Below are 461,373 nucleotides of genomic sequence, written 5' to 3'. Positions count from 1 at the left end.
GGTCGTATACTTGGGCGGCGGTCAATCCTTGCGCTGACACTTGCAGATCGAGAACCGGAACGTCGGAAGCGCTATACGATAAGACTTGTGGTGGGGTAATGCCGTCAGGCAACTGCTTTAACACCGTTTGTGATATCGAAGTAATCTGCGCCTGTGCGGCGGCTATGTCGGTTCCGGGCTGGAAAAAAATCTTGACGATACCGCGCCCGTAGAGCGATTGACTTTCAATGTGTTCGATATTGTCGACCGTCGCAGTCAGGGCGCGTTCGTAGTAGTAGATAACGCGGCCCGACATGTCCTGTGGCGACAGGCCGTTGTAGGTCCACACCACGGCGACAACCGGAATCTTGATGTCGGGAAAAATGTCTGTTGGGGTCTTGCGTACGGCCGTTGCGCCGAACAACAGGATCAGGATGCCCATTACGACAAAAGTCAGTGGGCGGCGCAGTGCGATCAGGACAATGGCGTTCATGACTTTTGTAGGAGTTCTGCGAAACAGCGGAAAGGGACAAAGGCTGTGACTGCGTGGCGCTCACTTGAGCATGTAACCAGCACCTCGGAAAGTATGAATATGCGGCCCCGTATCCTGCGCGGCCAGCTTCCTTCTCAACTTTCCGACGTGGACGTCGATGCGGTTCGTGTGCGGATCGAAGTGGCAATTCCACACGTCTTCGAAAATCATCGTGCGCGTCACGATCTGATCGGCGCGGCGCATCAGACATTCGAGCACTTTCAACTCGGTGGGTCTCAGATCCAGGGTATGGCCGTTATGCGTTGCCTTCCTCTTTAAGAGGTCGAGTTCGAGCGCCCCAATGCGCAAGGCGGTTTCAATCGCAGCATCGGAGTGTTTAGTGCGCGGTATCTGATTGCCGAGATCATTTGATTCTCGAATGCGCTCTTCCACCATCGACATTACGTCTGCATCCAGCACAAGCGAATCAACGCCGACGCTGCGAATGGCGGATAGCACTGCATGCCCGATAGCCGCAGCAGAAATCTGATCTAGCGCGATAAACGCCTGGAGGTTAGACATGCTATCAACCGGTGTTGAGGCGCGTGTGCTCCGCACTTCCGTATTGAGACCACGTTGATTTAGCAGAGCGTCATCATCGACGGAAGGTATCGTAAGCATGATTTATACGTCCAATGAGGGCAATTTCCTTACGCCGAGTAACGTGATGGCTGATGGAATGGATTGCGTTTTTACGGATGTGGCTAAAGGCAGCGTCGGCCATGCTTCAAGATAACTGCTCTGATTTCGTGAGGCCAGCATACAAACCGATGCCGGTGATTGCACGTGTATATCGGCGTTTCATACTCGGGTATGGCTTTGAAACCGATAAGTTATTTGTCAGGATTCAGGTCCAGGCCCAGCGGCAACAGCCACGCGAAATCGATCCAGCGTACTGCTTGGCTCGGACATACGTATGTATGAACTCCGCACGCGTGAGCAGGGGCGATCGCACCGATTCGTATGATTTTGTTTTTGTGTATCTGCACGTATCTTGATTTCATGTCAGCACGTCTTGTGCTGTTCCGAATGGCCGTGTGCAACCAATCGACTTGCTCGAATCCGGGTATTTCTTCACATCGCCTGACCGATGTTGCGTCGGTCGCACTTTATAGATGAGTCAGAGTATGAACAAGCTGGAAGCTATCCGTGTCTTCATGCGTGTTGCTGAACTCAGTAGCTTTTCTCTTGCTGGTAAGCAATTGAACAAGTCACCGGCCGCAATCACGCGCAACGTCGCGATGCTGGAGGCGCAACTCAATATGCGTCTGATGAACCGCTCGACGCGCAGTCTGTCACTTACCGAGGCGGGCAAGGTTTACCTCGATGGGTGCCGCGCCGTCACCCGGGCTCTCGATGAGGTCGAGTCGGGCCTGGTTCGTACCGCACACGACCACTGCGGTGTACTTCGTATTGCTTCGCCGGCAGTGTTTGCTACGACTGGTCTTGCGTCGTTGCTGGCGTCATATCGCACAATTGCCCCTCGAGTAGATTTCGAGGTAACGACGTCCGATGGGCCGATCGACGTGATCGAAGGGGGCTTCGACGTGTGCTTTTCCACAGACCGCTATCCAATCAGTTCTTCACTCGTCTGCCGCCCGCTGATAACAATCAAGGAGATCCTAGTCGCTGCCCCGGCATATCTGGCGCGGCGGGGGGAGCCTACCAGTCCGTTCAGCCTTCAGCAGCATGATCTGCTAACGGAGCGCGACGGAGCCCGCTCGTGGGAGTTCGCTGACGGGACTGGAGTACAGAAAATCACGGTGAGCAGCATCCTCAGTGCTACCAGTAGTGCTGCGGTTCGTTCTGCGGCTTTGGCCAACATGGGTATCGCGTTGCTGCCCATTCCGCTTGTCGCAGATGACATCGCAAAGGCAAGGTTGGTGCCGCTACTCGATCGCTACCAGATAAACGGCGGTCCGCAACACATCGCGCTCGTCTACTACGAACGCAGATGTCTTACCGCGAAGGTGAGCAGCTTTATCGACTTCGTGCTCGACCGATTCAGCAAGCCGCCTATCCAGGAGTCGGCAGCCACTTTGCGTGTGGTGGCATAGCCCTCAGCGGCATGCACCGCATACAGCTCTCGCGTAGGCGAGGCGCCCTTTTTGATTTGTAACCCTCGGAAACGACGATGCTGCTCACTGTCATTGCCTACTTCGGTGGCGCGCTCGCTATTCTCAGCCTGTGCATCTTGCCGGTGCTGCCCTTCCTGTTTTCGCGAAACAGACAACGGTTCGCTGCAAGGATGTTGCCAATACTCATCGGAGCGGCGTCGACAGTCGCGATCGTAGCGACGCTGACAATCGTTGGTGGCCGCGAGCAGAGGCCCCCAGATCGCTTGTCCCCTGAAAAGGATTCGATTGGCCTAGCTCCCTCAATTGGGTCTGGTCGTCGGCTTGGCGGCGGGATAACCGAGCTGGCTCATTGGAACCTGTCGGGTGGAGTGATGAAGGTATCGGACCACAGTACGGGCGCATACAAAGCACTGTTGCCTGTGGAGGGAGCGTTGCCTCCGCTGGGCGGCTCCGTCCAGTGGTTGAATTCGCCGCCTCTGACGGATCAGAACCTGCGTGGCAAGGTGGTTGTGATCAACATATGGACGTACTCGTGCATCAACTGCCTGCGCTCGCTTCCGTATGTAAAAGCTTGGGCAGACAAATATAAAAGTCAGGGACTGGTGGTTATCGGGGTGCATGCGCCTGAGTTCGCGTTCGAGCGCAATATTGACAATGTCAAGAGGGCGACGCATGAACTTGGCGTCGATTACCCGGTGGCTATCGACAACAATTATGCGATCTGGCGTGGTCTCGACAACGAGTATTGGCCCGCACAGTATTTTATTGATGCTCGCGGACAGATTCGGCACCACAATTTTGGCGAAGGCAACTACGCCAAATCAGAGAAGGTGATTCAGATTCTGTTGGCGGAAGCGGGGAGTTCTGATGCGACGAAGAAAGTTTCAAGTGCCGCGAACGCTGTTACGCCGGGGATAGAACTGCCTGCGGACGTCGCTGACCTGCAGTCGCCTGAGACATACATCGGTTACGCACAGGCGGATAATTTTGCATCACCAGGCGGCGAGGCGCAGGACGAGATTCACACCTATGTTGCGCCCACCCAGCCCACTGTCAATGACTGGGGTCTTGCGGGCAAATGGGACGTTGAAAAGGACCGCGCAACGCTTGCCGCAGCGTCGGGAAGCATCGTCTACCGCTTTCATGCGCGGGATCTCCACCTGGTACTGGGTCCGGGCAAGGACGGCAAACCCGTCCGCTTTCGAGTCAGTATCGATGGCGGTGCACCCGGTGATGCACACGGCACCGACGTCGCCGATGACGGCAGCGGCACCGTAACGGAGCATCGGTTGTATCAACTGGTCCGACAGAAGCACGACGTTGGCGATCACACCTTTTCTATTCAGTTTCTCGACCCCGGCGTCGAAGCGTACGCCATCACATTTGGTTGAACACGAGAGCATCAACCCGCCATAAGAGGGCGGTTTTTGAGATCGAGAAAGCCGCTCCCCGAATTTGAAGCGGCTTGCGATTTTCCAATTTTTTCAGGAGTAAACCATGGGCAAACAGACTATCGCCGATTATCTGGCAAAAACCCTTGCCGCCGCTGGCGTAGAACGAATCTGGGGCGTAACAGGTGACAGTCTGAACGGACTCGCCTTTAGCCTTGAAGAGCTCGGTTCGATTCGCTGGATGCACACGCGTCACGAGGAAAGTGCCGCGTTTGCCGCGGGAGCAGACGCAGCATCGACCGGACGGCTAGCCGTCTGCGCGGGCAGCTGCGGTCCGGGCAATCTTCATTTGATCAACGGATTGTTCGACTGCCATCGCAATCATCAGCCCGTGCTTGCAATTGCCGCACACATTCCGTCGTCGGAAATCGGTTTAGGCTATTTTCAGGAGACGCATCCTCAGGAGTTGTTCCGGGAATGCAGCCATTTCGCCGAGCTCGTGACGAATCCGGAACAGTTCCCACGAGTGCTCGAACGAGCAATGCGCACGGCCATTGAGGAGCACGGCGTCGCTGTCATCGTTTTGCCCGGAGACGTCGCACTGAAAGAGTGTCCGCACCCGGTCGGCCTGTGGAGCGAAATATCCCCAGCGGCGATTATTCCCGCGACTGCCGATATTGACCGTCTGGCGGATCTACTCAATTCATCGAAAGATGTCACGTTACTGTGCGGTAGTGGTACGGCGGGCGCGCATGACGAAGTGGTTGCGCTGGCGCAAGCGCTTAAGGCACCGGTGGTCCATGCCCTGCGCGGCAAGCAGTTCGTCGAATGGGACAATCCGTACGACGTTGGCATGACTGGCCTGATTGGCTTTAGCTCTGGATATCATGCGATGGAGTCGTGTGACACGCTAGTGATGCTGGGTACGGATTTCCCGTACCGCGCGTTCTATCCGGGCAACGCGAAGATCGTGCAGATCGACTGGAAGGGCTCGAAGCTCGGCCATCGGGCACCGCTTACGCTCGGGCTCGTGGGGACGGTCAAGGATACGATCAGAGCGGTCCTGCCGCTTTTACAGCACAAGGATGAGCGGCGCTTTCTGGACAATGCGATCGCGCACTACACCACGGCGAGAATGGATCTCGAGGATCTTGCGGTTGCGTCTGAACCTGATAGACCCATTCATCCGCAGTATCTGACACGGCTAATCGACGAAGCGGCCGCCGACGATGCGATCTTTACCGCGGATGTCGGAACGCCCACGCTCTGGGCGGCGCGGTACCTGAGCATGAATGGCAGGCGTCAGCTGCATGGTTCATTCAATCACGGGTCCATGGCGAACGCCATGCCACAAGCGCTTGGCGCGCAGGGAGCCAACCCGGGGCGGCAAGTTGTCTCTTTGTCCGGGGACGGCGGTCTGTCAATGCTGCTCGGGGATCTGTTGACGGCACGGCAACTCGATCTTCCTATCAAAGTCGTGGTGTTCAACAACAGTCTGCTGGGATTCGTTTCCATGGAGTTGAAGGCCGGCGGCTATCTCGACACCAACGTAGATCTGAGCAAGACGGATTTCGCCGCCATTGCGAAAGCGGCCGGGATTTTCAGCATTAGGGTCGAAGAGTCCGAAGACATTGCTGCAGCCTTGAAAGCCGCCTTCGAACACCCCGGCCCGGCGCTCGTCGACGTGGTGACTTCAAAACACGAACTCGCTATGCCGCCGAAGATCGAGTTCGAACAAGCAAAGGGTTTCAGCCTGTATATGTTGCGCGCCATCCTTAACGGACGAGGGGACGAAATCGTCGAGCTTGCGAGAACCAACCTTCGCTAAGGTGTATTGAAAGCGTGATGGGATGGCCTGCAGCGCAAGAAATCGCACCGCAGGCCACCAGAGTTGGCGAGCTTCACCAAGGGGACCGACATGAATCCGAACGCACTCGATCTTTCGCGAATACAGTTTGCTTTCACTATATCGTTCCACATAATTTTTCCGGCCTTGAGCATCGGCCTGGCGAGCTTTTTAGCCGTACTTGAAGCAGTGTGGCTGCGGACGGGTAAACGTCACTACAAAGAGCTCTGCGTTTACTGGTCTAAGATTTTCGCGATCGGATTCGGCATGGGCGTCGTGTCCGGTGTGGTGATGGCGTACGAGTTTGGAACGAACTGGTCGGGGTTCGCAAAGTTCGCAGGTCCCGTCACGGGCCCTCTTCTGACGTACGAAGTCATGACCGCATTTTTCCTTGAAGCGGGCTTTCTCGGAATCATGCTGTTTGGTTGGGAAAAAGTAGGGCCGCGTGCACATTTCGGCGCCACGCTGATGGTCGCGATCGGCACTTTAATCTCGACGTTCTGGATCCTTGCGTCAAATAGCTGGATGCAGACGCCCCAAGGTATCAAGATCGAGAACGGCCATGTCGTTCCGCTCGACTGGTTCAAGATTATCTTTAACCCTTCCTTTCCGTTCAGGCTTGCACACATGACTCTCGCAGCGTTCATTGTCGCGGCCCTCGTCGTTGCGGCTACAGGTGCGTGGCATTTACTGAAGGGCCGGAGGGATCCAGCGGTCAAGACGATGTTTTCGATGGCGCTCTGGCTATTGCTGGTCCTTACGCCGGTTCAGGCGATTGTTGGTGACCAGCACGGCCTGAATACGCGCAAATATCAGCCGGCCAAGATCGCAGCCATTGAGGGGCTTTGGGAAACCGAAAAAGGCGGAACCGCGCTGAACCTGATTGGCTTTCCCGACATGAACTCGGAGGTGACCCGTCACGCCGTGCAGGTTCCGCATCTAGGTAGCCTGATCCTGACGCATAGCTGGACCGGTGAAATTCGCGGTCTCAAGGAATTTCCCCCGGGAGACCGTCCTGACTCGTCGATCATCTTCTGGACCTTCCGCGTTATGGCAGGCCTTGGCATGTTGATGATTCTGATGGCGCTCATCGGGGTAATGCTGCGGCGACGGGGGCGAATTTTCGAAAGCAGGACGTATCAGCGCTTCGTTCTTTTTATGGGCCCCACGGGGTTTATCTCGCTACTGGCAGGATGGATCACCACTGAGGTGGGGCGACAGCCCTGGGTTGTCTATGGGGTGCTACGAACCGCGCAAGCGGTTTCGCCGGTCACGTCGCAGAGTGTTGGGATCTCTCTCATGGTTCTCGTCATTGCCTACTGTGTTGTGTTCGGAACCGGCATCTACTACGTCGTGCGTTTCCTGCGGGAAGGGCCGGTTGTGCCTGATGAAGTGGGAAAGCCTATTGGACGCCCGACCCTGGAGATAGGCCGCACTGGGCGCAGGCCGCTAGCCGTAGCTGAGCTGCGCAGTGCTGCTCAACATAGCCTCGAAAGGAGTGGGAAATGAACGTGACATTTGCGTGGGCTGCGGTCATTGCGCTGGGTCTTTTCATGTACGTGATGCTCGATGGATTCGATCTGGGGGTGGGGCTGATTTTCCCGTTCTTTCCTGACGAGAGCGAGCGCGACCTGATGATGCATGCGATCGCACCCGTTTGGGACGGCAACGAGACCTGGCTGGTGCTGGGAGGCGCGGCGTTGTTTGCAGCTTTCCCGCTGGTGTATTCGGTCGCGCTGTCCGCGCTCTATCTCCCGATCATCACAATGCTGGTTTGCCTTATTTTTCGCGGCGTTTCCTTCGAACTCCGCGGCAAGGCGGATCGCACAAAGAACCTATGGAACCTTGCTTTTATTGGTGGCTCCGCAGGCGCATCGTTCTTTCAGGGAGTGATTCTCGGTGCTTACTTGAAAGGCATTCCGATTGCCAACAACGCTTTCGCCGGCGATGCGTTCTTCTGGCTTGAGCCTTTTAGTCTACTCTCGGGCTTGGGGCTGATGGCGACCTACGCCTTATTGGGCGCATGCTGGCTCGTCATCAAGACCGAAGGTGAGTTGCAACGCCGGCTCCATCTTCTCATCACGCCGCTGACGGCTTTACTGCTGCTCTTCATGATCGCTGTGTCCGTATGGACGCCGCTCTCCGATCCACGGATTGCAGAACGCTGGTTTGAAGCGGGCATGCTGTCACGCCTTTTGCCAGTGCCGTTGCTTGTTGCGGTCGGTGCATGGTTTATGTTCTCGGCGGCCAGAAAGCGGCTGCACGTGATGCCGTTCATCCTGGCACTCGCGCTGGTACTACTGGGCTACATAGGCTTGCTCGTCAGCGTTTGGCCTTATGCGATTCCCTATTCGCTGACCCTCGTTGACGCAGCTGCGCCAAGGGCTAGCCAGACTTTCGCTCTCGCTGGCGCTCTCGTGGTTCTGCCGGTAATCCTCGTGTACACAACGGCAGGGTACTGGGTGTTCAGAGGGAAGTTGGTACCCGGCACCAAATATGACTAGGAGCGGTGCGATGCACACTGGAATCGCGCAGACGTGCGACATTAAAGTTCGACGCATGCTGTGGCTCGTGGGGCTGTGGAGTCTCGGAGTCAGTGGCGCGCTTTTGCTCGCGCTGCCGTTCGAGATCCTGATTCATCTGGCGATGCGCTAAGGGCTATCGTTTGACGAAACGCGGATCCAGCGGCGTCACGCCTGGTGACAACCGGTCGATCAGTTTCTGTTCGATTCCACTTCTAGAGACGGTCGACACTCGTGCGAGGATGCCGGTGTCGAGACCGAACGCGATCGCTGCCACGCCGCACAAGATCGCCGCGCCGATCCCACGGCGAATCCATTCTCCCGCGCCGAGCGAACGCTTCATTGCAGCAAACACGCGGCCACCGATCAGCAACGCCGCTCCAAGTGAGGTGGCCGCGCCGGCCGCATACGCGACGAGTAGAAGCGTCGTGCCGACACTGGCGCCGCGCAGCGCCGCACCTGTCAGTACCAGGCCGAGAATAGGCCCGGCACATGGGGCCCACAACAGACCCGTGGCGATACCCAACAGCAACGCCGACCCTACGCGAGCGCCTTGTCCGTCCCTTTGGGCGAAGTTCGACAGGCGATTGCCGGCGCTTACCAGAGGGCGCATCAGATGATCGGCGAAGCGAGGAAACAGCAGAATCAGTCCGAAGACGGCGAGCAGAGTCGTAGCGAGCCATCGCCCATACTCGTTGGCCTGAGTCACCCATCCGCCGCCGACGGCCGCAAGCGTTGCTACGAGGGCGAAAGTGAGCGCCATACCGGCAAGCAGCGGCAGACCACTGCGCACGAATGGTTGATCGGCGCGCGCAAAGACGAACGGTAGCACTGGCAGGATGCACGGACTGAGAATAGTCAGGGCGCCACCAAGGTAGGCGAGAACGATGAGGAGCATGGCTTTTCCAGGCATGGATGAGAAATGCGGTCCGCCCGTATGGCTGTCGAATCGTGTGCGTGACGAGGCGGACCAAGCCATTGTTCGGCGCGATTGCATCGTCGATGTCGTCATTCGAATCTTGGGGCGGTCATGTGAGTGCCGTTAGGCACGGCGGGGGATGGTCGTAGTCGTTTCAGTGACCAGGATCTGCATGGGCTCCCGATGCCGAGATGCTGCCGACAGCACCGCCAACGCTGTTGGTCTTGCCATTTTTTGCCGCCACACGCGTCTCGGCCGCCTGGATGTCGGCGGGATAATTCGGATCCACCCCTTCGGCGGGGCGGTAACCAGCCTGTTCAAGCTGGATTAGCTCGACAAGGATCTGCGCGCGGGTCAAAGGCTCCTCTGCCTGTGCGAAGCAAGCGATCGGCGTGGCGATAGCGATAGCTAGAACGACGGCTTGAATGAGTAACTTCATGGCGACTACCTCCGGAGTTTGTCTTGGCTAACAGGGGCGTTGCCAGATGCGAGAGGCCCGGAAACGCAGTCCGACGGCGTTTGCAGAGTCGGCCTCCTTTCCATGCGTCCGGCGTAGATGCATTAAAGGCCGCCGAGTTATCTAGGTTGTGTCGGGAAGGCTGGTCAAGTGCATGCGTATGTGTCCCGTTCATCTATGGATACATTGCGATACGAATCTCGACCGAGGCGGCGGGCCGGCTCGGGACGGGCACGATGCCTTTTCAGCTTGCCTATACGACAGGATCGATTGGAGACGGCGGCGTGCCGCGAGCTTCGATCGCTTTGCCTGCAAGTAGACACAGATCTTCCCGATAGTGACCGGCGACGATCTGTACGCCTACAGGTACCGAACCAACGAGGCCTGTGGAGACAACGAGGCCCGGTAACCCCATAGCAGGCAGAGCTCTCATCGTTAGTTGCGCTTCCCACACGCGCTCGAAAGCTTCGTTGCCGCGCATGTCGAGGTTGTCTGGGAACGGCAGCTCCGCCGATACAGGCAGCAATAGCACTGGATATGTGGTCAGGAATTGACGCCATTGGCGTGTCAAGGTGGTGCGTCGTACCAGCTCACGACTTATCACATCGGCGGGCAGCGTTGCGACCTTGGCGCGCGAGGCTTCGACCACCGCATGCGCGCCGGGATCGCCGTCGCGCGCAACGGCGTCGACCAATCCTGCGAACCCGTCGCCAAGCCACAGCCGTTCCTGCACCTGAGCCGCCTCGCGGATTGACGGCGTATCCTCGATTTCTTCCACCGTCCAACCGGCGTCTGCAAGCCTGCGTCCTGCGTCCAGCAGTGCTGCTTCGACCTCCTTGCTAATCTGTAGTCCGCCTGGGCGAAGACAGATAGCTGCATGGCGCGGCATGGCAGTACCTGCGATGGGCACCGGCACCCACCAGGGATCGCGAAGATCGCGAGCCGACATCGCGAGGAGCCCAGCTTGAAGATCGTTGATCGTGCGGGCGATCGGGCCGGTCGCGGACATCAATTGGGCACCGATTGCGCGCTCCGGCGAGGATGCGTTGAAGGCCGGGACACGTCCGAACGTAGGGCGTATTCCGTGGATTCCGCAGGCATAGGCCGGATAGCGGATCGAGCCTCCGATGTCGGTGCCGAGTGCCAGATGACCAATGCCGGCGGCGACGGCGGCTGCCGCACCGCCCGAAGAGCCACCTGGCGTCAACGACGGATCGCGCGGATTGCGCGTGGCGCCGTGAACGAGATTGCTGGTAAACCAGCGCAAGGCGAAGGTCGGTGCATTGCTGCGGCCGAGCAGCACCGCCCCGGCTCGCTGGAGATTATCGACCGCTGGACTGTTGGCCTGCGCCACCAGATCCTCCTGTAGTCGTGTGCCGTTGGTCGTAGCGAACCCTGCCTGATCTGTGTTGATCTTCACAGTGACCGGAACACCAGCCAACGGACCAGGGTCCTCGCCGCGGGCCAATAATCTGTCGACCTGGTCGGCCTGTTCGCGCACCCAGTCGGGCCGGTGCGCGACGACCGCATTGATCTGCGGGTTGACCGCGTTAAGCCTTTGAAGTGCGGCCTCAGCTGCTTCCCTCGCAGAGACTTTGCGAGTGCGAATGAGATGAGCAAGTTCAGTTGCGGACAAACGCCATAGATCCGACACGATGCCTCCTGGAGAGGGTTAATTTTGGGGGGGCGCCCCTGCTTGACCTTGGGGCGTACAGTCTGTCTCAATGTATGCGGCAACTTATGAGCATTCCGTAGACCCTAATCTATCGTTGGTAATAGCGAAGCACCATCGTATCTAGGGATAACGGCTCTCTTACCATCGAGTGACTCGCTCATACAGATGGTTGGTTTCCGTGGACCAGTCTGTTTTGAAAAACTGGAGGTGCCGGTAGGTCCGTGCTTTATCTAGGCTAGCGTTATGGATTTACTCGTCATAGGCTGAATATGATTCGCACGGCTGTTACTGAAGACCTGCAATTGCGAGTTCCGCGCGCGCGTCGGCCTCATAACGCAGATGAGTTCGCGTTGATACAAGGCACAGTCGTGCAAATCGAACGTTGCGTACCCGGCGTCACGATACTCAGAATCCGCGTGGAAGAAGGGTGCACGTTTGCTTATACGTCTGGTCAGTATATTGAGGTGAAGGCCTCTGATGGGCGATACAGGTGTTTCTCACTGGCGACGTCGTGTCTCCATGAAGGATGCATCGAACTTCACGTCCGACGCGTTGTTGATGGCCTCTTCAGTGACCACACCTTGAGGCGGATCGAATGCGGTGACGTACTGTCCTGGAGAGGTCCATTCGGCGACTTCGGACTACACAGCGATACGGTTTCCAAATCTGCGCTCTTTCTTTGCACGGGTACGGGTTTCGCACCTGTGCGTGCGATCGTGGAGGAAGCGTTCTCCAAGGGATGGACGCGGCCCATGTCGCTTTACTGGGGAGGTCGGACAGAAGACGACCTGTATATGTGCGACCTGGTCCACTCGTGGACTCGCATCCACGATAACTTCCGGTTCATCCCCGTATTCTCGCGTGTTGGCGCCGATGCGGATACGCCGCGCGGCACTCGCGTTCATGAGGCCGTCCTCCACGACTTTGCCTCGCTCGCCGACGTCGACGTCTACGCGTGCGGCGCGCCTGCGATGGTTGCGACAGCGCATGAGGCCTTGAGCTCAAAACGTGGGCTACGTGCTGAGGCATTCTTCGCCGACCCGTTTGGGGCAACGGTCCCCGCTTGCGGCACGGCAAGCGACAACATGGATGTGGTTCAGATCAAGGTCAATGGCATTGTTTATGCTGTGCCTTTGAACGAGTCGCTGCTTGGCGCGTTGCGCCGTCTGGGTGTTGCGGTCCCCAGCGTATGCGGGGGCCGAGGGGCGTGCGGGACGTGCTTGGTCGAGATTGATGCGGCGTCGTGCGCGAGATTGCCGCCACCTGGCCGTGACGAGCGAGAATTGCTCGAGTGCCTACCCGAAGCGACGGGCCATTCGCGTCTTGCTTGCCAGATACGGGTCGATGCCTCAACGAGCGGTCTTGCCCTCTCTATTCCCTGAAGTCAGACGTTGTTCGGCTTCAACTTCAACCGCAAGACAAAAGTACGGAGCATTTCCTCATGAGTACACTCGCCCTGACCGATCTTGAGCGCGTCGGCACCGCATTTGCTGCGGATACCATGCTCTCGGTTCGTGACAAGACCCGCGCCGCTATCCACGCCATCGCCGCGCAATGCCGCCCTGGAATGGTCGAGGAGGATGCTGTCGAGATGGCGAAAGACGTTCTCAAGGCCGCCGGCATGCGACGTGGATGGCACGATGTGTACGTGCGCTTCGGCTCGAATACCACGAAGACCTTTGGGGCACCGTCCGATCCCGGTATTGTGCTTGGTGAGGAGGACATCTTTCTGATAGACATCGGTCCCGTTTGGGAAAAATGGGAAGGCGACGGCGGTGATACGTTTATCACGGGTGCGGATGCCGAAATGACTCGCTGTGCGCGTGACGCAAAAGCGCTTTTCCACGAAGTGCGCGCGAAATGGCGTGATGACAAGTTTACGGGTCAGACGCTCTACGAATTCGCCGAGCGCCGCGCGACCGAACTCGGGTGGAAACTAAATCTCGATTTATCTGGCCATCGTATCTCGGACTTTCCACATGCGGTGGTGTACGAGGGGCCCCTCGCCGAAGTGCCTTTTCATCCTGCGCCGCTGCTATGGGTTTTGGAGATTCATATCCGTCACCCGGAGAAAGCCTACGGAGCCTTTTTCGAGGATATGTTGCTTGGGGACGAGTTCTTTGAGTCGGAAAGCTGACGTTTCGCTGGTTGACGAAAGGCGTTGAATCACGTCCTACCTGCGCTGGGCAACCTACCAGCGCAGCCTCCCTATGCGTCCCCTAGGCCGAGGCGTTGCCAGCTCGACGCAAGCCTTGAGACCGCTTCCGTGAGTTCGCGTTCGTTCAGGCTTGCGAAGCCGAGTCTAAGACCCGAAGTCGGTTCGCCGGACATCGAATAGGTCGCCCCAGGCAGGATTTTCACGCCATGACGGGCGGCGCTTAAGACAAGCTCGCCAACGTCTACGTTCTCCGCGAATCGTACCCAGAAAGCAAGCCCTCCATCGGGCAGCTCGAAGTCGATGGCTGAGCCGAAGTGGCGCTTTAGCAGATCGGCGAACAACATTCGTCTGTCATCATAGATGCGCAGCACCTTACGCGCATGACGCCGGATCTCGCCAGCTTCCATCATTTCGGCCACCGCTAGCTCTGTTGCCGGATCGCCCTGTCGGTCAATTAGCAGAATCTCTTCCGCAACCCGGTCGACGAACCGTTTGGCGCCGACAATGTAACCGCTCCGCAAGCTTGGCGTAAGCAGTTTGGAGAGCGAGCCGATATACGCGACCTTGCCCCATTGATCGGCGCTAGCGAGCGGCAGCATCGGACGGTGCGAGAAATGAAAGTCGTGGTCATAGTCATCCTCGATTATTGCAAAGCCAAACTGGTCGGCGAGCGCGAGTAGCCGCAAGCGCCGTTCAGGCGGCAACAGGACCGTGGTCGGAAACTGATGGTGCGGCGTCAGGTAGACACACCGCACACGCTTGTTCCGGCAAAGCTTCTCAAGATCGTCAAGGCGCATACCCTTCTCGTCGACGCGTGCCGTCACTACCTCGACGCCGTTTGCGAGAAACGCTTCTCTTGCAGGGGGATAGCTCAGCGACTCCAGCACAGCTGTGTCGCCAGCCTGTGTGAGCACTCGCGCAGCGATGAAGATGGCCATCTGGCTCCCGCGGGTCAGGCAGATGGTGTCAGCGGTTGTGTTGAGACCGCGGTCCGCATTGAGCATCGCTGAGATCGACCGCCGCAGCGCCCGCGCGCCGCGGGGATCACCGTACCCTAGCAGGTTGTCGCGACTTAGCGAAAGCAGGCTGCGGCGATACGCACGTGCCATTTCATTGACAGGCACGAGGCGGGTGTCGGGCGCGCCATCGTCGAACATCAGTACTCCCGGCTCCGGCAGCAATATGTCGACACGGGTCTTTTGTCCGGGAAGGCGGAAATCGGGCTCCTGAGGCATCGGCGCCGTTTCGACAGGCCGAAAGGCGAAGGCCGCCGGCTGGGCAGTCGGCAGACGCGGCGACACGAACGTCCCCCGTGCGCGCTCCGGGGTCAGCCAACCTTGTGCGGTGAGCTCGTCATAGGCAAGGATCACCGTTTTGCGGTTGACACCTAATTGCTCGGCGAGGTCCCTCGTACCGGGCAACGCGCCTCCCGGCTGAAGCCTGCCGCGGCGAATTTCTTCGATGATGGCGAGGGCAATCTGCAGGTAAGGAGGCATCTTTTGGTCCTTGTCCACCTTGATGCCCATCTCCGACGGTCTCAGCATGCTGGTCCACCCTGCTTTAATTTTCTGGAGGATTCACCTGGTCCAAGGCGATCGTACCATCGGCTTACTGATTACGGAGCCCGAATCTTGTTCGCGGCAAACGAGTTCGTCGTCATCGACCTAAAGGTGCAATCCATGGAAACGAATCCCCTACGAGCGAATTGTTTGAGCTTTTCGGAGTTGCTGGGTCAAGCCGTTGCACTGATTTCCCCGACCATGACCGCCGCGCTGATCATTCCCGTGATGTTCTCCAATACGGGCAATATGAGTTGGTTGGCGTATGCGCTGGGTACCGTAATGCTGCTGTTCGTTGCCTTCAATCTCAACCAGTTTGCACGCCGCTCGGCAGGGGTCGGGTCGATGTATGCCTATACCTGCAGAGGACTTGGGCTCACCGCAGGTGGGGTCGCAGGTTGGTCGCTCGTTTGGGCCTATCTGGGAATCGCCATGGCGGGCATGACGGGGTTCGCCGTGTTCGCGGGCAAGCTGACCCAGATGGCGGGGCACAGCGTCTCTCCGCTGGTTTTCTTTGTCGTCTGCGCCGTCACTGCGTGGTATTGCGCGTGGAGAAACGTGCAGCTCTCTGCGGTACTGATGCTAATTCTTGAGGGCGCCTCGATGCTATTAATCCTGGGGCTTTGCTTCATCGTGCTTCAGTCGCGTCATTTCGCCATCGACACAAAACAACTTGGCCTGAGCGATACGCCGCTCTCAAGTATGGGGCTCGGCGTGGTGGTCGCGATTTTCAGCTTGGTTGGCTTCGAGTGTGCGACTGCGTTCGGTACGGAAGCGAAAGATCCGCTGAAGTCGATTCCACGTGCGGTGATCTGGAGCCTGATCGTGTCCGGCGTATTCTTCGTCTTCGTCACCTATGTGATGGTTGATGGCTTCACCGGCTACGCAATCACGCTCGATAAGATCGATGCGCCGCTGAACATTTTGGCCGAACTTGCGCACGTCAAGTTTCTGCAGGTGCCGCTATCGCTCGGTGCAATGTTCACGTTCTTTTCGCTGACCCTTTCGTGCATCAATGCAGGGGCGCGGGTGATCTTTGCAATGGGACGGCATGGCCTTTTTCATGAGGCAACAGCAGACGCCCATTCGACGAACGAAACCCCGCACGTCGCGGTTTCGCTGATGGCGATCATCGCTTTTCTCGTTCCGGCGATACTTTTCGCGGCCCACAATGCCCCTCTCGATATATTCAACTGGGTCGGCACGTTGGCCGCGTTTGGCTTCCTCGTGCCGTACTTCTTGATCACGATCGCAGCACCCGTGTACCTCTCCCGGCTCGGACAACTGCGCCGGCGCGACGTTGGCTACTGTGTTGCGGCGCTGTTGCTACTCATGATCCCCGCCATCGGCAGCGTCTATCCGCTGCCGCCCGCGCCGGTTGTCTACTTCCCCTATATCTTTTTCGCTTACCTGGCAGCAGGCGCCGGGTGGATTGTTTCCCTCCATCGTCGAGAGCCGGCAGCGCGCACGCGCATCCGGGAGGAACTCGCGTCGACGCACGAGCAATATCAACTCGCAGCAACGCAAGCTGTCAACGAGGTTTAAGCAATGAAGCATGTCCTAGCCATTCGTCACGTGCCGTTCGAAGATCTGGGTGCCTTCGAACCGGCGTTCATTGAAGCAGGGTGTCGGATTGAGTACGTTGAGGCGCCTACGGGGAACCTGCGGGACCTCGATATCCGCGCACCCGACGTCGTGGTGATTCTCGGTGGACCGATCGGCGCGTACGAGGAAGGCAGATATCCGTTTCTGTGCCATGAACTGTCACTGATCGAACAACGACTGAACATGGAAATGCCGCTGTTGGGGATTTGCCTCGGGGCGCAACTGATCGCAAGAGCATGCGGTGCAAAGGTCTACCCGGGAGCAGTAAAGGAGATCGGTTGGGGGAGGGTGATGTTAACGGCCGCCGGGAAGGAGTCGGTGCTTGCACCTCTATCGGCGGATGTGCCGGTCCTGCATTGGCATGGCGATACGTTCGATTTGCCAGCGGACGCTGAGCGGCTGGCTTCCACCGAGCTTTACCCGAACCAGGCATTTTCGATCGGCACGCATGTGCTTGGTCTGCAATTTCACCTCGAAGCTTCGGCTGCCGCCATCGAGAGTTGGCTCGTCGGGCATGCGTTCGAATTGGCGCACGCGGGCGTGGATATAAGATCTTTGCGCGAGACCGCGCTGCCTCCATCGCCCTGCAGCGGCGAGGTGCTACGCGATTGGTTGGCCCGCGCCGAAGCGTTAGCTCGTCCTTAATGCCGTGAGTTGCACCCGCAGCCCAATGACCGAACCGTTCAGAGAGCCTCTCGCGGGGTATGGCGTCAAGTAGCGCGCCCGCCCGGCCGCCGCCGGTCGGGCTATCAGCTTGCTTAACCCCCTTGTTCCTGCAGAGTCAGTTTACTGGTCACCGAGGAGACACCTTGAACTTTGCCAACGGCAGCTGTAGCAATGTGATCCTGGTCCTCAGTCAGGATGAACCCCGATAGCGTCACCTGCCCTGTCTTGGCCTTCGCGAAGACGACGATGTCAGAGTCCTCGAGACCCTTGGTCTTGTAGAGGGTCTGCCTGATCCGCTTAGCGAAAGCCCGATTCGCCGCACGCTCGGCCTTTTTTGTCGACTGCCCTTGGTCGAGTGCGGCGGAATTGGCATTCGAGTCATTACTCATCGAGCTTACTGCCGGAGTTTGCGCATAAGCTGCCGTGCACAGCACGACGGCTGTTACGACGCCAATTGCTACATTTTTCGAGATCATATATTCACCTGTCATTGATGAGGTTAGCGAAATATTTTAAAAATACTGTGGATGAACGCGACGATAACGACGTGTAAATATTGTCGTATGGAAAATTTGAAGTTTGACCGATAGTAGTTCGGTCGCCCGGCCGTCAGGCGCCTACCTTCTCCAACTTTTCAGGCTTCAGAATAATTGGCTCGGACGCGGAGTGCTATAGAACTCATGGTTCTCAATTCAATCATCTCGGATGACGAACGCATACTTATGTATGCTCGTCCGGTGCCTTGCACTTCCCCCGAATTGCGGCTTCTCTTGCTCATGCGGCTATCCGGCGGCGGAGAAGACCTACAAGGGGAACTGCGCAGCGATATCGATCATCATCAGCATGCCTATCAGGCATACGGCCGGCAGGAGTGCGGCCGCGTTTCCCATCGTGTGTGTCGCAAAGGCGCCTACTACTGCGCCCAGGGCGAATCCAGTACAGATTGCCGCAAATGCGCGGGCTCGAGGCGAATTACCTACAGCGGGCGCAACACCGACGGACAGGGTGAATATTGAGTCGGCAAGTTGCCTCAGGTTGCCGGTCGCCGCGATCGACGTATACGTCCATCCTTCGATGTTCGCGAATGCAGACCATTGCAGCGCCGCGGCGAATGAAATAGACACAGTGCTCAGATAATCGTTTATGTCGGCCGGCAGCGCGGCGTTGCCAAGCAATACAAGTGCCTCGACTGCAAGACAGACGGTGGCGGATCGCAGTCCCAGACGTGGGCTGATCAGTTGAACTGCTCGGACGAAGAAGGTCCCAACAAAGAGGGCGATGATTGGCGGAATATGGCGAATCGCTAAAGACCACTGCGCGTTGACAATTGCCAGCGCCGCTAACAGAACGTTACCGCTCTGGGCGTTCGCAAACACCATTCCATGACCGACATATGTATAGGCGTCGAGGAACCCGCCTATCGCACTCAACAGTGCGCCTGCGGCAAGTGTGGATTCTGGCGCAGGCTGTGCGGTGACAGGTGCGTTGCTCATAAAGTTTCTGCGCAGGCGAATGGTGAACGGGGGAGGACATCGGTCCGGCTTCGCCGCGAGGCTCTATACCGGGCAACAGCGTGCTTACGAAGTTCTTCCCCAACTAAAGATACTGCGGATCCAGAGGGGTAGACAGCCTACTTGACGGTACCGCCGCTCGTACTTGAGTCGCCGCGCGACATACGCGCGTATATGCTGGTGAGCGATTCTTGCCAGGGCGCTGAGGCAACATGCGTTCGTATAGGTTCCGTCATACATCGGTTGCGTGTAGGCACCCGCAGAGACGATTTCCTCTGCGGGGCGGTCGGGAATATCTTGGTTTTATCGCATCGCCGCTTCACGGCGGCGCCTCATCCATCGATCGATGGTCCTGTCGTGCGCGGCGCCGCGCAGTCACTCTATGGATATGACACGTGCCTGAACTCAATCTGCTTATTCCCTCCGTCCTTGAGCGCGCGCTAAAAGTTGAAATGACGAGAACCGGGACCAGTGCGTCGTCCATCGTCGCGGCGGCGCTGGCGGAATACTTTCATACGCCTTTGCATACGCTCTTCCAGGTTTCAACCTCAGGTGCTCTGGTGGAAGGGGTGTACACCGGCGCAATCTCGTCGAAGGTAATCCTGAAGCACGGCGACTTCGGTCTGGGGACGTTCGAAAACCTTGACGGAGAGATGGTCGTGCTTGACGGCCTTATCTACCGGGCGCGTGGTGATGGGACGGTCTCGGAGGCGCCTGTGGATGCCTGCGCGCCGTTCGCGGTCGTCACGCGCTTTACACCCGACGTCGATGTTTCAATCGGGCCGGCAGACTCACTCGATGTCCTGATGCAACAGTGCGACGCGTACCGAAGATCGAACAACATCTTCTATGCGATACGACTCGACGGCGAATTCCACCATGCCCATATGCGCGCGGTGAGTCCCCCTCAGAGCGGTGCCCGGTTGATTGACGCAGCTAAAGCGCAGGCCGAGTTCGAACTGAGTGCGATTCGGGGTACGCTCGTGGGGCTATGGTCGCCGGGATTTTCCAGCGCGTTCAGTATCGCCGGATATCACTTTCACTTTCTATCCGAGGACCGCAAACATGGCGGTCATCTGCTGGCATGTTCGAGCGCCCCCTTGCGGCTTCGCATCGAAGCGCTGACGGATTTCCATCTCGCGTTGCCAGAAAACGAATCGTTCCTCAAGGCGGATCTGAGCAAGAACTCCGCCGGTGAACTCGCGTACGCCGAACAGGCCCATTAGGAGATAAACGATGTCTAGCAAAATTGACAACTCAGCCCGAACGGGAGCCGAACTTGTCGTCCGCACACTGGAAGATCAAGGTGTTGAATACGTATTTGGCATTCCAGGCGCAAAGATCGATGCCGTGTTTAACACCTTGGTCGATTCGAAGATACGGACAGTCGTGTGCCGGCACGAGCAGAATGCAGCCTTCATAGCGGGCGGGATCGGTCGCATGACGGGTAAAGCCGGCGTCTGCATCGCCACGTCGGGACCTGGCGTCTCGAATCTCGTCACAGGTCTTGCGACAGCAAACTCCGAAGGTGATCCGGTCGTCGCGCTAGGTGGCGCGGTTGCAACCGACGAAGCATTGAAGCATCTTCATCAGACTATGGACTCGGTATCGATCTGCAAGCCCGTCACCAAGTTCAGCGCGGCCGTCGGCGCTCCGCAAGCCGTTGCCGAAGTAGTCAGCAATGCGTTCCGTGCGGCGGAGTCAGGTCGTCCCGGTGCGGCGTTCGTCAGCCTGCCGCGAGACATCATGTCGGCGCCGGCCGAAGGCAAGCTGCTTGTCACCCCGGGGTTCTCAGGGCAGGGGCCTGCTGACGGTGCCGCCATAGCGGAAGCGGCGCGTCTGATCAACGCGGCGCAAACGCCTGTCGTGCTGCTTGGGTTGCTGGCGAGCAAACCTGCCAATGCAAGTGCTGTGCGCCAGTTGATCGCCGCGAACCACTTGCCCGTGGTGGGTACGTTCCAGTCGGCTGGTGCGATAGCGGCACATCTGTTGGCAGACTTCGGCGGGCGCGTCGGACAGCTTGCCAATCAGCCGGCCGACCGGCTGCTTGAGGCCGCCGATCTCGTGATTACGGTCGGCTACGACCCTGTGGAATATTGGCCCTCTCTCTGGAACAAAGAGTGCAACCGCAAGATCATTCACATCGACGTGCTTCCCGCAGATCTTGACTCGTACTATTGTCCGGCCGTGGAGTTGATTGGCGATATCGATCAGACTCTTTCGGCTCTGACGTTGGTGACCGAGCGTAAAGAGCAATCGCCGATTTCCTCGGCCATCCTCCGCGCGATCAGGGAAGAACGAGCTCATCTCAGCGACGAAGCTGCGCGGCTCGGGGGAGCTCCGGTCCATCCGCTGAGGATCGTGCATGAGCTACAGAAATTCCTCGATCCCGATGTAACGCTCTGTCTGGATATGGGATCGTTCCATCTATGGTTTGCCCGCTACCTTTACAGCTTCAGATCACGCCAGGTTTTGATTTCGAATGGTCAGCAGACGCTTGGTGTCGCGCTGCCCTGGGCAATTGCCGCGACTTTGGTGCGACCTACGGAGAAGGTCATCTCGATCTCCGGTGACGGCGGCTTCCTGTTTTCAAGCATGGAGCTCGAAACGGCGGTCCGGCTCAAGTCGAACCTCGTTCATATGGTCTTGATCGATGGTACGTACGACATGGTAGCGGTACAGGAGATCGCCAAATATGGCCGTCCATCGGGGATCGCGTTCGGACCGGTGGATCCGGTGAAGTATGCGGAGGCCTTCGGTGCGGTGGGTCTCATGATCCGGACGGCAGATGACATCGCTTCAGTCATGAAGACGGCACTCGACACGCCGGGTCCCGTTATTGTCGGCGTTCACGTGGACTACCGGGACAATCACAAGCTGTTCGAAATGGCTCACGACAGCGCGTTTCACTGACGCGGCTTGCGCACATCTGTTGACCAATAGCGAACGGTATGTGACGTAAATTGATCTTGATTGATTGGAACGACTCAGCGAGCATCAGCGCTCGAGGGCAGGAGTAGCCAGGTATCGAGGCGGGTCGGTGAGAGGCCGCCACCGGTAGTGCCGGGCAACGACCTGCCTCGTAAACAGAGCCGACAGCTTACCTATACCGACTTCACGATCGATATTGGAGTCGAACATGTCAATCAACGCTATCACTAACAACGCCGGCGTGAGTCTACGACAAGCACACGCGAAATCTGCACCTTGTAGCACATCCTCAATCAATGGTGTAGCCGATGCGGACAACTCCGCGTCGACCTCTACGATATGGCTTCTGGAGTTTGATTCGTCGACACAATTGACGCTAAGCTCCGACGCTCAGATTCTTGCTCAGCTCCAGGCGATTGGCTCGACTTGACAGGAGACTCCACGAAGAACCCGAAGTTTCCTCAACAGTCGAGGATATCTAAACAGCAAGCGGGGAGCGCCATCTCGCGATCATCTGCTCAAACTCTCGCGTCTCGATCCGTGCATGGATCGTGGAGCAAGCATTAGCAAGGTGTTTAATCGCGGGTGAGCACCTGCTTCCCGCGCAACGTTCACGTCTCTCAGGGGACGTCCTCGCACTCGGGAGCGGTGGCCGCGCCTGAAGGCAGTCATCCGATGGCTGGCACGTCAGACGACTGAGACGGGTCGACTTGAGCCGGCCGTTGGCCGACTCAGTGCGGCCACAAGCGGTCAATGGACACGACGGCCTAGCGCTGCGTGATGATGACGGGCTGTCCCTGCGAGGACGCCCACCCTCTAAGTGCCGCCTGCGGATCGTCATCGGTGCGATAGGCCTTCACGCGTGCGATTCGCCGAGCGTCGTTCGTCGACACGGACTCCGCAACCCACCAACTGTTATCGGGGCGGATAAAAGCCGTGAATTCCTTTCCGCCTGCCGTCACCAGCCAGTAACCGGTCATCGCATCGCGCGCGAGGCGGAGCGCCTCCGACACGGCATTCGCCGCCTCCGTCATGGCCACGAACGCCGTGCCGGGTATATCTTGGCGGGTCGTGCCGTTGACCGTGAGGGTGACCCGCAACTCGTCCAAATGTTCGATCCAGCCGATCCCGAGCCCATCAAGGCCCCGCTGTCCATGGGTTTCCAGTGCGCGTCGGCAAGGGCCGGCAGCAGCGCGTACAGTTCCACGGCCGAGACCATCTGTCCGTCGCGCAGGGTGTCCAGCGTCGCCGACGGACGATCGGGATCCGCAAGGCAGAGCACAAGCGAGGCAGGCGTACCCGGAATTGCCAGATAGAAAGAGTCCCCGTTGGGACTGGTCTGGACGGGGCCAAAAGCAGTAAGGGTCATGGTCTGGGGCAACTGGGGGTAGAGGTTTCATTATCTGCTACGCGAACGGCCGCTCTGCGCAAATCTGAAGGTCCCCTGTGGGTCGACTTATGCCTTTCACATATTCGCTGCAATCAGCGATTGATCGAGGTCTGCGTCGGACCGGGCTCGGCCAGGAGCAGACCATGCCAACGCACCGCCCAATGTCCGATTCGTGGAATGACGCGGCCCGCGAGAGGAATTGGAACACGCATCGATGAACGGAATCCGGAGAAATTGAGAGCATAAGGAAACACGATTTGCTCGGCCGTAGACTGCTTGTCTCACAGCATCCGCAATCTCCGGGGCAGCCGTCTGCATCAACGTTGAGTGGCGTCTAACGACCTGTCAAAGAGGCCGACTTGCGCCATCACACTCTCGTCGAGGCCGCTGATCGCGTGGGGAATGTCGTTCAAGAGCGAAGCAAACGTGCCATAGCTATATGGATCCGAGAACTTCTGCCAATAGACTCGTTGCCGAAGGACAGATTCGTGCGTATCTCCCTTGAACATGACGATTTCGCCGACCACCATACGTGCATACGAATTTAACGGCCCCGGTGCGACGTACTGTGGCGAAACGCTAATGACAAGTACGGCATCGCTATCTCGATACGCGGGGCCACTTGCATGCAGCAGGTTATGGTCGTCCCGGGTAAATTTTGGCAATCCCGGCGCAGATGCGTCGACCTCGCTAACAACGTAACCATGGGTTCGCAGTGCTGCTTCAATGCCGTCAGTGAATTGGCGATTGAGTTTTGTGTCCCCAAGTTTTGCCGTCACCAGGTCGTCAAAGGTGGCTGGGGCTTTGCTGACGCTAGCGTTGGCGGCACCCGTTACAGCGCCCGCAATTGCCGCGCCGAGTAAGCCGCCGCCAGGAACCAGAAGTGGCATTGATGCAGTCCCGCCAGCGTAGACCGCCTTCCCGGGATAAACGACCGTTACCGTATGAACGGTACTAAATTTCCCGGCATCTACTTCTGGGCTCGGACCTGCTGCGCAACCCGCCAAGGTCGCGGCTACGCCAAGGGCCGAGAGTTTCGACATGAAGCGCATAAGTTTCTCCATCGAAGATGAACGTTATTAACCGGTTATTCAGCCAGCTTGTGTCTTATCGGAGCGTTTGCGAAAAACTTGAGCGCGCACCTCATGCAAGAACTGGTCGCAATGCGATTCACTCATTTGAGGTCCTTGTGCGAAACCGCAGAGCGTTGCGAGGCAGCTAATAAACTGCCAGAGTCAACGACCTGCGGCGGGTCCGATCTCAAAGTCTGCTTGAGATCGGGTTCTGGTGGTTCATACTGGGCAATCGGACGTCCGAGAAGGGTCGCATGCCGTCGAGTAAGCTCAACGAAAGAACCGGGGAACCATTCGGTTTGCATGGGACAGTGACCGGCCAGGTAGGGACGTTCGAACGTCGGCTCCGCCCCTGTCAACGGACCTTCGTGCGCCGATCATGACTATCGCAGTCGAAATGGCGCGCCGTCTGTTGGCATGGTCGACCATGCGTGATCGGGAATACGGTTCGCCGGCACGATGGACGCTATGTGCGCGACTTGCTGGTCAGCACCATCGCGATACCACCAAGAATCGTTGCGGAAGCCGCAGCCAGGCGCGGCGTGATCGCTTCCGAAAGGAACGCCACTCCGCCAAATGCAGCGATCAGCGGCACCGACAACTGTACAGTGGCGGCTCGCATGGCGGTAAGCTTGCTCAGCGCCGCATACCAGATGACATACCCGATGCCGGACGTGAGCGCGCCGGAGGCAATCGCCAGGGCGACCCCGGCCCCGTTCGCGTAAACGCGGGCGTTGGCGATGAAAAGCACGCTCAGCAAGAGGGCAAGCGGAGCCGCCCGCGCGAAGTTTCCCGCCGTCGCTGCGAGCGGGTCGGCCACTCCGCGGCCACGCAACGAGTACACGCCCCATGCGACGCCCGCTATCGCCATCAACGCCGCACCGACGAGCGGCGGCGCGGCGATCCCCGGCGACACCAGGTAGACAAGCCCTGCGACAGCCAGTGCGAGACCGAGCCATGCGACGGATCCGAACTTCTCGCCGGAGCGCAGACCCACGCTGAACATCGTCAATTGAACTGCCCCGAACAGAATCAATGCGCCCGTGCCTGCGGACAAGGTGAGATACGCGAAGGAGAAGAAGGCGACGTAAACAAACAGCATGGCAGCGGCGAGCCAGTCGGCATGGCCGGGCGCGGGCCGTTCTGACCTGAACCGCACGATGACGGCGAGCACGATCGCTCCCGAAACCAACCTGATGCCGGCGAAGCTGACCGGATCGATTTCCCCGCGCTGCAGCGCGAGCCGGCACAGCAGTGAATTAGCCGCGAAGGCGAGCATCGCCACCGCAGTGAGCACGATCGTCTGCAAAATGAGCAGGCCACCGCGCGCGTCATGCATGGGTCACCACCAGAACGACTGCCCACGACAAAAGCGCCACGCCGAGGGGCGTGCTAAGACGCTTGCCCCAGCGAACGTTCTTTTCGATCGCCATCACGGCGGCAAGCAGGAGCATCCAGCCGAGGCTGCCGGTACCGAGCGCGAACATCAATAGCATCAACGCCCAGCAGCAACCGACACAGAACAGGCCGTGCTGCGCGCCGAGCGCAAACGCGTTCCGGGCCTGCGCGTGCCCACGCCAGTGCTCGATGACGAAGCTCAAGGGCGTGCGGCATTTTTCAAGGCACCGGTACTTGAGCTTGCTGAACTGAAATGCGCCAGCCACCGCAATGACTGCGACGCCGATCAGCCAGCCGTGCCATGCCAGCGTGGGTACGCTGGCGAGCAGGGACAGCAATGCACTGTGAAGTGCATGCGCCAAAAGTCCGAAGGCTGCCCACACCGTCATGTAGCCCAGGCCGAGCAACATAAGAAGGTACCAATGGTCAGGGCGACTCGCCGTCAACCGGTCGAAGGCATTGAACAACGGTAACGTGGTCGGCAGCATCATGGCCGCTGTCATAAGGATCCATGCGACTGCGTAGAGCACCACGGGCACGACCACGTAGCCCGCAGGAACAACACGGCACAGAAATGCCGCCGGTCCCGACGCTGTCCAGTCACCGTGCTCGAGATAGCGTCCGTATGGACTGCGCGCCCACGCCCATAACACTACCCACGCGAGCGCAATCAGCGCAACCAGGACCGGCATGAACACGTGAACATGGCGCGAGGCGTGGGCCGACGTTGGGCCGGCCATCGGGCTCATGCATCGAAGACAAACGTGCTCTGCAGGGCGTTGTGATTTTTGATGTCGAGGTCGATGCCGAGTGCGGGGTTCTTCGATCGATAGGTCGGGGCCTTGCCGACAAACACCGGAGCGCCGGGCACTGTCGAGAACACGGTGTCGGACAGCGTGGTCTGGCCCCCGGTCGCGCCGAGATAGGGTTCGAGTTCGGCGTAGTAGTTCGTGCCGATCTCGAGTTCGCCTTTGCCTGCAACCACGGTAAAGCGGATCGGCGCTCGCTCTACGGATACGACCTGGCCAATGAGCTTGGCGAGGTCGGCGACCGGTCCGCCGGCCTGGCCGGTATAGACCTTCAGTAGTGCCTCTTCCTGCGCCTTTGAGGCCTGGTCGTCGACATAGATCGCGGCAGTCCAGTTGCCTTGCAGGATGTTGCCGGGCACATGGGCGACGGCCGCGATGGTATTGCCGGCCACATCGACGCCGTCGACCGTTCCCTTGTCTATACGCCACGCGACAATGGTGTCGCAGGTACCGTTGTCAGGGTCCTCGCCGATCCAGCAGGGGCAAAGCACCTTGCAGTTGCAAACTTCGAGTAGACGACCTTCCAGGTGATAACTCATACGAACCTCCATTGAAGGCACGCGAACACCGACTTGTCGCCGCGGGGCGCGGCTGCAAGAACTCCTAATTTTCCCGCTGCGGGTTGCGACAAGTCAAGTTCGATGACGTCCAGGCCGTTCGATAACGGTCAGCCCAGCGGTTGTGCGAGGTCATTGCGTCGTTCAACCCGGGTGACGAGAGAGCTCTTCGATGTCCGCGCGGGGTCTCGTCATCGAAGACAGGTTTTGTCGGCATCAGCATTTTGGAGGCGAGTAGCCTCGCTTGCCGGCCAGTACGTAGACGGTGACCGCTGGAATCCAACAAGCCGCCGCTGATCTGGGGGCAGGACCAAACGGCGGGAGTGGGTGGACTGAGCCGCTCGTCGTAGGGCTCAGTGCGGCCAGTTTCGGTCGCCTATCGTCTGCGGCCGAGCGGCCGCTGTCGAACTGGTTTGAGCCGGTCACCCATTGAACGGATAACGCCACGACGGGCCGCTGTGTTCCCGGCCCGTCGTGGCGTTAGATACGCACCATTGCTGAAAAGCTGCGGAAGCGCTGTGCTTTCGATTACGCTGCCTTGATGAGCCCAAGTTGTTGCAGCGCTGTTACGCCGTCGTCCAGCCCGATTTCCTCGACGATCTTGCCACCATTGAGCCGTAACACGGTCGTGCCGGTGAAGCGCATTTTCCGTCCTGTCGCAGCAGGCAACGATCCAATGAGGAAGTCGCTGAATGCCGGACCGGTGTGTGTGCCTCCACCCTCCCAGCGGCCGACTACATAGTCCCCCTCGGCGATGAGATCAGCGGCGCCCCAGAAGTTGAGATCCGGGAACGCTTCGCGGAAACCGGTCATGAATGCCTTGATGTCCTCGCGGCCACGGCGCGTCTCGTGCAGCGAGTATTGAAGAAGCATGTCAGGAGCAGCAAGTTCGTCGACGATGTCGAGGTTGCATGCCTTGCCCCAGAAATCGGTGAACCAGCGGCCCACGACGGCCTTGTTGTCATCTTCCCTGGACATGGTGAATTCCTCATTGACTGTGGCTGAAAGAGGGAAACGCAATCGCCTCCCTCTGCCTGAACAATATCGGCGCCAGCAGTCAGCCGCCCCCCGTTTCTTGCTCCAATACTCGATGAACCAACACGCGTCTCGTGGTGGCGACGATCACTACATGCGTCGTTCGTAAGCGACGGCGTCTGGACGCGTAGCAACGTGAAATAGACAGCAAGAATCGGGGTGTCTGTGCCGACCTACTGCCATAACCTGTCCATGCGATCGCACAGTAACCAAGGCCGGCGGACGAAGGGCGGTGCGCTCGAATCGCAGGCATCTTGCGGGCCCGGAGCACCAATGCCGTCATCGGCGTAGCGCTTGCCTGTCCCCCCTTTGAAAGGAGTTCGACCATGTTGCCATTTCTCTCGTTTCACGCGCTCGCAGCCCACCGCGGCGATGGACTGCGCCCTGAACTTCTAGCCCTATTTGAACGCCATGCGCGATCAGTGACTGGTCTCGCTGCCATTATCGAACCTGTCGAAACAGAGCCGCTTTCCCTAGTCGCGGGTGCCGTCTCCGAAGGTCCTGTGAAGGAGTGACGGGCCGACGAGGTGTTGGCCAACGTCTCGTGCCCCAGTTGGAGCGGACATTAGGTCACGGGTTCTGAGCGACTCAAACGGGTCGACTGCTGCCGATTGTCGGTTCGTTCAGCGCTCACCATACAAAGCGCTGTTTTTGCATTCATATGGGAGCCGCGCGATGGTGAGCCTTTTGGCTTTCCGCTGTTAGACCATACTGCTTTCGCCGACAGCGGATACCCGTCACATCTCCATACATTTCTCGGTGCTGAAACAATTGCCATCGACGTTTCTCGCACTATTATTGTTGTGAAGATTGTGCGGACGCCAAGCCTGCCATCAGATGAATCCCGGCGGACGCGGAAAATCCTGGGCCAAAGTGTTCAGTTAGTTTCTCATTTATTAATAGGTTATCCTGCATAAGCGACCAAAAATGTAACCTCAACCCGTGTGGATAAGCTGCCGTCCAGGAGAGGAGCGATCGATGAAAGGCATTCCCATTATCCTGGCCACGCTTGCTGCGTCGACCATCGCTGGTTGCGAGTCATCGTGCAGTTCAAGCACCGCGGGGACTGGCACGTCTGTCAGCAGTTCTTCTGCGCCGGATCGCAGCGAAGCAACACTCGTTGGGACGCAGGGAAGGGCTCGCGTCGGCAATGACATCGTTGAACTGAAGAATGGCTCCGTTTTCGTAAATGGCGAATCGTATGGCAGCGTCACGGCGACGCAGAAAGTGCAATACATCGTCACGGCCGAGAAGCGCATGCTGCTGGTAGACGGCGAGGTTCGTGCGCCCGTCAGATAGTTTGGCGCAAACGGGTGCACCGTTCGTTGCGATCGTGTCGACAATGGCGTTGGACTCGCGTTGGTGCCGGATAAGCTAAAGCACGCCGACGTGCGAATGACCCAAAAGCAATCCTTAGCCACTTGATCAACGCCGATATTCGAATGATGGCAATGACCGAAGCGTGCGCATAAGCTATCCCGGCAAGTTCCGGAGCCCTACTGTCGCTTCGGTTGCGAGGGCGAGCCATGCGCACATGTACCGCAAAAGCGCTCTAAAGAATACTGTCCAACGCCTTGGCGAGCCTGGCGACTGCGCCTTCGACGTCATGCAGTTTGTCCAGGCCAAATAATCCGACGCGGAAGGTCTTGAAGTCTTCAGGCTCGTCGCATTGAAGGGGAACGCCGGGCGCGATCTGCAAGCCGGCGTCGGCGAATTTCTTGCCGGATCGTATGCCGTCATCGTCCGTGTAGCAGACTACGACGCCCGGAGACTGAAAACCTTCGGCCGCCACGCTTTTGAAACCTTTGCTACTCAAGAGTGAGCGAATGCGCTTGCCGAGTTCAAGCTGCTCCGCTCTTACTTTGTCGAAGCCATATGCCTCGGTTTCCTTCATGACGTCGCGCAGCGTCGCGAGACCGTCCGTAGGCATCGTAGCGTGGTACGCGAACCCGCCGTTCTCGTAGGCTTCCATGATCTGCAGCCACTTGCGAAGATCGCACGCGAAACTGGTGCTGGTTGTTGCGTCGATTCTTTCGCGGGCGAGAGGACTGAGCATGACCAGTGCGCAGCAGGGTGACGCGCTCCATCCTTTTTGCGGTGCGCTGATCAGGACATCGACGCCACTGGCCTGCATGTCCACCCAGATCGTACCGGAGGCGATGCAATCCAGTACAAACATGCCGCCGACCGCATGAACAGCGTCGGACACGGCACGCAAATAGGCATCAGGCAACATCATCCCGGATGCAGTTTCGACATGCGGCGCAAAGACCAGATCCGGCTTGTTTTCCTTGATCGCAGCGACCACTTCTTCGATCGGAGCCGGTGCATAGGCGGCCTGCCTTCCTTGTTCGACCGGACGCGCCTTCAACACCGTCGATTCAGATGGAATATCGCCCATGTCGAAAATCTGCGACCAGCGGAAACTGAACCAGCCATTGCGGATGACCAGACACTTCCTGTTCGTCGCGAACTGCCGGGCGACGGCCTCCATGCCGAAAGTCCCGCTGCCCGGGACGACAACAGCCGACTTCGCGTTGTAGACTTTTTTCAGGGCGCCGGAAATATCGCGTACGACTCCTTGAAAGAGCTGCGACATGTGATTGATTGATCGGTCGGTGTAAACGACCGAATATTCGAGGAGTCCCTCGCGGTCGACATGGGGAAGTAATCCTGGCACGTTCGCCTCCGGTTATAGACGAATAAAAGAATCGAAAACAAATTCTAACGAAAGCCACCTGCAACGGCATCGGACGATAGCGCCCGTTATCCATCCGGCAAGTTTCGACATGGACCAGCCGTCGAGCCACACCAGTTGGCAATGCTGCAGTGGCAACAATCGGCACTATTGTGAACCTTCGCCGGAGCGTGGTCGAAAAATGAAACTCCCAACTTTCTTGTGGGAGTTTGCCATGAGGAGAGAACAATCCCGTGATGCATGGAACAACACCCTGCAAAGCCGTCACCCGATGACGGCAGCGCATCGGCGATCCGCCCGATAACCGTCGAGTGGAGTTCGGCCGGAGCCGTCGTTCGGGTACCACCGTTGGTCAGGCAGCTTCTGGTTGCTTTTCTGTGATTCGCGACTCGACGACTGCGAATTGCCGTTCACACAGTAAGCAGATGCGTACTTGCGTGTCGGCTGCGCCTTCGACGAGGAACTGCCTGAACTCCGGCTCTTCACGTCCGGCAATCGCAATGCAAGCAGCTATTACGCCCCGAAACGCCTCGTCGGCCTACGCTGCGGCGCCGGTCCGCGTGCTCGCCCATCAGCTTGTGCCCGACCAGCATCGCCTCTTCGGCGCGCGAAACTCCTTTTTCAGGTTGGCGTCCCGATGCAGCTTCTTATTGCTGTGCTAAATCGGAAATTTGATTAATTCGATCGACCGGTGTTTCGTTTTTAACATTGTGAATGTCTCGCGGCTTTAGTTCTTGTAGGAACTCTCGTCCTTTTTCTATTGCAGGACAACGAACGAGAAACGATCTCAATGAGCTCGGCTACTGTCGGCGGAAGAATGGCAAGCCGCGTTCGCCGACTGCTCCGGTAGCCCGTTCGAACTGAAAGGTGCCGCGATGAAACTTTCACAGATTTTCAAGCAAGGTGTCCGGTTCGTCGCCACAGCTGGCGGCGTGTTCGTGCGCGCCGTGCAGTCCGGTTTTCGCGGACTCGGCTACCTGCAAAAAGGGCTCGTTGCGATTGGAGTGATCGCCGCTGTAGGCATTGGGCTGGTCTATACGAGTTCAGGCTTGCGCTCGGTCACGATAATTGAGCCGATCGCAACGCCGAGCGATCTTGTCGCAAGCGGATTCACCGCGTCCACGAGTCAAAGCAGGTTCAGCGAAGACATGCTTTCGATGATCAATTCTGCGTCTTCAGTCATGCCTACCGAGATCCACGATACGCTCGAAGAAGAAGGAACAAAGGACCTGCATCTTGAGGTTCCGGGAACCGGAATGTCGGTCCAGGACGTGGTGACCGCGATCAAGGACATTACCCGGCGTGACGGTCATATCACCGCGGAAATCGTCTGGGACGGTGGGGCGCTGCGGCTCTTCGGACGCGTGGTTAGACCCGGAGGCGAAGCGTATCTGTTTGATGCTTACAGTCAGCGCGGCGACGTAGATGAAGTGATTTCTCGGGGAGCAAGGGCTGCGATGCAGATTTACAGCCCTTACATACTTGCTTCGTCTGTCTTCGACCAGGCACAAAAAGAATGCGAGGAAGGGACGTCTTGCCAATACACCGATGCAGCAAATGAATTTGAAAAGGTTCTGAAAAATGGGTCACCCAAGGATCAGGAGAAGCTCGCCATGTGGGCGAATCTTGGACTGTCCAAGATTGCGGAAAACAATCTCGATTACCTGACAGAGATCGAGCGCGCACGGCAGGCGATAAGGATCGATCGAAAGTTCTCGTGGGCTCGCTATAACTGGGGCATCGCACTGGAAAACATGGGTTGCGATAAGGAGGCACTCGAAAAATATCAACGGGTAGCAGTCGACCGCGACTTTTTCGCCGCCGGGCATAATGCGCTCGGACGCGAGTACCTTAAAATTGCGAGCCACGAATATATACCGACGGACTCATCGCTTCGACTGCACGCCCAGCCAGCCGAGTTAGCCCAACGCGAGTTCGAATCGGCCATTCGACACGATCCTCGCTATGCCGAGGCTTATGTCAATCTGGGCGAAGCGCTGGAGCTACAGGGAAAGCATACTGAGGCGCTGGACAAGCTGCGCGCGGCAATCGCGCTGGACGACGAATATACAAGCAAGGCGTACAAAGAGGTCGCGAAGATCGAGACCCGACTCAGAGAACCGGAAAGGGCTGCAACCGCACTGGAGGAGGCCATGATTAGCGAAAAGCGCCATCCGCAGTGCCGCGGCAATTCGGAATCGGCCGACGCCGACGCGTGGCGCAGTTGTCTCGCCGACCTGTCAAAGGATGAGCTGCCGAAATTTGGCCGGCACACGGTGAATTGGCCAACGGCGCATTTCGAAACCGCGGATTGCCGGAGGTACGCAATCGAAAACTGGCCTTGAGTCGGCGAACCACGTGGACGGTGATTGCCATGGTGCCCGGTTCCGGGGCGCTAGCGTGAGTGTGTCGAACGGGGAGCGCCTGACCGTCGCCCCATACTTCGAATGAGCGTTCATCCGCTGAACTGAAACTGTTGTCCGGGCCGTTCAGCTGGCTTTGACATAGAGTAGCCGCTCTCCTGGAGCAGTCGAAAAATCTGTCGCTTGAATGAATTGCCCGCCGGCCCCATTCTGCTCAGTGCCTTCGCAGCATCTTGGTGTGCAACATCACTCTCGACCGCCAAGCTGCGATTCTCCAAATCCCCTCCGCAATTCAAAGTAATATTGCCGCATCGAACCTCGACACCAAGAGCATAAACACCCGGAGGCCCCGCTTGAGTACAACCATCAAGGCATTTACGCTCGCCATCATCATCTTTCCGGTAATGTGTTCCGCTCAGACAAGCGGCTGCGATGCGAAACGCAACTCGGTGGAGCAAGAGGTGACGTACGCAAAGGCCGACGGCAAGAGTGCCAGGAAAATTGCCGAGCGGCAGCGCAAGGTCGATGAGGCGCATGCGGAACTCGAGAGATTTCAGACAGAAGCGGCGCAATAATCACCTTTGCCGTGACGGCTTCGGTGCAGCGCTTCGGGAAGCATGCTCCGCAGGTCTTAACCATTCGATACCCGCGCTAGCCGCACAGTTTTTTCACGCAGCGGCACACCAGACACCAAACGACTAACCCACGCGAACGCGACGAACCGGAAGATCCTCTGACCATGAAAGGAAAGGAGAGACCTCATGCAGAGCCATGAGCGAGCGCGTCTGGCCATGCTTGTCGACTCTGTCTGGCGCATGGCGCTTCGCCTCGGATTCCGGCTCGCTCGCGCCTGGTGGCACCTTCGACGGCCTCGCCACGAGGGCGCGCTAGTCGCAATCTATGTCGGGCAGGCGCTGTTGCTGGTGCACTCATCGTACCGCGACGAGTGGAATTTTCCCGGCGGTAGTCTCGAGCCTGGCGAGGCGCCCGAAGCAGCGGCGCACCGCGAAATGGAAGAGGAGCTCGGTCTCCCGCCGCACCCATTACGCCCCGCGGGCAGCGTGTACGGCATTTGGGACGGGCGAAGAGACCGGGTGCATTTCTTTGAACTGCACCTCGATCGCTTGCCCGAGCTGCGGCTTGATAATCGTGAGATTGTCGCCACGCATCTGGCATCGCCTGAGGAGTTGCAGGGCATGGCGCTGACAGGGGCAGTCACCGCGTATCTCAGCAGTCGATCGCCGGTCGATAGCGCCTGAAGCGATATCGGGCCGCAGGTCGACTGCAAGCGGTTGCCTCAGTTTCTTCCGGTGACAAGGCCGTGTCGCCCGATTGTCTCCCGATTCGTTTATTCGTTCATCCGCTGGAGATGGTCTCGGCCCACGCCTTGAAGCAATTCAGCCGTGCGCGCGTTTGTCGCCGGTACCAGAGACCGGCAATCGGCTCCATCACCCAGCGAAGCCAGATCGGCGACGTCCTGAAGTTGTACGTGAACGTGACCTTGCAGTGCGTGGGGGATATCTGGCGGAATTTCCATCCGCCGCTGAAGCTGGCCAAGAGACGTGGGCCGTCGATCATCGAGACCGCGGCCACACGGGGTGGCTGGAAGGACACATAACGCGACACCATGACCAGACCGCCGGCACTTTCGATGTATTCATCGACGCCGACCGCGGGCGCCGCCGCCCCGTTGAGCAATGCAGAGCGTGTCGCAAACGGGTCCCACTCGACTCTACGGGAGTAGTCCTGGGAGAGCGCGAAGAGCCTATCGGAGCTCCCCGCCACCACATTGCTGACAGCAAATTTCATTGCATCGTTCCGGATGCGCGCAATAGCACCTGCGCCCAGTATGGATGTTCCGGGACGCGTGCCTTCGGTGGGGCACATGCCATCCGGACATAAGCGTTTTGCCGATGATACATCTCACGGACGTGCCGCCCCATCGTCTGAATAGCCAAATCCATCCCCCAGCCACGCGCGGTTTGCTATCATATACTGTACAAACATACAGTCCATTGATCGTCCCGTGGTGACCGATGTTTCCTGACGCGCCCTCCGTCGCTACTATCGATGTTCCTTCCGCTGCCCCTGTCGGCCAGGCAGGGGAGAGCTCGCCGCCGCCCTGGGCGCTTTACTACCTGCTGAATTTCGAACGTGCGCTCGCATGGCTCGCCGAGCGCTACGCCGACGTGCTCGGCCCCGACGAGCGCAGCTTTCTCACGGAGTTCAGCCGCTTGCCACAGGCATCGCGGGCGCTGCTCGTGCGCATGCTGATGCGCAAAGGCACGCTTTTCAAAGCCAGCCGCCTGATCTACGACGAAATCGGCTGCCCACTGCTCGCAGCCACGCCATTGATTGCGCTTGGCTGGATCGACGCTACACCTCATCTAAGCCTCGACGAGCTATTCGCGCTGGCGACCCGCCCGGAGCTGCAGCAGATTTTTACCGACGTCCCGGCACGCAAAGGGCTCCGCATGTCGGATCTGCTCGACGCCTTGCGTGCGACCGGTCACGACGCCAAACCCTACGACGTCTGGAATCCGCAAACCTCCGACCGTGTGTTTCATGTCACCGTCGGGCCGTTGTGCGAACGTCTGAGGCTGATGTTCTTCGGCAATCTGCAGCAGGACTGGTCGGAGTTCGTGCTCGCGGATCTCGGCGTGTTCCAGTACGAGACGGTGGCGTTTTCTCCGTCGTCACGGGCGTTTCAACAGCGCGCGGATGTGGATAGATATCTCGCCTTGCACGCCTGTCGTGAAGCGCTCGAGACACTGAGCGCAGATGAGCCCGTTGACCCGCTGCTCGACGAAATCGCTGCTATCGAAATCGGTAACCCGTGGCTCGAAGCGCGTCGTGCCAAGCTGCTCTTTCGTATCGGACAGCATTGCGAACGCCAGCAGCAGTGGGACGCGGCGCTGAGCGTCTATATACGCTGCACCTGGCCGGGGGCACGTCATCGGCGCATGCGGGTGCTCGAGCGCTGTGGCCGTTTCGAGGCGGCGTTCGCCCTGGCGCAGGAAGCGGCCGAAGGGCCGGAAAGCGAAGAGGAACGTCAGCGTCTCGCTCGCATGTTGCCGCGACTGCAACGCCGTCTGGGTCTACACGTAGCGAGGGGCACGGGGGCTCGTCCCATCGAGCGCAGTACGCTGGTTTTGCCTCGGCCCGCTGCGCCTCTCGCGGTGGAATACGTCGCGCGCGATCATCTGGGTTGTCCGCACGCGCCGGTTCACTATGTCGAGAATGCGCTGATCAATTCGCTGTTCGGTTTGCTGTGCTGGGAACCTGTGTTCGCGGCGATCCCCGGTGCGTTTTTCCATCCTTTCCAGCGCGGCCCAGCTGATCTGCATGCGCCCGATTTCCACGCGCGCCGCGCCGCGCAGTTCGAAGTTTGCCTCGCGCAACTCGACAGTGGCGCGTATCGCGAGACGATACTGCGGCATCTCGAGAGCAAGGCAGGGTTGCAGTCTCCGTTCGTGTTCTGGAGTGTTTTGACGCCCGAGCTCGTCACCCAGGCACTCGATTGTCTGCCGGCCGCGCATCTGAAACTCTGGTTCGAACGGCTCCTGCGCGACATTCGCAGCAACCGTTCCGGCCTGCCGGATCTCGTGCGCTTCTGGCCTGCCGAGCGGCGCTATGAGCTGATCGAAGTAAAGGGGCCCGGCGATCGTCTGCAGGACAACCAGATCCGCTGGCTCGAATACTGTGCGCAGCACGGCATGCCGGTGCGTGTGCTCGACGTACGCTGGGCCGACGACGAACTTGCCATCGACGCCGGGGTGGACGCATGACCTACGTTGTGGCCGTGCGGGCGTTGTGCGAGTTCACGGCGAAACGCGGCGATCTCGATCTGCGTTTTACGCCCGCGCCCACGGCTGCGGAGGGCATCGCGGGACATGCCACCGTAGCGGGGCGGCGGGCTGACGATTACGAGGCGGAGATTACGCTGACCGGTGTACATCGCAGCCTCACCGTGCGCGGCCGGGCGGACGGGTATGACCCCGTGCTCAATCGGATCGAAGAGGTCAAGACCTATCGTGGCGACCTCGCGGCGATGCGGGACAATCACCGCGCATTGCATTGGGCTCAGGCACTGGTTTATGGTCATCTGCTGTGTCACTCGCGCGGTCTGACCGAGGTGCATGTGGCGCTGGTCTACTTCGACATTGCGAGCCAGAAGGAGACCGTGCTGTCCCAGTTGCACACGGCGGCCTCTCTGGAAGCATTTTTTGTCGAGCAGTGCGAGCGGTTTATCGGCTGGGCCACTCAAGAGGAGGCGCACCGTAACGCACGCAATGCGGCATTAGGCACGTTGGCGTTTCCGCATGCTGAGTTTCGCAGCGGACAGCGCGAACTGGCGGTATCGGTTTACCGCGCTGCACGCGACGGACAGACTTTGATGGCGCAGGCGCCTACCGGCATCGGCAAGACGCTCGCGACCATTTTTCCGCTGCTCAAGGCCTGCGCGGCCGATCAGGTGGAACGGATCTTTTTTCTGACCGCCAAGACGCCGGGGCGAGCGCTTGCGCTGGATGCCGTCGACGTGTTGCATGCCGGCGCAGAGGCCAATGGCAACGTGAACGCGTTGCCATTGCGCACACTCGAACTGGTGGCGCGCGACAAAGCCTGCGAGCATCCAGACAAGGCTTGCCATGGCGACTCCTGTCCGCTCGCGCGAGGTTTCTATGACCGCCTCGACGAGGCGCGCAGAACGGCACTTGCTCATCGCCGTCTCGAACGCGCGACTGTGCGATCAGCGGCGCTCGCGCACGACGTCTGTCCGTACTATCTCGCGCAGGAACTGGTGCGCTGGAGCGACATCGTAGTAGGCGACTACAACTACTACTACGACAGCAGTGCGTTGCTCTACGCGCTAACCCAGTTGAACCAGTGGCGCATAGCGGTGCTGGTCGACGAAGCGCACAACCTGCTCGACCGGGCGCGCCGGATGTACACGGCTTCACTCGAGCAAAGCGCATTCCGCGCTGCGCGCAAGAGCGCCCCCATCGCGCTGCGCAAACCGCTCGAACGGCTCAATCGCGAGTGGAATGCGTTGAATCGCGCGCAGACCGAGGGCTACCAGGTGCATTCCGAAGTGCCGCCGCGCCTGTTGAGCGCCGCGCAAAATCTGATCGGTGCGGTGACCGAGCAAGTGGCGGAGGCGCCGTTGTCGATCGATGAAACGCAGCTGCGTTTTTATTTCGATGCAATGCATTTCGTGTCATTGGCTGAACAGTTCGGCGAGCATTCGGTGTTCGACACGACGCTCGTTTCTGGCGCTTCCGCTACGCGTGCCTCGACGCTGTGTGTGCGCAACGTGATCCCCGCGCCATTTCTCGTCCCGCGTTACGCGGCGGCGCGCACCACCGTGATGTTCTCGGGCACGCTGAGTCCGCATCATTTCTATCGGGACACGCTCGGCCTTCCGGAAGAAACCCGTTGGCTCGACGTCGAGGGGCCGTTTCGGGCGGAGCAACTGAAGGTGCATGTCGCGAGCCACGTATCGACACGCTGGCGCGATCGCGAACGCTCTCTCGCGCCGATCGTCGAACTGATCGCGCAGCAATACGCGGTGCAGCCCGGCAACTACCTTGGCTTTCTAAGCAGCTTCGATTATCTGCAACGGGTCGTGGCGTTGATGCGCGAGCGCTATCCCGAGGTCCCGGTGTGGATGCAGGAGCAGGGCATGGACGAAGCCGCGCGTGAAGCTTTTCTCGCGCGCTTCCGGGCCATGGGTCAAGGCGTGGGTTTCGCGGTGTTGGGCGGGGCGTTCTCGGAGGGCGTCGACCTGGTGGGTGAGCAGCTTATCGGCGCGTTTGTTGCGACGCTCGGCCTGCCGCAGATCAACGACGTCAACGAGCAGATGCGCCGCACCATGGAGGCGAAGTTCGGCAACGGCTACGACTACATGTACCTGTATCCAGGGCTGCAGAAGGTAGTGCAGGCCGCCGGGCGGGTGATCCGCACCGAGCAGGACACCGGTGTCGTGCATCTGATCGATGACCGCTACCGGCGTCCCGAGGTGCGTCGCCTGCTGCCGCGCTGGTGGCAGGTGCCTTGAGGAGGCGCGGGCTCAGGTTCAGGAGCCCGAGCGCCTCGCCGGATCGGGCCGTGCTTCGCCTGCCGCTTGCGTTGATGCCTGTGCTGGCGGCTGCGTGGGTGTCTGCGCTGTGCCTTGCACTGGCGGTTGCGCTTCCGGCGCAGTCACCTCGGCCGAACCCCCTGTAGCCTCATCCGCCGCTTCAGGAGGCGTCGCTCCATCGCCCCGTACGAACACCGTGCGCTGCGGATTCGCAATCTGGATGCCGCGTTCCTGAAACAATTGGGCCACGCGCCGGTTGAATTCGCGCTGTACGCCCCAGCGCCCGCTATCGCGGCACTGGATCTGACCGGACATCGTTATCGCCGAGCCGTCGACGGAGTCGATCCCCCAGTACGCGAAGTCGGACAGGATGCCGTCCTTGAACTGTGGATCCTCGCGCAGAGACGCACCAATCTCCTTGAGCGTGGCGATCGCGAGGTCGACGTCCTGACCATAGATGATGCTGACCTTCACGGCAGCATTGCCGAGGCCGCGATTGGTATTGTTGACCGTCGACACCGAACTGAACGGCACCGTGTACAGCGAGCCGTCGCCGCCGCGCAGACGCACCGTGCGGATCGACAGATATTCGACGGTGCCCGACACGCCAGCGAGCGTGACCCAGTCGCCGACCTGCATGGCGTTTTCCATCAGCAGGAAAATGCCCGTGATGAAGTCCTGCACCAGCTTTTGCGAACCGAAGCCGAGCGCCACGCCGAAGATGCTGGCGCCGGCCAGCAGCGGTCCGATATTCACACCGAGTTCGCTGAGCCCGGTGAGGACCACGACGAGGGCAATCACGACGAACAGCAGGCTGCGCAGCATCGGCAGCAAGGTGCGCAGGCGGGCGGCGCGCACGAGGTCACCCGCAGTGGTCCACTGGTGCAGACGCCGTTCGACGGTGACGTTGGCCGCTTCCCACACGAACAGCGCAACGCCCGCGGCGATGGCAATCGTCACCAGCGCGGAAGCGAGCCGGTGGCCGATGGTGCCGCTCTCGAACAGCACTGCCACGTTGGCGCCCCACACCTGGAACAGCACCAGCACGGTGATCACGCCGACCACCGACGAGACGACGTGGCGCAGCAGCGGGTAATAGCGGTAGGCGTGCTGATGAACGAGAGAGTCGTTGGTCTGGCCGTTCTGCGAGTCGAACATCCGCGCGAGTGCGCCGAAGATCACGATAGACACGACCCGCGCGCCTACCAGCACCGCGATCGAAATGCCGCCCAGATGCACCAGCGTGTGATAGCCGTTGCGAACATCAAGCGCCCACACGAACCACAGCGCCATCACGACGAACACGCTGATCGTGGCCCACGAATCGGCGAGCGCGTTGCCGAATACCGCCAGCGACCGGCTGGCGGCGCAGCGTACCCGGATGCGCGCGGCGACCGGCCGGCGGCATTGCAGGATCAGCAGCGAGATCATGACGTGGCCGATCAGCGCGACCACTTTCATCAGCGCGGTGTGTGCGTCGTCGTTCAGCCCAAGCGCCACTGCGGTCTCGGCGAGCGCCGAGCCCGCGCCGACCACGCTGACGATCATCACCACCCAGCGCTGCGTAAACGCTGCCCATCTGCTGCCCATCTGCAGGAGCCGCAGACGTGGCGCGTCGGGTTGCAGAAAGAAGCCGCTGACGATCACGATCACGCGGCTCAGCACATAGATATCGATGATCGAATCGAGGGCATGGTCTTGCGGAGTGCCGTCCTCGGAGAGGACTGACATCAGCAGGCTTGCTACGCCAATGAAGACGGCGAGCGGAACGCATCGAACCACCATGCGCAGCGCGGCACGCGGCAGACGGCGCATCAGCGAGTAGTGGACCGCGGCGTGCCGCTGGCCAGATGTAGCGTTCGCGTCTGGCGTGGCCGGGGCAGGAGCGGGGGCAGGGGCGGAGGTAGGGGCAGCACCGGCAGCCGCCAGTTCGGCGTCGGACTCGGCAAGGGCATCGCCGTCGCTCGAGACGGTTTGCGCAGGTGGGGTTGCAGCAAGGGTTGCGTCGGCGGCCGGAGCAGTGCTGTCGGCATCTGCGACCACCTCCGGCGGTTCGTCGAGAAACATCTCGCGCGGGTCCATATTGCGGCGGTTCGCCAGCGCCGTGAGCGCCTTGCGCAGCAGGCGGCGCGTCAGCCATTCAAAGGCAAGCGCGGGGATCAGTGCGCCGAGCAGCGTGAGGACAATGGTGCCCAGTTCGCCGCGCTGCTGCGGGTCGTTCATCAACGCGATCCACCATACGCGCACGGACGTCACGTCGAGCAGGGCCGCCAGCGAGCGGCGCAGCGCACCCGCCACCTGTACGGCGCCATGGGCGCCCTCGCGGGCCAATTGTGAGGCGAGACCGTTCGATTCGAACGCGGCGCGTACGGTGGCCGCCGCGCCGCTTGCCGCCGAGGCTGGAGCCGGCGCAGAGGCAGCCGTGGACGCCGAGGCCGGTGGTGCGCTAAGCGCGCCGGCTGCGGCGATTGCGTGCAGCGTGTCGACGATCTGGGCCCGCTGTTTGGGGTCGTTGAGGACCACCAGCGCTTGCCGGGCCTGAGCAGGCGTCAGCGTGACGGGCGGAGTGGCCGTGGAGGCCGGCGCTGGCGCGGCAGCGAAGGCGGGCGCAGCGAACAGGATCAACAACCAGACGATGAGTAGTTTGCGCATAGGGGATAAGCGGGACGGCCGCGATGATCGGCGCCGTCCGGGTACGGGCCAATTCGGCCGGATTGACTGAAATATAAAACGACAGCGGCTTGGCTACGCAAGTTCCGCACGATGGGGACCGATCGACGATAAACCGGCCTTGCGTCGAGCGCGTCGGTGAATCGTAAGCTAAGACTGTGCAACGATTATGCACGCCTGCGGCCGCGGGCGTGTGTCAGCCAGACGCTAGACGCCTGGCTGCTCGGCAGATACGTCATTTGCGGCGCTGCACGGTAGCGGCTGCGAGGGCCGCTGCGGCCAGCGCGCAAGCAGCCGAGGCCAGCGCGACTGCGCGCAGCGCTGCGCCGAGCGCGTCCGCCTGTGCGCGGGCAAGCGCGGGTGAATCTGGCGAAGCTGCGGACGCAGACGCCGGTAACGGTTGCGCCGCCCTCGGTGCCGCGTCGTGCGCGCCGGAAGCGCTCGGCGCTGACGAGCCTGCTAAATCCGCACCCGGCTCCAGCAACTGCCCCGCGCGCTGCGCCTCCTGCGGCACATGCAACTGAACCAGCCGCGCTGCTAGCGCCGTGTTATGCGACCACACAAACACAATTCCGAGTACGGCGATCGCCAGCAGACTCGCCACCCGGGCGACCGCGTTGTTGATGCCGGAGGCAACCCCGGTCCGCTCAGCCGATACCGCCGCCATGACCGTCGTCGTCAGCGGCGCAACGGTGATGGTCAGGCCTAGCCCGAGCACGATCATCGCAGGAAAGAAGCCGCTCCAATACTCGCCGCGCACCCACGGCAACGCCAGCATGGCGAAGCCGGCCGCAGCGACGCAGGGTCCCACTGTCAGCAGCGCTCGCGCGCCGTAACGGCGGGTCAGATCGCCGGTGAAGCGCGACAGCAGCCCGATCGTCACCGGCAACGGCAGCAACGCGCCGCCGGCTGCAGTGGCGCTGTATCCGTAAGCGCGAATCAGCGTGAACGGCAGGAAAAACAGCACACCGCCCAGGCCGAAGTACAGCAGCAGCGTCACGAGGTTCGCGCCGACGAAATCGCGCGATTGGAACACGTCGAGCGGCATCATGGGGTTGCGGCTCCTCGCCTCGATCATGACGAAGGCGATCAGCACCACCACGCCCGCGCCGATCAGGCCAAGCACCCGGCGATCCGCGAGCCCGCGCGTGGAGGCTATCGTCAGACCGTAGGTCAGCGCGGCGAGCCCCGCTGCAGCGGCCGCCGCGCCGAGCCAGTCGAGCAGTTTCGGCGCGTCGGTCTTATGACTGTTGGGCACCGCCACAAGCGCGAGTGCCACTGTCGCGCAGGCAATCGGCAGATTCAGAAAGAAGATCGCCCGCCACGAAAACGCGTCGACCAGCCAGCCGCCCGCCACCGGCCCCACCGCCGAGGTGATGGCACCCACCCCCGCCCAGGTGCCGATAGCCTTGCCGCGCTCGTCTACATCGAAGACCGCGCCGATAATCGCCAGACTGCTGGGCACCAGCAACGCTGCGCCGATGCCTTGCACCGCGCGTGCGGCGATCAATGTGGCCGCGTTCGGCGCGAATCCACAGCCGGCCGAGGCCAGCGTAAAAATGACGATACCGGTGATGAAGATGGTGCGCCGTCCGAGCTTGTCACCGAGCGAGCCGCCCACCAGCACGAGCGAACCGAGAAACAGCAGATAGGCATTGACGACCCACTGGATGGCCGCCACGCTCGCTCCGAGTTCCGCCTGGATGGAGGGCAGGGCGACGTTGACCACCGAGCCGTCGATAAACGCCATGCTCGATCCGAGGATGGTGGCCGCCAGAGCGAGCCGCTTGTAGCGGCATGGGCGCCCGGGCGCGGGCGGCTGCGCGCCGATGACGAGTTCGTCGCATGGGCTCGCCTGAGCGGCGACGGGGTGGGCGGTCCGCGCGGGTGTCCGGGAGAGCTGCGGACCGGTCAAGCGGACTCCTGAGAGAATGATCTGCTAGCAGCATAGCAACGCAATGCCGCGGGCGCCAGGCGCCTTGCTCATGTCGCCTGTGAGCGCGACCGCCGGCTCGGGCAGGAGTATTCGTCAGGCGGTTCCGGGCCGACTTCGTTTCATTGCTTGCTGACATGTACGCGTGCCATGATGGTCCTCAACCGGTGCGCGCGGGATCTGTCTTCCTACACCGTTCTACGCCGCCACCAGCAGTTGAAGGCTCGCGTCCTGCGAACCCGTTCGAATGTCCGACCGCCCCATGTGGGTCGTTACACTTCACAAACGGAGAAGCACCATGGCCAAGCAAGCACCGAGTCACGCTCCCGGAGACTCGCCGGAACCGTCGCACGGCGAGGATATCGCCGGCCAGATCGTCCTTGTGCTGCAGGGCGGCGGCGCGCTGGGCGCCTATCAGGCCGGTGTGTACGAAGCACTGCATGAAGCGCACGTCGAACCCGGCTGGGTGATCGGCACTTCGATCGGCGCGATCAACGGCGCGATCATTGCAGGCAATCCGCGCGAGCAACGCATCGACCGGCTCAAGCAGTTCTGGGAGCAGGTGGCCTATCGTGGCAGCGCGACTTCCGGCTGGCTGCCCGTGTTCGACGAGTGGCTGCGCAACCTGTCGATCATGACGCGCGGTATTCCGGCGTTCTTCGCACCGAGTCCGGCCGCGATGTTCGGCATCCACCCCGCGGGCATCATGGAGCCGGCGGCAATCTATTCGACCGTGCCGTTGCGGGAGACGCTCCTCTCGCTGATCGATTTTTCCTACCTGAACAGCAAGGAAACGCGTCTGACGGTCGGCGCCGTAAGCGTCGGCAGCGGACGCATGCGCTATTTCACGAATCGCGATGCGCCGCTCGATGTCGATCATGTGATGGCCTCCGCGGCGTTTCCGCCGGGCTTTCCGTCGGTGCGGCTGGAAGGGGAGAGCTGGTGGGATGGCGGCATCTACTCCAACACACCGCTTGAGGCGGTGCTCGACGACCATCCCCGCAGCGACTCGGTGATTTTCGCCGTGCAGTTGTGGCCGGCACACGGCCGGGAGCCGAAGTCGGTCTGGCAGGCGATGAGCCGGCAACGCGATATCCAGTATTCCAGCCGGTCTGAAAGCCACCTCGAGCGGCAAAAGCAGATTCACCGGCTGCGGCACGTCATTCGTGAACTGGAGCAGTACATCCCCGCCGATCAGCGCGATACCCCGGAGGTCAGAGAACTGCTCGGCTGGGGCTGCGGGACCACCATGCAGGTGATCGAGCTCGACGCGCCGCGTCTCGCGGGCGACGATCTGCACAAGGACATCGATTTCTCAACGAGCGGCATCCAGCGACGCTGGGCCGCCGGCTATGAAAACACCGTCCGGATGCTGGAGAAGGCGCCATGGCGCGAAGCGCCTGACCCGATGGAAGGGATCGCTGTGTACCGCTCCGATCCCGAAGCCGGCCCTGACACGCACTGAAATGCGCGCCGACTACAGCGCAGCGATTCACCCAGACGATTCAATGACTCGAAACCGTGAGCGAGCGCAGTAGGTCCCGCTCACTGTCTTCGTCGTCCTGCGCCGGGGATGCGTCCACGGAGCGCGCGGTGCCATCCTGATTGATGCGGTTGGCGTGCATCAGACGGTACAGCGTGGCGCGCGAGACGCCGAGGTCCGCGGCCGCTTCGGTCAGCTTGTAGCCGTGGCGTTGCAGCGCCTGCACGATCGCATCCTTTTCCGCCTTGCTGCGAATCTCGGCGAGTGTCACAGCCGGCACGTTCGCCGTCTGCGGCAGGCCCAGGTCTGCCGCGGTAATGAAACGGCCCTCGCTCATCACGACCGCCCGGCGTACGCAATTGATCAGCTCGCGGACATTGCCGGGCCATCCATAGCGCGACATGGCCACTACCGCATCGCTCGAAAAACCGCGAATCTTGCGTGCGCCATCCTGCCGGTACATGCTGAGCGCGTAGTTGGCGAGCAGCTTGATGTCGTTGCCACGCTCGCGCAGCGGCGGTTCGATCAGCCGCAGCACACACAGGCGGTGATACAGGTCGGAACGGAAGCGACCGTCTTCGACCGCCTTTTCCAGATCGACGTGGGTCGCCGAGATCACCCGCACGTCCACCTTGATTTCGTTGCTGCCGCCCAGGCGCTCGATGGTGCCTTCCTGCAGGAAGCGCAGCAGCACGGCCTGGCACTCGTGAGGCATGTCGCCGATCTCGTCGAGAAAGAGCGTGCCTTGATGCGCGCTTTCGATCCGGCCGATCTTGCGCTGCACCGCGCCGGTGAAGGCGCCGCGTTCATGGCCGAACAGTTCGGCCTGCAGAAGAGTAGGCGGAATAGCCGCGCAGTTGATCGCGACGAAGGACTGGGCCGAGCGCGGCGAGCGTACGTGGATGGCGCGCGCCGTCAGTTCCTTGCCGGTGCCCGACTCGCCCGCGACAAACACCGGCGCATCGGTAACGGCGCATTTGTCGATGTGGCGGTAGAGCTGCTGCATGGCTTCGCACTGGCCGACCATTTCGTGACGGCCCAGCGAAGCCTCGGGCGTCACGCGCGCCTTGCGCAGGCTCGACAGGCCATGGGCGTGGCCCAACGCGAAAATGAGCCGTTCGTTCAGGCACGGAGTGGTGACAAAATCGAAACAATAATCGAGGATGAAACGGCTGACCGGCTCGTGATCGGCCTGGCCCGGCGCGATCTGCGCGACCCAGTTGGTCTCCACCCGGCGCATGCATGCCTCGAGCGCCGACAAATATTGCGTCGAGCAATCTTCTGGCAGTTCGATCAGGCCGACCTTGATGTTGTCGCGCTCGATCACGCGCTCTGCAAGCGCGGTCGTCTTGGCGTGCACCACCTGCCAGCCGCAGGCGGCCAGAAACCTGGTGAGAATTTCGTCGGGTTTGCTGGAAACGCAGAGCACCGTACGGTCTGCGTCATGCGGCGTTTCAGTCTTGGTCATGTTAACCCCGGTTCGATGCGGCGCTCGCGGTTGCTGGGTCATGCAAGCATGCTTCAGGCCGGATCACCGGCCCGGACAGACCCGTCCCCACGGGACTCTGGATCGCGCGTTGCACTCCACGCGAGGCCGCCAACGAGGCTGGCCGTGCTGACTGGTTGTGGGCGCATCCAAAGGGATCGTGCCCGCAAGCGTCCTGGCGGCTCATTGAGAAATCAATGGCACGCCGATTATTTTGTTCATACGAACGTTTATTGTTCATTTCATTCCCCGGTGATTCGACTGTCGACGTGTTTTCGTCGGTCTCTCTGTATTGCGCTCTATGCGACGCATGGGCCAAAGATAGATCAAAACAATTGCACTTGCCATACGCGCAAATCTGGATACGGCAATTGGGCCGCATCCTTCGACGTGCCATTCGCAGCCCGCGCCGTGGTGCACCAGGCAGCAGGGTCTGCAGATGTCGCGGAAGGCCAGTATAGGCGGCTAGTTGCGAGTTGTGTATCAATTCTGTCTCATTCCTGAGAAAGCCGGAAAGCCTATTCTTGAGAAATTGTTAATTCGTTATGCGGAATGTTTGACCGGACAAATACTTTTATGACCGATCACCTGTTCAATTCGATTACCCGTCAAATCGCGCAAACCTTTGCGCGGTAGAAACTCCCCCGTACCGGTCTGTTTGCCTGGGCCAGTATTGCCGATTGGTTTAAACGGCGAAAAGGCGTGAACGCCTTGATAGAGGCCGTTCCCACGACTTCTTTCAGGCAGGTGGCGCTCGCGCGGGCGAGTCGCCCGAAATGGGTGGAGCTTTGGCGCTTCGCGTCACGCGAAGTGATCGGCCTGTCACGGACCATCCAACGGACAGTGCCTGGAACGCTCCATTCAGGCAAATTGGACCGTTCGGTTAACAGCTTACCCCGCCCGGCGACTGTCTCACAATTGAGACACTTTGGACTTCGTGCGGTACCGCACATAACGGCCGCCGATCGCGTTTTGTGAATCGCCTGTGACGATCCCAGTAAGCGCTGCATGGCCTGTACCAAGCGTTGCAGCGCAACCGCCGTGCGCGGCAGTCAGGGCTTACCGATGCGGCGACGCGCACTCCGCAAATTTTGCGTTGCTGGCGAGTCGCAGCACTGAAACAGTTTCGGCGCGGACCTCCTCAAAGCGGCCATGCCAGTTGGATGCGCCGCCCGCCAGGCCAGTTGGCATAACGCTTTGCGAACCTCTGGCACGGTAGTCGCTATATGTCCTGCGCCGGACCGCAACGCAGCAGCAGGAAGATCAGGCGGCACGGTGCAGAACAGGTGGCGCGGGGAAGCACAGGCACGGCGCAGAGAGGACCGGCAGTGCGAGAAAAATAAAGCAGGGTGAAGCAGCAGGCAGCGTGAAGACGCACAGGGAAGACAACAAAAACAGGCGGTACGGCCGACCCCCGATCAACAGGGGGCGGCGCAGTAAAAGTAGCAGGACGCGATGGGGCCAACCAGAAAAAACAAGCCTTCATAGAAAGGCTTTATAAGCTGGGTTTTACTACGGGCGGATCAACAGCCTGATCGGCAGTCACCGGATGGGGGCGGGTGTTCCCCCGCCGGTGCAGACCGGTTGCATCGACGCTCCGCGGGGACGGCAATTGCCGGGCGGCAGATCGGATCAACACGATCGCTGTGGGGGAACGGAGCGTTTGATTGCGGTGCGATTCGACGCCGGCGTTGATACTTGCTCATCTTTCTTTTTTTCAGCGGACATCGCAGTGTGATGACGGCGCTTCCGCCTGATTCCGCCTGGTGTTCCTGTTTGTTCGAGTGTGGCTAGCGCAATCCTGCCAGGCGGCAACATAAGGAGTGCGACATGAAAAATACAAAATGGATGGGGACATTGGCAATTGCCGCTGCCGGCGCGCTTTTTGGTGCGCTCTGTGCAGTGCGCGGGATGCCCTCGCAAGCCGCGCCAGCAGCAAAAATCGCCGTGGCCGCGGTAGATATCGACGTCGGGCAGCGTCTTGCGCCGCGTTATATCAAACTGGTCGATTCGCCCACGGGCAAGATCCCGGTCGGCTCGTTTAGCGACCCAAACAAACTCGATGGCCGTATCCTCGCCGAAAGCATGGAGCGGGGCGAATCGCTGATTGAACGGCGGCTTCAACCCGCCCGTTAACCTCTCCTTATTCCCGACCTTCTTCAATCGTCCATAGCGGATCCCACTGTGGCTTGCACATGATGTAAGAACTCTTATATCATGTTCGAACTCATACATCTTGTGGGTGGGCTGGCAGCTTGGCTGGTTCGCCGCATCGTTAATCCAGGGAGATTCCCGCTATGGCCGATTGTCTCTTTCTGGCCGGTGCGACCGGGGCGATCGGGCGCCGCGTCGCGCCGCTGTTCGTCGCCGCCGGCTGGCGCGTCGTGGGCACCACGCGCTCGTCGGACAAGGCGCCCATGCTGCGCGAGTGGGGGGTGGAACCGGTTGTCGTCGATGTGTTCGACGCGGCCGCGTTGCGCGCCGCGCTCGAGGCCGTTCGGCCCCAGGTCGTCATGCATCAGCTTACCGACCTCCCGCCTGGTCTCGACCCGGCCAGAATGGCCGAGGCGTCGCAGCGCAACGCCCGCATCCGCGATGAAGGCACACGCAACCTGGTCGCCGCGGCAGTCGCGGCGGACGTCCGGCGCATCGTCGCGCAGAGTATCGGCTTCGCCTATGCGGTTGGCCCGTTGCCACACAGCGAGGACGATCCGCTGGACAGTGACTTCGACGGTCCACGCGGCGTCTCGCTGCGTGGCGTCGCCAGCCTCGAGCGGCAGGTGCTGCAGGCGCCGCTGGAAGCCGTCGTGCTGCGCTACGGCCGGCTTTACGGCCCTGGCACCGGATTCGATGCGGCGGCGGGCGGCGCTCCCGTCCACGTCGACGCAGCAGCACGCGCCGCCGAGCTGGCCGTGTTGCGCGGGAAGACCGGCATCTACAACATTGCCGAAGACGACGGCATGCTCGCCTGCGACAGGGCGAAACGCGAGCTGGGATGGAGCGCCGACTGGAGGGGCGGACAATGACAACGGAACCCGGGCAGCGTGACCCAAACCTGGAAATCCGCTACGTGGATGACCCGGAAGACGCGGCGGCATGCTACGCATTGATGCTTGAATTGCGGCCGCACCTCGCATCCTGCGAAGAATTCCTCGAGCGCTGGCGGCGTCAGGTGGCCGTCGGTTATCGTCTGCTTGCACTGTGGCAAGGCGCAAAGCCGGTGGCGTTGGCCGGTTTTCGGGTGCAGGACAATCTGGTCCACGGTCCGCATTTTTACGTGGACGATCTGGTGACGGAAGCAGCAGCGCGCAGCGCGGGATACGGCGAGTTGCTGATGGATCGTCTGAAGGCTGAAGGCCGTGCGCTGGGTTGCTCAAAGCTGGTACTGGATACGCCGCTCACCAATACACTCGGCCATCGTTTCTATTACCGTCAGGGGCTGCTCGCCACGGCGTTGCGCTTCAATACCGCGCTTTGAGGGGAACAGTATCAATGAGTGTTCTGTTGCACATCAGTGCGAGTCCGCGTGGACTTGCATCGCATAGCCGCAGAGTGGGGCGGCAGTTTATCGGGCATTTGCAAACCATGGATGGACCGCCGCTGCAGATCGTCGAGCGCGATCTGGCGGCGCAGCCGTTGCCATATCCGGATTGCTCGTTCGTCGATGCCATGCTGACTCCTGAAATGCAACGCACCGCTGATCAAACGCAGGCGTTATCACTTTCGGAGAAGCTGATTGATGAGTTGGAGTGTGCCGATACGCTGCTCATCGACACGCCCATGCATAACTTCACGGTGCCCGCTGCGCTCAAGACGTGGATCGATCATGTGGTGCGGATTGGCCGAACCTTTCGCAGCACGCGCGAAGGGAAGGTGGGACTGCTACGCGATCGGCCCGTGTTTATCGTGATTGCTTGCGGTGGTCCTGTACCGGAACCGCCCACTGCAACCGGTCAGGTGGATTTCCTTACCCCTTATCTGCGCTATGTGCTGGCAACGATCGGACTACGAAACGTGTCGGTATTGCGTTTGACCGGCCTCTCGCGCGGTGAAACAGCACTTGCGCAGGCCGATGCGGACGCCGCCGGGTGGATTGAGGCGGCGACTGCCGACTGGAAGCGCACGACATGGAGTGCCGCGACATAAAGCGGAGCGATTCAACGCTGGCGTCGGGAAATATGACGCCACCCGCTACGCGATATCTGCAAATTCTGCCGCTTTATGTCGCCGATTTGAATTGCATGTGAATCTCGTACGGCGAACGTGCGGGGCGCCCCGCTTAAACCCCGGAAAATCGAACAAATACTATACACGGCCGGTCGCGCTCATTTAAAATCCGCTCATTCGTGAATATGAGCGGCACATAATGCTTATGCAATTCACATAAATTTAACGATTCATCGGGCGGCGTGAAATCGTTATCTTTCTGCTTCAGATAAATCCGTGCTGGACAAGGGTGCGCATCGGCAGGATGCCTTCGCGCAGGGGCTGATTTGGCTGTAGGACGCAGGTATGGCAGCGCATGCGGGTGAATGCCGCCACTGGCGTATGAATCCGCCGGAGTTCGGCCACCGCCTGCAGTGTTTGAGAAATCCCTGAAAGTCAGACCTGGCGGCAATATTTTTATGGGCATGTGCGCCCAGAGTGGGCTAACGCGTGGCCAATGCAGGTATGAAGACAGCTTATGCAGGATTCGATTATTTGATCGGGTTTTAAACAAGGAGTAGCGATGAGTTGGCGTGATCGTTTTAATCATAATGAAGCCACGGAGCAATTGGCTCTGCCAGGTTTGCGTCAATTGGCTGCCGTGATGGCCGCGTGTTTCGTGCTGGCGGCTTGCAGCACCACCAACGATTCTGCCAGCGAGGCCGCTGCGAAGGCCGCAGCCGCGTCGGTCGGAGAACTGGCGAAGGGCACGGTGATTCCGGTCGGCAATGTGCCGGCGGGTCTCGACATCAGCGCCGACAGCAAATGGCTTTACGCAACCAGCAATGGCGACAACACGCTGGCGGTGGTCGATCTGGCTAACCGCAACGTGGCGAAGACCATCGACGGCCATGCGCCCGCCAAGACCTCGGACGATTGCCAGGATAACTTCTGCCGCGGCGTCGGCGCGGTTGGGGTTGCCGTGGACGCGAATGGCCGCCGTGCTTATGTGACCTCGTTGCGTCCCGACTCGCTGGTGTTCGTCGATCTGGAGAAAGGCCGCATCGTGCGCACGGTCCGCGCCCAGCGCTTTCCGCAGAATATCGTGCTCTCCGCGGATGGTCGCCGCGCGTATGTGTTCAATGTCGTCTCCAATACGGTTTCGGCGTTCGAGACCGCTAACGGCCGCCCGTTCGGCCGCTTCGATCTGAAGGGCGGCGACGCGCGTGACGAGCCGTTCGGTCGGCCGGTGGGTCTGGTGCTGTCCGCGGACGGCAAGCGCCTGTTCGCGACCGACGGCGTGGCGGGCACGGTCGAAGTATTCAGCACGGTGAACCGCAAGCTGATCGGCACCATCGATGCGTCCAGCCCGCTTGATCTGCAAATCGACCCGCACAGCGGCAATCTGCTGGTGCTGTCACGCGACGGCATTGTCGAATACGACGCGCAAACGCTGAAGCCGGCGAACACGCTGCATTTTTGCGGCACGCCGACGGCTTATCATTTCGCGCTGAGCCCGGACGGCAGCACGCTGGCAGTGTCGTTTCCGCAAGACGGCGCGGTGGCGACTATTGCGCGTGATAGCGGCAAGGTGAGCGGCGGCTACGCAACGGGCAACAATCCGGAAGCGTTGCGCTACACACCGGACGGCGCGACGCTGGCGGTCGTCTCGGACGGTGGTGTGGTGCTGTTCGACGCCTCGGATCGCAGTGGTGCGCGAGCGTATGTCGCCAAGCACGGCGAACTGTTCTGCCCGGCTGCGGCTGGCTAAGTCAGGTTAAGGCAGGTTAAGCCACGTTAAGGCAGGACACTGTCTCGCTATGATTGCGGCGTGATCACCTGTTGATCACGTCGCAAACGAGTTCTCAGAAGATCACCATACCGACACACCCGCCGCAGCAATCGCAAAGCGGTGCTGCGTACCCTGATGCAACCGTGTGTCTTCGCTAGCGATATTGAAATACGCCCCGCCAATCTCCACGCGGATATAGCGCTCGCCGCGGCGCAGTTCGATGGCGTCCACGTTGCCAATGTGGGGACCGTCGGGCGTCGCCACCAGCGCGTGCGACGACACGCGCCACATCACCCGCCGGCCCGCTTCGATCGAGCGCTCGTTCGTTTTCACCGCAAGGCCGTCGCCAATTTCGAGCACACCCGCTTCGCGCATGATCCCTTCGCCCACGTTGTGCAGACCGAGCAGTTCGGCCACGCGCATCGTCGCCGGCTGTTCATAGACCGCATCGAGTGCGCCCGCCTGTAGCACACGTCCCTGCTCGATCACGAGGACTTCGTCGGCAAGCAGCGCAGCCTCGTCGGGATCGTGTGTGACGATGACCGTCACCGCCGCAATCTCCCGCTGCAACGCACGCAGCGACTGTTGCAAACGCCGGCGGCGCGGCGTGTCGAGCGCGGCGAACGGTTCGTCGAACAGCAGCAACTGGCTGTGGCGCGTCAAGGCCCTTGCGAGTGCCACACGTTGACGCTGACCGAACGACAGTTGATGCGGCAGCCGCCCAACCAGCGCGGCAAGACCCAGATGCTCGAGCCAGTAGCGGGCGCTGGCGGCGTCGGCATCGACGGGAAAGGCCAGTTGTTGGGCCACCGTCATATGCGGGAACAGACCGTAGTCCTGCGGCATATAGCCAATCTGGCGCTGCTCTGGCGGCAACGCGTCCAGTTCCGCCGTGCCGAGGCGCACCGTGCCGCGCTCGTTGCGCTCGAGTCCCGCTATCAATCGCAGCGCAAGAGACTTCCCGGAACCCGACGGGCCGATGACGGCAAGGCGCCGGGTCACCGGTGTCCATGCAATGTCGAGATCGAACGTGCCGAGATGGCGTTTCAGTTCGAAGGCGAGTTGAAGCGGAGCGGCTTCGGCAGCCGGCATTGAAGTCACGGGATGAAGCGCGGCTTCGTCGCCGCTTTCCGCTCGTGGATCGATGCCGTTTTGCCGCCTGCTGTACAGCGACAGCGCGGCGCATACAACCGCAATCGTCAAGGTGGGCAAGAGGAGCGGCATCATGGCCGGCAGCCCCTGGCCGCCGAATACCACATAGGTATAGACCGGCAACGAATAGGGGTGATACGCCACCATCACGGTGGCGCCGAATTCACCGAACGCCCGCAGCCACGACAGCGCAAGACCCGCGCGAATCGCCGGCCACGCCACTGGCAGCGTGACGCGGAAAAAGCGGCTGCCGGCGTGATGGCCGAGCGTCGCGGCGACGTCGTCGAAGACCGGATCGACGGCAGCAAATGCGGACTTGGCAGCGATGATCAGGAACGGCGCAGCGACGAAAGTCTCCGCGAGCACGATGCCGGTAAACGAATCGGTCAAGGCGCCGCCGGTCAGACTGCCGACCCAGCTATACGGTCCAAGCAGGAACAGCAGCAGCACGCCGCTCGTGAGCGGCGGCAGCGCGAGCGGCAATTGCACGATGAAGCCGAGCACCGCCGCCTTGCGCGAGTTCGAGCGGGCGAGAAAGTAACCCAGCGGCACCCCGCCGATCAGGATCACGAGCGCGGCGACGCTGGCGCTCCCCGCGGAAATCGCCACCGCCGACCACGTGGCATGCCAGTCGACGCTGGCCCAGTCGGCTGCGCCGAGCTGGGGCACACTGGCGACGAACGGTGCGCAAAGATAGACGGCCAGCAGCGCAGCCAGCCAGACAAGCGGCTTGGCCGCGACGCGCTTCATCGCGACGTTATTGCGCCGCGTCGATCACGGCTTGCACCGACGGCGGGATAGCCTGGCCATTGCCGGTCACAGCGGGTTTGATCACATCGACGCCATGCTGCTTCAGCAACGCGCGGCCTTCGGCGCTCAGCAGGAAGTCGACAAAACGCACGGCGCCTGCGCTGTTCGGGGCGTCGTTCAGGATGGTCAGCGTGTAGGCTGCTTTCGCCTTCAACTCGGGAGCCGGCTGGAACGCGGGAATCTTCAGATCCGACGTTTCGGTCGAGTAGAAGAAGCCGGCGTCGAGCTGGCCCGATTGCAGCCGGCCGACGAGCGTTTCCTCAGGCAATACCTGCTCGGGATTGTCCGGCGCACCGAGCGTCTTCTCGACGAGGTCCGGTTGATGGTACAGATCCGCGGCCTTGGTCATCATCTCGACCGTGAACGCACCCTTCGGATCGAGCTTCGGATCCGTGCGGCCGATGCGGATACCCGGCTCCTGCAGCACCTGGTCCCAGCGCTTCGTCTTGAAGTCGGCGGCGAACTTGCTCTTCGGGTTGTAGCCGATCATCAGCGGCGACTCGGCGAAATTGACGTACCAGCTCACGTGGTCGCCGTTATCGGCGCCCATCAGGCTCTGATTGACCTTGGGACTCGCGCTGATAAACACATCACCGCGGCGCAGCTTGCCCTTGATTTCATTGGCGATCTTGTTCGAGCCCGCCGCGTAGCCGCGAAACTGCAGGCCGGTGGATTTCTCGAAGGCGGGGCCGACGCTGCGCTCCATCAGGTTGACCAGCGAACCTGCGTATAGCACGTTGACGGTGTTGTCCTGGGCGAAGCTGGGGGTGGCGGCCGCCAGGCCGGCGACTACCGTGAACGATGCAAGCAGCTTGCGAATCATGCCATTTCCCGTAGCGTTATGAAGATCGCTATATTACGACGCGACGGCGCGCCGTGGATTGAAACCCCCACTAGCGGAGCATAGACCGCGCGATATATCCGGTATGCCGTGGGGCCAACTGCCGCGCTGGGCGGCCTGCGGCGTAATATATGCGAAAATATTGCGCTTCGGGTGTTTCAACCACTTGACGCGGCGTGCGGCGAATCGCTGCATCTTTGCCTGGCTGCGCGGCCCAATTCGTTGCGGAGGATCTGCAAGCATGGACTCGATGAATCTGACTGTAGAGCTTCCGGAACAGGCGCTTGCCAGCGTTTTCGCGCTGACCGGTCACGTGCTGCAGCCGTTGTCGTTGACGCTCGAGCAACTCAGAAGCTACGACAGCATGCTGGCCGCGCCTTTCGATCTACGCTGCTTTACGACCAACCGCTATATTCGCCGCGTTGGCCGCTATCGGGGTGTCAGTCTGACCGCGCTTATCAAGCAGGCCTGTCTGCGCAACGATTCGCCCGGCGATTTCAAGCGGATGGTGTTCGTCGCGGCGGCGCAGGACGGTTACGCCGTGACCTTCTCGTGGCATGAACTGTTCAACACGCCGGTGGGCGAGAGCGCGCTGATCGCGTATGAATGCGACGGTGAACCGCTGAGTGCTGAAGACGGTGCGCCGATCCTGTTTTCCGGCGCCGACATCATGGCGGCGCCGCGACACGTCAAGCGGCTCAAACGGATTGATGTGCAGTTGCTGCGTCCGTTGTAATGGTTTGGAAAGCTGTGCGGATGCATCAATGGCTCGAGGCGGCGATCGACCCACGTTCTTTCGATGCCCGTCTGTTCGCCAAACTGATCGCTGCCCGCGAAGTGCGTGGGGAGTGGGCGCTGCTAGGCCTCTCTCCGGCACAGTGGAGCGGGCTCATTGGCCGTCACTTCCGGTTCACGCCGGTCGCGCCCGATCTGACCGGTTTAAGCCGGTTCTCCGGCGTTGCCGCAGCGGTCGCTGTCGCCGCATTAGCAGTGGACACCCACGAGCATGTCGAATTTGCCACCGCAATGCGCGCATTGATGCTGCAGTACGCGAGCCCAGCCGTGCTGCCCGACGATGCCCAATGTCTCGCAACGATCATCGCGCACGCATGCTTGCGACCCGATCACCTGTGGCGCGACCTCGGACTGACTGGGCGCGACGAAGTCTCGGCGATGCTCGAGCGGTATTTCCCGTCGCTGGCCGCGCTCAATGTGGAGAATCTGCGCTGGAAAAAATTTCTGGCCCAGCAACTTGCCTTGTCGCTTGGACAGGAGCCCGGTCCTGCACCGGGTTGTCCCGGTTGCGAGGATTACCGGTTTTGCTTTCCTCGCGCGTCTTGAGGTCATCCCCTGGCTGGACAGATGCGGCTCTATCCCGATGCCGCTTCGCAATCGGCTTCGTGTATGCTTTCGCGCATGGCTGAATCTGCTAAAAATCCTTCTATGCCGGCGAAAACGACCGGTATAAAACCCGGCGCTAAAGCCGCCACAAGGGCGGGTAGCCGGGCCGGCACTCGCGTGGCCTCCAAGGCTGACTCCAAAGCCGGCGCCAAGGCCGGCACCCAGGTCCGCAACAAGGCACGGCCCGAGGTTCGCTTCCGGATGCGCATTCGCAAGGGCGAGACCGTCGCACTTGGACCGGGCAAAGTCGAACTGCTTGAAGCGGTGCGCGAACACGGCTCGATCTCGGCCGCGGCGCGCAGCCTCGATATGTCATACCGGCGCGCCTGGCTGCTGATCGACGAGCTGAACCGGTCGCTGAAGTCTCCCGCAACGGTTTCAGAGCAGGGCGGCCAAAGCGGCGGCGGTTGTGTCCTCACCGAGGTCGGCGAGAGCATCGTGCGCCTCTATCGCGATGTCGAAGCGCAAGCCGAACAGGCCTGCGCCACGCAGATCGGCGATCTGATCCGCTTGATGCGACTTTGAATTGCCGAAGTGGCGTGGAGTCTTCCTTGGGGCGCCGGCTAACACGCTCCGGCTAACCCATCTTCAGCCATGCCGCAGGCAAAACGCCGAAGGCGGGCGTGAGTTCGGTGCCGCGCTTTGCAGGTCACCGCGGTCGGTATGCAGACGCGTAATCAGGTCGATAAAACTGGCAACGCTCGCCGTTCGCAGCGGGTGGTAGTCCACCTGATGACGCTCGCACACGCGCTTGAGCATGTTCATCGAATCGTGATCGATGCAATCCACCGGAAACACCACGAGGTCGGCGCCCGGCAATGCCGCGGCGAGCAGACCCTTGCGATCTTCCACCCCACCGTCGTGCACGACGAGTTCGCCACCCGCGGAGCTCACCAGCGCCTTGAGCGCCGAATTCGAGCCGGGCCGTCCGCCCACGTACACCACGCGTTTGCCATGTATGCCGGCAAGTCTCGCGCGACGCGCGTCCGGTTCATCGAGCGCGTCGAGCGTGGCCCGCTCGAGCGCGTGACATTCTGACTGCACGGCCTTTAGCAACGCCAGCGCCTGATCGCGGCTCTCGCGTAGCGCCTCGGCCGTTCCTTGTTCCTGCAGCGCGCGCTGTTCCGCGGCTTCCCGGCGGCTGGTGTGCAGCGCGAGACGCTCGTTCGCTTCGGCAAGCTTCTCCTCCAGCGCTTTCACTTTTTCCGCGAGACTAGCGATGTCGACGGGTAGTTGGGGGCGTGCTTGCGCGCCTAGTTTGACAACCTGTTCGCTTAGCTGCGCGACTGTTGCGTCCCGCTGCGTGCTGATCTCGTGCAGGCGGTTCTGTTGCCGTTCCACCTTGTCGCGAAGCGCGGCGTTTTCCTCTTCGAGCACCACCAGCCGGCGAATATCCGCACGATTGGCCGCGCCAACCAGATGCGACAGCATGTGCAGTTCGCCGAAAGCCGCCTGGCGCACCGGCATCGTTGCGTACGGATGGGTCATCAGTGCCCAGTAGGCGGGCGGAATGTCGCCGTTCTTGAGCGACTCGTTCCAGAGCGCGAGCAATGCCTCTTCGTCGCGCGCCTGATCGAAGCGCCGGAGTGCGCCGGCATAGCGTTCGTCGAGCGCCTTGTGGAGCGCCTTGCTGCCTGCGCCGCCCGCAATCGCGAGTTCGACCGCGGCATGGTGAATCTCGAGGTCGCTCGCGTGCTGACGGTCGAGATCGGTGAACTTGGGTACCAGCTTGCGCAATTCGTGCGTCGTGAGGCAGGTGCCGATCACGGAGCAATGCAGATGCGGGTCCAGTTCGGTCAGCTTTGTGCGCCGCTTCGAGGTGGCGAGCTGCCCGGGCGACGGCGGCGCGCAGCAGGCGTCGGCCACGCGCAGGCGAGCGCCGGCGCCGTCGTCGGCACGGTTTGCGTCGGCGGTTCGGGCGAGGCGAAACGGGGGAGCTTGCATGATGACCTCGAATCCGGTTCCGGTGTCAGGGCTCGCCGGCGAAGTTCACCGGATAATGTCGAGTCCGCCACCTTCAGTTTCTCTAGCGAAATATACCATCGAATATAACGGTGGGCGTTTGACGGGTCGGCTGCAGGGCACCCTATCAGCCTGCCGACGACACGACTAAAGACGCCCGGGCGTGCTGCTCCAGCACATGTTCGACGCACAGGCCGACGAAGGTCGCATCGAGGCGCTCGAGCGCAGCGGCAACTTTGCGCAGCGCGGCGTGGTCGTTGCTTTGGGCGTCGGAGAAAATCGCGTCGCGCAGTTGCTCAGCCGAACGGGCTTCCTCGATCGCGGCTCTGAGTTCTTCAAGACGGCCAAAATTGCTCATCTTGCCTTGCTCGCCGAGGATGGCGAGAAGCTGGCTAAACGAGTGTGAGCCCGAGTTGCCGGCCGCAGGAAAACTGTCCTGGCCGTCGGCGAACATCTGTACGAAGCGCAATACGCTGCCATAGAGACGCCTGAAGGCATCGACGACATCGCGGATCAACTCGGCGCGCCCGCGATCGGTGGCGGATTTCAACGCCGTGATCGTGGTTGAAAAGCTCTTCGCGGTCCGGCCGGGATGTTCCGGCGATTCGGACAGGGTGGATCGACTGCGCACCAATCTTGGCTCCAGGTTGCCGGTTACGGTTTGTGGTGCAGCGGGTTGGCGGGGGTGTTGAGTTTGGGAACCACAGAGCACGCGCGCCATTCGTTACCTACCGCTGTATTCCATAGGATATAACGAATGTCGCGACGATATCCAGTTCCTCGACCACCCGCGAGCAGCAAAGATGCCTCGCGACCTTGGCGATCCAGTGGATGTGACGCAGACCGAGTTGTCGTCTGCATTACCAAATAGATTAATTATTCTGTCAGTCTGTGGCAATGACAGGAAATAGCAGCACGGCTAGGATGGGGTCCGTTTGGCGTTAGTCCAGCTATCGATTTACCTATCGACCCACCTATGCCTATGTCCCAGACTCGCGACGCGCTGCGTCCTCAAACAACCAATGAGCCGGTCTCGCCTGCGCCGGCGGGCCTCCCCCGCAACGCAGGCTTTGTGCTTGGCACCACCTCCGCAATCTGCGCGCTGATCGTGCTCGATACCAATGTGGTCGCGGTCTCGTTACCGTCCATTGCCCGCTCGTTCCACGCAAGCTTTGCCGATGTGGAATGGGTCGTCAGCGCCTATATGGTCGCCTTCGCGGCGTGTCTGCTTCCGGCGGGCGGCCTGGCCGACCGGTTCGGCCGCAAACGCATGCTGCTGCTTGGGCTCGCCGTGTTCTTTCTGGCGTCGCTCGGCTGCGGCCTCGCGCCGTCGGCATTGCTGCTGAATATTGCCCGCGCCGTGAAGGGCGTGGGCGCGGCGATGCTGGTGACTGCGGCGCTCGCCGTGATCGCCAATACGTTTCATGAGGGTCCCGAGCGCGTGCGTGCCTGGGCGGTGTGGGGCACCTGCATGGGACTGGCGACGACCGTGGCGCCGCTGGTGGGTGGCGTCATTACGCAATGGCTCGGCTGGCGCTGGATCTTTCTGCTGAATCTGCCGGTCTGCACGGTGTTGATTGTGTGCGCGTGGCGTGCGATCCAGGACTCACGCAACCCCGAAGCCGGACCTATCGATGTAGCGGGCAGCCTGTTGTTTGGCGTCGGACTGGCGGTGGCTATCTGGGCGTTGATCGCGGCACCGTCGGCGGGTTGGACGAGCGGCTCGACCGGCGTGAAACTATCGGCGGCGGCGCTGCTGTTTGTGGCCTTCGTTCAACTGCAGCGCGTGCGTCGACATGCGATGGTGGACCTTGCGCTGTTCCGTCAGCCGCGCTTCGTGGCCGCGGTTCTCGCCATGTTTGGCTATGCGGCATGCGCGCAGGTCATGATGACCTTTCTGCCGCTTTATCTGCAGAACGCCTTTGGGCTACCGGCCATCGCGGCGGGCGTGGGCATGCTGCCGTTTGCGCTTGCCATGGTGGTGGGGCCGTATGTCGGCGCGGTGTTGTCCCGGCGTCTCTCGGCTATGGCGATGCTCAGCACGGGCTTGCTTTTGATCGGCGCGGGCAATCTTCTGACTGCTCTGGTTGCAGGCGAGGCGCGTTATGGCCTGGTGGCGATCGGAATGGTGGTGACGGGCCTCGGCGCGGGCGTTCTTAACGGCGACACGCAAAAGGCCATCATGGCGTGCGTTCCGCCGAACCGTACCGGCATGGCATCAGGTATCAGTACGACCACGCGCTTTACCGCCATCGTGACGTCGGTCGGCGTGCTCGGTGCAGTGCTGGCTGCGCGCACCCAGTCCGCGTTTTATGCGCGGCCTGAGTTGACTCCCGCGCTCCGAAGCGCACTCGACGCGGGCTTTCTGTCGCGTGTATTGGCCGGTGATGCGGCTGGGGCGAGCGCACACCTGCCGCCGGCGATGAGCGCGCCGCTCGCGGCTGCTGCTCATGCCAGCTTTGCCAGCGGTTTTGCATCATCGCTCTATCTTGCTGCTGCGGTTGCGGCGGGGATCGCGCTGGCGGTGTACTTGCTGGCGGGTCGAGCAAGCCGCGCGGCGGCGGGTCGGGTTCGAGGCCATAACGTCCAGGCTGGCAGCTAGCCGCTCGTCTCACCCAGGGCAATGACCCAGACCCGGAGCCGGAGACGGCGGCGGTTTGAATGGCACAATATGACACGAACGCAGCGGTTCGTTCGCGCGTGACATTGAGACAGGCCGGCCATAAGGAGAAGGTCGATGGCACCATCCGCTTTGCTACGGGAACAATACCAACGATGAGTCATCCCAATACCAACAGCGAGTTGATCGGGCGCTTCTATCAAGCTTTCCAGAAGCAGGACGCCGAAGCGATGGGCGCATGCTACGCCGATGACGTGGTCTTCAGCGACCCCGTGTTCGGCGAGTTACGCGGCGAGCAGGCGCGCGATATGTGGCGCATGCTGGTCGCGCGGGCCCAGGATTTTTCCCTGACGTTCGACGCCGTCACCGCAGATGAGCGTACCGGTCGTGCGCACTGGGTGGCGCGTTATCTTTTCAGTCAGACTGGCCGCGAGGTGGAGAACCGGATTCAGGCGCAATTCGTGTTTAGGGACGGGCGCATCGTCGAGCATCGCGACAGCTTCGATCTTTGGCGGTGGTCGCGGCAGGCATTGGGACTCAAGGGCGCCTTGCTCGGCTGGACGCCCTTCGTGCAAGGGGCAATACGGGCGCAGGCGAAGAAAGGCCTCGATGCTTATCGGAGCAAGCGCGGCTGAGTCCGGGCACGACGTTGACCCTGATCCGAATGGCCTGTCCACCTGGCCTACTTGCGTGAGATTGGCGGGTTGATGCAGTATCTCGTTGAGAGCGAGCGTTGCGTGTGAGCGGAAATTCGCCGCCTACCCGCGCGCCGAATAAACCCGAACAAACAATACCAAGGGACGAGTACTTATGCCTGTCGTGGATGCGGCCTGGGAAGATTGGCTGGCCACCAATGCGAAGCGTGGCTGTACCGTGGATTCCATGGTCGCAGCCATGATGGGGGCGGGTTTCGATCAGTTCTCCGCTAGCAGCGCGGTGCAGCGCGCGGTGAGCTCCGCAAATATTGGCGGTGTGGTCACCGCAACGGCTAATGCCGCGGGCGCCGTGGGCGTGGCAAGCGGATCGAACGGAACAAACGGCCCGAGTGCCTTCGGCTGCGCTGATCAGGCAAGAACACCGGGCGGCATCGTGGCAACCGCAGGCACCGAGGCGAGCCTCGTCAAAGCGGTACAAGGCACGTACCAGTACGATGCATTACCCGTGGCAAGCGGCAATCTGATCCGCGCGTACGATCGCGATGTGAAGGTGGTGATGCGTTGCGAGCGGCCACAAGTGGTCGTCTTTGCCGACGTGCTTTCGCCTGAAGAGTGCACCGAGATGATGGAGCGTTCGCGGCATCGTCTCAAACGCTCGACTACGGTCAATCCGGACACCGGGCAAGAAGACGTGATCCGCAATCGCACCAGCGAGGGTATCTGGTTTCAACGCGGCGAGGACGCGCTCATCGAGCGTCTCGACCAGCGGATTTCCAGCGTGATGAACTGGCCGGTGGAGAACGGCGAGGGACTGCAGATTCTGCATTACAACACCAGCGGCGAATACCGTCCGCATTTCGACTATTTTCCGCCCGATCAACCGGGCAGCGCGGTGCATACCGCACGCGGCGGCCAGCGTGTGGCGACGCTAATCGTTTATCTCAACGACGTGCCGGATGGTGGCGAGACCATTTTCCCTGAGGCAGGTTTATCGGTTACCGGCAGGCAGGGTGGGGCGGTGTACTTCCGTTATCTGAACGGCTTGCGGCAACTCGATCCGCTGACCTTGCATGGCGGCGCGCCCGTGTTGGGCGGCGACAAATGGATCATGACGAAGTGGATGCGGGAGCGCGAGTACGCTTAGGGGACTCGCTTTCCCGCTTTCCCGTCCCCCGTTGCTTTACCCCGCCTGCAGCGCCTTGCTGCGCTCGTCGTCCGCCACTTCGCGCAGCACTGCATCGAAGAAATGCGCTTGCGCATCAGCATCCGAACGGGCATACGCACGATTGATGCCGCTGATTACGGCGCGGATCGAAGCGGTAATCAGATTCGCATCGATGCCCACGCCGAACGCGCTGCCCACTACCTGCGCACCGGCCATTTCGGCAATCGCGATTGCCTTCGCGTCCGCGCCCTGAGTAAGCGCACGTTCTTCGTAGTGCTGGATCCGCACAGGGGTGCGCAGCGCATGCATCAACGCGTCGAGCGGGCCGTTGCCTTCGCCTGCCAGCACGGTGCGCTTACCGGCTATCTCCACCGTCAGCTTGATGCGCTCGCGCCCGCCGTCTTCTGACAGCGCATGGCCGATGTAACGCAGCGGCGTTTCACCGCGCACGTATTCATCCTGGAACACTTCCCAGATCTGCTGTGCGGTGACTTCCTGACCGCTATCGTCGGTGAGTTGCTGGACGGCCGAGCTGAAGTCGACCTGCAGTCGCCGCGGCAGCACAACGCCATGTGTCTGTTCGAGCAGGTAAGCAATACCGCCTTTACCGGACTGGCTGTTGACCCGGATGATCGAATCGTAAGTGCGGCCCAGATCGCGCGGGTCGATCGGCAGATAAGGCATTTCCCACAGCGCGTCATCCTTCTGCACGGCGAAGCCTTTCTTGATCGCATCCTGGTGCGATCCCGAGAAGGCGGTGAACACCAGATCGCCGACATACGGGTGACGCGGATGCACCGGCAATTGCGTGCATTCCTCGGCGGTGCGCGCGACTTCGTTGATGTGCGAGAAATCGAGTCCCGGGTCGACGCCCTGGGTGTAAAGATTGATCGCCAGCGTCACGAGGTCGACGTTGCCGGTGCGCTCACCATTACCGAAGAGACAACCTTCGACGCGGTCGGCACCGGCCATGACGGCCAGTTCAGCCGCGGCGACTGCGGTGCCGCGATCGTTGTGCGGGTGAACCGAAAGCAGCAGCGAGTCGCGCCGCGCCAGGTTGCGGTGCATCCACTCGATCTGGTCCGCGTAGAAATTCGGCGTGCCGACTTCCACCGTGGCCGGCAGGTTGACGATGGCTTTGCGCTCGGGCGTCGGCTGCCAGACATCGAACACGGCATCGCACACTTCCTTGGCGAAATCGAGTTCGGTGGCGGTGAAGGTCTCCGGGCTGTACTGCAGCGTGAAAGCCGTCTCCGGGGTGGCATCCACGAGACGCTTCATGGTGCGTGCCGCGTTCACGGCCAGTTGCTTGACACCGTTACGGTCGAGCCCGAATACGATCTTGCGGAATTCCGGCGCGGTGGCGTTATACAGATGCACGATCGCACGCGGCACGCCGCGCAGAGATTCGAAGGTGCGCTCGATCAGGTCGTCGCGCGCCTGGGTCAACACTTCGATCGTGACGTCATCCGGAATGTGGCCGCCCTCGATCAGTTCGCGTACGAAATTGAAGTCGGTTTCGGACGCCGATGGAAACGCCACTTCGATTTCCTTGAAGCCAATCTGCACCAGCGTCTTGAACATGCGCATCTTGCGTTGCGCGTTCATCGGCTCGAACAGCGCCTGATTGCCGTCGCGCAGGTCGGTGCTCATCCAGATCGGCGGGCGCGTGATGGTGCGCGACGGCCAGGTGCGATCCGGCAAGTTGACGGGGGTGAACGGGCGGTACTTGGTAGCAGGATTTTTCAGCATGATGGGCTCGTGGGTTCGAAAAACGGGAGACGCAAAGGAACGGGACGAAGCACGGCCGCCGGTTGGGCAACCGGGGCAAGGTCAGCAAAACTTGGGAATTAACTGCGCTTCAGATGCGTTAGATGCGGGAAGCGCGTAGCAGCAGACCTAGCCCGGTAGAGCGGGCTAGTAGTAGGAGGGATAGCAGGGTCTGTGCGGCGAACATGGGCGTAATAGGATCACAAACGGCAGGGCCAGTCAAGCGGCGTTTGCTCGTGTGCCTGCTTGCGAGGCATCGGCGCTTGCCCCTGTCGCTGTCATTGGCCGGCAGTGTTGCCGAGCGGCCGGGCGGCCAGGTCCTTCAGCGCCGACCAGCAGTTGTTGTAACCCATGCGCAGGATCATCAGGCCGATCACACCGGCCGCGACGTGATCGAGCATCGGCAGGCCGGCCATGCTGCCGAGAATGCCCATCATGGCAACCAGCGCCGATACCGCGTCGAGTCTGGCGTGCCAGGCACTGGCAAGCAGAACGCCAGAATGTGTTCGTTGAGCCACCGACCGCATATAGCGGAACAGCGCTTCCTTGGCGAACATGACGAAGACCGCGACCACCAGCGCGCTCGCACGCACGCTGGTGCTAACAGTGAGAATCGTGGCGGGTCCGATGCTATGCCACAGCATCTCGCCGGCGGTGCCGATCAGCAGCACGCCGATGACTAGCGTCGCGAGCGATGCATGGAAGCCGCCGTCGCTGTTGGGAGCACGCCGGCCGGAGGCCGCAGCCGCGCCGAGAAACAGCACGGCGATGACGACGCCGTCGGCGGCGAGATCGCTGAGCGTATGGATACCGTCAGCCACCAGGCCGTCGGAATGCGCGAACAGGCCAATGACAATCTGCATGGCCATCAGCACGGCGTTCAACACCGCACTCATATAAGCGGCCTTGAAGGAACTGCCGCGTGACTGTCGGGGACGCTCTGACGGCGATGTCATTGGGAGGACGGTTTCGAGTGATTTCGAGTAGTGCAAGCAAACTAACCGTCCAACGTTGCGGGGATGTGACAGGTGGGGCGCGGTGGCAGGCTTCTGCCTGGCTTACGTCCACGCCATTGATCACGCTCAGGAAGCGTCCTGGCGCCGCGAGCCTCCGCCGACGCTCTGCCCCGCGTTGTGTTCCAGCTGCCAGTAACCCCACACCGATGCGAGCGTCACCAATCCGGCGCAGAGAAAGGCGATGCGGAAGTCATCGAGCGTAAAAACATGCCCTGAGGTCTCGCCGTTGAACACGGCGGCACCGCGCAACGCCACCGCGCCGAAGGCAATGCCCAGGCCGATGGTCATTTGCGCCGCCGCGCTCCACAGCGTGCTGGCCGCGCTCATCTGCGGCTGGGCGACGTCTGCGTAGGCGAGGGTGGCGAGCGTCGTGAACTGCATCGAGCGCGCCACGCCATATCCGAATATCACGATCAGCACCCAGGCGAGCGGCGCCTGTGGCGTCAGCAGGCCGCAGGCGATAATGAAGACGCCGGCTGCGGCGACGTCGACGATCGACACCATCCGGAAGCCATAGCGCTGCAGGATGCGCGTGGTCAACGCCTTCATACCCAGGTTGCCGAGCGCGCTCGCCAGCAGCAATAGCCCCGACTTGAACGCGGACAGACCGAAGCCGATCTGGAACAGCAGCGGCATCAGATACGGCACAGCGCCGATGCCGATACGTGTGAACGAACCGGTTATCACCGTCACCGAGAAAGTGGGAATCCTGAGCGTCGAGACGTCGATCAGCGGATGCGGATGGCGCTGTGCATGCCGGAATGCCACGAACCCGATCACCAGACCCGCTGCCACGAGGGCGCCTGCTATCCACGGATTTTCGCCGGGCTGGCTGGCGAGTTCGGCGCCGTACAGGATCGAAGTAAGGGTGGCGCCGCTCAGCAGCAGGCCGACGAGATCGAGCGGGCGGCGCTCGCTGCCTTTCAGGTTGGGCACCAGTGCGACCACTGCCGCCATCACCGCGATGCCGAACGGCACGTTCAGCAGAAAGATCCAGCGCCAGTTCGCGTAGGTGGTGATGAAGCCGCCGATCGGCGGCCCGACCACCGGCGCGACGATCGCCGGCCACGTAATGGTCGAGATGGCCTGCATCAGGCGGCTTTTCTCGGTGCTGCGCACCACGATCAGCCGGCCGACCGGGACCATCATCGCGCCGCCCATCCCTTGCAACAGACGCGCGGCGGTGAATTCCGTCACGTTTTGCGACATCCCGCACAACACCGACGCGACCGTAAACACGCCGATCGCGCTAAAGAAGACCGTGCGCGAGCCGCACCGATCGGCAACCCAGCCGCTTACCGGGATGAAAATCGCCAGCGCCAGCATGTAGGCCGTCATGCCGAGGCTGAGGCTGTTCGGACCCACGCCGAACGAACGCGCCATCTGCGGCAGGGCGGTGGCGATCACCGTGGTGTCCAGATACTCCATGAAGAAGGTCGCCGCGACGATATAGGGCAACCAGCCGATGAAGCCGGGGCGTTTCTGGGTGTCGGTCATCGCGGTCCGTTTGCGAGGAAAAAGTGGAAAAGTAGAAGTATTGCCGAAGACGGCCAAAGCCGGCATCCGGGGCCGGGATTTCTCCTGGAAGGAGAAATAGTCAAATCCAATGATGACGATTTAAACAATCAACTTTTTCTATTAAGTGGATCCAGACATACTGTCATCACTTTCTCAACCACGTACCAAAAGAGGACGCATCAGATGCCGATCATCAACAGCCAGATCAAACCTTTCAAGGCAACCGCTTACCACAATGGCGACTTCCAGACCGTTACCGACGAAACCCTGAAGGGCAAGTGGTCGGTCGTCGTGTTCTACCCGGCTGACTTCACGTTTGTTTGCCCGACCGAACTGGGCGACCTGGCCGATCGTTATGCCGAATTCCAGAAGCTCGGCGTCGAGATCTACAGCGTGTCGACCGATACGCACTTTACCCACAAGGCATGGCACGACACGTCGGACACGATCCAGAAGATCAAGTATCCGATGATCGCCGATCCGACACTGGCCATCTCGCGCAACTTCGACGTGCTGATCGAAGAAGAAGGCCTGGCGCTGCGCGGCACCTTCGTGATCAACCCGGAAGGCGAGATCAAGCTGTGCGAAATCCACGACAACGGCATTGGCCGTGATGCCGGCGAGCTGCTGCGCAAGGTGCAGGCTGCGCAATACATTGCAGCGCATCCGGGTGAAGTGTGCCCCGCCAAGTGGACGCCGGGCGCTGAAACGCTGACCCCGTCGCTCGACCTGGTCGGCAAGATCTAAGCGCTCCCGCTTGGCTCAGCCTCATCGCAGTACACGCCACTCGCTGGCGTTTCTCCGTGCGGACCGTATCACGCGCAATGCAGCTTCATGTGCATACGGCCCGCACGGCTCCTCGCCACGCAATGTGGGTGGCGCCCGGAGCCCAACCCTCGTCACGGAATTCGAATAGCCATGCTGGATGCCAATCTCAAGACTCAGTTGAAATCGTACCTGGAAAAGGTCAGCCGGCCGATCGAGATCGTGGCCTCGCTCGACGACAGCGCCAAATCGCAGGAACTGCTCGCACTGCTGAACGACATCGCGACGCTGTCGGCGCGCGTCAGCGTGATCGAGCGACGCGGCGACGCGGAGCGCAAGCCTTCGTTCTCGATCGGCGAGCCGGGTAAGGACACGGGCATCCGCTTTGCCGGCATCCCGATGGGACATGAATTTACGTCGCTGGTGCTGGCGCTGCTGCAGGTGGGCGGCCACCCGGTCAAGCTCGACGACGCGGTGATCGAACAGATCCGCGAACTCGACGGCGACTATCAGTTTGAAACGTATTTTTCGCTGACCTGCCAGAACTGCCCGGAAGTCGTGCAGGCGCTGAACGTGATGGCGCTGATCAACCCGCGCATCCGCCACGTGGCGATTGACGGCGGGGTGTTCCCGAACGAAGTGGAAGCACGCCAGATCATGGCCGTGCCGACGATGTTCCTGAACGGCGAAGTGTTCGGCCAGGGTCGTAGCGGCGTAAAGGAAATTCTCGCCAAACTCGATACCGGCGCAGGTGCGCGTGCGGCCAAGGAACTGGCGAAGAAGCCGGTGTTCGATGTGCTGATCGTCGGTGGCGGCCCCGCGGGCGCTGCGGCGGCGATTTACTCGGCACGCAAGGGCATCAAGACGGGCGTGGTTGCGGAACGCTTCGGCGGCCAGGTGCTCGACACGCTCGCGATTGAAAATTTCGTCTCCGTTCAGGAGACCGAAGGACCGAAGTTTGCCACGGCGCTCGAACAGCACGTGAAGAGCTATGAAGTGGACATCATGGACGTGCAGCGTGCTGAAGCACTGGTTCCGGGCCGCATCAACGAAGTGCGTCTGGCGAGCGGCGCGGTGCTGAAGGCGAAGACGATCGTGCTCGCCACCGGTGCGCGCTGGCGCGAAATCAACGTGCCGGGCGAGCGCGAATATCGCAATCATGGCGTGGCTTACTGCCCGCACTGCGATGGCCCGCTGTTCAAGGGCAAGCGCGTCGCGGTGATCGGCGGCGGCAACTCGGGCGTGGAAGCGGCAATCGATCTGGCCGGCCTCGTGCGCGAAGTCACGCTGATCGAATTCGGCGCGCAACTGCGGGCTGATGAAGTGCTGCAACGCAAGCTGCGCAGCCTCGCTAACGTGACGATCGTGACGCAGGCGCAGACCACCGAGATCACCGGCGACGGCAAGAAGGTCAACGGGCTCGTCTACAAGGATCTGCGCTCGGGTGAAGCGAAGCAGGTCGAGCTGGAAGGCGTGTTCGTACAGATCGGTCTCGTGCCGAACACCGAATGGTTGAAGGGCACAGTCGAACTGTCGAAGCATGGCGAGATCGTCGTCGATGCGCGCGGCGCGACGTCGGTGCCGGGCGTGTTCGCGGCTGGCGACGTGACGACGGTGCCGTTCAAACAGATCGTCATCGCCGTGGGCGAGGGCGCGAAAGCATCGCTCTCCGCCTTCGATCACCTGATTCGCAATAGCGCGGATGACGAAGCGGAAGTCGAGGACGCTGCGGCGCTTGCGGAGGCCTAAGTTTTCTTCGTGAGCGGCAGGCGGTCCTGATTGGACTGACGAAAGCCAGCTGCCAGTTGTTGCCTTGCAATGAAGCCCGCCTTTGTGCGGGCTTCATTGTTTTCGGTTCCCGCATCGAAGCCGGTGGCGCTTGAGCTCCTTCGGGGCATCTATACACCCGTTTCATTCACACGATTGACGCAGGCCCTCACGGGCGCGGCCCGCGCTGCTTTGTTTGGAGCTCGCCGCCTGGATTCAATTCTTGGCGAAGTGGCTCGTCTCACCATATAAATCTGTGAATCGGAGCAGACCTTTCGCGGCAGCCAACCGTGCGCATTTCAACGCGTCCGAGTGGGCTTAAGGACGAAGGGCAACATAAAAGGAGACAGAGATGGCCTCTTCGCAAACGGCGCCCGCGCGTTGGGTCGACGGCAAGCGCTACCTTTGGCTGCTCGGTGCGCTGACCATCACGTTGCCGCTGCACGCGGCCACTCTTGCGCTGCTCACGGGCTGGCATATCTTCTGGTGGTTTGGTCCGATCTTTGTGTTCGGCATTATCCCGGTGCTCGACTACGCGATCGGCGACGACCCCAGCAATCCGCCTGAGGAAGTGGCGCCCGTGCTCGAGCGCGAGCGCTATTACCGGCGCATCGTCTACCTCGCGACCTTCATCGAATACGTCTCGTTCTTCGGCGCAGTGTGGATCGTCGGAACCCATGTGCTCGCCTGGTACGACTACCTGGGGTTTGCGCTCTCGCTCGGTTCGGCGACCGGCGCATCGATCAATACTGCTCACGAACTCGGTCACAAGACCGACCACTTCGAGCGCTGGCTGGCGAAGGTCACGCTGGCGCCAGTCGCCTATGGACACTTCTTCGTCGAACACAACCGCGGCCATCACGTGCGGGTGGCGACGCCGCCCGATCCCGCCAGCGCACGCTATGGCGAGTCCTTCTGGGCGTTCCTGCCGCGCACGGTGTTCGGCAGCATCGCATCGGCGTGGCGGCTCGAAAAAGAGCGGCTCACGCGCAGCGATCATTCGCCGTGGAGCTGGCGCAACGAGGTATTGCATGCATGGGCGATGACCGTGGTGCTATGGGGTGCGATGATTGTTCTATTCGGCAAGGTCGTGATTCCGTTCCTGCTGATCCAGGCAATATACGGCGCCTCGCTGCTCGAAGTGGTCAATTATCTCGAGCACTATGGATTAGGCCGCAAGCAGTTGCCGAACGGCAAATACGAACGCTGCCGCCCTGAGCATTCATGGAACAGCAATCGCGTCGTCACCAACCTGTTTCTTTACCAATTGCAACGCCATGCGGATCATCACGCCAATCCGACGCGCTCGTTTCAGGCACTGCGTCACTTCGAAGGTGCGCCGCAATTACCGTCCGGTTACGCGACGATGATCATGGTGGCTTATGTGCCGCCGCTGTGGTTCCGCGTGATGAATCCGCGTGTGGTCGCGCATTATCGCGGCAATATGGAGCACTCCAATATCAAGCCCGCAATACGCGAACGCGTGCTGGCAGAATTTTCCGGAGCGGTTACGAGTTGATGTTTGATTCGCCATTCGCGAACATCAAACGTTTGCGCCATAAAGGCCATATTTACCGATAAAAAAAAGAGACCAAAGCCGCACAAGGCCTGGACGCGATCGATAAATTTATCGCTTAAGAAATTCGCTGCGCTGCCGAAAACAGAGCTATTAACCGGGTGGAACATTTCCCCGTGCGGCGGGGAATCCGGGTTCAAGCAAACCAGGGATGCGCCGTTACCTGCACTCGGCGCAGGTCAATCAGGTTTGCACCAATCAAGAACATAGAATCTCTCCGGAGAGGCGCAGCCACGCGCGCCTGCTCCGGTGCGGATTATCGAGAGGGGCACCGCTACGCTGAACGAACTGGTCCGGCGTGGAAGTGCAGCAGTTTAAATCCGCGTTTGAAACGGAGAGGCCATGTTTGTTGCGATCGGATGGGTATTGGTGTTGGGGTCGGTGATCGGTAGTTTTATCGGCGTAGGAGGACATCTTCCTGCCCTGGTTCAACCATTCGAACTCCTGTGTATTTTCGGTGCGGCGATAGGGGCGTTTGTCGTCAGCAATCCGGTCACGACGCTGAGAAAGACGCTCAAGAGTTTGCCTACCTGCTTCAAGGGCGGCGGTTATACGAAAGAGAAATATCTCGAACTGATCGCGCTGCTGTTTGAACTGCTCCAGAAGGCACGCAAGGAAGGCATGATGTCCCTCGAGGCGGATGTCGAGGCGCCCGAACAAAGTGCGCTGTTCCAGAAGTATTCGCATGTTCTGCAGGACCATCATCTGCTCGACTTTATCGTCGACTATCTGCGCATGATGTCGAGCGGCAACGTGAACGCGCTCGAAATGCAGGACCTGATGGACGAGGAACTGGAGACGCATCACGCGGAGGCCTCCGTCGCGGCCAATGCGATCCAGAAGATGGCCGATGGGCTGCCGGCGTTCGGGATTGTCGCCGCGGTGATGGGCGTGGTGCATACGATGGGCTCGGTGGGAGCCGCACCCGCGGTGCTTGGCGAGATGATCGCCGGTGCGCTGGTGGGCACTTTCCTTGGCATTCTGCTCGCGTACGGATTCATCGGGCCGCTCGCCGACCTGCTCAACGCGAAGGGTCGCGCCGCCGCCAAACCGTTTCAGTGCGTCAAGGCCGTGCTGCTCGCCTCGATGAGCGGCTACGCGCCGCCCGTTGCGGTGGAGTTCGGCCGCAAGGTGCTGTTTACCGCGGACCGGCCGAGCTTCAAGGAGCTCGAAGACGCGGTGCGCGCCACCAAAATGCCGAAGGCGGCCTGACCAGGATGAGGGAGACGAGTCATGGCTGAGAACCGGTCGGGCGGTAGCGCGGGGGAAGCGTCGGCGCCCATCGTGGTGCGGCGTCTGCGCAAGGGTGCGGCACACGAGGCCCATCATGGTGGTGCATGGAAGATCGCCTATGCCGACTTCGTGACGGCCATGATGGCGTTTTTTCTGCTGATGTGGCTGCTGGGCTCGACCTCGCAGTACGACAAAGAGGGCATCGAGGATTACTTCAACACGCCGCTTTCCACCTTGCTGGGCGGCAAGGAAGGCACCGGTGCGGCGCGGCCGAGCGTGGTGCAAGGCGGCGGACGCGACGCCTCGGACAGCCGGCCGGGCGTGGCGCACAAGAGTCAGGTCCAGCCCGCCCCGCCTACGGTCAGCCCGCCCGCCATGCAGATGGATGCGCAGCGGCTTGCGCAGCTCAAGGCGAAAATCGGTGCGTTGATCGAGCAGACGCCATCGTTGCGCGCCTACAAGGAGCAGATTCGTCTGTCGATCACCGACGAAGGTTTGCGTATCGAGATCGTCGATTCGCTGAAGCGGCCGATGTTCGCCTCGGGTAGTTCGAAACTGGAGGACTACGCGCTGACGATCCTGCAGCAGATCGGCGCGTCGCTCAACGATGTGGACAATCGCGTGTCGATTGCCGGCCATACAGACGCCGTGCCTTACTCGGGCGGCACCGCCGGCTATTCGAACTGGGAGCTTTCCAGCGACCGCGCCAACGCCGCAAGGCGCGCGCTGGTGGCAGGGGGCTTAAGGGAGGACAAACTGTTGCAGGTGCGCGGACTGGCTGACGTGTTGCCGTTGGACAGAAACGTCGCCGACGAACCGACCAACCGCCGCATCAGCATTCTCGTGTTGAACAACGCTGCGGTGCAGGCGTTTTTCCGCGACGGTGGCCGCACCACGGTCGACGAAGCAGCGGCCGCGAGCGGGGTGTTGCCCGCAGCGCTGACAAAGGAACAAACCGGCAAGATCAGCGCGCCGTAATGCGTCTAAAACCCAGGGCGGCGATGCGAGATCGCCACCCTGGCTGTTTATGCTTCGTGTGCTGCCGACGCTTCCTGCTGCTGCGCAAACTCATCCGCCTGAGCGGCGCAAACCGCCTCTGCGAAGCGCTGCAACGAAAGCAGCGATCCACTCACGCTGTGATAGGTTTCACGGCCAATCCGAGCATCGAGCAGAATCTGCAAACCCGCTGCTCTGGCAATTTTCATGATATCCACGGCCGATCCTTTATCAAGCGGCGTGCAGACTGCATCCCCGTATCGATCAACTCTTCCCGTCAGGCGGCGGCATATTGACACGATCAGGCCCACGTACTGGACGTAGCTTCATGGAAGCCACAGAGCCATCGTAGTTCAGTCAAATATGCCGCCATGACGGGAACAGCAGGTAATAACGGATGCAATTCGTGCGTTCGCCGCGCGGCGCTCAGGACCAGAGTTCCGACATCTCGATGTTACGCAGATCGAACACCAGTACTTCGGCGTCGTGACCCTGTGAGAACGTCAGAACCTGTTCATTGCGGACCCGTGCACCGTCGCCTTCACCGAGCGTCTGACCGTTCACGTCGACGCTGCCGCGCGCCACGTGGACATACGCATACCGGTCAGCCGCCAGTTCCAGCCGGGCGCTCTCGTCGCCGTCGAACAGTCCGGCATAAACGCGCGTGTCCTGCTGCACCACCAGTGACTCCTTCGCGCCATCCGGCGAGATCACGAGGCGCAGCGCCCCGCGCTTTTCCGCTTCGCCGAAACGGCTCTGCTGATAACGCGGCGGCGTGCCCTTGAGCGCCGGTGCAATCCAGATCTGCAGGAAGTGCACAGAGTCGTTACGCGAGTGGTTGTACTCGCTATGGGCGACGCCCGTGCCCGCGCTCATCAACTGGATGTCGCCGGGAACGATCACCGAGCCGGTACCCATCGTGTCCTTGTGTTCCAGCGCACCCTCCAGCACGTACGAGAAGATTTCCATGTCGCGGTGCGGATGCGTGCCGAAGCCTTTCGACGGCGCGACGCGGTCGTCGTTGATCACCAGCAGATCCGAAAAGCCGTTCTGCTTCGGGTCGTGATAGTTGGCAAAGGAAAACGTATGACGCGAACTAAGCCAGCCGTGCTCCGCGCGGCCGCGTTGATTGGCGTGTCTGATGTCGAGCATGTTCTTTCTCCTTGATGTGCGATCCGGCGAGGGTTGTCGTCCGTGATCCATGTAGAGCAGTTTACGTCAATCAATGTGCTTATAATCGTGACGTAATCAGAAACACTGTCTCGACATGGTTGACAATGGGGCGGTAGGCGACACCACAGACGGGCGACCATGATCAACACCCAGGAGCGAGCCAATGCAACTCGATGACATGCGGATTTTCGTCGCCACGGTTGACGCGCACAACTTCACTACCGCAGCCAACCGGCTGTCGCTGTCGAAGCAGTTCGTCAGTCGCCGCGTCATGGCGCTCGAAGAGGCACTCGGCGTGCGGCTCCTGATCCGCAACACGCGCAAGCTTGCCGTCACCGAACTCGGCCAGGAGTTCTACGAGCGGGCCAAACGCATTCTCGGTGAGGTGCAAGAAGCCGAGCAGGCCATGTCGCTGCGGCGGGCGTCACCTCATGGGCTGCTGCGGGTGAGTGCGCCGATGTCGTTCGGCATGGTCCATCTGTCGCCGCTGGTAGCGATGTTCCTGAAGAAACATTCAGACGTGCGCTTCGACATGGAGTTGAGCGATCGCACCGTCGATGTGGTGGGCGAGGGGTTCGACATGGCGATCCGCATCGGCACGCTGGCCGATTCGACGCTGATCGCGCAAAAGCTCGCGGAAGTCCGGATGGTGGTCTGCTGCAGCCCGCACTACCTGCGCCGGCGCGGTACGCCCGCCGCGCCGGCCGAGCTCGAGCGGCATGCCTGTCTTCTGTATGGACACGGCGGCCCAGCGAGCTGGGAGTTCGTGCTGGACGGCGCACACAAGGCCGTGGAGGTGCACGGACCGCTGCGTGCCAACAACGGTGAATTGATCCGCGATGCGGCGCTTGCGGGGCTCGGCATTGCGCGCCTGCCGGATTTCATCGTCTCCGCCGCGCTTAAGGCCGGTCAGCTCGTCCCCGTACTGGAGCCGTTTCTGCCGCGTGCAACCGCGCTTTTTGCAGTCTATCCGCAGCATCGGCAAAGCTCGATTACGATCCAGTCATTCACCGCATTTCTGCGCGAGCAACTGGCGAAGACTTTGACTCACTGAGGAAGTGACGCAAATCGACGGGCTCGACCGCTCGACGTTTCGATCAGGCCCGGATATTGCACTCGTCGAGCCTTGCAGATATTGGCAGGATGGGGCCAGAAGTCGTCGCAGCCGGCAAGTTCGGCCAGCGGCGACATCAAATGCCGCCATCGGCCAACTCATATGTACCAGCCGCTGAAAGAATTACATGCCCAAGCATGGCTGCGTGGCAATCGATACAGCCTCGCGGGATCTGGAAAGCGGCCGGTCAATTCATTCGCGACCAGCGCGATCGGAGGATGGGTGTCGAACGGACATATAACGCGGGCGGCCCGGAGCCGTTCCAACAAAAAAGCGGCCGCAACGCCATGGTTGGTTGCTGCCACTGTCGCCGGCATGAGCGTGATCGCGACGCCAGCCAAAGCTCAAACGCCGGCGCCTTTGCAGGAATGGCAATATTCGGCGGGGGTGCCGCTGGAAAAATTGATGGAACCGGAAATTCCCACGTGGCAAGCGGCGGTCGGTATCGCCGGCGCCTTCCAGCCGCGCTATGACGGCGCCGATCGATATCACTTCGAGGGCGGCCCGAGCATCGACATCCGCTATAGCGATCTGTATTTTGCTTCGACCGGCGAAGGCTTCGGCGCCAATGTGGCACAAGGCCAGAACTGGCGGATCAGCCTTGCGGTTGCCTATGACCTGGGACGGCGCGGTCAGGACGATGACGAGCATCTGCACGGCCTTGGCAACATCAACCCCGCCCCGGAACTGAAACTGGCTGGCGACTACGTCATATCGAAGAGTTTTCCGATGGTGCTGCGCGCCGATATCCGGCGCAGCTTCGGCGGGTCGAATGGCTGGATCGGCGACGTCGGCGCTTATATGCCGCTGCCCGGCAGTTCGAAGACGTTCTTCTGGTTTGCAGGGCCGAGTCTGACCTTCGCCGATTCCAAATACATGAACGCCTGGTTCGGCATCGACCAGCAGCAGGCCGCCGAATCCCAGTACTCGTACTATCACGCGAGTGCGGGTCTGAAGTCGGCGGGTTTCGGCGTCAGTGCGATCTGGTTCTTCCAGAAGCACTGGTTTGCGGCGTGCGACTTTGCGCTGGAGCAACTGGTCGGCAGCGCGGCGCATAGTCCTGTCACTCAGCGCTCGTCGAACGGGGTGCTGGATCTGTCGATCAATTACCAGTTCTGAGCGAGCTTGCTGCGCGCGCGGGCTCCGGCTTGAGCCCTCGCGCGGCCTGCAGTCGCTCGCGAACCGGTTGCTACAACGCACCCGGCTCGACCCAACTCCGGCCGCGGTCCTAGCAGACGGTGGTCGGCGCTTCGGCGACCGCTTCTTTCCGGCCCGCTCTCATCAGACCTTCCACCATGCGGGCTTCGGCGCGTGCGATCGTTTCGAGCGAAGCGGCGGACAGTTGCGCATCGAGAATCGACAGCGCCGCGCACACGCGCAGGTACTCGTCCTCGCCCAATGCCCAGTCGCCTTGCTGATGCTCTGCGGCGTCGAGTTGCACCATCGCGCCGTGTGCGCTCTCGATGTACTCGAGACCTTGCGGCTCGAGTCCCAGACGGCAAAGCTCTTCGGACACCAGAAAATGCCGGCCGAGCGTCATAAACAGATCCCGTGAGCCGTGACCGCGTTTGAACGCATCGAGGGCGGTGTAGCACTGCAGGAGCATTGCCTGCGTGACCGGCTCGTGCGCGGCCCGGCTAAACGTGAGGGCGCGCAGCAGCGGCGACATGGCAGGCTGGTTGCGTTTGCGGCTTTGCGATTTGTTCGGCATGACGGTTTTAACCTCGTTCTGTAACGCTCGGTTCGCCAGAGAAGCTTCTTGCAGACGGCGCACCGGCGGGACAATTCGCATCCTTGTAGGTGCGTCGTGTCAGCATCATCGCAAGCAACAATTAAGATAGCCTTAAATTTTGAGACGCTTGACTGGGGCAGTTGTGTCAAGGTGTGACGCGGCCGAAAAAAAAGCCCTGTCCCACGGGGGACAGGGCCGGACAGGATGGAAGAGTCGCACAGGCGCGTGGATGCTTGCCGACGTGGTTCCCATCAAAACAACGCTGTTGCACTTCAAACTGCTTGAGACGTGGTCCTTCGGTCCTTTACCTTCTTTTGCTGCAAACCCCTGTTGCTTTCATTGCATCTGATGCGAGAGCGCTTCGTCGATGCGCTACTGCGGTGCTGCTCTGCTACCGGTATTGCAACTGCGTGATGCTGGAGCGTGCTACGACTACGTACTGCGTACAAGCAACTGCCGTTTCTACTGCAACCTGCCAGACTGCTCTAAGAACTACTCTACGTGCTGCTCTACGTGCTGCTCTACAGGTACGGTCAAAACAACGCGGGGGGAAGACCGCGTATGGACTCAGTGATTCGTCGTGCCCATGGAAAACAGTGTAAAGGCGATGCAGTAAATGCGATCCGGCGAAACGAGGGGAATTGGCGGCGCATTTCATTGAATTGCGGGCAACCGGACGTCTGGTCGAGTCAAAAAGCCTGCAATTCCGGCGCGGCAGAGGAATCGCACCAGGGTTGAAGCGGAGCGCTACACGCAAGGAAAGCAAGCTGAAAATTCCCCGATAGCAGGAACAGTGCTTGCGGCGTGATGAACGTCGCGACACAAGTCGCACTTTTGGAGGACGTCATGAACAAGGACCAGGTGAAGGGCGTTGCTGAAAAGGCCAAGGGCAAGGTCAACGAAGTGGCAGGGAAAGCCACTGGGAACGTCGGCCGCGAAATGAAGGGCGATATCCAGCAGGGCATGGGTCAGGCCCGCAAGGACATGGGCGATGCGCGGGAAGAAGCCAAGGATGCGGCGAAGCACCCCGCAAAGCGCACCCACTGATCGCGGTGTAAGCCCCGTGCAGGGTTAAACGGGGCGTAGCCGTATTTCACCGCTGAGGGCGGTCGCGTCGTGACGTGGCCGCTCTCTGTCGCTCGCATCAGTGTCCAATCAAACGTCTGTTCGACGCTATCGCTGCCCCGCACCGTCCGATAATTGATTCGGATACCGTACTAATAATGGCTCCCTTTAAAGTACCGCTGCGGTGCGCACCGAAGCAGTGCCGATTTGCTCGCTTTGGCACACAAGACGGGCGGCTCGCCACACAAGAATGCAGGCCAAAAAACTGACGTTTGGGCAAAAGACCGTCAGACGGTCAGTTGATCGAATCGGCACAAAACTTGCCTTATAACACCTGACGGCTGACGCGCGCGCTGCCGTTGCGGGCATGGTTCGGCCCGGACCAGCACCACGCGGAATTGAACCGCTAGGGGGAACCCAAAAAGCTATTCACACGATTTGAACAACAGGGATCCACAAACGGGAGGACGCCATGTTTGAGCCTGCGCCGATTACTGCCAGCAAGGTGGTGTCAGGAGAAACGGTTCGCGCCGAGTATCTTTGCGATACCGGGCGTCTGCGCATCATCGGCGAGCGCACTGTGCATGCCGAATGGTTTCCGCCGCATTCATGGTTTGCGATCGCGTCGATTTCCGGACATAGCCGGTGGGGCACGAGGCCTGATGAGGCAGACCTGTTGCTGCTGATCGACAACTTTATGGGGTACTCGGGGCGCGACAGTTTTGCGCTCATCCAACCCTAGGTTAAACAGTCGCGGCCCTCGCGTTCGCTATCCGTGACTGTCGACCCACGCTCGAGCCCAGTCGAGTCCCGCGAGGCGTGCTTCTTCGTCCGTTTCGAAATTGCCCAGAATCCCTGATCCTTCGATCAGCTTTGTGCCGTGCGTGATCGTGCCGCTGGACGCGTACCCGCCGTCCTGGACGATGGCATGGCCCCAGATCGCATAGCCCTTGTAGGTTTCAGATTCCATCTTTTGCCGCGCGTGGATAGCCAGCGTCATCGCACCACGGAAACAGCCATGCGACCGGTGCTCACCTGCAGCACGTTGCCTTCGGGTGTCAAGATGCGCGGAATGTCGATAAAGCGCGGACTGGTGGTTTTCTTTGCGGCGTCGATGCCCACACGCCTTGTAGTCGAAGCCTTGGATAGTCGGTCCGCAATGCGGTGTGGCGCAGCAGCTTTGCCCATGCTCCGCGCCAGCAGCGCGGTTTTGCCCGGCTTTACCCTGGATTTGGCCGCTGCCACCGGCGAAGCGATGCGCGCTTCCGGCGGATTCCAGACTTCCACGTAATGCGCGCCTGCTGCGGCTGTTGATGGCGCAGCTGCCGCCACAGTTGTGGCGACTACAAGCAGCACAACTCCCGCGCTCAGAGATCGCAGCATGTCTTCTCCATCTATTTGCCGCACGTTGTGGCAGACCGGGCGCTGCCCGATTATCAGACGCCGGCATCACGCGCTACGGATGCCGACGGCCAGGAAAGGTAAGAGAAGACACTGTACATTCATACAGTGATTTGTGCAATCGGGGTCGATCCAGGCGTTTCCCGAATCGACAAAAGTGCCGCTCCGCACGCGCCGTTGGGAACATCGCTTGCTGAACGAAAGGTCCGCGCCAAGCCGACGTTTCGCTCGGTCGCGCCGTACGCAAGGAGTTTCCCCATGGCAGGTAAATCGAACAACCGGCAGCCCGCCGGCCGCACGACCACGGGCGCCGATCCCAAGACACAGGATCTCGAACAGTTTCGCCTGCGCCCCGATGGCGAGGCGCTCAGAACCAATCAGGGCGTGAAAATCGCCGACAACCAGAACACCTTGCGCGCCGGTCCGCGCGGTCCGTCGCTGCTCGAAGATTTCATCATGCGTGAAAAGATCACGCACTTCGATCACGAGCGGATTCCCGAACGGATCGTGCATGCGCGCGGTTCGGCCGCGCACGGTGTGTTTCAGGTGTACGAGTCGATGAGCGAGTACACCAAGGCTGCGTTCCTGCAGGACCCATCGGTGCAGACGCCGGTATATGTGCGCTTTTCGACCGTGCAGGGACCGCGCGGCTCTGCCGATACCGTGCGCGACGTGCGCGGCTTCGCCGTCAAGTTCTACACACAGGAAGGCAATTACGACCTGGTGGGCAACAACATGCCGGTGTTCTTCATCCAGGACGCCATCAAGTTTCCGGACTTCGTCCACGCGGTCAAACCGGAAGCGCCGAACGAAATGCCGACCGGCGGATCGGCGCACGATACCTTCTGGGACTTCGTGTCGCTAGTGCCCGAGTCCGCCCACATGGTGTTGTGGACCATGTCGGACCGCGCGATTCCACGCAGCCTGCGCACCATGGAAGGCTTCGGCATTCACACGTTCCGCTTCGTCAATGCGGCGGGTAAATCGCGCTTTATCAAGTTTCACTGGCGTCCGGTGCTCGGCTCGTACTCGCTGCTGTGGGACGAGGCGCAAAAACTGGCCGGCAAGGACCCTGATTTTCACCGGCGCGATCTTTGGGAAGCCATCGAACAAGGCAATTTCCCGGAATTCGAACTCGGCGTGCAGATCGTCGAAGAGAAAGATGAAAACAGCTTCGGCTTCGATCTGCTCGATCCCACCAAGCTGATTCCCGAAGAGCGGGTGCCCGTGAAAATCATCGGCAAGATGACGCTCAACCGCAACCCCGACAACTTCTTCGCCGAGACTGAACAGGTGGCATTCCATCCGGGCCATGTCGTGCCGGGCATCGACTTCAGCAACGATCCGCTGCTGCAAGGACGACTCTTTTCGTACACGGATACGCAGATCAGCCGACTGGGCGGACCGAATTTCCACGAGATTCCGATCAACCGTCCCGTATGCCCGTTCCAGAACAACCAGCGTGACGCGATGCACCGTCAGGCGATCAATGTCGGTCAGGCTTCGTACGAGCCGAACTCGCTGAATGGCGGCTGGCCGAAGGAAACCGATCCTGCCGCAGCGGACGGTGGCTTCGAGAGCTATCACGAGCGCATTGACGGCGCGAAGATTCGCGTGCGCAGCGAGTCGTTTGCCGATCACTTCTCGCAGGCCGCGCTGTTCTACCGCAGCATGTCCGAGGTCGAGAAAGAACACATTGCGGCGGCTTACCAGTTCGAACTCGGCAAGGTCACGAAGCCGGAGATTCGCGAGCGCGTGGTGAACCAGATCCTCGCCAACTTCGACGCGGACCTGGCAGCCAAGGTGGCGACTGGCCTGGGCCTGCCTGCGCCGAAAAAGGGCAAGGCGCCGGTTGCGTCGGAACCGGAGACCTCACCGGCATTGAGCCTGCTCAACCGTGTAAAACCGGGCATCAAGACGCGCAAGATTGCCTTGCTGGCAGCGCCGGGCTCGGACGTCGCGTCGCTGGGCAAACTCCAGCAGGCCCTGCGCGACGAAGGCGCCACGCCGCTATTGATAGCGCCGACTCTCGCCGCTATCGGTGACCTGCAACCCGATGCGACGATTGCCGGCATGCCGTCGATCATGTTCGACGCGATCGTCGTCGCAGGCGGCGAAGCGGGTGCGAAGGCGCTTGCGCAATCGGGCGACGCACGTCACTTCGTACTCGAAGCATTCAAGCATCTCAAGGCGATTGCAGCGTTGGGCGCTGGGCGTGACGTGTTGTCGGCGGCGCACTTGCCGGAGAATGCCGACGGCGTGGCGACCGGCGACGACAAACAGCTCGCGCAGGTGCTGAAGGCATTCGTTGCCGCGGCAGAACAGCATCGGGTCTGGTCGCGCGCAGCGATGGCGGAGTCGGTGCCGGCGTGAGGCGGCGAGGCCAGCGCAAGCGGGAGCGGAGGCAGAGGTGCGAACGGAAGCGCCATCCTTGCCTCCGCTGATGGCAACAGCGAGCGACGCATGCCGTGGTCGGGCACGCCGCTTGCTGCTCACGCCTGTCCGATCAAACCGCCAACACGCGGCTTGCCGCGCACAGGCAGGCCGCATGGATCGAAACCCTACTGTCGCTGTATGATACGAGGCCGCCGCGCGGTGAGAAGGCAAACCGCGTGCGCTTCCCAAGGCCTTGCGTTGCGTCCGGCTACCGTTGGCAGCATGACAGCCGCAACGTATCTTGTGGTGGCGGTACATCAGTCGAAATTGCCGAGCCGAGCAAGCTGACCAGACGAAACATAGAAAAAATGCCCGCCTTCACTGCTGTCGATCAAGATCGATTTCGCCGCATCATCCGTCGTAACATCGCGCTGCCACTAGGCGTCGGTCTTCTGACCGCGGCGCTGTTCGTCGCGCTGATCGCATACCTCGTCAATACCATGAACTGGGCTGAACACTCGGAGCGGGTAATCGGCGACGCCAATGAGATGCTGCGTCTCGCGGTCGATCGCGAATCGTCGATGCGCGGCTTTCTGATTACCGGCGACGAGAACTTTCTCGCGCCGTACGAGGTGGGTCAGGCGCGCTTCCATGCGGAGATCAAATCGTTGGAGGAAATGGTCTCCGACAATCCTCCGCAGGTCGATCGCCTCAAGCAGATCGAGGCCGTGCAGGCTCAATGGGATCGTTACGCGCAACAGGTGATCGATCTGCGGCGCAAGAACGTGAACTTCCAGCCGGAGCTTGTGAGCGGCCGAGGCAAGATGGAGTTCGACGAAACGCGCAGCGAGTTCGCCGAATTTCTCAACGTCGAGTTGCGCTTGCGACAGGAGCGCGCTGCAGCGGCGCGAAGTGTCACGACCACGCTGGTCACCGCCTTCCTGTTCTTCAGTCTGTTGGTCAGCGGCCTGCTGGCCTGGATGGGGCGGCGTGAATTGCTGGCACTCTCCGCCACCTACGACGGCGTCCTCAAGGAGCAGGACCTGCAGACCGAGGTATTGCAGCAGCAGGTCTGGTTGCGCTCGGGTCAGCGGCTGCTGGCGGAGAAGGTGGTGGGGCAGGTCACGCCATCGCTCGTCGGCCGGGCGATGCTCGAGTTTCTCGGCCAGTATCTCGGGGCGGCGGTGGCCGCGCTCTATGTGCGCGAAAAGGATACCGGCGCGCTGCGCCGCGCCGCTTCTTATGGCTATACGCCCGAAAATGAACAAGCCACCCAGCATTTTCAAAGCGGCGAAAGCCTGATTGGCCAGGCCGCCCTCGAGCGCCGCACCATTTTTCTGCAGGACGTCCCCGACGATTATGTGAAGGTTGTCTCCGGCCTCGGCATGAGTCCGCCGAAAAACCTGATCGTGCTGCCTATCGAGAACGACGGCGTCGTCAACGGCGTGGTCGAACTCGGTTTCGTCCGGGCGCTGGTCGAGCGCGATCACGAACTGCTGCAACTGATCGCGGGCGGCATGGGCGATTTTCTCGAGGCGGCACTGTACCGCGAGCGTCTGCAGGACGTGCTGATCGAAACGCAGCAACTGAATGAAGAATTGCAGGTTCAGCAGGAAGAGCTGCGCGTCTCGAACGAAGGGCTCGAGGAGCGCGGCCGGGCGCTGGTGGAGTCGCAGGCGCGGCTCGAAAACCAGCAGGCCGAGCTCGAACAGACCAATGTGCAACTCGAGGAATACGCACAGCGGCTCGAGCGGCAAAAGGCCGATCTGATCCGCGCGCAAGACGAGCTCTCGGCCAACGCGGCACGCCTGGAACAGGCGAGCCGCTACAAGTCCGAGTTCCTCGCCAACATGTCGCACGAACTGCGCACGCCGCTGAACAGTTCGCTGATCCTTGCCAAGCTGCTGCAGCAGAACCGCACGGGCAATCTGACCGAAGAGCAGGTGCGCTATGCGGAGACCATTCACGCGTCCAATAGCGATCTGCTGGTGCTGATCAACGACATTCTCGATCTGTCGAAGGTGGAAGCCGGTCAGATCAGCATCGAACTCGAAACGGTTTCGCTCGACGCCACCCTGCAGGCGCTGCGCGAGACTTTCACGCCGATGGCTTCCGCCAAGCATCTGAAGCTCAGCTTCGAGCGCGCGCAAGACGTACCGGAGACGATCGTCACGGATAGCCAACGCGCGGTGCAGGTGTTGCGTAACCTTCTGTCGAATGCAGTGAAGTTCACCGAACGCGGCGAGGTCTCGCTTGGCGTGACGCTGGCCGAGAGCGGCATGCTGCGTTTCGATGTGCGCGATTCCGGAATCGGTATCGCCCCGGACAAGCTTGAACTGATTTTCGAAGCCTTCCAGCAGGCTGACGGTTCCACCAGCCGGCACTACGGCGGCAGCGGCCTTGGTCTGTCGATTTCGCGCGAATTCTCGCGGCTGCTGGGCGGCCGCATTTCGGTGACGAGCGAACTGGGCAAGGGCAGTGTGTTTACACTGTGGCTGCCGGTGGATGCGAGCGGCGCGGTGTCCGCCAATACCGACCAACAGCACGACGAGCCGTCGCGGCAAGTCGCCCCTACCGCGGTGCCAAAGACGGCTCACAGCTCGTCGTCCTCATCACCTGCTTCGCCCCCCGCCGTTAGCGCCTCAAGCACGAACGGTGCTATCGCCCCGAACACGCATCGACCCGCCGCGTTTGCCGAAGCCGGAGCGGCGCTGAATGGCGCCGAGGAAATCAGCCGCGCGCCGATCGACGACGACCGGCATCAGCGGGCACGCGGCGGCCGGGTGATTCTCGCGATCGAGGACGATCCGACGTTCGCCGAGATTCTGCGCGATCTGACGCACGAGCTCGACTTCGACTTCGTGCATGCCACCGATGCCACCAGCGGCGTCGCCCTCGTGCGCGACATGCGGCCGGCTGCCGTGCTGCTCGACGTCGGCCTGCCGGACCGTTCGGGTCTGACGGTGCTCGAGTGGCTGAAGAACGACCCGCTCACGCGCCACATTCCGATCCACATAGTCTCGGCTACCGATCACGCAGACAAGGCGCTGCATCTGGGTGCGATCGGCTACACGCTGAAACCGACTGCACGCTCGACGCTGGAAGCGGCGATCCGCCGCCTCGAGGCGCGTCTGCAGCAGCGCCTCAAACGCGTGCTGGTGATCGAAGACGACACGCCCATGCGCGAAAGCATCCGCGCGTTGCTGCAAAGCGCCAATACGGAGATCGTGGCGGTGGCGACGCTTGCCGCCGCGTTCGACGAACTGGCGGCCGGCAGTTTCGACTGCGTGGTGACCGATCTAGCGCTCCCGGACGGCACTGGTTACGACCTGCTGGAACGGCTCGCGCTCGACACCGCCTATCTGGCGCTGCCGGTGATCGTCTACACCGGCCGGATGCTGTCGAGCGAGGATGAGCACCGCCTGCGCCGCTATTCGAAGTCGATCATCATCAAGGGGGCGAAGTCGCCGGAGCGTCTGCTGGATGAAGTCACGCTGTTCCTGCATAGCGTGGAGTCGTCGCTCGCGCCGGAGCAGCAGCGCATGCTGCGCACCGTGCGGCAACGCGACAACGCGTTCGAAGGCCGTAGCATCCTGCTCGCCGAAGACGACGTACGCAATATCTTCGCGCTGTCGCACGTGATCGAACCGCTCGGTGCGCGGCTGCAGATTGCACGCAACGGCCGTGAAGCGCTTGAATTGCTGGACCGGGAGGCGGAAGTCGATCTGGTACTGATGGACATCATGATGCCGGAGATGGACGGCCTGACCGCGATGGCGGAGATCCGCCGCAATCCGCGCTTCGCCCATCTGCCGATCATCGCGCTGACCGCCAAGGCGATGGCGAACGACCGGGTGCGCTGCCTGGAAGCGGGGGCGGACGACTACATCTCGAAGCCGATCGATGTCGACAAGCTGGTCGCGCTCTGCCGCGTCTGGCTGCGGCAACGCTAGTGGCAGAGAACCGTACGATGAAAAGCAACCCGTCCGCGCCAGAGATCCGGCCGCCGCGCATCAGCGATTTCGATATCGAATTGCGGCTGCTGCTGGAGGCGATCTATCTGAAGTACCAGCATGACTTTCGCCATTACGCGATGTCGTCGCTGCGCCGCCGGCTGACCCAGGCGCTGGACGAGTTCGGTCTCACCACGCTCTCGCAGTTGCAGGACCGCATCATGCGCAACGGCGCCGAGTTCGCGCGCCTGTTCCAGTACCTGACGGTGCAGGTGAGCGACATGTTTCGCGATCCGGCGTATTTCATGGCGCTGCGCCAGCACGTGATGCCGGTCCTGCGGACCTATCCTTCCGTCAAGGTATGGGTGGCCGGCTGCAGCACCGGCGAGGAACTGTGGTCGCTGAAGATCCTGTTCGACGAAGAGGGATTAACCGAGCGCACGCTGTTCTACGCGACCGACATCAACCCCGACGCGCTGGCGCGCGCCGAGTCGGGCATCTACGCGCTCGACCGGATTGCCGGCTTTACGCAGAACTACCTGGCCGCGGGCGGCAAGCATTCGCTGTCCGACTACTACCACGCGGCCTACGGCGGCGCGCGCTTTGCCGGCGCCCTGAAAGACCGGGTGGTGTTCGCCGATCACAGCCTGTCGACCGACGAAGTGTTCCTTGAGGCACATCTGGTATCGTGCCGCAACGTTATGATCTATTTCGACCGCGCGCTGCAGGACCGCGCGCTAGGATTGTTTCAGCGCGCCCTCGTGCGGCGCGGCTTCCTTGGTCTGGGTAGCAAGGAAAGCCTGCGTTTCTCGAGTCAGCACGAAGCGTTTGACGAGTTTTGTCAGCGTGAGCGTATCTACCAGAAGCGCTGACGCCGCCGCCATGCCAACATCGTTCAGCCGATCCTGATGCGACTGCCTATGCGCGCACAACCTCCTACCGCGAAACGCCAGGCCGCTTCGGCGCCCGCGCGCGCGTTCGAGATGGTGGCGATCGGCGCCTCGGCGGGCGGCATCGACGTCCTGAACGGCCTGCTGGCCGCGTTGCCGGGCGACTTCTCCGCTGCCGTGATGGTGGTGGTCCATCTTCCCGCCGATCCGCTCAGCTACCTCGTGCAAACCTTCAGCCATCGCAGTACGCTGCCGGTGCTCGAACCCGACGCGGGCGAGCGCATTCTCGCGAGCCGCGTCTACGTGGCGCCGCCCGGCTATCACATGCTGGTTGAAGACGACCGCACGGTGGCGCTGTCCACGGAGGCGGCCGTGCGTTTTTCGCGGCCATCGATCGACGTGATGTTCGAATCGGCCGCCTGGGTGTATCGCGAGCGGCTGCTTGCGCTGCTGCTCTCGGGCGCCAACGAAGACGGCGTGCGCGGCCTCGCAACGGTGCGCGCGTTAGGCGGTGCCGCCTGGGTTCAGGCACCTGATACGGCTTCATCACCGGAAATGCCGCGCGCCGCGATCGAGCGCGGCGTTGCAGACGAAATTTTGACTCCCTCTACAATGGCGCGTCGCCTTGCGCGGCTGCCCGCTTTTATTGAACGTGAATCCTGACCCGATGCCATGACGAATCCCACTGTCAACATTCTGATCGTCGACGACATCGCGCATAACATCATGGCGCTTCAGGCGTCGCTGACCCGGCCGGAGATCAACCTGCTGGTGGCCGATTCCGGCACGGCGGCACTGGACCTGCTGCTCAAACACGAAGTGGCGCTGGCCATTCTCGACGTCAACATGCCGGGCATGAACGGCTTCGAGCTGGCCGCGCTCATGCGCGGCAGCCCGCGTACCTCGCATGTGCCGATCATCTTTCTGACGGCAACCGCGCAGGACGCCTCGCGCACGTTTCGCGGCTACGAAGCCGGCGCCGTGGACTTTCTCTACAAGCCGTTCGACCCGCGCATCCTGCAATCGAAGGTGGATGTTTTCGTGCAGCTCGAACAGCAGAAGCGCCAGCTCGCCGCGCAACTGGTGACGACGCGTCAGATGCTCGAAGCCAACGAAATGCTGATGGCGGTGCTCGGCCACGATCTGCGCACGCCGCTCGGCGCGGTGCTGGCTTCGGCGGAGTATCTGATGCGCGTGGGGGGGAGCGAGCAGGTGACCACGACCGCCACGCGCATCAAGAGCAGTTCGCTGCGCATGGCGCGCATGGTGGATCAACTGCTCAATCTGGCACGCCTGCAAGGCGGGCGGCTGCAACTGCAACCGCGCTCGACCGAGCTGGCGGCGCTGTGCAAATCGGTGATCGACGAATTCGCCACGCACAAGGGCGCCGACCGGATCTTTTTTCTGAGCGAGGGGAATTCGGCCGGCCGTTGGGATACCGATCTGATGTGGCAAGCCATCTCCAACCTGATCAACAACGCGCTGCATCACGGTGAGCCCGGCTGCAGCATTATCGTCAAGGTCGACGCCAGCAACGATGAGACGATTAAGCTGAGCGTCACGAACGGCGGCGTGATACCAGCGGACGTCGTGCCGCATCTGTTCAAGGCGTTCGGTTCGAGCGGCGTCGGCGGGCGGCCGCGCGAAGGCCTGGGCCTTGGCCTGCACATCGTGCGGGAGATCGTCCAGATGCACGGCGGCGAGGTCAGCATGCAGTCGGATGAGGCGCGCGGAACGGTGTTTTCCATCGAACTGCCGCGCACGACAACGCGTGGGCGGGGATCGTTGAGCGGGCATTATTAGACCCGGACCGTCGGAGCAACTCTCTGATTCGATGAGACGTTTGAGCATAAAATTGCTCGATTGTGGCATTAATTAACTCGCTGAGACTGGCTACACTGACTTCCATGCCATACGACATGGCTAGCAGATAAACCCAGACCTCAAGGAGTCGATCATGTCCCGTCTTTCTACCATCAACCCTCAAGAAGCGACTGGCGCCACCGCTGAAGTGTTCGCGAAGATCAAGAAGGCCGCCGGCAAGGTGCCTAACGCTTACGCGACCATCGGCACGCACAGCCCCGCCGCACTTGGCGCGCTTCTCGGTGTGGAAGCCGTGCTGGCAAGCAGCAGCCTGGCGAAGTCCGATATCGAAGTGATCAAGCTCGCTGTCAGCGAAGTGGCCGGCTGTGATTACTGTCTCGCCGCTCACACGCTGATGGGCAAGTTCGCCGGCCTGTCGCAGGACACCATGAAGCAGGTGCGTGCAGGCGCCGAAACCGGCGACGCGAAGCGCGATGCGCTGGTGCGCTTCGTACGGACGCTCGTAACTACGCACGGTACGGTTCCCGCAGATGAGCTCGATGCAGTGCGCGCGGCCGGCTACAGCGAACAGCAGGTGGTCGAAGTGATTCTCGCCATCACGTCCATCACCTTCACCAACCTCGTGAACCGGGTGAACGACACGACGCTGGATTTCCCGGCAGCGCCGTAAAGCAGGACGGCAGGCGGCATGTGCCGCCTGTCGTCTTTTCCACCCGCCATGCTTTGCATATGCGTAATGATTGGTTCGCTGCGTGGCGGCGCGTCCTTATCCTAGGGAGCGCCGCGGCGATGGCGCCGCCGCATTTGCGGCCGGACGAGCCGCTACGAACCACCAGAGGACGCATATGGCTTCATCAGGACACTCTATCCGCAACCCGCAGCCGGTCGATTCGAGCCGCCGCTCGCTTCTGAAAGCTGCCGCGGCGCTGGCAGCCGGGACGGGTGCCGTTCTTGCCGGTGGCGCAGGCGTGTTGCTGTCGAGTCAGGCCGCGCTGGCCGAGGGCAACTCGAAGACGCTGCGCATCGGCTTCCAGAAATACGGCAACTTCGTCGTCCTGAAGGCCCGTGGCACGCTCGAAAAGAAGCTCGCGCCGCAAGGCGTGAGCGTGCAATGGCTTGAATTTCCCGCCGGGCCTCAACTGCTCGAAGGATTGAATGCGGGCGCGGTGGACGTCGGCACGGTCGGCGAAACGCCGCCCATTTTTGCGCAGGCTGCAGGCGTGGACTTTGTCTATATCGCCAACGAACCGCCTGCGCCCAAAGGCGAAGCATTGGTAGTGCAACAGGATTCGCCGATCCGCACGGTGGCCGATCTGCGTGGCAAAAAGGTCGCGCTGAACCGTGGCTCGAATGTTCACTTTCTGCTGGTCAAGGCGCTGCAGCGCGCCGGTCTGGCGTACACCGACATCCAGCCGGTCTATCTGACGCCCGCCGATGCGCGTGCGGCATTTGTCCAGCGCAGCGTCGACGCGTGGGTGATCTGGGATCCCTATCTCGCGGCTATCGAACGTCAGGCAAACGCACGTGTCCTGACCAACGGAGACGGGATTGTGCGCAACACCCAGTATTACGTCGCCACCCGCAAGTTCGCCCAGGCGCAGCCCCAGGTATTGCATGCGCTGCTCGACGAACTCAATCAGGTCGACGAGTGGGGACGCAATAACATCCCGGCCGTGGCGGCGCAGTTGTCGCCGCTGGTGGGTCTCGACGCGGCCACACTCGAAGTCGCGTTGGGACGCGCCGGTTACGGCGTGCAACCGATCACCGATGCCACGCTCGCGTATCAGCAGCAGATTGCCGATACGTTCACCGATCTCAAGCTGATTCCAAAGAAACTGACGGTCGCGGATGCGCGCTGGAATACGGTTGGGTGAGAGCAGCGAGGCGACGTTGCCTCGCTGCAAACGAATATGAACGTCTGCGGCGAGCATGCGCCGCCGGGCTACATACCCTTGAACTGGTCGGCGTAGAGCCGGCTCACGCTTAGCTTTGCCGCATGGTCGCGCAGGCTGAGCGTGAGCTTGCCCGACTCGTCGCGCGAGGCGCTGGCAATCGCATCGGCACGCACTACCGTGCCGCGATGGATCTGCCAGAATTGCTGCGAATCCAGTTGCTGCAGCAGCTCGCGCAGCGAGGTGCGAATCAGGTGCTCTCGCTCGGCCGTGATGACCCGGACGTATTTGTCCGCTGCCTCGAAGTACAGCACCTCGCCCACTGGGACCATCGTGATCGTGTTGCCGGCGCTTGCCTGGATCATGCGCAACGGTGCGCTAACCGTGGCTGCGGCTGCCAGCCCGGATGCAGCTGACGCGCCCGGCAACTCTTGCCCCGCGGCACCGAACAACGCACGCAACTGATCGATCATCGGCGCGAGCCCCGCTTGCGCGGCCTGCGGTTGCTCACGCGCCTGCAACGCTGTCTGCAGGCGCGCGCAGGTCTTCGCCAGCCGCTCGGTCTGCACCGGCTTCAGGACATAGTCGAGCGCCGCGCGTTCGAAGGCGCGCAGCGCATATTCGTCGTACGCCGTGACGAACACCAGCAGTGGCAGTGGACGGCCCGTATCGGGCCAATCCTCGGCCAGCGCCTGCGCGGCATCCAGCCCGCTCATCCCCGGCATGCGGATATCGAGGAACAACAGGTCGGGCTGCAACGCGAGACCCTGCTCAAGCGCAGACGCACCGTCGCCGACACTCGCGACGACACGCAGTTCGGGCCACAAGCGGGCTAGCTCGGCTTGCAGGTTGGCGGCCAGCAAAGGTTCGTCTTCGGCGATCAGGGCGGTGGCGTTCATCATGATTGAAGTCGACATGGATAGGTTGGCGCGCAGTCAGCTCAGGCTGTTCGCGCTTCTCAGGTGACCGGAATGCGCACGACAGCAAGCGCGCCGCCGAGGCCGTCATCGGGCGTGGTCAATTCAAGGGAGGCCGCGCTGCCGTACAGCGCGGCGAGCCTTTCGCGCACTTGTTGCATGCCGAAGCGGCTGCCATGCGCGGGCACCGCGCCGAGCCCCACGCCGGTATCGCGCACGCTCAGCAACAACTCCTGGCCCTCGCGCCGTGCCGCAACTTCGATCCGGCCGCCGGCCACGCTCGGCTCGAGCCCATGCTTGATCGCGTTTTCGACCAGCGGTTGCAGCAGCAGCGGCGGCACGGGCAGGCTGCTCAACTCGTCGGGCAGATCGAGCTTCCCTGTGAGACGCGGCCCCATGCGAACCTGCATCAGCTCGAGGTAATCGCCGATTCGCGCAAACTCGGCGGAGAGCGCGTGCGAATCCGAGCGCGAGGCATCGAGCGTGGCGCGCAGAAAACCGTTCAGATGATCGAGCATGGCCTGCGCTCGTTGCGGGTCCTGGCCGATCAGCACGCGCAGGTTGGCCAGCGTATTGAACAGCATATGCGGTTCGAGTTGCGAGACCAGCAGTCTGAGCTGATTTTCGACGGCAGTGCGCCGCGCGGCTTCTGCTTGCGCTTCGGTGGCGGCAAGCCGGCCACGCGCATAGAAAAAGTAGGTACAACCGATCGCAAGCGCAAACGTCGGCAAAAGTGACGGCAGCAGCGACTGAAAATTGCGCAGGAAGCCAAGCGGCGCGTGATGCGTGCCGGTCAACAGATCGCCGAGCGTGTGGCCGCCGAGATAGCCCACGACGGCGGACATTGCGATCCACGGCACCATCAGCCCCCACCCCGGCCAGGGGCGCTGGGCGGCGGCGCTCTCGGGCGACATCCCGGTCAGGCGCGCGGTGCCGCGGCGCATGAAGCTGGCCGACAAACCATAGCGGCCCGCTTCAATCAACGCCTGAATGCATAGCGCGACGGTGAAGGTGTAGATCAGATCCGGGACAAACGCGCTGTCCGAAAACGGGCCGAACAGGAATGTGGCCGCCAGCGAGATGAGAAGGGTGATTCTCAGCTCACGCCAAAGCCATCCGAAAACGACACGATACGTGGGCATGCGGCGGTCCGGGTTCAGTTGCTCGTCGCGCGAGAGGGCAAGCAGGTTGGAGGCCCGCGTTGGCGCGGTGCCACGAGCAGCGGATTGTAGCTGGTCCGTGGGTGCGCCAGATCGTCCGCGCGTCGACGATTGCGTGTGTGGATGCATCAATAAACCGTGTCGCGCGGCAACGCCTGGCGAACCGCGCGCCAGACCTCGAGCGCGCGGGCGAGGAAGACGCCGCTAAACGCGCCATACACGAGGCCCACGAAGCCGGCGACACCGGCGTCGGCGGCAAGGGCATGGTCGGTCGCGAGCGTGAAGCCAACCGAATACTTGAACAGGAACAGCCCCAGCAACAGTCCGAGCGGCAGCCAGCTGCCGGGCATCAGCACGCTGCGCTCCGGCTCCAGCCAGCGAATCCCGTTCCACACCCGCAAGCCCTGTGAAAGTGCCAGAGTGGCGGCGACCCCGGTGGCCCAGGCCAGCAGCGCCAGCGGCTGGCTGGAAAAAGCTGACGCAACACCATAGAGCGACAGCAGCACCATTACCAGCGGCAAGGCGGTGGCGCTGCGCAGCGACCGGCGGCGCGGGACGGTCTGCTTGAAACCCATGACGATCAGGGCGGCAAGCACGCCCCAGACCCAGTGAGGCGTCTCTAGAACGATGGTAGTGAACATGGCGGCGGACTCCGTGTCTATATCGAGGGATTCGATGACACGGATGTTCGGTCAGGTGGCCGCCACGTTCGAGCGGTTTGCGACAAAATGACCAACGACGGCGCGAAATGCTCCAGTTGCGGCGCGAGCGGCTGGAGGACGAACCGGCCAGGCGTACAAACGGGCAGGGACAGCGGGCCGTGATGCGTCGTTGAAAGCCTACGTAATCTGCATTGATGGGTGCCGTACAGAAGGAGCGGAGCAAAGGCCCTAGGTTGGGAACTGGCTCCCCACGCCGCATACTGCCAGGATAGGGGTTGCATCACCATGAGAATGTGCTTTCCCAACGCGCTTGGGGTGCTGGCTGCGGCTGGCGCAGTACTCTATGCGATCCCCTCGGCCGCGCACGAGCTCGATGCGCAGCTGGACTGCAGCTCGAACGCGCACGCCTTCATTACTTCCCTGCAAAGCGACCAGTTCATCGAAGCGCAACCGATGCACGTGGAAGCCAACTCCGTCAACGCGTTCCGTCCGACTCGCGGCAGCCAGCTGACGGCGTTCGGTTTCCGTGTCTACGCCGTACTCGGCTACGATCAGAACGACGAGCTGTTTCACAAGGGCAGCGGCCAGGCGATGGCCGGCTCGCTGTATGGGGTGGTCGTCTTCGGGTCCAGCGAGTCTGTCAAAACCCACCTGCAGGATGCCGGCAGCGACGCGGTGGTGCATGAAGTCATGCCGCTGATCATGACAGCCGTGCTGTGCAAGACGAACTGAAGCGGTGGGCCGAAACGGGTTCCGTTCCCGGATGGCGTTAGCGGCCCGCGTCCGCTTCTGGCGCGTCGCGCAGGATGTCGGCCAGCGCGTTGCGCACGTCGCCGATTACGCCTCGCCACCCCGCTTCGCCTTGACGGAACAGATACAGGTCCTTGGGATACCACGGCGAGCGCATGCCTGCGCGCTGCCAGCGCCAGTCGACGCTCCGGCGCGGCAGCATCACCCAGCACGCGACGCCGAGCGCGCCCGCCAGATGGGCGACGGCGGTATCGACGCAGATCACCAGATTGAGTTGCCCGATGATGGCGGCGGTATCGCCGAAATCGCGAATCTCGTCGCCGAGACACAGGGCCGGCTGTTGTGCCGCGCATTCCCGCGCCTCGGTCTCCGCGCCGCCCACCTGCAGGCTGACAAAGCGCACGCCGGGCACGGACCACAGCGGCTGTAACGCAGAGAAGTGAGGTACGGAGCGGTTCGCATCGTTCTCATGCTCGGGGTTGCCCTTCCACACGAGTCCGATGCGGACGCCGTCGTTCGGCAGACGCTGACGCCACGACTCGAGACGGTTGGCAAAGACGCCGACATACGGAATCCGGACAGGGATCGACTCGAGCGTCGTGCCGAAGCGGCAGGGCAGGCTCAGCAGCGAATCCCAGTAGTCGTGCAGGTGCAGACCTTGCGGGTTGCAAATCAGCGCATCGATGCCCTGCACCGTGCGTAGCAGCGGCGCAAGCGCTGGCTTGCAGATCACCGAAAGCTTCGCCAGCCCGCGCGTCTTCAGCAGGCTTGCGTAGCGCACGAACTGGATGGTGTCCCCGTAGCCTTGCTCGGGCAACAGCAACAACGTCTTGCCTTGCAGGTCTTCGCCATGCCAGCGCGGAAACGGCAATTCGCCGTGCTCGTGGAAGACCTCTGAGCGTGCTTCGTAGTAAGGCCAGCCTTCGGCATATCGGCCGGCGGCGAGCAGCAGAAGCGCATAGTTGTAGCGCGCTTCGGCGTAATCGGGCTGCAGTTCGAGCGCGCGGCGATGTTCGGCCTCGGCTTCGTCGTAGCGTTGCAGGGTTTCCAGCGTGTCGGCCAGATTCGAGCGGATCGGCGCGCTATCCGGCATCGCTTCGAGTGCGTGCCGGTAGTGATCCACTGCGTCAGTGAAACGTCCGGACGTGCGGAGGAGGTTCGCCAGGTTGTTGAGGGCGATACCGTTATGGCGGTCGGCTTCGAGCGCCTGGCGGTAGAGACGCTCGGCGCCTGCGAAGTCGCCTTGCTGCTGGGCGTCGAGCGCGGCCTCGACAAGCTGGTTGCCGACCTTGGGAACCTCTTGCGCAGGCTGGTTCATAAGCGAGGTGGATTGCGCCCGATCCTGACGAGCATGGTCTCTCGGATGGCCCGCTCAATGTGTTGCCCAGCGCGCTGGCCACTTGCGCCAGCCGTTATGGTGGCGCAAGAGAAGCCCGTAATGCAACTGACGCGGCCGTCAAGCCGCATTACGCTATCTTAGTCAGCCCGCTTGAGTTGCCGCAGGCGCCAGATCAGACTCGAGGTATCGAAACGGTTGCCGCCGAGACCCTGCACGTCGCCGTAGAACTGGTCGACCAATGCCGTGACCGGCAACGCGGCGCCGTTGCGTTTCGCCTCATCGAGGCAGAAGCCGAGATCCTTGCGCATCCAGTCCACCGCAAAGCCGTAGTCGAACTTGCCTTCGATCATCGTCTTGCCGCGGTTGTCCATTTGCCAGCTTGCTGCCGCACCCTTGCCGATAACTTCAAGCACGAGCGGCATGTCTAGGCCGGAGCACTCGCCGAAATTGATTGCCTCGGATAAACCTTGCACGAGGCCGGCAATGCAGATCTGATTGACCATTTTCGCCAGTTGACCTGCGCCGGCGGGACCGATCAACGTCACCGCTGCACCGTAATGTTTGAGCGTGACGGCAGCCGGCTCGAACGCGGCCTTCTCGCCACCGCACATGATGGTCAGCGTGCCTTTCTGGGCACCGGCCTGGCCGCCCGACACGGGCGCATCGATAAACTGCAGACTCTGTTTCGTGGCGACGGCGGATAACTCCCGCGCCACATTCGCCGAAGCGGTCGTATGGTCGACGAAAGTCGTGCCGCGCTTCATGCCGGCAAACGCGCCATCATCGCCGAGCGTGACGCTGCGCAGGTCGTCGTCGTTGCCGACGCACGCCATCACCAGGTCGGCGCCGTCGGCGGCTTCGCGCGGCGTGCGGGCCGCGCGGCCGCCGTGTTCGGCGACCCATTGCTCTGCTTTGGCAAAGGTACGGTTATAGACCGTGACATCGAGTCCAGCTTTCGCCAGATGGCCGGCCATGGGATATCCCATGACGCCGAGGCCGAGAAATGCGACGCGACGTTTGGCGTCGCTGGAAGACGAGGCGGCGGAATCACTCACTGCGCGGCTCCTTCAAGTGGGGGCTGGGTTGGGGGTGGGTTGGGAAAGCCATTATCGCAGCGATGCCGGCGCGCTGCAGCGGCGTTCTCGCGGCCTGCGGGACGCTCGGAAACTATCGGAGCGCACGATACATTGGATATTAAATAGCGATTTTTCTTTTATATCCAACGGTCTTACGATGCACAGGTAGGCTGACGTAGTCCCCGGAGGGATCGATGGAACACCACGCACGCACGCAAAACGAAACACTCGAAGTCAAAACCACGACGTGCTACATGTGTGCCTGCCGTTGCGGCATCCGCGTGCATCTGCGCGACGGCGAAGTGCGCTATATCGACGGCAACCCTGAGCATCCGCTCAACCAGGGGGTGATCTGCGCGAAAGGTTCGTCGGGGATCATGAAGCAGTATTCCCCTGCGCGTCTGACCCAGCCGTTGATGCGCAAGGCGGGCGCCGAGCGCGGCAGCGCGCAGTTCGAGCCGGTCTCGTGGGAGGTGGCGTTCGCCGTGCTCGAAAAGCGCCTCGCCCATCTGCGCGCCACTGATCCGAAGAAGTTCGCGCTTTTTACCGGCCGCGACCAGATGCAGGCGCTTACGGGCCTGTTCGCCAGGCAGTTCGGCACGCCGAACTACGCGGCGCACGGCGGCTTCTGCTCGGCCAATATGGCGGCCGGGATGATCTACACGATCGGCGGCTCGTTCTGGGAGTTCGGCGGCCCGGACCTCGACAGCGCGAAGCTGTTTTTCATGATCGGCACGGCCGAGGATCACCACTCGAATCCATTGAAAATCGCCCTGTCGAAGTTCAAGCGTGCCGGTGGCCGCTTTATCGCCATCAATCCGATCCGTACCGGCTATGCGGCGATTGCCGACGAGTGGGTGCCGATCCGTCCCGGCACGGACGGCGCCCTGTTCATGGCGCTGATCCACGAACTGTTGGCCACGGATTCGTACGATCGCGAGTTCGTCACGCGTTATACCAACGCGGCCGAGCTGCTCGACATGAATGCCGACGGCGATGCGTTTGGTCTCTTTGTGCGCGATCCGAATCTGCCCGAGGCTAATCCGCTGTTCCCGCAAAACCATCTCTGGTGGGATCTGAAGACGCAACGCGCGGTGCAACATCACACGCCGGGTTCGGAGCCGGCCATTGACGGCAATTACACGCTCGAAGACGGCACGCCGGTTACGCCGTCGTTCGCCTTGCTGCGCGATCGCGTCGCGGACAGCACGCCGGAGTGGGCTGCGGAGATCACTGGCATTCCCGCCGACGTCATCCGCCGCCTTGCACGAGAAATGGCGCAGACCGCGCGCGATCACAAGATCACGCTGCCGATCCAGTGGACCGACGCCTGGGGTGAGACGCATGACACCATAACGGGCAATCCGATCGCCTTTCACGCAATGCGTGGTCTCGCGGCGCATTCAAACGGCTTTCAGTCGATCCGTGCGCTGGCGGTGCTGATGTCCCTGCTGGGCACGATCGACCGGCCCGGCGGTTTTCGTCACAAGTCGCCGTATCCGCGCGCGGTGCCGCCGTCCGCCAAGCCGCCCAACAGCCCGGACGCCGTACAGCCGAATACGCCGCTCGCCAATGGTCCGCTCGGCTGGCCGGCAGCGCCCGAGGACCTGTTCATCGATCAGGCCGGCGAACCCGTGCGCATCGACAAGGCGTTCTCATGGGAATACCCGCTCGCCGTGCACGGCCTGATGCACAGCGTGATCACCAACGCATGGCGCGGCGATCCTTACCCGATCGACACGCTGCTGATTTTCATGGCCAACATGGCGTGGAACTCGTCGATGAACACGGTCGAAGTCCGCAAGATGCTGGTCGACAAACGCGACGACGGCGAATACAAGATCCCGTTCCTGGTGGTGTGCGACGCGTTCCAGTCCGAGATGACCGCGTTCGCCGATCTGATCCTGCCCGACACGACCTATCTGGAGCGCCACGATGCGATGTCCATGCTCGACCGGCCGATCTCCGAGTTCGACGGTCCGGTCGATTCGGTGCGCGTGCCGGTGGTGCCGCCAACCGGTGAATGCAAGCCGTTCCAGGAAGTACTGATCGAGCTGGGGAGCCGTCTGAAGCTGCCCGCGTTCACGACGAAGGAGGGTACGCGCAAGTTCCGCGACTACCCGGACTTCGTCGTCAACTTCCAGACCTCACCGGATTCGGGCGTGGGCTTCCTGATCGGCTGGCGCGGCAAGGACGGCGACAAGGCGCTGGTGGGCGAGCCGAATCCGAACCAGTGGGAGCAGTATGCAAGCCACAACTGCGTGTATCACTACACGTTGCCCGAGACGCTGCAATACATGCGCGGCGTCAACGGACCGTATCTGAAGTGGTCGGTAGAGAAGGGCTTTCGCAAGTTCGACACGCCTATCCTCATTCAGTTGTACTCCGATGTGATGCAAAAATTCCGCCTCGCCGCGCAGGGCAAGAGAGCGGGACGTCAGCCGCCCGATCATCTGCGCGCGCGCGTCGAGCGTTACTTCGATCCGCTGCCGTTCTGGTACGAACCGCTCGAACTCGCCGCCACCGATCGTGCACAGTTTCCGCTGGCTGCTGTCACCCAGCGTCCGATGGCCATGTATCACTCGTGGGATTCCCAGAACGCCTGGTTGCGGCAGATTCACGGCGAGAACTATCTGTTCATGAATCCGTTGATGGCGCGCGGCAACGGCATCGAAGACGGCGGCTGGATCTACGTGGAATCGCCATGGGGCAAGGTGCGTTGCATGGCGCGCTATAGCGAGGCAGTGGAGCCGGGTACGGTGTGGACCTGGAACGCTATCGGCAAGGCAGCGGGGGCGTGGAACCTTGGGCCCGATGCCAACGAATCGCAGCGCGGCTTCCTGCTCAACCACCTGATCACCGACGAGTTGCCCGGCGCGACGTCAGGCGATGCGCGCATGTCGAACTCGGATCCGATCACGGGGCAGGCGGCCTGGTACGACGTGCGAGTGCGCGTGTATCCGGCCGAGGCCGATGCGGACCACACGTTGCCGCAATTCGCGCCGATGGAGAAGCTGCCCGGATCCACAGGCGTGTTGCATCGTCTGGTGCAAACGTACTTCGCCGGCCGCGGCGAGTTTGCTGCGCGTCTGCGCGGCGCCAGCAAGCAAAAGTGACGAGGAGCATCCAATGACTCAGATGGCGCTCGTAATCGATCTGAACGTCTGCGTGGGATGTCACGCGTGCGTGACGAGCTGCAAGGAATGGAACACCTCCGGCGAGGCCGGCAGTCTGGCGGACTTTCGCCCGTACGATGCCGATCCGTCCGGTACGTTCTTCAATCGCGTGCAGACCTATGAAGCCGGTGAGTTTCCGCTCACCGATACGATCCATTTTCCGAAATCGTGTCTGCACTGCGAGGACCCGCCGTGCGTGCCCGTCTGTCCGACCGGCGCGAGCTATAAGCGCAAGGAAGACGGGCTCGTGCTGGTGGACTTCGACAAATGCATCGGCTGCAAGTACTGCGCGTGGGCGTGTCCTTACGGCGCCCGCGAGCTCGATGAAGAGCGCAAGGAGATGACCAAGTGCACGTTGTGCGCGGATCGCATCCATAACGAGGCGCTGCCGGAGCGCGATCGCAAGCCGGCTTGTGTGCTGGCGTGTCCGACTTCGGCACGGCTGTTTGGCGATATTCACGATCCAGAATCGGTCGTGTCGCAGGCGATTCGCGAGCGTGGTGGGTATCAGCTGATGCCGGAGTGGGAGACGAAGCCTGCGAACCATTATTTGCCGCGTCAGAAGACGACGGGGTGTGGGGGCGAGTCGTGTTCGTGCAAGTCAGGGGAGGTGGCGGAGGCTGCGGTTGAAGATGCAGGGAGTGCGTCTGCTGCTCCTGCCGCACCTGCCATTTCTTCCGCTGCGGCGCGCTCCAGCTCCGCTGAGGACGGCGCGCCTCTTCTCCAGGGACAACTCCACGCTGAACGTCGCGGCCCTGTCGCCGGCATGCTGGACCGCGTATTCAACATTCTGAGTCTTGGGAGAGGTGCATGAAGCCCGCATTTTCAGTGGTGTTTCTGACCACGCTGAGCGGCGCCGGACAAGGTCTGCTGATTGCGCTGTTCGGGGTAGAAGTGGCCGCGCGGCTTGGGATGATCGCAGCCGCTGATGCGCCGCCCCAGACGTTCTTCGTGCTCGGTGCAGCGCTGGTGGTCGTGCTTGGCGCCTTGGGATTGCTGGCTTCGTTTTTCCACCTGGGTCATCCTGAGCGCGCATGGCGCGCTATCGCGATGTGGCGTACGTCATGGCTTTCGCGCGAGTGTCTGGCGCTGCCGGTGTTTCTCGCGTGCGCCTTTGCGTATGGTATTGCGCATTGGTTTGGCTCGCCGTGGTCGCTGGAAATCGGTGCACTCGGGGTGTTGTCCAGCGCCGTGCTGTTCGTGTGCACGTCGATGATTTACGCGTGCCTGCGTTTCCTTCAGGAATGGGCCACGCCGCTAACGATGGTCAACTTCGTACTGCTTGGCTGCGCGTCGGGCTTTACATTCGCTACGGCCAGCGCTGCGTGGCTCGCGCCGTCACTGGTCGGTGGACTTGCGCTATGTGCGGCTGTGCTGACGCTAGCAGGCTGTGCGAGTCGCATCGCCGCACTGATGCGCAATGCGCGCTTGCGACCCAAATCAACGGTGCAAAGCGCGACCGGCATCAAGTCGCCGACACTCGTGCAGAAGTCGCGCGGCTTCACGGCGGGTGCGTTTAATCTGCGCGAGTTCTTTCACGGGAAAACGCCGCAGACGCTGCGACGTATCAAATGGACCTTCCTGCTGGGGGCGTTTGCGGTGCCTGTGGTGCTAATCGCGGTGGGCGGCAGTGTGTCGTCGATCGCGGATTCGCTCTGGCTACTGTGTGCGGCGTGCGTGGTGCAGTATGCGGGGCTAGTCGCAGAGCGCTGGTTCTTCTTCGCGGAAGCACGGCATCCGCAGAATCTTTATTATCGTCAGGCTTCCTGAATGTATCGGGAGGCGTTGGTCTCCAAAAAGCTCGCGTCGTCTTCTACCGTCTGCTTGCGATCTTGATCGCAGGCAGACGGCAAAAACCTAGCTCACTCAGCGTGCGCTGCACCCGCCTTCGCACCCGAAGCATCCGCTGCCGGAGCAGCAGACTGTGCTGCAGCCGCACGCGGCGGTGCATTCTTCACGTAGCGATCGAACCAGCGCTGCATCTCATACGCGAGCTGCTCGTTCGATTCCAGCGCCGTGTACCAGTGTGGCTCGTGCGGCAGCATCACGAGCCGCGTCGTGCCGCCGTTGCCGCGCAGCGCCTCATACAGCAGCGTCGCTTGCAACGGCGTCGTGCCCGGATTGGCATCGTCCTCGCCATGCACGATCAGGAGCGGCGTCTTCAGCTTGTCTGCGTAGAAGAACGGCGACACCTTCAGATAGACATCCTGCGCCTGCCATACCGAGCGTCGCTCGTTCTGGAAGCCGAACGGCGTCAGCGTCTTGTTGTACGAACCGCTCGTCGCCACGCCTGCGCGGAACAGATCGGAATGCGCGAGCAGATTGGCGGTCATCAGCGCACCGTGACTGTGGCCGGTGACGCCGATGCGGTCCGGATCGACTACACCCAGCCTTACCGCTTCATCGACGGCAGCCTTGGCGTCGGCGACGAGCTGCTCGTTGTAGGTGTCGTAAGCGCGCTTCGGGTCGCCGATGACGGGGAATGACACGTTGTCGATGATCGCGTAGCCGGCGAGCAGCATCAACCGGTAGTCCCTCAGCCGCGTGAAGGTCTGTTCGGAGCCGCTGACCTGGCCCGCCGTTGCCGCGTCGGCGTAGTCGAGCGGATAGGCGTACAGGATCGCCGGCACGCGAGTGCCCTCCTGATAGCCGGGCGGCGTATACAGCGTGAACGACAGGTCGAGCCCGTCCGCACGCTTATATCTCACGAGACGCTTCTTGATCTGGCGCACGACCGGTGTCGGATCGGCGAGGTGCGTGAGCGCGGTCGAGCTCGATGCATAGCGCGCTTCGCCCTCCGGCGCATCGCCGACCTGGGTTCCGAGAGTACGGACAAACAGGTTTGGCGGATCGTTCGGCGTCTGATGCCACGTCAGGAACGACTGGGTACCGTCGCCGGTGAACGCGACGAACCGCTCGAGCGCTGCCTTGTCGCTGCGGAACAGACGCTCGGTCTTGAGCGTCGTGAGAACGAGCCGGTCGAGGAACGGCCGGTTGCCGGCCGGCGACGCGCCGTCGCCGTCGAGGAAGATTGCGCCGTTCTCGACCCGGACCACCCGGAAGCCGTTCGGCAGTGGTTTGGTCACCGGCGTGCCGGGATCTGCGTATAGCTCGTCGCTCGACATGTCCCACAGCAGATGTTGCGTCACCTGCGGTGCGTCGACGTCGACCATGAAGGTCCGTTGCCAATGGCGGTTGTGGTCGTACTCGGAGAGCAGTTCGAGATCCGGCTGCGAGGTCCACGCAAAGCCGGCATAGCGTTGATGCAGCCGCGTCACTTCACGCGGCGCCGCGTCGAACGGTGCCTTGAGCATCATCACCTTGTCGCGCTCCGGCACGTCGACGTTCCAGTCGCCACCGTCGAGCGCTTCGGCCCAGATCAGCGTGGCCGGTTCGGTCGGACGCCACGAAAAACTGCGCGGCCCGAGCGGTACACCGGCAACCGGAACGCGGTCCGCCAGGGGCCGCGACGTGATCAGACGCGTCGCGATGTGCGAGCGATTCGAAATGTCCCATACCGTGTAATCGTGCGGAAAGCGTTCGGCGGTCGTCACGTACGAATAGGGCCGCTGGATCGTCGTCACCAGCAGATGACGTCCGTCCGGCGCGGGCGCGAGGCCGTCGTACAGCGCGGGCGCGCCAAGCGGCGTGACCTTGCCGGTGCCGGCGTCGACGAGCGCAAGCTGCGAGGTTGCGTAGTAGTCGAACTGCGCTTCGTCGCTGGCGCTGTTCAGCGTGTCGCGTGCCTCGTAAGTGCTGCTTTGGCCGCGCCGGCCGTCGGATTCCTGGATGCTCGGACTTTCAACTGCCTCAGCGGCGGTGGGCGCCGGCCCGCTGTGCGCAGGCACCCGCTTCACAAGCAGGGTTGTCTGGTCAGGCATCCAGTTCAGTTCATCGCCGAACATCGGGTTGAGCTGAACGCCGGGAATGCGGTGAACCGCGCCGGTGACACCGTCGCCGACCCACAGATCGACTGAATGCGCGGTCACGTTTTCGAACGCGAAGCGCTTGCCGTCGACGCTCCAGTGCGCACGGGTCGCGCAGACGCCTGCCGGCAGCGCGACCGGTCGCGCGACGCTGTCCGCGAACTGAACCAGGTCGAAGTGCGTCGCGCACGCCGGAATGCCGTAGCCGCCCGGCGTGTCGTGCCGGCTGCGGTTCGCGGGTTCGACGCGCACGCCTGCGAGACGCAGAAACGGCGTCGCCACCCGCGCGATGGACGGATATTCCTGATAGGTAACCAGCAGCGCCCGGTCGGTACTCGGCGCCACGACCGGAATGGGCAGAGACGGCGCCAGCATCACGTCGAGGATCGCTTTGGAAGGCTGGCTGTAGCCGGAGACGGCGGGCTGCGCCGCGGCCGGTATCGTTGCTGCTGGGGTTTGCTGCGCGAATGCGCTTTGGGCACTAACCGCCACGACCAGCGCGGCCGTGGCGAGACGGAAAATCACGGAAGGATAGGGCATCGTCTGCGTAACAGGTTTCGGGGGTGAAGTCGTTCGATGAAACAGGAACGCGCAGTATTGCATGCCCAGCGGCCGAGTTCATCAGCCGCATGCTGGCGGGGATGGCGCTTATGCTGCTGGTGACGTCGGTGTCGGCGCGCGTCGGCTCCACATGGAGCGGGCACCCGGCGTTTGACACGCGCAAGCCGGGTGCCCGCCAAGGCACCGGAAGCCATGGCGGCGGAGTAGGCAGGTACCGCTACTGCAATGCGCCCGACAGCGCAGTCTGTATTTGCGCAGTGCCCGCCGCGGCGCAACGTTCGTCGTCGGTGCTGAGCGGTGACCCGCTCACGCCGATTGCGCCGAGCACCTCGTTGCCACTTTTGATCAACACACTCCCCGGGACGAACAGGAGGTCGGTCGATCCGGCGCCTACGTTGGCGTGGTGATGACGCCGCCTGGCGTCAACCTGCCGAAGGGCACCTCGGTCTGCGTCTGGTCGTTCATTCGAAAGTTGCATGATCTGTAATCCTAATTAGAGAACTGACAAGCACCTTTGAATGGTGGGACCGGCCTATGTGGTAACGGACATTTGCGTTCCCGGCGATCAGGGACGCTGAGCCTGCTCTGGATAGCCGTGTGCTTCGTGCATGCGTCTCTGCGCGGCCAGGAACGGCTCGAAGTATTCGGCGCGCTCCGGCGTCCCGCCCGCGACCTGGTTGATCTCTCGAATGCCGATCGTCTGCCCGCTCGCACCCCAGTTGCCGTCCGGCACTTCATGGATCAGCACCCAGTCGCCGCCGCGCTGCGGAAACGTGCCGTCGACATCAAGAGTGCGGGCAACGATGGCGTTGATCTGTCCATGCAAGGCGGTTTTGTCCACCTGCCGGGCAGCGCCGAGCGGATACACCACGTCGAAGAGAAAGCGGCCGCCTTTGGGCGGATCGAGATCGGGCTTGCCGCCGACGTACCACGAGGTCCGCGCGTCGACCTCGTCGAACAGCACATAGGCGACCGCACGGCCAGCGGGCGTATCTGCGCCGACTTCCGCCACGAGGATGGCGGCAGTGAGTTCCTCGGCAAGCTGGGCTTTCTGCGCAGTGGTGAACGCGCCGCGTTGGTGGGTGATGCGTAGCAAAGGCATATGAGTCTCCTCAGAGAACACGCCGGCGGTTGCCAGCGCTTCTCCAGTAAATTATATTGGGATCGTAATTTAATCAAGAATTATGTGACGATCGTCATGTAAAAGGAGAGCTAGATGGCGCGCTATGCCCGAGGGCACAAGGAAGAAAGCCGTGCCCGGATCGTCGAGGCGGTGGGACGCGGGTTTCGCAAGCAAGGCTACGGCGGGGTCGGCGTGGACGGCCTGGCGCGCGAAGCGGGGGTGACCCACGGCGCGTTCTATGGCCATTTCCGCTCCAAGGCGGAAGCCTTCGGCGCGGCGGTGGCAGAGGGGTTGCGCGAACTGCGGCAGGCGGTGGAAGGCTTGCGCGCCGAGCACGGCAAGGGCTGGCTTCGAACGTTTGCTGCGTTTTACATGGGATACAAGCGGACTTGCGATCTGGGAGACGCCTGCACGCTGCCGAGCCTGTCCGTAGAAATCGAGCGGGCCGACCCAGCGTCGCGCGCTGCCTACGAAACCGAACTGCAAGGGGTGATGAAAGCGGTCGCCGCGGGTTTGCCGGAAGGCACGGATGCCGAGCGTGAGGCGCGTGCCTGGGTGCTACTGTCGCTGCTGGCCGGAGGCGTCACGCTGGCCCGTGCGGTGCCCACCGAGGCAACCAGCGAACAGATTGCCGCCGCGGTTCAGCAGGCGGTCGAAGTCATCGCGGGAGGCGGCTGATTACCGGCTGGGCAAGGTGCAGTACATCGTAGACTTCGCCGTTTCGGGCCGCATCGGCCGGCGCCGACGAGACAGTGAAGCGGATCAGGCGCCAGGCATCCAGATCGAATGCCGACCACACTGCGACCGTATCGGGACGAGCCGCGATCTCCCGATTGAGTTCGATCTCCGCGGCGTGCAACGCCTTGCGATCCGTCGCTGCACTCACCACCCTTTCCTCGCGGTAGATCGATAGCGCCTGCTGCGCGCTGCCGCGCCGCGCGTCCAGCGGCAACCACGTCTCGATCTGCGGACGGCCAAACGCATCGATGACCGCCTGGAAACGCTCACCCATCAGAAAACGCACGGCCGCATCCGGGTCCGACCAAAGGTATACGGAGGCGTAGACGTTGCCCGTCGCGCCATTGCGGTTGCGTTCCTGCAGCGCGAACGCCTTGCAGATCAAGCCTTCTGTGTCGTCCCAAAGCGGGCCGCGCGTGGCCGCGCGCTCGCGGATGATCTGCGTGTCGTAGTCGGCGGGCAAGCGGTGTGAATACTGCATCGCGAACATGCTGCTCTCCCTAAAGTGATGAAACGGTGCCCAGTTTGCACCGGCATGGGCTTGCAGTGAAGACCGGCAGCGAGATAGCTGTCATGACGAAAGGAAATCACGTAGCTGCGTGCGTGTTTTCCGTTTGTGCGCCAGATTCGACACTGTGGTTTACCCCCCGTCCATCTTCACGCAGCCGCCTGCTGGCGTGCTCATATCGGCCCGCTGAATCCGGCAATAGCGCTCGTGCGTATTGCGCCGCCGCCGGCCGAGGACTATTTTTCGACAGCCGCTAAAACGCGAGATGAAAGGGCTGCGGCACGCGGCCGCCCAGGTTTGCCCGCTCATTTCGCACGACGACATTCAAGGAGACAAGCTGTGCTTCCCGCATCCCTGCCGATCAACGTCGGCAATACGGCCTTCATGCTGCTGTGCGCGAGCCTCGTCATGCTCATGACGCCTGGCCTCGCGTTCTTCTACGGCGGTCTGGTCGAACGCAAGAATGTGCTGTCGATCATGATGCAAAGTTTCATTTCGCTTGCATGGACGACGGTCCTCTGGTTCGCATTCGGTTACTCGATGTGCTTCGGGCCGACGTGGCACGGCATCATCGGCGACCCGACTTACTATGCATTCCTGCATGGTGTGACGTTGCAGACGATGTACACGGGCAACGATGCGGGCATTCCGCTCGTCGTTCACATCGCGTATCAGATGATGTTCGCCATCATCACGCCGGCGCTGATCACCGGCGCCTTTACGAATCGCGTGACCTTCAAGGCGTATTTTCTGTTCCTCACGGGCTGGCTCGTGCTGGTGTACTTCCCGTTCGTGCACATGGTCTGGAGTCCGGAAGGACTGTTTGCGAAGTGGGGCGTGCTCGACTACGCCGGTGGGATCGTGGTGCACAACACGGCCGGGTTTGCCGCGCTAGCTTCGGTGCTGTACGTGGGACGCCGCCATGTGATGTCGCACAAGCCGCATAACGTGCCGCTGATCGCACTGGGCACGGGTCTGCTGTGGTTCGGCTGGTACGGCTTTAACGCCGGCTCCGAGTTGCGTGTCGATGCGATCACGGCTTCATCCTTTCTGAACACCGATATTGCAGCATCGTTTGCGGCTGTCACGTGGCTGCTGATCGAATGGCTCAACGCGCGGCAACCCAAGTTTGTCGGCCTGTTGACCGGCTCAGTAGCGGGCCTCGCGACCATCACACCCGCAGCGGGCTATGTATCGCTGAGCACGGCCGCGGTGATCGGGATTGCGGCTGGCCTGATCTGCTATTACGCGGTTGCGCTCAAAAACCGCCTCGGTCTCGACGATGCGCTCGACGTATGGGGTGTGCACGGCGTGGGAGGGTTGATCGGCACGGTGCTGCTCGGCGTGTTTGCGTCGAAGGCGTGGAATCCCAATGGCGCGGATGGTCTGTTGCTCGGCGGCGGAGCGTTCTTCGTCAAGCAGTGCGTCGCGGTGATCGTCTCCGGCGTGTGGGCCTTTGTGTTCACGTGGGCGATGCTGTGGCTGATCGATCGCGTGACGGCGGTCAAGCTCGACGCGGCTGCGGAGCAGCGCGGCCTCGATACCGCATTGCACGGCGAGGTGGCGTATCTGGATGCGTGAGCGGCACCGACTCGCCTGATTACCTCAGGCTCGCAAGTTGCGCCGGTAGATCTGGCCTGATTGGGCCGCTACCGGCGTTTTTGTTTTTACTTCACTGCAGCGCTTCGCGTAACGCTCGTGTCGGGTGTCACCATTAATGAAAAATGCGTCGTTGAAGTTAAGGCGATTTTTCAGCAAGATTGGCGTCGAGCAACCAGCACGTGCTAAGGAAAGTGAAATATCCGTCCCGTACTGCCGCAGTAAGTGAAAAAAACTGTTGTGTTCTCATCGGCGCGCTTGGAGTCGATAGACCACGTCGCCACTTTGTTCATCGGACGACGATACGCCCCGGGTCCGCCGCTCATGTCTGTTGTCGTGGTCATTTCTCAGTGAATTTTTTGCGATAACCCGTCAGACGCGCCGCGGCAGGAGCACCAGGTCGGCCGCTTCCTCAGCATCCCTGAGAAGCGTCTTGCGCGGCGTGCCTATCAGCGCACGCATGGTAAGGCCGCGCGCAAGATCAGTGAGCTGGCCTGCGCGGACGGCCACAGGAAAGTCGGACGGGATTTCTCCCGCGTTGATTGCGTCCCGGAAACGACCTTCCACCAGTGCAGTGCCACCAGCGGCCGCGTTTTGCAGGAACTGACGAACCTCAGGGTCGTCCACAAGCGGCGCGACGCATATCAGAAGACAGCCCCGGGCGGACCCTTTCTCGGTCGCACTTTCGACGGCGTACCTCAGAAAGCCCGTGATCGAGTCGCGAAGACCCTGTGGTGAGAGGAGTGCCTTCGCGGCTGATGCGCCCTTCCGTTCTGCGTACACCTTAAGGGCGCGCAAGAATATCGTCCGCTTGTCCCCAAAGACGGCATACAGACTCGGTCGTCCCACACCCATCCCGGCGACGAGATCGTCAATCGTCACTCCGTCGTAGCCTTTCGACCAGAACACCTGAATCGCCTTTTCCAGCGCCCCCGTCTCGTCGAAGCTGCGCGGTCGGCCCACGGGCCTGGTGGTATTTTGAATCATTTGGTTCAAAACTCCTTGACAACTTTTACGGCACCAATATATAACCGAATAGTTCTAAATTAACAAGCCGTTTCTGGCCCTGCGGGGCCTCACGACTCGGCCTTCACCCTTCACCGCACGGAGATACCTGTGGAACATTCGATCGCACTCGTCACCGGCGCCACCTCCGGGCTCGGCTATGCCGCAGCTCGCATTCTTGCCGGAGAGGGCTGGCGCGAGATCATCATCACCGGACGCAGTCTGGCTCGGGCCAAGGAAGCGGCCGCTCAACTCGCAGCTGAAACCCGAAGACAGGTCTTCACGCCGCTGGAGCTGGAGTTGGACACGCCGGCCAGCGTCCAGTCCGCGCTCGCCGAGCTGATCAAACAAGGTCGGCCGGTCGATTTCCTACTGCTCAACGCCGGGATGGTCCCTGGCAAGGCGCGCGTGATCACTGCGGAGGGCGTCGAGGCATCTCAGGCCCCGCTCATCGGCCATCATCAATTGACTGTCGGGTTGCTCCGCGCCAACCTGCTGAGCCCCAACGCGCGGATTGTTATTGCCAGCGCGGAGCCTGCCCGAGGGGGCGTACCCATGTTCAAGTACACCGACGTGGACGCACTCGCTGCCAAGTACCACCAGGGCGACCTGACCGCTGCTATGGAAGCCCTGTTGCGCAACGGGCCGAACGTGAGGTACGTGCCCAACAATGCGTATGCCGACGCGAAGCTCATCGTCGCCTGGTGGGTCGCGGCGCTGGCGCGCCGGCTACCCTCCGGCATGGCCGTATACGCTGTCTCGCCCGGTGCCGCGACCGCTACCAATGTTTCGCGACAAGCTGGCCTGGCCGTGAAGTATCTGTTTATCCCAATCGCGAACCTCATTCCTGGCATGAATCAGACGCCGGAGACCGCGGCCCGTCGGTACCTCCAGGCGTCGGAGTTCGGAACCGACGTCTCAGGGCAATTCTTCGCCTCGGCTCAAGGGAAGTTCTCAGGCCCGATTGAGCCGCAGCGCCAACCGCACCTCCACGATGGCGCCAACCAGGAAGCCGCGTGGCAGGCCGTCGTCAACGTCTCTGGCGTCAACTGGTCATACGCGGAATCCTTGCGCGCGGTGTCCTGAAGGAGCGGCGGTCGCGGCGAAATGGTTGCGGTGATCAGAATCAGCAGGCGATTGCGGAGTTACATGATCGTCCACGGGTCTTACGGTATTTTGAAATAAATAGTTGTACAAAATAGTTAAATATCAGCAAAGCAGCCTCAACCTCTCAAGGAGAATACATATGAACCGGTACCAGGATAAAAAGGTGGTGATTATCGGCGGCACGAGTGGCATGGGGCTCGCGACAGCGAAGATGCTGCTCGACGGGGGCGCGCGTGTTCTGGTGACCGGCCGCTCGCAGGCCGGCCTGGAGTCGGCGCAGCAAGAGCTTGGGGACGGCGCTATCGTGGTTTCGAGCGACGCGCGGTCGTTGACCGACATCGACGCCCTTGCCGCCCAGGTGAAGACCGAGTTCGACGCCATCGACCTGCTTTTCGTCAACGCCGGGTTCAGCATTCCAACGCCTCTCGGGAGCGTGACCGAAGCCGTCTACGACGAGATGTTCAACCTGAACGCCAAGGGCCCCTTTTTCGCGGTCCAGAAGCTCGCGCCGCTGATCAATCGAGGAGGCGCTGTGGTCCTCACGACCTCCGTCGCCAACGTCAAGGGGCTGCCGGGCCAAGCTACATACGGAGCCGCCAAGGCTGCGCTGCGGTCATTCGCCCGGGTGCTCGCCACCGAGCTGCTTCCTCAGGAGATCCGCGTAAACGCGGTGTCGCCCGGCCCCATCGACACGGGCATCCTCGAAAAGGTATTCCCTACGGAAGAGATGCGTACACAGGTCAAGGGGCACACCCTCGGCATTATTCCCATGAAGCGCTTCGGTACGTCGGAGGAAATCGCCAAGGCCGTCCTCTTCCTCGCGTTCGACGCGACCTTCACGACCGGCGCCGAGCTTCCGGTCGATGGCGGCTGGACGCAAGTCTGAACGCGGTGCAGGCCGCACGTTTCAACCGAAAGGGGACAACAGTGTCTTTATTGAAAAACAAGATCGCCCTCGTCACGGGGGGTAGCAGCGGCATCGGCCTCGCGACCGCAAAGAGGTTTGTTGAAGAGGGTGCCTACGTTTTTATTGCCGGCCGCCGACAGGCCGAACTCGACAAGGCCGTCGCGGAGATCGGTTCGAACGTCACCGGCGTAAAGACCGACATCGCCAAGCTCGATGACCTCGACCGTCTTTACGAGACCGTCGCGAAAAAAGGGAAGATCGATGTGATTTTTGCGGGCGCGGCTTTCGTCAAAAAGACGATGACCGCTGCGGCGACACCTGAGCATTTTGACAAGACCTTCAACACCAACGCTCGCGGCACTTATTTCACCGTTCAAAAGGCGCTGCCTTTCCTGAATGATGGTGCCTCCATCATCCTCGTGGCGTCCGCCGGGAAGAACAAAGGCCTTCCGGGCCGCAGCACCTACAGCGCCACCAAGGCAGCGCTCCGGTCATTTGCCCGGACGTGGACCAGCGAACTCAAGGAACGGAAGATCAGGACCAATGTGTTGAGCCCTGGCGCGGTCGACACACCCATGTTCGACGACCAGTTCCCATCCAAAGAGGGCGCGGCCGAAGCGAGAAACCAAATCGCAGCGATGACGCCTCTGGCACGCTTGGCGCGCCCCGAGGAGATCGCCTCTGCAGCTTTATTCCTGGCCTCCGATGAGAGCAGCTACGTCGCCGGCATCGACCTGCCGGTCGATGGCGGCCTGACGGCTGTCTAGACTGAACAGGACTTTGCCTTACCCGACCTCCGCGTCCCGCTACACGCATAAGGGCCGCCGCCCGGATTTTTCACTAACCGTGTCAGCAGTTTTTCACTTACCTCGCACAGTTTTCACTTTCTGTGTCACCCGACAGTTCACCGGCCATTTCACCCCTTCCAGCCATCCCCGCATAAAACAACATTTCCAACATTTCCAACATTTTTATCTTGACACCCGGTTTTTGATTTGTGGAAATGGCGCCATCGCTGCAACACTTGGCTGCCAGGGGTTTTAATGTCGAACGATACGGAAGTGACCGCCATGCCGTGCGTGGTTGACGCCGCCAGGCAGATCAGAGCAGGCGCCCTGACGCCGGTCGAACTGCTGGAGGCAAGCCTCACAGCCATTAAAACCCACAATTCCACATTGCACGCCTTCGGCGACGTCTACACCGAAGCGGCGCGCGAATACGCGGAAACGCTCGCCGAGGAAGCCGCAGCCGGACGGTTCCGCGGTCCGCTGCACGGCATTCCGTTCGGCATCAAGGATCTGTTTTCGACGCAGGGGCTGCGCACCACGCGCGGCTCGCTCACGGCGCTTGACCAGGTACCGCAACAGGATGCGCCGATCATCGCAAGACTCAAGGCGGCCGGCGCCATCATGGTTGGCAAGACCGCGACCACCGAGTTCGGCTGGACGGGTTCAAGCATTTCGCGCGTATTCGGCAATGGACGCAATCCATGGAATCCTGCGCTGACCAGCGGCGGTTCGAGTTCCGGCTCGGCGATCGCTGTCGCTGCCCGGATGGTTCCGGCAACGCTAGGCTCGGATGGCGGCGGTTCGGTGCGAATTCCAGGCTCCTTTTGCGGCGTGTTCGCGTTGAAGGGCACGCTCGGACGCATTCCCACCTGGCCGTGGTCGGCCACCGAAATGCTGAGCCACGCGGGTCCGATTACCCGCACCGTGCGCGACAGCGCGCTGTTATTCGACATCCTCTCCGGTCCGGATCCGCTCGATCATCAGGCATTGCCGGCGCCGACCGAATCGTTCTACGCACGCTGCGACGAACCGCTGCGGCCGTTGCGGCTCGCCTGGTGTCCAACGCTATTCGGCACGTCCGTCGATGCGCAGGTGGCAAAGGCGGTGGGCGATGCAGTGCGCCTGATCGCCGGGCAACTGCCCGTGACGGTGGAAGAGAAAGTGTTGCCCTGGCAAGACCCGCTGCCTGTCTTCGAAGCGCTGTGGGCAGGCGGACGCGGCATTGCCTATGGAAAATCGCTGGGACAGCAGATGGACCGGCTGGACCCGGGCTTTGCCGCACTCATCGAGCGTGCGAAAGACTTCAGTCTGGCGAGCTATCTCGCGGCGATGCAGCAACGTGCGGCATTCGCGAGTCAGGTCCACACGTTGTTCGAACAGTACGATCTGCTGATTACGCCGACGGTGCCGATTCTCCCGTTCGACGCCGACAGCACCGCACCGCCTCAATATCCCGCGACGGATAGCAGCCCGGTTCCCTGGGCCCGTTGGACGCCGTTTACTTATCCATTCAACCTCTCGGGCAACCCCGCTGCTAACCTGCCATGTGGCTGGAGCAAGAGTGGGCTGCCGATTGGTTTGCAGGTTGTCGGGCCACGCTTCGCGGATGCGGACGTGTTGCAGTTCTGCGCCGCTTTCGAGGCGATCGCGCCATGGGACCAACGACTGCCCGCCATGCTCTCGGGCTGAAGCGTCGCGCACGCCGCATGAGGCGTCGCGACGTAGGCCTGGACTCAAACCCTTTTTCGGCACATCGGGTGCCACGGAAACTTTGCACTATGCTCAACCAGCCAAGGCTCGATGAAATCGTGCGGCTTCTCAGTCAGCAGCAGCGCGTTAAATCGATTGATCTGGCCACGTCCTTCGGAGTATCCGAGGAGACGATTCGCCGTGATTTCAAGTTTCTCGAAGGTCAGGGGAAACTGCGCCGCGTGCATGGCGGCGCCATTCTGCCGCGGCTCAATGAGGAACAGCCGCTGCAGGTACGCAATCGCATCAAGACGCAGGCCAAGGTAGCGCTCGCCGGTTGTGCCATGCAGATCGTCCAGGAGGGCATGGCCGTGTTTCTGGATACCGGCACGACCACGCTGGCGCTCGCGCAACGGTTGACGTCGTTTGCGAACCTGAAGGTGGTGACCAACTCACTCGATATCGCCCAGCTTCTGACGCACCAGAGCGACAACCAGGTACTGGTGACGCCCGGCGATGTGCGCCGGAACGACAATGCTCTGATCGGTCCGCACACGCTTGAATTTGCCCGCCAGTTTCACTACGACATTGCATTCATGGGCATAGGCGGTATCGATCTCGAACTGGGTCTGATGGACTACGAAGAATCGGAGGCACTGCTGCGCAGAGCGCTTGTGAAGCATTGCGTGCGCAGCGTGATTCTCGCGGACGACGGCAAGTTCGGCCACCGCACCTTCATCAATACTTTGCCCTTCAGCGCGATCAGCACACTCGTGACGAATCGCCCTTTATCCGACGAGTTCGCAACCCGCATGGAGCACGACGATGTCGACGTTCTCCACCCCTGAGTTGCTGCTTCCGGACGAGGCGGATCTGGCCGGGTTCGCCGCCCTGTTCGAGGAAAGCTCGTTGATCGGCGCGACGGCCGGTGGCGGTCTGCATCGGCTTGCGGCATCGGAAGAGGACGGCCGCGTGCGCGACCTCTTCTGCAACTGGCTAAAGGAGCGCGGCTTCGACGTGCGGGTTGATGCGGTCGGCAATATCTTCGGACTATTGACCTTCGACGAACACGCGCCGTATGTGCTGTGCGGCTCGCATCTCGACAGTCAGCCCAGCGCGGGCCGCTTCGACGGCGTCTATGGCGTGCTGGCCGCAGCGGTGGCGATCGCGAGTCTCGCGCGGCAGATCCGCCAGCGCGGCGAACGGCCCGCCTGCAATTTATGCGTGGTCAACTGGACCAACGAGGAGGGCGCACGATTCCAGCCCAGTCTGACCGGCAGCAGCGTCTACACGGGGGCGATGCCGCTCGGGCAGGCGCTCGCCTGCCGGGACGAACGAGGCATTTCGTTGCAGGCGGCTCTCGAGACGATCGGCTATCGCGGTGACTGGGTGCCCGACATCCGTGTCGCGGCGTATGTGGAAACGCACGTCGAACAGGGCTCGGGGCTCGAGAGCAGCAAGCTTGCGATCGGCGTGGTGCGCGAGACCTGGGCCGCGCTCAAATGGCGGGTGCGTTTCGACGGCGAACAGAACCATACGGGTCCGACTCCCATGGCGCAACGGCGCGACGCGCTGCTGGCCGCGGCACACGCGGTCGTAGCGGTGCGCGCCGCAGCCGAACCGCATGGATTGGCCATGCACAGTTCAGTCGGACGGCTCGATGTGTATCCGAACTCGCCGAATGTCGTCGCGTCACGGGCCACACTGCTGATCGAGTTTCGCTCGCAGTCGGTCGAACGCCTGCAGGAAACGGCGGAGCAGTTTCAGCTCACGCTCGAGCACATCGCGAAACTGACGGGTACTCGTGTCGATGTCGAGGAGAAACGACTGCGCTCGCCACTGAAGCTCGATCGTGAATTGTCGGACCTCGCCCACGACACCGCGTCCCAGTTGGACCTGCCCGTGGGCAACAGCGTGACGGTGGCGGGACACGACGCGATCAGCATGAGTCACGTCTATCCCACCTGTCTGATCTTTGTGCCGAGCAGCAACGGGGTCTCGCACAACGAAGCTGAATTTACTGCCGAGCAGGATCTGCGAAACGGCCTGCGTGTGTTGACCGCGCTGCTGTATCGCATCTGCACCCAACCACCCGTCCGACGCTAAGGAACTGCTGTGGACACGCACACTGCCGAATCGCGGCGACTACTCGAGGCTCTGCACGCGGCTGGCTTCTCAGGCACGCTTACGCTTGAAGCGGGCACCGCTGCGATTGCTTCGCCTATGCGGCTGGCAACGGAGTGGGCGGGCTTTACTGTCAGCACCGGGGATCAGAGCTACTACGCGAAAGTGCTCTACGACGACATGAGTCCGCTGATCGACGTCACGCGCAGCGGGCGGGCCAGCGGCTGTGCGGCCGAAGCAGGCGCAGCGCCGGGTGTGCGGCTCGTCGATGCGCAGCGTGGCGTCCTGTTGTTCGACGCGCTTCCTCGCCCCGGGTGGAAATGGGCGCGCGTCGATGATCTGACCGCCCCGGATCGCCTGCAAGCGCTGTGGGCGCTCAAGCGCAAGGTCCATCGAGGACCCGTGCCTGATTTTTTACGCTCGCCGCGCGAGGACATTCAGCGGCTGCGGTCGTTGTGCGAGCGTGACGGGGTCTCGCTGCCTGCAGATGCCGCGTGGCTCGATGAGTGTGTCGATCTCGCCTGCGCGGCCTTGCAATCCGGGGAAACGCGACACGTGCCGATTCACGGCGATGGCATTGCCAGCAATGTCATGATCGGACCGCAGGGGCAACTGAGCCTGATCGACTTCGACCGCGGCGGGTGCTTCGACCCGTGGTACGACGTGGCGACGACGCTCAACGACCTGTTCCAGTTCGAAGATGAGTGGCGCGCGGGCATCGCGGCTTGGGCGGGCCGCTGCGAGGAGGCCGATTATGCGCGCTGCCGCCTGTACGCACTGGTCGACGACTGGCTCTGCACGCTATCGGCAAGCTGGTCTGGCGCCACCTCGGAGCGTCAGGTGGAGTTCACCAAGCTCGGACAATGGACACTGCTGCGTTGCCGGCAAAGCGTGCAGGACGCACGTTTCGAAGCCTGGCTGCGGCAACTTCATGGAGTCGCATCATGAAGCGGTTAGGACAGGCTACGACCGCCGTGGAACACCAGATCGAGGCGGCGCTCAAGGCTATTCCTGCCTGGCGCAGCCTGACGGTCGGCTATGCGCCGGTGGGCGGCGGCATTTCCAATGCCAATTGGCGGGTCGAGGTGGAAGGGGCGTCGACGGCCTATTTCGTCAAGGTGCCGGGGCAGGGCACCGAGATGTTCGTCGATCGGCGCACCGCTCACGATGCCAGTCTCAAGGCCGCCAATACGGGTTACGGTGCGCCGGTGTTCGCCTTTCTGGAGGGACTGGGCGTTGAGGTATTCGAGTTCATGGAAGGATGGAAAGCCTCGTCGAACCGCGATTTTCTCCAGCACGACGTACGCCATAACGCGCTGCGTGCGCTCAAGGCGTTCAACGACCAGCCGCCATTGATTCAAACCAAGACAGTGTTCGACATGATCGATGAACACCAGCGGCAGGTTGCCGCCTTGAGCGCGCCCACGCCGCCCGACCATGTCTGGCTGTGCCGGCAGTTCGAGCGCGCACGCACGGCGCTGCAAAGCTCAGGAATCGATCTGAAGCCCTGCATGAACGACACGCTCGCCGGCAATTTCATGTTGAACGATCAGCGAGCGGTTCGGCTCGTCGACTTCGAGTATGCGTCGAACAACGATCCCCATTACGAGCTGGCACTGTGGTTCGGCGAGATGTTCTTCACACCGGACATGGAGTCGGCCCTGATCGAGGAGTACTTCGGACGCGTGACGCCGCAGACTTTGGCGCGGGTCGCGGTCAACAAGGCGTTGGCGGATCTCAAGTGGTCCACGTGGGCCATGGTTCAGCGCGCAGTGTCGCAAATCGACTTCGACTTCTACAAATATGGTGTCTGGAAACACATGCGGGCCCGCGCGATCATGCATGACTCCCGCTGGGAACTCTGGTTGCGACAGGCGTAACCAGCCAGAGCGACCCGTCCGCTCGCAACGCGCCGAAGAAAGCGAAGCACCCGGATGAAGCCTGGAAATCGATAGTACCTGCGAAGTTGCACCAGTTTTGGCAGTTCAGTTGTTCACTCAAGTCAGCCTGGATTTACGGATGCACCAATCTCATGAATTGTTAGGTATACGAATCACTAAGGCGGTGCGGGCGCACCAGTAAGAGCCGCAACGCTCCGCCCTCCGTATGCCAGCAGTCACCTTGTCAATCTGTCACTTGTGCGGAGGTGGAATCGATGAAAGACGCTATCAAAGTAGACCCCCGGTCGACGCGAAGGATCGTGTTCGGCGCGTATTTCCTGCTCTTGCTGGCGATGGCGTTATTCCCGCCGTTCTACCTGAGCGTCAGCGGCAGCGCAGCGCTCGTCGCAGGGATTCCGTTGCCGATCTTTTACTGGGTGAGCAACGCTGTTCTCGCCGGACTGGGTGTGTGGGCGCTCTACATTGTTGAGAGCGTCAACGGTGAACTTCCCGAGGAGGGAAATCCAAATGGTTAAGTTTAGCGGTGGTAGTGATCTCTACATTACCTTCGGGATGATCGGGGTCTTTCTCGTCCTGATGATCGCAGTGCTTTATGCCACCAATCGCAAAAGCACCAGTTTCTCGGACTATGCGGTCGGCGGCCGGTCCTATGGCCCCTGGTTCATCGCGATGAGCTATACGAACTCATGGTGGCCGGGTTCGACGTTTACCGCGTTCTTCGCGCTTTCAGTGGGTGGCGTGCTGGGTTTCTATGGCATGGTGTACGCCACCCTGGGCGTGACCGCGATGTACCTGATGGCCAATCGCGCCTGGACCTGGGGCAAGCGCTTTAATCTGACCACGCAGCCCGATCTGCTTGGGATGCGCTATAACAGCCCAGCAGTGAAGCGCATTGCTTCGCTGATCGGCATCATCTCGGTGTTCCCATGGGTCGTCATGGGCATCCAGGCGCTGGCAACGCTGTTCCAGTTCGCGAGTTTCGGACAGTGGACGGTGACGAGCTGCCTGATTGCCGGCGTGGTCATCGTTCTGATTCGCCAGTACTGGACCGTGAGCATGGGCATGCGCGGGCTCATCATGACCGACATGTTTCAGGGCATGATTGCCTATGTGCTGTGTGCGGCGCTCTGTCTGGTCCTGCTGTCCGGTGCGCAAACTTCGTACTCCCACCTGTCGCAGTTGCCGCCCAAAATGTTGATCATTCCAGGCGGCACGCACTCGACTTATGGCCCGTGGTACATGTTTAGCCTGATTTTCACGGGTGTGATCGGTTCGATGTGCTGGCCGATGAGTTTCCAGCGCATCTATACGGCAAGCGGTGTGCGCGCAGTCAAGAAGGGCACGTTGCTGACAATGCTGCTGGTGGGCGGGTTCTATTGCATCCTGATGCTCTTCGCGGCTGCCGCGAGCGGCGACCCCAAGGTGGCAGCGGATCCGCAGCACGGCTGGTTCCTGGCGCTCTTCGACGTGGGCGGTCCGTGGATGCTGGCGATTTCGATCGTGATCGTGCTGGCGGCGAGTATCGGCCACGTGGACGGCTGCGTGCAGGTATGCGGCACCCAGTTCGCGAACGACCTGGCAACGTGGACGAGGCCGCGCAGCGACCGTCAACTGACGGTGCTGGCAAAGGCCGGCATGATCGTGTTCATCGTCGCGGCGGCGGTGCTCGCCTATCTGACGTTCGACTACAGCCGCCTGCAACTGCTGGCGCAGATTTCCTATCAGGGCATCATTCAGCTCGCCGTACCATTGTTCTTTGGCATATTCTCCCGGCGCGGCAACAAGCAAGGGGCGATTGCCGGCATGCTGGTAGGCATCGCGATTGCGATCGTGCTGACCGCGATCTATCCGGACGATGTGCCCTGGCTCGGTTCGCTGACAAGCGGCATTGTCGGCCTGATCGCGAACTTCGCGGTTTTCGTCGGCTTCGCACTGGCGCTGAAACCGTCTGCCGCCGATGCGGCGCGAATCCAGGCGTTGTTCGACTCGGTGGAAACGGGCAAGGTCTCGATTCCTGCTGCAACATCCCTGACGACCTGAATCCATTCACTCAAAGGCAATTCGATGGCTTTGGCGATTTTCGATCTTGACGAGACGCTGATCAACGGTGACTGCGCGAGCCTGTGGAGCGAGCGGATGTGCTCGCTCGGCTGGGTGGACCGGGCTTCGTTCATGCGTGAAAACGATGCGCTGATGAGCGCCTATAGCGAGGGCAAACTGGCCATGGAAGATTACATGGCTTTTAGTCTCGCGCCGCTCAAAGGGCGTACGGTCAGCGCAGTGGCGTTGCTCGTCGAGGCATTCGTCGACGAAGTCATCGAGCCGCGCATCTATGGCGATGCGCGGCGTACCGTCGACGGGCACCGCATGCAGGGCGACAGGCTGCTGGTGATCTCCGCCTCCGGTGATCACCTTGTGCGCCCGATCGCGGCGCGGTTGGGGATCGCCGAGGTGCTTGCGATCGAACTGGCGACGGACAACGGAACGTACACGGGCGGTACGCGCGGCACGCTGACCTATCGCGAGGGCAAGGTCATTCGACTTGACGAGTGGTTGAGCGCCGGCCACGAAAACCTCGATGGTGCGAGTTTCTACTCCGACTCGCGCAACGACTTGCCGCTGCTGCAGAAGGTGACGAGGCCACACGCGGTGAATCCCGACGCCGCGTTGCGGACTTACGCAGGGCAAGCGGCGTGGCCGATTCTGGCGTGGCGGTGAGAGGTACGCCGTCGCATCCCGATCAAACGTGGCGGGTCTCATCTGCCACGCCTGTTAAAACAACTCCTTCTGCCCTGTCATCAAGGTAGCAAAATCGTCGTTCATAAACGGCAGAATTGCGTCGGCTACCGGTTGTAGCTGGCGCGTCAGATAGTGGTCGTAGTCGATCGCGGAACGCTGGGTCTCCAGCGGTTCGGGACCCGCCACCGTCATCACATACGTGATCCAGCCGCCGTTCTGATACTGCAGCGGTCGTCCTTGCCGCTGGTTGAACTCGTCGGCCATCCGCGCAGCGCGCGCATGCGGCGGCACATTTCGTCGGTACTCCTCGAGATTGCGGCGCAGTCGCCGGCGATACACGAGCAACTCGTCGAACTCTCCGCTCACGGTGCGTTCGACGTAGTCACGCACAAAGTCCTGATACGGCTGCCGCTTGAAGATGCGCAGATAGAGCTGCCGCTGGAATTGCTGGGCGAGCGGAGTCCAGTCGGTGCGCACGGTCTCGAGTCCCCTGAAGACCATTTCCTCGCTGCCGTCCGGTTTGGCGACGAGTCCCGCATAGCGCTTTTTACTACCTTGTTCGGCGCCGCGGATGGTCGGCATCAGAAAGCGCTGGTAGTGCGTCTCGAACTGCAATTCAAGCGAGCTCTCAAGGCCGAACGTCTGCTGCAGGTGCTCGCGCCAGAATTCGTTCACGTATTTGACGAGCGAGCGGCCGATTTGCGCCGCCTGTTCCTCGGAGCGTGCCCGCTTTAGCCACACAAAGGTGGAATCGGTGTCGCCGTAGATGACCTGGTAGCCTCTCGCCTCGATCAGCTCGCGGGTGCGATGCATGATCTCGTGGCCGCGCATCGTAATGGACGACACGAGCCGTGGATCGAAAAAGCGGCAGCCGCTCGATCCGAGCACGCCGGCAAACGCATTCATGATGATCTTCAGCGCCTGCGACAGCGGTTTGTTCTTTTGCCGTTTTGCGGCTTCGCGCCCTAGCGAGATCTGACTCACGATAGCGGGCAGACTGTGCTTGCTGCGTGAGAAACGCGCACCGCGAAAGCCTACGATGGACGCGCTTTCATCGGGGTTGTTCATTCCCTCTACGAGCCCCACGGGATCGATCAGAAACGTGCGGATGATCGAGGGATAGAGGCTTTTATAGTCGAGCACCAGCACGGAGTCGTAAAGACCGGGCTGCGAATCCATCACGAAGCCACCGGGGCTGGCTTCCTCGGTAATCTCGCCGAGGTTGGGCGCCACATAGCCCTGACGGTGCATCAGCGGCATGTACAGGTGTGTGAAGGCGGCCACCGATCCGCCGCTGCGGTCCGCGGCCAGCCCGGTCACCGTGGCCCGTTCCAGCAGGAACGTCAGCAGCTCGGTTTTGGCGAAGATCCGCGTGACGAGTTCGCAGTCCTTCAGGTTGTAGCGTGCGAGCGCTGGCTTGTCTTCGGCGAAGCGGCGATCGATTTCCGCCATGCGTTGATACGGATTGTCGATAGCCTTGCCTTCGCCCAGCAGCTCCTGCGCCACATATTCGAGGCTGAAGCTTGGAAAGCTCCAGGTCGCGGAGCGCAACGCTTCGATGCCGTCGATGATCAAACGCCCGGCCGCCGCGGCAAAGAAATGGTTCTGTTTGCCGCCGTGTTCACGCCACTCCATCACGTCGCCGCCACGCCCGAGGCGCAGCGGTACGGCATAACGCTGCGAATGCTCCTGCAGGACCCGCAGATCGAACTGCACCAGATTCCAGCCGATGATCGCATCGGGATCGTGCCGTTCGGTCCATTCGTTGAGTTTCTCCAGCAAGCGCGCGCGGCTTTCGCAATACTCGAGATCGAAGTCGAGCCCGCTGGCATCGCCATTGGCTGGGCCCAGCATATACACCTGACGTTGCCCGCAGCCTTCCAGCGCAATGGAATACAACTCGCCGTGCGCGGTGGTTTCGATATCGAGCGAGACCAGCTTCAACGCCGGACGATAAGCGGTGTCCGGCTTCATCTCGCCGTTGAGCCAGCGGCCTTCGCCATCCGGCTCGCCGCCGAACCAGACTGGCGCCGTGATAAAGCGCTCCATCAGATAGCGTTCGTGCGGACGGATGTCCGCCTCGTAGACGTCGACGCCATACTCCTTCAACTGCTTTTCGAGCTTGAGCAACTGGCGATATTGACGGCAGTACAGCCCAAGAACCGGACGCTGATGAAAATCTTTCAGGGCTAGGGGGCGGAGTTCGAACTGGCGTTCGTTGCGCAATACCCGTTCGGCGAGCTCGCGCTGCTCGGCCGGAATGAACGCCACCGACGTCTGGGGCGGCAGGCGCAAGTGGTGCGGACCGCTCGCGGTCGCCAGCCAGAAGTCGACTTCTGTGCCAGCCGGCGTGTCGCGCCAATGTCGGGTCAGAAGGAAACCCTGCTGTTGTTGAACCACACTGCAACCTTTTATGAACCCGTTATAAAACTGTTTATTCGACTATTTTACTTGGCAATTTGACCGGGGCTGCGTCTTCGGGACGGTGCGAAACCTCGTCGGACGCCTCACGCCGGCTTGGCTGGCGGCCCGTTAGCGTAAGACGGGGTAAGGCTGTGCAGAGCGGAACTTCGGCGAAAACCCACTAAACAACGCCGAAAATCCACGTGTGACGCGCTTTCACGACGTGATGCAAGGTGGCCTGGCAGCCCACCCCGGCCGCCTCCAAGGCGTCCAGATGCCCCTAAACAGGGCTTCCAGAAGCTGGGAACTGAGCCGGCCGCCGGCCTGTCGTAACCTGCTGAAGGCGCGTGCGGCCGGGCAATCAAGGGTCCGGGGGTTTGCGCAGAAGCGCCTGGATGAGGTAGGGTGGCGGGTCTGGCGCTGTTTGAAGGCGCTGGTTCTATCAATACAGAAAGGGATGTTCAATGAACAAGCAGGAACTGATTGACGCAGTTGCGGCTGCGACGGGCGAAAGCAAAACGGCCACCGGCAAGTCGATCGATGCGATCATCGAAGCGGTGACGAGCGCAGTGTCCAAGGGCGAAACCGTTCAGCTGATCGGCTTCGGAGCCTTCTCGACCGGTTCGCGCGCAGCGCGCGTCGGCCGTAATCCGTCAACCGGCGCGGAAATCCAGATCGCCGCAGCCAAGACGGTCAAGTTCGTCGCCGGCAAGGCATTCAAGGACGCGGTTAACGCCTCCTGATCGCTCCGTCGATCCCGCGCAGCTAGCCACCCCCACAGGGGAGGCGCTGCGCGGCGCTTGCGGGCTCACGGCACGCTGGTCAGCTGGCGCGGCGAGCCCGTTTCTGGGTCCGCTTCTTACGGCTTGTTGTCCACGCATGCGTGCAATGGGCTACGAAACCGCGTCCGATCCGAGGGAATCCATCATGTACATCGCGATGAACCGTTTCAAAGTCGCTCTCGGTTCAGAGAGCGCGTTCGAAACGCTTTGGACGAGCCGGGACACGCATCTGAAAGACGTGCCGGGCTTCATCGAATTTCATCTGCTGCGAGGGCCGCGGAAAGAGGACCATGTGCTGTATTCCAGCCACACGGTCTGGGCCGATCATGCGGCATTCGAAGGCTGGACCAGTTCGGATGCATTCCGCGCGGCGCACCGCAACGCAGGAGGGGAAACCCGTTCGTTGTATCTCGGGCACCCTGAATTCGAAGGCTTCGAAGTCATCCAGACGGTGAAGTAACACGCCGAAGGTGGTGAGGCCGTTGCCCACCACCGTATCAATCCCCCGTCAGCACCACCAGATTCTTGCCGTCGCGCTTCGCCTTGTACAAGGCCAGATCCGCTGCCTCGATCAATGAAGTCATCGGCGACTCTGCGCTTGGAACAACGGATGCCCCGCCGATACTGATCGTCACATATTGCCCCGTCGACGAATTCGCGTGTGGCACCTGTAACGCCTCCACCTGGCTGCGAATCTTTTCCGCGAGGGTGCGTATGCCTCCGAGCGGCGTCCCCGGCAGCACCACCGCAAACTCTTCGCCGCCGAAGCGCGCGGCCAGGTCGCCAGGACGGCCGAGGCAGGCTTCCACAGTTGCGGCAATCTGCTTGAGCACTTCGTCGCCTGCCACGTGGCCATACGTGTCGTTGTAGAGCTTGAAGTTGTCGACGTCGATCATCAGGAACGACATTTCGCTCTGGTCACGTGCGCCGCGGCGCCATTCGGCGCTGAGATACTCGTCGAGGTAACGGCGGTTCGACAAGCCGGTCAGGCCGTCGGAATGCGTGAGCCGCCGCAACTCGAGGTTGGCTTCGAGCAGTTGCTGCTGCGATTCGCGCAGCGCGCGATATGCCTCGTCGCGCTGCAGCAGATTGATATGCGAGCGCGAGTGATAACGGATGCGCGCGACCAGTTCGATCCGGTCCGGCAGCTTGACGAGATAGTCGTTCGCCCCTGCCGCGAAGGCTGCGCTTTTGATGACCGGCTCTTCCTTGGTCGACAGCACGATGATCGGCACATCACGGATAGCGGGCGTCGCGCGATAGGCTTTGACGAGCGTCAGGCCGTCAATGCCGGGCATCACGAGATCCTGCAGGATCACCGTCGGCCGCGTGTTGACGGCGGCCTTCATGGCCTCATCGGCGCGCGCGCAGTAATGGAAGTCGATACCGTCCTCGCCCGCGAGCGCCTGCCGGATCGCCTCGGCGACGATCGCCTGATCGTCGACCAGCAGCACCATCACCGGCTGTTCCGCCGCAGGCGGTGTTTGCAGCGTCCTGCGTGCCGCTTCGAGCGTCGCATCGGCGCCGTCGGTTGCGGAGGCTGCTGCGGCTTGCTGGTCAGGCGAGCCAGACTGATTATTTGCCATGTTGATACCCGTGTTCGTACCCGTGTCGCAAGCTCGCGTCACGGGTGTGTTGCCATTCATGCCAATACGCTTCGCAAATCCCCATCATCATTTAATGCTTGCCATCAGTTCTCCTGCAATGCTGCCTAGCGGCAAGATCCGCTTCGCCGCATCGAGCGCGGCCGCGGCTTTCGGCATGCCGTAGACCGCGCTGGTCGCTTCGTCCTGCGCGATCGTGAGGTAGCCCTTCGCGCGCATCGCCTTCAGGCCGATTGCGCCGTCGCGGCCCATGCCCGTCAGTAGCACGCCGATCGCGTTGCCATACCAGTGCTCGACCACGCTGTGAAAAAACACATCGACGGAAGGGCGATAGGGCGTGCTGGCCGGCTCACTGATGTAATCGAGCGAGCCGCTGCGCGCGATATGCAGGTGGTCGTTGGTCGCGGCCAGCAAGACCTCGCCGGGCCTGGGACGATCGCCGCTCACGGCTACACGCACCGGCAGTTCTGTCTGGCTGTCGAGCCATTGGGCCATGCCTTCGGCAAATGCCTTGTCGACGTGTTGCACGATCACAATGGAGCCGCCGAAATTGGCCGGCAGCTTGCCGAGTACCGCGGCGAGCGCGCCCGGGCCGCCGGCGGAAGCGCCAATCGCGATCAACGGGGCCGCGCCGCGCGAGGCGGCTGCGGCGGCCCGTGGCGTGGGCGTCACCACCGGCTTCTCGAGCAGGCGGCCAATCTGGTCGATCTTCGCGAGCAACGGCTGCGACGCATCGGCGAGGTGGTGATCGGCGAGCGTCGGTGTGTCGACTGCATCGAGTGCGCCGGCACCCATCGCTTCGTAGACGCGCCATGCGTTCGCCCCAACGCTGCTCGTCACGACGAGGATCGGGCAGGGCGCCTGGGCCATGATGCGGCGGGTCGCCTCGACGCCGTCGAACTTCGGCATGATCAGGTCCATCAGGACCACATCGGGCGGCTGGGCGACGCAGAAGTCGACGGCCTGGGCGCCGTCGGTGGCGACCCAGAGCACGCGATGCTCCGGCCGCAACGCGATCGCGCGGCGCATGGCTTCGACCGCAAGCGGCAGGTCGTTGACGATGCCGATGTTCATGTGTGCGCTTCTCCGATCAGGTCGTGCACCGCGTCGAGCAATGCTTCATCGTGAAAGCTGCCCTTTGCCAGATAGTAGTCTGCGCCGGCATCGAGCCCCCGGCGGCGATCTTCGTCGCGATCCTTGTACGACACAATCATCACGGGCACCGTTTTTAGCAGCGTGTCGCGCTTGATCAGCGTGACGAGTTCGATGCCGTCCATGCGCGGCATGTCGATGTCGGTCACGACCAGATCGAAATGGGTGCTGCGCAGCGCGTTCCAGCCGTCCATGCCATCCACTGCCACCGTCACCGTATACCCGCGCTTTTCCAGCAGTTTGCGCTCCAGTTCGCGCACTGTCAGCGAGTCTTCGACCACCAGCACATGTTTGCGGGTGCGTGCGGCGACGCCCTGGGCGCGCTGCACCTTGTCGAGCTGCCCGCCGCGCACGAGTTTGTCGACCGAGCGCAGCAGGTCGTCGACGTCGACGATCAGCACCGCTTCGCCGTTTTCCATCAGCGCACCGGCCGCGATGTCCTTGACCTTGCCGAGGCGGCTGTCGAGCGGCTGAACCACCAGCATGCGCTCGCCGAGGAAACGGTCCACCGCCACGCCATAGGTGCCGCGATCGTCGCCGATCACCACCACCGGCACATTGGCGCGCACTTCGGCGGGGGCCTCGGTGTCAAGCAACTGGTGCGCGGTGACGAGCCCGACGGGCCGGCCGTCGAAGGCGAAATGCTGTTGTCCTTCGAGCATATTGATGTCGCCACGGGCCAGCTCCAGCGTACGGCGCACGTGTGCGAGCGGGAACGCATAGGCTTCGCCGCCGACCTCCGCGAGCAGGCTGCGGATTACCGAGAGCGTGAGCGGCAACTGCAGAACGAAGCGCGTGCCGCGGCCGGGTTCGGTCGCGATGCGCACCGTGCCGCGCACGGCCTTGACCATTTCGTGCACGGCATCGAGACCGACGCCGCGTCCGGAAACATCGGTCACCTCGGTGCGCATCGAAAAACCCGGCAGCAGCAGGAAGTCGAGCAACTCGTGATCCGACAGGCGTGCGGCCGTTTCCGGGTCGGCCAACTGCCGCTTGACGACGGCCGCGCGCACCGCGTCGAGGTCGACACCCGCGCCGTCGTCGCTCACGCTGATGAGCAGCTTGCCCGCGCTATGGCGGGCTTCCAGGGTCAACGTTGCTTCAGCCGGCTTGCCATCTGCGAGGCGTTGTTCGGGCGTTTCGACGCCGTGGTCGAGTGCGTTGCGCAGCAGATGGCCGAGCGGCGCGTCGAGCATGTCGAGGATGTCGCGATCGATCTGCGTCGATTCGCCCACGATCGAAAAGCGTACCCGTTTGCCGAGCGAACGGGCGAGATCGCGCACGATGCGCGGATAGGCGTGGGTCGCGTCGCCGAATGGCCGCATGCGGCATTGCAGCGCCTCGTCGTATAGCTGCTGCGCGAGGTGCGAGCTGCGGCGATCGAACCGGTCGAGTTCGTCGATGCGCGTCGCCAGCAGATGCTGCATTGTGCCGAGGGTTTGCCGCACGGCGTCGAGCGCTGCCAGCGCTTGCGGATCGAGACGTTCTGCTAACGATTCGAAACAGGTGTCGAGCGCGCGCGCTGCATCGCGGTGGGTGCGTTTGACGCGCAGCAGCGACTCCGCGAACGGCTTCAGCCAGCGCGATTCCACGAGGGATTCGCCGGACAGGCTCAGCAACCGGTCGAGATTATCGCTGCGCACCCGCAGCATGCGCTCGGGGTCGCGTGGGCCGTGGACGTTTAGCGGGGTGTCGCGTGGGACGTCGGGGCTGGACGGACGCAACGGTGCGGGCTCGGGTGTCGGTGCGAAGGAAGGCTCTGCCGCAGGCGCTTCGGCGGCAAGATTTTGCACGGCCGGCGCTGCGTCGTCGGAAAGGCTGACTGGCAGTTTGGCAACCTCGACGCCGAGGATAGCGAGTGCAGCGCGCATCGTCGCGTCTTCGTCCGGTTCCTCGGGAGCGGCATAGGTGTCGCCCCACGGCGAGCCCGCCGCGATGTCTGCGTGCGTACGGTGCGCCTCGTTCGTTGCCGTAGCCTCAGTCGCATCGTACGCGGTGAGCCGGGTCACGAATGCGTCCACTTCCGCTCGCGTCAACGCGGCCGCCGGATCGTCGTTGCCGGCGCGCAGCAACAGGTCGGCTCCGCGGAGCAGTTCGTCGATATGCGCGCCCGACAAAACCAGCGTGCCGCGCTGCGCGGCCACGAAGCATTCCTCCATCACATGCGCAATATCCACTCCATCCTGCAGGCCGACGATGCGCGCCGCGCCCTTCAGCGAGTGTGCCGCGCGCATGCAGGCCTCGAGTTGCGAGGCATCGTCCGGTGTGTGTTCGAGCGCAAGCAGGCCGCCGGACAGCACGCGCGTTTGCGTCTGCGCTTCTTCGCGGAACAGGTCGAGCAATGACCGGCGGCCCAGATCGTCGTCGTGACTCATCGCAGACTCCGGGCGAGCGACTCGAATACGCGGTCGGTGTCGAGCAGGCCGATCATGCGCTCGTTCCAGGCGAGCACGCCACGCGAGTGCGAGGCGCTGGCGTGGGCGAGCGTCGTCGGTACGGGCAGCAGCGAACTGGCCGCGAAGCGCACCACGCCCTCGACTTCATCCACCGGAAAAGCCACCGGTTCCCCGCGATGCGCGGCGACCAGCATGCGCGCATAACTGTTACGCGACGTGTATTTGCCGCTTGACGCGCGATCGAGATGCAGCAGTTCACCGAGCGAAGCGGCCACGGTCAGCGCGCCGCGAATATTGACGAGCCCGAGGACGACGCGATTGCGCCGATGCGGCAGGGAATGGATCGGGCGGATGTCGTCGACCTGGCGAAGCGCGGCCGTCGGTAGGCCGAGCCACTCGTCGGCAATGCGAAATACCAGCGCGGATTGCGTGGCCGCCACCGCGGCGCCGGTATCGGTCGCATGCGATGCCTGCGACGTGCCGTCATGAGGCCGTGCGCGCGGTCCGGAAGTTGCCGCCGCAGGCGCCAGATCCGCTTCGTCGAGCGGCCGGTCGAGCAACCGTGCCGCGGCCTGCTCGAACACCGGGCAGTTCAGACAGCGCGAATGCTCGGCCAGTTTCGGGCATGTGCCATCGCCGCGCGTGCCGATACGATTCCAGCAATCGTCGATCAACGCGACCACGCCCGTGGTCTCAATGGCGCCGTGAGCCATGCTTGCCTCGCGGTAGGTTCAAAGGGTCAGCCGTTGCTTTCGTGGCGCTTGTCGCGGTGGTCATCGGGTGCGCTTTGGCCGCGGCGCGCTGGGCACGTCGCATCAGTTGCTGCGCGCCGGCGCTGTCTCCCGACATATCGAGCAGCGCGGCGAGGTGCGTGAGCGCTTCGTAGTGGGCGGGCTCGAGATAGAGCGTCTTACGGTAATAGTCGCTCGCGTCGGCGGTGCGCCCCCGTGCGTCGGCGATCAGGCCGAGAAGATAGAACGCCTCTGCGTCCGTACCGTGCACGTTGACGAAGGCCTGTGCTACTTGCTCCGCCTTGTCGAATTCACCGGCGTCGGCCAGGCGGCCTGCTTCGGCGAGCGACTTGTCCGGAACCGCGGAAGCGGCAGGTTTCGCATGCGCGCGGGCAGGTCCGTGTCCGTGCACATGTCGGGTTACGTTTGCCGGAGATTGGGTACTCACATTTGCAAGCATCGCCGTGGTCGCTGTGCGCGGCGCCGGAACGGCCGGCTGCGGACGCGCCGCAAGGGAGGGCGCCGCAGCACCGTGTTTAGCGCCGAAAGCCCACGGTGCAGCTTGAGGCGCCGCCGCTGCCATACCGGGTAAGGTGAACGCCGGCGCACGCGGTTCTTCGACCGGTGTGCGCTGAAACGCGAACGCCAGCGGAATGCGCGCCGAACTCAGCGTATGACGCATCATCAAGCCGGTTTCCGCGGGGCCGACGAAGATCGTCCCACCGTCGGCCAGTCGCGCGTCGAGCAGATGGATCGCGCGATCCTGCGCATCGCGGTGAAAATAGATCAGCACGTTGCGGCAGAAAATGAAATCGTAGCGCGTGCCGGTGTTGTGCGACGGATCGAACAGGTTCGCCTGGGTAAAACGCACCGCTTGCTGGATTCGTTCGTTCAGCACCCATCCCCCGTCGACCGGGCTGAAATGGCGGTCGCGAAACTCGAACTCGCCGCCGCGAAACGAATTGCGTCCATAGACGGCTTTTTGCGCGAGCGAAATGGCGCGCGCACTGATGTCGAACGCGTCGATGGTAAAACGCTCCGGGCCGATCCCGGCATCGAACAGGGCCATTGCCACCGAATACGGCTCTTCGCCGCTCGAGCAAGGCACGCTAAGCACGCGTGCCACACGGGCCGGATCGCGTGCCAGCTTTTCATTGACGAGCCGTGCCAGCGCGACAAACGCTTCACGGTCGCGAAAGAACCATGTCTCGGGGACCACCAGCGCTTCGATTAGCGCGAGGCGTTCTTCGGGCGAATCGTTTAGCAGTCGCCAATAGCCGTCTACGGCGTCTTCGCTGGCGCCGGCGACGGGGGCGGCGGACTGCGTGAGACGCACCCGGTCCTGTACCGCGCGCTCGAGGGCATTGATGCCGAGCGAGGACGCGTCGATCCCGGTCTCCTGGGAGAGCCAGGTTTCGAAGCAGGGGTCGTTGGAATTCATGGGGTGGTTCAGGTTATTGTGCGCGTCATGCGGCTCGCTCGTCACATAGGTCAGGATCCGGCGGCCGGTTGCACTGCTTCGGCTTGCGGAAACAGCAACGCCTTCACTTCGTTGGTAAGCATTTGCTGTACCTCGACCCATTGCACGAGACCCACGCCGTCGTTTGCGACCGGGCCGAGCCAGCGTGCATGCGGCGTGGCGATACCGCTTTCGGCAAACTGCTCGCGTGCGATGCGTCGCGTCTGCGTGGCGCGCTCGACGATCAGGCCAAGCAGATTCACCGGTTCGCCGCTGTCCTCACGCGTGGACGCTTCGACGCCGTCCCCAGCGTTGTAGTGAACCAGCACCAGCCGGGTAGAGCGCAGTTGCTGCGCGGGGCGGCCGAGTGCGAGTTGCGACACGTCGATTACCGGCACCGCCGCGCCCTGCCGCTCGAACATGCCGGCTACCCATGCGGGGGCGCCAGGGATCGACTTGGTGGGCGCGAGCGCCAGCACTTCGACGATCCCAGCCGCATCGAGCGCGTAGCGGTCGCCGTCCAGATCGAACAGGAGGAAGAGCATCGCGAAGGCCTGTGATTAGCGGGTAGCCGGCGTCACGCGTCGATCTTGAAGCGCGACACGCCGGTGCGCAGCTGATTGGCGACCAGCGTCAGGTCGTCGATCGCCTGCGACGACTGGCGCAGCGATTCCGCCGTCTGCTGCGCCGCCTCGGAAAGTTGCGACAACGCCTGGTTAATCTGCTCGGCGCTGGTGGCCTGGGTCTGCATTCCCTCGTTGACCATCTGGAAGCGCGGCGCGAGCGTCTGCACCTCGTTGATGATCTGCGAGAGCTGGCCGCCCACCTGCTGCACGTCGCGCATGCCGCGGCGCACTTCCTCGGAGAACTTGTCCATGCCCATCACGCCGGCCGAAACGGCCGACTGGATTTCCTTGACCGTTTGTTCGATGTCGTAGGTCGCCACCGCGGTCTGGTCTGCGAGACGGCGGATTTCAGTCGCCACCACCGCGAACCCGCGGCCGTATTCACCGGCTTTTTCAGCTTCGATCGCTGCGTTCAGCGACAGCAGGTTGGTCTGGTCAGCCACCTTGGTGATGGTCGCGACCACCTGGTTGATATTGACCGCTTTCTCATTGAGGATGGCCAGCTTGGCATTCACCGAACCGGCGGCTTCCATCACGCTGCGCATGGTGTCTTCCATGCGCGTGAGGCCGCTTTGGCTCGCACCCGCGAGCGTCGCCGACTGCTCGGCCACACCGGCCACTTCGTTCATCGTGCGCAACAGGTCGCGCGAGGTCGCGAAAATTTCGCGGGACGTGGCGCCGATCTCGGTGGTGGTGGCGGCCGTTTCGCTGGCAGTGGCCTGCTGTTCCTTCGACGTGGCGGCGATTTCCGTCACGGAAGTAGTGACCTGCAGCGACGATTTCTGTGCCTGCGAAACCAGACTCGTCAATTCCTCGGCCATACGGTTGAAGCCGTTTTCCAGCGTGCCGAATTCATCGCTGCGGCGCAGGTTCAGCCGTTGCGCCAGATTGCCGGTGCGCATCACGTCGAGGACGTCCACCAGCCGGGCCATCGGCACCGTGACCGCCTTGAAGAGCCAGTAACCGGTGACGAGCGCCACCAGCAGCACGACGCCGAGGGCGGTGGCTAGCGTAACTTCGGTGCCGCTCACCGAGGTGCGGATCAACTGGGCAGAGTCATCGGCCTGGCCGTGGTTTTCCGCAACCAGCGTGTTTGCCGCGACGATCAGGTGGTCCCACACGGGTGTCATCTGGACGAATTGCGCCTGGGCCGCAGGTTTCGAGGTGCGAGCTGCACTCGCCGCCTGGTTGAAGAGCGCCAGATACTGGTCGTAAGCGGTCTTGAATGTATTGAAACGTTCGCGGTCGTCGTCGCGGAACACCGTGCTCTGGTACTCGGCGGAAACCTTGTCGAAGGCACGCAGCGCGTCGGGCAGGCTGTCGAGATCGCGCGTCATGCCTTGCGCGTCCGGATCGACGAAGATCGCGCGTTCCAGCGTCGCATAGCTCTGGTTGGCCGTTGCCCGCAGAGCGGTGGCGAGGTAGAGGCCGGGCACCGAGTCGCGGCGCAGGCTGACGGCCTCTTCGTCGATCGAACGCAACCGGGTGTATGAAATGACGGCCATCACCAGCATCAGCAGAAAAAGCAAGCCGAAGCAGAGCACGATGCGTGTGCCCAGGGTAAACCGGCCGCTGCTGAGCATGCCCGGCAGGTTCGTGTTGCTCGCACGTGGCGTGACAGTGGCCATTTTCTATGTCTCTCTCTCTGACGATTGGTCCGTGGGCGCGAGCCCACACATGCATTTTTTGCCCGATTCGGCCCAGGATATGACGCTACACCTGCGGCCGCGAAGTCGATCGGGCGATTAGTGAGGGTAAATTGTGCCAGATTCGGCTATGGGGAGCCGCATTTTGCGGAGTTCAGGCCGGACGCCGGGCGGCGTCGTGCGGTTTTGGTCAGATCGATGCCGCGCGCGATGGTGCGGTGATCATGACATGAAGGAGGGGCAACAAACAGTCTCTACAGGTCTCTACAGCAGCAGAAGCAACGGAAAACGGCGGGGCCACACGGCCACGCCCAAACTCGCGCGTGACCGTGTGGTTGTAGGGTGTGCCTAGTGGCTTGCCTCATTCCATGCCGGCAGCGTCGCACCGTGGTATACGCTGAGAATTTCAGCGGCCACGTTCGGCTGCTGATAACTCTGGACGAGCGCGTGGACCCACGGCGCGTTCGCGTCCTTCGCATTGACGGCGAGGAAGTTGCGATACGGATTGCCGGTCACCTGTTCCTGGGCGATCCGTTCCTGCGGAATCTTGATGCCCGCCTTGACGGCCCAGTCCGTGTTGATCACGGCGGCGTCGAGATCGCCGATGGCGCGCCCCACGATACCTGCATCGAGTTCCTTGATGTGGATGTGCTTCGGATTGTCCGCGATATCGCGGGCGGTCGGCAGCAGGCCGACATCGGCACGCAGCGTGATCAGATGCTGGGCCTGCAGCAACAGCAGCGAGCGTCCTTCGTTACTCGGATCGTTCGGCACGCCGATGGTCGCGCCATCCGGAAGATCGGCAACCGATTTGACCTTGCGCGAATACAGACCAATAGGCTGCACATAGGTGAAGCCCACCGGCACGATCTGATAGCCGCGCGCCTTGATCTGCGCGTCGAGATAAGGCTTGTGCTGGAACGAGTTGGCGTCGAGGTCGTGCTCCGAGAGCGCCTCATTGGGTTGCGTGTAATCGGAGAACGTCGTGACCTTGATCACCAACCCCTGCCTGGCGGCGTTTGCGGCAACGACGCGCCACACGTCCTCGTCTTCGCCGGACATGATGCCCACGCGCAGCGTTTGCGGCGCCGCGAATGAAAGTTGCGAAGTGGCGACGCCCAGGCCGAACACGACAGTGGCCAGCGCGGTTTTAAGCAGGTTTCTTTTATTCATGAGACACGGTGGTGATGGAGTTGATGATGGCCGAATCCTATGCAAGAGGTCAGCTTGCTGGCAAATACTTTTCCGTTCGTTGCTAACTCTGCCGAGGCATATATAAAAAGCGCGAAGCGGTTCTATCCACGATTGGATATTTGCTTAACGCGAAAGATCGTTTCGACGCATTGCCGTTGACGCGTAAGATTCCGTGCTCCATTGGAAACGGGGCGCTCCGTCTGGTGTACCCCAACACGCTACTCACGACGTTGGCTACAAGTGAAGCCGACGCGATCCGTCAATCATGGACGCACGACAATGAACCATTCGACACTCCGGGGTCGCCGGACCTTCCTTGCTGCACTCGGCGCAACGCTTGCGGGCACGGCACTGCCTGCGTGGGCCACGTTCAAAGCCGATCAGTTCCGCATCGGCTATCAGAAGGCCGCAAGCACGCTGGTGCTGTTAAAAGCGCACGGCGCGCTTGAAAAGCGGCTGACGCCGCTCGGCATCAAGGTCACGTGGAATGAATTTACTGCCGGGCCGCAGTTGCTGGAGGGTCTGAATGTCGGGGCGATCGATTTCGGCTATGTCGGTGAGGCGCCGCCGGTCTTTGCGCAGGCGGCCGGCGCGGACTTCGTCTACACGGCGTATGAGGTCGCGACACCTCATGCTGAAGGCGTCGTCGTTGCGAAGAACTCCCCCATCAAGACCGTTGCCGATCTGAAGGGCAAGAAGGTGGCGTTCAACCGGGGTTCGGACGTTCACTGGTTTATCGTCGCGCTGCTGCGCAAGAACGGTCTCGACTTCGGCGACATCCAGCCGATCTATCTGGCACCTGCCGACGCGCGCGCCGCTCTCGAGCAGGGCTCGGTCGACGCCTGGGCGGTCTGGGATCCGTTTCTCGCCGCTGCCGAAGCGCAGAGCAACGCACGCCTGCTTGCCGATGCGCAGGGCGTGGCGAGCCATCATCAGTTCTTTCTGAGCCAGCGTGAATTTGCGCAGAAGCGTCAGAACGTGATCGCGATCGTCATGGAAGAACTCGGCAAGGAAGGGCAGTGGGTGAGGCAGAACACCGCCGCGGCGGCTGCCGAGCTTGCTCCCATTCAGGGGCTCGACGCGTCGATCATCCAGACCGGCCTGCAGCACTACGCTCACGTCTACAAACCGGTCGATGCCGAAGTGCTCGCGGAACAGCAGCGCATCGCCGATACGTTCTATGAACTGAAGCTGATTCCCAAGAAGATTGTGACGAAGGACGCCACGCTTGCGTGAGCGCGTGAGCATGTCAGCGCGTGGGCCTCGGCCTGGCGTCGGGGCTCGCCTGGAAAATCGGAAATCGTCATAAGCAAGTTCCAATTCGATAGTAGGCGCGGCACGTCCCGGCTGGTCCAATAGACGATTCGACCTGTCCGCCACAAGCGTCACGCAGGCGGTGCGCTTCGCCGTGAAGAGGGTTGAAGCGCGAAGGGCGGACGGGTGTCAACCTGTCGGTACGAAACATCATGTCCACTCTCGAAGCTTCCTCTGCCGCGGCGCCGTTGCTGCGGCGTCCCGACCCGGCCCGCGTGCAGCGCATTGCCGACGATGCAGGAGCACTCGCCGCCGCGCACGCGCTCGCAGCGCAGTTCGCCACAGGCGCTGCCGAGCGCGACCGCAAACGTCTGCTGCCATGGGCCGAACTCGATCTATGGTCGGAAAGCGGCCTCGGCGGCATCACCGTGCCGCGCGAATACGGCGGCGCTGACGTCTCGTACGCAACGCTCGCCGAAGTCTTTGTGATCCTGTGCGCGGCCGACCCGGCCCTGGGGCAGATTCCGCAAAATCATTTCGGTGTGCTCGGCGTGTTGCGCGAGATCGGCACACCGGATCAGAAAGCCCGCCTTTACGGCGAGGTCCTCGCGGGTCAGCGCCTGGGCAACGCTGGCCCTGAAAGGCGCTCGGCTAGCGTTAAAACCATTCTGCAAGGTACGACGCGGCTTACCCGCACGCCCGGCGGCCTGCGCCTCGACGGCCAGCGCTTCTATTCGACGGGGGCGCTATTCGCACACCGAGTTCCCGCACGCGCGACCGACGATGATGGTCGCGCCGTGCAGGTCTGGGTGCCGCGCGATGCACCAGGTCTTACTGTCGTCGACGACTGGAGTTCGTTCGGTCAACGCACGACGGCAAGTGGGACGGTGACATTCGAGCAGGTACCGGTCGATCCACAGGACGTGTTGCCGATCTGGCAACTTGCCGAACGTCCCGGCCTGTTCGGGCCGACGTCACAGCTGATTCAGGCAGCGATCGATCAGGGCATCGCACAGGCCGCAGTCGAAGATACGCTGAGCTTCGTGCGCGAACGCGCGCGTCCGTGGGTCGACTCCGGCCTCGAGCACGCAACCGACGACCCCTACATCATCGCGGATGTCGGCCGTCTGCAGATCGACCTGCACGCGGCCCATGAGGTACTGCAGGAGGCGGGGCGCACGCTCGATGCGATTGCCGCGGCTCATACGATCGATGCCGAAGCTAGCGCACGTGCATCGGTGGCAGTGGCCGAAGCCAAGATACTGACCACCCGCATTGCGCTCGAAGCGAGCGAGAAGCTGTTCGAACTGGCCGGTTCCGCTTCCACGCGTGCCGCGCACAACCTCGACCGCCATTGGCGCAACGCCCGCACGCATACGCTGCACGATCCAGTGCGCTGGAAGCTGCATCTGCTTGGCAACTATCACCTGAATCACGTGCTGCCTGCGCGTCATTCGTGGAACTGAACATGAGCATCGACCTTTCCGTAGAACCGCGCGACGGTGTTGCGCCAGACCCATTGCCTCGTGAGTTGCATGCGCATGCGCCGGGCACACCTGATCTGATCGCTAGCGATGACGAGGCGCTAAAGGCCGCGCATCGCCTTGCGGCACAGTTCGCACCGGAGGCCGCACTGCGCGACCGTGAGCGACGGCTGCCGTGGGCCGAGCTCGACGCCTTCGTCGCGAGCGGCCTGTGGGGTATCACGGTGCCGCGCGAATACGGCGGCGCTGGCGTGCGCAACGGTACGCTTGCCGAAGTCACGGCGATCATCGCCGCGGCGGATGGCTCGCTTGGCCAGATTCCGCAAAACCATTTCTACGCGCTGGAAGTGCTGCGCGTGGGCGGCAGTGTCGAGCAGCAGCGCTTTTTTTATGAGCGCGTGCTGGCCGGCGAGCGTTTCGGTAATGCGCTCGCCGAGATCGGCCATAAGGACTTCAAGCGACGCACCCGGCTGACGCGCGCAGCCGAAGGCTGGCACGTCGATGGCCGCAAGTTCTATTGCACCGGCGCCCTTTACGCACACTGGATCCCCACACTGGTCGTGGCAGACGACGAGGGCCGCGACGTCACCTACCTGGCGTTTGTGCCGCGCGACACGCCTGGCGTCACCGTGACCGACGACTGGGACGGTTTCGGTCAGCGCGTCACCGGTAGCGGCTCGGTGCAGTTCGAACATGTGCGAGTCGAGCCCGAATGGGTCGTGCCGTTTCAGGTTTCGTTCGAACACGCTACGACGATCGGCCCCGTCGCTCAGATCATGCATGCCGCGATCGATCTGGGCCAGGCACGCGGCGCTTTCGAGGCTGCCTTGCAGTTCGTGCGCGAACGTTCGCGACCATGGATCGACGCGAAGGTCGAGCGCGCGGCCGACGATCCGCTGACCATCGCGCAGTTCGGCGATCTCGCGGCGCGTTTGCGTGCAGCCGAGGCGTTGCTGCGACGCGCGGGCCGTTTCGTCGACGCTGCCCAGGCCAAAGCGACGGATCGCTCGGTGGCTGAAGCGTCGGTCGCGGTAGCGGAAGCGCGGGCGCTGACCACCACCGTGTCGCTCGACGCAGGCTCGCGCCTGTTCGAACTGGCCGGCACCGCTGCGACGCTCGATGGGCTGGGCCTCGACCGCTTCTGGCGCAATGCGCGCACTCATACGCTGCATGATCCGGTGCGCTGGAAGTATCATGCGGTGGGTAACTTCTATCTCAACGACAAGCTGCCGCCGCGGCACGGAGCCTTGTGATGGCGAAGAAACAGATTCTGCTCAACGCGTTCAACATGAACTGCGTCGGCCATATCAATCATGGTTTGTGGACGCATCCACGAGACCGTTCCACGGATTACCGGCTGCTGCCTTACTGGACCGATCTCGCTCGCACGCTAGAGCGCGGCCTGTTCGACGGCCTGTTTCTCGCCGACATCGTGGGCGTCTACGACGTCTATCAGCACAACGTGGATGTGACGTTGCGCGAGTCGATCCAGTTGCCGGTCAACGATCCCACGCTGCTGGTTTCGGCGATGGCCGCCGTGACCGAACACCTCGGCTTCGGCGTGACGGTCAATCTCACCTATGAGCAGCCGTATCTGCTCGCACGGCGCTTCTCGACGCTCGATCATCTGACGCAAGGCCGTATTGGCTGGAACATCGTGACCGGTTACCTCGACAGCGCAGCGCGTGCGATGGGTCTCACCGAACAACTGCCGCACGACGAACGTTACGAGCGCGCGGACGAGTACCTCGAGATTCTCTATAAGCTATGGGAAGGCAGCTGGGAACAAGGGGCCGTGTTGCGCGACAAGGCCGGCCGCGTCTATGCGGATCCGGCCAAGGTGCACCAGGTGAAGCACGCTGGCCGTTATTACAACGTCGAGGGTTATCACCTCGCCGAGCCGTCGCCGCAGCGCACGCCGGTGCTGTTCCAGGCGGGCAGCTCCGGGCGCGGCCAGCGCTTTGCGGCGCGGCACGCCGAGTGCGTGTTCATCTCGCCGCCAAACCGGACGGTGGGACGTGAGACGGTACGAACGTTGCGCGAGCAACTGGTTGAGGCCGGGCGGAAACCGGACGACGTCAAGGTATTCGTCGGCGCGGCGGTCGTGACGGGCGCCACCGAAAGCGAAGCGCGCGAAAAACACGCGGACTATCTACGGTATGCGAGCCGTGAAGCAGGCCTCGCGCATTTCGCAGCCAGCACGGGTATCGACTACGCGCAATACGATCTTGACGAGCCGGTGGATTATGCCCCGACCAACGCCATCGAATCGGCGACACGCACGGCCAAACAGCACGGCTGGACGCGCCGCAAACTGCTGGACATGTTCGAGATGGGCGGCCGCTATCCGGCCATCGTCGGCACCGCCTCGCAGGTTGCGGATGAATTGCAGGCGTGGGTTGAAGAGACTGGCGTGGACGGTTTCAATCTGAGCCGCACGGTCGTGCCGGAGAGTTACGAGGACTTCATCGATCTGGTGGTGCCGGAACTGCAAAACCGCGGGCTGTACAAGACCTCGTATGAGGACGGTGCGCTACGGCACAAGCTGTTCGGTGAGGGCGACCAGTTGCCGGAGCGGCACGCAGCGGCGAGTTTCCGGCGCCGGGCAACCGAGGCCGTTTAATACCGTTGCCGTTCAAGCTACAGCGGCAGGAGGCAGGAGCCGGCACGGACCTTCCGCGCCGGCCTCATTGAAGAAAAACCGCTTCTTAAACCTTTCCGACAACCTCAGGGAACAAAACGTCCCTCGCCAGCGAATTCGGCCACAGGTTTGCGCGGGCTCGGTACTTCGCGCGCCTGAAGCTGCTCCGGCAAAAGACTTTTATCGCCCAGCCGTCCTACTGCAACCGCGGCTTCAATCGAATATCCGTCCGGAACTGCCAGTCCCTGACGGATCTTGTCACGCTCGATTCCCGCCATGCCGTGGGTATGCCACCCGGCAAGACTCGCCTGCAGCGCGAAATAGGCCCATGCCGAGCCTGTATCGAACGAGTGGGTGACGGCGGGTACTTCGGCGGTCGCGCCGGGCGGCGTGAAGTTATCCTTCGACAGAACGATCACGATGGCCGCCGCACGTTGGGCCCAGCTCCGGTTGAAGTCGTTCAGGTACTCGAGAAAGCGCGTCCAGTGCTCGGTGCCACGCCGTGCATACGCAAATCGCCACGGTTGCGAGTTATAGGAGGAGGGTGCCCAGCGCGCTGCTTCGAAGAAGGTCAGCAGGGTGGACTCGGGAATGGTTTCCTCCGTGAAGGCGCGAGGCGACCAGCGGTCGAGGAACTGAATGTCGATCGGATGTTCGGCCGAACGGGCCGCGTTCGATGTGCTCATGTCTTGATCCAGAAAGAAACGAGGGCTGGCCGGTGACCGCGCGCGCTGCTGCCGCGCGGACGATTCCAGCCAGAGCTGGGGGCTGCAAACTCCACGCCTTGAAGGCTCGACGAGGCGCATAGAGCATTTATACCCGATTCTGCGCGAGACGATGCAAACCAGAGTGGCGCAGATTTGCTTATGTAAATTCGTCGTTTTGCCGATGCAGGCCGCATGGCTACCATGGGGCGCTTAGCTACTCGTGCGAAATCCGATCTCATGTCCACCGTTGCCGTTCCTTCGACACCTGTCGACGCCTCCGTGCAGGCGGGAAGCGTTTCCCGCACCGCCATCATCCGTTCCGCGCAGGACGTCTCGCGCATCGTCAACGCGGGCGCTGCGAAAGGCAGCAATGCGCGCATCGTGATTGCGATCGCGCTCGGCGGGGTCTTTCTGGATGCCTACGATCTGACCTCGCTCGCTTACGGCATCAAGGACATCGCGCGCCAGTTTTCACTTTCGCCGGTACAGGTAGGCTTCGTTTCATCGGCGATCACGTTTGGCGCCATTCTCGGCGCGCTGTTCGGCGGGTATCTGACCGACCGTATTGGACGTTACCGCGTCTTCATGGCCGACATGCTGTTCTTCGTGGTCGCGGCGATCGCCGCCGGTCTTGCGCCGAATGCGTGGGTGCTCGGCGGGGCGCGCTTTCTGATGGGCTTCGGTGTCGGCCTCGATCTGCCGGTGGCGATGGCGTTTCTCGCGGAGTTTTCGCGTGTGGCGGGCAAAGGCAACAAGGCCGCCAGCGTGGCCGCGTGGTGCCCTGCGTGGTATGCGGCCACCAGTACCTGCTATCTGCTGATTCTCGGCCTGTATGCGATTCTCCCCGAGCATCAGTTGGGCTGGCTGTGGCGCCTGACGCTCGCCTTCGGCGCAGTGCCCGCCATCGTCATCATTCTGGTGCGCAGCCGCTACATCAGCGAGTCGCCCGTCTGGGCGGCGAACCAGGGTGATCTCGAGGAGGCCGCGCGCATTCTCAAGCGCTCGTATGGCGTCGACGCCGTGGTGGAACGCAGCCAGGTGCCGGTCAAGGCGCCGCGCGCGGCGTCGTGGCGCAATTACGGTGTGCTGTTCAATTCGACCTACCGTAGCCGCACGATTCTCGCCGCGACGATCGGCGCCGCTTCTTCGTTCGGCTATAACGCGATCATCTTCGGCTTGCCGGTGATCATCGCCAGCTTCTTTCATCAAGGCCCGCTGACGACGATCGTCGCCGCGTTGACACTGAATCTGGCATTTGCATTTGTCGGCGGATTGATTGGGGTGCGTACCGCGCCGACCGTGGGCGCATGGAAGATGACGGTGCTAGGGCATTCGCTGCAGTTCGCGTCGTTGATCGGCCTTGCGCTGATCGGCAAGCCCAGCAGCGGTGCGCTCGTCGTGCTGGCAATCCTGTTGCTCGGTGGCTATCTGTTTGGGCAAGGCTTCGGCCCGGGTTCGCATTCGATGACGTATGCGTCGCTGAGCTATCCGACTTCGTTACGCGGCATCGGGGTGGGCTTCAATCAGACGCTGGTGCGCTCCGCATCGACGATTTCGCTGTTTCTGTTCCCGGTTCTCGCTGCAGCGCTCGGCACGAAGGTGTTCTGGGTGATTGCAGTCGCGCCGCTGACTTCGTTGCTCGTGCTGCTGGCGATCCGCTGGGAGCCGTCGGGCTATGACGTCGACGCTGAGGATTACGTGGAGGCAGGGACAGTGGAGCGCGAGGCGGCCGTCGCGGCTTGACCGATGCGTCGAGTTGAGAACCGGCCGGCATATAGCACGCTGGCCGTGCGTCGTCACAGAGCAAGACTGGGTATCTTGCCGGCGAACTCTGCGCCAAGCGTGCGGCCCTGCCTGAAGGCCGCATCGAACTGTCCTTGCTCGAGATGCTCGGCAATCGTGAGCAGCGTGCCCAGCACACCCGCATGCTCGACGATGGCTTCCTCGATGACGATGTCGATGGAGATATCGGTAAAAAACCGTTCTGGCGTGACCTCGCACGATATGTAGGCGAGCGAAAGAAGTCCGCAAAGCCAGGCGGCCTCATGGAAGTCGCCGTCTTCAGGAGTCAGTTCGCCTGCTGCGCGCTCCATGAAATTAGCCCGATGCTGTACAAGCTGGGCAAGGGGGCTATGGCCGAAGCGCAAATCCGCCGGATTTCCGTACAGCAGCAGGCAGCACCACAACATCAGCTGCTTACTGCCGACAACGGCAACGGCCTGTCCGATGGAAGTGATGGGAGCGTGGCTCCAGCGGCGTCTGGCCGCATTGTTGGCAAGGCGCAGCAACTGGATGACCAGAGCAGGGGCATGCTTGAGTGCGTCCTCGAGATGCGCGCCGTCCGCTTCTTCTCTCAGCAACTGCAGCACGCGGAATACCGCGGCGAATCTCGAGGGCGTTCTGCTGGCCGTCAACAGTTGCGGCCTGGCAAAGTAATAACCCTGAAACAGATCACAGCCGGCCTGCAAGGCCGCTGCGTGGTCGCTTCGCTCTTCGACCTTTTCGGCCAGCACCCGCTTTCCGGCGCGCTTGCAACGCTCGATGGCGTAGGCGGCTTCCTCCGGCGCGAGGTACGGCCACTCGAGCTTGACGATATCGACGTGCGGCAGGAATCGTTCGATGTCAGGCGTGAGCGAGCGGACATCGTCGAGTGCGATACGAAACCCGGCGAGGCGCAACTCGTCGCATCGCGCGGCCAGTTCGTCGGTCAGTCCCGTCCCTTCAAGGATTTCGAGCACGAAGCGCGACGGCGGCAATACATCGACCGCGCCAAAAAACAGGAAGTCGCCGGTGCAGTTCAGGAAACCGTCGTCATGGCCGAGTACATACTCGATACCCAACACGCCCAGCGTACGCTCGACCACGGCAGCGGTCGCCGAGTATCCGTCCTGAATCCGCGCGATATCGTCTCCCGCTTCCCGGAACAACAATTCCTGCGCGACGACAAGGCCCTGCCGGTCGAGGATCGGCTGACGAGCGACAACTACTTCAGCTTTCATTGGGCTACCTTGGTCATATTCTTCGCCGACTGGGAACGCCATTTGATGCTCCCGGTGTTCACGTGCTTGACCCTTTGGCCTGGATGTTGCGTTTTGGGTTTCCGCGTCTTTTCGCATTCGACAAAATGGACCCGCAGGCAGTCTTCCGCGAGGAGACCGCCTGTTCAGGCTATGGACAGGATGGACGAATGAACCCCGTTGTCATGCTGGCGACACACACCAACGCCGCATTTGACCCGCCAAATGCTACCGCTTTATGGCCGATGAATGCCAGCAATTCTCATATTAGTGCGCCACAAGTCTGATTTTCGTTGGCGGTTGTGATGCGGTTCTGAAAGTTTCCGGTAATTTTATTTATGCGGAACCCGATCAGTAACTGTCTCCCCACTTCTCGGACAATGAAGCGCGTAGCGCATCTTCCACCGTGCCGATCATGGTGCCGAGCTGCAATTCGTGATTTGCGCTGGGGCGATAGTGGGCGAAGAAAACCCGTTGGCCAATGACGCCGCCGAGCCAATCCAGTGCGTCCATATCCTGCGAGCACAGCAACAGCCTGCTGTCGCGTGGGAGAGGATCGAGGGCCTGTTCAATTCCATTTGCGGATCCGTGCTTCTGCGGCCGGATCGTGCCATGCTCGCGTGACACGAGCCATTCGCCACGGGCGGCCGCAGGGTCGAGGAGGCGCAGTAAAGCCACTTGTGGCGAACTTTCCAGACGCGCGGCCAAGGCCTGTTCGAAGGTCTCGGCGACGGTGTTATCGGTGACGATGCAGACTTGCGTGAGCCGGGATGGTGCGCGACGCCAGCGCGCAGCGCGTGATTCACCACTGGATTGCATAACGGTCCCCGTTGAGGCATGTCACGACGAGAGCACGAGAATCTGCACAACCACAGCGGTCACCCGAACACGCTTGCCGTGCCGGGTGACCGCTCGTTACCGCGGCGCGGCCTTTAACCGTTGCGGAACAGGAAGCTATAACCGTTCAGCGCCGGCACGCCGCCCAGGTGTGCGTAGAGCACTTTTGATCCGGCCGGGAATTCGCCAAGCCGAACCTTGTCGATCATGCCTTGCATCGATTTGCCTTCGTAGACCGGATCGGTCAACATGCCTTCGAGCCTGGCGCACAGGCGAATTGCCTCCATCGTCCCTTCGTTCGGCAGTCCGTATTCGGGGCCGCCGTAGCGTTCATCGAGAACGATATCCCGGGCGACAATGTCGCGGCCCAGTTCGACCTTCTCGGCAGTTTGCTTCGCAATCCGGAAGATCTGGTCGCGCGTTTGCGCGGGCTTGGCTGAAGCATCGATGCCGATCACGCGATCGGCGCGGCCGTCGGCGGCAAAACCGACCACCATGCCCGCTTGCGTGCTGCCCGTCACCGAGCACACGACGATGTAGTCGAACCTGAAGCCCAGTTCGGCTTCCTGCTGCCGGACTTCTTCGGCAAAGCCCACGAATCCCAGACCGCCCAGCGGATGGTCCGAACAGCCGGCCGGAATCGCGTACGGCTTGCCGCCTGCCTCGCGCACGCTTTCCAGCGCGTCTTCCCAGCTCTTGCGAAAGCCGATATCGAAACCGTCGGCGACGAGACGCACGTCCGCGCCCATGATGCGCGACATCTGGATGTTGCCGACGCGGTCATACACCGCGTCCGAGTAGTTGACCCAGTTCTCCTGTACGAGCACGCATTTCAGACCCAGATGGGCGGCGACCGCGGCGACCTGGCGAGTCTGATTGGACTGGATGCCGCCGATCGAAACGAGCGTGTCGCAGCCTTGCGCCAGCGCTTCGGGAATCAGGTACTCGAGCTTGCGGGTCTTGTTGCCGCCAAACGCCAGGCCGCTGTTGCAGTCTTCACGCTTCGCGTAAAGCTCGACTTTGCCGCCCAGGTGCTGGCTCAGACGCGGCAGTGCCTGGATCGGCGTAGGGCCGAAGGTGAGGGAATGGCGGGGGAATTTCTTCAGATTCATGCAAGTCTCCGGTGATAAAGAGGGTCGCGGCAGCCGATGCTGCAATGAGGTCTATAGTAGAAAAGTTCGCAAGAATCATGGTTGCGAATAAATTGATGATTTGTGGGTTTAAATAGGTTAATGGTATTTTTGACCTACATTTACTTCTCGTGAACCGTCATGCCCGCAAGAAAATTTCGTGACCCTGCGCCGCAGGGCCGTCAGTCAAGCCCGGAGATCGATCGCGTCGACCGGGCCATCCTGCGTCAGTTGCAGCGCGACGCGTCGGTCTCGAACGTGGCGCTGGCGGCCAAAGTGAATCTGAGCGCACCGGCTTGCCTGCGACGGGTCGAGCGGCTCAAGGAGATGGGGCTGATCCGCGGGGTCGTGGCATTGCTCGACGCGAAGGCGCTCGATGCCGGCATGCTCGTGATGATCGGCGTGGTGCTGGACCGCTCGACACCGGAGTCGTTTTCCGACTTCGAGAAAGCGGCGCAGAAAGTGTCGGGCTGTATGGAGTGCCACGTCGTGACCGGCGAATTCGATTACTTCATGCTGGTGCGCACGAAAGACAGCGACAGTTTCAACCGGCTGCATGCCGAGCAGTTGCTCTATCTTCCGGGCGTGCGGCAGATCCGGTCGTTCGTTGTACTCAAGGAGATCCTTTCGACGACGAGCGTGCCTGTGTAACGCTGAGTGGCGGGAGTTTGAATTACAGTGAGGTTTTGCATTTCATCCATCGCGCAGATACGGAACGCTCCCATGAATGCACTTGCTGAATCCATGCAACGACGCTTGACCCAGGCCCGCCGCTTATTGGCAATCGCCCAGACCGGCCTGCATTACACGGATGGCGCCTTCGACAGGGAGCGTTATCAGGAATTGCTGGGCATTGCGCAGGCGCAGCTTGCAGAGGTGGCCGACATCAGCACGGAAGAGGTCGCGCAGCTTTTCAGCCGGGAAGAAGGCTATGCCAATCCGAAGCTCGACGTTCGCTGCGCGGTGTTCGACGACGCCGGTCGCGTGCTGCTGGTGCGTGAAGCTTCAGATGGCCTCTGGTCGCTGCCTGGCGGCTGGGCCGACATCGGCGCCTCGCCGGCCGAGAACGCCATGCGCGAAGTCTGGGAGGAGAGCGGCTATACGGTCACCATCGAGCGATTGCTGGCGGTGTGGGATATCTTGAAGCATAAGCATCCGCCATCTGTCTTTCACATCTGGAAGCTCGTGTTTCTCGGGAAGATTGTCTCTTCGGGTGACATCTCCGGAGTGGAAACCGATGCCGTCGAGTTCTTTCCGATCGACGCACTGCCGCCGTTGTCGGAGGGCCGCGTTTTGCCGGAACAGATTAGAAGACTCGCCGAGCTTCGAGCTAACGGCGGCATGGAGTTCGACTGAACTCACCGGCTGGGCGTCTGGGTGTGGTGTATACACTTAATTGATATTTCCTGATAAGCGCCGCTAAAATCTGGTTCGAGACGGCTGATTTGTCGACACTGAGACAAGTCGCCGCCTGAAAAGACCACGAACCTGGAGACAGCCGCGCGATGGAAACAGGCAGCCATGACCGCCGGGAACCGGCATCTGTCGACCCGGCCGAAGCGCCGGGCAGTCCCGATCGGCGCACTATCCTGAAGGGTCTCGCGCTGGCGGCGGGTGGCAGTGTCGCGCCTGCGCTGTTCATGTCCGCGGCGCGGGCAGCGACAGCCTCGGCGCCGGTTGTCGAAACGGCGGCGGGACGTCTGCGTGGCCTGCATGTCGATGGCGTCGACGTATTCAAACAGGTTCACTACGCAGCGAGCACTGGCGGCGCCAACCGGTTTTTGCCACCGCAGCCGCTGCAGCCGTGGAGCGGTGTGCGCGACGCGACGACGTTCGGCCCATCCGCGCCGCAGCACGTGGACAAGCTCGATGCCCTCAGTGCGTGGTACGCAACGATCGAGCCGGTCAGCGAAGACTGCCTGCACCTGAACGTGTTTGCTCCGTCTGCCGGACGCGCGCAGGCCAAACGGCCGGTGATGGTCTGGCTGCACGGAGGCGGCTGGTGGGGTTGCGCCGGCACCGCACCGGGCTTCGACGGCACGCGTCTCGCGCAGCGCGGCGACGTGGTAGTCGTCACCGTCAATCATCGTCTGAACCTGTTCGGCTACCTCTATCTCGGCGATGCGGACGAGCGCTTTGCCGATGCAGGCAATGCCGGCATCCTGGATCTCGTCGCGGCATTGCGCTGGGTGCGCGAGAACATTGCTGCATTCGGCGGCGATCCTGACAACGTGACGATTTTCGGACAATCCGGCGGCGCGTCTAAGGTCGGTACATTGATGGATCTACCGGCCGCGCACGGGCTGTTCCACAAGGCGGTTATTGAAAGCTGCTCCGGCGGCTTGCACCTCGACACGCAGGAGGAGGCGGCGCGGCAGACGCAGGCACTGTGCGCGCATCTCGGTCTCGCGAGCCCCGATCCTGCCGCGTTGCAGGCGCTGCCGGTGGATACGCTGCTCGCCGCGATGCGCGCGGTTAGCGATCCGTTCCGGCCGGTGCTCGACACCCGCACCTTTATGCGCCATCCATTCGATCCCGATGCGCCGCCGCAGTCCGCGTCGGTGCCGCTGCTGATCGGCAACGCAGCGACTGAAATGACGTTGTATATGGCCGCTGATCCTCACAACTTCGCCATCGACTGGCCGACTGTCGAGCGGCGGCTTGGACTGCTGCTGCGCATCGACGCTGCGGGCGTCACGCGCGTCATCGACGCGTATCGTGGCGCGAATGGATCTGCGTCAGCAACAGACGTGCTGGCAGCAGTCAGCACGGACTACGTGTTTCGCCGCAATACCACGCGAATCGCCGAGCTGCAGTCGGCGCAGGCACCGGTTTTTGACTATGTGTTCGACTGGAAGACGCCGGTGATGGGCGGTGTGCTGCATTCGCCGCACACCATTGAGGTGCCGTTCGTGTTCGGCACGATCAAGGCCGCAAAGGGCCTCGTGGGTAGCGGTCCTCAGCTGGAACGGCTGTCACACGACGTGATGGGTGCGTGGACCGCGTTTGCGCACACGGGCGATCCGAACACACCTGCGTTGCCGAACTGGCCGAGGTACGATGCGACCGGCCGGGCGACGATGATGCTCGACCTGCGGAGCCACGTCGAACGTAATCCGGGCGGTACGGCGCGAAGCGCGTTGGACGGCTTGCCGCCCTACGAGTACAACATCGACCGCAATTGTGTCGTGCGTGGGTGAGGGCGGTGCTGCATGGGTGACACGATGAAAGAACGAGCTCGCCTGAGGAGCGCCCGGTCATGCCGGCCGCTCCTCAGGCTAAACAAGCAACACACTACGTGATTGCTCAGGTTGCGCTGATCCAACGCGTGCCCAGCTCGTCGATGATTGCAGCTGCATCGAACCGGTAGGCCATCAGCGCCGCCAGTCCGCGTCGGCCGTCGATCGACGCCGGCGCGGAGGTAAAGCCGTGCTTCGCCAACAGAGCCGCCTCGATCGCATCGGCAGCGGCCTTGCCCGTTTCGAGCGCTTCCATGGCCCCGTTCGCATTGCGGGCTAGCCCGGCCGCCTGGGTTGCGGCAACGCCAAGCGCGTTGCGTGTGCAAACGGCATCGAGTGCCAGCAGACGCGTTATCGCGAGCGTGGCGCCGAGCACACCAATCGACGAAGCCACGTTCCAGCGCGCGCGATACGCGTCGTCATCGAGCGCGGTCAGCACGCGCTGCGCCGCTTCGATGCCAATGGCCGCAGCCGTGGCGAGCACATCGTCTGACGCGCCACCGCGTTCGCCGAACGCGAGCACCGCGGCCAGTACTGGCGTCGCGACGCTCGGCGCCGAAACACGCGCGAGCGCGGCGCCATAGGCCCAGGCCCGCGTGCGTGCGTCCTGAGGCGACGGTTGCGCCCCTTGTAGCGCGGCAATCTGCGCTTCGCTGGCGAGCGCGCCACGGGTGGCGGCGCGGGCTTGTTCGAGCGCGCGCTGTGCAGCGGCTAGTGCCGGCGCTGCCGCGTTCGTCAGTGAAGCCGTCGCGAAGCCGACGAGTGCGTCGGAGACAGGGGAGTGTGTAGCGGTTTCATGCATGATTTCAATCCTTGTTCGGGACGCACAGCGCGAACAGCGCGTCGAGATTGGCAGCGGCCTCGAGATCCTGAACCGCGGCGGCGATGTGCCCGGTCACGCCAGCGCCCAGCACCGGCTCGATGAGCAGCCGCACCTTGTCCATCAGTTCGTCCTGCGTCAGCGGCCTCGCGAGACTGCCGCGTGCGTGTTCGACGTGGTGAGCGGCCACTCGGCCGCCGCTCAGACGCGCTTCGATAAATACCTCGTCGCGATTGACCTTCGTATCCGGCACGAGCCTGGTCTTCGCGCGCAGGGCGACCACATCGGGCTGCACGACACGCGCATCCTCATACTGTGCGAGACCGACACGCCGGTCGCACAGTGCCGCGGCCACGCCGTGAATCGCGCTAAAGCGCGCCTGCAGGCCATCCTTCGGCTGCGGATTGCCCATCAGTTCCGGCACCAGCGGATGGCAGCGCACCTCGATCGTCTCGATTGTGGTCGCGTCTTCGATCTGCTTGCTGAGTTCGAGCCCCGCGTCGATCGCCGGATGCGCCACGATTCCGCACGGATACGGTTTGTAGGTGTTGAACAGCAGCTCCCAGCGCTCGCCCAGCTGGCCGTTCATCTGCTCGAAGTCGACGCGTGTCGACATCGAGTGCGAGTAACCGCCTTCTGCTTCGAACACGTCGTCGGCAGCCTGCTGGCCATAGAGCGCGAGCCGCGCCGCCGCGATCCCGTTCGCTGCTGCCTTGCCCGGGTGATACGGTTTGGTCATCGTGCCGAACGCTTCGCGTTGGCCGACGAACATCGACGCGGCAATCGATACCGCACGCGCCAGAGCATCCGCGTCGAGCCCAAGCAGCAGCCCGGCCGTCAAGGCGCAGCCGATCACACCGCAAGTACCGGTGATATGCCAGCCGCGATCATAGTGCTCCGGCGAGATCGATACGCCGACGCGCAACTGCGCTTCGCAGCCGAGTGCGAACGCGGTGAGGGCCTGTGCACCGCTCGGGCGCGTCGATGGCGCCAGCGCGGTCAGCACCGCAAGCACCGACGCGGCCGGGTGAATCACGGTCGCGAGGTGCGTATCGTCGAAGTCGTCGAGGTGGCCGGCAAAACCCGTTGCCAGCGCACTGAAGTGGAGGTCGACGCGCTCGGTGCGGCCCGGCACCGGCGCTTCGGGCGCGGCGCCGAGTTCCTGCGCGGCCGCGAGAATCGCTTCGACGCCGGGGTGCATCGACGCGCCGATCGATGTGCCGATCACGTTGACAAAAGAGCGCTTCGCTTCCTCCGCAACCGCGGGCGGCAGGGGTCGCTGCGCAAGCGCGTGCAGGCCGTGCGCAAAGGCGGCGGCAATATGCTTCATTGGGACAACTCCTCAAGACGAATGCCGTTGGTACGCGGCCCGAAGGCCCCGACCATAACGACGATGACAAACATGGCCGAAGAAATCAATGCGAATACGGCCGGCACGCCGAAGTGCTTCAGCAGTGCGGCTACCCAGAAGCCGACGAAGATCGAACTGAAGCGGCTCCAGCTGAACACGAAACCGACGGCGCGGGCGCGTATACGTGTGGGGTAAAGCTCTGCCTGATAGGTGTGGAAAATGCCGATCAGCCAGTTGTTCGCGATCGTGACGGCGCTGCCGCACACGAGGATCAGCGCGGGCTCGCGCACGAACCCGAACAGCACGCCGAAGACGGCCACCACCAGCGCGCAGCCGACCAGCTGCCACTTGCGCTGGAAGCGCTCCGCGCACGCAATTGCGCCGACGGCGCCGAGCGGCGTCGCGCATGCGATGACCATCGTGTACAGCAGCGAATGCGTGAGCGTGATGCCCTTCGTATAGAGCAGGACCGGCACCCACGAGCCGAAGCCGTAGACGCCGAAGGTCTGGCAGAAATTGAAAACCGACAGCATCACTGTGCGCGATAGGTACGGGCGCTTCCACATTTCGCCGAACGACCCGCGGCCTTCCTGCTGCGCCTGCGGATCCGCCGCGTGCAATGCGGGTGCCGGCAGCGGCCGGCGCGTCTGGGCGACCACGTTGCGCTCCATCTCCGTGACGATTGCGTCCGCCTCGGCGGTGCGTCCCTTGCTCTCCAGCCAGCGCGGCGACTCCGGCAGCCCGCGCCGCACGAACCAGATCAGCACGCCACCCGCGGAGCCGACGATCATCACCCAGCGCCAGCCATCGAGGCCCAACACGTGATGCGGTACCACCAGCCACGACAGCACGGCGACGGTCGGCACGGACGTCAGGATTATGAGGATGCTGAACGCCATGTACTTGCCGCGGGTTCGATACGGCGTCAGCTCCGAGATATAAGTGTCGACAGTAATCAGTTGCACGCCAATTCCTACTCCGGCCCAGAAGCGCCAGAAATCCATCGCGAGCGGATCGTTCTGGAACGCCGCCACGAGGGTCGCGATCGAGTACGCGAACATCGCAAACGTGAACACCGAGCGGCGCCCAAAGCGGTCGCTGAAACCGCCGAGCGCGACCGTGCCGATGAACATCCCGCCGAAGAACGAGCCGAGAAAACTCGCGAAGCCGTTCACGTCGAAGAGGCTCTCGGTGGTCGCCCGATACATGCCGCTATGGATGAGGCCCAACGCCAGATAAGCGGCCATAAACAATTCGTAGAACTCGAACCAGCCTCCCATCGCGATACGTGCGACGAGGCCGAGGAAATATCGCGTGGGCGGCAAGCGGTCCAGCCGCGCCGATACGCCAGCTTGCGTGTGCACGGGGTCTGCGACCCCTTTCTCCATATACATCACGTCTCCTTCGTCTCTGAACTTGGCCGGCTTAGTGTCGACACTTTGCTCAGTGTATTCGCTCTTGTTTGTTGAAATCAACAGTTTTATGTTCTAGTGTCGACACTTTGATGGAGTCCACTTGGATGTTTCCGGGCCCGCCAGGGGTGCCTGCTAAAATGCGCGACCGGATCGGCGCAGTCACGCTGCCTCGCTCCCAGCCAACGACAGCAACGGAATGGCAATGGACGAGTTTCTCGACAAGAACGTAGAAGAACCGAACGATACGAACGACAGCTCGCCGGTTGCCGGCATCGTGGACTGGGTGGCGCGCGGCATCATCGAAGGGCGGCTGCAGCCCGGCGACGACCTGAACTCGGTCGACCTCGCGAAGCGATTCAAGGTGAGTCGCACGCCCGTGCGCGAGGCGCTGTTCGTGCTGAGCCGCGAAGGCCTCGTCGACTGGTCGCCGCGGCGCCGGCCGCGGGTGTCGGCGGTCAGCCTGAAGGACGTGCGCGAGCTATATCAGTTGCGCGCCGTGCTGTATGCGCAGGTGTCGTTCGCGATCGTCGAGCATGCGAGCAATGCGGATATCGAGGCGCTGTGGGCCGCGCATCGACGCCTCGCCGACGCAGCGGCGCGGCATGACGTGGACGGCTATTTCTGGGGCAACGTGGCGTTTCGCGATGAGGAACTGCGGGTGTGCGGCAACGCGATCTTCAAGGAAGTCCTGGATTCGCTGCGCATGCGCACCAACCGGCTACGGCATCTGAGTACCTCGCTGCCGGGCCGGCTGCAACGCTCCTGCGAGGATCACCAGCGACTTTGCGAGGCCTATGCGGAGCGCGACGGCACGCTTGCCGCGGCGTTGAACCGGTCTATCGTACTGGGTGCGTTGCGTGCGATCGAAGCCGCATGGCAGGACGGCGCTTCGCCGGCTCGTGACGATAACGACAGCGCGTCGTGACGTTAGTCAGCGGATTAATGATTGGGGCGAGGAAAGAGGAGGGGGCTCGCAACGAGGGAACGGCGATGACTGCTCGGCCAGCCGGAAGGATTCGTCGCGCCTTCCCTGCCGCTTGCCGTCGCTGCGAGTGCTCGAAGGATGCGGTGTCTGGCTCGCCTCATCAATTACAGGTGATAACAGGCACCTCCGCCTGGCCTCACTCTTCCCTTTAATTTTCCTTTCAATTCGTGTGTTTCTAACGGCCTCGTATACGCTCGAGACATTGAAAGCCTATTGGTTGTTTTTCGTGCGGTCGATTTTCGATTGCTTGCGTGACGCATCAAACTCGGGCAACATCGCTTCCGGGATTGCGAAGCGGCAGAGGCTTGGCTGGAGCCTTTGCCGGACGAGCGACACAAAAAGTCTCTAGAATGACAAACTCGCGATTTTCACCAGAAAATTACGGGGAAACGCGGCCGTAAGATTAAGTTGTCTACGGCACTACGCATTATTAAAATGCATTTCCAGTCATTGTTCAGGGCAAGTGATCAATCGCCGGTTTGATCACTGCTTCGCGCAATCAGGCGAAAACCACGGTTCGATGTGATGGCGACGCTAAAGAACAACGTGTCCGGGGAATCATGTCTGTTGAAGGTTAATCACGTGTTCGGCCGAGATGCCGAGCGTTGCGACACCGTCATTCAAGACGCCTACGTTTCCCGCGTGCATGCAATGGTCCACTTCAACGGCGGGCAATGGAACCTGCTTGATCAAAGCAGCAACGGCACGTTGCTGTCGGGTACATTGCTGCGCCATGGCGAGCATGCGCCTCTGCGCGAAGGCGATCTGATTCGCTTCGGTAAAGCGGTTGACGGCACCTGGGAGGTCGCGGATCTCGCGGACCCAGTCGATACGCTGTGGCCCGTTCGTCCGCCCGCCCGTCCCATTCTGCTCGAATTCGCCCAGGTGCTGCCAGGCGACAACACGCCCGCCATCAGTGTGATGCGCTCCACGACCGGCGAATGGCTGTGCGACGACGCTGGCTCGCTGCGCGTACTTCATCACGGCGACATCATTACGGCGGGCAAGCTGAGCTGGCGCCTGGAAATGGCGCGCAATGACCAGACGCTCACGCTGGCCGCGCCGCCCGCGCTCGCGGCACCGCCGGCACGGATCGAGTTTGCGGTCAGCCTGAACGAGGAGCACGTGCGCGCTGTATTGCATACACGCGGCGGGGCGGTCGACCTCGGCGAGCGCGCCCATCATTACTGTCTCACGACCCTCGCACGGATCCGTTTTGCCGACGCGCAGGCGGGCTACGACAGTGGCTCGCAAGGCTGGGTTGAAATGCCCGAACTGTCGCGCATGCTTGGGCTCGACGTAGCCCACGTCAACGTGCAGATCCATCGTGCCCGTGCCCAGTTTGCGGCACTTCCAGGTGAGGGGAAGGTCGAGCTCATCGAGCGCCGGCGCGGTAGTGTGCGTTTTGGCAACATCGCATTCCGGGTCATGCGAGGAGAGCAGCCGGAATGTCTATGGGTGCCGGGCGATCCCGTCAATGGCGACGCCACGCGCACCATGACTGCGGACCTGACGCGGCACGCCCTGTCGAACTGATTGCGCAATGCCCTCCACATCTGTGACATCATCTACCGATTCGCGCGCGCCCGCTGAAGCTGCGCATCTACCTCAGACATCATCTGCACCGGCGGTCGAACTGCATGGCGCGCATAGCTACCGGCTCGGCGCGCGTCTTGGCGAAGGCGGTAGCGGCGCAGTCTATCGGGCAACCCGGGTCGATACCGGGCAAACGGTTGCGATCAAGCTGATGCACGAAGACGTCGCGCGCACGGCCGTGCAACGCGAACGTTCACGCGCCCGCTTCGGGCAGGAAACGCGGCTGTGCGAGACGCTTGAACATCCGCACGTGGTGGCATTGCTCGACAAGGGCGAGACACCTGACGGCCAGTTGTTCGCCGTGTTCGAATTCGTGCCGGGCAAAACGCTACGCGAGATGATCGAGGATGAAGGCGCGCTTTCTGCGGTCACGACAGGACTCCTGATGACGCAGGTGCTCGAAGGCCTGGCGGCCGCCCACAAGCAGGGTATCGTGCATCGCGACCTGAAGCCGCAGAATGTCATGGTGACGGCGACCGGTGACGTACTGCATGCGAAGATCCTCGACTTCGGCATCGGCGCGCTCATTTCCGACGCTACGATACCGGATGCGTATACGCTGACGCAGGCGACCGAGGTCCTCGGTTCGCCGCAGTATTGCGCGCCCGAGCAACTGCGCAAGGAAGCGCCGACACTCAAGACCGATCTGTACGCGTGGGGCCTCGTCGTCATCGAATGTTTGACGGGGCAGCCTGTCATGCAGGGCGCGAGCATTGCCGAAATCCTCTACCAGCAGCTCAGTCCCGTCGATGTAGCGTTGCCGCCGGCGATTGCCTCGCACCCGCTCGGCACGGTATTGCGGCTGGCGTTGAACAAGAATCCGCAGTTGCGTGCCGGCTCCGCGGATGAGCTCGCGGAACAGTTCCGCGCACTGCATTTCCAGGCGCTCGTCGGCGAATTCAATTACCCGCGCGGATCACGCAAGTCCCGAACTGCCGAGGCGAAAGTTGCCACCCTTTCGACGAAGGCGCCGGATGGCGCAAGCGCATCCCGGCAGGTGACGGCGCTGTGCTGCAGTGTGGGCATCGTTGAAGACAGCGCGCCGCTGACGGCCGATCCCGCCTCGCTGGAAGCGCTCGAGGCGAGCCAGCAACAATGGCTGACGCGCTGTACGGATATCGCAGTCGGGTATGGCGGCGAAGCATGCGGCAAGCTTGGCGATACGTTGCTGTTTTACTTCGGCGCTCAGGTCGGGATCGATCGGCCGGCACGGCGCGCCGCGCGTGCCGCGCTCGAGATGGCGCGGCAGTCGGGCCGCGCGAACCTCGACGACACGCAAACGCCGAACGGCTGGCGTGTGGAGATAGCGGCGGCGTTGCATGTCGGCCCTATTGCCATCCGTGTGCCGCTCATGGGCGAGGGCGCTACGGCGGCTACAACTGCGAAGCTGCTGCGGCTTGCCACGCCGGGCCAGATTCTGCTTAGCGAAGAAGCACGCGAGTCGCTCGACCGGTATGCCGACTACGCGCGCACCGGCTTGCATTTTGCGCGTGCTGGCCATCCGTCGCGCAACGTCTATGCGTTGCTTGGCGAACGCCACGAGCATGCGCCGTTCGATTCGCTCGACCGCAACGCGGCGACGCCGCTGATTGGCCGCGAGCGCGAGCGCGAAGCGTTGCTGCAAGCCTGGCGCGGCGTGGTAGCCTCCGCTGCATCCGGGGCACAAGCCGGCGAGGGCGCACCGCGTCTTGCGAGACTGGTCGTTGGAGATCCGGGCATCGGCAAATCGCGACTCGTCTATGAGCTGTGCGAAACGGTACGCAACGCAGGCGAGACGGTTGCCTACGGCGCATGCCTGCCGGAGCGCATGAATCACGCACTGTTTCCGATCCTGCGCTTCGTGGCGGCGCATTGGCAGCTCGATCTCGAAGGCGACCCGGCTAGCGCGCTCGCCGTACTCGATCGCCTGATCGCCCCGCTTGCCTGCGATCACGCCGCAGCGCGCGCCACGCTCTCTGCGTGGCTTGGGATTGCAGCGGGGCCAGCCAACCTGCGCTGGTCGACTGCGAGGCAGCAGCAAGCGCTTTTCGATGTCCTGCGCCAACTGATCGCTTCGTCAGGACAGGGCGGACCCGTGCTGTTCGTCATCGAAGACGTGCAGTGGCTCGATCGCATGAGCTTCGACTTCCTTGAGTCACTGCGTCTCTCGCCGGTATGCCGCTCGGTTCTTGTCGTAATGACGTCGCGTCCCGAAGTGCTCGACCGGTGGCGTACCAGCACCGAACGTCTGATGCTGCGACGCCTGTCGCGCAACGACACACGTGAGCTGATCGCGACGCTGCTGGGCAAGGCCGATTTCGATGCCGCCACGCTCGACTCGATCACGCAGCGCACGGCCGGCATTCCGCTGTTCGTCGAGGAAATTGCGCGCGAATTCGTGATCAGCGGTGCGATGCCGGATGCTGGCGTGGCGCAGGCCGATATCGGCGCACCGGATCATCAGCCGTTGCCGGCGAGTTTGCGCGACATGCTCGAACTCGCGTTCGATCGTATCGACGGCGCGCGCGACACCGCGCAACTGGCGGCCACGATCGGCCTCGAAGTCGATGCGCAATTGCTCGCCGACGTTTCGCCGCACGCGGCCGACGTCCTCAACGACGACCTGAAACGACTGCTCGAGGCGCGCATCGTCTATGCGCAGCACCGGCTCGGCGGCATCTCGTATGCGTTCCGGCATGCGCTGATTCGCGATGCAGCCTACGAATCGATGCCGGCGGCGCTGCGGCGCGACAATCATGCTCGCGTGGCACGGGCGCTTGGCAAGCGGCCAGAACGCGGCAATGGCATGCAGGACGTCAACATAGCGCAGCATTTCGTGCATGCACGGGCCTTCGAAGAAGCCGTGCCGCACGGCATTCGCGCCGCACAGCGTGCGCTCGAACGCGCCTTGCACGACGATGCGATCCGGTATGCACAAACGGTGCGCGAATGGCTGACCCAATGCGATTACGCCGGGCGTGCACACGACGCGGCACGTGCCGATCTCTCGCTCGTGCACGCGATGATGGCGCGCTTTGGCTGGGCCGATCCGCAAGTGAAGGGGCATACCGAGCGTCTGCTGGATGAGGTCGGCGGCCTCAAGGATCCACAGCTTGCCGCGAGTGCATTGTGGACGCTTGCGACTTATTACCATGTTGCCAGCGACCGCGCGGCCGTGCAGCGCATCGCCGCGCAGCTGATTGAACTGTCCGTGAGCGAAAACGATCCGTCGATCCGTGTGGCCGCCGATGCGATGCACGGCATGAGTCTATGGATCGATGGTCACTATGCCGAGGCGCGCTCGGCGTTCGATGCGGCACTGTCGGGCCACATCGTGGCTCGCGACGCAGGACACCGGCGCCTGTTCGGTCTCGATACGCGGGCGTGGACAATGGCTTCGCTGGCGAGCCTCATGTGGCACATGGACGAGGGTCCGGACGCGGCGCTGGAGATGGGGCGCACCGCCGTACATTCCGCGACCTGTGTGGACCATCTGCCGACGATCGGCGTTACGCTGATGTATTGCGCGCGGATGCAGCAATGCAGCGGCGATCGCGAAGGTGCGCGTGACACGTCGGCGCTCATCCTGAGGCTGTCGCGCACTTACGGACTGAACGCGGTCGAGCGCTATGCCGCCGCCATCCACGCGTGGTCCGAAGGCGACCGCGACGCCGTTGCGGGGCACATCGAGGCATTGCGCCGCTCGGGATGCCTGCTCGGCCTGACCTACTACGCCTCATTGATCCCGGAGATGGATGCGGCCCGCGGCGACTGGCAATCGGCGCTGCGTGAAATCGATGCATGCCTCGCACTGTGCGAAACGATGAACGAACGCTACTACGAGGCCGAGCTGCTGCTTAAGAAGGCGACTTATCTGTTCAACGCGGGCTCGCGTGAACCGGGTGAGGCCGCGGAAGAAACGTGTCGCCAGGCGCTTGCTATCGCACGCAAGGCCGGCATGACGCGCACCGCTGCGAGAGCGCAAGACATGCTGGAGCGCCTGCAGTCGAAAACGTTCCCAGAACAGTTACCGATCAGGCCACACCCACCCATGGAGAGCGTCAGTGAGTAACCTCGAAAGCAGTTTTCCAACCTACCAGCAGTTCCTCGAATATCGCGCTGTCATCGTTCAGGCGATTGCCGTCGCATGGCACGACGACGCCTTTCGGGTCAAGCTGGTAGACGACCCGCAAAAGGCACTGGCCGACCGCTTTGGCTACCGCTATCCGTTCAGCCTCGCGCTGAAGGCGCAGCTCGACACCTCGGAGTGGACACCGGCGACCAACGGCGGCTGGACCACGCTCGAGAACAATGTGCTGGAACTCGTGCTGCCGCCCGCGCCGGCCGACCCCGAGCAACACGCCATCGCGCTTGCCGCTTATAACGCAAAACATATCAGCGTCATTGAAGACGCTAAACAATAAACCGGGGAAGACCGATCATGGGAATGAATAACGCGGTTCCTACTCAGGAATCGATGCTGGAGTTCCAGGACGTGTATCTGCGCGCAATCGCACTTTCATGGAAGGACGCAGCTTTTAAAGACGCCTTGTTGAAGAATCCTAACGATGCGCTGGCTCGTTACTTCGACTATCTGTGCCCGTGGATCATCAACCTGAAGATCAGCGAAGCCCCAGCCGGTTCGGGATGGGACGCGGCGAAGCAGAGCTGGTCTTTGCCAGCTAACGCGATGACGTTCGGTGTGCCGGTGCGTCCGAAGCTCTCGGACGAGGAATCGATTGCGCTGGCAGCCTACAACGATGCAGGGCCGTGCTACCTCTTCACCTGTTGCTGAGATTGGACTGACGTGCTGCGTGCGAATGCGGCGCGTCGATATTCCACCGCATGCCGGCGGTGATATACCTGCCGCCCTCGTTCGCCCTGTGTCCATGCTCGATGACTTTTCCCGCGTGCTGCGCTTCAAGGCGCATTTGTCGGTACTCGACGCCGGGCCCGATACGCTTTTCATCGTTGACGAGACCCGGCGCTCGGTTCTGCGTGGTGCGGTCTATGTGAGCATTGCCGCGTGTTTGCGCGAGAGCATGACGATTGCTCAAACGATAGCGACACTCTCGGCGCGTTTCTCCGACTGGCAAGTTCTGGCGGCACTCGATCATCTTGAGCGCCAGGCCTATCTCCGAAGCGATGCGCCTGACGAACTCGATGCCGCACGAGGTTTCTTCGAACGCACCGGGCTTGACGGCGACCGCGCTTGCGAGCAACTCGCGCAACTGCGCGTCGCGGTCGAAGCATTTGGCGTCGACCCGGCACCCCAGGAGCGGGCTCTCGCGGCGTGCGGTATCGAGGTGGACCGCGAGGCGCCTTTGGTGATCGCACTCGTCGATTCATATGCGCGGCGCGAACTCGCCGAGGTAACCGAACGCGTGTTGGCACGAGGCGGCTCGGTGCTCGTCGCGATGCCCTACGGCATACAACCGCTCATCGGGCCGCTGCTGGGCCCCGAAGACAATGCGCCGAACGCGCCTTGCATTGCATGCCTGCGTTATTGGACCTCGCTTAACCAGCCGGTGCAGACCTTACTCGCGCGTCATCACGGCGATGTGGCGTTGAGTCTCGCGCCGGCGCATACGCTTGCCAGCGTCGCCGCGGTGAGCGCTTTCGCTGCAGCGCTGATCCAACAGATCGCGGTGAGCGAAGCGCGGCGCGAGCACGCTCGCCGGCATATTCTTTCGTATCGCATCGACACGTCGGCCACGGCGTCACATCGTGTGGTGCGGCGCCCGCAGTGTCCTCATTGCGGCAATCCTCACTGGATGCAGGAACAGGCCACACGCGCGCCGATCCTCAAGGGGGGAGACGTGCTCGCCTCACGCGAGGGCGGTTTTAGAAGCATCGAACCGCAGGGCGTCCTCAAGCGCTACGCCCATCTCGTCTCGCGGGTCAGCGGTGCGATTGCCTACCTGCATCCGATGCCGGGCCGGCATGCGGGCCTTCGCCATGTCTATGTGGCTGGCTATCTGGTTTGTCCACCCGGCATTCCGCGCACGAACCGCTTCGACCGCGTCTGTTCCGGCAAAGGCCGCACCGACGAGCACGCCAGGGTCAGCGCGCTTTGCGAAGCCATAGAGCGCTTTAGCGGCGTGTATCAAGGCGATGAAATGACGGTGCGGGCCAGCATGCTGGAATTGCAACGCGGCGACGCTCACGGTGGGAGCGCTCCGGTTGCTGTCAACGAACTTCAGCAATTCAGCGAAAGCCAGTTCGCGCGCCGCGATGCCATCAATGCCCTGACCGAAGATGTGCGCAAGCAGGTGCCGCAGCGCTTTTCCGGCGACGACGTCGTCGACTGGACGCCCGCATGGTCATTGAACACGGGAATGCGCCATTGGGTGCCGCTCTCGTACTGTTTCGCCGACACGCCGGACTCGGCCGAAGGTCTGACGTTCTGCGTCCATAATCCGAACGGTAGCGCGGCGGGCTCGTGCCTTGAGGAAGCCATCTTGCAGGGCTTGCTTGAACTGGTCGAGCGCGATGCGACGGCAATCTGGTGGTACAACCAGGTACAACGACCCGCTGTGGATATCGCGAACTTTCGTGATCCTTATTTCGATGCGCTCTTGCGTGAATATGAGTCAATGGGCTGGCGTCTGTGGGCGCTCGACATCACGCACGATCTCGGCATCCCCGTTATCGTCGCGTTGGCCGAAAACCCCGCGACGGGACGCTTTTCGATCGGCTTCGGCTGCCATCTCGACAGTCGTATCGCTTTGCAGAGGGCGCTGACCGAGGTCAATCAGCTGCTCAACGTGACAGCTGATGCACCGCCTCCATGGGACGCGGCAAAACTGTCCTCGAAGCAGTTTCTGTATCCTGCCACTGACCAGACATCCGTCGATGCAACCGTGCACGCGTCAATCGACGCGCGTGAACTGAAGGATGCCATCGAGCAGTGCGTGAGCAGGCTCTATGCGGCAGGCATGGAGGTGTTCGTCGTGGACAAGACCCGGCCCGATCTCGGACTGCCCGTGGTCCAGGTCATCGTGCCGGGCTTGTGCCACTTCTGGCCGCGTTTTGGCGCTATGCGGCTTTATTCGGTACCGGTTAAGCTAGGCTGGCTCAGTCGCGCCCGTAGCGAAGAGGAATTGAATCAGGCGTTGCTGTTTCTTTGAGCCGGATTCGATCAAGGCGCGCGCATCGCTCCGCCAGTTCGTCATAAATAGGCACTACCTGATATTTTTCGACGTTTTTGTTGTGCAAGAATTTTCTCGTATTGAACCCGCTTCATAACGGAGAAAACATGCGACTGTCACTGTATCCGGGATTGCTAACACGCTGTCTAGATGGCTTGTTCACCGCTATCGAAGCAGGTGCGGTGGGCGCGCAGTGCACGTTTGGCCGCCTCGGCGTGGTACCGGTCGCAGTAACCCTCGCGGCAGGAATCGTCAGTGGTGCCGCCCATGCCCAGGCAACGACAGTCGAGATCGGTTTTGCCGCGCCCCTTTCCGGCAACTCCGCCAACTTCGGCAAAGACATGCAGATGGGTGTTCAGTTGGCCCTTGATGAAGTCAATGCCGGGCAAGTCGTCATCGCTGGAAAGCCGGTGAAATTCGAACTGCAGGTGCAGGACGACCAGTCGGATCCGCGAATTGCGGTGCAGGCGGCGCAACACCTGGCGGATGAAAAAGTGGCCGCAGTCATCGGGCACTTCAATTCCGGCAACACGCTTGCCGCTATTCCCGTCTACAAGCGCGCGGGCATCCCCCTTATCGTTCCGTGCTCCTCGAATCCGACCATTACCCATCAGGGCTTCGATTTGCTGTACAGGCCATACGGTACCGATTTCACGGTCGCGGAGAGCGCAGCCCATTACGCCGTGGAAACCTTGAAGGCCAAACGGATTGCTGTCGTCGATGATCGCACCACCTTTGGCCAGGGCATCGCAGACGAATTCGAAAAGGGTGTGCGGGCTGCTGGCGGCACCATAGTGACACACGAGTACACGACGGATACCGCAGTCGACTTCCGGGCCATTCTGACTTCAATCAAAAGCGATCGCGCAGATCTTGTCTTCTTTGGAGGTCTAAGCAATCAGGGCTCGTTGTTCGTCAAGCAGGCCCGCCAGCTCGCATTCGACGGACAACTGATGGCAGGTCCCACCTTTGCCAATCAACACTTCCTCCAACTGACGGGAGACGCCGCCCAGGGAATGATCGGAATTGAACAAGGCGCGCCATTGGCCCAGCTCGATAGTGGCCGCGCTTTCCTGAAGAAGTTTCACGACAAGTACGGAACGGACCCGATCGGCTTTGCGGGCTATGCGTATAACGCAACGCTGGTCGTCGTCAACGGAATGAAACAGGCGAATTCGATCGACCCGGCAGTGTTTGGGCCCGCGATCAGCAAACTTTCTTTTGATGGCATCCTGGGTCCGATTTCGTTCGACAAGAATGGCGACCTCAACGATGCGAAAGTCACCCTCTACAAAGCAGGCACGAGTTCATGGGGCGCCGTAGCTACGGTTAGCGCCAAATAACACACCCGACCCGACGATATGACAACTCCCGGGAACGATCAGATGTCTTCTGGAAGCGCAGTGACTGCGAATGAAGGATCCGTGACGATACGCGCCGGTGTGGACATCGGCGGCACTTTCACCGATGTCGCGCTTGAGTGCGGTACGACGCTGTATTCGGCCAAGGTTTTGACCGATTACGCTCAGCCCGAACGGGCGATTGTCGAAGCCATGCGGCGCGCTACGGCGCAGGCCGGTATCGCCATGAACCAGGTTCAGGCGATTGTCCACGGCACGACGCTCGCCACCAATGCGTTGATCGAGCGGCGGGGGGCGTACACGGCATTCATCACTAGCGACGGTTTCCGCGACGTGATCGAGATGCGGACCGAAAGCCGCTTCGACCAGTACGATCTCGGCATTACGCTGCCTAAACCCCTGGTGCCGCGTCAGGATCGACTCACGCTGCGTGGACGTATGAGTGCTAGCGGAGCAGAGCTTGTTCCGCTCGATGAGAAACAACTGGACGGAATCATCGGGCACATTCGCCACGCGGGCTATGAGAGCGTGGCAGTAGGACTGATGCATAGCTACATCAATCCGGCGCACGAACGGCGAGTTCGCGAGCGCCTGCTCGAGGCCATGCCGTCGCTTGCGGTATCGCTTTCGTGCGAGGTGTCACCGCAAATCCGCGAGTACGAGCGCTTCAACACGGTCTGTGCGAACGCGTTTGTGCTGCCCCTGATGTCATCCTATCTGAACCGGCTGGCTGGGTCACTCCGTGAGGCCGGGGTCGACTGCCCCATCTACATGATTCACTCCGGCGGCGGACTCATGTCGCTGCGGAGCGCTGCCGCGTTGCCAGTGCGCCTGCTGGAATCAGGGCCGGCGGGCGGAGCGATCTATGCAAGCCACGTCGCTGCCCGCTTTGGCCTGGGTCGCGTGCTGTCGTTCGATATGGGCGGTACGACCGCGAAGATCTGTCTCATCGAGCAGCAACGTCCAAAGACAGCTCGCACCTTCGAAGTGGCACGGACGTATCGTTTCAAGAAAGGCAGCGGAATGCCGATTTCAATCCCCGTCATCGAAATGGTTGAGATCGGGGCTGGGGGCGGTTCAATCGCTCATGTGGATGAGTTACGCCAGGTGCGTGTCGGTCCGGAAAGTGCCGGGTCAGAGCCAGGGCCCGCCTGTTACGGCCGCGGAGGCGAGCGGCCGACTGTGACCGACGCGGATCTTCTATTGGGCAAGCTCGATCCAGCGCGCTTTGCTGGCGGCAGCATGCGACTGTTTGCCGATGCGGCGCGAGTCGCGGTCGACGACCATATCGTAAGGATGTCACACCATTTAACGGCAGACACCGCTGGTGAGGAGGCAAGCAGCCATACTCCGGAAAGCCGCATTGTAGATGCAGCGTTCGCTGTTGCCGAAGTGGTCGACGAAAATATGGCTAATGCAGCCCGCGTCCATGCAGTCGAAAACGGCTGCGAACTCGATACCTATACGATGATCGCTTATGGCGGCGCCGCTCCTTTGCACGCCGGCCGCATCTGCGAAAAGCTCGGAATCCGGCAGTTTTTAGTGCCACCGGGTGCGGGCGTCGGATCGGCGATCGGATTTCTGCGCGCGCCTTTCGGCTACGAATCGCTGCGCAGCAATGTTATGCGACTCGACAGATTCGACGCGGATGCGGTTAATGCACTGATCGAGGACATGGCGGCAGAAGTCACTGCGTTCGTACGCGAGACGGGCTACGAGGGCCCTGCACATCGAACACTGCGAGCTTATATGCGTTACGCAGGGCAGGGATGGGAGATTCCTGTCGATGTGTCTGTGGAACGCTTCGTTGGTGAGGGCGTTCCGGCGCTGCGCGAGTCCTTCGAGAAGGCCTACCTGACCTTGTTCGGTCACACGGTTGCAGGACTGGATGCAGAGGTCGTCAGTTGGGCACTGCAACTACGTACGGATGTAGCGGAACCGGAGCGCATGAGTATCGCCAAGGGTAACCCCTCGGGCCTCTCGCGTGAGAGTCAACCTGTCGAACGGCGCCTGGTATTCGATGCGCAAAGCGGTCGATTTCATGACTGTGCGATCTACGATCGAGAAAGTCTGCAGGTCGGAGAGCGCCTTGCGGGTCCCGCGATCATCGCCGAGCGGGAAACCTCGACGCTGGTGCCGCCGCGCTTCAGCGTTATCCTGCAGCACGACGGTTGCCTGCTGGTTGACCGAAACGAAGGAGTGGCGTGATGGATCATCACGAGACAGAGCAGACTGCGGCAGCCGCGCCGCAGGAATCCGCTCCGGACTTCAAGGTCCGCGAGCAGATCATGTGGAATCGCCTTATTTCGGTGGTCGAAGAACAGGCGGTGACGCTGATCCGTACAGCGTTCTGTACGAGTGTGCGGGAAGCGGGTGATCTTTCCGCCGGCGTTTTTGACGGGCAGGGGAGGATGATCGCGCAGGCGGTGACGGGAACGCCCGGACACGTAAATTCAATGGCTGAGGCGGTTGGCCATTTCATTGAGCGCTTTGGTCCGGAGCAGCTCTTTCCTGGCGACGTTCTCGTGACAAACGATCCGTGGTTGGGTACGGGACATCTGCACGACATCACGGCAGTTACACCTGTGTTTCGCGAGAGTGCACAACCGCACGACGCGGGAGTGGCGCCTCGGTTGATCGGTTTTTTCGCTTCCACGGCACACGTTGTCGATATCGGGGGACGTGGCTTCGGCCCGGATGCAAGAGAGGTGTACGAAGAGGGGATCTGTCTGCCGCCGATGAAGCTGTATCGGCGCGGAGAACTAAACGAGGATCTCATTGCAATCCTGCGCAGCAACGTGCGCGAGCAGGACCAGGTCATTGGGGACTTCCATTCGCTTGCTGTCTGTAACGACACCGGCCGCCGACGCCTCATGCAGATGATGGACGAGTTCGGTCTCGACACGTTGGAGAACCTGGCGTCATTCATTTTCGAGCACAGCGAGCGTGCGACACGCGAGAAGATCGCAGCGTTGCCGAGAGGCGAACACAGCTACCGGATGACCGTCGACGGGTACGATCATGAGATCGACCTTGCCGTAAAGGTTCATGCGCAGGGCGATACGATGTATGCCGATTTCACCGGTACGTCTGGCCCAAGTGCATACGGCATCAACGTGCCGCTGACGTATACGAAGGCTTACGCCTGCTATGCGTTGAAGTGCGCGATTGCGCCAACCATTCCGAACAACTGGGCGTCGCTGCGTCCTTTCGTCGTGACCGCGCCTGACGGTTGCATTCTCAACGCACCGCGCCCGTGCGCGGTAGCAGTACGCCATGTTCTCGGCCATCTGCTTCCGGACGTGGTGCTGGGCGCGCTGCAACCCCTTTGTGCGGATATTGTGCCTGCCGAGGGTGCGAGCGCGCTCTGGAACCTGCAGATGGCGTTCGAAGGCACGCGTGAAGATACGCTTGCGAACCGTCATCAGATGCTGACATTTAACAGCGGCGGCACCGGCGCACGCCCTCATAGCGACGGACTCAGTGCAACCGCGTTTCCGAGCGGCGTTCAGACGATGTCCGTCGAGGTCACCGAAAGCGTGGGGCCGGTCGTCATCTGGCGCAAGGAATTGCGCCCCGATTCTGGAGGCGCGGGCAAATGGCGCGGGGGTCTGGGGCAATGCATCGAGATCAGCGCGCAGGACGGCTATCGTTTCAGCCTTAATGCCATGTTCGACCGCGTCCTGAATCCGGCGAGGGGGCGCGAAGGGGGAGGGGACGGCGCAGCGGGCATTGTTGCGCTGGACGACGGGACATATTTGCGCTCCAAGGGCAACCAGGCTATTCCGCCTGAGCGGCGTCTGGTGCTTTCGCTGCCTGGTGGCGGTGGATATGGTTCTGCCGAGCAGCGTAATGTGGCTCAGGTCAGGGCGGATGTTGCTGCGGGGTATCTGAGTGAGGATTTGGCCAAGGTTCAGTATCCGGGGGCTTTTGATGAGTGATGCCAATGAACTGTGCCTTAGGCAGTCATGTCACTTAGCGCTGCGCACACGCGCTTGATAACATCCGGCCAGTCTCCGATCGTGCGTTGACGGAACAGACGAACCGATGGGTACCACGGACTGTCATCACGCTCAAGTTGCCATCGCCAGTCGCAATTGACCGGCAATAGCAGCCACGTCGGCTTGCCCATGGCCGCGGCGAGATGAGCCGTCGCCGTGTCGACGCTGATTACGAGGTCGAGGTTCGCGATGATGGCCGCAAGGTCGGAGAAGTCGTTGATCTCGTCACCGAGGTATTGAAATGATGGCGTGCTCGCGAGGTACGCTGCGTCCTGCGCGTGCAGACCCTTTTGAATGACGAATACGTCTGCCTTGGCGAGAAGCGGGGTGAAGGACGCGAGAGATGCGGAACGGTTGCGGTCGTTACCATGCTCCGGATTTCCCGACACCGCGATGCCGAGACAAGTGGTATGCGCTCGAGCAGGTTGTAGTCGACGGCGCCACGTCTCAGTGGCTTGCGGATCCGCACGGAGGTATCCGGAGACGTACGGGATCAACGAGGACTCTATCTTCAATGCGTCAGGAAGGCTAAGCAAGGCGATCGCGAAGTCGCAGGCGGGAGGCGTCTCACCTCTGGCAATGACCTGAATGTTGCGAAAATTTTCAGTGACTAACGCCTTTAGCGGGGGTTGAACCTCAAGCACGATGTCAACGCCGCGCGCTCTCAGTGCAGATGCGTAGCGGCAAAACTGGATGGTGTCCCCGAAGCCTTCGTCGGCCCAGATCAGCAGGCGCTTGGCCGTGATGTTTTCTAAGCCTGACCATACTGGAACGTCGGCATGCCGGCGGACGTTGGGTCGGGCACAGCGCCAGCGCGATTCGAATCCTGCCCATCCCTTCAGGTATTCGCCTCTTTGCAGATGCAGCAGACTTGCGTTGAAACTTGCCTCGGCGTGGTCGGGATCGATTGATAGCGCGTGCTCGTAGCTTGACATTGCTGCTTCGGGTTTTCCCAGTGCCTGCAAGGCCATGCCCCGGATATTCAGGGCTTCGACCTGAGCAGGGTAGAGGGAAAGGGCGTGGTTCGCGGCGGTCAGCGCTTCGTCATACCGCTGCTGATGGAGCAGTACAAAGGCTCGATCGGTCAGCACCTCGCTATTCCTCGGTGCAATCAGCACGGCGCATTCGAGCACTTCCAGCGCCTCTGAATAGCGCTTCAGGGAGCTCAGGGAACGCGCTTGTCCGAGACGCGCCTCGACGTTCTCTGGTTCATCAGATAACGCTTGCTGGAAACTGCTCAGTGCGTCGGTGAAGCGCTGAAGTTGCAGCAGGGCGGAGCCGCGACCGCAGTATCCCTGTGCGGTCATATTTTGTTGGTCCAACGCAGCGTCAAAATCTTGCAGCGCGCCGTGCGCGTCGCCGAGGTATGCGCGTAAGATGCCGCGGTTTTGAAGAGCGAAGTGCAGATCGGGCTGGATCGCGAGGGTCTGGTTAAAACTTGCGATGGCTTCCTCGCGACGGCCGAGCGTCACGAGGGCGTTGCCGCGGTTGTTCCATGCTTCTGCCAGGTCGGGCTTGACTTGCAATGCTGCGTCGAAGCTGCGTAAGGCGTCCTCGACGTCACCGCGCTCCAGGTGCAGGACACCCAATTGATGCAGGGCGAAGGTGTGATCCGGTTGAAGTGCAATGACGCGTTCGAAGCTCGCTATTGCGTCGTTGCGTCTTGCCGGATCATTCCGGGCAAGTCGGGTTAAAACGTTGCCCAGGCCCAGCCAGGCACCGACGTTGCTGGGATCGATCGTTGTGGCTCGTTCAAAGCTTGCACGTGCCTCTTCGTTTTGATCAAGCGATTGCAAGGCGAGCCCGAGATTGACATGGGCTGCGGCGTTTTCCTCGTAGACATCTAGTGCTTGTCGGATCAGGTCTACGGCGAGATCAGGTCTCTGGGACTGGTATGCGGTGACGCCGAGCAAATGAAGTGCGTCGGGGTGCTGGGGTTGTGTGCGCAGCACAGCTTCGTATAAGGCTTGGGCTGCAGTGAGATTGTTTCGCCGATGGGCCTGGACGGCGTCTGCGAGTAATTGGGCGGTTGTTGGCTCGTCGGCCTCGAGCTTTGGGGCAACCGGGGCTGGCCGTTTTTCGTTGGTGGGGTTTTCGGGGCACATCGCGCAATTCTACGAGTCTGGAAACACCTTCGCGATAGTATTCTCGTCGAGAGTCAATTCACGATGGCCCGGTGGCGGGACCGGGCATTTCTATTTGGCTGAAACACGACATTCTCATATTGCTGCTACAGACAAAAGTTCGATAATTTATATTATGTCAAATAATGTGAGTGCTAAGGTTACTTCTGGTGACGGTCCAGGCAGCCCTTCGAACGACCCTGCTTCGACCTGTAGCAAGCTAGCAAGTGTATTGTGGTCGTCACGTCGACGTACAGACCTTCACGTAGCGGCCGTCCCTGTAAACCGAGCATTTCGTGTGAGCACTGGGATCCCGACACAAAGTGTGTTCATACTAGAAACCTTAATTGTAGGAAGGCACGTAATGGCGATCGAGGACAGATTCAAACAATCGGTGATAGCAACGCTAGCGAAGCGGGCAGCGAACCGCTGCTCTAATCCGGCCTGCGGAGCGATTACAAGCGGCCCTACTGATGACCCAAATGATGCTGTGAACGTAGGCGAAGCTGCACACATCTACGGTGCCAATCTTGGTTCGGCGCGTTACGTTGCGGATATGACGTCGGCAGAACGTAGTGCCATCACAAACGCTATCTGGCTTTGCGGAAATTGTCACAAACTAGTCGACGACGATCCAAATCGGCATCCAGCCGGACTTTTGTTCGAATGGCAACGAGCGCACGAACGTTGGACTGCGGAGCAGTTGGGAAAAACCGCCGCGGACATTCGGCAACGGTACGAGAAAAGACATCTCGAAGAATTCGGACGATTGAGCTATTTAGCTGAGCGAATTATTCTCGAAAAAGGAAAGCATTGGGAGTTTCGCCTAACGATCGAAATGTTGCGCTATGAGATGGAACCTATATTGAAACGATGGTCCGCCCTACAGCGAGGGCTTTACATCAAGCCTACGGTACGCATCGAGGATTCTGAGTTTACCTCATGGCTATTGGGCCTCATGCACGAGTGCTTGCAAATTACTGCGGCATTCACTGCATTGATAAATTCGGAGTTCCATTTTGCTTGGGGGGAAGTAGGCGTTGCCGGTTCTGATACTGAAATCGTTACGATATGCCGACTTTTTGCCGAATTATGCGCAAGTACACTTGCATTGGAGGAGCGAGTGCGCTTCTCGCGAGTTAACGAAGCTTTCTCCGAGATACATGGCCTGATGAGAGGCGTGGGCAGCGGTATCTTCGACCAAGCGCGGAAGCTCCCGGAATTTCTCACAAACGTACTTGAGCAGGATCCTAAAGGCGGAACCTACGAGCTAAACCTTGTCCTCACCCTCCCGGACCACTTTGAAGAGAATATCCAGGCGGCGTTGGAACGGGCGGCCGTTGTGCTTCGGAGTCAATCGTGAATGACGCTGTGCCCACCGACGGTGCAAGACTCAAGTCCGATCTTCGGCACTTTGCGGAACAACTGGCCGACCACAGCTCTCGCGTAGCAAAGCCAAAGGCACCGACCGCGAACGGCAATGCGAAACACGTCTTCAACCGATCCTTGTACATTATCGCGCCGCGAAACGTGAGCGTTACCGATGTGATCGACCTGAATTGCCTTCCACCGAAACCGAACCTGCTGCTTCGCGCGCTCGGCCGCATCGAGAAGATTGTCTTCGCTCTTCAACCCCTCTCCCCGATCCCCTCCACCTGCGGAATCATAGCCGCCTGCCCCCGATAAACCCCAACCTCATCCACCAACTGCCAGACAGTAGCGTGTTCAATCCAGAACCGCTCGCCTGATTTAGCAACACGCACGCCCCGATATCCGGTAACAAAACCGTCACGCGCGACCTGATCGAGAAACGCCTGCCGCTCGCTACGCTCCGGCATTTCCGCGGAAAGACGCGAGGGCAGCGCGGTAAGCTCATCCCAGCTATACCCGAAGATCGCCTGAGCGCGTACGTTGCCATAAACAAATACAGGATCGGCCGCAGTACTATGTGCAAGAACACCAAACGGCGCCGCCTCGTAAAGCCAGACGGCACTTTCAGACACGCTCATGCCGTCAGGAACGAGTGACTTCCCGACGAGTCGGCGGTAGCTGTCGGAGAGAAGGCAAAAGAATTCGGTATCGGTACTCAGTGACATCGGGGAAGGCTCCTGAAATTGCATAAGAGAGAGGCGCGCAACAAGAGAAACGCTAGCCCTCGCGAGTTTATTCCAACGAAGTCCACTACTACCGCCCGACAATTCCCACAACTCAAGAGTTAAATGAAACGCGGCAAAAGCAATCAGACGGCAAACTCAAAACCGACCTTTGCTTACGTGCGATGACCACTTCCGAAATACCCCCGCCGGCTCAGTACAATCCATTCCGTGCTACTACCCCCCTCGTAGTAGCGCCTTTGGTACCTCGACGTATGTGTTAAGGCCCGCCCTTCCCTCGGCGGGCCTCTTTTTTGTGCCGGCCAAACGTCGTTGACGTCACCAGGAAATCACCGGTAAGGTCGCGTAAAAAAACTTTGTTGTCCTGCTTGAGTCTGTATTCACCGATATCAACGTGATTCGACTCAACATGCGCGCAACAATCCTTGGGACCTTCCTGATAGCCCTGTTTTGCATTCTCACGGTGGCATTGTGCGAATCGAAGACCATCGAGCATCTGGTTCTCGACGGCTCAAGCGACGATGTGCAACAGCAGGACACGTACATCGAATGTGCGCACTACCCGCTGGGTTTCTGGACCACGTTTCGGGGCGATTTCCACCACGGCCTCGGAAGACTGCAAGCAACGTATGACCGCTATCACTTCAGCTACCTCGATGCGATCGATGCCGCAACCACGCTTCCTATCGAGACCCTGGCACTCGAGCAAGCCCACCCCCCCACCACTCAGGCGAATCGCTCAAAGCTGGGCGCGTCTGACGCAATTTCAACAGCGTCGGACATGACGTGCGACCTGGAATCGACCAGCGACACAGCAGCGCCATGATCCGCATCATGCAGCACCGGACACCAGAGCAACGCTCAATGTCAGCTCCCCACCCGTTCTCCCAAAAAAATGCGTCGTGCAAGCACGACGCAATAAAATCCTGAGTTTCGAGGATCAGGACGTGAGAGACCAGAAGCACTGGAGCCATCTATCTCCAGACACAGCGAGTTATACGGCAAAACGGGGCTGCCGCTGAAGATCGGCGCCGGCTGAAAATTTCGTAAGGTAATCCTGAATGAACGTTTCGTGACGCTCAAAAACAGCTTCCATTCAGCGTTTTCCCTATGAAACCGGACTCCCACGCGCCAAAAAATCACATCCTTACGAAAATTTCAGGCAATCCCTACATCGGCGCACTACAGAGATCGATGGACGTTGCCGTATACCGAAGTAGCAACCATGGTTATGGTCCTTTCACCTTAGCTTCACAAAGTTCAGCTGCGGATATACACGATTCGATACACGCAACAAGGACAACTTTGGACAACAGACAGGCCGCGTATCGGTACCGTTAGGAGAGCCGAGATTCGAGTTTGATAGTCCGCTGTTGCAGATTGGACGCGTTAGCGATGGACCCGCGGGAATGCGCAATCATGAAGCTCACGAAACTCCTGAAATCCGTTAGAGAAATTGCGAGCATCCCGCGAGACAATCCGGATCTGCTGATCGCCCAGTACCGGGCTTTCACGTTCCAGATGCCGCTCATGTATGTGGTCCTGATGATCAATACATGGGGGCTCGCGACGACGCACATGCACGTGGCGCCGCATTGGCTGACCGTCGACATACCCGTCATCATGACTGTGATTTCGGTGGTGCGGCTGATCGGCTGGCTGCGTCGCTCGCGGCAGGAAGCAAGCCATGAGATTGCGTTAGAAGCACTCTCCCGTACCCAACGGCTCGCGCCCTTTATTGCTCTCGCTTTCACGCTGTGGGCGTTCGGGCTCTTCCCTTACGGCGATCCATATGAAAAGGCTCACGTAGCCTTTTATATGGCCATCACCGTGATTGGCGTGATTTTTTGCATGATGCATTTGCGGCCGGCTGCCTTCACGGTTGCATTCATCGTCAACGGCTCCTTTGTTATTTTCTTCGCTCTCTCGGGGACGCTGGTCTTTGTCGCGATCGCCGTCAACACGGCGCTTGTTTCCGCGGCGATGCTCGCCATACTGCTGGTTCACTATCGTGACTTTACCGGCATGGTCAGTGCGCGCGCGGAGAATTTCCGGCTGGCCAATATCGATAGCCTGACGGGACTGGCCAACCGTCGCGCGTTCTTTTCGTACCTCGATTTCGCCTATGCGCGAGCGAAATCCGATGGAACGCCTCTTGCCGTCGGCATTATCGACCTGGATGGTTTCAAGCTCGTCAACGACATCTACGGCCATGCCACCGGCGACAAACTGCTGCAGATCATTGGAACGCGCCTCGTCGAGGCATGTCCGGAAAATTACTATGTCGCGAGACTGGGCGGGGATGAGTTCTCGATCGTGGCGTCGAACTTTGGCGACACAGTCGAACTGGTCGCGAATGGCGAATTGATCTGTTCTGCTATACGAGCTGCGGCATCGCTCGGCGATATCACGCTGCAAATAGGCGGCTCGATCGGTTTCTCGGTCTTTCCCGATATGGCGAGTGACACGACACAGCTGTTCGCCAACGCCGACTATGCGCTATATCACGGAAAGCGCAGCAGTCGTGGCAAGGTGACGCTGTTCTCCACCGACCACGATGCGAAGATCCGCTACGAAGCCAAGATCGAGCAGGCACTGCAGCACGCCAACCTCGAGGATGAACTGACGGTTGTGTTCCAGCCGATCGTCGACGTTTCGAACCGCTCGACGATTGGATTCGAAGCACTGGCCCGATGGGGCAGCCCCACCCTGGGGGCCATCACGCCGGCGCAGTTCATTCCCGTTGCAGAACGCACCGGAATGATAGAGAGGATCACTAAAACACTACTGAAAAAAGCACTAGCTCACGCGCTGCTTTGGCCTTCGACCATCCGTCTTTCGTTTAACCTGTCCGCCCACGATCTGAGTTCGCCGGACACCGTCCTCGACATCATCACGCAGATCGGCAAGAGCGGCTTCGACCCTGCCCGTCTCGATCTGGAAATAACCGAAACGGCGTTCATTCGTGATTTTGCTCAGGTCCGTCGTGCCACGGAGACGTTGCGGGCTCTCGGTTGTGGTATTTCTCTCGACGACTTTGGAACAGGCTTTTCGAGCCTGACGCACCTTCATGCGTTACCGCTCACCAAGATCAAGGTCGATCGCAGTTTCGTGACAGATCTGAACACGAATCCCACGAGCTACAAGATCGTCAAGTCGCTCCTCGCGCTCAGCCGGGACATGAACCTTGATTGCATTATCGAAGGCATCGAGACGAGAGACGAACTGGCCATACTCAAAACGCTGGGCGGTCTGATGGTTCAGGGCTATCTGTATTCCAGACCCATCCAGGCAAGCGAAGTCGTGAATTTCCTCGAACAACCGCTGATGGTCGCCTAGGCAACGTCGCGCAAACCACGCTTCATTCCGGCCGCGACTCCGCGATCAGCCGTTCCAGCAGGCGCTTTAACTGCTTCGAGTTGCGTGGTCCAAGCGCTTCTTCAATCGCCTCGTGATGCGCATCCACACTGCGCTTCAATCGCCCTACCATCTCCAGCCCGCGATCGCTGATATAGACCAGCACCTTGCGACTATCCTGGGCGTCCTGTGCGCGCTGGACGAGTCCGCGGCTTACCAGTCTGTCGACGTTCTTGGTCAGTGCAGGCCCATTCAGCAGTACCTGCTCGGCGAGTTCGCCCATCGAATGACCTTGCTCGTCGGATACGACCTGCAGGATGCGCCAGTGCTCCTCGTTGACATCCTCATCGGCAATCGACTGGGCTATACCCAGCTTCATCTGCCGGTGCGCCGAGGCCAGCAGCCAGGCGAGGTACTGCGAAAGGTCGTGTTCGGGCATGGTAGATGCATGGTGTCGAAGCAATGGCATCGATCTTACGCAAATTAATTTTCCGTGGAAAGTATCGGTGCAAAACTGGCTGAAAATGTGCCAAGCTGGCGCTCGTCCGCCCGTGGTTGGTGCAACGCTTGCGTCCGGCTTGACGTTTTTACCGCTCAGGCGTCGCGGCCAGCCTCGCTTACGTGTTCGACCACTTTGGCATCACACGCCCATCGATGAGTCAGCGTCCCGGTACCCGTAGCAGCAAGCAGGAATTGAATATCGCCTTGTGCGTGCCGCTCGGCGGCGCCGCGGGCATCTGGGGGCCGTCCGCGCTGGCGTCGGCGCGCCTCGCCGTAGCCGAGCTCAACAGCGGGTCGGGCATCACCGGCCGGCCTTGCCGGCTAATCACCCTCAACGCCGGCGACGACGCGCAGGCGATCGAAGACAGTCTGGTCGAACTGGTTGAGGAAGGCGCCGTCGATGCCCTCGTCGGCATGCACACCAGTGCGGTTCGCCATGACCTCCTGCACGCGATCGGCGGCCGCATACCGTTCGTGTACACCCCGCTTTACGAGGGCGGCGAGCGCACGCCCGGTGTATTCGCAATCGGCGAAACGATCTCCAGACAACTGCGTCCTGCCATTCACTGGCTCAACGAGCGCCACCGTCCACGGCGCTGGATGTTCGTCGGCAATGACTATGTGTGGCCGCGCGCGTCGCATCAGGTCGCGCACCGTTTCGTCGCCGAATCCGGCGGCAGCGTCGTCGGCGAGATGTTTCTGCCCTTCGGTGGCGGCGACTACGAATACGTTCTCGACCAGATTCGCGAGCAACGTGCGGACGCCGTCCTGCTCTCCTTGATCGGCCAGGACGCGGTGGACTTCAATCGCGCCTTCGGCCATGCCGGTCTGGCCTCGCACGTTCTGCGGCTATCCTGCGCACTCGGCGAGAACGAGCTGCTCGGCATCGGCGCACGGAACACGGACAACCTGTACGTTGCCTCTGGTTATTTCGCATCACTGGATACCGACGCCAACCAGTCGTTCAAGGAGCGTTATCACAGCCATTTCGGCGTTCGTGCGCCGACGCTGGATACGTTTGGACAGTCCACCTACGAAGGCATCCACTTCCTTGCTGCTTTGCTCAACGATGCGCATCAGCGCAACGCCACTAGCGCCAGTCTGGCGCGTCTCGGCACCGCGCCCCTTTCCTATCGCAGCGCTCGTGGCGCTGTTTACGCTGGCGGCCGGGTCAACCGGGTGCCGATTTATCTGGCCAGGGTCGACGGTCACGCGTTCCGCGTGCTGACCCATCTCTGATTGCGCCGCGCCGTCGTCATTTTATTTTCCAAGGAAAATAAAATGGTTGACGCAGAAAATAGTCGTCCATACCATTGCTCGCAAGTTGGTCAGGCATTCAGGCGCCTGACAACGCCGTCATCCATCGTCGAATGGTCACCGGCAGCACAGTAGCCGCAGGTCTGTCCGGAATTCAACTTACGGAGCAACCATGGCAGTCAAACGTCCTACGCTGAGCCAGCTTGAAGATGTCGCGTTGAGCCTCGGCATCCATCTTTCCGAAACGCAACTGGCCAGTTACAACGGCTTGCTGCAGGCGAACTTCGACGCCTACGATGTCGTCGATGCCCTCCCCGACTATCTGCCACGCGTAACTTACCCGCGAACGCCCGGCTATCGTCCGAGCGGCGAAGAAAACCGCTACGGCGCGTGGTACGTCAAAGTGGAAGTCAAAGGCGCGCCGGGCGGCAAACTGGCTGGCAAGACCGTCGCACTCAAGGACAACGTCTGCCTTGCCGGTGTGCCGATGATGAATGGCGCGTCGACGCTGGAAGGCTATGTGCCCGATGTGGACGCTACCATCGTGACGCGCTTGCTCGACGCTGGCGCGACGATTGTCGGCAAGGCCACATGCGAGTACTTCTGCTTTTCCGGAGGCTCGCATACGAGTTCGCCCGCGCCTGTCCACAATCCGCACCGCAGGGGATATTCCGCCGGCGGTTCGTCGTCGGGCAGCGCGGCGCTGGTGGCCGCGGGGGAAGTCGATCTGGCGATCGGCGGCGATCAGGGCGGCTCGATCCGCATGCCTGCGTCGTACTGCGGCGTCTACGGGATGAAAGCCACGCATGGTCTCGTGCCTTACACCGGCGTCATGCCGATCGAGCTGACGATCGATCACACGGGCCCGATGACCGCGAACGTCACCGACAACGCCCTCATGCTCGAAGTCCTTGCCGGCCCTGACGGCCTCGATCCGCGTCAGTACGCGGGGCAGACGGCCAAGCCCTATAGCGACCTGATGAAAGAAAGCGTCAAGGGTCTGAAGATCGGCGTGGTCAAGGAGGGCTTCGGATGGCCGCAATCGCAGGCGGCGTCCGATGCGAAAGTGCGCGAAGCCGCCGCGCGCTATAGCGATCTGGGTGCGAAGGTCAGCGAAGTATCGATCCCGATGCATCTGCTCGGCCCGGCTATCTGGCTGCCGATCGCGGCCGAAGGCGCGACCCAGCAGATGATGAAAGACAACGGCCACGGCTTTAACTGGAAGGGACTGTATGTGACCGGCATGGTGGACTTCCATGCAGGCTGGCGCGAACGTGCAGACGAACTCTCGGAGACGCTGAAGCTCACCATGGTGCTCGGCGAGTACTTCATCAAGCACTATCGTGGCCACTTTTACGCGAAGGCCCAGAACCTGTCGCGGCAACTGACACTGGCGTACGACACGGCGCTCGCCGATTACGACCTGCTCCTGATGCCGACGCTGCCGCTGACTGCGACTCCATTGCCCGCCGCGGGGGCGCCCCTCGAGGAAGTGGTTCAGCGTGCCTTCGAGATGCTGCCCAACACCTGCCCGTTCGACGTGACGGGCCACCCGGCGATGAGCGTGCCATGCGGCATGGTCGAAGGTCTGCCGGTCGGCATGATGCTGATCGGCAAGCATTGGGACGAAGCAACGATCTATCGCGGCGCTTACGCATTCGAACAGGCCGCGGACTGGAAAACGCTTTGACGCCGCTGGCGGATTAGCCGTAGAGAGCGCTAACATGGCGCTCGTATTCGATCTTGTTCACCTTCAGGAATCTTTCCATGGATCGCCGTTCCTTCATCAAGACCTCCGCTCTCTCGCTGGCTGCCGGTGCGGCTTGCGGTATCCCGTTTGCCGCATCGGCCGAAGATGAAATCGTCGTGGGCGGGATCACCGATTTATCAGGAGGACTCGATATTTACGGCAAGCCCATGGCCGATTGCCTGACGCTTGCCGTCGAAGAATGGAACGCGCAAGGTGGACTGCTGGGCAAGAAGATCAAACTGCTCACCTACGACCCGCAGTCGAATATGCAGCTTTACACGCAGTTTTCGCAGCAGGCCGCGTTGAAGGACAAGGTCGCGGTCGTGCATGGGGGCATCACCTCCGCCTCGCGCGAGGTCATGCGTCCGGTGCTCGACCGCTACAAGACCCTGTATTTCTACAACACCCAGTACGAGGGCGGCGTGTGCGACCGCAATACGTTCTGTACTGGCGTGACGCCGGGCCAGACGGTGGCAAAGCTTGTGCCCTATGCAATGAAGAAGTGGGGCAAAAAGGTCTACGTGGTCGCAGCCGACTACAACTACGGTCAGATTACCTCGCAGTGGGTCAAGAAATTCGTGCAGGACAACGGCGGCACGGTTGCCTCGATCGACTTTTTCCCGCTGGACGTCACGAACTTCGGCCCGTCGATCTCGAAGATCGAAGCGGCCAAGCCCGACATGATTGTCTCGGCACTGGTGGGCGGCGCGCATATGTCGTTCTATCGGCAATGGGCCGCAGCGGGTCTGCACAAGAAGATCCCGCTTGCCTCCACCACCTTTGCCGGCGGCAACGAGCAGATCGTGCTTTCGCCCGACGAATGCGACGGTTTTCTCGTCTGCTACAACTACTTCGAGACGATCGACAACCCCGTCAATACAGCGTTCAAAGACCGCTTTCACAAGCGCTTCGGCGCCAACTATCCGAACATCACCGAACTGGCGATGGGCACTTACCAGGGCTTCAACCTGTGGGCGCAGGGCGTGAAAAAAGCCGGTACGCTAGACCGCATGAAGGTGATCGAAGCGCTGGAGTCGGGTATCAGCATCGACGCACCCAGCGGCAAGGTCTCGATCGATGCGGCCACGCATCACTGCGTGCTGAACGTCAATATCGCCGAGGTTCGCAACAAGAAGCTCGATATCGTCGAGACCTTCCAGGCGCAACCGCCGAGCGATACCAGCGCCGTCTGCAATCTCATCAAGAACCCGCGCGACAACCAGCAATATGTCATCAAGCTTTGACGCTTGCGTGAAGCGGCCGCGCGCCGTCCCAAGGAGCCGCTGATGGATCTTGCCGCTATCGTCCTGATTCAGATCCTGTATGCGATCGCAAGCCTGATTGTCATCTCGTCGGGGCTCGCGGTCATCTTCGGGATGATGAAGGTGATCAATCTCGCGCATGGCGAGTTCATGATGCTAGGGGCGTACGCGACTATTGAAGCGATGCGGCTCGGCATCAATCTGTGGGTGGCGATCTTCGTCGTCGCGCCGGTGACGGTGGGCCTGATCGGCATCGTGCTGGAGCGGGTTTTCATCCGTCGTCTGTATGGCCGCATGATCGACACGATGCTCGCCACGTGGGGTTTGTCGCTGCTGCTGATCGGCGCGGTGACGTCGATTGCCGGCAATACGACCGCTGGAGTATCGGCCCCGCTTGGCAACTTTACGATCGGCGCTTACTCGGTCAGCAGCTATACGCTCGTGATCATCGCGGTCGGCGCACTGCTGGCGCTCGCCTTGCGCTGGGTCCTCCTGCATACCTCCCTTGGTCTGATCGCACGCGGCACCATGCAGAATCCGCAGATGGCCGATGCGCTGGGCATCAACCCAAGCCTTGTGTATTCGGCTACCTTTGCAATCGGTGCGGCCTTGTCCGGCTTCGCGGGCGGCCTGCTGGCGCCGCTGACCGGTGTCGTGCCGACGATGGGCGGCGCGTTCATCGCCAAGGCGTTCATCACGGTAATAGGCGGTGGCCCGGCGATTGTCATCGGCCTCGTCAGCGCGTCGACGCTGTTCGGTACCATCAACCAGATCGCCACCTTTGCCTCGACGCCCGTGTTCGGCGAAGTCGCACTGCTGGTCGGCGCGATCATCATGTTGCGGCTACTGCCGCAGGGCATTACCGGCCGCTTCTTCAAGGGGTCGCTGTGACGAGGCCTGCGCACTCCAGCCAGCCGGCGCAAGGGCCCGACGCGCTGCAGCGCTTCTCGAGGTCGTGGGCAAGCGCCGCGCTCACCATTGCGTTGGGCCTGGCGCTGCTGTTCGTGCTGCCCCACGTGCTGGACGACTTCGCCCTCGTGCAGGCAACCGTCTACGTCGTGATGTCGATCCTCGCCATCAGTCTCGCCTTCATCTGGGGCTATGGCGGCATCCTGTGTTTCGGACAGTCCGCCTTCTTCGGGCTAGGCGCCTATACCTACGCGATCGCCGTGACCAATCTCGGCGACAGCACCGTGCCCTTCGTGCTGGCCATCGTGCTGCCCGCTGCATTCGCAGCGATCCTCGGCTATCTGATCTTCTATGGACGGCTGTCCGACGTCTACATGGGTGTCATCACGTTGACCGTAACACTGATCCTCTTCAACCTGATCAACTCTACCGCGGGACCGGAGTGGAAAATCGGCACGGCGCCGTTGGGCGGATTCAACGGCATACCGGGTATCGCGCCGTTGAATATGCCCGGCAATATCGACGACACGATCGGGCCGCGCGGCCTGTTCGAGCTGTCGTTCGGCGCGCTGCTGCTGGTCTATCTGCTCCTTAGGGCGCTGCTCGCCACGAAGCCGGGCCGGGTTATCGTCGCCAGCAAGGAAAACGAGCAGCGTCTCTTGCTGCTCGGTTACGACGCACGCGCCTACAAGCTGTTCACATTCGTTCTCGGCGCAGCTATTGCCGGACTGGCCGGATGCCTGTTCGCCAACTGGGGCGCCTTTACCAGCCCTACGGTATTCAGTCTCGCGCAATCGGCGCAGATCATCATCTGGGTGATCGTCGGCGGCCTCGGCACGTTAGTGGGCCCGGTGGTGGGCTGTGTCGCCATCCAGTGGCTGACCACGCAGATCGGCACGCAGCAGACCATCAACTCCAACCTGGTCCTCGGCGCCATTCTCGTGGTGTTCGTGTTGATGGTGCCCAAGGGAATCGTACCGGGCGTGGGCTCGCTCGGCGCCGCGCTCGTATCGCGCTTACGCCGTCGGCGCGACACGGCCAACGTCAACGCCGTGGTGAAGGAGGACCTGGATGCGGGGCCGCAGGCGGCAAAGATCGATCAAGCCGCAAAGCTCGATCCGCATGGAGAAACCGTGCGATGACGCCGCTCCTCGAAACCCGCGATCTGAACGTGCGCTTTGGCGGCGTCCACGCGACCCGCGACGTCAATTTCACCCTGGCGGAGGCGGAACTGCGCTGTGTGATCGGGCCGAACGGTGCGGGCAAAAGCACCTTCTTCAAGCTGCTCACCGGCCAGGTGAAACCCACCTCGGGGCAGATCCTGTTTCGTGGTCAGGACATCTCGAACATGCAGCCGCATCAGCCGGCTCGGCTGGGCATTGGCATCAAGACCCAGGTGCCGAGCCTCTTCAACGGGCTCAGCGTGTGGGAGAACGTCTGGCTCGCTGCGCGCCGGGTGAACACGCCGCAACAGACAGAACGGGTTACGCGGACGACGCTCGAACGCGTCGGCATGCTGGCGTACCGCGATGCGACGGTCGGCCTGCTCGCGCACGGTCAGCGTCAGTGGGTCGAACTGGCGGTGGTGATCGCGCCGGACCCGCCGTTGATCCTGCTGGACGAACCCGCGGCGGGCATGAGCGATGCCGAGGTTACGCGCACCGCTGAGCTGATCCTCGAAATCAACCAGCGGCACGCGCTCGTCGTGGTCGAGCATGATATGGGTTTTATCCGCAAGATCGCGCGGACGGTCACAGTGCTGCACCAGGGGGCCATCATCCGCGAAGGCACGCCGGATCGCATCATGAGCGACCCGCTGATCCAGCAGATCTATCTTGGCAAGAAACCGCAATGAGCGGAGTCCGATGATGCTTGAGGTTGTCGATCTATGCGCCGGCTATGGCTCGATCCCGGTGCTCTACGATGTGTCGCTGTCGATCGCCAGCGGGGAATCGATCGGCATTCTCGGCCACAACGGCATGGGCAAGACCACCTTGCTGCGCAGTCTGATCGGAGCGTTGCCGGCGACTTCGGGCACGATCCGTTTCGACGGCGCCGACGTGACACGCGCGGCACCCCACACGCGCGCGCGACGCGGGATGGCGTACGTACCGCAGGGCCGCGAGATCTTTCCTGCGTTGAGCACGCTGGACAATCTTCGGCTCGGACTCCTGAAGACCGGCCAGCGCCCGGCAGATGCGCTCGAACGGCTGCTGGCCGACTTCCCTCGCCTCAAGCCCTTGCTCGACCGTACCGGCGGATCGCTGTCGGGCGGCGAGCAGCAGTTACTGGCCCTCGCCCGCGCGCTGGCCGGCAATCCCAGCCTGTTACTGCTCGACGAACCGACTGAGGGCATCCAGCCGTCGATCATCGATGAGATCGCCGAGACGCTAGTGCTGCTGCGCGAACGCAGCCGGCTCACCATCGTGCTGGTCGAACAGAATCTGGATTTCATCGCCGCGGTGTCGCAGCGGGTGCTGGTGATCCGGCGTGGCCAGGTCGGCGACGAGATTCCCCGCGAACACCTGGGCAACCTCGACATCATGAGCCAATACGCCGGCGGTTACGCGTGATGTGTACCGACCTCGGCACGGCTTGAGGCAGTCCCGGACGACGACGTGCGCGTCATCGCGGCCGCTTCAACCTGGCTATGTGTTAGCGCCGACAGCACCGCATGGTCATTGAAGCGAAACGAGCACAGAATCTGCGACACCGAGGCGAGTTTCGTGAGTTCCTTGAGCGAAAGGGCCAGCAGAACATCGGCCACCTCGGGCGAGACGCCAAGGGTACCCATGGCCGTGCTTCTGTCTTCTGCCAGCAGGCGCTGGATCAGCAGAAGATAGGCGAGATTCATCTCGCGTATCAAGCCTTGCGTGTCCTGATTCATTCGACCACCCCCGCGGCACCGGCCGGATCGGCTCTACTTTGAGCGCACGGCGCTTCGAACAGACGCAAGCGATCGCCGCAAGTCGATACTAGACACGCTGCGCCGCTAGCGCCGTCAGGACTCCCAGATATTGAATTAGGCCGATATGGAATTCTCCGTAAGGAATTCCTGAGTGCGCTCCGCGTCCCTGTCCGTGAAACCCACTGTCAAGAATTTGACTTTTTTGCCGTCAACCAGGAAACGCCCTCGCCTGGCGAACGCCGGGCCGGCTCACGAATACCTGATTTGAGGATAGCCACGATGACATGGCGCGTGTACACAATGCCCCGGCCGGCCAGTGCTTTCAACTGGATGCCGACGCTCGAACGCATCAGGGAACTGGTGGAGGCGGACGGCGGCAAGTTCTCGCTTCAGCTTGTCGATTCGGAATACGAGGCCGCGACCGAGGCCGCCCGGGCATTTGGATGGGATGGCCAGTTCCTCGAAGGACCGCACGTTTTCACGTTGCCGAATGCGGATTCGATGCAGTTCGGGCTGGTGTGGACCCAGCCCGATGAAAAGCTGACGACGTTTATCGTTTCGCCGCGGGCGCTGCCCTGGCTCGAATGATCGCGCGCTAGTGAGCTATTGAGCTAGTGAGCTAGCTATTCGTTCGCGACCTCCGGCATGATCTTCCCCATTTCCATTGCCTGGCTGGGCGGCAGTTCCTGAATACCGATGACAATCTGGTCATCGGGCGCGCCGGTCGCGGTCTGAAACAGCTTCCAGAGACGCTGGATCAGCTCGCGCTTGTATTCAGGTGGGCGGCCGGTCCGGATCAGAAGCGTCAGTGCGGCGGTGGCCGCCGCTTCTCCGGCCGTGAAACCGTTGCCGGGCGGATACTCCTGAAACACCACATGCACCCAGTTTTTCGGCACACCCGAATACGACGAGTGCAGCTCCGTCAGTTCGACCGCGAGCCGGGTCTTGGCCTCGCTGCTGAGTACGCCATCCTGAGTCATCAAGGTATAAAGCGGCATTGAGGCTACTCCTGTCCTGACGTTTCCGGCCTGTCACTCGACGTAGTTCTTCAGAATCCGCAGATCCGTCACCGAGTAAGACATCCCCAGCCGATAACCGCGGCCGACGCGCAGCGGAGCGATCAGGTGCATGTCCTCACCGGCGACCTCGGGAAGTTTCAGCTCCGCGGTTCCGGTCCAGACATCGACGATCGCCAGATTGTCCGTAAGCGACATGGTCAGCTCGTCGACCGGCGGCTTGTCCTGAAGCCCGGCGGCGAGCTGGGGAAAGTAGCGGCGCATGGTCGTCGGGCGGTTGAACACGGTCGTCGGGTCGGCGACAGGCTCCTCGAGCTGGATACGGGCCGTCGCCAGGCGTTCGCCGTGCGCCGAGACACTGGCGCCGAAGCGGCTCCCTTTGGCAAGCGGCGCCGCCGCTGCACTCGGCGCGGAGAAGCTGCGGGTCTGATAGACGCTCGCGAGTTTCTTCGGAAAACCCTGCGCCCATCCGCGGGCAATCGCCGCATCGTTGTCGACGAAGATGTATGGGCAATAGTTGACCGGCACGCCGTCGAATACCGCCTCGACCAGAACGAAGGCCTCGCGGTACTGATAGCGGGCCGGGTCCGTCAATTCGTCGTTGGACCCGGTGAACTGCCAGTCCAGAAACCAGAAGAAGGCGCGCCCGCCTGATTTCTCGTCCACGGTCATGCCACGTGGAAGCAAGGCCGCGATGGCCTTCGGATCGGCCCAGTATTCGATGGCCAGACAGTCGCTCGAATAGTGCCACGGCGGCATCGTCGCAAGTGCGGATTGCCCTTGCGGAGTAACAGGAACTGAAAACGCCTTAAGCATTTCGTTTCATCCTCAATGGGAGCGACCGCAGTCGCGATGACCCATTATTCTCGAAGGCGCTAACGTGTCCTATCCCCCGATCGGGTGTCGAAAGGCCGTTTGAAAGCCTTGCGCAAGGCCGTGGTCCATACCGTTACGTCGAAGGTTTTCGCAGTCATTTTGCCGGTATAGAATCGGCCAAATGTTTAAAACTACGTTAATGCCTGCCGAAGACGCCAAGGCTCGCCACGCCTCAGTGGTCAATTGCCCTGCCGTGCTGAAATCCGCGCCAGACCCAGCGCACCGAGGCGGCCATCGCCTTTCATATAGGATTGCAAGAATGAATGGGCCGTGCGGTCGGAGACAAAAGTGAGCGAATTCCCGCCTTTCCGGCTCGACCGGGCCAACCAGTGTGTCTGGCAAGCGACGCCGGATGGGGGCCAATCCCGGCTCAATCTCAGGCCTCGTGCGTATGACATGCTGCAGTACCTGATCGACAACGCCGGCCGCCTCGTGACGCACGACGAGTTTCTCGACGCGCTTTGGCAAAACGTCACAGTGCAACCGGAAGTGCTGAAGGGGCACATGCTGTCCATACGCGCCGCACTCGGCGACGATCCGGCCAACCCCCGCTTTATCGAAACGCTGCGCGGCCGCGGCTACCGTTTCATCGCCCCGCTGCTGGCCCGCACGCCGGTCAACGCCACGGACGATGTCGAGAGACCGGCTGACGGTACTTTCGTCGGACGCACACCGCAGTTGAACAAGCTCAAAACGCTGTTCGACGAGGCTTGCGCAGGCGAATCGCGGATTGTGTTCGTCGCCGGCGAACCGGGCATCGGCAAGACCACGCTCGTCAATCAGTTCCTCGAATCGCTCGACGGCCGTGGCGACGTGCTGACTTCGCTCGGGCGCTGCGTCGAGGGCTACGGCGGCACCGAGCCGTATTACCCCGTGCTCGAAGCGCTGGCCCAACTGGTGCGCGGCGACGCGGGCGCCGCCATCATGCGCAGCCTGATTTCGATCGCGCCCACCTGGGCCGCGCAGCTTCCCGGCTCGGTGCCGGAGCGGCATCGCGCCCAGTTGCAGCGGCAGCTGGTCGGCGCGGTCAGCGGCCGCATGCTGCGCGAGATCTGCGAGTTCTTCGCCGCGCTCTCGGCGCAAACGCCGCTCGCCCTCGTCTTCGAAGATCTTCATTGGTCGGATTATTCGACGGTCGACATGCTCTCTGCGCTCGCCCGTCATCGCACCCACGCGCGCCTGATGGTCGTGGTCACCTATCGCCCCGAAGATGCGGAGTTCGCTCAGCATCCACTGTGCCGCCTGAACCACGACCTCGGTTTGCAGAAGCTTTGCCACGACATCGTGCTCGAGCCGCTGACCGAAAACGCCATTGCCGAATACCTTGAAGGCAAGGCGCAGAACGCTCGCGAAAACGGTCTGGCACAACTCGTCTGCGAGCACTCCGGCGGGAATCCCCTCTTTATGGTGGCGACGCTCGATCATCTGGTCGCACAGGGCATTGCGCAGTCCACCCCCGAGGGGTGGAAGCTGCATCTGTCTCCGTCGGAAGTGCGGCTTGAAGTGCCGCTGACTCTGAGCCAGGTTATCGAGCATCGCATCCAGCGGCTGACGGGCAATCAACAGCGCGTGCTGGAAGCCGCCAGTGTGGCGGGACTCAGCTTCGATGCCACGCTTGTCGCGCCGGCGGCCCAGTTGAGCCAGGAAAGCATCGAGGAGACGTGCGAAGCGCTGTGCCGCCAGGAGAGCTTCATCCGCCGCGAGGCGCCTGCGCCGCTCGAGCGCATGATCACGGCACGGACCTACGCATTCCGCCACACGATGTACCGGCAGACCTTCTACGAACGTCAGGGCGCGCTGCGTACCGCTCATTCGCATCTGCGGATTGCCGAGGAGCTCGAAGCGCGCAGCGCGCCGGGAGAGCACGGCAGCGTCGCGGCGGAGTTGGCCCAGCACTTCGCGGCAGCCAAGCAATGGTCGCGCGCGCTGGGGTATCTGCGGATCGCGATCCAGACCGCGAAGAAGCGTCTCGCATACAACGACGCACTCGCTATCCTCGATCGCGCCATGATGCTGGCCGCCAACTTGCCGAACGAGGCACGCGCAGCGGCCGAGGCCGAGTTCCTCGAGGGACGTGCGTCGGTCTTTACCGCAGCGCATGACCGGCGCGCGCTCGAGACCTGCGAACAACTGGCTAGGCGTGCCGCGCAACTCGGTCTGATCGATATCCAGAGCCGCGCCTTACTGAGCCTCGCCTACGCCTATAGCTGGCGCGATCAGCTGCGCAGCAGCCGGATCATCGACGAAGCGCTGGTGCTGAGCGAACGGCAGACCAATCTGCAACAGCAGGCGCGCACCCGCATCAGTTGTTACGTCTGGAGAATGTGGGTGCGCGGCTGGCGTGCCGACGACATCCGTCAGTGCGAAGCTGCGCTGGAGCCTTTGGGCAATGGCGACGATCCGTTCACGACCGCCTGGTCGCAATGCGAATACAGCATGGTCATGATGGTATCCGCGCGGTATCAGCAGGCCCAGGACAACATTCTCGCGAACTACCAGTTCCTCGTCGACAACGACGAGAACCGGCCCGAGTTCAACATGGCTCGCGCTACCTGGATGGTCAATCTCGGTGTGCCCTGGACGCTGCTATATCTGGGCGAGCTTGGGCGTGCACATCAGGAGTTCGACCGGGCGATTGCCATGTATGCCACCAATGGCAATCAGTACGGTGCCGATACGCTGACGCTGTATCGCTGCTGGGTGCAATTCCATGCGCTGGACTTCGACGCCATGCTCGAGTCCTGCAGCCAGGTTCTCGCGGAAACGCTGGCCGGGACCGCGGTGCGCCGCTCGACCCTTCCCGCGGAACAACGGCTCGCCATCCTCCTGAAGGGACTGGCCTATCTTGGCCTCGGCGACACCTGCACGGCGCGCGTGCATCTGGCCGACGTGATGCAGCGCATGGATAACGAGCCGGTGATTTTCGACTGGTACTGGCGACTTGCGCTCGAATGGGGTCTCGCGAGCCTTGCCCTGATGCAGGGCGATCTGGACGAAGCGATGACGCACGCCGCGCGTCTGGTGAAGGCGGCGAGCGGCACGGAAGAGCGCACCTGGCAGGGTTTGTCGTGGGAGATTCAGGCACGCGTCGCGCTGCGCTTTGGTGCGGTGGCGGACGCTGTGCGGTATGTGGAAAAAGCGCTCGTTGCCACGCAGCATTTCCAGACTCCGCTCGCGGACTGGCGCATCCATCGCACGGCAAGCGAGGCCTATCGCGTGAGCGGCGATGCGCAAACGGCTGAGCGTCACGCCGAATTCGCAGTTGCCAAAAAAGCGGCGCTCGCGGCAAGTTTGCCCACCGGGCATCGTCTGCGGGCCACGCTCGACGCCGGGGATTAGCCCTCGACCGGCTCCGCGAGCCGCTGGCCGAAACCCGCGTCTTGCGGGATCGAGCCGGCCAGACGGACACGCAATTCGACGTAGCGCTGCTGTGCCGCTGCCATACGCTGCATGTCGCCGCGCGCTTCGTGCAGCGACGCAGCGGTGCGCTGCAAACGCCAGTCCGCGAGCGGCGTCTCGAAACCTTCGGTCACCGAAAACGCGGCGTCCAGCTGGACCTTGGCGTTCTGCAAATGGCCCTCCCCCAACGATGCGCGCGCCATGGTTTCCCACGCGAGCGCCTGCCAGGTCCGTTCTTCGGTGGCAAGCGCGCGTTCGAGAAAGCGGCGGGCACGATATTGCGCCGCGTCGTAGTCGCCTTGCGCTATCGCGAGGTCGGCGCATCCCCATTCGAGCAGGAGTCGCCAGTACCAGTCGAACATGATCGGTTCGCGCTCCATCTGCTGTTCCGCTTCGGCAAAACGCGCTGCGGCAGCGGCGTTTTCGCCAAGCCCAGCGTGAGCCAGCCCGGCGAGAATGGTCCAGACGCGCTGCTGGGGCGGCAGTAATGCGGCACGCTGGCGGGCTTCGTCGTCGGACCCGGGCCGATCCGCCGCCTGCCTGAACTGACGGTCGAGTTCGAGGACGGTTTCGAAGTCCATCGTATGGATCAGCAGCCAGCCGCGATAGACCTGCAGGGTGCGCGCCGCGAAGTAATTGCCGTTGTCGTGATACTGCCGGATGCCATGGTCGAATTCGTCGAGCGAGCGGCCCAGTTCGCCAAGCGACAGGTACGCCCACGGCACGCCCAGACGCACCATCCACATTGGGCGTGAGATATCGAAACACGGGTGACTCGCCGCATGGTCGTACAACACCCGATAGCTCGCCTGCGTGGTCTGCAGCGCTTTGCGGTACTGCGTCGACACCATCATCAGCATGCAGTGCTCCATTTGCGCTTGCGCGACGGACACCGGATCGCCTATCTCGCGCACGGTCGCGAGCGCGTCGCCGAATTGCTGCGCATCGTCCGTGTTCCAGCCTTGCGTCCAGATACGCCGCACATTGCATGCGATCTGCGTCGACGCGCTAACGCGCCGGTCCGGATAGGACGCACTGAGCCTGAGCGCATCGTCGAGGCATTCCACCGAGCGAGCCTGATCGTCCCAGCTCAGCACGTACGACAGACCGAGCAGCGCGCGCAGTTGCACTTCGATCTTGCCGAGCCGAGTCGACTGTTCGTGCAGCGCGCGGTATGCGTCGATCGCCTGCCGGTCATGGGCGGCCGCATAGAGCGCCGCGCGCGCTTCGACGAATTCGACGCGCCGCAACGCGCGCAAGTCGGCCGGCAGGCGTGCGAGCAGCATATCGGCCTGATCGAGCGCGGCTAGCGCTTCCCGATAGGCACAGCGAACCTTGGCGGTTTGCAAGGCGGTGCGTACATAGTCGAGCGCCTTGTCCCATTGCTGCGCATCGGCAAAGTGCCAGCAGAGCTCCGCCGAGAGACTGCCGCGTTGCCCCACCGGAAACAGCGTCTCGAGACGCTCGCCAATCAGCCGGTGCGACCTGGAGCGCCGCGTTAGTCCCTGACGGTCGTAGAAGACGCTGCGAACCAGCGCATGCGTAAAGCTGAACGATTGCGCGCTGTTGCCGTCGGGCAAGCTCTGGACGCCGGCGCGGCGAATGAACTGGCCCTGGCGAGCAAGGCTGTCGCACAGATCCTCGAACGCCTCGATGCTCATCGCAGCCGCTTCGGCCGTTGTTGCCGGCGCAAACGTCAGTCCCGCCACGCTCGCCGCCTCGAGCATGCGTTGCGCCCTGGCAGCCAGCCGCCGGATACGCATTTCGATGACCTGCACGATGGTGCGCGGAAGCGCCTCGCGCAACTGCGCGGCGCTCGCCGTCTGATGCCAGCCGTCAACCGTCCTGATCGCGAGGCCATGCTCGTACAGATGCTCGAGAATCGCCTGCATGAACAGTGGATTGCCCCCCGAGCGTTCGGCGACCAGATGCGCCAACTCCTCGTCGAGCGGGTTCAGGCTCGCGCCATGCATGAGCCAGGCGCCGACCGAGTCGGGCTTGAGCGGGGCAAGCTCGATCACCTCACACGCTCTGCGAAGCAGTAGCGTGTGATTGAGCTTCATCACCGGATGCCGGACGGAAGATGCGTCGTCGCTACGGTAAACGGCCACGATCATGAGCCGCAGCGGTCCCTCGAGCTGGGCAAGCGCGGACAGCATGTCGATGGTCGAAAAGTCCGCCCAGTGCAGATCGTCCAGCACGAGCAACAGCGGGCGTTCTCTCGCCAGCGTCTGCAGCAGGTCGCAGATTTCGCGCATCATGCGCTCGCGCCCGGCGCCGAGTGTCCGGGCGAGCAACGAATCGAGGATATCCGCCGGCACGCAGGACGGCATCAGGATGGCCCAGGTGGGCGCGATCGAGACGAGCGCCGTCTTGACCTGCTCGCCGCCTGCTCCGCGGCAGAGGCGGCCGAGCGCTTCGAGCACCGGATAATAAGGTTCGGTGCCGCCATAGCCTTCGACGCACCCGCCTCCCATCACCCGTGTGTCGCCCTGGCTTGCCGCAGCGAGGAACTCGTCGACGAGCGCCGTCTTGCCGATACCCGCCTCGCCCGTGACAAACACGATCTGCCGCGAGCCGGCCTCGGCACGCCGGTGTGCCGCCAGCAAGGCATCGAGCTGCGGCGCGCGGCCCACGAAGCGCTCCGCCCTGCGTGCAAAGAAGCCTGACTCGCCGCCGACGGCGAGATTGCCGACCGGCGCGATAAAGCGATAGCCGTGCCCGCGATGCGTTTCAACATAGCGCGGCTGACTGGCATCGTCACCCAGGGCGCGACGGATTGCAGCGACATGTCCCTTGAGCACTTCGGGCTGCACATGCACGTCGGGCCACACGGCTTCGAGCAGCGCATAGAACGACATCAGCTGCTGCGCATGTTCCACCAGATGCCGCAACACAGCGAAGGTCTTGGGCGGGAGGTCGATACGGGTAGCGGCCTGCGCCGGATCCAGCCGCCACAGACATTGACTGGACAAGTCGAGCTGAAAGCCGGGAAACTGGAGCGACGTGTGGATACGCGAGTCGGGGTTCAAGCCGGAAAATTCCTCGGAATCTGGATCAGGCCAAGGCGGGTGGCGAGTGTGACCGCTTCGGTCCGGTTTCTGACCGACAGCTTCGTATAGAGATGCTTCGCGTGCGATTTTACGGTCTCAGGCGCGATGCACAACTGAACCGCGATCTGCTTGTTGGACAGACCTCGCCCCATCAGGTCGACGATCAGACGCTCGCGCTCGCTGAGTGCCGCGGCTGCGTTCGGGCGTCGCGCCGCGAATGGCTCAATCGCCTGGCGCGCGCCGCGTTGCCGGTGCACCAGCAGCAGCCCCGCGTAAGGCAGCAGTTCACCCGCCTCGTGCACGGAGGCGATCCGCCGTTGCACGATCGCCTCGATCAGCTCCGCGACGCGCACGCTGCAATCGACGAGCGTCTGATGCAGACCGACCGACGGCGCGAGCTTGAGCAGATTGACCAGCACCTCGACGGCTTCGCCGCGTTGCCCCGTCACGAGCAACGCCTCGACAAGCAGGAGCGCAACGGGTACCGCTGCATAGAGACTGCCGCGCCGTACCGTGTCGAAATGAGCCTGCCGCAATGACGCGACATCGACGGTACCTGGCGAGCGGGCCAAAGCGACGTGCGCCCGTGCGAGGGTATGAAAACGCGCGATTTCGAGGGCCGCGCTGCTGCCGCTGGTGCTCGCGGCCCGCTTTTCACGTGTGAGCGCGGCGAGACGCTCCAGACATTGCTCGGCCTGCTCGAGGCGCCCGTTCCCTGCTTCGATTTCGACCTGGTACGCGAGGCTCGCTGCCCGCAACCGGGGCCAGCCGCGCCGCGCACCGAGCGCCTCGGCCTCGCTGAGAATCACGAGCGCCCGGCCGGCTTGCCCCCGGTTCCTGGCGATGCGCGCGAGCAGCACATGCGCGCGCAGTGCGCCTTCGAACGTACTGCGTTCGCGGATATTGGCTATCCGTGCGGCGATCAGCGCCTCGGCTTCGTCCACCTGCCCCTGCTCGTAGAGCACTTGCGCGATGATGGAAGCGGGAAACGCATCGGCCGGAAGCTGTCTGCCGAGCAGGCGCCGCCCCGTTTCGAGCGCATCGGCAGCCAGCAGGCGCGCCGCGTTGAAGCGCATCTGATCGAAGGCGACGGCGGCATCCAAGGCCAGATCGAACAGCGCGGAGAGCGCCTGCATCGGGCCCGGCCGCGCGTCCAGTTCGACGCGCTCCACCGCGTAGAAGCTCTCCAGATCGCCGCGCCGCCAGTACACACAGCGGCACACTGTCAATGCGACTTGCGCCGTCGGCGCGCTTGCGCCAAGCGCAAGCGCGGACAACGCAGCCGGCAACGCGGCCACCTCATCGTCCTGGAACACGAGGGCCACCGCCCGCAGCGCCGCAATTTCGCCGTGAAGCGTTTTCGTCACCGTCACAGACAGCCGGCTCGCCTGCTGCTCGATCAGCTCCGCGATGGCCAGCGCCTCGCGCGAATCGAAGCGCATGATGGCCTGCCACGCCCGTTCGATATCGAGTCTGATGTGCGCGAAGCCGTCGCCGATCCGGGCGCCACCCATGCGCGGAATCTGCAGAGCGGCCCCGCTGCCGCTAACGACCGGCAGAGATCCCGGGGCGGCGCTGGGACGCTGCGCGCCCGATTCCGGCGATACGTACGGAATCGCCCCACTTCGCTGTGTTCGTGCAGTCGTGGAAAAGCTTTCGTATGCAACAACGACATCGTTCATTTCAGGCTCCGTAGGGACACCAGATCGTCGCAACCGCACAACGAGGGAAGATGCGGCCAAGACTAAACCGGGCACCGCTACGAAGCGTGATGATTCGGTTATTTTTCGGTAATGGCCGGGTCGTCAAGAGGCCTATACGGAAGTTAGACGGACAACGTGGCAGGAAATGAACGTGTGACGCCGCTATTCGTATGCGGGAATGCCGCTATCAGGGAACGCCCCGTTGAGCGGCGTGGCTGGGCGAATCGTCCGGCAACCTGGCACCGCGCATGCGCGCCCGCCAGGCGTTCGGCGGCTCGCCAATCATGCGCTTGAAGACCGCGGTGAAATGCGCATGCGAGCTGAAGCCGCAACTGAGCGCGACGTTCAGCACGCTGAATTCCGACGAGCGCAGCAGCATCTGCGCATGTTCGAGCCGACGTCTTAGCAGGTAAGTGTGCGGCGAATAGCCGGTCGTCGAACGAAACTGGGCCGCGAAATGCATGCGCGTGAGTCCCGTACTGGCGGCCACCTCGGCGAGGCCAATCGGGTTGGCGAGATTGGCCTCGATGAAATCGATCGCCCGGCGCAGACGCCATCTCGGCAGCGACGCGCCTCGCGCAACCGGCCACGCCGGCATGACGTCGGTGCGCCTCGCCAGCAGGCGGGCTACGATTGCATCGCAAATGCTGTCCGCATACATGCGGCCGAAGGTATCGGCGAGCGGATTGGCGTCCTGCAGCGCGAGCGCCAGCCGTTCAACTGCGACATCCCGGAAGATCCGCGGATCCTGGTCGGCGAGATCGGGACGCACGAGCTGGCCTGCGGCTTCGTCATAGCGCCGCGACAACAGGTCCGGCGAAATAAACAGATGTATCACGCGGCACGGCGAGGCATAAAAGGCTTTGACGCTTTCGCCGGGCTTCGTGATCTGGATCGAACCGGGCATCACCGGTCCGTCGCAGATGATCTTGCCGTCGTGCTGGAATTTCAGCGTGGTGGCGCTCAGGGCAATGCCGACCGTATAGAAGCGTTCATCGCCGACGCTCGACACTTCGCGCGGCTCGCCCGCGGGGACGTCCTCGCTCCAGCTGCCGGCGAGGATGCGATCCGCCGCCGCGGCATCGACTGCGGAAAACGGCGGACAGCGCCAACGCTCCTCGACCTGCACGACCGAACTCTCGCTCGCCCACAAGTTTGCACCGAACCCGCCTGCCGCATCCGGACAGGCCGCCCGGAGAACGCTCGACGCGTCCTGTGACTGTCTGGACATGATGTCACTCCGTTTTCATTGGTGAGCATCATGCGTGAGACTGGCGCTCCTCCGGTATCCCCCCAATGGGTGAAACCGCACTGCACGAGCGTGTCCGTTTTCTCTCAGGTCCGGGTGCCGCGCCGCGGTTTGATGGCACCGGCGGGATGATTCTTGGCGATGGTCGAGCGCAGCGCCGAGTAGGCTGGCGCCACCATCGGATAGTTGGCCGGCAGCCCCCATTTCGCCCGATACTGGTCTGGGGTCATGCCGTAGCGGTGTTGAAGATGGCGTTTGAGCGACTTCAGCTTGCGGCCGTCCTCCAGGCAGATCAGATATTCGTCGTGGATCGATTCGCCGATCGGGACCGCTGCCTCGGCATGCGGACCTGCGTCCTCGCAAGGATCGCGCAACGCGGCCAGCGCGGCATGGGTACTCGAAATGAAGGCGGGCAGATCGGCCGCGGGCAGCGGATTGCACGAGACGAAGCTCGCCACGATCTCGGCGGTCAGTTCGATCAGATGGGGGCGCTCCGTCACGGGCGGCCTCGCGAGCTCAAAGGCCCTGCGTTACTGGGATTGCCCGAAAGCGGCAGGCGGATTCGCACGGCACCATAAGCTTGTCTCACTCTCAGGTGGGATACCTGATCAAAGTAGTGGCGCGACCTGAACGGGTCAATCCCCCGAATGGGGGCAAACCTGCGCGCCGGGTTAGAGATGCATTCCATGGAGCGCCTGCATACCGCGTGCGAGCCAGGCGGCGAGGCCGTGCGGCGTTGGCGGTACGTCCCTGGGTGGTTCCATTAACGCCTGTCCGCGGCGTTCACGCTCCGCGAGTTTTGCGGCCAGTACATGCGTCAGTTCGGGATGCCGTTTGAGCAACGCGGCAATCGCCGCTCCCGGCAGTTCATAAACAATTGCGTAGGTCTTCGCCGAGATTTCCGCGCCGACCGCCACGCCCGCGATGGGTCCGCTCTCGCCGAAGTATTCGCACGGTGAAAAGCGCATGACGTCCACGGTCCCGCCGTCGAGCCGGGTGGATGCGTTGATCACGCCATAGCCGATGAGCGTAATCGCTGACGGCACGTCGCCGGCCTGCAGCAGCACGTCGCCAGGCGCAAGTTCGCGAACCTGCAGGACGCTCGCGAGCTGTTCCTTTTCTTCACGCGACAGCAGGCCGAAGATGCCGATGCTCTCGACGAGGCGCCGCCCGACCGAGCGCTCGCCCGAAGCGTCCGCGTCGTCCGCTGGCGTGTGGAACAGCGACAGCGCTTCCAGATGCCGGTGCGCGGCGTCGAAAAAGACGTTGAGCGTGTCGTCGCTGCTGCGATCGCTCGAGACGAAGAACGTCACTTCGTAGTCGGTCGCCTGCCAGCCGACCGTCTTCGTGACGATGTTCGCCGGCAGCGCAGGGTCGATGCCGATGCACGAGTCGATTGCCAGCCGCAGCGCCGACACCACCGACGACGGACGATGCACGGGATCCGCCTGAAACCGGACCACGGTCGCGTGCGTCCCAGCCGGGACACTCGCGTTGACGACCTTCGATTTCGCGATCGCCGAGTTCGGCACGACGATCAGATCATGGTTGCTCTTGAGCACGTGTGTCGCGCGCCACGTCACTTCGCGCACCGAGCCTTCCGAGCCGTCGTCGAGCACGATCCGGTCGCCGACGCGATACGGCGCCGTCGCATTGATGACGAAGCCGGAGAACAGGTCGGCCAATGTGCTTTGCAACGCCAGCCCCAGCACGATCGCGACGGCGCCTGATGTGGCCAGCACGCCCTTGAGCGGAATGTCGAACACATCGGCAACGATGGCGACCGCCGCGGTCAGATACGCCACGACCTCGGCGACATCGAGCGTAAAGCGCTCCTGGCGCGTGCGGTCGTTGATCGTGTAGTAGAGCCGCACCACTGCCATGATCGTGGATGCCGCCAGCAGCCACCAGGCGATCTGCACCGCCCCGCGCGCAAAGCGGTACTCGGCGGAGGCGCCGAGATCGGGCGTCTGCGTCGGCGTCACACCCGCGTGCAGCATCGCGATCGTCAGCGCGGCAAATGCAAGGCAGCGCAACGTGGTGCGCGGCATCGCAAAGCGCATGCGTGCGCAGCACAGCAATACGATGAAATTGAGCGCGACCGCGGCGACCGGAAGCAACAAGGGCGCGAGCGGCTGCGGCAGCATCTAGTTCGCTCCGCTGGCCGCTAACGGTGGCACCGGCGGCCGGCTCGGCAGGTCGTCGCTGCGATAGCCGCCGCCCAGCGCCCGCGTCAGCACGATTTCCGCTTCGAGCTCGTCGCCGTTGAGCTGTAGCAGCGCGATCTGCCCTTGTATCACCGGAGCCTTCGCCTGGATCGACGCGGTGCGGTCGGCAAGACCGCGCTCGTACTGCGCCTCGGTGCTGTCACTCGTGACGCGCAGCGCGTCGATCCGCTCGTGCTGCAGTTGCGCGCGATGATCGAGATCGTCGATCTGACTGCCCGTTTGCGCCACATCGCGAACTGCATCGAGCACCGCTTCGTTGTACTGCTCGATCAGCGTGTTGCTGGCCGTGCGTGCGCCATGCAAGCTCGCATTCAGACGACCGCCGTCGAAGATCGGCAGATACAACCCGGGAATGATATTGATCTGCTCAGCCGTATGCGTAAACAGATCTCGCATGCGTAGTGCGTTGAAACCGAAGAACGCTGTGATGTCGAAGCTCGGGTAAAACGCCGCCCTGGATGAATCGATACGGTCGAACGATGCGTCGACGAGCCAGCGCATTGCCTGCAGGTCGGGCCGGCGGGCGAGCAGCTCGAAGGACAGCGTGGCCGGCAGGCCGGCCGAGGGCGCGGGCAATGCCACCGGTGTGATTTGCGGGAGGTCGTCCGGTCCCGCACCGAGTACTGCGCGCAAGGCCTCGCGAGTCTGAACGATCTGTTCCTGTGCCGAAGCGATCTGCTGGTCGATCGCGAGCAGTTGCGAGCGTGCCTCGGCCGACTGCGTAACCGCCGCCAGCCCTCGTTCGTGACGCGCGGTCTGGGTGTCCAGTTCGAGCGCCTCGACGCTGCGCAATTGCTGCAGCAGGTCAAGGCTTGCGTAGACGATCTGGATCTGGTAGTAAAGTTGCGCGACGCCGGTCGACACCTCCAGCTCGGCCTGCGCTGCCTCGGCGCGCCGTGCGTTCTGCTCGCCGAGCGCCGCACGCACGAGGTCGCGTTGCTTGCCCCACACATCGATATCGTAGTGAGCATCTACGCCGACCAACCCGGTCCAGTACCACGGGCCGTACGCGCCGATGGCAGGATCCTTCGAAGCATAGGCGCTGAGGAATCCATGGCCGGATACGTGTTCGCGATCCGCCTCGGCGATCGCGGAGATCTGCAGATCGCTCCCGGCGCGAACCAGTTCTACCTGGGCGTGGGCCTGCGACACATGCTCACGGGCGATGGCCAGCGTCGGCGCATGACTGAGGCCGCGCTCGATCAGCGCTTCGAGTTGCGGGTCGTGATAGTGCTCCCACCAGCGAGCAGAGGGCCAGCCTTCGCTCGCGAGGTGAATATCGTCGGCGAGGCGGATCTGGTCCTGTGGGATGAGCGTCGCCGGCGGGCTATCGTGATGAATCATCGCGCAGGCTGCCAGCCCCGCACAGACTGGCAGCAGCACCAGCCAACGCTGCACGAAGCGCGGCAACCCATGGCGGGCACCTGTGCCACGCGCGGTCTGCATCAACGGGTTTTGATCGTCGCGCATCGCGCTATCCCTGTCCGGCAACAGCCGGCAATGCTAAAGGCAGTTCATCGGTCGACCATTGCGGCAGGCCCGACAACGCAGTATCGATGCGTGCGGCCCACTCCAGCAGCGCGTTGGCAGGCGCGCCTCCCTCTTCACCTGCCGCCGCCGCGGCCACCCTTGTCAAATCGAGTGGCAGCGGCGGCACGGCGAGTGGCGGCTCGCCCGACAATTGCTGCGCATATCGCTCAAGCGACTCCGCCAGGTTTCGCTGCAATGCGCCGCACGCTTGCCTCAAACCCGCACCCGACACGTTGGTGCGTCGCGCGTCGAAATTTGCCTCGATATGGAACGCGTCGCTCGCCAGCAGAATCGAGCGGCTCTGCGCGAGCACCGTTTGCGCGAGAAGCGTGACGCGGGCCGTTTCGCCCTCGCGCCAGTCGGGCTCGAGCGCAACCCGTGCGAGCATTGCTTCGCAATCGGCCAGCATGACCCAGGCGGTCAACGCGGATTGCGATTGTGCCGCCGGAGCGTCGCTTTCGACCACTTGTGCATGATTGCGAGCAACCCCTACGATCGCGCGCAGAACCTTGGCGAGTTGCAGCCGCAGCGAGTCGGCCTCGCCTTCCGGCCATAGCGACATCTGCATGAAAGTCGCAACCCCCACGCCGAGCAGAATCCCCACCAGCCGATCGCGAATCTCGGTGAGATCGGACGGCGGCGCGAACTGCTCCAGCAGCGCGAGCGAGAAGGTGAACATGATCTGCAGGCCGGCGTAGCTGATCCGCTCGGAACCGGCCGACACCCATGCGCCCAGCGCGATCACCGGCAGACTCATCAGCAGCAGGCCCGTCACGCTTTCCAGATGCGGGATGACGAACGCAACCGCGAACAGCGCAAGAGCGCTGGCAATCAGCGCGCCGCTGATACGCAGCACGCCGTGCCGGGTCGATGCGCCGAGGCTGGGCAACGCGACGATGAGGCAGGTCAGCATGATCGTGTGAATGCCGGGCCAGTTCACCGCGTTGTAGAACACATAGCAGATCAGTACCGACAACAGTGTGCGAAGCGCGAAGCGGGCGTAGAGCGGATTTGTAAAGGCATCTGCCGGCAACATCGCGGGGGCGGCGGGCGGCGGCGTGCTGGCGTGCGATTCCTGGCTGGCGGTGGCATCGGCGAGGGCTTCAATGGCCCGCTGCATCGCAGCGACTGCGGGAATCGACGGCCCTTCTTCCTCGCTGCCCGCAGCGACTGCGCGCGGCAATGGCAAGCCTTCGGAAATCGCGGCATCGAGCGCCGCGACTTCGCCTCGAACGCGGCGGATAGCTGCAATCCCAGCCGCAGTAGACGGTTGCGCCGTGACAGGCAATCCCGCCGCTGCTTCGTACAGCCGCGACACGGCGGTCACACAGGCCAGCATCGCTGCGGCCGCAGGCCCGCTGTAGTGTTTGCGCATCGTGGAGAAGCGCATGAGTTTCTGCAACGACAACGCGCCCTGCTGCAGATCGTTCGTATTGAGCGCGACTGGCGCCTCAGCGGGATCGACCAGCGCGGCGAGACGCGACTGCACCGTGCCAAGTTGCCGGTGCATGGCGGCCCGCAATTGCCGCTCAGGCTCGGCGGGCAGCAGGATCGTATTGAGGATCAGGGCCACGGCAACCGGATAGTTGACTGCCGACCATACCCACAGACAGGCGCGTACCAATGCTTCAGCGTTATCGGTTCGATCGGCGAAGCTCTGCGCATAGATGACGATCAACGCGGTGACAAAGAAAACCAGGCCGAACTTCGTGACGGCCCGCAGCAGATACGTGCAGCAAAAAAATACCGCGCTCGCGACGGCGATGCGCAGCAGCGGGTAATCGAAGGTCAACATGAACACCACGATCGCGCTGGCGATCGCACAGGTCGAGCCAATCACGATGTTCAGCGCGATCACGCGCGACAACACCACGTTCGACTGAGTGACGAAGAACACGACGATCAGCGACAGCGCCAGCTCGGGTACCTGCAGCGTCATCGACGTGACGATCACAATCGCGCTACCCAGCACGCAACGCATCATGACATTGCCGCGACCGGGAAACGCCGCCAGTTCACGTCGCAGAAACGCCGCGAAACGCGCCAGCGGGCGCGGCCACGCGAGCTCGCGCCGCGAGCCGGTCACCGTGCTCATGACTGTGCTCCGCTGGCGGCGGCCGTGTCGTGCGCGGGATCGTGCGTTGCATCTTGCGCATGAACACGCAACACCGCTACCGCCGACGTGCCGATACGGAACAGCCGCGGATCAGGATGATCGATCACGATCTTCACCGGAAAACGCTGCGCGACATGGACCCAGTTGATACTGCGCTGGATATTCGGCAAGCCGTTCGCCGTGGCGCCGCCGTCCTGCGGATCGACGCCGTAGCCGATCGAATCCACCGCGCCGCTGAAGCGAATCCCGGTGTCGCTCATCAGGTAGACCGTCGCGGGTGTGCCGGGATGGATATTGCCGAGTTCGTTCTCGCGGAAATTCGCAATCACGTACCAGTGTCGTGTATCGATCAGTGTGAAGACCGGCTTTTGTGCGGAGACGAACTGCCCGACCGATGTGGTCAACTGCACGACGCGGCCGTCGAATGGCGCCCGTACCGTGGCGTACTCGAGATTGAGCTGCGCCGACGCAATTTCGGCCTGCAACACCGAGCGTTGCGCCACCAGCGCGTCGACGCTGCTGACGGCGGCCTGCGCTTCGCGTTCCTGCGATTCGGCCGCCGCCAGTTCCGCGAGCGCGGAACGCTGTGCGGTGCGTGCGCGATCGAGGTCGTCGGCGGAAATGTAGCCCTTGCCGATCAGCGGCGCCATTCTGGCGAGCGTGTCGCTTGCCTGGTTCGCCGCGGCCTGGGCACGCACGACCGCCGACTTCGCCGCGGCAGCAGCGAAGGTCTGCGCGTTCACGCTGCGCTGGGTCAACGGAATCTGCGCATCGAGTTGCGCAAGCGAGGCCTGTGCCCGCGCCAACGTGTATTGATACGGACGCGGGTCGATCTGGAACAGCAGATCGCCCTGCTTGACCTGCTGGTTGTCGCGCACGGCCAGGTTGACGATCTTGCCGCTCACTTCCGGCGACACGCCGATGGTGTCCGCATAGGCATAGGCGTCGTCGGTGCGCGGCACCGTGTCGACGCGCCAGATCGCCGCGATGGCGGCAGCCACCACCAGCACGATCAGCAGGATCGCCGGCCAGGTGCGGGGTCGAGGTTTCGTTGTACCGGGGCCGTTTGGCGCGGTCGGATTAGAACTCATATTTCGCACCGTGTGTCACAGATTGAAGCCAATGGCCCAGAGCACAATCGAAAAGAGCACCGTCAGCGCGGGATAGACGATCGCCGGGGGCGTAAGCCAGCTACCGTAGCCATTGCGGTACGACAACACATGCACGACGGCCGTCAGCACCGTGCCTCCGATTACGCAGAACAGCCAGTCCGGAAAATACGCGCCGAGAATCCCCACCGACGGCGAGCCCGAGCACGCCGTCAGCAGCACGCACATCAGGAGGCTCAAGGCTGCCTCGCACCGGCGGCGTGCCGGCCCCTTCTGCAGGCGTGCGTCTTCCGCTGTAGCGGTGCTGGAGGGCGGCTTCGGCATGTGCGGCCCGGGTGCAGCGCAGCGCACGCGTGAACCGGTACGGGTAGCCAGCATCAGCGTGTCAGATTCACTTTCGCCAGATCGATCAGCGACTTGCCGCGGCCGTCCAGCACTGACTTCATCATGAAGAGCCCGAAATGCCACGCTTCGTCGATCGTCGTCTTGGGCGGCATGATGAGTTCCTCGCGCGCGCTGACCACATCGACCAGCGCCGGACCATCGTGCGCGAACGCTGCAGCGAGTCCCGCTTCGAGGTCCTGCGGCTTCTCGACGCGAATGCCCTTCACGCCGATCGCTTCGGCCATCTTCGCGAAGTTGGGGTTGATCAGCTCGGTGCCGGTGTCGATGAAGCCTGACGCGCGCATTTCGATTTCGACGAAGCCGAGCGTGCCGTTGTTCAGGACCACGACCTTCACGGGCAAGCCGGCCTGAACCAACGTGAGGAATTCGCCCATCATCATCGCGAAGCCGCCGTCACCGGACATCGACACGACCTGGCGGCCCGGACATGCTGCCTGGGCGCCGATCGCATGCAGCAGCGCGTTGGCCATCGAGCCATGGTTGAACGAGCCGATCAGCCTGCGCTTGCCGTTCAGCTTCAGATAGCGCGCGGTCCATGCGATCGGTGTGCCGACGTCGCAGGTGAAAATCGCATCATCCGCCGCGAGCTGGCTGACCAGACGCGTGACGTATTGAGGATGAATCGTCGTGCTCGACGGATTGCTTTCGGCGAGCGAATCCAGATCCCTGCGTGCGGTGGCGTAGTGCTCGAGCGCGCTCTCGAGATGCGAGGTATCGGTCTTTTCGTTGAGCACCGGCAGCAACGCGGCGAGCGTGTCCTTCACCGTGCCGAGCAGTCCGAGATCGAGCGAGCAGCGGTTGCCGAGCGCTTCGGGGCGCACGTCGATCTGGGCGATCCTGGCGTTGTCCGGATAGAACTGCCGGTACGGAAAGTCCGTGCCCAGCAGCAGGAGCATGTCGCACGCCTTCATCGCAGCATAGCCCGAGGCGAAGCCGACCATGCCGGTCATGCCGACGTCGTACGGATTGTCGTGCTCGATGTACTCCTTGCCGCGCAGCGAATGCACGATCGGCGCCTTGAGGCGCCTCGCCAGTTCCACGACTTCGTCGTGCGCACCCGCGCAGCCGGCGCCGCACATCAGCGTGATCTTCGATGCCGAGTGCAACATGCCCGCGAGGCAGGCGATGTCGTCGTCGTTCGGGCGCAGCACCGGCGCCGAGGTGGGCACGACCCAGGCCGGCACTTCAGCGATCGAAGGCGACAGCGCGACGTTGCCCGGAATCACGACGACGGCCACGCCGCGGCGTGCCACCGCGACCCGCATCGCGCGGGTCAGGATCTGCGGCAGTTGCTCGGCGTTCGACACCAGTTCGACGTAGTGGCTGCACTCCTTGAAAAGGCTCTCCGGGTGCGTCGCCTGGAAGTAGTCGATGCCGATCTCGCTGCTCGGGATATGTGCGGCGATCGCCAGCACGGGTACACCACTGCGCTGGCAGTCGAACAGCCCGTTGATCAGATGCAGATTGCCCGGTCCGCAGCTGCCCGCGCATACCGCGAGCTGCCCGGTCAGATGCGCCTCGGCACCGGCGGCAAACGCCGCGCCTTCCTCGTGCCGGACGTGAATCCAGTCGATCTTGCCACGCCGCCGCAGCGAGTCGGAGATGCCGTTCAATGAATCGCCAACGACGCCAAAAATACGCTTGACGCCAGCATGCTCAAGCGTGGCGACCAGGTAGTCAGCTGCGGTAGTCATGCGGTACCTCCGTGCGGACAGGTGAGTGCGAGTGAGCGGTAGACCCGGAACTGAGGCCGGCATGCCGCGTGCGTCTGGTGATAGTGCCGTGCCGCGCCTGCTGACGCTGTTCAAATCGCACGGGCTGCTTGCGATTTAGCACGGTGTGGGATCCGGGCTCTGGCGTGTATCGGCCGTAGGTTCGCCGCGTTGTCCGTCCATCGCCCACGTGGCCCGTAACAATCCTCTGGCCGTTACGTAGCGGCAGCCTTTGATGCCCGTTGCGCCGCCGCTGTTGCATTGCCTCGCAAGTCCCGTCCCACAAGGCTTTTCGCCCTGCTCCCCGCCATCGAAGATCACCCTTCATTCACATGGCACGATCCCTGCAGTACAGCCTGTAGAGACGGACGCCGGCGTGGTTTTCTCCCGCGTTCATCGACTAGAAACGAGGCCGTACCAGGGCCGCAACGTCCACGGGGACCACGATGATTGACGACCTTTTGCTCGATTCCGACCTTGCCGAACCGGCGAGCGATATTCATCCGGACTTCGCGCAACGCCACCCATTGCAGATTGCGGTGTGCCTTCGCAAGCTCGTATCAGGCGGGGACTTCGTCACGGCGGAATTCGATGGACGGCAGATCGTCACGCAGGTGCTCGAGGTCGACTCGCGCAACGGCCGTTTTATTTTCGATGCCGGTAGCGTCACCGCCGACAACCGCAGCTTGCCGGGTGCGAAGAAGCTGATGTTCCGCAGCGTGCCCGGCGGCATTCGGGTCGAGTTCGCCACGGACGCGGCCGAGGCAATCGTCTTCGAAGGACGGCTTGCTTTCGAAGCGCCGTTCCCTGCACTCCTCTACTACGTCCAGCGTCGTGAATATTTCCGCGTGCAAACGCCCGCACTCGATCCGTATGTCGTCAGCGGACGTTACGCGGACGGCGATTCGTTCAAGGTGGAGATGCAGGATCTTTCGTTGGGCGGGGTTGCGCTGCGAACCGCGAATGCGCGCTTCGGCACGCTCGACGCAGGCTGTGTCTTGACGGATGTCACATTGCAGCTTGGCGACTTCGGTACGCTCAGGCTCGATCTGGAAATTGTCGCGCCCAGGCACTTTACGAGTACGGGTGGCGAGCGGCGCTTCGTGATGGGCTGCAGGTTTACCGCGCTACCCGGGCCTGCCGAACGGATGCTTCAGCGCGTCATTACGCAGCTTGAAACGCGGCGCCAGGCGCTGGTGCCGCGCGAGTGAACGCGGCACCATTCGACGGTATTGTGGCAAGGATTATTGCGGGCTAACCTTGTGCGGCTTGGTCGCCTTCTCGAGCTTGTTGTACTGGAATTCAGGCAGGTTTTTCAAGGCTTCTTTGGTGGCGCCCGCCAGATAGAGATTGCCGTTGCGGATGTCGAAGCGGTCGATCGGAATGGCCACGTAATGGATACCCATGCCGAGGAAGCCGCCCACCGATAGCACCGCGTAAGTCGCCTTGCGATCGGGCGCAATGATCAGGTCATAGATCTTGCCGATATTGTCATTGGCATCGTTGTAGACCGGTTCGTCGACCAGCGCCTTGCGTACGCTCCAACCGTGCAGCAGACCATTGGTTTCCTCCACCGAGCCGCCGAGCGGTTGAACGCCGGCAATCTGCGCCTGCGCGAGTGGCACTGCGCAACAGGTGAATACGAGCGCGCCGGCGCATACGAGTGTCTTTGCTTTCATCTTCATATCCTTAATCTGGGTCAAAGGCGTTTCGCCAACAGGCGAAGTACCGGGTAGCACACGCCATGCCCACGCCTCATGCGGCGGCCGTTGCCGGCGCCGCGCACGCCGATCGGCCGCGCCGGGTAAGATGGCAAACGCGATGACAAACGCAAAGACAAGCGCGATGGCGCCGCCCGCTTCCCTTCCCCTGAACTGAACACCACCGATACCGATGCGCGTTCGCGATGAATGCCCTGCTCCGGCGCTTGAATGCCGACGATTGAGCAAAGCCTACGGGACCGCCCGCGTGGTCCTCGCACAGCTCGACTTTATGCTCGACCCTGGCGAATTCGTAGCGATCATGGGCGACTCGGGGGTCGGCAAATCGACGCTGCTCAACCTGATCGCAGGGCTCGACGCGCCCGATAGCGGCGAGGTCCTCATCGATGGCACGCTGGTCTCGGGTCTCGACGACGATGCAGCGACCCGCCTGCGCCGGCAAAAGCTCGGCTTCGTTTTCCAGGCGTTTCATGTGCTGCCGCATCTGACGCTCGCGCAAAACGTCGCCTTGCCGCTGCTGCTCAACAATTTGCCGCCGGCCCATGCTGTTGAAATGCTGGCTGCAGTCGGCCTCGCTGGACGCGGCGACGATTTCCCGCGGCAGTTGTCCGGCGGCGAGCTGCAGCGGGTGGCGATCGCCCGCGCGCTGGTGCATCGTCCGCGGCTGATTCTGGCGGATGAGCCCACTGGCAATCTCGACCCGGATACGGCTCACGAAGTGCTCGCCCTGTTTCGCGCCGAAGCCAAGGCGAACGGCGCGGCGACCATGATGGTGACGCACTCCGTCGCGGCCGCGGCCGTCGCGGACCGCGTGCTGATCCTCAGTGAGGGTGGCCTGCATCCCGCTGGGCATGCCGACGTGCAGCAGGTTCGTTCGTCTCATGAGTGACGCCTTGCGGCCGGAGTCTGCGCCCGTGAGCGGCAGTCGACGGCTCGCCCGTTGGCTGCTCGAGGCGGAGTGGCGCAGTCAGCGCGGGCGCGCGATTGTCGCCGTCATGACGATTGCGCTGGGTGTGGCGCTCGGGTACGCCGTGCAGCTGATCAACAGCGCGGCGTTCAACGAATTCTCGGCAGCGGCCCGGAGCCTGTCCGGCCAGGCCGACCTGCAGGTGCGCGGCGCGCAGCCTACTTTCGATGAGTCGTGGTACCCGCGGCTTGCCGATGAACCCGGCGTCGCGCTTGCCAGCCCCGTCCTCGAACTGGACGCGACCGTGCCTGGCCAGAATGCACCGCTCAAGGTGCTGGGCATCGACGTTTTCAAAGCCAGCCAGATCGCGCCGGACCTGGTCGGGGTGCCTGCGTCGCAGCGTCCCATGGATACCCTCGCCGACGACACCCTCTTTCTTTCGCCAGCGGCCCAGCAATGGCTAAACACCGCGACCGGCCAGCACATCTCCCTGTTGAACGGCACAGCCAGTGTGCCGTTGCGCGTCGCAGGCGGCCTCGTCAGAGCCAGGCCGGGTCAGCGCATTGCCGTGATGGATATCGCCGCCGCGCAGTGGCGTTTCGGCAGGCTCGGCAAGTTGTCGCGGGTCGACCTTGAACTCGAGCGCGGCGTCGACCGCGAACGCTTCAGACGCGAACTGCAGGCGCGGTTGGGCAATCAACTGGTTGTGTCCGAACCGCATGACGTCGAAAGCCGGACCGACCGTCTGTCACGCGCTTACCGTATCAACATGAATGTGCTGGCGCTAGTGGCGCTGTTCACCGGGGCATTTCTGGTGTTCTCGACCCAGGCGTTGAGTGTCGTGCGGCGCCGATCGCAACTGGCCATGCTGCGGGTGCTCGGCTTCACGCGCGGTCAGTTGCTGCGGCAGATCCTGATGGAAGGCGCCGTGCTCGGCGTGCTTGGATCAATTGCGGGCCTTGCGCTCGGTTACGCGTTGGCAAGCGTCGCGTTGCGCTTTTTCGGCAGCGACCTGGGTGGCGGCTATTTCCCAGGCGTTCGGCCTGGTGTCAGTTTCGAACCGATCGCGACAGCGATTTTTCTCGCCTTGGGAATTGGAGTCTCCGTGCTTGGCAGTCTCGCGCCTGCGCTCGAGGCAGCACGTGCCCGACCGGCTGCCGCCCTCAAGGCCGGCAGTGAAGAAGGCGCGTTGGCGCGGCTCGCCACGCCGTGGCCTGCGCTCGGCTGCCTCGCGCTGGCGGGGGTGTTCACGCAGATGCCGCCCGTTTTCGAGGCGCCGGTTCTTGGCTACCTCGCGGTCGCGCTTCTGCTCGTAGGTGGCATTGCGTTGATGCCGCGCTGCACGGCCGTGTTGTTCACGGCCCTCGGTCGTTCGCGCGTGGGACGTCAGGCGAAAACCACCAGCGCGCTGTCGCTGGCACGGCTTGCCAATGCGCCCGGACAAGCGTCGGTGGCGATGAGCGGCGTGCTCTCGAGCTTCGCGCTGATCGTCGCAATGGCGATCATGGTGGCGAGCTTCCGCGTTTCCGTCGACGAATGGCTCGAACATCTGCTGTCCGCCAACCTGTATGTGCGAGTTGCGCCGAACGGCGACACCGGTGTGCTGAACCTCGCCGATCAGGCAAGCATCGCGGCAACAGCCGGCGTGAAGACCGCGGCATTTACGCGTGCGTCACAACTCACGCTCGATCCCGCACGTCCCGCAATCGTTCTTCTCGCCCGCGAAATCGACGCAGCCGACCCCGGCGCCAGTCTGCAAATGTCCGGGCCCGTGCTGCTTCCATCCGCACTGCATGGCGAGACGCCGGTGTGGGTGTCCGAGGCCATGGTCGATCTGTATGGCTACCGGCTCGGCGAGCATGTCGAACTGCCGGTCGGGCAGGACAACGAGGCGTTCGTCGTGGCCGGCGTGTGGCGCGACTATGTGCGTCAGACCGGCGCGATCGAATTGCGGCTGGCCGACTATCGGCGCCTGACTCACGACACGGGCGCCACCGATGTGGCGATCACCGTCGCGCCGGGCGCCGACATCGATCGGGTCATCGCCGCGCTGCGCGCACTGCCGTTCGGCGACGCGCTGCAGTTCGCGCAACCCGGCGAGATTCGCGCCCGCTCGCTGACCGTCTTCGACCGCAGCTTTGCCGTCACGTATCTGCTCGAAGCGGTCGCCATCGTCATCGGGCTGTTCGGTGTTGCGGCGACGTTCTCCGCGCAAACGCTCGCCCGCGCGCGCGAGTTCGGCATGCTGCGCCACGTCGGCGTGACGCGCGCGCAGATCATCGCCATCCTCGCCAAGGAGGGCGGCATGCTGACGGCGCTTGGCATCGCGATGGGCTTTGTCCTCGGCTTTGCCATCAGCCTGATTCTCGTGTTCGTGGTCAACCCGCAGTCGTTTCACTGGAGCATGTCGTTGCACATGCCGTGGTTCGTCTTGAGCATGGTGGCTGCGGTGATGCTGGTCGCTTCGTGCGCAACCGCCGTGGTGGCGGGACGCCGGGCAGTCTCCGTCGATGCGGTCCGCGCCGTAAAGGAGGATTGGTGATGCGGCACAGAGTCCGAACCGTGTCGAGTATTGCGTTGTTCATGTTCTTTCTCGGCATAACGATTGCCATGCCCACGATAGCCGCGTCACCCGGGTTCGCCGCGGTCACGCCCGGTCAGGCGCTGGCGTTTCCAGCGGATACCGGCGCGCATCCCTCGTTTCAGACCGAATGGTGGTACGCCACCGGCTGGCTCGACACACCGGACGGCAAACCGTTAGGTTTCCAGATTACTTTTTTCCGCTCGGCCACCGGTGACGACACAGCGGATCCGAGCGCGTTCGCGCCTTCACAGCTGATCATCGCGCACGCCGCGCTGAGCGATCCGGCTTTCGGCACACTCGTACACGACCAGAAAATCGCCCGGCAGGGTTTCGGCCTCGCCTATGCCAAAACCGGCAATACCGACGTCAAGCTCGACACATGGAGCATGGTGCGCGCGACCGATGGCCGCTACCTGGTGCATGCCGAAACCCGCGAGTTTGCGCTGAACCTGTCGTTCACGCCGACGCAGCCCCTGCTGCTGCAGGGGGACCACGGCTACTCGCAAAAAGGCCCGCTTCAGAGCGAGGCCAGTTACTACTACAGCGAGCCGCAGCTGCGCGTCAGCGGCAGCGTCTCGCGGCCCTCGCACCCGACGGGACGCTCAGGCACCCCCACGTCAGTAAGCGGCGTGGCATGGCTCGATCACGAATGGTCCAGCACGATCCTGAGCCCCGATGCGGCTGGGTGGGACTGGCTCGGTGCGAACCTCGCTGATGGCTCTGCGTTGATGGCGTTCAAGGTGCGCGGCCGCAATGGCGGGTCCGTCTGGGCGCACGCGGTGCTGCGCGACGCAAGCGGCAAGCTCACCACGTTCGACCCGGCCCAGGTCGATTTCGTCCCGCAGAGAACGTGGCGCTCGCCGCGCACGAATACGCTTTATCCGGTGGCCGAAACCGTCAAGACCGGCACGCTCACGTGGCAGCTCGAACCCTTGCTCGACGATCAGGAAATGGACGCCCGCGACTCGACCGGCTCTGCTTACTGGGAAGGCGCGGTGACCTTGAAGCGCGGCGGCGCAAACGTGGGCCGGGGCTATCTGGAGCTAACCGGCTATCAGAAGCCGTTTGAATTTCAGAACCCGACGAAGGCTGCGCGGTAGTGCCGCTCCTTGCCGTTGTCCTGATGTGGCCGTCGGCCCATCAAAGCCCTGCCAGCGTGCCCCACAACTGCTGTTTGAGCTTGCCCGTCGCTTCGTCCGTGTTCTCGTAGGGTTGCCCCTGCACGGTCACGATGCGCCAGAACGACGCGTCGATATGGCGCAACTCCACATGCGTTTTCATCGTGGGGTCTGACTTTAGGCGGCCCTCGGCAATCCAGCTTTCATGACCGTCGACCGTGTCGCGCGTCCCAGGTACGCCGAGCGGCATCGTCGACGCATTGTTGCGCAGGTACGCGGGGATGTATCGGCTGAATCCCACGTCCGGCAGAACCTCGCGCGCGAAGACGACCGCGGCGCGGCCGGTCGGGTCGGTGAAGGTATAGATCGGCTCGCCGTTTTCGGTTCTGGTTACCGAGAGCGTCCAGACGCCATCTATCTGCACACTCGCACCGGTGACAGGATTAGTCCATCTGGCGGCGACAGTGGCGTGCGGTGGCGCGCTCGCAATGCTCCGATGAAACGGCAGGCGATGGTTCGCGTGCCAACCCGTCCACGCCGCGGCCAATACGATGGCAACGCAAACAACAATCCTGAAGGCGCGCGCCCGAGCCGACTCCTTCGTCTTGCCCTGCTGGGAAGTGGCCGCTTCGGGTGCTGTGTGCCGCCTCTGGTTGAACGTCGAAGCCCTGGCGGACGCCGCGAAGGACGGTTCCGCCCTGCCGTAGCGCTCGCGCGGCGAAGGGTACGCCGGCGCCGCATCGGGCGGCGGCCCCTGCACTTTCGGCGCTTGCTGTTCGTGCGCCGAAAGTTCGCGGTCGTACGCCTTTCTGCGTTCCGGGTCGCCCAACACCGCGTAAGCCTCGTTGATAATGCGCATGATGCGCTGTGCATCCGGACTGGTATTTTTGTCAGGATGGTAGCGCTGGCTGAGGGCCTTATAGGCGGCTCGGATCACCTCGGCCGGCGCGCCGCGCGTGACCTTGAGATTGTCGTAATGGGTATGCATGTGCTTTCCGTGGCGATTCTTCCCCGCATCGACAGCATATCGGCTCAAAAACAGATTGCTTGAATGGCGCGGCCATGCAAGCCCTTACCGCTTTGCGCGCGACAGGCACGCCGGTTGCTGACGCCTTCCGTGGTGTACCGTTTCACCAAGCCTTTCCGCTTGCAGCAACCGCCCGATTGTATCGGTGCGCAGCCCTGCCGGCCCCGTAAAAACGACGGAGCAACAGGCAATGGAAATTCCCGAACCGACCCGCCGGCGCCATATTCGCCATGCGCGCCGGCGCGCGCGCTCGAGCGAGATGTCCCGTTATGCCGGCAAGCCGATGGCTCTGCTATGGCGCTACATCGCCCGGCGCAAGGTTTCCCATCTGATCGTGCTGGTGAGTGTGCTTGCCGCGGTCGGGTGCGCGCTGGCCTCGCAATGGGGCATCAAGAATCTCGTCGATGCGTTACCTTCTGGCCGCACCCATCCCGCTGTCGTGATGCGGGCCTTCGTAATTCTCGTCGGACTGATTCTCGCGGACAACCTGTTCTGGCGCGTCGGCGGCTGGATCGCCGCGCGGACTTTCGTCACGGTGACCGGCGACATCCGGCGCGAGATGTTCGCCTATCTGACCGCTCACCCACCCGCGTTCTTCGCCGACAAGCAGCCGGGCGTCCTCTCGAGCCGCATTTCCGCCACGGCGAACGCGGCGTACATACTCGAAAACACCGCTTCGTGGACGGCGATACCGCCGTGCCTCACGGTAATCGGCGCCATCATAATGGTTGGCGCCGTCAGTGTGCCGATGAGCGCCGCGCTGGTGGCGGTCTCCGGCATTCTCGCTTTCGGCGTTTACGTCCTGGCGAGCCGCGGCACTTCGCGGCACCATGCCTTCGCCGCGCGGGCAGCAGCGGTGGATGGCGAACTGGTGGACATCATCGGCAACATGGGGCTCGTGCGTGCGTTCTCAGCCATCGGGAGGGAACGTCGACGCCTCGACGAGCAACTGGGCGTTGAGACCAAAGCGCGTACCGGCAGCCTGCTTTACCTCGAAAAGCTGCGTCTGCTGCATGCAATCGCCACGGCGATTCTTTCCGCTGGCATGCTCGGCTGGACCCTCTGGCTATGGAGCATGGACCGCGCGACGACGGGCGACGTCGTGCTGATCAGCTCGCTCGGCTTCGCGATTCTGCACGGCACACGCGATCTGGCGGTCGCATTCGTGGATCTGACGCAGTACGTGGCGCGCCTTGGCGAAGCCTCGGCCATCCTGCTCGCGCCCCACGCGATGCCTGAGCACCACGACGCGCCGCCGTTGCACGTCACCACCGCAACCATCGATTTCAACAACGTCACATTTGCCTATCCGGGGCGCCGGCCGGTGTTGAACGGCCTGAACCTGCAGATCCGCGCGGGCGAGCGCGTTGGGCTGGTCGGTCCGTCGGGCGCCGGCAAATCGACGATCCTTGCCCTGATCCAGCACTTCTACGAACCGGCGTCCGGCACCGTCAGCATCTCGGGACAGGACATCTCGAAGGTCGGCCAGGACAGTCTGCAGGCCGCGATTTCGATCGTGCCGCAGGATGTCTCGCTGTTCCACCGGACCTTGCTCGAAAATATCCGCTATGGGGTGCCGAAAGCGAACGAGGCGGATGTCAAGCGCGCCTGCGAGGATGCCAACTGCATGGACATCCTCAGCGCGTTGCCCGACGGGCTCGACACCGTAGTCGGGGATCGCGGCACCAAGCTCTCCGGCGGTCAACGGCAGCGGATCGCCATTGCGCGCGCCATTCTGCGCGACTCGCCGATCCTTCTGCTCGACGAAGCTACGTCGTCGCTCGACTCGGCCTCGGAAGCGGCGATCCAGCTGGCGCTCGAACGCCTGATGCAAAACCGCACGGTAGTCGCCATCGCTCACCGTCTGTCTACGCTGCAGAGCTTCGACCGGATCGTCGTGGTCAATCGCGGCCGTGTCGTCCAGGACGGCTCGCCCTCTGAACTGGCGAACGTCCCCGGCATCTACCGCGATACGCTGACACGCCAACGCAAGCGCAGCACTCCGCCGCCAGAACTGGCGTGACCGGTTGACCGGACCCCGCGGGCGCCGGGGTCCCACTCCCCGCCCACTCCTCCCATTGCCACGACAACGTTTGCGCAACCCGCTCGCGGCCCGCGCACATCGGCAATTTCCCTCGGACTGCTCATAAAAACTGAAGAATGTTAAGAAACCTGCCGATATACGAGGGTTAAGGCTCAATTCACACGAGGAGCACTGATGGGATCGGTAGCTCGAATAAGGGGGGCGTTCACGGTCGACAGCACCGACCCGGAACTCGTGCGCTCGCAAATGCAGGCGTTCGGCCGGCAAATCCCGCTCCTCTACTTCATGCTGGTGGTCAACACGATGGCGGTGGCGATCACCCACCTTGCCTACGCGCCGGCCTGGCTCGCCATCCATATTCCGGCGGCCCTTTGCACGGTCTGCGTGTTCCGCTGCGTACGGTGGTGGTTCGTCCGCCACCGCACGCTCACGCATGAGAAAGCCGTGCCCGAACTGCGCAAGACCTTCTGGTTCGCGTGCGGGTTCGGCGTCGGCTTCACTACCTGGTCGCTGCTGCTATTCCCCTATGGACCCGCCTACGAGCAGTGTCAGGTGGCGTTCTACATGGCCACCACGGTGGTCGGATGCGTGTTCTGCCTGATGCATCTGCGGACCGCGGCGCTCACGCTACTGACCATCGTGATCGGTTCTTTCACCATCTTTCTGCTGGCCGCGGGGCGCCCCGTGTTCGTGGCGATGGCGGCGGATATGCTGTTCGTCGGGGTGACCCTCGCTTTTATCGTCCATCTCTACTACCGGAACTTCGCGAGCCTTGTCTCTTCGAAGCGCGAACTGCTCGTGAGCCAGTCGGTCACGCAGAAACTCAGCGACGACAACTTCCGCCTCGCCAACATCGATAGCCTGACCGGCCTGCCCAACCGGCGCAGTTTCTTTTCGTCGCTCAATGCGCTGGCCGAGCAAAGCACAGGCGGCGTCGCCAACTTTCACATGGGGCTGATCGACCTCGACGGTTTCAAGCAGGTCAACGACATCTACGGTCATTCGAGCGGCGACCTCGTGCTCAAGGAAGTCGGCAACCGGCTTCTGGCGCTCGCCGATCCGACGATTTTCTTCGCACGGCTGGGTGGCGACGAATTCGGAATCATCATTCAACGGCGTCTTGGCGAGGACGAACTCGACCGCCTCGGGCAAACGCTGTGCGAGCGGCTCAGCCGGCCCTATACGGTCGGCGAGAACACCGCCGAGTTGTCGGGTACGATCGGCTGGGCCGGTTTGCCGCCTGCGAGTGTCAGCGTGGCCGAGGTGTTCGAGCGCGCGGATGCCGCACTCTACGTCGGCAAGGAAAGCCGGCGCGGCACGGCCGTGGTGTTTTCCGCCGAGCACGAAAACCGCGTGCGGCGCGCGAGCCTCGTCGCCCAGGAGTTGAAGGCGGCGAACCTCGACGCCGAACTCTACCTGGAGTTTCAGCCCATCTACGACGTCGCCACCCGTACCGCGGTCGGCTTCGAGGCGCTTGGCCGGTGGCGCAGTCCGAAGCTCGGTCAGGTGAGGCCGGATGAATTTATCCGCATCGCCGAGCGGACCGATCTGATTCGTGTGGTGACCGAGGTGCTGTTGCACAAGGCGCTGAACGAAGCCGCCAACTGGCCGCCGCATATTTACCTTTCGTTCAACCTCTCGGCGCTCGACATCTCGTCGGTGCCGCGCGCAAGGCGGTTGCTCGATATCGTGCAGGCGAGCGCCACGCTGGCCGAACGGGTGCATTTCGAAATCACCGAGACCGCGGTGACCCGCGACTTCAGACAGGCGCGTGCTTCCTTGTCGCTGATCAAGCAGGTGGGCTGCCAGGTGTCGCTCGACGATTTCGGCACCGGCTATTCCAGCCTGAGCTACGTCCATCGCCTGCCCTTCGATACGATCAAGATTGATCGCAGTTTCGTGGCCGAGGTCGATACGGATGTAGCGTGCGGCAAGATCATCAAATCGGTGATGGACCTGTGCCGCAACCTCGGGCTCGAATGCGTGGTGGAAGGCGTCGAGACCGAATCGCAGTGCGAAATGCTGACCGCACTCGGCTGCCGCGTGATGCAGGGCTATCTGTTCGGCAAGCCGATGCCGGCCGAGGCGCTGCAGTTTTTCCAGGCCAATGTCGTTTAAAGAAGGCGTGAATTACCGGAGCGCCTGACTCTCACCGGTACATGTTGCGGCCGCGCGCCCGGATCAAGGCGCCTCTTCGAGCGGCACGCCGCCGAATGCCTGGCGCTGCGCGAGCGAAACGAAAGTCTGGGCATCGCGCGCCGCCTGAACCACCGGCGCCATGCCGAAGAATTCATGTGTCGCCCCCTGATAGTTGCGGTGCTCGACGGCAACACCAGCATCACGCAGTTTTTCCGCGAGTTTCTCGCCATCGGAGCGCAATGGGTCGATGCCCGCGGTCACCACCACCGTAGGCGGTAGGTTCGACAGATCCGCGCTGACCACATCGATCAGCGGGCTTTTCAGATCACCCTCGTCGTTGATCACGTTCTGGACGAACCACAACATCATCTTCTTGTTCAACGGCTTCGCATTGCGATTCTCCTCATAGGAGATCGAAACGATGTTGTTGCTCGCCACGGGATAGATCAGCGCCTGATGCAAGGGTGCGCGCAAGCCTGAATCGCGCGCATGGATGGACACGTTGATGGCAAGATTCGCCCCGGCGCTCTCGCCCATCACCGCTATCCGGCTTGGGTCGCCGCCGAGGCTCGCCGCACTTTCGACGATCCAGCGCCACGCGGCGAACGCATCCTCGTGTGCGGCGGGCAACCTGTGCTCAGGCGCCTGCCGGTAGTGGGCGGACACCACGATCGCGTTGCTTTGTGCCGCAATCGAGCGCGGCGTCGCATCGTAGACGTCCAGATCGGCAATCACCCAGCCGCCGCCGTGAAAATACAGGATCAGCGGAAACGGGCCATCGCCGGCCGGACGGTAGATACGCGCCGGATTGCTGCCCGCAGCGCCCGGAATCAGCTTGTCCTCGCTCTGCACCGCCTCCACTTCCAGCGGTAGCCGGGCGGCGTGACCCGCCTGCGTCATCAGTTTCCGGACGGCGTCGGTGGGCGTCGGCTGCTCGCGGGCCTCGGCAACGCTGCATTCTTCGATCGGCTTTGGGTTCAGTTCCTTGAGCGCGGCGAGCACCGCCTTCATATCGGCGTCTGCGTGGGCGGTCGGATCAAGTCCGATCATGCCCTTGAGAGTATCGGCGAGTGTCATGGCGCGGCTCCAGGTGAGACCGGGGAATCGGGAATGGGTTGTCGTCGAGCCCCCGGCTCAATGCCCCTTGGTACCGCTGCTCGCGTCGGCGCCGGGCATGTTGGTCGTATCGTTAGCCGGCCTGGACGCTGTCGTGTGTTTCTTCTTCGTCTTGCTCTTCGACATCGTCGTCGGGCCGCTGCCGCTGGCGGCGGTCATCGCCGAATCGCCAGGGGCGCCCCCGCCTCCGTTGCCATTCCCATTGCCGCCCGCTCCGCCGTTCCCGGTACCACCTCCACCCGCAGCCAGCGCAACGCCAGAGCTCAACAACAACGCCGAAATCAAGACCGCTTTTTGCATTTTCATGACTTACTCCTTGGTGAGATCAGAGAGATTCAGATTTGAGCGGCTGCGTTGCCAATGCACGCAGGCCTGCCAAAGATTCAGCAAGCGACGTGCCGTTGTAAAAGCGCTGGGAGCGAAGAGCGTGCATCGCTGCACTGTTGTGTAGCCGTCGTGCGTAAAAACTGCCCCGCATTGACCGTCTTGCCAGACGCGTGCTGCCACGAATGCGTCACGAGCTCCGTACGAAAATCGCAAATATGTGATGCGCTACGCGATGCAAATCTGAATCGACACGCGGCTTCGCTTTAGGCCGCAAGCCGCAGATCCTTGTGCAGCGCGGCAAAGAGCGCTGCGCGCAGGTGGCGCGAGCGCACGTCGACGAGCGAGGACACGCACTCGCCGCGGCTGAACTCGCAGCTCCCCCTTCGTTCAAGGGCCACGGGCACAGTGCTTGCTGAAAACTATCGGTTTGATTTCTGCCGTACGTCTATCCGCTTACGCCCCACCGCCAAATTTTTATCCGACTATGCCGACGCCGCTCAACGTTTTACTGGTTGCATCCGAAGCAGCCCCTCTTGCAAAAACGGGCGGCCTCGCCGACATGGTCAGCGCATACGGCGCCGCGTTATGCGAAGCCGGCGTCGCTGCGTCGATCCTGATGCCCGCCTATCCCGGCGCACTCGAGCGCGTGCTCGGCGCGACCCGCGTGGCCAGACTCGCGGGTCTGCCGGGCGGCGACGGCGTGATCATCCGGGCGCAGATGCCCGACACGGGCGTGCCGGTGCTGTTGCTGCAGATGGATCATCTGTTCACACGCGAAGGCATCTACCGCGACCGCTACGGCCGCGACTACGTGGACAACCTCGTGCGGTTCGCATCGCTCGCTGCCGCCGCGGCGCGGATTGCGCGCGGCGTGCGCGGTATCAAGCGGCCGGACGTCGTGCACGCTCACGACTGGCACGCGGGACTCACGCCGCTCTACATGAAACTCGGCGGCGTGCAGGCCCGCAGCGTCTTCACGATCCACAATCTCGCGTTTCAGGGTAACTATCCGCTCGCCGCCGGTCCGTGGATGGGCGTGCCGCCTGAACTGCTCGCGCCGGCACTTACCGACGAGCGCAGCATCGAGTTCTACGGTTCGCTTAGTTTGATGAAGGCCGGGATCGTCCACGCCGACCGCGTTACGACTGTGAGCGAGCGTTATGCGACGGAAATTCTGACACCGCGCTTCGGCCATCGGATGGAAGGCGTGCTGAACGCGGAGTCGCACAAGCTCTCCGGCATCACCAACGGCATCGACATGCAGATGTGGAACCCCGCCACCGACGCGCTGATCACGAGCAATTATTCGGCTGACAACGTAGCGGGCAAATACGCGTGCAAACGGGCGTTGCAACAGGCATTCGGACTTGCACGCGAACCGTTCGTGCCGCTGGTGGCGATCGGCAGCCGGCTCACCGAACAGAAGATGGCGGAGGTGGTGGCCGAGGCGATTCCAGCCATGATGGCGCGGCACGAGCGGCTGCAGTTCGCCATTCTGGGCCAGGGCGACGCGCCAATCGAAGCGCGCATGCGCGAGCTGGCTGCGCGTTGGCCAGGACGTGTCGGCACCTGCATTGGTTATGACGAGACACTCGCGCACATGCTGCATGCCGGCGCGGATATGCTGTTGCACGCGAGCCGCTTCGAACCGTGCGGGCTCACGCAACTGTACGCGATGCGCTTCGGTACGATTCCGGTGGCCTCGCGCGTGGGCGGTCTAGCCGACACGATTTCCGACTATGCGTTAGGGCTGGGCAAATCGGGCGCGGCGACCGGCTTCCTGTTCGAAGGAGAGTCGCTCGAGGATGTCGCTGGCGGCGTGGCGCGTGCTGTCGAGGCGTTCAAGAATCCATCGCTGTGGCGCGCACTGCAGCGTAATGCGATGACGCGCGATTCAGGCTGGGGCACGGCAGTCAAACGCTATGTCGACGTGTACTGCGAATTGACGGATGCGCGCCCCGTAGCACCGCGCGAAGAGCCGACGACAGTTCCGGCTATCGCCGCGCGCCGCCGCCGTACCGCGGCGAGGCCGGTACCCGCCGACAATTCGCAGGCGGCGGCCGTTCTGTAGCGGTCCTGGCAGCTAGCTGGGAACGGAAGCTTAAAGCGGAAGCTTAAAGCGAGGTCACGGCGTGGGCGTGCCGGAAGACGGCGCGACCCTGATCTCGTCCTGTAGTTCCGGCCGCACGCTGAAGCTCGGCTGGGCCATCCATTCCTCGAGCCACTCGCGCCATTCGCTCCAGTGCCCCTCCAGACTGAATTCCTTGTCGATGAAGCCGCTGTCGTCGTCTCGCAGCGTCGCGTACACGATACGCTGGCCATTCCAGTAGGCGACGGCGCGATCCGTAAGGTCGGCGGTCGTGCCGAAGGCAGCGTCCTGCAAGATCATGGCTAACCGGTTGTCGAACTCTTCGCGAGTCATGGCGATTTTTTTCCCGTAAATACCGGGATCGCAGCATAAACGATGCCTGCGTAGCCAATATTACGGTGCCGGATCCTTCTCGCGGGCTTCGAGCGCCAGCAGCGCGTCGTTCAGTCTTTTGACCCGGCTGACCTGCGACGGCACGCGCGCCGCGACCGTCACACTGGCGAGCCGGCTGCGCCAGTAGCTTAGCGGCAAGGCGCCGTCCAGCGCGGCGATACGCGGCAGCAGGTGTTCAAGATGTTCGATATCTTTTTCGAGCTGGTGGTGATTCATTGCTTCCCCGGGCACTCCCATCAATAAGGTCTTCGCCCGTCGGTGCGTGCGTGTATGGCCTTGCATTGCCTTGATTGCTCTCATGATGCTTGACCGCCAGTGTGCCTGCAGATTGACGCGAGGCTTGACCGTGAGTGTCAGTTTTGCTGGAACATGGGGTCAACTTGATGTCACTGCGGGGAAAGACTGGCATGTTATGCGACGCGCATTGTCCTGACCGGCGCTCGTACGAAGCGTCTTGGGCCGCAATCGTTTGCTGGCTGTTTTGTCATGGACGCGTCAGCGTTGCGCCCCGGCTGCGGCCGTAGACTGAACTGGCGTTGTGGAGACCGGAATCGGCGTCGCATCAGAAAACAAAGCCGACCATCCAAACGTCCTTTCACCAAGGAGTCGAATATGATCCGAATCGCTTATATTGCAGCAGCCGTATCCGTCATGACTTGCGCCGCGCCCGTATTCGCGCAGGACACCCCGAACGCGCCTCAACCGGCCGCAACTTCGAACATGGGAAATGACAACGCCAACAGCAACCAGAATAGCGGCGTCGGCATGGATACCAATGGACAAGTGGCCTCTGGCGCGCCCGCCGGCCTCACCCGTGCCGAGGTGAAGCAGGACTTGTATCAGGCGGAAACCGACGGTCAGATGAAGACCCTCAACCGCACCGTCTACAGGGGCAATTAAGCTCGCGGGCGCGACACGCCGGAGTTTGAACGACCGGCGTGTTCCGCGAGCGGCACGGGCCTCATCAGTTCACTGAGTTCGAGTGAAGCAGCGGCCAGACGAGGTTCAGTTTCACGCCCCCTCGGGCGGGCACATATAGATCGCGACTGCGCTGCGCGCCGTCGAGGCTGGCAACCAGCCGATAGTGGCCCTGCGGGAGCCGCGCATAAAGATAAGGGCCATCCGATGTGGCGTTGAATACGACGGTGCCATCGGATCTCGCCACCTGCACCGCGACGCCCGACAGATACTCGCCCGACCCGGTCGTAAAGGTCGCGCGCATGTTGTAGCCGGAGGCCAGCCCGCGAAACGCTGCAACCTCATCCTGCCCCACTCCGCCTGTGACGTATGCGACACCGTGGTCGTCGTGCGCCACGGGGATGTCGCTCGGCACGGCGTTGCGCACCGGCGCATCGTCGTCCGGTAGCGTGGGTCTTGCTGGGACGCCCGGCACGTTCGCCACGGTCTGCTCGCGAACCGGCATCGGACGTGTGGCCGGTTCCTGCGTTGTGGGTGCCGGTACATGTGGCACAGGCTCACGCGTCGCCAGTTCGCGCGGCAGCGGCGCTTTGCGTTCAGGCACTTCCCGCGCGGTCGCAGGAGCCGGGACGGGAGCAGGTGCCGGTGCAGCAGCCTGTACGCGCGGCCGCGGCGTGCCGGGTTCGCAGCTGAGCCCCGGTATGCTGCCGCCTTCGCTGGCAGGCCGTCCTTCGATCAGCCACGACGGCAATGCAACCCCTTGCCCCTTGGCGCGCGGCGTCAACGTATCGCGCATGCTCGCAGTCACCGCGCTGCGTTCCTGCGGTGTGGAAGCGCGTCGCATTTGTGTACAGAAAGCGACCCGTTCATCGTCGCTGAGCAGCTCGGATGGAACGGCCGAGGGTTGGGCCAGCAGACGCTGCGCGTGCGTGCCGAAAGCTAGCACCGCAGCGCCGCACATCAGCGTCCACCGGAGAGTCTTCGACAAACCGGAAAACGTAGTGGACATGAATCACCTCCGGGACATTCTCGGGAGTATTGCGTCGGGTCGATTCAGGGAGCGTCAATGAGCGCTTCGCTTAACATCTTTGGAAACACAGCGGCACGCGTAGTCTTGCGGGGAGAAGTTGCGTCGCGGGTACTGCAAAACCCAATCGCAGTGTAGCAAACCCATTTGCTTTCGCTGCGCCCCAAAGGCCGCGCGAATTAGTCGATGTCCGCCATGTTCCAGCATGATCGACCTGAATTCGCACATTGCGGGTGCAAGTTCGCGGCGCGCGTCATGCTACGCGGTGAGATCGTTGCTTGGGCTAGGACACAAACGGCAGTTTCTGGTCGCGCGCGGCGGCAAGCATCGACAACGTAATCTTGCGCACTTCGAGTTTGCTTTGCGTGATGTGCGCACGCAGCAGAATGCTGGCTTCGGGCAGGCGGTTGCGTTCGATCAGGTGCAGCATCGTCGAGTGCTCGTCGTAGGTCGCACTGGTGCGATGCGGCTTCAGAAAATCGAGCCGCCGCACGATGCGGATGCGCTCGGTCACCTCGTTGTGGACGCGAAGCATCTCCCGATTGCCGGTCGCGGCGACGAGCTGCCGGTGGAAGTTTTCATCCATGCCGAACATGGTGACGGGATCGCTCTCGCGCGCCTCGGTTTCGACGCACCAGACGGCCTTGAGCGGATCGATCGACTCATGCGGTGCATTGCCCGAGGTAAGACGCTCGAGCGAAGCCAGTTCGAGCACGATGCGCAGATCGTAGAGCTGGTCCAGTTGCTCGAAGTTGATCTCCGAGACTTTCCAGCCGCGCCGGAACCCCACTTCCAGATACCCCTCGCGCTGCAGGCGAAACAGGCCGTCGCGCATCGGCGTGCGCGAGACGCCGTAGTGTTGCGCGATGTCGCTCTCGGAGAAGCGGTCGCCGGGAAAAAGCCGGAAGCTGAAGATGTCGCTCTTCAGTTGCTGATACACCTGCTCGGCCAGCGCGTTCGGAGCGTTCGGTGCATTTGGCGAGGGGCTTGCGGTGCCACCCGTTGCACCGCTTCCGATTACGTTTGCAGCTGCGTTTTCGCTCATATCAAGGCATTGCGATCAGACTGACATGGGCTGCGACGATTTTCCAACCCTGGTGCGCCTGCGCCGCAGACTCGAGGCGTGCCCAGGTCTGCATCTGGCGGCCGAGCAACGGGGTCGCGTCGCTGGTGAACTCGGTGCTGACGGTGGCGTAATCGTTGCCGAACGTGGTCACCACGGTTCGATGCAGGCGCCGCGAACGTGGCACCGGCGCGCACGACGCGCGCCACGCACGAATCGCTTCACCGCCGTGCTGGACTTCGGCGATTCCGTATCGCACGGTTTCAGGCGTGTGCCAGAACAGCGCGTTCATTGCTTCGACGTCGTTGTCGACCAGCGCCCGTTCGTATTCGACGAAGGCCGCTGTCACTTCGGCGACGATCTCCGGCTTGTTGACTTCCATCCTCACAGTCCCTCTTTTAATGCCGCGAGCGGCGCGGTCCAGCCCACAATGCCTCCCTGCGAGCGGATCATTTCGAGGCTCGCCTGCTTGAATGCGGGAAAGTAGCTCGCGGTCGCGTCTTCGATCAACAGACATTCGTAGCCACGGTCGTTCGCTTCGCGCATCGAAGTTTGTACGCAGACTTCGGTCGTTACGCCGGCGAACAGCAAATGCGTAATACTGCGCGCATTCAGCTCGCCGCTCAACGGCGTTGCATAAAATGCGCCCTTGCCGGGCTTGTCGATGACGAGTTCGTCTGCGAGCGGCGCGAGCGCGTCGACGATCGCATTGCCGGGTTCGCCGCGCACCAGAATCCTCCCCATCGGCCCGGGGTCGCCGATGCGCATCTGCGGCGCACCGCGCAAGCGCTTCGCGGGCGGGCAATCGGAGAGATCCGGCGCATGCGACTCGCGGGTGTGCACCACCAGCAAGCCGGCTTTGCGCGCGAGCGCCAACAGCTCCGCGACCGTTGGAACGATCTCGGCGAGCAACGAGACATCGTTGCCAAGCGATTCGCCAAAGCCACCAGGCTCGATGAAATCGCGCTGCATGTCGATGATCACGAGCGCGGTGTGACGCGGCTCGAAAACAAACGGCGAGGGTAAAGCCTGAACTTCGCTGCTCATGGTTTAAACCTTGGTTTAAGCCTTGTTATAACGTGCGGGCGGCTTGCGCCGCCCGCCGTCACCGGTCCTCTATCCCTGCCCTGCTTGCCATTGGCATGCAGTCACCCGCCACTGCCCCCGTTTTTATTCGGTCCTGGAACGCTCATCCCTGCACGTGTCCTAAAGCACTGCTTCCTCTGTATGTCCCGCCATGTGCTGCCCAAGCACCGCGCGCTCAGCGCTCGCTGCCGGCGTTTCGTAGACCAGCCGGCCCTCCGCCATCACGACGATGCGGTCAGCCAGTTCCAGCAGTTCATCGAGGTCTTCGCTGACCAGCAGCACGGCTGCACCGGCATCGCGCGCGGCGATCAGTCTCGCGTGGATATCGGCCACCGACGCGAAGTCGAGGCCAAACACCGGGTTCGCGACAATCAGCACATCTACCGGTTGTCCCAGCTCGCGTGCCAGCACGGCGCGCTGCACATTGCCGCCCGATAGCGTGCCGATCATCCGCTCAGGCACAGGAGGCTTTACGTTGAAATCGCGGATCAGTTGTGTGGCCCGCTCGCGCATCGCCCGACGATCGAGGCGCCAGCCGCTGCGGCACACGGGCGCGCGGTCGAAGTCGCGCAAGGCGAGGTTTTCCGCCACGCTCATCCCGGCAACGCAGGCGTTCCGGAGCGGCTCTTCGGGAATCGCAAACACACGTCGTGTAGTCATCTGTTCGCGAGTGGCTTGATACGGCGCACCGGCAATCTGCATCTCGCCTTCTACCGGACGGCGCTGCCCGACCAGTGCCTCGACCAGTTCTTTCTGGCCATTGCCCGACACCCCTGCGAGGCCGAGAATCTCGCCGGCACGCACTGCCAGCGTGGCGTGCCGCACGGCGGTATGGCCGCGATCGTCCTGCACCGAAAGATCGCGCAGTTCCAGCCGGATCGCTGCGTGAGGATCGACCGGCTTGCGCGCTGGGCGTTCGGTACGGATCTCCGCCAGTACCGGTGAATCCTTCGCCGCAGAATCGGTCTGCAGTGCCGAGCTTGTGCCCATCATCCAGCTCGCAAGCTGGTCGCGATCGGTATGCGCGACGGCCGTCGTGCCGACCTGCCGACCTTTGCGTAACACGGTGACGTCGTCGGCGTAGGCCATTACCTCGCGGAATTTATGCGTGATCATCAGCACGGTCAGTTCGCCGCGTGACGTGAGATCGCGCATCAGGCCAAGCACCTCGTCTGCTTCCTGAGGCGTGAGCACCGAAGTCGGTTCGTCGAGAATCAGGAAACGTTGCTTTAGATACAGTTGTTTGAGAATTTCCAGTTTCTGCTTCTCGCCGGCCGCGAGTCCGGCGACGGGCGCTTCGAGCGGCAAACTGAATGGCATGCGCTTCATGAACTCCGTCAAGGCCGCGCGTTCGCTCTTCCAGTCGATCCGCCAGGACAGACGCCCACGCGCCAGCAACAGGTTCTCTTCCACCGAGAGGCCGGTTGCCAGCGTGAAATGCTGGTACACCATGCCGATACCGAGCGCCTGTGCATCGCGCGGCGAAGCGATTTTCGCTTCGCGACCGTCGGCGGTGATCTGTCCTTCGTCGAGCAGTCCATAGCCGACGAGTCCCTTCACCAGCGTGCTCTTGCCTGCGCCGTTTTCGCCTAGCAACGCGTGGATCGTGCCGGGTGCAACCTTGATGGAAACCTTGTCGAGCGCGCGAAACGTGCCGAACGTTTTTGAAGCGCCGAGCACCTCGACGCCCAGGGCGTGCGTGGCGGCGTCTTGCGGCTGGTTGTAGGGAGCGGGAGTCGACATGATCGGTCAGCGTCCGAGTGTGGCAAGCAGCGCGTGCGAATCCGACACCGTGCCGAACACGCCGCCCTGCATCGTGATCATATGCAACGCGGCGTCGTGATTGCCCTTGTCGGTCGCGCCGCAGCAGTCCGCCAGCACCGTGCATTCGAAGCCGCGATCGTTCGCTTCGCGCATCGTCGTGTGGACGCAGACATCGGTGGTGATGCCGGTCAGCACCAGATTGGCAATGCCGCGCGTACGCAGGATCAGTTCGAGATCGGTCGCGCAGAACGAGCCCTTGCCGGGCTTGTCGATGATGATCTCGCCGGGATACGGCGCGAGTTCGTCGATGATTTCCCAGCCCGGTTCGCCGCGCACCAGAATGCGGCCGCACGGACCGTCGTCGCCGATACCCACGCCGTCCGTGCCTGCGCGGCGGCTGCGCCAACGTTTGTTGGCCGGCAGATCGGACAGGTCCGGGCGGTGACCTTCACGCGTGTGAATGATCGTGAAGCCCTGCTCGCGCATCAGTGCGAGCACCCTGCTGATCGGCTCGATCGGGGCACGCGTGAGCGAGAGGTCGTAGCCCATCTTGTCGACGTAGCCGCCGTGGCCGCAGAAATCCGTCTGCATGTCGATGATCACCAGCGCCGTATTCTCGGGACGCAGGTCGCCGTCGTAGGGCCAGGGGTAAGGCTTCGCATCGATGAATCGGGTCATGGTGGTGGTCTCTTCAGGTTGGCATCGACAGGCGCTATGCGTGAAAGCGCGAACACGTGCACGCGTCAGCACATCAGCGCGTCAGGCTCAGTTCGCCGGGTGCGCCGGCCAGTGTTCGATCGGGACGGCAATTGATGATCATGATCACGAGCGTCAGTACATACGGTGCGGCGTTATAGAGGTAGTAACCGCTCGTCACGCCAATGCCCTGCAACGCGGGCCCGAGCGCACCCGCCGCACCGAACAGCAGCGCTGCGACGAGGCATCGCAACGGCTGCCAGCGCGCGAAGATCACCAGTGCGACGGCCATCAGGCCCTGACCGCTCGAGAGCCCCTCGTTCCAGCTGCCTGGATAGACGAGCGAGAGGTAAGCCCCGCCGACGCCCGCGAAAAAGCCGCCGATTGCGGTGGCTGCAATCCGGATACGCGTGAGCGGATAACCCATCGCGCGTGCCGTCTCGGCGTGATCGCCGACGAGGCGCAGCGTCATGCCCCAGCGCGTGCTGCGCAGACCCCACTGCAGCAGAAACGCCAGCACGATGCCGATCACGAACAGCGGATTGATATGCAGCGCGTTATGAAGTTGCGGCGAGACGGCCCAACTGCCGAGATCGATCGACGGCAGCATCGGCGCCTGCGGCTGGATAAAGGGCTTGCCGAGATAGAACGCGAGGCCGGTACCGAGCAGCATCAGAGCAATGCCGAAGGCGATATCGGAGACGCGCGGCAACGAGCACACGAGACCGTGCAGACATCCGAATAGCAGCCCTACGACGCCTGCGGCCAGCACACCGAGCCAAGGCGAGCCGGTCAGATACGAAGCGGCGTAGCCGCTCATCGCGCCGGAGACGAGAATACCCTCGAGACCGAGATTCACCCGGCCGCCCTTCTCCGTCAGGCATTCGCCGAGACTCACGAACAGATACGGCGTGCTCACGCGAATCGCACCGGCCAGCAACGAGAGCAGCAGAACCATCACAGGCGAGTGCATATCAGGCATGAGTCTTCTCCAGTTGCACCGGCACTTCGGTCACCGCGAGCGCCTGCAGTTTCACGCGCCAGGCAACAATACGGCCGCCTAACGCTTCCCATGCCAGCAGGTTGGCAAACAGCAACCCCTGCAAAACGAGCGTGGTCGCATCGGGCAGATCGAGGCGACGTTGCAGCAGACTGCCGCTCGCTTCGATCCCACCGATCAGCACCGCGCACAACACGATGGCCAGCGGGTTCTGACGCGCGGCGAAAGCGACGAGAATGCCGCTGTAGCCGTAACCCGCCAGCAACGATGCGTTCGCGCTGCCCTGCACGGCGGCCACTTCGAACATGCCGGCAAGACCCGCTGCGGCGCCACCCATCGAACAGGCCGCCAGCGCCAGCATGCCGACCGGCAAACCGACCAGACGGGCCGCGCGGTTGCTGCCGCCCACCACGCGCATCGCGAAGCCCTTGGTGCTGTGCTTGACGAACACCCACGCGGCAATACAGGCCACCACGCCCCACAGCAAACCCCAGTGCACTTCGAGTCCCGGCAGCGAGCCGATCGTCATTGGGTCGGGCACGGGCAGCGTCGAGGGCTTGTTCAGACTCGCGGGATCGCGCAACGGTCCTTCGACCAAATGCTTGAATAGCGCAATCGCGATGTACGACATCAACAGGCTGCTGATCGTCTCGTTGACGCCGCGCCATTGCCGCAACGCACCCACAACTCCGATCCAGATGCCCCCCGCGAGCATTCCCGCTACCGCCATCAAAGGCGTTGCGATGAGCCACGGTGTACCGGCAGGCAAACACTGCGGCACCACCGCGGCGGCGAGACCGCCGAGCGCAAGCGCACCCTCGCCGCCGATCACGATCAACCCGACCTGTGCTGGCAAAGCGACGCACAGCGCGGTCAACATCAGCGGTGACGCGCGCAGCAAGGTGCTTTGCCATGCGAACGACGAACCGAATGCGCCCTGGAAAATCAGCCCGATCGCATCGAGCGCCGGCGCGCCCTGCACCAGCAGAAACAGCCAGAACAGCAAAAGCGTGCCCACCAGCGCGCACAGGGTCGGCAACGCAGGCAGCACCCCAAGCATCAGCCGGGCAGAACTCGCATTAGGGCGCATAGCCGCTCCTTGAAAGACGTTCGGATTGCGAAAGAATCAGATCTGGCCCACGACACCCGAGACCAGATAGTTCATGCTTTCCAAGGTGTAGTCGGTCTGGATATGGCTCGTGCCGTCGGCGACTACCACGCCGCCCTTGTTGTCCTTGATCGGGCCTTTGAAGATCACGAACTCGCCGGACATCATTTTCGATTTCACGCCGTCAGCGTTCTGGCGTGCGTCGGGCGTGACTTTCGGACCATATGCCGACATCTTCACGAAGCCTTCCTTGAGGCCGCCGCGCAAGACGTTCGGCTGCGGTTTGCCGGTTTGCGCGCCTGCCACCAGTTCCTTGTACGGCGTAGCCCAGTCCCACTCGGCGCCCGTCAAATAGCCTTTCGGCGCGAGTGCCGCCTGGCTCGCGTGATAGCCACAGCTCATGACGCCGCGCTTTTCAGCGGTTTCGATCACGACCTTCGGACCGTCGACGTGACAGGTCAGCACATCGCAGCCCTGATCGACGAGGCTGTTGGCCGATTCGGCTTCCTTGACCGGCATCGACCAGTCGCCTGTGAAAATCACATGTGTGGTGATCGAAGGATCAACCGACTGCGCGCCGAGCGTGAACGCATTGATATTGCGCAGAACCTGCGGAATCGGTTTGGCGGCCACGAAACCGAGCTTCTTGCTCTTGCTCATATGGCCGGCAACAACGCCATTCAGGTATTGGCATTCGTCGATATAGCCAAAGTAGCTGGTGATATTCGACGGGTTGCCCTGCTTCCACAAACCGCCGCAATGCGCGAAGCGCACGTTCGGATATTTGGCGGCCATCTTCAGCACGTGCGGATCGAAGTAGCCAAACGAGGTGGCGAAGACAAGCGTCGCGCCGTCCTGTTCGATCATGGCTTCCATCGACTTCTGCACCGCGATGGTCTCCGGCACGTTCTCTTCTTCGACCACCTTGACGTTAGGGAGCGCCTTGATCACGTTGGCGGCGGCGGCTTGCGCCTGGTTGTAGCCGTAGTCTCCGCGCGCGCCGACATAGATCACGCCAACGGTCAGTTTGCTGGCGGCAAAAACGGATTCGAACGGCAGCACCGCGCCGAGCGTCAGCAGGCTGGCATTCTTTAAAAAGTGGCGACGATTGCTCATAGCGGGTCCGGTCTCGTGTGGTTGAGGTTGATTGCAGCGATAGCGGTGGAAAACGGCGCGTCGAAGCGCGTGAGGTTCATGAGTTCAATCTTGGATACAAGTTTGAACTCATAGAGCAGGAGTTATGCCAATTGACGGGTGCGTAGCCTATGGCATGGCGCAGAGGCTTACGCAGCAAGGGTCTGCGGCGCGCCGCGAGGAGCTTCGCTGGGGAACCGGGACAGTCCGGGACGACCGGAGGACGGCCTATGTTTGTGCGTCATTCCCCACAACGGGGCGATCGTGAACCGCGCAGGATCGTGCGCGATTTACGATCGACGGGGAAGCGGAAGGGACGGACTGCGGGGGCGGCCGAAACCACCCTACTCTGTACTCGCCGCAACGCGAGCTGCGAGTTTGGCGTCGTAACTCGAATGCACATGCACCCGTTTCTGTTCCGGATAGGCGTAGGTGTAAGCCTTGCGCAAGGCCAGCGATGCCTCATGGAAGCCGGACAGAATCAGCTTTTGTTTGTTCGGATAGTTGGCGACGTCGCCTACCGCGAAGATGCCTGGCCGCGAGCTTTCGTAGTTCGACGTATCGACGTCGATCCGGCCGGCATGAAGGCTTAGCCCCCAGTCGGCGATGGGGCCAAGATTCGCCACCAGTCCATAAAGCACCACAAGATGATCCGCTTCGATCTGGGTGGCACCGCCAATCTGGCGAATCTCAATCGATTCGAGCTTGCCGTCGGGCGCGCTCAAGCCACCGACCGCGCCGACCATGAACGTCATTTCCCCGGCGTCGACTGCACGCCGCATCTGCTCGACGCTCGAATCCACAGCACTGAAACCATTGCGCCGATGCACCAACGTCAGCTTGCGCGCCACCGAACGCAGTGCGAGCGCCCAATCGAGCGCCGAGTCGCCGCCGCCCGCCACAACCACGTTCTTGCCGGCGAAATCCGCGAGCCTCGGCACGCTGTAATGCACGTGACGCCCTTCGAGCGGCACGGCCTCGTCCAATGCCAGCCGCTGCGGTGCAAACGCGCCGTTGCCTGCTGCAAGCAGAATGGCGGCCGCATCGAACACGAGCCCCTGGCCGGTCTTGACGGTCCAGCGGCCGTCGTCGCGTTGCTCGACGGTGTCGACCCGTTGGCCCAGATGAATCGGTACGTCGAACGGTCTGCACTGCTCCAGCAAACGTTCGACCAGTTCGCGCGCGGTGCACGACGGTATGGCCGGGATATCGTAGATCGGCTTGTCGGGATACAGCTCCGTACATTGGCCGCCGACGCGGTCGAGTGCGTCGACAATGTGGCACGACAGGCCGATTACCCCTGCTTCGAACGCGGCAAAGAGTCCAACGGGTCCGGCGCCGACGATCAGTACGTCGGTGCGTAGCGGTACATCAGATGTCCCTTGCGACGCGTCGAGGCCGCTAGCTTGTTGCGGGGTAGGCGCTGCCTGTGATGGATCTGTCGGCGGGGTTACTTCTGAAGTCATTCGGCGTCCTTGGGGTTGAGCACGCGAGGTCGCCTCTGGTCACGACCAGGCGTCGCATGGCTCATCCACCATACAGACTCGGCCGCATCCCGGCAACGATGCCACCACGAACTGTGTGGACAGTACCGTCGTCGCCGTGATCGCCTTTAGAATTGATGCATGATCCCGACGTACGCCCCCGTCTGCGATTCGCCTTGCAGCGGGCTTGTGCTGCCCGTGCCTTCACGAGGATTGGCGAGCAGCGAGAAGTCGGCTTGCCTGCTGTTGTCCACGTAAGCGATCGTGCCGTAGAGGAAAGTCCGCTTGGTAAAGTTGTACGTTGTGCTGAGCGTATACATCGAGGCGTGACCGGATGGATCGTGCAGCGCATCGCCGCCGCCATCGCCGACAATCACGTAGAAGCCCGCCGCCGTCACAGCCCACGTTGGATTGAACGTGTAGGTCGCACCCAGCCAGTAGTAATTCGCACTGTCCGCGAGACCGGCTGGCGTATCCGGTGCGGAGTAATGCGTATAGGCGCCCTGGATTTTGACCGAGTCGAAGTGCACGTTCGCGCCCGCGAAAAACTCGCGCGAACTGGTGAAGATATTGGCGAACTGGCCGTTGCTGTCGCGTAGCTCGTCGTAGATGCCGCGCACGTCGAACAACGTCGAGTGATACGTCAGCATGATGCCGTCGGAGCGGCCGAACTGGCCAACCGCACCGTTGTTGAAGGCGCCCGGCTGATTACCGAGGGCGTACTGGCCTTGTACGTCGAAACCGCCAAACACGGGGCTGTGATATTCGACGTTGTTGCTGGTCTGCTGCCAGTTGCGGCCGCGCACCAGCGAGGCCGATGAAAACGCCTGCTGCACCATTGGGTCGAATTCCCACACGCCGTCGCTATCGATGAACAGGTTGCGGCCGGCCTGCAGCGTGCCCCACTCGTCGCTCTTCAGGCCCGCGAATGCACGCCGCGAAAACAGCAAGCCGCCGCTCGTGGTGCCGTTCTGTACCTGCAAACCCGTTTCCAGGGTGAAGATGGCGTGCAACCCGCCACCCAGATCTTCCGTGCCTTTGAACCCCAGCATGCTGGTGCCCCAGTCGCCGCCTTCGGCGCTCCAGCTATTTGCGGTGCCGCCGCTGCCGGTCGGCACATGATTGATATATTGCAGACCCGCGTCGAGCCGCCCATAGAGCACGACACTCGATTGCGCTTGCGCAAAAGGGCTTGCCACCAGCAAGGTGGCCATCAATGGTTCGCGTAGTTTCATTTTATTCTGCCGAACACCATCTATTTATTGGTTTCGCCCAAAGCGGGCCATCTCCAGACCCTATGCGAGCGGGCTTTCGCGACGCTGGATAAGTTGACTCTAGGTGAAAAAAGCCGGCTGCGCAAAACAGCGTCGAGGCGTTCGACCGAGGCCCGATTGTGCGAATTGCTTAATTGAATGGGCCGGTGACGGTCGATCTGAAACAGCCTGAAGCGGCGACCGGACGCGAGGCGAATCGCCATTCGCAGATGGAACCGGCCTGCGCCCGCTCGCAGGTCCGGGATAAGATAGACGTTTGCTCCTGGCCGGCATGGCTGAACCCGATCGACACGCTCCGATGAACGCTCCTGAATTGACTGAAGCTGAACACCTTGGCCTCTACCTGCGCGCCACCGACACCGGCGACGAGTGGTGGCGCGTCACCGTAGCGGACCGGCCGCAAACCTATCGCCTCGAACACGGCGTGCAGCACGCGCAAGGCAATGGCGCCGTCGATATCGATCTGGTGGTCGACGCCGAAAACCTGCGCGCCAAGCTGAAGAAGTGGCATCGGGAAGGTTTCGTCTTCGAGGCGCGAGGTGCAGTGCCAGAGGCGGATGCACTGCAACGGGCAGCGTTTATGCCGGACCTGCAGCGAGCGGCGGCGCAGCGGCGTGCGGGTGCCGCCGCCCCTGGCGCTGGCCTCGGCCTCGGCTCCAACTCCGCTGAGGCCCGTGCCGCTACGGTTCGCATCGGCGAAGTCGACGTGCCCTGCGGCGCCGGCGGCGCGCTCGTGCCGCGCGTCAACCCTGCCTATCTGTTCTCCGAGCGCTTTAACGACATCGTCGAAGATATCGTCGAAAACAAACGCGTCATGCTGATCGGCCACACCGGTGCGGGCAAGACCAGTCTGATCGAACAGGTGGCGGCGCGTGCCGGTCATGGCGTGGTGCGCTCGAACATGAACGGCCAGACGACGGTGGGCGATTTCGTCGGCTTCTGGACCGTCAAGGGCGGCGAGACGCTCTGGGTCGACGGCGTCCTGCCCACTGCCATGCGCGAAGGACTCTGGCTGATCGTCGACGAGATCGACTTCGCCGAGCCGTCGATTCTCGCCGCGCTGACCGCCGTGCTCGAACCGCATGGCCGCCTCACGCTGAAGGAAAAAGGCAACGAGGTCGTGGCGCCTCATCCGGCGTTTCGCCTGTTCGGCACGGCCAATGCGGTCGGCGCCATGAGCCAGTTCCGCCATCTGTACCAGGGCGCGAATCTCATGAATGAGGCGTTTCTCGACCGGTGGCGCGTCTATCTGCTCGACTATCTCTCGCCGGCCGAAGAAACCGACGTGCTGGTGCGCACGCTCGCCCCGCATATGACGCCTACTGTCGCCGCCACGCTCGCGGCGATCGCAGCCGACTGCCGTGCGGCGTTTGCACGCGAAGACCTCGCGAGCGCCTTCTCGACCCGGCGGCTCCTCGACTGGGCCGAACTGATGCTGCGCACCGGCGACCCCGAGCGCGCGGCCGGCCCTGCCATCTACGCCAAGGTGAGCCCGGAAGACGCCACGCTGATCCGCGGCATCATTCGTCATCACATCGCTCCGGCGGAGTGAGCGCGATGCACGCAGCGCGCGACGCCAAAGGATTCGACTTCGAGTCCGCGCTCAGCAAGATTGCGCGCGTCCTCACGGGGCAGTATGGCGTGAGCGTCGTGTTCAGTCCGGATGGACCGCGGGTCGAGCGCGGACGGATCGTCATTCCCGATTACGAGGTGGGCGGCGCCCTCTCGACCGATGTACTGGTCGGCTATCTCGACCTGCTAGTGGCGCGCGCAAAACATTCGGACCTCGCGCAACTCGAAGCGCTACCTCGCGGTGTCGAGGCGAACCTCGCGCACGTGATCGAAGACCGGCGTGTGTGCGGCCAGTTGCTCGACGAGTATCCCGGTGCGCGCTGGTTTATCGGCAAGCTGCGCGCACATGCTGCGGGCCGCACGCAGCAAGGCTGGAATCGTCTGCGCTGGCGCGAGCGCTTTATCTGGCGCGTCGAACGCAGGCTGTGGGACGAGACCACCAGCGGCGCGGAAAACAGCCAGTCGCTTTCCGCTGCGATGGTGGCCGCGCAGGATCTGCTCGAGCGGGCGAGCCGCAGCCGGTCGACCGCCGACAGCATCGCCGCCGCGCGGGAGATTCTGGCGCGGGTCCGGGCGCTATCCGCGGGCGACGTCAATAACATGATGTTCACGGGCAGCACCGCGGAGGACATCGATACCGATCCGCTGCGCTCCTCCTTCGAGCCGTTCGAAAGCGACGGCACGCGCGCCAGCGAAGAGAACGCAGCAGCCGCGCCGCTGGATCCGGGCGGTGGCGCCGAGGCCTTGAACGGCGCCGGCATGGGGCACGCGCTCGCCGATGCGCAAACGTCCGCCGCGCGTGCGGACAGCACGGTACAACCCCTGCGCGCGTCTGCCCGGATGGTGATGTCGATCCCGCTCGCCACCGAATTCGACGTGGTCAACGACCAGACGGGCCGCGGCGACCTCGCCGCCTGGCGCGAACTGCGCACGCGGGCGCGAGCCGAAACCGCGCAACTCAAGGAAAAGCTCGAGCGCGCACTCAGCGCCGACGAGCGCACGCGCTGGCGGCGCGAGCAGGAGCGCGGCGAGATCGACCGGCCGTCGCTGGCGAAGCTCGCCACGTCGCCCGGCTATCGAACCCCGTTCAAGGTGAAACGCGCCGCCAAAGGACGCGACGTGGCCGTCACGCTGCTGATCGATCGCAGCGGTTCGATGGCGGGCCGCAAGATCGAACTGGCCCAGTTGTGCGCCGCCGCGCTGGGCGATGCGCTAACCCAGTTGGGCTTCGATTGCGAAGTGCTCGGCTACAGTTCGATCGAATCCCCGCAGATGAAACTGCTCTACGCCCGGCAAAAGGCCGCCGGCGCAGATTTGCACCGCTACAACCGGCTCGTCGAACGGCTCGATCTGCAGATCTATAAACGCTTTGGCACGGCGGATCTGAGCGGCCTCACCGGCATCGACTGCGGTCACGAAAATCCGGACGGCGAAGCACTCGCCTGGGCAGCGACGCGGCTCGCCGATCATGCCGCCGAGCGCCGTATCCTGATGGTGTTCTCCGACGGCTATCCGGCCACCGGCGACGGCGATCCGCTGGTGTTGCGCAGCGATCTGCGGCAACGCGTGACGGCGATCCAGAAGACCGGTATCGAGCTGGTGGGGATCGGCGTGCTGACCGACGCGGTGGAGGCGTTTTATCCGCACAACGTGGTCGTGAGCCGGCTGGCAGAACTGCCGTCGACGGTGTTTTCCGTGTTGAGCGCGATGTTGCTGAAGCGGTAGAGACGATTCGAAGCGGATTCAAGGCAGATTCAGACGCGCAGAATCAAAGCGTATTCAACGGAATCTTAAGATAGCGCACGCCATTTGCCTCCGCCTCCGGCAAGGCCCCGGCGCGGATGTTCACCTGAATGGCGGGCAGGATCAGCGTCGGCATCTCGAGCGTGCGGTCGCGCGCCGTGCGCATCGCAACGAACTCGTCCTCTGTCACACCGTCGTGCAAGTGGATGTTGCTGCGCCGCTGCTCGGCCACCGTGGTTTGCCATTGCGGCTCGCGCGTCGAGGGCGGGTAATCGTGGCACATGAAGAGCCGCGTTTGCGCCGGCAGTGCGAGCAGTTTCTGGACGGAGCGGTACAGCATCCGCGCGTCGCCGCCCGGAAAATCGCAACGCGCCGACCCTACGTCCGGCATGAACAGCGTGTCGCCGACGAACACCGCATCGCCGATCTGGTACGCCATATCTGCTGGCGTGTGGCCCGGCACATGCAGCGCCCGCGCCTGCAACGCACCGATGCTGAAGGTTTCGTCCGGCGCGAACAGATGATCGAACTGCCTGCCGTCAGCGTGAAGCTCCGCACCGAGATGGAAGACGCCCTTGAAGACCCCTTGCACCGTGCGGATGTTTTCGCCGATCGCGATGCGGCCGCCCAGCGCTTCCTTCAGGTACGGCGCCGCCGACAGGTGATCGGCGTGCGCGTGCGTCTCGAGCAGCCAAGCCACCTGCAAACTGTGCTCGCGTACGAACGCGCCCACCCGCTCCGCCGATGCGGTCGACGTGCGCCCGGCTTTCGGGTCGTAATCGAGCACCGGGTCAATCACCGCGCAGGCCGAGCCGTCGCCCGCATGGACTACATAGGTCACGGTCGAGGTGACGTGATCGAAAAAAGCTTCAATGAGGAGCGGCATGGTCGATTTCCGGCGAGCGGTTCAAAGCCATATTATTCGCTATTCCGCGCCGGCAACGGCGCTCAGGCCCACCTATGCGCTCCGCGTAGCGCCACCGAGGGTTTGACTCTAGACAATTGCGGGCAGCGCATGCCGATAATCCGTTCAGGGCCGGCGGACCTGGCTGCCGCGGCCCGCCCTGGACAACAAGCACCTCACGGAGTGTGCATGCGCAAGCTCGGATTCAAGCAGAAACTCTGGCTACCGCTTCTCGTCAGCCTGACCGCCCTGCTGCTGGTGTCGATCTCCGCTGCCTGGCTGTCCTATCAGACGCGAATCGACGAGCGCAAACACGATCTGGTCAACGTCGCGCATATAGGCCTGTCGATTGTCGAGGAGTACGCAGCACTTGCGCAGGCCGGCACCCTCACCGAGGATCAGGCTCGCCAGCAGGCGCTCGCCCGGCTGCGCGACATCCGCTACGGCGAGGATGGTTACTTCCTCGTCATCAATTCGCGGCCGCAGATGGTGATGCATCCGATGAAGCCGGCGATGAACGGCAAGGATCTGAGCGGCGTCGCCGACGCCGACGGCCGCCACCACTATGTCGCTTTCGCCTCGACCGCGCAGGCCCCGCAAGGCGGCTTCGTCGACTACGTGTTTCCCCGGCCGCATATCACGCCGGCCACGGCGGTCGACAAGCTCGGCTACGTCGTGCGTTATGCGCCCTGGGACTGGATTATCGCCACCGGCGCTTACACAGACGATATCGCCGCTGCGTTCCATAACTCCCTGTACGCAGCGGGCGGCGTGTTCCTCGTGCTCGCCGTGCTGCTGGCGTTGCTGGTCGCGCTTATCAACCGCAGCATCGAACGCACCATTGGCGGCGATCCGCACTACGCCGCCGACATCACAGAAGCGATCGCCTCGGGCAACCTCGCCATCGGCATCCGCACGCGCAGGAACGACACCGATAGCCTGATGCAGACCATCCGGCGCATGCGTGATGCGTTGAAACGCACCATCGGCGAGATTCGCGGCGTCGCCGACAACGTGGCTGTCACCGCTCGCCAGATTGCCAGCGGCAATGCGGACCTCTCGGCGCGCACCGAGAGCCAGGCGGCTGCGCTGCAGCAAACCGCGTCGAGCCTGGAAGAAATGACCTCGATGGTGCACCAGACTGCGGAGAACGCCCGCAGCGCGAGCCAGCTCGCAACCAATGCCGCGCAGGTCACCGACCGCGGCGGCGCGATGGTGGTCGAGGCGGTCGCCACCATGCGCGACATTTCCAGCGAATCGCAGAAGATGGTCGACATCATCGCGGTGATCGAAGGCATCGCCTTTCAGACCAATATCCTCGCGTTGAACGCCGCCGTCGAAGCCGCAAGGGCCGGTGAGGAAGGCCGCGGCTTCGCGGTGGTGGCGGGTGAAGTGCGCAATCTGGCGCAGCGCAGCGCGAGTGCTGCCAAGGAAATTCGCGGATTGATCCAGAACGCCGTGGGCAAGGTGGGCTCGGGCGCCGAGCTGGTCGAGCGGACCGGTGCGACGATTCAGGAAGCGCAGGACGCCATGGCGCGTGTGACCAGCATCGTGCAGGAGATCGCCTTGGCGGTGGCGCAGCAGAGCGAGGGCATCGAACAGATCAACGTGGCCGTCACGCAGATGGACAACGTGACGCAACAGAACGCCGCGCTCGTCGAGCAGGCGGCTGCGGCGGCACTGTCGTTCGAGGATCAGGCGCGGCAGTTGCAAGCGGCCGTGGCGGCGTTCGACGTGGGGGAAACTTCGCACGGCTCAGCGGTCCAGCATTGAAGCCGTGGCGCCATGTCTTGAAGCTGAGCGCGTGGCCGCGCCAGAAGGTTGACCCCGGCGCCGCCCACACTACCCCGCCTTGGCCCGCGTCATCCCAGGTGCGGGTTGAAGTCGTATTGTTCGATCTGGCCGCCACGCGCCACCACCGCCGTACGCTCCGGAATCTCCTCCCACCAGCCGGGCAGATCCACCAGCGGCTCGGACAACACCAGAAACGCATCGTCGCCGGCCGCGGCGATACGTGCATCGTGCGGATACAGTTCATGCAGGTGGTGGAACGACGTGCTGTGAAACAACGTGCGCGAATCGCGCTCGCTTGAATAACGTACTGCGATGATCTGCTCGCCATCGGTCGCGCAGACCGTCATGTTCAGCGGGTGTTCGACGCCGTTCTTGTGGCCGGTGGCCTCCACAAAAGCGACCATGCGCTCCAGTGCGGTGACCGGCGTCAATTCCAGGCCGAAGGTCAGCGCGAGATAGAACAGCACTTCGGAGTCGGTCGAACCTTCGATCGACGGGAACAGTTCAGGCTTGATCGCCAGCATCAGTTCGCGCCGCACCAACGGGTAATTGCGCACGAGGCCGTTGTGCATGAATAGCCAGCGTCCGTGGCGAAACGGGTGGCAGTTGGTTTCCTGAGCGGGGGTGTCGGTGGCTGCGCGAATATGCGCGACAAAAAGCGGCGAGTGGATCGCGCGAGCGGCTTCGCGCAGGTTGCGGTCGCTCCAGGCAGGCTGCATACAGCGGTAGCGGAACGGGATGTCCGTGGGACGCCCGTACCAGCCGATGCCGAAGCCGTCGCCGTTGGTGGTGGTTTTGCCGAGCCGCGAATGCAGGCTTTGATCGATCAGCGAATGTTTGGCGCGGAACAGAACCGTCTCGAGTTGGACGGGATTGCCGGTGTAGGCCAGCCAGCGACACATGTGGGACCTCCTCGGGTTGATTCGGGATATCGGGACCTACGCGGTTGGCTTACCCGAACGCGTGCGAAGCCTGGTCCAACACCTCGTCGGCCCATTGACTAATACTTTTACCAGCTGCCGCGGCGGCGACACTGACTGCGGCATGGACCTCGGGGCGGATGCGGAGCATGAGTTTGCCCGACGCGGCCTTTTGAGGTTCCCGCCCGGTCTTCTCACAATCGTCCAGGTAGTGATCGATTGCTTTGCGAAAGTCAGCCGTCAACCCGGCTACTGTTTCGCCGTGGAAAGTGATGCGGTCCGACACACCGAGCACATGTCCAACAAAAATGTTGTCGGCTGGATCGAATCCGACCTTGCCCAGATAACCCTTATAGGTCATTGCATTCATCATGGCGTTACTCCCAATTCGATGAACCATTCCCGCACTTCCTCCACCTGATACCTTTTCGCGTCCTTGCCCGGATGCGGTCGATGCAAATATCGTCGACTGCCATTCAATTCGAATGCAATCCGCGAACCGGCGCCTTCCCTGACTTCGCCTCCTAACGCAACGATCAGTGATTCAATTTCCGCGAACACGATGCCGCCGGGCGTAGGTCGTTTGAATACCGCGTGCAATGTCGATTTGTACCTGGCTATCGTGGGCGACGATATCACAAAGTGATATCAAGCCACGTCATGTATCTCGACCACTCGGTGCCTCACTGGCACGCTGATGTCGCGGAAATTTTCAGCGCGGCAGCAGTTCTCTGTGCCGCTCGCCACCTACTTCGGCGGCAACTGCGCGATAGGAATCAGAAACTCCGAAAAACCCGTCAATATGATCTGCACGCCAATGCAGAGCAGCAGAAACGACGACACCCGCATCGCCACCTTGGTGCCTTCGACGCCAAGATAGCGGGCAAAAATGACGGCACGGCTATAGGTGACATAGACCACCACGGCCACGATGATCGAGATCACGACCGACGCGATGCTCGACAGCACGAACTCGGACAGCTTGTGGGTTCGGTTCGCGTTCAGCGCGATAGCCGTGGCGAGCGAACCCGGCCCGGTGGTCAACGGCACCGTGAACGGGAAGAAAGCCCGTGACGTGGCGTTCTCCGCATCGACCCGCTTGACGGCGGATTCCGCCGGCGGCGTATCGGGCGCATTGAGCATGTTCCAGCCGGCGACCGCGACAGCCAAGCCACCGCCGATGCGCAGCGCTTCCATCGAAATGCCGAAAAAATGCAGAACAGGCGTGCCGAGGAAGAACGCGACGAGCAGCACGCACATCACGTTGATGGCAATCTTGCGCGCCAGCGCGGTGCGTTCTTCAGTGGTAAGCGATGCAGTCCGGTCAAGGAAAACGAAGGCAATGCCGAATGGATTGATGATGCTGATCAATCCGGTAAACCCAAACAGAATGTCCGAGATCAGACTTTCCACCATGTTGACGATCCGCATCGAGCGACAGCTCAGATGGGTCCCGGCCGGGACGCGATGAGCCATCGGATTGTGTCTGGCTGGACGGAACCTGCTTCCCCGCCCAGATCGCTCTTCTGTTATTTGCGCGGTCAGACCATGCGGGCAAACCCGATTGCCGTAGACACCCATGGCCACACATGGTCGCACGCCTAATCATATCCCGGCCGCTCCCGTTACGACCGCCGCGACTCAAAGCCTTCAAATTGCCTACATCTTTTTGACGACCTTTACGGACCAGAGCCATCTGGCATAAAGTCGGGACGGAAGACTGGCTTCCCCAGACGCACCTACCGTTCGAGGAGTTGCTCCCCATGTTCCTTCGCATTCTCGCCGCGCTGCCGTTCATCGGCATCCTGCTCGGCGTGCCGTTCGTCAACCGTGTCGAGCCGCTCGTGCTGGGCATGCCATTCGTGCTTGCATGGATCGTCCTGTGGGTGATCCTGATCTCGATCATCATGGGGATCGTCTACCGGCTCGATCCGACCAATCGTCAGACCGCCGTCGATACCGAAGAGGCCCGATCATGAGCAGCGCTCTCGTTATCATCGCCCTCTTCACGGCATTCGCGCTGTATCTCGGACTGCGTGCCAAGCGCGGTCACGACATGAGTCTCGAACAGTGGACCGTCGGCGGCCGCAGTTTCGGCACCGCGTTCGTGTTCCTGCTGATGGCGGGTGAGATCTACACCACCTTCACCTTTCTCGGCGGCAGCGGGTTCGCCTACGGCAAGGGTGCGCCGGTCTATTACATTCTCGCTTACGGGTCGCTTGCCTACATCCTGTCGTACTGGATGCTGCCGCCCATCTGGCGCTTCGCCAAAGCCCAGCGGTTGATCTCGCAGCCGCACTTCTTCGCGCGCAAATACGACAGCCCGGCTTTGGGCGTGCTGGTCGCGCTGGTCGGCGTGGCTGCGCTGATTCCGTATCTGGTACTGCAACTGAAGGGACTCGGCATCATCGTCGCAACCACCTCGTATGGCGCGATCTCGTCGACCTCCGCCGTCTGGATCGGTGCCGCGGTGGTGACGTGCTACGTGATCGTCTCGGGGGTGCGCGGCTCGGCGTGGAACTCGGTCGTCAAGGACACGCTGATTCTGGCGATCGTGCTGTTTCTCGGCATCTATCTGCCGATCCATTACTACGGTGGCCTTAGCGATATGTTCCGGACGATCGACGCCGCCAAACCCGGCTTCCTCACTTTCCCCGCCAAGGGGTCGAGTGTGGCCTGGTTCCAGTCGACCGTACTGCTCACCGCGCTTGGGTTTTTCATGTGGCCGCACACCTTCGGCTCGGTATTTACAGCCAAGGACGAACGCATTTTCCGTCGCAACGCGATCGTGCTGCCGCTCTATCAGCTGATCCTGCTGTTCGTGTTCTTCGTTGGTTTTGCGGCCGTGCTGAAAGTGCCGGGCCTGAAAGGCGGCGATATCGATCTCTCGCTGTTCAAGTTGTCGTTGCAGACCTTCGATCCCTGGTTTGTCGGGATCATCGGCGGCGCGGGCGTGCTGACCGCGCTGGTGCCGGGCTCGATGATCCTCAACACGGCCTCGACCCTGCTCGCCAATGACGTGTACCGCGGCCTGCTCAAGCGCGATGCAGCCGACGAGTCAGTCAAGAAGCTTGCACGCGTTCTGGTGCCTGTCGTCGCTCTGGTCGCCGTGGCTTTCACGTTGCATGGCGGCGAAACCATCGTCGCATTGCTGTTGATGGGCTACAGTTTCGTCACCCAGCTGTTTCCGGCCATGGTGTGCAGCCTCGCGCCGCATAACCGGGCGACCAAACAGGGGGCGTTCTGCGGAATTCTGGCCGGCGTGGCGGTGGTGGCAGTGACGACGCTGATGCATCTCAGCATGGGCCAGTTATTCCCGTTCCTGCCCGATGTCGCCAAGGACGTGAATATCGGTTTTGTCGCACTGGCCTTGAATATCATCGTATTCGTGCTGGTCAGCGCGGTCACGCAGCCGCGCGCCAGCGGGCAACAGCCGGCGCATACGCAAGTGCATTGAGCACGCGACGCGGCTTCTATTTGCAGGTGTCGGCAAATAGAGGCCGCTTTCCCTGGATGGATTGTTAGACGTCCTTCGCGATCTGCGAATCCATCTGTTTCCAATAACAGCGCCAATCGACGCCAAGCAGTGCCAATTCCCTCCTCAAACTGCTCCTATCAATCCATTCATAAGCCATTTCTACCTGCTGTCGATAATTGATTAAACTTTCCGGTAATGGTGACGTTATTATTAGTCACCCACTTCGATATTAAAAACGCCAAATGAACGAAGATACCGTGGAGTTACCCGTCAGGGCAGTGCCGGCCGCATTGAACCTTGACACCGTTCCGGTCGGCACGCCGCTCGACTGGCCTATCGTAGACGGCGACGGCACCTTGCTGCTCGATGCCGGCGCGATCCTGGTCGGCGTCGAGGAACGCAAGTTCCTGTTCGACAACTTCAAGCCGCAGCGCGGCGATGTGCCTGATGCCGACGCATCGCCCGGCGAGGCTGGTGCCGCCAGGACCGACACGTCGGATCCGCTGGCGGTCAAAGACATGCATCTGACGATCGGTGCGCTGATCGGCGTACGTCTGCATGTGGGCAGCGCCGCACCGATGCATCCGTGCCGCATCATCGGTTTCGCGCCGAACCAGTCGCTGTTCGCTACCCCGCCGCTGTTCGAAGGCAAAATCCTGCCGCTGGGAGTAGGCGAAAACGTGGAGATCGTCGCGATTGCGAGCCAGGCGGTGTTCCGCTTCGTCTGCACGGTCGAAGCGGTCTGCCAGTTGCCGTTCGACTACGTCGTGCTGTCCAGACCAGGGGTGATCCGCCGGCTGCGCGAGCGCAAATCGATCCGCGTGCGGGCTCGCCTACCGGTGCGCTACGGGGTCGGCGAAACTGGCAACACCTACGAAGGCATCGGCCTCGCGAAGGGCGTCAGCGCGCTTGGCATGTCGCTGACGGCGTCCTGGCCGCTAGGGTCGGTGGGCGAGCGTTTGCGCGTCGCCTTCCGTCTCAAGTCCAAGGAGCTCGACACGACGATCGAGACCACGGCGATCATCCGTAACGTGCAAAAGGGAGTCGCCGGCGAACCCGCCGTGCACGGCCTTGAGCTCGACCGGCTCGACATGGGGCAGCAGATGGCCATGAAGGTCTTCGTGTTCGACCGGCAGGACGACGTCCTGTATTGGACCAACGGCAGCAACAAGTAGCGGTAGCGGACTGCGCACGAATCAGGGCGCCACGGGCTTCACCGATACGACCTGGGGCGTACCGCCCCCGTTGTTGGCGCGCAGTTTCACGCGCCAGTCCGGGTGATCGGCAAACGGAAACTGGGCCAGCGCGCTCTTCACGAGGTACGGAATCGCATGCTGCGGGTCCGCATCGTGATCCACGCTGCTGGCGCTTACTTTGTAGACCTCGTGTCCGTTGGTCTGCTCGAAGAAGCGCAGCGTCAGCGAGTGTTTGTACGAGTGGCCGAACAGTGAGAACGAGGCCTGGCCCGGACTGTTGCAGTCCGCCTCCGGGCACCCTGCCGTGCCGACGCCCACGCCCGCAAGCCGGGTGTCGTAAGCGATCGACAGCATATAGTGCGCGTGCAGTTCGGTGGCATCGGCGAAGCCGTATTTGCCGAGTTCGGTCCGGATCAATGCTTCGTATTCCCGATGATCTGGCGTGTCATCCTGCAACGGCGAGCGTGCCAGCACATAGCTGCGCTCGCCTTGCAGTGGCGCAGCCGAGGGCGACGCCCGCACGTCGGTGTTGACGCCGGCACATCCCGTCAGGCCGGCGGCGAGGCTTGCTGCAATTAGCACGGTACCTATCAGCGTGATTTTCATCATCTTCTCGCTTCGTCAAAAGAATACGGTGTGCCCGTCAGGCGCTTCATGGCCGCTAGTCTGCTTGACGCTAGCTACCGCAGCCTGGCGTCGAGTTGCGTATCGAGCTTCGCGTCGAGTGTCGTGTCGTCGAAGGCCGGCAGACGCACCGTAAACGCGGTGCCCTTGCCCGGCGCGCTCTCGACCTGCACCTCGCCGCTGTGACGCGTCACGACGGTTTTCACGAAAGCCATCCCGAGTCCCGCGCCGCCGGTCTCCGGCTGCTCGGTTTCGTGGAAACGCCGGAACCGCTGGAATAGCCGGCTCTGCTGGTCGAGCGGGATGCCATAGCCCTGGTCGCGGATCGTGCATTGCACGCGTCGCGGCAAGCCGTCGACCGGCCCCACCGTGCAGACGATGCGCGACCCAGGCGGGCTGTACTTCACAGCATTGTTCATAATATTGACTAGCGCGCGCGTCATCAACGAGCGATCGGCGCAGATCCAGTAGCCGTCGTCGCCTTCCGCGGCGGTTTCCATCTGGATCTGCTTGGCATGAGCCTGCGGCCACACTTCGTCGCTGGCGTCGATCGTCAGCTCGCTCAGGCTCACCGGTTCGAGAACGTACGCCTGCGATTCGGCGCGTGCGAGTTGCACGAAGTCGTCGGCCAGCGTCAGGGCGCGGCGCGAATAACGTGCGATGCGCTCCAGCAGTTCATGTACGTGGCCCGATTCGGTGCGGGCGCGTTCAATCTCGACCAGCGCGAGAATCGAGGCCTGCGGCGAGCGCATGTCGTGCGACAGCAGCCGCAATGCATCCTCGCGCTGGCGCTCCGCCGCGTGCAGCGCAGAAACGTCGACCAGACCGGCGATCCAGCCGGTCACTTCCCCTTCTTCGTTGCTGCACGTCGCGTAGCGCAGCAGGTGGTCGCGCTCGGCCTGATCGCGCACTTCGATGCCCTGCGCCATCAGGTCTGCGAATTCGCGCCGCGCCGGATCGAGGATCGCCGGCCAGTGTGTGCGCGCCCGCGCATCGTTTTCGGCGTCACCCTCGCCGCCGGCATCGATGGTCTTCACGAACGTCAGATCGCCGAGCACCTCGCCCATCAGACGGCCTTGCGGCGGCTGGGCTCCCAGTCGAGCAAAGTGCGTCATCGCAGCGTGGTTCGCAATCAGCACGATGCCACGCACGTCGCTCACGAGGATCGACTCGGGCATGCTGTCGAGGCTGTCCCAGACGAAGCGCTTCATGTCCTGCACGCGCCGGGCGGCCTGCGCCATCAGCGCCATATGCTGCTCCAGCACGTCGCCGCCGAACTCGCGGCGGCGCGGCGGCGTCTCCGGCAGCAGGTGCGGTTCGTCTGCGAGACGCTGCAGCTCCTTGCGCAGATACGTCATGGTCATTTCGAGCCGCCGCCAGTTCCAGATCGGATACACCACGATCAGCCCGAGCACGGCTGGCACCGGCGACACCCACAGCCGTGCGCCGTATAGCAAGGCGGCACTCCCGCAGCCGATGACCGCGCTCAGCGCCGCCGTCAGCAACAACGAACGCCATGGCGAGAGCACGAGGAAGCCCGCCAGCAGCGCGGCGAGCGGCACCAGCGAGACCAGGATCAGCAGAAAAGCCGGGACTGGATCGATAGCCCGGCCGGTCAGCAGCGTGTCCAGAATATTCGCGTGGATATAGACGCCCGGCAGCGGTCCCAGATCGCCGGAGACAGGCGTCGCGAAGCGGTCGTATAAGCCCGAGGCAGTCACGCCTACCAGCACGACACGGCCGCGCAGCACGTCCGGCGGGACCTCGCCTGCCACGACGCTGGCGAACGACACATGCGAATAGTTCGTTGCGTTCAGGCTGAAGGGGATCAGAAAGCGCGCTTCGTCGACGGGTTCGCGGGTGCGGTCCTGCCGCCCGGCTAACCCCTCGACCGGTTGCGCGAGCCGGATGGCACCGCTTTTGATCGCGCGCCAGGCGGGTACCATCAATTGCGGCCAGCGCGAGTGGGCATCGCCTTCAAACAACGCGACACTGCGGACGATGCCGTCATTGTCGACTTCCAGATTGATGTGGCCCAGTCCCGCCGCGGCTTCCGCCAGGCGCGGGACGGGTTTGACGACGACCCGTGCGCCGTCTTTGTCCTCGGGACTGAGAAGAACCGGCAGATAGGTCGGGCTGAGGGCGACCGCGTGGGCCAGTTGCGCGTCGTCTGCAGCGGCCTCGGTGAACAGCACGTCGTAGATCACGGCGGCCGGCTTCGCCTCGGCCAGCCGCTCCAGCAGGCTCGCGTGGACGCTGCGCGGCCACGGCCAGTGGCCAAGCCGCTCGATGCTCGCATTGTCGATTTCGACCACGACGATATCAGCCAGCGCTGCTTGCTTATGCAGCATCAGGAAGCGGTCGTAGACGAGATGATCTATGCCTGCCGTCCAGCGGCCCGAGGCGCTGGCCAGGATCACCGCAATGCCCAGGCAGCCGATCGCGCCCCACTCCAGCAGGAAGCGTCGGCCAGCCGGCCGCCCAAGTCGTGCACGCGGATCGAGGCTCATGCGCGGAGAGTTAGAAGAGTCCTAGCGGGCAAGCGTGAACGACCGGATCGAGCTGCCCTTCTCGTAGAACCGGCCGTTTTCGAACTGCTCGGCAATTACGGTCCAATAATAAACGCCGCGTGGCAGATCCGTCACCACGAGCTCGCCGGCCGGCAGGTCGGTCCGGTCGACAAGCGGACTGCGCAGATCGGGCGAGGCGCCAAGGACGAAGCGGAAACGGGTCTCCACGCCCGGCCGGCTCGCGAACCAGCGGAACGTATAGTCGCGGGTGCCGGCGCGTGGCGTGGCCGACGCGCTCAGACCCAACTGGCGCCGCTCGAAAGCGTAGATCTGCGGCAGGCCTTCAAGGCCATTGCGATCGACTGCGGAGATGCGCACGAAGTAAGTGCCGTCGGGCAGATCGCCGAAATCGGCATGCGGTTCTTTCACCGGTAGATCGCGGATCAGGTCGAGCAGATCCGCATCGCGGGCGATCTGCACGCGATAGCCGGAGGCCTGATTTTCCGGCACGAGATCGAACGCGACGGTTTTGCCGTCCTGTACCCTGCCGGGATCGGTCAACGAGGGGGCGGCCAACAATTCGACCGGCGTGCCGATCGAACCGCTCGCGCTGGACACGTTGCCGAAGCGCGCCGACACGAGCTGCTCGGACGCTTGCAGCGGCACACCCGGCGCGGGTGCCGCAGCCGACCCGCTGGCCGGATCCACGCCGACCGCACCGTCCAGCACTTCCACCGCGGTCTGCTGCTGGGCGGTGTCGTAGCTCACCCGAAAGTGCGTGCCGCGCACGCCCGCCACCACCGACGGCGAACGGATCTGGAAACGGTCGTCCTTCTTCGTCGCGTGCGTGACTTCGCTTTCCACCTCTCCACGCTGCAGCAGAAGCACCCGGTCGGAGGCACCCGTCAGGCTGGTCACACGCAGCTTGCCGACCTCGAGCCTGGCGCCCTGCGACAGCGTCACGTGCGAGCCGTCCGGCAGTTCCAGCGACGCGAAGCCATCGTGGCCAGTACGCACGCGATCGCCTTCGCCGAGGCTCGTGCCGGCCGCAAGCGGCGTGTACGGGCCGGCGCCAAACGCACGTTCGACCGGACCGCTGACGGCCACCACACGCGCGGCTTCCTGCTCCTGGCGCAGCAATGCTGCCGGGATTTGCAACTGGATGCCCGCCTGCATGTGGCGCGGCGCCGGCACCTTGTTCAGGCGGCTCAATACGGCCCAATCGTGCGGATCGCGCAGGTAGCGTGCCGCTATCTCATACAGGGTGTCGCCGGCTTTGGTCGTGTAGGGCACGGTCACAAGTGACGCGCTTTTGCTGTTGTGCGCCGCGGCCAGTGCCGGGGAAAGCCCGAGCGCCGCGACGAAGCAAGGCACGAAGATCGCCAGCGCACGGCGCGCACTGCCAGCCGCCAGACCCACCGGCGGCGTGAATCCAGAAACCGTCACGCATCCCCCTTTTCGATGCGCTCAAGCCGGTATCCATAGCCGTAGATCGGCGTCAGGCGATAACCGTTTTCCGGTCTAAGGCCGAGCTTGCTGCGCAACATCGAAACGTGGGTATCCATTGTGCGTGACGGGATTTCAGTGGCCTGCTTCCAGATCACATCGAGAATGTGCGCGCGCGACAGCGGCCGGCTCAGATGCTGGAATAGCAGCAGGGCAAGGTCGAATTCCTTTTGCGTGACCGCCACGGCGGTGCCTCGCACCAACACGTGCTTGGAACTGAGATCGAACTCGTAATCGCCGAAGGTTTCCTTGAGCGCCGCAGTGTTGAGCTTGTACGCTCGCCGCAGCAACGAGCCGACGCGAGCCAGCAGGACGCCCGAGGACACCGGTTTCACGACATAGTCGTCCGCGCCCGTGTTGAGGATCGAAGTGATATCGGTCTCGCGGCTGCGGCTCGTCATGAACAGCACCGGCAAACGCTCGGAGAGGCTCTCGCGCACCCAGCGCAGCACTTCTTCGCCGGACATATCGGGGACGTTCCAGTCCAGCACCAGCAGATCGAAAGTCTGGCGCCGAAGCTGGCGGACCAACGCGCGGCCCTCAGCGTAGGCGTGGCAGATGTGACCAGCGGCCGAGAGCGTTTGACATACCAGATCGGCCTGAGCCGGATCGTCATCCAGGACTGCAATTCTCATAACACCCCGCAACGCAATTCCGTTATTCGTATCTGGATGGCCGGTCATCGGTCAAGAAAGCACGTGCCTCTGTTGGGGCTGCACCGCGGCGTTATCTTTTGCGTCAGACGCGTACCCGACGCGTCAAGCACGAGACAACGAACTCCGCCACCGACAACTCTATTTATCGATTATTAGTCGTGCGCCACAAACCCGCGTTTAAAACAGGTATCGGGAATATCTCAAAAATGGCGCACGCTTCACCCGGTCACAAAGCGTGATTGGGTTTTTTATCATAATCGAAAACCGCCACCCCCTTCCGAATGTCATCCACCTGCCATCCGGCATCGGCTCAAGCTCTCGAGCCTGTCACTCCACTTACCTAAAGCACTTCCTTGGGTCATAACCGGGCTTACAGCAGGTCTCGCTCGCGCTAATTCTATGGCCCCGTCTAACCTGTTCTTGTGGGCGCAAAGCTCTTTGCATCGCTCTCGCCTTCGTCATTCTCATCGTCGTTCTGCGGCTTCGACCGACTGTTCAAAGCCGCGTCCAGGTGAATGCGTACGTGCTCCCAGGCTCCGTGTGCATAGTCGGGTTGGGTCGCTGCCCAATCTTGTGCCAGTCCGAATACACGCCGCACTGTCGCGGCGCAAGCACTCAGATCGTCGTCCGAGTCACGCTTCGCCGTCTCACGCAGCAACTCGGCCAGCCACGGCATCTCGGGCGCACACGAATCGGCATAGGCAACCACCGCTGCGCGGGCGTGGCGATCATTCGCCGGATCGAGTTCGATACGCTGCAGGCGCCGCCCGACCTTGCGCTTCTGCTCGTTCGCCCTGAACGGAATGCGCGTCGTGCCTGGTCTAAAAAACATCCAATCCCTCGATTAGCGGTGCAGCACCCGTCACGCTATTTTTTCCAGCGTGATGCATCCCGCATGTTTTTCGTGACGCCGTGCTCCCCGCCATACGTCCGAGTGTCAAATAATTATGGTCTGCGAGACAGTATAAGAACTGTCTCAATTTAAATCGTTTAAAGATTGTTAGATCGGTTTCCGGGTGTGTTCGGCCGCGCGCGTAAAAACGCGGCCTCGACGCGGCAATCCATTGAGGGCAGGCAGGTAGTCAGTATTTTGCGCAGTACCGGCCAGATTATCGTGTTACAGAATTTGTGCGGCCGGCGATTCGTCAGGCGGAATTTTGCTTTCGTAATTGGCGCGGATGCAGCGCGGGACCGTTCGACTATTCCGCTGCCCATTCAGCCAGAGTTGCCACCGTATTCATGTTGCGTGCGGTTCCGTTCGCGGCGGCCTGGATCTTCAGTTTTGAGTTTGCGATCCCGTTTGCATAGTGCACGTAGATCTCCCGGGTTCCGAGTGCGATCTCTTCCGTCTGCTGGCCGCTCACCTTGCTCAAGGTGTCCGCAGGCGGCGCTCCGTCGAGAAAGATGGCCACCGTCCGGTTCGGCGCGGCCGACTTGAAGGGGTTAGCGTCAAGCACCGCTGCCAGCTCTGCACCCGTTCGGACCAGCACGCCTACGGGCTTGCCGGCGTAGGCCTCGAGGGCACCTTCCAGCTTTGCCTTGACGGACTTTTCAGAGAGCTTGCTGACAAAGACGACGTTGCCGCTCGCGATGTATGTGCGCACCTTCGTAAAGCCGAGGGATTCGCACATGGCGCGTAGTTCCGCCATCGGAAGTTTGCCGGTGCCGCCGACATTCACGGCGCGCAAGAGAGCGATATAGGTCGTCATGTCGGCATTCTATTGCGTGTCGAGCGGTCGCGGTTTGTCCATGGCCGATCCCCTTACGCCTTACCGTTCACCCCGCTCGGGCGATTTCCGGCATGGGCGCGAACAGCGCGTCGAGATCGTCATCGGAGAATTTCACTGTCTCCGCCGCGTCCTCGGACAGAATGCTGTCGGCCAGCGCCGCCTTCTTCTCCTGCAACCGGACAATCTTCTCCTCGATACTGCCCGCCGCGATCAGCTTGTACACGAACACAGGCTTATCCTGTCCAAGACGATGGGCGCGATCCGTGGCCTGATTCTCGGCCGCCGGGTTCCACCACGGATCGTAGTGGATCACCGTGTCCGCCGCCGTGAGGTTCAAGCCGACGCCGCCTGCCTTCAGGCTGATCAGGAAGAGCGGCACCTCGCCGCGCTGAAAACGTTGCACCGGCGTGGCGCGATCGGTGGTGTCGCCGGTCAGGGTGACGTACGGGATCGCGGCCTTGTCGAGCGCCGCCGCAATCAGCTCCAGCATGCCGGTGAACTGCGAAAACAGCAGCACGCGCCGGCCTTCTTCGATCAACTCAGGCAGCATCGCCAGCAATAGCTCGAGCTTGGCCGACTCCTTGACGCGCGCCGCCTTCTCGAGTTTCACAAGACGTGGGTCGCAGCACACCTGACGCAATTTCAGCAGCGCATCGAGCACGATGATGTGGCTTCGGGCAAGTCCCTGCGAATTCACCGCCGCGCGCACTTTCGCCTGCATCGCCGTCCGGACGATTTCGTACAGATCACGCTGCGAGCCCTCCAGATCAACCGTACGCACAATCGTGGTCTTTTCCGGCAGCTCTTTCGCCACCTCGTCCTTGCGCCGGCGCAGCATGAACGGACGAATGCGCCGCGCCAGCAGCTCGCGCCGAACGCCATCGCCATTGCGCTCGATCGGATTGCGCCAGCGCTTGGTAAAGTCCTTCTGCGTGCCGAGAAAACCCGGCAACAGGAAGTCGAACTGCGACCACAATTCCCCGAGATGGTTTTCCAGCGGCGTGCCGGTGAGGCACAGACGGTGCCGTGCGCGCAGATCGCGAATCGCAGTCGCCGACTTGGTGGTGGCGTTCTTCACATACTGCGCCTCGTCGAGAATCAGCAGGTGGTACTCGTGCTCCGAGAGGACAGCGTGATCGCGCCATAGCAGGGCATAGGTCGTGAGAATCAGGTCGTGCTGGCCGATCAGTTCGAAGCGCTCCTTGCGCTGCGGCCCGTTCAGGACCAGCACCTTCAGATCCGGCGCAAAACGCTGCGCCTCTTCCCGCCAGTTATGGACCAGCGTAGTCGGCAAGACGATCAGCGCGGGACGGTCGAGCCGCCCTGCTTCCTTTTCCGCCAGCACGTGGGCGAGCGTCTGCACCGTTTTGCCGAGGCCCATGTCGTCGGCCAGAACGCCGGCCAGGTTGTGCTCGCGCAGGAACTGCATCCAGCTCAAGCCCTGATGCTGATACGGACGCAACTCGGCCCGCAGTCCGCGCGGCACCGGCACTTCCTGCACACCGCCGCCGGTCTGCAGACGCTGCGCCAACTGGCGGATCGACGCGTCGCCCTGGAACTGCCAGCGTCCCGTATCGGTCAGTGCGGCAAGACGTCCGGCATCAAGCTCAGGAATCCTGATATTCTCGTCACCCTTCCAGCTGCCCAGCCCATCGAACAGATCGACCAGCACCCGCACCACCGGCTTGAGCCGTCCCGCACGCAGACGCAAGCGTTCGGCGCGGTCGGTGGTCAGTTCGATGGCTTCGTCATCGTCGATCGTTTCGAGCGCCCCGCCGAGCCAGCGGCGGTCGCGCCGGAACAGTCCGGCCAGCAGCGGTTCGAGGCGCACGGTGCGATCACCCAGCGTGATGCCCATCTCGAGGTCGAACCAGCCGTCGCCGGTCCTGCGCGCGGTACCTTCGATTGCATCGATTTCGATCACGTGATGACGGAAGCCGGACGCCAACGTTACGCGCCATCCCGCGTTGCTGAGCGCCGGCAGGGTTTCGTCCACGAAGTCGGGCCACGCGTCGACGTCGGGTAACGCCAGTAGCGTCTCGGGCAGCGTGTGCCGCGCGTGGCCGCCGCTTGCCGGCACCACCTGCAGCCCCGCTTTACGCAGTTCGAGAAGACGCTTCTTTTCAGTGTCGTAGCGGCGCCGGATATGCAGCACGCTGCCGCCGGGCACCGGCACTAGCGTAGCGCTGCTCTCCGCCTTGATGCTGACGCCTTCGTAGTCGAAGCTGGCCGTTGCGAAGTCCAGCATCTGATTGCGCTGGAAGTGTTTGCCAAGGCCGAGCGCGGACATCGACAGACTGTTGAGGGCAAGCACCGGCACCGGCTCCACATCGATGACGCGGACTTTGGCCGTATCGAGCGCGGGCGGCAACGGCAGATCGGGTGCGACTTCGCGCAGCACTGCGGCCACCAGCGGCGCCTCGGCGAGCGAAATAGGCGGCATCGACAGGTAATCGGGCAGTTGCGGGAATGGCAACGACAGCTCGACGATGCCCGCCTCGCCCGCCTCGGCGTCGACGTACCAGACCGGCTCGGTGGCGAGCACCATCGCGGCCTGCGGCTCGGTGCGCAGCACCGGTCTCAGACGGTCGTCCGCCTGAGCTTCCCATTCGATGCGGCCCGCTCTTGCCGCGCCCCTCGAGAGCGGGCGCGGCGGATGCCGTGATGTGCCGTCGGCTGGGTTCGCGGGAAACAGACGCCCTGTCGCCACGAGCTTATGCAGGACGTCGCCGCCGTTCGAGCCACGCAAGATGAAATGCCCGTGGTTCTGACGCGAGTGGCCGAGCCATAAACTGCGCAAGATAACCAGGTCGTCGTCCGAAACGAATTTGGGCGCCTTGATCAAGGCTGCTTCGACATTGCTCCACGGTTCGTCGATCGAACGAATCACGCCTTCCGAATCGAGCCGTGCCTTGAAAAGCTGGATCTCGTGGCGCTGTTGATAACGCGACCAGCCGAGCTGATAGGCGAGCGCATGGGTCGGCTCAGCGCCTGGAGTGCGATGGCTCGGGGTGGTCTCGCTTTCGGCGCGTGCACGGAATGTCTCCATCCACCGGACCAGCTCGGGCCGCACGCCCGGCTGCGACTCGACCGCCCCTTCGAGCCCCGCGATCAGCAATGCGGCCATATGCTTGCACTGGTAGCCGACCGGGCACGAGCAGTCACCCTCGACCCACAACTCGTCGCCGATGTCATGAAACTGCACGTCCACGACGTACGGGTGCCGCTGCGTACCCTGCACTTCGCCGCTCAGGGTGTTGTTTTCCCAGTGCAGGTTCGACACTGCATCGACGTAGTCGCGCGCCTTCTCGACCGTTCTGGCTCCCAACCACTTCGTAACGTGTTCTCGATCGTAGAAAACTGACGACATCCGGGTGACCCATCCATGCGTGTTCAGGCGAGCGGCAGCGTCGAGGAAATGCCGGGGCAGCCTGACCCGGGCTGCGGATCCTCTGCTGTTCTGCGAGGCCCGCCGAGGGTTGGCGGGGGCCGCATTCGCCACTGCAAACCGACTATTTTACGCATGTGCCGGTCATCACCGTTGCGGATGTGTCAAGAAAACAAACACGCGTTTGAAGCGGGGTGCACCGCCACCGGATCGCTCAGGGCGCGACGCCCGCCGCAGCGTCCGCGGGCATGCCAACGCTCACCTCCAGATCCGCCGCGGCAAACAACTGGGTCAGCGCAGCAGACGGCGCCTGATCGGTAATCAGCAGATCGACCGCCTCGGGGCCGAACGCATGCACAAGCGCGGTGTGGCCGAATTTAGCGTGGTCAGCCACCACCACGCGCCGCTCGGCTTGCGCAAAAGCGACGAGCGAGTACGACACGTCGTCGGGCTGTGCGTCCATGAAGCGGCCTTGCGCGTCGATTGCCGTCACCGAGACGAACGCATAGCGCACGTGAAACTGGCGGATGAACGCCAGCGCGCTTTCGCCGAACGCGGCCGAGTCGTCGGCGCGCAGTTCGCCGCCCGCGATGAAAACCCGGTTGCCGTTGCGCGGCGCCAGCGTACGGGCAATTTCCGCGGAATTGGTCACGACGGTCAGCTGCGAGCGGGCGCACAGTGCCTGGGCGATATGGACACAGGTCGTGCCGCTATCGAGGATGAGCGAATCGCCGTCCTGCACCAGATCAGCTACACGCGCCGCGATTACCCGCTTAGCTTCGAGATTCTCTTGCATGCGGCGCTGGAACGGCGGTTCGTCGAGCCGCTCCGGCAGCATCACGCCGCCGTGCACCTTCAGCAACACGCCTTCGGCGATCAACGGTTTGATGTCGCGACGGATAGTCTCGTCGGACACGGCAAAAACTTCGGCCAGTTCGGTGACCGTGCAGGTGCGCTGGGTCTGCACGATGCGCAGGATTTCAGCTTGACGTTGGGTCGAAAACATACCGGAGGGCGGAAAGGTGCGGGTGGTGCCTAGTCTAGCAAAGGTGTCACGCCAGAGAAAGCAATTTCCACACATATCCAACCAAATCAACTTTCCCCGAAAAAATGAGCTTAAGCCTTTATATTTAATGAAATAGCGTGCTCTATCTAAATCACCTTGCGATGAATTTTCCGTGACTGTGTTGCGTTTTGAGGCGTTATGTTGCACTCTATGCCCACGAATTTCCACGCATATCCACATTCATCGCCCAGGACCTGAAAGATGTCTACACCTCTCCCCCAGCACGCCCGGGTTGTGATCGTCGGCGGCGGCATCGTCGGCTGCTCCGTGGCGTATCACCTGACGAAAATGGGTTGGACCGACGTGGTCCTGCTGGAACAGGGTCAACTGTCTTGCGGCACCACCTGGCACGCGGCGGGTCTCGTAGGCCAATTACGCGCCCAGGAAAGCATGACGAAGCTGATCCGCTATTCCACGGCCCTCTATGCCGAACTGGAAGCGGATACCGGCCTCGCCACCGGCTGGAAACAATGCGGCTCGCTATCCGTTGCGCGCACGGCGGAGCGGATGACGCAACTCAAGCGCACCGCGGCCGTCGCCCGCGCCTACGGCGTGACCTGCGATGTCATTAGCCCGCAGGAAGCCGGCGATCTGTGGCCGGTGATGCGCACCGACGACCTGCTCGGTGCAGTCTGGCTGCCCGGCGACGGCAAGGCCAACCCCACCGACCTCACGCAAGCTCTCGCCCGCGGCGCCCGCACACGTGGCGCGCGGATCGTCGAGAACACCCGCGTCACCGCGATCCATACACGGCAAACTCCGGGCGGCCGCGAAGTCAGCGGCCTTGCGTGGCGCAACAAGGACGGCGCCGAGGGCACCATCAACGCCGAGATCGTCGTCAACTGCGCGGGGCAATGGGCGAAGGCCGTCGGCCGGCTTTGCGATGTGACAGTGCCGCTGCACTCGGCCGAGCACTACTACATCGTCACCGAGCGGATTGCCGGCGTGCATCCCGACCTGCCCGTGATGCGCGACCCGGACGGCTTTATCTATTTCAAGGAAGAAGTGGGCGGCCTCGTGATGGGCGGCTTCGAGCCGAACGCGAAGCCGTGGGGCATGAACGGTATCCCCGAGAATTTCGAATTCCAGTTGCTGCCCGACGACTGGGATCAATTCGAAATCCTGATGGAAAACGCCCTGCAGCGCGTGCCGGCACTCGAGAGCGCCCAGGTCCGGCAGTTCTACAACGGCCCCGAGTCGTTCACGCCGGACAACAACTTCATCCTCGGCGAAGCGCCTGAACTGCGGCATTTTTTCGTGGGCGCGGGCTTCAATTCGATGGGAATCGCCTCGGCCGGCGGCGCGGGCATGGCGCTCGCCGAATGGATCGTCGCCGGCACGCCGACCATGGACCTGTGGCCGGTCGATATCCGCCGGTTTGCGCGTTTCAACGGCAACGATACCTGGCTGCACGACCGCGTGAAGGAAACGCTGGGTCTGCATTACGCGATGCCCTGGCCGAACCGCGAACTCGATACCGCGCGTCCGTTCCGGCGCTCGCCGCTCTACCCGATGTTGCGCGATCAGGGCGCAAGTTTCGGCAGCAAGATGGGTTGGGAGCGGCCAAACTTCTTCGCACCGAGCGTGGCAGAAGCGAAGATCGACTACGCCTTCGGTCAGCAAAACTGGCTGCCGTGGAGCGGCGCCGAACATCGTGCCTGCCGCGAAGGCGTGGCGTTGTTCGACATGACGTCGTTTTCGAAATTCCTCGTCAAGGGACGTGATGCGGAAGAAGTATTGCAAGGCATCGTCGCCAACGATGTTGCTGTGCCGCCTGGCACCACCGTCTATACCGGCATGCTCAACGAGCGCGGCGCATACGAGTCCGACTTCACGCTGACCCGCCTCGCTGCCGATCAATACCTGATCGTCACGGGCTCGGCGCAGACCACGCGGGATTTCGACTACATCGAGAAGTCGATCCCGCACGACAGGCACTGCACATTAGTGGATGTCACTGGGCAATACGCAGTGCTGGCGGTGATGGGTCCGCGCTCCCGCGAACTGCTGCAAAGCATCTCGAAGGCGGACTGGAGCAACGACGGATTCCCGTTCGGCCAGAGCCGCGAGGTGGACATCGGCTATGCCACTGTGCGCGCTACTCGGCTCACCTATGTGGGCGAACTCGGCTGGGAACTGTATGTGCCGGTCGAATTTGCGGCGGGCGTCTACGAGACGCTGCATACCGCAGGCAAACCGTTCGGCCTCCTCAACGCGGGCTATTACGCCATCGATTCGCTACGTATCGAGAAAGGCTATCGTGCCTGGGGACGTGAACTGACGCCGGATTCAAATCCGTTCGAAGCGGGCCTCTCGTTCGCCTGCAAACTGAACAAGCAGATTCCGTTCCGCGGCCGCGAGGCTCTGCTCAAGCTGCGCGACGAGCCTCTGCGCCGACGCATGGTCGTACTCACGGCCGACGGTGCCGCCGATCGCATGCTGTGGGGTGGCGAAGCGATCCTGCGCAACGGTGCGCCGGTCGGCTTCGTGAGCTCGGCGGCGTTCGGTCACACCTTGGGTTGTCCAGTGGCGATGGGGTATATCAACAACCCGGACGGCATTGCCGACGCCGCGTATCTGACGAGCGGGCGATACGAGATCGACGTGGCCGGCGATCTGTTGCCCGCCACGGTCCATCTTAAAGCACCGTACGATCCGCGATCGGAACGCGTCAAAAGCTGACCGTTCCGAACGGTACCGTGCTGGCTTGCGCCGCTCACGCCTGAACGATGTGAGCGACGTAGGCGGCGTGAGCCTGCGGTCTTTCAGGCCCGGCGAGCCCCGCGTGCCATGCTCGAAAACACGCCGTCGCGGCGAATCAGTCCATGAAACAACGCGGCCGCGAGGTGCCCTAGCACCGTTAGAAACAACGCGAGCGCCAGGTACGTATGCAAAGCCCGCAACACGGCGAACAGCGCTACGTCACGCGGCACAATTGCCGGCAGATGAACCCCGCCGAACAGCGTCACCGGATAGCCCTCAGCCGATAACATCGCCCACCCGATCAACGGCATCGCCAGCATCAGCGCGTAAAGCACAAGATGCGAGAGTCTGGCGACGACGCGCTGCGGCGCAGGCATGTCGTCCGGCAGTGGCGGGCTGCCACGCTTGAGCCGCGCACCAATGCGCAGCAACACCAGCAACAGGATCGCGATGCCGAGCGGCCGGTGAATCGCGATCAGCGTAGCGTGCGCATGCGACACCGTCGCGACCATGCCGATCCCGATAAACAGCATCGTGAGGATCAGCAGCGCCATGGTCCAGTGCAGCAGTCGCTGTAGCGGGCTGAAATGCGTGTGCGTCGGCGTCATGACGGATCTCCATTCGGCTGCGGATGGTGCAGGTTGGGATTGAGCGCTTCTTCGCGAGTGCGCCGGTTATACGAGACCGAATAGGCCGCCGAACGCGCGGCCAGCAGCGGATCGTCGGAGGTCTTGATGCCCGCGGGCAGCACGGTCGGATCGAAGTTGACGTCGCGGCATGGGCCGTCGTCCTGCGAGGTCTCGTGCTCGATCACGAGCGTGCCGGCATCGATCTGCTGACGCCCATCCGGCCACATCTGGGTGGCGTCGTCGGTTGGGTCGCCGGGCGCGGCCACCGTCACGATCAGATGCCAGCGCAGCGGGCCGTCCTGCAGATGCTGGGCGAGATCGGCGTCGAGGAAGTCCCCGGCGCTCTTCTGCGCGTCCGTAATCGGCGCAAACGGCGTCTCGGGCACCATCGCCCAGCGCACGGCACGCGCCTGGCCGTTGGCATCCACGAAACGGAATGCGTTCACGCTGTAGTACGACCCATTGGCAAAACTCGACGAGGGCGGATGGCTCTTGACCCATGCCTGAAACGGTTTGGTCTCCGGGTTCGCGGCGTTGAACGCCTTGAGTGCCGCTGGGTCTGGCTTGCCCGTGGCCGGATCCGGCCTGGCGGCAACCAGTTGCTGATAGAACTGCTCAGGCGTATGTACCGGGAACACGGGCACCGAATTCATCCCAGTGCGCCACTGCTCGCCATCGTGTTGCGTGAACATCAGCGCGAGACTGCGGATCGGCACACTGGTATCAGGCGCAGACGGATTGCCGCCCGGAATCGCAAAACGGCCGATCACCGGCGTCAACCCCGGCGCAAACACGCCAGCACTCGATAATGCGGACGCGTTACCGTTGCTGTCAAAATAGCCGGACACGCAGACACCCTTCGCATGGTTGCGGCGAAAACCCGGATGGCTGCCGTTGTCCGCTTCGAAGGCGTTGATGATGCGATGCGTGGTCAGGCGTTGAGGCGTGAGCCAGCCGGCCACATAGGCGAAACCGCCGGCCATGGCCAGCACGACGGCCCCGATCGCGGCGAGCCGGCATGGCACGCAAATGCGGCCGGGTGCGGGAAATGATGGATCTGTCACAAGGACTCCTTTGGGCTTTTCAAGCGGGTCTGCGTGACGGCGAACACACGTCTCCTGCGTTTATTCCTGAAACGAATGCATTCATGTGAGGGAATAAAGGCGCCTCCGTCGTGTTAGCGCAGTAACAGCAAACTACTGGCGCAACCCTTATGAAATCCGATGACTCGCGGCACGATCCGCCGCTCTCCGAAACCGATATTCAGGCTTATGCCGACGGCCTTCTCACGCCCGAACGTGCCGCCCACTTGCGCCAGTACCTTGGCAAGCGACCGGGCGAGGCGCGCCGGGTGGCCTTCTACGGCAAGCTGAACCAGCAGATCCAGGACGCGTTTCAGCCGGTCGACGAGCCCTCGCCTATTGCGGCGGCGACGACGGGCTTCATCCACACCGCCGCTGGCCGGTGGCTGACGCGGCGGCTGCAGATGATCCGGCTGCGTCCGCTGCGAGCCATGCTGGCGTTGGCGTTGGCGCTCGCGCTGGCGCTGGCTGTGGTGGCCACGAGCGGCTGGATGGCGGCTTCCCGGGTTTCGCAGGACGCATTGGACAATGCTGCCGTGATGGCATTGGCGCAGGCCGCCGGCGAGAATTTCGGCGCACAGGCGGCTCCGGCGGCCGGGGCCGTCGCGGTAGATCCCGCAGCGCCCAATCTCGTGCCGGTCGGTATGCACCTGGTGAGCCACCGGACACTGGATCTCGGTCCGCTCGCCCGGGCAACGGAATACGTCTATCTCAACGCCCAGGGCGAACCGATCGTGCTGCTGGTCGCGTCCACCCGGCCAGCCGCAGCTGCCCAGTCACAATGGAGCGCCCGGCGGGTTGGCACGCTTCGGCTGCTCAGCTGGACGGGCCGCCAGCAACGTTATGTGCTGGCCGGCGCCGCCAATGCACGCGGCCTGATGAGCGCCGCCGACCTGTTGACGATGAGGTAAGTCTTGTCTGAACAAAGAACTTGTTGCCGTACGTCATTCAGGCCGGGAATAAAATGTAAACAGGCGTGTTTGCACCTGTAACGCCGTGAGTCGCCTGAACCCATCCGTGCGGGCGACTGAAGTGGCACATTTCGCAGGAAAACGCCGGACCGTCCCCACCGTGCTCCTTCGCCTTCGCAGGCGCGGCGCGCAGGAAGCGGTTCGGCGGCACTCACTGGTAAGGGCAATGGACATCCGTGATGAGTTAATGGAGCACGTCCCGAGGTTGCGCCGCTACGCAAGGGCGCTGATCAACAATCGGGACCTGGCCGACGATCTGGTGCAGGACACGTTGGAGCGCGCATTAGGGCGCACGTCGATGTTTCAGGCCGGTACTGACCTGCGTGCGTGGCTATTTACAATCATGCACAACGTGTTTGCCAATCAGGCGCGCAAGGCTTCGGTGCGGGCCGTGCATATTTCGGTGGACGACGAAAGCGTCGCGGAAAGCGAATTCGCGGTCCCTGCGGACGCGACCCGCTCGCTTGAAATGCGCGATCTCGACTACGCGTTGCAGCGTTTGCCCGCCGAGCAGCGCGAAGTCGTGCTGCTGGTCGGTCTGGAAGAGATGAGTTACGCCGACGTGGCGCTTGCTTTGGATATCCCTATCGGCACGGTGATGTCGCGGCTCTCACGCGGACGTGAACGACTCAGGGCTTTGATGGCGGGTACACAGCCCGGTGCGAAATTACAGGTGGTGCGATGAACGAACAAGTGACTCCGATCGGCGAAGAAGACCTCCACGCATACGTGGACGGCACGCTATCCGACGAGCGCCGCGCCCAGGTGGAGCGCGCACTCGAGCAGAGCCCCGAACTGGCCGCGCGCGTCAGCGACTACTTTTCCCTGAACAACCTCTTTCATGACCGCTACGATCGCGTGCTGAGCGAGCCGGTGCCCAAGCGGCTGCAGCCGCCTGCGCCGAAGCGTCGCTGGCTGGATGCGGCGAACTGGCCGCAGTTTGCAGGCATGGCAGCGGCGTTGGTGCTGGGTGTCGGCATTGGCGTGGGCACGCAGATGGGCAAGGACGTGCCGGGCATGGCGGGTAACTCCACGAGCATGGGCGGCGGTTCTTCGGACACGCGTCCGGTCAGCGCGGATGCGTCGGATGGGCTCGCCCGTCAGGCGGCGGTGGCGCATGTGGTGTATATGCCCGCTGTGCAGGTGCCCGATAGCACGGGTACGGACCACGATCAGGATTTCGTGCAATGGCTGTCGAACAAGCTCGGTACGGATGTTCATGCGCCCCTGCTCAACAAGAGCGGGTTTGAGTTGAGCGGCGGCCGTATCTTGCCTGGCGCGGATGGCCCGGTTGCGCAGTTCATGTATCGCGGCCCCGGCGACGAGCGCGTGACGCTATGCATCTCACACCGCAAGGTCAATTCGAATACCACCGCGTTCAAGCTGTATCAGGATGGGCCGGTGAATGTGTTCTATTGGGTAGATGGGGATTATGGGTATGCGGTTTCGGGCGGGATTGATCGCAAGGTGTTGCTGCAGCTTTCGCATGATGTGTATGCGCAGTTGACGGCGAAGGGGGGGTGATGGGGGCGCGCGGCTTACCCCATACACTCGATACGGCGAGCGGCTAGCGTTGCATCAAGCGCAATCCGGTCCGCGCTGGGCGCCTGCCGTCGCATGAGTTTCCCCACTCCTCACCAGTTCCCGCGGCGTCACCCCCAGCAACCGGTTCACCCAGTGCGCCAGATGACTCTGGTGCGCAAACCCGGTCTCAAGCGCCACCTGGCTCGCACTTAACCTGCCCTGCAGCAACAACGTCCGCGCTCGCTCGACGCGCCGCTGCACGACATACTGATGCACGGGCATACCAAGCGTCTCGCGAAACAGCACCTTGAAGTGCGGCACGCTCAGATCGGCTAGCGCAGCCAGTTCCTCGAGTGTGAGACGCTGATCGAGATTACCCTCGATAAACTCCACCACCCGCGCCGCTGTCCGCGCGGCGAGACGTTTACTGCGCTTGTCCTCACGCGGCGGCGCCTCCTCGAGCAGGCGCACGATCATCGCCGTAGCGAGGCTCTCTGCGTAAAGCGGATCGGAAGCATCATCCGCCTCGAGCTCGGCGCGCAACGCCCAGGCCAGATGCTGAAAACGCGGATCGCGCATCTGGAACTGCGGACGAATCTCCGCCCGATTCCCACGCAGCTCCATTTGCTCCAACGTACGCCGCGCGAACGCGTCGGCAAACCAGACGCTGAAGATCGTGCAGCTGGATTCGTCGGCCCATTGACCGTCGAGTCCCGCCGGGATCACGTCCGTGTCGCCTGGCGATTGCAAACGCACATGGCGTCGTTCGTTGCACAGACAGCGCGCCTTGACCGGCGTGCCGACATGTATGCCGACACGGTGATGTTGCAAAGCCGGAATCCGGTGTACGCCCGCAGCCACACTGACCAGTTCTGCGCCGAATCCGTTCCAGCCAAGTCCAGCGCTCGATCGCAGACTGGTGCGGGAGCCGGAGTGCGGTACGGGGACAGGAATCGCGGCGTTCATTGCGGCCCTCCAGGATGTCGACAGACGTTGCCTGCATTGTGCGGCGTTTTCTTGCGGCCTGCTTGACGTGCGCGACGCGTGGTGCCGCCAGGCGAGGCGGCGGCAAATCGACGTCACCGTGCGCCACAAAAAACCACCATCCAGATCTGCTCGCTTCAATCCATCTGTGTGCGTTTTGCCTGCTAGCCGCTCCTATGATGGCCACACCCTATCTGTCCACAAGGAGCGCAACGTGTATGTGATATTTGGAGCAGCAGGCAATGCGGGAGGCATCACAGCGGCACGGCTGCGTGAGGCAGGCCGTGCGGTGCGGGCAGTTGTCCGCCATGAACACCAGGGCGAAGTGCTGGCAAAGCTCGGCTGCGAGATCGCGTTAGCTGACCTCACGGATCGCGCTTCGGTCGCCAAGGCGATCGAGGGTGCAGACGCGGTGCAGATTCTCTGCCCGGTGCCGCGTAACGATCCGCATCCCGCGGATTCGATGCGACACATGATCGACATCGCAGCCAGCGCGTTGCGAGCCAACCCGCCACCGCGGGTCCTCGCGTTGTCCGACTATGGAGCGGAACTGGATCGCGGCACCGGTATCACGCTGCTGTTTCACTACCTGGAGGCGCAGTTAAAACCGGTGGAGAGCCACCTGACGTTCCTGCGCGCAGCAGAGCATATGCAGAACTGGGGCCGTGTGATGCCCGCCGCGTTGAAGGCAGGCGTGCTGCCGAGCTTGCATCAACCGCTCGACAAACGCTTTCCGACCGTCTCGGCACAAGACGTGGGGCGGCTCGCCGCGGATCTGTTGCTGGATCACGACCCGGCCGGGGAGATTACGCCGCGTATCGTCAGTATCGAAGGTCCACAGCGCATCAGCGCGCTCGATGTCGCGCGCACACTCGGCGAGCTCAGCGGACGTGAAGTCGTTGCGCAGGCATTGCCACGCGAGGCATGGACACCCATGCTGCTGCGCGCCGGCCTCAACGCCGAACACGCACGGTTGATCACGGATCTCTACGAGACGCACAATGCTGGCCGCATCGATGTTGAAGCAGGTGTTGGCGAACGGCGTTTCGGCACCACGGAGCTTGCGGAGGTGCTGGCGGCGATGTTGCCGAGGGTCGGAGTGACCGAGAGCTAGGCACGTGATTGCGCGGATGTCCCTCAGCGACCCACTGCGGGACATCCGACGCAAACGTCACTCACTCGTTCTCATCAAAGTAATGCCCAAACTTGACCTGCTTCGTCCGGATATACCGCTCATTCTCCTCGCGCATCGGAATCGCCAGCGCGACCCGCTCGCACACAGGAATGCCGTGTTGCGACAAGGTATCGAACTTCTTCGGATTGTTGCTCATCAACCGCACCGATGTGACCTTCAGGGTGCGCAGAATCCCTGCGGCTGAATCGTACTCACGCGAATCGTCGGGCAAGCCGAGATCCAGATTGGCCTCCACCGTGTCGCGGCCCTGCTCCTGCAATGCATACGCGCGGATCTTGTTGGACAGGCCAATGCCCCGCCCCTCATGTCCACGCAGATACAGCAGCACGCCGCGACCTTCGGCAGCGATATAGCGCAACGCGAGATCGAGCTGCTCGCCGCAATCGCAGCGATATGAGCCCAGTACGTCGCCCGTCAGGCATTCCGAATGCAGGCGGGTCAGCACCGGTTCGTCATTGGCAACGTCGCCCATCACAAGCGCGAGATGTTCGGTGCCGCTGTCGCAAACGCGAAAAACGTAAGACGTGAATGTGCCGTAGCGGGTGGGAAGCGTGGCGACCGCGTCGAGAATGACGCATTCGCCGTTATGTTGGCCGTCTGCAATCGACGGATCTTGAGGCGTGGGCATGGCGTTAGGCAAAGGCACTGACATGAACCCGTGAACAACCGGGGATAAAGTACGGAACTGGAGTTTACCGCTAATCGGCCCCGTTCACCTGCACACGTGCCTGCCGGTGAAACAGGCTCTGGCAAACCACCCTTCCCGTCGTCAGCCGTCCGTACAAAAGCACAACACCAGGGATTTGCCCATGAGTGCCTGATTACCTTGCGCGGCCTATACTGGAATCGCCTGTCCTTTCCGACCGCACGTCCATCGCGACGTGCTGCACTGCGATATGGAGCCGCTCTATGACTAGCGTTGCGCAACTTCTCAAATCCAAACCGAATCGGGACGTCTACACGGTTGCAGCAGATGATTCCGTCTATGACGCGATCAAACTCATGGCGGACAAGCAGATCGGTGCGCTGGTCGTGACCGAGGGCGAGAGCATCGCCGGAATCGTCACGGAGCGGGACTATGCGCGCAAGGTTGTGCTGATGGACCGCGCGTCGAAGGCTACGCCGGTGCGCGACATCATGAGCCGCGCGGTGCGCTTCGTTCATCTCACGCAGACCACCGACGAATGCATGGCGCTCATGACCGAGCGGCGAATGCGCCACCTGCCGGTAATCGATCAGGACAAACTGGTGGGAATGGTGTCGATCGGGGATCTGGTGAAGAACATCATTGCCGAGCAGCAGTTCACGATTCAGCAACTCGAGTTCTACATCACAGGCGAGCATCCCTGACGCTCCGCCGCGCTGCGACGACGACCGCCGCCGCAAAAAAAGCCCAAGCCATCGAGGGTTGGGCAAAGCTACCTTGCGGCAGCGGAGGTTCCTGAGTTTTCGTATCGGCGAATATGCCGTGCGCATCGATTCACGTCGATCGCAGCGGCATATCGCCCGGTTCTCTGGCGATGCACACCGTTTGATGTGCACGCCTTATGACGCTTTATCACACAACGAACCGGTCATCCTGCGTACCGGCCCAGCCTGGCTGCAACCAGATTAGTGGCCTTCATAAATCCGTTGGCTCGGCACGGTCGGCGTCGCCGGCTGCATGGTGCCCGAAGCCGACGAACCGCTCGTCGACGGACCATAGCCGGTCGTATCCGCCACGCCCTGCTGCGCTACCGGCGGATTTTGAGCCTGGATGCGCTGTTCAGCAGCCTGCACGTCGGCCGGATAGTTCGGGTCATTAGCCTCTGCCGGGTTGTAGCCGGCCTGCTCCAGCTGGATCAACTGATTCTTGACTTCAGCACGCGTCATCGGCTGCTGACTCGTATCTGCTGCCTGCGCGAACGCAGCGGCCGGAGCAGCGAGGATTGCGGCAATAGCGACAGCTTGAATAAGTGACTTCATGATGGCTTACCTCCAGACTTGGTTTTTTTGCATCGCTTGACACACCATGTGAAAAGCGAGTAGTTCCAGTCTAGCCACCACCATCCCAAGGGAAAACCCTTAATTTCGAGATATATAATTGCGAGATTCGCAAGATTAAATGGGGAACCCGAGCAAAACCTCGTAGACCTGACAAGTATTGCGTAGCAATTGCCTGTTCCGTAAACTTTGCAAGCTATTTGTTAAGCAAATGCTTTCTAAACCGGTCGTAGCTTCCGGAAAACAGGACCGTCAGGCCATTCAAAGCGACCGAATGGGCGCGCGGGAGAGCGGCATCAACAACTTGCGCGGCCCGCTGACGAACGGGCTGCCCGGCTCATAAAAGCGCAACGGGCGGTGCATCTCCCGCGACAGTCCAATGCGTGTGGTCGCGGCCACCGCCGTTTGCTCTGCCTCTATACGCCCGATCCAGAGATCCTGGCCGGTACACAGATCGCGTCCGTCAAACGCTTGCCCGATGCCGAGCGCGATCGTGAGCCGGCCGGGTCCGCGGGCGAGATCGCGCAAACTGACGCCCGGACGGCGCGCCTGCATCAGGGCAAGGCCCTCGAGCGGTTCAATCGCCCGAATCAGGATACCCGCGCCCGTCCCTTCGGCCTCGCTGGACATGTTCAGCATGTACGAAACCCCGTACGTCAGCCGCACATAGGCGTGGCCGCGCGCCATAAACAGCGAGGCGTTATAGGCGCGCAGACCGATAAACGCGTGCGAGGTCGAATCGCCGACCGGATAGGCTTCCGTCTCGACAATCCGCCCGCTGATGCGTCCTTCGGGCAGGTCGTGAACCACATACTTGCCGACCATGTAGCGGGCCAGTTCGACCGTATCGAGCGGCAGGTCGTTGCGGTGCAGCGGCAGGATCGGAAGAGGTCTGTCGGTCATGGCCAGGTGGAGGATAAGTTGCCCGTGCAACGAGAGGCGGCGGCAATGTGGCGCAATGATCTGCTGTTTATTGCAATTGTCGGTCAGTCCGTTGTGCAAAAGCAGCATTTCCCTACACGCTTACGTTCAGGATTCTTTCAAGTAGGGTATCGTTACATTCCGGCCAGTAGCACAGCCCTCGCCGGCTTGCGCGTGCCTCGGCCCGCTTGATCAGCAGACAGGTTTGCATCACTAGCAACATCGTTCTACTCAGATTTGATCCCGAAGTACCGTTGGTGCAACCCTGCGGTTTCCGTCCGGAACCGTGACGAATCATGACAACAGGAGAACTTGAATGAAAGCATCCCAGGCAATGAAGGTCATCGGCGGCGCGCTCATCGTCGTAGCGTCCCTTAACGCTTACGCACAAAGCAGCGATGCAATGGCCGCATCGGGCGCGATGGCTGCCCCGAGCGCCAAGTCGACCAAGGCTGCCAACCGCGCTCTGCAACGCAGCGTGCGTAAGGCCCTGTCCAAAACCAAGGGCCTCAGCGTGAACAACATCACGGTTCGTGCTCGCAACGGTGCAGTGACGTTGGAAGGCTCCGTGCCGGAACAAGGTCAAAGCGACATCGCTACGCAAGCAGCACAAGGCGTGGCAGGCGTGACGTCGGTAAAGAACGACCTGACGATCCGCGCGATCGGTCAGTAAGCGCATCAGACCGGGCACAACCCTGTAGGACCGGGGGTTGTGCCCGTTTAGTTTTCAGCCTCAATTTCAGCTCCAGTCTGTTCGCGCCGGATAGCCCGCGCGCACCTCACCCATTGAAACTGCGCTGCAACTCGCGCGCAATCACGATCTGCTGGATCTGCGTGGTGCCTTCGTAAATGCGAAACAGGCGCACGTCGCGGTAAAAGCGCTCGATTCCATACTCGCTCATATAGCCCGCTCCGCCGAAGATCTGCACGGCACGATCGGCAACGCGTCCGCACATTTCCGTCGCAAACATCTTGGCGCACGACGCTTCGCTCGTGACCCGCTCGCCCGCATCGCGGCGGCGCGCGGCATCCACGATCATGCAGCGCGATGCGTAGATCTCCGCCTGGCTATCGGCCAGCATGGCCTGAATCAATTCGAATTCGACGATCGGCTTGCCGAACTGCTTGCGCTCCATGGCATAGCGCAGTGCATCCGCGAGCATGCGTTCGGCCGCGCCCGTCGCCACGGCGGCGATATGCAGGCGCCCCTTGTCGAGCACCTTCATGGCGGTCTTGAAACCGACGCCCTCTTTCTCGCCGATCAGGTTCTCCATGGGCACGCGGCAGTTATCGAAGATGACGTCGCAGGTATGCGCGCCCTTCTGGCCCATCTTGCGATCGATCTTGCCGAGCGACAGTCCCGGCGTACCCGCCTCCACAACGAACGCGGAGATGGCGCCAGCACCTTTCGCGGTGGGATCGGTACGCGCCATCACGGTGAAGAGCCCCGCCTCCGGCGCATTCGTGATGAAGCGCTTGGTGCCGTTCAGCACGTAGTGATCGCCGTCGCGCACAGCGGTGGTTCTGAGCGAGGCGGCGTCCGAACCCGCTTCCGGCTCGGTCAGACAAAACGAGCCGATCAGCTCGCCCGAGGCAAGTCGCGGCAGATACTTCTCCTTCTGCGCAGGCGTACCGTCGATCACGATACCCGTCGAGCCGATGCCGTTATTGCTGCCGATTGCCGAACGAAACGCCGGTGACGTCTTGCCGAGTTCGATAGCGGCGAGCACTTCTTCTTCCATGGTCAAGCCGAGGCCGCCATACTCTTCGGGCAGACATAGTCCGAACAGACCAAGGTCCTTCATTTCCTGCAGCAACGCGGCGGGAATCTGATCGGTTTCCGCGACGATTTCCTCGTTCGGCACCAGACGTTCACGGACAAAACGGATAATGCTGTCGAGCAACAGATTCAGCGTTTCCTGGCTTCGAATCACAATGTCTCCTTCAAAACTCGCATTCGCCATTGATACATATTCGTTATAGTTTAATGTACTAGCGCATATTCCTGATTCATTGCTTCAAGTTGCATCAACTCGCGCGCAAACCTCACTTCACTGCATAAACATTAGAAAAAGGAAACGACCGGATGTCGACAACATCGCCCGTGCTGCCCCGCTGGACCATTGGAGCGCCCATCGCCGCCTGGGTCGTACTCGGCGCGGCAGTCGCGCTGCCCGGATACGGCGTGATGCTGGCGCTGGTCGGTGTCGCGCTGGCCGCTTCGGTGTTCGCCGCCGTGCATCACGCGGAGGTGGTTGCACACCGAGTCGGTGAACCGTTCGGCACGCTGGTGCTGGCGGTAGCCGTCACGGTGATCGAGGTCGCGCTGATCGTCTCGGTGATGCTCACGTCCGGTCCCGAGAAGGCCGGCCTCGCACGCGACACCGTGTTCGCGGCGGTGATGATCGTGTGCAACGGGATCGTCGGCATCTGTCTGCTGGTGGGCGGCATCCGCCATCGCGAACAGGACTTCCAGGCACGCGGCGCCGCTGCCACGCTCGCCGTGCTCGCGTCGCTCTCAGTGCTGACGCTGGTGATGCCGAATTTCACCACCACGCGCGAGGGGCCGTTGCTGTCGTCGTCGCAACTGGCGTTTGCGGGGATTTCCTCGCTAGTGTTGTACGGCGTGTTTGTGTTCGTGCAAACGGTACGGCATCGCGACTATTTTCTTGCCGCCACGCCCGACGAAAGCGTTCACGCCGAACCGCCCAGCGTGACTCAGGCTGGGATCGCCGCTGCGTTGCTGCTGGTGTGCCTCGTGGCCGTGGTCTTGCTCGCCAAGCTGCTCTCGCCGACGGTCGAAACAGCCGTGCAAAATATCGGCGCACCGCCTGCGGTGGTGGGCATCGTGATCGCGGCGCTGGTTTTGTTGCCGGAGGGGCTCGCTGCGGTGCGCGCGGCGCGGGCCGACCGGTTGCAGAACAGCCTGAATCTGGCGCTCGGCTCCGCGCTCGCCAGTATCGGGCTGACGATCCCCGCTGTGGCCGGCGTGTTCCTCTGGACCGGTCAGCCGCTCGTGCTCGGCATCAACGGCAAGGAAATGATCATGCTGGCGCTGACGCTGCTGGTCGGCACCCTGACACTGAGCACGGGACGCACCACGATCCTGCAAGGGGCCGTGCACCTGTCGCTGTTTGCAGCGTATCTGTTTCTGTCGTTTGCGCCGTGAGATTGTGCGGCGCGCTCGTGCCTTAAAGTCGCACTGCCCTCGCCTTCATTCGGTCCAATGTTCCGTGATCCACTCACGGAAGAGATTGACCTTCTGCTGATGCGCGACACAGTCCGGATAGACGAAGTAGTAGCGCCATCCCGTCGTCAACACCGTTTCGAAAGGTCTCACCAGACGCTTGGCCGCCACGTCCTCGTCGATCAGCGCGAGGTCGCTGATCGCGACGCCAAACCCTTGTAAGGCCGCGTTGGTCGCCAGGTCGAGCGTGTCGAAGCTCGGGCCGTGGGCGGCGTCGATATCGCGCGCCTCCACATGATCGAGCCACATCTTCCAGTCACGGTGATCGCGGGTTGGGTGCAGCAGCGTGTGGCGCGCCAGATCGGCGACGCTATCGAGCGGCTTGTCGTTGAGGAGTTCGGGCGCGCAGACCGGCGTCAGGCGTTCTTCGAAGAGCGGCACGGCCTGCACGTCCGCACCCGGCGACGAGCCATAGATGATCGCCGCATCGAACGGCTCGACCTGAAAGTCGACATCATGCTGCCAGGTGGTGGTGATCTGCACGTGCAGATCCGGGTACTCGGCCTGAAACTGCATGATTTTCGGCAGCATCCAGCGCATCACGCAGGTCGGCACCTTCAAGGCCAGATCGGTACGCTGGCGCGTGAGCCGCAACGAGATTTCCTCGATACGCGCGAAACTCTCCTTCACCGCGGGCAGCAGCAACTCGCCCTCAGCCGTGAGCGTGAGGCCTTTCGCCTGACGCTTGAACAGCGGAAACTTGTAGTAGTCCTCAAGCGCGAGAATCTGCCGGCTGACCGCACCCTGCGTCAGACAGAGATGGTCGGCCGCACGTGTGAAGCTGCGGTGGCGAGCCACGGTCTCGAAGATCTGCAGCGCGTTCAGCGGGGGAAGTCGTCGCATGGGCCAGTCTGGGTATCAGGAAAATGCATCGCCAGGATGCGCAGCGAGGGGGCTGCTCGCGCCCGGCGAGCCTTCAGCATAAGCGATCAAAAAACTTCGCGGTTCATTCCACCCTGGAGCCGCATGCGCAGCGCTCATGCCAGGACAACGCCATCCCCGGCCGATGCCCGCGGCCCGGCGCATGAGCTTCCGTCATGGCGTCCATGCAGAGATTTCGTTTGTTGGGTGATTTTGGCAAACCTAGAGTGCATCCACCCGCAACGCATTCGCGCGGCACGACTCGCGCGAAAGTTGCCCTGTTCAACCCGGGAGAAACGCTCATGCAGGACATCAAATACGGCAGAAGGCACGCTATCAAGGCGCTCGGCGCTGCGCTGGCAGTCTCGACCCTACCCATGCCGTTCGTGAATCTGAGGGCGCAGGAGCAGAACTTCTCCGGCAAGACCTTGCGGCTCCTGACCTGGTCTGACGATACGGGCGCCGCAGCACTGCGCAATATCGCCGCGACGTTCACTGCGAAGACCGGCGCCAAGGTGATCGCCGACCGCGCCGACGGCACCTCGGGCATGGTCGCCAAGGTCAAGGCCGCGGGTGACCGGCCGACCTACGACGTCATCACCCTCGCGGGCGTGGGCGCCTCGGGCCTCGGCGACGCGGGCCTGCTGATTAAACCCGACCTCGGCAAGCTGCCCAACCTGAAGGAAGTCGAGCCGCAATACCGCACCGGCGCGGACGGTTTCGGTATCGGCTACCTGCTGTGGTCCGATGGCCTGATCTACAACACCTCGACCGTCAAAACAGCTCCAGCGTCGTACGAGGCCTTATGGGATCCGAAGTACGCCGGCCGGCTGTTCCTGCCGCCGCCGGAGTGGGCCGAAGCGGTCGATCTCGCGATCATTGCCGCCAGGATGTCGGGCGGCTCGCAACAGAATATCGACCCCGGCTTCAAGAAACTCGCGGAACTGAAAGAGCGCGTGATGACGCTCGGCGAGAACCCAAACCAGGTAGCCGACCTGTTCCGCACCGGTTCGCTCGATATCGGCGGCATCTATTCGCCGGCGTTCTTCCCCGATCAGATTCGCAAGCCCGAGTACAAGATGGGCGTGACCTACGGTATGAAGGAAGGCTTCGCCACACAGTTAATGTTCACTGTGATTCCAAAGTCGCATCCCGGCGACAGCGATCTGATTCATGCCTTCATCAACCACTCGCTCGATGCCGGCGTGCAAGGCCGGATGGCTGCGGACGTCCTCAATGGTCCCGTCAATTCGAAGGCTGTGATCCCGGCCGAGAGCCGCGCGTTCGTACCCAGTCCGAAGCAGATTGCCGAGAAAGCGATCCTCCACGACGACAAGGCGCTAGCCTCGGTGCAGGCGGCGTGGATCAAACGCTATACCGAGATTTTCTCGGCATGACGGCGATGCCCGCGCGCTCCTCGCAGCGCGCTTCCGGGACCTCGGAGGTGCCCGGCATAGCGGACGCGCCGGGAACCTCGGGTGCCGACGGCGCGCCGGACGAACCGGCTTGCGCCGCCGCGCCCGGCGCCACATGGGCGAAGGCCCGGCCGTGGCTGCTGCTGGCGCCGATCCTGTTGTTTCTTGCCGTGCTGGCAGCGGCGGCGCTCGTCGTGCTGCAGATGAGTTTTGGCACCCAGGGCAGCGAGTGGCGTGGCTTCACGCTACAGAATTATGAGGACCTGGCCGATAGCTACTTCATGAGGTCCCTCTGGATCACCTTGAAGCTGGCGTTTCAAAGCATGATCTGCGCGGTGCTGCTGGCGATCCCGGTTGCGCTCGCGATGGCGCGTACCGGGTCGCGGCTTGCGCGGCGGCTGCTGCTGGCGGGTGTGCTGCTGCCGCTGCTCGTCAATCTGTTGTTGCAGGGCTATGGCTGGCTGGTGATTCTTGGGCCGGCCGGATTGCTCAATCACGCGCTGCTCGCAAGCGGGTTGATCGAGCGTCCGGTGTTATGGTTGTATCGCGAGCATGGCGTGCTGCTCGGGCTGATCCAGACGGCGTTTCCGCTCGCCGTGCTGCCGCTGTCGAGCGCCATGCGCGCCGTGTCGCGCTCTTATGAAGAGGCGGCCGCCACGCTGGGTGCAACCCGCTGGCAGACTCTGCGTCATGTGATGCTGCCGCTGGCGATGCCCGGTCTCGTCTCCGGCGCGTTGCTGGTGTTCGCCTATAACGCCAGCGCGTTCGCCGTGCCGTTGCTGCTCGGCGGGCGCCGCGTGCCGATGCTTGCCGTGCTGGTACATGACCAGGTCGCACCGCTGCTGAACTGGCCGGCCGCGTCGGCCTCCGGTGTGGTGCTGATGGTCGCCACGTTGACCGTGATGGCGATCTCGCAAAGTCTCGTACGACGCACCCAACGTCTCGCTCCCGAGGAGCCGTCTGCATGAACACGCCTGCCCTTCACAGCCGGCTGCGCCCGTGGGCCGCCATGCCCGGCCGGCTCGGCAAACCAGCGGCACTGCTCGCCGCTATCGTCCTGTTTCTTGCCGCGCTGCCGATCCTGACGATGATCACCATGTCGTTCAGTGCCTCGGACACGCTCGAATTCCCGCCGTCCGGCTACAGCCTGCAGTGGTATCGCGCGGCGTGGCACAGCTTTGTCGCGCCCGACGCCAGCGACGTGCTGTCGATGGGCCGCGCGCTCACCACCAGCCTGATCGTGGCGGTGTCTACCATGATCATCGCCACGCTGGTCTCCGTACCGGCCGCCTATGCGCTGAGCCGCTACCGGTTTCGCGGCAAACCGGCGGTGGAGCAGTTAGTGGCATTGCCGCTGGTCTATCCGCTCGTGATGCTCGGGCTCTCGCTGCTGCTGGTCTTCAACGCGCTGCCGGTCGAACTCGGCGTGTTCCGTCTGATCATTGCTCATGTGATTCTGGCGCTGCCGTTCACGGTGAAGAACTGCGCAGCGTCGGTCGCCGCGATCGGACCGGAGTTCGAGGAAGCCGCCTGCGTGATGGGTGCGAGCCCAGCTCGCGCGCTCATCGACGTCGTCTTGCCGCTGATGCGCCCCGGCATTCTCGCCGGCATGCTGTTCGCCTTCATCATCTCGTTTAACGAATTCACGGTGACGTTTTTTCTCTACGGTATCGACACCATGACGCTGCCGGTGTGGCTGTACAGCCGGACTGTGTCGTCGCTCGATCCGACGGTGTTTTCGTTCGCGGTCTTCATCGTCGCGATCGATTTCGCGCTGATCTGGCTGCTCGAGACACTGATTGGCGATGAAGGCGTGGCGCTTTGATGCCGCGCTTCGACGCCCCGTGTGGTGCTGTTCTGATTCCTTTGCGATTCTGGCCCAGCAGGAGCCTCTCATGACTCATCTGACGTTGCAGGCCGTGACCAAGCGCTTTAATTCAGCGTACGCCGTCGACCACGTCGATCTGAGCGTGCCGGACGGCAAGCTGATCTGCTTCCTCGGGCCGTCCGGTTGCGGCAAGACCACCTTGTTGCGCATGATCGCCGGACTGGAGACGCCCAGCTCAGGGATTGTGAACTTCGCCGGCCGCGACATTACGCACGTACCGGCGAATCAGCGCGACTTCGGCATGGTGTTTCAGTCGCTCGCGCTGTTTCCGCATATGACGGTGGCGCAGAACATCGCCTATCCGCTGCGCCTGCGCAAGACCGCCAAGGTTACGCAAAGCCAGCGCGTCACGGCGCTGCTCGAACTGATCCAGTTGCCGCATATGGCGAACCGTCCGGTGACGCAACTCTCCGGTGGGCAACGGCAACGCGTGGCGATTGCCCGCGCGATCGCTTCGTCGCCAAAACTGCTGTTGCTCGACGAACCGCTCTCAGCGCTCGACGCCAAACTGCGCGAAGCCATGCAGGTGGAAATTCGCCTGTTGCAACAGCGCCTCGGTATCACGACGATCATGGTCACGCACGACCAGCGTGAAGCAATGACCATGGCCGACGAAATCGTCGTCATGGAGAAAGGCCGGATTGCGCAGGTCGGCAAGCCGCTCGACATCTATCGCGATCCGGTCAGCGAGTTCGTGGCCGACTTTATCGGTCTCGGCAACATCCTGCCGGTGACTTACGACGGCGCTGGCGGCGTAAGCCTGCCAGGCGGCCAGCAGATCGTCGTGACGCCGCCGGCGCGCGCGCCGGCATCGGCTTCGGAGATTCGCCTGCTGATCCGCCCTGAGGATGTCTGCGTCAGGATTGGCTCAGGCGCCGCCGGCCAAAACCAGAACCGCCTGAATGGCACGGTCAGCTTTATTCGTGACGTGGGCGCCTCGCTCGAAGCCACGATTGAGTGCGCCGGGTTCACTCTCACCGCCGCGACAACCCCGCGTGAAACGCCCGGTCTCACGCTCGGCATGCCGGTGCTGGCGGAGCTGCCGCCTCACGCCTGCAAGCTGATCGCGGCCCGCGCCGCGCATTGAAACGATTTTGAACTGATCCGATAGATACCCACGCTTTGACAGAGGAACGACCATGACCACTCTCGACTCACTTGCTCCACGCGTCTCGCGTGGCCGGCCTGCTCCGCGTGTCCGGTATGGACAGCTTTCCCGGCATCTGCGGAATCTGGGGCATCCGGGGAATCTGCGCCGTAGACTGGCGACGGCCGCCACCACGCTCGCATTCACCGGCCTCGCAGCACTGTCCGCGTTCGTTGCACCGGCGGCCCACGCCGACGCGCTCGACTCGATCGCCAAATCCGGCGTGGTGCGGATCGGCGTGTTCGAAGACTACCCGCCGTTCGGCTCGATCGGCCCAGACATGAAGCCTGAGGGTTACGACATCGATGTCGCCAACCTGATCGGCAAGGCGCTCAACGCGAAGGTCGAACTGGTTCAGGTGACGGGCGACAACCGCATGGCCTACCTCGCCGACCACAAGGCCGACATGCTGCTGTCGGTCGGCCAGACGCCGGAACGCGAGAAGGTGATCGACTTCTCACAGCCTTACGCTCCCTACTACCTCGCCGTGTTCGGCCCGAAAGCGCTGCCGGTCAAGAACGCCGGCGATCTCGCCGGCAAGACCATTTCGGTGGCGCGCGGCACGCTGGAAGACCTGAGCGTCACGAAGATCGCGCCGCCCAGCGCGACAATCAAACGTTTCGACGATCCTAACGGTGCAATTTCGGCATTTCTTTCTGGTCAGGTACAGTTGATGGTGGTTGGCAACGACGTCGGGGCGACGATCCTGGCGCGCCATCCGCCCAACGATCCCGAGCAGAAGTTCGCCCTGTTCAGTTCGCCCGATCACGTCGGCCTGAACAAGAACGAGCCGCGCCTGAAGCAGAAAATCGACGACACGATTGCCCGCGCCCGCAAGGACGGCACGATGAACGAGATTTCGCAGAAGTGGCTGCGGGCGCCGCTGCCGGCCGATCTATAACCATTTTGTCCGGATCAAAGGCATTGACCGGGGGAGTCCGATTTACGATGAGCGGCATGTCATGAGTTATGCGTTCGATTTCAGCGGCTTCGGCGTCTATGTGGGCATGCTTGCCCGCGGCGCTGCCGTCACTTTGGGGCTCACTGCCTTGTCCACGTTGCTGGGTGGTCTCGTGGGGATCGGCGGCGCGAGCGTGAGCGTCGCCGGACCGCGCTGGGCGCGCAGGCTGGTCGCGGTGTATGTCGAACTGATCCGCAACACGCCGTTCATCGTGCAGTTGTTCTTCATATTCTTCGGCCTGCCAAGTCTCGGCATCCATATCGACGAGATCCAGGCCGCCATTCTCGCCATGACGGTCAATCTCGGCGCCTATGCCATCGAGATCGTGCGCTCCGGTATCGAATCGGTGTCGCGCGGCCAGGTGCAGGCGGCCCAGGCGCTCGGCCTGCACGGACGCCAGGTGTTCCGCTTCGTCGTGTTGCCGCAGGCGCTGGCCAACGTGTTCCCATCGCTGCTGAGCCAGGTGCTGATCGTCATGCTCGGCTCCGCGGTCGTGTCGCAGATCTCGGTGCCGGATCTGACTTACGCGGCCAACTTCATCCAGTCGCGCAATTTCCGTTCGTTCGAAAGCTACGTGATCATCACCGTGACGTATCTGGTGCTCTCCATCGTGCTGCGGCAGGTGCTCAACTGGCTCGGCCGCGGCCTCTTTGCCGGCCGCATGCCGCATCGGCCCGACGAGCCGCGCGGCTGGCGTCTGCTGCTTGCGTGGCGTGGTCCGCGCGCTGTCCCGACGGAGCGCTGATCATGGTGGAATTTACGCTGTGGGATATCGCCCGCAATCTGCTGCTCGCCGCGCGCTGGACGGTGCTGTTGTCGCTGATTGCGTTTGTCTGCGGAGGTCTGGTGGGATTCGCGCTGCTCGCGATGCGCGTGTCGCCGCTGCCATGGTTGCGGCGGGCGGTGTCAGTGTACGTCGAGTTGTTCCAGGGTACGCCGTTGCTGATGCAGCTGTTCCTTGCCTTCTTCGGGTTGCCGCTGCTAGGTGTGGATGTGTCTCCGTGGACAGCTGCCATCGTTACGCTGACGCTTTATACCAGCGCCTATCTGGTGGACATCTGGCGCGGCTGTGTCGAAGCGGTGCCGCGTGGCCAGTGGGCTGCCGGCGCGAGTCTCGGCATGACGTTCGGCCAGCAGTTGCGCTACATCGTATGGCCGCAGGCTAAAAAGATCGCGGTGGCGCCGACGGTCGGCTTTCTGGTGCAGGTGGTGAAAAGCACTGCGCTGACCTCGATCATCGGCTTTACCGAGTTGACGAAGACCGGCACGATGATTACCAACGCAGCGTTCCGGCCGTTTCCGATCTACGGCATGGTGGCGTTGATCTACTTCGCGATGTGTTTCCCGCTCACCTGGTATGCACGTGCGCTGGAGAAGCGGCAGAAGATCGGCCAGCACCGGTAAGCAGCTGAAACAGCAAGCGGCAACCGGATAAGACTACGGTTGCCGCTCGCCAGACTATTGCGACTCTACTGCGCCGCCTGTGTCGACTTCCTCAGCTTCGCCACCTCTTCCGCGCTCACGGCCGGCGCACCGTTATTCCAGCCAGCCCGAACGAACGTCAATACGTCGGCGATCTGCTTGTCGTTCAGCACCGGCGCGTATTTCGGCATCGGATACGGCGCAGGGACGCCCTGAATCACCAGATCGCCGGTGCCGTTCAACGTGACGTTGATCAGCGACGACGCATCGTGCTCCAGCACATTCGGATTGCCCGCCAGCGGCGCCAGCATCGGTGCGAAGCCGCGGCCATCCACGCCGTGACAATGCATGCAGTACTCGGTATAGACACGCGCGCCGGCATCGTTTGCCGGACGCGAGAGCGACACCCTGGTCGCCTGCGGATCATAGGAATACTGCGGCGCGCCCGTGCCGCCTGCCGCCGGCAGCGACTTCAGATAGCTCGTCATCGCGGCGATATCCGTGTCGTTGGTGGCCTGCGTGCTGTTGTTGATCACGCTGGTCATCGAGCCAAACGCCGACGCGTGCGCATTCGCCCCAGTCTTCAGAAACGCCGCGATGTCTTCCTCCGACCAGCGCCCGAGTCCAACGTTGTGCTCCTGAGTGAGGTTGGCGGCGAACCAGCCGTCGAGTGTGCCGCCGGTCAGATACGCGCTGCCGCTTTCATCGAGCGCCTTCTCCTGGAACGCGATACCGCGCGGCGTGTGGCACGAGCCGCAGTGACCGAGGCCCTGGATGATATAGGCGCCACGGTTCCACGCGACGTCCTTGCCCGGCTTGTCCTGATAGACGGTCTTGTCCAGAAACACCATGTTCCAGAACTTCAACGGCCAACGCATGTTGAGCGGCCATGGAATATCGGACTCGCGATCGGCCTGCTGCACAGGCGTCACACCTTTCATGAAGAACGCGTACAGTGCCTTCGCGTCATCGTCGTTGATCTTCGCGTACGACGGATACGGCATCGCCGGGTAGAGATTGTGGCCGTCCTTCGCCACGCCCTCGCGCAACGCGCGGGCAAAGTCTTCCTCCGTGTAACGGCCAATCCCGGTGTCGGGATCGGGCGTGATGTTGGTGGTGTAGATCTTGCCCATCGGCGTCGTCATCGGCAGGCCGCCCGCGAACGGCTTGCCTTTGGGCGCCGAGTGGCACGCCACGCAATCGCCGAGCTTGGCGAGATAGGCGCCGCGCTGCACCAGCGCATCATCAGCGGCGTGTGCGGTTGACTGCAGGGCAAACGGAAACGCCAGACAAAGTGCGAAACCCAGCGCCGCGCCGGAAACCTTCATTGTTTTGATCATGGTCGGTCTCCGGTTAGACGTTTTGCAGCTGGCTGCCAACCGGCAACTGCCGCAGCCGTTTGCCGGTAGCGGCATAGATCGCGTTTGCCAACGCCGGCGCCAACGCTGCGGTGCCCGGCTCGCCGATCCCGCCAGGCGCTTCGGTGCTCTTCACGATATGCACCTCGATGCTCGGCGTCTGGTCGATCCGCAGCATCCGGTAGTCGGTGAAGTTGTTCTGCTCGACGCGTCCGTCCTTGATCGTGATCTCGCTGTACAGCGCCGCCGTGATGCCGAAGATGATGCCGCCCTGCACCTGCGCTTCGATGGTGTTCGGATTGACCACCATCCCGCAATCGACCGCGCAGACGACGCGATTCACGGTCACCTCGCCCTGGTCGACTGTCACATCCGCGACCATCGCGAAGAAGCTGCCGAACGCGTGCATCACCGAGACGCCGCGCCCTTGCCCCTTCGGCAGGCTCGTGCTGCCCCAGCCGGCCGCCTGGGTTGCCGTGTCGAGCACGTTCAACGCACGCGGCGTTTTGCCGAGCAGATCGCGCCGGTATTTAACCGGATCCACTTTGGCCTGCGCGGCCAGCTCGTCAATAAAACTCTCCACGACGAAGGTGCCGCGCGTCGGACCGACGCCGCGCCAGAATGCAGTCGGCACCGTGCGCGGTTCCTGACGCACATAGTCGATCAGCTGATTGGGCAGGTCGTATGGCAGATCGGAGGCCACTTCCACCGCGTCGGGATCGATGCCATGCTGGAACGCCGGCGGCGCAAAGCGCGCCAGGATCGACGAGCCGACAATCCGATGCTGCCACGCGATCGGCTTGCCGTTCGCGTCGAGCCCCGCCGAGATCTTGTCGTAGTAGTACGGACGGTACATGTCGTGCTGGATGTCTTCTTCGCGCGTCCATACGACCTTGACCGGTGTGCCCAGCTGCTTGCCGATCTTCAGCGCCTGGGTGGCCATATCGAATTCCAGCCTGCGTCCGAAACCACCGCCGAGCAGATGGTTATGCACGGTGATCTTCTCTGCCGGCAGGCCGGTGATTTTCACCGCCGTATCGACGATGCGCGTCGGCACCTGCGTGCCCAGCCAGATATCGCAGCCGTCCGGCCGCACGTACACAGTGCAGTTGACCGGTTCCATCGTGGCGTGCGCAAGGAACGGTTGCTGATAGACCGCATCGACGCGGGTCTTGGCGTCCGAGAAGCCCTTCTGTACGTCACCATCCTTGCGCGCCACGGCGCCGTTGCCGTGATCTGCCGCGGCGCTGAGATCGTCGACGATCTGCTTCATCGAAAGATTCGCGCCCGCGCCTTCGTTCCAGGTGATCTGCAGCGCTGCAAGGCCGCGCTTGGCGGCCCACGTGTGATCGCCGATAACGGCTACCGCGTTGTCGGCCTTGACGACCTGGCGCACGCCGGGAATCTTTTTGGCATTCGTGTCATCGACGCTGCCCAGCGTGCCGCCGAATACCGGACACGTTGCGATGGCCGCATAAACCATGTCCGGCACGCGCACGTCGAGGCCAAACATCGCGGTGCCGTCCACCTTCTCCGGCGAGTCCAGACGCTTGACCGCCGTGCCGATGATCTTGAAGTCTTTCGGGTCCTTGAGCGGCACGGTCTGCGGCGCCGGCAGCTTTGCGGCGGCATCGACCAGTTGGCCGTAGCCAAGGCTGCGGTTGCTGGCCGCATGAATCACCTGGCCCGCCTGTGCATGACAGGTAGCCGGATCCACCTGCCACTGCTGCGCCGCCGCACTGATCAGCAACACGCGAGCGGTGGCGCCTGCCTTGCGCATCGGATCCCATGCGTAACGGATAGAAGTCGAACCGCCGGTCAACTGACCGCCGAGCAGCGGATCCATGAAGAGCTTCTCGTTGGGCGGCGCGTGGTCGATCGTGACGCTGTCGAGCGGGACTTCGAGCTCTTCCGCGATCAGCATCGGAATCGACGTATAGACGCCCTGGCCCATTTCGACCTTCGGAATCACCAGCGTCACCTTGCCGGTGTTGTCGATCTGGATAAAGGCGTTCGGCGCGAACACTCCAGCCGGTGCAGGCTCGCTCGCATCGCCGCCGATCACCGATTTGCCCGTTGGATCCTGGCCTTGCGCCTGGCTCGGGGTCGGCAAACTGAAGCCGAGCAGCAGGCCACCGCCCGCGGCAACGCCTACCGTGACGCTGAATTTCAGAAAAGTACGTCGTGAGAGATGCGGGCCGTCGTCGCCTTGCGTGGCGCCCTTGCCGCCCTGCGTGGTTCTTCCATCCTTGCCGGCGTTTTGCGAATCAAGCAGACCTTGCGACATGTCAGGCCTCCTTTGCCGCTTGCTTGATCGCCGCGCGAATGCGGTTGTAGGTGCCACAGCGGCAAATGTTGCCGGCCATGGCCGCATCGATATCCGCATCGGTCGGATTGGGGTTCTGCGCAAGCAGCGAGGCGGCCGACATCACCTGCCCCGACTGACAGTAACCGCACTGCACCACGTCGATCTGGCGCCATGCCTGCTGCACCTTCTTCCCCGCGGGCGTCTCGCCAACCGCTTCGATAGTGGTGATCTTCTTGTCGCCGACGGCCGCCACCGGCAATACGCACGAGCGCACCGCGGCGCCGTCCAGGTGCACGGTGCAGGCGCCGCACTGGGCAATCCCGCAACCAAACTTCGTGCCCGTCAGGCCGACCAGGTCTCGCAAGACCCACAGCAAGGGCATGTCGGGCGGTGCGTCGACGGTATGCGTCTGACCGTTGATATTGAGCGTTGTCATGGGGACTCCGATTGCGAATTATTGTTTGGGCTCGTGAAACCGGCAGCATGATGTGGAACGACGGAATTGTAGTCGCCCTTTAAAAAATATGTATGGAGCGTGTCGCGCAGGGAAGTTTGCTAGCATGCCCCTTTACTCCCAGGAGTTGTGCCATGACCGAACAGCAAGCCATTCAATTCCTGGCCGAGGTGCGCCGGCCGTTGCTATCGCTGCACAAGGCAATCCTCGATCACGAGCGCGCGGCCTACGAGAAGGAGTTCGGTCCGGTGACGCCGGCGGCGTTTCTGCAAGTGCTGATCAACGGCTCGGGGTTTCGCTGGCTCTCGCCGCTTTCGACGGTGATTGCCAATGTCGACGAGACGCTCGACGACAAGGAGGCCACCGCTACCGATCGCCTGGCCGCGGTCGAAGCCGTGACGGGTCTGTTCTCAGCGGATCGGCCCGACAATACGTTTTTGCCGCGCTATCTGCCGTTGTTGCAGACGAGCCCGGCGATTCTGCATGAGCATGGAAAAGTCACGCAGGTATTGCGGGCGGTGGAGGGACAACAGTAGAGGTAATGCATAGTCGGCGGCGGGCGCCGCCGACGTCTTCGTGCTTCGCGTACCTTTAGTTCAGATCAGCCCGCGAGGTCCGACGGCAGCTTGCCGCCGTTTGCCGCCAGCGCGTGCATGACCTGCGTGTGCAGCCAGACGTTCATGGTGGCCGAGTCGTTCGTGTCGCCGCTGTACTTGAGTTCCTGTGCGAGCTGCTTGCGATGCTCGAGGCTGCTGTCGACGCCGAGCGCCTTGAGTGTATCGACGATCGAGGTGCGCCAGTTCAGCGTTTGGCCGCTTTCGCTCACGAACTGATCCATCACCGCTGCGACATCCACATCCGCCAACGGCGGAGGTGCTGCTGCCGCCGCAGGCGCAGCTGCTTGCGCCGCAGCCGGATCCGGTGTCGCTTCCACTGCGGGCGCGGGCTGATCCGGCTTGGCCTTGCCGAACAGTTTGTTCACAATATCGCCAAAAATACTCATCTTTAATTCTCCTGAACAAATAGTGACGGGTGGGAACCCTGTCCATGCCCAACATGGATCACTACACATGTTAGGCGTTCGCTCCGCGGAACTTGTAATAGTTTGTGGTGAAGGTCATATGCCGCGAGACGACGCTTAACGCCCGCTGTACATCATCGTCTCATCCCGCCGCATTCAGTTTGCGCCACAGCGTGGTCTTGCTGATGCCTAGCGCATCGCACACCTGATCGCGGTCGCCGTTGAACGCGTCGAGCGCGGCACGAATCTCATCCGCTTCCACACGACGGCTGCGTTGACGCAGAGTCAGCGCGGTCTCATTCGTGCCCTCATCTTGCCGCTCGAACAACTCCGGCGCGATCGATTGCAAAACCTCATCTGTCAATTCCGTGTCATCCGAGTCCGCTAGTTCGACGGTGATCCGCTCAATCACATTCTGCAGTTCCCTCACATTACCCGGCCATGCGTGACGACTTAGTGACTCGGTGATCGGTGCAAGCACGCTAGATGCATCTCGCGTCGTGCGAACACGGGTGGCCAGACGCGGTTCGCGCCGCGCCGCCTGACATAGCAACTCGGCCGCAAGCGGCATGATGTCCGGAAGACGTTCGCGCAACGGCGGTAACGCGATATTGAGAATGTTTAGCCGGTAGTAAAGATCCGTGCGGAATTCGCCCGCCGCCACTGCCGCGGTCAATGCGCGATGGGTCGCTGCGACGATTCGCACGTCGATGCGCGTTGGTTCGGTCGAGCCGAGCCGCACCACTTCGCGCTCCTGCAACACGCGCAGCAAACGGCTTTGCAGCGGCAACGGCATTTCGCCGATTTCATCGAGGAATAGCGTGCCACGGTGTGCCGCTTCGATCAGACCGGCCTTGCCGCCGCGCCGTGCGCCCGTAAAAGCCCCCTCTTCGTACCCGAACAGTTCGCTCTCGAGCAAGGCCTCCGGAAACGCCCCGCAATTGAGCGCGACAAACGGAAAATCACGCCGCGCGCTGAGATGATGCAGGCTCTGCGCCACCATCTCCTTGCCCGTACCGCTCTCGCCGCGAATCAGGACGGTCGCATCCGACTTCGCATAGCGCTGCACGAGTTGCCGGACCCGTTCGATTGCGGGACACGCGCCGATCAGATCGTCGAGCTGGTAGCGCGCCACAAACTGTTGCGCGCGCTGCCGCGAGCGCAGCGTGCGATCGAGCCGTTCCACCGAGCGCGACTCCTGAAACGTCAGCACGCTGCCGGTCGTCACGCCGTTGTCGACCAGCGGTCCACGATGCACGACGTAACTGATACCGCGTACCGTTTCTAGCGACTCGCCCTCGTCATCCGGGACAGCGTCGACCAGGTCCGGTGCGAGTTCGAGCAACGCTCGGCCCACAGCCGCAGCCGGCTCGATGCCAAGCACCAAAGCCAGACGCTGGTTGATCGCTTCGACACGGCCCTGCGCATCGAGGGCGACGACACCGTCGCGCAAGTGTTGCAACACGTTGTCCAGACGATGCCGCCGCACCGCTTCGCCCCAGGTGGCCTGGGCGACTTCGAGCGCGGTGTCGAAGGCCGAACGCACGGCGGCACGAGAGTAAAGAAATATGGACTCCATACCGGCCCGCGCGGCGAGATCCGTCACGAGTCCCGGTCCCACGATCGTCCCTACGCCGCGATCGCGCAGATCAAGCACGCAGGCTTCCGCATCCTGCGCCGACTGGTACGACGCAAACACCACGTCGATACCATAGGCCGCCACGAAACGGCGCACCTCGGCGGGCGTCTCGCCGTGGGTCACGAGCGCTACAGATGACGAATCGCGGCGCGCGCGTGCCAGTGCATGCATCACGTCGAAACCGGTCGGCGTGATCAGCACAACGGGCACATCTATCCGCGCCTTCAGATACGTGCCGTTCGACCCTGCCGCGACCACGACGTCCGGGCGATCCTTGCCCGCGGAAGCAATCTCGTTGACCGCTTCCTCATAGCCGCGGGTTACCAGCCGCAGATCGGCGCGGGTGTCGTATTCATCGGCGATATCGCGGAACAGGCCGCGCAGCTTGCTGATGCCGATGGCCCACACGCGGGCCCGGGAGCCGGGTTCAGAAGGTCGGTTCATGGCGGGTTGCCTGCCGTGGCGGTCGAAATCAAAGAAGCACTATTATGACCTTCCGATTTCACTTGTGAAATGCAGGATTGCACTTATGCAATCAAACGATGCCCCACCAATCCCCCAAAGCCACAGGTAATCAACAACTTAGCCTCACGCACCAACGCTGGCCCGCTCCTTGCAAAAACGCTTTGACCATTACCTGGAGATACGCGTGAGTTCAGCAAAACAACCTGTCAGTGCCGGCGCGAAATTCCGTGCAGCGGTCGCAGAAGGACAACCGCTGCAGGTCGTCGGCGCCATCACCGCCTACGCGGCGAAAATGGCCGAGGCGGTCGGCTTCAAGGCGGTGTATCTGTCGGGCGGCGGCGTCGCGGCCAACTCGCTCGGCATTCCCGATCTCGGCATCAGCACCATGGACGATGTGTTGATCGACGCCCGCCGCATCACCGATGCCACCGGCCTGCCGCTGCTCGTCGATATCGACACCGGTTGGGGCGGCGCCTTCAACATTGCGCGCACGGTGCGTTCGTTCATCAAGGCCGGCGTGGCCGCGGTGCACCTCGAAGATCAGGTCGGACAGAAGCGTTGCGGGCACCGTCCGGGCAAGGAAGTCGTCGCGAAAGAGGAAATGGTCGACCGCGTGAAGGCCGCCGTCGACGCCCGCACCGACGACCAGTTCGTCATCATGGCGCGCACTGATGCGGCCGCAGCAGAAGGCATCGATGCAGCGATCGAGCGCGCCGTTGCCTACGTCGAAGCCGGCGCCGACATGATTTTCCCGGAGGCGATGCAGACGCTCGACGACTATCGCCGCTTCAAGGCCGCAGTCAAGGTGCCGATTCTCGCGAACCTGACCGAATTCGGCTCGACGCCGTTCTTTACCACCGACGAACTGCGCGAAGCGAACGTCGATATCGCGCTGTACTGCTGTGGTGCGTATCGCGCGATGAACGCCGCCGCGCTCAATTTCTACGAGACGGTGAAGCGCGACGGCACGCAAAAGGCCGCTATCGGAACGATGCAGACGCGTGCCGACCTGTACAAGTATCTCGGCTATCACGCGTACGAGGAGAAACTCGACGCGCTGTTCGCCGCACACAAGTAAACCGAATCCGGGAGTAAGAGGACGACACCATGAGCGAAGCAGATAACAGCACACCGGCAACAGGCACATTCAAACCGAAGAAGTCCGTGGCCCTTTCGGGCGTGACGGCGGGTAACACTGCCCTGTGCACGGTCGGCAAGACCGGCAATGACCTGCATTACCGCGGCTATGACATTCTCGACATCGCCAGCACCTGCGAATTCGAGGAAATCGCCTACCTGCTGGTGCACGAAAAGCTGCCCACGCAGGCTGAACTGACGGCCTACAAGGCCAAGCTGAAGGCGCTGCGCGGCCTGCCTGCCAACGTCAAGGCCGCGCTGGAATGGATCCCGGCAGCCGCCCATCCGATGGACGTCATGCGCACCGGCGTCTCGGTGCTCGGCACCGTGCTGCCCGAGAAGGACGACCACAATCTCCCCGGCGCACGCGATATCGCCGACAAGCTGATGGCCTCGCTCGGTTCGATGCTGCTCTACTGGTACCACTACTCGCATAACGGCAAGCGCATCGAGGTGGAGACCGACGACAATTCGATCGGCGGCCACTTCCTGCATCTGCTGCACGGCGTCGAGCCGTCGAAGTCGTGGGTCGACGCGATGCATATCTCGCTGAACCTGTATGCGGAGCACGAATTCAATGCATCGACCTTCACCGGCCGCGTGATCGCCGGCACAGGCTCGGACATGTACTCGGCGCTGACCGGCGCGATCGGCGCGCTGCGCGGCCCGAAGCACGGTGGCGCCAACGAAGTCGCGTTTGAAATCCAGTCGCGCTACCAGAGTCCCGACGAGGCTGAAGCGGATATCCGCCGCCGCGTCGAAGCCAAGGAAGTCGTGATCGGCTTCGGCCACCCGGTCTACACGATCTCCGATCCGCGCAACAAGGTCATCAAGGAAGTCGCGAAGAAGCTCTCGAAAGAAGCCGGCAGCACGAAGCTGTTCGACATCGCCGAGCGCCTCGAAACCGTGATGTGGGACGCCAAGAAGATGTTCCCGAACCTGGACTGGTTCAGCGCGGTGTCGTATCACATGATGGGTGTGCCGACAGCGATGTTCACGCCGCTGTTCGTGATCGCCCGTACGGCGGGTTGGAGCGCGCACATCATCGAACAACGCATCGACAACAAGATCATCCGGCCGAGCGCGAACTACACTGGTCCGGACAACCTGAAGTTCGTGCCGATCGCGAAACGTTGATCGAAAGCGCCGATCATCAAACGTTGATCGGGAAAGGGGGATAATTGCCGCTGACGTCCTGTGATGTCCAGCGACGTCCAGCGACGTCCAGCTCCAGCAATTATCGCCCTGCCGACATGCAACATGATTGCCGAACACTACATTCTTACTCCCCCACGGTATGAACACTGCAAACCGTAAGCCCCTGCCTGGCACCAAGCTGGACTTCTTCGACACGCGAGCCGCGGTCGAGGCGATCCAGCCGGGTGCCTACGACACGTTGCCGTACACCTCGCGCGTGCTGGCCGAAAATCTCGTGCGCCGATGCGATCCGGTATCCCTCAATGCGTCGCTCAAGCAGATCATCGAACGCAAGCGCGACCTCGATTTCCCGTGGTTCCCGGCGCGCGTGGTCTGCCATGACATCCTTGGCCAAACCGCGCTGGTCGATCTCGCCGGCCTGCGCGACGCGATCGCGGCCCAAGGCGGCGACCCGGCGCTGGTCAATCCGGTCGTGCCGACGCAACTGGTGGTGGATCACTCGCTCGCCGTCGAGTGTGGCGGCTTCGATCCGGACGCGTTCGACAAGAACCGCGCGATCGAAGACCGGCGCAACGAAGACCGCTTCGATTTCATCAACTGGACCAAGAAGGCGTTCAAGAATGTCGACGTGATTCCGCCGGGCAACGGCATCCTGCATCAGATCAACCTCGAGCGGATGAGTCCGGTGGTGCAGGTGAAAGACGGCGTGGCGTTTCCAGATACGCTGGTGGGCACCGATTCGCATACGCCGATGGTGGATGCGCTCGGCGTGATCGCCATCGGCGTAGGCGGCCTCGAAGCGGAAAGCGTGATGCTGGGGCGCGCTTCGTATATGCGCCTGCCAGATATCGTCGGCGTGGAACTGACCGGCAAGCCAGGCGAAGGCATCACGGCGACGGACGTCGTGTTGTCGCTGACCGAGTTCCTGCGCAAGGAAAAGGTGGTGGGTGCGTATCTGGAGTTCTACGGCGAAGGCACGGCCAAACTCACGTTGGGCGACCGCGCCACCATCGCCAACATGGCGCCCGAGTTCGGTGCGACAGCTGCGATGTTCTATATCGACGAGCAGACCATCAAATACCTGAAGCTGACCGGCCGCGACGACGAACTCGTCAAGCTGGTGGAGACCTACGCGAAGGAAACCGGCCTGTGGGCCGACAGCCTGAAGAACGCGCAATACGAGCGCGTGCTGACATTCGACCTCTCGACCGTGGTGCGCACGCTGGCGGGTCCGTCGAACCCGCACCGTCGACTGCCGGTGTCGGACCTCGCGGCGCGCGGCATCAGCGGCAAGGTCGAAAACGAGCCGGGGCTGATGCCCGATGGCGCCGTGATCATCGCCGCTGTCACGAGCTGCACCAACACCAATAACCCGCGCAACATGATTGCCGCTGGGTTGCTCGCGCGCAATGCGAACCAGCGCGGCCTGACCCGCAAGCCATGGGTGAAAAGCTCGCTCGCGCCGGGATCGAAGGCCGTCACCTTGTATCTGGAAGAAGCCAGGCTGCTGCCGGAACTGGAACAGCTTGGCTTTGGGGTCGTCGCCTATGCGTGCACGTCGTGCAACGGTATGTCCGGCGCGCTGGATCCGGTGATCCAGAAGGAAGTCGTCGAGCGCGATCTGTACGCGACCGCCGTACTGTCCGGCAACCGTAATTTCGACGGCCGCATTCACCCGTATGCCAAGCAGGCGTTCCTCGCCTCGCCACCGCTGGTGGTGGCCTATGCGATTGCCGGCACGATCCGCTTCGACATCGAGAAAGATGTGCTGGGGACCGACGCCGCGGGCAATCCGGTCATGCTCAAGGACATCTGGCCGTCCGACGCAGAGATCGACGCGATCGTCGCATCGAGCGTGAAGCCGGAGCAATTTCGCAAGGTGTACGAACCGATGTTTGCAGTCACCGCCGATACCGGCGAACGCGCCAACCCGCTGTACGACTGGCGCCCGGCGAGCACGTATATCCGCCGCCCGCCGTACTGGGAAGGCGCGCTGGCTGGCGAGCGCACGCTCAAGGCCATGCGTCCGCTCGCCGTGCTCGGCGACAACATCACCACCGATCACCTGTCGCCGTCCAACGCGATCCTGCCCGACAGCGCCTCCGGCGAGTATCTGGCGAAAATGGGCTTGCCGGAGGAGGATTTCAATTCGTATGCGACCCACCGCGGCGATCACCTGACCGCGCAGCGCGCTACTTTTGCCAACCCCACGTTGAAGAACGAGATGGTGCTCGAAGACGGCAAGGTGAAGGCCGGGTCTTTGGCCCGCATCGAGCCCGAAGGCAAGGTCACGCGCATGTGGGAAGCCATTGAAACGTACATGGAACGCAAGCAACCGCTGATCGTGATTGCCGGCGCCGACTACGGTCAAGGTTCGTCACGCGACTGGGCTGCCAAGGGCGTGCGTCTCGCGGGAGCGGAAGCGATCGTCGCGGAAGGGTTCGAGCGCATCCACCGGACCAATCTGGTGGGCATGGGTGTGCTGCCGCTGGAGTTCAAGCCAGGCATGAACCGGCTGACGCTGGGTATCGACGGCACGGAAACCTTCGACGTAACCGGCGAGCGCAAACCGCACGCCGATCTTACGCTGGTGATCCATCGCAAGAACGGCGAGCGTGTAGAAGTACCGGTGACCTGCCGCCTGGACACTGCGGAAGAAGTGTCGATCTACGAAGCCGGTGGTGTCCTGCAGCGCTTTGCGCAGGACTTCCTGGAATCATCGCAAGCAGCGGCCTGAGGGAGGAGACAAAAACGTGGCCCACGTACCCCAGATCAAGATTCCCGCCACCTACATGCGTGGCGGCACCAGTAAAGGCGTGTTCTTCCGCTTGCAGGATTTGCCCGAAGCCGCCCAGGTGCCGGGCGCGGCGCGCGATGCCTTGCTGCTGCGCGTGATTGGCAGTCCGGACCCGTACGGCAAGCAGACTGACGGCATGGGCGGCGCGACGTCGAGCACCAGCAAGACGGTGATCATCGCGAAGAGCAGCAGGCCCGATCATGACGTCGACTATCTGTTCGGCCAGGTGTCGATCGACAAGGCGTTTGTGGACTGGAGCGGCAATTGCGGCAACCTCTCAGCCGCAGTGGGACCGTTCTCGATCAGCGCCGGGCTGGTCGACCCGAGCCGCGTTCCGCATAACGGCGTGGCCACCGTGCGGATCTGGCAGGCTAATATCGGCAAGACCATCATCGGACACGTGCCTGTCACCAACGGCGCCGTGCAGGAAACCGGCGACTTCGAACTGGACGGCGTGACCTTCCCCGCCGCCGAGGTGCAGCTCGAGTTCATGGATCCGGCCGCCGAAGAAGAAGGTGCAGGCGGCTCGATGTTCCCCACTGGCAATCTGGTGGACGACCTCGAGGTGCCTGGTGTGGGCACGTTGAAGGCCACCATGATCAACGCGGGCATTCCGACGATTTTCGTCGACGCCGAAGCGATCGGCTACAAGGGCACCGAACTCCAGGACGCAATCAATAGCGACGACAAGGCGCTGGCAAAGTTCGAGACGATTCGCGCGCACGGTGCAGTGCGCATGGGCCTGATCAAACATATCGATGAGATCGCGACGCGGCAGCACACCCCGAAAGTCGCGTTTGTCGCGAGGCCGGTGGGGTATGTGGCGTCCAGCGGCAAGCAGATTGCGGCGGGCGATGTCGACGTGCTGGTGCGCGCGATGTCGATGGGCAAGCTGCATCACGCGATGATGGGCACCGCCGCGGTGGCCATCGGTACGGCAGCCGCGATTCCGGGCACGCTGGTGAATCTCGCCGCGGGTGGTGGTGAACGCGAAGCGGTGCGCTTCGGCCATCCTTCCGGCACGTTGCGTGTGGGTGCGCAGGCCAGTCAGGTGGACGGCGAATGGGTCGTGAAGAAAGCGATCATGAGCCGAAGCGCCCGCGTGCTGATGGAAGGCTGGGTGCGCGTTCCGGGCGATTCGTTCTGATTCGGCCCAAGGTGAGGCGGCGCCTACGCTGCCTCACCTGCCCAGCAAACTCAACTTTGCCTGGCCGGCAGATACGGCATCGGATCGACCGGCTTGCCGTCGCGGCGCACCTCGAACAGCACGGAGACGCGCGTGTTGTTCTCGTCCCCCATCTCCGCGATTTCCTGCCCTTGCCGCACGATGTCGCCGGTTTTCACCAGCAGCCTGCGGTTGTGCGAATACGCCGTCAGAAAGTCCTTGTTGTGCTGGATGATGATCAGGCTGCCGTATTCATTGAGCCCCGTCCCTGCATACATGACCTTGCCGTCCGCGGCTGCGCGCACTGGATCGCCAGGCTTGCCGCCGATCTCGATGCCGCGCGTCGCGCCCGCCTGGAAGCCCTCGACCACCGTGCCTTGTGCCGGCCACACCAGCGAGACGCGGTTGGCGTGACGCGAGACCTCTGCGTCGACCTGGCGTGCTTGCGCGGGATTCGGTGCGGGTGCGCCACCCTGGGCGATGGAGGCGGCGTTGCTGGATGAAGCGGCTGATGCAGTCGATGCATTCGCTCCGCTTGCCGCTGCCGCCGCATTCGCCGCCGGATTGGCAGAGGCTGCTGCCGCCGCCAGCTTTGCCGAGACCGCAGCCTTGGCCGCGGCCTGATCAGCCGCAGCCTGCGCCGCAGTGGCCGCCGCGGCGGCGTCCTGTGCTTCCTTTGCCGCCTCGGGCGACGCTACGTGCAGCACCTGCCCTTTCTTCAGTCGCGTGGACGGCTTCAGACGATTCCACGCCAGCAGATCATTTACCTTACAGTGGTTGCGTTGAGCAATCTGGTTCAGCGTGTCGCCACGCTTGACGCGGTAGACGAGTGGCTGCGCTGCCTTCAGTTTGGCCGTGCTGGCCGCAGCGGTTGCCGCCGCCTGTAACGATGCTGCCGCGGCCGCATCCGATGCAGCGGTCGCTGCAGCGGCCGAAACCGCTGGCGCCCCAGTAGCCGCCGAGGACGCCTGCGTATCCTGCTGTGCCACATTCACACAACCGCTCATTGCCAATGCGACCCAGATGCCGGCGGCGCCGGCCATCATGGTTCTGTCGAAACGATTTTTCAACAAGTTCGACTCCTGCCTCGTACATAGGCGAGCCCGAGTGTTCCCGCGTCGCACCCCGATGCGCGCATTCGTCAGAAGCGCTGCACGCTCGACACGGGAAACCGCCTCGTTGCGGCTACCACCCTGGCCCACCCTTCTGTCCGGCACTCTTGCGGCAAATGCCTTGAAATCGAGGCGTTTTGACGCAAAAAGGGCCAGACAGACGGTTAAAATTCAAGCGGAATTGTAAAATGCCGCGGACAAAAAAGCGGGCCGTCCACACAGACTGATACAAATCCTTACGACCCGTATTGCGGGATTTGGCCCCTGATATCGTTTTCTTTAACGGCAAATCGTCGGAAAACCTTGAATTTCGGCGCTGGGGCCGGAGGCGAAGCGGCTCGCCGGACAGCAAATTCGTGTAAGGAGTTGCGCAGAAAAACAGCGCACAAAGAAAACGGCCAGCCCTCTTTCGAGGTGCTGGCCGTTTGCCTTCCAATCATCGGCGCCCGAGAGCGCTTTCGTTTAACGCAGCGCCTTCACGGCCGCCGCGGTAACGTCGCCGGGCTGTCCGCCCCACGTCGCGCGAAGATAACTCGTCAGTTGTGCGAGTTCCGCGTCGCTTAACTGCCCTGCGAACCCTGGCATCTCCTGCATGCGCTCAAGGCCGGGGAAGTCCTGCGCATCGATGCCGTCGAGCATCGCCACGATCAGGTTGTGCGGATCGCTTTGCCGTACCGTCGAATTGCCGTGCATCGGGACGGCGACGTGCGGTTTGCCCTCGCCATCGCGCCCATGGCAACCGGCACATACGGCGAGGTAGACATTGCGGCCGGCGGCCAGTTGCGCTGTGTCCGCAGATGCCGATGATGGCGACGCTGGCGACTGCAGCGGCTGCGCCGCCGCTGGCGGGTCACCGAGCAGATACGTCGACATCGCGCGCAGATCGTCGGGTCTCAGATACTGGCTGCTCAGATGCACGACCGGATACATCTCGCTGAACGCGGAGCCTTGTGGGGCGATCCCGGTGGCGAAGAACGTCTGCAGATCAGTTGCGGTCCAGCCACGCGCAGCGAGTCCTTGCGGGGTGATGTCCGGCGCGGCCACGCGGCCCAGCGCCCCGCCGGCGAGCGGCAACGCGTTGTCGAGCTGACCGAACTTGCCGCGCGGCGTATGGCATTCGGCGCAGTGGCCGAGCGCGCTCACCAGGTAACGTCCACGACTCCAGTCCACCAACGCCCCGGAAGAGACGGCCTTCGATGCATCCGGTAGCGCATCCTTCAGGAACAGCATGTCCCAGAAGCGCACAGCAAAACGCATGTTGAACGGAAACGACAGATCCGGTTGACGGTTCGGTACCGCTGCGGGTTTTTGCGCCATCAGCCACGCATACATCGCGTCGCTGTCGGCACGTGAGATCTGCCGGTACGACGTGTACGGCATCGCCGGGTACAACGGGCCATCCGGCGACATGCCGTCGTGCAACGCCCGGTAGAAATCGCCAGCGCTCCAGTTGCCGATGCCGTGCTCTCTGTCCGGTGTGATGTTCGTGCCGTAGAACGTGCCGAACGGCGAGGCGAGTTTCGGGCCGCCGGCAAACGGCGCGCCGTCAGCGCTCGTGTGACAGGCGGCGCAATCGGCCGCTTTTACCAGATAGCGGCCGCGCGCAAGCTGCTCTGTCGCGGCGCTTTCCAGGTCTGCTGGCGTGCTGGTCGCCGAAGCGGTCATCCGGGTAGCCGGGGTGTCGTCGTGGTGTTGGCCGCACGCTGTCAGCGCCGCTGCGCTCAACACCAGCACGACGCGGCGCAGCTGCAGCAGACGTAGCGGAGTCCGCGAGGTCTGCGCACTCTGCGGGGTCAAGGAAAGCATCGTCATGCGGCGTCCTTTACGAGTCCAGGCATCGTCAACACGACATCCTTCACCGCTTCGTAGTACCGCACGTAGCCCGTACAGCGGCAGATGTGATCGTTCAGCGCCTCGGTGATGGTTTGCTCCACCTGATCTCTCGCCACCGGCTGGCGCTTGAGACGCTCGATCAGCACTGTCGCCGCGTTCACGAAGCCCGGAGTACAGTAGCCGCACTGAAAACTGAAGTGCTCGAGAAACTTCTGCTGGATCGGCGACAAGGCCACCACCTCGCCCTGTTCGTTGCGCTGTGCGTGGCCTTCGATCGTGCGGATCGACTTGCCGTCGAAGAAATTCGCGCCTGTGATGCACGTGCGGATTTCTTCGCTCGTGCCATCCGGTTTGTCCAGAATCACCACGCAGGCGTGACAGACGCCTTGCCCACAGCCGAGCCGCGAACCGGTCAGGTGGAGATATTCGTGCAGCAGGTCGATCATCATCAGACCGGCCGGCACTTGCAGCGGGCCGACCTGTTGCCCGTTCACCGTCAGCGATACCGGTTGGGCGCGGAATTGAGTCAAAGGCCGCTCTACCACGTCGGCATTTGCGGCGGTCGAAGCAGCAGCAGAGCCCGCCGTTGCATCAGCTGCATGGCCGGAATTTTGATTAGGGGCCGTCATGCGAGCACCTCCTGAATTTTTTGCGGAGTGACCGGGAGGTCAGTAAAACGATGTCCGATAGCGTGCGCAATGCCGTTCACGATCGCGCCAACCACCGGGATCATCACCACTTCGGCGATACCCTTGGGCGGATCGCTTTCGGTCAACGGCGGCAGCACTTCACCGGTCTGGGTCCAGACAGCGACGTCCCTGGCACGCGGCAACCGATAGCGGTTGAAGTTCCACGTGCCGTTGCCGGGACCGTCTTCGTAGAGCGGCAGATATTCATGCAGCGCGTGACCGATGCCCATCGCGAGACCGCCCTGCAATTGACCCGATACGAGTTGCGGCGCAATCTGGTTGCCGCACTCCATGATCGAGTGATGGCTCAGCAGTTCGACCTTGCCAGTCGCCTCATGCACCGCGAGTTCGACCAGCGTGCCGACCGCGCTGTAGTAAGTGACCGCGGCGTCGTTACGCTGCACGGGCGGAATGAACACGCGCTTTCGATCAAGCACGCGATATTGATTCGGTGTGCTTTGCAGTCGTTTCTTATCGGTTCCGGCGTTGTCGCCGTAGCGCAGCGAAAGGCCATCGATGGGGAGGCGCTCGACGCTGCCGTCGATGTCGAACTCCGCTTCGGCCCATTGCCAGCGATTGAATACGTGTACCGCCGCGCCCGTCACGAGCCCGAGTTCGTGTGCCTTCTTCGCGAGCTGTTCGAAAGTGAGCGCCTCGAGACCGGCCGCCGATAGCTTGCCGTTGACCCAGCGCGCGTCCTCGATGCGCACCACTAGCGGCGCGGCCTGGCCGCCGCCGGTGCCTTGACGCCAGATCGCCATCGCCGCCGGCCACAGGCCGTGAGTGAATACGACGCGAGCGGCCTCGCGCGTGCTGTGCGTGAAATAGAACGCGGAGTTGGTCGCGCTCGACGGCGATGCATAACCCGGCGACCAACGCGGATTGGCCGACAGCTTGTCCTGCTCCGCTTGCGACATGATGTACGGATCGCCGCTCGTGACGACCGGCAGATCGGGCCAGTCGGTGACGGCAACGCGCACCTCGGTGGCCGGCTTGCCGAGCCATTTGGCGACAGCAATCGCCTGCGACGTGGACATGCCGGTGCCGATTTCGGCGGCGGTGTGATGCAGGCTGATCTTGCCGTCGACAGTGAACTCGACTTTCGCCAACGAGGTCTCCGCCCCGGTGCCGAAGTCCTTTTGCACGCAGGCAAAACCGACGCCGTAGCGCTGGCCCGGATGCGCCAGCTCGAATGAAAGCTTTTGCTCTGCCCGGTTCACCCATAGCGGATGCACCTGCGCCTTCTGCAGGACTTCGTCGACGCGGATCGCGCCAGCCGGCACCGCGCCCTGGCTGTTTTTCATGCCCGAGCGCAACGCGTTCTTCAGGCGGAAGTCGATCGGATCGACACCAAGTTGTGCCGCGATCTCGTCGACCATCATCTCGGTGGCCGCCATGCTCTGCAGCGTGCCGTAGCCGCGTGCGGAACCAGCGTCGATCGCACGGGAAGCGACCGCGACAGCCGAAAGGTCGTTCTTCGGAAAGTAGTAGATCGACTGCGCCGCGGTAGCGCCGACCATGGCCACCGATGGCGAAAAATTGCACCGGCCGCCGCCGTTCGCTTCCATCGCGGCCTTGAACGACTGGAAGAGCCCGGTCTTTCTGTCCACGGCGATACGGTAGTGCATCTTGAAAGCGTGACGCTTCAGCGAAGTCTGGAACTGCTCGTAGCGATCGTTCGCCAGACGCACCGGACGGCCGTCCGCGTACATCGCCGTGACGAGACCGTAGAACGGCACGTTGAAGTGATCCTTCGAGCCGTAGCCAACCGTGTAGCAAGGGTGCACGAACAGGTTCTTCACCGGAAACGCGCACTTCGCGACCATGCCGGCCGCACTCTCCACAACCTCGGATGGCGCTTGCGTCGGCACCACCATATGCAGCGATTGGCTCGCGCTGTCGTACCAGCAGTTCACGTTGTCGGGTTCGAGCGCGGCCGTGTCGATAGATTGCGTGTTGTACTCACGCTCCATCACGAGCCAGTCCGCGGACGGACGATCGAGTTCCTGCTGGATCTGTCCCGCGTAGAACATGCCCTGCTCGTCGAGCTTGCCGTGCTCCTTGCCGTCAGGCCAGACCGGCTGGTGCTTGCGCATCATGCTCGGGAACACCGGGGCGTCCTTCAGGCTAGAGAACGTGTCGTCGTCGTAAGGCGTCTTGCCGCCTACCCGCACGAAGCGGAACGTGCCCCACGGATCGCGCTCCAGCGGCCCAGTCTGCGCGCCATAACGGATGATCTCGTCGTGGAACTTGAGCTTGTCCTTGGCGAAGCGAAAGCGTGCGAAGTCGTGATAGATCAAGATCGCGACCGCCTGGCCGAGATAAGCTGGCGTCTTGCCTCGCGGCAACAACATGTCGTCGCCATAGAACGCGGGGAAGATCAGGCCGTCGCGCGTCAGATCGTCGGCGGTGACGACGCGGTCCGGTTTCAGTTCGTCGCCGAGCAGCGTCAGGTCGAAGCCTTCGTAGAGGCGGTCGGCCTGGGTCGTGCGCAGGATGAAAGCGTGCGCCTGCTGCGTCGGCCAATGCGGCATGTCGGTCGCGCGGATGTCGCGTGCGAACACCTTCGCACCGGTCACCTTGGCGATGCCGTCGATGCGGAATTTGGCCTGCCCATTTGCCGCATCCCATTGAACCGGCGTGAGAATCTTTTCTTCGAATAACGCAGCAAATGCGCGGCTGCCGATCGGCGCGATATACACCGAGACTCCCGCGATAACACTGGCCTTCAGAAAACTGCGACGCGAAAGGTCGAGTTTCCCCATGGACTTCTCCTTAAGTGATCGACGACGGCAACGCCGCGCAAAAGACAGAGCCACGCACGGCGGAGCCACAGGCTGCGCAAGCCTGTGACGACACACCGCATTGGAGAATCAAGCGAATCCCGGACTCATGCATCCAGGCATACCGGCGACGTGTGGCGGCCAGAATATCGGCGCCGCCGCAGTCGATCTGATTAACCGTGAACTGTCATTGAACGTGCTGGTGATGCCAACTTCCCTTTCCCTGCCCTGTCACGGGCGAAGCGCGGGATTATGGCGCGGCTGGATAGCGAATGAGTCAAATTTTGTCCGCTATCTCTTAAATAACGGATTTGATATAGATGCCTTTACTTCGTTATCCTTACCTGCATGTCGATGCGCGTGCCGTCACAAAGTACACGGCAGCGCAAAGCCTGCATCAAGCCCGCACGATCGCGATCCCCAATGCCTCGAATGGAGCCGTGAGCGTCTCTGAGGTTTCCTTCTCGACCACCAGCGCATGCGCAGCGCTCGCTTCCGCGATCATAAAAGCGGACGCCGTGTTGAGTTTCTCCGCTGAGGCGAGCACCACGGTTTCCGCCGCACGAGCCGCCAGCGCCCGCTTGACGTAAGCCTCTTCGAGATCGCCCGTACTCAGGCCGGCTTCAGGATGTACCCCCGTGACACCCATGAAATAGAGATCGGCGCGGATATGGCTCAGCGCTTCGATCGCGGCGGCGCCGACATTGACCATCGAATGCCGGTACAGGCGTCCGCCGATCATGATCACCTCCACGTCGCGGTGATGAGCGAGTTCTACCGCTACGCCCGGACTATGCGTGACGATGGTCGCGCGCAGATCGAGCGGCAGATGGCGCACCAGTTGCACAGCCGTCGTCCCGCCGTCGACGATCACGATCTGGCCCGGCTCGATCATCTGCGCCGCGGCGCGGCCAATGGCTGCCTTCGACGCCGACTCGATGCCTTGCCGGCCGGCCAGGTCCGCCGCTGCTGGCGACGAGGGCAGCGCCCCGCCATGCACGCGCTGCAGGTAGCCGTCGGCGGCGAGTTCACGCAAATCACGCCGGACGGTGTCTTCGGAGACGCCAAATTCGTTGCTCAGGCTCTTGGCGATCACCTGGCCATCGCGTTTGAGCGCATCGAGAATCAGCTGTTTTCTTTGCGAAGTAAGCATGGAGCGGCGGTTCATCAATAGGAGACAAGGCGACGTTGGCTCGTGCCAACCGAGGGCGTCACGAAGAAGCAAAGCGCGGGCATTGACAAGGAACCCGCACGTCATTGCACGAAAATTCTTGTTTTTGCACGAGATTGCACGATACCATGAAATCTCGCGGTTCGAACCGCGCTTTCAGGAAACCGCCATGAGCAAAACTGCCGACCGTGTACGGGTTGTCGAAGTCAAAGTGCTGTCCGACGACTGGTATGTGCTGAAGAAGACCACCTTCGACTACCGGCGCGCTGACGGACGCTGGCAGCGTCAGAACCGCGAGACCTACGACCGCGGCAACGGCGCCACCATGCTGCTCCACGATCCGGTGCGCCGGACGGTGGTCCTCACGCGGCAGTTCCGCTTGCCGGTCTTCGTCAACGGTCATGACGGGATGATGATCGAGGCGCCAGGCGGGCTGCTGGAAGAGGCGTCGCCGGAGGAGCGCATCCGCGCCGAGGTCGAGGAGGAAACCGGCTACCGCGTGCATGCGGTGCGCAAGATATTCGAGGCGTACATGAGCCCTGGCTCGGTTACGGAGAAGCTGTTCTTCTTTGTCGGCGAGTACGATGCCGCCGCAAAGATCGGCGAAGGCGGCGGTGTTGTCAGCGAGGGCGAGGATATCGAAGTGCTAGAACTGCCGGTCGATGAGGCGCTGGCGATGATCGGGCGCGGCGAGATCGTCGATGGGAAGACGATTATGTTGCTGCAGTATGCGGCGTTGAATGTGTGGAGAGAGTGAGTCCCCGAAAAGTTGCATCGAATGCCGCCTGGCTTGAGATAACGGCCCAGGCACCCGCCACCCATCCCCCTTAAAACTGATGCCGTATCGCCGCCCGCACCGTCACCTGGTTCGATGACGAAGACACCCCCGCCGATCCCGGAATATATGCGTCGTCCAGCACGGTATCGGTCTTGTCGCCCGCCACCTTCTGGTACGCCGCCTGGAAATAGAAGTCCGTTCGCTTGGACAGGTTGTAGTCGGCCATCAGGCCGAACGTGTGATATCTCGGGTTCTCGTTGCCCGAGGTCGCGTCCATCGTGGCCGCCGTGTAGACGTATTGCACGCCGACGAAGAAGGCCGGCGTGAACTGGTATTTGCCATTGACCTCGAAGTTCTGGAACTTGAGCGCCGTCATCGTGCCGCCGTTCGGCGGCGTGATGGCGCCCACGTAGACCGAAGTGTCGGTTGCGGACGGCTGGCCGACGTTCGTGTTCGTATAGGCAAAGCCCACGGTCGCGCTGCCGAACGTGTAGTTGACGCCCCCGCCGAAAATACGCAGCCGCTCCGAGATGAAATTCGCGTCGTCGGTTGCAATGGACCCATCGGCCGTCAGGCCCGGATTGTTCGCCTCGAGATAAGCCGCGCCCACCAGCAGGCCACCATTCGTGTACTGGCCACCGAGACTATACGTACGGTTGTTGGCAAAGCCGGTTTCGTTGCTGAAGCTGTAGGTGCCGCCGAACTGCAGGCCCGCAAACGACGGGCTCGCGTACTTGATCGTGTTGTTCACGCGGAACGAGTTGTCGGTGTTGTCGTTGTCATAGGGGTGCGAGAGCAGATAGCCGCCCCAGTTGCCGTTGGCCGTGGTCGGCGCGAGATAGTCGACCACCGAGTCGTACTGCCGGCCGAACGTGAGGGTGCCGTAATTGGCCGACGTCAGGCCAACGAACGCCTGGCGGCCGAAGATGCGGCCGCCCTCCTGAAGGCCGCCGCTATTCACGTCGAAACCGTTCTCGAGATCGAAGATCGCCTTCAGGCCGCTGCCGAGATCCTCCGAACCCTTCAAGCCCCAGCGGCTGCCCTGCGCATAGCCGCTCTCAAGCTGATAGGCCGATTTGTCGCCCGCGTTACTCGTGTAGTTGATGCCCTCGTCGATCACCCCGTACAGCGTAATGCTGCTCTGCGCGAAAGCAGGCAGCGCGAAGGCTGCCGTCACAGCCAGCGCAATCATGTTCTTTTTCATGAAGATCTCCCGGATCTCTTTCCATCAGCCAGCAGCTAGCCAACTTTGAGAAGGCTCTTCTTTTTTTAAGCAGCACTTACATTGAGCTTCAAGTTCACGAGTGATGAAAACGATGCTTGCACACCGATAGCGGGCCGTCCATCGGCACACGTTGAGCCATCGCAAATCGTTGCGAAATGCCCACGCGCAGGCATTCGCATATTGCGTAATTTGACAATTGGGGCGTGGTCGCGAACAGCGTTCGTCCGACGCCGGATCACCCCCAAACGCCGGGCTAGGGAACCCTTGGCCGGATGGCTAACGGCGCAGAAAACACCCGGTTTGCAGGCCGCTCTCGCACACCTTTTCGTAAGAACATGAAATAATTTCGAAAGAAACCACCCCCGTTTGGCAGAACAACAATCTCGGCCGCTGGTCCCGTTTAAAATCCCCTGCGCGGTATGCAATGCAAAAGTCATCCTCCCGTCTGCTCGAACTCGATTTCTTTCGCGGACTGGTCCTGCTGTTTATCGTGGTCGATCACATCGGCGGCAGCATCCTCTCGCGCGTCACGTTGCACGCCTACGCGCTGTGCGATGCAGCCGAGGTGTTCGTATTCCTCGGCGGCTTTGCCACCGCAACCGCTTACGCCACGCTCGCCCTGCGCCGCACCGAGGCAGCCGCGCGCCACCGTTTTCTGCGGCGTTCGCTGGAGATCTATCGGGCCTTCCTCGTCACCGCCGGCCTGATGCTGCTGGTCAGCGCCGTTCTGATCGCCTTCAGCATCGACGCGCCCAATCTGACCTCCGACGATCTCGACGACTTTATCGATGCGCCGCTTATGGCCCTGCGCGACATCGTGCTGTTGCGGCGTCAGCCTTATCTGGCGTCGGTGCTGCCCATGTATGCGCTGTTCGCGCTGAGCGTGCCGCTGGTCCTGCCGCTCGCGCAGCGCCGGCCATGGTGGCTGCTGGCAGGGAGCCTCGCGCTTTGGGCTGCGGCGCCATCCGTGAATGCGTATCTGCCGGCAATCGAAGACGCTCAATGGAATTTCAATCCGCTCGCCTGGCAACTGCTGTTTGTGCTTGGCGTGCTGGCGCGGGTCCAGCCCGTGTATCGGAAGATCAGCTCACACCGCGCGGGGTGGCTCGTCAACGTGCTGGCATTTGGCGTCGCGCTGGCCGCGGCGTACTACAAGCTGTTTATCGAGCAAACGCCGCTCGACGGCAGTTTCAAGCAAAGCCTCTCATGGTTGCGTGCCGGCAATTTTCTGGCGATCGCATGGCTCGTCGCCTACCTGATCCAGCTCGGCTGGGTGCGCAAGCTCGCGCTGTGGCTGCCGTGGGTCGGCATGATCGGACGCAAAGGGTTGATCTGCTTCGTGGCGGGCGCAGCCATTTCGCTCGTCGTCGATTCGCTGCTCTATGCAGCCACCGACGGGTATCTCGACATACCACTTGGGCTTTTGGCCGACGCAATCGCAGTCGGCGCGCTGTTCGGGGTTGCGCGCGTTTGCGAGCCGGTTAAACGGCTGGTGGCGCGCTCGACTATCCGGCGCAGTGGAGTCGCCACATAAGCGGGCCGCCGCGGTTAATAGCGGCCGCCGCTGTCCCGCCTGGCGGGTGACGACGGCCTCTGTGTTCGTCAGCGTGCTATCGCACCCAGTCCGTCCACAACACCATCAGCACGGTCATCAGCGCGGGACCGATGAACAGGCCCAGCAGCCCAAAAGTCTCCGCGCCGCCGAGAATCCCGAACAGCACCAGCAGGAACGGCAAGCGGGTCGAATTACCGATGATCACCGGCCGCACGAGGTGTTCTGCGATGAACACCACCACGAAGCCGAATACAGCAAGCCCGATCGCCCACGCCACCGATCCCTGCGCGAACAGCCACAGCGCCGCGCCGCAGAACACGAGCGGTGCGCAAAACGGCAGCATGGCCGCCACGGCCGTGACGAATCCGAGCAGGATAACGTGCGGCAGGCCAGCGATCTCGTAGGCAAGACCGAGCAGTGCGCCCTCGCCGATCCCCACCACTACGAGCCCGGCCACTGTGCCGCGCACAGCGGAGGCCATCCGTTCGAGAAGCTGCGCGCCGTTGCTGCCAAGGGCGCGGTGTGCCCCCTTGAGCAGCGCGCCGGACAGACGCGGCCCGGCCTGAAAGATCACAAACAGTGTGACCAGCATGAAAGCGAATACCATCAGACCGTGTGCGGCTCGCGCGCCGAAATGGCGGCCGAAGGTCATGACGGCTTCGCCGTGCAGCCCTTTCATGGCGGGCGACTCGCGTAGCGGCTGGGTAAGGTTCGCCTGCCACCATTCTGTGATCTGCGGTGCGCCGAACGGCAGATGCTGGACGATGTCCGGCATCGCGATGCCGTTTTCCTGCACGTTCTTGATCCACTCGATCACATCGTGCGCTTCATGGCTTGCCTGCCCGATTCCCATTGCCACCGGCAACACGACCAGCAATGCAATCGCCACTGTCAGGACGGCGGAGATCAGCGTGGTGCGTCCGGACAGCCAGCTGTGGCTTTCGATTTTGCGCAGCACCGGCCACAGGGCGATGGCAATCACGCCGGCCCAGCCGACTGCCGGCAGGAAATCGCGGATGACCCACAAGGCCAGCAGCACCAGGGCGGCGTATAGCAGTGCGGTTGCCGCCTGCTGCATTTTCCGGCGGCTCGGCGGATCCAGTTCCGGGGGTGTTGGAGATGCTGCGGGTGGGCGTGTGGCCATGTAACCTCTGGGAGATGTGCGCGCGAGCCGACCGGAAAAACGCAAACCCGTTAAACTAGCCCCGGCTCTGCTCGTCAATGTTCACATCTTAAAGGAAGCGCTCGCGCCCTTCCGTCACATCGACTCCCCCCGCTGTCCGTCGCGCTGCGATCAACACTGCGTTGCAAAAATTCGCTCTATAGAAAAAGCACGCTCTTAACTGCCCGCAAACCCGCGTCTTTTCGTATCCCCACTGAAGTCAAGTGGCATTATTGCTAATTCAAGAACAGTGTTTCAACCGGCGCACAATGGCTCTAAGGCCCGCGCAGGAATACATTCGGCACACCACATATACGGAGCCGACGATGAAGACCATAGAGTCCTTGCCACTTGACGGTGCCAACGGCGTACGCATCGAGATTCTTGAGCGCTCTGATACCACGCTTGTGATTCGCTGGGTTGAGCCGGGTCGTTGTCATTACGGCGAGCAGCGGTGGCGGCGGCGGTCTGCTCATACTTCCGGCACTTGCGCTGTGTCAAGGCGGAAGATTCGGCGGGGTGATGCAGTATTTAAGCCGGCTGAGCGGCCGGCGCCTTCTAATGCTGCCGCTATGATTTCTGTTGAGACTTTGTGTAGTCTGGTTGGGGAGTTGAAGGCGGCTTGAGGTTGGGCGTGCAACTATTGCACGTGGGTTGTTCTCGCTATTTCCCGGTGGTGTTCCGCGGCTTCGGGCTTTGTACGCGCCCGCTCAGTGTTTGTATCCCTGACGCGCCAGCAATTTCCATACACCATCGCGTTTTTGCCAGACCATCAACTGTTCGAGCTCGACCTCGCCCACCTTTCCTCCGCTCTCCACCGTGCCCGAAAAGTGGTCGCGGACAATCGCATCCTCTCCTGCTAGCGTCGTCTTCGTGTTGCTCAAGTCGATTCTTCGATACCGTGTCCCACCGCTCACTATCGTCTGGATGAAGACCGTCTGATCCTGTACGGCGCCATTCGAGTGGCCGTAGCTCAAGGCCTCCGATGTCACCGCTTTCATCTCATCCGCATTGCCAGCCAGCATCGCTGCGTTCAAACGCTGTACCGCGGCGCTGACGCCGGCTTCGTCCGCTGTCTCCGCTATCGCACTCATGCACGCAAGGCTCAGTAGTGCCAGGCAAATTATTCTTTTCATCAATGGATACTCCTCGAAGCACACGTGTCGATTTTTTCATGCACGATCCGCTTACCCTCATCATCGAAACTTCGTAAATCCACGCCTCGATGGTGCCGCCCACTATACCGAACCCCGCTCAGGCGTTCAAGAAAACGCTCGAGAGACCTGGTGGCCATACCCGAGCAGCATACGAACTGGTTGCGGATGCAAGCTTTGCGCGAGTGGTGAGAGAACTATAGATTGAAACGGAGCACTCGTTCGGGATGCTCGCTTCGTCACAAGGTAAGTGGAAGCGCGGCTTGGCGCGCTGTCGGGTCGCTGTCGGGTCGCTGTCGGCGAGGAGCGCCAGGCGCATCGCGAAGCCGTTGAAATGAAGTCCGCCTCGCGCGCCGATGAGCAGCGCGGGCGTGCTTCGCAATGAGGTACCGGCCAAACATCTACGACCGGTTGCGTCCGAGACCAGCGCGGCCCGGGGGTGAACTGCGGCGCCGACCGCCGCGTGACCCAGCCAGTTACGAATGCGCTCACATGATATCGGCGAACCCAGCAGATACTTCATGAGTAATTTCCCGATCTTGACGCAGCCCGCACTCCAGGTCGGTAAAATTTGCACTGCGTTGCAGCATGCAGAACGTCTCGTTCCCGCGTTCGAGGCCATTGCCTGGGCTAGTCTCACCCGGAAGGTAAAATGCGAGTCGAGGCCCCGATGGGCCATGCCCAATCCGGGCCGCCAATTCAACCGATGTGCGAGCCGGCCCATGCTGCTTCGCACATCGATGTCCGCAACCCGATAACCCGCGGCGACCCCGGCCAGATCCGGCGTTGCCCAAGGGCTGCTCGTCCTTTTGACAGAGCCCCTCAGGAGCCACTTTTATGACCGACTCGAACGTGTCTTTCCTCGGCAGGATTTCGCTGGCCGTCGGAACGTTCTTCAGCATTCTCGGCGACGGCGAGTTCGCCGCCCGCGTGCAGCGCCTGCGCAGCGGCGCGCCCACAGCAGCACCAACGGCAGCACCAGTTGCAACGCCAGCACCTGCGCCCACCCCGCAACCTGCCGTTCCCGCCCTGAAGCAGGCAAGCCCGGACGCTGCCCTTCAGCTACTAGGCTTGCTGCAGCGCGATGCGCGTTTTATCGACTTCGTCGAAGAAGACGTGGCGGGTTACTCGGATGCGGACATCGGCGCCGCCGCCCGCGTCGTGCATGGAGGCTGCCGCACGGTGCTGCGCGAGCATTTCACGATCCGTCCCGTGCGCGAAGAGGCCGAAGGCAGCCGTGTGACGCTGCCCGAAGGGTTCGACGCCACCGCCGTCCGTCTGACCGGCAACGTGGTCGGCAAGGCGCCGTTTACCGGCAGCCTGAGCCATCGCGGCTGGCGCGTTCAGGACGTGCGGCTGCCGAAGCTCGCCGCGAGCCATGACACCTCCATCATTGCAGCGGCCGAGGTGGAGCTATGAGCGATCCGCGCTATTCGATCGGCATCGATCTGGGCACAACCCATTGCGCCCTCTCGTACGTCGACTTCGCCACCAGCGACGGCGAAAAGACCACTCAGGAAATCCTGCCGGTCACGCAACTCACCGCGCCGGCCACGATCGACAATCTGCCGCTGTTGCCCTCGTTCCTCTACCTGCCGCATCCGAGCGAACTGGCGCCGTTCGACCTCGGTTTGCCGTGGACCGGCGAGCGCGACTTCGCTGTCGGCGAAATGGCGCGCAGCCGCGGTGCCGGCACGCCGATCCGTCTCGTGTCGAGCGCGAAAAGCTGGCTGTGCCATCCGGGCGTCGACCGTCGCGCCGCGATTCTGCCCAACGATGCGCCCCCTGAAGTGACACGCGTGTCGCCGCTCGAAACCTCGATTCGCTACCTCGCACATCTGCGCGAAGCGTGGGACCATGCCCATCCCGACGCGCCTTTCAGCGAGCAGGAAATTACCGTCACGATTCCCGCGTCGTTCGATCCGGCCGCGCGCGAATTGACCGCCGAGGCTGCGCAGGCCGCGGGTTATGCAGGCATGACGCTGCTGGAAGAACCGCAGGCCGCCCTGTATAGCTGGATCCAGAAGAGCGGCGGCGAGTGGCGCAAGCAGGTCCGAGTGGGCGACATCATCCTCGTCGTCGACGTGGGCGGCGGCACTACCGACCTGTCGCTGATCGCGGTAGTCGAGCGTGCAGGCAATCTCGAACTGCATCGCGTCGCCGTGGGCGAACACATCCTCCTCGGCGGCGACAACATGGACCTCGCCCTCGCCCACGTGGTGGCTCGCAAACTGGCCGCCCAGGGGACGCAGCCTGACCCGTGGCAACTGCGCGCGCTGACCTACGCCTGCCGCGCGGCCAAGGAGACGCTCCTCACCGACGCCGCCACCGACGCTGTGCCGCTCGTTGTACCGAGTCGCGGCGCCAAGCTGATTGGCGGCTCGATCCGCACCGAACTGACCCGCACGGAACTGACGCAGACGATCCTGGATGGGTTTTTTCCGCTGGTCGAAAGCAGCGCGCGTCCGGTGAGCCGGGCCCGCGTCGGCCTCACGCAGCTGGGCTTGCCGTACGCGCAGGACGCGGCCGTCACGCGTCATCTGGCGGCGTTCCTCGGCCGTCAGGTTGCGGCGCTCGCCGAACTCGACGGTCTGCAAAGCGCGCAGCCGGAAGGCGCGAGTTTCCTGCATCCCACCGCGGTGCTGTTCAACGGTGGCGTGTTCAAGTCGCCGTTGCTGGTCGAGCGCATTCTGCAGACGCTCAACGGCTGGCTTGCCGCGGAAGGCGCCGCGCCTGCGCGTCTGCTCGAAGGTGCGGATCTCGATCTCGCCGTTGCGCGCGGTGCGGCTTACTACGGCTACGTGAAGCGCGGCCAGGGCGTGCGGATTCGCGGCGGCATCGCGCGGGCTTTCTATATCGCGGTCGAATCCGCCATGCCCGCCGTGCCGGGACTCGAACCGCCGGTGCAGGCGCTGTGCGTCGCGCCGTTCGGCATGGAAGAAGGCACCGAGGCGGAATTGCCGGCGCAGGAGTTTGGGCTCGTCGTCGGCGAGCCGGTGCACTTCCGCTTCTTCGGTTCGTCCGTGCGGCGTCACGACCAGGTGGGTACGCTGCTCGACTACTGGTCGCCGGAGGAATTGCAGGAGCTGGACGAGATTCAGGCCACGTTGCCGCCCGAAGGCCGCAGCCCCGGCGAGATCGTGCCGGTGAAACTGCATGCGCGCGTCACTGAAGCCGGCACGCTCGAACTGGAAGCCATCCCGCGCGGCACGGGCGAGCGTTGGAAAGTCGAGTTCGATGTGCGCGGCAACGCCAACGTTTGAACACGATGAAGCAGTACCTCGTCGGGATCGATCTGGGCACCAGCAACACGGTCGTCGCGTATGTCGAGGCGGGGTCCGGGGACATTCGCGTCTTCGAGATCGAACAGCTCGTCGGTCCCGGTGAGGTAGCGGCACGACCGCTGCTGCCGTCGGTGCGTTATCACGCTGCGCGCGGCGAACTGAGCGACGGCGATCTGCAGTTGCCGTGGTCCGCTGCTGCGCCGGATGCTGCAAAGGCTGCGAATATCGCGCATGCTGCGAACAGGCACACTCTCAGCGCGAACAGCGCGGAAACGCATCGCGCCGTGATCGGCCGGCTCGCGCGCAGCCTCGGCGCTCAGGTGCCGGGGCGCCTCGTCGCAAGCGCGAAAAGCTGGCTGTCGCATGCATCGGTGGACCGCACAGCAGCGATTCTTCCATGGGGCGCCGGCGACGACATCGACAAGGTGTCGCCCGTCACCGCCAGCGCCAGCTATCTGGCCCACGTGCGCTCCGCGTGGAATCATCGCTTTCCACATGCGCCTCTCGAACAGCAGGACGTGGTGCTCACTGTGCCCGCCTCGTTCGACGACGGTGCTCGCGCGCTGACGCTCGAAGCAGCCCGCATGGCGCATCTGCCCAAGCTGCGTCTGCTGGAAGAGCCGCAAGCAGCCTTCTACGACTGGCTGCTCCGGCACCGCAGCTCGCTTGGCACTGAGCTCGCCGAAACGCGGCTCGTACTGATCTGCGACGTGGGTGGTGGCACGACCGACTTCACCCTGATCAAGGTGCAGATGCAGGACGGTCAGCCCCAACTCACGCGCGTCGGCGTGGGCAACCACCTGATGCTCGGGGGCGACAACATGGACCTCGCACTGGCGCATCTCGCCGAGAGCCGGCTGTCGACGCCACAGTCGCGGCTGTCGGCGACGAGCCTCTCGCAGCTCGTCGAGCGCTGCCGCGCCGCGAAAGAGCAGCTGCTGGGGCCCGGGGCGCCAGACTCTGCATCGATCACGTTGCTGGGTACGGGTTCGAAGCTGATCGGCGGCGCGCGTACGGTGGAGATCACGCGCGAGGAAGTCGAGCGGATAGTCGTAGATGGCTTTTTCCCCGCCGTTTCCGCAGATGCGCGGCCGGGGCGCCCGCGCGGCGCCATCGTCGAATTCGGCTTGCCTTATGCGAGCGACCCGGCAATCACGCGGCACGTCGCGGCGTTTCTGGGCCGGCTCGCGACGCAGTCGCGAGAGGCGTTGGGTTCATCAGTGGCCGCTGACGAAAGCGAAAACACATTGCCCGTGCCCGACACGTTGCTGCTCAACGGCGGCGTATTCCGCGCCGAGGCGCTTACCGAACGTCTCGCCGCCACGCTGGGCACCTGGCGCGGCAAACCTCTGCACGTCCTCCACAACGACAACCCCGACGTAGCCGTGGCACGCGGCGCGGTAGCCTACGCACTCGCCCGTGCCGGCCAGGCGCCGCGGATCGGCGGCGGCTCGCCACGCAGCTACTTCCTGGTTCTGGAGGAAGACCCGCAAACGCTGCGCGGGGTGTGCGTACTGCCGCGCGGCACCGAAGAAAGCCGCGAGATTCACCTCGCCGACCGCACCTTCGCGCTACGGCTCGGACATCCTGTGCAATTTCATCTGGTGTCCTCTGTATCGGACACCGCGTGGCAACCGGGTGACCTGGCCGAACTGCCCCTCGGCGAATTCGTGCGCCTGCCGCCTATCGCCACGGTCGTCGCCCCACGCGGCTCGGGCCAGGCGGCAGAAACACCGGTCCAGCTCGCCGCTTCGCTCACCGAAGTAGGCACGCTGGAAATGCACTGTATCGATGCCAGCGACGCCACACAGCGCTGGCTGCTCGAATTCCAGCTGCGCCGCGGCGAGGCCAAAGTCACCGTGTCCGGCGAAGCGCCGCACCCTGCCCTGCCCAAAGCGCTCGAACTGATCGATCGCGCCTTCGGCTCGCGCTCGCAGAAAGTCGACTCCAGGGAGGTCAAGCGCACACGGGCCGAACTGGAACAGGTCCTCGGTCCACGCGCAAGCTGGAACAGTGCGCTGCTGCGCGAACTGTTCAACGCGCTGCGGGAACGTGCGAAACGCCGGCGCCGCTCGGCGGATCACGAGCGTCTCTGGCTCAATCTGGCCGGGTATTGCGTGCGTCCCGGCTTCGGCTATCCGCTCGACGAGTGGCGTGTCGAACAACTGTGGTCGCTCTTCGACGACGGCATTCAGTACATCAACGACAGCCAGGTCTGGTCGGAGTGGTGGACGCTGTGGCGCCGCGCAGCGGGCGGCCTGGGCGAGAGCGAACAGCTCGATGTGCTCGACGCGGTGGCCTTCATGCAGGCCGCCGGCACGGCGCGCTCCAAACTACCGTTCGATCCGTCGAAGTCCGGTTACGCCGATATGGTGCGCCTCGAAGCGTCGCTCGAACGCGTGCCTGCGGAACGCAAGGTCGAACTCGGTGCGCGACTGATCGAGCGACTCGCGAAGCCGTCCGAGAATCATCAGGGATGGTGGGCCGTCGGCCGTATCGGTGCGCGTCGGCCTTTCTATGGCAGCGCGCATAGCGTCGTTCCGCCGGACATTGCAGAGCAATGGCTCGGGACGATTCTCACGCTCGACTGGCGGAAGGTCGAACCGGCCGCATTCGCTGCGGTACAGATCGCTCGCATGACGGGTGACCGGTCGCGCGATCTGTCTGCGGGAATCCGCGCGAGCGTCATCAAACGGCTCGAAACCGCGCACGCGCCGGCCAACTGGATCACGATGGTCCGCGAGACGGTCGAACTCGACGAAGCCGATGAGGGACGCGTCTTCGGCGAGTCGCTGCCGCCTGGGCTCAAGCTGATTGGCTGAACGGCGGCGCGTATCGAGGGCCGCCGCTCACTCATAGCTCCACAGCTCAGATCGGCGTCAACACCTTCTCGCCCGCGAAATGCCTCGCCGCGTTGTCCAGAAAGTTCTGCAGCGACGCCGCGATCGCCTCCGGCGACCTGCCGCCCACGTGCGGCGTCAGCACGACGTTGCGTAGTCCGATCAATGCTTTTGGCGGATCGGGCTCGCCTTCATACACATCGAGGCCGGCTCCTGCGATTGTTCGGGCGCTCAACGCCTCGGCCAACGCCGCCGTATCGACGACACTGCCGCGCGAAACGTTCACGAGGAAACCGTCCGGCCCCAACGCCTCGAGCACCGCCTTGTCGATCAGATGCCGCGTGCCCGGCCCACCTACCGTCGTGACGACGAGGAAGTCGCACCACTGTGCGAGCGCCGTGACACTATCGAAGTAGCGGATCGGCTCGCTTTCACGCGGCTTACGGTTGTGATATCCCAGTTCCATATCGAACCCTGCCCCGCGCTTCGCCACCTTGCTGCCGATATGGCCCAGCCCGAGCACGCCCAGCCGCTTGCCCGACACACCCGGATGCATTGGCAGCGTATCGCGCCAGACGCCCTGGCGGGTCGCCTGATCGAGCTGCGGCACATCGCGCACTACCGCGAGCAGCAGCGCGAAAGCGTGATCGGCGACGCATGCGGCGTTGGTCCCCGCGCCATTGGCCAGGACGATATTGCGGCTGCGTGCATGGTCGATAGCAATGTTCTCGTAGCCGGCGCCGAGCGCGCTGATGAATTCCAGCCTGGGCATCCGGTCGATTTCTTCAGCTGTCAGGCCCGTGGTGCCGTTGGTCAGGACCGCGCGCACCTTCTCGCCGTGCGCGGCAATCGCTTCCGTACGCGTGCCCTCATCGGGGGCATAGATGACCTCATAAGCAGACTTGACGCCAGCAAGACTGGCGTCCTTCAGAAGAATCAAAACCAGCAGGTAAGGTTTTGTCATGGCCTGAAACGGTTGTTTGAGGGGGAACTGCGACGCGGGAAAGTGTAACAAGGCTCCGGAAGGCGTGCTGGCTGGCGCTTGCTACATGCTTCTCTACCCGAGTTCCCCTTAAAATAGCGGCACTCTCGAATACGGATTGCTCATGCTGGATACCCTTGGTGCTGAAGACACGCCGCGCGGCGACGCGCAGCCGAGCGACGACTCGGAAATGTTCGAGCTGGCGCCTATTTCGCTCTGGCTGGAAGACTTCAGCGAGGTGCGGGCACTGTTCGACGCCTGGCGCGCCGAAGGCGTGACCGATCTGCGTGCCCATTTCCGCGCTCATCCCGAGCGGGTGGCGCAATGCGCGCACAGCATCCGTGTCATCAAGGTCAACCGCAAGACGCTGACCATGTTCGAAGCGGACAGCTTGGGCACGCTCACCAGCAATCTCGGCACCGTGTTTCGCGACGACATGCTGAAGACCCACCTCGAAGAGCTGTGCCAGTTGTGGACGGGCGCACCAGGCTTCACGAGCCAGACCGTCAATTACACGCTCGGTGGCCGGCGGCTCGACGTGCTGCTCAAAGGCGCCGTCCTGCCCGGCCACGAAGAACGCTGGGACCGCGTGCTGGTATCGCTCGAGGACGTCACCGAACTGGAAGGCGCCCGTCATCGTCTTTCGCACGCCGAAGAATATGCGCGCGGCCTGTTCGAAGAATCGCCGGTGTCGCTCTGGGTCGAGGATTTCAGCGCCGTTAAACGTTTGCTGAACGAAGCACGTGCAGCAGGTATCGCGGATTTTCGGGTGTTCACAGACGTCCATCCCGAGTTCGTCGAACGCTGCATGCAGGAAATCCACGTACTCGACGTGAACCGGCACACGCTCGCCATGTTCGCTGCACCGGACAAGCAGACCCTGCTATCGAGGCTGCCGGATGTGTTTCGTGACGACATGCGCCCGCATTTCCGCGAGCAGTTGATCGATCTGTGGGACGGCAAGCTGTTCCAGCAACGCGAAGTTCTCAATTACTCGCTGGATGGCAGCGAGGTGCACGTGCTCCTGCAATTCTCGGTGCTGCCGGGTCATGAGCGCGATTGGGATCTGGTGCTGGTGGCCCTCACCGATATCACTGCGCGCAAGAAAGCCGAGGCATATCTGGAGTTTCTCGGCAAGCACGACGTGCTGACCAAGCTGCGTAACCGCTCGTTCTATGTCGACGAACTGAACCGGCTCGAGCGCAAAGGCCCGTTCCCTGTCACCGTCATCATGGCGGATCTGAACGGCCTGAAGCGGATCAACGATCAACTGGGCCACGCTGCCGGCGACGCACTTCTGCGACGTGCCGGCGAAGTACTGGCAAAAGCGCTGGAAACGCCGTTTCACGCAGCGCGGATCGGCGGCGACGAATTCGCGATTCTGATGCCCAATACCGACGAGCGTGGTGGCGCCGCGATGATCGACACGATCCGACAACTGGTGGAAATGAACAATCAGTTCTACCCAGGTTCGGTATTGAGCTTCTCGATGGCAGCGGCAACCTGTCATCACGGTGAACGGCTGGAGGCCGTCGTGCAGCGGGCGGACCTGCTCATGTACGACGAAAAACGCGCGTTTTACGCGAGCCAGATCCAGGCTGGTTCGAGCGAGGACTGAGGCAAAGACTTAGAAGCGGGCTAAGCGCCCGCCTTGCCCAGCATGACGGTCCAGCCGAGGCCGCGCACGTTGCGGATCACGTCTTGCCCAAACTTTTTTCGCACCGAGTGGATCAGCACGTCGACGGCATTGCTCTCGACCTCCTTGCCCCATCCGTACAGCTTGTCTTCGATCTGGGCGCGCGAGAATATCGTGCCGGGGTGCTCCAGCAAGGCATGCATCAGCGCGAATTCTCGTGCGGAGAGTGCGCCGACCTTGTCGCCGAACGTAAGCGTGCGCTGGTCGAGATTAAGGCTGATGGTGTCGTCACCGAGCCGCGATACGGCATACCCCGCCTTGCGGCGGAGCACGGCGCGAATTCTCGCCAATAGTTCGCCCACTTCGAAGGGCTTGAGCAGATAGTCGTCCGCACCAATATCCAGGCCTTCGATTCGCGAGTCGAGATCGTCGCGTGCGGTCAGAATCAGGACCGGCACGGGATTGCCGCCGGCTCGCGCCGAGCGCAGCAGTTCGATTCCCGACAGCCCGGGCAAACCCAGATCGAGCAGTACGACGGTATATTCGGCCGCGTCCATTGCCGCGCGCCCGGCGATGCCGTCGCGCACCCAGTCGACGCTATAGTCCGCGTCCTTGAGTGCGCGCATCAGGCTTTGCCCGATCTGCAGATCGTCTTCAACCAGAAGGACTCTCATACGTCTCTCCCATGCAGGTAGCGGGTCGCCCCCGTTGCTTGAGCCAGCTTGCCCGTCGTTGTTCCAGCACCGTGGCCGGAGGCTCCCGTGCACATCTCTGCCAGCGGAAAACTGACCGCAGCGACGATCCCCGAGCGGCCGTCGCTGCGGTTGCGAATCTGTGCATCGCCGCCGTATTTCTGGGTGATCGACCTGACGATCGACAGCCCGAGACCGGTGCCTTCGATATCCAGATTGGCCCGAAAGAAGCGGTCGAACACACGCGGCAACAACTCCGGCGCGATGCCCGGTCCTGTATCCGTTACTTCGACCCACAGCATAGTGCCTTCCGTGCGCATCCGCAGATCTATCGTGCCGCCATCCGGCGTGTAACGGATCGCATTGCTCACCAGATTTTTGACGGCGATGGCGACATCTGCACCGGACGCCGCGACCCTGTCCTGCACCATCTCTTCTGCGCCAATATCTATCCCGCGCGCCGCGGCGATCGGCAACACATCGGAGACCGCCTGGACCACGATCTCCGAAACATCGGTCGGCTCGATCGTGCTGCCGGACAAAGGTGCATCCGCCCGCGCGAGCCGCAATAGTTGTGCGATCAACGCACTGCTTCTGCCGATCCCGCTTCGCAATTCGCTGAAGCGCTCCTGATTGCCGGGGACGATATGCGGCTGCAGGTTATCGGCCTGCAACTGCAACGCGGTGAGCGGGGTGCGCAGTTCATGTGCGGCATCCGCGATGAACTTCCGTTCCGCTTCGATCGATTGAGCGAGACGCCCGATCATCCGGTTGATCGAATCGACGAAGGGCTGCAGCTCGCTCGGCACGCCCGCCGATGGCAACGGCCTCAGGCGCGACGCGTCGATCTCCTGAACCTCGTTGCCGAGCTGGTTCATCTTGCGGAACGACACTCGCACGATCAGCAGCACCGCGCCGAGCACCAGCGGCAGCAGCACGAGCGTCGGCCACAAGGTCGTCAGCGCCGCTTCGCGTTCCAGCTCTTCGCGCACGGATGAGCGTTGCGCAACCTGGATCAGGCTTCCGGTGTCGCGCAACGTGTAGATTCGCCAGCGCTCGCCGTTGACGTCATCCGAACTCAAACCTGCGGCGGCGTCCTGCGGCAGCTGCAACGATGGATCGGTCGAACGCAGCGGTACCTCGGCACCCGGCTTGCGGATCGTGATCACGATATCGCGGCTGGGTTGCGAGCCACGCGCGGGTGTCGCCGGAATCGAGTCCGCCAGTCCATTGCGCATGCGCACGGCGACCTGCTCGAGCCGAAGATCGAGGAGCGCACTCATCCCCGAGCGGCACAACTGATAGGAACTGATGCCTTGCGCGATCGCCGCGGCGCTGACCAGCAGGCCGAGTGCGATGGCAAGGTTATTTCTCAGAGAAGATTTCATTTGACTTCGCCAGCGGCAAGCCAGCCCGTTCATTACCGTCACCGGCGCATTTAAGTGCGTACCGGGGAGATCTCGCGCCAGACGGCACAAGCTCGGGTATCACGCTCATTTTCGCCTCATTTTCATCCACGAAGATAGGTCATCCGAATCAACGATTCGCCTGATCCGACCGAGAGGATGTTCATCATGTTTCCGCTTTTCAACCACCCTGCCACCGCGAGCGCCACTTATGCCGAAGCCGCGGTTCAGCCTGTTAAACCGGTCCGCGCGCCCGAAAACGACACAACGGCCACCGAACAACCCGCCACGTACGACGAATTGTTGCCCTATCTGATGCTCGCCATGGCCAGTGGCGTTTGAGATGGCCGCCTCGTTGATCAATCAGGCTAGCGAATCCGATCCACTTACACCTGCAGAGGACATCATGGTTGCGCTGTTCGAATGGCTGTTCGACATCTCACTGGCCGTGGCCGGCGCTGCGGCGACCGGCTCGATTTTCCTGATTCTGGTCGAAGTCGCCAAAGTGGGCCTCCGGCGTTTTATCCAACGCCGCGCAACCGGCCGATCAATGCAGATGCAACGAGTTGATCAGGTCTGATAACCCGAGCCACAAGATCTGCACACCGATACAAAAAATCGCGAAGGCAAACAGTCGCATCGCGACCTGCGTACCCGACGGACCCAGCAGCCGCTCGACGTTGCCGGCAAAGCGCACGCACAGGTAAATGCTGACGCAAAGCAGTCCCAAAGCGACACCCACCCCAATGAAATGGACTGGCTGCAAGCCCTCTCGCGGCGAGCCGGTACCCAGAGCAATCGCAACGGAAATCGAACCGGGACCGACGGTCACGGGCAAAGTCAGCGGATAAAAAGCCTTTACACGTAGTGTCGGGTCGCTTCCGGTCATCGGATCCGGTTGTGCCTCTTCAGGCTCGTCCCCGGACGACTGCAACAGATTCCAGCCGGCCATTGCAATGATGAGCCCACCAGCGACGCGCAACACCGCAATGGAAATCCCGAGAAACGACAACAGGTAGGCCCCGATCGATAGCGATGCCAGCAGGATCACGAAGCTGTTAATCGCGATGCGTCGCGCCAGTTCCGCGCGCTGCGCCGGCGACGCATGCGGCACCATGCTCAGGATGATGAACGCCGCCGCCGGCGGATTGATGATGGGAAAGAGCGCGGCGACGATCACCAGGATGGTTCGGGTCAGTTCATGAAGCATGGTGGGCGTCCGGTGGGCAGGTTAGGTGCTCGTATCGTGGACGGATTTTACCCAACAGCCGCGCATAAACACGGCTGCCTGTGCCAGAGCGGTTCGCGCTTCGGGCACGAACGGCGAAAAGCAATGCCACGCGTGCGGCATCGCATGCCATTCTGCGAACTCCACCCACGTCCCTTCGCGTTGCAGTTTGGCGGCGAGTTCGTGTGCGTCCGCGTTCAAACCCTCGGAATCGCTGGTCTGAATGTGGACCGGCGGCAACCCATGCAGTTTTGCGCGCGCGGGCGACGCCAGGGTCTCGAACAGTCTTGCGTTCTGCAGATACATCTTTGCGGCCATTTCCATGGCGGTGCGATTCATCGACAACACGTTGTGCTTCGCACGCCAGATCGTCGTCAGATCGGCCCACGGCGACAGCAGTACTGCACCAGCGGGCAACGGTTCACCCGCATCGCGCAACGCTACCAGCGCAGCCAACGCTAGCCCGCCTCCGGCCGAATCGCCGGCAAACACGATCGAACCCGGTGAAATCCCGCGTGCAAGCAGCGTGCGGTACGCATGCAGGGTATCTTCCAGCGCAGCAGGAAATGGATGTTCAGGCGCGAGACTGTAGTCCAGCGCAAATACGGCTGAGCCAGATGCATGCGCCAGCTCGCGGGTGACGGCTCGATGCGTCGCAGGCGAGCCGAAATAATACGCACCGCCATGCAGAAACAGCACGACAGTCTCTGTATGAGCCGCGGCGGCCGTCTCCGGTCTGATCCACTCGCCCTCCAGATGAAAGTCGGGATGCCGGCGCGTCCTCGGGTAAAGCAGCCTCGCCGCGAAACGGGTTGGCCACGAGTATCGATGCGCACGCTGTCGGAGGGCATGGACGTCAGGCGCGGGGCGTCGGCTGGAGCCGAAACGCAACGCCATTACGAGGGGAATCGCGCGGCGCACCCAGGCGGCCTGCCAGCTCTCGGCGCGGCGAGGATTGGCTTCGCTCTGGACGCGTTGCGAGGACGTGATCGGTTGGTAATCCGGAACATTCATGATGACTCCGTCGGCAGTGGATTCGTGTGACGGCATTGTGGCGAGACAAACTGAGCCACGAATTACGAACCTGCCTGCGACACGCGTCGCACCCTCGGCCTCCCATTTGAGCCCTGCTGCCGCTCATTTTCGGCTCATTCTTCGCGTCTACGATCGGGTCTATCGACAAGCGGTGCTGTGATTCCAGACGAATCCGGACCGCGCGCCGCAACCTCGGCGACGAACTGGATCGGAATCCGAAACGTCGCACTCACGTTAAAGACTGGAGCCCATCATGTTCGCCAACCTTGCAAAGCGACTCAGCGCGTTGTTTGTCCACACCCAAGAGCAACAACGCGACACGTATCTGGCGTCATCAGCCGATTTTGTCGATCTCGAACACCGCATGCACGTCGTCGAAACGAGCCATCATCCGTTCACGCTGTATTCGTCCAGCACACCGCAAGAGTGGAAAGCGTGATTCAATACCTGCCGTGGCGTACCACGTCACGCAGGCCAATCACATGTCTACACGAGAGGAGCGAACGGGATGTTGTCTCACGTATTCGTCGGCATTACCGACTTCGAACGCGCCTTTGGTTTCTACGCCCCGTTGCTGGACTCGCTGGGCCTCAAGCTCAAATTCCGCGACGAACAACGCGGCTGGGCCGGCTGGATGCGGGCAGACCAGCCCCGGCCGCTATTCGTGATCAGCCGTCCCTACGACGGCAATCCGGCCAGCCCCGGCAATGGTCAGATGCTCGCGCTACTGGCGCCGGCGCGTACCAGTGTCGACCGCGCGCATGCCATTGCCCTCGCCCACGGCGGTTCGTGCGAAGGGCCGCCCGGCTTGCGACCGCAGTATCACGAGCACTATTACGGCGCCTACTTTCGCGATCCGGACGGCAACAAGCTTTGTGTGTGCCGCCACGAACCGGAATAAAGCGCGTCGCCCCGCCGCGCTCACACGGCCGTCACATACCTCTCCGGCGTCGGCATCACGCGTGGCGGCGGCGATTCCATCACTCCGCGCATGCGTTTCACTTCATCCACCGGACTCAGGCCGAACAGACGCTTGAACTCGCGGCTGAACTGCGACGCGCTTTCATAGCCGACCCGCGCCGCCGCCGCGCCCGCGTTCAAACCGTCCTGCACCATCAGGAGGCGTGCGTGATGCAGCCGCGTGGTCTTGACATACTGCATCGGCGAGGTCGCCGTCACGCCCTTGAACTGCGCGTGAAATACCGCGAGGCTCATGCCTGCTTCACGCGCCAGCGTATCGACGTCGAGTTCGCCCTGATAATCCGCATGAATGCGCCGCAACGCCTTGGCGATGCGCCCGAAGTGATGCTGATGCGTGAGCGCCGCGCGGATTGCGTCGCCCTGCTCGCCAGTCAGCACGCGGTAGCAAATCTCGCGCATGATGGCAGGCGCCAGAATTCGCGCGTCGAGCGGTGAAGCGAGCGCTTCGAGCAGACGCTGCACCGCATTGCTCATGACCGGATCCAGAGGTGTCGAATAGATGCCGCGCGGTTCGGTGTGCGCCGTGCCGTGGGTTTCGTTCAAGGCCATCAGCAACTCCGCGACCACCGTCAGGTCCACCCGCACCGAGATGCCGAGGAACGGCTCCTCCGGACTCGCCTCCGTCTCGCACTCGAACGGCAGCGGCACGGACAGCACCAGATATTGCTGCGCGTCGTATAAATACGTCTTCTCACCCAGATAGCCGCGTTTGCGCCCCTGGCAGACGATCACGATGCTCGGCTCGTAGAGTACCGGCATGCGCGGCATCGGCCGGTTCGCGCGCATGAACTTCACGCCGTCCAGGCATGAAGGCGTGAAGCCGACAGACGGCGCCAGAACATCGAAGAGCTCGACCATGCGCTGCTGGGCCGGACTAATGGCTACGCGGGGCGTTTGAGTCGTTTGCATGACAGTGCCTATTGATTCAGCAGAGAATAAGGCTTGAAATTTAGCATCAAACGGCCTATAGCGCTCGCGCTCCAGAGAATTAGGCAAACCTTCGAGATATTCAGGTATTCCCCAGGTGCTTCCCGCCGCCTACGATGGGAACCCTGCCGGATCACCCGTTTGCCCACGCTGCCCTCGCAGATAACCAGCCAGCCGCGACGACCTGCGGCAACCCGCTGGCCCCTGTGGAAAGCCAACGTGATCCGGTTCAATTCGAGGTTCAGCCGCTTCAGCGACCGCGTGTCGCTACCGCCGGCGCCTTGTGCAACCCCATCCATTTGCAGGAGCACTCATGACCACGACTTACGCCTATGCTGCGAGCGACGCGCAATCGAAGCTCGCCCCATTCGAATTTCAGCGCCGGGAATTGCGCGAGCATGACGTGCAGATGGAAGTCCTGTTTTGCGGCGTGTGCCATTCGGATCTGCATCAGGCCCGCAACGAGTGGAAGAACTCGATTTATCCGGTCGTGCCGGGTCACGAGATCGTCGGCCGGGTGACCGCCGTCGGTGCCGGCGTCACGCGCCACAAGGTCGGTGACCTCGTCGGCGTAGGCTGCCTCGTCGACTCGTGCCGTACCTGCCCGAGTTGCGAGGAAGGACTCGAACAGTATTGCGAAAACGGCTGGGTCGGTACGTACAACGGTGCGGACCGCATCACCGGCGACATCACGCTGGGCGGCTATTCAACCCAACTGGTCGTGGACGAAGACTTCGTGCTGAGCGTGCCGAAAAATCTCGACCCGGCCGGCACGGCGCCGCTGTTGTGCGCAGGTATCACCCTCTACTCGCCGCTGCGCACATGGGGTGCGGGTCCCGGCAAGAAGGTCGGCATTGTCGGCCTCGGCGGACTCGGCCACATGGGCGTCAAGCTCGCGCATGCGATGGGTGCCCACGTGGTGCTGTTCACGACCTCGCAGTCGAAGGTCGAAGACGCGAAACGTCTTGGTGCAGACGAAGTCGTGATTTCGAAAAATCCGGAAGAGATGGAAGCGCATGTGAACAGCTTCGATCTCATCGTCAACACCGTGGCAGCCCAGCATGACCTGAACCCGTTCCTGAATCTGCTGCGCCGCGACGGCACGATGGCTCTGGTCGGCGCGCCGGAACACGATCACCCGTCGCCGCAGGTGTTCAACCTGATCATGAAGCGCCGGCGTCTGGCGGGTTCGCTGATTGGCGGGATTGCTGAAACCCAGGAAATGCTCGATTTCTGCGGAGAGCACGGCATTACATCGGACATCGAAGTGATTCCGATGCAACAGATTAACGATGCGTATGAGCGGATGTTGAAGAGCGATGTGAAGTATCGCTTTGTGATCGATCTCGATTCGCTCCGGAAGTAACTGCCGGTCGGCTTGTTTCACGTTTTACCCCGGTAGTTCCACAGGTCGTCACGCAGGCGGGTTCAACACCCGTCGCGCGTGACGCACAGGCCGCGCCACTCGCGGCGGCCTGCCCTGCTCCCGCCTCGCATTGTCTGCCGACGCGCCTCCCCCACGGACGAGGTACGTTGGCTGTACGTCCTTAGTCCGGATTGTCCCGCGTGTTTGCTGTTTGTTTACTGTTTGAACAGGAGATTGCCCGTGATTGACCGTATTCAGGCGATGCGCACTTTTATCCGTATCGTCGATACCAATAGTTTCACGCGTGCCGCGGAATCGCTGGATATGCCGCGCGCCACGGCAACAACGCTGGTTCAGAATCTCGAAGCGCTGCTCGGCACCGCACTGCTGGTGCGCACTACGCGGCGGCTCAGCCTGACCCCCGAAGGTGCTGCGTACTACGAACGTTGCATGCAGATCCTCGCCGACATCGACGAAATGGAAGCGAGCCTGCGTCATTCGACCGATCAGCTGAGCGGCCGTCTGCGTGTCGAAATGCCAGGCGCGCTGGCCACTGCGCTGGTCTTGCCCGCACTCGACGATTTTCACGAGCGCTATCCGAACATCGATCTCGCGATTGGCGTCAGCAATCGCACGGTCGATCTGGTTGGCGAAGCGGTGGATTGCAGCATCCAGCTCGGCGAGTTGCCCGATTCCGGGTTGGTGGCGCGACGCCTGGGCACGCTCGAACACGTGACCTGCGCGAGCCCCGACTACCTCGAGCGCTACGGCGTACCCGCCGATCTCGACGATCTCGCGCATCACGTCGCCGTCAACTGCATGGGTCATAACGGCCGCGCAGTGAACTTCGACTTCGAGGTTGGCGATAGCGCGCTGAACGTGAAGGTGGATGGCTTCGTCAAGGTCAACGACGAACAGGCCTATCTGGCCTGTGGCCTGCAAGGGCTCGGGCTGATCCAGCCGGCCCGCATCGCGGCGCAGCCATACCTCGATTCAGGGCGCTTGCGCGAGGTCCTGCCGCAATGGAAGCCGGTGCCGATGTCGGTGTCAGTGGCTTATGTGAAGAGCCGGCGCGTCTCACCGCGTGTACGGGCCTTTGTCGACTGGCTGGCCGTGCTCTTCGAGCAGGCTGAGCACGTCGATCAGGACATGTCGCGGGTACGGCAGCTGTTGCGCGGATTGCATCCGGCTTGAGGACCTGGGTGCATCCCTGAAAAATGCACATGGCCCCAAGGCTCTCGTCGAGCCTTGGGGCCATGTTCTATGTATCAGGTTTTACAGCGAAGTCTCGCTGCGAGGTTCTACTGCTGCGGCTTCGCCGGCGCCGCTCCTGGGCAGGCAGGATCCTTGCCCCAGTGGCCGTCGCAGACGCGCCAGCGGCACAACTGGTCTTCGAAGAAGCCGCGTGTGCCGCACTCCTTCACACGCTCCGCAAGCTGCGGGTCGCCGGTCGATGCGCTGACCTTGGTCGTCGCACCATTCACGCCGGGTTTCGTGGCCGCCGGCTTGGTGCGCGCAACGAGCGCCGCCAGCAGATCGGCATCCGGATCGTCCTTCGCTACCGTGGTGTTATGGGCGGGATGCTGCTTGTCTTTTTTCTCCTGCGCCACCGCAACCGCACTCGCGTGATGATTGCTCGCCACGTCGTGTTCGTGCTTTGCGTGCGCTGCGACCGTTTCGCGTTCGTGATGCGGCGCCGCGTGATTTGCCGCTGTCGCAGCCGGCTTCGCGCCCCTGGCGGCTTCCGCGAGCGGAGCCGATGTTCCGCTCGCTTCCGCGCCATTCGCAAGCGCCCGTGACAGACGGTTGCTGTCGTCCACGCCGCTGGCGGCCGAAGCTGCCGCATCCGCAGAAAGTTTGGAATCCTTGTTATCGCTGTCATCGGCGACGATGGTCGCCGCTTGCGAGGCAGAGGCCGCCTCCGCAGGCACAGCTTTCGCGCTCACCTGCGCGCCACTGGCCATGCTGGCGATGCTGGCGCCGGCGGGCGCCGCAGCCGTCTGGGTAGCCGCAGGCGCTGGCGATGCGGCTACCTGTGGATGTTCGCCATGGCCACGCTGCTGCACGTGCCACGCGCCCCAGCCGCCCGCGGCGATCACCAGCAACGCCACCAGCACGGCAGGCGCTTTGGAACGGCGAGGCTTGTCTGTGGGCGGTTCGACGCGGCCTTCGAGGTTCGCGAGAATCCGCGAACCATTGGCTTGCGAGCCTTTTGCCGTGTCGGCAAGCAGGCTAGGCGGGGCTTTGGAATTCGAGCTGTCCGGCGCACTCATTCACTGTCTCATTGAATCCTGGTTTATTTCGCCGTGATAATACCGTTTCGGCTCGACTTCGAGCAGGCCTGATTCTAAGAGCAAGCATTACAAAATACAATTGTTTCCAAATTTCCGGGGATTCCATTGATTGCCGTCGTTCTCGTCGCTTATTTCGCCATCGCGGTGCTGATCGCAGCCATGCTGCTATTGCCATCAGTGCGATCTTCAATATTTAACATTGTGCGTGATTTACAAGGCCGATTTATGCGCAATGCATCTTATAGCGCTGCGCGTGCACGCGGCCAATTAACTCGCTCGGCAAAATTTTCGCAATCGACAGCAATCGATATGCAAAATTTACTGGTGAAGCGACGCTTGCTGATTTTAACGACCGCAGGTATTCTTGCGACGCCGCCATTGGTCGCGATCGCACTGCGCGGTCGTCAATTATTTCAGTATGACGACACCGTACGCGTTCCCGACGAGAAAATTGCCGCGCTCCTTAACGGCGAGCAGCTCGTCCCGCCACCAGCATTGCCGCCAGAGGTTTTTGCAACACAGGAAGTGGAGCAGGTTCGCCCAGCGCTACAGGATGCCAGTCGCGACTGGAATTTGCTCGATGCCGACTTTAGAACCCGTTTATTGCTCGTCTACAAAATCATGCACGAGCAATACGGTTATGAAATGGCTTTACTGGAAGGCTATCGCAGCCCGGAGCGGCAAAACCGTCTGGCGCAAATGGGAGGAAACGTTACCAATGCTGCCGCATTTCAGAGCTATCACCAATACGGGCTAGCCGCGGACAATGCATTTTTACGTGACGGCAAGCTTGTCATTTCAGAAAAAGATCCCTGGGCCATGCGAGGCTATCAGTTATACGGACAGACCGCGGAACAATGCGGTCTGGTATGGGGAGGCCGGTGGAAATTGATGGATCTGGGGCACGTCGAATATCACAAACCCGGCTTCGTACTCGGGCGGCATTAAGTGGCATCAAGCGGCAAATAATGGGGTTGGGCATGGGGCGTTCATTTATTCTTCTCGGCGAAAAGACCGATCCACGTGGCACGGTGATTACCGCGTCAGGCACGTCGCAAACCCGCGCCGCACCGCCCTTCATGCAGCACGCATCACCACCACACTAGCCGACGCCCGCCCATGCGCTCCGCTGATCGTCCTACCGCACGCTACCCATAACATCCAGACCTGACCGGCCTATGCAACGCATCTTCAAAGTGCTGACCCACTCTCGCACGCTCTCGATCATCGGGTTGCTCGCGCTCGCTGCCGTGCTGTTCATCGCCGCCGACACCTTCCAGATCGATCCGTTGTGGCCGGCCGTCGCGCTGGGCGCCGTGCTGGCGCTGCTGTTCGTGGTGTGGCTGTGGCGCCGGCTCGCGGCGCGGCGCGCCAACCGCAAGCTCGGCGACATGCTCGAGCAGCAGGCGGAGAAGCAGACCGAGGGCGGTCCGGCGGCGACGCCCGCCCGTCAGGCGGAACTCGACGCGCTGCGCACGCGCCTCGTGGATGCCGTGAAAACCATCAAGACCTCGAAGATCGGTCAGGTCTCGGGCGGCGCGGCGCTGTACGAATTGCCGTGGTACATCGTGATCGGCAATCCGGCGGCCGGCAAAAGCAGCGCCGTGCTGAACTCGGGCCTGCAGTTCCCGTTCGCCGACAAGAACAACGCCGTCATCCACGGGATTGGCGGCACACGGAACTGCGACTGGTTCTTCACCACTGAAGGCATTCTGCTCGACACGGCAGGCCGCTATTCGGTGCATGAGGAAGACCGCACGGAATGGCTGGGCTTTCTGAGCCTGCTCAAGCGCCATCGTCCGAAGGCGCCGATCAACGGCATCATCGTGACGGCAAGCATTGCCGAGCTGACCAGCAGCCGGCCGGAATTCGCCATCAACCTGGCAAAAAATCTGCGCCAGCGCGTGCAGGAACTGACCGAGAAGCTCGAGGTGTTCGCGCCGGTGTACGTGATGTTTACGAAGACCGACCTGATCACGGGCTTCACCGAATTCTTCAGCGGCAGCGAGCGCCAGGAGTACGACCGTGTGTGGGGCGCAACGCTGCCCTACGAGCCGGACGAGAAGCGCGATGTCGTGGCCCAGTTCGACGAGCGCTTCGAGGAGCTGTACGACGGCCTGAAAGAGATCAGCGTCGCGCAGATGTCGATCAGCCGCGGCAACAAGCTCTCGCCGGGGCAACTGAGCTTTCCGCTCGAATTCTCCACGATCAAGCCCGCGTTGCGCTCGTTCCTTGCCACGCTGTTCGAAACCAATCCGTTCCAGTACAAGCCGATTTTCCGCGGCTTCTACTTCACGAGCGCGCTGCAGGAAGGCGAAACCAACAGCGCCGCGGCACAGCGCATTGCCACCCGCTTCGGGCTCGATTCAGGCAGCATCCCCAAACCGAGCAGCGCGTTTTCGAAGAACGGCTTTTTCCTGCGCGACCTGTTCTCCAAGGTCATTTTTGCCGACCGGCAAACGGTCAAGCAGTTTGCCAGCCCCGCCAAGACGCGTATGCGTTATGGGACGTTCTTCGCCTTCGTTGCCGTGCTCGCGCTGGCGCTGGGAGGCTGGACATGGTCGACGGTCAACAACCAGCAGCTCGCCTCGAACGTACAGGCCGACCTCGACAACGTGGTGCGTCTGCAGCAGAACCGCAACGACCTGCAATCGCGCCTCGAGGCCATGGATATTCTCGAGGACCGCATCGACCAGCTCGAACAGTTCCGTCGCGACCGGCCGCTGGAAGTTTCGCTCGGTCTCTACCAGGGCGACCGTCTCGAGCAGCATCTGTTGACGGAGTACTACAACGGCGTGCGGCAGATCATGCTGAACCCGGTGGCGCAGAATCTCGAAGGCTTCCTGAAAGACGTCAACACGCATCCGGAGCAGCTCTCGCCGATGACGCGCACGCCGGACTCCGGTGCGGTGCCCGTGTCGTCGCACGCCTCCGCCATGGTGGCGACGAGCCAGGGCGGCCTGTATAGCGACGCCTCCCCCACCAACGTGGAAGACGCCTACAACGCGCTCAAGACCTACCTGATGCTCGGCGACAAGCGCCACGTCGAAACGGCCCACCTGACCGATCAGGTGGCGCGCTTCTGGCGTGGCTGGCTCGAAACCAACCGGGGCAACATGCCGCGCGACGAGATGATTCGCAGCGCCGAACGCATGATTACCTTCTACCTGTCGCGCGTCTCGGACGACGACTGGCCGATGATCGACCAGAATCTTTCGCTCGTCGACCAGACGCGCGAGAACCTGCGCCGTGTGGTGCGCGGCATGCCGGCCCGCCAGCGCGTGTACGAAGAGATCAAGGCGCGCGCCTCGACCCGCTTCGCGCCGATGACGATCGCCCGCATTGTGGGCGACAACAACACCAGCCTGATTGCCGGCAGCTATGCAATCCCCGGTACGTTCACGCGGGATGCATGGTTCCAGTACGTGCAGCCGGCGATCCGTGACGCCGCGACCAAGGAACTGCAGGCGAAGGACTGGGTGCTCAATACCTCGGCGCATGACGACCTGACGCTCGAAGGCAGTCCGGAGCAGATCCAGAAAGCGCTGGTGGCGATGTACAAGACCGAGTACGCGATGCACTGGGAGAAGTTCATGCAGGGCATCGCGGTGCAGAACTTCGGCACCTTCAACCAGGCCGTGGAGGCAATGAACCGCCTGGGCGACCCGCAGGACTCGCCGATCCGCAAGGTGCTCGACACCGCTTACGACCAGACTTCGTGGGACAACCCGTCGCTCTTCAGCGCTGGCGTGAAGGGCGCGCAGACCGGCGTCACGAGCTGGTTCAAGCAGCTGTTCAACCGTGGGACGTCGTCGCCGGTGGGCCAGATCAACGCGAACATCGACATCAACGGCAACCCGGTTGAATTGCCGATGGGGCCGATTGGCCAGGAGTTCTCGGCACTCGGCCGGATCGTGGTCAAGCAGGACAACGGATCGATGCTGCAGGGCTATATGGACACGCTGTCCAAGGTTCGCACCCGCTTTAACGTGATCAAGAACCAGGGCGATCCGGGACCGGGTGCGCGTCAGTTGATGCAGCAGACGCTCGACGGCAACGGCTCCGAGCTGGCCGATTCGCTGAAGTATGTCGACGAGCAGATGCTGACGGGCCTGACCGATTCGCAACGCAGGTCGCTGCGTCCGCTGCTGGTGCGTCCGCTGATGCAGGCGTTCGCGGTGGTGATCCAGCCGGCTAGCGTCGAAGTGAACAAGGTGTGGAATGCGCAGGTGTATCAGCCGTTCCAGAGCTCGCTCGCGAACAAGTATCCGTTCGCTGGCGACGCCAAGGTGGAAGCCGGCGCGGATGAAATCGCCCAGGTGTTCGGTCCCGATGGCTCGGTCGCGAAGTTTGTCGGCACGACGCTTGGGCCGCTCGCAGTGCGCCGCGGCGACACGCTCACGGCCCGCACATGGGGCGACATGGGTCTCGCGCTGACGCCTGACTTCACGAGCGGCTTCGCGCGCTGGGTCGCCCCGCTCTCCGGCGGCGCTGCCAGCGGCGCGGCTCAAGGCAGTGGTGCGGCCGGACCGCAGACCGTGTTCCAGATCCTGCCGCAGCCAAGCACCGGCACGACGGAGTACACGTTGGCGATCGATGGCCAGCAGCTGCGCTACCGCAACACGCCGCCCCAGTGGACCAACTTTGTCTGGCCGAATCCGTCCGGCTCGCCGGGGGCGACGCTGTCCGCGACCACCTTCGACGGCCGCACGATCCAGTTCGTCAACGAGCCGGGACGCTACGGTCTGGAGAAGCTGATCAACTCGGCGCAGCGCAAACGCCAGCCGGACGGCACGTTCGATCTGTCGTGGACGCAGGGCAACGTGACCGTGGCGGTGAGCATGCGCATCATCAGCACCTCGCAGCCGTCGAGCGGCAGTGGCGACGCGCCACAGCAGCAAAGCCTGCGCGGCCTGCATCTGCCGTCCTCGGTGGCGGATGTGAGCGCGGCGGCGAATTCGGTCAACGCCACGCAGACCGGCGCGTCCGGAGCCGCCGGCCCGGCAGGAGGCGGCAGTTCGCCCGCGCCGGCCTCGGCGAACGGTTCCGCCGCGCTGCAAGCGAACCCGAATGCCGCTGTGACTGCGAACTCGAATACAGGGGGTGCGCAATGACGCAAACCGTACAGGCGCAAATCGCCTACTTCGGCAAGATTCCGTCGCGCGGCGACTTTGTCAAGAGCGCGCATAACCCGCAATTGCTGCAAACGCTGGACCGCTGGATCGCCGAAGCGATGGAGCTGCTCACCGACGATCCGCGCTGGAAGATCGTCTACGAAGGCGCCAAGCCGTTGCACTTCGCCTTCCTCGGCTCGCGCAGCAAGCTGGCGATTGCCGGACACATGATGGCGAGCCACGACCAGTCGTCGCGTCGCTTTCCGTTTCTTGCCGCAACCGCGCTCGAAGTCGAAAAGCCGCTGACGTTCCTGGCCCGCAGCCCGCTCGCGTTTGCGCGGCTGTGGTCGCGGGTGGCAGCGCAGATGCGGCCGCTATTGAGCCCGAGCGAGCCTGCCGGCGCATTGCAGGCGCTGGGCGAGACGCAGGTGCCGATCGAGGTGGGCGGTGGCCCGGACAATCCGCACGACGGCACCTTCAACGATTTCGTCGAGCACCAGACCCTCGCCGGCCTCGAACAGATGTTGCTGGCAAGCGGCCATCCGGTGCGGCTGCGCGGCGCGATGCTGGCGCTCGGCTCGCTGCTGCGGCCGGTGATGAACAGCGGCTCGTCGCATCTCGAACGCGGGCTGACGCTGCCGCTGCCGAACGATCCGTTCTATCGCAGCCTCGTGGCCGCGTTCTGGCTCGAACTGATCGCGCCGTTTGTCTCGCGCGCCGATTTCGAACTCGCGATTTTCATCGGCACGCTGGCGCAGCGCGAGCGGCTCGTGATCGGCTTTAACGGCGCCTCGGCGAAGACGCTGCATAGCGTGGTCGACCCGCAGGCTTACGCCGCACATAACATCGATATCGACGACCCCGAGTGGATCGACGATCACGCACAAAACGACCATGGGATCAGCAAGCTCGTCAGTTACCTCGACCAACCGCAACTGTCGCTGCGCGTCAGCATCGACACGTTCCGTGAAGCCTTCGCCGGGGAGTAAGACGATGCCTGCCAAAACCGATCGTTTGACGATGTCGCCGGCGCGCTTCTTGAGCCACGCGCGCGCGGTTCCCGTTGCTGCTGTACTGGCAGCGCTGCTCGGCGGAATGTTCAGCAGCGCAGGGGCCTTTGCCGATAGCTCGGGGCCGGCGAGCGTGACACCGGTCGATAACAGCGGCACCCAGATCCGTACGACAGTCCTGCCGGCGCAGTCCTCGGCCGGCGGCGCGGCACCTGGCGCGGGCGGGACGAGCACGGGTGCAGGTACCGGTGCGGTCCGTCAGATGCCCGCGCCTGCCAACGCCACGCCGGGTCAGGTGGTGGTGGGTGGCAAGGTGCCGGACGAAGCCACCAAGGCGGCCGTGTTGCAGCGCCTGCGCGACACCTACGGCGCGGCCAACGTGGTCGATCAGATCGAAGTGGGCGATGTCGCTACGCCGCCCAACTGGACCGCCAATGTGCAAAAGCTGATCGGGCCGCAGTTGAAGCAGATCAGCAAGGGCCAGTTGAAGATCGACGGCACGCAGGTGGATGTGAAGGGCGAAGTGAGCAACGAATCGCAACGTCAGCAATTGGCGAGCGATATGGCGAATTCGCTGAACCCGACTTACACCATCAAGAACGGCCTGCGCGTGAGCGCTTCGCAGCAAGGGCTGCTCGACCAGACGCTGGCTAACCGGACCATCGAGTTCGAAACCGGCAGCGCGACGCTCACGCCGCAAGGCAAGGCCATTCTCGATCAGATGGCCGCGGTGCTGGCGAAGATGACCAATAACACCGTGGATATCATTGGGCACACGGATAACGCGGGGAACCGGACGTCGAATATCGCCTTGAGCCAGGCACGCGCAGACGCGGTCAAGGGGTATCTCGTGTCGAAGGGAATCGCGCCGCAGCAGTTGTCCACCACCGGCGTTGGACCGGATCAGCCGATTGCTTCCAATGATACGAACGATGGACGGGCGAGAAACCGGCGCATCGAGTTCCGGGCAGGGTTGGGCGGCGGCGGTGCGTAATGCCGCGGCACGCCCCGCTATCCCCCACTGACCCCGCCTCGTCCAGACAGTCGTAGTATTTCAGCCCGCTCCATGAGCGGGCGCCTGACGCACTGGCGATAAAGAAACTCGACAGACCGCTCAGCCCGCGAGCTTACGGAACGTCTCGAGAACCACTTCGCCCTTGAACGGCTTGACGATCCAACCCTTCACGCCCGCTGCCTTGCCACGCTCCTTCATCGCCGGGCTGCTTTCCGTCGTCAGCATGATCACGTTGACGGTCTGATTCGCGAGTTCGCCGCGGATCTTCTCGACCATCGTCAGGCCGTCCATGTTCGGCATGTTCACGTCGCTGATCACGAGCCGGGTTCCCGGGCTCGTGCGCAGCTTCGCGAGGCCGTCCTTACCGTCGACAGCCGTGTCCACGTCGAGGCCATTCTTTCTCAGGAAGCCCGCCACTTCGTCGCGCACGGTGCTCGAATCGTCCACCACCAGAATTTTTGCCATGATGTTTCCCTCTTAAATCGTTGACAGACAATTTGTCAAAACAGATCCAGCTCGCCAGCCGCAACGAGCGCGTCGACATCGTCGGCGCCCTCCTCGAAATCTTCCGGCGACCAGCTCAGGTTGAAAATGAAACGCTGATCGAACACGACAGAGCGGCCCGACGCCTCGTCAACCACGTGGTACTTGAAGCACAGTTGCGGGTTGGTCGTGCCGAACGAGATGTAGCGCTGTTTGTGATTGATGATGAGCGGCACCTGGACCTGGCTGCGCGCGGCCTGCGCGTTGCCGAGATAACGGTCCTTGAACGCGCCCCAGATCAGGTTCGTCAGCTCCCCCAGCACGCTGTTGAGATCGCGAAAATCCGGAACGCTATCGCTCGTCTGTTTGCGGCCGAGCAGTTCGAGCAGTGGCTGCTCGTCGGTCTGGACCATCATGTAGCCGCGGCACCAGTCGCTCTCAAGCGCGATCAGGCTGAACACCTCGCCGTAGATGATCTGGTCGCGCACGAGGCACGGGGTGTCCCATGTCACCGTCAGATCGCGGAACAGGTTCGCCAGTTTGAACTCGGTGATCTCGGTAATGCCGCGCACGAGCGCGTTCGGATAATCCAGAACGAACAGGTACTCGTCGATCGCGAGGCGCAGCGGCGCCATATCGCTCGCGACGTACGCGGCGCACACGACTTCGCGCAACGCGTGCGGCAGATCGTCGAGCGTCGCGTGCTCGTCGCGGCGCAGGATGATCGGCAATTCCGGGCGCAGCGCATCGATGCGCGTCGCGATTGCCGCGCACTCAGCGGGCGATCCACCGTAGTTCTCCGCGAGCAGGATCGCGCCAAGATCGATGTTCGAGCGCAGCACCGCCGACAGGCGATGCGTCCTTACCGTCAAACCAACCAGGTTGTTCTCGTCGCAGAAGCGCTTGATCGCTTCCGTATGCGCCGGGCAGTCGTCGAGCACGAGTACCTTGCTGACCGGCTTGTTCATGTCCATGCTGCCTTCCTCACACATCAAAAAAGTTCGAGCTCGCCGACGCTCTCGGCAAGTTCCGTGACCTCGGCGACGGTCGCGACGAAGTCGAGCGGCGCGTCGGCGCACACGCACACCGTCGCGCCGAGTTGCACGGCGCCGTTGACCGTCACGCGATACGACACCAGGAAATCAGGCTTCAACTGATCCAGATACGACACGCAGTGACCGCTCAGCACGTACGGCGTCGACATCCCGAGATCCGGAAAATAGCCGACGAGCTGCTGGTTCATTGCGCCACAGCACAGGTTGCAGATTTCGAGCAGCCTTTCCTCGAGCGTCGCCTCGCCACTGCCGAGGTAGTAGTCGCGCGTCGCGTCGTCGTTGTCGAAATGCAGGACCAGCAGGAGCCTGAAAGAAATCGATGAAATCGTCAGCACGATGAGCTCGCCGTCCACCGCGCCGTCATGCGGCGTCCCGTGCACGATGTCGCACGCGTCGCCTGCGCCGACCATCAGGCGCAGACGCGCGGCCTGGCGGAAGATCCGCTCGATGCTGTCTTTCGCTTGCTCGGTAATCACGTCGCCGCCTGCTCGAGCTGGGTCTGAAGCTGGTTCGCGAGCGCCGCGACGCTGCCGAGGGACGCGACGATCATCTTGCCGCCTGCCTGAATGTCCTGGAACGTCGCGGTCGTGATCAGGTCGTTGCGATGCAGGCTGTCCCGATAGCTCTTCGACAGATCCTGCGAGCGCGACGCGAGCGTGCGCACCTCGCTCGCGACGACCGAGAAGCCGCGTCCGGCAGCGCCTGCACGCGCCGCCTCGATCGACGCGTTCAGCGAGACGATCAGCACGTGCGCGACGATCGACGACAGCTCCTGATTCTTGCTGTGCATCTCCTGGTTCTGCTCCATCAGCGAGATCATCTGCTCGTGCCAGCGCTCGAACGTCACGGCGAGTTCCCTGAGCCGAATCGCTTCGCCTGCGATAGATGCGGCCTGCCGCCCCCATTCCTCCTTGAACTGGAGCACGGCGGCGCGCGCCGCGCGTGCATCGTCCTCGCTCGCCGACCGCTGGGCGAGGTCATCGCGCAGCCCCGCAACCAGCGACTCGTACTCACGCTTTTCCTGTTCGGCCCGCTCCTGATGCCGAGCGTCGGCTTGCGCGAGTGCGGCCGTGTGGTGCGCCTCGGCTTCAGCGCGCAGTTGCGCGAGCGCCTGCGCACCGCGGCGCCGCTCGCGCCATGCGACCGCTACCGCGAGCGCAGCCAGCAGGCCGAGCGCCAATCCGGCAATCAGGATTCCATATCGTTCGACCACTGCCCTTCTCCAAGTCGTTCAAGCGGACAACGCGTCGATCTGCAACGGCTTCTCTTCTTTCCTGTCCGTCGCACCTGCGCCGTGCACGGCGCAGCGCTCGGGCAGGCAGACCACGATCTCGAACAGGCGATAGTCGGCGCCGCGCCGGTCGTCCGTGAAGCGCAGCTCGATGCTGCCGTTCTCGCGCTTCAGGAAATCCCGTACTGCGTCCATGCCGACACCGCGCCCGGACACTTCCGTGATCCGTTCAGCGGTCGAGAAGCCCGGATGAAAGATGAAATCGGCGACCAGCTCGTCGCTCAGTTGCGCGTCGTCGTCGAGCCAGCCGCGTGCGCTCGCGATGCCCCGAATCCGCCCGAGCGCGAGGCCGCGGCCGTCGTCGCTCATGGTGATCTGCAGCGCGCCCCGGGCGACGCCGGCTTCGATGACGATCGTGCCGGCCGCAGGTTTGCCCTGCTCGGCGCGGGCGGCTGCAGTCTCGATGCCGTGATCGACCGAGTTGCGCATCAGGTGCATGAAGACGTTCTTCAGCGTGCTGCTCACCTGCCTGTTCACGCGGTAGCCATCGTCGTCGATACGTACGATGGGCGGCTCCTTGCCGAGTTCACGTGCAAGCGACGGCAGCGATTCGAGCACGCCCGAGAGCGTGTCCTCGATCGTTTCGGTGCCGAGGATGCGCAAGCTGCGGTGCACCGAATCGCGCATCGTCTGCAGGCTGCGAACGTCGACCGGGTCGGCGGCCTCCAGAATGCGCAGGCTCTCCTGGATATGCCCCTGGTCCACCATCAGATAGTGCTCGGCGCTGCCGCGACGTCCACCGTCCTTGCGGCCCAGGCTCACATCGTTGATCGTCCTGTAACGCTCGATCGCTTCCTTCACGCGCTCGAGGTCCGCGATCAGCACTTCCTGATTCCACTCTTCGCTGACATCGTTGCGGCGCAGCGCGTCGTAGCGCCGCTCGGTTTCGTGCACGATGCTCGTCAGGTGCTGCAGGCTGTAGGTTCGGGCGTTGCCCTTGATCGTGTGCACGTTGCGGAACAGTTCGGCGAGCGCCTCGCTGTCGGCCTGCGTGTGCTGGCGGATGATCCGCTCGTTTTCGTTGACGAAGCCCGTCGCGCTGTCGACGAAGTTATGGAACTTCTCCTCGTTGACCGCGAGAATCTCGCCAATCATCTCGAGCCGGCGCTTCTGCTCGCCCGTCTCGGCGGCAAGCTGGCGCAGCTCGGTCACGTCGCGCACGCACAGCATGAGACGCATGACGGTGTCGTTCTCGTCGGTGATCGCCGACCAGCTCAGGTCGAGCGTCTTCACGCGGCCGTCGGCCATCGTCTTCGCGACCTCGTTCACAAGCAGGTGCTGGTTGAAGGTGAAGTTGATCGCGTCCTCGCCGATGCAGGCCTGAATCGTGGCGTCGACCTGCGAGCGCACATCGGAGTTCAGATCAGTGTTGTCGAACACCAGATCCATGACCGGACGCCCGGCGATGTCCTTCGTCTCGAAGATCGCCTCAAGGTAGGCCGAGTATTCGGCGTGCACCAGCGCGCCGCCGACGACGGTCAACATCCCCTGCTGAATGTTCTGCAGCATCGCCTGGATGTCCGCGGTTTTCTGCTTGAGCAGCGCGGAGCTTTGCTGGATCTTCTCGATCATCTCGTTGAACGCGACGATCGAGCGCCCGATCTCGTCCATCCGTCCCACCGGAACGCGGCGGGTGAAGTCCTGATTCGATGCGATCTCGCTCATCATCGATTGCATGCGGGTGAGCGGGCGTCCAATTACTGAGGCCAGCACGGCGCGGGCAAGCAGGCCAATGCCGAGCGCAGCGAGTGCGATCAGCGCCGCACCGACCATCAGGCGATGAAACTGCGCCTGCGCCTGTTCGAAGCGCGCCTGCTGGTGATCCACCTGCAACGCTTCGAGCGCGTTCATCGCCTGCGCGTAGCGGGCGTTGAGCGGGTCGGCCTCGCCGCGGGTCGTGTGGAATTTGTAATAGTCGTTTTGCGAGAGTTGCTGGAACTCGGGCTCAAGTGCCTGCTTGATGAGGGCCGCGCGGGCTGCCTGCACCGCATCGGCGGCGCGCGACTCTTCAGCGTTACGCGGCTTTGCAAGGTACGCCGCCCAGTTGTCGTCGCTCGCCTTGAGCACGGCGCGCGCCTTTACCAGCAGGTCGTCGCTTGCGCGACCCATCGAAAACAGTGTCTCGTAGTTGCCGAGCGCCAGCTGCACCTGCAGCATCAGCTCGGAACTCGTCTTCAGATGGGTGATCGCTACCGTATCGGTCGCATATGTCTGCTTAAGCGCATCGTTGCTCTGCTTGAGACCGAGCACGGCGACCAGCATCGTGGCGATCAACGCGAGCGTATAGCCCGCGATCGTGAGCGTGAGCCCATTCTGTATCGTTAAGCGTTTGAACATAGCATTACGCGCGCAACCTCGCATCATGCGAAACAGCACACGCTCTCCTCCCGTAGTGGTGATGTGATACGCCTATGGACGGTTCTCTGCCGGAATTTTCGTTGTCCATTGCCACGATATCGGCTTCGCTTCGCGAAGCTTTAGGGCCTGGCGAAGAGGTAAAGCTCAAAGCCGTCGCCTGCACCCCTAAGAAACATCATCTGCACTACTTAACTACTTAAAACCATCTGCGGTGCTCGACTACTTGAATACCATCGACGCCGAAAATGGCGCCTTATCCGGTTCAGCCCGATACTTGTCCTGGATCGCACTCACGCAGTTCGTGAACTGGGTCCGAAATGCGACGGGGTTGTCGCTTGGCGGGGAAAGACCATCGGAGGTCACGCTCCATCCGTCGGCGGTGCGGACGGCGTCGAGATCGAAGGAGGCCGCGGTGTCGCTGCCGAGAGTGACCGCCTCGCGCTTTTCGCCACCGGGCAAACGGAGAATCGCTTCGCAACCCTGCAGCAGCCGCACAGCAGCGTGAGCAGCCGAGCTGCCGAGAGGTGCTGCGTCGTCAGGCACGGTGTGGTACATGCGCAGCGACTGGAACTGGGCCGGCATCCCGGCTACGACGAATTGCACGTCCGACTGTGAAATGCCATCGCTGCATCCAGTCAGGACTCCGAGCAGCACGGCCACCTTGAACCGCACAAAAATGCGCTCAGGCCACGCCCGGCCCTTCGATGCAGCAGTTGCAGATGTCATCGCGCCTCTTTCCAGTTTCTTTCTACGCCGTAAGGCATCAGGAAAGCGACGCTCCCCCGGCTAGCTCATATATCGGCAAGCCGAGGCGATTTCTTTAGGTTGGGGATCTGGAGGATGCGACGGGCTACCCTTTCACCGCCTTTCACAGGCAGCCCGCCGGAAAACTCACTTGCCTTCTTCGGGCTTCACGCCCAGCAGTTCACGGATATGCGCCAGCGACCCGTCGTCCTTGACCACCGTGGACAGCCATTGATGCAACGGCATCTCCGCCCACTCCGCCGCCTTGTCCGCCAGATACGCAGCCGGGCTATGCGGCTCGGTGCTCCGGAAAAACCGCGCCACCGCCCGCAACTGCGCGACGGCCTGCGCGCGATTCTGAATCCCAGCGATGCTCGCTTGCGAGTTCGTCGATACGGTCGTCAACACGGGTTCCTCCCGTTGCGTTGCGGTCTTGAAACTGGGCTCGGCACGCTCGACGGTCTCCGGTTTCTGCGCTTTGGCCGCGCTCTCGGCCGTCACACCCACTTCACGCGCAAAGCGCTCGGCGAGCCGGTACACCCCTTCATACGCGTCTTTCGCCTGACGAAAGCTCGGCGCGGAATCGCCTGCGCGGCGGTCCAGCTCCTGCTCGAGCGCCAGCATGGCCGCTTCAAAGGCCGCCAGATCGGCCAGCAGCCCGGCGTAGAACGGCACCGGCGTGGCCCGCTTCGATGCCTCGATCTGCTCGACGGACGGTTTGCCCCGGGCGATATCGTCAGCGTGATCCGGATCGCGCTTGACCGCCTGAGCGACGTGGGTCGCCACCTCCCAATCAACCGTGCTGTAGAGATCCGCCGGTGCCGCGGTCAGCGGCATCGCGCGCAGTAGCTCAGCCGTGCGGCCCACCAGCCACGCCACGTTGCCGAGGCGGTATTCGGTATCGTCCCCTTCGGGCAGCGGATGCAGGTGATCCCAATAACGCTCGGACAACCCCGTAATCAGCCGGTAGCCGTCGGTCAGGCCGGTGATGCCTTCCTCGAGCGCCAGGCCCTCGGTGAGCCACACCGCCAGCCGTAAATCTTTGGTCTGCGTCTTCAGCAGGCTCGTGCTGCGCTCGACGACAAACGGCCAGTTCGCTTCCTTGATCTCCGTCACCCACTCGCCCTGATCGAGCGAGGGGTCGTCGAAGCGGCGCGCGTTCTGGATCGCGTCGAAATCGGCTGAGAACAACAGGTCGTCACCGCAGGGCGAAGTTTCGCTGACCGGTTCCAGCAGCGTGGTGATGTTAGCGGGCATGAGCATGACAGAAAGCCGTAACGTAAGTGCCTAGGTTCAGGCGTTAAAACAGGAAGACCAGTGCGACAACACCGACACGCGCGCGCAGGCTTCAGGCAACCGTATATTCGAATTCACCGGCCTCGCTCGCCCGCACCGCAATGCGCTCAAGCGACGTGCCGTCCGCGATCCGCTCGAGCACCTGCTGCGCCACTTCGGGCAACAACGTGCCGTTCAGGATGTGGTCCACATTGCGCGCGCCGGAATCGACTTCGGTACAGCGCGCCAATACGGCATCCACCAGCGACTCGTCCCACTCGAAGGTCGCCTTGTGATTCGCTTCGATGCGCCGGCGAATCCGCTCGAGCTTCAGTTCGATGATCTCCACGAGCACGTCATCGGAGATCGGATAGTACGGCACCACTTTCATGCGGCCGAGAAAAGCCGGCTTGAACGCTTTGTACAGTTGCGGGCGCAACGTCTCGGCGAGTTCATCGGCGCCCGGCAGTTCTTCCGCGCTCTTGTTCAGACACGCCTGCATCACCGCCTGCGAACCGACGTTCGAGGTGAGAATGATGAGAGTATTGCGGAAGTCGATCTCGCGGCCTTCCGCGTCATCCATCGTGCCTTTGTCGAACACCTGGAAGAACATTTCGAGCACGTCCGGGTGGGCCTTTTCCACTTCGTCGAGAAGCACCACCGAATAGGGATTGCGACGCACCGCTTCGGTTAGCACACCGCCTTCGCCATACCCGACGTAACCCGGCGGCGAGCCTTTGAGACCAGAGACGCTATGCGCCTCCTGATACTCGCTCATGTTGATCGTGACCATCTTGCGTTCGCCGCCATACAGGATGTCGGCCAGCGCCAGCGCCGTTTCCGTCTTGCCGACACCCGATGGGCCGACGAACATGAACACGCCGCGCGGCTTGTTCGGATCTTCGAGGTTCGCGCTGGCGGTCCGCACGCGCTGGGCGATCGCTTCCAGCGCGTGGTCCTGGCCGATCACGCGAGCGCCCAGCAGCGGTTGCAGGTTCAGCACGGTTTGAATCTCGTCCTTGACCATGCGTCCCAACGGAATGCCGGTCCACGACGCGACGATCTCCGCAACAACGTGGCCGTCGACCTGCAGCGGTACCATCGGCTGGCCAGCTTGCAGCGCGTGCAGCTCACTCACGCGCGCTGCGAGCGTCTCACGCGCACTCGCGGCTTTCCCGGCCTGCTCCGCGTCGGCGCTACCGCCGCGTGTTGCATCGATTTGCGCCCGCAGTTCGCCGATCTCCGACACCAGCGCGCGCTCCTTGTCGTAGCGCGCTTCACCGGCGGCCAGCGCGGTTACGTCCGCTTCCCGCAGGCTGCGCAGTTCCAAAAGACGCTCGTCGTGCACCGCGCCGCTCGCGACTTCCCGTTCGAGCGCGTTCACTTCCGCATCGATTCTCTCGATCCGCTTTTTCGTGTCGTCGATCGTTGCAGGTGTCGAGCTATGCGCCAGGGCGACTTTCGCGCAGGCCGTATCGAGCACACTGATCGCCTTGTCCGGCAACTGACGGCCGCTGATATAGCGATGCGACAGGCGCACCGCTTCGGTAATCGCATCGTCGAGCACGCGCACGTTGAAGTGCTTTTCCATCAAACCCGCCATGCCGCGCAGCATGGACGCCGCAAGTGTCTCGTTCGGCTCCTCGATCTTCACGACCTGGAAGCGCCTTGCCAATGCCGCATCTTTCTCGAAGTACTTTTTGTACTCGCTCCACGTGGTGGCCGCAATCGTGCGCAGTTCGCCGCGTGCGAGCGCCGGCTTCAGCAGGTTCGCCGCATCGTTCTGTCCGGCCTGACCGCCCGCGCCGATGATCGTATGCGCTTCGTCGATAAAGAGGATGATCGGATGCGCGCTTTTCTTGACCTCGTCGATCACGTTTTTCAGGCGATTTTCGAATTCACCTTTGACGCTCGCGCCGGCCTGCAGCAGCCCCATGTCCAGCACGTGCAGCGCGACGCCTTTCAGCGGCGCGGGCACGTCGTCAGCGGCAATACGCAATGCGAGGCCTTCCACCACGGCGGTTTTGCCAACCCCCGCTTCACCCGTCATGATCGGATTGTTCTGGCGGCGGCGCATCAGAATGTCGATCGTCTGGCGAATTTCGGCTTCACGGCCGATCACCGGATCGATATGGCCATCGCGGGCGCGTTGCGTCAGGTTGGTCGTATAAGTGTCGAGCGCGGGCGTCTTTGAAGGGCCACCGCTTCGTGCCGGTTGCAGGCTGGCATCGCGGTCATCGCCATCGGCATCGTCGGACGCCGCAGGATTGCGCTCTGCCTCGCACGAGCCGACCGTCAGTTCATCGAACTTATGCTTGAGATCGGTCACGCGCACGTCGCGGAACAACGGCGACATACGCTGCGCAAACTGCGCGAGATCCGGTGCGCTCAGCAGCGCGAGCAGCAGATGCCCGGAGCGGATCCGGCCGATCTGCGCATCAAGCGAGGCCAGCAGCCACGCCTGCTCGAACAGCGCGATCAGATGCACGGAAAACACCGGCGTGCGCGCGTTGCCCGTCTTCAGGCGCTGCAACTCGCGTTCGAGATCGGCGCGCAACGCATGCGCGTCGATACGGCTTGCGCGCAGCACCAGCGTCGCATCGCTCGCCGGCTCGTCGAGCAAGGCCAGAAACAGATGCTCGAGGTCCACCTCGTAGTGACCGCGCGACAGGCAATTGCTCGCCGCCCGCTCAGTGGCCTGGCGGCAGGTCGGATTCAGTTTCGCGATCAGCGTCTTGAGGGGCGTGCTCATGTCGTGCGGTCCAGGTTCTGTTGATAGCGTGGCGCGTTGCGATGTTCAGTGGATGACGTGCAATTCATAGCGGGCGTCGGAGCGGTCGCGGTCGGCGTCGTGTGTGCAGAGAAACGCGTCCCAGCCGAGCCGTCCACCGTGGCCCAGCTGAATCGAGCCGACCTCGGCGCGCCGCAACACCAGCGAGACCTCGTATTCAAGCGTCACGCCGGCCAGCAGCGTCAGCATCCGTTCCAGTGCGATGGCGCGTTCGGCGCCCGGCAGGAAGGCTTCATAGTCTTTTTTTGCGAGCGGGCCGATCACCAACCGCGCACGCATGTCGCGCTGCCAGACCCGTTCGCCTGCCAGCGCGGTAGCGCCGAGCGTCGCGTTGACGCTGCCCAGCACCGTCAATTGATCCGGCGGCACGTCGTACCATTTGCCGACAAACTGATCGACGCGCACCGGTACCTGAAAGTATTCGGACAACGTCCGCTGCAAGTACGCCGCCGACACCGGCCGATGCCGCGCCGCAAGCGCATAGCCTGCAATCGCCTCGTCGAACAGCGCACCGTCGCCCTCCTGCAGGGTGCCGCGGCTCTCTGCATCGGCGACACCGGCAAGCGCCAGCAGCAACGGCAGATAGCGCTCGTCGCGGTCCAGTTCGTAATGAAACGGCAGCCGGTATTTCTTCCATGCCGAGTAGAACAGCGCGGTGGCCCGATTCGAAAAGACATCGAAGAACTCGCGCGCCGCACGGTCGCGCCTGAGTTGCTCGCGCGCAATGATCTGCTCGGTATAGTGCAGCGGCAATGCCCCCTGCCCGCCAAGCAGCCCGAAAAACGCCGGCGTGATATCGACTCGGCCAAGCTTGCCGTCTTCGACGGCGGCGGTACGCTGCGGCTTGTCCTTCAGCGCCGTGCCTTCATCGTCATAGGACTGCGCGCTGTGAATCTCGCTCGGCGGAAAGCCCAGCGAAAGCGTATTGCGAAACGCCAGACGCTGCGCCACGATCTCGCCGGGCCGTGTTGAGTTCTCCCTGGCAAACCACTTCTCGAGAATCCGCACTGCCTGAAAAAACTGGAAGCGATGCGGTTCGTCGAGCAGTTGCTCGATTACGCCAGGATCGATTCGCCGCTGCGGGGTTTGCATCGCAGAATCTCCTCGCCAGTGCGCTTCGACACGACGACCAGTTGCACAAAGCTGTTCAGATGCACGTACAGCCCAAAAAACGTGTCGATCACACGCACGAACGACGCGAGGCTCGTGCCCACAAAATGGTCCTCGTCGATGGTCAGGCGAATTTCCATGCCGCGCACGAAGGTAGCGAACGGCTTGCCCGGCAGCCATTGCACGGCCGCGCGCTGCTCGATGCCGACCAGTCCGTCGATATGCCGCGCCGACACCGCCGTGCGCCGCATGTCGTACAGCACCAGCATTTCCTTGAGCGCAGAGAGGCCATTGCTCGCCAGCGAGACGTGATTGAGCGCCAGGTGCGAGATCAGCCGCCAGTGCGCGGCACGGCCACGCTCGAAGCGCACGCTCGGCGTGGGACGGCGCAGCATCGAAATGTTGCCGGTCAACGAACCGCCCTCGAGAAACAGGTCGCCACCTTCGATGCCCATCGCCAGTCCGGCCGGCAGATCGCGATTGGTGCAGGTCAGCTCGATACTCAGCGTATCGGTTTGCGCCTCGGCCGGTTCGAAATCGATATCGACGATCGAGATCTCGGTTTCGTAGCCCGGGCTTTTCTCCGCCACCCAGTCGTTGCGGCGCGCGAACCAGTAATGCCCGGCGCGTTGCCGCTCGCCGTGATGCAGCGAGTAGAACGGCCGGAATTCGATCACCGATTCCTGGTTCGCCTGCTGCCGGACCAGCTTCACCGAATCGATTGAATACACCTCGTAGGCAAACGCCCGGCGCGCTTCGGCGATCACCGGATACGAGATCGACTGATGAGTCAGACGGATCGGTTCGCCGTGCTGCTTGAACAGGTTGACGACCGGCGTGCAGAACAGGCGGAAGTGCTGCGTCGAGAGCGTCTCGAGCAGCCGCGCGACATGCGAGTCGCTGCGCACATCTTTCAGCACGACGTGCAGCGTCAGACGGCTGCAGCGGCCGCTCGCGCGCGTCATTGCCGCCAGATCGAAATCGACGAAATTGAATTTGTCGGGAAACGCAAAGTACTCGGTCAGCAACCGGTACGCCGGATGCGACTTGGCGGGGTAGTCGATCAGCGCATCTTCTTCGTCGAAGCCGGCTTGTGCGAGCGGCGAGGTGCGCATCGCGGTCCACACGCCGCGGCGGTCAGCCTCGACATATGTGGCCATTGCATTGACGAACAGGCAGTCGGTCAGACCCGCGATAAACGATTGCTCACCATGCAGATGCGCGCGCAGCGTGGACAGCTTCAGCGCACCGAGATCCAGCTGCGGCGCGGTCGACTCTAGCGTGATCGAGACGATCGCCGACGCGTTGGCCGGCAACACAGTCGCGCTCGGCGCCATCGCGATGGACGTGTACTTCGCCTCCGAGATGCGGATCGGCGCCAGCGTCACATCGTAAGCGGTGCGAAAGCGGCACTGTACGCCGCGGATCGTGCGCGATTTGAGTTCGGTGCCCCGCTCGATCGTGACCGGTTCGGTCAGATTGCTGAGTGCAGCGGAGGTGCCCAACTGGGCTATCGAACACGAGGGAAACGGCCGCAGATAGTGCGGATAAAGCACTTCGAGCAGTGCTTCGGTGAATTCGGGGTAGTCGTCGTCGAGCTTCTTGTTGATGCGGGCGCCCAGCAGCGCGAACGATTCGATCATCCGCTCGACGTGTGGGTCTTCGCAGTGCTCGCCGGACATCGCGAGGCGCGCGGCGATCTTCGGGTAACGATCTGCGAAATCGTTCGAGTAGCGCCGCAGGAATGCCAGTTCGCGCTCGTAATATGGCAGCAATTCTTCCATCAACCTGTCCCCGGACCTGATACACCCGCGCTGCCGTTGCGCGTAACGGCAGCCAGCATGCGGTATTAAAGCTTCGCGCGTGCGCGCGATACGGAATACTGCAACGTCGAAGGCTGCAGCATCGCATCAAAACTCACCGGTTCTTCTGCCGGATGTACGACCAGTAACGCCTGAATGGCAAAATACAGCGCGTTGGTCGATTGTTCGTTCAGTTCTAGCGTGACTGCCACCTGCTTCAGTCGCGGCTCGTGCCGCGCAATGGCCTGCTGAATCGATTTGCAGATGAACGTCCGGTCGTAGTGACTCGCGAGACTCAGGCCCGCGAAGTCGTTCAGACCGTACGTCAAGACCGATTTCTGACACTCGGGCAGCGCCGCCAGCTCGTGTTCGGTCAAGGCGATCCGGGTGTTCAGGATGGCCTCGACGTCACGTGCGACAGTCGCCTTCAGCTCGTCCAGCGACAATTGCCGCATCGCCGGGGAAGCCGGCAAATGCGGTTCGTCGTCGAACAGCTTGTCGAGGAAACTCGGTTCGAATCGTTTCATCAGCTGCCGAAGAAGCGGTGCAAAACGCAGTGTGGCGCCCGCAGGTCAAGTACGGACGCCGCACCGCCCATCAGACTGCGTACGTCTTGTCGTTCTTCGTCAGGCTCCACGCGCCTTGCGCGTTGCCGCCCTGGTTGCCGCCGATCTTCTGCTGGGTGTACTTCCACTGCACCGCAGCGTATTTCAGGGTGAACTGCTCGTTCGGCAACGACACGCCCGGTGCGTCGCTCGTACCCGTCGTCGCGGTCGGCGAACCGACAGCCGGCGCCACGCTCGAGATGATCACGTACTTGAGCTTGACTTCCAGATACTTGATCCGGTTGCCTTCGCCATCCGAACGCATGAAGTCGACCGTCACTTCGTCGAACGTCGTACCGCCCGATGCGTGTTGATAGATCAGCGGGCTGACCACGTCGATATCTTTCGTGAAGACCATATCGCCGTGCTCGCAGCGCTCGGCCGTATGGCCGCCAGCGGTAGAGGCCGTTGCCGAACGCGGTTGCGTGATGGAGTGACTCCAGGAGTCGATCTCGATCCAGCCCTGATGGTCCTTATCGGCAGATTCGCCCTTGATCGCAGGATTGCCGAATTTTAAATAGATGTCCTTCATAACTCATCGATTCCCCAAAGAGGTGGTTTTTACAGTCAACCCGGGCGGCCAGCCCGGGCATGTTGACTTCATTTATGAATTTGCCGGCTTCGGCAGGTCAGCCACAAGCCGCAAAGAGATCGAAAGCTCATCCAGCTGGAAGTGCGGGCGCAGGAACGCGACCGAACGATACGAACCGGGTTTGCCAGGAATCTCCGAGACCTGTATGGATGCCTCACGCAGCGGAAACTGCGCTTTCTGCTCCTGAGTCGCGTTGTCGTCGAGCAAGACGTACTGCGAGATCCAACGGTTCAGGAATACTTCGACGTTCTGTGCCGAGGCGAAACTGCCGATCTTGTCGCGCATCATCGCCTTCAGGTAGTGCGCCACGCGCGATACCGAGAAGATGTACTGCAGCTGCGCGGACAGCACGGCGTTCGCGTTGGCGCTATCGGTGCTGTACTTCTTGGCTTTCTGCACCGACTGGGCAGCAAAGAACGCGGCGTAATCCGAGTTCTTGCAGTGCACGAGCGGAATGAAGCCCAGATCGCTCAGTTCCTTTTCGCGACGGTCGGTAATCGCGATTTCGGTCGGGCACTTCAGTGCCACTTCACCGTCGTCGGTCTTGAAGGTATGGGTGGGCAGGTCTTCGACCAGACCGCCGCCTTCCACGCCGCGAATCGCTGCGCACCAGCCGAAGTCGTCGAATGCGGCCGTCAGGCGTGCAGCGAAAGCCCACGCCGCGTTACACCACAGATACTTGCTGTGATCGGTGCCGTCCACGTCTTCGACGAAGTTGAAGCCTTCAGCGGTCGCGCCATCTTTCGGATTGAACGGCAGGCGGCCCAGAAAGCGCGGCAGCGTCAGACCGACATAACGTGAGTCTTCCGAATCGCGGAACGACTTCCACTTGGCATATTCGACCGTGTCGAACACCTTGCCGAGATCGCGCGGCTTGCCGAGGTCGGCAAACGATTCGAGACCCAGCAGTTCCGGCGAGGCCGATGCGATAAACGGTGCGTGCGCGGCCGCGGCGACGTGCGCCATCTGCTCGATGAAGTACACGTCTTCCGGCTGACGCGTCACTTCGAAGTCACCGATGATCGTGCCGAACGGCGCGCCGCCGAAGGTGCCGAACTCTTCTTCGTAGACCTTCTTGAAAAGCGCGCTCTGGTCGAATTCAATCGCATTCTTGAAGTCGCGCACCAGATCGCGCTTGGGAGCATGCAGCGCCTTGATCTTGACCGTCGAGCCGGTGTTGCTTTCCTTGCACAGATAGTCGAGACCGCGCCACGTGCCTTCGAGGCGCTGAAACTCGGGTGCATGCATCACCGCGCTCAGTTGCGCGGAGATCAGCCGGTCGAGCTCCGCCACGCGGGCGTCGATGGTGGCCGAGAGGTTGTCCGACACGATCACCGTGCCGTCGAGCACCTGGTGCACGAGTTCGCCGATCAGGTCTTTCGCACGCGCGTGTTCCGAATCGGACTTCGCCACCTTGCTCTTCTCGACGATCTGGTCGAGCAGCGAGGTCTCAGCGCCGTCGCGCGCGCTGGCGAGTTGGGCTGCTGCCGTTTGCTGGTTCATCTCACACCCCGTACTTATTCGCCCTGCTGGTCTTTACCCGGCGCATCGCCGTGCTCTTCTGCTTCGCCCTGGCTTTTTGCGAGGGCCTGCAGTTGCTGCGTGTTCGACAGCACCTCGCTCAGCAGGTCTTCGAGCTTGTCGTTGCCCGCGAGCTTGTTGCGCAGGTCGGCCAGCTTCGAACGTGCGTCGAGCAGACGGCGCAGCGGCTCGATCTGCGAGACCACTTCGTCCGGGCTGAAGTCGGCCATCGAACGGAACCGCAGGTCCACCGCAAAGCGTCCGCCGGCCTCGCTAAGGCGGTTTTCCACCTGAAATGCCGCACGCGGCTCGATGCCTTTCATCACATCGTCAAAATTGTCGCGGTCGATATTGACGAACTTGCGATCGCGCAACTTGGGTTGCTCGACTTCGGATTGCCCCGCCAGATCGGCAACCACGCCGACGACGAAGGGCAGCTCCTTGATCTCGATTGCATCGCCACGCTCAACCTCATAAGTCAATTGAACGCGCGGCGGCCGGACTTTTTGCAAGCGCTTTTGAATACTTTCTTTCTTCGCCATCGTCGGCTCCCTGAAGCAGGTGGTCTTGCGGGTGAATTAGCGAAGCGCGCTGAACGGGTCGGACGCGCCACCGCTTTGTGCCGCTCTCGCGGGCGCAGCCGGTGCTGCAGGCGCCGCAGCAGACAGCGCCGGCGTGGCCGGTGCAGCCGGCGCCGCCGCCGTGGTGGCCGCGCCGCCGCTGGCGGCCTCCGGCTTTTTGGCGACGCGCCTCACGTACTTCTTCTTGACCACCGGCTTGTCGCTGTCGTCCGGCGGGAACAACGTGGCTTCGCCCAGCGTGTCGCGCAGTTCCTTGGCGAGCGCCTGGGCATCGGTCTTGGCATCGCCTGCGAGCGACGCATCCTGGCGCAACTCGCCCAGCGATTGCGTGGCGACGCGCAGGCCTGCCACAGCCAGCACGCTCTTCGCCTGACGGTCGGTCTGGTCGCGCTGCAAGGCTTCCTGTGCGTCGACGATGGCCTGACCGTAATGTCCCTGTGTGAACTGGATCTGCGCCATGCGCGACCACGGTTCTTCGCGCGTCGGATCGGATTTGGCCAATTGCTGGTAAAGCGCCATGGCCTTGTCCTGGTCGCCTGACTTGGCGACGGTATCGGCGTCTGCCAGCGACTTGTTGAAAGCCTCCGGCGTGGTCGCGACGTTGTTGCTCTGGCTTGCACATCCGGCGATCACGCCACATGCCAACACCACCCCTGATAGTTTTACAAAGAGACGCTCTTTCATCGCTTTTTCACCGGCGTGCGAGTTTTTTAATTCAACGAGAAACTGGAGTTTTGCTTTGCTTCAAGTGCGCGGGTATAGTACAGGTCAATTTTTGATAATTCAACTTTCGTGTGACAAAGCATTGCACGAAAAAACCGAGAGCGCATCACATAAGCATCACATAAGGACCGGATAAGAAATAGTTTCCGGGCGTAAAGCCCGTTATTCTCGAGGACGGAAAGTTTTTCCGCCCATTCGGACGGGGTAGTAGCGCCATTCAATGCATTACGCATAGAACAGGCGCACTCCCCCGATTGGTTTAGCTGAGTAGCGATTCGACCGGGGGCGATCGGCACAGAACCGATCGGTGTAAATGAATTTGCGTTTTATTCGTTATGCATCGTTACTGGCGATGAGCGCGATACTTCTTGCGGGTTGTGCGGCCGCCGTGCCGATGCTCGGGTCGGCCGCTTCCGCCGCCCTGCAGATGACCGGCCTCGGCAAGCCCGATGTACCGGACGCCCAGAAGCCGCCGCGCGACCTCGGCCTGACGCTGTACGCCGCGCAGAATCTGAACGCCGCCAACGACCAGAAGCCGTTGGCGCTGGTGGTGCGCCTCTATGTACTGAAAGATCCCACCTCGTTCCAGCAGGCGCCATTCAATGCGTTCACCGATCCCGACAAGGAAAAAAGCACGCTGGGCGGCGATTTGCTGAGTGTGAGAGAAGTCACCCTGATTCCGGGGCAGCACTACACCGTAACCGAGAAAGTCTCGCGCGAAGCGCAGGCATTCGGTATCGTCGCGCTATTCCGCGACCCGGCAATACAGCGTTGGAAATTCGCCTTCGATCCGGCAAAGTCCGAGAAGTCTGGCATTATGATCGGTCTGCATAACTGTGCAATGACCGTGACCAACGGCACTGTGATCCCACCTGAACAGGGATTCCCGGTTCAATCGCTGAATATGCTGTCTTCGGTGAGTTGTGGCTAAAAATGCATTTGAATGGCAATTTAACCGTATTTGACGATTTAACAATTGCAGGGCCGGATACAATTATCATCGGGCATGCAACCCGCTTGACGCATATAACAGGTTTGAGATGAGTTATTCCGCAAAGGTGCTCTGGGGGGAAGGCCTGTTTCTGAGGCCTCAGCATTTTCAGCGTCAGGACGCCTATCATGAGGCGCGCCTGTTCGAATCGCTTCAGGCCATCCAGCCTTACAACTGGGGCGTGCGCTCGGTGAAGTTCGACCGCGACGCACTCGGCAGCAATGTGCTGCGCGTGAGCGAACTGTCGCTCGTGTTTCCAGACGGCGCGTTGTACTCCGCACCGCAGGCCGACGATCTGCCGCCGCCCATCGCGCTCGACACGCTGCCCGACGGCATCAACGAGTTTACGTTCTATCTGGCGCTGCATCCGCTGCGTGAAACCGGCGCGAACTACTCGCCCGATCGCAACACGGGATTTGTCTCGCGCTATGTCAGCGAGCAGTCGTCGGTCGCCGATCACTTCACGGACGCTGCCGAAGCCGACATCACGTTCCTGAAAACCAGCGTCAAGCTGATCGCTCATAGTGAGCCGCGCGATCAGCTGCTTTCGGTGCCGCTCGCGCGCGTTCGCCGCACCGCCACCTCCGGCTTCGAGTTCGACGACAGCTTCGTGCCGCCCTCGCTCGCCATCGAGGCCTCGCCGATCCTGCATCAACGCCTGCGCCAGCTGATCGACGCGCTGCAGGCCAAGGTGAATGCGCTGTATGGCTTCCATCGTGAGCCGACCAAGAACATCATCGAATTCCGCTCTGGCGATATTGCGTCGTTCTGGCTGCTGCATACGGCCAACGCGGCGTTTGCATCGCTTGCCCATCTGTACCAGCACGCCGCGCTGCATCCGGAACGGCTGTTCCAGGAACTGCTGCGCCTTGCCGGCCAGTTGATGACGTTCTCGAAGGGCTATGCGCTCGCCGATCTGCCCGCCTATCGCCACGACGATCCGGGCCCCGGCTTTGCACGCCTCGATACGATGCTGCGCGATCTGCTGGAGACGGTGATTTCCACGCGCTACTTCGCGATCGCGCTCGACGAAGTGCGGCCGTCGTTCCACGTGGGCCGGCTCGACTCGGGCAAGATCGACGAAAAGACGATGTTCTATATTGCCGTCTCGGCGAACATGCCCACCGTCGAACTGGTCGAAGCAGTGCCGGCCCGTTTCAAGGTCGGCGCACCGGACGACGTCGACAAGCTGGTGCTCTCGGCCATGCCCGGCGTGCGCCTCGTCTACACGCCGCAGGTGCCGCCCGCCATTCCGGTGCGGCCCGGCGCCTGCTACTTCTCGTTCGAACCGCGCGGCGCGCTCTATGACCGCATGCTGCAGGCCCAGTCGGCGATGATCTACACGCCGTCAGGAATCAACGACCTTAACCTCGAACTGATCGCCGTCACATCATGAGCTACGCGCCCTCCCTGTTTGGCGACAGCACGCCGTCTGTCACGCCCGCCCCCACCGTCGAGCCCACCTACCAGGTCCGCTCGCTGCTCGATCTGCTGTACGACGGCTTCTTCATGCTGTTCCTGTTGAAGAACGGTCGTGAACCTGGCGACGCCAACGAGTTCAGCCAGCGCATCCAGCACTTTCTGGCGGATTTCGAGCGCGGTGCGAAAAAGCTGAACGCCTCGGCGGACGATGTGTATGCGTCGAAGTTTGCTTTCTGTGCGGCGGTCGACGAATCGGTACTGTCGTCGTCGTTCAAGATCCGCACGGAATGGGAGCGGCGGCCGTTGCAGCTCGTGCTGTTCGGCGAGCAACTGGCAGGCGAGAAGTTCTTCCATTACCTCGAAGAATGTCGTGCCCATGGCGCAGCGCGCCTGCAGTCGCTGGAAGTGTTTCATATGTGCCTGCTGCTCGGCTTTCAGGGCAAGTATCTGCTTGAAGGACCGGAGAAGCTCGCGTATCTGACCGCGCGGATCGGTGATGAGATCGCGCATCTGAAGGGCAAGCGCGCGCCGTTCGCGCCGCACTGGCCGCTGCCGGATCAGGTCGCGCACCGGCTCAAGCGCGAAGTGCCGCTGTGGAGCATCGGCGCGGTGTTTGCGCTGGTGGGACTGCTGGCCTATCTCGGGCTGAACAACTATCTGCGCGACTCGACACTGCATACGCTCGCGCCGTACTCGCAGATCATCAAGCTCGGGCCGCAGTCGGCCAATCTGACGATTTCGTTGCCGTAACGGTGGGTTGATCGGCGCCGCCGCTTACGGCTCATCACCGTCGGCGGAAGCCACCGTTACCGTCACCGTCGTCAATGGCTGATCATCCACGGCCGGCCAACTGGGTTCGCCTTGAGCCCGCTGCCTGTCGTCGACCCCGAGGCAGCCTTCGCCCCACATCCGCAGCCCGGCCCATGGCGATGCTTGTACTCGCCTGAACGTTGCGGCGCATGTGCCGCGCGCTCGTTGACCGCGTGCGCCGTGCGCGTGGTCGCCTGCATCAGCGACAAAACCGGCAGACTGAGCGTGCGCTGCGCCTCGCCGCCGCAAGTGGGGCACGCGCAGGCCGTATCGCGCTCCGCAACCCGGCGAATCGCCGCAAAAGCGCCGCAATGGTCGCAACGGTAGTCGTAAGTCGGCATGATGTTGTCCTCTCAGGTTCCGTGAATCAGTGCTGCCCGCAAGGTGCCCACCACCTGGCGGGCACACTGCGGCCGCTACGCGTCAAACGAGATCCGGCGACAAAGGCAAGTCCACCCCACCCGCAGCAATATGCTGGATCGGACCCGCCGCCGTGGGCCGGATGTCGAAGTCGAAGATCTGGGTCGGCAACCATAACGTCGCGCAGGCGTTAGGCACATCAACCACCCCACTGATGTGCCCCTGTACCGGCGCCGTCCCCAGAATCGAATAGGCCTGCGCTCGCGAGTAGCCGAACTTCGTCAGGTATTCGATCGCGTTCAGGCACGCCTGGCGGTAGGCGATATGCACATCGAGATAATGCTGCTTGCCCTGCTCGTCTACCGAAATGCCTTCGAAGATCAGGTAGTCGTTGTAGTTCGGAGTAATCGGGCTCGGCTTGAAAATCGGGTTCTTGATGCCGTATTTGGCCATGCCGCCCTTGATCAGCCCGACCTTCATATGCACCCAGCCGGCCATTTCGATAGCGCCGCAGAAGGTGATTTCTCCGTCGCCCTGACTGAAGTGCAGGTCGCCCACCGAGAGGCCGGCGCCATCCACATACACCGGGAAGTACACCTTGGAGCCGCGCGACAGGTCCTTGATGTCGCAGTTGCCGCCATGCTCGCGTGGCGGCACCGTGCGGGCGCCTTCGGCCGCGGCCTTGGCATGCGCGTCGCCGGCAAGCCGCCCCATATGCGCGGTCGAGGCGAACGGCGGATTGGCAAGGCCGGGCACGCGCTCGGGATCAGTGGCGATCAAAGCCGCTTCGCGCTCGTTCCACGTCGCGAGCATCGCCGGATCAGGCAGGCAGCCGATCAGCCCCGGATGGATCAGACCGGCGAAGTTCACGCCCGGGATGTGCCTGGAACTGGTGTACAGGCCATGAAAATCCCAGATCGATTTCTGCGCGAGCGGAAAGTGATCGGTCAGGAAGCCACCGCCATTTTTCTTCGAAAAAAAGCCGTTGAAACCCCACTGGCTCTCCTGCTTCGCACCGATATCCAGCAGATCCACGACCAGCAGATCGCCTGGCTCAGCGCCCTTCACGCCCACCGGGCCGCTCAGAAAGTGCACGATCGACAGGTCGATGTCGCGCACGTCGTCGGCGCTGTCGTTGTTCTTGACGAAGCCGCCGGTCCAGTCGTAGGTCTCGAGGATAAAGTCATCGCCCGGGTTGACCCAGCAGGCCATCGGAATGTCCGGATGCCAGCGGTTGTGGATGTTCTCGTTCTCGTAGGCCGACTGGTTCAGGTCGACCTTGATTAGCGTTTCAGCCATTGCAAATCCTCCTTTTGGAAATGACGGACAGCCGGTTTACACCGACAGGTACTCGCGAATCTTCGCGGTGTCGGCGGCGCTGCGCGGGCTCTCGTGCACCAGACGCCCGCCTTCGATGACGAACAACCGGTCGGCGACATCGAGCGCGAAACTCAACACCTGCTCCGACACCACGATCGTGATATCGCGCAGCTTGCGAATCTCGTTCAACGCTTTGGCGATGTCCTTGATGATCGACGGCTGGATCCCTTCGGTCGGCTCATCGAGCAGCAGCACCTTGGGTTGTGTAACCAGTGCACGGGCGATAGCCAACTGTTGCTGCTGGCCGCCGGACAGGTTGCCGCCCTTGCGCGCGCGCATGTCGTACAGCACTGGAAACAGCGCGTAGATCTCTTCGGGGATGCGCCTGTCGCGGGCGTTTTCCAGGCCCGTCTGGATGTTTTCCTCCACCGTGAGCGTGGCGAAAATCTGCCGCCCTTGCGGCACGTACGCGATACCCTTGGCGACGCGCCGGAAACTTTCGTCGTGCGACACATCTGCGCCATCCACGCGCACTGCACCGCCTTTGAGCGGCAAGATGCCGATCAGCGACTTGAACAGCGTGGTCTTGCCCATGCCGTTGCGTCCCATGATCGCCACGGTTTCGTTTTTAGCCGCCTGGAAACTGATTCCATGCAGCGCTTCGCTCTGGCCGTAACTGACAAATACGTCGTCGACATTCAACATGCTGGGCTCCTCATTCGCTGGTCTCACAGCTGAATTCAATGGCGGGTTCGATGCCTGATTCCGTGATCAACCTAGTGCCCGAGATAAACATCGATCACCCGCGGATCGGCCTGCACCTGCTCCATCGCCCCTTCCGCGAGGATCTTCCCCTGGTGCATCACGGTGACCTTGTGCGCGATCTGCTCGACGAACGCCATGTCGTGTTCGATCACGATCATCGAGCGGTTCTGGCAGATCCGCTTCAACAGCTCAGCAGTCACCTCGCGCTCGCGCAAGCTCATGCCGGCAATCGGTTCGTCGAGCATCAGCAGTTCCGGCTCCTGCATCAGCAACATGCCGATTTCGAGCCACTGTTTCTGCCCGTGCGACAGCAGGCCGGCCTCGAGATCGAGCTGGGCGGCAAGACCAATCTCGGCGGCCACGTCGCGTACGCGGTCGAGCACATCGCTGGTGCGGCGAAACGCGAGCGCGCCGAACACACCCCGCCCACGCGGAAACGACACTTCGAGGTTCTGGAACACAGTGAGGTTCTCGTAGATCGACGGCGTCTGGAACTTGCGGCCAATCCCTTTGCGTACGCGCCGAAATTCCGGCAGCCGCGTCATCTCCTCGTTGCGAAACTTGATGCTGCCTTCGCTAGCCCGTGTCTTGCCGCAGATCAGATCGAGCAGTGTCGTCTTGCCTGCGCCGTTCGGGCCGATCACCACGCGCAACTCGCCACGGTCGACATAGAGGTTCAGCGAATCGATCGCCTTGAAGCCGTCGAACGACACGCTCAACCCCTCGACCGCCAGCACGAAATCGGTATTGCTCATATCGTCCTCCGCAAGGCGCGGCGCAGCAGCCAGGGCTTCACATGGCTGTCGTAGAGACCGGCGAGGCCGTTCGGAAACGCCATCACGACGCCGATAAAGAGCGCGGCCATCAGGAACAGCCACAGGTTCGGAAAACTTTCGGAGAACCAGGTCTTGCCGAGATTGACGAGCACCGCGCCATAGACCGCGCCCACCAGCGACATGCGTCCGCCCACCGCCGCGTAGATCACCATCTCGATGGACGGCACGATTCCCACGAACGACGGCGACATGAAGCCGACCTGCAACGTGAACATCGCGCCGCCGATGGCCGCCAGCACCGCCGCGACACAGAACGCGAAGACCTTGAACATGGCGACGTCATAGCCCGAGAAACGCACCCGGTCTTCCTTGTCGCGCATGGCGAGCAGCAAGGTGCCGAGCTTGCTGCGCTGGATCAGCCGGCAGCAAAGAATCGCCACAAGCAACAGGACAGCATTCAGGAAGTACAGGATCAGCTTGGCGCCGTCGCCGCGAATGTCCCAGCCAAGCAGCGTGCGCAGGTCGGTGATGCCGTTCACGCCGCCGGTGTAGCCTTGCTGGCCGATGATGAGCACCGAGAGAATCAGCGCCACCGCCTGCGTGATGATGGCGAAGTAGACGCCGCCCACGCGCCGCTTGAACATTGCGAAGCTGACGACGAACGCCAGCGCGCAGGGCACGACCACCACCGCGGCAAGCGCGAACGGCAGCGAATGAAACGGCCTCCACCAGACCGGCAGCGCCGTGATCTGGTTCCAGTCCATGAAGTCAGGAATGCCTGGCGTCGACTGGATCTTCGTGCTGATCGGGTCCGATGCTTCGAGCTTCAGGAACATCGCCATGCAGTAACCGCCGAGGCCGAAGAACACCCCCTGCCCCAGGCTCAGCACGCCGCCGTAGCCCCACGCCATCACGAGGCCGACGGCGACGAACGCGTAGGTCAGATACTTGCCCATCAGGTTGAGACGGAACGCATCGAGCGCGAGCGGAAACACCACGAGAATCAGCAGTGCCAGCACGATGATGCTGCCGTAGCCATCGGTCGTGAACCAGCGCAGCAGTGTGGGCCGCAGGCCGCTGCGAGTGGCCTCGCCAGCGCTAGCGGGCGGCGTGGCAGAGGCGGCGGCGGAAGGGTTCAGCGGGTCCATACGCATTTCTCCGGGCTGAATCGATTGAAAGGACGTCTTTGCGGTGTGCGCGAAACACGCTGCGGCACAATGCGCGGCCGCCCACCCACGAGTGTCTTGCTTCGCTCGTCAGACACGGCGCACCTTTGAAGCGAAGAGACCCTGCGGGCGCAACATCAGCACGATGACAATGGTCAACAGCGTCACCACGCGGGCCGACGAGCCGGTCATGAAGAACTCGCTGATCGACTGCATCTGAGCAATGCCAAACGCTGAGGCAACCGTGCCTAGCAGACTGGCCGCGCCGCCGAACGTCACGACCAGGAACGAATCGACGATATAAAGCGAGCCGCTGGTCGGTCCCGTCGAGCCGATCGCGGTGAACGCGGCGCCGGCCACACCCGCCATGCCGCAACCGATCGCGAAGGTCAGCCGGTCGGTCCTGCGCGTATCGATGCCGGCCGCGTTCGCCATCTGACGGTTTGCGACGGTGGCGCGTACCCGCAACCCCCAGCGCGAGCGATACAGCGCCAGCAGCACGCCGCCGGTCATCACCACCGCGAGACTCATCACGAACAAACCGTTGATCGGGATATCGAGACCTTGCTTCGGCGACCAGGAGCCCATCAGCCAGTCCGGCAGTGTCGGGCTCACCTCCTTCGGGCCGAACACCGAGCGGAACACCTGCTGCATCCCGAGGCTCAAACCCCAGGTCGCGAGCAGCGTGTCGAGCGGACGGCGGTACAGATGGCGGATCAACGCCCACTCCGCCACCCAGCCGGCCGCAAAGGCAAGCGCGAAAGCCGCGCAGATCGCAAGCGGAAAGTAGATTGGCGCGAACCCGTGCCAGTAGTTGTCAGCCAGCTGCGAGAACATGTAGATCGTGTACGCACCGATCGTCATGAACTCGCCGTGGGCCATGTTGATGACACCCATCTGGCCGAAAATCACCGCCAGCCCGAGCCCCATCAACAGCAGCACGCTGAACAGGCTCAAACCCGCAAAGCCCTGCATCAAGGTGATGTTAAGAATGTCCGAAGCCGACATGCGTCTCTCCTCGAAATGATCGGCGCGCGCCGGCATGGCGCGCCTGCTGCCTGAGCGCCGCTTGTTGCTTACTGGTAACCCTTCGGGAACGGATTCGGCTCGATCAGCGTCGGCGACTCGGCCACCACCTTGAACTGGCCGTCGGCCTGCGCCTCGCCGATGCGCGTGCGGCTCCACAAGTGGTGATTCGCGTGGATCTTCACGTAGCCTTCCGGCGCGGTCTTCAGCTCGATACCCGGCGACGCGGCGACGACCTTGTCGACGTCGAAGCTGCCGGCCTTCTCCACCGCCGCTTTCCATAACCATGGCCCGAGATACGCGGCCTGCGTGACGTCCCCGATCACCGACTTCGGTCCATATTTCGCCTTGAACGCGGCGACGAATTTCTTGTTGTTGTCGTTGTCGAGCGATTCGAAATACTTCATGGCCGAGTAGAAGCCCGCCACGTTCTCGCCGCCGATGCCGAGCACTTCATCCTCGGTCACCGAGATGGTCAGCAGGAACTGCTTGTCAGCCGTGATGCCGGCCGCCTTCAGTTGCTTGTAGAAGGCCACATTCGAACCGCCGACGATGATTGCGTAGATGCAATCGGGCCTGGCGATCTTGATCTTGTTGATGAGCGAGTTGAAATTGGTAGTGCCGAGCGGGTAATACTCTTCGCCCACCACCTTGCAATCGGTCAGATGCTGCTCGATATGCTTGCGCGCGATCTTGTTCGACGTGCGCGGCCAGATGTAGTCCGAACCGATCAGGAAGTAGCTCTTCGCCTTCTTCGTCTGGTTCGCCCAGTTCAGTCCCCACAGAATCTGCTGGGTCGCTTCCTGGCCGGTATAGAACACGTTGTGCGACTGTTCCAGGCCTTCGTAGAAGGTCGGGTAATACAGCAGGCCGTTGTCGCGCTCGAAGATCGGCAACACCGCCTTGCGCGACGCCGAGGTCCAGCAGCCGAACACAGCCGCCACGTGATCGTTTTCGAGCAGCTTCTTCGACTTTTCGGCGAAGGTCGGCCAGTCGGAAGCGCCGTCCTCCTGAATGATCTTGATCTGGCGGCCGAGAATGCCGCCGGCCGCGTTGATCTGCTCGATCGCGAGCCGTTCGGCCTGGATCGAACCGGTTTCGGAGATTGCCATCGTGCCGGTCGCCGAGTGCAACTGGCCGACCGTCACTTCAGTATCGGTCACGGCGAGGTGCGTGGTATTAACCTTCGCGGTCGGAAACTGCTGGGCCCGCGCGATGCCGGACATGGCCAGCGCGGGCGCGGCAGCGAGACCCATCAGGAGTTTGCGCCGGAGCGCCGAAGGCTGGCCTTGCTCGTTCTGATCGTCGTGTGACATCGAATTCTCCTTGTCGTCATGGTCGGGCGACCCGCTCTGGAAAACCTGGTAACCGGGCTGGCGGGGTCGACGCAACGAAAGGTAGGTAGCCAATTTGCGGATCCAAATACGTCAGTTGACGTAGGGCGCGCCGAAAATGCGCTCTCTATAATCGCGGCGACTACGGGTCGCTGCCGGCGTAGGGGCCGGGAATGGAATGCTATTTGCGTGGACGCACGGCCAGCGCTCCGAACCGCTCCACGAAAGGCCCCGATGCACCAAACGGAACCACCGCCGCCTCGCTCCGCCAATCCGGCCACCCAAGCTGGGGCATCGCGCCCGCAGCCGAGCGGCACGCAGCGCATCGTGAAGATCCGCCGCGACTACAACGCGTGGGTCGGTGACGAGACGCTCGAGGACTACGCGCTGCGCTTCACGCCGCGCACATTCCGGCGCTGGTCCGAATTCCGCGTCGCCAACACGGCTTTAGGGGCGGTGTCGTTCCTCGTGCTCGAGGCGATCGGCGGCTCGCTGGTGGTCAACTACGGTTTCACCAATGCGGTCTACGCGATTCTCGCCGTCTCGGTGCTGGTGTTTTTGACCGGTATACCGATCGCCTACTACGCGGCGCGCTACGGCGTCGACATGGATCTGCTCACGCGCGGCGCCGGTTTCGGCTACATGGGTTCGACGCTGACGTCGCTGATCTACGCGATCTTCACGTTCGTATTTTTCGCGCTCGAAGCGGCGATCATGTCGCTCGCGCTCGAGTTGTATCTGAAGATCCCGCTTTCGGTCGCCTACGTCATCAGTGCGCTGGTGATCATTCCGGTGGTCACCTTCGGCATTACTTTCATTAACCGGCTACAGGGCTGGACCCAGCCGCTGTGGCTCGTGCTGCTGGTGGTACCGTACGCCGTGGTGCTGTGGCGCGAGCCGCACGTGCTCGCCGAGTGGGTCACCTTCGGCGGTCTCTCGGGCGACGGCCACGAGTTCAACCTGGTCGCATTCGGCGCCGGCTGCACGGTGGTGTTTTCGTTGATCGTGCAGATCGGCGAACAGGTCGATTACCTGCGTTTCCTGCCCCCGCGCAGCCACGCCAACCGCGTACGCTGGTGGGTCGCCCTGATCTCGGCCGGCCCGGGTTGGATCGTGCCGGGCGCGCTGAAAATGCTCGGCGGGGCGTTCCTTGCCTTTCTCGCCATTCAGCACGAGATCGATCCGGTCAAGGCGGTCGAACCGACCCAGATGTATCTGGTCGCGTATCACTATGTGTTCCGCTCGCCCGAAGGAGCGCTCGCCGCGATGACGCTGTTTGTGATCGTGTCGCAGCTGAAAATCAATGTCACCAACGCGTACGCCGGTTCGCTCGCGTGGTCGAATTTCTTCGCGCGGCTTACGCACAGCCACCCGGGGCGCGTGGTCTGGCTCATCTTCAATGTGCTGATCGCGCTGCTGCTCGTCGAAATGGGCGTGTTCGAAGCCATCAGCAAAGTGCTCGCGCTGTATGCCAACGTGGCGATTGCCTGGATCGGCGCGGTGGTCGGCGACCTCGTGATCAACAAGCCGCTCGGTTACAGCCCACCCTATGTCGAGTTCAAGCGGGCGCATCTTTACGACGTGAATCCCGTTGGCGTCGGCGCCATGCTGATTGCCGCGGCCGTCGCCGCGCTCTCCCACGCGGGCGTGTTCGGCGCGAGCGCGGAAGCGCTGTCGTCGTTTATCGCGCTGCTGGTTGCCTTCATTTGCGCTCCGTTGCTTGCCATCGCCACACGCGGGCGCTTCTATCTGGCGCGCGATGGGCGCGACCTCGAACAGGGCGCGGTCCTGCGCTGCGTGATCTGCGAAAACACCTTCGAGCGCGAAGACATGGCGCACTGCCCGGCTTATGCGGGTTCGATCTGCTCGCTATGCTGCTCGCTCGACTCGCGCTGCAACGACTCCTGCAAGCCGCACGCGCGACTCCCCGCACAGTTCGGCAAGTCGATGAGCACGCTGTTTCCACGTCTGAAGCTGGGACCCGCGGGCCTGCGGCTCGCGCAGTATGCCGGACTCCTGATTGTCGTGCTGGCGTTGCTTGGTGGCGTGCTCGCCGCACAGTGGTACCAGAGCATAAGGACCCTCCCCGATCTCGACACCGCGATCCACGACGTGCTGCTGCAAGGGTATCTAAAGGCGTTTTTCGCGCTCGCGCTGGTCGGCTGCATTGCGGCCTGGTGGCTGGTGCTCGCCAATGAAAACCGCAAGGTCACCCAGGAGGAATCGCAGCGGCAAGCCGAACTTCTGATGCAGGAAATCGAAGCCCACCAGAAGACCGACGCGGCGCTGCAGGCGGCGAGCGCTGCAGCCGAGTCGGCGAACCGCGCAAAAAGCCGCTATGTGACGGGCCTGAGCCACGAGCTGCGCACGCCGCTCAACAGCATCCTCGGCTACGCGCAACTGCTGCTGCAAGGCACCGATGAATTGCCGCCGGCTCGACGCAACGCAGTGGCGACCATCTATCGCAGCGGCGAGCACTTGCTGGCGTTGGTAGACGGCTTGCTGGACGTGGCCCGCATCGAGGCAGGCAAACTGCAGTTGCACGTGACCGAGATTTCGCTGCCGGAATTCGTCACGCAGCTCTCGGCGATGCTCGAACCGCAGGCGACCGACAAGGGACTGCAATTCGACTTCCAGACTAGTGGCCGCATTCCGGACGTGGTGCGCATTGACGAAAAACGGGCCCGGCAGATTCTCATCAATCTGATTGGCAATGCGATCCGCTTTACTTCAAGCGGCTCGGTCAAGGTGCGCGCCGGGTATGCGTGGGAGACCATCACGTTCGAGATTACCGACACCGGCCCGGGCATGCCGGCCACGGAACTGGAGCGGCTGTTCCTGCCGTTCGAGCGCGGCGCGGCGGCGCGCGAACACGACCATGGCGCCGGACTCGGTCTGACGATCTGCCGTTTGCTGACCGAACTGATGGGCGGCAATCTTCAGGTAGAGAGCGAAGTCGGCAAGGGCACGCGCTTTATCGTCAAGCTGTTCGCCCCCGAAGTGCGCGCGCCCCAGGTGTTGGCCAGCAACCCCCGGCACCTGAAGGGCTATTGCGGGCCACGCCTCACAGTGCTGGTAGTCGACGATCTCGCCGAGCAGCGGCGCATCGTCACGCAGACGCTCTCTCCCCTCGGTTTTACGGTGGTCGAAGCCGCCAGCGGACCGGAGGCATTGCAATGGCTGGGCACCGGCTCGGCCGATCTCATCGTGATGGACGTCTCGATGCCGGCCATGGACGGCTTCGAGGCAAGCCGGCTGATTCGCGACAACCAGTTGTCGAGCGCGCCCATCCTGATCCTGTCGGCCAACGCCTTCGCCGACGACCGCGAAAAAGGTGCAGCGGCCGGTTGCGACGACTACCTGGCCAAGCCGTTACATCTGCCACTGCTGCTCGACAAAATGGCCGCGCTGCTGCAGCTGCAATGGATTGCCGAAACCGTCGAGCCGGCCCCTCCGGCTGAGGCTGCGCTACTCGACGTATCGACGAGCCTGCCGGCCAGCTTGCGAGAGAAGTTGCACACGCAACTGGAGATGGGCTACGTGCAAGGCTTCATCGAACAACTGGACGCTGCCGAGCACGGCGCGCCAGAGCTCGCCCCCCTGCTGGAACCGCTGCGTGTCCTCGCGCGCCGCTTCCGGCTGACTGAACTCGCGCAGTTGCTCGCGCCCACCCAGCAGGTCAATCCCGATGCATGACGAATCCCTGCTTCTGCCACCCGAAACGCAACCCGAGCTGCCCGATGGCAAACCGGTCGTGCTGATCGTCGACGACACGCCGGATAACCTTGCCCTGCTGTCGGACACGCTGCAGGCGGCAGGCTACGCCGTACTGGTGGCGCTCGACGGACAATCCGCGCTGCAACGCCTCGCACGCATCACGCCTGACGCCGTGCTGCTCGACGCGCTGATGCCAGGCATGGATGGCTTCGAGACCTGTCTGCACATCAAGGCCGATCCGCGCAACCGCCACCTGCCGGTCATCTTTATGACCGCGCTGACGGACAGCGAGCATGTCGTGCAGGGCTTCCGGGTGGGAGGAATCGACTATGTGACGAAGCCGGTGAAGCCAAGCGAGGTCAGCGCGCGAATCGCCGCCCACGTCCAGCGTTCGCGCCTGCAACGGCAGGCCGACATGGTGCTCGAGATCGGCATGCGTGCCGCGCTGATCGCCGCTGCGAGAGGCGAGATCAAATGGCAAAGCGACCTTGCCCGGCAACGGCTTGCTCAGTATGCGTCGAGCGGTGCGGATATCTCGGAAGTGACAGACGGCGCGGACGCTATGACAGCCCGTTCAGCAGAGTTGCCGGATCCGCTGGCCGAGTCCGGCCCGCGTCTGCCGTCCGTGCTGGCCCAATGGCTGACGCGCTGGATCGAGGCCGGTTGCGATCTGCAAGCGGCGTTCGAAACGGCCGCGGGCGGCGTGCGCCGCGTCGTAAGGGTGTTGGGCCGGGCCACGCGCGGCGACTGGGTCATCCTGCTCGAGGAATTCGACGATGCAGCACACACCACCGCGCTCGCGGCCCAATTCAGCCTGACGACTCGTGAAGCGGAAGTGCTGCTATGGCTGTCGCGCGGCAAGACCAACCGCGATATCGGCGACATCCTGGGGATGGCGCCGCGCACCGTCAACAAGCACCTGGAACATGTATTCGGCAAGCTGCATGTGGAGACGCGTGCAGCGGCTGCGGCGATCGCCGCGAAGGCGAGCACGCGGTATTAAGCGCAATCAATCGTAATGGGACAGCGACCTGCGCCGTCCCTATGCACGATTAAACCGCTTACTGCGACTCTTCCGCCCACACGGCATTGTCGCGCGCCATCAAGGCCGTGGCGGCAGCCGGACCAAACGTGCCGGCGGAATAACCGCGCGGCCGCTCGCCCGAACTCTTCCAGCCGTCCAGAATCGGCTCCGCCCACGCCCATGCCGCTTCCAGTTCGTCGCGACGCATGAAGTGGGTGAGGCGTCCGCGAATCACGTCGATCAGCAGTCGCTCATAAGCTTCCGCACGACGCTCGGTGAAAGCCTCCTGCAGATCGAGATTCAGATTCACCGGCAGCATGTGCATGCCGCTGCCCGGCTCTTTCGCGAGCATCTGCAACTGAATCGATTCTTCCGGCTGCAACTGGATCACGAGACGATTGCCGTAGTGATGCGGACCGCTCGGAATGATCGAGAACGGCAGTTCGGAGAACTCGATCACGATCTCCGATACCTTCTTCTGCATGCGCTTGCCGGTACGCAGATAAAACGGCACGTTGGCCCAGCGCCAGTTGTTGATCTGGGCGCGCAACGCAACGAAGGTTTCTGCACGGCTCGTTGCCGGCACGTTGTCTTCTTCGAGGTAGCCCTTGACCGCCTCGCCGTCCACGGCACCTGCAGTGTACTGTCCGCGCACGGTGTCGCGTGCGATATCGTCCGGCGTCATCGGACGCAGCGAGCGCAGCACCTTGAGCTTTTCGTCGCGCACGGCATCCGGATCGAGCGACACGGGCGGCTCCATCGCGACGATACACAGCAGTTGCAACAAGTGGTTCTGCACCATGTCGCGCAAGGCGCCGGTCTTGTCGTAGAAGCCCGCGCGGCTACCTACGCCGACGGTTTCCGCCACCGTGATCTGCACGCTCTTGATATACGGCGCCTGCCAGAGCGGGCCGAAAATCGCATTGCCGAAGCGCAGCACCATCAGGTTCTGCACGGTTTCCTTACCGAGGTAATGGTCGATCCGGTAGATCTGCGCTTCGTTGAAATGCTGGCCGACCGCAGTGTTGATTTCCTGCGCCGACGCGAGATCGTGACCGAGCGGCTTTTCCAGCACCACGCGCGAGTACTCGTCGACGAGACCCGCGGCCGAGAGGTTGTCGCAAATGTTCGTGAACAGATCCGGCGAAGTCGCGAGATAGAACACCCGTCGCACGCCGGGGCGCGATGCATCTTTCAGCCGCTGATAGTCCTCGACCGAATCGACGTCCATGCGCACATACTCGAACAACGCCAGGAATTTGTCCCACGCGGCCGCATCGAAAGCTTTCTTTTCGATGAAGGGCTTGGCCTTCAATTCCATGAATTCGTTGATGTATTCCTCGCGCGACCACGGCTTTCGGCCAATCGTGAGAATGCGCGTTTCCGGCGGCAGATTGCAGTGCAGATGCGCCATGTAAAGCGCGGGGAGGAGCTTGCGAAACGACAGGTCACCCGTACCGCCGAAGATGATCATGTCGAGCGGCAAGTCAGGGGTGGCAGAAGCGTGTTGGGTAATCATAGCGCGATGTCACCGTCATGAAGGGCGTCGAACGAAGGGCAAAATGCCGGTGACCCGGCATTTTCTGGCAAACGCCTATGGTGCAACGTTTTTGGATTGTTTGCACGCGACGCGGCGATGACAGTGTAGAAAAGATGCAACTTCGCTTTTGACTTCGCCGTGACTTTTCTCGCAGATTCAGTTGCGCTGCAACGCTGCGCGCGCCACCCGGCAGGCGCCCAGGTCCCATGCCGCACAGCCGACGCTCTTGAATAGCACGGGCGTGCTGCCCGTCGGCCGCGGCGTGCTGCCGTCCATCAGCGCGGCGATACCCGTCACCTTTGCCCAGTCCACTCCTGCCTGAATGAAGTCGCCCGCTTCGTGGCGAGCGCCGGCCAGGTCGTCGACGAACAGCGCGCTGCCGTGCACGGTGCGTGAACCGATCTCGAGCATCGTGGGGGTGAACGCGCCCACGCCGATCACCAGGCGTTCGGCGCGCGGCGCTTCGTCGTAGACCGCTTGCCGGCTGGTCGTGAGGGCAATCACGACATCAACGGACGCGGGTACGTCGGGACCTGCCAGTGGCTGCAGATCGCGCGCCTTGCCGCGCTGCGCGTCGCAAAACGCCTGCGCCTTCGCCGGTGCACTGCCCTTCACCCATATGCGCGCATCGGGAAACAGTTCGCCGATCGCCTCCACGTGGTTGGCGGACTGCGTGCCGGTGCCGATCAGCAGAAATTCTTGCGGTGCCGGGCGGCCGGAGGCACTTGATGCGCCACCATTGAAGGTCTGCACGCCGAGCATCGACATCGCCGCGGTGCGCCGGCCCGTTACGGTCGGCCCGTCGAGGATAAAGAGTGTCTCGCCAGTGTCCGCGTCGAAGGCCATCACCTTGCCGTGAATCGTCGGCAAGCCGCGCGGGCCATTGGCCGGACACACGTTGACGAGCTTGTGGATGCCGAGGTCCGGCGCCGTGGCGGGCATCGACAGCATTATCCCGCCCTCGTTGAGCGGCACGACGAGCCGCTCCGGGCTCGCGATGCGTTGTTGCGCGTAATCGACGGACGCCGTTTTCAGCGCCTCCACGAGTTCGGCGTAGGGCGTGAGCCGCGCAGTGGCGGCAGCGTCGAAAATCGGTGTAGCCGGGTGCGTCATGTCAGCGGTTTCTCCATCGGCGTGCGCGGTTTAGCGCACGAGAAAGCCATACGTCAGCGGATCGCGTTCGTCGACGATCCAGTTAGCGAAGCCGCAGATATGCGCGTCGCCCTCGATTTCCGGAATCACGGCATCGAAGCGCTCGAGTTTCGTTTCGGACAACACCCGGCCCCGAAAAATCGTGCCGATCAACGATTCATTGACGAGCGTTTCGTCGCGCCCCAGTTCGCCACGCAGATACAGTTGCGCCACGCGTCCCGCGGTGCCCGAACCGGTCGGCGAGCGGTCCACCTCGCGGTCGGCGAAGACGCAGCAATTGGCCTGCGTCGAGCCTGTGTGACGGGGCGCGTTGTCGATAATCGTGCCGTAAATATGGTTGATTTCGGGGATGTGCGGATGGACGACCTTGAACGCCTCGTTGGCCGCGCGCTTTACTTCGGCGCCGAACTGGATCAGGCGGTCCACGTCCGCTTCGCGCACGTTCAGATCGAACGGTTTGCCGGACGTGTAGAAATAGAACGCGCCGCCGAAGACGATATCGCCCGTCACGGCGCCAAAGCCCGGCGTATTCACCGTCACATCGCGCTGCCAGATAAACGAAGGCACATTGACGAAGCGCACGCTGCCGGCGTGGTCGCCGTCCCATTTGACGAAGGCCTCGATGAAGCCGCACGGCGCGTCGATACCCACGCGCGTTTCGGGTTCAGTACGCTCGACCCAGCCGAGCGCCACCGCCGCCGTTGCCAACGCGATCACGCCATGACCGCAATGGTCGCTATAGCCCTCGTTGTGCACGAAGATGATGCCAAAGTCGGCGCCCTCGCTGACCGGTTCGGTCAGATAGCCGCCGTACATGTCGGCATGGCCGCGCGGCTCGAGCATTAGCGCGCGGCGCAGGTGATCGTGATGTTCCTTGAGCCAGGTGCGCCGCTCGACAATCGTCTTGCCGGGAAATCTGGGTAGTCCGCTGGTGACGATCCGAAACGGTTCGCCGCCCGTATGCACTTCGACCGTGCTGATAACGCGATTCAGTTTCATGACGCCTGGCAACCCTCTCGCGCGTGCGACCCAAAGGCCGAAAATGCCTCGCTGTGAACCATCCCGTTGTCTCCGTCAGTCTTATACTGGATCAAAATGTAGACCAGCTTTGGTTTTCCATCAACCAATTTCAAAATCATTGCGCTAAACTGGTTGGAATCGGGATCACGGGCGAACGTAACGTTTGAAACTTCCTCGCTCCCGCCGATCCACGACGAACCCGCGAACAGACAGGCGCTCATGGTCAACTCCGCCCTCGCTATGGATAGCACGTTCCGCCCAAAGCAGATCTACGAGCAGGTCTCCGAGCGCATCCGCGCGGAGATCCGCAGCGGGCAGTTCGCCGTCGAGTCACGCCTGCCGTCGGAGCGGGAACTGGCAGCGCGTTTTGGCGTGGGACGCCCGGCCGTGCGCGAGGCGATCGGCGCGTTGCAAAACGAAGCGCTCGTGGTCACGCGCCGCAACTCGGGCACCTATGTCTGCGCCGATGCGTTGCAGCGTCTCGCGGCGGTGCCGCCAGACGCCGCGTCGCTGGCCGATCCGGATGCCAGCCCAACCTCGACGCTCGATGTGCGTCTGATCCTCGAACCGGCGATCGCCCGGCGCGCCGCGGCGCGCGCCCAGCGCGACGAGTTGGCCGAGCACTATCTTGCGCAGATGGATTCGATTGCTGACATCACCGATCCGGCGCAGCGTGTGTTGTGGAATAACAGCGACCGCCTGTTTCACCGGCAACTGGCGATGATGGCCGGCGATGCGCTGCTGGTGAAAATCGCCGAGGAAGTGGCGAAAACGATGGATCAGCCGCTCTGGAAGCGGCTCAAGGACGACGGCATCTACGACGCCGGCCGGATACGCCTGTACGTATCCGAACACCGGATGATCTACGAGGCGATCGTCGGCGGCGACGCGGACGCTGCGGCGTTCTACGTCGAGCAGCACATCATGCGCGTGCGCCGCGATATCGCCCCAAAGTGAGCTTCACTGCGCGCTCGCTCGACCGTTCGAACGACTATTGCGCCGAGGAAGCGCCGCCGGAATTCCCCGAGTTGCCGGAGGAATGATCTCCTTCCTTGAACATTGCCCGGCAGGGAGGACTCAGTTCGCTGACGTGCTGCTTCATGCAGGCGGTGATCTTCTGCTTGTTAGGAATTTCCGCACTGCAAAAATGCATCGCATCGCCACGGCAGGCCTTTTCCTGTTCATCCTGCGAAGCTGCATGCGCTCCGCTGACAGCTACCAGCGCGGTCAGGCTGGCTGCAAGCAAGGCTCTGTATCGATTCATATCCGCTCCGGTTATCAAGTCAGCCCAAGCCCGATACAGGCTCGCCCAGGACGGTACGAACGGAAAGGAAAGAATTTTGCTGCACCGCACACTATCCTTTTTGACGCACCTACAATGGGAAACACTTAGGTATTAACCCTTACTTCATCCCTTGACAGGTGCCGCGATGTCCAGCCGATCCATTTCGTCCCGCGCCGTTCCTGCTACCACTCGCGGGCCGGCGCCGTCGCTGCGGGCGACCCTAAGCCGCGTCGCTCGCCTCATGTGGCGTTCTTCCGAACGGCACAGCCTGTATCAGGTGATGCTGGCGGCCGGCCACGAAGAAGGTCTGCAGGAGCATCTCGTCCAGCGTCCCCACTCCACCCCGCAGCGCTGATCAGCTGCGCGGCAGCCTGCCACCCGCCTGTTTCTTCAGCAGAAAACGGACCCGGAAACTGAGTAACGACGCGGCGACCGTGACCGGACCACGGGCCCGTTAGCTGGCTACCTGGTGGTTGGCGGGACGCGTAAGCGTCAAACCGCGCCCCGCGTAAAAGCGAGCAACCGTTCCGAACGGCATATACACATCGCTCTGATACGGCGCGATACCGGATGGATTGTGAAACCAGACGCCGTCGGGGTCGCGTCCATGCAGCAGGATCAGATGACCGCCGCGCTGCGCATTCGGCTCATGCGGGCGACGGATCTCCGGGCTCACCGAAATGATCGCCATCGTCCCGGTATCGATGCGCGCCGCGATCTCCTCGAGCGTAGCTTCGGGCAATACCTCGACTTGCAAACCAAAGGCCTGCTCGGCCCAACTGGCGAACGGCCGGTAAATCAGGCCATCGACACCACCGTCTTCGCGCATCCGGTACACCTCGTGGCGCAATGCCTCGTCAAGCAGCGCGGCACGCGGCGCATGCCCGATATCCCAGAAGTCCAGGGCGGACTCGAGACACGTCAGGCCGCACAGACGTTGCGCCCAGAAACGGTAATGCTCGCGCTCGGTGAAGCCACTGCGTTGCCATGCAGGGTCGTCGCAGGGATCGGCGTCTTCTTCGACGATCGGGCGCACCCATTCGGGGCTGCCCCATTGCGAGTAGTACGGCACGCCGGTATGGCGCAGGGTTTTGTTGTCTTTCATGAATGGCGTTGAGATAGCGTCGGGATGGATAGGACGGTAGTCACAGAATGAATCAATGGACCTCATTATTGCGGATTATTGAACGCAGAATATCGTCGGACGAAGCCGCGCAAATTCGTGCGGCGACCTATACATCGATTCATACGCCCATTCACACGGCGATCATCGACGCACGCCACAATCGGATCACATTTCATTACATGTGGCACGGGGTTTCCTCGCTAAAATACGCAAGACGCATCGGGCAGACGCCGTCCTGAATGGGCCGGCCTGTCCTTGACTGAGAAATCCCGGAGACAAACTCAGGCAGTTTCGTGGCTGCTGCACAAAAGCAGCAACGCCGCGTTTTTTTGCTGTACATTTGCTCTCCCATGCGTGGCCGGTCGGCTCGCAAAGAAGGTGATGCAACCCATCGCCGTCAAGCCTCACGCGTCCTTCACCCGATACTATTTATAAAGACGGACTTCCACGCAGCATGGCCAACGAAGCAACCTCACCTGACTCCATCGCAGTCGCGGAACGCGTGCGCGAGTTGATGAGCCGTCACGGCATTGGAAAGCGGCAACAGACCACGGAACTGTGCCGCATTCTCGACCTGAGTTTTTCACAAGGGCATCGCAAGTTACGCGGCAATAGCCCCTGGACCCTATCGCAGATCAAGAAAGTCGCCGAGGTATTCGGCGAGCCGGCTGCGCAACTGTTCGGCGCGCAAACGCTCGACCCGGGCATGGTCGGCGCGGTCGCCCAGGAGGCGGTGTTCTCCATCGGCGGCATCGAACTCGCCTGCACGGCCTGGGTGGGCGCCGCGATCGAACCCGGCAGCCGGCCCGAGTTCATTGCGTATTCGAAACTGGGACAATGGCGCGTCACGCGTCATGACGGCGCGCTGTATCAAAGCGCCTATGAAGTCCACAAGATCGAGATCTATCCGCGCCGCGCGGAAGCCGACAAACCGCTGATCGCCGTGGTCGACGACGACCAGTCCTCTGCCGACAACTTGCGCGACTATCTCGATCGCAGCGGCTTCGCCGCTGTCGCGATCTACGGATTGGCCGCGTTCGTCGAGCAGTTGCAGACGCAGGTGTTCGACGGTGTCGTGATCGACTGGCTATTCGGCAATCAGACTTCCGCCGCAGCGATTCGCGCTGTGCGCGCTTCAGAGAACCCGGACGCGCCCGTGTTCGTGCTGACCGGCGAACTGCTGACCGGCAAGGCCAGCGAGTCCGAGATCAGCGAGATCATTCGCAATTACAACGTGGCGTGCTATGAGAAGCCGGCGCGGATGGCGATTCTGGTGGCCGATCTTTCGAAGCGTTTGAACCGGGCCTGAGAGCGGCGGCAAGCGTGGGCGAATGAATGGATGAATGAATGGCCGGGCACGCGGTGGCGCAAGCCACCATGTACGCTCGGCCCTCAGACTACCCTCAGACCACACTACGCGCCGCCAGCGCGCGTTGCAGCGCCGAGCGCAACTGTTCGTAGTGCACCGGCTTCACCAGATACTCGAAAAACGGCGCCGTGTCGGTTGGCGGCGCTTCGGGTGCATACGCGCTGATCGCGATCACCGGTGCGCCTGCCGACGGTCCACCGCGCGCCGTGAATTCGGCGAAGAACGCGTAGCCGTCCTGATCCGGCATATGCAGATCGAGCAACATCACATCGCAGCGGCGCACGTCGAGCCAGGCGAGCGCATCTTTGGCATTCGCGACGGCCGTCGCGTCGTAGCCCATATGCGCGATCATTTCCAGCAGCGACTCGCGAATCAGGCCGTTGTCGTCGACGATCAGCACTTGCGAGCGCTCGCCTTCCTGGGCGCTGGCCGCCTTCGCGTCGGGCTGCGCGGCAGGCTCGACCGGGCCCACCGGAATCGTGACCGTGAAGGTCGTGCCCTTGCCTACTTCGCTCTCCACAGCGACGCTGCCGCCGAACAGCTTCAGCAGCCCCTGCACGATGGCGAGGCCCATACCCGCCCCTTCGAAGCGGCGCGTGCGTGAACCGTCGAGCTGGGTAAATTCCTTGAACATCAGAGGCAGTTGCTTGGGCGGCACACCTGGCCCCGTGTCGCTTACTTCGATAGTGAGCACAGCCAGCCGCTGGACCAGGCGCACCCGCACCGAGCCCTTCTCGGTATAGCGAATCGCGTTGGTCACCAGGTTGCTGACAATCTGGCGGATCCGGTGCGGGTCGGAATCGACCGGCCCGGTCAGACCGCTCGCCTCGCTCGCGAGCGTCAGCCCGCGTGCGAGCGCAGACGGCGAATGTTCGTCGACGATCGAAGCCAGCAGCTCGCGCGGCTCGAACTGCTCGTAACGCAATTCGAGCTTGCCGGCGCCGAGGCGCGCGTAGTCCGTGAGGTCGCGCATCTGCGCCTCAAGGTGGCGCGCCGCGCTTTCCAGCCGCTGGATCACCTTGCGGTCCGCTTCGGACTGGAAGTTAAAGCCAAGCAGTTCGATCGACGACACGATCGCGTGCAGCGGCGTGCGCAGTTCGTGGCTGATCATGCCGAGAAAAGCGTCTTTCGCGAGACTCGCCTCACGGGCCGCGCGGGTTGCCTGATGCTCGGCTTCGAGCGCCGCGCGTTGCTGGCGGATCAGGCGGCTGCGGCGCCGGCCGTTCACCACGAGCAGCAGGGTGGCCGCGGCCGATAGCAGCACCAGCATGATCCCGGCCGCGAACAACATGCGCCGCTTGTCGATGAAGTCGCGGGTCAGCGCTTCGCGGTCGGCTACGTCGGCGAAGCGGCGCGTCAAGGCCAGATCGTTGACCTCCTGCCAATGCGCTCGCAGCGTGGCAACTATCCGGTCAGCTCGGCGGGAATCCTGCGGCAGCGCTGCGATGTCGGGCTCGAGCTGGTCGAGCGTGTGCTCGAGCGTCTGGATTTCGCCCTCCTGGCGCTGCAGCAAAGCGACCTGATCGATCAGCATGCGCGTCGAGCCGGCCATTACGTGCAGCTTCGACTGCAGCACTTCGTAGCGCAGTTGCAGTCGCGGGTAATCGGCATCGGTGCCGTTGCGGTAGAGCAGCAGCTGGTTTTCGAGGCGCGCGTAGGCAATTTGCAGCTGTGCGGCGTCCCAATAGAAACCATCGTATGTGCCGGCCAGCAATTCCGTGGAACGCGGGTTGAGCAGATTGGCGTACATCAGGTAGCCGATCGCCCCCACCGGCGCCGCGAGCGCAGTGACCCAGACTGCCACCAGCAGCCAGCGGCGCGGCCGATGCGGTGTCACTTGACGATCAAGCCCTTGATTTGCCATACGAATTTTGAGTCCGCGTCGGCACCCGACAGTTCGGTTGGAAAGGCGTCGCGCGGATAGATGAGAAACAGCGGTCCGAAGTCGCTGACCTTCAGACGCTTACCGTTCATGCTATACGCCACGATCACGCCGTAACGAGCGCAGTCCGAAACCGGTATGGTTTCGATGTAGTCGTCGAGCGTATGGACTTCGATCTGGCTGCCGTGAGTGCCGACCAGCTTCAGGATATCCGCGAGCAACGGTCCTGTGAAGGTCGCGCGGGGCGTCCACGAGGTCGACGTGGTGATCGAATGCGCGGGCAGCGCGAGAAGCTGTTCTTCGGTCAGGTGGTACACCTGCTGCGCCGGGTGTGCCGGGTCGTTCGCTGCAGTGGCGGCGCCCGTCACGTCGAGCGAGAGCGCGGCGGCCTGGGCGAAGCCCGCGGCTAACGCCATGGCGAGGCACGCGATCCAGCGCGCGCCATTTTTCTGGTAGTGCATTTCAACGGCCTTTTTCGTCTGTTTTCTTGTTCTGTCGTGACCTGCTCTGCTTGCTGTTCCTCAATCCTTGCCGTCCGCCATCCGCAGATGACGCGACGCGCGCTGCGAGGCCACCACGATCAGCTTCATCGTCGCGCGCGTGGCGCCGACGAACAGCTTGCGGGCACTGCGCTCATCGAAGGTGTCGAAATCGACCTCGGTCAGGATCACGCACGGCGCCGATTGTCCCTTGAAGCGGTAGATCGACTCCAGCAGCACGTCGCCTTCGCGGTACTCCGGGTTACCGAACAGATCGTACTTGCCGGTAAAGCTGCGCAGCCGATGCGGTCCGAGCTGGTCCAGCGAGGTCAACACCGAACCTTCGCGTCCGCGGAACGACAGCACGGCGATGTCCTGCTTGCGAAAGCCTAGCGAGAGCGCCTGGGTGATCGCGCGCTTGGTGGCGTCGATGCAGCCCTCGGCCGCGTGCGCTTCGTCGTAAGTGGAGAGCGACAGATCCGAGCCGTCGAACGGATTGCCCGAGGCGAGCCCCGCCGCGAGCGGCACTTCAGCGCCCACGACGTCGCGCAGGTAGTCGAGAATGTCGCGCGGGCTGCGGTAGTTGGTGGTTTCCTTCAGCGTGGTCCAGCCGGGCAGCTCGACCGGCTCGCGCATGTAGAGGTTTTGCAACGGGTCTTCGAGCCACCACCATGCCGCGCCCGGACGCAGCAGCCGTTCGAGTGCTGCGACCCATGGCTGCTGGAAGTCCTGGCCTTCGTCGACGATCAAGACGTCGAACTGCCAGCGTGCGTCGATCGGCGTGTCGACAAAAAGCCTTTCGAGCTGGTCGAAGATATCGGCGGACTGGAAGTCGGGCGCGCGTCCGGCGTCGCGCGCAATCCAGTCGCACAACTGGTGATAGTTCGCCACCTTCGCCTCGGGTGGCGCCACGCGGGCAATGTGGTCGGCGAGCGGCCGGTTGAAGCACACGTACAACGGCTGTTGTCCACGCGCCACCGCGTCCTTCATTACCTGCACCGCCAGTTGCGTCTTGCCGGAGCCCGCCGTACCGGCGACGCGCAGCCGGAACGGCGTGAATTCGAGCCGTCGCGCCCAGGTGGCCAGACCACCGGCCAGACGTGTGACGAGCGTACCCGCCTGACCGACCAGCGCACTGGCATCGGGCGAGAGCGCCAGTTCGTCCGCGAGAAAGTGATGGATCTTGGTGGCGCAGGCAAGGCGCGGTTCGTCGGCCGGCAACGCCTCGCGGATGATTGCAGCGAGGCGCTCCTTGCGCGTAGCGTCGACGATGCGCGCCGGGTTCACTCCGGCAATCGCCGTGTCTTTGACGATGTGGTCCGGACAGTACAGCAGTTCCTCGATGAAATAGGTGCCCGCGCCGAAGGCCGCCGTAAAACGCCGATGCATGCTTTCGATAGTCCGTGCCAGCGCAATCGCCACATTCCGCTCGGTCTGCAGGTAGACCTTGACGAGCCCTTTGGGCGTCTCGCGCAGGAAGCCGGTTTTCTGCTCGACGATCATCAGCCGTCCGGACGGCCCGACAATCACAAAGTCGGCTTCGCCGAACACCGAAAAACCCTGGTTGAGCCGCGTCCAGTGCACGCCGTGGTAGACGGTGTAAGCGTCGGGCAACGCCTCTTCCAGCAATGCCAGCGTCTCGCGTTCGCGCGCGGCGGCGCCGGTGGCAGCGAGGTTCTTCCAGTCGTCGGGGACAATGCGGGCCATGCGGTGCCTCGTCATGTTCGGATGCAAGCATTGTACGCAACGCGCATGCGTTTCCGGCATCGGCCATTCGGCCAATGGAGGCGCAATTACAGGCTGCATCGTGTATCGTTACCCGTTGAACGCCGCGCACAGGTGCGGCTTGCCAACCATGAAAAGAGGATCTGCCGGATGATTACGATCTGGGGACGCGCCAACTCGGTCAACGTCCAGAAATTGTTGTGGTGTTGCGACGAACTCGTGCTGCCGTACGAGCGCATCGACGCGGGCCTGCACTTCGGGCGTAACACCGAGCCGGAGTATCTGGCAATGAATCCCACTGGCCGCGTTCCGACGCTGGTCGATGGGGATTTCGTGCTGTGGGAATCGAACTCGATCCTGCGCTATCTGGTGATGGAGTACGCGCCGGCAAGCCCGCTCTATCCGTCGGAGCCCAAACAGCGTGCGAGTATCGACCGCTGGCTGGACTGGTCGCTTTCCACCCTGCAACCGGCCGAACGCCCGGTGTTCTGGTCCATCGTGCGTACGCCCGCCGCCGAGCGCGACGCGGCCAAACTCGCCGCCGACATTGCCGCCGTCACGCAACTATGGAAGCTGGTCGACACGCATCTGCAGGGCCGTTTCTTCCTCGAAGGCGAAAAATGCACGTTGGCCGATATCGTGATCGGCTCGTATGCAAAGCGCTGGTTTGGACTGGACGGTGTCGAGCGTCCGCCGTTGCCGAATCTGGAACGCTGGTATTCGCGTCTCGCCACCCGCACTGGCTTCAAGAAGTACGTCGATTTTCCGCTGACCTGAACGGCATCCTCTTTCATCTGATATGACAATCACGCTCTACGCCTGGGGTACGCCAAATGGCCGCAAGGTCAGCGTCGCCCTCGAAGAAATGGAACTGCCTTACACCGTCGTACCGGTCAACATCGGCAAGGGGGAGCAGTTCCGGCCCGAGTTCCTGCGCATCAGTCCGAACAACAAGATTCCGGCCATCGTCGATCCCGACGGCCCCGCCGCTGCGGGCGGCATGAGCGGTGCGGACGGCGCAGGCGGCGGCCCGGTCAGCGTGTTCGAATCAGGCGCGATCCTGCTCTATCTGGGCGAGAAAACCGGCAAGTTCCTGCCCGCCGGTCTGCGCGAGCGGATACCGGTGCTCGAATGGCTGATGTGGCAGATGGGCGGCTTCGGTCCGATGCCAGGCCAGGTGCACCACTTCGCGGCGCTCGAAGCGGAAGACGACCGCCGCTATGGGCTCAAACGCTTCTCGGACGAAACCAACCGGCTGTATGGCGTGCTCGACCGGCGGCTCGCCGAAGTGGAGTTCGTCGCCGGCGAGCTTTCCGTGGCGGATTTCGCGATTCTAGGCTGGGCGTGGCGGCACGAACGTCATAAGGTCGACCTCGCCACCTATCCGAACGTGCGGCGCTGGTATGACACGTTGTTTGCGCGGCCCGGCGTGCAACGCGGCTTTGCGGCGAAGCTGGACTAAGCTGAGCGGTGACTCTGCAGAGATTCCCTGTCCCGAAGAACGGGTATCTCACCTGCTACGCCGAACCGCGATGGACCTTATAATTGCTTTATGAAGAACGCCAAGTCCGCCGCGGTTGCCGAAAAAACCGCCCCTGCCCAAGACTCCGCACACAAGAGTGCGCACGATCATTCGCATCCTCATGCGGATCATCACGCGCACGGCGACGAGCATGACCACGGGCATCTCCAGGCCGCTTCGCCCGAAGCGGCGCTGGTGCTGGCAGAGGAATATTGCCGCGAACGCGGCGAGAAACTCACGCCGATCCGGCGCAAGGTGCTGGAACTGCTGCTGACGTCGGGCCGTGCGACCAAGGCGTATTCGCTACTCGACGACATGAGGCAGATTCACCCGGGCTCCGCGCCGCCGACGGTGTATCGGGCGCTCGACTTCCTGCTCTCCGCGGGGCTCGTACACAGAATCGAATCGATCAATGCGTTCACTGTCTGCCACGATCTGACGCAATGTCAGCACGGCATTCTGGTGGTGTGCCAGCAGTGCGGCAATGTCACCGAACTCCATCAGCCGAAGCTGCGGCAGGCGCTGGTGCTGCAGATTCAGGACGCAGGCTACCGCCTCGCCAGCGAGGAGATCGAACTGAAAGGTCTGTGCTCCGACTGTCAGGCCGCCGAAGCCGGCGCCGCCGCGGCAGCAGTAAGCGGCAGCGGCGTCTGAAAGCGCTCAGCCTGCCGCGCGGGCGTCTATCGCATCGTGTAGCAATTCGACCAGATCATCCGGCCGGGCCGGTTTGGTCATGAAATGCTGGAAGCCTTCACCGATGCTGCGCAAGCGGTAGGTATCGTCAGTGTGGCCGGTCAGCGCCACCGCAACCGCCGGCGAATGATCGCCGCGAATCTCGTGATCGCGAAGCCGCTGGATCAGATAGAAACCATCCATACAGGGCAGTTCGAGATCGCAAACCACCGCATCGGGTAACAATCGCAGCGCCGCTTCGACGCCCTCTTCCGCATCCGCCACTGCGACGACATGCGCGCCCTCCGATTCAAGCAGGTGCGTCAACGATTCCCTGCTTTGCAGGTCATCCTCGACGAGCACGATCGTTGCCTGATCGAGTCTCAACACTCCGTTCATTTTGCGTTGTTGCTATAAAGCAGGTTAGGCCCGATAAGGCAGCCATTGTATCGCGCGCTTTGCCGCGGCCTTGGTGACGCGGGCGTACATCGCATGCATCGCTCGCAAGTTCCGACTCGGTTTCGCACGACGAGTTGCATTCTTCCGGCAAATACGGGCTCGTCCGGGTGATCCGGTAATAGCACATCACGTGCCTTGTCTGCGCGAGGGGTGCGGCGCTTGCTCGTGAGTGGGCCGCACAGCGCCGTCGCATAAGGCTTGCGCCCGTCGGGCGGGGCGCAAAAGGCTGCACAGCCAAGTCACCGTCTATCGATTGACAACACGCCAGAATGCACCTCGGGTGTGCAAAATCTGCCAGGCGTCATGCCATTTCTATCTTCCCCACCTTAGGTGTAAACGATGACTTCAAAGGACCACGATTTCGCGGGCGGGCCGACCTCCGAGTGCTAAATTTCGGTCGAGACGATGACCGCGGAGGAGCACCCGGCATGAAAATCAAAAAGGCGATCGACCGTATTCCCGGTGGGCTGATGCTGGTCCCGCTGCTGCTCGGGGCGTGCGTGCATACGTTCGCCCCGCATGCCGGCAAATTTCTGGGTTCGTTCTCCAATGCCCTGATTACCGGCACACTGCCGATTCTCGCCGTGTGGTTCTTTTGCATGGGCGCGAGCATCAGTCTCAAGGCCACGCCCGTCGTGCTGCGCAAAAGCGGTGTGCTGGTCGTCACCAAGGTGCTGACCGCGGCGGTCGCAGGGGTGATCGCCTCGCATTTCCTGCCGCCGGGCGGCATCACCTCCGGCTTTCTCACGGGTCTGTCGGTCCTCACCGTGATCTGCGTGATGAACGAGAGCAACGGCGGCCTGTATATGGCGCTCATGCAGCAGTACGGCACGCCGGAAGAAGCCGGCGCGTTCTGCCTGATGTCGCTCGAGTCAGGCCCGTTCATGACCATGGTGACGCTCGGTATCGCCGGACTCGCGAGTTTCCCTTACGCCACACTGCTCGGCGCGCTGCTGCCGTTCCTGATCGGCTTTGCCCTCGGCAATCTGGATAGCGATCTGCGGCAGTTCTTCGGTCAGGCAGTGGCGGTGATGGTGCCGTTCTTTGCGTTCGCGCTCGGCAATAATCTCGACTTCCGTGTCATCCTCGACACGGGCCTGCTCGGCGTGCTGATCGGGCTCTGTGTCATCGTGGTGACCGGCACGACGCTCGTGCTGGCCGATATCTTTCTCGCGCGCGGCAACGGCACGGCGGGCATCGGCGCGGCATCGACCGCCGGCGCGGCGGTCGCGGTGCCGCAGATCATCGCCGGCATCGAACCGCGCTATGCTGCGGTCGCTCCGGCTGCCACGGCACTGGTCGCCACCTCGGTGGTGGTGACCTCGCTGCTCACGCCGATTCTCACGGCTATCTGGGCGCGCCGCTGGGGTGTGCTGTCGGCGAATTACCGGCGCACGCACCCAGCTTCCTCGGATCCGCTGCCGGACAATGAGACACTCAAGCCTGGACTCAAGCCCACGCTTCATCATCCAGCGAAGTGAGGCTTTGAACCAGGCTCTTTTCCAACTCTCAACACCTGATCTCAAGATGCAAGAACTCGATCCCGCTACGCTCGAAGCCCTCCGTCAGGTCAGCACGGCCACGCTCACCACCCAGCTGTTCAAGCGAGGCTTGCGCAACACGTTCATGCAGGGCGTCGCGCCGCTGGCGGGTCATAGCGGTCCCAACCTCGTCGGGCCGGCGTTCACGCTGCGCAATATCCCGTCGCGCGAGGACATCGACGTCCTCGAACTGTTTGCGAACCCCGAGTACGCACAGCGCAAATGCGTCGAAACGATCCCCGCCGGACACGTCCTCGTGCAAGACTGCCGCGGCGAGCGCAGCAGCGCGTCGTTCGGTTCGATCCTGACGCAGCGTCTGCAGGTGCGCGGCGTCGCCGGCATGGTCTCGGACGGCCCGGTGCGCGACAGCACGACGATTGCCGCGCTCGGCCTGCCAGTGTTCTGCGCCGGTGCAAGCGCGCCGCCGAATCTGATCCGCCATCATGCGATCGATATCAACGTGCCGATCGGCTGCGGCGGTGTTGCGGTGTTTCCCGGTGACGTGATCGTCGGAGATGCCGACGGCATTGTGGTGATTCCGCGCGAAATGGCCGCGGACGTTGCCAAGGCCGCCGCGGAACAGGAACTGCAGGAGGAGTTTCTGACCGGGCGAATTCGCGACGGTGCGCCGCTGCCGGGTACCTACCCGCCGAACGACGCGACGAAGGCCGCGTACGAGGCGTGGAAAAAGACGCGTCAGGTTTGAGAGCGAGGCAGCGCTGCATCGGCTGGCAGCGCAAAACTCTTTCCGGATGTTTCTCGGCGTCACCACACGCTTAGGACCGGGGCATAGGCGCGACATCCGCGTGGATACCACCACGTAATGTCCGGCGCCCGCACGCCCTATTGCAGCGGCGGGTTCATCTCACGAACGACGCGGGCCACTGCCAAGCTCGCGCTCTATCCGGACCCACCTGGCGCCGGCGACAAACCGGCGCCATCAACGCCTTAGTCCTTCCCGCGCTGCGGCCCCACCCCATGTACCAGCATTGCCACCGCGTGGCGGGCGATGTCGTCGGAGCTCAAACTGCGTCGCACCGGATCGTTGCGCCACATCTTCGAGGTGGCGAGCGGCAGGATGGTCAATCCCAGCAGCGTCAGAAACACCAGCGAAGGTTCAAGATCCGGGTTGAGACGCCCCTCCTTTTGCCACTGCTCGATCCGCGCCACCGAGGCCTTGTGATGGGTATGGCCGAAACGCTCGTGCATGCGCTGCCGCAACAGACCACCTTCGCTGATCACTTCGCGCACCCATAACGGCGGAAACCACGGATTCTGTTCGGCGATTTGCACGAAGCCTCGCGCAACCTGCGTAATTGCGGCCACCGGGTCGTCGGAATTGGCTTCGAACGCACCACCGATCGCCGTGCGCAGCGGCAGAAAACGTTCGTCGATCAGCACGTCGAGCAACTGGTCGCGGGTCTTGAAGTAGTAATGGACCATCGCCGGCGTGAAACCGGCCTCCCGTGCAATGGCGCCAAGTGTCGTATCGACGATGCCCTGACGCGCAAACAGGTTCAGCGCCGCGTCGAGCAGACGGGCACGCTGCTCCGGGCCGCGCGCGCTGCCGCTCGGCCGACCGGGCCGGCGCGTGGCGGCCTGTTCCACGACCGGTTCTGTTGACGCCTCTTTGGCCGCGAGCTCATCGGCTGGTGCAGTACTCATTTCCTTTCCATTTGACCAATTGTGAGATATCGCATATATTAATCTCCGAATTAATTAATTTCAACACACCCGACACGTTCGATAGGTCCCCATCACATGGATCATCCTGCCACTACTCCTGCCGAACTCGCGAGCGGCCCGGAACATCCGCCGATTCGCCTCCTGTTCCCGGCCCTGCTGCTGGTGATGCTGCTTGCTGCGCTCGATCAGACTATCGTGTCGACGGCGTTGCCCACCATAGTCGGTGAGCTCGGCGGCCTCAACAACCTGTCGTGGGTCGTCACGGCTTACCTGTTGACCTCCACCATCGTCGTGCCGCTGTACGGCAAATTCGGCGACCTGTTCGGCCGCAAGATCGTGCTGCAGGCGGCTATCGTCCTGTTCCTCGTCGGCTCCGCACTGTGCGGCCTCGCGCAGAACATGACCCAGCTGATCGTGTTGCGCGCGCTGCAGGGTCTCGGCGGCGGCGGCCTGCTGGTGGTGACCATGGCGGCCATCGCCGACGTAATCCCGCCCGCCGATCGTGGTCGCTACCAAGGCGTGTTTGGCGGTGTATTCGGTCTGGCCACCGTCGTCGGCCCACTCCTCGGCGGTTTCCTGGTCGAGCATCTGTCATGGCGCTGGATTTTCTACATCAACCTGCCGCTCGGCGTGATCGCGCTGGCCGTCATCGGCGCAGTGTTCAAGCCGCACGCCGCACATATCAAGCACACGATCGACTACATGGGCGCTGCCTTCCTTGCCGGCGCGCTCACCTGCATCATCCTCTTCACGAGCCAGGGCGGCACAATCCTGCCGTGGACGTCGCCGCAACTGTGGTTCACCCTCGCCATGGGTCTTGTCTGCATCGCCGGCTTTATTTATGAGGAACGGGACGCGGCCGAGCCCATCATGCCGCTCGAACTCTTCAAACAGCGGACGTTTTTGCTGAGCTGCCTGATTGGCTTCATCATCGGCGTCTCGCTGTTCGGCTCGGTAACGTTCATTCCGCTGTATCTGCAGGTCGTCAAAGGCTCGACGCCTTCAGAGGCCGGCATGCAGATGCTGCCGATGATGGGCGGCCTGCTCGTGATGTCGGTCATCACCGGGCGCGTGATCAGCAAGATCGGCAAGTACCGCATGTTTCCGATCGGTGGCACGTTTCTCGTTGCTGTGGCGATGACGCTGCTCGCGCGGCTCGAAATCTCCACGCCGATTCATGTGATGTATCTCTACATGGGGCTGCTGGGTCTGGGTCTCGGCATGGTGATGCAGGTATTGATTCTCGCCGTGCAGAACACAGTGGAGTTCAAGCATATGGGCGTCGCGACATCCGGTGCCACGCTGTTTCGCTCGATCGGTGGATCGGTCGGTGTCGCGGGTTTTGGCGCGGTGTTTTCGAACGGTCTCGCAGCGCGCTTGCAAACACTGATTCCGCCCGATACCGAATTGCCCCACGCACTGGGCCCTGCAGCGATCCACCAGTTGCCTGTCGCATTGCGCGACGATTATCTGCAGGCATTTGCCGGCGCGCTGCACACGGTCTATCTGTCGGCATCATGTGTGGTCGTCCTGGCGTTCGCGCTGGCCTGGCTACTCAAAGATCACCCGCTGCGCAAGCATTGAATTCCGCCATTCGCCTGGCTGTTTACGACAACGGCCTCGCGAAGCATTTCATCCAATCAATGTTCCCCGCACGCTGCACGCTACCGGCAGCGTGCAAAAAACTCCCCATTCATTCGTTCTGCCGACAAGTGCAACGATTCGTCCCGCCATTATGTGTGTTTCGGCACACATGGTAGGTACGAACGGCGATTGACGTTCGCTCCGAAAGCTCACATATTGTTCATGGTGGCGTCGCCTGCACTTGCATCGCAGACGCTACTCTTCAGCGCATGTGGATCGTGTTTCACGCAGAGAGTGCGGACTGCCTCAAGCACGATCTGGTGCATGCCGTAGCAGCATAGCCTTTCGCAGGTGGGTCCACAGAATGTCCACCCAGACTACTCCTGGCCAAAGTTTCCCAGCGCCTTGCAAACGTTGCGGCGGCTTGCTGTATCAGCCCGCCGACCTGTGCCCGTATTGCGGCACCCGGCGTCCGATAGCCACGCCGTCGCCTCTGCGCTTCGCGGGTGTCCATGGCCTGCGCCACCCTCCCACGCAGACAGATGCTGATCTCAAGTCGGCGGCACCGGAACTGGCAACGCCGAAAGCGTCGATTCCCCCGCTCAAGCATCTTCCCCTGGGCGCGCCTGTGGGCTCGCGATGGCTGCTCACACGCGGGCTGATCGCGCTTGTCGTATTGATACTAGGTTATGGCGCTTACACACTATTCGGCGACCATCGTACTGCCCCGCCCACCTATGATGAACAGGACGCCAAATCAACGGCCGGTTCGATCGCACCTTATACGGCAGAACAGGCAGCAAACTCGCCGGCCAGCGCGGGCACCGTCAACGCATCTTTGGCACCGCCGCGAGGAGCGGCCGCACCAGTTGCCGTTCCGCACTATCGCGATCTCTCCGAGAGCTTGCGTGCAGCGCATGCGCACGAGGACGCTCACGATCTGTCGGGCGCACAGGCTGCGGTTAACGCCGCGCTTTCGATGGATTCCGGCAACGCCGACGCGCTGCAGATCCAGCATGAAATCACGCCACTCGAGCAACGGCGCGACGCGGCATTGCAGACGGCGCACGTGTGCATAAAGGATCGCCTGTGGAACTGTGTTGAGCACAGCGCCAGCGATGCGCTCGCAGTCGACAGCGGCAGTCCCGAGGCGAAGACGTTGCTGCAGCGGGCGATCGTCGAGACCGGGTGGGTGCCGCTTGGCGGCCACGCGGCACCGGCTGCGAAGACTGTCCCGTTACCCTCTCAGGTACCTCAACCGCCGCCATCCGCACGAACCGCACAGATCGTCACTGCGACGCCTGCCCCCAACAGCATCGACGCTCAGGAACGGGCCATCGCGCAATCCGGCTGGCGAACCACGCCGGCCTCAGCCGCGGCGCCGGCCCATTGAGCGAAACGCAGCCACAGAAGTCGTTAGCACCTCGAAGGACGCAAATATCTGGAAGTGCAAAACCTGACTCACCGATGCTTCACGCGGTTCGCCGCGAAGTTCATTAAAACCACAGGGATAGGCGGAGAAGACCATGCTCAAGACAATTCTGGCGGGGTGGCTCGGGCTGGTGCTGGCGTGTTCGCCCGCGCTTGCCGATAACGCTCACTACAAGATCGTCACCGGCCCCGAACGAGGCACCTACATCCAGATCGGCGCGGATCTCGCGAAATGGGTGGCCGAACCGGCCGGTATCGATCTGGAAGTCATGCCGTCGAAGGGTTCCGCGGAAAACGTCCAGCGCATGCGCTTCGAACCGGGCGTAAAACTCGCGCTGGTGCAATCCGATGTCTACCAGGCCTATGTGGATATGGCCAATGCCGGCAACCCCGACGCCGGCCAGGCGATCCGGCCCTTGCGGCTCATCATGCCGCTTTACGATGAAGAAATAAATTTCGTCGTGCGCGCCGACTCGCCTATCAAGACCATCAACGAGATCAAGGACAAGAACATCAGCGTCGGCCTGCTCGGCAGCGGTACTGCACAATCGGCTAACACCATTTATCGCCTGATGTTCGGCCAGCCGATTGCCGATCAGAACGCGCAGCATCTGAGCAACGAGGACGCCCTCGCCGCGCTGATCGTCAAGAAGATCGACGTGGCCGTCGTGGTGGTCGGTCAGCCCGCGAAGCTCTTTACCGATATGAATCCGGAACTGCTGCAACAGCTTCGCCTGCTGCGCGTCGATCCGAACGCGCCTGAAACGGCGCGCGCCAAGCAGACCTACTTTCCGGCCATCATCCACACCACGAGCTATCCGACCTGGCTGAAGGAAGATGTGCCGACTTTCACCGTCAAGGCATTTCTGGTCACGTACGATTTCGGGCTGCGCGATACGGTCAACAACCTCGATCACTTCGCGGATTCGCTGTGCACTAACTTCGACAACCTGCAGGAGCACGGTCATCCGAAGTGGAAGCAGGTGAAGATGGAGCTGCCGAGTCTCGGCAAGGGCTGGCAATACTATCCGCCTGTCGAAAGGCGTCTGCGCAGTTGCGTCGCCCGTCGTGCGGCGGCCGTGACAACTGAAGCGCCCGCGCAGACGGCGGACAAGGCGCTTCCCAAATCGAATTGCACGGATGAGGCACGGGTGTTGATGCTGTGCAAGTGAATCACACTGGCGCCTGGGCAAGATCCATCGCACGTTGCAGCGCTTCGTAGGCTTTTGGCCGGTTGCACTGCGAGACATTGAAGCGCAGGAATCCCGCCGCCGAATGCGAAGCACTAAACACGTTGCCCGGCGCCAGCACCACATTGTCGACGAGCGCGTGACGGGCGATCTCCGCGCCATCCAGGCCGCCCGGCAAACGTGCCCACACGAACATGCCGGCGCGCGGCCGGGTCCAGATATCGAGACCGGCCTGGGTCAGGCGACGGATGGTCTCGCCCATCGAATCGGCAAGCTTCGCGCGCATGCCTTCGAGATGCCGCCGATAGGTGCCGTCCACCAGCAGTCGGTGCACGACACTCGCCGCCAGTTGACCGTTACCGAACGACGTGGCGAGCTTCAGATCGATTAGCGGCTCCACCCAGTCCGCACGTGCCGCGATGAAACCGCAACGCACGGCCGCGGACAACGTCTTCGAAAAGCTGCCGATCGATACGACGCGAGCGAGTCCGTCGAACGCGGCCAGACGCGGCGCAGCCTCGTCCTCGAAGTCCGCGAAGATGTCGTCCTCCACAATCAGCAGCTTGTGCTCGCCAGCCAGCTTCAACAGACGATGCGCAACCGCGGGCGCCAACGTTGCGCCGGTGGGATTATGGATGGCCGAATTGGTCACATACAGGCGCGGGCGATGTTCGACAAGCACCCGCTCGAACGCGGCGAGATCCGGCCCGGACGGTGTGTACGGCACGCTGACGATGCGCGCGCGGTGGGCGCGCAGCAAGGCCTGGAAGTTGAAATAGCAGGGGTCGTCGATCAGCACGGTGTCGCCTGGTTCGAGCAGGAAGCGGCACACCAGATCGAGCGCGTGGGTGCCGCCGTCGGTCAGGATGATCTGCTCGGGAGGTGCGTCGACGCCATGCTGGGCGAGCCGCCACGCGAGTTGCTGGCGCAGGGCGGGCAAACCGGGCGGCGTGGCGTAATCGGCCAGCGCGGCATGCGGATCGCGCGCTACCGCGCGCAGGGCACGCCGCACGCCGTCTTCCGGCAACCACGAGGCGGGCAGCCAGCCGCAACCGGGTTTCAGCGCCTTCTGCCCGGTTTCGAGCGACTGCCGCGTGAGCCACAGAGGATCCACCTGGCGATCGAGCCGCGGCCCCAGATCGGCCAGAGCCAGCGGCGGCGCATGACCGGAGACAAAAAACCCCGAGCCGCGTCGCGCGACGATCGTACCTTCCGCCACGAGCCGGTCATATGCCTCGACGACCGTCGACTTCGACACGCCAAGCGTTTCCGTCATAGCTCGGATCGATGGGACGCGAGCGCCAGGCATCAGCGAGCGGCCGGCAATGCGTTCGCGCAAGGCGTCCATCACGACGTCGACCCGCGTGCGTGCTAAAACAACATTGTCCGGATTGTCCTTGGCGGTTTCCATCATCTGTACTGTTCCTCGATAGGTACAGTTTCTGTGAATTGTACTGCTCCGTAGCTTACCCTTTTTGCCAGACAGGAGGATGCTGACGGCTTTAGCTTGCACATGGAAATCGCAATGGAAAAGTCCAAAGACGGCCGGGCCACCAATGCTCGGGCCGCGAACGGCTGGGTTAGCGGCATGCTAGGCGTGCTGATCTTCAGCGGTTCGCTGCCGGCCACCCGCATCGCTGTGCAGGGGCTCGATCCAATCTTTCTGACCGTCGCCCGCGCGACGATTGCCGGCACGCTCGGCTTGCTCCTGCTGCTGGTGTTTCGCGAGGCGCGCCCCGCGCGTCGCGACCTGCTGCCGTTGCTGATCGTCGCGCTCGGCGTGGTGGTCGGCTTTCCGTTGCTGACCGCCCTCGCCTTGCGTCATATCACCTCGGCCCACGCGGTGGTGTTCGTCGGCCTACTGCCGCTCTCGACAGCGATCTTCGGCGTGCTGCGCGGCGGCGAGCGTCCGCAAGCGGCGTTCTGGCTATTCTCGGCGCTCGGCAGTTGCGCGGTGGTCGCCTTCGCGGTGCGCAACGGGCTCCAGGCATCGCCACTCGGCGACGCGCTGATGCTGGCGGCGATCATCGTCTGCGGACTTGGCTACGCGGAAGGCGCGCGGCTGTCGCGACACCTCGGCGGCTGGCAGGTGATTTCCTGGGCGCTCGTGCTGTCGCTGCCGCTGATGGTGCCGCTCACCTGGTGGACGTGCCCGGCCTCGTTCGACGGCGTCAGTCAGGCAGCCTGGTGGGGACTCGCGTATGTATCGCTGTTCAGCATGCTGATCGGCTTTGTGTTCTGGTATCGCGGGCTGGCTTTGGGCGGCATCGCCAGCGTCGGACAACTGCAGTTGCTGCAGCCATTCTTCGGGTTGCTGCTCGCAGGTCTCCTGCTGCACGAGCAGGTGCCGCCAGTGATGATTCTCGTCACGGTCGTCGTGGTGGCTTGCGTCGCCGGGGCGCGCCGGTTTGCCAGGGCCGCGCCCGTCCGACCAGCGGGCTAGCGGCGCTGCTTTCCTCCCCCGCGCCGCATTGCGGTATGCTCACGCGCTTGTGTTCAGAAGGAGGATCCATGAAATTTTCGACCTGTCTGGGATGCGCCGCGCTGCTCGTATCCGTCGGCGCGTATGCCCAAACCTCGCAGACGTTTAACTTCGGCGAAGGCCAGACCACGCCACACGCCGCCAATGCGCGGCCCCCGCAGCATAAGACCAAACCGAAGCACCAGGCGGCGCACCAGAAGCGCCAGCCGCCTCAAGCATCGAACGTGAATCTCTATTCGCGCGGCTGATCTGCGCGCGGGGCGGCCCCGTCACGGCCACCCCGCGGACAATTTTGCACGGCTTCAATTCCTCGTAGACCGGGGGCATAGTGATGTGTTTCCGGAGAAGCTCCGGGCCAGCAACAGGATCAGGCATGAGCACCTTCACGCAAACCCCAGCCAACACCTCGACGAACGCTTTCCCGGCCCTACAGCTGGAGGTGCGCGATGCAACGGAAAGTGACCTGCCGGCGATTCAGGCGATCTACGCGCATCACGTGCTGCACGGCGTCGCCTCATTTGAGGAGACACCGCCCTCCATCGACGATCTGCACGGCCGGCTCGCATCCGTGTTGAGCCATGGTCTGCCGTATATGGTGGCCGAGATCGACGGCGCGATTGCCGGCTATTGCTACGCAACGCCATACCGGCCGCGAGCGGCGTATCGGAACACGATCGAGGACTCGATCTATATCGACGACGCGTTTCGCGGGCGCGGCATTGGCCGTGTTCTGCTGAAGGCGTTGATCGAACGCTGCGAAACCGGACCATGGCGGCAAATGGTGGCCGTGATCGCGGACGGCGGCAGCGGCGGATCGTTGTCGCTGCATCGCAGCCTCGGCTTCGAGATGGCCGGTACGCTAAAAGCGGTCGGATTCAAACACGGGCGCTGGCTCGATACCACGCTGATGCAGCGTGCGCTGGGTGTGGGGGATAAAGCGTTGCCCGAGGATTGGCCTGACTAGACGGTAAGTACCAAGTCCATACTAGCCCGGCCAACCCGTTTGTGTTTCGCCATCGTTCCGTATCTCACTGAAAATAACCGCGGACGTTCCCCTACGCCACCGCGCTAAAATCCCCCCATGCCGAAAACGCTCCCCTCCCCGTCCCCAGCGCCCGCCGCGCCGCGCAACGAATACACCGTCGACGAACTCGCGCGCGTGACGGACAGCACCGTGCGCAACGTGCGCGCCTATCAGGACCGCGGTCTGCTCGCGCCGCCGGAGAAGCGAGGCCGGGTCGGCGTGTACGACGACACGCATGTTTCGCGGCTCAAGCTCATTAATCACCTGCTCGCGCGCGGCTACACGCTGGCCAATATCCAGGATCTGATCAAGGCCGTCGACGAAGGCCACGACCTGCGCTCGATCCTCGGTCTGGAGACGGCCATCGGCAGCCGCTGGTCGCGCGAGCGGCCCAGGAAATATTCGATGCTCGAATTGCTGCAGATGTTCGGCGACAAGGCCTCGCCTGGCGCTCTGTCCAAAGCGGTCGACCTGGGCCTGCTCGAGCGCAAGGGATTGTCGTTCGTGGCCGACAGCCCCGCCGCGCTGTCGGCCGGCGCGACCATGGCGAATGAAGGCATTCCGCTTGCCGATCTGCTCGACGCGGTACGGATCTCCCGTCCGCATTTCAATGCCGTCGCCAAGGCGATGGTCGATCTCGTGGTGCGTCAGCTCGATCGTTACGAAGCCGATGCACTGCCGCCGCCCGCCGATGTACCCGCGCTGGTCGACGCAATCTGGCGGGTGCGTCCGTTGGCCATGGTGCTGGTCGAAACCGAGATGAACCGCGCACTCGAAGACGCCGCCGGCGACTATCTCGGCGACCGCGTCGCTGCGATCATGGAAAAGCGGCTCGGTAATGCGTCTGTCGGCAAGCCGTCGGCGGCGTCTCACGCTGACGCGGACGCTCACGCCGAAACTAAAGCTGCACAGCCGACGCGCAACACAAAAGCCAAAGCAAAGAAGTAAGCCCACCCCACGCGCATAGCGCACTGCGTACCACGCACCAGACATATTCCCCGTGCGCGTCATATCCAAATCTCCATTGCTTGGTTTGCGGTATAGCACGTCCATGCGACGATCCGTTGACCGCAGCAGCAGCATCCTTCCCGCAGCATCGGCATACGATCGCGCACGCCTGTCGGGGATGGACGTGCACGGCCGCTGCCTTGACCGCACGCATGGAGAGTTTTCGAATGACACGCAACCCGAGCCGCCGCCCTCGTCTGGCTGCACCGATCGCCGCCACGTTTAGCGCATTCACCGCGCTCGCCGCATGCGCTGTGTTCGCTGCGGCGACGCTGCTTCCCACCAGCAGCGCGCTCGCGCAAGATGCTTCCAGTGCAACCGAGAAAGTCCTGCGCATCGGCTATCAGAAAGCCGGTTTGCTCGCAGTCCTCAAGGTACAAGGCTCGCTGGAGCAAAAGCTCAAGCCGCTTGGCTACAGCGTGAAGTGGTTTGAATTTCCGGCCGGTCCGCAACTGCTCGAAGCGTTGAACGCGCACAGCATCGACTTCGGCTACACGGGTTCGCCGCCACCGGTGTTCGCGCAAGCCGCGGGCGTGGGCTTCGTGTACGTGGGTGCCGAACCCGGAGGACGTCATACCGAGGCGGTCATCGTCAAGCCCGGTTCGCCGTTACAAACGGTCGCCGATCTGAAAGGCAAACGCGTCGCCCTGCAAAAGGGCTCCAGCTCGAACTTCCTGCTACTCGAAGCACTGCAGAAGGCGGGCTTGCGCTACGAAGATATTCATCCGGTGTACCTCGCCCCCGCGGACGCTCGCGCCGCATTCGAAAACGGCGACGTCGATGCATGGGTAATCTGGGATCCTTACTATGCCGCCGCGCAAGAAGCGCTCAAGGCGCGCACGCTGGCGGATTATACGAATCTCGATACGGCCTACAGCTTCTACGAGGCGACCCGTGATTTCGCCCAGCAACACCCTGATGTCATCGGTGCGGTTCTCGGTCAATTACGCTCGACGGGCCGGTGGGTCACCCAGCATCCCGAAGAAACCGCTGCACTGATTGCGCCGAAGGTCGGCCTCGATCAAAAGCTGGTCGAAACCTGGGTGCGCCGCTACCCCTACGGCACCACAGCCGTCACCGACGAAATCGTCCACTCTCAACAAGGCGTCGCCGACGCGTTCTATGGCGCCCATCTGATTCCGCAGAAGATCACCGTGCGCGACAACGTCTGGCAAAACCAGCAAGTAGCGGTGAGTCTCGCAGCGAAATAAGCGGGCCGCGGGACCGACTTCACACAGTCCCGCCGTCCCGCATCTCGCAAAAGCAAACTGTCAAAAACGTTGAATCACTAGAACTTTCGCCTTTCGCTGCGGTCCCTTCTCCGCACGCTTCCACGCGTCATTCTCCGGGTTGCTCCGCTCTTGCGGACTGGCCGCTCGCCTCGCGCGAGCGCGCCGGCACCCATTGCCTCTTATGAACCATCACGACGGCGCTCGCTCGCCGTCGCCTGAAAAACCAGGACCGTCACGGCCATGCAGAACCTTCTCGCCCAGATCCACCCGAACCGGTGGACCTTTCTCTGGGATTCGCTCACCGCCATCTCAATGCACCTGTGCGCCGCCGCGCTGATCCTCGTGGTCGGCTGGTGGGTGGCGCGGCGCGTCTCGCGCTCGCTCCACCGTTTGCTTACCAACCAGTCGCGCATGGACGCCACGCTGCGCCCCATCCTCTGCGACACCAGCCTGTGGGGCATTCGCGTGGTCGCCATCATCGGCGGGCTGTCCCAGTTGGGTATTCAGACCGCGAGCATCGTCGCGGTGCTCGGCGCTGCCGGTCTCGCGATCGGTCTTGCGCTGCAAGGTACGATGCAGAACATCGCAGCCGGCATCATGCTGTTGCTGCTACGCCCGTTCAAGGTGGGCGATTCGATCGAAGCGGGCACGGGTACTGTCGCCGGCACCGTCGAAGAAATCAGCCTGTTCACCACGCGCCTGACCAAATCCGACGGCATCTGCGAGTACGTGCCGAATAGCGCGCTTTGGAGCAACTCGATCCGAAATTACAACCGCAATCCGACCCGCCGCCTCGATCTCGAAGTGGAAATCTCCGTGCGAGACGATGTGGATCACGCGCTCGCCGCACTGCGCGCCCTCGCCGCCGCCGATCCGCGCGCACTGCAAACGCCCGCGCCGCAAGTCATGGTGACCCGCTTCGACGACAGCACGGTGGTGCTCAATATCCGCGTGTGGGCGAAGATCGATGTTTTCTGGGACATGCGCTGGGATCTCGCCCGCCAGGTGCGCCAGACACTCAACGACGCGCAATGCGGGCTGCCGGTTCGGACGCGGGAATTGCACATCGTGCAAAGCGCTGAACCAGGCGAGCCGGTGATGGATCGCGCGGTATCCCGTCCGAGGGCTGTTACCCAGTAACGCACCGCCAGGCGGTCATCGGCCGGCGGCCTCTGACCGCCGCCGGTTCTTTCCCACCCATAGAGTCCCCAACCTAAACGTCTGCTTGCGTCATTCCTTCTCAGCCTCTATCGTTACATTACTCAATGTCACAGTTAAGAGTGAATAAAAGGAGACGGATCGGATGAACGCACGCACGATGCCCCCCGACGCTCTGGCGCCCCTCGAAACCGATGTCGCTATCATCGGTTCGGGCTTCGCCGGACTCGGCATGGCGATCCGGCTCCGCCAGGCCGGCATGACCGACTTCATGGTCGCCGAAAAGGCCGACTCCGTCGGCGGCACCTGGCGCGACAATCACTACCCGGGTTGCGCCTGCGACGTGCAATCGCACGTCTATTCCTTCTCGTTCGCGCCGAACCCGCGCTGGACTCGCATGTTCGCGCGCCAGCCGGAAATTCGCGCGTATCTGGAAGCGTGCACCCAGCGCTTCGGCGTGCAACGGCACATTCGCTTTGGTCACGAACTGGTGAGCGCCATCTACGACGAAACGCGTCATCGCTGGCACATGCTGTTCGCCAACGGCCAACGCTGGTCGGCGCGGGTGCTGGTATCGGGCATGGGCGGCCTGTCGCGTGCGGCGGTGCCGGATATTCCCGGGCTCGATACCTTCAAGGGCAAGACCTTCCATTCGCAGCAGTGGGACCACAGCTATTCGCTGGAAGGTAAACGCGTCGCCGTGATCGGCACCGGCGCGAGCGCCATTCAGTTCGTGCCGCAGATTGCTCCGCGTGTCGCACAGCTCGACCTGTTCCAGCGCACGCCGCCGTGGATCATGCCGAAGGCCGACCGCGCCGTGAAACCGTTCGAACAGTGGCTGTTCCGGCACCTGCCGTTCACCCAGAAGATGTGGCGCGCGGGTCTCTATTGCATGCTGGAATCGCGGGCGTTTGGCTTTGCGATTCATCCATCGCTGATGAAGACGGCGCAGAAAGTCGCGGTGCGTCATCTGCATCGTCAGGTGACCGACCCGCAACTGCGCGCCACACTCACGCCCGATTACACGATGGGCTGCAAGCGTATCCTCATTTCGAACGACTATTTCCCGGCGGTGTCGCGCCAGAATGTGGCGGTCATCACGAGCGAGATCGCGCGCGTCGAAGAAGACGCCGTGATCACGACCGATGGCGTGCGTCATCCCGCCGACTGCCTGATCTTCGGCACCGGCTTCCAGATCGCGGATCCGTTCCCGCGCGGCGTAGTGCGGGGCAAAGGCGGGGTCGATATCGTCGATACCTGGCACAACGGTGCGCACGCGTACCTCGGCACCACGTTGCCTGGCTATCCGAACTTCTTTATGGTCGTCGGCCCGAACACGGGGCTCGGCCACAACTCGATGGTGTACATGATCGAGTCGCAGGTCGAGTACATCCTGCGCGCGCTGCAAACCATGCAACGCGAACGCGCTGCCGCGATCGAGGTGCGGCCGCATGTCGAGCGTGCCTACAACGAGCAGATCCAGCAGAAGCTAAGCCGCGCCATCTGGTCCACAGGCGGCTGCAAGAGCTGGTACCTCGATCCGCGGACCGGCAAGAACACGACGCTGTGGCCTGGATTCGCGTTCCGTTTCCGCCAGGCTACCCGCAGCTTCAGCATGGGTGATTACTTTGCATATGTGCCTGCGGCTCAAACCGAGGCGGGATTGAACGCGCACACGGCCAGGTCGACGCAGGGCGGCGCGTCAACGGCTTCAGCCGGGTCCGCTTCTTCGGCTGCATCGTCGGCAGAGGCAACTTGAGACGCAGCACGCACTAACGCCATGCCGTCAAGCGAACACGTCGCACGCACAGACAAAACAACAAGGCACCGCTCAGAGAGGACAGTACGATGAAGAATTTCACAGACCGTGTTGCCGCCATTACCGGCGCCGGCTCGGGTATGGGCCGCTCGCTGGCGATCCAGCTGGCGCGCGAAGGCTGCCACCTGGCGCTCGCCGATCGCAACACCGCAAGCCTTGCCGAAACCGCGCTGCTCGCCGAGGGCGCAGCACCGCAGATCGTCGGTGCGCCGCTACGTGTGACGACCCGCGTACTCGACGTGGCGGATCGCGCGGCGATGTTCGACTGGGCCGCCGAAACCGCCGCCCAGCACGACCGCATCAATCTCGTCTTCAACAACGCAGGCGTGGCGCTGTCCAGCACGATCGACGGCATGGACTATGCCGATCTCGAATGGATCGTCGGCATCAACTTCTGGGGCGTCGTGCATGGTACGAAAGCGTTCCTCCCGCATCTGAAGGCGTCAGGTGAAGGGCATATCGTCAACACCTCGAGCGTATTCGGTTTGTTCGCACAACCTGGCATGAGCGGCTACAACGCGACCAAGTTCGCTGTGCGCGGCTTCACCGAAGCGCTGCGGCAAGAGCTCGATCTGATGAAATGCGGCGTCTCGGCCACCTGCGTGCACCCGGGCGGCATCCGAACCAGCATCGCGCAGTCGAGCCGGATCGCCTCGAACATGGTCGGTTTCATGATCGAGAGCGAACAGCAAGGTAAGGACGATTTCGAAAAGTTCTTCATCACAACGGCCGACGAAGCCGCCCGCACGATTCTCGACGGCGTGCGCAGGAACAAACGGCGCGTGCTGATCGGCCGCGATGCGCGGGCTGCCGACTGGCTCGCCCGCACGTTGCCGGCCGCCTATCAGGCGCTCGTCGTGATGCAGACGCGCCGCCTACACCGCATTGCGCATAAGCGCGCCCGCGCTGCCGACGCAGAAGCCGCCGGACGGCGCGCGTGAACATCAAAGATCATAGGGAGAGAAAGGCCATGATGCCGATTCGCCGCGACCTTCGTTTCGTTTTACCTCCTGAGCGTGCCTGCGACTGGCATCAGGAAGGCTCGCATGTGACGCACTTTTTCAATGCGCTTTCGCTGCTGTTTCCAGCGGGCGAGCGTTTCTTCATGGACAGCGTGCGCAACTACCGCGACCGCATCGACGACCCCGTCCTGAAGAAGCAGGTACTCGGTTTTATCGGCCAGGAAGCGATGCATACCCGCGAGCACATCGAGTACAACGATCTGCTGCAAAACGCGAGGCTGCCCGCGCACAAGCTCGATCGGCGTCTCACGTGGTTCCTCAACGTCAATCGCAAGATGCCTAAGTCGTTCCAGCTCGCGATGACCGTCGCGCTGGAGCATTACACAGCGATGCTGGCCGGTCTGCTTCTGGAGGACGACACGCGGGTGGGCGGATCGGTGCAAGGCTATGCGCAGATGTGGACCTGGCATGCACTCGAAGAGACCGAGCACAAGGCCGTCTCGTTCGACGTGTGGAACACTGTGATCAAACCCGGGCCGGCGCGCTATCTGCTGCGCACCGGCACCATGCTGACAGTGACGCTGGCGTTCTGGCTGATCGTGTTCGATTATCACGTGCGTCTGCTGATCTCCGATCGCAAACGCGGCGGACATCTGCGCGGCATGTGGCGCGTCGTCAAATTCCTGTACGGGCCAAAACACGGTGTGTTCCCGGGCATCGCGCTCGAGTGGCTGCGTTTTTTCAAACCCAGCTTCCATCCGTGGGATCACGATAACCGCGCACAACTGGCGCGAATCGATGGCCTCGTGGCCGCCGTTGACTCGGCCAATGCCGCGAATCCCGCGGCGCTGAAGGCGAGCCGCCGCGGCGTGCGGGCGGTGGCGTGATCCGCGATACGCTCGTCGTCGAAGCCGGCGACGTACGCCTTGCCGTGTACGTCAGCGGACCGCGCGAAGCGCCGCCGTTGGTGCTCGTACACGGCTATCCGGATTCGGCGGCGGTATGGGAGCCGGTTCGGGCGCAACTGGACGGGCGCTATCGTGTGATTACCTACGACGTGCGCGGCGCCGGCGCGTCGGAAGCGCCGTCTGGCGGGGCCGCGTATCGGCTGGAACGGCTGGCCTCTGACCTGGCCGCCGTGGTCGACGCTACCTGTGGCGGACAGGCCTTTCATCTGGTGGGCCACGACTGGGGCTCAATCCAGAGCTGGGAAGCGGTAACGAGCCCCGCGTTCGAAGGCCGCATCGCTTCGTTCACATCAATTTCGGGGCCGTGTCTTGATCACGCCGCGTTGGGTCTACGTAACCTGAGTGGCCCTGGTAACCGCAGCAGCGATAGCAGCCACGGCGTGTCGTCCCCGGACAAACCCCGCACGCACAGTTCTACGCAGCGGTTCGCCGGTGGCCTGCGCCAAACGCTGAAGTCCTGGTACATCTTCCTGTTTCATGTGCCGCTCGTGCCCGAACTGGTGTGGCGTTGCGGCGGCGCACGCGCATGGCCGCTGTGGTTGCGGCTCACCGAGCGCATCCGCCGTGCGCCAGATCCTGCCCAGCTACGCAATGCGATCAACGGTTTGAATTTGTACCGCGCCAACTTCGTCGACCGGCTGTTTCATCCACGCAACCGCCCGGCTCACGCGCCGGTGCAATTCGTTGTGCCGTTGCGCGACCGTTATGTGGGGCCCGCCCTTTCATTGGGGCTCGAGGCGTGGCTCGGCAACTATACGCGCGAGACGATCGACGCCGGCCACTGGGTCGTGCTGCGCGATCCCGTCGGTATCGCCACCCGGATCGACCGGTTTGCCTCACAGCATCCGTCGCCAAGCCGGGTGAACGGCGTCAGCGCGTTCGCGGCAAGCGCGTGAAGAGCGTCGGATAGTCGATCACGAGACCATCTTCGTCCACTTGCATGTCGGCGGTGAAGTTGCGAAAGATGCCTTCGTAGCGATACTCGCGGTTCAACGCGAGGCATGTGTAGGCCTGCTCGGCGCGAGTAACCTGAAGCTCTGGCGTCGAGATGTAAGCCACTGCAATCGGCCGGCGCTCGCCCTCGGTTAGTTGCAGACGCCGGATGGGCAGCGTGTTGGTGAACGGCGTAGCGGCAATATCGATGTCGATGCAGCCTTCGATCATGCCGAGCGTCTTGCCATCGCCATCGCGCCAATGGCCCTCGCCGTCGCCGTGCATCTCCAGCTCGCCGCCGCCCATGATCTTGAGAAACGCATAGGTCACACGCCAACGCGGATCGCAATGCATCCGGTAGTAAAGCCCATAACCCTTTCCGTAACGCTGTCCTACGAGCGCGCTCTCGACGTGGAAACCGTCGTCACGTGCATCGAACGCGAGATGTTCGATGCCGTCGCCTTCCTCCGATACCCAACGTATATCGCGCATGGCCTGCCTCCTTTCGAAAATGCTGGCTGCGGATTCGCCAGCTTATAACGTCTGAGAGCTGACCCGAGCAAAAAAACGCCGGAAAACGAGGCATAAAAAAGACGGCGTCTTCGCTTTGAAGGCGGGACGCCGCTAGGACCACACTCGCATGTCGGGGTCGATCACACGAGAACCCGACAGTATCCGCTACCCGGCCGCGTCTCAAGATGAAAAACCTTCCTTTGTAACGACCGGCCAGGTAGCTCTTACGGGTCTCGAGAAAACGCTTTCTCGCATTCCCCCGCCGCGTCAAGCTCTCATCGCTTTAGCTGGTTCAATCATCCAGATTGTCAATTTACAGATTCAAACACTTATTACGGCCTTGTACGACACGGCCGAATTGACCTGACCATTCGGCAGATTCTCACGAGCAATTCGCTCCGTTATCCTGAACGTTACCGTAGCCGTTCGTCGCGCCCCTGCTCTCGCTCGCTGTCCTGTCGCCCCATCCGAGTTCGCGAAGCTACCGGTATTGCCTGATCGAAGGCGATGCCGGACCGGTCCCGACCGGTAGTTTTCTGCTTGCATTTTAGTAACATATTTGTTATATTGGAGTCCAATGGCATTTCTGATCGACTTTTACAACGAGAAGGTCAAAGTCCAGGTCGCTTCGCTGCCCAAGACGCTACTGGCGCGATTTATCGCACTGGCGGATCGCATGGAAACATATGGTCCGAACCTTGGAGAACCGCACACCCAATCCATGGGCGGCGGCCTTTTCGAAATGCGTCTGAAGGGAGCGGAGGGCATTGCCAGAGTGTTCTTTTGCACGGTCGTCGAACGCCGCGTCGTCATGCTGCATGCGTTCGTGAAGAAGTCGCAAGAGACGCCCCGAAACGAGCTGGACATAGCTCGCAAAAGACTGCTGGAGATCAAACGTGACAACGTATAAGGAATTACGCACCCACGCCCTCGCGGACCCCGAAGTCCGCGCCGAATACGAACGGCTGAACCGCGAAGAATTCGCCCTCCTCGACCAGATGCTCGCAGCGCGTCACGCCGCCGGGCTGAGTCAGGCGCAAGTCGCTGAGCGCATGGGCACCAAGGCACCCGCTGTAACGCGACTCGAGCGCGCACTTGCGTCAGGACAGCACTCGCCGTCCATCGACACGCTGCGCAAATATGCGGCCGCGTGCGGCAAGAAACTCGTCATTTCGATCGCGTGATTCACTGTTCAGCACGGGCGTCACCGGCGCTCTGCTGCAGCGCGGTGTATTGACGCAGTTTTTAATTTCCGGGGCCGCATCAGCGCTCACGAAACCTTATATAAACTTGATACCGATCAAGGGTTTAGCATCTAAAAATCGCTAGACCACCGTTCTCCGCGCGTCTTTTCGACGCACGTCGCGACGCAGCAAAACACCGCGCATTCCCCTACGCTTGCGCCATCTGCTTACGGCAGTGCGCGTCGACATCGGTCGATGCGCGTAGGTTGTCTCCGGTATCAAGATCATGAATCCCGCATCCACAATCTCCGCATTCGACCTGGCGCGCATCCAGTTCGCGTTCACGGTTTCGTTTCATATCGTTTTCCCCGCACTGAGCATCGGGCTCGCCAGTTTCATCGCCGTCCTCGAATGGCGTTGGCTCAAGACCGGTAAGGCCTACTACAAAGATTTGTGTCTGTTCTGGTCGAAGATCTTTGCAGTGGCTTTCGGCATGGGTGTCGTCTCCGGCGTCGTCATGAGCTACGAGTTCGGTACCAACTGGTCGGGCTTCTCCAGCTTCGCCGGGGCGATCACCGGACCGCTGCTGATGTACGAGGTCATGACCGCGTTCTTCCTCGAAGCGGGCTTCCTCGGCATCATGCTGTTCGGCTGGCAGCGCGTCAGTCGGCGCGCGCATTTTGGTGCGACTCTGATGGTCGCCATCGGCACGCTGATCTCCACCTTCTGGATTCTCGCCTCCAATAGCTGGATGCAGACGCCGCAAGGCTTCGCTGTCGAAAATGGTCACGTCGTGCCGCTCGACTGGTTCAAGATCATCTTCAATCCGTCGTTCCCTTACCGCCTCGCACATATGGCGCTCGCCGCGTTTATCGTCGCCGCTCTGGTAGTCGCGGCCGTCGGCGCATGGCATCTGCTGAAGGGGCGGCGCGATCCCGCGGTCAAGACGATGTTCTCCATGGCGCTGTGGATGCTGTTGATCCTCACGCCCATCCAGGCCTTTGTCGGCGACCAGCACGGCCTGAACACCCGAAAGTATCAGCCGGCCAAGATCGCGGCGATCGAAGGCCTGTGGAACACCGAGAAAGGCGGCACGGCGCTCAACCTGTTCGGCATCCCCGACATGAAGGCGGAGACCACTCGCTACGCGGTGTCGATTCCGCATCTGGGCAGCCTGATTCTCACGCATAGCTGGGACGGCGAGATCCGCGGCCTGAAGGAATTCCCGCCACAGGACCGGCCGGATTCGACCATCGTGTTCTGGAGCTTCCGCGTGATGGCGGGACTCGGCGTGCTGATGATCGTGATGTCGATCACCGCATGGGTAGTACGCCGGCGCGGCAGGCTCTATGACGCCAGGTGGTTCCAGAAGCTCGCCGTGGCGATGGGCCCCACTGGCTTCATCACGTTGCTGGCCGGTTGGGTGACGACCGAAGCAGGCCGTCAGCCGTGGGTGGTCTACGGCGTGCTGCGCACCTCGCAGGCGGTGTCTCCGCTTACCACGCAGCAAGTGGGTATCTCGCTGATGGCGTTCGTGATCGTCTACTTCCTCGTGTTCGGCACTGGCATCTACTACATGCTCAAGCTGATGCGCTCGGGTCCCGCGTTGCCCGGCCAGACGCCCCACGGCACGCCGGAAACGCCACCCGGCCGCCCCGCGCGTCTCCCCATGCCGGCCGCCGAGCAGCTGGCCGACGTAGCCTGAACCGCACCGTAACGAGGTTAAAAAATGGATGTCACCGTAGTGTGGGCCGCGATCATCGCGCTGGGCCTCTTCATGTATGTGGTGCTCGACGGCTTCGATCTGGGCATCGGCATCGTGTTTCCTTTCTTTCCCGATGAGAAAGAACGCAATCTGATGATGAACACCGTCGCGCCCGTCTGGGACGGCAACGAGACGTGGCTCGTACTCGGTGGCGCCGGTCTGTTTGCGGTGTTTCCGGTGGTTTACTCAACCGTGTTGTCGGCGCTGTATCTGCCGCTGATTTTCATGCTCGCCTGCCTGATCTTCCGTGGCGTGTCGTTCGAGCTGCGCGCCAAGGCAAATCGTACGAAGCATCTGTGGGATCTGGCGTTTATCGGCGGCTCGGCAGGCGCGTCGTTCTTCCAGGGCATCGTGCTGGGGGCCTTCCTGCAAGGCATTCCAGTCGTGGACGGCAGCTATGCAGGCTCGGCGTTTGGCTGGCTCACGCCGTTCAGCCTGTTGACCGGTCTTGGCCTCGTCGTCACCTATGCGCTGCTCGGCTGCTGCTGGCTGGTCGCCAAAACCGAAGGCGATCTGCAACGCCGCCTGCATCGCGTCGTGTGGCCGCTGACGATCGTGTTGCTCGGCTTCATCGCGGTGGTCAGTCTCTGGACCCCGCTGCAAGACCCGAATATCGCCCAGCGCTGGTTCGACTCGGGTCTGTTCTATCGCTTGTTGCCGGTGCCGTTCCTCGTTGCCATCTGTGCGTTGTTCATGCGGCGTGCCGTGCGCGACCGGCATCACACGACGCCGTTCGTGCTGGCGCTCGCGCTCGTGCTGATCGGTTATCTCGGCTTGCTGGTGAGCTTGTGGCCGTATGCCATTCCGTCGAGCATGACCCTGTGGGAGGCCGCCGCGCCGCGTTCGAGCCAGATGTTCACGCTGGTGGGCGCAGCGGTGATCATTCCAGTCATCATCAGCTATACGACGATGGGTTATTGGGTATTTCGCGGCAAGGTGCGCCATGACGACCAACATCACTATCACTAAGTCCGGGCAGCCGGCCGCCGCGCCCACGCAGCGAGTGCTGCCCGGCTGGCTCTGGTTTATCGCGCTTTGGTGTCTGGGCGTGGGCGGCGCGATGTTGCTCGGTTTCGCATTCCGGATCCTGATGAACCTGACGCTGTTCGCTGTGAATTGACTTGTGGCCGGCGGCCATTTGCTCCGCCGGTCAGCTTGGCCCAGACGAGGTCACACCGGGCCAAACAAGGCCACACGGCGTCAATTGTTAAACCTCTCATGCTGTGCTTCAAAATTGCGCCGCTTCATGCGTCTATGTTGCAGGCCGCAGCAAAGACAGTCGTCCGGCGCATGGAAACAAAACGGCGTGCAAAACGCACGACCGTGCCGCAGAGCCGGCAGCGCAGGAGACCAATCCATCGCCGACACTGTCCGCAGCCCGCCGGGGATCAACACCATAAAAATGAATGCGCCACGCATGCGCCCTCACCGGTCGCATCGCTGGCCACCTGGGGAATGCCTCATGGCCGACGATCAAGCATATGATCGCGGCGTGAGGCGATGAAGATGATGAAGCATCAGCAGTGCGACACAACAGCATAGCCTCGCGTTCGACGAGGCACGCGATAGACGCGGCCACGCTCGCGCAGGTGGCCTGACGGGACGGATGGCGTATCTTGGGGAGGTGCCATCCGCGTCCGGCATCGGCGGAATAATGGTGGGAAATACGAGCGCGCAGTGCCGACACGCGGAGACATCATGAAGTTTCTTGTGGCCGATGACCATGAACTGATCCGCCAGGGCGTCAAAGGAATGCTGCGCGGACTCGACCCGGATGCCCAGTTCGACGAGGCCGACACCTGGGACACCCTCGCCGCCGCCGCGCGGCCCGACGCCGATCACGATCTGGCGATTGTCGATCTGCATATGCCCGGCATGAGCGGCGCGGCGTCACTCGAAATCCTGCTCAAGGAACACCCGGCGCTACCGGTGGTCGTGCTTTCCGCTGAAGAATCACCTGACGAAATGCGCGCGGTCCTCGCGGCCGGCGCGCTTGGCTTCGTTCCGAAACGCCAGCCGGCCAGCGTCATGCTGAAGGCCATCGAACTGGTGTTATCGGGCGGCGCGTATGTGCCGATGGAAGCGTTGAGTCTGCTCGGCGTACGCGAAACGGCGCAAGCTGCACAGGCAGCACCGGGCGGCGCGGGGAGTTCGCCGGGCGCGCCATCCGTGACCGAGCCCATTGTTCACGTCGAGGCCTTGCAGCCGCATCAGCAGCATCTGCTTGAAAATCTCGCGCCGCGCCAACAGGACATCATGCGTCTGGTGCACCGCGGCTGGACCAACAAGATGATTGCGCGCGAGCTGGGTGTGGCGGAAGGAACGATCAAGGTGCATCTTTCGGTGATCTTCCGGGCGCTCGGCGTCCACAACCGGTCCACCGCGATTGCCGTGATCAACGGCTGGCTGGAAGCGGGCAGGACGCTGTAGCCAGGTTGCCGGCTGCGCCGTCCCGCTCCGCCTGCTGCCACAAGATCTCCAACGTACGGCGCAGGCGTGCCGGCGTGACCGGCTTATGTAATACGGGAATGCCTTGCGCAGCGAGCGTCGCCAGTTCACCGGACGCCATATCGCCGGTAATCAGCAGCATCACAGCCCCTTCGTGGCCGCTACGCCGCAGCGCCTCGCGCACTGCAGTGAGCGCCTGCGCCCCCGTGCGATGGTTCGCCAGCTGGAAGTCGCACAACACCGCGTCTGGCACAAAGCCCTCGCTCAACGCCTGCAACGCCAGCGTTTCGTCGCGCGCACCCCGCACGATGCAGCCCCAACGCCCCAGCAGTCTCGTCAGGCCTTCGAGAATCGAAGGGTCGTCGTCGATGCAGAGCACGCGCCGCCCCTGCGCCGAAGGGCCAGTCACCACCGTGTCGCTCAGGCTGGTCACAATCCCGCCGGGGTCGCCGACCCGAACCGGAAAGCGGAACACCGAGCCACGGCCCGGCGCCGAACGCAGGCGCAACTCGCCGCCCAGCAGCTCGACCAGACGCCTCACCGTCGGCAGGCCGAGGCCATGTCCCTGGCGCGCGTCTCGCTGCGGGTTGGCGACCTGGTAGAACTCCTCAAAGATGCGCTCCTGCTCGACTGCCGGAATGCCGATACCCGAATCGCGCACCTCGATGTAGCCGCCGTCACGCCGCCCGCCGCGCCGCAGGCCCACCCATATCGCCCCCTCCTCGGTATAGCGCACCGCATTCGACAGCAGGTTGCTCAGCACCCGTTCGAGCAGCACCGGATCGTCGTGCACCACCATCGTGGTGGGCGCGATGCGCAGCGCCAGCCCTTTCGCCGCCGCCTGCGGCCGGTACTGGCTGCCAACCCGCTCGAACAGTTCGTCCAGCCGGAAATGCAGCCGGATAACCTGAGTGACACCGCTCTCGAGCCGCGCCAGATCGAGGACCTGGTTGAACAGCTGGTTGAGAGCCTCCACGTTATGAACGATGTGAGCGGCGGTTTTACCGTGCTGCGCCTGTGTCACGGCAACGTCATTCAGCGACGCCGCCAGCAGGCCGATTGCGTGCAGCGGCTGGCGCAGGTCGTGGCTCGCCGCGGCGAAGAAGCGCGTCTTGGCGAGACTCGCCTCTTCCGCGACATGCTTCTGCGCGGCGAGCGACTCCGCCAGTTGCTGCTGATCGACGCGCGCCTGCACGACCCGCTGGAACAGCTTGCGATAGCTGATCGCATAGACGTTGATGGCGCAAAAGAAGAACGCGAGGACGATCGCCAGGATGGTGCGATCGAAGTTGTGGCTGCCGAACAGCAGCACGATGGCCGGCAGCAGCACGAAGATGATGCCGGTCGAAAAGTTGAGCAGGTCGAAGCCATTCGACATGAACACGCCCGCCGCCAGCGTTACCAGCATGACGGTGTGCAACACCGGCAGATCCGCTTGCCGGCTGTGGAACGCGAACCAGATCGCCAGCCCCGGCGCGCTGTACAGCAACACGCCACGCACCGCGTGCAGCCTGATCCAGTTGCGCGCCGTCATGGCGTTGGGCCAGCGGCGCCTGCAGAGCCACAGCCCCAGGGCGGCAAAGTTAGCCACCGCGTAAAAACCAAAGCACGCGGCGAACAGGTGCGGATACGGCATGTCGACCCAGTAGATCGACACGAGCACCGCTATGGCGAACCAGTGAGTGAAGAACGCTATCGGATTCTGGGCGTACAGCACCCGCACCAGGTCCTCGTCGATCGCTCGCTGGACAGGATCGGCCCGCATCGTGCGGTCTCCCATGCAAGGTTATTGCTGCCGGGTCCAGCTATTTCGATGGTGAAGTGCTGCGGGCAAGAGGCGGCCTTCAGCCGCTTTGGATGACCGAAATGGTGCATGGCATCAGGCGGCGCTAGCGCCAGCGGGCCGTTTGAGACCATCGGCGCCGTTGGTTTACCCGGCAGTTTACCTGTCAGCTATCACTTAATCCATATAGGCGAAGCCGCGCGCAAAAACCATACTGGGATCACTTTCCAGCGCGGCACCGGGCCGGTTCACACAGCCCTCGCCGCCCCGCACTGGGGCCTACCGCGCGCTTGACCCATCCTTCGACGGAGGTTTTCATGGGCGCTGTACCGAGCCGCGAGTTCGTCCGCAATCTGGACAATGCGATCCTGCCTGATCTGTGGCGCCGTCGCACCCAACTGTCCGGTGACGAAATGGTTTCGATGGTGGATCTGGTGAAACGGGCGCTGCGGACCTACCATCCGCTCGAACTGCAGGCGCTCGGCGAGGACAAGGAAGAACTGGTCGCGCAGTTCATCTTTTCCCGGGTTTTGCGCCTCACCCCCGGCCATTCCGACACGAACGCCTGCGCCGAAAGCGCGCCGTCCAACGGCTACGCGCTGTGCGCATACTTCCGCCGCTATCTGATCGACTGCCTGCGCAGCGCCGGCCATCAGCGCAACGTCTCGATGGAAAACGAGGGCATGGCGCAGGAAATCGACCTGCACGCTCACGCGCTCGAAGACCCGGTCGAAAGCGTGCTGCTGCAATACGGTCTCGACGAAGCACGCGTGCGCTTCGCAGCGCGGGCCTTCATCGACGGCCTCGACGAACCGGAGCGGATCGTGCTGGCAGGCAGCCTCGGCTGGTGCTCGGAATGCAAAGGCGGACTTTCGGCCGTGGCGGCACAGCATCGCGTTCCCTCTTATCACTATCGCGCCATCAAACTCGGCGTCACAATGAAAAAGACGGACGACGCCGCCGATTTTTCCAATACCAAGATCGGCCGCTGGCTGGTCGACGTACTGGGCATCGAGATCGACGTCGAAAATCGCGCGGCGATCCTGATCGCGCTGAACCTGCTCGCCGCCGAATCGACCGACAGCGAAATGAATGAAGTGGCCGCCTAATCGAGGTGTTCACGATGGATCGCTTGTCCAGCGCCATTCAGGCAATGCAGCCGCACTACGAAATCGTGGTAGTGGGCTCGGGCTATGGTGGCGCCATCGCGGCCAGCCGGATGGCGCGGGCGGGCCGCAAGGTGTGCCTGCTCGAACGCGGCCGCGAATTCATGGCGGGCGAGTTTCCCGCCACGCAACTCGAGGGTGCGAGCCAGGTGCAATACAACACTAAGCTTGCGCAGATCGGCTCGCCGCTGGCCTTGCTCGAAGTGCACGTCAATGCCGAGGTCAATGCGGTGGTCGGCTGCGGACTCGGAGGTACCTCGCTGATCAACGCGAACGTGGCGCTCAGGCCCGATCCGCGCTTATGGCAGGACCCACGCTGGCCCGCAGCGGTGCGCGTCGACGAGGCCGGCCTTGCCGCTGGGTACGCACGCGCCGAAGCAATGTTGCAACCGTCGCCCGTGCCCGCTGACTTCCCTTCGCTGCCGAAGCTCAATGCGCTCGCGCGCTCGGCGCAGGCACTCGGCATGCAGGATCGCTTCTCGCGACCGCCCATCACGGTCACCTTCAAGGACGGCCCGAACGCAGCCGGTATCGGACAGAAACGCTGTATCGGCTGCGGCGACTGCAATGCAGGCTGCAACCATGAGTCGAAGAATTCGACCCACATGAATTATCTGCCGGACGCGGTCGCGCACGGCGCGCAGATTTTCACGGGCGTAGCCGTGCATTCCGTGGTGCGCGACGAGGCCACCCGGAAGTGGCTCGTGCGCTATCAACCGGTGGACCTCGGCCGCGAAATCTATGACGCGCCGGATCTGGCGGTCACTGCGGATATCGTCATCCTGTCGGCGGGCACGCTCGGTTCGACCGCCATCCTGTTGCGCTCACGTGACGCCGGGCTATCTGTGTCCTCGCAACTCGGCGAGCACTTCACCGGCAATGGCGATGTGCTCGCCTTTGCCTACAACACCGATGAGCCAATCAACGGCATCGGCTGGGGCGCGCACAAGGCCGGTGAAATTCCGCCGGTCGGACCCACGATCTGCGGCCTGATCGATCACCGCAATACACCGGACGTCCGCGATGGCTTCGTGATCGAGGAAGGCTCGCTGGCCGGGCCGGTCGGAGTAGCCATGATGGGCGTGATGGGGATCGCCGCGCCGGCCGAAGGCGTGAAGATGCCCGAGCCTCCGTCGTCGACACTCGCCACGCTGGATGCCGACGCGCGCATCGCCGAGAGCCTGTTGCGCGGGCCGTACCACGGCGCCATGAACCACACGCAGACGTACCTCGTGATGGCGCACGACGACGAAAGCGGACAGATCACGGTCGAGCATGGGCGGCCACGCATCCGCTGGCCCAACGCCGGCAAGCAGCCGATTTACGCCACCATCGAAAAGACGCTCGAAGCGGCGACGCGCGCACTGGGCGGCGACTATGTGCGCGACCCGATCTCCGCGAATCTGCTTGGCGAGCGCCTCGTGACCGTGCACCCATTGGGCGGTTGCGCAATGGCGGATAGTGCCGAAAACGGCGGCGTCGATCAGGCCGGCCGTGTGTTCTCGGGCACGACAGGGGCTGCGGTTCATGACGGCCTGTATGTGATGGACGGCGCGGTCATGCCGATCTCGCTCGGCGTGAATCCACTGCTGACGATCTCGGCACTAGCCGAACGCAACTGCGCACAACTGGCTGCGGCGCATGGCTGGCAAATCGACTACACAACGCGCGGCGACGTCGCGCCACCGCCACCGCAAAAGATCGGCCTGCGCTTCACCGAAACCATGATCGGCACCTACGAGCCTGATGCAGCGCAGCCAGGCGCGTCTCAGAGCACCATTCCGATCAGCTTTACGCTCACGGTCGAATCCGACGATCTGGCCGACATGCTCGACAACCCTCAGCACGCTGCACGCGCAGTCGGCACGCTGACGTGCCCGGCGTTGTCGGCCCAGCCAATGACCATCGTGGATGGCCATTTCAACCTGTTCGTCGTCGATCAGACCGAAGTCGACCGACGCGACATGAACTACCAGATGACGCTCGAGACGGTGGAAGGCTCGCGTTACTACCTCTCAGGACAGAAGATCATCACGCGTTCGTCGCTACTCGAACTGTGGCCGCAGACGAATACTTTGTACGCGCAGATCCGCGCTTCCGACGTCGTCGATGCCCCCGTGATCGGCAAAGCAACCCTGATCATCACGCCCGAGAATTTCCTCAGGCAGATGCGCACCATCGAAGTCACGCACACACCTGACCTCGCGACACGGCTTGAATGGACGCTGAAATTCGGCAAGTTCTTCGGCGGGGTGCTGTTCACTGAATATGGCGGCGTCGCGGCGCCGCTGCAGTTTCTGGATTCGGAGGACACCTCCGCACCGCGCGTGAAGCGCACCCTACGCGCGCCGGCGCCGGAACTGAACTGGTTCAATACATCCGGAGCGGACGGCAAGACACTAAAACTGACGCGCTATCACGCTGGCAACAAGGGACCGGTGCTGCTTGTGCACGGCTCGGGGACGTCGAGCCGGATCTTCTCGACGGACCTGGTCGACACCAACCTTGTCGAGTTTTTATGCGCCGCCGGTTATGACGTATGGCTCGTCGACCTGCGGGTGAGCATCGAACTGCCGACCGCGCTCGAATCCACTACGGCGGACGCAATCGCACATGAGGACATCCCCGCCGCTGTCGCGCAGGTCAGGCGGATCACGGGCGCGCAGCAGATCCAGGTAGTGGCGCATTGTTTCGGCGCAATGGCCGTCACCATGTCTTTGCTCTCGGGGCTCAAGGGCGTGCGCTCGGCCCTGCTGTCCCAGGTATCGGCCCATCCGGTTCCGGGTGCATTGCAGCGGATCAAGGCCGGTCTGCACATGCCGGAAATACTCGAACACCTGGGCGTCAGGGACTTGACGGTATTTACGCGGGCTCATGACTGGCCACACAATCTGCTCGACGAGGCGCTGCGCCTCTATCCGGTTGGACACGACGAAGGCTGTGGCAATGCGCTCTGCCATCGCGCGACGTTTTTGTACGGTCTCCTCTATGAACACGCTCAACTCGGCGAGCAGCTTCACGCCAATCTGCAGGAGCTATTCGGCGTGCATGACGTCGAGCTTTTCAGTCAGCTGGCAACGATGGTGCGTGCGGGACACGTGGTGGACGCTCACGGCAAGGACGTTTATCTGCCCAATCTGGAGGGCATGCGTCTGCCGATCGGCTTCATTCACGGTTCAGAGAACCGGTGCTATCTGCCGGTGAGCACTGAAACCACCTTCAATCTGCTGGTGGAGCGCTTCGGTGCCGAACACTACGAACGGCATGTAATTCCGGGGTATGGACATCTCGACTGCATCTTCGGCAAGAACGCGGCGGCGGACGTGTACCCGGTGATATTGCGCTATCTGGATGAGCATTGAAGCGCTATGTGCCTCCGGTATCCGAATGACTCGATCATCCTGCAGACCGCGCCTGCAAATTCATTTATGATCCGAATCACTCCAATAAACCCTAACAGCTACGGCAAACGCCATGGAAGAATTGACCTTCGGTAACTGCGTCAAGAATAGCTGGATCAGCACCTGGCAAGCCATCGTCCGGATGCCTGGATTCTTCCTCTGCATATTTGCAGTCCTCACCTGCACCACCCTGCTCTCCGCTCCCTTTCAGCATCTCGCCCCAGGCGCTGAACTCGATTTCGCAGCGAGGGCCGGTCATCCTCTCGTCAAGCTGGTTTGCTCGGTGCTGCAGCTCGTCGTCTACGGGTGCGTGATCATCAAGGTCAACCGGTTCCTGCTACTCGGCGAAGGCACCCAGCCTCTCCTGCCCCTCAACGGCGAACCGCTCGGCCGCTACATGCTCTTCTCGCTGGGTCTCGCGGTGGTCCTGGTTGTGGTGACGGTTCTGCTTGTCATGCTCCTGATCCCGGTCATGCGCCACATGGGCGCGGGCGGCTTCTTCCTGTTCGCGTTACTCATTTCGCTAGCGTATCTGTATGCAGTCTGCCGTCTATGCCTGATCTACCCGGCTGTCTCTCTAGGTAGCCCGCTTACGCTGCGAGCGGCATGGAAAGACAGCCGCGGTCATTTCTGGAGCATCCTCGGCGTCGGTTTCGTCGCCCACCTGCCGCTAACGCTCATCTGGACAATCACATTTGCCGTGCTCGGCCCGAGGCTGTTAATGTCCGGTGGGCAGGGCTCGATTGCATTCGCGTTGGGATTCGGGTTCATCAACACCGTCTTCATAGGACTTGCCGCCTCGGTCCTGTCCTGGCTTTACCGGCGTTACGCCAACGAACTGCTGGACTACTCCGCCTACTGAGATGCCGGGCGGCATGGTGTCCATGTCCGCCCCACTCGCCTTCAAAACAGCTTGCCCGGATTCAGAATTCCGTGCGGATCGAGCGCCTGCCTGATCGCGGCCATGGCAGCCAACTCCTCGGGCGAGCGTGAAATCGGCAAGAACTCGCGCTTCAATAAACCGATGCCATGCTCCGCCGACACCGAGCCGTGCAGCGGTCCCAGCATCTCGTAGACGAACGCGTACACGGCGTGATGATCGATGCCCGGGAGCGAACGGCCGTCCACGGTGAGGTGCAGATTCGAATCGCCGATGTGCCCGAAGAAATACGACTCGTTGCCGGGCCACTGACGATCGAGTGCCGCGCGGCAACGCTCGACGAATGTGCCGATCTCACCAATTGGCAGGCTGACGTCGAAATTGATCGGATCGAGCCGTACCGGGAATTCGGCCGTGCATTCGCGCACCGCCCATAGAGCCCGCGCGTCGGCCACCGATTGCGCAATCACTGCGTCGCGAATGACCTGTGTGTCGAGCGCTTCGGCAAGCGCTGCAGCGAAGCGCTCGCCGTCGTCCGCCGCATCGAAGCTGGCGTGCTCGATCAATGCATACAGCGGATGCGCTTCGGCGAATGGCGAGCGTGCGCCAGTCAATGCAACACCGAAGTCATAGAAGTCAGGCCACATGATTTCGAACGCACCGATATCGTTGCCAAAGCGCGTCGACAGCCGCCGCAACAGACTTACCGCAGCATCGTAATTGTTTAGCGCAACCAGTGCGGTATGCCGCGCCGCGCGTTGCGGATGCAGCCGCAATACCGCCCGCGTGATGACGCCGAGCGTACCTTCCGAACCGATAAACCAGTGCTTCAGGTCATAGCCGGTATTGTTCTTGACCATCTTGCCGAGCGAGCTCAACACCGCGCCGTTCGCGAGCACCACTTCGAGGCCGAGCACCTGATCGCGTGCCGTGCCCGACTGGATCACGCGATTACCGCCGGCGTTGGTGGCGAGATTGCCGCCGATCTGGCACGAGCCGCGTGCGCCGAGATCGAGCGCCAGTTCGAAACCCGCCTGCGCGGCCGCTTCCTGTGCGGTCTGCAAGGTGGTGCCGGCCAGCACCGTCATGGTCGCTGAGGCCGGATCGATCTCTTCAACGCCCGTCATACGCTCGAGCGATAGCGCGATATCGGCGGCGCGTGGGATCGCCCCGCCCGCGAGGCCCGTCATACCGCCCTGCGGCACCACCGGTTGATGCGCTGCATGGCAGATCGCCAGTGCCTGCGACACCTGTTCCGTCGTGCGTGGCAAGAGCAACGCTGCTGCGCGGGTTGGTTCGTGACGGGTCCAATCGGTCATTGATCGCTCGCCGATCTGCTCACCAACGCGCACTGCGTCCGCACCCAGCGCATCGCGCAAGGCAGCCAGCGTACTGAAAAACTCCGCGGGAGTACTTACGGTCATGCCGTCGTCCCCTGGGCCGCCAGTTTCTTTCGATAACCCATGGAGTCGTTGATACGACCGAGGATGTAGTCTCCCGCCGCGACTGGCTGATACTTGAGGTCGGCTTCGCTGGTGCCGAGTTCGCGTGGGTCGACTAGCGCACCGTAAGTCGGATCGTAGAACGTCGCGATCGAATAACGCTCGCGGCCCGACGCGTTGATCACGCGGTGCAGCGTCGAGCGAAACCGGTCATTGGTCCAGCGCGCCAGCAGATCGCCAACGTTGACGACGAAGCTGCCGGGTACGGGCGGCGCGTCCACCCATGTGTCGTTGGCGATTTCGCGCACCTGCAGGCCGCCCACCTGATCCTGCCAGAGCAACGTGATGCAACCGTAGTCGGTGTGCGGCGCGACGCCGAACTGCCCGGCATCCGATTGCGGCGGCTGCGGCGGGTAATAAACCATCTGCGTACGCTGCATCCGCTTGGTATAGCGCGGCGCGAAAAAACTGTTCGTCGACGCCGAGACCCGCCGCTACTGCGCGCAACAGGTCCGCGCCGCACGATGCCACTGCTTCGTAGTAGCCATACAGCGCCGGGCGTAACGCTGGCATAAAGTCCGGCCAGTTGTTCGGCCCGCGTAATGCCTGACCGGCGAGCACATCGGGATCGTCCTCCGGCAACTCCAGTCCGACGCTGAAAAATTCCTTGTAGTCGGGCCGCTTCGCCTGGTACATGGTGGCGTCGCCGAGCGCATTGAAGCCTCGATGCCGCTGATTCACCGCCACGCGCCGCTTGGTCTCGACCGGATACGCAAAAAAACTGCGGGCCGCGTGCTCCGCGGCATCGATCACCGCCTGCGGCACGCCGTGGTTGACGATGTAGAAAAACCCGATCGTGGTGCAGGCGTCGTGAATCTCACGGCCGACGCGCTGCAGGGCCGCGGGATCGCCGGCGCGCACCCCGGCAAAGTCGATGATCGGAATGCGGGTGACAGGTGGCATCGCAATGCTCCTGGTGAGCAAGATGGATATGACTGAGGAATGCGGGCACGGCCTTTACTTCGAACACCTTGCAAAGCGAGCCGGGCGCTACGCGCGTTCTCAGTTGTATATACCGCCAAAAGCACCTTCGCAAGCGACGTTTCTGCTCGGACTCACCATTGTCAGGCTTGCCTTGCAGTGCACAATGCGATTATTTATTTCGCGCAAAAGGTGCGGTATATACTGCCTCGCATACCGATCAATAGCGCGCGCCTGCTCCATTGCGTGCCGCGCGACACCGCTTTGCCAACCGGAGAATCGTATGAGCATCCTTGCAGGCTGGAAGTGTCGTTTAGTGATGTTGGCATTGTGTACAGCAAGCGTTGCTGCCCACGCGGATCAGCTCGCCAAGGTCAAGCAGGCGGGCGAGCTTGTCGTCGGTACAGAAATGCAGTTCGCGCCGTTCGACTTTCTCGAGAACGGCCAGCAAGCCGGTTTCAACAAGGACCTGTTCGCCGAGATCGGGAAGGAACTGGGCGTGAAGGTCCGCTTTATCGATCTGCCCTGGCCGAGCGTGTTGCCCGGTCTCGAAGCCGGCAAGTTCGACATGGTGGGCGGGCCGCTGACCGTGACGAAAGCGCGTATGGAACGCTATACGTACACACTGCCCATCGCCGACGCCACCGACGCGCTGCTCAAGCGCGCCAACGACACGTCGCTGAAGCAATCGTCGGACATCGCCGGCAAGACCGTGGGCGCCGGCAAGGGCTCGGCGCAACTCGATCAGTTGAAGGCCTATATCGCGACGCTGCCCAAGCCGCCTGAAGTCCGCGAATACGTCGACAACAACCAGGCGTACGCCGACCTCGCTGCCGGCCGGATTGCCGCCGTGGCGAACTCGATGACGAACATCGCCTATGTGGCGAAACAGCGGCCCGAGACCTTTGCGGTTGTGCAGCCGCCGTTCGGCGCCAAGGTGTACTTTGCTTACTGCATGCGCAAAGACCCGGACAGCAAGTCGCTCGACGACGCCTTCAACGCCGCGCTGATCAAGATGCACGACGATGGACGTCTCGCCGCGTTGCAGAAGAAGTGGTTCGGCGTCGCGATGGATGCGCCGACCACGCTGCCCACGCCGAACTACTGATGAACTGAGCGAACCGCTGCCGGACACGCGTCATGCCGCAGCGGTTCGCCGGCTCTTCTAGCGGGTGCACCACATGTTCAGCATGACTGTCTTTCTGCAGGGGCTGCCGCTGCTGCTGCACGCGGCCATCGCCACGGTCGGCATTTCGCTGACGGGGCTCGTGATCGGCTTCTTTGTCGCGATCGCCGTGTGCTCGGCCCGGCTCTCGGCGCATCGTGCCGCGCGCATGTTCGGCGGTGCGTACGTGTTTTTCTTTCGCGGCGTGCCGATGCTCGTGCAACTGCTGCTCGTCTACTACCTGCTGCCGTTCGTCGGCATCAACGTATCGCCGCTCGCTGCAGCGATCAGCGCGGTGTCGTTGTGCTCGGCCTCGTATATCGCCGAGATTCTGCGAGGCGGTTTTCTGAGCATTCCACCTGGGCACATCGAAGCAGCGCGCATGCTCGGCATGTCGCCCTTCGACATGCTGCGCCGGATCCAGGTGCCGCAGGCGTTCCGCCTCACACTGCCGTCGCTCGTCAACGAGATGGTGCTGCTGATCAAGGCGTCGTCGCTGATCTCGGTGGTCGGCGTGGCGGAACTCACACGCACCGCGCAGAACATTGCCGCCAGCACTTATCGGCCGCTAGAAGCATATGTTGCTGCGGGACTGATCTATTTCGTCATCTGCGGCGCGCTCGCGCTGGTTGCGCACGGTGCCGAGCACCGCTTGCAGCACGCCTGAAGATGCCACCGCGACAGCACTGAAACCAAGCCCGAGCCCCCAGCGATGCAGCAATTCGATCCCACCGTCATCACCCACAACCTGCAGCCGATTGCAGCGGGTCTCGCGACGACCATCGGCACGTGGGTGGCGGGTGTCGTCATCGGCATGCTGATCGGCTTTCTGATCGCGGTGCTGCAGCTGTTTTGCGGACGCTGGGTGCGCGGGCTGCTGCGCTTCTATATCGAACTCTTTCGCGGCACGCCGTTTCTCGTGCAGCTATTTCTGCTGTATTACGGCGGCCCTTCGTTCGGCCTCACGCTTGAACCGATGACCGCCGGTGTGCTCGGCCTCGGCCTGTACGGCAGCGCGTATTTTGCCGAGGCGTTCCGCTCCGGCTTCCAGTCCGTGCCGCGCGGCCACCTGGAAGCGGCGTCCTGTCTCGGGCTGTCGCGCTGGCAAGCCGTGCTACGCATTCAGGTGCCGCAGATGCTCGTGCTGATCGTCCCGGCGCTCACCAATCTGATCATCGTGCTCAGCAAGGAGACCGCCGTGCTGTCGATCGTCACCGTGCCTGAACTTACCTTTGTCCTGACCGGTATCGGTTCGGCCACCTTCGCATTTGTCGAAACGCTGCTGGCGCTGTGCGTCTGCTATCTCGCACTGGTCGAGATCACCTCGCGCGCCGGCATGTGGGCCGAAGCCCGGATTGCGCGCTTCATGGCATGACCCCACATTGGACCGATCGATGAACGCCCTTGCCGATATGCCGACCTCCGCCCCCACCGCCGCCGCTGCAGGACACGCGAACAGCGCATCGCTGATCGACGTGCGCGACCTGCGCAAACGCTTCGGCGAAGTCGAAGTCCTGCGCGGTGTCGACCTGCAGATTGCCCGCTCCGAGGTGGTCTGCATCATCGGACCGTCGGGTTCAGGCAAAAGTACGCTATTACGCTGTCTCGCCGCGCTTGAAACCTACGATCAGGGTGACGTACGCATCGAAGGCGAACTGCTCGGCTATACCGAGCGCAACGGCAAACGCGTACGCGCATCGCAGGGCGAAATCAACCGCGTGCGGCGCAATGTCGGCATGGTGTTCCAGCAGTTCAACCTGTGGCCGCATATGACAGCGCTCGGCAATGTGATGGAGGCGTTGTTGCGAGTGCAGCATCTTTCGCGCGACGATGCGCGGCGTCGCGCCAATACCATGCTGGAGACGGTCGGGCTTGCGCACAAGGCGGATGCGCATCCGGCCAAACTGTCGGGCGGCCAGCAGCAACGCGTGGCGATTGCGCGAGCGCTCGCCATGGAGCCGCACATCATGCTGTTCGACGAACCCACCTCGGCGCTCGATCCTGAACTGGTCGGCGAGGTGCTGCAGGTAATGAAACAACTCGCACGCGACGGCATGACGATGGCCGTCGTCACGCACGAAATGGGCTTTGCCGCCCAGGTGGCCGACAAGGTCGTGTTTATCGATCAGGGCCGCATTGCCGTGGAAGGCAAACCGCGCGACGTCTTTCACGATGCGGGCCAGCCGCGCCTGCGCCAGTTCCTGCAGAATTACTTCGACCGCAACGCCTTCTGGACCCAGGACGCTGGCGAGGCGGACCCAGCATGACCGCGCGCGCCGCCCGCGGTACTGGCCGTATGCCGGCAACGCGCGTTTCTGCGAGCGCCGCTGCCGCGACCGCCAGCGCTGCGGCTGGCGCGGCTGGCAGTGCGCTCGACATGCCCGACCATCCGACTGCGCGCTACGAACAGGTCAAAAGCCATATTCGCCGCACCATCGAATCAGGTGCGCGGCAACCCGGCGACCGCATCCCGTCCGAACTCGACCTCGTCGCCGAACTGGGCGTCTCGCGCATGACAGTCAACCGCGCGCTGCGCGAGCTCGCCGACGAAGGGCTCGTCACGCGGGTGTCGGGCGTGGGCACTTTCGTCGCCGAGGCGAAACCGCAATCCACCCTGCTGATGATCGCCCATATCGGCGACGAGATCCGCTCGCGCGGTCATGAGTACACCTACGAAACGCTGCTGAAGCAACGCGAAACCGCGCCTGTGGTGGTATCCAATGCATTGGGGCTGGCGCCGGGTGCTTCGGTGTTTCATGTGATCTGCGTACATCGCGAGAACGGCCTGCCGGTGCAACTCGAGGACCGCTACGTCAATCCGGCCACCGCGCCGGAGTTTTTGCAGCAGGACTTCGCGGCGATCCGCCCATCCGAGTATCTCTACAACGTCGTGCCGGCGCATGACGTCGAACATGTCGTGGATGCAGGCCTCTCGACGCCTGCCGAAGCCGCGCTGCTGGAAATCCGCGTCGAAGAGCCGTGTCTGACGCTGGTGCGCCGCACGTGGACGAGCGGCGTAGCCGTGACGTTCGCCCGCTTCGTTCATCCGGGCTCACGCTACCGGCTGGGCTGCCGGTTCACGCCGGACATCTCGCAGCGCCAGGGGTGAATACGGCGGCCTGGACGGGCCGCCTGAACAAGCCGCAGTCCTGGATCAGACTCAAACGTTACCCGCCAGATGGAAGCGCGACGCCGGATGCCACAACCGCACCGAGGTCGCCACCGCAACGCCCACCCAGGTGCGGCGCCACAACAGCAGGCACGGCTCGCCGATCTCCATCAGCAGATGCTTGCGCACGTGCGCGTCAGGCTTTTGCGCATAGATGCGAAACTCGGCGCGCTGGATCGGCGCGAGCCGCACCATGTAGTGATTCGGCGTTTCGGCCGTGAAGTCCTGTTGCAGATACTCGGGGAATACCTTGGGATTGACGTAGCGGTCTTCGTACTGAATCGGCTCGCCTTCTTCGCAGTGCACGATGCGCGAATGAAACGCCGGTCCAGCAGACAGACCGAGTGCATCGAGCGCCTCCGGATCGTCGCTCGGTTCGAGCGTCAGCACGCGCGCCATATGCCGATGGCCGCGCGCAGCAATCTCGTCCGCGATATTGCGAATCTCGAGTACCGTCGATTCGTAGCGCTGCGGCGCAACGAACGTGCCGGACCCTTGCACGCGGGTCAATACCCGCTCGGTGGTCAGCTCGCGCAGCGCGCGCGACACGGTCATGCGCGCCACGCCGAACTCCTTGACCAGTTCGGTCTCCGATGGAATCAGCCCCCCCGGTTTCCAGTCGCCTTCGGCAATCCGCTTCACGACGTAGCGCTTGATCTGCTGATAGGCCGGCGTCGCTTTTGCAGGTTCCTGTGCGTTATTTTTTGCTGACGCTTCGGCAACCTGGCGAGGACTGCCCTCGGTCGTTTCGAATGGCGCGTTGTCTATGTTCATATTCACGTCGACCTCGTGGGTGGCACGCAATACGCAAATGCGCCAATGCGTCCGGCGGGTAGGCCGGCCGCACCGGCTCGTGGGTCCATTGACCGTTTCACGCCGCCGATTGCAGATCGCAAGCAGCGATCGCAACCGTCGTGGGTGCTGCAGGGCTCGCGCCGGCAACCGGTGGATAGGCAGTGTCCGCTCCGGTGCCAACGGTTGCAGGCCGCATCTTACCCGGGTCCGGTAGCGGCGGCGGCGCTGTGTCGGCAATGATACGGAATGCCAGCGCCATGTCCTCGGCGAGCGGCCGGTCGTCGCGATAGGTCGGCACGGCGCTGCGCACGCGTCGCCACAAGGAATCGGTGTACGGCGCGCGCGGGGCATCGAGCATTTGCAGATCGTAAGCCTGAGCCGCTGCCAGCAGTTCGATGGCGACGATACGGCCAGCGTTGTCGACGATCTCCAGCGCCTTGAGCGCCGCCGGCGTCGCGTGACACAAATGGTCTTCCTGCAGGCCGGATGTGATCCCGCCGTCGAGGCTAGCGGGCATGGCGAGGCGCCGGTTCTGCGCCACCAGCGAAGCCGCGGTGTACTGCGCAATCATGAAGCCCGAACAGGTGCCGCCCGGCTCGGCAAGAAACGCCGGCAAGCCGCTCACCAGCGGATTGACGAGGCGGTCGAGCCGCCGCTCCGCCATCGCCGCCACCTGCGCGATAGCCGTAGCAAGGCTATCCATCGCCAGCGCAATCGAAGCGCCAACGGCATGGGCCTGCGAATAGACGCGCGGCTCTTCGGGCGTGCCGGCAACGATCGGATTGTCGGTGATTGAAGCGAGTTCGCGATTGACGACTTCCGCGGTTGCGCTGAAGACGTCGCGGGCCGCGCCATGCACATGGGGAATGGTGCGCATGCTGAGCGGGTCCTGGGTGCGCCGCCCGATCGCCGCTGCGAGTATGCCGCTATCGGCAAGCGCGCTGCGCATTCTTTCGCCGACCAGACTCAGGCCCGGTGAAATCCTCAACGCCAACGATTCGGCATCAAAAGCAACCAGTTGGCCGCGCAGGTTTTCGAAGCTCATGGCCGCGACCACGTCGGTCCAGTCGAGCAGCCGCCCGGCGCGCGCAAGCGCCAGCGCCGCAAGTCCTGTCACGCAGGGCGTACCGTTGACCAGGCTGAGCCCCTCTTTTGCGTCGAGCACGAGCGGTTCGAGTCCGAGCCGCTGTAGCGCTTCACGCCCGCTGAGACGCTCGCCGCGGTAGTGCGCATGACCCTCGCCGATACACACGAGCGCGATATGCGCCATATGGCTCAGGTAGCCGACCGAGCCGAACGCCGGCACCTCGGGCAGGCAGCCGGCGTCGAGCAGCGTCACCAGCCGCTCTGCGACGGCAAGCCGGATACCCGAATGTCCGTGAGCAAAGTTGTTGACGGCCGCAGCGATAATCGCCCGCGTTTCCGCGGCGCCGAGCGGCGTGCCGACACCCACGGCATGACTCATCAGGATGTTGCGCGACAGGGTGCGTTGTTCGGATGGCGAAACGATCACATCGCACAGCGCGCCCACGCCGGTGTTCACGCCATAGGCGCGAATGCCGCGTTCGACGATCTGTTCGACAAGCACGTGGGCCGCCGAAATGCGCGCGCGCGCATCGGCGGAAAGCTCAAGCGGCTCACCCGCGGCGACCGCCGCGATCTGACGCCAGTCCAGAGGACGATCGGAACGGATAACGGCCATGACGATACTCAGTTCGTAGTGCGATGGTGGTGGCTCGAGACGAATTGCCTGAAGCGATCGGACTTGAGATCGCCGAACACCTCGTCCGGCGTGCCGTCAGCTTCGACTTCGCCCTGATGCAGGAACATCACGCGGTTCGACACATGGCGGGCAAAGCCCATCTCGTGCGTGACCACCAGCATCGTGCGGCCCTCCTCCGCCAGCGAGCGCATCACCCGCAAGACTTCGCCCACCAGTTCCGGATCGAGCGCCGAAGTCGGTTCATCGAACAGCATGACCTTCGGATGCATGGCCAGCGCCCGGGCGATCGCCACGCGCTGCTGCTGACCGCCCGACAGGTGCGCAGGATAGTGGCCGCGCTTTTCCGCCAGACCGACTTTGGCGAGCAACGCTTCGGCCTCTTCGACGGCTTCCGCGCGGCTGCGCTTTTGCACGCGCATCGGACCTTCGATCAGATTGTCGAGGACTGTCATATGCGACCAGAGATTGAAGTTCTGGAACACCATGCCAAGTTGCGAACGGATGCGGTCCACCTGGCGGCGGTCGCTTGGTTGCAGCTTGCCGTCGCCACGGCGCTTCATTTTCAGTTCTTCACCGGCCAGCGCGACCGAACCGTCGTCCGGTGTCTCCAGCAGGTTCAGGCAGCGCAGGAAAGTGCTCTTGCCGGAGCCGCTGGCGCCAAGGATCGAGACCACGTCGCCTTCATGCGCGTCGAGCGAGATGCCCTTCAGAACGTGATGCTCGCCGAACGACTTGTGAATGTTCTTGACCGACAATGCAACGGGTGCCGTAGCGTTCATTTGATTCTCCAGACTATCCAGGACGAGTGGCCGTTCAAGGTGCCGCCCGAGGGGTTTGGCGTGCTTCGGTGGCGGCCGGAACCGGGCGCGTTGCGGCTTGAGCGGGCGCCGCGCGCAGATGGCGCGACAGCCGTACTTCGAGCAGCCCCAGCAGACGCACAATGATGAAATTCAGGAACAGATAGATCAACGCAGCGCAGATAAACACCTCAGTAGTCCGATAGGTCTGCTGGATGATCTGCTGCGCGACGCCGGTCACTTCCCACACGGTGACGAGACTCGCGAGCGCGGTCGACTTCACGAGCAGCACGGCCTCGGTCGAATACGCAGGGAGACACTGCCGCAACGCAATCGGGCCGATCACCCTGCGCAGCAATGCGAAGCCCGACAGGCCGATCGCATAACCCGCTTCGATCTGTCCGACCGGCACGGCCATCAGGCCGCCACGGATGATCTCGGCGGTGTAGCCGGCCGTACACAATGCCAGTGACAGCACCGCACACATATACGGTTCGCGCAGCACCGGCCACAGGAAGCTCTCGCGGATCACACCGAACTGGCCGAGCCCGTAATACACAAGGAACATCTGGATCAGCAGTGGCGAGCCGCGAAACACAAGGATGTAAGCACGCGCAAAGCGGTTCGGCAGCCAGTGCGGCGACACACGCATCGTGACGATCACGAGCGACAGCAGACCGCCCAGCACCAGCGAAGAAAAGAACAGTCCGAGCGTGGTCGGCACCGCGGCAAACAACTGGCGCAGCGTGTCGAGCAGGAAATCGAAGTCGATATGCATGATGACCCGGCCTCGTCAGTTGCGCGCGAAATTGCGGCGGAAGGACCGGCCCACACGCGCTTCCGCGTGATTGAAGATCCGGTTGGAGATGCTCGTCATCAGCAGATACAAGCCGCCGCCCACGACGAAGAAGGTGAAATACTGATGGGTCGAGCCTGCCGCTATCTGGCTCGCGCGCAGCAGTTCGGCAAGGCCGGTGACCGAGATCAGCGCGGAATCCTTCAAGCTCAGTTGCCATACATTGCCGATGCCTGGCAATGCGAAGCGCAACACCTGCGGAATCAGAATGCGACGGGCCATCGTCAGCGTGGACATGCCGATCGAACGGGCCGCCTCAAGCTCGCCGCGGGAGACCGCCAGCACGGCCGCGCGGTAAACCTCGGCCTGATACGCACCGGAAATCATCCCTACCGCGAGCGCGCCGATGACGAAAGGCGGTACGCCGACAAAACCGTCGGCGCCGAACCACTGACCGATGGTCGTCACCAGCGTCGAACCGCCGAAATAGAACAGATAGATCACGAGCAGTTCGGGTACGCCGCGAAACACCGTCGTGTAGAAATCGCCGACGATGCGCAAGCTGCGAAAACGCGACAGCTTGGCCGCCGCCACCAGTGCGCCAAACACCGCGCCGACAGCGAGCGCCGCGAGCGTCAGCGCGACGGTCATCAAGGCTGCCAGCAGCACGACGCCGCCCCAGCCATCCGGCCCGAAGCCGAGCATCCCGATAAGAGTCATACCCTACTCCTCGTCCTATCCGTTGTATCAGTCACGCTGCACGTGCCAACTTCACCGCACGTGCAGGCACGCGGTCACGGCTTCGTCCGCGAGGCGGCGTCGCCGCGCTCGCGCACTCGCCGCTCAAGGCGTGACGTCGGTCTTGAACCACTTCATGGAGAGCTTCTTCACGGTGCCGTCGGCGAGTGCCGCGGCGATTGCGGTGTCGAACTTCGCCCTCAGGTCGGCGTCCTGCTTGCGGAACGCGAGGCCTTCGCCCGGACCCCAGATCGGGCCGCCGATCTTCGGTCCGGCCATCACGATCGACGCAGTCTCTTTCTTGTCGACGTTGCCGGCGTAGTAGGTCACGTCGTCGAACGAGGCGTCGATACGGCCATTTGCGAGATCGAGGTCGCGCTCCGGCGAGGTCTTGTAGACGCGGATCGTGGCCACGTCCTTGAAGCCGTCGTTGATGAACTTGGTGTAGACCGTGCCGGACTGGATACCGATGGTCTTGCCCTTCAGTTCCTTACGCAACGCGTCGACGGTCGGCTGGTCGGTTTTCGGGTCGCCCGTCAGCTTGAGCACGGCGCTGGTCGGCCCGGACTTCGGCAACAGCTTGGTATCGGTCACGGCGAAGGTGGCCGGCGTGGCTGCATAAGGGCGCGAGAAGGCGATGATCTTTTCGCGTTCCGGCGTGATCGAGATGGCGTCCATCAACACATCGAACTTGCCTGCCTGCAGACCCGGAATCATGCCGTCCCAGTCCTGGGCGACCAGGTTGCATTGCAACTGGATGCGCGCGCACAGGTTCGCCACCAGTTCGGGCTCGAAGCCGCCCAGCTTGCCGCCGGGGAGCGTCAGATTCCACGGCGCGTAGCTGCCTTCCAGGGCGATGGTCACCGATTTCCAGTCTTTCGCCTGCACGGGCGCCGCGAGAATGGTCGCTGCGCCGAGGACGGCGCCAATCAATGCTTTAGCCAACGTAGTGCGCTTTACCTTCACGTCGAAACTCCTTTGATTGAGGAAACACCATCCAGCTAGCCGAGTGATCCATTCACTCGCCTGAATTGACTAGACAAGTCTGCATGAGTAAAAAAATCGTCGCAAGCAGAATCATGAAATTTTTCTCAAACCTTCGGGTAAGCCCTATAAAACAAGGCTAAAGGCGAATATTTAAAAGCCTGAAGATGTTGAAAAGTATCCGTCAGACGCGCCGTCGCGGTGCATTTTGTCTAGACAGGTTCACCTGATGGCGCAAGATGTGCCGTGCTGGTGCACGGATGCGCCGACGTGGTCCGAGCAGGAGATCTGACCGGGAGATGTGAGACCGAAGATGTGAACTGGGCGCCGGCTACCAGATATATGGCACGAACCGATAGCGCACGCGCGCCGCGTAGTCGGCATAGCCTTCGAGTTGCTCGGCGAGCATGCGCTCCTCCCGCACGGCGCGATAACCGATACCGGCAATCAGCAGCGGCACGCACAGGAGCCCCCACCACGACCCGAGCAGCAGCGGTGTCCCGGCGAGGAAGAGTAGCGCCGCCGCGTACATCGGATGCCGGACGTAGGCATAGGGGCCGGTATCGCTGACCGTGTGGCCGCGCTCGGACTGAATCTTGACGACAGGCGCCGCGAAGCTGTTGGCGCGGAATACATAACGGCAGCCGTAGAGGCAGAGAAATATCCCGAGCGCGCCGATCACGCTCAGCCAGCCCGGCACAGCCGACCAGTGAAAACGCCCGGCGTCGAGCCCAATCAGGATCATCCAGCCGATCCAGACCGCGCCGGTGAACGCCATGAAAACGCGGTCCCAGCGGCTCTGTTGCCGCTGCACGATCGGCTTGAGCCGCTCGGCCAGCAACGCCGGATCGTGCCGGGCGAGCCACAGGCCGATCCACGTCCCGAGCACCGCCCATTCGAGCAGAAACCACCAGGCGCCGGCCCAATGCAACGTGCCCGCCGCGCCGAACAGCAGCCCCGCCATGACGACGGACGAAGCCACCATTTGAACCAGCAGTCGCATGATCATCGCATCAGGCTCCAGGATTGATCCTGCAAAGTCGCGCCGGTGTCGCGCTATTGCTCCCGCACCCGCTCGAAAAGACGCGGCGCGTCGATCTCGCCAGGCATAAAGCCGAACCGCTCGACGAGGCACGCCGCAAGCTCCGCGGCGGACTCGAGCACCTGCTCGCTGACGACTTCGCCATTCGCACCGCGTTCGGTCAGACGCCGGTCGAACAGCGCAAGGCGGCCGTGCGGCAAGACCCGGCAGGCAATCAGATGATTGACGAACCTCGACTGCGGCCACGCCGACGTGTACCAGTTCGCCACCTCATAGTCGATCCATTCCGCGCGCTGCAGATCGAAGCGGTACGTCTTCGCCCAGGTATCGCCCAACTGCACTTCGAGGTCAAGCGCACCGTGCGACGCATCGGCGAGCCGGAACGTTTCCAGTGGCGTGCCTTGCGGCATGCCCGCCTCGAGACGCAACGGCGCGGTCAGCGTCATGCTGCCGAAACCGACGTCGGCGAGCCATGCCGTGTCGTCGATATCCACGCGCGTCAGCATGTGCGTGCGAGCCGTGACCGCACCCGGCTCGCAGCCCCACAATACGCGCGCAATCAGCGGCGTCACGCGAAAGCCCAGTTGCATCAGCACATGGGCGAACAGCTTGTTCTGCTCGAAGCAATATCCGCCACGCCGGCGCTCGAGCAGCTTGCTGACGATCACCGGCAGTTCGAGCGCGACCGTCCGGCCGCTAAACGAGTCGAGATTTTCGAATGGGATCGCAAGCGGATGCAGGCGGTGCAGTTCGCTCAGCACCGCGAGCGTGGGAGCACGCGGGCCCTGATAGCCAATACGGGCGAAATACAGATCGAGGTCGAGCACGTTTGACATGAAAGTGAATCCTGGAACGGTTGGAACGACTGAAGCGGCCTGCGGGACGCGAACGTTTACGGCTCGACGCGAACGGCGCCGCCGGACAGTTGTGACAGGTTGAGCGACGCATGCGACAAGCCGCTGACAAGCGGTATGCACAACGAACGTAGATCGAAATCAAAGGCCCCAAATAGCATACAAAATAATTACATATAGTTTACTTATAAATAACAAAGCCTCAAATAAATTCCGGCAACCGTAAAAATTCGAATTACACCTCAGTAATATTGTTGCGAATCGTTCTCATTTGTATTGACGCACCTATTCCGCATGCGTACGATCTCGGCATTGCTGTCTGAGGCGTCGCGACCCGCAGCGGCAATGCGCGGAAAGTCCGGCTATCGACACTCGCTGCAAATAGCCGGAACAGTCGATACAACACAATAAGGATTTCGATGAAGTTCGCCCAGCCCACCGGACTCGCGTCAAGCGTACGTCTGTTCAGGAATGCCACGCCGCGCGGTCGCGCCGTACGCTCGCCAGGTTTGCCCTCGATGCGTCGCATGGCACTTTACACGGCATTCGCATGGGCCTCTTTGACGGCCGCCACCGCGATGGCCGAGACCAACCCCGACGCCACGCCGAACGACGCGCCCGAGGCCGACCTGAGCATTCAGGCAAAGCCCACGAGCCAATGGACCGGCGTGTGGAACCGGGGCAACCTGCTCGGCGACATCGGCGGCCTGCGTCCCTGGCTCGGCAAGTACGGCATCACGTTCGCCCTCACCGAGACCAGCGAATACCTCTACAACGCGCGCGGCGGCCTGAACACCGGCGGCACCTATGACGGCCTGACCACGGCCACGGTCCAGGTCGATACGAAGAAGGCATTTGGTCTGCAGGGCGGCCTTTTCAACGTCAGCGCACTGAACATCCACGGTCAGAACCTGAGCGCGGACAATCTCGGCACGCTGAACACCGCGAGCGGGATCGAAGCCCAGGATACGACGCGTCTGTGGGAGCTGTGGTACCAGCAATCCTTCCTGAACAACAAGATGGACGTCAAGGTCGGGCAGCAGAGTCTCGACCAGGAATTCATCGGCAGCCAGAGCGCGGGCCTGTTCGTCAACACGATGTTCGGCTGGCCTGCCCTGCCGTCGTACGACTTGCCCTCGGGCGGCCCGGCGTATCCGCTTTCGGATCTCGGCGTGCGCGTGCGTGGCCAGCTCTCGCCGGCGGTGACCGCACTCGCGGGCGTGTTCGACGCCGATCCGCTCGGCAACAATCCGAACAACATCAGCGGCACGAATTTCAACCTGCACAACGGCGCACTCTATATCGGCGAACTGCAGTACGCGCTGAACCAGCCGGGCGATGGAGAAATGGTCAGCGCCGGTCACAGCGGCCTGCCCGGCAGCTACAAGATCGGCTTCTGGTACAACACCGAAAGCTTCGCCGACGAGTATTACGACACCACCGGCTTGTCGCTGGCTAACCCGAACTCGACGGGGATTGCCGCGCAGCATCGCGGCGACTACAGCTTCTACGCCGTGGCCGACCAGATGGTCTGGCGCCCCGATCCGGACGAGCCACGCGCCATCAATGTGTTTGCACGCGTGATGGGCGCGCCGGGCGACCGCAACCTCGTTAGCTTCGCGGCCAACCTCGGCGTGGTAATGAAGGATCCGCTTCCCGGCCGCGACAACGACACGGTGGGTCTCGCGCTGACGTACATCAAGGTCAGCAACAGCGTTGAAAATCTCGATCTGCAAAACCGCCTGTTCAGCGGCGGCCCGTACGGCGTGCGCACCCAGGAAACCACGCTGGAGGCGACCTATCAGTATCAGGTCAATCCGTGGTGGCAGATCCAGGCTGACGCGCAATACACGTTCAACGCCGGCGCCGGCCAGAATCCGGTGGATCCGACCCAGCCGCTGCGTAACACGCTGGTCGTCGGCGTGCGCACCAACATCACGTTCTGACCGCTTTCATAACCCAGACACTATGCTTTCGATCATGACCGCATTCAACGCTTTGTGCGCAGGCACGGAGGCTCAAGCATGAACTACCCCAGGCGCAAGTATTTGCCACGCGCTACGCGGGCACTGATGGCAGCAGCGGCGAGCGCCGTTGCGCTGGTCGCGGCCGGCACCGCGTACGCCGATCCGCAAGGATTCCTCGAGACGGTCCACAAGCACACTACGCTCATCAACACGGTGCCCGACAACGGCGACCAGAATCCGTACGCGATCGTGGTCGCGCCGGTTACGGCCGGCACGGTGAAAAAAGACGACGTGCTCGTCGACAATTTCAACAACTCGACCAACCTGCAGGGCACCGGCAGCACGATCGTCGATTACCACCCGGACACGAGGCAGATGTCGCTGTTCGCGGTGATTCCGCGCGACCTGAAGGAATGCCCGGGCGGCGTCGGTCTGTCGACGGCAATGACCATGCTGAAGTCGGGCTGGGTCATCGTCGGCAGCACGCCGAGCAATGACGGCACCACCGGCACCAAGGGCGCCGGCTGCCTGATCGTGCTGGATCCGCAAGGCAAGATCGTCTCGACGATCTCCAGCCCGAACATCAACGACCCCTGGGGCAACATGGCGGTTGTCGACAACGGCAATAGCGCCACCCTGTTCGTGAGTAACGCGGGCTTCGGCGTGGGTGCTGCAACCGCGGTCGGCCCGGACGGCGAACCGCCGGTGTTCAAGCAGGCGACGGTACTGCGTCTCGAACTCGATATTCCCGAAGGCAAGCCGCCGGTCGTGAAGAGCGAAACGGTAGTCGGCAGCGGCTTTGGCGCGCAGGCCGACAAGGGCGTGTTCCTGATCGGACCGACGGGCCTCGCGCTCTCGCCCGACCAGAAGCTGCTGTACGTCTCGGACGCTATCGGCAATCGTGTCAACGCAATCGAAGATCCGATGACGCGCGACACCAGCGCCGGTGTCGGCCGCCAGCTGACCGCCGACGGACTGCTGCACCGACCGCTCGCAATGGTCGTGGCGCCGAACAACCACCTGCTGGTGACGAACGCGCTGAACGGCCAGGTCGTCGAGATCGATCCCGCCACCGGCAAGCAGATCTACGCACGCTGGATCGACACCGACAAGGCGCAATCGCCCCCGGGTAACGGCGACCTGTTCGGCATCGTCATGACGCCGGCCGGCGATGGCTTTTACTACGTGCAAGACGACGTGAACACTTTGGTACTGGCGAAGTAATCATGGCCAACGATACAAATCCCCCCAAGCGGCCTGCCCGGCGCGGTTTTCTGAAAGCGGGGGGGGCGGCGGTCGCCGCAGGCGCAAGCCTGGGTGCGACCGGCGTCGCCCACGCCGCGCTCAACAAGTCGCAAGCGCCGCACGCCGCCGATCCGTACCTCGCGGTCGAACCGTTCTTCGGCGAGCATCAGAGCGGCATCGTCACGCCGCAGCAGGCGCATATCTACGTCGCAGCACTCGATCTCACCACGACCAAGCGCGAAGATGTGATTGCCCTGCTGCGCACGTGGACCGACTCGGCCGCGCGCATGACCCAAGGGCAACCCGCGGGCGCGCTGCCCGGCCCCGACGGCAAGGCCGCGCCGGATTCCGGCGACGTGCTCGGCCTCGGTGCGGCCGGCCTGACGGTGACCTTCGGCTTCGGCCCTGGACTCTTCACCTCGGGCGGCAAGGACCGATACGGCATCGCCGATCGGCGCCCTGCTGCGCTCGTCGATCTACCGCGCTTCAACGGCGACCAGCTGATTCCGGAAAAGACCGGCGGCGACCTGTTCATTCAGGCCTGTGCGAACGACGCGCAAGTAGCCTTCCATGCGGTGCGCCAACTGGTGCGCCAGTGCTACGGCGCGGCGACGATGCGCTGGGGGCAGGCCGGCTTCGTGTCGGGTCCGCGCGGCCAGACGCCGCGCAACCTGATGGGCTTCAAGGACGGCACCAACAACCCGTCTATCAAGAAGCCTGAGCTGATGAACCAGTTTGTCTGGGCTGACGGCAAGGATGCCGCATGGATGCAAGGCGGCTCGTATAGCGTCGTGCGCCGTATCCGAATCACGCTCGAACACTGGGACATGACGGAAGAGGATTTCCAGGAGCAGGTGTTCGGCCGTCACAAGTACAGCGGTGCGCCGATCGGCAAGAAGAACGAATTCGAGCCGCTCGATCTCGACGCCCAGGACAAGGACGGCAATCCGGTCATTCCGGAAAACTCGCACGTCCGCCTGTCGAACCAGGCCACCAACAACGGCGCGCAGATTCTGCGCCGCTCGTATTCGTACAACGACGGCTCGAATTTCTACATCGAGCGCTGGCCGCCATGGCGCCAGGAAACCGAGTACGACGCAGGCCTGATTTTTATCGCGTATCAGGGCGATCCACGTACCGGCTTCATCCCGATCAACGAGAAGCTCTCGAAGTTCGACATGATGAACCAGTTCACGACGCACGTCGGCAGCGCGGTGTTTGCCTGTCCGCCGGGAGCGAAGCCCGGTTCGTACATCGGCGCTGGGCTGTTCGAAACGTAAGCAGTGAAAGCCACACGCGGCTCTCATGAAGCAGATTTGGCTGGATGCGCGGGACCACCACTCGCGCCGCGACCGGCACCCGCAACGGTGTCGCTCGCGGCGCGCCGCGTATGAACAAAGATCAAATACCATCACAAAAGGAATTCTGAATCATGACTCATTCCTGGCTTGGCAACCGTGTCCGCGCAATCAGCGGCGCGGCGGCTCTTCTGTTGGCGACGTTGAGCGCAGCGCCGCTCGCCGCCCACGCTGAATCGATCACGCTCTATAGCGCGCAGCACGAGCAGGTGGTCAACGCGCTCGCGAAGGACTTCCAGAATCAATCCGGCATCTCCGTCAAGATCCGCACCGGCGAAGGCCCGGCACTGGCTGCCCAGCTCGTTGCAGAAGGCGCGGCGTCGCCGGCTGACGTGTACTTCACGGAAAACTCGCCCGAACTGATGCTGCTCGAGGAAAAGGGGCTGCTCGGCAAGGTCGATGCGTCGACCCTCGCGGCCGTGCCGGCACGCTTCGATTCGCCGACCGGCGTTTGGGTTGGCGTGACCGCACGCGAAAACGTGCTGGCTTACAACACGAACAAGGTTCAGCCGAGCCAGTTGCCGCAATCGCTGTTCGATCTGGCCAAGCCGGAATGGAAAGGCAAGGTCGGCATTGCCCCGAGCGACGGCGACTTCCTGCCGCTCGTGAGCGCCGTGATCGCGCTGAAGGGCGAAGCGCAGACGCTCGACTGGCTGAAGGGCCTGAAGGCCAACTCGCAGATCTTCGACGACGACGAAGGCGTGGTGGCGGCGGTGAATCGCGGCGCGGTTGCAACCGGCCTCATCAACAACTACTACTGGGCGCGTCTGCATGCCGAAATCGGCGACAAGTCCACCCGTAGCGCGCTTTATCACTTCACGAACGGCGACGCCGGTGCACTCGTCAACGTCTCGGGCGCAGCAGTGCTGAAGTCGGCGCACAACGCGGAAGGCGCGCAGAAGTTCCTGGCCTATCTGGTCAGCGAACGCGCTCAGGATCTGATGGCGAAGGGCCATGTCGACTTCGAGTACCCGTTGCATAACGGCGTGGCTCCGGACCCGATCCTCAAGCCGTTCAACGAACTGAGCCCGCCGACGCTGACCGTGCAGCAACTCGGCGACGACAGCCAGGCTGGCAAGCTGCTGCGCCAGGCCGGACTGCTGTAAATGAGCGACGCCGTGTCAGCCGCAGCGCCGGCTGTTGTCCCTGAACCGGCGCGTGCGCGCAAGCGCGCGCCTGGTGGTCTGTTTGCTGCTGCCGCGGTCAGTGCTCTGCTGGTGTTGTTGCCGCTCGCGTTCACCGTGTGGCGGGCGGCAAGTTTTGGCTTCGCCGAGGCGGCCGAACTGGTGTTCCGGCCGCTCGTCGGCGAGCTGCTTGTGAATACGTTGATGATCACGGTGTCGGCCACTTTGGCCTGCGCTGTGATCGGTACAGCTGCGGCCTGGTTTATCGAACGCACCCGCCTGCCCGGCCGCCGCTTCTGGGCCGTGGCGATGGCCGCGCCGCTCGCGATGCCGCCGTTCATCACGAGCTATGCGTGGGTATCGTTCAGTCTCGATCTGCAGGACTTCAACGGCGCGTTGCTGGTCATTACGTCCGCGTATTTTCCGCTGGTCTATCTGCCGGTCGCAGCTGCCTTGCGCAGCATGGACCCGGCTCTCGAAGAAAGCGCCCGCTCGCTCGGCTGTGGCCGCTGGAACACTTTCTTTCGCGTGATCCTGCCGCAACTGCGCCCTGCTCTGCTCGGCGGCATGCTGCTGGTCGCGCTCGGTGTGATGTCCGAATTCGGCGCGTTCACGCTGCTGCGTTTTCGCACCTTCACAACCGAGATCTACGCCGAATATCGCACGAGTTTCGACGGCCCCGGCGCATCGCTGCTGGCCTGTCTGCTGATCGTGATGTGTCTCGTTGTGCTGGCCTTCGAATTCCGCGTACGCGGGGCCGCGCGTTACGAACGCGTCGATCGCGGCACGCGCCGCGCGGTGCTGCGCTATGACCTCGGCTTCTGGCGCTGGCTGGTGGTTGCTGGCTTTACCGCGCTGACCGTCGCCACGCTCGGCGTGCCGCTCGGCATGATCGGCTACTGGCTCACGCAGCCCGGCGCCGCCGCTGTCACGCCGGCCGACGTCTCGCCCGAATTGCTGCTCGACTCGACGCTTTCGTCGCTCGGCTTCGGCCTCGGTGCGGCCGTCCTCACCACCCTGCTGATCGTGCCGCTGGCGTTCCTGCTGGTGCGCTATCCGGGACGCCTCGCCACGCTGTTCGAACGCACCGTGTTTCTGGCGCAGGGCATTCCCGGTCTCGTGATTGCGCTGGCAGTCGTCTCACTCGCCGTGCACGCGTTGCAGCCGCTGTACCAAAGCACCACGCTGCTGATCATCACTTATGCCATCCTGTTCCTGCCGCTCGCGCTGGTGAGTGTGCGCGCTGCGCTGATGCAGGCGCAACCGCGGCTCGAAGAGACGGCGCGTGCGCTCGGTCTCGGTTGGGGACAAACTCTGGTTCGCGTGCTATTGCCGCTGGCTGGGCCAGGTCTGGGTGCAGCGGCTTCGATGGTGTTCATCTCGGTGGTCACCGAACTCAACGCCACACTGCTACTCTCCCCCATCGGCACCCAGACGCTCGCCACCCAGGTCTGGTCCGACACATCGACCATGGCCTTCGCCGCTGCTGCGCCCTATGCGGCGCTGCTCACAGGCATTTCGCTGTGCGCCTCGGGCCTGCTGTTTGCGCTGCTCGGCCGCTCGGCGCTGCTTGGCGAACGCAGCTAAGACTGCGTGGAATCTACCGCTTTCCCCATCGGATTTTCATGAGCGACCTTCGTATCTGCGGCCTGCAAAAATCGTTCGACGGCAACCCGGTGCTGCACGGCATCGATCTGTCCGTCGAGCGCGGCACGCTGCTCGCCCTGCTCGGTCCGTCCGGCAGCGGCAAAACTACCTTGCTGCGCGTGTTGTGCGGCTTCGAACGCGCGGACCACGGTAGCGTGGAAATCGACGGCCGGCGGGTTGTCGGCGATGCGTTGCATGTGCCGTCGGAGCAGCGCCGCATCGGCTATGTGCCGCAGGAAGGCGCGCTGTTTCCGCATCTGTCAGTGGCGGACAATATCGTCTTCGGTCTGCCGCGCACGCAACGGCGCGTCCGGCATCGCGTCTCCGAACTGCTCGAGCTCGTGGGCCTGCCGGCGACGTTTGCCGACCGCGCGCCGCAGCAGCTTTCCGGTGGTCAGCAGCAACGGGTGGCGTTGGCGCGCGCGCTGGCGCCATCGCCGACGCTTGTGATGCTCGATGAACCGTTCTCCTCGCTCGATGCCGCCCTGCGCCTCGAAACGCGCCAGGCGGTGGCCAGCGCATTGGCCGCGGCCGGCGCCACTGCGGTGCTGGTGACGCACGATCAATCCGAGGCGCTCTCGTTGGGCCACGAAGTCGCAGTGCTGTGGCAAGGCAAGCTGATCCAGACCGATACGCCGGAGATGATCTACCGTCGTCCGGTGACGCGCGAACTCGCCTCGTTTATCGGCGAGGCGGTGTTGCTGCAGGGGGTTGCCGCCCGTGATCGCGTTACGTGTGAATTGGGTGAGTTGACGCTATCGGCGCCGGCACGGGACGGCGCTGTCGACGTAATGGTTCGCCCCGAACAGATCCGTCTGTGGCGCGCGAACGAAACCACGCCGGATGGGACCGCTTCGTTCGATGCCATCGTGCAGGACGTGACCTTCCAGGGACAGGATGCCGGCGTTGCGCTGCAGTTGCAGTCGGCGGCGCGGACGGTGGTGCGCGCCCGCGTGCCGGGCTACCGGACACCGCAACCGGGCGAGCGCGTGAGGCTCGCCATCGACGGCGACGTGACCGCCTACGCCCGCGCCTGAACGTCCGCCGCGCGGTCCTCGCGCGTCAAGGCAGATGGCGCAGCCACCGAGGCGCGAGACTGCGAGCGCACCGACAAATCCTGAATCATCTGCGCCGCGAGATAGTCGCAGGTCGGGCGGTCCGACTTGGCGCTGCGCGCCACCACGATTTCCAGCGGCTCGATCTTCGGCAGGCCATGCGCGTCGCCGAGGATGGCAAGACGTGTCGGCACGCTGCAGCGAGTCAGCGCGATGACTGCCAATCCGGCATCCACGGTCGCCACGAGGCCAAGCAGACTGGCGCTGCTGTATGCGGCACGGTAACGAATCCGCGCTTTATCGAGCGCAGCCAGTGTATGCGTACGGGCTACACAGCCCGGCTCGTATAAGCCCACCGGCAATGGTGAGGCCGCCAGCACCGGCGTATCTTCCGACGCCCCCACCCACACCATCGGCTCACTGCGCACAAATTCGCCGCGCAGTTTGCGATCGCGGGTGACGAATGCGAGGTCGATCTTGTTGTCGGCCAGCATCGGCGCGAGTGCCGTGCTTTGCGCGCAGACAATCTCGATCTCGACCTGCGGGTACAGATTCGAAAAGCGCCTGAGCACAGGCGACAACAACGACGACACGTAATCGTCTGGCGCCCCCAGCACGACCCGCCCAGTCACCTCGGGCCGTACGATCGCCGACCACGCTTCCTCATGCAGATCGATCACCCGCCGCGCGTATTCGAGCAGCGTGTGGCCTGGCCGCGTCAGCGCCAGGTTGCGGGTGTCACGCGTGAACAGCGTCGTGCCGAGCATGCTTTCGAGCCTTTTGATCTGCATGCTGACCGCCGCCTGCGAGCGATGCACGGTCGCCGCGGCCTTCGTGAAACTACCCGTCTCGACCACGGCGACGAAGGTACGCAACAGATCCACGTCGAATTCAGGGTTCATGATTTATAAGCCCGGCTTATCAGATTTCTCAATTTTATTCGTTTGTCGTTGCCTCGCAAGTCCCCGATACTCGACCAGGGTCTCGGTCACGGAGCGTTCTGCATGTCACTCACCTCGCGTCAACAAGGCGCCATCACCCTCGCCAGCGGTGGTTTGCTGATGGGGACGATCGGCATCTTCGTCGAGGAAGCGCGTCTCGATGCAATGACGATGGTGTTCTTTCGCTGCCTGTTCGGATCTCTCGCGCTAGCGGGTTATTGCGCGTGGAAGGGGTTTTTCAGGGCGCAGCAATTTACGCTGCGCATGGTGTTGCTCGCCGTGCTGTCCGGTGCGCTGATGGTGACCCAATGGGTCTGGTTCTTCGATGCCATTCACCGCACCAGCATCGCGGTCGCGACCGTGGTGTTTCATGTGCAGCCGTTCTGGGTCGTGCTGATGGGTGCGGCGCTTTTCAACGAGCGGCTCGGCGGCGACCGGCTCGGCTGGATCGCGACGGCGTTTGTCGGACTCGTGCTGGCTTCGGGCGTGGCCACCAGCGAAAACCTGCAAGGGCATGCCGGTTATCTGATCGGTGTGGGCGAAGCGCTGGCCGGTTCAGTGCTCTATGCAAGCGTGACGCTGATCGCCAAGAGTCTCGGTCAGTTGCGCCCGCATCTGCTGACGCTCGCTCAGTGTCTGGTTGGTGTGGTTTGCCTGGCGTTTATTGCGCCGCTGCATTCGGTGGCCCATATCGAGCCCAAGCAATGGTTCTGGCTCGTCGGCATGGGCGTGCTGCATACCGGGCTGTCGTATGTGCTGATTTACGGCGCGCTGCCCAAGCTGACCACGCCGATCATCGCGGTACTACTGTTTGTTTATCCGCTAACCGCGATCGTCGTGGATGCGGTTGTTTATGGGCGGGCGCTGTCGCCATTGCAACTGGCCGGGATGGCGTTGATTGTGACGGCGAGCCTTGGCGTCAATCTTGGGTGGCCGCTCGTGTCGATTTTGCGGCGTGGGGTAAGGGCGAGTCGTTCGACGGATTGAGACGAAAGAACCGGGCGGCGCGGCGCCCGGATTCCATTCAATCGTCGTAGTGAAAACGGCAGGCGGCGACGTAGATCAATCCGTCCTGCGGCATATAGACCAGGCGATCAGCAAGGCTCACGCGGCGTGACCAGAAACCCGTCAGATTGCCAACCAGGGGCTCCGGCTTGCCCGCGCCCTTGAAAGGGTCACGCCGGCATTCTTCAAGCAGTTCGTTGACCTTCCGCAATACCTTGGGATCGACTCTCTGCCAATGCAAATAGTCTTCCCAAGCTTCATCCGTAAAGACAAAAACACTATCAGACCTCACGGTCTCCTTGTTTCGGGCTTTCTGTTTGCTCATCTGTTAGCAGTGTGCGCGGCGTACCCTTGCGTGCATTGATCTGGGCGACAGAACGTACAAGCCGTTCGGCATTCTTCGGAGAGCTCAGCAGATACAGGGTTTCCTGCATGGCGCTGAAGTCCTCGAGCGAAACCATCACCACATGTTCGCCACCTTGCCGGGTTATCAGCATAGGCGTGTGGTCGCGGCAGACGTCGTCCATCGCTTGCTTAAAGCCAGCACGGGCCTCGCTGTAAGTAAGGGTGTTCATGGCTTATCCGGCCCGAAGGCGTGCCTCCGGCCGCTCCTGATAAAAAAGTTAGCGGTATTTCCTGCGGCGAACAAAGCCCGGCGACAAAGCGAGCAAGTCCACTGACGAGCGCGAATCGGAAACTCCCGACCCGGAGTTCATTGTACAGAAATTCGTACAACACCTCAAGCATATGGCCAAGGATGTTGCACGCCCGCTAACAATCAGAAGCATGCCGTGTATCACGGCCAGGCACCACCTGGCCGATTGGCTATCGACGTGCGCAGGACAGCTTTCCGCTGCTTCTCACTGCGGCAAAACTTCCCCTTTCGTCTCCGGCGCAAACGGGATGATGAAGAGCCCGATAACAAACGCCACCGCGGTCAGCGCGACCGGAATACCGAGCGTATGCATATGCAGCACCGCCGCGCCCAACAGGAAGTTCACGCCCGCCCCGACAAACCGTCCGAACGACGTACAAAACGCAAACGCCGTGGCCCGCACACGCGTTTCGAACTGCTCCGGCAGCCACAGGCTGAACAGCGCAAAGTTGCCGCCGAAGAACCCCAGCACACACAACCACGCGATAAACGGCACCAGTCCGTTAGGCATATAAAACGACCACCCAAAGCTGCCCGCGATTGCCACCGCCATCCCGGCGAAGTAAATCGCCAGAGTCTTTTTACGCCCGATCCGTTCCGCTAGCGGCGGCAGCGCAAGACACCCGAGAACCGTCGAAATAGACAGCAAGCCAGTTGCGATCGACGCCGTGCGGATCGCATCCGGCTTACCCATTCCTGCACGCGTCGCAAGCTGGATCACTGCCGACGGCTCATACACCGCGCCCGCCCATAGACCGATAATCGCAATCGTCAACAACGCACAGGCAACCCACGTGCGGCGCCGGTACACGGGACCGAGAATCTCGCGCAATGGCCTGCTACGCACGGCTTGCGGCTCCGCCTTCTGCCATTTTTCCGGCTCCTTCACACGCAACAAGATCAGGATTGCGACGACCACCGGCACTGCACCGGTCAGGAACATCGCGCGCCAGCCGTAGTGAACCCCGACCGTGTAATTGAGCGCCGCGGCCAGAAAGAAGCCGGCGTAGTAACCGGTTTGCAGATAGCCCGCCCCCATCTTGCGACGGTCCTCCGGCCACGCCTCGGCCACATAGGTGCCAGCCAGCGCCCATTCGCCGCCGATCCCCACGCCCGCAATAAACCGGAAGATAGCCAGTTCCCAGACGTTCTGCGAGATCGCCGAAAGTCCCGTAAAAATTGCAAAAGTGAAGATCGTACCGGCCAGCACCTTGGTGCGGCCAAAGCGGTCGGCGAGCGGCCCCCAGATAAACGACAGCCCCCAGCCGATCAGAAACAGCGCAAACAGGATCGACCCGGCGAGCCCGACGTTGGCTGGCGTCGCGGCATAGCCCGAGCGCGGCAACAGTTCGGTGAGCGCCGGGGTGAGAACCAGCGCGTAGATGAACGAATCCATCCCGTCCAGCGTCCAGCCCGCCCATGCGCCCCAGAACCCTGCGATCTGCGAGCGGTTTAGTGGCGTGCGATGCCGCGCGACACGCGCGCGGTCCGAGATTGAATTCATCATGCTCCTCCGATACTACGGTTGGATTGCCAATTGCCTATTCTTAACAACGGGTTAGCGTGCGTGCGGCGACTACATGGGCTTTCGCCAGACAGCCCCCTGACACTTTCTGAACGCGGTCCCTACAGTCTGCTTGCTTCCTGGACCCTGGATTTCCCTCGTGCAAAACGCGTCATTTCATATATAATATTTGAACTTATGAACGATGCAACCGATGGTTTTCCCCTGGACAGCGCTGCGCGCGTCCCCTTTCTGCCCGTAGCGGCCACGCCGCGGGCCAGCACGTCACGCGTGATCGCGGACGCTTTGCGTACGGCGATCGTCGAAGGCACGCTGGCCCCCGGTGCCCCCTTGCGGCAGGACGCCATTGCCCGCCATTTCTCGGTCAGCGCAATTCCCGTGCGCGAAGCGCTACGCCAACTGGAAGGCGAAGGCTGGGCGAAGGTCACCGTCCACAAGGGGGCGACGGTCGCGCCGCTGTCGGCGGACGAAGCCCGCGAAATCTACGAGATCCGCTCGGCGCTTGAGAGTCTCGCCGTCGGCCTCGCCATTCCGCACCACACCGCTGCAACGCTGCGTGAGTCGGAAAAGCTGTGCCGCGCTGCGGAGAAAGAGATGGATCCGGCGCTCTACGTGACCCGCAACGAGGAGTTTCATATGAGCCTCTACGCGCCGGCCGCACGACCGCAACTCGAGGAAATGATTGCCACGCTGCATCGGCGCGGCGAACGTTATTTACGGCTCAAATTCGGACTACCGCTGTACAAGGACGAGTCCGATCGCGAACACGCGGAAATACTCGACGCGGTGCGCCGCGCCGACATCTCCGCTGCACGCTCGCTGCTGACCGCGCATCTGCTCGGCACCGGCGAGTTGCTCTACCGTTTCCTGACCGAACGCGCGCAGGCCGAAGCCGCGCATGCCAACGGCCGCAAGCCGCGCGCGAGACGCGCGCGCACTCCAACTTCCGGGAGCTGAATCCGCCGATGAATCAACAAGCCCAACCATCCCCCCGCTCCGCCGCCGCACCGGCAGCACGGTCCTGGACCACCATGCGCGACGAGAAAGCGCGCCGCCTCGCCGCCATTGCGCCGTGGCTCGAAGACGGCGTGTTGCGCAGCGAGCGCATCGTCGATGCGCTGGAAACACTGATCCGCCCAGGCGACCGCGTTGCGCTCGAAGGCGACAATCAGAAGCAGGCCGATTTTCTGTCGCGCTCGTTCGCGAAGGTGGATCCGCAAAAGGTCCGCGACGTCCATCTGCTGATTTCGAGCATCAGCCGGCCCGAGCATCTGACGCTGTTCGAGCGCGGCATCGCGCACAAGGTCGACTTCGCCTTCGCGGGGCCGCAGAGCCTGCGCGTCGCGCAACTACTGGAAGATGGCCAGCTCGAAATCGGCGCGATCCACACCTACGTCGAGCTGTACGCACGGATGTTCGTGGAGCTGACGCCGAACGTTGCGCTGTTGTGCGCAGAAAAAGCGGACCGTCACGGCAATCTCTACACCGGGGCGAACACCGAAGACACGCCCACCATCGCAGAAGCCGCTGCGTTCCGGCACGGCATCGTGATTGTTCAGGTGAACGAAATCGTCGATGAATTGCCACGCGTCGACATTCCCGGCTCGTGGGTCGACGTGGTCGTGCAGGCCGACCGGCCCTTCGCAGTGGAGCCGCTGTTTACGCGCGATCCGCGCCACATCGGCGACCTGCAGGTGCTGACCGCGATGATGGTAATTCGCGGCATCTACGAGGCGTACGGTGTGACCGCGCTGAATCACGGCATCGGCTTCGATACGGCGGCCATCGAACTGTTGTTGCCCACCTATGGCGAGTCGCTCGGGCTGAAGGGCAAGATTTGCCGCAACTGGACGCTCAATCCCCATCCCACCTTGATTCCGGCCATCGAATCCGGCTGGGTCGAAAGCGTGCATTGCTTTGGTAGCGAAGTGGGCATGGAGCAGTACATCGAGGCACGCCCCGACGTGTTCTTCACCGGACGCGACGGCAGTCTGCGTTCGAACCGCGTGTTGTGCCAGTTGGCGGGGCAATACGGCGTCGACCTGTTTATCGGCTCCACGCTGCAGATCGACGCGGATGCGAACTCGTCGACGGTCACGCGTGGGCGGCTCGCTGGTTTTGGCGGCGCCCCGAACATGGGACACGATCCGCGCGGACGGCGTCATTCGAGCGAAGCGTGGCTCAAGCTTCTCAAGGATCAAGGACCGGTCTCCCGCGGTCAGAAGCTGGTCGTGCAGCTTGCCGAGACGTACAAGAAAGGCGGCGAGCCGACCTTCGTCGATGAGCTCGATGCGGTTGCAGTCGGCGCGAAGAGCGGCATGCCTATCGCCCCAGTGATGATCTACGGCGACGACGTCAGCCACGTGGTCACTGAGGAAGGCATCGCCCACTTGCACAAGGCCGAAGGGATCGACGAACGGCGCGCGGCACTTGCTGCGGTAGCCGGCGTCACGCCAATCGGCTTGCGCGCGAAGCCGGAAAAAACAGCGGAGCTGCGCCGGCGCGGCATCGTCGCGTATCCCGAGGATCTCGGCATCCGCCGCGGTGAAGCGAAGCGCTCGTTGCTGGCCGCGCGCAGCATCGACGATCTGGTGACATGGTCGGGCGGTCTGTATGTGCCGCCGGCGCAATTCCGGAGCTGGTAATCATGGCCACGCCTGCGGTAATGCCGGTGACGGCTGCGCGAATCTCGAGCGGTTCTGGCCTGCTTCTGTCCGGGACTGAAGCGTCGCCGGTCGGTACGCGCACAACACGCGCGACGGCGCCATCACTCCGTACACCGGAAAGCGTTTCAGGCAGCTTTGAAGCCGACGCACTGTTGGCGCAGCTAGCCGTCACTGCGCTGATCGAAGAGGCGCAACTGACGCCCAAGCCCGCGCTGGTAGATCAGCGCGGCAGCGGCGCGCACCGCGATCTCGATCTGGACATCATGCTGCGCTCCGCTCATGCACTCGAGCCGACGTTCGTTGCGCTAGCGCGCGCCGCGCGGCACAGCGAGCCATCCGCTACCTTGCGCGCAGAATTGGCGCAGATCGGCCGCACTGGGGAACGCGAGATGATGCGGGCCACCGGCGGCAGCAATGCGCATCGTGGCGCCATCTGGATCGTCGGACTGCTGGTCGCGGGCGCAGCACTTGCGCAACGCGACGCGCAAGCCGCTACAAACCATGCGAGCGATTCAATTCATTCGAACTCCGAAGGTCACTGCCACGCACACGCGCCCTCAGCGACCCGTGTCTCGCACGCGGTAAAAGTCTGCAAGCTTGCCGCGCAGATTGCCTGCTTTCCCGATCGCTTCGCTGCAGTTGCCGATAGCAACGGCGAGCGTGCGCGCCAACGCTACCAGGTGGGCGGTGCTCGTCGCGAAGCGCAGGATGGCTTTCCACACGTCATGGCAATCGGTCTTCCCGCGCTGCTGGCAGCCCGCGCCAATGGCGTGAGCGAAGAATCAGCGCGGCTTGACGCACTGCTAACGATCATGACCTCGCTCGACGACACGTGCCTGTTGCATCGCGCCGGCCTGCCCGGATTGCGCGCCGGCCAGCAAGGCGCGCGCCGGGTGCTCGAACTCGGCGGCAGCGCCAGCGTCGCGGGTCGGGCCGCGCTTTATGAGCTCGACCGCGCGCTGCTCACGCTCAATGCATCCCCCGGCGGCGCAGCCGATCTGCTCGCCGCCACCCTTTTCATCGACAAGCTGGTGCATCACAGCACCGGCGGGAGCCAATCCTCATGGAAAATCTGACCTTCGATTATCCGGCGCAACGCGCCGTGACGGCCCGCGCGCACGTCGGCGTAGTCGGCTCAGGCGACCTCGAAGTGCTGTTGTCGCCAGCCTCCGCAATGACTGCGCACGTGATCGTGCGCACCAGCGTCGACGGCTACGGACATATCTGGAAGAGCGTGCTCGACCGCTTCTTCACGCGCTACGACGGCGCTGCGCAGATCGAGATCAACGACTTCGGCGCGACGCCCGGCGTGGTGGCGTTGCGGCTCGCCGAAGCGGTCGAAGAAGCAGAACAGGGAGGTGAAGCATGAGCACCGTTGCCACTCCTCAAGCAGCGCCCGTGCTGCACGACAGCTTCATCGAACTGTCCGCACGCGAGCGCGCCCGTGCGTTGCTCGACGCCGGCACGTTTCGCGAACTGCTAGGACCGTTCGACCGGATCGAGTCGCCGTGGCTGCCGCTGCAAGGCATCGTCTGCCAGGCCGACGACGGCTGTGTGATCGCACGCGGTACGATCGACGGCGAACCCGCCGTGGTGGCCGCGATCGAGTCGGCGTTTCAAGGCGGCAGCATCGGCGAGGTGTCAGGCAGCAAGATCGCCGCGGCGCTCGAACTCGCGTTGCGTGACTGCGAACGCGGCAAACCGGTGCGCCCCGTGGTGCTGTTCGAAACCGGCGGCGTGCGCCTGCAGGAAGCCAATCTGGGCCTCGCCGTGATCGCCGAGATGCAGGCGGCGATCGTCGCGCTGCGCCGGCATGTGCCGGTGGTCGGCGTCATCACGGGGATGGTGGGTTGCTTCGGCGGCATGTCGCTCGCAGCCGCGCTGTGCTCCTATCTGGTCGTCACGAAGCAAGGACGGCTTGGGATGAACGGACCCGAAGTGATCGAGCAGGAAGCCGGTATCGAGGAACTCGATTCCAGCGACCGCCGTCATGTGTGGCAGTTGATCGGCGGCGAGCAGCGGGCTTTGACGGGCTTCGCAGATGCGCTCGTCGAGGATGACCCCGATGCCGTGCGCGCCGCCGTGCAGCGCGCCTTCGAACTGGGCGTACCGGCCGCGCATCGTAGCGAACAGGTCGACACCTATCTCGCGCGGCTCGCGGAGGTCGATCCGGCCAACGTCACCCCCGAAACCATGCGGACCGTGTTTCATGCGAACACCGCAATTCAGTCCTCGAAGGAGGAAGCGTGAACGATACCTCACTGACCCGCGGGGCCCGCTGGTTCCGGGCGCTCGCTGGCGAACCGTCCAGCCCCGCTCCGGTGTGGGGCGGCACCGCTGCGCTCGGCAACGAAACCGCGCACTTTTTTGCCGTGGTGCCCGACCCGCAGAACCGCTTTCCGCGTGCTACCGATAACGTCGTCGGCCTCGAACAAGGTTGGAAGCTCGCCCGCGCGGTGCGCAAGGCGATCGCCGACGATGCGCAAAGCGGCACGCGCCGGCCTATCGTCGCGATCGTCGATGTCAAGAGCCAGGCCTATGGCTACCGGGAAGAGACGCTGGGGCTTCATCTTGCCTGTGCGTCGGCGGTCGATGCTTACGCATCGGCACGCGACGCCGGTCATCCTGTGGTCGCGCTGATTGTCGGACCGGCCATGTCGGGCGCGTTCCTCGCGCATGGCTACCAGGCCAACCGGATCGTCGCACTCGATGCGCCCGGCACGATGGTGCACGCGATGGGCAAGGAAGCGGCTGCCCGCGTCACGCGCCGTACGGTCGAAGCCCTCGAAGCATTGGGCGAAACGATCGTGCCGATGTCGTATTCGATGGCTTCGTTCGCCAAACTCGGTCTGCTTGACGAACTGATCAAAGGCGTCGACGCCGATACGCCGAGCGACGCGCAGATCGATCAGGTGCGTCAGGTGCTGAGCAATTCGATCCGTAGCGCGCGCGACGACGTCCGCGGTCTGTCGCACAGACTGCAATCGGACGCTGCGAAGCAGAACCGTGCGGCTTCGATTGAAGTGCGGCGGCGGCTGACGGAACAGTGGGACGCAGCGTAATGCGGACGTGCGCGGCACCGCCGTTTGATACTGCGTTTGCCGCGCAGGTTGGTGCGGCGGCCTCTGGCGGGGTGGATGGCGCCACTGCACGACACCCTTCCGATACGCGCTGGCGGCCACACGACCTGCTGCGCCTGCGACGTTTGCCCTCATACGATGGCGAACCGGACTGGGTTCGCGCCGCTTTCGCGCACGCGCCTTTTGCGGTGGTCAGACGCGCGTCGGCCGCGCCCGGTTTCATCGCGGTTGGAATGCGCGGTAACGGTCGCGCGCAACGGTACGGTACATGGGCGCAGGCCGATGATATCGAGGCCGTGATCGCCCCCGAAGATCTCCTGGGTGCGAGTTCCCAGCTTGATATGGAACGTCTTGCGCTACCCGCGTTCGCGATGCTTTACAGCGTGCGTGACGAAGCGCAATCGTTTCGCGCATTCTCCTGGGGACCCACCGGAAGCGCAGGCTTCGAGCTTGCTACCGGCACGCCCACTGTCACAGCTACGAGCGATCTCGACCTGTTGATCCGTACGGCACAGAAACTCTCCCGCGAGCGTGCCGCGCAACTGCTGAGCGAACTCGAATCGTTCGCGCGGCACGCTGGAATACGCGTCGATGTCCAGTTGGAAACTCCCTCGGGCGGAATTGCTCTCGCGGAGTGGGCAGCCGGCAAGGCACGTGTGATGGTGCGCCATGCTCAGGGGCCGCGGTTGGTTAGCGATCCGTGGGCGGTGCCGCCTCCGCAAGCATGACGCTCGCCTATCAGTTCCCCGGCCAAGGTGCGCAATCGGCAGGCTTCCTGCATCGATTGCCGCAGCACCCTGTCGTCACCGCGACGATCGATGAAGCTTCACAGGTGCTAGGCATCGACGTGCTAACGCTCGACACACCCGACGCGCTACGCTCCACCGTGGCGGTTCAGGTGGGACTCGTAGTGGCAGGCGTTGCCGCCTCTCGCGTGCTGGCCGACGCACAATTGTCCCCCGATATCAGCGCCGGTCTTTCCGTAGGCGCTTATGCCGCAGCGGTCAGTTGCGGCGCGCTTGCGTTTCCCGATGCGCTGCGCATGGTTCACAAGCGAGCCGAGTTGATGGAGACCGCCTATCCGTCAGGCTACGGACTCGCCGCTATCTCCGGTCTGACCGAACGGCAATTGGAAACTCTCGCAGCAAATCAGACGAAGGACGGCCTGCCGCAGGTCTATATTGGCAATGTCAATGCGCCCAGACAGATCGTTATGGCTGGCGCGGACGCCGCACTCGATGCCCTGATTGAACGCGCACTTGCCGCCGGTGCGCGCAAAGCAACACGTCTGGCGGTGAGCGTTCCTTCGCATTGCGAATTGCTCGGGGAAGCCGCCGATGCATTGGTCGACTACGCACGGAATGTGCCGTTTCAGGCACCAAAAAGTGTCTACGTGGGCAATCGAGGTGGCCGGCCGTTGCATACCGCGGAGGCAATCCGCGACGATCTCGCGACGAATATGCGTTACACCGTGCGCTGGTTCGACGCGCTGACGGTGATGCTTGAAATGGGTGCGCAGGTGGTGGTTGAAGCTCCGCCCGGTCAGGTGTTAACTGACATTGTTCGTGAACAGTGGCCGCAAGCGAAGGCGATCGCTTTGAGCAGTATTTCGCCGGACCAGTGGGTGGCGACCGTGCGTCGACGCGTTACGTCTGTCTCGGGCGCACGTTAAACGAAACTGCTGCAGCAGCTCGTCACAGCGCGGACGCGAAAGATTGCAACACGTCAAGAGCAGCTATGTCCGTTGCAACGCTGCACTACCCTAGCGCCGTCTCACTCAGCGAAGATTTCCTGCAGCGTCGACAGCGCGTTGGACAACGCGAGATCCGATACAGCCCCTGCCTTTTTTATCAACCGCGTCTTGTCGACCGTTCGGATCTGGTCAAGCAGAATCAAACCCTTCTTGCGCAAGAAAGTCAGCGGCACGCGAAACGGCGCTGCTTTGCCCGCGGTGGTCATGGGCGCAACGATGACGGTGCGCAAATGATCGTGCAACTCCGGTGGCGAGACGACAACGCACGGTCGCGTTTTCTGAATCTCACTGCCTATCGTAGGATCGAGCGCGACCAGCCAGACTTCGCCGCGCGCTACCACACAAGCCCCGCGTCGTCCGCGTTCGGAAACTCACCCATCACGAGCTCGTCGCTCCCGGCGGCCGCCACCGACCGGCTTGCCTCTGCCCAACCCGCACGGGCGCTCTGCGGGCGCCGCAACACTAATGTGTTCCCTTCTATTTGCATATCCACTTCGTCCTCCAGTCCCAATTGGGTCAAGATAGGTTTCGGAATCAGTACGCCATGGGAGTTGCCCATTCTGCGGATTGTCGTCTTCATGGCGTCACCTGAACTGAAGTGAAATGCTACGGGGTAAACTGATGAAAGTAAACACAATGTAATTACATGATAGCACGGCAAATGGCATAGGCCAAAACGCACTACCATGCGCCCATGGCGCGCTACGTTAGCGTCGCTGGATCAACTGCCGCCCCATCGTATTGGCGTATGCGTCGCACGCGTTACGCGCTACCCGCGCTGCCGCCAGCACGCCCACGGCAGCATCGTCGCGATAACACATAGCCACGACGATAGGCGGAGGCAGCGGGCGCACCTGAAGCTCTCCAAGCTCTCCACTTTGCAGCAAAGGTTCGACAAACAGTGCCGGCACTGCTGCCACGCCATAGCCGTCTCGCAGCAACTGCACGATGACGGCCACCGAAGGCATGCACGTGACGTTGGTTTCTTCCAGCGGCGCGCCCGCCCGTCGCGCCAATGCACTGACGATGCCCTCGACCGCAATCTGCGGCGCAGTGCCCCGGCCAAAAGTCAGCACTGGTTTGCGCAGCACGGTTTGAACATGCTTCGTGCGGCTTGCCGGGATCAGGTCGCGCCTCGCGATCCAACGCACTGGATAGCTCGCCAGCGCGGTCGAAATCACAGAGGGGTCGCCGTCGCCCTCCACTTGCAACACCAGATCAAGTTCTCCGGCCCGCAACCGGGGCGCCAGCACCGCACTCACGTCGACGGTCAGGTCGACCACGATGCCGCTGTGTTCGTCGTTCAGCATGCGCACATAGTCAGGCAGCCAGCTATGCACGACCGTTTCGATCACACCAAGGCGCAGTCGCGTTGCGATTTGCGCGTCGTCCTGTGCGGCGAGTTGCAGCGAACGCGTCGCCTGCACGACAGAACGCGCGTGAGTGAGCAGCCGCTCGCCGTCAGGCGTCAATTGGAACTCTGTAGCGCTACGCTCGATCAACTCGACGCCTAATTCGGCCTCGAGTGTCTTGATGCGCAATGAGATCGCAGCGGGTGTCGCGTGCATCGCAGTGGCCGTGGCGCGAAAACTGCCAAGGCGCGCGAGCGTCAGAAAGGTTTCCACAAAACGTGTATTCACGGCAGCATCTCGGGCGGAAAGCGAGGAAATAGCGGAAGAGAATGGCACGAAGTCCCTTCTCCACCGTTAAGTTTAATTTAACGAAAAGCAAAAAAATCTCGCTAGAGGGATATTTTCGGCGCGACTACTCTAGTTCGCATCCGTTATCCGAAGCGAGCTTTGTTTATGACCATCACCCCGTCCGAATTCCGCCAGCAGGTGCGTAGCCGCCGCATCTGCGGGCCGACTGCCGGCTATTGCGGCGATTTTGCGCAAGCCAATCTCGCGATCCTGCCGCGTCAATATGCAGACGATTTCCTGCGGTTCTGCACATTCAATCCAAAAGCGTGTCCATTGCTCGGTATGGGCGAACCCGGCGAATGGCGCGTGCCTGCGCTCGGTGCCGATCTCGACGTCCGCAATGACGTGCCGGCCTTCTACGTCTACCGTCACGGCGAACGCGCCGAGGAAGTGCGCAGCCTGAACGAACTGTGGCGCGACGACCTGGTGGTGTTTGCGATTGGCTGTTCGTTTTCGTTCGAGGAAATGCTCAAGCGCGAAGGCATCGGGTTGCGACATATCGAGCAGAAACGCAATGTGCCGATGTACCGCACCAGCGAAGCGAATGTGCCGGCCGGTGTGTTCGGCGGTCGCCGCGTGGTGTCGATGCGTCCGATGAAGGCTGCCGACGCGATTCGCGCCATCCAGATCACGAGCCGTTTTCCAGGCGTGCATGGGGCACCGGTGCATCTGGGCGATCCGTCGTTGATCGGTATCCGCGATCTGTCGCGACCGGATTTCGGCGATGCAGTCGATATCCACAGCGACGAGTTGCCGGTGTTCTGGGCCTGCGGTGTGACACCACAGGCGGCCATTGAAAGCGCACGTCTGCCGTTCGCAATCGCACACAAACCAGGCCACATGCTGATCACCGATATCCCCAACGCACGGCTCGCCATTCTCTGAGCGTGCGCTGCGCCAGCGTCTTCTCATCCAATACAAGCCCGCGCAACCAGACACGGCACTGACTACGATCCGGAGGTTAAGCATGGAAAGCAAAGCGCCGTTGACGGCCGAGACTGGCCATTACGATGAACGCACCAAAGGTCCGTTCTCGTGGTATCGAACGATCTCCGCGAGCGAGAAGCGCGCGTTCTGGAGCTGCAAGATCGGCTACGTGCTCGATGCCATGGATACGCAGTTTCTGAGCTTCGTGATTCCTACGTTGATCGCAAGCTGGGGTATTACGCGCGGCGCGGCAGGTCTGATCGGCACGGTGACGTTGCTCAGTTCGGCGATCGGTGGCTGGGCGGCAGGCGTGTTGTCGGACCGCATCGGAAGGGTCAAGACGCTGCAAATCACGATCCTCTGGTTTGCGATCTTTACTTTGGCGTGTGCGCTGGCGCAGAACTTCTCGCAGCTATTGTGGGCGCGCGGCCTGATGGGGCTTGGCTTCGGCGGCGAATGGACGGCGGGGGCGGTGCTGATCGGCGAAGTAATCCGGCCACGCGACCGCGGCAAGGCGGTCGGCCTCGTGCAGGCCGGCTGGGCAATCGGCTGGGGACTGTCCACCTTGCTCTTCACGCTGGTGTTCTCGCTTGTCCCCGCAGACTACGCCTGGCGCGTCCTGTTTGCGATTGGTATTGCGCCGGCGCCGTTTGTCATCTGGATTCGCCGCTTCGTCGACGAGCCGGAGGTGCATCGGCAACAGAAGCAGATCGAAGCCAATGCACAGTCGCGGCCGTCCCTGCTCGACATCTTTCGCGCCGACATCGTCTGGACTACTTTGCGTGCTTCGATCCTTGCAACAGGCGTACAAGGGGGCTACTACGCTGTAACGACCTGGCTGCCGACGTATCTGAAGACCGAACGCCATCTGAGCGTGATCGGCACCGGCAGTTATCTGGGCGTCGTGATCGTCGGCTCCTATTGCGGGTATCTGGCGGGCGCGTATATCAGTGATGCGATCGGCCGCAAGCGGGCTTTTATCGCCTTCGCGCTGGCTTCGGTGGGCATCGCCTTGATGTACACACGCCTGCCACTCGACAACCTCTCCATGCTGGCGCTCGGTTTCCCGTTGGGCTTCTGCGCGTCCGGGATTTTTTCCGGCATGGGGGCGTTTCTGACCGAGCTCTTTCCGACCAGGATCCGCGGCTCGGGGCAAGGCTTCTGCTACAACTTTGGGCGAGCGGTCGGCGCGACGTTTCCGTTTTTGATCGGGTATGTGTCGCAAAGCATGACGCTCGGGCACGCTATCGGAGTGTTTGCGGCCGCCGCTTACGGGGTGGTGATTCTTGCTGCGCTCACGTTGCCTGAAACCAGGGGGCGGCAACTGCAGTCTTGAGATTTCTCGCGCTCATTTGTGTCCCGGCTAGCAACGGCTCGCAGCTGCTAGTCGGGACACGTGCCGCGCCGTGCCACTTTTCACACTGGATACGCCGGTCGCGCCGGAAGCCGGGGCAGGCGCAGCACAGTACCGCGCCATCAACGTCACAGCGCCTTGCCCAGACCTTCCTGCGACGCGCGCGCCACGCGGCCGGCCGCGTGCGAGTCGGTAGCGCCCGGGTCCTGTCGCGATCGCTCACGAGACGGCGCCACCACCGCGCCCGCGGTGCCACCAGGCCGCCGGACCGAACGCGCATGCCGCTCGATCAGCCGCTGCAGCAGGCAGAACGCGCACAACAGCGCCCCGATCACGATACGGGTCCACCAGGAACTCAGCGTGCCATCGAAAGTGATGAGCGTCTGGATCGTGCCGAGTATCCCGACGCCGAACAAGGAACCGATCACATAGCCGACCCCGCCGGTCAGCAAGGTGCCGCCGATCACGGTTGCCGCAATCGCGTCGAGCTCCATGCCTTGTCCCTGGAGTCCGTAGCCCGACAGCACATAGAACGTGAAGACCGCGCCGCCGAGCGCCGAGCAAAATCCGCTCAGCGCATAGACACCGATCCGCGTGCGCGCCACAGGCAACCCCATCAGCAGTGCTGAACGGGGATTGCCGCCCACCGCGTAAACATTGCGGCCGAAGCGCGTGTAATGGGCCACGAAGATCGCCGCGACGAGGGTCACCAGTGCGATCAGCACATTGGCGCTCACCGAGCCGGTGCCGATTTGCAACCGGTACGCCGAGATTGCCTTGAAGCTCGGATCCGTGATGGTGATCGACTGCGTCGTGATCAGGAAGCACAGACCACGCGCGAAGAACATGCCGGCCAGCGTCACGATGAACGGTTGCAAACGGAAGAAGTGAATCAGCGCCCCCTGCACGGCGCCGAATACCGCGCCCATCAGCAGCACGATGGCAAGAATGACCACGACCGGAAGGTGGAAGCGTTCCGCCAGCACCGCTTCGACAATCGTTGTAAGCGCAACCACCGAACCCACCGACAGATCGATCCCGCCCGAGATGATCACAAAGGTCATACCGATCGCGACGATCAGCAGGAACGCATTGTCGATCAGCAGATCGAGCAGCACCTGCAGCGAGAAAAAGCCGGTGTACATCACCGAACCGAAGCCAAACAGCGCGCAGAACAGCAGGATCGTAACAGCGATAGGCAACGTCCGCGGATCGAAGATACGGGCCCAGATATCGACTAGCCGTTTCATCGCGCCACCCCGCGCTGGGTGAACAGAGACATTACCAGCGCGCGCGCCGAGGGCGACTGGATCACGCTGACCGCCAGCACCACTACCGCCTTGACGACGAGTGTCGCCTCGGGCGGTACGCCGATCGAATAGGTGGTGTAGGTCAGTGTCTGAATGATCAGCGCGCCCAGCACGGTGCCCGCAAGACTGAAGCGGCCACCGAGCAGCGAAGTGCCGCCCAGTGTCACCGCCAGAATCGCGTCGAGTTCGAGCAACAGGCCGGCGTTGTTACCGTCGGCACTGCGAACGTTCGAGCTGATCAGGATGCCCGCCACCGCCGCCGTGAGCCCCGAGAAGGCGTACACGGCAAACACGATCGCTTTCGATCGCAGTCCTACCAGCCGGGTCGCGACCGGATTCACGCCGATTGCGCGAATAAACAGTCCCAACGCCGTACCTTCGATCAGCAACGCGGTCGCCAGCACCGCGACGGTCGCGATCCACACGGAAAACGGCACGCCCAACAGATAGCCGCCACCGACGAACAGATAGCCCGGCGCGCCGATCGGAATAATCTGGCCGCCGGTCAGCAACTGCGCGACCCCACGCCCAGCCACCATCAGGATCAAGGTGGCAATAATCGGCTGCATGCCGACGAACGACACCAGCATGCCGTTCCACATGCCACTCAACACGCCGACGACAAGCGCAGCACCCAGTGCCTCGCCAATCAGCCCTGCGCTCGGAAACGGCTGCGTCGCCAGGATCGTGGCCGCTGCCGCACCGGCAATCGCCACCACAGCGCCCACGGAAATATCGATGCCGCGTGTGGCGATCACCAGTGTCATGCCTGTCGCCACCAGTGCGAGCGGCGCGGCACGATTCAGGATATCGATGGGCGCGCCGAACAGATGTCCGTCAAGAACACGCAGCGACAGAAAATGCGGATTGACCCACAAATCCAGCACGAAAAGCAGCACGAGGGTGACACACGGCCAGATCAGCGGACGCTCAGCGCCATCGCGGGTGAACCAGTTCGATATCTTCATTCGCCGCTCCCCGCAATCAGCCGATAGATGTTGTCCTCATTCGACGCGTTACCCGCCACCTCCGCAATCTTGCGGCGATCGCGCAGCACGGCTACCCGATGACTCACCCGCAGCACCTCGCTGACCTCCGATGAAATGAACAGGATCGCGAGACCGCTGGCGCATAACGCCAACATGCGGTCCATGATGTCGAACTTCGCGGCGACGTCAATACCTCGCGTTGGCTCGTCGAGAATCAACAGCTTCGGTTCGGTGGCGAGCCATCGCGCCAGCAGCGCCTTTTGCTGGTTGCCGCCGGAGAGCAGGCCAATGGGCTGCTCGGCGTCCGATGCCTTGATGCCCAGGCGCTCGATCCACAAGTCAGCCAGCTCACGCGCCCGCTGTCCGCTGATCTTGCGGAACCACCCGCGCCGTGCCTGCAGTGCCAGCAAAATGTTCTCGCGAATCGACAGTTCGGCGACGATGCCCTCCTTCTTGCGGTCTTCCGGGCAATAACCGATACCGAGCGCCACGGCGTCGTGTGGCGAACGCAAGCGCACGGCGCGACCGCCCACGTTAATCGTGCCGCTATCGGCGCGGTCAGCGCCGAACAGCAGGCGCGCGGTTTCGGTACGTCCCGAGCCGAGCAGGCCGGCGAGACCGAGAATCTGCCCCGGTTGCACGTCGAGGTCGACCGGCTGCATGCTCCCGCGACGCCCCACTCCGCGCAACTCGACGAACGGCTGCACCGCCTCTTTCTCTGCCGGCGCTTCGTGCGCCGCTTCCCGCAGCCGCGTGCTCATGCGCTCGTGTCCGACCATCTTCGCGACCAGTTGGTCCGCCGACAGATCGCGTGCCAGGTACTCGCCCTCGCGCTCGCCATTGCGCATCACGGTGATGCGATCGGAAATCGCGTAGGTCTGCTCGAGAAAGTGCGTCACGAACAGGATCGCAATGCCCGATTGCTTAAGATGCCGAAGTATTTTGAAAAGCTGCGCGACTTCGCTGTCATCGAGGCTCGAGGTCGGCTCGTCGAGGATCAGCACGCGCGCGTCGACCGAAATCGCCCGCGCGATGGCCACCATCTGTTGCACGGCGATGGGATAGGCATCGAGCGACTTGGTCACGTCCAGCGAGACATCGAGGCGCTCCAGTGCCGCCTGCGCGCGACGCCGGATTTCGCGCCAGTCGATCGCGCCGAAGCGTTTCGGCTGGCGGCCCGCAAACACGTTTTCCGCCACCGACAGATTCGGGCACAGATTCACTTCCTGATAGAGCGTCCGCACGCCGGCTGCCTCAGCCTCCTGCGGAGACGCAAAAGCCACCGCCTGACCGCCTAGATGTACGACGCCCGCGTCGGGCGCAACCACCCCCGTCAGAACGTTGATCAAGGTGGACTTGCCCGCGCCGTTCTGCCCCATCAGCGTGTGAACTTCACCGGGGAACAGGCGGAAATCGACGTTCTGCAACGCCTTCACGCCGGGAAACGTCTTGGTGACGCCCTTCGTTGCCAGAATTGGCTCAATCTCTCCCGCCTGGGCGGTCGCGTCGGCATGCTGCGCCAACGCCGGGCCGTGGCTGCGGACGGGTTCCGGGGAGTCGGGAGTCGGGTGGGCCATAGACCTCGCTCGATGGGTGGAAAAGAGGCCGTCTGCTGTGGAACGCAGCAGGACGGCCAGGCACCGCTGGAGAAACTTGTTATGTCTGCGTCACGCCGTCAGCGACCCGGTTCAGTACTTGCGGGTCGGCAACGTCTGCGCCGCGACGCTCATCGGGAACACCGTTTCCTGCGTCAGGATCCGCTTGGGCAAAGGCTTGCCGGCCACCACGTCCTTCACCGCCGACATCAGTTGCGGTCCCAGCAACGGGCTGCATTCCACATCGACGTTCATCTTGCCCGCGGCCATTGCCTGGAAGCCGCCCTTGGTCGCGTCGAACGAGACGACGGTGATGTCCTTGCCGGGATGCAGGCCGGCCTCTTCCATCGCCTGGATGGCGCCGAGCGCCATGTCGTCGTTATGCGCATAAACTACATTTATTTTATTTCCATAAGTTTTTATAAAGGCTTCCATGACCTGCTTACCGCCGGCCAAGGTGAAGTCGCCGCTTTGCGAGGCGATGATCTTGAATTTCGGGTCGTTCTTGATCACCTCGATGAGACCAGAATGGCGATCATTCGCCGGCGCCGATCCGACCGTTCCCTGCAGTTCCGCGATATTGATGGGCCCGGGATTGCTTTTGAAGTTGTCTTCAAGCCAGTGACCGCCACGCCGCCCCTCTTCCATGAAGTCGGAACCGATCATGGTGACGTAAAGCGACGTGTCCTTCACGTCGATGTTGCGGTCGGTCAGGATCACCGGAATTTTGGCGGCCTTCGCTTCGAGCAGGATGGGCTCCCAGCCCGACTCCACCACCGGTGAGAAGGCGATCACATCGACTTTCTGCGCGATATACGAGCGCATCGCCTTGATCTGGTTTTCCTGCTTCTGCTGGGCGTCCGAGAACTTGAGGTTGATCTTTGCATCGGCTGCTGCCGATTTGATCGATTCGGTATTCGCCGTGCGCCATGCGCTCTCGGCGCCGACCTGCGCAAAACCGAGGGTGATGGTCTTGTCCTGGGCATATGCGCTGCGCGCCACGAGGCTCAATGTCCCGGTGCCTGCCGTGAGTGCAAGCGCGCCCAACGCACGACATACCACGCGCCGTGAATTCGCCATGTCTGTCTCCTGATCGTTGTTGTGCTGGCGATCCGTAGCCGCCTGCAGCAAGGCTGCGGCAGGGGATCGTGTTAAAGCGTAGTGGCTGGCGTGACACGCGTCCAATCATATGATTTGCACACTCGATACCAATTTTGGTATAGCGATGCCAATCAGACTACGTATTCGGGCATACCCTGATGGCGCCCAGCCCGGCCTTGGTTCGCGCTTCGGCACGATTTTTTGATGCGATTTTTATGTGCTCACGGGCATTCTTTAGACGCCCGGTACGCGGCTGCCGCTACGCTTTAGTCGATCCTGCTGCGCGTCTGCAGTCAGATCCAACGGTCATCTGATGGACAACCGATCATGCTGAAACTTCTGGTACCCGTAAGCCGCTCGGCGCGCTCGCTACAGGCCGTGCGGCACGCTGCGTTCCTCTACAACGAGCGATGTGCGTCCGAGATCGTGCTGGTCAACGTGCAGCCCTCGCTCGAATCGACGCGTCTTGAAGCCTTTTATTCCCTCTCGAAGCTGCGCACACTCGAAGGTTCCGACGGCGAGGCCGCGCTGAGCCGCGCCAAACGCATTCTCGACGACGCAGGCGTTAAGTATTCCGTAGAAATCAGGGTCGGCCCGCTGGTGCCGACTATCGCAAGTTGTGCAGAACAATACGGCTGCGACGAGATCGTCGTCGCAGCGCCGCGCAGAGACCTGTTCCATGCTGCTGCGCGGATCATCAACCGTAGCGTGATGGACCGTCTGGTGAGTGTTTCCAGGATTCCGGTCACCGCAGTGAACTAGCCGCGCTAGCGGCGCGACGTCACCCAGCGAAACGTCAGATTGATCCGTTCGCCGCTGATACGCGGTTCTTTCGGCACCCGATGGCGCCACTCCGCCTGAGTGTTTCCGCGCATGACGAGCAGGCTGCCGCCTTTGAGCTGAAACGACTGCACGACCGCCGTCTTGTTGTGGCGCAAATCGAAGGTCCGGGCCACGCCAAGACTCACCGACGCAATTACCGGTTGCGCGCCCAATTCAGGTTCGTGGTCCGCGTGCCAGCCCATGCTGTCCATTCCGCTGCGGTAACGATTGATCAACACGCTATTGAAACGGCATCCGCTGGTCGTTTCGGCGCTGGCCTTCAACTCGGCCACCATCGGCGTCCACGCTTGCGGCACATTGCGAATGCCGGAGTAAACGTACACCGCGTCCGCCTCCCCCTGCCAGGCGGTGAGTCGCGGCAGAGCCACGCGTCCCGCTGGCGTGCCCATCGATTCCTGCTTCCACGCAACCTCGTCGATCAGTTGCGTCAAGGCGCGGCCCGCAGCTTCGGGCGAGAGCCAGTCGGGATACCAGTCAACGTCGGGCTTGGGAAGGTCGTCGAACAGATCGTTCATGGAATGGGAGATAACATGCGCGGTCCCGCGCCCCCTTAGAATAGCTTACCGCACACGCAATTCAAAAAGGCTTGGGCGCCGTCGGCAGGCGTGACGACATGTCGGTAGAATGATCTGCCTTGCCGGCGAACACCTTCTCCGCACGCGCCAGCAAGTTTGCGCGTACGTCCGGCACCCGATTCGCCTTACCCCCTTCCTATGCGCCGCTTATCGTTCCTTTTTCGCATTATTGGCATTGGCGTCCTGCTGCACATTTACGTCGGCTTCCGGGTCATTCCCGACCTGCCGGTGGGAAACGCCGGCCGCTGGCTTGCGGCACTCTGGCTCGTGCTATCCGTCCTGCTCATACCGCTCGGCATGCTGGCACGGACCATCAAACGTCAGCCTCTCGGCGACCGGCTCGCCTGGGCCGGCTTGCTGGCGATGGGCTTTTTCTCCTCGTTGCTGGTGCTGACCTTCGCGCGTGATCTCGTGCTGGCGTCACTGCTGACTGTCGATGCCATCTGGCCGCACACCATCCCACTGGCGCGCTTGCGCATGGATTCCGCTGCGGCGGTGCCGCTGCTGGCATTGCTGTCCACGGCAGTCGGCTTTTTCAATGCGCGCAGGCGGGCACGCGTCGTCACGATCGATGTCCCCATCGACGATTTGCCGCAGGCGCTCGACGGCTTCACGATCGTCCAGATCAGCGATATACACGTTGGCCCAACCATCAAGCGCCGTTACGTGGATGCGATCGTCGACGCAGTCAACCGCCTGAAGCCTGACCTGATCGCGGTAACCGGCGATGTCGTGGACGGCGGTGTGCCGCAGTTGCGCGACCACACGCGGCCGCTGTCGCGTCTGAGCGCGCGCCACGGAGCGTTTCTGGTCACGGGCAATCATGAGTATTACGCCGGCGCCGACGCGTGGATCGACGAGTTTCGCCGGCTTGGCTTGCATGTGCTGCTCAACGAGCACGTGGTGGTGGAGCACGAAGGCGCCCGCGCGGTGATTGCAGGCGTGACTGACTATTCCGCGGGCCATTTCGACCCTGCCCATCACAGCGATCCTGCTGCCGCGCTCGCAGGCGCTCCTGGCGACGTGCTGATCAAAGTGCTGCTTGCGCATCAGCCGCGTTCGGCGGAAGCCGCTGCCGAAGCTGGTTTTACCCTGCAGTTGTCGGGACACACGCACGGCGGACAGATTTTCCCGTGGAACTTCTTCGTGCGCCTGCAGCAGCCGTTTACGGCAGGGCTCGCGCGGCTCAATGGGTTGTGGGTTTATACGAGCCGCGGTACCGGCTATTGGGGCCCGCCGAAGCGCCTCGGAGCACCTTCGGAAATCACGAGGCTACGGTTGGTGCCGGGCGAGCCGAGCTGAAATGAAATACGCGGAACGCTCTTTCAGGCGCTCCGCGTGCGAACCCCTACCAAAGTAACTACGCCAGCCTCACAGCCGACGTTACTGCGCCGCAGGCGCCACTGCGACGCTCACTTGCGGCGCGTACGCCACGTCAACGTGCATCCCCGGCTGCAGGTTTGCAACCTTCACCGGATCGTGGCCCTGGATGTGGAATACGTCGCCATTAGGTCCCCTCAATTCGACCACACCTGAAGCGCGGTCGAACGCCACCACCTCGGCCGTGAGGTTCTGCGGCGACTGTGCCGCAAGCGCGCCATGCGACGGGCTCACGAGCGCGCTACGGATCATCCGGACATGGACCTTACTGCCCGGATGGATCTGGGCAAGATTGCTGGTATCCGTGACCGTGAAGGATGCTTCGCCGCCATGCGCGTCGACCACGGTAACGGCGTGCCGTACCTGGTCGACACCCTTCACCACGCCGTCAGCCTGCAACACGCTGTTGCCTTCGAAAGCCGCGGGCAACGCTTCGGCCGCCGGTGAAACAAGCGGTGCTGCTGCGATCAATGCGCCGGCAACGATGCCAAGGGTTTTCTTGTTCATGCAATCCTCAATCAGGTAATAACGAAAAGAGAATCAGGCCGCGGGCAGGCGCGCAAGGAGCACAACCCCGATCAACGGGGGCGCTCACGCCGGGTTATGCAGGAGGGCGCCGGACCTGGCTGCCGCATGCGATCTGGCGCACGGGCTGCACGACCTGATTCAAAGCACGGGCCAGTCTGTTTTCTGGGATGAGCCCTGTCAAGCTTCGGACTCCACATTTAATTTGGGATGGAAAGACGGTTTAGCTGGATTGAACTCGAGGATGACGGGAATACGTAGACCAGCTTTCGAGCCAGCGGTTTTGCAGCGTGAAGGCAAATCTGGCGCAAAAGCGCCGCTGAGCTGACGTGAGAAGGCCGGCCACGTGGTCTCCGTCAGCGGGGCGACTCCAGTCTGACGTACGGAAGTCGCGCCAGGGCGGACTCGAATCAGGCCCGAACAGTCAAACTGTTCATTTCGAGTTCAAACGAACAGCGGGATGCTTGACGGCGCTCGTTTACGAACATACGATACGACTAAGCGACATCGACATCGGTTGTCATATGACTTGTGCACTTCAAAACGGCAACCTGTCCATTTTTCGGGATAAATAGTCTTTCTGGTCACCGAATGCGGCAGATAGTCATGTGATGACCTATCAGATCGACCGCTGAGCCCAGCGGCAAACCAAGGGCTGACACACCGACCGGATCGCCGCGTCGCGACAAAAAATGACAGGATGGAGACAGCGTTGAAAGTAATCAAAGGCTTACGTTGGTGGATCATCGTGCTCGTCTGTCTCGGCACGATCATGAATTACCTGGCTCGCAACTCATTGGCTGTGTTGGCGCCGGAGTTGAAGCATGTATTCGCGCTCACCACTCAACAGTATTCGTACGTCGTCGGCGCGTTCCAGATCGGTTACACGATCATGCAGCCGGTGTGTGGACTGATCGTCGACCTGATTGGCTTGCGGCTTGGCTTTGCCCTGTTTGCGGCGCTGTGGTCGCTCACCGGCGTCCTGCACGGGTTCGCCACCGGCTGGCTGTCGCTCGGCGCCCTGCGCGGCGCGCTTGGGCTGTTCGAGGCGGCCGCGATTCCCTCCGGCATGAAAGCGGTCGCAGAATGGTTTCCTGACAAGGAGAAGTCAGTCGCCGTCGGCTATTTCAACGCCGGCACATCGCTGGGCGCCCTGCTCGCGCCGCCGGTCGTGATCTTTCTGTCGCTCCGCTTTGGCTGGCAGGCTGCGTTCATGGCAACCGGCGCGTTCGGTTTCGTCTGGGCCGCACTCTGGTACGCGTTGTATCGTTCACCCGCGGATCACCCGCGCGTCTCCCGAAAAGAGCTGGCGTTGATCCAGGACGGTCAGACCCAGTTCGCACCGGCCAGTCAGCGCCCTGTGCGTGAGATCCTCGGCTCGCGCCGCTTCTGGGCCATTGCGCTGCCGCGCTTCTTCGCCGAGCCAGCCTGGCAAACCTTCAGTTTCTGGATCCCGCTTTATCTCGTGACGGTACGTCACATGGACCTCAAGCAGATTGCGATCTTCGCGTGGCTGCCCTTTCTGGCCGCCGACCTCGGCGGCATCTTCGGCGGTTATCTATCGCCGTTCCTGATCCGGTATTGCCGCGTCCCGCTCATCTGGTCGCGCGTGGCGGGTGTGATTCTCGGCGCATTCCTGATGATCGGACCGGCCTGTATCGGCCTCGTCGCATCGCCGTACACGGCCATTGCATTATTCTGCGTCGGCGGTTTCGCGCACCAGATGATCTCAGCGCTCGTGAACACTCTGAGCGCCGACGTATTCGATTCCGACGAGGTCGGCACTGCCAGCGGGTTCGCCGGCATGGCGGCCTGGATAGGAGGCCTGAGCTTTTCGCTGGTGGTCGGAGCGCTGGCCGACACGGTCGGTTACGGGCCCCTGTTCGGCTGCCTCGGCGCGTTCGATCTGATCGGCGCAACGCTGCTTGTGGTGCTGATACGCGGCCAGTCGAAACGTGAACGCAAGCTCGCGCATGCCTGACACGGCATCGCAGATTCAACCAGAGGAAAGTCCGATGACGTCGCTGTTAAATCCGCCCGTATTCAAACCCTCCACCCAGTCGGGCGACCTCGTACGCTTGACGAGCGCGGCGGGGCCGGTCATGGAAATCTTCGTGCTCGAAGAGGATATCGTGCGGGTGCGCGTGCTGCCCGATGGCGAGGCACACGGGCCGCGTACCTGGGCCATTGCACCGGGACTCGACGACGTAGACATCGAAGGCCGCGATCGTCTCGATCTTTCGGGCTATACATTGCCGTCTTTCAGACAGCATGCCGACGACACAGAACTGTGCATCGAAACCGCGCAAATCCGGCTCACCGTCGCGCTGCAAGGCGGCCATTGCAGCTGGGATCTGCGTAGCGGTGAAAAATGGCAGCGCGTGCTGCAGGACCGCGCGACGCAGGCCTACAATTTCGGCTGGTGGGACGAGCGCGTCTATCACTACGTACGCCGTGAACCGGGCGAGATGTATCTGGGGCTCGGCGAGCGCGCCGGTTCGCTCGACCGAGCCAATCAGCGCTATGAGATGGTCAACGTCGACGCGATGGGCTACAGCGCGAAGACAACCGATCCGCTCTACAAGCACATCCCCTTCTACCTCACGTGGCAGCGAGAAGCGGCGCTCGGCTTCGGCCTCTTCTACGACACGCTCGCCGATTGCACATTCGACATGGGCCGTGAGCTCGACAACTATCACGGCCACTATCGCCACTTCATCGCGGAGCACGGCGATCTCGACTACTACTTCATCGCTTCGCCAGCAACGCCGCTCGCAGCCGTGCGCCGCTTCACGTGGCTGACCGGCCGCCCCGCCCTGATGCCGAAGTGGGGCCTCGGCTACTCCGGGTCGACGATGAGCTATACGGACGCGCCCGACGCGCAGCAGCGCATGGGCGAGTTCATCGAGCGCTGTCGCGAACACGATATCCTGTGCGACTCGTTCCACCTGTCGTCGGGTTATACGTCGATCGGGCCGAAGCGTTACGTCTTCAACTGGAATCGCGACAAATTCCCCGACGTAGACGGCTTTGTGCAGGGCTATCTGGACGAAGGCGTGCGCCTGTGCGCCAACATCAAGCCGTGCCTGCTGCGCGACCACCCGGAGTTCGACCAGGTTGCACGCGACGGCCTGCTGATTCGCGCGCGAAGCGGCGAACCCGCGTGGGTACAGTTCTGGGACGAAGTCGGCGCGTATCTGGACTTCACCAATCCTGACACGATTGCATGGTGGCGCTCGCACGTCACCGACGCGCTGCTGCGTTACGGCATTGCTTCGACGTGGAACGATAACAACGAATTTGAAATCTGGGCGACGGACGCCATCGCCCACGGCTTCGGCAAGCCGTACCCGGCCCGCGAAGCGAAGGTGCTGCAGACCATGCTGATGATGCGCGCATCACGCGACGCCCAGCGCGCGTTCGCGCCTGAAAAGCGGCCATTTCTCGTTTCGCGCTCGGGCGGTGTGGGGATGCACCGCTACGTTCAGACGTGGTCGGGCGACAACTACACATCATGGGAAACGCTGCGCTACAACCTCAAGATGGGGCTCGGACTCGCGCTTTCGGGCGTGTCGAACATTGGACATGACATCGGCGGATTTTCAGGCCCGGCGCCTGACGCAGAACTGTTTGTTCGCTGGATTCAGTTCGGAATCCTGATGCCGCGTTTTAGCATCCACTCGTGGAACGACGATGGTACGGTTAACGAACCGTGGATGCATCCTGAGGCGACCGGCCAGGTCTCGGACCTGATCAAGCTGCGCTACCGCCTGATGCCGTATCTGTACCACCTGCTTTGGCAGTCGACCCAACACTACGAGCCCGTCTTGCGCCCGACCTTCGCGGATTTCCCGCACGATCCGCAATGCTACGTCGATGGCGACGATATGCTGCTCGGCACATCGCTGCTCTGTGCGCCGGTTGTCCAACCCTCGAAAACTGAACGCGCAGTATGGTTGCCGGCGGGTGCACGTTGGATCTCGTACTGGAGCGGTGAAGCATTCGAAGGCGGCCGGCACATCACCCTGCCCGCGCCGTGGGATCAACCCGTCATGCTGATTCGCGAGGGTAGTGTCGTGCCGCTGAATGTCGCGCAGCAACACTTCGCCCAACCTGCCGATCTGCGCGGCTTTATGGTGGCACCCTGTCAAGGCGCAGGTATTGCGCAAGGCGAGTGTCATGAAGACGATGGCGAATCGGAAGCCTGGCGTACCGGAGCATACGGTTGCTGGAAGGTCAGTGTGGAAAGTGACGCGGCAACGCTCGCCGTGACAGTCAACTGGACAGGGAAATGGGCGCGGCCCTTCGACTCCGTGGATGTCTTCATCCCTGCAGGCGATAGCCGGCGGATTGTCGCCACCACAGGTGTGATTCGCAGCGAAGTGCGCGGTGCACAGTGGACTCGACTCGTCCTCGATCTGTCTGCTTCTACGGCCTGATCTGCCTGCGCGAGGCATAGCACGGAGACACGCATCGCAACTCGTGTATTGTTAGCGATGCTGTCACGCGCCTGGTTCAAACTACGCGTTTGAGCACGCCTCGACTATTGATCCAATGACGCTTGAATTTGTCTGGCGGCTCCTCGCCGCCTTCTCCTGCGGTGTTGCAATCGGCATCGAACGGCAGATGCGGCAACGTACGGCCGGTCTACGCACGATTACCCTCGTCGCGAGCGGGGCGTGTCTGTTTGTTTCGTTGGGCGTCCTGACCGGCAACGGCACCGCTGGTGTCACGCAGATCGCCGCTTACGTGGTGTCCGGCGTCGGCTTCCTCGGCGGCGGCGTGATCATGCGCGACAAGGGATCCATCCAGGGCATCAACACGGCGGCGACCCTCTGGTGTTCTGCGGCCGTCGGCGTGTTGTGCGGTGCGGGACATTTCGGCCCGGCACTCGCCGGCACAGCTATCGTGCTGCTGACCAACACCGTGTTACGCGAAGTTAGCCGCACCATCAACGCAACGCCGGTTTCAAATGCCGATC

General features: G+C 62.4%; 394 protein-coding genes and 4 pseudogenes (2 of these 398 cut by a window edge). 207 read left to right on the top strand and 191 right to left on the bottom strand.

Translation table 11 applies throughout. The features are described from left to right. Positions 1-472, bottom strand: partial view of an efflux RND transporter permease subunit gene (locus BUS06_RS33415; RefSeq protein WP_074268544.1) — the beginning only. Its footprint begins 2,690 nt before the window's first position; 472 of the gene's 3,162 nt are visible here — the first part of the coding sequence; the start codon lies at positions 470-472; its stop codon lies off the left edge, out of view. A gap of 60 nt (positions 473-532) precedes the next feature. Continuing rightward, positions 533-1,033 carry a winged helix-turn-helix domain-containing protein gene (locus BUS06_RS33410; protein ID WP_074268543.1) on the bottom strand — a complete coding sequence of 167 codons (501 nt, stop codon included), beginning with the start codon at positions 1,031-1,033 and terminating at the stop codon, positions 533-535. Between the two features lie 605 nt (positions 1,034-1,638). Between BUS06_RS33410 and BUS06_RS33400 the strand changes: the two genes are divergently transcribed. The 6 genes and pseudogenes from BUS06_RS33400 to BUS06_RS37995 all read left to right on the top strand — a co-directional run bounded on the left by BUS06_RS33400 (position 1,639) and on the right by BUS06_RS37995 (position 8,481). Next, positions 1,639-2,568, top strand: a complete 930-nt coding sequence (locus BUS06_RS33400) for a LysR family transcriptional regulator (protein WP_074268541.1) — start codon at positions 1,639-1,641, stop codon at positions 2,566-2,568. Between the two features lie 209 nt (positions 2,569-2,777). Beyond that, positions 2,778-3,980 (top strand): annotated as a pseudogene (locus BUS06_RS33395) (thioredoxin family protein); the annotation flags it as partial. 106 nt (positions 3,981-4,086) lie between these two features. Further along, a complete protein-coding gene (gene poxB / locus BUS06_RS33390; protein WP_074268539.1) occupies positions 4,087-5,808 on the top strand; it encodes a ubiquinone-dependent pyruvate dehydrogenase in 1,722 nt (573 codons plus the stop codon). Positions 5,809-5,898: 90 nt separating this feature from the next. Continuing rightward, complete coding sequence (locus BUS06_RS33385; protein WP_074269465.1) at positions 5,899-7,335, top strand: cytochrome ubiquinol oxidase subunit I; 1,437 nt, start codon at positions 5,899-5,901, stop codon at positions 7,333-7,335. Next, on the top strand, positions 7,332-8,330 hold the full coding sequence (gene cydB / locus BUS06_RS33380) for a cytochrome d ubiquinol oxidase subunit II (RefSeq protein ID WP_074268538.1): 999 nt from the start codon (positions 7,332-7,334) through the stop codon (positions 8,328-8,330). Before BUS06_RS33385 ends, cydB (BUS06_RS33380) begins: the two co-directional genes overlap by 4 nt. Positions 8,331-8,340: 10 nt before the next feature. Then, on the top strand, positions 8,341-8,481 hold the full coding sequence (locus BUS06_RS37995) for a hypothetical protein (protein WP_167379454.1): 141 nt from the start codon (positions 8,341-8,343) through the stop codon (positions 8,479-8,481). A 30-nt stretch (positions 8,482-8,511) separates the two neighbouring features. Here the strand turns inward: BUS06_RS37995 and BUS06_RS33375 are convergent. The 3 genes and pseudogenes from BUS06_RS33375 to BUS06_RS33365 form a co-directional block, all read right to left on the bottom strand. Further along, positions 8,512-9,246, bottom strand: a pseudogene (locus BUS06_RS33375) (cytochrome c biogenesis CcdA family protein); the annotation flags it as partial. 175 nt (positions 9,247-9,421) lie between these two features. Next, positions 9,422-9,706, bottom strand: a complete 285-nt coding sequence (locus tag BUS06_RS33370; protein ID WP_074268537.1) for a DUF4148 domain-containing protein — start codon at positions 9,704-9,706, stop codon at positions 9,422-9,424. 271 nt (positions 9,707-9,977) lie between these two features. Further along, the gene (locus BUS06_RS33365; RefSeq protein ID WP_074268536.1) at positions 9,978-11,378 is read right to left on the bottom strand and encodes an amidase family protein; all 1,401 of its coding nucleotides are present in this window, start codon (positions 11,376-11,378) and stop codon (positions 9,978-9,980) included. Between the two features lie 290 nt (positions 11,379-11,668). Here BUS06_RS33365 and BUS06_RS38740 point away from each other — a divergent pair, with 290 nt between their 5' ends. Both BUS06_RS38740 and BUS06_RS33355 read left to right on the top strand, forming a co-directional pair. Further along, positions 11,669-12,781, top strand: a complete 1,113-nt coding sequence (locus tag BUS06_RS38740) for an NAD(P)H-flavin reductase (RefSeq protein ID WP_074268535.1) — start codon at positions 11,669-11,671, stop codon at positions 12,779-12,781. Between the two features lie 59 nt (positions 12,782-12,840). Then, positions 12,841-13,536, top strand: a complete 696-nt coding sequence (locus BUS06_RS33355) for a M24 family metallopeptidase (RefSeq protein WP_074268534.1) — start codon at positions 12,841-12,843, stop codon at positions 13,534-13,536. Positions 13,537-13,607: 71 nt separating this feature from the next. On the opposite strand, the gene BUS06_RS33350 is transcribed toward BUS06_RS33355, so the two are convergent. Beyond that, on the bottom strand, positions 13,608-15,101 hold the full coding sequence (locus tag BUS06_RS33350; RefSeq protein ID WP_074268533.1) for a MocR-like pyridoxine biosynthesis transcription factor PdxR: 1,494 nt from the start codon (positions 15,099-15,101) through the stop codon (positions 13,608-13,610). A 135-nt stretch (positions 15,102-15,236) separates the two neighbouring features. On the opposite strand from BUS06_RS33350, the gene BUS06_RS33345 reads away from it, so the two are divergent. Both BUS06_RS33345 and BUS06_RS33340 read left to right on the top strand, forming a co-directional pair. Then, positions 15,237-16,661, top strand: a complete 1,425-nt coding sequence (locus tag BUS06_RS33345) for an APC family permease (protein WP_074269464.1) — start codon at positions 15,237-15,239, stop codon at positions 16,659-16,661. 3 nt (positions 16,662-16,664) lie between these two features. Beyond that, positions 16,665-17,366 (top strand): glutamine amidotransferase, encoded by a 702-nt coding sequence (locus BUS06_RS33340; RefSeq protein WP_074268532.1) that lies wholly within the window; start codon positions 16,665-16,667, stop codon positions 17,364-17,366. A gap of 113 nt (positions 17,367-17,479) precedes the next feature. Here BUS06_RS33340 and BUS06_RS33335 read toward each other — a convergent pair whose 3' ends face one another. Both BUS06_RS33335 and BUS06_RS33330 read right to left on the bottom strand, forming a co-directional pair. Continuing rightward, positions 17,480-17,863: a BON domain-containing protein gene (locus BUS06_RS33335; RefSeq protein WP_074268531.1), complete on the bottom strand. Its 384-nt coding sequence runs from the start codon at positions 17,861-17,863 to the stop codon at positions 17,480-17,482. A 327-nt stretch (positions 17,864-18,190) separates the two neighbouring features. Beyond that, a complete protein-coding gene (locus tag BUS06_RS33330) occupies positions 18,191-18,880 on the bottom strand; it encodes a YoaK family protein (RefSeq protein WP_074268530.1) in 690 nt (229 codons plus the stop codon). A 413-nt stretch (positions 18,881-19,293) separates the two neighbouring features. Here BUS06_RS33330 and budA point away from each other — a divergent pair, with 413 nt between their 5' ends. After that, the gene (budA, locus tag BUS06_RS33325; protein WP_074268529.1) at positions 19,294-20,124 is read left to right on the top strand and encodes an acetolactate decarboxylase; all 831 of its coding nucleotides are present in this window, start codon (positions 19,294-19,296) and stop codon (positions 20,122-20,124) included. A 10-nt stretch (positions 20,125-20,134) separates the two neighbouring features. Beyond that, entirely contained in the window at positions 20,135-21,811 is a 1,677-nt protein-coding gene (alsS, locus tag BUS06_RS33320; protein ID WP_074268528.1) for an acetolactate synthase AlsS, read from the top strand. A 785-nt stretch (positions 21,812-22,596) separates the two neighbouring features. Here alsS and BUS06_RS33315 read toward each other — a convergent pair. From BUS06_RS33315 to BUS06_RS33290, 6 genes are all read right to left on the bottom strand, one after another. Then, positions 22,597-22,938: a hypothetical protein gene (locus BUS06_RS33315; RefSeq protein WP_074268527.1), complete on the bottom strand. Its 342-nt coding sequence runs from the start codon at positions 22,936-22,938 to the stop codon at positions 22,597-22,599. Between the two features lie 598 nt (positions 22,939-23,536). Further along, complete coding sequence (locus tag BUS06_RS33310; RefSeq protein ID WP_254369035.1) at positions 23,537-24,283, bottom strand: hypothetical protein; 747 nt, start codon at positions 24,281-24,283, stop codon at positions 23,537-23,539. Positions 24,284-24,758: 475 nt separating this feature from the next. Beyond that, complete coding sequence (locus BUS06_RS33305; protein WP_074268525.1) at positions 24,759-25,631, bottom strand: DMT family transporter; 873 nt, start codon at positions 25,629-25,631, stop codon at positions 24,759-24,761. Continuing rightward, positions 25,624-26,439 (bottom strand): DUF2182 domain-containing protein, encoded by an 816-nt coding sequence (locus tag BUS06_RS33300; protein ID WP_074268524.1) that lies wholly within the window; start codon positions 26,437-26,439, stop codon positions 25,624-25,626. The genes BUS06_RS33305 and BUS06_RS33300 overlap by 8 nt, the downstream gene beginning before the upstream one ends. Then, positions 26,436-27,038: a DUF1326 domain-containing protein gene (locus BUS06_RS33295; protein WP_074268523.1), complete on the bottom strand. Its 603-nt coding sequence runs from the start codon at positions 27,036-27,038 to the stop codon at positions 26,436-26,438. Before BUS06_RS33295 ends, BUS06_RS33300 begins: the two co-directional genes overlap by 4 nt. Positions 27,039-27,584: 546 nt before the next feature. Next, positions 27,585-28,034 carry an ester cyclase gene (locus BUS06_RS33290; RefSeq protein WP_074268522.1) on the bottom strand — a complete coding sequence of 150 codons (450 nt, stop codon included), beginning with the start codon at positions 28,032-28,034 and terminating at the stop codon, positions 27,585-27,587. 1,035 nt (positions 28,035-29,069) lie between these two features. Between BUS06_RS33290 and BUS06_RS33280 the strand changes: the two genes are divergently transcribed. Continuing rightward, a complete protein-coding gene (locus BUS06_RS33280; RefSeq protein WP_143787695.1) occupies positions 29,070-29,390 on the top strand; it encodes a hypothetical protein in 321 nt (106 codons plus the stop codon). Between the two features lie 253 nt (positions 29,391-29,643). Here BUS06_RS33280 and BUS06_RS33275 read toward each other — a convergent pair whose 3' ends face one another. Next, positions 29,644-30,771, bottom strand: coding sequence for an aminotransferase class V-fold PLP-dependent enzyme (locus BUS06_RS33275; RefSeq protein ID WP_074268520.1), 1,128 nt, complete (start codon positions 30,769-30,771; stop codon positions 29,644-29,646). 893 nt (positions 30,772-31,664) lie between these two features. Here BUS06_RS33275 and BUS06_RS33270 point away from each other — a divergent pair. The 3 genes from BUS06_RS33270 (at position 31,665) to BUS06_RS33260 (ending at position 34,411) form a co-directional block, all read left to right on the top strand. Beyond that, a complete protein-coding gene (locus BUS06_RS33270; RefSeq protein WP_074268519.1) occupies positions 31,665-33,134 on the top strand; it encodes a tetratricopeptide repeat protein in 1,470 nt (489 codons plus the stop codon). Positions 33,135-33,505: 371 nt separating this feature from the next. Beyond that, complete coding sequence (locus BUS06_RS33265) at positions 33,506-33,727, top strand: hypothetical protein (RefSeq protein WP_074268518.1); 222 nt, start codon at positions 33,506-33,508, stop codon at positions 33,725-33,727. Between the two features lie 186 nt (positions 33,728-33,913). After that, complete coding sequence (locus BUS06_RS33260) at positions 33,914-34,411, top strand: NUDIX domain-containing protein (protein ID WP_074268517.1); 498 nt, start codon at positions 33,914-33,916, stop codon at positions 34,409-34,411. Positions 34,412-34,508: 97 nt separating this feature from the next. Here BUS06_RS33260 and BUS06_RS33255 read toward each other — a convergent pair whose 3' ends face one another. After that, positions 34,509-34,961, bottom strand: a complete 453-nt coding sequence (locus BUS06_RS33255) for a type II toxin-antitoxin system RatA family toxin (RefSeq protein ID WP_074268516.1) — start codon at positions 34,959-34,961, stop codon at positions 34,509-34,511. 227 nt (positions 34,962-35,188) lie between these two features. Here BUS06_RS33255 and BUS06_RS33250 point away from each other — a divergent pair, with 227 nt between their 5' ends. Further along, positions 35,189-36,940, top strand: coding sequence for a VRR-NUC domain-containing protein (locus tag BUS06_RS33250; RefSeq protein WP_083611714.1), 1,752 nt, complete (start codon positions 35,189-35,191; stop codon positions 36,938-36,940). Next, a complete protein-coding gene (locus BUS06_RS33245) occupies positions 36,937-39,210 on the top strand; it encodes an ATP-dependent DNA helicase (protein ID WP_074268515.1) in 2,274 nt (757 codons plus the stop codon). The genes BUS06_RS33250 and BUS06_RS33245 overlap by 4 nt, the downstream gene beginning before the upstream one ends. Positions 39,211-39,228: 18 nt before the next feature. On the opposite strand, the gene BUS06_RS33240 is transcribed toward BUS06_RS33245, so the two are convergent. After that, positions 39,229-41,883: a mechanosensitive ion channel domain-containing protein gene (locus tag BUS06_RS33240; RefSeq protein WP_074268514.1), complete on the bottom strand. Its 2,655-nt coding sequence runs from the start codon at positions 41,881-41,883 to the stop codon at positions 39,229-39,231. Positions 41,884-42,136: 253 nt separating this feature from the next. Then, positions 42,137-43,816: an MFS transporter gene (locus BUS06_RS33235; RefSeq protein ID WP_074268513.1), complete on the bottom strand. Its 1,680-nt coding sequence runs from the start codon at positions 43,814-43,816 to the stop codon at positions 42,137-42,139. 316 nt (positions 43,817-44,132) lie between these two features. On the opposite strand from BUS06_RS33235, the gene BUS06_RS33230 reads away from it, so the two are divergent. Next, entirely contained in the window at positions 44,133-45,299 is a 1,167-nt protein-coding gene (locus BUS06_RS33230; protein WP_074268512.1) for a DUF3734 domain-containing protein, read from the top strand. A gap of 40 nt (positions 45,300-45,339) precedes the next feature. Here the strand turns inward: BUS06_RS33230 and BUS06_RS33225 are convergent, their stop codons facing one another. Continuing rightward, positions 45,340-46,785, bottom strand: coding sequence for a sigma-54-dependent transcriptional regulator (locus tag BUS06_RS33225; protein WP_074268511.1), 1,446 nt, complete (start codon positions 46,783-46,785; stop codon positions 45,340-45,342). A gap of 1,848 nt (positions 46,786-48,633) precedes the next feature. Here BUS06_RS33225 and BUS06_RS33220 point away from each other — a divergent pair. From BUS06_RS33220 to BUS06_RS33200, 5 genes are all read left to right on the top strand, one after another. Continuing rightward, positions 48,634-48,939 carry an SAF domain-containing protein gene (locus BUS06_RS33220; RefSeq protein WP_074268510.1) on the top strand — a complete coding sequence of 102 codons (306 nt, stop codon included), beginning with the start codon at positions 48,634-48,636 and terminating at the stop codon, positions 48,937-48,939. Between the two features lie 161 nt (positions 48,940-49,100). After that, positions 49,101-49,829, top strand: a complete 729-nt coding sequence (locus tag BUS06_RS33215; protein WP_074268509.1) for an NAD-dependent epimerase/dehydratase family protein — start codon at positions 49,101-49,103, stop codon at positions 49,827-49,829. After that, positions 49,826-50,281 carry a GNAT family N-acetyltransferase gene (locus tag BUS06_RS33210; RefSeq protein WP_074268508.1) on the top strand — a complete coding sequence of 152 codons (456 nt, stop codon included), beginning with the start codon at positions 49,826-49,828 and terminating at the stop codon, positions 50,279-50,281. The genes BUS06_RS33215 and BUS06_RS33210 overlap by 4 nt, the downstream gene beginning before the upstream one ends. 14 nt (positions 50,282-50,295) lie before the next feature. Next, positions 50,296-50,949 (top strand): FMN-dependent NADH-azoreductase, encoded by a 654-nt coding sequence (locus tag BUS06_RS33205; RefSeq protein ID WP_074268507.1) that lies wholly within the window; start codon positions 50,296-50,298, stop codon positions 50,947-50,949. A 583-nt stretch (positions 50,950-51,532) separates the two neighbouring features. Continuing rightward, entirely contained in the window at positions 51,533-52,720 is a 1,188-nt protein-coding gene (locus BUS06_RS33200; protein WP_074268506.1) for a YncE family protein, read from the top strand. Positions 52,721-52,822: 102 nt separating this feature from the next. Here the strand turns inward: BUS06_RS33200 and BUS06_RS33195 are convergent, their stop codons facing one another. Further along, positions 52,823-54,643 (bottom strand): ABC transporter ATP-binding protein/permease, encoded by a 1,821-nt coding sequence (locus tag BUS06_RS33195; protein WP_074268505.1) that lies wholly within the window; start codon positions 54,641-54,643, stop codon positions 52,823-52,825. A gap of 7 nt (positions 54,644-54,650) precedes the next feature. Continuing rightward, on the bottom strand, positions 54,651-55,526 hold the full coding sequence (locus tag BUS06_RS33190; protein ID WP_074268504.1) for an extracellular solute-binding protein: 876 nt from the start codon (positions 55,524-55,526) through the stop codon (positions 54,651-54,653). A gap of 259 nt (positions 55,527-55,785) precedes the next feature. Between BUS06_RS33190 and BUS06_RS33185 the strand changes: the two genes are divergently transcribed. The 3 genes from BUS06_RS33185 (at position 55,786) to BUS06_RS33175 (ending at position 57,470) form a co-directional block, all read left to right on the top strand. Continuing rightward, on the top strand, positions 55,786-56,280 hold the full coding sequence (locus tag BUS06_RS33185) for a molybdopterin-dependent oxidoreductase (RefSeq protein ID WP_143787694.1): 495 nt from the start codon (positions 55,786-55,788) through the stop codon (positions 56,278-56,280). After that, the gene (locus tag BUS06_RS33180; RefSeq protein WP_074268503.1) at positions 56,280-56,885 is read left to right on the top strand and encodes a nitrogen fixation protein NifQ; all 606 of its coding nucleotides are present in this window, start codon (positions 56,280-56,282) and stop codon (positions 56,883-56,885) included. Before BUS06_RS33185 ends, BUS06_RS33180 begins: the two co-directional genes overlap by 1 nt. Positions 56,886-57,146: 261 nt before the next feature. Next, a complete protein-coding gene (locus tag BUS06_RS33175; protein WP_074269460.1) occupies positions 57,147-57,470 on the top strand; it encodes a winged helix-turn-helix domain-containing protein in 324 nt (107 codons plus the stop codon). A 63-nt stretch (positions 57,471-57,533) separates the two neighbouring features. Here the strand turns inward: BUS06_RS33175 and BUS06_RS33170 are convergent, their stop codons facing one another. Both BUS06_RS33170 and BUS06_RS33165 read right to left on the bottom strand, forming a co-directional pair. Further along, the gene (locus BUS06_RS33170) at positions 57,534-58,889 is read right to left on the bottom strand and encodes a DUF2325 domain-containing protein (protein WP_074268502.1); all 1,356 of its coding nucleotides are present in this window, start codon (positions 58,887-58,889) and stop codon (positions 57,534-57,536) included. Between the two features lie 145 nt (positions 58,890-59,034). Then, positions 59,035-59,628, bottom strand: a complete 594-nt coding sequence (locus tag BUS06_RS33165) for a hypothetical protein (protein WP_254369034.1) — start codon at positions 59,626-59,628, stop codon at positions 59,035-59,037. A 255-nt stretch (positions 59,629-59,883) separates the two neighbouring features. On the opposite strand from BUS06_RS33165, the gene BUS06_RS33160 reads away from it, so the two are divergent. The 3 genes from BUS06_RS33160 to BUS06_RS33150 all read left to right on the top strand — a co-directional run bounded on the left by BUS06_RS33160 (position 59,884) and on the right by BUS06_RS33150 (position 63,327). Beyond that, positions 59,884-61,509: an MFS transporter gene (locus BUS06_RS33160; protein ID WP_083611713.1), complete on the top strand. Its 1,626-nt coding sequence runs from the start codon at positions 59,884-59,886 to the stop codon at positions 61,507-61,509. A 173-nt stretch (positions 61,510-61,682) separates the two neighbouring features. Then, the gene (locus tag BUS06_RS33155) at positions 61,683-62,162 is read left to right on the top strand and encodes a nuclear transport factor 2 family protein (protein WP_074269457.1); all 480 of its coding nucleotides are present in this window, start codon (positions 61,683-61,685) and stop codon (positions 62,160-62,162) included. 175 nt (positions 62,163-62,337) lie between these two features. Further along, positions 62,338-63,327, top strand: coding sequence for a 2OG-Fe(II) oxygenase (locus tag BUS06_RS33150; protein WP_074268501.1), 990 nt, complete (start codon positions 62,338-62,340; stop codon positions 63,325-63,327). Positions 63,328-63,363: 36 nt separating this feature from the next. On the opposite strand, the gene leuA is transcribed toward BUS06_RS33150, so the two are convergent. The 3 genes from leuA to BUS06_RS33135 all read right to left on the bottom strand — a co-directional run bounded on the left by leuA (position 63,364) and on the right by BUS06_RS33135 (position 67,631). Then, entirely contained in the window at positions 63,364-65,100 is a 1,737-nt protein-coding gene (gene leuA, locus BUS06_RS33145; RefSeq protein WP_074268500.1) for a 2-isopropylmalate synthase, read from the bottom strand. A 296-nt stretch (positions 65,101-65,396) separates the two neighbouring features. Next, positions 65,397-66,014, bottom strand: a complete 618-nt coding sequence (locus BUS06_RS33140) for a cation diffusion facilitator family transporter (protein WP_254369033.1) — start codon at positions 66,012-66,014, stop codon at positions 65,397-65,399. Positions 66,015-66,200: 186 nt separating this feature from the next. After that, the gene (locus BUS06_RS33135) at positions 66,201-67,631 is read right to left on the bottom strand and encodes an MFS transporter (protein ID WP_074269456.1); all 1,431 of its coding nucleotides are present in this window, start codon (positions 67,629-67,631) and stop codon (positions 66,201-66,203) included. Between the two features lie 204 nt (positions 67,632-67,835). Here BUS06_RS33135 and ahpC point away from each other — a divergent pair, with 204 nt between their 5' ends. The 5 genes from ahpC to motB all read left to right on the top strand — a co-directional run bounded on the left by ahpC (position 67,836) and on the right by motB (position 73,971). Continuing rightward, entirely contained in the window at positions 67,836-68,399 is a 564-nt protein-coding gene (gene ahpC, locus BUS06_RS33130; protein ID WP_074268498.1) for an alkyl hydroperoxide reductase subunit C, read from the top strand. A gap of 171 nt (positions 68,400-68,570) precedes the next feature. Then, entirely contained in the window at positions 68,571-70,166 is a 1,596-nt protein-coding gene (gene ahpF / locus BUS06_RS33125) for an alkyl hydroperoxide reductase subunit F (RefSeq protein WP_074268497.1), read from the top strand. Between the two features lie 370 nt (positions 70,167-70,536). Continuing rightward, entirely contained in the window at positions 70,537-71,703 is a 1,167-nt protein-coding gene (locus BUS06_RS33120; protein WP_074268496.1) for an alkane 1-monooxygenase, read from the top strand. Between the two features lie 399 nt (positions 71,704-72,102). After that, positions 72,103-72,972 (top strand): flagellar motor stator protein MotA, encoded by an 870-nt coding sequence (motA, locus tag BUS06_RS33115; RefSeq protein WP_074268495.1) that lies wholly within the window; start codon positions 72,103-72,105, stop codon positions 72,970-72,972. Positions 72,973-72,993: 21 nt separating this feature from the next. Next, a complete protein-coding gene (gene motB / locus BUS06_RS33110; protein WP_074268494.1) occupies positions 72,994-73,971 on the top strand; it encodes a flagellar motor protein MotB in 978 nt (325 codons plus the stop codon). 47 nt (positions 73,972-74,018) lie between these two features. Here the strand turns inward: motB and BUS06_RS33105 are convergent, their stop codons facing one another. Both BUS06_RS33105 and BUS06_RS33100 read right to left on the bottom strand, forming a co-directional pair. Beyond that, positions 74,019-74,198: a hypothetical protein gene (locus tag BUS06_RS33105; protein WP_367946975.1), complete on the bottom strand. Its 180-nt coding sequence runs from the start codon at positions 74,196-74,198 to the stop codon at positions 74,019-74,021. A gap of 217 nt (positions 74,199-74,415) precedes the next feature. Further along, complete coding sequence (locus tag BUS06_RS33100) at positions 74,416-75,141, bottom strand: pirin family protein (protein WP_074268492.1); 726 nt, start codon at positions 75,139-75,141, stop codon at positions 74,416-74,418. Positions 75,142-75,325: 184 nt separating this feature from the next. Here BUS06_RS33100 and BUS06_RS33095 point away from each other — a divergent pair, with 184 nt between their 5' ends. Then, positions 75,326-76,216 carry a LysR family transcriptional regulator gene (locus BUS06_RS33095; RefSeq protein ID WP_074268491.1) on the top strand — a complete coding sequence of 297 codons (891 nt, stop codon included), beginning with the start codon at positions 75,326-75,328 and terminating at the stop codon, positions 76,214-76,216. Between the two features lie 375 nt (positions 76,217-76,591). Then, entirely contained in the window at positions 76,592-77,395 is an 804-nt protein-coding gene (locus BUS06_RS33090) for a MipA/OmpV family protein (protein WP_074269455.1), read from the top strand. Positions 77,396-77,504: 109 nt separating this feature from the next. Here the strand turns inward: BUS06_RS33090 and BUS06_RS33085 are convergent, their stop codons facing one another. Next, complete coding sequence (locus BUS06_RS33085) at positions 77,505-77,987, bottom strand: hypothetical protein (RefSeq protein ID WP_074268490.1); 483 nt, start codon at positions 77,985-77,987, stop codon at positions 77,505-77,507. An 867-nt stretch (positions 77,988-78,854) separates the two neighbouring features. Between BUS06_RS33085 and BUS06_RS33080 the strand changes: the two genes are divergently transcribed. Beyond that, positions 78,855-79,055, top strand: coding sequence for a CsbD family protein (locus BUS06_RS33080; RefSeq protein WP_074269454.1), 201 nt, complete (start codon positions 78,855-78,857; stop codon positions 79,053-79,055). Positions 79,056-79,545: 490 nt separating this feature from the next. Next, the gene (locus tag BUS06_RS33075) at positions 79,546-79,815 is read left to right on the top strand and encodes a hypothetical protein (RefSeq protein WP_074268489.1); all 270 of its coding nucleotides are present in this window, start codon (positions 79,546-79,548) and stop codon (positions 79,813-79,815) included. A 27-nt stretch (positions 79,816-79,842) separates the two neighbouring features. On the opposite strand, the gene BUS06_RS33070 is transcribed toward BUS06_RS33075, so the two are convergent. Next, the gene (locus BUS06_RS33070) at positions 79,843-80,043 is read right to left on the bottom strand and encodes a hypothetical protein (RefSeq protein ID WP_074269453.1); all 201 of its coding nucleotides are present in this window, start codon (positions 80,041-80,043) and stop codon (positions 79,843-79,845) included. Positions 80,044-80,069: 26 nt separating this feature from the next. Further along, positions 80,070-80,456 (bottom strand): hypothetical protein, encoded by a 387-nt coding sequence (locus BUS06_RS33065; RefSeq protein ID WP_083611712.1) that lies wholly within the window; start codon positions 80,454-80,456, stop codon positions 80,070-80,072. 276 nt (positions 80,457-80,732) lie between these two features. Here BUS06_RS33065 and katE point away from each other — a divergent pair, with 276 nt between their 5' ends. The 7 genes from katE to BUS06_RS33030 all read left to right on the top strand — a co-directional run bounded on the left by katE (position 80,733) and on the right by BUS06_RS33030 (position 91,391). Further along, complete coding sequence (gene katE / locus BUS06_RS33060; protein ID WP_254369032.1) at positions 80,733-82,847, top strand: catalase HPII; 2,115 nt, start codon at positions 80,733-80,735, stop codon at positions 82,845-82,847. A gap of 371 nt (positions 82,848-83,218) precedes the next feature. Next, complete coding sequence (locus tag BUS06_RS33055) at positions 83,219-86,803, top strand: response regulator (RefSeq protein ID WP_074268488.1); 3,585 nt, start codon at positions 83,219-83,221, stop codon at positions 86,801-86,803. A gap of 17 nt (positions 86,804-86,820) precedes the next feature. After that, on the top strand, positions 86,821-87,675 hold the full coding sequence (locus BUS06_RS33050; RefSeq protein WP_074269450.1) for a CheR family methyltransferase: 855 nt from the start codon (positions 86,821-86,823) through the stop codon (positions 87,673-87,675). Positions 87,676-87,723: 48 nt separating this feature from the next. Continuing rightward, positions 87,724-88,356: a chemotaxis protein CheB gene (locus tag BUS06_RS33045; RefSeq protein ID WP_074268487.1), complete on the top strand. Its 633-nt coding sequence runs from the start codon at positions 87,724-87,726 to the stop codon at positions 88,354-88,356. A gap of 9 nt (positions 88,357-88,365) precedes the next feature. Continuing rightward, positions 88,366-89,496 (top strand): hybrid sensor histidine kinase/response regulator, encoded by a 1,131-nt coding sequence (locus BUS06_RS33040; RefSeq protein WP_074268486.1) that lies wholly within the window; start codon positions 88,366-88,368, stop codon positions 89,494-89,496. A 154-nt stretch (positions 89,497-89,650) separates the two neighbouring features. Continuing rightward, entirely contained in the window at positions 89,651-90,187 is a 537-nt protein-coding gene (locus BUS06_RS33035; RefSeq protein WP_074268485.1) for a carboxymuconolactone decarboxylase family protein, read from the top strand. A gap of 175 nt (positions 90,188-90,362) precedes the next feature. Continuing rightward, entirely contained in the window at positions 90,363-91,391 is a 1,029-nt protein-coding gene (locus BUS06_RS33030) for a sulfonate ABC transporter substrate-binding protein (protein WP_074268484.1), read from the top strand. A gap of 68 nt (positions 91,392-91,459) precedes the next feature. Here the strand turns inward: BUS06_RS33030 and BUS06_RS33025 are convergent, their stop codons facing one another. From BUS06_RS33025 to BUS06_RS33015, 3 genes are all read right to left on the bottom strand, one after another. Next, entirely contained in the window at positions 91,460-92,308 is an 849-nt protein-coding gene (locus BUS06_RS33025) for a LytR/AlgR family response regulator transcription factor (RefSeq protein WP_074269449.1), read from the bottom strand. Positions 92,309-92,367: 59 nt separating this feature from the next. Next, the gene (locus BUS06_RS33020) at positions 92,368-93,468 is read right to left on the bottom strand and encodes a sensor histidine kinase (RefSeq protein WP_074269448.1); all 1,101 of its coding nucleotides are present in this window, start codon (positions 93,466-93,468) and stop codon (positions 92,368-92,370) included. A 146-nt stretch (positions 93,469-93,614) separates the two neighbouring features. Then, entirely contained in the window at positions 93,615-94,148 is a 534-nt protein-coding gene (locus tag BUS06_RS33015) for a DUF6622 family protein (RefSeq protein WP_367946982.1), read from the bottom strand. 285 nt (positions 94,149-94,433) lie between these two features. On the opposite strand from BUS06_RS33015, the gene BUS06_RS33010 reads away from it, so the two are divergent. Then, positions 94,434-94,880, top strand: a complete 447-nt coding sequence (locus BUS06_RS33010; RefSeq protein WP_074268482.1) for a hypothetical protein — start codon at positions 94,434-94,436, stop codon at positions 94,878-94,880. Between the two features lie 37 nt (positions 94,881-94,917). Here the strand turns inward: BUS06_RS33010 and BUS06_RS33005 are convergent, their stop codons facing one another. Together BUS06_RS33005 and BUS06_RS33000 are read right to left on the bottom strand one after the other, a co-directional pair. After that, a complete protein-coding gene (locus BUS06_RS33005; protein WP_074268481.1) occupies positions 94,918-96,216 on the bottom strand; it encodes a tetratricopeptide repeat protein in 1,299 nt (432 codons plus the stop codon). Between the two features lie 158 nt (positions 96,217-96,374). Beyond that, a complete protein-coding gene (locus BUS06_RS33000; protein ID WP_074268480.1) occupies positions 96,375-97,292 on the bottom strand; it encodes an NAD(P)-dependent oxidoreductase in 918 nt (305 codons plus the stop codon). Between the two features lie 215 nt (positions 97,293-97,507). Here BUS06_RS33000 and BUS06_RS32995 point away from each other — a divergent pair, with 215 nt between their 5' ends. Genes BUS06_RS32995 through BUS06_RS32985 form a run of 3 tightly spaced genes read left to right on the top strand, consistent with a single transcriptional unit; the run spans position 97,508 to position 102,259 of the window. Further along, positions 97,508-100,429, top strand: a complete 2,922-nt coding sequence (locus tag BUS06_RS32995) for a molybdopterin oxidoreductase family protein (protein WP_074268479.1) — start codon at positions 97,508-97,510, stop codon at positions 100,427-100,429. Positions 100,430-100,442: 13 nt separating this feature from the next. After that, positions 100,443-101,303, top strand: coding sequence for a 4Fe-4S dicluster domain-containing protein (locus BUS06_RS32990; protein WP_254369031.1), 861 nt, complete (start codon positions 100,443-100,445; stop codon positions 101,301-101,303). After that, entirely contained in the window at positions 101,300-102,259 is a 960-nt protein-coding gene (locus tag BUS06_RS32985) for a dimethyl sulfoxide reductase anchor subunit family protein (RefSeq protein WP_074268478.1), read from the top strand. The genes BUS06_RS32990 and BUS06_RS32985 overlap by 4 nt, the downstream gene beginning before the upstream one ends. Positions 102,260-102,351: 92 nt before the next feature. Here the strand turns inward: BUS06_RS32985 and BUS06_RS32980 are convergent, their stop codons facing one another. The 3 genes from BUS06_RS32980 to BUS06_RS32970 form a co-directional block, all read right to left on the bottom strand. Then, complete coding sequence (locus BUS06_RS32980; protein WP_074268477.1) at positions 102,352-104,955, bottom strand: alpha/beta hydrolase family protein; 2,604 nt, start codon at positions 104,953-104,955, stop codon at positions 102,352-102,354. A gap of 238 nt (positions 104,956-105,193) precedes the next feature. Continuing rightward, positions 105,194-105,454 carry a heme-binding protein gene (locus tag BUS06_RS38735; protein WP_074268476.1) on the bottom strand — a complete coding sequence of 87 codons (261 nt, stop codon included), beginning with the start codon at positions 105,452-105,454 and terminating at the stop codon, positions 105,194-105,196. 87 nt (positions 105,455-105,541) lie between these two features. Continuing rightward, complete coding sequence (locus BUS06_RS32970; RefSeq protein ID WP_074268475.1) at positions 105,542-106,078, bottom strand: tautomerase family protein; 537 nt, start codon at positions 106,076-106,078, stop codon at positions 105,542-105,544. Positions 106,079-106,192: 114 nt separating this feature from the next. Between BUS06_RS32970 and BUS06_RS32965 the strand changes: the two genes are divergently transcribed. After that, on the top strand, positions 106,193-106,777 hold the full coding sequence (locus tag BUS06_RS32965) for a TetR/AcrR family transcriptional regulator (RefSeq protein WP_074268474.1): 585 nt from the start codon (positions 106,193-106,195) through the stop codon (positions 106,775-106,777). Here the strand turns inward: BUS06_RS32965 and BUS06_RS32960 are convergent. Further along, positions 106,758-107,327 (bottom strand): DUF4865 family protein, encoded by a 570-nt coding sequence (locus BUS06_RS32960; protein ID WP_074268473.1) that lies wholly within the window; start codon positions 107,325-107,327, stop codon positions 106,758-106,760. The two genes, BUS06_RS32965 and BUS06_RS32960, sit on opposite strands and share 20 nt — an antisense overlap. A gap of 357 nt (positions 107,328-107,684) precedes the next feature. Here BUS06_RS32960 and BUS06_RS32955 point away from each other — a divergent pair, with 357 nt between their 5' ends. After that, the gene (locus tag BUS06_RS32955; RefSeq protein ID WP_217272842.1) at positions 107,685-108,926 is read left to right on the top strand and encodes an ammonium transporter; all 1,242 of its coding nucleotides are present in this window, start codon (positions 107,685-107,687) and stop codon (positions 108,924-108,926) included. Between the two features lie 390 nt (positions 108,927-109,316). Here the strand turns inward: BUS06_RS32955 and BUS06_RS32950 are convergent, their stop codons facing one another. Then, a complete protein-coding gene (locus BUS06_RS32950) occupies positions 109,317-109,931 on the bottom strand; it encodes a TetR/AcrR family transcriptional regulator (protein WP_074268472.1) in 615 nt (204 codons plus the stop codon). Between the two features lie 129 nt (positions 109,932-110,060). Here BUS06_RS32950 and BUS06_RS32945 point away from each other — a divergent pair, with 129 nt between their 5' ends. The 11 genes from BUS06_RS32945 to BUS06_RS32895 all read left to right on the top strand — a co-directional run bounded on the left by BUS06_RS32945 (position 110,061) and on the right by BUS06_RS32895 (position 121,183). After that, entirely contained in the window at positions 110,061-111,035 is a 975-nt protein-coding gene (locus BUS06_RS32945; protein ID WP_074268471.1) for an SDR family NAD(P)-dependent oxidoreductase, read from the top strand. A 160-nt stretch (positions 111,036-111,195) separates the two neighbouring features. Next, positions 111,196-111,942: an SDR family oxidoreductase gene (locus BUS06_RS32940; protein WP_074268470.1), complete on the top strand. Its 747-nt coding sequence runs from the start codon at positions 111,196-111,198 to the stop codon at positions 111,940-111,942. A 41-nt stretch (positions 111,943-111,983) separates the two neighbouring features. Continuing rightward, positions 111,984-112,730: an SDR family NAD(P)-dependent oxidoreductase gene (locus tag BUS06_RS32935; protein WP_074268469.1), complete on the top strand. Its 747-nt coding sequence runs from the start codon at positions 111,984-111,986 to the stop codon at positions 112,728-112,730. Between the two features lie 276 nt (positions 112,731-113,006). After that, entirely contained in the window at positions 113,007-114,440 is a 1,434-nt protein-coding gene (locus BUS06_RS32930) for an amidase (protein WP_217272841.1), read from the top strand. 89 nt (positions 114,441-114,529) lie between these two features. After that, a complete protein-coding gene (locus BUS06_RS32925; RefSeq protein ID WP_074268468.1) occupies positions 114,530-115,288 on the top strand; it encodes a DeoR/GlpR family DNA-binding transcription regulator in 759 nt (252 codons plus the stop codon). After that, positions 115,266-116,546, top strand: coding sequence for a Zn-dependent hydrolase (locus tag BUS06_RS32920; protein WP_074268467.1), 1,281 nt, complete (start codon positions 115,266-115,268; stop codon positions 116,544-116,546). The genes BUS06_RS32925 and BUS06_RS32920 overlap by 23 nt, the downstream gene beginning before the upstream one ends. 9 nt (positions 116,547-116,555) lie before the next feature. Continuing rightward, on the top strand, positions 116,556-117,512 hold the full coding sequence (locus tag BUS06_RS32915) for a phosphotransferase family protein (RefSeq protein WP_074268466.1): 957 nt from the start codon (positions 116,556-116,558) through the stop codon (positions 117,510-117,512). Beyond that, positions 117,509-118,444, top strand: a complete 936-nt coding sequence (locus tag BUS06_RS32910; protein WP_074268465.1) for a choline kinase family protein — start codon at positions 117,509-117,511, stop codon at positions 118,442-118,444. Before BUS06_RS32915 ends, BUS06_RS32910 begins: the two co-directional genes overlap by 4 nt. Positions 118,445-118,719: 275 nt before the next feature. Beyond that, complete coding sequence (locus tag BUS06_RS32905) at positions 118,720-118,980, top strand: hypothetical protein (protein ID WP_074268464.1); 261 nt, start codon at positions 118,720-118,722, stop codon at positions 118,978-118,980. Further along, positions 118,973-120,505, top strand: coding sequence for a sodium:solute symporter family protein (locus tag BUS06_RS32900; protein ID WP_074268463.1), 1,533 nt, complete (start codon positions 118,973-118,975; stop codon positions 120,503-120,505). The genes BUS06_RS32905 and BUS06_RS32900 overlap by 8 nt, the downstream gene beginning before the upstream one ends. A 24-nt stretch (positions 120,506-120,529) precedes the next feature. Next, positions 120,530-121,183, top strand: coding sequence for an HAD family hydrolase (locus BUS06_RS32895; RefSeq protein WP_074268462.1), 654 nt, complete (start codon positions 120,530-120,532; stop codon positions 121,181-121,183). A gap of 54 nt (positions 121,184-121,237) precedes the next feature. Here the strand turns inward: BUS06_RS32895 and BUS06_RS32890 are convergent, their stop codons facing one another. Then, positions 121,238-123,604, bottom strand: coding sequence for a DNA polymerase II (locus BUS06_RS32890; RefSeq protein WP_074268461.1), 2,367 nt, complete (start codon positions 123,602-123,604; stop codon positions 121,238-121,240). Between the two features lie 467 nt (positions 123,605-124,071). Here BUS06_RS32890 and BUS06_RS32885 point away from each other — a divergent pair, with 467 nt between their 5' ends. Next, positions 124,072-124,350 carry an HU family DNA-binding protein gene (locus BUS06_RS32885; RefSeq protein WP_074268460.1) on the top strand — a complete coding sequence of 93 codons (279 nt, stop codon included), beginning with the start codon at positions 124,072-124,074 and terminating at the stop codon, positions 124,348-124,350. A 184-nt stretch (positions 124,351-124,534) separates the two neighbouring features. After that, positions 124,535-124,849 (top strand): heme-degrading protein HmuQ, encoded by a 315-nt coding sequence (locus tag BUS06_RS32880; RefSeq protein WP_074269445.1) that lies wholly within the window; start codon positions 124,535-124,537, stop codon positions 124,847-124,849. A gap of 37 nt (positions 124,850-124,886) precedes the next feature. Here BUS06_RS32880 and BUS06_RS32875 read toward each other — a convergent pair whose 3' ends face one another. The 8 genes from BUS06_RS32875 to BUS06_RS32840 form a co-directional block, all read right to left on the bottom strand. Beyond that, entirely contained in the window at positions 124,887-125,975 is a 1,089-nt protein-coding gene (locus BUS06_RS32875; RefSeq protein ID WP_074269444.1) for a diguanylate cyclase domain-containing protein, read from the bottom strand. A gap of 87 nt (positions 125,976-126,062) precedes the next feature. Next, positions 126,063-127,067, bottom strand: coding sequence for a chemotaxis response regulator protein-glutamate methylesterase (locus tag BUS06_RS32870; RefSeq protein WP_074268459.1), 1,005 nt, complete (start codon positions 127,065-127,067; stop codon positions 126,063-126,065). Continuing rightward, positions 127,064-129,520, bottom strand: coding sequence for a hybrid sensor histidine kinase/response regulator (locus tag BUS06_RS32865; protein WP_074268458.1), 2,457 nt, complete (start codon positions 129,518-129,520; stop codon positions 127,064-127,066). Before BUS06_RS32865 ends, BUS06_RS32870 begins: the two co-directional genes overlap by 4 nt. After that, positions 129,517-130,254, bottom strand: coding sequence for a chemotaxis protein CheW (locus BUS06_RS32860; RefSeq protein ID WP_074268457.1), 738 nt, complete (start codon positions 130,252-130,254; stop codon positions 129,517-129,519). Before BUS06_RS32860 ends, BUS06_RS32865 begins: the two co-directional genes overlap by 4 nt. Next, the gene (locus BUS06_RS32855; RefSeq protein ID WP_074268456.1) at positions 130,235-131,713 is read right to left on the bottom strand and encodes a CheR family methyltransferase; all 1,479 of its coding nucleotides are present in this window, start codon (positions 131,711-131,713) and stop codon (positions 130,235-130,237) included. Before BUS06_RS32855 ends, BUS06_RS32860 begins: the two co-directional genes overlap by 20 nt. A 50-nt stretch (positions 131,714-131,763) precedes the next feature. Next, positions 131,764-132,276: a chemotaxis protein CheW gene (locus tag BUS06_RS32850; protein WP_074268455.1), complete on the bottom strand. Its 513-nt coding sequence runs from the start codon at positions 132,274-132,276 to the stop codon at positions 131,764-131,766. Between the two features lie 32 nt (positions 132,277-132,308). Then, complete coding sequence (locus BUS06_RS32845; protein ID WP_074268454.1) at positions 132,309-133,985, bottom strand: methyl-accepting chemotaxis protein; 1,677 nt, start codon at positions 133,983-133,985, stop codon at positions 132,309-132,311. Positions 133,986-134,351: 366 nt separating this feature from the next. Then, positions 134,352-135,176: a MetQ/NlpA family lipoprotein gene (locus BUS06_RS32840; protein ID WP_074268453.1), complete on the bottom strand. Its 825-nt coding sequence runs from the start codon at positions 135,174-135,176 to the stop codon at positions 134,352-134,354. Positions 135,177-135,476: 300 nt separating this feature from the next. Here BUS06_RS32840 and BUS06_RS32835 point away from each other — a divergent pair, with 300 nt between their 5' ends. The 4 genes from BUS06_RS32835 to BUS06_RS32820 all read left to right on the top strand — a co-directional run bounded on the left by BUS06_RS32835 (position 135,477) and on the right by BUS06_RS32820 (position 140,558). Further along, on the top strand, positions 135,477-136,433 hold the full coding sequence (locus BUS06_RS32835) for a sulfonate ABC transporter substrate-binding protein (RefSeq protein WP_074268452.1): 957 nt from the start codon (positions 135,477-135,479) through the stop codon (positions 136,431-136,433). Positions 136,434-136,663: 230 nt separating this feature from the next. Further along, on the top strand, positions 136,664-137,917 hold the full coding sequence (locus tag BUS06_RS32830) for an SfnB family sulfur acquisition oxidoreductase (protein ID WP_074268451.1): 1,254 nt from the start codon (positions 136,664-136,666) through the stop codon (positions 137,915-137,917). Between the two features lie 2 nt (positions 137,918-137,919). After that, positions 137,920-139,188: an SfnB family sulfur acquisition oxidoreductase gene (locus tag BUS06_RS32825; RefSeq protein WP_074268450.1), complete on the top strand. Its 1,269-nt coding sequence runs from the start codon at positions 137,920-137,922 to the stop codon at positions 139,186-139,188. Then, positions 139,188-140,558 (top strand): LLM class flavin-dependent oxidoreductase, encoded by a 1,371-nt coding sequence (locus BUS06_RS32820; protein ID WP_074268449.1) that lies wholly within the window; start codon positions 139,188-139,190, stop codon positions 140,556-140,558. Before BUS06_RS32825 ends, BUS06_RS32820 begins: the two co-directional genes overlap by 1 nt. A 104-nt stretch (positions 140,559-140,662) precedes the next feature. On the opposite strand, the gene BUS06_RS32815 is transcribed toward BUS06_RS32820, so the two are convergent. Beyond that, complete coding sequence (locus tag BUS06_RS32815) at positions 140,663-141,262, bottom strand: nitroreductase family protein (RefSeq protein WP_074268448.1); 600 nt, start codon at positions 141,260-141,262, stop codon at positions 140,663-140,665. Positions 141,263-141,520: 258 nt separating this feature from the next. Between BUS06_RS32815 and BUS06_RS32810 the strand changes: the two genes are divergently transcribed. Further along, positions 141,521-143,026 carry an MFS transporter gene (locus BUS06_RS32810; RefSeq protein ID WP_074268447.1) on the top strand — a complete coding sequence of 502 codons (1,506 nt, stop codon included), beginning with the start codon at positions 141,521-141,523 and terminating at the stop codon, positions 143,024-143,026. Between the two features lie 53 nt (positions 143,027-143,079). Here the strand turns inward: BUS06_RS32810 and BUS06_RS32805 are convergent, their stop codons facing one another. The 3 genes from BUS06_RS32805 to BUS06_RS32795 form a co-directional block, all read right to left on the bottom strand. Further along, complete coding sequence (locus BUS06_RS32805) at positions 143,080-144,282, bottom strand: EAL and HDOD domain-containing protein (RefSeq protein WP_074269443.1); 1,203 nt, start codon at positions 144,280-144,282, stop codon at positions 143,080-143,082. 369 nt (positions 144,283-144,651) lie between these two features. Further along, on the bottom strand, positions 144,652-145,119 hold the full coding sequence (locus tag BUS06_RS32800) for a hypothetical protein (protein WP_074268446.1): 468 nt from the start codon (positions 145,117-145,119) through the stop codon (positions 144,652-144,654). Between the two features lie 113 nt (positions 145,120-145,232). Next, a complete protein-coding gene (locus BUS06_RS32795; protein WP_074268445.1) occupies positions 145,233-146,249 on the bottom strand; it encodes a 1-aminocyclopropane-1-carboxylate deaminase in 1,017 nt (338 codons plus the stop codon). A 159-nt stretch (positions 146,250-146,408) separates the two neighbouring features. On the opposite strand from BUS06_RS32795, the gene BUS06_RS32790 reads away from it, so the two are divergent. The 3 genes from BUS06_RS32790 to BUS06_RS32780 all read left to right on the top strand — a co-directional run bounded on the left by BUS06_RS32790 (position 146,409) and on the right by BUS06_RS32780 (position 149,467). Continuing rightward, positions 146,409-146,918 (top strand): Lrp/AsnC family transcriptional regulator, encoded by a 510-nt coding sequence (locus tag BUS06_RS32790; RefSeq protein ID WP_074268444.1) that lies wholly within the window; start codon positions 146,409-146,411, stop codon positions 146,916-146,918. 72 nt (positions 146,919-146,990) lie between these two features. After that, complete coding sequence (locus BUS06_RS32785; RefSeq protein WP_083611710.1) at positions 146,991-147,623, top strand: NUDIX hydrolase; 633 nt, start codon at positions 146,991-146,993, stop codon at positions 147,621-147,623. Between the two features lie 149 nt (positions 147,624-147,772). Then, positions 147,773-149,467 (top strand): carboxylesterase/lipase family protein, encoded by a 1,695-nt coding sequence (locus BUS06_RS32780; protein ID WP_083611709.1) that lies wholly within the window; start codon positions 147,773-147,775, stop codon positions 149,465-149,467. A 106-nt stretch (positions 149,468-149,573) separates the two neighbouring features. Here the strand turns inward: BUS06_RS32780 and BUS06_RS32775 are convergent, their stop codons facing one another. Genes BUS06_RS32775 through BUS06_RS32765 form a run of 3 tightly spaced genes read right to left on the bottom strand, consistent with a single transcriptional unit; the run spans position 149,574 to position 153,071 of the window. Beyond that, a complete protein-coding gene (locus tag BUS06_RS32775) occupies positions 149,574-150,308 on the bottom strand; it encodes an MmgE/PrpD family protein (protein ID WP_074268443.1) in 735 nt (244 codons plus the stop codon). 4 nt (positions 150,309-150,312) lie between these two features. Continuing rightward, positions 150,313-151,656 carry an MmgE/PrpD family protein gene (locus BUS06_RS32770; RefSeq protein ID WP_074268442.1) on the bottom strand — a complete coding sequence of 448 codons (1,344 nt, stop codon included), beginning with the start codon at positions 151,654-151,656 and terminating at the stop codon, positions 150,313-150,315. After that, a complete protein-coding gene (locus BUS06_RS32765; RefSeq protein WP_074268441.1) occupies positions 151,653-153,071 on the bottom strand; it encodes an MFS transporter in 1,419 nt (472 codons plus the stop codon). The genes BUS06_RS32770 and BUS06_RS32765 overlap by 4 nt, the downstream gene beginning before the upstream one ends. A 223-nt stretch (positions 153,072-153,294) precedes the next feature. On the opposite strand from BUS06_RS32765, the gene BUS06_RS32760 reads away from it, so the two are divergent. From BUS06_RS32760 to BUS06_RS32720, 9 genes are all read left to right on the top strand, one after another. Then, positions 153,295-154,017: a GntR family transcriptional regulator gene (locus BUS06_RS32760; RefSeq protein WP_074268440.1), complete on the top strand. Its 723-nt coding sequence runs from the start codon at positions 153,295-153,297 to the stop codon at positions 154,015-154,017. A 585-nt stretch (positions 154,018-154,602) separates the two neighbouring features. Further along, positions 154,603-155,613, top strand: coding sequence for an FHA domain-containing protein (locus BUS06_RS32755; protein WP_074268439.1), 1,011 nt, complete (start codon positions 154,603-154,605; stop codon positions 155,611-155,613). Between the two features lie 7 nt (positions 155,614-155,620). Continuing rightward, positions 155,621-159,724 (top strand): TOMM system kinase/cyclase fusion protein, encoded by a 4,104-nt coding sequence (locus BUS06_RS32750; RefSeq protein WP_074268438.1) that lies wholly within the window; start codon positions 155,621-155,623, stop codon positions 159,722-159,724. After that, positions 159,717-160,076 (top strand): BMA_0021/BMA_0022 family TOMM bacteriocin, encoded by a 360-nt coding sequence (locus BUS06_RS32745; protein ID WP_074268437.1) that lies wholly within the window; start codon positions 159,717-159,719, stop codon positions 160,074-160,076. The genes BUS06_RS32750 and BUS06_RS32745 overlap by 8 nt, the downstream gene beginning before the upstream one ends. A gap of 17 nt (positions 160,077-160,093) precedes the next feature. Continuing rightward, positions 160,094-160,447 carry a BMA_0021/BMA_0022 family TOMM bacteriocin gene (locus tag BUS06_RS32740; protein WP_074268436.1) on the top strand — a complete coding sequence of 118 codons (354 nt, stop codon included), beginning with the start codon at positions 160,094-160,096 and terminating at the stop codon, positions 160,445-160,447. A gap of 94 nt (positions 160,448-160,541) precedes the next feature. After that, the gene (locus tag BUS06_RS32735) at positions 160,542-162,782 is read left to right on the top strand and encodes a TOMM precursor leader peptide-binding protein (RefSeq protein WP_074269440.1); all 2,241 of its coding nucleotides are present in this window, start codon (positions 160,542-160,544) and stop codon (positions 162,780-162,782) included. 176 nt (positions 162,783-162,958) lie between these two features. Continuing rightward, positions 162,959-164,146 (top strand): branched-chain amino acid ABC transporter substrate-binding protein, encoded by a 1,188-nt coding sequence (locus BUS06_RS32730; RefSeq protein ID WP_254369028.1) that lies wholly within the window; start codon positions 162,959-162,961, stop codon positions 164,144-164,146. 81 nt (positions 164,147-164,227) lie between these two features. Continuing rightward, positions 164,228-166,372 (top strand): hydantoinase/oxoprolinase family protein, encoded by a 2,145-nt coding sequence (locus BUS06_RS32725; RefSeq protein WP_254369027.1) that lies wholly within the window; start codon positions 164,228-164,230, stop codon positions 166,370-166,372. After that, positions 166,372-168,105, top strand: a complete 1,734-nt coding sequence (locus BUS06_RS32720) for a hydantoinase B/oxoprolinase family protein (protein ID WP_083611707.1) — start codon at positions 166,372-166,374, stop codon at positions 168,103-168,105. The genes BUS06_RS32725 and BUS06_RS32720 overlap by 1 nt, the downstream gene beginning before the upstream one ends. Before the next feature lie 17 nt (positions 168,106-168,122). Here the strand turns inward: BUS06_RS32720 and BUS06_RS32715 are convergent, their stop codons facing one another. Beyond that, the gene (locus BUS06_RS32715) at positions 168,123-170,270 is read right to left on the bottom strand and encodes a tetratricopeptide repeat protein (RefSeq protein ID WP_074268434.1); all 2,148 of its coding nucleotides are present in this window, start codon (positions 170,268-170,270) and stop codon (positions 168,123-168,125) included. Between the two features lie 382 nt (positions 170,271-170,652). Here BUS06_RS32715 and BUS06_RS32710 point away from each other — a divergent pair, with 382 nt between their 5' ends. Continuing rightward, on the top strand, positions 170,653-171,651 hold the full coding sequence (locus tag BUS06_RS32710) for an HNH endonuclease (RefSeq protein ID WP_074268433.1): 999 nt from the start codon (positions 170,653-170,655) through the stop codon (positions 171,649-171,651). On the opposite strand, the gene BUS06_RS32705 is transcribed toward BUS06_RS32710, so the two are convergent. Both BUS06_RS32705 and BUS06_RS32700 read right to left on the bottom strand, forming a co-directional pair. Continuing rightward, positions 171,642-171,920 (bottom strand): hypothetical protein, encoded by a 279-nt coding sequence (locus tag BUS06_RS32705; protein WP_074268432.1) that lies wholly within the window; start codon positions 171,918-171,920, stop codon positions 171,642-171,644. The genes BUS06_RS32710 and BUS06_RS32705 overlap by 10 nt on opposite strands. Then, the gene (locus BUS06_RS32700; protein WP_074268431.1) at positions 171,917-172,384 is read right to left on the bottom strand and encodes an MEKHLA domain-containing protein; all 468 of its coding nucleotides are present in this window, start codon (positions 172,382-172,384) and stop codon (positions 171,917-171,919) included. Before BUS06_RS32700 ends, BUS06_RS32705 begins: the two co-directional genes overlap by 4 nt. Before the next feature lie 427 nt (positions 172,385-172,811). On the opposite strand from BUS06_RS32700, the gene BUS06_RS32695 reads away from it, so the two are divergent. Together BUS06_RS32695 and BUS06_RS32690 are read left to right on the top strand one after the other, a co-directional pair. Next, entirely contained in the window at positions 172,812-173,228 is a 417-nt protein-coding gene (locus BUS06_RS32695; RefSeq protein ID WP_074268430.1) for a hypothetical protein, read from the top strand. A gap of 593 nt (positions 173,229-173,821) precedes the next feature. Continuing rightward, positions 173,822-175,741 carry a putative bifunctional diguanylate cyclase/phosphodiesterase gene (locus BUS06_RS32690; protein WP_074268429.1) on the top strand — a complete coding sequence of 640 codons (1,920 nt, stop codon included), beginning with the start codon at positions 173,822-173,824 and terminating at the stop codon, positions 175,739-175,741. Positions 175,742-175,763: 22 nt separating this feature from the next. On the opposite strand, the gene BUS06_RS32685 is transcribed toward BUS06_RS32690, so the two are convergent. Next, positions 175,764-176,198, bottom strand: coding sequence for a MarR family winged helix-turn-helix transcriptional regulator (locus tag BUS06_RS32685; protein ID WP_083611706.1), 435 nt, complete (start codon positions 176,196-176,198; stop codon positions 175,764-175,766). 215 nt (positions 176,199-176,413) lie between these two features. Here BUS06_RS32685 and BUS06_RS32680 point away from each other — a divergent pair, with 215 nt between their 5' ends. The 7 genes from BUS06_RS32680 (at position 176,414) to BUS06_RS32650 (ending at position 184,011) form a co-directional block, all read left to right on the top strand. Next, positions 176,414-177,499: a substrate-binding domain-containing protein gene (locus BUS06_RS32680; RefSeq protein ID WP_254369026.1), complete on the top strand. Its 1,086-nt coding sequence runs from the start codon at positions 176,414-176,416 to the stop codon at positions 177,497-177,499. A gap of 190 nt (positions 177,500-177,689) precedes the next feature. Next, entirely contained in the window at positions 177,690-179,207 is a 1,518-nt protein-coding gene (locus BUS06_RS32675; RefSeq protein ID WP_074268427.1) for an amidase, read from the top strand. A 77-nt stretch (positions 179,208-179,284) separates the two neighbouring features. Continuing rightward, entirely contained in the window at positions 179,285-180,511 is a 1,227-nt protein-coding gene (locus tag BUS06_RS32670) for an urea ABC transporter substrate-binding protein (RefSeq protein ID WP_074268426.1), read from the top strand. Between the two features lie 42 nt (positions 180,512-180,553). Further along, positions 180,554-181,420, top strand: coding sequence for a branched-chain amino acid ABC transporter permease (locus BUS06_RS32665; RefSeq protein WP_074268425.1), 867 nt, complete (start codon positions 180,554-180,556; stop codon positions 181,418-181,420). After that, positions 181,417-182,580, top strand: a complete 1,164-nt coding sequence (locus tag BUS06_RS32660; protein WP_074268424.1) for a branched-chain amino acid ABC transporter permease — start codon at positions 181,417-181,419, stop codon at positions 182,578-182,580. The genes BUS06_RS32665 and BUS06_RS32660 overlap by 4 nt, the downstream gene beginning before the upstream one ends. Next, a complete protein-coding gene (locus BUS06_RS32655) occupies positions 182,577-183,293 on the top strand; it encodes an ATP-binding cassette domain-containing protein (protein ID WP_074268423.1) in 717 nt (238 codons plus the stop codon). Before BUS06_RS32660 ends, BUS06_RS32655 begins: the two co-directional genes overlap by 4 nt. A gap of 10 nt (positions 183,294-183,303) precedes the next feature. Beyond that, positions 183,304-184,011 (top strand): ABC transporter ATP-binding protein, encoded by a 708-nt coding sequence (locus tag BUS06_RS32650; protein ID WP_254369025.1) that lies wholly within the window; start codon positions 183,304-183,306, stop codon positions 184,009-184,011. Here the strand turns inward: BUS06_RS32650 and flhD are convergent. Next, positions 184,002-184,325: a flagellar transcriptional regulator FlhD gene (flhD, locus tag BUS06_RS32645; protein WP_074268422.1), complete on the bottom strand. Its 324-nt coding sequence runs from the start codon at positions 184,323-184,325 to the stop codon at positions 184,002-184,004. The two genes, BUS06_RS32650 and flhD, sit on opposite strands and share 10 nt — an antisense overlap. Before the next feature lie 300 nt (positions 184,326-184,625). Here flhD and BUS06_RS32640 point away from each other — a divergent pair, with 300 nt between their 5' ends. Next, positions 184,626-184,934, top strand: a complete 309-nt coding sequence (locus tag BUS06_RS32640) for a hypothetical protein (protein WP_074268421.1) — start codon at positions 184,626-184,628, stop codon at positions 184,932-184,934. Between the two features lie 35 nt (positions 184,935-184,969). Here the strand turns inward: BUS06_RS32640 and BUS06_RS32635 are convergent, their stop codons facing one another. Together BUS06_RS32635 and BUS06_RS32630 are read right to left on the bottom strand one after the other, a co-directional pair. Further along, complete coding sequence (locus tag BUS06_RS32635; RefSeq protein WP_074268420.1) at positions 184,970-185,344, bottom strand: tautomerase family protein; 375 nt, start codon at positions 185,342-185,344, stop codon at positions 184,970-184,972. A 33-nt stretch (positions 185,345-185,377) separates the two neighbouring features. Further along, the gene (locus tag BUS06_RS32630) at positions 185,378-186,178 is read right to left on the bottom strand and encodes an acetoacetate decarboxylase family protein (protein WP_074268419.1); all 801 of its coding nucleotides are present in this window, start codon (positions 186,176-186,178) and stop codon (positions 185,378-185,380) included. A gap of 348 nt (positions 186,179-186,526) precedes the next feature. On the opposite strand from BUS06_RS32630, the gene BUS06_RS32625 reads away from it, so the two are divergent. Continuing rightward, positions 186,527-189,577 (top strand): AAA family ATPase, encoded by a 3,051-nt coding sequence (locus BUS06_RS32625; RefSeq protein ID WP_143787693.1) that lies wholly within the window; start codon positions 186,527-186,529, stop codon positions 189,575-189,577. Here BUS06_RS32625 and BUS06_RS32620 read toward each other — a convergent pair. The 10 genes from BUS06_RS32620 to poxB (BUS06_RS32575) all read right to left on the bottom strand — a co-directional run bounded on the left by BUS06_RS32620 (position 189,574) and on the right by poxB (BUS06_RS32575) (position 204,724). Then, entirely contained in the window at positions 189,574-192,669 is a 3,096-nt protein-coding gene (locus tag BUS06_RS32620) for an ATP-binding protein (RefSeq protein WP_074268417.1), read from the bottom strand. The genes BUS06_RS32625 and BUS06_RS32620 overlap by 4 nt on opposite strands. Then, positions 192,666-194,372: a helix-turn-helix transcriptional regulator gene (locus tag BUS06_RS32615; protein WP_074268416.1), complete on the bottom strand. Its 1,707-nt coding sequence runs from the start codon at positions 194,370-194,372 to the stop codon at positions 192,666-192,668. Before BUS06_RS32615 ends, BUS06_RS32620 begins: the two co-directional genes overlap by 4 nt. A 208-nt stretch (positions 194,373-194,580) precedes the next feature. After that, positions 194,581-195,624, bottom strand: coding sequence for a helix-turn-helix domain-containing protein (locus tag BUS06_RS32610; protein WP_083611705.1), 1,044 nt, complete (start codon positions 195,622-195,624; stop codon positions 194,581-194,583). Positions 195,625-195,728: 104 nt separating this feature from the next. Beyond that, a complete protein-coding gene (locus BUS06_RS32605; RefSeq protein WP_074268415.1) occupies positions 195,729-196,142 on the bottom strand; it encodes a Ros/MucR family transcriptional regulator in 414 nt (137 codons plus the stop codon). A 171-nt stretch (positions 196,143-196,313) separates the two neighbouring features. Next, entirely contained in the window at positions 196,314-197,789 is a 1,476-nt protein-coding gene (locus BUS06_RS32600; protein ID WP_074268414.1) for a mechanosensitive ion channel domain-containing protein, read from the bottom strand. After that, a complete protein-coding gene (locus tag BUS06_RS32595) occupies positions 197,790-199,340 on the bottom strand; it encodes an MdtP family multidrug efflux transporter outer membrane subunit (RefSeq protein ID WP_254369023.1) in 1,551 nt (516 codons plus the stop codon). Between the two features lie 4 nt (positions 199,341-199,344). After that, complete coding sequence (locus tag BUS06_RS32590; protein WP_083611704.1) at positions 199,345-201,495, bottom strand: FUSC family protein; 2,151 nt, start codon at positions 201,493-201,495, stop codon at positions 199,345-199,347. Continuing rightward, positions 201,492-202,607, bottom strand: coding sequence for a multidrug transporter subunit MdtN (mdtN, locus tag BUS06_RS32585; RefSeq protein WP_074268413.1), 1,116 nt, complete (start codon positions 202,605-202,607; stop codon positions 201,492-201,494). The genes BUS06_RS32590 and mdtN overlap by 4 nt, the downstream gene beginning before the upstream one ends. 15 nt (positions 202,608-202,622) lie before the next feature. Next, entirely contained in the window at positions 202,623-202,949 is a 327-nt protein-coding gene (locus BUS06_RS38045; RefSeq protein ID WP_254369022.1) for a YtcA family lipoprotein, read from the bottom strand. A 53-nt stretch (positions 202,950-203,002) separates the two neighbouring features. Beyond that, complete coding sequence (poxB, locus tag BUS06_RS32575; RefSeq protein WP_074268411.1) at positions 203,003-204,724, bottom strand: ubiquinone-dependent pyruvate dehydrogenase; 1,722 nt, start codon at positions 204,722-204,724, stop codon at positions 203,003-203,005. Between the two features lie 464 nt (positions 204,725-205,188). On the opposite strand from poxB (BUS06_RS32575), the gene BUS06_RS32570 reads away from it, so the two are divergent. Continuing rightward, positions 205,189-205,953 (top strand): flagellar brake protein, encoded by a 765-nt coding sequence (locus BUS06_RS32570; RefSeq protein WP_074268410.1) that lies wholly within the window; start codon positions 205,189-205,191, stop codon positions 205,951-205,953. 33 nt (positions 205,954-205,986) lie between these two features. Here BUS06_RS32570 and BUS06_RS32565 read toward each other — a convergent pair whose 3' ends face one another. After that, the gene (locus BUS06_RS32565) at positions 205,987-206,421 is read right to left on the bottom strand and encodes a PRC-barrel domain-containing protein (protein ID WP_074268409.1); all 435 of its coding nucleotides are present in this window, start codon (positions 206,419-206,421) and stop codon (positions 205,987-205,989) included. Positions 206,422-206,635: 214 nt separating this feature from the next. Here BUS06_RS32565 and BUS06_RS32560 point away from each other — a divergent pair, with 214 nt between their 5' ends. Genes BUS06_RS32560 through BUS06_RS32550 form a run of 3 tightly spaced genes read left to right on the top strand, consistent with a single transcriptional unit; the run spans position 206,636 to position 211,054 of the window. Then, positions 206,636-207,352 (top strand): ABC transporter ATP-binding protein, encoded by a 717-nt coding sequence (locus BUS06_RS32560; RefSeq protein WP_074268408.1) that lies wholly within the window; start codon positions 206,636-206,638, stop codon positions 207,350-207,352. Next, entirely contained in the window at positions 207,345-209,912 is a 2,568-nt protein-coding gene (locus tag BUS06_RS32555; protein WP_074268407.1) for an FtsX-like permease family protein, read from the top strand. Before BUS06_RS32560 ends, BUS06_RS32555 begins: the two co-directional genes overlap by 8 nt. Further along, on the top strand, positions 209,912-211,054 hold the full coding sequence (locus tag BUS06_RS32550; protein WP_174567553.1) for a lipocalin-like domain-containing protein: 1,143 nt from the start codon (positions 209,912-209,914) through the stop codon (positions 211,052-211,054). Before BUS06_RS32555 ends, BUS06_RS32550 begins: the two co-directional genes overlap by 1 nt. A gap of 40 nt (positions 211,055-211,094) precedes the next feature. Here BUS06_RS32550 and BUS06_RS32545 read toward each other — a convergent pair whose 3' ends face one another. Next, complete coding sequence (locus tag BUS06_RS32545; protein ID WP_074268406.1) at positions 211,095-212,060, bottom strand: J domain-containing protein; 966 nt, start codon at positions 212,058-212,060, stop codon at positions 211,095-211,097. Positions 212,061-212,289: 229 nt separating this feature from the next. On the opposite strand from BUS06_RS32545, the gene BUS06_RS32540 reads away from it, so the two are divergent. Together BUS06_RS32540 and BUS06_RS32535 are read left to right on the top strand one after the other, a co-directional pair. After that, on the top strand, positions 212,290-214,122 hold the full coding sequence (locus BUS06_RS32540; RefSeq protein ID WP_074268405.1) for an ABC transporter ATP-binding protein: 1,833 nt from the start codon (positions 212,290-212,292) through the stop codon (positions 214,120-214,122). Positions 214,123-214,317: 195 nt separating this feature from the next. Further along, positions 214,318-216,261, top strand: a complete 1,944-nt coding sequence (locus tag BUS06_RS32535; protein ID WP_074268404.1) for a putative bifunctional diguanylate cyclase/phosphodiesterase — start codon at positions 214,318-214,320, stop codon at positions 216,259-216,261. Between the two features lie 63 nt (positions 216,262-216,324). Here BUS06_RS32535 and BUS06_RS32530 read toward each other — a convergent pair whose 3' ends face one another. After that, complete coding sequence (locus BUS06_RS32530) at positions 216,325-217,359, bottom strand: alpha/beta hydrolase (RefSeq protein ID WP_074268403.1); 1,035 nt, start codon at positions 217,357-217,359, stop codon at positions 216,325-216,327. A 57-nt stretch (positions 217,360-217,416) separates the two neighbouring features. Beyond that, the gene (locus tag BUS06_RS37990; protein ID WP_074268402.1) at positions 217,417-217,704 is read right to left on the bottom strand and encodes a hypothetical protein; all 288 of its coding nucleotides are present in this window, start codon (positions 217,702-217,704) and stop codon (positions 217,417-217,419) included. A 505-nt stretch (positions 217,705-218,209) separates the two neighbouring features. Between BUS06_RS37990 and glgA the strand changes: the two genes are divergently transcribed. Further along, positions 218,210-219,796 carry a glycogen synthase GlgA gene (gene glgA, locus BUS06_RS32520; RefSeq protein ID WP_074268401.1) on the top strand — a complete coding sequence of 529 codons (1,587 nt, stop codon included), beginning with the start codon at positions 218,210-218,212 and terminating at the stop codon, positions 219,794-219,796. Positions 219,797-219,850: 54 nt separating this feature from the next. Here glgA and BUS06_RS32515 read toward each other — a convergent pair whose 3' ends face one another. Both BUS06_RS32515 and BUS06_RS32510 read right to left on the bottom strand, forming a co-directional pair. Continuing rightward, entirely contained in the window at positions 219,851-220,147 is a 297-nt protein-coding gene (locus BUS06_RS32515; protein WP_074268400.1) for a hypothetical protein, read from the bottom strand. Positions 220,148-220,207: 60 nt separating this feature from the next. Then, entirely contained in the window at positions 220,208-220,423 is a 216-nt protein-coding gene (locus BUS06_RS32510; protein WP_074268399.1) for a hypothetical protein, read from the bottom strand. Positions 220,424-220,819: 396 nt separating this feature from the next. On the opposite strand from BUS06_RS32510, the gene BUS06_RS32505 reads away from it, so the two are divergent. Continuing rightward, positions 220,820-221,107 carry a DUF4148 domain-containing protein gene (locus BUS06_RS32505; protein WP_074268398.1) on the top strand — a complete coding sequence of 96 codons (288 nt, stop codon included), beginning with the start codon at positions 220,820-220,822 and terminating at the stop codon, positions 221,105-221,107. 64 nt (positions 221,108-221,171) lie between these two features. Here BUS06_RS32505 and BUS06_RS32500 read toward each other — a convergent pair whose 3' ends face one another. From BUS06_RS32500 to BUS06_RS32450, 11 genes are all read right to left on the bottom strand, one after another. Beyond that, a complete protein-coding gene (locus tag BUS06_RS32500) occupies positions 221,172-222,134 on the bottom strand; it encodes a carboxypeptidase-like regulatory domain-containing protein (protein ID WP_074268397.1) in 963 nt (320 codons plus the stop codon). Positions 222,135-222,435: 301 nt separating this feature from the next. Further along, complete coding sequence (locus BUS06_RS32495; protein ID WP_083611701.1) at positions 222,436-223,197, bottom strand: GntR family transcriptional regulator; 762 nt, start codon at positions 223,195-223,197, stop codon at positions 222,436-222,438. A gap of 1 nt (position 223,198) precedes the next feature. Further along, the gene (gene hpxZ / locus BUS06_RS32490; protein WP_074268396.1) at positions 223,199-223,597 is read right to left on the bottom strand and encodes an oxalurate catabolism protein HpxZ; all 399 of its coding nucleotides are present in this window, start codon (positions 223,595-223,597) and stop codon (positions 223,199-223,201) included. A 2-nt stretch (positions 223,598-223,599) separates the two neighbouring features. After that, positions 223,600-224,262: a cysteine hydrolase family protein gene (locus tag BUS06_RS32485; RefSeq protein WP_074268395.1), complete on the bottom strand. Its 663-nt coding sequence runs from the start codon at positions 224,260-224,262 to the stop codon at positions 223,600-223,602. A gap of 159 nt (positions 224,263-224,421) precedes the next feature. Beyond that, positions 224,422-226,044: an ABC transporter ATP-binding protein gene (locus tag BUS06_RS32480; RefSeq protein ID WP_074268394.1), complete on the bottom strand. Its 1,623-nt coding sequence runs from the start codon at positions 226,042-226,044 to the stop codon at positions 224,422-224,424. A gap of 6 nt (positions 226,045-226,050) precedes the next feature. Beyond that, complete coding sequence (gene biuH, locus BUS06_RS32475; protein ID WP_074268393.1) at positions 226,051-226,743, bottom strand: biuret amidohydrolase; 693 nt, start codon at positions 226,741-226,743, stop codon at positions 226,051-226,053. Between the two features lie 73 nt (positions 226,744-226,816). After that, a complete protein-coding gene (locus tag BUS06_RS32470) occupies positions 226,817-227,743 on the bottom strand; it encodes an ABC transporter permease (protein ID WP_074268392.1) in 927 nt (308 codons plus the stop codon). Beyond that, positions 227,736-228,851 carry an ABC transporter permease gene (locus BUS06_RS32465; RefSeq protein WP_074268391.1) on the bottom strand — a complete coding sequence of 372 codons (1,116 nt, stop codon included), beginning with the start codon at positions 228,849-228,851 and terminating at the stop codon, positions 227,736-227,738. Before BUS06_RS32465 ends, BUS06_RS32470 begins: the two co-directional genes overlap by 8 nt. 36 nt (positions 228,852-228,887) lie before the next feature. Next, positions 228,888-229,985, bottom strand: coding sequence for a BMP family ABC transporter substrate-binding protein (locus BUS06_RS32460; protein WP_074268390.1), 1,098 nt, complete (start codon positions 229,983-229,985; stop codon positions 228,888-228,890). 362 nt (positions 229,986-230,347) lie between these two features. After that, on the bottom strand, positions 230,348-231,469 hold the full coding sequence (locus BUS06_RS32455) for an NAD(P)/FAD-dependent oxidoreductase (protein ID WP_083611700.1): 1,122 nt from the start codon (positions 231,467-231,469) through the stop codon (positions 230,348-230,350). 146 nt (positions 231,470-231,615) lie between these two features. Further along, positions 231,616-232,701 carry a porin gene (locus tag BUS06_RS32450; protein WP_074268389.1) on the bottom strand — a complete coding sequence of 362 codons (1,086 nt, stop codon included), beginning with the start codon at positions 232,699-232,701 and terminating at the stop codon, positions 231,616-231,618. A 358-nt stretch (positions 232,702-233,059) separates the two neighbouring features. Between BUS06_RS32450 and BUS06_RS32445 the strand changes: the two genes are divergently transcribed. Both BUS06_RS32445 and BUS06_RS32440 read left to right on the top strand, forming a co-directional pair. Continuing rightward, entirely contained in the window at positions 233,060-234,313 is a 1,254-nt protein-coding gene (locus BUS06_RS32445) for an AAA family ATPase (protein WP_074268388.1), read from the top strand. Between the two features lie 5 nt (positions 234,314-234,318). Then, positions 234,319-236,058 carry a cobaltochelatase CobT-related protein gene (locus tag BUS06_RS32440; RefSeq protein WP_074268387.1) on the top strand — a complete coding sequence of 580 codons (1,740 nt, stop codon included), beginning with the start codon at positions 234,319-234,321 and terminating at the stop codon, positions 236,056-236,058. Between the two features lie 43 nt (positions 236,059-236,101). Here the strand turns inward: BUS06_RS32440 and BUS06_RS32435 are convergent, their stop codons facing one another. Then, positions 236,102-236,962 (bottom strand): MBL fold metallo-hydrolase, encoded by an 861-nt coding sequence (locus BUS06_RS32435; protein ID WP_074268386.1) that lies wholly within the window; start codon positions 236,960-236,962, stop codon positions 236,102-236,104. Between the two features lie 207 nt (positions 236,963-237,169). Here BUS06_RS32435 and BUS06_RS32430 point away from each other — a divergent pair, with 207 nt between their 5' ends. Beyond that, on the top strand, positions 237,170-238,753 hold the full coding sequence (locus BUS06_RS32430) for a methyl-accepting chemotaxis protein (protein WP_074268385.1): 1,584 nt from the start codon (positions 237,170-237,172) through the stop codon (positions 238,751-238,753). An 89-nt stretch (positions 238,754-238,842) separates the two neighbouring features. Here BUS06_RS32430 and BUS06_RS32425 read toward each other — a convergent pair whose 3' ends face one another. The 4 genes from BUS06_RS32425 to BUS06_RS32410 form a co-directional block, all read right to left on the bottom strand. Then, complete coding sequence (locus tag BUS06_RS32425) at positions 238,843-239,676, bottom strand: class II glutamine amidotransferase (protein ID WP_074268384.1); 834 nt, start codon at positions 239,674-239,676, stop codon at positions 238,843-238,845. Positions 239,677-239,725: 49 nt separating this feature from the next. Beyond that, positions 239,726-240,067 carry a type II toxin-antitoxin system HicB family antitoxin gene (locus BUS06_RS32420; protein WP_074268383.1) on the bottom strand — a complete coding sequence of 114 codons (342 nt, stop codon included), beginning with the start codon at positions 240,065-240,067 and terminating at the stop codon, positions 239,726-239,728. After that, a complete protein-coding gene (locus tag BUS06_RS32415) occupies positions 240,064-240,255 on the bottom strand; it encodes a type II toxin-antitoxin system HicA family toxin (RefSeq protein ID WP_254369020.1) in 192 nt (63 codons plus the stop codon). The genes BUS06_RS32420 and BUS06_RS32415 overlap by 4 nt, the downstream gene beginning before the upstream one ends. A gap of 186 nt (positions 240,256-240,441) precedes the next feature. Beyond that, positions 240,442-241,110: a MarC family protein gene (locus BUS06_RS32410; protein ID WP_074269428.1), complete on the bottom strand. Its 669-nt coding sequence runs from the start codon at positions 241,108-241,110 to the stop codon at positions 240,442-240,444. A gap of 347 nt (positions 241,111-241,457) precedes the next feature. On the opposite strand from BUS06_RS32410, the gene BUS06_RS32405 reads away from it, so the two are divergent. The 3 genes from BUS06_RS32405 (at position 241,458) to BUS06_RS32395 (ending at position 244,347) form a co-directional block, all read left to right on the top strand. Continuing rightward, positions 241,458-241,673 (top strand): DUF3311 domain-containing protein, encoded by a 216-nt coding sequence (locus BUS06_RS32405; RefSeq protein ID WP_074268382.1) that lies wholly within the window; start codon positions 241,458-241,460, stop codon positions 241,671-241,673. Next, complete coding sequence (locus BUS06_RS32400) at positions 241,670-243,151, top strand: sodium:solute symporter family protein (protein ID WP_074268381.1); 1,482 nt, start codon at positions 241,670-241,672, stop codon at positions 243,149-243,151. The genes BUS06_RS32405 and BUS06_RS32400 overlap by 4 nt, the downstream gene beginning before the upstream one ends. Positions 243,152-243,414: 263 nt before the next feature. Then, positions 243,415-244,347 carry a flagellar brake protein gene (locus BUS06_RS32395; RefSeq protein WP_074268380.1) on the top strand — a complete coding sequence of 311 codons (933 nt, stop codon included), beginning with the start codon at positions 243,415-243,417 and terminating at the stop codon, positions 244,345-244,347. 21 nt (positions 244,348-244,368) lie between these two features. Here the strand turns inward: BUS06_RS32395 and BUS06_RS32390 are convergent, their stop codons facing one another. The 8 genes from BUS06_RS32390 to BUS06_RS32355 form a co-directional block, all read right to left on the bottom strand. Continuing rightward, the gene (locus BUS06_RS32390; protein WP_074268379.1) at positions 244,369-244,977 is read right to left on the bottom strand and encodes a DUF4136 domain-containing protein; all 609 of its coding nucleotides are present in this window, start codon (positions 244,975-244,977) and stop codon (positions 244,369-244,371) included. A 71-nt stretch (positions 244,978-245,048) separates the two neighbouring features. Further along, positions 245,049-247,502: a CHASE2 domain-containing protein gene (locus BUS06_RS32385; protein ID WP_074268378.1), complete on the bottom strand. Its 2,454-nt coding sequence runs from the start codon at positions 247,500-247,502 to the stop codon at positions 245,049-245,051. 21 nt (positions 247,503-247,523) lie between these two features. Further along, positions 247,524-248,948 (bottom strand): FecR family protein, encoded by a 1,425-nt coding sequence (locus tag BUS06_RS32380; protein ID WP_074268377.1) that lies wholly within the window; start codon positions 248,946-248,948, stop codon positions 247,524-247,526. After that, positions 248,945-249,643, bottom strand: coding sequence for a response regulator transcription factor (locus tag BUS06_RS32375; RefSeq protein ID WP_074268376.1), 699 nt, complete (start codon positions 249,641-249,643; stop codon positions 248,945-248,947). Before BUS06_RS32375 ends, BUS06_RS32380 begins: the two co-directional genes overlap by 4 nt. A 430-nt stretch (positions 249,644-250,073) precedes the next feature. Further along, positions 250,074-250,496: a hypothetical protein gene (locus tag BUS06_RS32370; RefSeq protein ID WP_074268375.1), complete on the bottom strand. Its 423-nt coding sequence runs from the start codon at positions 250,494-250,496 to the stop codon at positions 250,074-250,076. A 367-nt stretch (positions 250,497-250,863) separates the two neighbouring features. Further along, on the bottom strand, positions 250,864-251,373 hold the full coding sequence (locus BUS06_RS32365; protein ID WP_074268374.1) for a DUF1697 domain-containing protein: 510 nt from the start codon (positions 251,371-251,373) through the stop codon (positions 250,864-250,866). A gap of 67 nt (positions 251,374-251,440) precedes the next feature. Next, positions 251,441-254,764, bottom strand: coding sequence for a DEAD/DEAH box helicase (locus BUS06_RS32360; protein ID WP_074268373.1), 3,324 nt, complete (start codon positions 254,762-254,764; stop codon positions 251,441-251,443). Between the two features lie 232 nt (positions 254,765-254,996). Then, positions 254,997-255,788: a DeoR/GlpR family DNA-binding transcription regulator gene (locus BUS06_RS32355; protein WP_074268372.1), complete on the bottom strand. Its 792-nt coding sequence runs from the start codon at positions 255,786-255,788 to the stop codon at positions 254,997-254,999. A gap of 261 nt (positions 255,789-256,049) precedes the next feature. Here BUS06_RS32355 and BUS06_RS32350 point away from each other — a divergent pair, with 261 nt between their 5' ends. Then, entirely contained in the window at positions 256,050-258,530 is a 2,481-nt protein-coding gene (locus BUS06_RS32350; protein ID WP_074268371.1) for a GcvT family protein, read from the top strand. Positions 258,531-258,613: 83 nt separating this feature from the next. On the opposite strand, the gene BUS06_RS32345 is transcribed toward BUS06_RS32350, so the two are convergent. Further along, positions 258,614-259,159, bottom strand: a complete 546-nt coding sequence (locus BUS06_RS32345; protein WP_074268370.1) for a cytochrome b — start codon at positions 259,157-259,159, stop codon at positions 258,614-258,616. After that, positions 259,156-260,244, bottom strand: a complete 1,089-nt coding sequence (locus BUS06_RS32340; protein WP_074268369.1) for a catalase family peroxidase — start codon at positions 260,242-260,244, stop codon at positions 259,156-259,158. The genes BUS06_RS32345 and BUS06_RS32340 overlap by 4 nt, the downstream gene beginning before the upstream one ends. A 149-nt stretch (positions 260,245-260,393) precedes the next feature. On the opposite strand from BUS06_RS32340, the gene BUS06_RS32335 reads away from it, so the two are divergent. The 3 genes from BUS06_RS32335 to BUS06_RS32325 all read left to right on the top strand — a co-directional run bounded on the left by BUS06_RS32335 (position 260,394) and on the right by BUS06_RS32325 (position 262,757). After that, positions 260,394-261,173, top strand: coding sequence for an anti-sigma factor family protein (locus tag BUS06_RS32335; protein ID WP_074268368.1), 780 nt, complete (start codon positions 260,394-260,396; stop codon positions 261,171-261,173). Between the two features lie 226 nt (positions 261,174-261,399). After that, complete coding sequence (locus BUS06_RS32330; RefSeq protein WP_074268367.1) at positions 261,400-261,918, top strand: RNA polymerase sigma factor; 519 nt, start codon at positions 261,400-261,402, stop codon at positions 261,916-261,918. Then, entirely contained in the window at positions 261,915-262,757 is an 843-nt protein-coding gene (locus BUS06_RS32325; RefSeq protein ID WP_074268366.1) for an anti-sigma factor family protein, read from the top strand. The genes BUS06_RS32330 and BUS06_RS32325 overlap by 4 nt, the downstream gene beginning before the upstream one ends. A 54-nt stretch (positions 262,758-262,811) precedes the next feature. Here BUS06_RS32325 and BUS06_RS32320 read toward each other — a convergent pair whose 3' ends face one another. Continuing rightward, positions 262,812-263,723 carry an AraC family transcriptional regulator gene (locus BUS06_RS32320; RefSeq protein ID WP_074268365.1) on the bottom strand — a complete coding sequence of 304 codons (912 nt, stop codon included), beginning with the start codon at positions 263,721-263,723 and terminating at the stop codon, positions 262,812-262,814. Positions 263,724-263,955: 232 nt separating this feature from the next. Here BUS06_RS32320 and BUS06_RS32315 point away from each other — a divergent pair, with 232 nt between their 5' ends. Then, the gene (locus BUS06_RS32315; protein WP_074268364.1) at positions 263,956-264,855 is read left to right on the top strand and encodes an NmrA family NAD(P)-binding protein; all 900 of its coding nucleotides are present in this window, start codon (positions 263,956-263,958) and stop codon (positions 264,853-264,855) included. 61 nt (positions 264,856-264,916) lie between these two features. Here BUS06_RS32315 and ribA read toward each other — a convergent pair whose 3' ends face one another. Beyond that, positions 264,917-265,564 carry a GTP cyclohydrolase II gene (gene ribA / locus BUS06_RS32310; protein ID WP_074268363.1) on the bottom strand — a complete coding sequence of 216 codons (648 nt, stop codon included), beginning with the start codon at positions 265,562-265,564 and terminating at the stop codon, positions 264,917-264,919. 281 nt (positions 265,565-265,845) lie between these two features. Between ribA and BUS06_RS32305 the strand changes: the two genes are divergently transcribed. Then, positions 265,846-266,286 carry a CBS domain-containing protein gene (locus BUS06_RS32305; RefSeq protein WP_074268362.1) on the top strand — a complete coding sequence of 147 codons (441 nt, stop codon included), beginning with the start codon at positions 265,846-265,848 and terminating at the stop codon, positions 266,284-266,286. A gap of 261 nt (positions 266,287-266,547) precedes the next feature. On the opposite strand, the gene BUS06_RS32300 is transcribed toward BUS06_RS32305, so the two are convergent. Beyond that, positions 266,548-266,901 (bottom strand): DUF4148 domain-containing protein, encoded by a 354-nt coding sequence (locus tag BUS06_RS32300; RefSeq protein WP_074268361.1) that lies wholly within the window; start codon positions 266,899-266,901, stop codon positions 266,548-266,550. A 279-nt stretch (positions 266,902-267,180) separates the two neighbouring features. Then, positions 267,181-267,822, bottom strand: a complete 642-nt coding sequence (locus BUS06_RS32295) for a DNA-3-methyladenine glycosylase (RefSeq protein WP_074269427.1) — start codon at positions 267,820-267,822, stop codon at positions 267,181-267,183. A 334-nt stretch (positions 267,823-268,156) separates the two neighbouring features. On the opposite strand from BUS06_RS32295, the gene BUS06_RS32290 reads away from it, so the two are divergent. Continuing rightward, positions 268,157-268,513 (top strand): BON domain-containing protein, encoded by a 357-nt coding sequence (locus BUS06_RS32290; protein ID WP_074268360.1) that lies wholly within the window; start codon positions 268,157-268,159, stop codon positions 268,511-268,513. Positions 268,514-268,619: 106 nt separating this feature from the next. Here BUS06_RS32290 and BUS06_RS32285 read toward each other — a convergent pair whose 3' ends face one another. Then, positions 268,620-269,774 carry an acyl-CoA dehydrogenase family protein gene (locus BUS06_RS32285; RefSeq protein ID WP_074269426.1) on the bottom strand — a complete coding sequence of 385 codons (1,155 nt, stop codon included), beginning with the start codon at positions 269,772-269,774 and terminating at the stop codon, positions 268,620-268,622. 152 nt (positions 269,775-269,926) lie between these two features. Here BUS06_RS32285 and BUS06_RS32280 point away from each other — a divergent pair, with 152 nt between their 5' ends. Next, a complete protein-coding gene (locus BUS06_RS32280) occupies positions 269,927-271,009 on the top strand; it encodes a calcium:cation antiporter (protein WP_074268359.1) in 1,083 nt (360 codons plus the stop codon). 45 nt (positions 271,010-271,054) lie between these two features. Here the strand turns inward: BUS06_RS32280 and BUS06_RS32275 are convergent, their stop codons facing one another. Further along, a complete protein-coding gene (locus BUS06_RS32275; protein WP_074268358.1) occupies positions 271,055-271,930 on the bottom strand; it encodes a LysR substrate-binding domain-containing protein in 876 nt (291 codons plus the stop codon). A 320-nt stretch (positions 271,931-272,250) separates the two neighbouring features. Between BUS06_RS32275 and BUS06_RS32270 the strand changes: the two genes are divergently transcribed. The 7 genes from BUS06_RS32270 to BUS06_RS32240 all read left to right on the top strand — a co-directional run bounded on the left by BUS06_RS32270 (position 272,251) and on the right by BUS06_RS32240 (position 278,763). After that, the gene (locus tag BUS06_RS32270; protein ID WP_074269425.1) at positions 272,251-273,345 is read left to right on the top strand and encodes an ABC transporter substrate-binding protein; all 1,095 of its coding nucleotides are present in this window, start codon (positions 272,251-272,253) and stop codon (positions 273,343-273,345) included. Further along, on the top strand, positions 273,342-274,331 hold the full coding sequence (locus BUS06_RS32265; RefSeq protein WP_074268357.1) for an ABC transporter permease: 990 nt from the start codon (positions 273,342-273,344) through the stop codon (positions 274,329-274,331). The genes BUS06_RS32270 and BUS06_RS32265 overlap by 4 nt, the downstream gene beginning before the upstream one ends. After that, on the top strand, positions 274,328-275,188 hold the full coding sequence (locus BUS06_RS32260; RefSeq protein WP_074268356.1) for an ABC transporter permease: 861 nt from the start codon (positions 274,328-274,330) through the stop codon (positions 275,186-275,188). Before BUS06_RS32265 ends, BUS06_RS32260 begins: the two co-directional genes overlap by 4 nt. A 70-nt stretch (positions 275,189-275,258) precedes the next feature. Beyond that, positions 275,259-276,338 carry an ABC transporter ATP-binding protein gene (locus BUS06_RS32255; protein ID WP_074268355.1) on the top strand — a complete coding sequence of 360 codons (1,080 nt, stop codon included), beginning with the start codon at positions 275,259-275,261 and terminating at the stop codon, positions 276,336-276,338. A 52-nt stretch (positions 276,339-276,390) separates the two neighbouring features. Beyond that, a complete protein-coding gene (locus BUS06_RS32250) occupies positions 276,391-277,299 on the top strand; it encodes a transporter substrate-binding domain-containing protein (RefSeq protein WP_254369019.1) in 909 nt (302 codons plus the stop codon). 61 nt (positions 277,300-277,360) lie between these two features. Beyond that, positions 277,361-278,104, top strand: coding sequence for an amino acid ABC transporter permease (locus BUS06_RS32245; protein ID WP_074268354.1), 744 nt, complete (start codon positions 277,361-277,363; stop codon positions 278,102-278,104). A 2-nt stretch (positions 278,105-278,106) separates the two neighbouring features. Next, positions 278,107-278,763, top strand: coding sequence for an amino acid ABC transporter permease (locus tag BUS06_RS32240; RefSeq protein ID WP_074268353.1), 657 nt, complete (start codon positions 278,107-278,109; stop codon positions 278,761-278,763). A 65-nt stretch (positions 278,764-278,828) separates the two neighbouring features. Here BUS06_RS32240 and BUS06_RS32235 read toward each other — a convergent pair whose 3' ends face one another. The 3 genes from BUS06_RS32235 to BUS06_RS32225 are packed head-to-tail and all read right to left on the bottom strand — an operon-like array spanning position 278,829 to position 282,883. Further along, positions 278,829-280,121 (bottom strand): cytochrome c, encoded by a 1,293-nt coding sequence (locus tag BUS06_RS32235; RefSeq protein WP_174567552.1) that lies wholly within the window; start codon positions 280,119-280,121, stop codon positions 278,829-278,831. 13 nt (positions 280,122-280,134) lie between these two features. Further along, complete coding sequence (locus BUS06_RS32230) at positions 280,135-282,426, bottom strand: xanthine dehydrogenase family protein molybdopterin-binding subunit (RefSeq protein ID WP_074268352.1); 2,292 nt, start codon at positions 282,424-282,426, stop codon at positions 280,135-280,137. 1 nt (position 282,427) lies between these two features. After that, a complete protein-coding gene (locus tag BUS06_RS32225) occupies positions 282,428-282,883 on the bottom strand; it encodes a (2Fe-2S)-binding protein (RefSeq protein ID WP_074268351.1) in 456 nt (151 codons plus the stop codon). Positions 282,884-283,035: 152 nt separating this feature from the next. Between BUS06_RS32225 and BUS06_RS32220 the strand changes: the two genes are divergently transcribed. Beyond that, positions 283,036-283,437, top strand: coding sequence for a hypothetical protein (locus BUS06_RS32220; protein WP_074268350.1), 402 nt, complete (start codon positions 283,036-283,038; stop codon positions 283,435-283,437). 65 nt (positions 283,438-283,502) lie between these two features. Here the strand turns inward: BUS06_RS32220 and BUS06_RS32215 are convergent, their stop codons facing one another. Together BUS06_RS32215 and prpR are read right to left on the bottom strand one after the other, a co-directional pair. Next, positions 283,503-283,904: a DUF3597 domain-containing protein gene (locus BUS06_RS32215; RefSeq protein ID WP_074268349.1), complete on the bottom strand. Its 402-nt coding sequence runs from the start codon at positions 283,902-283,904 to the stop codon at positions 283,503-283,505. A 160-nt stretch (positions 283,905-284,064) separates the two neighbouring features. Beyond that, entirely contained in the window at positions 284,065-286,005 is a 1,941-nt protein-coding gene (prpR, locus tag BUS06_RS32210; RefSeq protein ID WP_074268348.1) for a propionate catabolism operon regulatory protein PrpR, read from the bottom strand. 205 nt (positions 286,006-286,210) lie between these two features. Here prpR and prpB point away from each other — a divergent pair, with 205 nt between their 5' ends. From prpB to prpF, 4 genes are all read left to right on the top strand, one after another. Next, the gene (gene prpB, locus BUS06_RS32205) at positions 286,211-287,104 is read left to right on the top strand and encodes a methylisocitrate lyase (RefSeq protein ID WP_074268347.1); all 894 of its coding nucleotides are present in this window, start codon (positions 286,211-286,213) and stop codon (positions 287,102-287,104) included. Between the two features lie 29 nt (positions 287,105-287,133). After that, complete coding sequence (gene prpC / locus BUS06_RS32200) at positions 287,134-288,300, top strand: bifunctional 2-methylcitrate synthase/citrate synthase (RefSeq protein ID WP_074268346.1); 1,167 nt, start codon at positions 287,134-287,136, stop codon at positions 288,298-288,300. 160 nt (positions 288,301-288,460) lie between these two features. Then, positions 288,461-291,058, top strand: coding sequence for a Fe/S-dependent 2-methylisocitrate dehydratase AcnD (acnD, locus tag BUS06_RS32195; protein ID WP_074268345.1), 2,598 nt, complete (start codon positions 288,461-288,463; stop codon positions 291,056-291,058). Positions 291,059-291,074: 16 nt separating this feature from the next. Then, entirely contained in the window at positions 291,075-292,265 is a 1,191-nt protein-coding gene (gene prpF, locus BUS06_RS32190; protein ID WP_074268344.1) for a 2-methylaconitate cis-trans isomerase PrpF, read from the top strand. A 50-nt stretch (positions 292,266-292,315) separates the two neighbouring features. On the opposite strand, the gene BUS06_RS32185 is transcribed toward prpF, so the two are convergent. The 5 genes from BUS06_RS32185 to BUS06_RS32165 form a co-directional block, all read right to left on the bottom strand. Then, positions 292,316-293,353, bottom strand: coding sequence for a peptidoglycan DD-metalloendopeptidase family protein (locus tag BUS06_RS32185; protein WP_074269422.1), 1,038 nt, complete (start codon positions 293,351-293,353; stop codon positions 292,316-292,318). A gap of 504 nt (positions 293,354-293,857) precedes the next feature. Further along, on the bottom strand, positions 293,858-295,207 hold the full coding sequence (locus BUS06_RS32180) for a cytochrome c (RefSeq protein ID WP_254369018.1): 1,350 nt from the start codon (positions 295,205-295,207) through the stop codon (positions 293,858-293,860). Continuing rightward, positions 295,204-295,857 (bottom strand): (2Fe-2S)-binding protein, encoded by a 654-nt coding sequence (locus BUS06_RS32175; protein ID WP_083611699.1) that lies wholly within the window; start codon positions 295,855-295,857, stop codon positions 295,204-295,206. Before BUS06_RS32175 ends, BUS06_RS32180 begins: the two co-directional genes overlap by 4 nt. Further along, entirely contained in the window at positions 295,854-298,682 is a 2,829-nt protein-coding gene (locus tag BUS06_RS32170) for a xanthine dehydrogenase family protein molybdopterin-binding subunit (protein WP_074268343.1), read from the bottom strand. Before BUS06_RS32170 ends, BUS06_RS32175 begins: the two co-directional genes overlap by 4 nt. Before the next feature lie 415 nt (positions 298,683-299,097). Continuing rightward, a complete protein-coding gene (locus BUS06_RS32165) occupies positions 299,098-299,853 on the bottom strand; it encodes a DeoR/GlpR family DNA-binding transcription regulator (protein WP_074269419.1) in 756 nt (251 codons plus the stop codon). A gap of 187 nt (positions 299,854-300,040) precedes the next feature. Here BUS06_RS32165 and BUS06_RS32160 point away from each other — a divergent pair, with 187 nt between their 5' ends. Further along, on the top strand, positions 300,041-300,628 hold the full coding sequence (locus BUS06_RS32160; protein ID WP_074269418.1) for an NUDIX domain-containing protein: 588 nt from the start codon (positions 300,041-300,043) through the stop codon (positions 300,626-300,628). A gap of 70 nt (positions 300,629-300,698) precedes the next feature. Here the strand turns inward: BUS06_RS32160 and BUS06_RS32155 are convergent, their stop codons facing one another. Next, the gene (locus tag BUS06_RS32155; RefSeq protein WP_074268342.1) at positions 300,699-301,853 is read right to left on the bottom strand and encodes a porin; all 1,155 of its coding nucleotides are present in this window, start codon (positions 301,851-301,853) and stop codon (positions 300,699-300,701) included. Between the two features lie 445 nt (positions 301,854-302,298). Between BUS06_RS32155 and BUS06_RS32150 the strand changes: the two genes are divergently transcribed. After that, the gene (locus BUS06_RS32150; protein ID WP_074268341.1) at positions 302,299-303,408 is read left to right on the top strand and encodes an OpgC domain-containing protein; all 1,110 of its coding nucleotides are present in this window, start codon (positions 302,299-302,301) and stop codon (positions 303,406-303,408) included. 76 nt (positions 303,409-303,484) lie between these two features. Here the strand turns inward: BUS06_RS32150 and BUS06_RS32145 are convergent, their stop codons facing one another. Further along, positions 303,485-304,573 (bottom strand): AI-2E family transporter, encoded by a 1,089-nt coding sequence (locus tag BUS06_RS32145; protein ID WP_074268340.1) that lies wholly within the window; start codon positions 304,571-304,573, stop codon positions 303,485-303,487. A 344-nt stretch (positions 304,574-304,917) separates the two neighbouring features. Here BUS06_RS32145 and BUS06_RS32140 point away from each other — a divergent pair, with 344 nt between their 5' ends. Beyond that, positions 304,918-305,217 carry a DUF3331 domain-containing protein gene (locus BUS06_RS32140; protein ID WP_074268339.1) on the top strand — a complete coding sequence of 100 codons (300 nt, stop codon included), beginning with the start codon at positions 304,918-304,920 and terminating at the stop codon, positions 305,215-305,217. An 84-nt stretch (positions 305,218-305,301) separates the two neighbouring features. Here BUS06_RS32140 and BUS06_RS32135 read toward each other — a convergent pair whose 3' ends face one another. Beyond that, positions 305,302-305,727: a nuclear transport factor 2 family protein gene (locus BUS06_RS32135; RefSeq protein WP_074268338.1), complete on the bottom strand. Its 426-nt coding sequence runs from the start codon at positions 305,725-305,727 to the stop codon at positions 305,302-305,304. 855 nt (positions 305,728-306,582) lie between these two features. On the opposite strand from BUS06_RS32135, the gene BUS06_RS32130 reads away from it, so the two are divergent. The 3 genes from BUS06_RS32130 to BUS06_RS32120 are packed head-to-tail and all read left to right on the top strand — an operon-like array spanning position 306,583 to position 311,851. Next, positions 306,583-307,164: a DUF2760 domain-containing protein gene (locus BUS06_RS32130; protein WP_074268337.1), complete on the top strand. Its 582-nt coding sequence runs from the start codon at positions 306,583-306,585 to the stop codon at positions 307,162-307,164. After that, positions 307,161-309,008, top strand: coding sequence for an Hsp70 family protein (locus BUS06_RS32125; protein WP_074268336.1), 1,848 nt, complete (start codon positions 307,161-307,163; stop codon positions 309,006-309,008). The genes BUS06_RS32130 and BUS06_RS32125 overlap by 4 nt, the downstream gene beginning before the upstream one ends. Before the next feature lie 5 nt (positions 309,009-309,013). Beyond that, complete coding sequence (locus tag BUS06_RS32120; RefSeq protein WP_074269417.1) at positions 309,014-311,851, top strand: Hsp70 family protein; 2,838 nt, start codon at positions 309,014-309,016, stop codon at positions 311,849-311,851. A 46-nt stretch (positions 311,852-311,897) separates the two neighbouring features. Here the strand turns inward: BUS06_RS32120 and BUS06_RS32115 are convergent, their stop codons facing one another. After that, positions 311,898-312,833: a 2-hydroxyacid dehydrogenase gene (locus BUS06_RS32115; protein WP_074268335.1), complete on the bottom strand. Its 936-nt coding sequence runs from the start codon at positions 312,831-312,833 to the stop codon at positions 311,898-311,900. Between the two features lie 142 nt (positions 312,834-312,975). Between BUS06_RS32115 and BUS06_RS32110 the strand changes: the two genes are divergently transcribed. Next, positions 312,976-314,469: a sensor domain-containing diguanylate cyclase gene (locus BUS06_RS32110; protein ID WP_074268334.1), complete on the top strand. Its 1,494-nt coding sequence runs from the start codon at positions 312,976-312,978 to the stop codon at positions 314,467-314,469. 20 nt (positions 314,470-314,489) lie between these two features. Here BUS06_RS32110 and BUS06_RS32105 read toward each other — a convergent pair whose 3' ends face one another. After that, on the bottom strand, positions 314,490-315,161 hold the full coding sequence (locus BUS06_RS32105; protein WP_074268333.1) for a response regulator transcription factor: 672 nt from the start codon (positions 315,159-315,161) through the stop codon (positions 314,490-314,492). After that, complete coding sequence (locus tag BUS06_RS32100; RefSeq protein WP_074268332.1) at positions 315,158-316,567, bottom strand: sensor histidine kinase; 1,410 nt, start codon at positions 316,565-316,567, stop codon at positions 315,158-315,160. Before BUS06_RS32100 ends, BUS06_RS32105 begins: the two co-directional genes overlap by 4 nt. Positions 316,568-316,753: 186 nt before the next feature. Between BUS06_RS32100 and BUS06_RS37985 the strand changes: the two genes are divergently transcribed. Continuing rightward, a complete protein-coding gene (locus BUS06_RS37985; RefSeq protein ID WP_167379452.1) occupies positions 316,754-316,927 on the top strand; it encodes a hypothetical protein in 174 nt (57 codons plus the stop codon). 1 nt (position 316,928) lies between these two features. After that, entirely contained in the window at positions 316,929-317,165 is a 237-nt protein-coding gene (locus BUS06_RS32090; RefSeq protein ID WP_074268330.1) for a hypothetical protein, read from the top strand. Here BUS06_RS32090 and BUS06_RS32085 read toward each other — a convergent pair. Together BUS06_RS32085 and BUS06_RS32080 are read right to left on the bottom strand one after the other, a co-directional pair. Continuing rightward, positions 317,133-317,795, bottom strand: coding sequence for a MarC family protein (locus BUS06_RS32085; RefSeq protein WP_074268329.1), 663 nt, complete (start codon positions 317,793-317,795; stop codon positions 317,133-317,135). The genes BUS06_RS32090 and BUS06_RS32085 overlap by 33 nt on opposite strands. Before the next feature lie 21 nt (positions 317,796-317,816). Then, entirely contained in the window at positions 317,817-318,827 is a 1,011-nt protein-coding gene (locus BUS06_RS32080; protein WP_254369017.1) for an alpha/beta hydrolase, read from the bottom strand. Positions 318,828-319,101: 274 nt separating this feature from the next. Here BUS06_RS32080 and BUS06_RS32075 point away from each other — a divergent pair, with 274 nt between their 5' ends. Beyond that, on the top strand, positions 319,102-319,287 hold the full coding sequence (locus BUS06_RS32075; protein WP_074268328.1) for a DUF3563 family protein: 186 nt from the start codon (positions 319,102-319,104) through the stop codon (positions 319,285-319,287). A 69-nt stretch (positions 319,288-319,356) separates the two neighbouring features. After that, positions 319,357-319,749: a VOC family protein gene (locus BUS06_RS32070; RefSeq protein WP_074268327.1), complete on the top strand. Its 393-nt coding sequence runs from the start codon at positions 319,357-319,359 to the stop codon at positions 319,747-319,749. A 20-nt stretch (positions 319,750-319,769) separates the two neighbouring features. Here the strand turns inward: BUS06_RS32070 and BUS06_RS32065 are convergent, their stop codons facing one another. After that, positions 319,770-320,738, bottom strand: coding sequence for an AraC family transcriptional regulator (locus BUS06_RS32065; protein ID WP_074268326.1), 969 nt, complete (start codon positions 320,736-320,738; stop codon positions 319,770-319,772). Positions 320,739-321,069: 331 nt separating this feature from the next. Here BUS06_RS32065 and BUS06_RS32055 point away from each other — a divergent pair, with 331 nt between their 5' ends. Together BUS06_RS32055 and BUS06_RS32050 are read left to right on the top strand one after the other, a co-directional pair. Further along, positions 321,070-322,122, top strand: a complete 1,053-nt coding sequence (locus BUS06_RS32055) for an NAD(P)-dependent alcohol dehydrogenase (RefSeq protein WP_074268324.1) — start codon at positions 321,070-321,072, stop codon at positions 322,120-322,122. 240 nt (positions 322,123-322,362) lie between these two features. Continuing rightward, complete coding sequence (locus BUS06_RS32050) at positions 322,363-323,316, top strand: LysR family transcriptional regulator (protein ID WP_074268323.1); 954 nt, start codon at positions 322,363-322,365, stop codon at positions 323,314-323,316. Positions 323,317-323,423: 107 nt separating this feature from the next. On the opposite strand, the gene BUS06_RS32045 is transcribed toward BUS06_RS32050, so the two are convergent. After that, complete coding sequence (locus tag BUS06_RS32045; RefSeq protein ID WP_074268322.1) at positions 323,424-324,395, bottom strand: hypothetical protein; 972 nt, start codon at positions 324,393-324,395, stop codon at positions 323,424-323,426. A gap of 126 nt (positions 324,396-324,521) precedes the next feature. Between BUS06_RS32045 and BUS06_RS32040 the strand changes: the two genes are divergently transcribed. The 4 genes from BUS06_RS32040 to BUS06_RS32025 all read left to right on the top strand — a co-directional run bounded on the left by BUS06_RS32040 (position 324,522) and on the right by BUS06_RS32025 (position 331,534). Then, positions 324,522-325,364 carry a M15 family metallopeptidase gene (locus BUS06_RS32040; RefSeq protein ID WP_074268321.1) on the top strand — a complete coding sequence of 281 codons (843 nt, stop codon included), beginning with the start codon at positions 324,522-324,524 and terminating at the stop codon, positions 325,362-325,364. A 230-nt stretch (positions 325,365-325,594) separates the two neighbouring features. Beyond that, positions 325,595-329,530: a type VI secretion system membrane subunit TssM gene (tssM, locus tag BUS06_RS32035; protein ID WP_074268320.1), complete on the top strand. Its 3,936-nt coding sequence runs from the start codon at positions 325,595-325,597 to the stop codon at positions 329,528-329,530. Beyond that, the gene (gene tagF, locus BUS06_RS32030) at positions 329,527-330,519 is read left to right on the top strand and encodes a type VI secretion system-associated protein TagF (RefSeq protein WP_074268319.1); all 993 of its coding nucleotides are present in this window, start codon (positions 329,527-329,529) and stop codon (positions 330,517-330,519) included. Before tssM ends, tagF begins: the two co-directional genes overlap by 4 nt. Positions 330,520-330,625: 106 nt before the next feature. After that, positions 330,626-331,534, top strand: coding sequence for an OmpA family protein (locus BUS06_RS32025; protein ID WP_438803572.1), 909 nt, complete (start codon positions 330,626-330,628; stop codon positions 331,532-331,534). A gap of 120 nt (positions 331,535-331,654) precedes the next feature. Here the strand turns inward: BUS06_RS32025 and BUS06_RS32020 are convergent, their stop codons facing one another. The 15 genes from BUS06_RS32020 to BUS06_RS31950 form a co-directional block, all read right to left on the bottom strand. Beyond that, positions 331,655-332,020, bottom strand: coding sequence for a response regulator (locus BUS06_RS32020; protein ID WP_074268318.1), 366 nt, complete (start codon positions 332,018-332,020; stop codon positions 331,655-331,657). A gap of 35 nt (positions 332,021-332,055) precedes the next feature. After that, entirely contained in the window at positions 332,056-333,012 is a 957-nt protein-coding gene (locus tag BUS06_RS32015; RefSeq protein ID WP_074268317.1) for a chemotaxis protein CheX, read from the bottom strand. A gap of 17 nt (positions 333,013-333,029) precedes the next feature. Further along, the gene (locus tag BUS06_RS32010; protein WP_074268316.1) at positions 333,030-333,569 is read right to left on the bottom strand and encodes a hypothetical protein; all 540 of its coding nucleotides are present in this window, start codon (positions 333,567-333,569) and stop codon (positions 333,030-333,032) included. Then, positions 333,566-334,306, bottom strand: coding sequence for a methyl-accepting chemotaxis protein (locus BUS06_RS38425; RefSeq protein ID WP_074268315.1), 741 nt, complete (start codon positions 334,304-334,306; stop codon positions 333,566-333,568). The genes BUS06_RS32010 and BUS06_RS38425 overlap by 4 nt, the downstream gene beginning before the upstream one ends. Before the next feature lie 18 nt (positions 334,307-334,324). After that, the gene (locus BUS06_RS32000; RefSeq protein WP_074268314.1) at positions 334,325-336,721 is read right to left on the bottom strand and encodes a Tar ligand binding domain-containing protein; all 2,397 of its coding nucleotides are present in this window, start codon (positions 336,719-336,721) and stop codon (positions 334,325-334,327) included. Between the two features lie 240 nt (positions 336,722-336,961). Further along, positions 336,962-337,468, bottom strand: a complete 507-nt coding sequence (locus BUS06_RS31995; protein WP_074268313.1) for a hypothetical protein — start codon at positions 337,466-337,468, stop codon at positions 336,962-336,964. Between the two features lie 165 nt (positions 337,469-337,633). Next, a complete protein-coding gene (gene tssA, locus BUS06_RS31990; protein ID WP_074269414.1) occupies positions 337,634-338,743 on the bottom strand; it encodes a type VI secretion system protein TssA in 1,110 nt (369 codons plus the stop codon). A gap of 91 nt (positions 338,744-338,834) precedes the next feature. Continuing rightward, the gene (gene tssH, locus BUS06_RS31985) at positions 338,835-341,513 is read right to left on the bottom strand and encodes a type VI secretion system ATPase TssH (RefSeq protein ID WP_074268312.1); all 2,679 of its coding nucleotides are present in this window, start codon (positions 341,511-341,513) and stop codon (positions 338,835-338,837) included. Positions 341,514-341,558: 45 nt separating this feature from the next. Beyond that, entirely contained in the window at positions 341,559-342,644 is a 1,086-nt protein-coding gene (tssG, locus tag BUS06_RS31980; RefSeq protein WP_074268311.1) for a type VI secretion system baseplate subunit TssG, read from the bottom strand. Further along, the gene (gene tssF / locus BUS06_RS31975) at positions 342,608-344,446 is read right to left on the bottom strand and encodes a type VI secretion system baseplate subunit TssF (RefSeq protein ID WP_074268310.1); all 1,839 of its coding nucleotides are present in this window, start codon (positions 344,444-344,446) and stop codon (positions 342,608-342,610) included. The genes tssG and tssF overlap by 37 nt, the downstream gene beginning before the upstream one ends. 65 nt (positions 344,447-344,511) lie before the next feature. Beyond that, entirely contained in the window at positions 344,512-344,991 is a 480-nt protein-coding gene (gene tssE / locus BUS06_RS31970; protein ID WP_074268309.1) for a type VI secretion system baseplate subunit TssE, read from the bottom strand. 70 nt (positions 344,992-345,061) lie between these two features. Beyond that, on the bottom strand, positions 345,062-345,601 hold the full coding sequence (locus BUS06_RS31965; protein ID WP_074268308.1) for an Hcp family type VI secretion system effector: 540 nt from the start codon (positions 345,599-345,601) through the stop codon (positions 345,062-345,064). A gap of 72 nt (positions 345,602-345,673) precedes the next feature. Further along, positions 345,674-347,164, bottom strand: a complete 1,491-nt coding sequence (tssC, locus tag BUS06_RS31960) for a type VI secretion system contractile sheath large subunit (protein WP_074268307.1) — start codon at positions 347,162-347,164, stop codon at positions 345,674-345,676. A 14-nt stretch (positions 347,165-347,178) separates the two neighbouring features. Further along, the gene (tssB, locus tag BUS06_RS31955; protein ID WP_074268306.1) at positions 347,179-347,724 is read right to left on the bottom strand and encodes a type VI secretion system contractile sheath small subunit; all 546 of its coding nucleotides are present in this window, start codon (positions 347,722-347,724) and stop codon (positions 347,179-347,181) included. Between the two features lie 36 nt (positions 347,725-347,760). Next, a complete protein-coding gene (locus BUS06_RS31950; protein WP_074268305.1) occupies positions 347,761-348,447 on the bottom strand; it encodes a tetratricopeptide repeat protein in 687 nt (228 codons plus the stop codon). A gap of 352 nt (positions 348,448-348,799) precedes the next feature. On the opposite strand from BUS06_RS31950, the gene tssJ reads away from it, so the two are divergent. From tssJ to icmH, 3 genes are all read left to right on the top strand, one after another. Further along, positions 348,800-349,417 (top strand): type VI secretion system lipoprotein TssJ, encoded by a 618-nt coding sequence (tssJ, locus tag BUS06_RS31945; RefSeq protein WP_074268304.1) that lies wholly within the window; start codon positions 348,800-348,802, stop codon positions 349,415-349,417. Positions 349,418-349,526: 109 nt separating this feature from the next. Further along, positions 349,527-350,873, top strand: a complete 1,347-nt coding sequence (gene tssK / locus BUS06_RS31940) for a type VI secretion system baseplate subunit TssK (RefSeq protein ID WP_074268303.1) — start codon at positions 349,527-349,529, stop codon at positions 350,871-350,873. Beyond that, complete coding sequence (icmH, locus tag BUS06_RS31935; protein WP_074268302.1) at positions 350,870-351,649, top strand: type IVB secretion system protein IcmH/DotU; 780 nt, start codon at positions 350,870-350,872, stop codon at positions 351,647-351,649. The genes tssK and icmH overlap by 4 nt, the downstream gene beginning before the upstream one ends. A 71-nt stretch (positions 351,650-351,720) precedes the next feature. On the opposite strand, the gene BUS06_RS31930 is transcribed toward icmH, so the two are convergent. The 7 genes from BUS06_RS31930 to urtA form a co-directional block, all read right to left on the bottom strand. Next, entirely contained in the window at positions 351,721-352,050 is a 330-nt protein-coding gene (locus tag BUS06_RS31930) for a zinc ribbon domain-containing protein (protein WP_074268301.1), read from the bottom strand. An 82-nt stretch (positions 352,051-352,132) separates the two neighbouring features. Beyond that, positions 352,133-353,368: a formamidase gene (gene fmdA, locus BUS06_RS31925; protein WP_074268300.1), complete on the bottom strand. Its 1,236-nt coding sequence runs from the start codon at positions 353,366-353,368 to the stop codon at positions 352,133-352,135. Positions 353,369-353,404: 36 nt separating this feature from the next. Further along, on the bottom strand, positions 353,405-354,094 hold the full coding sequence (gene urtE, locus BUS06_RS31920) for an urea ABC transporter ATP-binding subunit UrtE (RefSeq protein ID WP_074268299.1): 690 nt from the start codon (positions 354,092-354,094) through the stop codon (positions 353,405-353,407). A gap of 71 nt (positions 354,095-354,165) precedes the next feature. After that, the gene (urtD, locus tag BUS06_RS31915) at positions 354,166-354,909 is read right to left on the bottom strand and encodes an urea ABC transporter ATP-binding protein UrtD (RefSeq protein ID WP_074268298.1); all 744 of its coding nucleotides are present in this window, start codon (positions 354,907-354,909) and stop codon (positions 354,166-354,168) included. Then, a complete protein-coding gene (urtC, locus tag BUS06_RS31910; protein ID WP_074268297.1) occupies positions 354,906-356,078 on the bottom strand; it encodes an urea ABC transporter permease subunit UrtC in 1,173 nt (390 codons plus the stop codon). Before urtC ends, urtD begins: the two co-directional genes overlap by 4 nt. A gap of 108 nt (positions 356,079-356,186) precedes the next feature. Further along, positions 356,187-357,104, bottom strand: a complete 918-nt coding sequence (urtB, locus tag BUS06_RS31905; RefSeq protein WP_074269413.1) for an urea ABC transporter permease subunit UrtB — start codon at positions 357,102-357,104, stop codon at positions 356,187-356,189. 68 nt (positions 357,105-357,172) lie between these two features. Next, positions 357,173-358,438 carry an urea ABC transporter substrate-binding protein gene (gene urtA, locus BUS06_RS31900; RefSeq protein WP_074268296.1) on the bottom strand — a complete coding sequence of 422 codons (1,266 nt, stop codon included), beginning with the start codon at positions 358,436-358,438 and terminating at the stop codon, positions 357,173-357,175. 252 nt (positions 358,439-358,690) lie between these two features. Here urtA and BUS06_RS31895 point away from each other — a divergent pair, with 252 nt between their 5' ends. Both BUS06_RS31895 and BUS06_RS31890 read left to right on the top strand, forming a co-directional pair. Next, positions 358,691-362,152 (top strand): ATP-binding protein, encoded by a 3,462-nt coding sequence (locus tag BUS06_RS31895; protein WP_074268295.1) that lies wholly within the window; start codon positions 358,691-358,693, stop codon positions 362,150-362,152. After that, positions 362,145-363,176, top strand: a complete 1,032-nt coding sequence (locus BUS06_RS31890) for a response regulator (protein ID WP_083611698.1) — start codon at positions 362,145-362,147, stop codon at positions 363,174-363,176. The genes BUS06_RS31895 and BUS06_RS31890 overlap by 8 nt, the downstream gene beginning before the upstream one ends. Before the next feature lie 58 nt (positions 363,177-363,234). On the opposite strand, the gene zwf is transcribed toward BUS06_RS31890, so the two are convergent. The 4 genes from zwf to BUS06_RS31870 all read right to left on the bottom strand — a co-directional run bounded on the left by zwf (position 363,235) and on the right by BUS06_RS31870 (position 367,130). Continuing rightward, entirely contained in the window at positions 363,235-364,716 is a 1,482-nt protein-coding gene (zwf, locus tag BUS06_RS31885) for a glucose-6-phosphate dehydrogenase (protein ID WP_074268294.1), read from the bottom strand. Positions 364,717-364,893: 177 nt separating this feature from the next. Next, entirely contained in the window at positions 364,894-365,850 is a 957-nt protein-coding gene (gene lhpI / locus BUS06_RS31880; RefSeq protein WP_074268293.1) for a bifunctional Delta(1)-pyrroline-2-carboxylate/Delta(1)-piperideine-2-carboxylate reductase, read from the bottom strand. 30 nt (positions 365,851-365,880) lie between these two features. After that, complete coding sequence (gene lhpH, locus BUS06_RS31875) at positions 365,881-366,888, bottom strand: trans-3-hydroxy-L-proline dehydratase (RefSeq protein ID WP_074268292.1); 1,008 nt, start codon at positions 366,886-366,888, stop codon at positions 365,881-365,883. Next, positions 366,885-367,130, bottom strand: coding sequence for a hypothetical protein (locus tag BUS06_RS31870; RefSeq protein ID WP_074268291.1), 246 nt, complete (start codon positions 367,128-367,130; stop codon positions 366,885-366,887). The genes lhpH and BUS06_RS31870 overlap by 4 nt, the downstream gene beginning before the upstream one ends. On the opposite strand from BUS06_RS31870, the gene BUS06_RS31865 reads away from it, so the two are divergent. Further along, positions 367,129-367,866 carry a FadR/GntR family transcriptional regulator gene (locus tag BUS06_RS31865; protein WP_074268290.1) on the top strand — a complete coding sequence of 246 codons (738 nt, stop codon included), beginning with the start codon at positions 367,129-367,131 and terminating at the stop codon, positions 367,864-367,866. The two genes, BUS06_RS31870 and BUS06_RS31865, sit on opposite strands and share 2 nt — an antisense overlap. Before the next feature lie 34 nt (positions 367,867-367,900). On the opposite strand, the gene BUS06_RS31860 is transcribed toward BUS06_RS31865, so the two are convergent. Beyond that, positions 367,901-368,173: a hypothetical protein gene (locus BUS06_RS31860; RefSeq protein WP_074268289.1), complete on the bottom strand. Its 273-nt coding sequence runs from the start codon at positions 368,171-368,173 to the stop codon at positions 367,901-367,903. Positions 368,174-368,648: 475 nt separating this feature from the next. Next, positions 368,649-369,299, bottom strand: coding sequence for a C39 family peptidase (locus BUS06_RS31855; protein WP_074268288.1), 651 nt, complete (start codon positions 369,297-369,299; stop codon positions 368,649-368,651). A 475-nt stretch (positions 369,300-369,774) separates the two neighbouring features. Between BUS06_RS31855 and BUS06_RS31850 the strand changes: the two genes are divergently transcribed. Next, the gene (locus tag BUS06_RS31850; protein WP_074268287.1) at positions 369,775-370,629 is read left to right on the top strand and encodes a helix-turn-helix domain-containing protein; all 855 of its coding nucleotides are present in this window, start codon (positions 369,775-369,777) and stop codon (positions 370,627-370,629) included. Positions 370,630-370,723: 94 nt separating this feature from the next. Here the strand turns inward: BUS06_RS31850 and BUS06_RS31845 are convergent, their stop codons facing one another. From BUS06_RS31845 to BUS06_RS31835, 3 genes are read right to left on the bottom strand one after another with little or no spacing between them, the layout of a single operon-like run. Further along, a complete protein-coding gene (locus BUS06_RS31845) occupies positions 370,724-372,553 on the bottom strand; it encodes an ATP-binding response regulator (RefSeq protein ID WP_074268286.1) in 1,830 nt (609 codons plus the stop codon). After that, the gene (locus tag BUS06_RS31840) at positions 372,523-373,032 is read right to left on the bottom strand and encodes a putative pterin-binding protein (RefSeq protein ID WP_074268285.1); all 510 of its coding nucleotides are present in this window, start codon (positions 373,030-373,032) and stop codon (positions 372,523-372,525) included. The genes BUS06_RS31845 and BUS06_RS31840 overlap by 31 nt, the downstream gene beginning before the upstream one ends. Positions 373,033-373,092: 60 nt before the next feature. After that, positions 373,093-374,757: an ATP-binding domain-containing protein gene (locus BUS06_RS31835; protein WP_074268284.1), complete on the bottom strand. Its 1,665-nt coding sequence runs from the start codon at positions 374,755-374,757 to the stop codon at positions 373,093-373,095. A gap of 168 nt (positions 374,758-374,925) precedes the next feature. On the opposite strand from BUS06_RS31835, the gene BUS06_RS31830 reads away from it, so the two are divergent. The 3 genes from BUS06_RS31830 to BUS06_RS31820 all read left to right on the top strand — a co-directional run bounded on the left by BUS06_RS31830 (position 374,926) and on the right by BUS06_RS31820 (position 376,951). Then, positions 374,926-375,552 (top strand): glutathione S-transferase family protein, encoded by a 627-nt coding sequence (locus BUS06_RS31830; protein ID WP_074268283.1) that lies wholly within the window; start codon positions 374,926-374,928, stop codon positions 375,550-375,552. A gap of 22 nt (positions 375,553-375,574) precedes the next feature. Then, positions 375,575-376,237 (top strand): glutathione S-transferase family protein, encoded by a 663-nt coding sequence (locus BUS06_RS31825; protein WP_074268282.1) that lies wholly within the window; start codon positions 375,575-375,577, stop codon positions 376,235-376,237. 90 nt (positions 376,238-376,327) lie between these two features. Further along, entirely contained in the window at positions 376,328-376,951 is a 624-nt protein-coding gene (locus BUS06_RS31820) for a Fur family transcriptional regulator (RefSeq protein ID WP_074268281.1), read from the top strand. 6 nt (positions 376,952-376,957) lie between these two features. On the opposite strand, the pseudogene BUS06_RS31815 reads toward BUS06_RS31820, so the two are convergent. After that, positions 376,958-377,414: pseudogene (locus tag BUS06_RS31815) on the bottom strand (response regulator). 442 nt (positions 377,415-377,856) lie between these two features. On the opposite strand from BUS06_RS31815, the gene kdgT reads away from it, so the two are divergent. Further along, positions 377,857-378,909 (top strand): 2-keto-3-deoxygluconate transporter, encoded by a 1,053-nt coding sequence (kdgT, locus tag BUS06_RS31810; RefSeq protein ID WP_083611697.1) that lies wholly within the window; start codon positions 377,857-377,859, stop codon positions 378,907-378,909. Between the two features lie 46 nt (positions 378,910-378,955). Further along, complete coding sequence (locus BUS06_RS31805) at positions 378,956-379,675, top strand: ribonuclease activity regulator RraA (RefSeq protein ID WP_074268279.1); 720 nt, start codon at positions 378,956-378,958, stop codon at positions 379,673-379,675. 242 nt (positions 379,676-379,917) lie between these two features. Here the strand turns inward: BUS06_RS31805 and BUS06_RS31800 are convergent, their stop codons facing one another. After that, the gene (locus tag BUS06_RS31800; RefSeq protein ID WP_074268278.1) at positions 379,918-380,634 is read right to left on the bottom strand and encodes a TetR/AcrR family transcriptional regulator; all 717 of its coding nucleotides are present in this window, start codon (positions 380,632-380,634) and stop codon (positions 379,918-379,920) included. Positions 380,635-380,730: 96 nt separating this feature from the next. Between BUS06_RS31800 and BUS06_RS31795 the strand changes: the two genes are divergently transcribed. The 3 genes from BUS06_RS31795 (at position 380,731) to BUS06_RS31785 (ending at position 384,842) form a co-directional block, all read left to right on the top strand. After that, positions 380,731-382,239, top strand: coding sequence for an MDR family MFS transporter (locus tag BUS06_RS31795; RefSeq protein WP_074268277.1), 1,509 nt, complete (start codon positions 380,731-380,733; stop codon positions 382,237-382,239). Between the two features lie 364 nt (positions 382,240-382,603). Beyond that, positions 382,604-383,632 carry a zinc ribbon domain-containing protein gene (locus tag BUS06_RS31790; protein WP_143787692.1) on the top strand — a complete coding sequence of 343 codons (1,029 nt, stop codon included), beginning with the start codon at positions 382,604-382,606 and terminating at the stop codon, positions 383,630-383,632. Between the two features lie 133 nt (positions 383,633-383,765). Beyond that, entirely contained in the window at positions 383,766-384,842 is a 1,077-nt protein-coding gene (locus BUS06_RS31785) for a TAXI family TRAP transporter solute-binding subunit (RefSeq protein ID WP_074268275.1), read from the top strand. 1 nt (position 384,843) lies between these two features. On the opposite strand, the gene BUS06_RS31780 is transcribed toward BUS06_RS31785, so the two are convergent. Beyond that, positions 384,844-386,274: an aminotransferase-like domain-containing protein gene (locus tag BUS06_RS31780; protein WP_074268274.1), complete on the bottom strand. Its 1,431-nt coding sequence runs from the start codon at positions 386,272-386,274 to the stop codon at positions 384,844-384,846. A gap of 111 nt (positions 386,275-386,385) precedes the next feature. Here BUS06_RS31780 and BUS06_RS31775 point away from each other — a divergent pair, with 111 nt between their 5' ends. The 10 genes from BUS06_RS31775 to BUS06_RS31730 all read left to right on the top strand — a co-directional run bounded on the left by BUS06_RS31775 (position 386,386) and on the right by BUS06_RS31730 (position 396,409). Beyond that, positions 386,386-387,303, top strand: coding sequence for a DMT family transporter (locus tag BUS06_RS31775; protein WP_074269411.1), 918 nt, complete (start codon positions 386,386-386,388; stop codon positions 387,301-387,303). Between the two features lie 68 nt (positions 387,304-387,371). Next, positions 387,372-387,590, top strand: a complete 219-nt coding sequence (locus BUS06_RS31770) for a hypothetical protein (RefSeq protein ID WP_074268273.1) — start codon at positions 387,372-387,374, stop codon at positions 387,588-387,590. A gap of 125 nt (positions 387,591-387,715) precedes the next feature. Beyond that, the gene (locus BUS06_RS31765) at positions 387,716-388,306 is read left to right on the top strand and encodes a GNAT family N-acetyltransferase (protein WP_074268272.1); all 591 of its coding nucleotides are present in this window, start codon (positions 387,716-387,718) and stop codon (positions 388,304-388,306) included. Between the two features lie 117 nt (positions 388,307-388,423). After that, on the top strand, positions 388,424-389,314 hold the full coding sequence (locus tag BUS06_RS31760) for a MerR family transcriptional regulator (RefSeq protein WP_074268271.1): 891 nt from the start codon (positions 388,424-388,426) through the stop codon (positions 389,312-389,314). A gap of 227 nt (positions 389,315-389,541) precedes the next feature. Beyond that, entirely contained in the window at positions 389,542-390,585 is a 1,044-nt protein-coding gene (locus tag BUS06_RS31755) for a sulfonate ABC transporter substrate-binding protein (RefSeq protein WP_083611696.1), read from the top strand. A 261-nt stretch (positions 390,586-390,846) separates the two neighbouring features. Beyond that, positions 390,847-391,746 (top strand): mechanosensitive ion channel family protein, encoded by a 900-nt coding sequence (locus BUS06_RS31750; RefSeq protein WP_074268270.1) that lies wholly within the window; start codon positions 390,847-390,849, stop codon positions 391,744-391,746. A 163-nt stretch (positions 391,747-391,909) separates the two neighbouring features. After that, the gene (locus tag BUS06_RS31745) at positions 391,910-393,523 is read left to right on the top strand and encodes a flavin-containing monooxygenase (protein WP_074268269.1); all 1,614 of its coding nucleotides are present in this window, start codon (positions 391,910-391,912) and stop codon (positions 393,521-393,523) included. Between the two features lie 89 nt (positions 393,524-393,612). Further along, positions 393,613-394,524: an SDR family NAD(P)-dependent oxidoreductase gene (locus BUS06_RS31740; RefSeq protein WP_074268268.1), complete on the top strand. Its 912-nt coding sequence runs from the start codon at positions 393,613-393,615 to the stop codon at positions 394,522-394,524. Positions 394,525-394,553: 29 nt separating this feature from the next. After that, complete coding sequence (locus tag BUS06_RS31735; RefSeq protein WP_074268267.1) at positions 394,554-395,432, top strand: metal-dependent hydrolase; 879 nt, start codon at positions 394,554-394,556, stop codon at positions 395,430-395,432. Beyond that, entirely contained in the window at positions 395,429-396,409 is a 981-nt protein-coding gene (locus tag BUS06_RS31730; RefSeq protein ID WP_074268266.1) for an alpha/beta fold hydrolase, read from the top strand. The genes BUS06_RS31735 and BUS06_RS31730 overlap by 4 nt, the downstream gene beginning before the upstream one ends. On the opposite strand, the gene BUS06_RS31725 is transcribed toward BUS06_RS31730, so the two are convergent. Further along, complete coding sequence (locus BUS06_RS31725) at positions 396,384-396,938, bottom strand: putative glycolipid-binding domain-containing protein (RefSeq protein ID WP_074268265.1); 555 nt, start codon at positions 396,936-396,938, stop codon at positions 396,384-396,386. The two genes, BUS06_RS31730 and BUS06_RS31725, sit on opposite strands and share 26 nt — an antisense overlap. 148 nt (positions 396,939-397,086) lie before the next feature. Here BUS06_RS31725 and BUS06_RS37635 point away from each other — a divergent pair, with 148 nt between their 5' ends. The 7 genes from BUS06_RS37635 to BUS06_RS31700 all read left to right on the top strand — a co-directional run bounded on the left by BUS06_RS37635 (position 397,087) and on the right by BUS06_RS31700 (position 402,338). Next, on the top strand, positions 397,087-397,326 hold the full coding sequence (locus tag BUS06_RS37635; protein WP_143787691.1) for a hypothetical protein: 240 nt from the start codon (positions 397,087-397,089) through the stop codon (positions 397,324-397,326). Positions 397,327-397,536: 210 nt separating this feature from the next. Further along, the gene (locus BUS06_RS31720) at positions 397,537-397,869 is read left to right on the top strand and encodes a type II toxin-antitoxin system RelE/ParE family toxin (protein ID WP_074268264.1); all 333 of its coding nucleotides are present in this window, start codon (positions 397,537-397,539) and stop codon (positions 397,867-397,869) included. Then, positions 397,856-398,143 carry a helix-turn-helix domain-containing protein gene (locus BUS06_RS31715; RefSeq protein ID WP_074268263.1) on the top strand — a complete coding sequence of 96 codons (288 nt, stop codon included), beginning with the start codon at positions 397,856-397,858 and terminating at the stop codon, positions 398,141-398,143. Before BUS06_RS31720 ends, BUS06_RS31715 begins: the two co-directional genes overlap by 14 nt. 286 nt (positions 398,144-398,429) lie before the next feature. Continuing rightward, entirely contained in the window at positions 398,430-399,848 is a 1,419-nt protein-coding gene (locus BUS06_RS31710; protein WP_074268262.1) for a cytochrome ubiquinol oxidase subunit I, read from the top strand. A 24-nt stretch (positions 399,849-399,872) separates the two neighbouring features. Beyond that, positions 399,873-400,877 (top strand): cytochrome d ubiquinol oxidase subunit II, encoded by a 1,005-nt coding sequence (gene cydB, locus BUS06_RS31705; protein ID WP_074268261.1) that lies wholly within the window; start codon positions 399,873-399,875, stop codon positions 400,875-400,877. After that, the gene (locus BUS06_RS37980; protein WP_167379451.1) at positions 400,852-401,028 is read left to right on the top strand and encodes a hypothetical protein; all 177 of its coding nucleotides are present in this window, start codon (positions 400,852-400,854) and stop codon (positions 401,026-401,028) included. The genes cydB (BUS06_RS31705) and BUS06_RS37980 overlap by 26 nt, the downstream gene beginning before the upstream one ends. A 578-nt stretch (positions 401,029-401,606) precedes the next feature. After that, complete coding sequence (locus BUS06_RS31700; protein ID WP_074268260.1) at positions 401,607-402,338, top strand: response regulator transcription factor; 732 nt, start codon at positions 401,607-401,609, stop codon at positions 402,336-402,338. Here BUS06_RS31700 and BUS06_RS31695 read toward each other — a convergent pair. Further along, complete coding sequence (locus BUS06_RS31695) at positions 402,304-404,121, bottom strand: ATP-binding response regulator (RefSeq protein WP_074269409.1); 1,818 nt, start codon at positions 404,119-404,121, stop codon at positions 402,304-402,306. The genes BUS06_RS31700 and BUS06_RS31695 overlap by 35 nt on opposite strands. Before the next feature lie 335 nt (positions 404,122-404,456). Between BUS06_RS31695 and BUS06_RS31690 the strand changes: the two genes are divergently transcribed. From BUS06_RS31690 to BUS06_RS31680, 3 genes are all read left to right on the top strand, one after another. Continuing rightward, positions 404,457-405,248 (top strand): hypothetical protein, encoded by a 792-nt coding sequence (locus tag BUS06_RS31690; RefSeq protein WP_074268259.1) that lies wholly within the window; start codon positions 404,457-404,459, stop codon positions 405,246-405,248. Positions 405,249-405,262: 14 nt separating this feature from the next. Beyond that, positions 405,263-408,667, top strand: a complete 3,405-nt coding sequence (locus BUS06_RS31685; RefSeq protein ID WP_074268258.1) for an alpha/beta fold hydrolase — start codon at positions 405,263-405,265, stop codon at positions 408,665-408,667. Between the two features lie 112 nt (positions 408,668-408,779). Then, complete coding sequence (locus BUS06_RS31680; RefSeq protein ID WP_074268257.1) at positions 408,780-409,568, top strand: hypothetical protein; 789 nt, start codon at positions 408,780-408,782, stop codon at positions 409,566-409,568. Between the two features lie 41 nt (positions 409,569-409,609). On the opposite strand, the gene BUS06_RS31675 is transcribed toward BUS06_RS31680, so the two are convergent. Continuing rightward, complete coding sequence (locus BUS06_RS31675; protein WP_074268256.1) at positions 409,610-411,010, bottom strand: FAD-binding oxidoreductase; 1,401 nt, start codon at positions 411,008-411,010, stop codon at positions 409,610-409,612. After that, a pseudogene (locus BUS06_RS31670) lies at positions 411,007-411,991 on the bottom strand (isopenicillin N synthase family dioxygenase). Before BUS06_RS31670 ends, BUS06_RS31675 begins: the two are co-directional and overlap by 4 nt. Before the next feature lie 301 nt (positions 411,992-412,292). Between BUS06_RS31670 and BUS06_RS31665 the strand changes: the two are divergent. From BUS06_RS31665 to hutC (BUS06_RS31645), 5 genes are all read left to right on the top strand, one after another. After that, positions 412,293-413,117, top strand: a complete 825-nt coding sequence (locus BUS06_RS31665; RefSeq protein ID WP_074268255.1) for a transporter substrate-binding domain-containing protein — start codon at positions 412,293-412,295, stop codon at positions 413,115-413,117. A gap of 73 nt (positions 413,118-413,190) precedes the next feature. Then, the gene (locus tag BUS06_RS31660) at positions 413,191-413,841 is read left to right on the top strand and encodes an amino acid ABC transporter permease (RefSeq protein ID WP_074268254.1); all 651 of its coding nucleotides are present in this window, start codon (positions 413,191-413,193) and stop codon (positions 413,839-413,841) included. Positions 413,842-413,886: 45 nt separating this feature from the next. After that, positions 413,887-414,549 (top strand): amino acid ABC transporter permease, encoded by a 663-nt coding sequence (locus tag BUS06_RS31655; protein ID WP_074268253.1) that lies wholly within the window; start codon positions 413,887-413,889, stop codon positions 414,547-414,549. A gap of 19 nt (positions 414,550-414,568) precedes the next feature. Then, positions 414,569-415,441, top strand: coding sequence for an amino acid ABC transporter ATP-binding protein (locus tag BUS06_RS31650; protein ID WP_074268252.1), 873 nt, complete (start codon positions 414,569-414,571; stop codon positions 415,439-415,441). A gap of 110 nt (positions 415,442-415,551) precedes the next feature. Beyond that, positions 415,552-416,283: a histidine utilization repressor gene (hutC, locus tag BUS06_RS31645; RefSeq protein WP_254369096.1), complete on the top strand. Its 732-nt coding sequence runs from the start codon at positions 415,552-415,554 to the stop codon at positions 416,281-416,283. Between the two features lie 51 nt (positions 416,284-416,334). Here hutC (BUS06_RS31645) and hutC (BUS06_RS31640) read toward each other — a convergent pair whose 3' ends face one another. The 8 genes from hutC (BUS06_RS31640) to BUS06_RS31605 all read right to left on the bottom strand — a co-directional run bounded on the left by hutC (BUS06_RS31640) (position 416,335) and on the right by BUS06_RS31605 (position 424,054). Further along, complete coding sequence (gene hutC / locus BUS06_RS31640; RefSeq protein ID WP_254369016.1) at positions 416,335-417,123, bottom strand: histidine utilization repressor; 789 nt, start codon at positions 417,121-417,123, stop codon at positions 416,335-416,337. 91 nt (positions 417,124-417,214) lie between these two features. Next, on the bottom strand, positions 417,215-418,840 hold the full coding sequence (locus BUS06_RS31635; protein WP_074268251.1) for an aromatic amino acid ammonia-lyase: 1,626 nt from the start codon (positions 418,838-418,840) through the stop codon (positions 417,215-417,217). A gap of 8 nt (positions 418,841-418,848) precedes the next feature. Then, entirely contained in the window at positions 418,849-419,640 is a 792-nt protein-coding gene (locus tag BUS06_RS31630; RefSeq protein WP_074268250.1) for an ABC transporter ATP-binding protein, read from the bottom strand. Between the two features lie 34 nt (positions 419,641-419,674). Continuing rightward, positions 419,675-420,436, bottom strand: a complete 762-nt coding sequence (locus BUS06_RS31625; RefSeq protein WP_074268249.1) for an ABC transporter permease — start codon at positions 420,434-420,436, stop codon at positions 419,675-419,677. 15 nt (positions 420,437-420,451) lie between these two features. Next, the gene (locus BUS06_RS31620; RefSeq protein WP_074268248.1) at positions 420,452-421,174 is read right to left on the bottom strand and encodes an ABC transporter permease; all 723 of its coding nucleotides are present in this window, start codon (positions 421,172-421,174) and stop codon (positions 420,452-420,454) included. 123 nt (positions 421,175-421,297) lie between these two features. Beyond that, on the bottom strand, positions 421,298-422,158 hold the full coding sequence (locus BUS06_RS31615; RefSeq protein WP_074268247.1) for a transporter substrate-binding domain-containing protein: 861 nt from the start codon (positions 422,156-422,158) through the stop codon (positions 421,298-421,300). Between the two features lie 349 nt (positions 422,159-422,507). After that, positions 422,508-423,185 (bottom strand): methyltransferase family protein, encoded by a 678-nt coding sequence (locus BUS06_RS31610; RefSeq protein ID WP_074268246.1) that lies wholly within the window; start codon positions 423,183-423,185, stop codon positions 422,508-422,510. A 47-nt stretch (positions 423,186-423,232) separates the two neighbouring features. After that, positions 423,233-424,054, bottom strand: a complete 822-nt coding sequence (locus tag BUS06_RS31605) for an arylamine N-acetyltransferase family protein (protein WP_074268245.1) — start codon at positions 424,052-424,054, stop codon at positions 423,233-423,235. Positions 424,055-424,491: 437 nt separating this feature from the next. On the opposite strand from BUS06_RS31605, the gene BUS06_RS31600 reads away from it, so the two are divergent. The 6 genes from BUS06_RS31600 (at position 424,492) to BUS06_RS31575 (ending at position 432,450) form a co-directional block, all read left to right on the top strand. Continuing rightward, positions 424,492-426,018 carry a carbohydrate porin gene (locus BUS06_RS31600; RefSeq protein ID WP_074268244.1) on the top strand — a complete coding sequence of 509 codons (1,527 nt, stop codon included), beginning with the start codon at positions 424,492-424,494 and terminating at the stop codon, positions 426,016-426,018. A 78-nt stretch (positions 426,019-426,096) separates the two neighbouring features. Next, positions 426,097-427,263, top strand: a complete 1,167-nt coding sequence (locus BUS06_RS31595) for an NHL repeat-containing protein (RefSeq protein WP_074268243.1) — start codon at positions 426,097-426,099, stop codon at positions 427,261-427,263. 2 nt (positions 427,264-427,265) lie between these two features. Beyond that, positions 427,266-428,564 carry an iron uptake transporter deferrochelatase/peroxidase subunit gene (gene efeB, locus BUS06_RS31590; RefSeq protein WP_074268242.1) on the top strand — a complete coding sequence of 433 codons (1,299 nt, stop codon included), beginning with the start codon at positions 427,266-427,268 and terminating at the stop codon, positions 428,562-428,564. A gap of 152 nt (positions 428,565-428,716) precedes the next feature. Beyond that, positions 428,717-429,748 (top strand): iron ABC transporter substrate-binding protein, encoded by a 1,032-nt coding sequence (locus tag BUS06_RS31585; protein WP_074268241.1) that lies wholly within the window; start codon positions 428,717-428,719, stop codon positions 429,746-429,748. Continuing rightward, a complete protein-coding gene (locus tag BUS06_RS31580) occupies positions 429,749-431,353 on the top strand; it encodes an ABC transporter permease (RefSeq protein ID WP_074268240.1) in 1,605 nt (534 codons plus the stop codon). A gap of 38 nt (positions 431,354-431,391) precedes the next feature. After that, positions 431,392-432,450 (top strand): ABC transporter ATP-binding protein, encoded by a 1,059-nt coding sequence (locus BUS06_RS31575; protein WP_074268239.1) that lies wholly within the window; start codon positions 431,392-431,394, stop codon positions 432,448-432,450. Here the strand turns inward: BUS06_RS31575 and BUS06_RS31570 are convergent. Next, positions 432,435-433,370: a LysR family transcriptional regulator gene (locus BUS06_RS31570; protein ID WP_074268238.1), complete on the bottom strand. Its 936-nt coding sequence runs from the start codon at positions 433,368-433,370 to the stop codon at positions 432,435-432,437. The genes BUS06_RS31575 and BUS06_RS31570 overlap by 16 nt on opposite strands. 102 nt (positions 433,371-433,472) lie before the next feature. Here BUS06_RS31570 and BUS06_RS31565 point away from each other — a divergent pair, with 102 nt between their 5' ends. Further along, the gene (locus BUS06_RS31565; protein ID WP_074268237.1) at positions 433,473-434,396 is read left to right on the top strand and encodes a DMT family transporter; all 924 of its coding nucleotides are present in this window, start codon (positions 433,473-433,475) and stop codon (positions 434,394-434,396) included. A 37-nt stretch (positions 434,397-434,433) separates the two neighbouring features. On the opposite strand, the gene BUS06_RS31560 is transcribed toward BUS06_RS31565, so the two are convergent. From BUS06_RS31560 to BUS06_RS31550, 3 genes are all read right to left on the bottom strand, one after another. Further along, positions 434,434-434,739 (bottom strand): Txe/YoeB family addiction module toxin, encoded by a 306-nt coding sequence (locus BUS06_RS31560; RefSeq protein WP_143787690.1) that lies wholly within the window; start codon positions 434,737-434,739, stop codon positions 434,434-434,436. Next, complete coding sequence (locus BUS06_RS31555) at positions 434,696-434,989, bottom strand: type II toxin-antitoxin system Phd/YefM family antitoxin (protein ID WP_074268235.1); 294 nt, start codon at positions 434,987-434,989, stop codon at positions 434,696-434,698. Before BUS06_RS31555 ends, BUS06_RS31560 begins: the two co-directional genes overlap by 44 nt. Before the next feature lie 285 nt (positions 434,990-435,274). Next, the gene (locus tag BUS06_RS31550; RefSeq protein WP_074268234.1) at positions 435,275-436,576 is read right to left on the bottom strand and encodes an MFS transporter; all 1,302 of its coding nucleotides are present in this window, start codon (positions 436,574-436,576) and stop codon (positions 435,275-435,277) included. A 195-nt stretch (positions 436,577-436,771) separates the two neighbouring features. Here BUS06_RS31550 and BUS06_RS31545 point away from each other — a divergent pair, with 195 nt between their 5' ends. From BUS06_RS31545 to mdcH, 8 genes are read left to right on the top strand one after another with little or no spacing between them, the layout of a single operon-like run. After that, positions 436,772-437,551, top strand: a complete 780-nt coding sequence (locus BUS06_RS31545) for a GntR family transcriptional regulator (RefSeq protein ID WP_074268233.1) — start codon at positions 436,772-436,774, stop codon at positions 437,549-437,551. 8 nt (positions 437,552-437,559) lie between these two features. After that, positions 437,560-439,239 (top strand): malonate decarboxylase subunit alpha, encoded by a 1,680-nt coding sequence (gene mdcA / locus BUS06_RS31540; RefSeq protein WP_074268232.1) that lies wholly within the window; start codon positions 437,560-437,562, stop codon positions 439,237-439,239. Positions 439,240-439,241: 2 nt separating this feature from the next. Continuing rightward, on the top strand, positions 439,242-440,336 hold the full coding sequence (locus BUS06_RS31535; protein ID WP_254369015.1) for a triphosphoribosyl-dephospho-CoA synthase: 1,095 nt from the start codon (positions 439,242-439,244) through the stop codon (positions 440,334-440,336). Further along, positions 440,324-440,629 carry a malonate decarboxylase subunit delta gene (locus BUS06_RS31530; protein ID WP_074268230.1) on the top strand — a complete coding sequence of 102 codons (306 nt, stop codon included), beginning with the start codon at positions 440,324-440,326 and terminating at the stop codon, positions 440,627-440,629. The genes BUS06_RS31535 and BUS06_RS31530 overlap by 13 nt, the downstream gene beginning before the upstream one ends. Continuing rightward, the gene (locus tag BUS06_RS31525; RefSeq protein ID WP_074268229.1) at positions 440,626-441,510 is read left to right on the top strand and encodes a biotin-independent malonate decarboxylase subunit beta; all 885 of its coding nucleotides are present in this window, start codon (positions 440,626-440,628) and stop codon (positions 441,508-441,510) included. Before BUS06_RS31530 ends, BUS06_RS31525 begins: the two co-directional genes overlap by 4 nt. Beyond that, on the top strand, positions 441,507-442,322 hold the full coding sequence (gene mdcE / locus BUS06_RS31520) for a biotin-independent malonate decarboxylase subunit gamma (protein ID WP_074268228.1): 816 nt from the start codon (positions 441,507-441,509) through the stop codon (positions 442,320-442,322). The genes BUS06_RS31525 and mdcE overlap by 4 nt, the downstream gene beginning before the upstream one ends. Continuing rightward, positions 442,322-443,068: a malonate decarboxylase holo-ACP synthase gene (locus BUS06_RS31515; protein WP_074268227.1), complete on the top strand. Its 747-nt coding sequence runs from the start codon at positions 442,322-442,324 to the stop codon at positions 443,066-443,068. The genes mdcE and BUS06_RS31515 overlap by 1 nt, the downstream gene beginning before the upstream one ends. Continuing rightward, entirely contained in the window at positions 443,065-444,012 is a 948-nt protein-coding gene (gene mdcH, locus BUS06_RS31510) for a malonate decarboxylase subunit epsilon (protein ID WP_074268226.1), read from the top strand. The genes BUS06_RS31515 and mdcH overlap by 4 nt, the downstream gene beginning before the upstream one ends. A 101-nt stretch (positions 444,013-444,113) precedes the next feature. Here mdcH and BUS06_RS31505 read toward each other — a convergent pair whose 3' ends face one another. The 3 genes from BUS06_RS31505 to BUS06_RS31495 form a co-directional block, all read right to left on the bottom strand. Beyond that, positions 444,114-444,434 (bottom strand): type II toxin-antitoxin system PemK/MazF family toxin, encoded by a 321-nt coding sequence (locus tag BUS06_RS31505; protein WP_074268225.1) that lies wholly within the window; start codon positions 444,432-444,434, stop codon positions 444,114-444,116. Beyond that, on the bottom strand, positions 444,428-444,673 hold the full coding sequence (locus BUS06_RS31500) for an AbrB/MazE/SpoVT family DNA-binding domain-containing protein (RefSeq protein ID WP_074268224.1): 246 nt from the start codon (positions 444,671-444,673) through the stop codon (positions 444,428-444,430). Before BUS06_RS31500 ends, BUS06_RS31505 begins: the two co-directional genes overlap by 7 nt. Positions 444,674-444,800: 127 nt before the next feature. Continuing rightward, positions 444,801-445,733: a LysR family transcriptional regulator gene (locus BUS06_RS31495; RefSeq protein WP_074268223.1), complete on the bottom strand. Its 933-nt coding sequence runs from the start codon at positions 445,731-445,733 to the stop codon at positions 444,801-444,803. Between the two features lie 171 nt (positions 445,734-445,904). On the opposite strand from BUS06_RS31495, the gene BUS06_RS31490 reads away from it, so the two are divergent. Both BUS06_RS31490 and BUS06_RS31485 read left to right on the top strand, forming a co-directional pair. Further along, positions 445,905-446,678, top strand: a complete 774-nt coding sequence (locus BUS06_RS31490; RefSeq protein WP_074269406.1) for a putative hydro-lyase — start codon at positions 445,905-445,907, stop codon at positions 446,676-446,678. 82 nt (positions 446,679-446,760) lie between these two features. Next, complete coding sequence (locus BUS06_RS31485) at positions 446,761-448,056, top strand: MFS transporter (RefSeq protein ID WP_074268222.1); 1,296 nt, start codon at positions 446,761-446,763, stop codon at positions 448,054-448,056. 146 nt (positions 448,057-448,202) lie between these two features. Here BUS06_RS31485 and yjfF read toward each other — a convergent pair whose 3' ends face one another. The 4 genes from yjfF to BUS06_RS31465 form a co-directional block, all read right to left on the bottom strand. After that, positions 448,203-449,324 (bottom strand): galactofuranose ABC transporter, permease protein YjfF, encoded by a 1,122-nt coding sequence (gene yjfF / locus BUS06_RS31480; RefSeq protein WP_074268221.1) that lies wholly within the window; start codon positions 449,322-449,324, stop codon positions 448,203-448,205. Beyond that, entirely contained in the window at positions 449,321-450,352 is a 1,032-nt protein-coding gene (locus BUS06_RS31475) for an ABC transporter permease (RefSeq protein WP_074268220.1), read from the bottom strand. Before BUS06_RS31475 ends, yjfF begins: the two co-directional genes overlap by 4 nt. Further along, complete coding sequence (locus BUS06_RS31470) at positions 450,349-451,950, bottom strand: sugar ABC transporter ATP-binding protein (protein WP_074268219.1); 1,602 nt, start codon at positions 451,948-451,950, stop codon at positions 450,349-450,351. The genes BUS06_RS31475 and BUS06_RS31470 overlap by 4 nt, the downstream gene beginning before the upstream one ends. Positions 451,951-452,061: 111 nt before the next feature. After that, complete coding sequence (locus BUS06_RS31465; RefSeq protein WP_074268218.1) at positions 452,062-453,048, bottom strand: ABC transporter substrate-binding protein; 987 nt, start codon at positions 453,046-453,048, stop codon at positions 452,062-452,064. Between the two features lie 348 nt (positions 453,049-453,396). Here BUS06_RS31465 and BUS06_RS31460 point away from each other — a divergent pair, with 348 nt between their 5' ends. Continuing rightward, positions 453,397-453,831 (top strand): universal stress protein, encoded by a 435-nt coding sequence (locus tag BUS06_RS31460; RefSeq protein ID WP_074268217.1) that lies wholly within the window; start codon positions 453,397-453,399, stop codon positions 453,829-453,831. A gap of 5 nt (positions 453,832-453,836) precedes the next feature. Here BUS06_RS31460 and BUS06_RS31455 read toward each other — a convergent pair whose 3' ends face one another. After that, entirely contained in the window at positions 453,837-454,427 is a 591-nt protein-coding gene (locus BUS06_RS31455; RefSeq protein WP_074268216.1) for an alpha-ketoglutarate-dependent dioxygenase AlkB family protein, read from the bottom strand. Between the two features lie 198 nt (positions 454,428-454,625). Between BUS06_RS31455 and BUS06_RS31450 the strand changes: the two genes are divergently transcribed. Next, positions 454,626-455,789 (top strand): metallophosphoesterase, encoded by a 1,164-nt coding sequence (locus BUS06_RS31450; RefSeq protein ID WP_074268215.1) that lies wholly within the window; start codon positions 454,626-454,628, stop codon positions 455,787-455,789. Between the two features lie 81 nt (positions 455,790-455,870). Here the strand turns inward: BUS06_RS31450 and BUS06_RS31445 are convergent, their stop codons facing one another. Continuing rightward, positions 455,871-456,374, bottom strand: a complete 504-nt coding sequence (locus BUS06_RS31445; protein WP_074268214.1) for a hypothetical protein — start codon at positions 456,372-456,374, stop codon at positions 455,871-455,873. A 730-nt stretch (positions 456,375-457,104) separates the two neighbouring features. On the opposite strand from BUS06_RS31445, the gene BUS06_RS31440 reads away from it, so the two are divergent. From BUS06_RS31440 to BUS06_RS31430, 3 genes are all read left to right on the top strand, one after another. Continuing rightward, positions 457,105-458,373, top strand: a complete 1,269-nt coding sequence (locus BUS06_RS31440) for an MFS transporter (protein WP_074268213.1) — start codon at positions 457,105-457,107, stop codon at positions 458,371-458,373. Positions 458,374-458,407: 34 nt separating this feature from the next. Continuing rightward, positions 458,408-460,831, top strand: coding sequence for a glycoside hydrolase family 31 protein (locus tag BUS06_RS31435; protein WP_074268212.1), 2,424 nt, complete (start codon positions 458,408-458,410; stop codon positions 460,829-460,831). Between the two features lie 115 nt (positions 460,832-460,946). Further along, a protein-coding gene (locus tag BUS06_RS31430; protein WP_074268211.1) for an MgtC/SapB family protein crosses the window boundary here: on the top strand, positions 460,947-461,373 show its 5' portion. The gene runs 281 nt beyond the window's last position; 427 of the gene's 708 nt are visible here — the first part of the coding sequence; it begins with the start codon at positions 460,947-460,949; the stop codon falls past the right edge of the window.

It is taken from the genome of Paraburkholderia phenazinium (assembly GCF_900141745.1).
Lineage (GTDB): Bacteria > Pseudomonadota > Gammaproteobacteria > Burkholderiales > Burkholderiaceae > Paraburkholderia > Paraburkholderia phenazinium_B.
The sequence above is the reverse complement of the archived record's forward strand: the minus strand, read 5'-3'. Positions and strand labels throughout refer to the sequence as shown.

Excerpts from the sequence above, each read along its gene's own strand:
- BUS06_RS33410 (WP_074268543.1), bottom strand. The coding sequence starts at position 1,033 with ATGTCTAACCTCCAGGCGTTTATCGCGCTAGATCAGATTTCTGCTGCG.
- BUS06_RS33400 (WP_074268541.1), top strand. The coding sequence starts at position 1,639 with ATGAACAAGCTGGAAGCTATCCGTGTCTTCATGCGTGTTGCTGAACTC.
- poxB (WP_074268539.1), top strand. The coding sequence starts at position 4,087 with ATGGGCAAACAGACTATCGCCGATTATCTGGCAAAAACCCTTGCCGCC.
- BUS06_RS33385 (WP_074269465.1), top strand. The coding sequence starts at position 5,899 with ATGAATCCGAACGCACTCGATCTTTCGCGAATACAGTTTGCTTTCACT.
- cydB (WP_074268538.1), top strand. The coding sequence starts at position 7,332 with ATGAACGTGACATTTGCGTGGGCTGCGGTCATTGCGCTGGGTCTTTTC.
- BUS06_RS37995 (WP_167379454.1), top strand. The coding sequence starts at position 8,341 with ATGCACACTGGAATCGCGCAGACGTGCGACATTAAAGTTCGACGCATG.
- BUS06_RS33370 (WP_074268537.1), bottom strand. The coding sequence starts at position 9,706 with ATGAAGTTACTCATTCAAGCCGTCGTTCTAGCTATCGCTATCGCCACG.
- BUS06_RS38740 (WP_074268535.1), top strand. The coding sequence starts at position 11,669 with ATGATTCGCACGGCTGTTACTGAAGACCTGCAATTGCGAGTTCCGCGC.
- BUS06_RS33355 (WP_074268534.1), top strand. The coding sequence starts at position 12,841 with ATGAGTACACTCGCCCTGACCGATCTTGAGCGCGTCGGCACCGCATTT.
- BUS06_RS33350 (WP_074268533.1), bottom strand. The coding sequence starts at position 15,101 with ATGCTGAGACCGTCGGAGATGGGCATCAAGGTGGACAAGGACCAAAAG.
- BUS06_RS33345 (WP_074269464.1), top strand. The coding sequence starts at position 15,237 with ATGGAAACGAATCCCCTACGAGCGAATTGTTTGAGCTTTTCGGAGTTG.
- BUS06_RS33340 (WP_074268532.1), top strand. The coding sequence starts at position 16,665 with ATGAAGCATGTCCTAGCCATTCGTCACGTGCCGTTCGAAGATCTGGGT.
- BUS06_RS33335 (WP_074268531.1), bottom strand. The coding sequence starts at position 17,863 with ATGATCTCGAAAAATGTAGCAATTGGCGTCGTAACAGCCGTCGTGCTG.
- BUS06_RS33330 (WP_074268530.1), bottom strand. The coding sequence starts at position 18,880 with ATGAGCAACGCACCTGTCACCGCACAGCCTGCGCCAGAATCCACACTT.
- alsS (WP_074268528.1), top strand. The coding sequence starts at position 20,135 with ATGTCTAGCAAAATTGACAACTCAGCCCGAACGGGAGCCGAACTTGTC.
- BUS06_RS33310 (WP_254369035.1), bottom strand. The coding sequence starts at position 24,283 with ATGGAGAAACTTATGCGCTTCATGTCGAAACTCTCGGCCCTTGGCGTA.
- BUS06_RS33305 (WP_074268525.1), bottom strand. The coding sequence starts at position 25,631 with ATGCATGACGCGCGCGGTGGCCTGCTCATTTTGCAGACGATCGTGCTC.
- BUS06_RS33300 (WP_074268524.1), bottom strand. The coding sequence starts at position 26,439 with ATGAGCCCGATGGCCGGCCCAACGTCGGCCCACGCCTCGCGCCATGTT.
- BUS06_RS33295 (WP_074268523.1), bottom strand. The coding sequence starts at position 27,038 with ATGAGTTATCACCTGGAAGGTCGTCTACTCGAAGTTTGCAACTGCAAG.
- BUS06_RS33290 (WP_074268522.1), bottom strand. The coding sequence starts at position 28,034 with ATGTCCAGGGAAGATGACAACAAGGCCGTCGTGGGCCGCTGGTTCACC.
- BUS06_RS33280 (WP_143787695.1), top strand. The coding sequence starts at position 29,070 with ATGAAAGGCATTCCCATTATCCTGGCCACGCTTGCTGCGTCGACCATC.
- BUS06_RS33270 (WP_074268519.1), top strand. The coding sequence starts at position 31,665 with ATGAAACTTTCACAGATTTTCAAGCAAGGTGTCCGGTTCGTCGCCACA.
- BUS06_RS33260 (WP_074268517.1), top strand. The coding sequence starts at position 33,914 with ATGCAGAGCCATGAGCGAGCGCGTCTGGCCATGCTTGTCGACTCTGTC.
- BUS06_RS33255 (WP_074268516.1), bottom strand. The coding sequence starts at position 34,961 with ATGAAATTTGCTGTCAGCAATGTGGTGGCGGGGAGCTCCGATAGGCTC.
- BUS06_RS33250 (WP_083611714.1), top strand. The coding sequence starts at position 35,189 with ATGTTTCCTGACGCGCCCTCCGTCGCTACTATCGATGTTCCTTCCGCT.
- BUS06_RS33245 (WP_074268515.1), top strand. The coding sequence starts at position 36,937 with ATGACCTACGTTGTGGCCGTGCGGGCGTTGTGCGAGTTCACGGCGAAA.
- BUS06_RS33240 (WP_074268514.1), bottom strand. The coding sequence starts at position 41,883 with ATGCGCAAACTACTCATCGTCTGGTTGTTGATCCTGTTCGCTGCGCCC.
- BUS06_RS33230 (WP_074268512.1), top strand. The coding sequence starts at position 44,133 with ATGGCCAAGCAAGCACCGAGTCACGCTCCCGGAGACTCGCCGGAACCG.
- BUS06_RS33225 (WP_074268511.1), bottom strand. The coding sequence starts at position 46,785 with ATGACCAAGACTGAAACGCCGCATGACGCAGACCGTACGGTGCTCTGC.
- BUS06_RS33220 (WP_074268510.1), top strand. The coding sequence starts at position 48,634 with ATGAAAAATACAAAATGGATGGGGACATTGGCAATTGCCGCTGCCGGC.
- BUS06_RS33215 (WP_074268509.1), top strand. The coding sequence starts at position 49,101 with ATGGCCGATTGTCTCTTTCTGGCCGGTGCGACCGGGGCGATCGGGCGC.
- BUS06_RS33210 (WP_074268508.1), top strand. The coding sequence starts at position 49,826 with ATGACAACGGAACCCGGGCAGCGTGACCCAAACCTGGAAATCCGCTAC.
- BUS06_RS33205 (WP_074268507.1), top strand. The coding sequence starts at position 50,296 with ATGAGTGTTCTGTTGCACATCAGTGCGAGTCCGCGTGGACTTGCATCG.
- BUS06_RS33200 (WP_074268506.1), top strand. The coding sequence starts at position 51,533 with ATGAGTTGGCGTGATCGTTTTAATCATAATGAAGCCACGGAGCAATTG.
- BUS06_RS33195 (WP_074268505.1), bottom strand. The coding sequence starts at position 54,643 with ATGAAGCGCGTCGCGGCCAAGCCGCTTGTCTGGCTGGCTGCGCTGCTG.
- BUS06_RS33190 (WP_074268504.1), bottom strand. The coding sequence starts at position 55,526 with ATGATTCGCAAGCTGCTTGCATCGTTCACGGTAGTCGCCGGCCTGGCG.
- BUS06_RS33185 (WP_143787694.1), top strand. The coding sequence starts at position 55,786 with ATGGACTCGATGAATCTGACTGTAGAGCTTCCGGAACAGGCGCTTGCC.
- BUS06_RS33180 (WP_074268503.1), top strand. The coding sequence starts at position 56,280 with ATGGTTTGGAAAGCTGTGCGGATGCATCAATGGCTCGAGGCGGCGATC.
- BUS06_RS33175 (WP_074269460.1), top strand. The coding sequence starts at position 57,147 with ATGCGCATTCGCAAGGGCGAGACCGTCGCACTTGGACCGGGCAAAGTC.
- BUS06_RS33170 (WP_074268502.1), bottom strand. The coding sequence starts at position 58,889 with ATGCAAGCTCCCCCGTTTCGCCTCGCCCGAACCGCCGACGCAAACCGT.
- BUS06_RS33165 (WP_254369034.1), bottom strand. The coding sequence starts at position 59,628 with ATGGCGCGCGTGCTCTGTGGTTCCCAAACTCAACACCCCCGCCAACCC.
- BUS06_RS33160 (WP_083611713.1), top strand. The coding sequence starts at position 59,884 with ATGCCTATGTCCCAGACTCGCGACGCGCTGCGTCCTCAAACAACCAAT.
- BUS06_RS33155 (WP_074269457.1), top strand. The coding sequence starts at position 61,683 with ATGAGTCATCCCAATACCAACAGCGAGTTGATCGGGCGCTTCTATCAA.
- BUS06_RS33150 (WP_074268501.1), top strand. The coding sequence starts at position 62,338 with ATGCCTGTCGTGGATGCGGCCTGGGAAGATTGGCTGGCCACCAATGCG.
- leuA (WP_074268500.1), bottom strand. The coding sequence starts at position 65,100 with ATGCTGAAAAATCCTGCTACCAAGTACCGCCCGTTCACCCCCGTCAAC.
- BUS06_RS33140 (WP_254369033.1), bottom strand. The coding sequence starts at position 66,014 with ATGAGTGCGGTGTTGAACGCCGTGCTGATGGCCATGCAGATTGTCATT.
- BUS06_RS33135 (WP_074269456.1), bottom strand. The coding sequence starts at position 67,631 with ATGACCGACACCCAGAAACGCCCCGGCTTCATCGGCTGGTTGCCCTAT.
- ahpC (WP_074268498.1), top strand. The coding sequence starts at position 67,836 with ATGCCGATCATCAACAGCCAGATCAAACCTTTCAAGGCAACCGCTTAC.
- ahpF (WP_074268497.1), top strand. The coding sequence starts at position 68,571 with ATGCTGGATGCCAATCTCAAGACTCAGTTGAAATCGTACCTGGAAAAG.
- BUS06_RS33120 (WP_074268496.1), top strand. The coding sequence starts at position 70,537 with ATGGCCTCTTCGCAAACGGCGCCCGCGCGTTGGGTCGACGGCAAGCGC.
- motA (WP_074268495.1), top strand. The coding sequence starts at position 72,103 with ATGTTTGTTGCGATCGGATGGGTATTGGTGTTGGGGTCGGTGATCGGT.
- motB (WP_074268494.1), top strand. The coding sequence starts at position 72,994 with ATGGCTGAGAACCGGTCGGGCGGTAGCGCGGGGGAAGCGTCGGCGCCC.
- BUS06_RS33105 (WP_367946975.1), bottom strand. The coding sequence starts at position 74,198 with ATGAAAATTGCCAGAGCAGCGGGTTTGCAGATTCTGCTCGATGCTCGG.
- BUS06_RS33100 (WP_074268492.1), bottom strand. The coding sequence starts at position 75,141 with ATGCTCGACATCAGACACGCCAATCAACGCGGCCGCGCGGAGCACGGC.
- BUS06_RS33095 (WP_074268491.1), top strand. The coding sequence starts at position 75,326 with ATGCAACTCGATGACATGCGGATTTTCGTCGCCACGGTTGACGCGCAC.
- BUS06_RS33090 (WP_074269455.1), top strand. The coding sequence starts at position 76,592 with ATGAGCGTGATCGCGACGCCAGCCAAAGCTCAAACGCCGGCGCCTTTG.
- BUS06_RS33085 (WP_074268490.1), bottom strand. The coding sequence starts at position 77,987 with ATGCCGAACAAATCGCAAAGCCGCAAACGCAACCAGCCTGCCATGTCG.
- BUS06_RS33080 (WP_074269454.1), top strand. The coding sequence starts at position 78,855 with ATGAACAAGGACCAGGTGAAGGGCGTTGCTGAAAAGGCCAAGGGCAAG.
- BUS06_RS33075 (WP_074268489.1), top strand. The coding sequence starts at position 79,546 with ATGTTTGAGCCTGCGCCGATTACTGCCAGCAAGGTGGTGTCAGGAGAA.
- BUS06_RS33070 (WP_074269453.1), bottom strand. The coding sequence starts at position 80,043 with ATGGAATCTGAAACCTACAAGGGCTATGCGATCTGGGGCCATGCCATC.
- BUS06_RS33065 (WP_083611712.1), bottom strand. The coding sequence starts at position 80,456 with ATGCTGCGATCTCTGAGCGCGGGAGTTGTGCTGCTTGTAGTCGCCACA.
- katE (WP_254369032.1), top strand. The coding sequence starts at position 80,733 with ATGGCAGGTAAATCGAACAACCGGCAGCCCGCCGGCCGCACGACCACG.
- BUS06_RS33055 (WP_074268488.1), top strand. The coding sequence starts at position 83,219 with ATGCCCGCCTTCACTGCTGTCGATCAAGATCGATTTCGCCGCATCATC.
- BUS06_RS33050 (WP_074269450.1), top strand. The coding sequence starts at position 86,821 with ATGAAAAGCAACCCGTCCGCGCCAGAGATCCGGCCGCCGCGCATCAGC.
- BUS06_RS33045 (WP_074268487.1), top strand. The coding sequence starts at position 87,724 with ATGCGCGCACAACCTCCTACCGCGAAACGCCAGGCCGCTTCGGCGCCC.
- BUS06_RS33040 (WP_074268486.1), top strand. The coding sequence starts at position 88,366 with ATGACGAATCCCACTGTCAACATTCTGATCGTCGACGACATCGCGCAT.
- BUS06_RS33035 (WP_074268485.1), top strand. The coding sequence starts at position 89,651 with ATGTCCCGTCTTTCTACCATCAACCCTCAAGAAGCGACTGGCGCCACC.
- BUS06_RS33030 (WP_074268484.1), top strand. The coding sequence starts at position 90,363 with ATGGCTTCATCAGGACACTCTATCCGCAACCCGCAGCCGGTCGATTCG.
- BUS06_RS33025 (WP_074269449.1), bottom strand. The coding sequence starts at position 92,308 with ATGAACGCCACCGCCCTGATCGCCGAAGACGAACCTTTGCTGGCCGCC.
- BUS06_RS33020 (WP_074269448.1), bottom strand. The coding sequence starts at position 93,468 with ATGCCCACGTATCGTGTCGTTTTCGGATGGCTTTGGCGTGAGCTGAGA.
- BUS06_RS33010 (WP_074268482.1), top strand. The coding sequence starts at position 94,434 with ATGAGAATGTGCTTTCCCAACGCGCTTGGGGTGCTGGCTGCGGCTGGC.
- BUS06_RS33005 (WP_074268481.1), bottom strand. The coding sequence starts at position 96,216 with ATGAACCAGCCTGCGCAAGAGGTTCCCAAGGTCGGCAACCAGCTTGTC.
- BUS06_RS32995 (WP_074268479.1), top strand. The coding sequence starts at position 97,508 with ATGGAACACCACGCACGCACGCAAAACGAAACACTCGAAGTCAAAACC.
- BUS06_RS32990 (WP_254369031.1), top strand. The coding sequence starts at position 100,443 with ATGACTCAGATGGCGCTCGTAATCGATCTGAACGTCTGCGTGGGATGT.
- BUS06_RS32985 (WP_074268478.1), top strand. The coding sequence starts at position 101,300 with ATGAAGCCCGCATTTTCAGTGGTGTTTCTGACCACGCTGAGCGGCGCC.
- BUS06_RS32980 (WP_074268477.1), bottom strand. The coding sequence starts at position 104,955 with ATGCCCTATCCTTCCGTGATTTTCCGTCTCGCCACGGCCGCGCTGGTC.
- BUS06_RS38735 (WP_074268476.1), bottom strand. The coding sequence starts at position 105,454 with ATGCAACTTTCGAATGAACGACCAGACGCAGACCGAGGTGCCCTTCGG.
- BUS06_RS32970 (WP_074268475.1), bottom strand. The coding sequence starts at position 106,078 with ATGCCTTTGCTACGCATCACCCACCAACGCGGCGCGTTCACCACTGCG.
- BUS06_RS32965 (WP_074268474.1), top strand. The coding sequence starts at position 106,193 with ATGGCGCGCTATGCCCGAGGGCACAAGGAAGAAAGCCGTGCCCGGATC.
- BUS06_RS32960 (WP_074268473.1), bottom strand. The coding sequence starts at position 107,327 with ATGTTCGCGATGCAGTATTCACACCGCTTGCCCGCCGACTACGACACG.
- BUS06_RS32950 (WP_074268472.1), bottom strand. The coding sequence starts at position 109,931 with ATGATTCAAAATACCACCAGGCCCGTGGGCCGACCGCGCAGCTTCGAC.
- BUS06_RS32940 (WP_074268470.1), top strand. The coding sequence starts at position 111,196 with ATGAACCGGTACCAGGATAAAAAGGTGGTGATTATCGGCGGCACGAGT.
- BUS06_RS32930 (WP_217272841.1), top strand. The coding sequence starts at position 113,007 with ATGTCGAACGATACGGAAGTGACCGCCATGCCGTGCGTGGTTGACGCC.
- BUS06_RS32925 (WP_074268468.1), top strand. The coding sequence starts at position 114,530 with ATGCTCAACCAGCCAAGGCTCGATGAAATCGTGCGGCTTCTCAGTCAG.
- BUS06_RS32920 (WP_074268467.1), top strand. The coding sequence starts at position 115,266 with ATGTCGACGTTCTCCACCCCTGAGTTGCTGCTTCCGGACGAGGCGGAT.
- BUS06_RS32910 (WP_074268465.1), top strand. The coding sequence starts at position 117,509 with ATGAAGCGGTTAGGACAGGCTACGACCGCCGTGGAACACCAGATCGAG.
- BUS06_RS32905 (WP_074268464.1), top strand. The coding sequence starts at position 118,720 with ATGAAAGACGCTATCAAAGTAGACCCCCGGTCGACGCGAAGGATCGTG.
- BUS06_RS32900 (WP_074268463.1), top strand. The coding sequence starts at position 118,973 with ATGGTTAAGTTTAGCGGTGGTAGTGATCTCTACATTACCTTCGGGATG.
- BUS06_RS32895 (WP_074268462.1), top strand. The coding sequence starts at position 120,530 with ATGGCTTTGGCGATTTTCGATCTTGACGAGACGCTGATCAACGGTGAC.
- BUS06_RS32885 (WP_074268460.1), top strand. The coding sequence starts at position 124,072 with ATGAACAAGCAGGAACTGATTGACGCAGTTGCGGCTGCGACGGGCGAA.
- BUS06_RS32880 (WP_074269445.1), top strand. The coding sequence starts at position 124,535 with ATGTACATCGCGATGAACCGTTTCAAAGTCGCTCTCGGTTCAGAGAGC.
- BUS06_RS32875 (WP_074269444.1), bottom strand. The coding sequence starts at position 125,975 with ATGGCAAATAATCAGTCTGGCTCGCCTGACCAGCAAGCCGCAGCAGCC.
- BUS06_RS32870 (WP_074268459.1), bottom strand. The coding sequence starts at position 127,067 with ATGAACATCGGCATCGTCAACGACCTGCCGCTTGCGGTCGAAGCCATG.
- BUS06_RS32865 (WP_074268458.1), bottom strand. The coding sequence starts at position 129,520 with ATGAGTCACGACGACGATCTGGGCCGCCGGTCATTGCTCGACCTGTTC.
- BUS06_RS32860 (WP_074268457.1), bottom strand. The coding sequence starts at position 130,254 with ATGGCTCACGGCGCCATTGAGACCACGGGCGTGGTCGCGTTGATCGAC.
- BUS06_RS32855 (WP_074268456.1), bottom strand. The coding sequence starts at position 131,713 with ATGAATTCCAACGACCCCTGCTTCGAAACCTGGCTCTCCCAGGAGACC.
- BUS06_RS32850 (WP_074268455.1), bottom strand. The coding sequence starts at position 132,276 with ATGCTCTTCCTCCTGTTCGATCTGGACGGCGACCGCTACGCGCTCGAT.
- BUS06_RS32845 (WP_074268454.1), bottom strand. The coding sequence starts at position 133,985 with ATGGCCACTGTCACGCCACGTGCGAGCAACACGAACCTGCCGGGCATG.
- BUS06_RS32840 (WP_074268453.1), bottom strand. The coding sequence starts at position 135,176 with ATGAATAAAAGAAACCTGCTTAAAACCGCGCTGGCCACTGTCGTGTTC.
- BUS06_RS32835 (WP_074268452.1), top strand. The coding sequence starts at position 135,477 with ATGAACCATTCGACACTCCGGGGTCGCCGGACCTTCCTTGCTGCACTC.
- BUS06_RS32830 (WP_074268451.1), top strand. The coding sequence starts at position 136,664 with ATGTCCACTCTCGAAGCTTCCTCTGCCGCGGCGCCGTTGCTGCGGCGT.
- BUS06_RS32825 (WP_074268450.1), top strand. The coding sequence starts at position 137,920 with ATGAGCATCGACCTTTCCGTAGAACCGCGCGACGGTGTTGCGCCAGAC.
- BUS06_RS32820 (WP_074268449.1), top strand. The coding sequence starts at position 139,188 with ATGGCGAAGAAACAGATTCTGCTCAACGCGTTCAACATGAACTGCGTC.
- BUS06_RS32815 (WP_074268448.1), bottom strand. The coding sequence starts at position 141,262 with ATGAGCACATCGAACGCGGCCCGTTCGGCCGAACATCCGATCGACATT.
- BUS06_RS32810 (WP_074268447.1), top strand. The coding sequence starts at position 141,521 with ATGTCCACCGTTGCCGTTCCTTCGACACCTGTCGACGCCTCCGTGCAG.
- BUS06_RS32805 (WP_074269443.1), bottom strand. The coding sequence starts at position 144,282 with ATGAAAGCTGAAGTAGTTGTCGCTCGTCAGCCGATCCTCGACCGGCAG.
- BUS06_RS32800 (WP_074268446.1), bottom strand. The coding sequence starts at position 145,119 with ATGCAATCCAGTGGTGAATCACGCGCTGCGCGCTGGCGTCGCGCACCA.
- BUS06_RS32795 (WP_074268445.1), bottom strand. The coding sequence starts at position 146,249 with ATGAATCTGAAGAAATTCCCCCGCCATTCCCTCACCTTCGGCCCTACG.
- BUS06_RS32790 (WP_074268444.1), top strand. The coding sequence starts at position 146,409 with ATGCCCGCAAGAAAATTTCGTGACCCTGCGCCGCAGGGCCGTCAGTCA.
- BUS06_RS32785 (WP_083611710.1), top strand. The coding sequence starts at position 146,991 with ATGAATGCACTTGCTGAATCCATGCAACGACGCTTGACCCAGGCCCGC.
- BUS06_RS32780 (WP_083611709.1), top strand. The coding sequence starts at position 147,773 with ATGGAAACAGGCAGCCATGACCGCCGGGAACCGGCATCTGTCGACCCG.
- BUS06_RS32775 (WP_074268443.1), bottom strand. The coding sequence starts at position 150,308 with ATGCATGAAACCGCTACACACTCCCCTGTCTCCGACGCACTCGTCGGC.
- BUS06_RS32770 (WP_074268442.1), bottom strand. The coding sequence starts at position 151,656 with ATGAAGCATATTGCCGCCGCCTTTGCGCACGGCCTGCACGCGCTTGCG.
- BUS06_RS32765 (WP_074268441.1), bottom strand. The coding sequence starts at position 153,071 with ATGTATATGGAGAAAGGGGTCGCAGACCCCGTGCACACGCAAGCTGGC.
- BUS06_RS32760 (WP_074268440.1), top strand. The coding sequence starts at position 153,295 with ATGGACGAGTTTCTCGACAAGAACGTAGAAGAACCGAACGATACGAAC.
- BUS06_RS32755 (WP_074268439.1), top strand. The coding sequence starts at position 154,603 with ATGGCGACGCTAAAGAACAACGTGTCCGGGGAATCATGTCTGTTGAAG.
- BUS06_RS32750 (WP_074268438.1), top strand. The coding sequence starts at position 155,621 with ATGCCCTCCACATCTGTGACATCATCTACCGATTCGCGCGCGCCCGCT.
- BUS06_RS32740 (WP_074268436.1), top strand. The coding sequence starts at position 160,094 with ATGGGAATGAATAACGCGGTTCCTACTCAGGAATCGATGCTGGAGTTC.
- BUS06_RS32735 (WP_074269440.1), top strand. The coding sequence starts at position 160,542 with ATGCTCGATGACTTTTCCCGCGTGCTGCGCTTCAAGGCGCATTTGTCG.
- BUS06_RS32720 (WP_083611707.1), top strand. The coding sequence starts at position 166,372 with ATGGATCATCACGAGACAGAGCAGACTGCGGCAGCCGCGCCGCAGGAA.
- BUS06_RS32715 (WP_074268434.1), bottom strand. The coding sequence starts at position 170,270 with ATGTGCCCCGAAAACCCCACCAACGAAAAACGGCCAGCCCCGGTTGCC.
- BUS06_RS32710 (WP_074268433.1), top strand. The coding sequence starts at position 170,653 with ATGGCGATCGAGGACAGATTCAAACAATCGGTGATAGCAACGCTAGCG.
- BUS06_RS32700 (WP_074268431.1), bottom strand. The coding sequence starts at position 172,384 with ATGTCACTGAGTACCGATACCGAATTCTTTTGCCTTCTCTCCGACAGC.
- BUS06_RS32695 (WP_074268430.1), top strand. The coding sequence starts at position 172,812 with ATGCGCGCAACAATCCTTGGGACCTTCCTGATAGCCCTGTTTTGCATT.
- BUS06_RS32690 (WP_074268429.1), top strand. The coding sequence starts at position 173,822 with ATGAAGCTCACGAAACTCCTGAAATCCGTTAGAGAAATTGCGAGCATC.
- BUS06_RS32685 (WP_083611706.1), bottom strand. The coding sequence starts at position 176,198 with ATGCCCGAACACGACCTTTCGCAGTACCTCGCCTGGCTGCTGGCCTCG.
- BUS06_RS32680 (WP_254369026.1), top strand. The coding sequence starts at position 176,414 with ATGAGTCAGCGTCCCGGTACCCGTAGCAGCAAGCAGGAATTGAATATC.
- BUS06_RS32675 (WP_074268427.1), top strand. The coding sequence starts at position 177,690 with ATGGCAGTCAAACGTCCTACGCTGAGCCAGCTTGAAGATGTCGCGTTG.
- BUS06_RS32670 (WP_074268426.1), top strand. The coding sequence starts at position 179,285 with ATGGATCGCCGTTCCTTCATCAAGACCTCCGCTCTCTCGCTGGCTGCC.
- BUS06_RS32665 (WP_074268425.1), top strand. The coding sequence starts at position 180,554 with ATGGATCTTGCCGCTATCGTCCTGATTCAGATCCTGTATGCGATCGCA.
- BUS06_RS32655 (WP_074268423.1), top strand. The coding sequence starts at position 182,577 with ATGACGCCGCTCCTCGAAACCCGCGATCTGAACGTGCGCTTTGGCGGC.
- BUS06_RS32650 (WP_254369025.1), top strand. The coding sequence starts at position 183,304 with ATGATGCTTGAGGTTGTCGATCTATGCGCCGGCTATGGCTCGATCCCG.
- flhD (WP_074268422.1), bottom strand. The coding sequence starts at position 184,325 with ATGAATCAGGACACGCAAGGCTTGATACGCGAGATGAATCTCGCCTAT.
- BUS06_RS32640 (WP_074268421.1), top strand. The coding sequence starts at position 184,626 with ATGACATGGCGCGTGTACACAATGCCCCGGCCGGCCAGTGCTTTCAAC.
- BUS06_RS32635 (WP_074268420.1), bottom strand. The coding sequence starts at position 185,344 with ATGCCGCTTTATACCTTGATGACTCAGGATGGCGTACTCAGCAGCGAG.
- BUS06_RS32630 (WP_074268419.1), bottom strand. The coding sequence starts at position 186,178 with ATGCTTAAGGCGTTTTCAGTTCCTGTTACTCCGCAAGGGCAATCCGCA.
- BUS06_RS32615 (WP_074268416.1), bottom strand. The coding sequence starts at position 194,372 with ATGAACGATGTCGTTGTTGCATACGAAAGCTTTTCCACGACTGCACGA.
- BUS06_RS32610 (WP_083611705.1), bottom strand. The coding sequence starts at position 195,624 with ATGTCCAGACAGTCACAGGACGCGTCGAGCGTTCTCCGGGCGGCCTGT.
- BUS06_RS32600 (WP_074268414.1), bottom strand. The coding sequence starts at position 197,789 with ATGCTGCCGCAGCCGCTCGCGCCCTTGTTGCTTCCGGTCGCCGCGGTC.
- BUS06_RS32595 (WP_254369023.1), bottom strand. The coding sequence starts at position 199,340 with ATGCGCGACGATCAAAACCCGTTGATGCAGACCGCGCGTGGCACAGGT.
- BUS06_RS32590 (WP_083611704.1), bottom strand. The coding sequence starts at position 201,495 with ATGAGCACGGTGACCGGCTCGCGGCGCGAGCTCGCGTGGCCGCGCCCG.
- mdtN (WP_074268413.1), bottom strand. The coding sequence starts at position 202,607 with ATGAGTTCTAATCCGACCGCGCCAAACGGCCCCGGTACAACGAAACCT.
- BUS06_RS38045 (WP_254369022.1), bottom strand. The coding sequence starts at position 202,949 with ATGCCGAAGCCGCCCTCCAGCACCGCTACAGCGGAAGACGCACGCCTG.
- poxB (WP_074268411.1), bottom strand. The coding sequence starts at position 204,724 with ATGACTACCGCAGCTGACTACCTGGTCGCCACGCTTGAGCATGCTGGC.
- BUS06_RS32570 (WP_074268410.1), top strand. The coding sequence starts at position 205,189 with ATGATTGACGACCTTTTGCTCGATTCCGACCTTGCCGAACCGGCGAGC.
- BUS06_RS32565 (WP_074268409.1), bottom strand. The coding sequence starts at position 206,421 with ATGAAAGCAAAGACACTCGTATGCGCCGGCGCGCTCGTATTCACCTGT.
- BUS06_RS32560 (WP_074268408.1), top strand. The coding sequence starts at position 206,636 with ATGCGCGTTCGCGATGAATGCCCTGCTCCGGCGCTTGAATGCCGACGA.
- BUS06_RS32555 (WP_074268407.1), top strand. The coding sequence starts at position 207,345 with ATGAGTGACGCCTTGCGGCCGGAGTCTGCGCCCGTGAGCGGCAGTCGA.
- BUS06_RS32550 (WP_174567553.1), top strand. The coding sequence starts at position 209,912 with ATGCGGCACAGAGTCCGAACCGTGTCGAGTATTGCGTTGTTCATGTTC.
- BUS06_RS32545 (WP_074268406.1), bottom strand. The coding sequence starts at position 212,060 with ATGCATACCCATTACGACAATCTCAAGGTCACGCGCGGCGCGCCGGCC.
- BUS06_RS32540 (WP_074268405.1), top strand. The coding sequence starts at position 212,290 with ATGGAAATTCCCGAACCGACCCGCCGGCGCCATATTCGCCATGCGCGC.
- BUS06_RS32535 (WP_074268404.1), top strand. The coding sequence starts at position 214,318 with ATGGGATCGGTAGCTCGAATAAGGGGGGCGTTCACGGTCGACAGCACC.
- BUS06_RS32530 (WP_074268403.1), bottom strand. The coding sequence starts at position 217,359 with ATGACACTCGCCGATACTCTCAAGGGCATGATCGGACTTGATCCGACC.
- BUS06_RS37990 (WP_074268402.1), bottom strand. The coding sequence starts at position 217,704 with ATGAAAATGCAAAAAGCGGTCTTGATTTCGGCGTTGTTGTTGAGCTCT.
- glgA (WP_074268401.1), top strand. The coding sequence starts at position 218,210 with ATGCCGACGCCGCTCAACGTTTTACTGGTTGCATCCGAAGCAGCCCCT.
- BUS06_RS32515 (WP_074268400.1), bottom strand. The coding sequence starts at position 220,147 with ATGACTCGCGAAGAGTTCGACAACCGGTTAGCCATGATCTTGCAGGAC.
- BUS06_RS32510 (WP_074268399.1), bottom strand. The coding sequence starts at position 220,423 with ATGAATCACCACCAGCTCGAAAAAGATATCGAACATCTTGAACACCTG.
- BUS06_RS32505 (WP_074268398.1), top strand. The coding sequence starts at position 220,820 with ATGATCCGAATCGCTTATATTGCAGCAGCCGTATCCGTCATGACTTGC.
- BUS06_RS32500 (WP_074268397.1), bottom strand. The coding sequence starts at position 222,134 with ATGTCCACTACGTTTTCCGGTTTGTCGAAGACTCTCCGGTGGACGCTG.
- BUS06_RS32495 (WP_083611701.1), bottom strand. The coding sequence starts at position 223,197 with ATGAGCGAAAACGCAGCTGCAAACGTAATCGGAAGCGGTGCAACGGGT.
- hpxZ (WP_074268396.1), bottom strand. The coding sequence starts at position 223,597 with ATGGAAGTCAACAAGCCGGAGATCGTCGCCGAAGTGACAGCGGCCTTC.
- BUS06_RS32485 (WP_074268395.1), bottom strand. The coding sequence starts at position 224,262 with ATGAGCAGCGAAGTTCAGGCTTTACCCTCGCCGTTTGTTTTCGAGCCG.
- BUS06_RS32480 (WP_074268394.1), bottom strand. The coding sequence starts at position 226,044 with ATGTCGACTCCCGCTCCCTACAACCAGCCGCAAGACGCCGCCACGCAC.
- biuH (WP_074268393.1), bottom strand. The coding sequence starts at position 226,743 with ATGACCCGATTCATCGATGCGAAGCCTTACCCCTGGCCCTACGACGGC.
- BUS06_RS32470 (WP_074268392.1), bottom strand. The coding sequence starts at position 227,743 with ATGCCTGATATGCACTCGCCTGTGATGGTTCTGCTGCTCTCGTTGCTG.
- BUS06_RS32465 (WP_074268391.1), bottom strand. The coding sequence starts at position 228,851 with ATGCGCCCTAATGCGAGTTCTGCCCGGCTGATGCTTGGGGTGCTGCCT.
- BUS06_RS32460 (WP_074268390.1), bottom strand. The coding sequence starts at position 229,985 with ATGAGCAATCGTCGCCACTTTTTAAAGAATGCCAGCCTGCTGACGCTC.
- BUS06_RS32455 (WP_083611700.1), bottom strand. The coding sequence starts at position 231,469 with ATGACTTCAGAAGTAACCCCGCCGACAGATCCATCACAGGCAGCGCCT.
- BUS06_RS32450 (WP_074268389.1), bottom strand. The coding sequence starts at position 232,701 with ATGGCCACCTTGCTGGTGGCAAGCCCTTTTGCGCAAGCGCAATCGAGT.
- BUS06_RS32445 (WP_074268388.1), top strand. The coding sequence starts at position 233,060 with ATGAACGCTCCTGAATTGACTGAAGCTGAACACCTTGGCCTCTACCTG.
- BUS06_RS32440 (WP_074268387.1), top strand. The coding sequence starts at position 234,319 with ATGCACGCAGCGCGCGACGCCAAAGGATTCGACTTCGAGTCCGCGCTC.
- BUS06_RS32435 (WP_074268386.1), bottom strand. The coding sequence starts at position 236,962 with ATGCCGCTCCTCATTGAAGCTTTTTTCGATCACGTCACCTCGACCGTG.
- BUS06_RS32430 (WP_074268385.1), top strand. The coding sequence starts at position 237,170 with ATGCGCAAGCTCGGATTCAAGCAGAAACTCTGGCTACCGCTTCTCGTC.
- BUS06_RS32425 (WP_074268384.1), bottom strand. The coding sequence starts at position 239,676 with ATGTGTCGCTGGCTGGCCTACACCGGCAATCCCGTCCAACTCGAGACG.
- BUS06_RS32420 (WP_074268383.1), bottom strand. The coding sequence starts at position 240,067 with ATGATGAATGCAATGACCTATAAGGGTTATCTGGGCAAGGTCGGATTC.
- BUS06_RS32410 (WP_074269428.1), bottom strand. The coding sequence starts at position 241,110 with ATGGTGGAAAGTCTGATCTCGGACATTCTGTTTGGGTTTACCGGATTG.
- BUS06_RS32405 (WP_074268382.1), top strand. The coding sequence starts at position 241,458 with ATGTTCCTTCGCATTCTCGCCGCGCTGCCGTTCATCGGCATCCTGCTC.
- BUS06_RS32400 (WP_074268381.1), top strand. The coding sequence starts at position 241,670 with ATGAGCAGCGCTCTCGTTATCATCGCCCTCTTCACGGCATTCGCGCTG.
- BUS06_RS32395 (WP_074268380.1), top strand. The coding sequence starts at position 243,415 with ATGAACGAAGATACCGTGGAGTTACCCGTCAGGGCAGTGCCGGCCGCA.
- BUS06_RS32390 (WP_074268379.1), bottom strand. The coding sequence starts at position 244,977 with ATGATGAAAATCACGCTGATAGGTACCGTGCTAATTGCAGCAAGCCTC.
- BUS06_RS32385 (WP_074268378.1), bottom strand. The coding sequence starts at position 247,502 with ATGAGCCTCGATCCGCGTGCACGACTTGGGCGGCCGGCTGGCCGACGC.
- BUS06_RS32375 (WP_074268376.1), bottom strand. The coding sequence starts at position 249,643 with ATGAGAATTGCAGTCCTGGATGACGATCCGGCTCAGGCCGATCTGGTA.
- BUS06_RS32370 (WP_074268375.1), bottom strand. The coding sequence starts at position 250,496 with ATGTTTTTTAGACCAGGCACGACGCGCATTCCGTTCAGGGCGAACGAG.
- BUS06_RS32365 (WP_074268374.1), bottom strand. The coding sequence starts at position 251,373 with ATGACGACCTATATCGCTCTCTTGCGCGCCGTGAATGTCGGCGGCACC.
- BUS06_RS32360 (WP_074268373.1), bottom strand. The coding sequence starts at position 254,764 with ATGTCGTCAGTTTTCTACGATCGAGAACACGTTACGAAGTGGTTGGGA.
- BUS06_RS32355 (WP_074268372.1), bottom strand. The coding sequence starts at position 255,788 with ATGTTTTCGACCCAACGTCAAGCTGAAATCCTGCGCATCGTGCAGACC.
- BUS06_RS32350 (WP_074268371.1), top strand. The coding sequence starts at position 256,050 with ATGTCTACACCTCTCCCCCAGCACGCCCGGGTTGTGATCGTCGGCGGC.
- BUS06_RS32345 (WP_074268370.1), bottom strand. The coding sequence starts at position 259,159 with ATGACGCCGACGCACACGCATTTCAGCCCGCTACAGCGACTGCTGCAC.
- BUS06_RS32335 (WP_074268368.1), top strand. The coding sequence starts at position 260,394 with ATGAAATCCGATGACTCGCGGCACGATCCGCCGCTCTCCGAAACCGAT.
- BUS06_RS32330 (WP_074268367.1), top strand. The coding sequence starts at position 261,400 with ATGGACATCCGTGATGAGTTAATGGAGCACGTCCCGAGGTTGCGCCGC.
- BUS06_RS32325 (WP_074268366.1), top strand. The coding sequence starts at position 261,915 with ATGAACGAACAAGTGACTCCGATCGGCGAAGAAGACCTCCACGCATAC.
- BUS06_RS32320 (WP_074268365.1), bottom strand. The coding sequence starts at position 263,723 with ATGAACGCCGCGATTCCTGTCCCCGTACCGCACTCCGGCTCCCGCACC.
- ribA (WP_074268363.1), bottom strand. The coding sequence starts at position 265,564 with ATGCCCACGCCTCAAGATCCGTCGATTGCAGACGGCCAACATAACGGC.
- BUS06_RS32305 (WP_074268362.1), top strand. The coding sequence starts at position 265,846 with ATGACTAGCGTTGCGCAACTTCTCAAATCCAAACCGAATCGGGACGTC.
- BUS06_RS32300 (WP_074268361.1), bottom strand. The coding sequence starts at position 266,901 with ATGAAGTCACTTATTCAAGCTGTCGCTATTGCCGCAATCCTCGCTGCT.
- BUS06_RS32295 (WP_074269427.1), bottom strand. The coding sequence starts at position 267,822 with ATGACCGACAGACCTCTTCCGATCCTGCCGCTGCACCGCAACGACCTG.
- BUS06_RS32290 (WP_074268360.1), top strand. The coding sequence starts at position 268,157 with ATGAAAGCATCCCAGGCAATGAAGGTCATCGGCGGCGCGCTCATCGTC.
- BUS06_RS32280 (WP_074268359.1), top strand. The coding sequence starts at position 269,927 with ATGTCGACAACATCGCCCGTGCTGCCCCGCTGGACCATTGGAGCGCCC.
- BUS06_RS32275 (WP_074268358.1), bottom strand. The coding sequence starts at position 271,930 with ATGCGACGACTTCCCCCGCTGAACGCGCTGCAGATCTTCGAGACCGTG.
- BUS06_RS32270 (WP_074269425.1), top strand. The coding sequence starts at position 272,251 with ATGCAGGACATCAAATACGGCAGAAGGCACGCTATCAAGGCGCTCGGC.
- BUS06_RS32265 (WP_074268357.1), top strand. The coding sequence starts at position 273,342 with ATGACGGCGATGCCCGCGCGCTCCTCGCAGCGCGCTTCCGGGACCTCG.
- BUS06_RS32260 (WP_074268356.1), top strand. The coding sequence starts at position 274,328 with ATGAACACGCCTGCCCTTCACAGCCGGCTGCGCCCGTGGGCCGCCATG.
- BUS06_RS32255 (WP_074268355.1), top strand. The coding sequence starts at position 275,259 with ATGACTCATCTGACGTTGCAGGCCGTGACCAAGCGCTTTAATTCAGCG.
- BUS06_RS32250 (WP_254369019.1), top strand. The coding sequence starts at position 276,391 with ATGACCACTCTCGACTCACTTGCTCCACGCGTCTCGCGTGGCCGGCCT.
- BUS06_RS32245 (WP_074268354.1), top strand. The coding sequence starts at position 277,361 with ATGAGTTATGCGTTCGATTTCAGCGGCTTCGGCGTCTATGTGGGCATG.
- BUS06_RS32240 (WP_074268353.1), top strand. The coding sequence starts at position 278,107 with ATGGTGGAATTTACGCTGTGGGATATCGCCCGCAATCTGCTGCTCGCC.
- BUS06_RS32235 (WP_174567552.1), bottom strand. The coding sequence starts at position 280,121 with ATGATCAAAACAATGAAGGTTTCCGGCGCGGCGCTGGGTTTCGCACTT.
- BUS06_RS32230 (WP_074268352.1), bottom strand. The coding sequence starts at position 282,426 with ATGTCGCAAGGTCTGCTTGATTCGCAAAACGCCGGCAAGGATGGAAGA.
- BUS06_RS32225 (WP_074268351.1), bottom strand. The coding sequence starts at position 282,883 with ATGACAACGCTCAATATCAACGGTCAGACGCATACCGTCGACGCACCG.
- BUS06_RS32220 (WP_074268350.1), top strand. The coding sequence starts at position 283,036 with ATGACCGAACAGCAAGCCATTCAATTCCTGGCCGAGGTGCGCCGGCCG.
- BUS06_RS32215 (WP_074268349.1), bottom strand. The coding sequence starts at position 283,904 with ATGAGTATTTTTGGCGATATTGTGAACAAACTGTTCGGCAAGGCCAAG.
- prpR (WP_074268348.1), bottom strand. The coding sequence starts at position 286,005 with ATGAACCGACCTTCTGAACCCGGCTCCCGGGCCCGCGTGTGGGCCATC.
- prpC (WP_074268346.1), top strand. The coding sequence starts at position 287,134 with ATGAGCGAAGCAGATAACAGCACACCGGCAACAGGCACATTCAAACCG.
- acnD (WP_074268345.1), top strand. The coding sequence starts at position 288,461 with ATGAACACTGCAAACCGTAAGCCCCTGCCTGGCACCAAGCTGGACTTC.
- BUS06_RS32180 (WP_254369018.1), bottom strand. The coding sequence starts at position 295,207 with ATGACGATGCTTTCCTTGACCCCGCAGAGTGCGCAGACCTCGCGGACT.
- BUS06_RS32175 (WP_083611699.1), bottom strand. The coding sequence starts at position 295,857 with ATGACGGCCCCTAATCAAAATTCCGGCCATGCAGCTGATGCAACGGCG.
- BUS06_RS32170 (WP_074268343.1), bottom strand. The coding sequence starts at position 298,682 with ATGGGGAAACTCGACCTTTCGCGTCGCAGTTTTCTGAAGGCCAGTGTT.
- BUS06_RS32165 (WP_074269419.1), bottom strand. The coding sequence starts at position 299,853 with ATGCTTACTTCGCAAAGAAAACAGCTGATTCTCGATGCGCTCAAACGC.
- BUS06_RS32160 (WP_074269418.1), top strand. The coding sequence starts at position 300,041 with ATGAGCAAAACTGCCGACCGTGTACGGGTTGTCGAAGTCAAAGTGCTG.
- BUS06_RS32155 (WP_074268342.1), bottom strand. The coding sequence starts at position 301,853 with ATGAAAAAGAACATGATTGCGCTGGCTGTGACGGCAGCCTTCGCGCTG.
- BUS06_RS32150 (WP_074268341.1), top strand. The coding sequence starts at position 302,299 with ATGCAAAAGTCATCCTCCCGTCTGCTCGAACTCGATTTCTTTCGCGGA.
- BUS06_RS32145 (WP_074268340.1), bottom strand. The coding sequence starts at position 304,573 with ATGGCCACACGCCCACCCGCAGCATCTCCAACACCCCCGGAACTGGAT.
- BUS06_RS32140 (WP_074268339.1), top strand. The coding sequence starts at position 304,918 with ATGAAGACCATAGAGTCCTTGCCACTTGACGGTGCCAACGGCGTACGC.
- BUS06_RS32135 (WP_074268338.1), bottom strand. The coding sequence starts at position 305,727 with ATGAAAAGAATAATTTGCCTGGCACTACTGAGCCTTGCGTGCATGAGT.
- BUS06_RS32130 (WP_074268337.1), top strand. The coding sequence starts at position 306,583 with ATGACCGACTCGAACGTGTCTTTCCTCGGCAGGATTTCGCTGGCCGTC.
- BUS06_RS32125 (WP_074268336.1), top strand. The coding sequence starts at position 307,161 with ATGAGCGATCCGCGCTATTCGATCGGCATCGATCTGGGCACAACCCAT.
- BUS06_RS32120 (WP_074269417.1), top strand. The coding sequence starts at position 309,014 with ATGAAGCAGTACCTCGTCGGGATCGATCTGGGCACCAGCAACACGGTC.
- BUS06_RS32115 (WP_074268335.1), bottom strand. The coding sequence starts at position 312,833 with ATGACAAAACCTTACCTGCTGGTTTTGATTCTTCTGAAGGACGCCAGT.
- BUS06_RS32110 (WP_074268334.1), top strand. The coding sequence starts at position 312,976 with ATGCTGGATACCCTTGGTGCTGAAGACACGCCGCGCGGCGACGCGCAG.
- BUS06_RS32105 (WP_074268333.1), bottom strand. The coding sequence starts at position 315,161 with ATGAGAGTCCTTCTGGTTGAAGACGATCTGCAGATCGGGCAAAGCCTG.
- BUS06_RS32100 (WP_074268332.1), bottom strand. The coding sequence starts at position 316,567 with ATGAAATCTTCTCTGAGAAATAACCTTGCCATCGCACTCGGCCTGCTG.
- BUS06_RS37985 (WP_167379452.1), top strand. The coding sequence starts at position 316,754 with ATGTTTCCGCTTTTCAACCACCCTGCCACCGCGAGCGCCACTTATGCC.
- BUS06_RS32090 (WP_074268330.1), top strand. The coding sequence starts at position 316,929 with ATGGCCGCCTCGTTGATCAATCAGGCTAGCGAATCCGATCCACTTACA.
- BUS06_RS32085 (WP_074268329.1), bottom strand. The coding sequence starts at position 317,795 with ATGCTTCATGAACTGACCCGAACCATCCTGGTGATCGTCGCCGCGCTC.
- BUS06_RS32080 (WP_254369017.1), bottom strand. The coding sequence starts at position 318,827 with ATGAATGTTCCGGATTACCAACCGATCACGTCCTCGCAACGCGTCCAG.
- BUS06_RS32075 (WP_074268328.1), top strand. The coding sequence starts at position 319,102 with ATGTTCGCCAACCTTGCAAAGCGACTCAGCGCGTTGTTTGTCCACACC.
- BUS06_RS32070 (WP_074268327.1), top strand. The coding sequence starts at position 319,357 with ATGTTGTCTCACGTATTCGTCGGCATTACCGACTTCGAACGCGCCTTT.
- BUS06_RS32065 (WP_074268326.1), bottom strand. The coding sequence starts at position 320,738 with ATGCAAACGACTCAAACGCCCCGCGTAGCCATTAGTCCGGCCCAGCAG.
- BUS06_RS32055 (WP_074268324.1), top strand. The coding sequence starts at position 321,070 with ATGACCACGACTTACGCCTATGCTGCGAGCGACGCGCAATCGAAGCTC.
- BUS06_RS32045 (WP_074268322.1), bottom strand. The coding sequence starts at position 324,395 with ATGAGTGCGCCGGACAGCTCGAATTCCAAAGCCCCGCCTAGCCTGCTT.
- tssM (WP_074268320.1), top strand. The coding sequence starts at position 325,595 with ATGCAACGCATCTTCAAAGTGCTGACCCACTCTCGCACGCTCTCGATC.
- tagF (WP_074268319.1), top strand. The coding sequence starts at position 329,527 with ATGACGCAAACCGTACAGGCGCAAATCGCCTACTTCGGCAAGATTCCG.
- BUS06_RS32025 (WP_438803572.1), top strand. The coding sequence starts at position 330,626 with ATGTTCAGCAGCGCAGGGGCCTTTGCCGATAGCTCGGGGCCGGCGAGC.
- BUS06_RS32020 (WP_074268318.1), bottom strand. The coding sequence starts at position 332,020 with ATGGCAAAAATTCTGGTGGTGGACGATTCGAGCACCGTGCGCGACGAA.
- BUS06_RS32015 (WP_074268317.1), bottom strand. The coding sequence starts at position 333,012 with ATGGACATGAACAAGCCGGTCAGCAAGGTACTCGTGCTCGACGACTGC.
- BUS06_RS32000 (WP_074268314.1), bottom strand. The coding sequence starts at position 336,721 with ATGTTCAAACGCTTAACGATACAGAATGGGCTCACGCTCACGATCGCG.
- BUS06_RS31995 (WP_074268313.1), bottom strand. The coding sequence starts at position 337,468 with ATGACATCTGCAACTGCTGCATCGAAGGGCCGGGCGTGGCCTGAGCGC.
- tssA (WP_074269414.1), bottom strand. The coding sequence starts at position 338,743 with ATGCCCGCTAACATCACCACGCTGCTGGAACCGGTCAGCGAAACTTCG.
- tssH (WP_074268312.1), bottom strand. The coding sequence starts at position 341,513 with ATGAGCACGCCCCTCAAGACGCTGATCGCGAAACTGAATCCGACCTGC.
- tssG (WP_074268311.1), bottom strand. The coding sequence starts at position 342,644 with ATGCAAACCCCGCAGCGGCGAATCGATCCTGGCGTAATCGAGCAACTG.
- tssF (WP_074268310.1), bottom strand. The coding sequence starts at position 344,446 with ATGGAAGAATTGCTGCCATATTACGAGCGCGAACTGGCATTCCTGCGG.
- tssE (WP_074268309.1), bottom strand. The coding sequence starts at position 344,991 with ATGAAACGATTCGAACCGAGTTTCCTCGACAAGCTGTTCGACGACGAA.
- BUS06_RS31965 (WP_074268308.1), bottom strand. The coding sequence starts at position 345,601 with ATGAAGGACATCTATTTAAAATTCGGCAATCCTGCGATCAAGGGCGAA.
- tssC (WP_074268307.1), bottom strand. The coding sequence starts at position 347,164 with ATGAACCAGCAAACGGCAGCAGCCCAACTCGCCAGCGCGCGCGACGGC.
- tssB (WP_074268306.1), bottom strand. The coding sequence starts at position 347,724 with ATGGCGAAGAAAGAAAGTATTCAAAAGCGCTTGCAAAAAGTCCGGCCG.
- BUS06_RS31950 (WP_074268305.1), bottom strand. The coding sequence starts at position 348,447 with ATGAAAGAGCGTCTCTTTGTAAAACTATCAGGGGTGGTGTTGGCATGT.
- tssJ (WP_074268304.1), top strand. The coding sequence starts at position 348,800 with ATGAATTTGCGTTTTATTCGTTATGCATCGTTACTGGCGATGAGCGCG.
- tssK (WP_074268303.1), top strand. The coding sequence starts at position 349,527 with ATGAGTTATTCCGCAAAGGTGCTCTGGGGGGAAGGCCTGTTTCTGAGG.
- icmH (WP_074268302.1), top strand. The coding sequence starts at position 350,870 with ATGAGCTACGCGCCCTCCCTGTTTGGCGACAGCACGCCGTCTGTCACG.
- BUS06_RS31930 (WP_074268301.1), bottom strand. The coding sequence starts at position 352,050 with ATGCCGACTTACGACTACCGTTGCGACCATTGCGGCGCTTTTGCGGCG.
- fmdA (WP_074268300.1), bottom strand. The coding sequence starts at position 353,368 with ATGGCTGAAACGCTAATCAAGGTCGACCTGAACCAGTCGGCCTACGAG.
- urtE (WP_074268299.1), bottom strand. The coding sequence starts at position 354,094 with ATGTTGAATGTCGACGACGTATTTGTCAGTTACGGCCAGAGCGAAGCG.
- urtD (WP_074268298.1), bottom strand. The coding sequence starts at position 354,909 with ATGAGCAATACCGATTTCGTGCTGGCGGTCGAGGGGTTGAGCGTGTCG.
- urtC (WP_074268297.1), bottom strand. The coding sequence starts at position 356,078 with ATGGACCCGCTGAACCCTTCCGCCGCCGCCTCTGCCACGCCGCCCGCT.
- urtB (WP_074269413.1), bottom strand. The coding sequence starts at position 357,104 with ATGTCGGCTTCGGACATTCTTAACATCACCTTGATGCAGGGCTTTGCG.
- urtA (WP_074268296.1), bottom strand. The coding sequence starts at position 358,438 with ATGTCACACGACGATCAGAACGAGCAAGGCCAGCCTTCGGCGCTCCGG.
- BUS06_RS31895 (WP_074268295.1), top strand. The coding sequence starts at position 358,691 with ATGCACCAAACGGAACCACCGCCGCCTCGCTCCGCCAATCCGGCCACC.
- BUS06_RS31890 (WP_083611698.1), top strand. The coding sequence starts at position 362,145 with ATGCATGACGAATCCCTGCTTCTGCCACCCGAAACGCAACCCGAGCTG.
- zwf (WP_074268294.1), bottom strand. The coding sequence starts at position 364,716 with ATGATTACCCAACACGCTTCTGCCACCCCTGACTTGCCGCTCGACATG.
- lhpI (WP_074268293.1), bottom strand. The coding sequence starts at position 365,850 with ATGACGCACCCGGCTACACCGATTTTCGACGCTGCCGCCACTGCGCGG.
- lhpH (WP_074268292.1), bottom strand. The coding sequence starts at position 366,888 with ATGAAACTGAATCGCGTTATCAGCACGGTCGAAGTGCATACGGGCGGC.
- BUS06_RS31865 (WP_074268290.1), top strand. The coding sequence starts at position 367,129 with ATGGTCAACTCCGCCCTCGCTATGGATAGCACGTTCCGCCCAAAGCAG.
- BUS06_RS31870 (WP_074268291.1), bottom strand. The coding sequence starts at position 367,130 with ATGAGCGCCTGTCTGTTCGCGGGTTCGTCGTGGATCGGCGGGAGCGAG.
- BUS06_RS31860 (WP_074268289.1), bottom strand. The coding sequence starts at position 368,173 with ATGAATCGATACAGAGCCTTGCTTGCAGCCAGCCTGACCGCGCTGGTA.
- BUS06_RS31855 (WP_074268288.1), bottom strand. The coding sequence starts at position 369,299 with ATGAAAGACAACAAAACCCTGCGCCATACCGGCGTGCCGTACTACTCG.
- BUS06_RS31850 (WP_074268287.1), top strand. The coding sequence starts at position 369,775 with ATGGCCAACGAAGCAACCTCACCTGACTCCATCGCAGTCGCGGAACGC.
- BUS06_RS31845 (WP_074268286.1), bottom strand. The coding sequence starts at position 372,553 with ATGGCAAATCAAGGGCTTGATCGTCAAGTGACACCGCATCGGCCGCGC.
- BUS06_RS31840 (WP_074268285.1), bottom strand. The coding sequence starts at position 373,032 with ATGCACTACCAGAAAAATGGCGCGCGCTGGATCGCGTGCCTCGCCATG.
- BUS06_RS31835 (WP_074268284.1), bottom strand. The coding sequence starts at position 374,757 with ATGGCCCGCATTGTCCCCGACGACTGGAAGAACCTCGCTGCCACCGGC.
- BUS06_RS31830 (WP_074268283.1), top strand. The coding sequence starts at position 374,926 with ATGATTACGATCTGGGGACGCGCCAACTCGGTCAACGTCCAGAAATTG.
- BUS06_RS31825 (WP_074268282.1), top strand. The coding sequence starts at position 375,575 with ATGACAATCACGCTCTACGCCTGGGGTACGCCAAATGGCCGCAAGGTC.
- BUS06_RS31820 (WP_074268281.1), top strand. The coding sequence starts at position 376,328 with ATGAAGAACGCCAAGTCCGCCGCGGTTGCCGAAAAAACCGCCCCTGCC.
- kdgT (WP_083611697.1), top strand. The coding sequence starts at position 377,857 with ATGAAAATCAAAAAGGCGATCGACCGTATTCCCGGTGGGCTGATGCTG.
- BUS06_RS31805 (WP_074268279.1), top strand. The coding sequence starts at position 378,956 with ATGCAAGAACTCGATCCCGCTACGCTCGAAGCCCTCCGTCAGGTCAGC.
- BUS06_RS31800 (WP_074268278.1), bottom strand. The coding sequence starts at position 380,634 with ATGAGTACTGCACCAGCCGATGAGCTCGCGGCCAAAGAGGCGTCAACA.
- BUS06_RS31795 (WP_074268277.1), top strand. The coding sequence starts at position 380,731 with ATGGATCATCCTGCCACTACTCCTGCCGAACTCGCGAGCGGCCCGGAA.
- BUS06_RS31790 (WP_143787692.1), top strand. The coding sequence starts at position 382,604 with ATGTCCACCCAGACTACTCCTGGCCAAAGTTTCCCAGCGCCTTGCAAA.
- BUS06_RS31785 (WP_074268275.1), top strand. The coding sequence starts at position 383,766 with ATGCTCAAGACAATTCTGGCGGGGTGGCTCGGGCTGGTGCTGGCGTGT.
- BUS06_RS31780 (WP_074268274.1), bottom strand. The coding sequence starts at position 386,274 with ATGATGGAAACCGCCAAGGACAATCCGGACAATGTTGTTTTAGCACGC.
- BUS06_RS31775 (WP_074269411.1), top strand. The coding sequence starts at position 386,386 with ATGGAAAAGTCCAAAGACGGCCGGGCCACCAATGCTCGGGCCGCGAAC.
- BUS06_RS31770 (WP_074268273.1), top strand. The coding sequence starts at position 387,372 with ATGAAATTTTCGACCTGTCTGGGATGCGCCGCGCTGCTCGTATCCGTC.
- BUS06_RS31765 (WP_074268272.1), top strand. The coding sequence starts at position 387,716 with ATGAGCACCTTCACGCAAACCCCAGCCAACACCTCGACGAACGCTTTC.
- BUS06_RS31760 (WP_074268271.1), top strand. The coding sequence starts at position 388,424 with ATGCCGAAAACGCTCCCCTCCCCGTCCCCAGCGCCCGCCGCGCCGCGC.
- BUS06_RS31755 (WP_083611696.1), top strand. The coding sequence starts at position 389,542 with ATGACACGCAACCCGAGCCGCCGCCCTCGTCTGGCTGCACCGATCGCC.
- BUS06_RS31750 (WP_074268270.1), top strand. The coding sequence starts at position 390,847 with ATGCAGAACCTTCTCGCCCAGATCCACCCGAACCGGTGGACCTTTCTC.
- BUS06_RS31745 (WP_074268269.1), top strand. The coding sequence starts at position 391,910 with ATGAACGCACGCACGATGCCCCCCGACGCTCTGGCGCCCCTCGAAACC.
- BUS06_RS31740 (WP_074268268.1), top strand. The coding sequence starts at position 393,613 with ATGAAGAATTTCACAGACCGTGTTGCCGCCATTACCGGCGCCGGCTCG.
- BUS06_RS31735 (WP_074268267.1), top strand. The coding sequence starts at position 394,554 with ATGATGCCGATTCGCCGCGACCTTCGTTTCGTTTTACCTCCTGAGCGT.
- BUS06_RS31725 (WP_074268265.1), bottom strand. The coding sequence starts at position 396,938 with ATGCGCGATATACGTTGGGTATCGGAGGAAGGCGACGGCATCGAACAT.
- BUS06_RS37635 (WP_143787691.1), top strand. The coding sequence starts at position 397,087 with ATGTCGGGGTCGATCACACGAGAACCCGACAGTATCCGCTACCCGGCC.
- BUS06_RS31720 (WP_074268264.1), top strand. The coding sequence starts at position 397,537 with ATGGCATTTCTGATCGACTTTTACAACGAGAAGGTCAAAGTCCAGGTC.
- BUS06_RS31710 (WP_074268262.1), top strand. The coding sequence starts at position 398,430 with ATGAATCCCGCATCCACAATCTCCGCATTCGACCTGGCGCGCATCCAG.
- cydB (WP_074268261.1), top strand. The coding sequence starts at position 399,873 with ATGGATGTCACCGTAGTGTGGGCCGCGATCATCGCGCTGGGCCTCTTC.
- BUS06_RS37980 (WP_167379451.1), top strand. The coding sequence starts at position 400,852 with ATGACGACCAACATCACTATCACTAAGTCCGGGCAGCCGGCCGCCGCG.
- BUS06_RS31700 (WP_074268260.1), top strand. The coding sequence starts at position 401,607 with ATGAAGTTTCTTGTGGCCGATGACCATGAACTGATCCGCCAGGGCGTC.
- BUS06_RS31695 (WP_074269409.1), bottom strand. The coding sequence starts at position 404,121 with ATGCGGGCCGATCCTGTCCAGCGAGCGATCGACGAGGACCTGGTGCGG.
- BUS06_RS31690 (WP_074268259.1), top strand. The coding sequence starts at position 404,457 with ATGGGCGCTGTACCGAGCCGCGAGTTCGTCCGCAATCTGGACAATGCG.
- BUS06_RS31685 (WP_074268258.1), top strand. The coding sequence starts at position 405,263 with ATGGATCGCTTGTCCAGCGCCATTCAGGCAATGCAGCCGCACTACGAA.
- BUS06_RS31680 (WP_074268257.1), top strand. The coding sequence starts at position 408,780 with ATGGAAGAATTGACCTTCGGTAACTGCGTCAAGAATAGCTGGATCAGC.
- BUS06_RS31675 (WP_074268256.1), bottom strand. The coding sequence starts at position 411,010 with ATGACCGTAAGTACTCCCGCGGAGTTTTTCAGTACGCTGGCTGCCTTG.
- BUS06_RS31665 (WP_074268255.1), top strand. The coding sequence starts at position 412,293 with ATGAGCATCCTTGCAGGCTGGAAGTGTCGTTTAGTGATGTTGGCATTG.
- BUS06_RS31660 (WP_074268254.1), top strand. The coding sequence starts at position 413,191 with ATGTTCAGCATGACTGTCTTTCTGCAGGGGCTGCCGCTGCTGCTGCAC.
- BUS06_RS31655 (WP_074268253.1), top strand. The coding sequence starts at position 413,887 with ATGCAGCAATTCGATCCCACCGTCATCACCCACAACCTGCAGCCGATT.
- BUS06_RS31650 (WP_074268252.1), top strand. The coding sequence starts at position 414,569 with ATGAACGCCCTTGCCGATATGCCGACCTCCGCCCCCACCGCCGCCGCT.
- hutC (WP_254369096.1), top strand. The coding sequence starts at position 415,552 with ATGCCCGACCATCCGACTGCGCGCTACGAACAGGTCAAAAGCCATATT.
- BUS06_RS31635 (WP_074268251.1), bottom strand. The coding sequence starts at position 418,840 with ATGGCCGTTATCCGTTCCGATCGTCCTCTGGACTGGCGTCAGATCGCG.
- BUS06_RS31630 (WP_074268250.1), bottom strand. The coding sequence starts at position 419,640 with ATGAACGCTACGGCACCCGTTGCATTGTCGGTCAAGAACATTCACAAG.
- BUS06_RS31625 (WP_074268249.1), bottom strand. The coding sequence starts at position 420,436 with ATGCATATCGACTTCGATTTCCTGCTCGACACGCTGCGCCAGTTGTTT.
- BUS06_RS31620 (WP_074268248.1), bottom strand. The coding sequence starts at position 421,174 with ATGACTCTTATCGGGATGCTCGGCTTCGGGCCGGATGGCTGGGGCGGC.
- BUS06_RS31610 (WP_074268246.1), bottom strand. The coding sequence starts at position 423,185 with ATGATCATGCGACTGCTGGTTCAAATGGTGGCTTCGTCCGTCGTCATG.
- BUS06_RS31605 (WP_074268245.1), bottom strand. The coding sequence starts at position 424,054 with ATGTCAAACGTGCTCGACCTCGATCTGTATTTCGCCCGTATTGGCTAT.
- BUS06_RS31600 (WP_074268244.1), top strand. The coding sequence starts at position 424,492 with ATGAAGTTCGCCCAGCCCACCGGACTCGCGTCAAGCGTACGTCTGTTC.
- BUS06_RS31595 (WP_074268243.1), top strand. The coding sequence starts at position 426,097 with ATGAACTACCCCAGGCGCAAGTATTTGCCACGCGCTACGCGGGCACTG.
- efeB (WP_074268242.1), top strand. The coding sequence starts at position 427,266 with ATGGCCAACGATACAAATCCCCCCAAGCGGCCTGCCCGGCGCGGTTTT.
- BUS06_RS31585 (WP_074268241.1), top strand. The coding sequence starts at position 428,717 with ATGACTCATTCCTGGCTTGGCAACCGTGTCCGCGCAATCAGCGGCGCG.
- BUS06_RS31580 (WP_074268240.1), top strand. The coding sequence starts at position 429,749 with ATGAGCGACGCCGTGTCAGCCGCAGCGCCGGCTGTTGTCCCTGAACCG.
- BUS06_RS31575 (WP_074268239.1), top strand. The coding sequence starts at position 431,392 with ATGAGCGACCTTCGTATCTGCGGCCTGCAAAAATCGTTCGACGGCAAC.
- BUS06_RS31570 (WP_074268238.1), bottom strand. The coding sequence starts at position 433,370 with ATGAACCCTGAATTCGACGTGGATCTGTTGCGTACCTTCGTCGCCGTG.
- BUS06_RS31565 (WP_074268237.1), top strand. The coding sequence starts at position 433,473 with ATGTCACTCACCTCGCGTCAACAAGGCGCCATCACCCTCGCCAGCGGT.
- BUS06_RS31560 (WP_143787690.1), bottom strand. The coding sequence starts at position 434,739 with ATGAGCAAACAGAAAGCCCGAAACAAGGAGACCGTGAGGTCTGATAGT.
- BUS06_RS31555 (WP_074268235.1), bottom strand. The coding sequence starts at position 434,989 with ATGAACACCCTTACTTACAGCGAGGCCCGTGCTGGCTTTAAGCAAGCG.
- BUS06_RS31550 (WP_074268234.1), bottom strand. The coding sequence starts at position 436,576 with ATGATGAATTCAATCTCGGACCGCGCGCGTGTCGCGCGGCATCGCACG.
- BUS06_RS31545 (WP_074268233.1), top strand. The coding sequence starts at position 436,772 with ATGAACGATGCAACCGATGGTTTTCCCCTGGACAGCGCTGCGCGCGTC.
- mdcA (WP_074268232.1), top strand. The coding sequence starts at position 437,560 with ATGAATCAACAAGCCCAACCATCCCCCCGCTCCGCCGCCGCACCGGCA.
- BUS06_RS31535 (WP_254369015.1), top strand. The coding sequence starts at position 439,242 with ATGGCCACGCCTGCGGTAATGCCGGTGACGGCTGCGCGAATCTCGAGC.
- BUS06_RS31530 (WP_074268230.1), top strand. The coding sequence starts at position 440,324 with ATGGAAAATCTGACCTTCGATTATCCGGCGCAACGCGCCGTGACGGCC.
- BUS06_RS31525 (WP_074268229.1), top strand. The coding sequence starts at position 440,626 with ATGAGCACCGTTGCCACTCCTCAAGCAGCGCCCGTGCTGCACGACAGC.
- BUS06_RS31515 (WP_074268227.1), top strand. The coding sequence starts at position 442,322 with ATGCGGACGTGCGCGGCACCGCCGTTTGATACTGCGTTTGCCGCGCAG.
- mdcH (WP_074268226.1), top strand. The coding sequence starts at position 443,065 with ATGACGCTCGCCTATCAGTTCCCCGGCCAAGGTGCGCAATCGGCAGGC.
- BUS06_RS31500 (WP_074268224.1), bottom strand. The coding sequence starts at position 444,673 with ATGAAGACGACAATCCGCAGAATGGGCAACTCCCATGGCGTACTGATT.
- BUS06_RS31485 (WP_074268222.1), top strand. The coding sequence starts at position 446,761 with ATGGAAAGCAAAGCGCCGTTGACGGCCGAGACTGGCCATTACGATGAA.
- yjfF (WP_074268221.1), bottom strand. The coding sequence starts at position 449,324 with ATGAAACGGCTAGTCGATATCTGGGCCCGTATCTTCGATCCGCGGACG.
- BUS06_RS31475 (WP_074268220.1), bottom strand. The coding sequence starts at position 450,352 with ATGAAGATATCGAACTGGTTCACCCGCGATGGCGCTGAGCGTCCGCTG.
- BUS06_RS31470 (WP_074268219.1), bottom strand. The coding sequence starts at position 451,950 with ATGGCCCACCCGACTCCCGACTCCCCGGAACCCGTCCGCAGCCACGGC.
- BUS06_RS31465 (WP_074268218.1), bottom strand. The coding sequence starts at position 453,048 with ATGGCGAATTCACGGCGCGTGGTATGTCGTGCGTTGGGCGCGCTTGCA.
- BUS06_RS31460 (WP_074268217.1), top strand. The coding sequence starts at position 453,397 with ATGCTGAAACTTCTGGTACCCGTAAGCCGCTCGGCGCGCTCGCTACAG.
- BUS06_RS31455 (WP_074268216.1), bottom strand. The coding sequence starts at position 454,427 with ATGAACGATCTGTTCGACGACCTTCCCAAGCCCGACGTTGACTGGTAT.
- BUS06_RS31450 (WP_074268215.1), top strand. The coding sequence starts at position 454,626 with ATGCGCCGCTTATCGTTCCTTTTTCGCATTATTGGCATTGGCGTCCTG.
- BUS06_RS31445 (WP_074268214.1), bottom strand. The coding sequence starts at position 456,374 with ATGAACAAGAAAACCCTTGGCATCGTTGCCGGCGCATTGATCGCAGCA.
- BUS06_RS31435 (WP_074268212.1), top strand. The coding sequence starts at position 458,408 with ATGACGTCGCTGTTAAATCCGCCCGTATTCAAACCCTCCACCCAGTCG.